389 protein-coding genes, 10 tRNA genes, 1 rRNA gene and 2 pseudogenes (1 of these 402 cut by a window edge) are annotated in these 425,741 nt (G+C 69.5%); 241 read left to right on the forward strand and 161 right to left on the reverse strand.

Annotation, left to right across the window (positions count from 1 at the left end; all coding sequences use genetic code 11):
* Positions 1-1,431 carry the final stretch of a DUF4132 domain-containing protein gene (locus ACZ3II_RS04615; protein ID WP_465516212.1) on the forward strand. 2,175 nt of this gene lie to the left of the window's left edge, so 1,431 of the gene's 3,606 nt are visible here — the last part of the coding sequence; its start codon lies off the left edge, out of view; the stop codon is at positions 1,429-1,431.
* 685 nt (positions 1,432-2,116) lie between these two features.
* Here the strand turns inward: ACZ3II_RS04615 and ACZ3II_RS04620 are convergent.
* From ACZ3II_RS04620 to ACZ3II_RS04640, 5 genes are all read right to left on the reverse strand, one after another.
* Positions 2,117-2,875, reverse strand: coding sequence for a biliverdin-producing heme oxygenase (locus tag ACZ3II_RS04620; protein ID WP_465516213.1), 759 nt, complete (start codon positions 2,873-2,875; stop codon positions 2,117-2,119).
* A gap of 451 nt (positions 2,876-3,326) precedes the next feature.
* Positions 3,327-5,567, reverse strand: coding sequence for a DEAD/DEAH box helicase family protein (locus ACZ3II_RS04625; protein WP_465516214.1), 2,241 nt, complete (start codon positions 5,565-5,567; stop codon positions 3,327-3,329).
* Positions 5,568-5,570: 3 nt separating this feature from the next.
* Entirely contained in the window at positions 5,571-7,400 is a 1,830-nt protein-coding gene (locus tag ACZ3II_RS04630; RefSeq protein WP_465516215.1) for a site-specific DNA-methyltransferase, read from the reverse strand.
* A gap of 372 nt (positions 7,401-7,772) precedes the next feature.
* Entirely contained in the window at positions 7,773-8,324 is a 552-nt protein-coding gene (locus tag ACZ3II_RS04635; RefSeq protein WP_465516216.1) for a hypothetical protein, read from the reverse strand.
* Between the two features lie 319 nt (positions 8,325-8,643).
* A complete protein-coding gene (locus tag ACZ3II_RS04640; RefSeq protein ID WP_465516217.1) occupies positions 8,644-10,638 on the reverse strand; it encodes a hypothetical protein in 1,995 nt (664 codons plus the stop codon).
* A 125-nt stretch (positions 10,639-10,763) separates the two neighbouring features.
* On the opposite strand from ACZ3II_RS04640, the gene ACZ3II_RS04645 reads away from it, so the two are divergent.
* The 3 genes from ACZ3II_RS04645 (at position 10,764) to ACZ3II_RS04655 (ending at position 13,155) form a co-directional block, all read left to right on the forward strand.
* On the forward strand, positions 10,764-11,252 hold the full coding sequence (locus ACZ3II_RS04645; RefSeq protein WP_465516218.1) for a hypothetical protein: 489 nt from the start codon (positions 10,764-10,766) through the stop codon (positions 11,250-11,252).
* A gap of 120 nt (positions 11,253-11,372) precedes the next feature.
* Positions 11,373-11,864 (forward strand): flavin reductase family protein, encoded by a 492-nt coding sequence (locus ACZ3II_RS04650; protein WP_465516219.1) that lies wholly within the window; start codon positions 11,373-11,375, stop codon positions 11,862-11,864.
* A gap of 127 nt (positions 11,865-11,991) precedes the next feature.
* A complete protein-coding gene (locus ACZ3II_RS04655) occupies positions 11,992-13,155 on the forward strand; it encodes an LCP family protein (protein WP_465516220.1) in 1,164 nt (387 codons plus the stop codon).
* Between the two features lie 53 nt (positions 13,156-13,208).
* Here the strand turns inward: ACZ3II_RS04655 and ACZ3II_RS04660 are convergent, their stop codons facing one another.
* Positions 13,209-14,099 carry a LysR substrate-binding domain-containing protein gene (locus ACZ3II_RS04660; protein WP_465516221.1) on the reverse strand — a complete coding sequence of 297 codons (891 nt, stop codon included), beginning with the start codon at positions 14,097-14,099 and terminating at the stop codon, positions 13,209-13,211.
* 80 nt (positions 14,100-14,179) lie between these two features.
* Here ACZ3II_RS04660 and ACZ3II_RS04665 point away from each other — a divergent pair, with 80 nt between their 5' ends.
* Positions 14,180-15,352 carry a thiolase family protein gene (locus ACZ3II_RS04665; RefSeq protein ID WP_465516222.1) on the forward strand — a complete coding sequence of 391 codons (1,173 nt, stop codon included), beginning with the start codon at positions 14,180-14,182 and terminating at the stop codon, positions 15,350-15,352.
* A gap of 93 nt (positions 15,353-15,445) precedes the next feature.
* Positions 15,446-17,932 carry a hypothetical protein gene (locus ACZ3II_RS04670; protein WP_465516223.1) on the forward strand — a complete coding sequence of 829 codons (2,487 nt, stop codon included), beginning with the start codon at positions 15,446-15,448 and terminating at the stop codon, positions 17,930-17,932.
* Between the two features lie 439 nt (positions 17,933-18,371).
* On the opposite strand, the gene ACZ3II_RS04675 is transcribed toward ACZ3II_RS04670, so the two are convergent.
* Complete coding sequence (locus tag ACZ3II_RS04675; RefSeq protein ID WP_465516224.1) at positions 18,372-19,976, reverse strand: chitinase; 1,605 nt, start codon at positions 19,974-19,976, stop codon at positions 18,372-18,374.
* Between the two features lie 347 nt (positions 19,977-20,323).
* Here ACZ3II_RS04675 and ACZ3II_RS04680 point away from each other — a divergent pair, with 347 nt between their 5' ends.
* From ACZ3II_RS04680 to ACZ3II_RS04690, 3 genes are all read left to right on the forward strand, one after another.
* On the forward strand, positions 20,324-23,206 hold the full coding sequence (locus ACZ3II_RS04680) for a glycosyltransferase family 2 protein (protein ID WP_465516225.1): 2,883 nt from the start codon (positions 20,324-20,326) through the stop codon (positions 23,204-23,206).
* A gap of 163 nt (positions 23,207-23,369) precedes the next feature.
* Positions 23,370-24,950 carry a pectate lyase family protein gene (locus ACZ3II_RS04685; protein ID WP_465516226.1) on the forward strand — a complete coding sequence of 527 codons (1,581 nt, stop codon included), beginning with the start codon at positions 23,370-23,372 and terminating at the stop codon, positions 24,948-24,950.
* A gap of 130 nt (positions 24,951-25,080) precedes the next feature.
* Entirely contained in the window at positions 25,081-27,588 is a 2,508-nt protein-coding gene (locus ACZ3II_RS04690; protein WP_465516227.1) for a hypothetical protein, read from the forward strand.
* 30 nt (positions 27,589-27,618) lie between these two features.
* On the opposite strand, the gene ACZ3II_RS04695 is transcribed toward ACZ3II_RS04690, so the two are convergent.
* Complete coding sequence (locus ACZ3II_RS04695) at positions 27,619-27,984, reverse strand: hypothetical protein (RefSeq protein WP_465516228.1); 366 nt, start codon at positions 27,982-27,984, stop codon at positions 27,619-27,621.
* Positions 27,985-28,286: 302 nt separating this feature from the next.
* Between ACZ3II_RS04695 and ACZ3II_RS04700 the strand changes: the two genes are divergently transcribed.
* Positions 28,287-30,056 (forward strand): carboxypeptidase-like regulatory domain-containing protein, encoded by a 1,770-nt coding sequence (locus ACZ3II_RS04700; RefSeq protein WP_465516229.1) that lies wholly within the window; start codon positions 28,287-28,289, stop codon positions 30,054-30,056.
* A gap of 55 nt (positions 30,057-30,111) precedes the next feature.
* On the opposite strand, the gene ACZ3II_RS04705 is transcribed toward ACZ3II_RS04700, so the two are convergent.
* Entirely contained in the window at positions 30,112-31,305 is a 1,194-nt protein-coding gene (locus tag ACZ3II_RS04705; protein WP_465516230.1) for a carbohydrate-binding protein, read from the reverse strand.
* A gap of 11 nt (positions 31,306-31,316) precedes the next feature.
* Positions 31,317-32,582 (reverse strand): chitinase, encoded by a 1,266-nt coding sequence (locus ACZ3II_RS04710; RefSeq protein WP_465516231.1) that lies wholly within the window; start codon positions 32,580-32,582, stop codon positions 31,317-31,319.
* Between the two features lie 203 nt (positions 32,583-32,785).
* On the opposite strand from ACZ3II_RS04710, the gene ACZ3II_RS04715 reads away from it, so the two are divergent.
* Positions 32,786-34,033 (forward strand): family 16 glycosylhydrolase, encoded by a 1,248-nt coding sequence (locus ACZ3II_RS04715; protein ID WP_465516232.1) that lies wholly within the window; start codon positions 32,786-32,788, stop codon positions 34,031-34,033.
* Between the two features lie 4 nt (positions 34,034-34,037).
* Here the strand turns inward: ACZ3II_RS04715 and ACZ3II_RS04720 are convergent, their stop codons facing one another.
* A complete protein-coding gene (locus ACZ3II_RS04720; protein WP_465516233.1) occupies positions 34,038-35,225 on the reverse strand; it encodes a WD40 repeat domain-containing protein in 1,188 nt (395 codons plus the stop codon).
* Between the two features lie 125 nt (positions 35,226-35,350).
* Between ACZ3II_RS04720 and ACZ3II_RS04725 the strand changes: the two genes are divergently transcribed.
* Entirely contained in the window at positions 35,351-35,785 is a 435-nt protein-coding gene (locus ACZ3II_RS04725) for a DUF742 domain-containing protein (RefSeq protein WP_465516234.1), read from the forward strand.
* A pseudogene (locus ACZ3II_RS04730) lies at positions 35,769-36,105 on the forward strand (hypothetical protein). Before ACZ3II_RS04725 ends, ACZ3II_RS04730 begins: the two are co-directional and overlap by 17 nt.
* Here the strand turns inward: ACZ3II_RS04730 and ACZ3II_RS04735 are convergent.
* Positions 36,106-36,465, reverse strand: a complete 360-nt coding sequence (locus ACZ3II_RS04735; RefSeq protein WP_465516235.1) for a hypothetical protein — start codon at positions 36,463-36,465, stop codon at positions 36,106-36,108.
* Between the two features lie 347 nt (positions 36,466-36,812).
* On the opposite strand from ACZ3II_RS04735, the gene ACZ3II_RS04740 reads away from it, so the two are divergent.
* From ACZ3II_RS04740 to ACZ3II_RS04750, 3 genes are all read left to right on the forward strand, one after another.
* Positions 36,813-37,016 (forward strand): cold-shock protein, encoded by a 204-nt coding sequence (locus ACZ3II_RS04740; RefSeq protein ID WP_465516236.1) that lies wholly within the window; start codon positions 36,813-36,815, stop codon positions 37,014-37,016.
* 89 nt (positions 37,017-37,105) lie between these two features.
* Positions 37,106-37,738, forward strand: a complete 633-nt coding sequence (locus ACZ3II_RS04745) for a lysophospholipid acyltransferase family protein (RefSeq protein WP_465516237.1) — start codon at positions 37,106-37,108, stop codon at positions 37,736-37,738.
* A 21-nt stretch (positions 37,739-37,759) separates the two neighbouring features.
* Positions 37,760-38,158, forward strand: coding sequence for a hypothetical protein (locus ACZ3II_RS04750; RefSeq protein WP_465516238.1), 399 nt, complete (start codon positions 37,760-37,762; stop codon positions 38,156-38,158).
* A 65-nt stretch (positions 38,159-38,223) separates the two neighbouring features.
* Here ACZ3II_RS04750 and ACZ3II_RS04755 read toward each other — a convergent pair whose 3' ends face one another.
* From ACZ3II_RS04755 to ACZ3II_RS04765, 3 genes are all read right to left on the reverse strand, one after another.
* On the reverse strand, positions 38,224-39,204 hold the full coding sequence (locus ACZ3II_RS04755; protein ID WP_465516239.1) for a hypothetical protein: 981 nt from the start codon (positions 39,202-39,204) through the stop codon (positions 38,224-38,226).
* A gap of 1 nt (position 39,205) precedes the next feature.
* Positions 39,206-39,724, reverse strand: a complete 519-nt coding sequence (locus ACZ3II_RS04760) for a SigE family RNA polymerase sigma factor (protein WP_465516611.1) — start codon at positions 39,722-39,724, stop codon at positions 39,206-39,208.
* A 65-nt stretch (positions 39,725-39,789) separates the two neighbouring features.
* The gene (locus ACZ3II_RS04765; protein ID WP_465516240.1) at positions 39,790-40,428 is read right to left on the reverse strand and encodes a DUF4360 domain-containing protein; all 639 of its coding nucleotides are present in this window, start codon (positions 40,426-40,428) and stop codon (positions 39,790-39,792) included.
* A gap of 285 nt (positions 40,429-40,713) precedes the next feature.
* On the opposite strand from ACZ3II_RS04765, the gene ACZ3II_RS04770 reads away from it, so the two are divergent.
* Together ACZ3II_RS04770 and ACZ3II_RS04775 are read left to right on the forward strand one after the other, a co-directional pair.
* Positions 40,714-41,340, forward strand: coding sequence for a ClpP family protease (locus ACZ3II_RS04770; RefSeq protein WP_465516241.1), 627 nt, complete (start codon positions 40,714-40,716; stop codon positions 41,338-41,340).
* Positions 41,337-41,951 (forward strand): ATP-dependent Clp protease proteolytic subunit, encoded by a 615-nt coding sequence (locus tag ACZ3II_RS04775; protein ID WP_465516242.1) that lies wholly within the window; start codon positions 41,337-41,339, stop codon positions 41,949-41,951. The genes ACZ3II_RS04770 and ACZ3II_RS04775 overlap by 4 nt, the downstream gene beginning before the upstream one ends.
* On the opposite strand, the gene ACZ3II_RS04780 is transcribed toward ACZ3II_RS04775, so the two are convergent.
* Entirely contained in the window at positions 41,952-42,305 is a 354-nt protein-coding gene (locus tag ACZ3II_RS04780; protein ID WP_465516243.1) for a helix-turn-helix domain-containing protein, read from the reverse strand.
* 182 nt (positions 42,306-42,487) lie between these two features.
* Between ACZ3II_RS04780 and ACZ3II_RS04785 the strand changes: the two genes are divergently transcribed.
* On the forward strand, positions 42,488-43,141 hold the full coding sequence (locus ACZ3II_RS04785; protein ID WP_465516244.1) for a fasciclin domain-containing protein: 654 nt from the start codon (positions 42,488-42,490) through the stop codon (positions 43,139-43,141).
* A gap of 139 nt (positions 43,142-43,280) precedes the next feature.
* Here ACZ3II_RS04785 and ACZ3II_RS04790 read toward each other — a convergent pair whose 3' ends face one another.
* Together ACZ3II_RS04790 and ACZ3II_RS04795 are read right to left on the reverse strand one after the other, a co-directional pair.
* A complete protein-coding gene (locus ACZ3II_RS04790; protein WP_465516245.1) occupies positions 43,281-44,030 on the reverse strand; it encodes an alpha/beta fold hydrolase in 750 nt (249 codons plus the stop codon).
* A gap of 8 nt (positions 44,031-44,038) precedes the next feature.
* Positions 44,039-44,335, reverse strand: coding sequence for an epoxide hydrolase N-terminal domain-containing protein (locus ACZ3II_RS04795; RefSeq protein WP_465516246.1), 297 nt, complete (start codon positions 44,333-44,335; stop codon positions 44,039-44,041).
* A 105-nt stretch (positions 44,336-44,440) separates the two neighbouring features.
* Between ACZ3II_RS04795 and ACZ3II_RS04800 the strand changes: the two genes are divergently transcribed.
* Both ACZ3II_RS04800 and ACZ3II_RS04805 read left to right on the forward strand, forming a co-directional pair.
* A complete protein-coding gene (locus ACZ3II_RS04800; RefSeq protein ID WP_465516247.1) occupies positions 44,441-45,073 on the forward strand; it encodes a TetR/AcrR family transcriptional regulator in 633 nt (210 codons plus the stop codon).
* Entirely contained in the window at positions 45,070-45,474 is a 405-nt protein-coding gene (locus ACZ3II_RS04805) for a TIGR03618 family F420-dependent PPOX class oxidoreductase (protein WP_465516248.1), read from the forward strand. Before ACZ3II_RS04800 ends, ACZ3II_RS04805 begins: the two co-directional genes overlap by 4 nt.
* 29 nt (positions 45,475-45,503) lie before the next feature.
* On the opposite strand, the gene ACZ3II_RS04810 is transcribed toward ACZ3II_RS04805, so the two are convergent.
* The 3 genes from ACZ3II_RS04810 to ACZ3II_RS04820 are packed head-to-tail and all read right to left on the reverse strand — an operon-like array spanning position 45,504 to position 48,096.
* Entirely contained in the window at positions 45,504-46,163 is a 660-nt protein-coding gene (locus tag ACZ3II_RS04810) for a response regulator (RefSeq protein WP_465516249.1), read from the reverse strand.
* A complete protein-coding gene (locus tag ACZ3II_RS04815; protein ID WP_465516250.1) occupies positions 46,160-47,284 on the reverse strand; it encodes a sensor histidine kinase in 1,125 nt (374 codons plus the stop codon). The genes ACZ3II_RS04810 and ACZ3II_RS04815 overlap by 4 nt, the downstream gene beginning before the upstream one ends.
* Entirely contained in the window at positions 47,281-48,096 is an 816-nt protein-coding gene (locus ACZ3II_RS04820) for a lysostaphin resistance A-like protein (RefSeq protein WP_465516251.1), read from the reverse strand. Before ACZ3II_RS04820 ends, ACZ3II_RS04815 begins: the two co-directional genes overlap by 4 nt.
* A 125-nt stretch (positions 48,097-48,221) precedes the next feature.
* On the opposite strand from ACZ3II_RS04820, the gene ACZ3II_RS04825 reads away from it, so the two are divergent.
* On the forward strand, positions 48,222-48,827 hold the full coding sequence (locus ACZ3II_RS04825; RefSeq protein ID WP_465516252.1) for a hypothetical protein: 606 nt from the start codon (positions 48,222-48,224) through the stop codon (positions 48,825-48,827).
* A gap of 10 nt (positions 48,828-48,837) precedes the next feature.
* On the opposite strand, the gene ACZ3II_RS04830 is transcribed toward ACZ3II_RS04825, so the two are convergent.
* Positions 48,838-49,299: a VOC family protein gene (locus tag ACZ3II_RS04830; protein ID WP_465516253.1), complete on the reverse strand. Its 462-nt coding sequence runs from the start codon at positions 49,297-49,299 to the stop codon at positions 48,838-48,840.
* A gap of 86 nt (positions 49,300-49,385) precedes the next feature.
* Here ACZ3II_RS04830 and ACZ3II_RS04835 point away from each other — a divergent pair, with 86 nt between their 5' ends.
* Positions 49,386-50,354, forward strand: a complete 969-nt coding sequence (locus tag ACZ3II_RS04835; protein ID WP_465516254.1) for a helix-turn-helix transcriptional regulator — start codon at positions 49,386-49,388, stop codon at positions 50,352-50,354.
* Between the two features lie 904 nt (positions 50,355-51,258).
* On the opposite strand, the gene ACZ3II_RS04840 is transcribed toward ACZ3II_RS04835, so the two are convergent.
* The gene (locus ACZ3II_RS04840; RefSeq protein WP_465516255.1) at positions 51,259-51,939 is read right to left on the reverse strand and encodes a helix-turn-helix domain-containing protein; all 681 of its coding nucleotides are present in this window, start codon (positions 51,937-51,939) and stop codon (positions 51,259-51,261) included.
* A 62-nt stretch (positions 51,940-52,001) separates the two neighbouring features.
* Here ACZ3II_RS04840 and ACZ3II_RS04845 point away from each other — a divergent pair, with 62 nt between their 5' ends.
* Both ACZ3II_RS04845 and ACZ3II_RS04850 read left to right on the forward strand, forming a co-directional pair.
* A complete protein-coding gene (locus tag ACZ3II_RS04845; RefSeq protein ID WP_465516256.1) occupies positions 52,002-52,187 on the forward strand; it encodes a hypothetical protein in 186 nt (61 codons plus the stop codon).
* A gap of 391 nt (positions 52,188-52,578) precedes the next feature.
* Complete coding sequence (locus ACZ3II_RS04850; RefSeq protein ID WP_465516257.1) at positions 52,579-53,700, forward strand: three-Cys-motif partner protein TcmP; 1,122 nt, start codon at positions 52,579-52,581, stop codon at positions 53,698-53,700.
* Here the strand turns inward: ACZ3II_RS04850 and ACZ3II_RS04855 are convergent.
* Positions 53,684-54,436, reverse strand: a complete 753-nt coding sequence (locus tag ACZ3II_RS04855) for a DUF5131 family protein (protein ID WP_465516258.1) — start codon at positions 54,434-54,436, stop codon at positions 53,684-53,686. The two genes, ACZ3II_RS04850 and ACZ3II_RS04855, sit on opposite strands and share 17 nt — an antisense overlap.
* A gap of 136 nt (positions 54,437-54,572) precedes the next feature.
* Here ACZ3II_RS04855 and tcmP point away from each other — a divergent pair, with 136 nt between their 5' ends.
* Positions 54,573-55,796, forward strand: a complete 1,224-nt coding sequence (tcmP, locus tag ACZ3II_RS04860) for a three-Cys-motif partner protein TcmP (RefSeq protein WP_465516259.1) — start codon at positions 54,573-54,575, stop codon at positions 55,794-55,796.
* Here tcmP and ACZ3II_RS04865 read toward each other — a convergent pair.
* A complete protein-coding gene (locus tag ACZ3II_RS04865; protein WP_465516260.1) occupies positions 55,774-56,529 on the reverse strand; it encodes a DUF5131 family protein in 756 nt (251 codons plus the stop codon). The genes tcmP and ACZ3II_RS04865 overlap by 23 nt on opposite strands.
* 25 nt (positions 56,530-56,554) lie before the next feature.
* On the opposite strand from ACZ3II_RS04865, the gene ACZ3II_RS04870 reads away from it, so the two are divergent.
* From ACZ3II_RS04870 to ACZ3II_RS04885, 4 genes and pseudogenes are all read left to right on the forward strand, one after another.
* On the forward strand, positions 56,555-56,863 hold the full coding sequence (locus ACZ3II_RS04870; RefSeq protein WP_465516261.1) for a helix-turn-helix domain-containing protein: 309 nt from the start codon (positions 56,555-56,557) through the stop codon (positions 56,861-56,863).
* Between the two features lie 321 nt (positions 56,864-57,184).
* Positions 57,185-57,619, forward strand: coding sequence for a transposase (locus ACZ3II_RS04875; RefSeq protein ID WP_465516262.1), 435 nt, complete (start codon positions 57,185-57,187; stop codon positions 57,617-57,619).
* A 118-nt stretch (positions 57,620-57,737) separates the two neighbouring features.
* Positions 57,738-58,515 (forward strand): annotated as a pseudogene (locus ACZ3II_RS04880) (transposase family protein).
* Positions 58,516-59,647: 1,132 nt separating this feature from the next.
* A complete protein-coding gene (locus ACZ3II_RS04885; protein ID WP_465516263.1) occupies positions 59,648-61,396 on the forward strand; it encodes a DNA methyltransferase in 1,749 nt (582 codons plus the stop codon).
* Positions 61,397-61,462: 66 nt separating this feature from the next.
* Here the strand turns inward: ACZ3II_RS04885 and ACZ3II_RS04890 are convergent, their stop codons facing one another.
* Positions 61,463-62,101: a PDDEXK family nuclease gene (locus ACZ3II_RS04890; protein WP_465516264.1), complete on the reverse strand. Its 639-nt coding sequence runs from the start codon at positions 62,099-62,101 to the stop codon at positions 61,463-61,465.
* Between the two features lie 493 nt (positions 62,102-62,594).
* Between ACZ3II_RS04890 and ACZ3II_RS04895 the strand changes: the two genes are divergently transcribed.
* Together ACZ3II_RS04895 and ACZ3II_RS04900 are read left to right on the forward strand one after the other, a co-directional pair.
* A complete protein-coding gene (locus tag ACZ3II_RS04895; RefSeq protein ID WP_465516265.1) occupies positions 62,595-63,449 on the forward strand; it encodes an IS701 family transposase in 855 nt (284 codons plus the stop codon).
* Positions 63,343-64,608: an IS256 family transposase gene (locus tag ACZ3II_RS04900; RefSeq protein WP_465516612.1), complete on the forward strand. Its 1,266-nt coding sequence runs from the start codon at positions 63,343-63,345 to the stop codon at positions 64,606-64,608. The genes ACZ3II_RS04895 and ACZ3II_RS04900 overlap by 107 nt, the downstream gene beginning before the upstream one ends.
* 310 nt (positions 64,609-64,918) lie before the next feature.
* On the opposite strand, the gene ACZ3II_RS04905 is transcribed toward ACZ3II_RS04900, so the two are convergent.
* The 3 genes from ACZ3II_RS04905 to ACZ3II_RS04915 all read right to left on the reverse strand — a co-directional run bounded on the left by ACZ3II_RS04905 (position 64,919) and on the right by ACZ3II_RS04915 (position 70,002).
* On the reverse strand, positions 64,919-66,421 hold the full coding sequence (locus ACZ3II_RS04905; protein WP_465516266.1) for a hypothetical protein: 1,503 nt from the start codon (positions 66,419-66,421) through the stop codon (positions 64,919-64,921).
* Between the two features lie 6 nt (positions 66,422-66,427).
* Complete coding sequence (locus ACZ3II_RS04910) at positions 66,428-69,097, reverse strand: hypothetical protein (protein ID WP_465516267.1); 2,670 nt, start codon at positions 69,095-69,097, stop codon at positions 66,428-66,430.
* A 275-nt stretch (positions 69,098-69,372) separates the two neighbouring features.
* On the reverse strand, positions 69,373-70,002 hold the full coding sequence (locus ACZ3II_RS04915) for a hypothetical protein (protein WP_465516268.1): 630 nt from the start codon (positions 70,000-70,002) through the stop codon (positions 69,373-69,375).
* Positions 70,003-70,386: 384 nt separating this feature from the next.
* Here ACZ3II_RS04915 and ACZ3II_RS04920 point away from each other — a divergent pair, with 384 nt between their 5' ends.
* Positions 70,387-71,295, forward strand: a complete 909-nt coding sequence (locus ACZ3II_RS04920; protein ID WP_465516269.1) for a restriction endonuclease — start codon at positions 70,387-70,389, stop codon at positions 71,293-71,295.
* A 241-nt stretch (positions 71,296-71,536) separates the two neighbouring features.
* Here ACZ3II_RS04920 and ACZ3II_RS04925 read toward each other — a convergent pair whose 3' ends face one another.
* The gene (locus ACZ3II_RS04925; protein ID WP_465516270.1) at positions 71,537-72,478 is read right to left on the reverse strand and encodes a protein NO VEIN domain-containing protein; all 942 of its coding nucleotides are present in this window, start codon (positions 72,476-72,478) and stop codon (positions 71,537-71,539) included.
* Positions 72,479-72,953: 475 nt separating this feature from the next.
* Between ACZ3II_RS04925 and ACZ3II_RS04930 the strand changes: the two genes are divergently transcribed.
* Genes ACZ3II_RS04930 through ACZ3II_RS04940 form a run of 3 tightly spaced genes read left to right on the forward strand, consistent with a single transcriptional unit; the run spans position 72,954 to position 75,182 of the window.
* Positions 72,954-73,241 carry a hypothetical protein gene (locus ACZ3II_RS04930; RefSeq protein ID WP_465516271.1) on the forward strand — a complete coding sequence of 96 codons (288 nt, stop codon included), beginning with the start codon at positions 72,954-72,956 and terminating at the stop codon, positions 73,239-73,241.
* Complete coding sequence (locus ACZ3II_RS04935) at positions 73,238-74,641, forward strand: hypothetical protein (RefSeq protein ID WP_465516272.1); 1,404 nt, start codon at positions 73,238-73,240, stop codon at positions 74,639-74,641. Before ACZ3II_RS04930 ends, ACZ3II_RS04935 begins: the two co-directional genes overlap by 4 nt.
* The gene (locus tag ACZ3II_RS04940) at positions 74,625-75,182 is read left to right on the forward strand and encodes a hypothetical protein (RefSeq protein WP_465516273.1); all 558 of its coding nucleotides are present in this window, start codon (positions 74,625-74,627) and stop codon (positions 75,180-75,182) included. Before ACZ3II_RS04935 ends, ACZ3II_RS04940 begins: the two co-directional genes overlap by 17 nt.
* A 112-nt stretch (positions 75,183-75,294) precedes the next feature.
* Here ACZ3II_RS04940 and ACZ3II_RS04945 read toward each other — a convergent pair whose 3' ends face one another.
* Entirely contained in the window at positions 75,295-76,275 is a 981-nt protein-coding gene (locus ACZ3II_RS04945; RefSeq protein ID WP_465516274.1) for a hypothetical protein, read from the reverse strand.
* 397 nt (positions 76,276-76,672) lie between these two features.
* Positions 76,673-77,527 carry a replication-relaxation family protein gene (locus ACZ3II_RS04950; RefSeq protein ID WP_465516275.1) on the reverse strand — a complete coding sequence of 285 codons (855 nt, stop codon included), beginning with the start codon at positions 77,525-77,527 and terminating at the stop codon, positions 76,673-76,675.
* A gap of 960 nt (positions 77,528-78,487) precedes the next feature.
* Here ACZ3II_RS04950 and ACZ3II_RS04955 point away from each other — a divergent pair.
* The 4 genes from ACZ3II_RS04955 to ACZ3II_RS04970 all read left to right on the forward strand — a co-directional run bounded on the left by ACZ3II_RS04955 (position 78,488) and on the right by ACZ3II_RS04970 (position 82,936).
* On the forward strand, positions 78,488-78,781 hold the full coding sequence (locus ACZ3II_RS04955) for a DNA-binding protein (protein ID WP_465516276.1): 294 nt from the start codon (positions 78,488-78,490) through the stop codon (positions 78,779-78,781).
* On the forward strand, positions 78,778-80,235 hold the full coding sequence (locus ACZ3II_RS04960; protein ID WP_465516277.1) for a tyrosine-type recombinase/integrase: 1,458 nt from the start codon (positions 78,778-78,780) through the stop codon (positions 80,233-80,235). The genes ACZ3II_RS04955 and ACZ3II_RS04960 overlap by 4 nt, the downstream gene beginning before the upstream one ends.
* Before the next feature lie 434 nt (positions 80,236-80,669).
* On the forward strand, positions 80,670-82,049 hold the full coding sequence (locus tag ACZ3II_RS04965; protein ID WP_465516278.1) for a helix-turn-helix domain-containing protein: 1,380 nt from the start codon (positions 80,670-80,672) through the stop codon (positions 82,047-82,049).
* A gap of 8 nt (positions 82,050-82,057) precedes the next feature.
* Positions 82,058-82,936 carry a phosphotransferase enzyme family protein gene (locus ACZ3II_RS04970; protein ID WP_465516279.1) on the forward strand — a complete coding sequence of 293 codons (879 nt, stop codon included), beginning with the start codon at positions 82,058-82,060 and terminating at the stop codon, positions 82,934-82,936.
* A 49-nt stretch (positions 82,937-82,985) separates the two neighbouring features.
* Here ACZ3II_RS04970 and ACZ3II_RS04975 read toward each other — a convergent pair whose 3' ends face one another.
* Positions 82,986-83,549: an NUDIX hydrolase gene (locus tag ACZ3II_RS04975; protein ID WP_465516280.1), complete on the reverse strand. Its 564-nt coding sequence runs from the start codon at positions 83,547-83,549 to the stop codon at positions 82,986-82,988.
* Between the two features lie 229 nt (positions 83,550-83,778).
* Between ACZ3II_RS04975 and fxlM the strand changes: the two genes are divergently transcribed.
* The 9 genes from fxlM (at position 83,779) to ACZ3II_RS05020 (ending at position 96,611) form a co-directional block, all read left to right on the forward strand.
* Positions 83,779-85,029: a methyltransferase, FxLD system gene (gene fxlM / locus ACZ3II_RS04980; RefSeq protein WP_465516281.1), complete on the forward strand. Its 1,251-nt coding sequence runs from the start codon at positions 83,779-83,781 to the stop codon at positions 85,027-85,029.
* Positions 85,030-85,058: 29 nt separating this feature from the next.
* Positions 85,059-85,259 (forward strand): FxLD family lanthipeptide, encoded by a 201-nt coding sequence (fxlA, locus tag ACZ3II_RS04985; protein ID WP_465516282.1) that lies wholly within the window; start codon positions 85,059-85,061, stop codon positions 85,257-85,259.
* A 99-nt stretch (positions 85,260-85,358) separates the two neighbouring features.
* Complete coding sequence (locus ACZ3II_RS04990; RefSeq protein WP_465516283.1) at positions 85,359-88,376, forward strand: lantibiotic dehydratase; 3,018 nt, start codon at positions 85,359-85,361, stop codon at positions 88,374-88,376.
* Positions 88,373-89,527, forward strand: a complete 1,155-nt coding sequence (locus ACZ3II_RS04995; protein ID WP_465516284.1) for a lanthionine synthetase C family protein — start codon at positions 88,373-88,375, stop codon at positions 89,525-89,527. The genes ACZ3II_RS04990 and ACZ3II_RS04995 overlap by 4 nt, the downstream gene beginning before the upstream one ends.
* Entirely contained in the window at positions 89,509-90,435 is a 927-nt protein-coding gene (locus tag ACZ3II_RS05000; RefSeq protein ID WP_465516285.1) for a thiopeptide-type bacteriocin biosynthesis protein, read from the forward strand. Before ACZ3II_RS04995 ends, ACZ3II_RS05000 begins: the two co-directional genes overlap by 19 nt.
* A gap of 2 nt (positions 90,436-90,437) precedes the next feature.
* Positions 90,438-91,568 carry a hypothetical protein gene (locus tag ACZ3II_RS05005; RefSeq protein WP_465516286.1) on the forward strand — a complete coding sequence of 377 codons (1,131 nt, stop codon included), beginning with the start codon at positions 90,438-90,440 and terminating at the stop codon, positions 91,566-91,568.
* A gap of 163 nt (positions 91,569-91,731) precedes the next feature.
* On the forward strand, positions 91,732-94,368 hold the full coding sequence (locus ACZ3II_RS05010) for a DEAD/DEAH box helicase (protein ID WP_465516287.1): 2,637 nt from the start codon (positions 91,732-91,734) through the stop codon (positions 94,366-94,368).
* A gap of 119 nt (positions 94,369-94,487) precedes the next feature.
* Complete coding sequence (locus ACZ3II_RS05015) at positions 94,488-95,624, forward strand: 3'-5' exonuclease (RefSeq protein WP_465516288.1); 1,137 nt, start codon at positions 94,488-94,490, stop codon at positions 95,622-95,624.
* Positions 95,625-96,380: 756 nt separating this feature from the next.
* Entirely contained in the window at positions 96,381-96,611 is a 231-nt protein-coding gene (locus ACZ3II_RS05020) for a hypothetical protein (RefSeq protein ID WP_465516289.1), read from the forward strand.
* Positions 96,612-97,047: 436 nt separating this feature from the next.
* On the opposite strand, the gene ACZ3II_RS05025 is transcribed toward ACZ3II_RS05020, so the two are convergent.
* The 3 genes from ACZ3II_RS05025 to ACZ3II_RS05035 all read right to left on the reverse strand — a co-directional run bounded on the left by ACZ3II_RS05025 (position 97,048) and on the right by ACZ3II_RS05035 (position 100,150).
* Positions 97,048-97,653, reverse strand: a complete 606-nt coding sequence (locus ACZ3II_RS05025) for a hypothetical protein (protein ID WP_465516290.1) — start codon at positions 97,651-97,653, stop codon at positions 97,048-97,050.
* 582 nt (positions 97,654-98,235) lie between these two features.
* Complete coding sequence (locus ACZ3II_RS05030) at positions 98,236-98,541, reverse strand: hypothetical protein (protein WP_465516291.1); 306 nt, start codon at positions 98,539-98,541, stop codon at positions 98,236-98,238.
* Between the two features lie 10 nt (positions 98,542-98,551).
* A complete protein-coding gene (locus tag ACZ3II_RS05035; RefSeq protein ID WP_465516292.1) occupies positions 98,552-100,150 on the reverse strand; it encodes a hypothetical protein in 1,599 nt (532 codons plus the stop codon).
* A gap of 503 nt (positions 100,151-100,653) precedes the next feature.
* Between ACZ3II_RS05035 and ACZ3II_RS05040 the strand changes: the two genes are divergently transcribed.
* The 8 genes from ACZ3II_RS05040 (at position 100,654) to ACZ3II_RS05075 (ending at position 110,336) form a co-directional block, all read left to right on the forward strand.
* On the forward strand, positions 100,654-102,357 hold the full coding sequence (locus tag ACZ3II_RS05040) for a glycosyltransferase 87 family protein (protein ID WP_465516293.1): 1,704 nt from the start codon (positions 100,654-100,656) through the stop codon (positions 102,355-102,357).
* Between the two features lie 79 nt (positions 102,358-102,436).
* Positions 102,437-103,381 (forward strand): hypothetical protein, encoded by a 945-nt coding sequence (locus ACZ3II_RS05045; protein ID WP_465516294.1) that lies wholly within the window; start codon positions 102,437-102,439, stop codon positions 103,379-103,381.
* A 595-nt stretch (positions 103,382-103,976) separates the two neighbouring features.
* The gene (locus ACZ3II_RS05050; RefSeq protein WP_465516295.1) at positions 103,977-104,366 is read left to right on the forward strand and encodes a hypothetical protein; all 390 of its coding nucleotides are present in this window, start codon (positions 103,977-103,979) and stop codon (positions 104,364-104,366) included.
* A complete protein-coding gene (locus ACZ3II_RS05055; RefSeq protein WP_465516296.1) occupies positions 104,363-104,866 on the forward strand; it encodes a hypothetical protein in 504 nt (167 codons plus the stop codon). Before ACZ3II_RS05050 ends, ACZ3II_RS05055 begins: the two co-directional genes overlap by 4 nt.
* 306 nt (positions 104,867-105,172) lie before the next feature.
* Positions 105,173-106,135, forward strand: a complete 963-nt coding sequence (locus tag ACZ3II_RS05060) for a HEAT repeat domain-containing protein (protein WP_465516297.1) — start codon at positions 105,173-105,175, stop codon at positions 106,133-106,135.
* Between the two features lie 1,437 nt (positions 106,136-107,572).
* Positions 107,573-108,454 (forward strand): hypothetical protein, encoded by an 882-nt coding sequence (locus ACZ3II_RS05065; protein ID WP_465516298.1) that lies wholly within the window; start codon positions 107,573-107,575, stop codon positions 108,452-108,454.
* A gap of 248 nt (positions 108,455-108,702) precedes the next feature.
* The gene (locus ACZ3II_RS05070) at positions 108,703-109,353 is read left to right on the forward strand and encodes a PH domain-containing protein (RefSeq protein WP_465516299.1); all 651 of its coding nucleotides are present in this window, start codon (positions 108,703-108,705) and stop codon (positions 109,351-109,353) included.
* Positions 109,354-109,709: 356 nt separating this feature from the next.
* A complete protein-coding gene (locus ACZ3II_RS05075) occupies positions 109,710-110,336 on the forward strand; it encodes an SMI1/KNR4 family protein (protein ID WP_465516300.1) in 627 nt (208 codons plus the stop codon).
* Positions 110,337-110,522: 186 nt separating this feature from the next.
* On the opposite strand, the gene ACZ3II_RS05080 is transcribed toward ACZ3II_RS05075, so the two are convergent.
* Entirely contained in the window at positions 110,523-110,837 is a 315-nt protein-coding gene (locus ACZ3II_RS05080) for a hypothetical protein (protein WP_465516301.1), read from the reverse strand.
* Between the two features lie 205 nt (positions 110,838-111,042).
* Here ACZ3II_RS05080 and ACZ3II_RS05085 point away from each other — a divergent pair, with 205 nt between their 5' ends.
* Positions 111,043-111,483: a hypothetical protein gene (locus tag ACZ3II_RS05085; RefSeq protein WP_465516302.1), complete on the forward strand. Its 441-nt coding sequence runs from the start codon at positions 111,043-111,045 to the stop codon at positions 111,481-111,483.
* Between the two features lie 154 nt (positions 111,484-111,637).
* Here the strand turns inward: ACZ3II_RS05085 and ACZ3II_RS05090 are convergent, their stop codons facing one another.
* The 4 genes from ACZ3II_RS05090 to ACZ3II_RS05105 all read right to left on the reverse strand — a co-directional run bounded on the left by ACZ3II_RS05090 (position 111,638) and on the right by ACZ3II_RS05105 (position 114,772).
* Positions 111,638-112,627, reverse strand: a complete 990-nt coding sequence (locus ACZ3II_RS05090) for a DUF6602 domain-containing protein (RefSeq protein WP_465516303.1) — start codon at positions 112,625-112,627, stop codon at positions 111,638-111,640.
* A gap of 188 nt (positions 112,628-112,815) precedes the next feature.
* On the reverse strand, positions 112,816-113,541 hold the full coding sequence (locus ACZ3II_RS05095; protein WP_465516304.1) for a creatininase family protein: 726 nt from the start codon (positions 113,539-113,541) through the stop codon (positions 112,816-112,818).
* Positions 113,532-114,248, reverse strand: coding sequence for a hypothetical protein (locus ACZ3II_RS05100; RefSeq protein WP_465516305.1), 717 nt, complete (start codon positions 114,246-114,248; stop codon positions 113,532-113,534). Before ACZ3II_RS05100 ends, ACZ3II_RS05095 begins: the two co-directional genes overlap by 10 nt.
* Positions 114,245-114,772: a hypothetical protein gene (locus tag ACZ3II_RS05105; RefSeq protein WP_465516306.1), complete on the reverse strand. Its 528-nt coding sequence runs from the start codon at positions 114,770-114,772 to the stop codon at positions 114,245-114,247. The genes ACZ3II_RS05100 and ACZ3II_RS05105 overlap by 4 nt, the downstream gene beginning before the upstream one ends.
* A 1,107-nt stretch (positions 114,773-115,879) precedes the next feature.
* On the opposite strand from ACZ3II_RS05105, the gene ACZ3II_RS05110 reads away from it, so the two are divergent.
* The 3 genes from ACZ3II_RS05110 (at position 115,880) to ACZ3II_RS05120 (ending at position 117,153) form a co-directional block, all read left to right on the forward strand.
* Positions 115,880-116,017: a hypothetical protein gene (locus tag ACZ3II_RS05110; protein WP_465516307.1), complete on the forward strand. Its 138-nt coding sequence runs from the start codon at positions 115,880-115,882 to the stop codon at positions 116,015-116,017.
* Positions 116,014-116,295 carry a hypothetical protein gene (locus ACZ3II_RS05115; protein ID WP_465516308.1) on the forward strand — a complete coding sequence of 94 codons (282 nt, stop codon included), beginning with the start codon at positions 116,014-116,016 and terminating at the stop codon, positions 116,293-116,295. Before ACZ3II_RS05110 ends, ACZ3II_RS05115 begins: the two co-directional genes overlap by 4 nt.
* A gap of 141 nt (positions 116,296-116,436) precedes the next feature.
* A complete protein-coding gene (locus ACZ3II_RS05120) occupies positions 116,437-117,153 on the forward strand; it encodes a hypothetical protein (RefSeq protein ID WP_465516309.1) in 717 nt (238 codons plus the stop codon).
* A gap of 238 nt (positions 117,154-117,391) precedes the next feature.
* Here the strand turns inward: ACZ3II_RS05120 and ACZ3II_RS05125 are convergent.
* A tRNA-Arg gene (locus tag ACZ3II_RS05125) sits at positions 117,392-117,464 on the reverse strand.
* A 41-nt stretch (positions 117,465-117,505) separates the two neighbouring features.
* A tRNA-Ser gene (locus tag ACZ3II_RS05130) sits at positions 117,506-117,596 on the reverse strand.
* 844 nt (positions 117,597-118,440) lie between these two features.
* Between ACZ3II_RS05130 and ACZ3II_RS05135 the strand changes: the two genes are divergently transcribed.
* Positions 118,441-119,157: a hypothetical protein gene (locus ACZ3II_RS05135; RefSeq protein WP_465516310.1), complete on the forward strand. Its 717-nt coding sequence runs from the start codon at positions 118,441-118,443 to the stop codon at positions 119,155-119,157.
* On the opposite strand, the gene ACZ3II_RS05140 is transcribed toward ACZ3II_RS05135, so the two are convergent.
* Positions 119,115-119,885, reverse strand: coding sequence for a CPBP family intramembrane glutamic endopeptidase (locus ACZ3II_RS05140; RefSeq protein WP_465516311.1), 771 nt, complete (start codon positions 119,883-119,885; stop codon positions 119,115-119,117). The genes ACZ3II_RS05135 and ACZ3II_RS05140 overlap by 43 nt on opposite strands.
* Before the next feature lie 118 nt (positions 119,886-120,003).
* On the opposite strand from ACZ3II_RS05140, the gene ACZ3II_RS05145 reads away from it, so the two are divergent.
* Positions 120,004-121,113, forward strand: a complete 1,110-nt coding sequence (locus ACZ3II_RS05145) for a globin domain-containing protein (protein ID WP_465516312.1) — start codon at positions 120,004-120,006, stop codon at positions 121,111-121,113.
* Here the strand turns inward: ACZ3II_RS05145 and ACZ3II_RS05150 are convergent.
* On the reverse strand, positions 121,110-122,639 hold the full coding sequence (locus ACZ3II_RS05150; RefSeq protein ID WP_465516613.1) for a peptide deformylase: 1,530 nt from the start codon (positions 122,637-122,639) through the stop codon (positions 121,110-121,112). The two genes, ACZ3II_RS05145 and ACZ3II_RS05150, sit on opposite strands and share 4 nt — an antisense overlap.
* Before the next feature lie 335 nt (positions 122,640-122,974).
* Between ACZ3II_RS05150 and ACZ3II_RS05155 the strand changes: the two genes are divergently transcribed.
* Entirely contained in the window at positions 122,975-123,757 is a 783-nt protein-coding gene (locus ACZ3II_RS05155; RefSeq protein ID WP_465516614.1) for a hypothetical protein, read from the forward strand.
* Positions 123,758-123,820: 63 nt separating this feature from the next.
* On the opposite strand, the gene ACZ3II_RS05160 is transcribed toward ACZ3II_RS05155, so the two are convergent.
* Positions 123,821-125,662: a DUF6311 domain-containing protein gene (locus ACZ3II_RS05160; RefSeq protein WP_465516615.1), complete on the reverse strand. Its 1,842-nt coding sequence runs from the start codon at positions 125,660-125,662 to the stop codon at positions 123,821-123,823.
* Between the two features lie 400 nt (positions 125,663-126,062).
* Here ACZ3II_RS05160 and ACZ3II_RS05165 point away from each other — a divergent pair, with 400 nt between their 5' ends.
* A complete protein-coding gene (locus ACZ3II_RS05165; protein ID WP_465516313.1) occupies positions 126,063-126,779 on the forward strand; it encodes a class I SAM-dependent methyltransferase in 717 nt (238 codons plus the stop codon).
* Between the two features lie 105 nt (positions 126,780-126,884).
* Here ACZ3II_RS05165 and ACZ3II_RS05170 read toward each other — a convergent pair whose 3' ends face one another.
* The 4 genes from ACZ3II_RS05170 to ACZ3II_RS05185 all read right to left on the reverse strand — a co-directional run bounded on the left by ACZ3II_RS05170 (position 126,885) and on the right by ACZ3II_RS05185 (position 130,641).
* Complete coding sequence (locus tag ACZ3II_RS05170; protein ID WP_465516314.1) at positions 126,885-127,415, reverse strand: YbhB/YbcL family Raf kinase inhibitor-like protein; 531 nt, start codon at positions 127,413-127,415, stop codon at positions 126,885-126,887.
* 314 nt (positions 127,416-127,729) lie between these two features.
* Entirely contained in the window at positions 127,730-128,704 is a 975-nt protein-coding gene (locus ACZ3II_RS05175; protein ID WP_465516315.1) for a C40 family peptidase, read from the reverse strand.
* A 233-nt stretch (positions 128,705-128,937) separates the two neighbouring features.
* Positions 128,938-129,531: a DUF4352 domain-containing protein gene (locus tag ACZ3II_RS05180; RefSeq protein WP_465516316.1), complete on the reverse strand. Its 594-nt coding sequence runs from the start codon at positions 129,529-129,531 to the stop codon at positions 128,938-128,940.
* Positions 129,532-129,678: 147 nt separating this feature from the next.
* The gene (locus ACZ3II_RS05185; RefSeq protein ID WP_465516317.1) at positions 129,679-130,641 is read right to left on the reverse strand and encodes an NAD(P)H-quinone oxidoreductase; all 963 of its coding nucleotides are present in this window, start codon (positions 130,639-130,641) and stop codon (positions 129,679-129,681) included.
* Between the two features lie 68 nt (positions 130,642-130,709).
* Between ACZ3II_RS05185 and ACZ3II_RS05190 the strand changes: the two genes are divergently transcribed.
* Positions 130,710-130,794, forward strand: a tRNA-Ser gene (locus tag ACZ3II_RS05190).
* 23 nt (positions 130,795-130,817) lie between these two features.
* Here the strand turns inward: ACZ3II_RS05190 and soxR are convergent.
* A complete protein-coding gene (gene soxR, locus ACZ3II_RS05195) occupies positions 130,818-131,297 on the reverse strand; it encodes a redox-sensitive transcriptional activator SoxR (RefSeq protein WP_465516318.1) in 480 nt (159 codons plus the stop codon).
* A 45-nt stretch (positions 131,298-131,342) separates the two neighbouring features.
* Between soxR and ACZ3II_RS05200 the strand changes: the two genes are divergently transcribed.
* Complete coding sequence (locus tag ACZ3II_RS05200) at positions 131,343-132,008, forward strand: transketolase (protein WP_465516319.1); 666 nt, start codon at positions 131,343-131,345, stop codon at positions 132,006-132,008.
* Entirely contained in the window at positions 132,005-132,877 is an 873-nt protein-coding gene (locus ACZ3II_RS05205; RefSeq protein ID WP_465516320.1) for a transketolase family protein, read from the forward strand. The genes ACZ3II_RS05200 and ACZ3II_RS05205 overlap by 4 nt, the downstream gene beginning before the upstream one ends.
* Before the next feature lie 53 nt (positions 132,878-132,930).
* Here ACZ3II_RS05205 and ACZ3II_RS05210 read toward each other — a convergent pair whose 3' ends face one another.
* A complete protein-coding gene (locus ACZ3II_RS05210; protein WP_465516321.1) occupies positions 132,931-133,362 on the reverse strand; it encodes a hypothetical protein in 432 nt (143 codons plus the stop codon).
* Positions 133,363-133,473: 111 nt separating this feature from the next.
* Between ACZ3II_RS05210 and ACZ3II_RS05215 the strand changes: the two genes are divergently transcribed.
* A complete protein-coding gene (locus tag ACZ3II_RS05215; RefSeq protein ID WP_465516616.1) occupies positions 133,474-133,881 on the forward strand; it encodes a PH domain-containing protein in 408 nt (135 codons plus the stop codon).
* A gap of 51 nt (positions 133,882-133,932) precedes the next feature.
* Here the strand turns inward: ACZ3II_RS05215 and ACZ3II_RS05220 are convergent, their stop codons facing one another.
* Both ACZ3II_RS05220 and ACZ3II_RS05225 read right to left on the reverse strand, forming a co-directional pair.
* Positions 133,933-134,835 carry a rhomboid family intramembrane serine protease gene (locus ACZ3II_RS05220; protein ID WP_465516322.1) on the reverse strand — a complete coding sequence of 301 codons (903 nt, stop codon included), beginning with the start codon at positions 134,833-134,835 and terminating at the stop codon, positions 133,933-133,935.
* A 23-nt stretch (positions 134,836-134,858) separates the two neighbouring features.
* Entirely contained in the window at positions 134,859-135,383 is a 525-nt protein-coding gene (locus ACZ3II_RS05225) for a peptidylprolyl isomerase (protein WP_465516323.1), read from the reverse strand.
* 169 nt (positions 135,384-135,552) lie between these two features.
* On the opposite strand from ACZ3II_RS05225, the gene ACZ3II_RS05230 reads away from it, so the two are divergent.
* Positions 135,553-136,083 carry a hypothetical protein gene (locus ACZ3II_RS05230; RefSeq protein WP_465516324.1) on the forward strand — a complete coding sequence of 177 codons (531 nt, stop codon included), beginning with the start codon at positions 135,553-135,555 and terminating at the stop codon, positions 136,081-136,083.
* A gap of 1 nt (position 136,084) precedes the next feature.
* On the opposite strand, the gene eccB is transcribed toward ACZ3II_RS05230, so the two are convergent.
* From eccB to ACZ3II_RS05245, 3 genes are all read right to left on the reverse strand, one after another.
* The gene (gene eccB / locus ACZ3II_RS05235) at positions 136,085-137,446 is read right to left on the reverse strand and encodes a type VII secretion protein EccB (protein WP_465516325.1); all 1,362 of its coding nucleotides are present in this window, start codon (positions 137,444-137,446) and stop codon (positions 136,085-136,087) included.
* A 37-nt stretch (positions 137,447-137,483) separates the two neighbouring features.
* Positions 137,484-138,602 carry a magnesium and cobalt transport protein CorA gene (locus tag ACZ3II_RS05240; RefSeq protein WP_465516326.1) on the reverse strand — a complete coding sequence of 373 codons (1,119 nt, stop codon included), beginning with the start codon at positions 138,600-138,602 and terminating at the stop codon, positions 137,484-137,486.
* Positions 138,603-138,687: 85 nt separating this feature from the next.
* A complete protein-coding gene (locus tag ACZ3II_RS05245) occupies positions 138,688-139,782 on the reverse strand; it encodes an aminotransferase-like domain-containing protein (RefSeq protein WP_465516327.1) in 1,095 nt (364 codons plus the stop codon).
* Positions 139,783-139,906: 124 nt separating this feature from the next.
* On the opposite strand from ACZ3II_RS05245, the gene ACZ3II_RS05250 reads away from it, so the two are divergent.
* The 3 genes from ACZ3II_RS05250 to ACZ3II_RS05260 are packed head-to-tail and all read left to right on the forward strand — an operon-like array spanning position 139,907 to position 142,507.
* Positions 139,907-140,638 (forward strand): phosphocholine cytidylyltransferase family protein, encoded by a 732-nt coding sequence (locus tag ACZ3II_RS05250; protein WP_465516328.1) that lies wholly within the window; start codon positions 139,907-139,909, stop codon positions 140,636-140,638.
* Positions 140,626-141,687, forward strand: a complete 1,062-nt coding sequence (locus ACZ3II_RS05255) for an iron-containing alcohol dehydrogenase family protein (protein ID WP_465516329.1) — start codon at positions 140,626-140,628, stop codon at positions 141,685-141,687. Before ACZ3II_RS05250 ends, ACZ3II_RS05255 begins: the two co-directional genes overlap by 13 nt.
* Positions 141,668-142,507, forward strand: coding sequence for a CDP-alcohol phosphatidyltransferase family protein (locus tag ACZ3II_RS05260; protein ID WP_465516330.1), 840 nt, complete (start codon positions 141,668-141,670; stop codon positions 142,505-142,507). Before ACZ3II_RS05255 ends, ACZ3II_RS05260 begins: the two co-directional genes overlap by 20 nt.
* A 424-nt stretch (positions 142,508-142,931) precedes the next feature.
* Here ACZ3II_RS05260 and ACZ3II_RS05265 read toward each other — a convergent pair whose 3' ends face one another.
* Entirely contained in the window at positions 142,932-144,107 is a 1,176-nt protein-coding gene (locus tag ACZ3II_RS05265) for a glycosyltransferase family 4 protein (RefSeq protein WP_465516331.1), read from the reverse strand.
* 24 nt (positions 144,108-144,131) lie between these two features.
* Here ACZ3II_RS05265 and ACZ3II_RS05270 point away from each other — a divergent pair, with 24 nt between their 5' ends.
* From ACZ3II_RS05270 to ACZ3II_RS05320, 11 genes are all read left to right on the forward strand, one after another.
* The gene (locus ACZ3II_RS05270; RefSeq protein ID WP_465516332.1) at positions 144,132-144,995 is read left to right on the forward strand and encodes an Fpg/Nei family DNA glycosylase; all 864 of its coding nucleotides are present in this window, start codon (positions 144,132-144,134) and stop codon (positions 144,993-144,995) included.
* A gap of 177 nt (positions 144,996-145,172) precedes the next feature.
* Positions 145,173-146,756: a sugar transferase gene (locus tag ACZ3II_RS05275; RefSeq protein ID WP_465516333.1), complete on the forward strand. Its 1,584-nt coding sequence runs from the start codon at positions 145,173-145,175 to the stop codon at positions 146,754-146,756.
* A gap of 4 nt (positions 146,757-146,760) precedes the next feature.
* The gene (locus tag ACZ3II_RS05280) at positions 146,761-147,951 is read left to right on the forward strand and encodes a sensor histidine kinase (RefSeq protein ID WP_465516334.1); all 1,191 of its coding nucleotides are present in this window, start codon (positions 146,761-146,763) and stop codon (positions 147,949-147,951) included.
* Positions 147,948-148,682, forward strand: a complete 735-nt coding sequence (locus tag ACZ3II_RS05285; protein WP_465516335.1) for a LytR/AlgR family response regulator transcription factor — start codon at positions 147,948-147,950, stop codon at positions 148,680-148,682. The genes ACZ3II_RS05280 and ACZ3II_RS05285 overlap by 4 nt, the downstream gene beginning before the upstream one ends.
* 418 nt (positions 148,683-149,100) lie before the next feature.
* Entirely contained in the window at positions 149,101-149,802 is a 702-nt protein-coding gene (locus tag ACZ3II_RS05290) for a response regulator transcription factor (RefSeq protein ID WP_465516336.1), read from the forward strand.
* Between the two features lie 11 nt (positions 149,803-149,813).
* Positions 149,814-150,860: a HAMP domain-containing sensor histidine kinase gene (locus ACZ3II_RS05295; protein WP_465516617.1), complete on the forward strand. Its 1,047-nt coding sequence runs from the start codon at positions 149,814-149,816 to the stop codon at positions 150,858-150,860.
* 41 nt (positions 150,861-150,901) lie between these two features.
* Positions 150,902-151,288, forward strand: coding sequence for a DUF485 domain-containing protein (locus ACZ3II_RS05300; RefSeq protein WP_465516337.1), 387 nt, complete (start codon positions 150,902-150,904; stop codon positions 151,286-151,288).
* The gene (locus tag ACZ3II_RS05305) at positions 151,285-152,904 is read left to right on the forward strand and encodes a sodium/solute symporter (RefSeq protein ID WP_465516338.1); all 1,620 of its coding nucleotides are present in this window, start codon (positions 151,285-151,287) and stop codon (positions 152,902-152,904) included. The genes ACZ3II_RS05300 and ACZ3II_RS05305 overlap by 4 nt, the downstream gene beginning before the upstream one ends.
* Before the next feature lie 105 nt (positions 152,905-153,009).
* Positions 153,010-153,669 (forward strand): hypothetical protein, encoded by a 660-nt coding sequence (locus tag ACZ3II_RS05310; RefSeq protein ID WP_465516339.1) that lies wholly within the window; start codon positions 153,010-153,012, stop codon positions 153,667-153,669.
* A 58-nt stretch (positions 153,670-153,727) separates the two neighbouring features.
* Entirely contained in the window at positions 153,728-154,510 is a 783-nt protein-coding gene (locus ACZ3II_RS05315; RefSeq protein ID WP_465516340.1) for an ABC transporter ATP-binding protein, read from the forward strand.
* Positions 154,507-156,102 (forward strand): ABC transporter permease, encoded by a 1,596-nt coding sequence (locus tag ACZ3II_RS05320; protein WP_465516618.1) that lies wholly within the window; start codon positions 154,507-154,509, stop codon positions 156,100-156,102. The genes ACZ3II_RS05315 and ACZ3II_RS05320 overlap by 4 nt, the downstream gene beginning before the upstream one ends.
* Position 156,103: 1 nt before the next feature.
* Here the strand turns inward: ACZ3II_RS05320 and ACZ3II_RS05325 are convergent, their stop codons facing one another.
* Both ACZ3II_RS05325 and ACZ3II_RS05330 read right to left on the reverse strand, forming a co-directional pair.
* A complete protein-coding gene (locus ACZ3II_RS05325) occupies positions 156,104-156,292 on the reverse strand; it encodes a hypothetical protein (protein ID WP_465516341.1) in 189 nt (62 codons plus the stop codon).
* Between the two features lie 632 nt (positions 156,293-156,924).
* The gene (locus tag ACZ3II_RS05330) at positions 156,925-157,158 is read right to left on the reverse strand and encodes a hypothetical protein (RefSeq protein ID WP_465516342.1); all 234 of its coding nucleotides are present in this window, start codon (positions 157,156-157,158) and stop codon (positions 156,925-156,927) included.
* A 73-nt stretch (positions 157,159-157,231) separates the two neighbouring features.
* On the opposite strand from ACZ3II_RS05330, the gene ACZ3II_RS05335 reads away from it, so the two are divergent.
* The 8 genes from ACZ3II_RS05335 to ACZ3II_RS05370 all read left to right on the forward strand — a co-directional run bounded on the left by ACZ3II_RS05335 (position 157,232) and on the right by ACZ3II_RS05370 (position 164,606).
* Entirely contained in the window at positions 157,232-157,756 is a 525-nt protein-coding gene (locus tag ACZ3II_RS05335) for a flavin reductase family protein (protein WP_465516343.1), read from the forward strand.
* 109 nt (positions 157,757-157,865) lie between these two features.
* Positions 157,866-158,231 carry a DUF485 domain-containing protein gene (locus ACZ3II_RS05340; RefSeq protein WP_465516619.1) on the forward strand — a complete coding sequence of 122 codons (366 nt, stop codon included), beginning with the start codon at positions 157,866-157,868 and terminating at the stop codon, positions 158,229-158,231.
* Positions 158,231-159,907 carry a solute symporter family protein gene (locus tag ACZ3II_RS05345; protein WP_465516344.1) on the forward strand — a complete coding sequence of 559 codons (1,677 nt, stop codon included), beginning with the start codon at positions 158,231-158,233 and terminating at the stop codon, positions 159,905-159,907. Before ACZ3II_RS05340 ends, ACZ3II_RS05345 begins: the two co-directional genes overlap by 1 nt.
* Before the next feature lie 133 nt (positions 159,908-160,040).
* Positions 160,041-161,198 carry an LCP family protein gene (locus tag ACZ3II_RS05350; protein WP_465516345.1) on the forward strand — a complete coding sequence of 386 codons (1,158 nt, stop codon included), beginning with the start codon at positions 160,041-160,043 and terminating at the stop codon, positions 161,196-161,198.
* 51 nt (positions 161,199-161,249) lie between these two features.
* Positions 161,250-161,585, forward strand: coding sequence for a rhodanese-like domain-containing protein (locus ACZ3II_RS05355; protein WP_465516346.1), 336 nt, complete (start codon positions 161,250-161,252; stop codon positions 161,583-161,585).
* Positions 161,582-162,367: a glycerophosphodiester phosphodiesterase gene (locus ACZ3II_RS05360; RefSeq protein WP_465516347.1), complete on the forward strand. Its 786-nt coding sequence runs from the start codon at positions 161,582-161,584 to the stop codon at positions 162,365-162,367. The genes ACZ3II_RS05355 and ACZ3II_RS05360 overlap by 4 nt, the downstream gene beginning before the upstream one ends.
* An 85-nt stretch (positions 162,368-162,452) precedes the next feature.
* A complete protein-coding gene (locus ACZ3II_RS05365; protein WP_465516348.1) occupies positions 162,453-163,556 on the forward strand; it encodes a sensor histidine kinase in 1,104 nt (367 codons plus the stop codon).
* Between the two features lie 174 nt (positions 163,557-163,730).
* Entirely contained in the window at positions 163,731-164,606 is an 876-nt protein-coding gene (locus ACZ3II_RS05370) for a DUF5926 family protein (RefSeq protein WP_465516349.1), read from the forward strand.
* Between the two features lie 212 nt (positions 164,607-164,818).
* Here the strand turns inward: ACZ3II_RS05370 and ACZ3II_RS05375 are convergent, their stop codons facing one another.
* The gene (locus ACZ3II_RS05375) at positions 164,819-166,009 is read right to left on the reverse strand and encodes an arginine deiminase (RefSeq protein WP_465516350.1); all 1,191 of its coding nucleotides are present in this window, start codon (positions 166,007-166,009) and stop codon (positions 164,819-164,821) included.
* A 249-nt stretch (positions 166,010-166,258) separates the two neighbouring features.
* Here ACZ3II_RS05375 and ACZ3II_RS05380 point away from each other — a divergent pair, with 249 nt between their 5' ends.
* The 5 genes from ACZ3II_RS05380 (at position 166,259) to pheA (ending at position 169,548) form a co-directional block, all read left to right on the forward strand.
* The gene (locus ACZ3II_RS05380; protein ID WP_465516351.1) at positions 166,259-166,999 is read left to right on the forward strand and encodes a hypothetical protein; all 741 of its coding nucleotides are present in this window, start codon (positions 166,259-166,261) and stop codon (positions 166,997-166,999) included.
* A 73-nt stretch (positions 167,000-167,072) separates the two neighbouring features.
* On the forward strand, positions 167,073-167,534 hold the full coding sequence (locus ACZ3II_RS05385; RefSeq protein ID WP_465516352.1) for a PAS domain-containing protein: 462 nt from the start codon (positions 167,073-167,075) through the stop codon (positions 167,532-167,534).
* 83 nt (positions 167,535-167,617) lie between these two features.
* Positions 167,618-168,004 (forward strand): ACT domain-containing protein, encoded by a 387-nt coding sequence (locus tag ACZ3II_RS05390; RefSeq protein ID WP_465516353.1) that lies wholly within the window; start codon positions 167,618-167,620, stop codon positions 168,002-168,004.
* A 24-nt stretch (positions 168,005-168,028) separates the two neighbouring features.
* Positions 168,029-168,583, forward strand: coding sequence for a hypothetical protein (locus ACZ3II_RS05395; protein WP_465516354.1), 555 nt, complete (start codon positions 168,029-168,031; stop codon positions 168,581-168,583).
* A 20-nt stretch (positions 168,584-168,603) separates the two neighbouring features.
* A complete protein-coding gene (pheA, locus tag ACZ3II_RS05400) occupies positions 168,604-169,548 on the forward strand; it encodes a prephenate dehydratase (protein WP_465516355.1) in 945 nt (314 codons plus the stop codon).
* A 4-nt stretch (positions 169,549-169,552) separates the two neighbouring features.
* Here pheA and ACZ3II_RS05405 read toward each other — a convergent pair whose 3' ends face one another.
* Together ACZ3II_RS05405 and ACZ3II_RS05410 are read right to left on the reverse strand one after the other, a co-directional pair.
* Positions 169,553-169,894 carry a metallopeptidase family protein gene (locus ACZ3II_RS05405; RefSeq protein WP_465516356.1) on the reverse strand — a complete coding sequence of 114 codons (342 nt, stop codon included), beginning with the start codon at positions 169,892-169,894 and terminating at the stop codon, positions 169,553-169,555.
* 75 nt (positions 169,895-169,969) lie between these two features.
* Complete coding sequence (locus ACZ3II_RS05410) at positions 169,970-170,398, reverse strand: OsmC family protein (RefSeq protein ID WP_465516357.1); 429 nt, start codon at positions 170,396-170,398, stop codon at positions 169,970-169,972.
* A gap of 66 nt (positions 170,399-170,464) precedes the next feature.
* On the opposite strand from ACZ3II_RS05410, the gene ACZ3II_RS05415 reads away from it, so the two are divergent.
* The 4 genes from ACZ3II_RS05415 to ACZ3II_RS05430 all read left to right on the forward strand — a co-directional run bounded on the left by ACZ3II_RS05415 (position 170,465) and on the right by ACZ3II_RS05430 (position 174,163).
* Positions 170,465-171,136, forward strand: coding sequence for a hypothetical protein (locus ACZ3II_RS05415; protein WP_465516358.1), 672 nt, complete (start codon positions 170,465-170,467; stop codon positions 171,134-171,136).
* Between the two features lie 55 nt (positions 171,137-171,191).
* Positions 171,192-172,451 carry a serine--tRNA ligase gene (gene serS / locus ACZ3II_RS05420; protein ID WP_465516359.1) on the forward strand — a complete coding sequence of 420 codons (1,260 nt, stop codon included), beginning with the start codon at positions 171,192-171,194 and terminating at the stop codon, positions 172,449-172,451.
* Between the two features lie 108 nt (positions 172,452-172,559).
* Complete coding sequence (locus ACZ3II_RS05425) at positions 172,560-173,369, forward strand: HAD family hydrolase (protein WP_465516360.1); 810 nt, start codon at positions 172,560-172,562, stop codon at positions 173,367-173,369.
* Entirely contained in the window at positions 173,369-174,163 is a 795-nt protein-coding gene (locus ACZ3II_RS05430; RefSeq protein WP_465516361.1) for an HAD family hydrolase, read from the forward strand. The genes ACZ3II_RS05425 and ACZ3II_RS05430 overlap by 1 nt, the downstream gene beginning before the upstream one ends.
* Positions 174,164-174,497: 334 nt before the next feature.
* Here the strand turns inward: ACZ3II_RS05430 and ACZ3II_RS05435 are convergent, their stop codons facing one another.
* Positions 174,498-175,067 carry a bacterial proteasome activator family protein gene (locus tag ACZ3II_RS05435; protein WP_465516362.1) on the reverse strand — a complete coding sequence of 190 codons (570 nt, stop codon included), beginning with the start codon at positions 175,065-175,067 and terminating at the stop codon, positions 174,498-174,500.
* 39 nt (positions 175,068-175,106) lie between these two features.
* Entirely contained in the window at positions 175,107-175,934 is an 828-nt protein-coding gene (gene ddaH, locus ACZ3II_RS05440) for a dimethylargininase (RefSeq protein WP_465516363.1), read from the reverse strand.
* Between the two features lie 68 nt (positions 175,935-176,002).
* Here ddaH and ACZ3II_RS05445 point away from each other — a divergent pair, with 68 nt between their 5' ends.
* A complete protein-coding gene (locus ACZ3II_RS05445) occupies positions 176,003-176,461 on the forward strand; it encodes an Lrp/AsnC family transcriptional regulator (RefSeq protein ID WP_465516364.1) in 459 nt (152 codons plus the stop codon).
* Here the strand turns inward: ACZ3II_RS05445 and ACZ3II_RS05450 are convergent.
* The 3 genes from ACZ3II_RS05450 to ACZ3II_RS05460 all read right to left on the reverse strand — a co-directional run bounded on the left by ACZ3II_RS05450 (position 176,458) and on the right by ACZ3II_RS05460 (position 178,438).
* Entirely contained in the window at positions 176,458-177,540 is a 1,083-nt protein-coding gene (locus ACZ3II_RS05450; RefSeq protein ID WP_465516365.1) for a T3SS (YopN, CesT) and YbjN peptide-binding chaperone 1, read from the reverse strand. The two genes, ACZ3II_RS05445 and ACZ3II_RS05450, sit on opposite strands and share 4 nt — an antisense overlap.
* A 62-nt stretch (positions 177,541-177,602) precedes the next feature.
* Positions 177,603-177,842 (reverse strand): DUF6457 domain-containing protein, encoded by a 240-nt coding sequence (locus ACZ3II_RS05455; RefSeq protein WP_465516366.1) that lies wholly within the window; start codon positions 177,840-177,842, stop codon positions 177,603-177,605.
* Complete coding sequence (locus ACZ3II_RS05460; RefSeq protein WP_465516367.1) at positions 177,839-178,438, reverse strand: NTP transferase domain-containing protein; 600 nt, start codon at positions 178,436-178,438, stop codon at positions 177,839-177,841. The genes ACZ3II_RS05455 and ACZ3II_RS05460 overlap by 4 nt, the downstream gene beginning before the upstream one ends.
* A 70-nt stretch (positions 178,439-178,508) precedes the next feature.
* Here ACZ3II_RS05460 and fdhD point away from each other — a divergent pair, with 70 nt between their 5' ends.
* A complete protein-coding gene (fdhD, locus tag ACZ3II_RS05465; protein WP_465516368.1) occupies positions 178,509-179,351 on the forward strand; it encodes a formate dehydrogenase accessory sulfurtransferase FdhD in 843 nt (280 codons plus the stop codon).
* Here the strand turns inward: fdhD and ACZ3II_RS05470 are convergent.
* Complete coding sequence (locus ACZ3II_RS05470) at positions 179,306-180,289, reverse strand: DUF4192 domain-containing protein (RefSeq protein ID WP_465516369.1); 984 nt, start codon at positions 180,287-180,289, stop codon at positions 179,306-179,308. The two genes, fdhD and ACZ3II_RS05470, sit on opposite strands and share 46 nt — an antisense overlap.
* Before the next feature lie 90 nt (positions 180,290-180,379).
* Entirely contained in the window at positions 180,380-180,883 is a 504-nt protein-coding gene (locus tag ACZ3II_RS05475) for a GNAT family N-acetyltransferase (protein ID WP_465516370.1), read from the reverse strand.
* A 56-nt stretch (positions 180,884-180,939) separates the two neighbouring features.
* Between ACZ3II_RS05475 and ACZ3II_RS05480 the strand changes: the two genes are divergently transcribed.
* Genes ACZ3II_RS05480 through ACZ3II_RS05495 form a run of 4 tightly spaced genes read left to right on the forward strand, consistent with a single transcriptional unit; the run spans position 180,940 to position 183,676 of the window.
* Complete coding sequence (locus ACZ3II_RS05480) at positions 180,940-181,815, forward strand: fructosamine kinase family protein (protein ID WP_465516371.1); 876 nt, start codon at positions 180,940-180,942, stop codon at positions 181,813-181,815.
* A gap of 14 nt (positions 181,816-181,829) precedes the next feature.
* Positions 181,830-182,849, forward strand: coding sequence for a GTP 3',8-cyclase MoaA (moaA, locus tag ACZ3II_RS05485; protein ID WP_465516620.1), 1,020 nt, complete (start codon positions 181,830-181,832; stop codon positions 182,847-182,849).
* 5 nt (positions 182,850-182,854) lie between these two features.
* The gene (locus ACZ3II_RS05490; RefSeq protein ID WP_465516372.1) at positions 182,855-183,094 is read left to right on the forward strand and encodes a MoaD/ThiS family protein; all 240 of its coding nucleotides are present in this window, start codon (positions 182,855-182,857) and stop codon (positions 183,092-183,094) included.
* Positions 183,095-183,151: 57 nt separating this feature from the next.
* Entirely contained in the window at positions 183,152-183,676 is a 525-nt protein-coding gene (locus tag ACZ3II_RS05495) for a DUF6939 family protein (protein ID WP_465516373.1), read from the forward strand.
* A gap of 110 nt (positions 183,677-183,786) precedes the next feature.
* Here the strand turns inward: ACZ3II_RS05495 and ACZ3II_RS05500 are convergent, their stop codons facing one another.
* Complete coding sequence (locus ACZ3II_RS05500; protein WP_465516374.1) at positions 183,787-184,476, reverse strand: VOC family protein; 690 nt, start codon at positions 184,474-184,476, stop codon at positions 183,787-183,789.
* Positions 184,477-184,797: 321 nt separating this feature from the next.
* Here ACZ3II_RS05500 and ACZ3II_RS05505 point away from each other — a divergent pair, with 321 nt between their 5' ends.
* Both ACZ3II_RS05505 and ACZ3II_RS05510 read left to right on the forward strand, forming a co-directional pair.
* Positions 184,798-186,138 (forward strand): metallophosphoesterase, encoded by a 1,341-nt coding sequence (locus ACZ3II_RS05505; RefSeq protein ID WP_465516621.1) that lies wholly within the window; start codon positions 184,798-184,800, stop codon positions 186,136-186,138.
* 65 nt (positions 186,139-186,203) lie between these two features.
* Entirely contained in the window at positions 186,204-189,329 is a 3,126-nt protein-coding gene (locus ACZ3II_RS05510) for a UvrD-helicase domain-containing protein (protein ID WP_465516375.1), read from the forward strand.
* Here ACZ3II_RS05510 and ACZ3II_RS05515 read toward each other — a convergent pair.
* The gene (locus ACZ3II_RS05515; protein WP_465516376.1) at positions 189,316-190,026 is read right to left on the reverse strand and encodes a prepilin peptidase; all 711 of its coding nucleotides are present in this window, start codon (positions 190,024-190,026) and stop codon (positions 189,316-189,318) included. The genes ACZ3II_RS05510 and ACZ3II_RS05515 overlap by 14 nt on opposite strands.
* A gap of 76 nt (positions 190,027-190,102) precedes the next feature.
* Between ACZ3II_RS05515 and ACZ3II_RS05520 the strand changes: the two genes are divergently transcribed.
* The 4 genes from ACZ3II_RS05520 to ACZ3II_RS05535 all read left to right on the forward strand — a co-directional run bounded on the left by ACZ3II_RS05520 (position 190,103) and on the right by ACZ3II_RS05535 (position 194,030).
* Positions 190,103-190,690, forward strand: coding sequence for an LppU/SCO3897 family protein (locus ACZ3II_RS05520; protein WP_465516377.1), 588 nt, complete (start codon positions 190,103-190,105; stop codon positions 190,688-190,690).
* Positions 190,691-190,780: 90 nt separating this feature from the next.
* Positions 190,781-191,986: an AAA family ATPase gene (locus ACZ3II_RS05525; RefSeq protein ID WP_465516378.1), complete on the forward strand. Its 1,206-nt coding sequence runs from the start codon at positions 190,781-190,783 to the stop codon at positions 191,984-191,986.
* A 28-nt stretch (positions 191,987-192,014) separates the two neighbouring features.
* Positions 192,015-192,524, forward strand: coding sequence for a DoxX family membrane protein (locus ACZ3II_RS05530; RefSeq protein WP_465516379.1), 510 nt, complete (start codon positions 192,015-192,017; stop codon positions 192,522-192,524).
* A gap of 180 nt (positions 192,525-192,704) precedes the next feature.
* Positions 192,705-194,030 (forward strand): glycosyltransferase family 87 protein, encoded by a 1,326-nt coding sequence (locus tag ACZ3II_RS05535; RefSeq protein WP_465516380.1) that lies wholly within the window; start codon positions 192,705-192,707, stop codon positions 194,028-194,030.
* 636 nt (positions 194,031-194,666) lie between these two features.
* Here ACZ3II_RS05535 and ACZ3II_RS05540 read toward each other — a convergent pair.
* From ACZ3II_RS05540 to moaC, 4 genes are all read right to left on the reverse strand, one after another.
* Positions 194,667-195,080 (reverse strand): molybdenum cofactor biosynthesis protein MoaE, encoded by a 414-nt coding sequence (locus ACZ3II_RS05540; RefSeq protein WP_465516381.1) that lies wholly within the window; start codon positions 195,078-195,080, stop codon positions 194,667-194,669.
* Between the two features lie 134 nt (positions 195,081-195,214).
* Entirely contained in the window at positions 195,215-196,432 is a 1,218-nt protein-coding gene (locus tag ACZ3II_RS05545) for a molybdopterin molybdotransferase MoeA (protein ID WP_465516382.1), read from the reverse strand.
* A gap of 16 nt (positions 196,433-196,448) precedes the next feature.
* Positions 196,449-196,949, reverse strand: coding sequence for a MogA/MoaB family molybdenum cofactor biosynthesis protein (locus ACZ3II_RS05550; protein ID WP_465516383.1), 501 nt, complete (start codon positions 196,947-196,949; stop codon positions 196,449-196,451).
* Entirely contained in the window at positions 196,922-197,413 is a 492-nt protein-coding gene (moaC, locus tag ACZ3II_RS05555; protein WP_465516384.1) for a cyclic pyranopterin monophosphate synthase MoaC, read from the reverse strand. Before moaC ends, ACZ3II_RS05550 begins: the two co-directional genes overlap by 28 nt.
* A gap of 374 nt (positions 197,414-197,787) precedes the next feature.
* Here moaC and ACZ3II_RS05560 point away from each other — a divergent pair, with 374 nt between their 5' ends.
* From ACZ3II_RS05560 to ACZ3II_RS05580, 5 genes are all read left to right on the forward strand, one after another.
* Positions 197,788-200,268 carry a putative bifunctional diguanylate cyclase/phosphodiesterase gene (locus tag ACZ3II_RS05560; protein WP_465516622.1) on the forward strand — a complete coding sequence of 827 codons (2,481 nt, stop codon included), beginning with the start codon at positions 197,788-197,790 and terminating at the stop codon, positions 200,266-200,268.
* Positions 200,265-201,464 carry a glycosyltransferase 87 family protein gene (locus tag ACZ3II_RS05565; protein WP_465516385.1) on the forward strand — a complete coding sequence of 400 codons (1,200 nt, stop codon included), beginning with the start codon at positions 200,265-200,267 and terminating at the stop codon, positions 201,462-201,464. The genes ACZ3II_RS05560 and ACZ3II_RS05565 overlap by 4 nt, the downstream gene beginning before the upstream one ends.
* Position 201,465: 1 nt before the next feature.
* A complete protein-coding gene (locus tag ACZ3II_RS05570) occupies positions 201,466-201,849 on the forward strand; it encodes a TFIIB-type zinc ribbon-containing protein (protein ID WP_465516386.1) in 384 nt (127 codons plus the stop codon).
* 182 nt (positions 201,850-202,031) lie between these two features.
* The gene (locus tag ACZ3II_RS05575) at positions 202,032-202,631 is read left to right on the forward strand and encodes a hypothetical protein (protein WP_465516387.1); all 600 of its coding nucleotides are present in this window, start codon (positions 202,032-202,034) and stop codon (positions 202,629-202,631) included.
* A 301-nt stretch (positions 202,632-202,932) separates the two neighbouring features.
* On the forward strand, positions 202,933-203,271 hold the full coding sequence (locus ACZ3II_RS05580; RefSeq protein WP_465516388.1) for a YbaB/EbfC family nucleoid-associated protein: 339 nt from the start codon (positions 202,933-202,935) through the stop codon (positions 203,269-203,271).
* 233 nt (positions 203,272-203,504) lie between these two features.
* Here the strand turns inward: ACZ3II_RS05580 and dnaB are convergent, their stop codons facing one another.
* Entirely contained in the window at positions 203,505-204,959 is a 1,455-nt protein-coding gene (dnaB, locus tag ACZ3II_RS05585; protein WP_465516389.1) for a replicative DNA helicase, read from the reverse strand.
* Between the two features lie 391 nt (positions 204,960-205,350).
* Between dnaB and ACZ3II_RS05590 the strand changes: the two genes are divergently transcribed.
* Positions 205,351-209,730: a hypothetical protein gene (locus ACZ3II_RS05590; RefSeq protein WP_465516390.1), complete on the forward strand. Its 4,380-nt coding sequence runs from the start codon at positions 205,351-205,353 to the stop codon at positions 209,728-209,730.
* 99 nt (positions 209,731-209,829) lie between these two features.
* Here ACZ3II_RS05590 and rplI read toward each other — a convergent pair whose 3' ends face one another.
* The 5 genes from rplI to ACZ3II_RS05615 all read right to left on the reverse strand — a co-directional run bounded on the left by rplI (position 209,830) and on the right by ACZ3II_RS05615 (position 212,850).
* Positions 209,830-210,279 (reverse strand): 50S ribosomal protein L9, encoded by a 450-nt coding sequence (gene rplI, locus ACZ3II_RS05595; protein WP_430784795.1) that lies wholly within the window; start codon positions 210,277-210,279, stop codon positions 209,830-209,832.
* A 14-nt stretch (positions 210,280-210,293) separates the two neighbouring features.
* Positions 210,294-210,533: a 30S ribosomal protein S18 gene (rpsR, locus tag ACZ3II_RS05600; RefSeq protein ID WP_007073789.1), complete on the reverse strand. Its 240-nt coding sequence runs from the start codon at positions 210,531-210,533 to the stop codon at positions 210,294-210,296.
* Between the two features lie 40 nt (positions 210,534-210,573).
* Positions 210,574-211,149 (reverse strand): single-stranded DNA-binding protein, encoded by a 576-nt coding sequence (locus tag ACZ3II_RS05605; protein WP_465516391.1) that lies wholly within the window; start codon positions 211,147-211,149, stop codon positions 210,574-210,576.
* 68 nt (positions 211,150-211,217) lie between these two features.
* On the reverse strand, positions 211,218-211,508 hold the full coding sequence (gene rpsF, locus ACZ3II_RS05610; RefSeq protein WP_014448192.1) for a 30S ribosomal protein S6: 291 nt from the start codon (positions 211,506-211,508) through the stop codon (positions 211,218-211,220).
* A 295-nt stretch (positions 211,509-211,803) separates the two neighbouring features.
* A complete protein-coding gene (locus tag ACZ3II_RS05615; RefSeq protein WP_465516392.1) occupies positions 211,804-212,850 on the reverse strand; it encodes a hypothetical protein in 1,047 nt (348 codons plus the stop codon).
* A 176-nt stretch (positions 212,851-213,026) separates the two neighbouring features.
* Here ACZ3II_RS05615 and ACZ3II_RS05620 point away from each other — a divergent pair, with 176 nt between their 5' ends.
* The gene (locus tag ACZ3II_RS05620) at positions 213,027-213,803 is read left to right on the forward strand and encodes a deoxyribonuclease IV (RefSeq protein WP_465516393.1); all 777 of its coding nucleotides are present in this window, start codon (positions 213,027-213,029) and stop codon (positions 213,801-213,803) included.
* Between the two features lie 22 nt (positions 213,804-213,825).
* Positions 213,826-216,402, forward strand: coding sequence for a hypothetical protein (locus ACZ3II_RS05625; protein WP_465516394.1), 2,577 nt, complete (start codon positions 213,826-213,828; stop codon positions 216,400-216,402).
* A gap of 41 nt (positions 216,403-216,443) precedes the next feature.
* On the opposite strand, the gene ACZ3II_RS05630 is transcribed toward ACZ3II_RS05625, so the two are convergent.
* The 3 genes from ACZ3II_RS05630 to ACZ3II_RS05640 all read right to left on the reverse strand — a co-directional run bounded on the left by ACZ3II_RS05630 (position 216,444) and on the right by ACZ3II_RS05640 (position 221,478).
* The gene (locus tag ACZ3II_RS05630) at positions 216,444-217,964 is read right to left on the reverse strand and encodes a glycosyltransferase family 87 protein (protein WP_465516395.1); all 1,521 of its coding nucleotides are present in this window, start codon (positions 217,962-217,964) and stop codon (positions 216,444-216,446) included.
* Between the two features lie 138 nt (positions 217,965-218,102).
* Positions 218,103-220,547 carry a transglycosylase domain-containing protein gene (locus tag ACZ3II_RS05635; protein WP_465516396.1) on the reverse strand — a complete coding sequence of 815 codons (2,445 nt, stop codon included), beginning with the start codon at positions 220,545-220,547 and terminating at the stop codon, positions 218,103-218,105.
* A 463-nt stretch (positions 220,548-221,010) separates the two neighbouring features.
* A complete protein-coding gene (locus ACZ3II_RS05640) occupies positions 221,011-221,478 on the reverse strand; it encodes a DUF5318 domain-containing protein (protein WP_465516397.1) in 468 nt (155 codons plus the stop codon).
* A 176-nt stretch (positions 221,479-221,654) separates the two neighbouring features.
* Between ACZ3II_RS05640 and ACZ3II_RS05645 the strand changes: the two genes are divergently transcribed.
* Together ACZ3II_RS05645 and ACZ3II_RS05650 are read left to right on the forward strand one after the other, a co-directional pair.
* A complete protein-coding gene (locus ACZ3II_RS05645) occupies positions 221,655-222,314 on the forward strand; it encodes a PadR family transcriptional regulator (protein ID WP_465516398.1) in 660 nt (219 codons plus the stop codon).
* Positions 222,315-222,334: 20 nt separating this feature from the next.
* Positions 222,335-223,414: an inositol-3-phosphate synthase gene (locus ACZ3II_RS05650; RefSeq protein WP_465516623.1), complete on the forward strand. Its 1,080-nt coding sequence runs from the start codon at positions 222,335-222,337 to the stop codon at positions 223,412-223,414.
* A gap of 63 nt (positions 223,415-223,477) precedes the next feature.
* Here ACZ3II_RS05650 and ACZ3II_RS05655 read toward each other — a convergent pair whose 3' ends face one another.
* Positions 223,478-223,933 (reverse strand): methylated-DNA--[protein]-cysteine S-methyltransferase, encoded by a 456-nt coding sequence (locus ACZ3II_RS05655; RefSeq protein ID WP_465516399.1) that lies wholly within the window; start codon positions 223,931-223,933, stop codon positions 223,478-223,480.
* A gap of 63 nt (positions 223,934-223,996) precedes the next feature.
* Here ACZ3II_RS05655 and ACZ3II_RS05660 point away from each other — a divergent pair, with 63 nt between their 5' ends.
* Both ACZ3II_RS05660 and ACZ3II_RS05665 read left to right on the forward strand, forming a co-directional pair.
* Complete coding sequence (locus tag ACZ3II_RS05660; RefSeq protein ID WP_465516400.1) at positions 223,997-224,509, forward strand: SigE family RNA polymerase sigma factor; 513 nt, start codon at positions 223,997-223,999, stop codon at positions 224,507-224,509.
* On the forward strand, positions 224,506-225,672 hold the full coding sequence (locus ACZ3II_RS05665) for a TolB family protein (protein ID WP_465516401.1): 1,167 nt from the start codon (positions 224,506-224,508) through the stop codon (positions 225,670-225,672). The genes ACZ3II_RS05660 and ACZ3II_RS05665 overlap by 4 nt, the downstream gene beginning before the upstream one ends.
* A 50-nt stretch (positions 225,673-225,722) precedes the next feature.
* Here ACZ3II_RS05665 and ACZ3II_RS05670 read toward each other — a convergent pair whose 3' ends face one another.
* Both ACZ3II_RS05670 and ACZ3II_RS05675 read right to left on the reverse strand, forming a co-directional pair.
* On the reverse strand, positions 225,723-226,970 hold the full coding sequence (locus tag ACZ3II_RS05670; RefSeq protein ID WP_465516402.1) for a calcium-binding protein: 1,248 nt from the start codon (positions 226,968-226,970) through the stop codon (positions 225,723-225,725).
* A gap of 124 nt (positions 226,971-227,094) precedes the next feature.
* Positions 227,095-228,528: a CCA tRNA nucleotidyltransferase gene (locus ACZ3II_RS05675; RefSeq protein WP_465516403.1), complete on the reverse strand. Its 1,434-nt coding sequence runs from the start codon at positions 228,526-228,528 to the stop codon at positions 227,095-227,097.
* Between the two features lie 57 nt (positions 228,529-228,585).
* Here ACZ3II_RS05675 and ACZ3II_RS05680 point away from each other — a divergent pair, with 57 nt between their 5' ends.
* The 8 genes from ACZ3II_RS05680 (at position 228,586) to ACZ3II_RS05715 (ending at position 237,227) form a co-directional block, all read left to right on the forward strand.
* Positions 228,586-229,464, forward strand: coding sequence for a hypothetical protein (locus tag ACZ3II_RS05680; protein ID WP_465516404.1), 879 nt, complete (start codon positions 228,586-228,588; stop codon positions 229,462-229,464).
* 49 nt (positions 229,465-229,513) lie between these two features.
* Positions 229,514-231,241, forward strand: coding sequence for a murein biosynthesis integral membrane protein MurJ (gene murJ / locus ACZ3II_RS05685; RefSeq protein ID WP_465516405.1), 1,728 nt, complete (start codon positions 229,514-229,516; stop codon positions 231,239-231,241).
* Positions 231,242-231,467: 226 nt separating this feature from the next.
* On the forward strand, positions 231,468-233,033 hold the full coding sequence (locus tag ACZ3II_RS05690) for a protein kinase family protein (protein WP_465516406.1): 1,566 nt from the start codon (positions 231,468-231,470) through the stop codon (positions 233,031-233,033).
* Positions 233,034-233,070: 37 nt separating this feature from the next.
* Complete coding sequence (gene sigM, locus ACZ3II_RS05695; protein ID WP_465516407.1) at positions 233,071-233,733, forward strand: RNA polymerase sigma factor SigM; 663 nt, start codon at positions 233,071-233,073, stop codon at positions 233,731-233,733.
* Complete coding sequence (locus ACZ3II_RS05700; protein WP_465516408.1) at positions 233,730-234,563, forward strand: hypothetical protein; 834 nt, start codon at positions 233,730-233,732, stop codon at positions 234,561-234,563. The genes sigM and ACZ3II_RS05700 overlap by 4 nt, the downstream gene beginning before the upstream one ends.
* A gap of 122 nt (positions 234,564-234,685) precedes the next feature.
* A complete protein-coding gene (gene trxB / locus ACZ3II_RS05705; protein WP_465516409.1) occupies positions 234,686-235,645 on the forward strand; it encodes a thioredoxin-disulfide reductase in 960 nt (319 codons plus the stop codon).
* 15 nt (positions 235,646-235,660) lie between these two features.
* Complete coding sequence (gene trxA / locus ACZ3II_RS05710; RefSeq protein WP_465516410.1) at positions 235,661-235,987, forward strand: thioredoxin; 327 nt, start codon at positions 235,661-235,663, stop codon at positions 235,985-235,987.
* A gap of 88 nt (positions 235,988-236,075) precedes the next feature.
* Positions 236,076-237,227: an N-acetylmuramoyl-L-alanine amidase gene (locus ACZ3II_RS05715; RefSeq protein WP_465516411.1), complete on the forward strand. Its 1,152-nt coding sequence runs from the start codon at positions 236,076-236,078 to the stop codon at positions 237,225-237,227.
* A gap of 50 nt (positions 237,228-237,277) precedes the next feature.
* On the opposite strand, the gene ACZ3II_RS05720 is transcribed toward ACZ3II_RS05715, so the two are convergent.
* Positions 237,278-237,940, reverse strand: coding sequence for a GNAT family N-acetyltransferase (locus ACZ3II_RS05720; protein ID WP_465516412.1), 663 nt, complete (start codon positions 237,938-237,940; stop codon positions 237,278-237,280).
* A gap of 141 nt (positions 237,941-238,081) precedes the next feature.
* Here ACZ3II_RS05720 and ACZ3II_RS05725 point away from each other — a divergent pair, with 141 nt between their 5' ends.
* Positions 238,082-239,395, forward strand: coding sequence for an aminotransferase-like domain-containing protein (locus tag ACZ3II_RS05725; RefSeq protein ID WP_465516413.1), 1,314 nt, complete (start codon positions 238,082-238,084; stop codon positions 239,393-239,395).
* A gap of 8 nt (positions 239,396-239,403) precedes the next feature.
* Positions 239,404-240,366 (forward strand): D-alanine--D-alanine ligase family protein, encoded by a 963-nt coding sequence (locus ACZ3II_RS05730; RefSeq protein ID WP_465516414.1) that lies wholly within the window; start codon positions 239,404-239,406, stop codon positions 240,364-240,366.
* A 53-nt stretch (positions 240,367-240,419) separates the two neighbouring features.
* On the opposite strand, the gene ACZ3II_RS05735 is transcribed toward ACZ3II_RS05730, so the two are convergent.
* Positions 240,420-241,124 carry a hypothetical protein gene (locus ACZ3II_RS05735; protein ID WP_465516415.1) on the reverse strand — a complete coding sequence of 235 codons (705 nt, stop codon included), beginning with the start codon at positions 241,122-241,124 and terminating at the stop codon, positions 240,420-240,422.
* Between the two features lie 2,675 nt (positions 241,125-243,799).
* On the opposite strand from ACZ3II_RS05735, the gene ACZ3II_RS05740 reads away from it, so the two are divergent.
* Positions 243,800-246,109 carry an SDR family NAD(P)-dependent oxidoreductase gene (locus ACZ3II_RS05740; RefSeq protein WP_465516416.1) on the forward strand — a complete coding sequence of 770 codons (2,310 nt, stop codon included), beginning with the start codon at positions 243,800-243,802 and terminating at the stop codon, positions 246,107-246,109.
* 135 nt (positions 246,110-246,244) lie between these two features.
* Here ACZ3II_RS05740 and ACZ3II_RS05745 read toward each other — a convergent pair whose 3' ends face one another.
* The 8 genes from ACZ3II_RS05745 to rpmH form a co-directional block, all read right to left on the reverse strand.
* Positions 246,245-247,300 carry a ParB/RepB/Spo0J family partition protein gene (locus ACZ3II_RS05745; protein WP_465516417.1) on the reverse strand — a complete coding sequence of 352 codons (1,056 nt, stop codon included), beginning with the start codon at positions 247,298-247,300 and terminating at the stop codon, positions 246,245-246,247.
* On the reverse strand, positions 247,297-248,631 hold the full coding sequence (locus ACZ3II_RS05750) for a ParA family protein (RefSeq protein WP_465516418.1): 1,335 nt from the start codon (positions 248,629-248,631) through the stop codon (positions 247,297-247,299). Before ACZ3II_RS05750 ends, ACZ3II_RS05745 begins: the two co-directional genes overlap by 4 nt.
* 182 nt (positions 248,632-248,813) lie before the next feature.
* Positions 248,814-249,590, reverse strand: a complete 777-nt coding sequence (gene rsmG, locus ACZ3II_RS05755) for a 16S rRNA (guanine(527)-N(7))-methyltransferase RsmG (protein ID WP_465516419.1) — start codon at positions 249,588-249,590, stop codon at positions 248,814-248,816.
* Between the two features lie 2 nt (positions 249,591-249,592).
* A complete protein-coding gene (locus tag ACZ3II_RS05760) occupies positions 249,593-250,204 on the reverse strand; it encodes a Jag family protein (protein ID WP_465516420.1) in 612 nt (203 codons plus the stop codon).
* A gap of 135 nt (positions 250,205-250,339) precedes the next feature.
* A complete protein-coding gene (gene yidC / locus ACZ3II_RS05765) occupies positions 250,340-251,362 on the reverse strand; it encodes a membrane protein insertase YidC (protein ID WP_465516421.1) in 1,023 nt (340 codons plus the stop codon).
* A 1-nt stretch (position 251,363) separates the two neighbouring features.
* Positions 251,364-251,621 carry a membrane protein insertion efficiency factor YidD gene (gene yidD / locus ACZ3II_RS05770; protein WP_465516422.1) on the reverse strand — a complete coding sequence of 86 codons (258 nt, stop codon included), beginning with the start codon at positions 251,619-251,621 and terminating at the stop codon, positions 251,364-251,366.
* Positions 251,618-251,974, reverse strand: coding sequence for a ribonuclease P protein component (rnpA, locus tag ACZ3II_RS05775; RefSeq protein WP_465516423.1), 357 nt, complete (start codon positions 251,972-251,974; stop codon positions 251,618-251,620). Before rnpA ends, yidD begins: the two co-directional genes overlap by 4 nt.
* Before the next feature lie 36 nt (positions 251,975-252,010).
* Positions 252,011-252,148, reverse strand: a complete 138-nt coding sequence (rpmH, locus tag ACZ3II_RS05780; protein ID WP_183225835.1) for a 50S ribosomal protein L34 — start codon at positions 252,146-252,148, stop codon at positions 252,011-252,013.
* 588 nt (positions 252,149-252,736) lie between these two features.
* Here rpmH and dnaA point away from each other — a divergent pair.
* The 6 genes from dnaA (at position 252,737) to ACZ3II_RS05810 (ending at position 259,986) form a co-directional block, all read left to right on the forward strand.
* Positions 252,737-254,581, forward strand: coding sequence for a chromosomal replication initiator protein DnaA (gene dnaA, locus ACZ3II_RS05785; protein WP_465516424.1), 1,845 nt, complete (start codon positions 252,737-252,739; stop codon positions 254,579-254,581).
* 1,252 nt (positions 254,582-255,833) lie between these two features.
* A complete protein-coding gene (gene dnaN / locus ACZ3II_RS05790; RefSeq protein WP_465516425.1) occupies positions 255,834-256,967 on the forward strand; it encodes a DNA polymerase III subunit beta in 1,134 nt (377 codons plus the stop codon).
* Positions 256,968-257,006: 39 nt separating this feature from the next.
* Positions 257,007-257,879, forward strand: a complete 873-nt coding sequence (gene gnd, locus ACZ3II_RS05795; protein WP_465516426.1) for a phosphogluconate dehydrogenase (NAD(+)-dependent, decarboxylating) — start codon at positions 257,007-257,009, stop codon at positions 257,877-257,879.
* A gap of 3 nt (positions 257,880-257,882) precedes the next feature.
* Positions 257,883-259,013, forward strand: a complete 1,131-nt coding sequence (recF, locus tag ACZ3II_RS05800; protein ID WP_465516427.1) for a DNA replication/repair protein RecF — start codon at positions 257,883-257,885, stop codon at positions 259,011-259,013.
* Between the two features lie 175 nt (positions 259,014-259,188).
* Complete coding sequence (locus tag ACZ3II_RS05805; RefSeq protein ID WP_465516428.1) at positions 259,189-259,698, forward strand: DciA family protein; 510 nt, start codon at positions 259,189-259,191, stop codon at positions 259,696-259,698.
* A 39-nt stretch (positions 259,699-259,737) separates the two neighbouring features.
* Positions 259,738-259,986 (forward strand): hypothetical protein, encoded by a 249-nt coding sequence (locus ACZ3II_RS05810; protein ID WP_465516429.1) that lies wholly within the window; start codon positions 259,738-259,740, stop codon positions 259,984-259,986.
* Positions 259,987-259,992: 6 nt separating this feature from the next.
* Here ACZ3II_RS05810 and ACZ3II_RS05815 read toward each other — a convergent pair whose 3' ends face one another.
* Positions 259,993-260,559, reverse strand: a complete 567-nt coding sequence (locus tag ACZ3II_RS05815) for a hypothetical protein (protein ID WP_465516430.1) — start codon at positions 260,557-260,559, stop codon at positions 259,993-259,995.
* Between the two features lie 542 nt (positions 260,560-261,101).
* Between ACZ3II_RS05815 and gyrB the strand changes: the two genes are divergently transcribed.
* The 9 genes from gyrB (at position 261,102) to ACZ3II_RS05860 (ending at position 269,767) form a co-directional block, all read left to right on the forward strand.
* Positions 261,102-263,054 (forward strand): DNA topoisomerase (ATP-hydrolyzing) subunit B, encoded by a 1,953-nt coding sequence (gyrB, locus tag ACZ3II_RS05820; protein ID WP_465516431.1) that lies wholly within the window; start codon positions 261,102-261,104, stop codon positions 263,052-263,054.
* A gap of 97 nt (positions 263,055-263,151) precedes the next feature.
* Positions 263,152-265,665: a DNA gyrase subunit A gene (gene gyrA, locus ACZ3II_RS05825; RefSeq protein WP_465516432.1), complete on the forward strand. Its 2,514-nt coding sequence runs from the start codon at positions 263,152-263,154 to the stop codon at positions 265,663-265,665.
* A gap of 3 nt (positions 265,666-265,668) precedes the next feature.
* The gene (locus ACZ3II_RS05830; RefSeq protein WP_465516433.1) at positions 265,669-266,565 is read left to right on the forward strand and encodes a DUF3566 domain-containing protein; all 897 of its coding nucleotides are present in this window, start codon (positions 265,669-265,671) and stop codon (positions 266,563-266,565) included.
* 75 nt (positions 266,566-266,640) lie between these two features.
* Positions 266,641-266,714: transfer RNA gene (locus tag ACZ3II_RS05835), tRNA-Ile, on the forward strand.
* A gap of 115 nt (positions 266,715-266,829) precedes the next feature.
* Entirely contained in the window at positions 266,830-266,958 is a 129-nt protein-coding gene (locus tag ACZ3II_RS05840) for a DLW-39 family protein (protein ID WP_211304171.1), read from the forward strand.
* A gap of 10 nt (positions 266,959-266,968) precedes the next feature.
* Positions 266,969-267,041, forward strand: a tRNA-Ala gene (locus ACZ3II_RS05845).
* A gap of 518 nt (positions 267,042-267,559) precedes the next feature.
* Complete coding sequence (locus tag ACZ3II_RS05850; protein ID WP_465516434.1) at positions 267,560-268,033, forward strand: zinc ribbon domain-containing protein; 474 nt, start codon at positions 267,560-267,562, stop codon at positions 268,031-268,033.
* 32 nt (positions 268,034-268,065) lie between these two features.
* Entirely contained in the window at positions 268,066-268,704 is a 639-nt protein-coding gene (locus ACZ3II_RS05855) for an NUDIX domain-containing protein (protein ID WP_465516435.1), read from the forward strand.
* Between the two features lie 508 nt (positions 268,705-269,212).
* On the forward strand, positions 269,213-269,767 hold the full coding sequence (locus ACZ3II_RS05860) for a YbaK/EbsC family protein (protein WP_465516624.1): 555 nt from the start codon (positions 269,213-269,215) through the stop codon (positions 269,765-269,767).
* 29 nt (positions 269,768-269,796) lie between these two features.
* Here ACZ3II_RS05860 and ACZ3II_RS05865 read toward each other — a convergent pair whose 3' ends face one another.
* Genes ACZ3II_RS05865 through ACZ3II_RS05880 form a run of 4 tightly spaced genes read right to left on the reverse strand, consistent with a single transcriptional unit; the run spans position 269,797 to position 273,089 of the window.
* On the reverse strand, positions 269,797-270,438 hold the full coding sequence (locus ACZ3II_RS05865; protein ID WP_465516436.1) for a DsbA family oxidoreductase: 642 nt from the start codon (positions 270,436-270,438) through the stop codon (positions 269,797-269,799).
* 1 nt (position 270,439) lies between these two features.
* Complete coding sequence (locus tag ACZ3II_RS05870; RefSeq protein WP_465516437.1) at positions 270,440-270,883, reverse strand: SufE family protein; 444 nt, start codon at positions 270,881-270,883, stop codon at positions 270,440-270,442.
* 47 nt (positions 270,884-270,930) lie between these two features.
* Positions 270,931-271,323, reverse strand: a complete 393-nt coding sequence (locus ACZ3II_RS05875) for a CBS domain-containing protein (protein WP_465516438.1) — start codon at positions 271,321-271,323, stop codon at positions 270,931-270,933.
* 32 nt (positions 271,324-271,355) lie between these two features.
* Positions 271,356-273,089 (reverse strand): proline--tRNA ligase, encoded by a 1,734-nt coding sequence (locus ACZ3II_RS05880; RefSeq protein ID WP_465516439.1) that lies wholly within the window; start codon positions 273,087-273,089, stop codon positions 271,356-271,358.
* 79 nt (positions 273,090-273,168) lie between these two features.
* On the opposite strand from ACZ3II_RS05880, the gene ACZ3II_RS05885 reads away from it, so the two are divergent.
* From ACZ3II_RS05885 to ACZ3II_RS05955, 15 genes are all read left to right on the forward strand, one after another.
* Positions 273,169-274,068: a sulfurtransferase gene (locus ACZ3II_RS05885; RefSeq protein ID WP_465516440.1), complete on the forward strand. Its 900-nt coding sequence runs from the start codon at positions 273,169-273,171 to the stop codon at positions 274,066-274,068.
* 87 nt (positions 274,069-274,155) lie between these two features.
* Positions 274,156-274,734, forward strand: a complete 579-nt coding sequence (locus ACZ3II_RS05890) for an RNA polymerase sigma factor (RefSeq protein ID WP_465516441.1) — start codon at positions 274,156-274,158, stop codon at positions 274,732-274,734.
* A gap of 31 nt (positions 274,735-274,765) precedes the next feature.
* Positions 274,766-275,605, forward strand: coding sequence for a zf-HC2 domain-containing protein (locus ACZ3II_RS05895; protein ID WP_465516442.1), 840 nt, complete (start codon positions 274,766-274,768; stop codon positions 275,603-275,605).
* On the forward strand, positions 275,602-276,465 hold the full coding sequence (locus ACZ3II_RS05900; protein WP_465516443.1) for an ABC transporter ATP-binding protein: 864 nt from the start codon (positions 275,602-275,604) through the stop codon (positions 276,463-276,465). Before ACZ3II_RS05895 ends, ACZ3II_RS05900 begins: the two co-directional genes overlap by 4 nt.
* Positions 276,462-277,940, forward strand: coding sequence for a hypothetical protein (locus ACZ3II_RS05905; RefSeq protein WP_465516444.1), 1,479 nt, complete (start codon positions 276,462-276,464; stop codon positions 277,938-277,940). The genes ACZ3II_RS05900 and ACZ3II_RS05905 overlap by 4 nt, the downstream gene beginning before the upstream one ends.
* Positions 277,937-278,557 carry a hypothetical protein gene (locus ACZ3II_RS05910; protein WP_465516445.1) on the forward strand — a complete coding sequence of 207 codons (621 nt, stop codon included), beginning with the start codon at positions 277,937-277,939 and terminating at the stop codon, positions 278,555-278,557. Before ACZ3II_RS05905 ends, ACZ3II_RS05910 begins: the two co-directional genes overlap by 4 nt.
* Before the next feature lie 176 nt (positions 278,558-278,733).
* Positions 278,734-280,485 carry an HSP90 family protein gene (locus ACZ3II_RS05915; RefSeq protein WP_465516446.1) on the forward strand — a complete coding sequence of 584 codons (1,752 nt, stop codon included), beginning with the start codon at positions 278,734-278,736 and terminating at the stop codon, positions 280,483-280,485.
* Entirely contained in the window at positions 280,485-283,289 is a 2,805-nt protein-coding gene (locus tag ACZ3II_RS05920) for a tetratricopeptide repeat protein (RefSeq protein ID WP_465516447.1), read from the forward strand. The genes ACZ3II_RS05915 and ACZ3II_RS05920 overlap by 1 nt, the downstream gene beginning before the upstream one ends.
* 32 nt (positions 283,290-283,321) lie before the next feature.
* Entirely contained in the window at positions 283,322-283,927 is a 606-nt protein-coding gene (locus ACZ3II_RS05925; protein WP_465516448.1) for a TetR/AcrR family transcriptional regulator, read from the forward strand.
* A 94-nt stretch (positions 283,928-284,021) separates the two neighbouring features.
* Entirely contained in the window at positions 284,022-285,353 is a 1,332-nt protein-coding gene (locus tag ACZ3II_RS05930) for an acetyl-CoA carboxylase biotin carboxylase subunit (protein ID WP_465516449.1), read from the forward strand.
* Positions 285,353-286,222: a hydroxymethylglutaryl-CoA lyase gene (locus tag ACZ3II_RS05935; protein ID WP_465516625.1), complete on the forward strand. Its 870-nt coding sequence runs from the start codon at positions 285,353-285,355 to the stop codon at positions 286,220-286,222. Before ACZ3II_RS05930 ends, ACZ3II_RS05935 begins: the two co-directional genes overlap by 1 nt.
* A gap of 151 nt (positions 286,223-286,373) precedes the next feature.
* The gene (locus tag ACZ3II_RS05940) at positions 286,374-286,958 is read left to right on the forward strand and encodes a hypothetical protein (RefSeq protein ID WP_465516450.1); all 585 of its coding nucleotides are present in this window, start codon (positions 286,374-286,376) and stop codon (positions 286,956-286,958) included.
* Between the two features lie 216 nt (positions 286,959-287,174).
* Positions 287,175-288,530, forward strand: a complete 1,356-nt coding sequence (locus ACZ3II_RS05945; protein ID WP_465516451.1) for a chaplin family protein — start codon at positions 287,175-287,177, stop codon at positions 288,528-288,530.
* 223 nt (positions 288,531-288,753) lie between these two features.
* Entirely contained in the window at positions 288,754-290,277 is a 1,524-nt protein-coding gene (locus ACZ3II_RS05950) for an acyl-CoA carboxylase subunit beta (RefSeq protein WP_465516452.1), read from the forward strand.
* Positions 290,278-290,289: 12 nt separating this feature from the next.
* Positions 290,290-291,447: an acyl-CoA dehydrogenase family protein gene (locus ACZ3II_RS05955; RefSeq protein WP_465516453.1), complete on the forward strand. Its 1,158-nt coding sequence runs from the start codon at positions 290,290-290,292 to the stop codon at positions 291,445-291,447.
* 55 nt (positions 291,448-291,502) lie between these two features.
* On the opposite strand, the gene ACZ3II_RS05960 is transcribed toward ACZ3II_RS05955, so the two are convergent.
* Positions 291,503-291,988, reverse strand: coding sequence for a MarR family winged helix-turn-helix transcriptional regulator (locus ACZ3II_RS05960; RefSeq protein ID WP_465516454.1), 486 nt, complete (start codon positions 291,986-291,988; stop codon positions 291,503-291,505).
* 101 nt (positions 291,989-292,089) lie between these two features.
* On the opposite strand from ACZ3II_RS05960, the gene ACZ3II_RS05965 reads away from it, so the two are divergent.
* Together ACZ3II_RS05965 and ACZ3II_RS05970 are read left to right on the forward strand one after the other, a co-directional pair.
* The gene (locus ACZ3II_RS05965) at positions 292,090-292,662 is read left to right on the forward strand and encodes a YceI family protein (RefSeq protein ID WP_465516455.1); all 573 of its coding nucleotides are present in this window, start codon (positions 292,090-292,092) and stop codon (positions 292,660-292,662) included.
* Positions 292,663-292,828: 166 nt separating this feature from the next.
* Entirely contained in the window at positions 292,829-294,301 is a 1,473-nt protein-coding gene (locus ACZ3II_RS05970; RefSeq protein WP_465516456.1) for a glutamate-cysteine ligase family protein, read from the forward strand.
* A 1-nt stretch (position 294,302) separates the two neighbouring features.
* On the opposite strand, the gene ACZ3II_RS05975 is transcribed toward ACZ3II_RS05970, so the two are convergent.
* Positions 294,303-295,544 carry a Hansenula MRAKII killer toxin-resistant protein 1 gene (locus ACZ3II_RS05975; RefSeq protein WP_465516457.1) on the reverse strand — a complete coding sequence of 414 codons (1,242 nt, stop codon included), beginning with the start codon at positions 295,542-295,544 and terminating at the stop codon, positions 294,303-294,305.
* A gap of 145 nt (positions 295,545-295,689) precedes the next feature.
* Between ACZ3II_RS05975 and ACZ3II_RS05980 the strand changes: the two genes are divergently transcribed.
* A complete protein-coding gene (locus ACZ3II_RS05980) occupies positions 295,690-296,433 on the forward strand; it encodes a PASTA domain-containing protein (protein WP_465516458.1) in 744 nt (247 codons plus the stop codon).
* A gap of 51 nt (positions 296,434-296,484) precedes the next feature.
* On the opposite strand, the gene ACZ3II_RS05985 is transcribed toward ACZ3II_RS05980, so the two are convergent.
* Entirely contained in the window at positions 296,485-296,814 is a 330-nt protein-coding gene (locus ACZ3II_RS05985) for a hypothetical protein (RefSeq protein ID WP_465516626.1), read from the reverse strand.
* 1,129 nt (positions 296,815-297,943) lie between these two features.
* On the opposite strand from ACZ3II_RS05985, the gene ACZ3II_RS05990 reads away from it, so the two are divergent.
* Positions 297,944-298,387 (forward strand): hypothetical protein, encoded by a 444-nt coding sequence (locus ACZ3II_RS05990; RefSeq protein ID WP_465516459.1) that lies wholly within the window; start codon positions 297,944-297,946, stop codon positions 298,385-298,387.
* A 3-nt stretch (positions 298,388-298,390) separates the two neighbouring features.
* Here the strand turns inward: ACZ3II_RS05990 and ACZ3II_RS05995 are convergent, their stop codons facing one another.
* The 3 genes from ACZ3II_RS05995 to ACZ3II_RS06005 all read right to left on the reverse strand — a co-directional run bounded on the left by ACZ3II_RS05995 (position 298,391) and on the right by ACZ3II_RS06005 (position 300,448).
* On the reverse strand, positions 298,391-298,999 hold the full coding sequence (locus tag ACZ3II_RS05995; RefSeq protein WP_465516460.1) for a hypothetical protein: 609 nt from the start codon (positions 298,997-298,999) through the stop codon (positions 298,391-298,393).
* A gap of 185 nt (positions 299,000-299,184) precedes the next feature.
* Positions 299,185-300,009: a WecB/TagA/CpsF family glycosyltransferase gene (locus ACZ3II_RS06000; protein WP_465516461.1), complete on the reverse strand. Its 825-nt coding sequence runs from the start codon at positions 300,007-300,009 to the stop codon at positions 299,185-299,187.
* Positions 300,010-300,365: 356 nt separating this feature from the next.
* A tRNA-Leu gene (locus ACZ3II_RS06005) sits at positions 300,366-300,448 on the reverse strand.
* Positions 300,449-300,677: 229 nt separating this feature from the next.
* On the opposite strand from ACZ3II_RS06005, the gene ACZ3II_RS06010 reads away from it, so the two are divergent.
* From ACZ3II_RS06010 to pknB, 7 genes are all read left to right on the forward strand, one after another.
* Positions 300,678-301,463 (forward strand): FhaA domain-containing protein, encoded by a 786-nt coding sequence (locus ACZ3II_RS06010; protein ID WP_465516627.1) that lies wholly within the window; start codon positions 300,678-300,680, stop codon positions 301,461-301,463.
* Positions 301,464-301,468: 5 nt separating this feature from the next.
* Positions 301,469-301,951 (forward strand): FHA domain-containing protein FhaB/FipA, encoded by a 483-nt coding sequence (locus ACZ3II_RS06015; RefSeq protein WP_465516462.1) that lies wholly within the window; start codon positions 301,469-301,471, stop codon positions 301,949-301,951.
* Positions 301,948-303,327 (forward strand): PP2C family protein-serine/threonine phosphatase, encoded by a 1,380-nt coding sequence (locus ACZ3II_RS06020; protein ID WP_465516463.1) that lies wholly within the window; start codon positions 301,948-301,950, stop codon positions 303,325-303,327. Before ACZ3II_RS06015 ends, ACZ3II_RS06020 begins: the two co-directional genes overlap by 4 nt.
* A 76-nt stretch (positions 303,328-303,403) precedes the next feature.
* Positions 303,404-304,858, forward strand: a complete 1,455-nt coding sequence (locus ACZ3II_RS06025; RefSeq protein ID WP_465516464.1) for an FtsW/RodA/SpoVE family cell cycle protein — start codon at positions 303,404-303,406, stop codon at positions 304,856-304,858.
* On the forward strand, positions 304,855-306,360 hold the full coding sequence (locus tag ACZ3II_RS06030) for a peptidoglycan D,D-transpeptidase FtsI family protein (protein ID WP_465516465.1): 1,506 nt from the start codon (positions 304,855-304,857) through the stop codon (positions 306,358-306,360). Before ACZ3II_RS06025 ends, ACZ3II_RS06030 begins: the two co-directional genes overlap by 4 nt.
* A 1-nt stretch (position 306,361) precedes the next feature.
* Positions 306,362-307,720, forward strand: a complete 1,359-nt coding sequence (locus ACZ3II_RS06035; RefSeq protein ID WP_465516466.1) for a serine/threonine-protein kinase — start codon at positions 306,362-306,364, stop codon at positions 307,718-307,720.
* Positions 307,717-309,519 (forward strand): Stk1 family PASTA domain-containing Ser/Thr kinase, encoded by a 1,803-nt coding sequence (gene pknB / locus ACZ3II_RS06040; RefSeq protein ID WP_465516467.1) that lies wholly within the window; start codon positions 307,717-307,719, stop codon positions 309,517-309,519. The genes ACZ3II_RS06035 and pknB overlap by 4 nt, the downstream gene beginning before the upstream one ends.
* Positions 309,520-309,571: 52 nt before the next feature.
* On the opposite strand, the gene ACZ3II_RS06045 is transcribed toward pknB, so the two are convergent.
* The 4 genes from ACZ3II_RS06045 to ACZ3II_RS06060 are packed head-to-tail and all read right to left on the reverse strand — an operon-like array spanning position 309,572 to position 312,856.
* Complete coding sequence (locus tag ACZ3II_RS06045) at positions 309,572-310,222, reverse strand: aminodeoxychorismate/anthranilate synthase component II (protein ID WP_465516468.1); 651 nt, start codon at positions 310,220-310,222, stop codon at positions 309,572-309,574.
* Between the two features lie 4 nt (positions 310,223-310,226).
* Positions 310,227-310,487: a hypothetical protein gene (locus ACZ3II_RS06050; protein ID WP_465516469.1), complete on the reverse strand. Its 261-nt coding sequence runs from the start codon at positions 310,485-310,487 to the stop codon at positions 310,227-310,229.
* Between the two features lie 3 nt (positions 310,488-310,490).
* Positions 310,491-312,059 (reverse strand): class E sortase, encoded by a 1,569-nt coding sequence (locus ACZ3II_RS06055; RefSeq protein WP_465516470.1) that lies wholly within the window; start codon positions 312,057-312,059, stop codon positions 310,491-310,493.
* Positions 312,059-312,856, reverse strand: coding sequence for a DUF881 domain-containing protein (locus ACZ3II_RS06060; protein WP_465516471.1), 798 nt, complete (start codon positions 312,854-312,856; stop codon positions 312,059-312,061). The genes ACZ3II_RS06055 and ACZ3II_RS06060 overlap by 1 nt, the downstream gene beginning before the upstream one ends.
* 175 nt (positions 312,857-313,031) lie before the next feature.
* Here ACZ3II_RS06060 and ACZ3II_RS06065 point away from each other — a divergent pair, with 175 nt between their 5' ends.
* Together ACZ3II_RS06065 and ACZ3II_RS06070 are read left to right on the forward strand one after the other, a co-directional pair.
* Positions 313,032-313,295, forward strand: coding sequence for a cell division protein CrgA (locus tag ACZ3II_RS06065; RefSeq protein ID WP_043525760.1), 264 nt, complete (start codon positions 313,032-313,034; stop codon positions 313,293-313,295).
* 176 nt (positions 313,296-313,471) lie between these two features.
* The gene (locus ACZ3II_RS06070; protein ID WP_465516472.1) at positions 313,472-315,607 is read left to right on the forward strand and encodes a (Fe-S)-binding protein; all 2,136 of its coding nucleotides are present in this window, start codon (positions 313,472-313,474) and stop codon (positions 315,605-315,607) included.
* Positions 315,608-315,659: 52 nt separating this feature from the next.
* Here ACZ3II_RS06070 and ACZ3II_RS06075 read toward each other — a convergent pair whose 3' ends face one another.
* The gene (locus ACZ3II_RS06075) at positions 315,660-316,295 is read right to left on the reverse strand and encodes a GOLPH3/VPS74 family protein (protein ID WP_465516473.1); all 636 of its coding nucleotides are present in this window, start codon (positions 316,293-316,295) and stop codon (positions 315,660-315,662) included.
* 90 nt (positions 316,296-316,385) lie between these two features.
* Here ACZ3II_RS06075 and ACZ3II_RS06080 point away from each other — a divergent pair, with 90 nt between their 5' ends.
* The 5 genes from ACZ3II_RS06080 to ACZ3II_RS06100 all read left to right on the forward strand — a co-directional run bounded on the left by ACZ3II_RS06080 (position 316,386) and on the right by ACZ3II_RS06100 (position 321,628).
* Complete coding sequence (locus tag ACZ3II_RS06080; protein WP_465516474.1) at positions 316,386-317,720, forward strand: hemolysin family protein; 1,335 nt, start codon at positions 316,386-316,388, stop codon at positions 317,718-317,720.
* A gap of 69 nt (positions 317,721-317,789) precedes the next feature.
* Complete coding sequence (locus ACZ3II_RS06085; RefSeq protein ID WP_465516475.1) at positions 317,790-318,830, forward strand: hemolysin family protein; 1,041 nt, start codon at positions 317,790-317,792, stop codon at positions 318,828-318,830.
* Positions 318,831-318,942: 112 nt separating this feature from the next.
* The gene (locus tag ACZ3II_RS06090) at positions 318,943-319,848 is read left to right on the forward strand and encodes a LamG-like jellyroll fold domain-containing protein (RefSeq protein WP_465516476.1); all 906 of its coding nucleotides are present in this window, start codon (positions 318,943-318,945) and stop codon (positions 319,846-319,848) included.
* A gap of 90 nt (positions 319,849-319,938) precedes the next feature.
* The gene (locus ACZ3II_RS06095; RefSeq protein ID WP_465516477.1) at positions 319,939-321,186 is read left to right on the forward strand and encodes a phospholipase D-like domain-containing protein; all 1,248 of its coding nucleotides are present in this window, start codon (positions 319,939-319,941) and stop codon (positions 321,184-321,186) included.
* Positions 321,187-321,322: 136 nt separating this feature from the next.
* Positions 321,323-321,628 (forward strand): hypothetical protein, encoded by a 306-nt coding sequence (locus ACZ3II_RS06100; RefSeq protein WP_465516478.1) that lies wholly within the window; start codon positions 321,323-321,325, stop codon positions 321,626-321,628.
* 170 nt (positions 321,629-321,798) lie between these two features.
* Here ACZ3II_RS06100 and ACZ3II_RS06105 read toward each other — a convergent pair.
* Positions 321,799-321,869 (reverse strand) — tRNA-Gly (locus tag ACZ3II_RS06105).
* A gap of 150 nt (positions 321,870-322,019) precedes the next feature.
* Positions 322,020-322,529 carry a pyridoxamine 5'-phosphate oxidase family protein gene (locus ACZ3II_RS06110; RefSeq protein WP_465516479.1) on the reverse strand — a complete coding sequence of 170 codons (510 nt, stop codon included), beginning with the start codon at positions 322,527-322,529 and terminating at the stop codon, positions 322,020-322,022.
* 75 nt (positions 322,530-322,604) lie between these two features.
* On the opposite strand from ACZ3II_RS06110, the gene dcd reads away from it, so the two are divergent.
* The gene (dcd, locus tag ACZ3II_RS06115; RefSeq protein WP_465516480.1) at positions 322,605-323,183 is read left to right on the forward strand and encodes a dCTP deaminase; all 579 of its coding nucleotides are present in this window, start codon (positions 322,605-322,607) and stop codon (positions 323,181-323,183) included.
* A gap of 52 nt (positions 323,184-323,235) precedes the next feature.
* Here the strand turns inward: dcd and ACZ3II_RS06120 are convergent, their stop codons facing one another.
* Positions 323,236-323,718, reverse strand: coding sequence for a YcxB family protein (locus ACZ3II_RS06120; protein ID WP_465516481.1), 483 nt, complete (start codon positions 323,716-323,718; stop codon positions 323,236-323,238).
* A 110-nt stretch (positions 323,719-323,828) separates the two neighbouring features.
* Here ACZ3II_RS06120 and ACZ3II_RS06125 point away from each other — a divergent pair, with 110 nt between their 5' ends.
* Positions 323,829-324,119 (forward strand): YciI family protein, encoded by a 291-nt coding sequence (locus ACZ3II_RS06125; RefSeq protein ID WP_465516628.1) that lies wholly within the window; start codon positions 323,829-323,831, stop codon positions 324,117-324,119.
* On the opposite strand, the gene ACZ3II_RS06130 is transcribed toward ACZ3II_RS06125, so the two are convergent.
* Positions 324,116-324,652, reverse strand: coding sequence for a phosphoribosyltransferase (locus ACZ3II_RS06130; RefSeq protein ID WP_465516482.1), 537 nt, complete (start codon positions 324,650-324,652; stop codon positions 324,116-324,118). The two genes, ACZ3II_RS06125 and ACZ3II_RS06130, sit on opposite strands and share 4 nt — an antisense overlap.
* Before the next feature lie 106 nt (positions 324,653-324,758).
* On the opposite strand from ACZ3II_RS06130, the gene ACZ3II_RS06135 reads away from it, so the two are divergent.
* The 3 genes from ACZ3II_RS06135 to ACZ3II_RS06145 all read left to right on the forward strand — a co-directional run bounded on the left by ACZ3II_RS06135 (position 324,759) and on the right by ACZ3II_RS06145 (position 330,540).
* Positions 324,759-325,898: a PP2C family protein-serine/threonine phosphatase gene (locus ACZ3II_RS06135; RefSeq protein WP_465516483.1), complete on the forward strand. Its 1,140-nt coding sequence runs from the start codon at positions 324,759-324,761 to the stop codon at positions 325,896-325,898.
* A gap of 434 nt (positions 325,899-326,332) precedes the next feature.
* Positions 326,333-328,189: an acyl-CoA dehydrogenase gene (locus tag ACZ3II_RS06140; RefSeq protein ID WP_465516484.1), complete on the forward strand. Its 1,857-nt coding sequence runs from the start codon at positions 326,333-326,335 to the stop codon at positions 328,187-328,189.
* A 146-nt stretch (positions 328,190-328,335) separates the two neighbouring features.
* Positions 328,336-330,540 (forward strand): S8 family serine peptidase, encoded by a 2,205-nt coding sequence (locus ACZ3II_RS06145; RefSeq protein WP_465516485.1) that lies wholly within the window; start codon positions 328,336-328,338, stop codon positions 330,538-330,540.
* Between the two features lie 10 nt (positions 330,541-330,550).
* Here ACZ3II_RS06145 and ACZ3II_RS06150 read toward each other — a convergent pair whose 3' ends face one another.
* Positions 330,551-331,069, reverse strand: a complete 519-nt coding sequence (locus tag ACZ3II_RS06150) for a SixA phosphatase family protein (protein ID WP_465516486.1) — start codon at positions 331,067-331,069, stop codon at positions 330,551-330,553.
* A 113-nt stretch (positions 331,070-331,182) separates the two neighbouring features.
* Here ACZ3II_RS06150 and ACZ3II_RS06155 point away from each other — a divergent pair, with 113 nt between their 5' ends.
* Positions 331,183-331,467 (forward strand): DUF6458 family protein, encoded by a 285-nt coding sequence (locus ACZ3II_RS06155; RefSeq protein ID WP_465516487.1) that lies wholly within the window; start codon positions 331,183-331,185, stop codon positions 331,465-331,467.
* Between the two features lie 36 nt (positions 331,468-331,503).
* Here the strand turns inward: ACZ3II_RS06155 and trhA are convergent, their stop codons facing one another.
* Positions 331,504-332,181 carry a PAQR family membrane homeostasis protein TrhA gene (gene trhA / locus ACZ3II_RS06160; protein ID WP_465516488.1) on the reverse strand — a complete coding sequence of 226 codons (678 nt, stop codon included), beginning with the start codon at positions 332,179-332,181 and terminating at the stop codon, positions 331,504-331,506.
* A gap of 78 nt (positions 332,182-332,259) precedes the next feature.
* On the opposite strand from trhA, the gene ACZ3II_RS06165 reads away from it, so the two are divergent.
* From ACZ3II_RS06165 to ACZ3II_RS06175, 3 genes are read left to right on the forward strand one after another with little or no spacing between them, the layout of a single operon-like run.
* Positions 332,260-332,865, forward strand: coding sequence for a 5-oxoprolinase subunit B family protein (locus ACZ3II_RS06165; RefSeq protein ID WP_465516489.1), 606 nt, complete (start codon positions 332,260-332,262; stop codon positions 332,863-332,865).
* Positions 332,862-333,701 carry a 5-oxoprolinase subunit C family protein gene (locus ACZ3II_RS06170; protein ID WP_465516490.1) on the forward strand — a complete coding sequence of 280 codons (840 nt, stop codon included), beginning with the start codon at positions 332,862-332,864 and terminating at the stop codon, positions 333,699-333,701. The genes ACZ3II_RS06165 and ACZ3II_RS06170 overlap by 4 nt, the downstream gene beginning before the upstream one ends.
* Complete coding sequence (locus tag ACZ3II_RS06175) at positions 333,697-334,440, forward strand: LamB/YcsF family protein (RefSeq protein ID WP_465516629.1); 744 nt, start codon at positions 333,697-333,699, stop codon at positions 334,438-334,440. Before ACZ3II_RS06170 ends, ACZ3II_RS06175 begins: the two co-directional genes overlap by 5 nt.
* On the opposite strand, the gene ACZ3II_RS06180 is transcribed toward ACZ3II_RS06175, so the two are convergent.
* The 8 genes from ACZ3II_RS06180 to pdhA form a co-directional block, all read right to left on the reverse strand.
* Positions 334,428-335,285: a CU044_5270 family protein gene (locus ACZ3II_RS06180; RefSeq protein WP_465516491.1), complete on the reverse strand. Its 858-nt coding sequence runs from the start codon at positions 335,283-335,285 to the stop codon at positions 334,428-334,430. The genes ACZ3II_RS06175 and ACZ3II_RS06180 overlap by 13 nt on opposite strands.
* The gene (locus ACZ3II_RS06185) at positions 335,278-335,853 is read right to left on the reverse strand and encodes an RNA polymerase sigma factor (protein WP_465516492.1); all 576 of its coding nucleotides are present in this window, start codon (positions 335,851-335,853) and stop codon (positions 335,278-335,280) included. The genes ACZ3II_RS06180 and ACZ3II_RS06185 overlap by 8 nt, the downstream gene beginning before the upstream one ends.
* Before the next feature lie 32 nt (positions 335,854-335,885).
* Positions 335,886-337,673 (reverse strand): NHL domain-containing thioredoxin family protein, encoded by a 1,788-nt coding sequence (locus ACZ3II_RS06190; RefSeq protein ID WP_465516493.1) that lies wholly within the window; start codon positions 337,671-337,673, stop codon positions 335,886-335,888.
* Between the two features lie 77 nt (positions 337,674-337,750).
* A complete protein-coding gene (locus ACZ3II_RS06195) occupies positions 337,751-341,833 on the reverse strand; it encodes an LppU/SCO3897 family protein (RefSeq protein WP_465516494.1) in 4,083 nt (1,360 codons plus the stop codon).
* 321 nt (positions 341,834-342,154) lie between these two features.
* Positions 342,155-342,304, reverse strand: a complete 150-nt coding sequence (locus tag ACZ3II_RS06200) for a hypothetical protein (protein WP_173476684.1) — start codon at positions 342,302-342,304, stop codon at positions 342,155-342,157.
* Positions 342,305-342,495: 191 nt separating this feature from the next.
* The gene (locus tag ACZ3II_RS06205; RefSeq protein ID WP_465516495.1) at positions 342,496-343,929 is read right to left on the reverse strand and encodes a dihydrolipoamide acetyltransferase family protein; all 1,434 of its coding nucleotides are present in this window, start codon (positions 343,927-343,929) and stop codon (positions 342,496-342,498) included.
* A 5-nt stretch (positions 343,930-343,934) separates the two neighbouring features.
* The gene (locus tag ACZ3II_RS06210; protein ID WP_465516496.1) at positions 343,935-344,912 is read right to left on the reverse strand and encodes an alpha-ketoacid dehydrogenase subunit beta; all 978 of its coding nucleotides are present in this window, start codon (positions 344,910-344,912) and stop codon (positions 343,935-343,937) included.
* The gene (pdhA, locus tag ACZ3II_RS06215; protein ID WP_465516497.1) at positions 344,912-346,051 is read right to left on the reverse strand and encodes a pyruvate dehydrogenase (acetyl-transferring) E1 component subunit alpha; all 1,140 of its coding nucleotides are present in this window, start codon (positions 346,049-346,051) and stop codon (positions 344,912-344,914) included. The genes ACZ3II_RS06210 and pdhA overlap by 1 nt, the downstream gene beginning before the upstream one ends.
* Positions 346,052-347,532: 1,481 nt before the next feature.
* On the opposite strand from pdhA, the gene ACZ3II_RS06220 reads away from it, so the two are divergent.
* Entirely contained in the window at positions 347,533-347,781 is a 249-nt protein-coding gene (locus tag ACZ3II_RS06220; protein WP_465516498.1) for a hypothetical protein, read from the forward strand.
* A gap of 25 nt (positions 347,782-347,806) precedes the next feature.
* On the opposite strand, the gene ACZ3II_RS06225 is transcribed toward ACZ3II_RS06220, so the two are convergent.
* From ACZ3II_RS06225 to ACZ3II_RS06235, 3 genes are read right to left on the reverse strand one after another with little or no spacing between them, the layout of a single operon-like run.
* Positions 347,807-349,009, reverse strand: a complete 1,203-nt coding sequence (locus tag ACZ3II_RS06225) for a hypothetical protein (RefSeq protein WP_465516499.1) — start codon at positions 349,007-349,009, stop codon at positions 347,807-347,809.
* Positions 349,010-349,042: 33 nt separating this feature from the next.
* Positions 349,043-350,704, reverse strand: coding sequence for a GTPase family protein (locus tag ACZ3II_RS06230; RefSeq protein WP_465516500.1), 1,662 nt, complete (start codon positions 350,702-350,704; stop codon positions 349,043-349,045).
* Entirely contained in the window at positions 350,701-352,563 is a 1,863-nt protein-coding gene (locus tag ACZ3II_RS06235; protein WP_465516501.1) for an ABC transporter, read from the reverse strand. Before ACZ3II_RS06235 ends, ACZ3II_RS06230 begins: the two co-directional genes overlap by 4 nt.
* A gap of 220 nt (positions 352,564-352,783) precedes the next feature.
* On the opposite strand from ACZ3II_RS06235, the gene dnaK reads away from it, so the two are divergent.
* The 4 genes from dnaK (at position 352,784) to ACZ3II_RS06255 (ending at position 356,990) form a co-directional block, all read left to right on the forward strand.
* The gene (dnaK, locus tag ACZ3II_RS06240) at positions 352,784-354,649 is read left to right on the forward strand and encodes a molecular chaperone DnaK (RefSeq protein ID WP_465516502.1); all 1,866 of its coding nucleotides are present in this window, start codon (positions 352,784-352,786) and stop codon (positions 354,647-354,649) included.
* Entirely contained in the window at positions 354,646-355,263 is a 618-nt protein-coding gene (gene grpE, locus ACZ3II_RS06245) for a nucleotide exchange factor GrpE (protein WP_465516503.1), read from the forward strand. The genes dnaK and grpE overlap by 4 nt, the downstream gene beginning before the upstream one ends.
* A gap of 72 nt (positions 355,264-355,335) precedes the next feature.
* Positions 355,336-356,526 carry a molecular chaperone DnaJ gene (dnaJ, locus tag ACZ3II_RS06250; protein WP_465516504.1) on the forward strand — a complete coding sequence of 397 codons (1,191 nt, stop codon included), beginning with the start codon at positions 355,336-355,338 and terminating at the stop codon, positions 356,524-356,526.
* Positions 356,527-356,546: 20 nt separating this feature from the next.
* The gene (locus ACZ3II_RS06255) at positions 356,547-356,990 is read left to right on the forward strand and encodes a heat shock protein transcriptional repressor HspR (protein ID WP_465516505.1); all 444 of its coding nucleotides are present in this window, start codon (positions 356,547-356,549) and stop codon (positions 356,988-356,990) included.
* 70 nt (positions 356,991-357,060) lie between these two features.
* Here ACZ3II_RS06255 and ACZ3II_RS06260 read toward each other — a convergent pair whose 3' ends face one another.
* The 4 genes from ACZ3II_RS06260 to ACZ3II_RS06275 all read right to left on the reverse strand — a co-directional run bounded on the left by ACZ3II_RS06260 (position 357,061) and on the right by ACZ3II_RS06275 (position 360,641).
* Positions 357,061-357,507, reverse strand: a complete 447-nt coding sequence (locus ACZ3II_RS06260) for a hypothetical protein (RefSeq protein WP_465516506.1) — start codon at positions 357,505-357,507, stop codon at positions 357,061-357,063.
* A 185-nt stretch (positions 357,508-357,692) separates the two neighbouring features.
* Positions 357,693-358,844 carry a cation:proton antiporter gene (locus tag ACZ3II_RS06265; RefSeq protein ID WP_465516630.1) on the reverse strand — a complete coding sequence of 384 codons (1,152 nt, stop codon included), beginning with the start codon at positions 358,842-358,844 and terminating at the stop codon, positions 357,693-357,695.
* 65 nt (positions 358,845-358,909) lie between these two features.
* A complete protein-coding gene (locus ACZ3II_RS06270; protein ID WP_465516507.1) occupies positions 358,910-359,407 on the reverse strand; it encodes a cation:proton antiporter regulatory subunit in 498 nt (165 codons plus the stop codon).
* A 10-nt stretch (positions 359,408-359,417) separates the two neighbouring features.
* Entirely contained in the window at positions 359,418-360,641 is a 1,224-nt protein-coding gene (locus ACZ3II_RS06275; RefSeq protein WP_465516508.1) for a sugar efflux transporter, read from the reverse strand.
* Positions 360,642-360,726: 85 nt separating this feature from the next.
* On the opposite strand from ACZ3II_RS06275, the gene clpB reads away from it, so the two are divergent.
* Positions 360,727-363,312, forward strand: a complete 2,586-nt coding sequence (gene clpB / locus ACZ3II_RS06280; RefSeq protein WP_465516509.1) for an ATP-dependent chaperone ClpB — start codon at positions 360,727-360,729, stop codon at positions 363,310-363,312.
* A 40-nt stretch (positions 363,313-363,352) separates the two neighbouring features.
* Here the strand turns inward: clpB and ACZ3II_RS06285 are convergent, their stop codons facing one another.
* On the reverse strand, positions 363,353-363,532 hold the full coding sequence (locus ACZ3II_RS06285; protein WP_465516631.1) for a hypothetical protein: 180 nt from the start codon (positions 363,530-363,532) through the stop codon (positions 363,353-363,355).
* A 348-nt stretch (positions 363,533-363,880) separates the two neighbouring features.
* Here ACZ3II_RS06285 and ACZ3II_RS06290 point away from each other — a divergent pair, with 348 nt between their 5' ends.
* The 5 genes from ACZ3II_RS06290 to ACZ3II_RS06310 all read left to right on the forward strand — a co-directional run bounded on the left by ACZ3II_RS06290 (position 363,881) and on the right by ACZ3II_RS06310 (position 367,665).
* Positions 363,881-364,894 (forward strand): hypothetical protein, encoded by a 1,014-nt coding sequence (locus ACZ3II_RS06290; protein WP_465516510.1) that lies wholly within the window; start codon positions 363,881-363,883, stop codon positions 364,892-364,894.
* A gap of 106 nt (positions 364,895-365,000) precedes the next feature.
* Complete coding sequence (locus tag ACZ3II_RS06295; protein ID WP_465516511.1) at positions 365,001-365,720, forward strand: hypothetical protein; 720 nt, start codon at positions 365,001-365,003, stop codon at positions 365,718-365,720.
* A gap of 371 nt (positions 365,721-366,091) precedes the next feature.
* A complete protein-coding gene (locus tag ACZ3II_RS06300) occupies positions 366,092-366,277 on the forward strand; it encodes a hypothetical protein (protein WP_465516512.1) in 186 nt (61 codons plus the stop codon).
* A gap of 238 nt (positions 366,278-366,515) precedes the next feature.
* The gene (locus tag ACZ3II_RS06305; RefSeq protein WP_014440216.1) at positions 366,516-366,893 is read left to right on the forward strand and encodes an ArsR/SmtB family transcription factor; all 378 of its coding nucleotides are present in this window, start codon (positions 366,516-366,518) and stop codon (positions 366,891-366,893) included.
* 97 nt (positions 366,894-366,990) lie between these two features.
* Positions 366,991-367,665 carry a class II aldolase/adducin family protein gene (locus ACZ3II_RS06310; RefSeq protein ID WP_465516513.1) on the forward strand — a complete coding sequence of 225 codons (675 nt, stop codon included), beginning with the start codon at positions 366,991-366,993 and terminating at the stop codon, positions 367,663-367,665.
* Positions 367,666-367,713: 48 nt separating this feature from the next.
* Here the strand turns inward: ACZ3II_RS06310 and ACZ3II_RS06315 are convergent, their stop codons facing one another.
* The 3 genes from ACZ3II_RS06315 to ACZ3II_RS06325 form a co-directional block, all read right to left on the reverse strand.
* Positions 367,714-368,694, reverse strand: a complete 981-nt coding sequence (locus ACZ3II_RS06315; RefSeq protein ID WP_465516514.1) for a DedA family protein — start codon at positions 368,692-368,694, stop codon at positions 367,714-367,716.
* Between the two features lie 75 nt (positions 368,695-368,769).
* Entirely contained in the window at positions 368,770-371,262 is a 2,493-nt protein-coding gene (locus ACZ3II_RS06320) for a polynucleotide kinase-phosphatase (protein WP_465516515.1), read from the reverse strand.
* The gene (locus ACZ3II_RS06325; protein ID WP_465516516.1) at positions 371,259-372,626 is read right to left on the reverse strand and encodes a 3' terminal RNA ribose 2'-O-methyltransferase Hen1; all 1,368 of its coding nucleotides are present in this window, start codon (positions 372,624-372,626) and stop codon (positions 371,259-371,261) included. Before ACZ3II_RS06325 ends, ACZ3II_RS06320 begins: the two co-directional genes overlap by 4 nt.
* Between ACZ3II_RS06325 and ACZ3II_RS06330 the strand changes: the two genes are divergently transcribed.
* Positions 372,600-372,944 carry a sigma-70 family RNA polymerase sigma factor gene (locus ACZ3II_RS06330; RefSeq protein ID WP_465516517.1) on the forward strand — a complete coding sequence of 115 codons (345 nt, stop codon included), beginning with the start codon at positions 372,600-372,602 and terminating at the stop codon, positions 372,942-372,944. The two genes, ACZ3II_RS06325 and ACZ3II_RS06330, sit on opposite strands and share 27 nt — an antisense overlap.
* A complete protein-coding gene (locus ACZ3II_RS06335) occupies positions 372,941-373,918 on the forward strand; it encodes an LCP family protein (protein ID WP_465516518.1) in 978 nt (325 codons plus the stop codon). Before ACZ3II_RS06330 ends, ACZ3II_RS06335 begins: the two co-directional genes overlap by 4 nt.
* A gap of 6 nt (positions 373,919-373,924) precedes the next feature.
* Here ACZ3II_RS06335 and ACZ3II_RS06340 read toward each other — a convergent pair whose 3' ends face one another.
* Positions 373,925-374,107 carry a hypothetical protein gene (locus tag ACZ3II_RS06340; RefSeq protein ID WP_465516519.1) on the reverse strand — a complete coding sequence of 61 codons (183 nt, stop codon included), beginning with the start codon at positions 374,105-374,107 and terminating at the stop codon, positions 373,925-373,927.
* A gap of 219 nt (positions 374,108-374,326) precedes the next feature.
* Here ACZ3II_RS06340 and fbaA point away from each other — a divergent pair, with 219 nt between their 5' ends.
* Together fbaA and ACZ3II_RS06350 are read left to right on the forward strand one after the other, a co-directional pair.
* Positions 374,327-375,352, forward strand: coding sequence for a class II fructose-bisphosphate aldolase (fbaA, locus tag ACZ3II_RS06345; RefSeq protein WP_043525720.1), 1,026 nt, complete (start codon positions 374,327-374,329; stop codon positions 375,350-375,352).
* A gap of 111 nt (positions 375,353-375,463) precedes the next feature.
* On the forward strand, positions 375,464-375,985 hold the full coding sequence (locus ACZ3II_RS06350; RefSeq protein ID WP_465516520.1) for a hypothetical protein: 522 nt from the start codon (positions 375,464-375,466) through the stop codon (positions 375,983-375,985).
* A gap of 3 nt (positions 375,986-375,988) precedes the next feature.
* Here ACZ3II_RS06350 and ACZ3II_RS06355 read toward each other — a convergent pair whose 3' ends face one another.
* Both ACZ3II_RS06355 and ACZ3II_RS06360 read right to left on the reverse strand, forming a co-directional pair.
* Complete coding sequence (locus tag ACZ3II_RS06355) at positions 375,989-376,300, reverse strand: hypothetical protein (RefSeq protein WP_465516521.1); 312 nt, start codon at positions 376,298-376,300, stop codon at positions 375,989-375,991.
* A 26-nt stretch (positions 376,301-376,326) separates the two neighbouring features.
* Positions 376,327-377,514: an LOG family protein gene (locus ACZ3II_RS06360; protein WP_465516522.1), complete on the reverse strand. Its 1,188-nt coding sequence runs from the start codon at positions 377,512-377,514 to the stop codon at positions 376,327-376,329.
* 56 nt (positions 377,515-377,570) lie between these two features.
* On the opposite strand from ACZ3II_RS06360, the gene ACZ3II_RS06365 reads away from it, so the two are divergent.
* The 3 genes from ACZ3II_RS06365 to ACZ3II_RS06375 all read left to right on the forward strand — a co-directional run bounded on the left by ACZ3II_RS06365 (position 377,571) and on the right by ACZ3II_RS06375 (position 380,005).
* A complete protein-coding gene (locus ACZ3II_RS06365; RefSeq protein ID WP_465516523.1) occupies positions 377,571-378,563 on the forward strand; it encodes an ADP-ribosylglycohydrolase family protein in 993 nt (330 codons plus the stop codon).
* 122 nt (positions 378,564-378,685) lie between these two features.
* Positions 378,686-378,823, forward strand: a complete 138-nt coding sequence (locus tag ACZ3II_RS06370) for a hypothetical protein (protein ID WP_465516524.1) — start codon at positions 378,686-378,688, stop codon at positions 378,821-378,823.
* A 759-nt stretch (positions 378,824-379,582) separates the two neighbouring features.
* On the forward strand, positions 379,583-380,005 hold the full coding sequence (locus ACZ3II_RS06375; protein WP_465516525.1) for a DUF3151 domain-containing protein: 423 nt from the start codon (positions 379,583-379,585) through the stop codon (positions 380,003-380,005).
* An 85-nt stretch (positions 380,006-380,090) separates the two neighbouring features.
* Here ACZ3II_RS06375 and ACZ3II_RS06380 read toward each other — a convergent pair whose 3' ends face one another.
* The 3 genes from ACZ3II_RS06380 to ACZ3II_RS06390 all read right to left on the reverse strand — a co-directional run bounded on the left by ACZ3II_RS06380 (position 380,091) and on the right by ACZ3II_RS06390 (position 384,309).
* Positions 380,091-381,986 carry a MinD/ParA family ATP-binding protein gene (locus ACZ3II_RS06380; RefSeq protein WP_465516526.1) on the reverse strand — a complete coding sequence of 632 codons (1,896 nt, stop codon included), beginning with the start codon at positions 381,984-381,986 and terminating at the stop codon, positions 380,091-380,093.
* Positions 381,987-382,069: 83 nt separating this feature from the next.
* On the reverse strand, positions 382,070-383,017 hold the full coding sequence (locus ACZ3II_RS06385; RefSeq protein WP_465516527.1) for a diacylglycerol kinase family protein: 948 nt from the start codon (positions 383,015-383,017) through the stop codon (positions 382,070-382,072).
* The gene (locus ACZ3II_RS06390) at positions 383,017-384,309 is read right to left on the reverse strand and encodes an adenylosuccinate synthase (RefSeq protein WP_465516528.1); all 1,293 of its coding nucleotides are present in this window, start codon (positions 384,307-384,309) and stop codon (positions 383,017-383,019) included. The genes ACZ3II_RS06385 and ACZ3II_RS06390 overlap by 1 nt, the downstream gene beginning before the upstream one ends.
* A 90-nt stretch (positions 384,310-384,399) precedes the next feature.
* On the opposite strand from ACZ3II_RS06390, the gene purD reads away from it, so the two are divergent.
* The gene (purD, locus tag ACZ3II_RS06395) at positions 384,400-385,641 is read left to right on the forward strand and encodes a phosphoribosylamine--glycine ligase (protein WP_465516529.1); all 1,242 of its coding nucleotides are present in this window, start codon (positions 384,400-384,402) and stop codon (positions 385,639-385,641) included.
* Positions 385,642-385,708: 67 nt separating this feature from the next.
* Here the strand turns inward: purD and ACZ3II_RS06400 are convergent, their stop codons facing one another.
* Positions 385,709-386,161, reverse strand: coding sequence for an SCP2 sterol-binding domain-containing protein (locus ACZ3II_RS06400; RefSeq protein ID WP_465516530.1), 453 nt, complete (start codon positions 386,159-386,161; stop codon positions 385,709-385,711).
* 129 nt (positions 386,162-386,290) lie between these two features.
* On the opposite strand from ACZ3II_RS06400, the gene ACZ3II_RS06405 reads away from it, so the two are divergent.
* The 3 genes from ACZ3II_RS06405 to purB are packed head-to-tail and all read left to right on the forward strand — an operon-like array spanning position 386,291 to position 389,477.
* A complete protein-coding gene (locus ACZ3II_RS06405; protein ID WP_465516531.1) occupies positions 386,291-386,815 on the forward strand; it encodes an ArsR/SmtB family transcription factor in 525 nt (174 codons plus the stop codon).
* The gene (locus ACZ3II_RS06410) at positions 386,812-388,059 is read left to right on the forward strand and encodes an MFS transporter (protein ID WP_465516532.1); all 1,248 of its coding nucleotides are present in this window, start codon (positions 386,812-386,814) and stop codon (positions 388,057-388,059) included. The genes ACZ3II_RS06405 and ACZ3II_RS06410 overlap by 4 nt, the downstream gene beginning before the upstream one ends.
* The gene (gene purB, locus ACZ3II_RS06415; RefSeq protein WP_465516533.1) at positions 388,056-389,477 is read left to right on the forward strand and encodes an adenylosuccinate lyase; all 1,422 of its coding nucleotides are present in this window, start codon (positions 388,056-388,058) and stop codon (positions 389,475-389,477) included. Before ACZ3II_RS06410 ends, purB begins: the two co-directional genes overlap by 4 nt.
* Positions 389,478-389,534: 57 nt before the next feature.
* On the opposite strand, the gene ACZ3II_RS06420 is transcribed toward purB, so the two are convergent.
* Positions 389,535-390,215 carry a S1 family peptidase gene (locus tag ACZ3II_RS06420; RefSeq protein WP_465516534.1) on the reverse strand — a complete coding sequence of 227 codons (681 nt, stop codon included), beginning with the start codon at positions 390,213-390,215 and terminating at the stop codon, positions 389,535-389,537.
* 221 nt (positions 390,216-390,436) lie between these two features.
* Between ACZ3II_RS06420 and purS the strand changes: the two genes are divergently transcribed.
* Genes purS through purL form a run of 3 tightly spaced genes read left to right on the forward strand, consistent with a single transcriptional unit; the run spans position 390,437 to position 393,860 of the window.
* The gene (purS, locus tag ACZ3II_RS06425) at positions 390,437-390,691 is read left to right on the forward strand and encodes a phosphoribosylformylglycinamidine synthase subunit PurS (protein WP_465516535.1); all 255 of its coding nucleotides are present in this window, start codon (positions 390,437-390,439) and stop codon (positions 390,689-390,691) included.
* Positions 390,688-391,398 carry a phosphoribosylformylglycinamidine synthase subunit PurQ gene (gene purQ, locus ACZ3II_RS06430; protein ID WP_465516632.1) on the forward strand — a complete coding sequence of 237 codons (711 nt, stop codon included), beginning with the start codon at positions 390,688-390,690 and terminating at the stop codon, positions 391,396-391,398. Before purS ends, purQ begins: the two co-directional genes overlap by 4 nt.
* Positions 391,395-393,860: a phosphoribosylformylglycinamidine synthase subunit PurL gene (gene purL, locus ACZ3II_RS06435; protein ID WP_465516536.1), complete on the forward strand. Its 2,466-nt coding sequence runs from the start codon at positions 391,395-391,397 to the stop codon at positions 393,858-393,860. The genes purQ and purL overlap by 4 nt, the downstream gene beginning before the upstream one ends.
* A 66-nt stretch (positions 393,861-393,926) precedes the next feature.
* On the opposite strand, the gene ACZ3II_RS06440 is transcribed toward purL, so the two are convergent.
* Positions 393,927-395,663 (reverse strand): carboxypeptidase regulatory-like domain-containing protein, encoded by a 1,737-nt coding sequence (locus tag ACZ3II_RS06440; protein ID WP_465516537.1) that lies wholly within the window; start codon positions 395,661-395,663, stop codon positions 393,927-393,929.
* 154 nt (positions 395,664-395,817) lie between these two features.
* Here ACZ3II_RS06440 and ACZ3II_RS06445 point away from each other — a divergent pair, with 154 nt between their 5' ends.
* From ACZ3II_RS06445 to amcA, 5 genes are all read left to right on the forward strand, one after another.
* Positions 395,818-396,180, forward strand: coding sequence for a sterol carrier family protein (locus ACZ3II_RS06445; protein ID WP_465516538.1), 363 nt, complete (start codon positions 395,818-395,820; stop codon positions 396,178-396,180).
* Positions 396,181-396,275: 95 nt separating this feature from the next.
* Positions 396,276-397,886 (forward strand): amidophosphoribosyltransferase, encoded by a 1,611-nt coding sequence (gene purF / locus ACZ3II_RS06450; protein ID WP_465516539.1) that lies wholly within the window; start codon positions 396,276-396,278, stop codon positions 397,884-397,886.
* Positions 397,887-397,920: 34 nt separating this feature from the next.
* Positions 397,921-399,072, forward strand: coding sequence for a phosphoribosylformylglycinamidine cyclo-ligase (gene purM, locus ACZ3II_RS06455; RefSeq protein ID WP_465516540.1), 1,152 nt, complete (start codon positions 397,921-397,923; stop codon positions 399,070-399,072).
* A 179-nt stretch (positions 399,073-399,251) separates the two neighbouring features.
* Positions 399,252-400,355, forward strand: a complete 1,104-nt coding sequence (amcB, locus tag ACZ3II_RS06460) for a cyclophane-forming radical SAM peptide maturase AmcB (protein ID WP_465516633.1) — start codon at positions 399,252-399,254, stop codon at positions 400,353-400,355.
* Positions 400,324-400,551 carry a multiple cyclophane-containing RiPP AmcA gene (gene amcA, locus ACZ3II_RS06465; protein WP_465516541.1) on the forward strand — a complete coding sequence of 76 codons (228 nt, stop codon included), beginning with the start codon at positions 400,324-400,326 and terminating at the stop codon, positions 400,549-400,551. The genes amcB and amcA overlap by 32 nt, the downstream gene beginning before the upstream one ends.
* Positions 400,552-400,675: 124 nt before the next feature.
* Here amcA and ACZ3II_RS06470 read toward each other — a convergent pair whose 3' ends face one another.
* Together ACZ3II_RS06470 and ACZ3II_RS06475 are read right to left on the reverse strand one after the other, a co-directional pair.
* On the reverse strand, positions 400,676-400,906 hold the full coding sequence (locus tag ACZ3II_RS06470; RefSeq protein ID WP_465516542.1) for a DUF3073 domain-containing protein: 231 nt from the start codon (positions 400,904-400,906) through the stop codon (positions 400,676-400,678).
* A gap of 181 nt (positions 400,907-401,087) precedes the next feature.
* Entirely contained in the window at positions 401,088-402,149 is a 1,062-nt protein-coding gene (locus ACZ3II_RS06475) for a Glu/Leu/Phe/Val family dehydrogenase (RefSeq protein WP_465516543.1), read from the reverse strand.
* A 151-nt stretch (positions 402,150-402,300) separates the two neighbouring features.
* On the opposite strand from ACZ3II_RS06475, the gene ACZ3II_RS06480 reads away from it, so the two are divergent.
* Together ACZ3II_RS06480 and ACZ3II_RS06485 are read left to right on the forward strand one after the other, a co-directional pair.
* Positions 402,301-403,140 carry a DUF8083 family protein gene (locus ACZ3II_RS06480; RefSeq protein WP_465516544.1) on the forward strand — a complete coding sequence of 280 codons (840 nt, stop codon included), beginning with the start codon at positions 402,301-402,303 and terminating at the stop codon, positions 403,138-403,140.
* Between the two features lie 281 nt (positions 403,141-403,421).
* The gene (locus tag ACZ3II_RS06485; RefSeq protein ID WP_014687221.1) at positions 403,422-403,631 is read left to right on the forward strand and encodes a BldC family transcriptional regulator; all 210 of its coding nucleotides are present in this window, start codon (positions 403,422-403,424) and stop codon (positions 403,629-403,631) included.
* Positions 403,632-403,726: 95 nt separating this feature from the next.
* Here the strand turns inward: ACZ3II_RS06485 and ACZ3II_RS06490 are convergent, their stop codons facing one another.
* Positions 403,727-404,098: a PPOX class F420-dependent oxidoreductase gene (locus ACZ3II_RS06490; RefSeq protein WP_465516545.1), complete on the reverse strand. Its 372-nt coding sequence runs from the start codon at positions 404,096-404,098 to the stop codon at positions 403,727-403,729.
* Positions 404,099-404,116: 18 nt separating this feature from the next.
* On the opposite strand from ACZ3II_RS06490, the gene ACZ3II_RS06495 reads away from it, so the two are divergent.
* The 4 genes from ACZ3II_RS06495 to ACZ3II_RS06510 all read left to right on the forward strand — a co-directional run bounded on the left by ACZ3II_RS06495 (position 404,117) and on the right by ACZ3II_RS06510 (position 407,394).
* On the forward strand, positions 404,117-404,893 hold the full coding sequence (locus ACZ3II_RS06495) for a class I SAM-dependent methyltransferase (protein WP_465516546.1): 777 nt from the start codon (positions 404,117-404,119) through the stop codon (positions 404,891-404,893).
* Positions 404,890-405,456, forward strand: coding sequence for an RNA 2'-phosphotransferase (locus ACZ3II_RS06500; protein ID WP_465516547.1), 567 nt, complete (start codon positions 404,890-404,892; stop codon positions 405,454-405,456). The genes ACZ3II_RS06495 and ACZ3II_RS06500 overlap by 4 nt, the downstream gene beginning before the upstream one ends.
* Positions 405,457-405,538: 82 nt before the next feature.
* Positions 405,539-406,120: a hypothetical protein gene (locus ACZ3II_RS06505; protein WP_465516548.1), complete on the forward strand. Its 582-nt coding sequence runs from the start codon at positions 405,539-405,541 to the stop codon at positions 406,118-406,120.
* Positions 406,117-407,394 (forward strand): PrsW family intramembrane metalloprotease, encoded by a 1,278-nt coding sequence (locus ACZ3II_RS06510; protein ID WP_465516549.1) that lies wholly within the window; start codon positions 406,117-406,119, stop codon positions 407,392-407,394. Before ACZ3II_RS06505 ends, ACZ3II_RS06510 begins: the two co-directional genes overlap by 4 nt.
* A gap of 1 nt (position 407,395) precedes the next feature.
* On the opposite strand, the gene ACZ3II_RS06515 is transcribed toward ACZ3II_RS06510, so the two are convergent.
* Positions 407,396-407,656: a hypothetical protein gene (locus ACZ3II_RS06515; protein WP_465516550.1), complete on the reverse strand. Its 261-nt coding sequence runs from the start codon at positions 407,654-407,656 to the stop codon at positions 407,396-407,398.
* 201 nt (positions 407,657-407,857) lie between these two features.
* Here ACZ3II_RS06515 and ACZ3II_RS06520 point away from each other — a divergent pair, with 201 nt between their 5' ends.
* From ACZ3II_RS06520 to ACZ3II_RS06530, 3 genes are all read left to right on the forward strand, one after another.
* Complete coding sequence (locus tag ACZ3II_RS06520) at positions 407,858-408,208, forward strand: hotdog fold thioesterase (protein ID WP_465516634.1); 351 nt, start codon at positions 407,858-407,860, stop codon at positions 408,206-408,208.
* 50 nt (positions 408,209-408,258) lie between these two features.
* Positions 408,259-408,648: a hypothetical protein gene (locus tag ACZ3II_RS06525; protein WP_465516551.1), complete on the forward strand. Its 390-nt coding sequence runs from the start codon at positions 408,259-408,261 to the stop codon at positions 408,646-408,648.
* A 72-nt stretch (positions 408,649-408,720) separates the two neighbouring features.
* Entirely contained in the window at positions 408,721-409,395 is a 675-nt protein-coding gene (locus ACZ3II_RS06530; RefSeq protein ID WP_465516552.1) for a DUF2786 domain-containing protein, read from the forward strand.
* 4 nt (positions 409,396-409,399) lie between these two features.
* Here ACZ3II_RS06530 and ACZ3II_RS06535 read toward each other — a convergent pair whose 3' ends face one another.
* Positions 409,400-409,708 (reverse strand): hypothetical protein, encoded by a 309-nt coding sequence (locus ACZ3II_RS06535; RefSeq protein WP_465516553.1) that lies wholly within the window; start codon positions 409,706-409,708, stop codon positions 409,400-409,402.
* Between the two features lie 184 nt (positions 409,709-409,892).
* Here ACZ3II_RS06535 and ACZ3II_RS06540 point away from each other — a divergent pair, with 184 nt between their 5' ends.
* The 4 genes from ACZ3II_RS06540 to ACZ3II_RS06555 all read left to right on the forward strand — a co-directional run bounded on the left by ACZ3II_RS06540 (position 409,893) and on the right by ACZ3II_RS06555 (position 413,980).
* On the forward strand, positions 409,893-410,342 hold the full coding sequence (locus ACZ3II_RS06540; protein WP_465516554.1) for a permease-like cell division protein FtsX: 450 nt from the start codon (positions 409,893-409,895) through the stop codon (positions 410,340-410,342).
* 90 nt (positions 410,343-410,432) lie between these two features.
* Complete coding sequence (locus ACZ3II_RS06545; protein ID WP_465516555.1) at positions 410,433-411,326, forward strand: calcium-binding protein; 894 nt, start codon at positions 410,433-410,435, stop codon at positions 411,324-411,326.
* A 145-nt stretch (positions 411,327-411,471) separates the two neighbouring features.
* Positions 411,472-412,737 (forward strand): calcium-binding protein, encoded by a 1,266-nt coding sequence (locus tag ACZ3II_RS06550; protein ID WP_465516556.1) that lies wholly within the window; start codon positions 411,472-411,474, stop codon positions 412,735-412,737.
* A 61-nt stretch (positions 412,738-412,798) separates the two neighbouring features.
* A complete protein-coding gene (locus ACZ3II_RS06555; RefSeq protein ID WP_465516557.1) occupies positions 412,799-413,980 on the forward strand; it encodes a calcium-binding protein in 1,182 nt (393 codons plus the stop codon).
* A gap of 318 nt (positions 413,981-414,298) precedes the next feature.
* Here ACZ3II_RS06555 and ACZ3II_RS06560 read toward each other — a convergent pair whose 3' ends face one another.
* The 8 genes from ACZ3II_RS06560 to ACZ3II_RS06595 form a co-directional block, all read right to left on the reverse strand.
* Positions 414,299-414,865, reverse strand: coding sequence for an RICIN domain-containing protein (locus ACZ3II_RS06560; RefSeq protein WP_465516558.1), 567 nt, complete (start codon positions 414,863-414,865; stop codon positions 414,299-414,301).
* Positions 414,866-415,639: 774 nt separating this feature from the next.
* Positions 415,640-415,716: transfer RNA gene (locus ACZ3II_RS06565), tRNA-Phe, on the reverse strand.
* Positions 415,717-415,730: 14 nt separating this feature from the next.
* A tRNA-Asp gene (locus tag ACZ3II_RS06570) sits at positions 415,731-415,804 on the reverse strand.
* 56 nt (positions 415,805-415,860) lie between these two features.
* A tRNA-Glu gene (locus ACZ3II_RS06575) sits at positions 415,861-415,933 on the reverse strand.
* Between the two features lie 159 nt (positions 415,934-416,092).
* The gene (locus tag ACZ3II_RS06580; protein WP_465516559.1) at positions 416,093-417,070 is read right to left on the reverse strand and encodes a MerR family transcriptional regulator; all 978 of its coding nucleotides are present in this window, start codon (positions 417,068-417,070) and stop codon (positions 416,093-416,095) included.
* Positions 417,060-417,656 carry an isopentenyl-diphosphate Delta-isomerase gene (idi, locus tag ACZ3II_RS06585; RefSeq protein WP_465516560.1) on the reverse strand — a complete coding sequence of 199 codons (597 nt, stop codon included), beginning with the start codon at positions 417,654-417,656 and terminating at the stop codon, positions 417,060-417,062. The genes ACZ3II_RS06580 and idi overlap by 11 nt, the downstream gene beginning before the upstream one ends.
* A complete protein-coding gene (gene crtI / locus ACZ3II_RS06590) occupies positions 417,653-419,137 on the reverse strand; it encodes a phytoene desaturase family protein (RefSeq protein ID WP_465516561.1) in 1,485 nt (494 codons plus the stop codon). The genes idi and crtI overlap by 4 nt, the downstream gene beginning before the upstream one ends.
* Before the next feature lie 25 nt (positions 419,138-419,162).
* The gene (locus ACZ3II_RS06595) at positions 419,163-420,194 is read right to left on the reverse strand and encodes a polyprenyl synthetase family protein (RefSeq protein ID WP_465516635.1); all 1,032 of its coding nucleotides are present in this window, start codon (positions 420,192-420,194) and stop codon (positions 419,163-419,165) included.
* A gap of 109 nt (positions 420,195-420,303) precedes the next feature.
* Between ACZ3II_RS06595 and ACZ3II_RS06600 the strand changes: the two genes are divergently transcribed.
* The 5 genes from ACZ3II_RS06600 to ACZ3II_RS06620 all read left to right on the forward strand — a co-directional run.
* A complete protein-coding gene (locus ACZ3II_RS06600; protein ID WP_465516562.1) occupies positions 420,304-421,191 on the forward strand; it encodes a phytoene/squalene synthase family protein in 888 nt (295 codons plus the stop codon).
* The gene (locus tag ACZ3II_RS06605; RefSeq protein ID WP_465516563.1) at positions 421,191-422,513 is read left to right on the forward strand and encodes a cryptochrome/photolyase family protein; all 1,323 of its coding nucleotides are present in this window, start codon (positions 421,191-421,193) and stop codon (positions 422,511-422,513) included. Before ACZ3II_RS06600 ends, ACZ3II_RS06605 begins: the two co-directional genes overlap by 1 nt.
* A 219-nt stretch (positions 422,514-422,732) precedes the next feature.
* Complete coding sequence (locus ACZ3II_RS06610; protein ID WP_465516564.1) at positions 422,733-424,085, forward strand: dihydrolipoyl dehydrogenase family protein; 1,353 nt, start codon at positions 422,733-422,735, stop codon at positions 424,083-424,085.
* Between the two features lie 36 nt (positions 424,086-424,121).
* Positions 424,122-424,970, forward strand: a complete 849-nt coding sequence (locus ACZ3II_RS06615) for a Rieske (2Fe-2S) protein (protein WP_465516565.1) — start codon at positions 424,122-424,124, stop codon at positions 424,968-424,970.
* Between the two features lie 598 nt (positions 424,971-425,568).
* Positions 425,569-425,741, forward strand: a 16S ribosomal RNA gene (locus ACZ3II_RS06620); the annotation flags it as partial.

A 425,741-nucleotide genomic window follows, 5' to 3' on the forward strand; every position in this document is an offset into this window, starting at 1 on the left:
GTGATGCTGCGCGACGGTTCCGGGCGGCTTCCCGACGAGGCGGTCACCAACCTGGTCGTGGCTCTGGCGATGTCCCGGCTGGGGGCGCCCTGCCCCGGTCTCGATCAGGTCCGTGACGCCTGCGAGCCGTCGGGTCTCGCCGCGTTCGCCTGGGGGCTGTTCACGCAGTGGCAGTCGGCAGGCGCGCCCGCCAAGGAGAACTGGGCGCTCGACGCGCTCGGGCTGCTCGGCGACGACGAGACGGTGCGGCGGCTCTTCCCGCTGATCCTGGCGTGGCCCGGCGAGAGCGGCCACAACAAGGCCGTCACCGGGCTGCAGGTCCTCACCACGATCGGCAGTGACGTCGCCCTCATGCACCTGCACGGCATCGCCCAGCGGTCGAAGTTCACCGGGTTGAAGAACGCCGCACGGGAGAAGATGGCGAAGGTCGCGGACAGTCTCGGGCTCACCGCCGAACAGCTGGCCGACCGGCTCGTCCCGGACTTCGGGCTGGACGCCGACGGCAGTCTGCGCCTCGACTACGGTCCCCGGCAGTTCGTCGTCGGGTTCGACGAGCAGCTGAAGCCGTACGTGACGGACGCAGCCGGCAAACGCCTCAAAGCCCTGCCCAAGCCCGGCGTCAAAGACGATCCGGAGCTGGCGCCGGCCGCCTACCAGCGGTTCGCCGCCCTGAAGAAGGACGTTCGCACGGTCGCCGCCGACCAGGTCCGCCGCCTGGAACACGCCATGGTCAGCGGCCGCCGCTGGACCGGCGCGGAGTTCCGCCGTCTCTTCATCGACCATCCCCTGCTGTGGCACATCGTCCGCCGCCTGGTCTGGATCCGCTTCGACCCGGCCCCCGACGGGCAGGGCCGGCCGCTGTCGGGGGCGGCGTTCCGGATCGCGGAGGATCGGTCGCTCTCCACCGTGGACGACGAGGTGACCACGCTGGATGACGACGCCGTGGTGGGGGTGGCGCATCCACTGAACCTGGGTGACGCCGCCGCGGCGGCGTGGGCCGAGGTGTTCGCCGACTACGAGATCCTGCAGCCGTTCGCGCAGCTGGGGCGGCCGACGTTCGCACTCACCGAGCAGGAGCGGGCGGCCGGCCGGCTCGCCCGGTTCCAGGGGGTCAGGGTGCCGTCCACCAGGCTGCTCAGCATGGAACGCCGCGGCTGGCGGCGCGAAGCCCCACAGGACAACGGAAACCAGCGCCGTCTCGAACTCGCCATCGAGCCGGGCCGAGAGATCGTCGTCGAGTTCGAGCCCGGAATCACGATCGGTTACCCGGACATGTCCGAGGAGCAGGAGCTGACCGACGTCTTCCTGCACGACGGCACCGGTTCCCGCTGGTGGCGGAACGACGACCTCGGCCTCATCTCACTCAGCACCCTCGACCCGGTCATCGCCTCCGAAATCCTCCGCGACCTCACCGAGCTGACCACCCCCTGACCTTCCTCCTCGAACTCCCCTTCACCCACCACTCCACCGACGAGTTCAACCGACGTGCGCTCACTCTCGTCGAAGTTCTCGCTGATTTGTCCTCTTATACGAGCTTCGGCGCGGTTACCGAGGGACGCCCGCAGGCCTTCGTCCAGCGATGAGGCGGGACGCTTGGGCCGCCTGGGCCTGGAATGGCGCTCGCGCCCCGATCTTGTGGGTGTGGCACCGGATCGAGGTGCACAAGATCGACATCGCGCCCGAACTTGTGCGTCTCGCTTCGGGAATCCGGTGCCTCGAGTCCAAGATCGCGGGCCTTACCGATTTTGAGCTGGGGAGACCGGTGCGCACCGCCCAAGATTCCGGGCGGAGGTTGCTCGCCGCCCAAGATCCCGGGAGAGGATTGCCTGCGGCTCAAGATTGCGGGCGATGGTGGGCCGCGGCTCAAGATCGATATTCCTGCACCTGCTTCAGGGGAGCCTGCGGGTGCCCCTGCCGAGGCATTGCGGGTGCGGCAAACCAGAAGACCCACTTGAGGTCATCGGCCGAGATCAGGGCTGGAGGCGCGACGGGTCAGCCGTCGGACCCATCCGGTTGGCGCTGGTGCTTGTGCGGCTGGTTGTCATGGCTGTCTCGGCGCAGCGGAGACAGCCATGACAACCAGCCGGAGACACAGAACGAGGACGAGTGGGGGTGGTCAGGCGGCCGGGGCCATGTTCTCGGGGCTCTCGGGGTAGAGGGTGCCGAGTTCGACGAAGACGGCGGCGTTGAAGCGGAACGCCAGCTGCGCCTCGTCGATCAGGGTGGTGGCCTGGTCGTCGGAAAGGTTCAGGGCGTCGAGGCGTTCGCGGTAGGCGATCTTGTACGTACGGGCGTCGGGGATCTGCTCGAAACGGTAGAAGCTCGTGCCGGCGTCGCCGAGGCCGTAGAGCTTGGCGAGGGTACGCCCGATCATCTGGCCGCCGCTGAGGTCGCCCAGGTAGCGGACGTAGTGGTGGGCGATGAAGTGAGCCGGTGAGGTGGCGGCGAGATCGCGGAGACGGTCGGCGTAAGCACGGGTGGAGTCCAGGACGGTGACGGTCGACTCCCACTCCGGGCCGTAGAGGTGAGCCAGGTCGGCTTCCAAGGACGGGACGCGGGCCAGAGCCGGATCCGCGAACGCGGCGACAAGCGTGGGAGTGAAACCGGAGGCCGGACCGACGGCAGGCACGGAACCGGCAGCCGAATCCGCGGCAGGCACGAGACCGACGGCAGGACCAGCGACAGATGCCGAAACGGAGTGAGCGGCGGTGGCGGCTTCGAGTTCGCGGTAGATGGTCAGGTACTGGGCGGTGAGGGCGGCGAAACCGGCCATCGGCACGTCGCCGGCCATCAGGCGGGAGATGAAGCTGCGGGTTTCGGCCTCGCGGTGCTCGACCATGGTGGCCCGGCGAAGGCGGGTGGAGAAGTCGGTCATGTCGGCTCGTCCTTCCTGAGCATCGAGGCTGGGGGGGTCAGCCGGGGCGGTCCCGGTTCCGGCCGGTTCGAGAACGGGCCGGTGCGGTGGGACGTCACCGGATGGCGACACGACGTCGATGTCGGTCTGATCATGCTCATCGGGGAGGGGTCCGGTCCAGAGCTGGCGAGCTGGATTTCCGCGCCCGACAAGCGATCTTGCGGCGGCGAGACGAGCGGACGAGACAAGCGGACGAAACGAGCGGACGACGCGAACAGACAAGACGGACGAACAAGACGAGCGGAAGGCGAACAAACGCGACGAGCGGATGCGACGGACGGGCAAGACGAACGGGATACGACGAAGGGATGTGACGGACTGCTGAGTACAACACTGCCACGGCTAGTACTGCATTCGTCACCGTGAGCTGCATCGATCTTGGAAGGTAGGACCGTGGCTGGATTGACGCTCCCTACGATGGGACGGAGCCGGCCGGGGATCGTTGCGGAATTCCCGGCCGGTCCCCTGAAGCCCGCGCCGGCTCGATGAGGTGCACGCCGAGGGCCTCGCAGCAGCGGCGGGCGCAGGCGATCCGGGCCGGGTCGTCGCGGCCGGCGGTCACCACGACCCGGTCCGGGTGGACGATCAGCCAGCCGGGATGGTGGCCGCCGAGCGGGGTGGGGATGGCGAAGTCGGCGGGCAGTTTCGCGTAGGCCAGGACGTCGTCACGACAATCCAGTTCCCGGGCGAACGTGTCGTCGCCGGTCACGCGGTCGTAGATGTGTTTGACCAGCGGCGGCCCGTCCTGACATCGCGGGCCCTCCACGGGGAAGATCTCCCGACAACCCGGAATGACACGATAAACAACGCCTGCAGCGATAAGTCGGGACTTCTCGTGGTTCACCGTTTTCGCCACCTCACCGATGAACCGATCCGGGTCGTTGGGATAGAGAGCGAACGTCGCCGGGTCAAGTCCCACCAGGATGGCATTGGCGGTCCGACGGGTGAGTCCGGTCCGCACGGCGATCTCCCGTACCAAATCAAGGGAAATATCGGATTTTAGGTGGTAGAGCTGTCGACGCTCGCCGGCCTGCACAACGACCTGGAGCGGCGCCACCACCAACCGGCCATCAAGCGCCGCCACACACCTCCGGATCAACCTCGACGAGTCGAAGCCGACCTGAAAGACCGCCGAGCGCCCCACCAACGCCAGCGCGTCCTGAAAAGCCGGAAGCCGGAAGTTCCCGTTCAGGGTCACCCGCCGCAGCCGTCGGCCGTCAGCGACGGAACCGATCGGTCCTTCCTTCTGCAACCCGGTGACGAACGACGTGTACGACTCATCGGTCACCACCGTCAGCTCGTTCCCCCGGGTGATCCGTTCCCCTCGCTGGTCCACCGCGAGCCGCAGGCCCCGCCCCACCTCCTGCCGCCGGGACACGACGTTGTCGCTGCTCTTGAGCATGCCGATGACGAAGACGTTCGGGTTGTCCCAGCCTTCCCGCAGTGCCGAGTGGGAGAAGACGAACCGGACCGGCTCGTCGAGCGAGAGCAGCCGTTCCCGATCGCGCAGGATCAGGTCGTACGCGTCCACGTCGGAGGCGTTGCCGTCGACCATGCGGCCGGTACGCCTGTCGATCGCGAAGTACCCCTGGTGGGTCCGCTCGACGGGGATGCCGTCCAGGTACCGCCGGTACGGGCCGTCGGGTTCGGCAGCGGTCAGCGCGCGGTACTCCTCGGTGAAGATCCGGGCGTACTCCCCGAGCAGATCGGGCCGGGCATAGTCCCGGTACCGGACCACCTGGTCGATGAAGAGCAGCGACAGCACCTTGACGCCACGTCCGGCGAGTTCGCGCTCCTTGTCCAGGTGGGCGCGGATCACCTCGCGGATCTGGATGCGCCGTTTCGCCGGCCCGGCCACGCCCTCGACGCCGACGACGAAGATCCTTTTGACGAGCTTTCCCTGGTACGCCGCCCGCCCGTCCAGCCGGTGCACCAGATCGTGGCGTACCCGGTGGGTCGCCGAGTACCGCAGCACCATCAGCGGATCGAACCGGCTCAGCGATTCGAGGGCCCGGGCCGCGCCGATCCGCTGCGGCTCGTCGACGACGACGATCGGGCGGGCGGCCCGGATCACGTCGATCGGGCGGCGTGACTGGAAGCCGTCCAGTTCCTCGTAGATGCGGCGGTTCTCCCGGGTGGCGGAGTTGAACGCCTGCAGGTTGATCACCATGACCTGGATGCCGGCGCCGGAGCGGAACCGTTCCAGTTCGTGCAGGGCGGTGGAGTCGTAGGTGAAGTGGCGCGCGCGGGTCCCGTACGTCTGCCGGAAGTGCTCGGCAGTTATCTCGAAAGCCGTCCGCACCCCTTCCCGGACCGCCACCCCCGGAACCACGACGATGAACCGTGACCAGCCGTAACGCCGGTTCAACTCCATGATCGTCTTGATGTAGACGTACGTCTTCCCGGTGCCCGTCTCCATCTCGACGTCCAGGTTCGGGGCGTTCGGGGCGGCGACGCTGCCGGCCGGGGCGGCGGACCGCGGCAGCCCGGCCCGGTCCTGCACGGCCTGTACGTTGGCCAGCAGGTGTGCCCGGCTCAGCCGGATCGGGGCGTTGCGGGTGCCGGGATCACAGCGGGGCTGGCCGGCGAAGCAGTCCACCACCGCGGCGACCGCTTCGGTCTGGAACTCCTGCACCGTGAACTGGAGCCGCACCGCTCACACGACTCTCACGTCGGTGCCCGGGGACAGCTCGGCGAAGATCTGGTCGGCGTTGATCCGGTCGGCGTCGGTGGCGAAGCCCGCGTCCCGGAAGACCGCGTACCGTGGCCGGCGGCCGGCGACGGCCCGGATCACGGCGGGGTCGATCGGCTCGTCGAAGCAGGCGATCAGGTCGCCGGCGCCGACGGTGACGATCCCGCCGGCTGCGGTGAGCGGCGAACCGGGGTCGAGGCCGCAGGTCAGCAGCACCTCGAACAGCAGGTCCGCACCGCTCCGGCCGGGTTTGACGGGATCCGCCACGAGCCCGGCCTGGGCCTGGTCGCTCGCCCGGACCCGGGTCTCCACCACATTGGACGAGTCCCACGTCAAGACCCGGAATCCGTCGGAGGCGCCGCTCTCGGCGATCACGTTCCGGATCCGGGTCAGCCCGATCTCGAAGATCGAGGCGAGCCCCCTCTCGGCGACCGGCAGCGGGGCGGGGATCTGCACGCTGATGAACCGCCGGTTGCCGCCGTCCGCCAGGTTCTGCGCGATGACGGCGTGCGCGGTGGTCGCGCTGCCGCCGAAGAAGTCCAGCACGATGTCGCCGTCGCCGGGACGGCCGGCCAGCTGCAGGATGCGCTGGACCAGTTCGACCGGTTTGACGGAGTTGAGGACGTTGGCGGTGTGCTCGAACGGCACGTACCGCAGCAGGGTCCGCTTCGCGTCCTGGGTGTGGCCGACCTCCGCGTACGGCCACAGCGTCTGCGGGGTCCGCCCGGCCGCCACCTCGGAGAGGAACCGTTTCACCGCCGGCGCGTTGTCGCCGTCGGCGCCCCACCAGATCCGGGCGTCCGCGTCCAGCTCGTCGAACCGCTGCCGGGAGATCCGCCAGTAGCTGCCACGCGGCGGCCCGTCGATGACCCGCCCGGACGGTGTGGTGATCGGGTAGACGCCGGCGTCGTACCGGTTGCGGGCCGACATGTTCTCGGCCTTCCACGGGCCGCGCGGGTCGTTGTCGGGGTTGCGGTACCGCGCTTCCATCGCCGCGGTCCGGGCCAGCGGGAGCGGCCGCCAGCGGTCCCGGTTCCGGGCGAAGACGACGATGTAGTCGTGGTCCTCGGAGAACCACCGGGCGGAGTTCTTCGGCGCGTACACCTTCTGCCAGATGATCTGGGCGACGAAGTTCTGTTCGCCGAAGATCTCCGCGCCGATCTTCCGCAGGTTGTCGACCTCGTGATCGTCGATCGAGACGAAGATGACCCCGTCCTCGGTGAGCAGGTCACGGGCCAGGGCCAGCCGCGGGTACATCATGCTCAGCCAGTTGGAGTGGAACCGCCCGCCGGACTCCGGATTGGCGACCAGCGGCACCCGGTTCGCGGTCACCTGACCGGATTCGGTCAGATAGTCGGCCCGCGTCTGCGAGAAGTCGTCGTCGTAGAGGAAGTCGTTGCCGGTGTTGTACGGCGGGTCGATGTAGATCACTTTGATCCGCCCGAGGAACGGCTCCCGCAGCAGCCGCAGCACGTCGAGGTTGTCCCCCTCGATGAACAGGTGCCGCGCGCCGTCGAAGTCCAGCGACCGCTCCGGCTGCGGCCGCAACGTCCCGGCCGCCGGCTCCCGCGCCGCCCGCTGCGCACGGCGCTTGCCCGGCCAGTCCAGCTGGTAACGCTCCGGCGCGCCGGTCACGGCGGATTCACCGAGGCGCTGTCTGAGCAGGTCGAAGTCGATCGCGCGGGTCAGATTGCCGGCCGCGTCGGTCACCTCGGTGACCACCATGGGGAACAGGTCGGCGATCCGGTCGACGTCGCTCATCGCCGGGTCCGGGTAGCGCGTCAGCTTCTCCACGGCCGTCACATCCTCCTGCGAAACAGCACCCTACCTGACAAAACCCCCTTTCCTAACCACGAAAGACCTTAAAAACCATTTTCTGTACGGGCCACGAAGACGAACCGTGACAGTCCGGGGCACGGCGGGTCCCGGCGCGAGACCGCAGCGCGGGCTGCGGGTCATGCGACGGCATCGGCGACAGCCAGGTTCTGCCGCCGCGTCCGCTTGCGGGTCGCACCGCCGCACCACTAGGGCCGGCACGTCCCGACTGTGCTGCCGGGCGTTCAGGTAGGCGGAGATGCGGCCGCCCGCAACAGCCCGTCGAGACGGGTGTCGCCGTCACCCATGACGTCTTCCCAGGCCGGCGCCCGTCCGCGGAGACGCCGGGGGTTACGGGTGGGAGCTACGCAGCGCCGTACCGGCCCGGATCAGCGCGCCGATCGCGTAGCCGAGCAGCAGCACCGCGATGCCCGCCCCGGTCACCGTGGCCGGGCGCACCGACGAGGAGACCAGGCCGGCGATCAGGCCGGCCAGCGCGGCCAGGCAGACCAGAACCGCCAGCACCCGCAGCGCCGGGTCCCGCAGCACCGGCGCCAGCGGCCAGAAGTGCGCCCCGACGACCGCGCCGACGAACACCGGAATGTACTTGGAGTGACCACTCACCGCCAGCAGCACCGCACCGAACCCGGCCGCAGCCAGCTCACCCGCGAAGATCACCAGGTATTTCCGGTCGGCCTGCAGGTCCCGCTTCAACGGCCCGTCCACCCGCGACCGGAACACCAGGGCGCCACCGGCGCCCGCCGTGAGAAGGGCTGCCACACTCCCGGCCACCAGCACTGTTCCGAGCGGCGGCTCACTCGGCGGCACACTGAACCAGATCGTCGCGAAGATCCCGAGGTAGAGAGCAGTCAACCCCGCCCGCCGCAGCGCATCCACTGTCACCGATCGTTCCTCTCCCGCGCCCCCGTAGCGACCGTCGAGCGACAGCCCAGCGAATACTACGAATCGTGACGGCGCCCGGATGCCCCACGGCGGCATCGCGTCTCCTACCCGACAGTTCACGGCTTTGTCCGGCTGGTTCTCCTGGCTGTCTCCGGGCGCTCGAGACAGCCATGAGAACCAGCCGGACAGGGACGCTGACCTCGTCGAAGCCGGACCGCAGGTACTCGGGGACGCACGTCCAGCACCGCCTGACAGCCCGGGCGGATCGCGGCCGGGACAGCGGCCGGGTAGTCCTTGCCGAGCGGGTAGTCGGGATTGTTCACTCGCGGGGCTGTGGGGTGAGACGGCGCCACAACCAGGACGGGAACACGCTCAGGCCGGAGCCGAAGGCGCTCTGCAGGAACAGGTCGGTGCCGATGCCGACGCTCGCCGGGGCATGCCGGAGAACGTGCAGCATGTGTTTCGCGGCGCCGCGGCCGCCGGTCAGCTTGAGTGCGACGCCGAGGGCGAGTTCGGCGCGCAGCGTGTTCGGGTGGGTGTCGCCGAGGACGGTGCGGAACCCGTACAGGGCGTCGGCGAAGTGGTCCCGGGCCTCCTCGTTGCGGCGGTGGCGGGCGGCGGCGAACCCGAGCAGCAGCTCGGTGCGGAAACGGGTGGGATGTTCCCGGGGGAACCGGTCGAGCACGTCGTCGCGTACCGCGAGAAGGGTTTTCTCCTGGCGCTCCGCCTCGGCGTGGACCACCGCGAGGGTGAGGGTCAGACGGTGCCGCCTGCCGTGCGCCGCGGCGTACCGGTCGCGCAATCGCAGCAGGTCACCGGCCAGGTCGTCCGGTTCGGCGGGGGCCGCGGTGAACCGGGCGTCGGCGAGCAGGCCGATCGCCGCGACGGCGGTGGCATGGTCGGTGCGGTGCCGGGCGATGTACTCGGCGACCACCCGGGCGGCCCGGCGCCGCGCCTCCGGCTGCGCGTCCAGGTCGAGTTCGGTGCGGGCCAGCTCCAGCTGCGCCTCCTGCGCCTGGTCGAACACCGCCGAGCCGGTGCCGAGCCGGTCGATCAGCCCGATCAGCCCGGCGCGGGCCTCGTCGAGGCGGCCCCGCAACCGCCGCGCCCGGAAGAAGGCGACGTCGGCCGCGCCGAGCAGCGTCCACAGTGCGTCGGCGCGGGTGGTGTCGCCGACCTCCTCCAGGCACTCGACCAGCAACTGCCGGGCCTCGTGCCGGGTGTCCGGGTCGGTGGCCAGCGGCACCGCACGGTCGGCGTGGTCCCGGGCCTCCTCCGGTTCGCCGCAGGCGCGCATCACCCGGGCGGCGGCGATCAGCACGCCCGGGTCGTCGAAGTGGTGTTCGGCCAGCTCCCGGTGGTGCGGCAGGACCAGCACCGCCTCGCCGGCCGGCCGGTGATGGGCGATGACCCGCCGGTGCAGCCGCTCGACGACGGCGCCCGGCAGGTCGGGCCGCCCGGCGAGCCGGGTCGCGTGCCGGGCCACCAGGAACGACTCGACCGGCACCGACCACGGGTGGTCGAGCACCGCGTCGGCGAACTGCCGGGCCAGCGCGGTCCAGTCCACCGGCGGCAGGTGCTGCCGGGCGATGTCGCGGACCAGCGGGTGCACCTGGCAGGCGCCGCCGGACGAGGTGGCGAGCCGTTCCCGGGTGAGCTCGGCGACCGCCTGCTCGGCGGCGGGACCGCCGAGGAACAGGCGGATCAGTCCGGCCGGCAGCGCCGCGGGCGAGCTGAGCGCCGACACCCGCAGCAGGCGGCGGGCCGCGTCGCCGAGCCGGTCGAGACGGTCGGTCAGGCCGGTGAGGTCGCCGCCCGTCGGCCGGGAGGCCCGGGACGGTCCCACCTCCACCGTGGGCACCGGCAGGCCGGGGGTGCTCCGCCCGCTGATCAGCACGGTGCGCAGGCGTTTCCCGGCCTCGGGCACCGAGATCCGGTCGATCACCTCCGGGGTCAGCTCGCCCGGGACGTCGTCGACGACGAGCAGCGCCGGCTCCGCTCCGGCGGCGACCCGCTCGGCGAACACGGCGACGGCGTCGGCGTCCGGTGGGCTGCCGGTGCCGGCCCGCAGCGCGGCGGCGAAGGTGGCGGCCATCTCGTCCGGGTCGGCGCTGCTGCCGGCCAGGCTCACCCCGAGGGCTTCGCCCGGGAAGCTTGCGGCGTACGCGGCCGCCAGCGCCGTCCTGCCACTCCCCGGCGGGCCGGCCAGCACACACGTGCCGGGTTCCCCGGTGAGCGCGGCGTGCAGTGCCTCCAGCTCCCGGCGGCGCGACCGGTCAATCGTCTCGTCCAGCCCGCGCGTCTCGTTCAGCACGCGCAGGAAGATACCGGGCGTTCCGGATCGGTTCCGATGACGCGCCAAGGTTCGGCCGAACTGCCGCCGGACGGTTACCTGAACGGCGTATGACCAGGTGGCGACGGTGATCTAGCGTGCACGCCATGACTGCCCGACGGATCAGTTCCCGCCGCGTCGCATTGACGGCCTCGTTCCTGGCCCTGGCGGCGGGCGGCGCGGCGGCCTGCGACAGCCCGGCGCAGGACGAGTCGACGTGGACCGGCCCGACCGTCGTCGCCGAGGAACCGGCTCCCGTCGTGACGGAGGAGATCACCGAGGAACCGGTCGTGGAGGAGACCACGCCCGACCCGGACGAGCTGTTCTACTGCGCGGATGCCGACGGTCTCGTCGTCGACGAGGAACTCTGCGACGACGACGAGATCGGCGGCTACTACATCTGGCACTCGTCGACCTATCCGCGCAACGCCCCGGTCGGCACGCGGTTGAAGGGCGGCGGTTTCTTCCCGGCGGGCGACGCGGCGAGTCGTTCGGCGTTCGCACTGCCGGAGACCGGCCGGGTGGGCAACGGCAGCACCATCAAGACGAATGTGGTGGGACGCGGCACCAGCGGCACCACCTCGTCCGGCGGCTAAGCGACCGCCGGATTCCTTCCGGGGCAACGCGGGATCGTCACCGCCGTACGATTTGACCTCAATTCGGGTTGAGGTTCTACGGTCTCCTCCGACGGCCCGGCGAAGGACGAGGAAGAACCAGTGTTCAGCGAGATCGACATGGCGGTCGCGGCGCGGTTCAAAGCCGCCTTCCGGCGTTACCCGACCGGCGTCGCCGTGATCGCCGCCGCCGGGCCGGACGGGCCGGTCGGCCTGACCGCGTCCAGTGTCGCGTCGGTGTCGGCGGATCCGCCGGCCCTGTCCTTCTCGGTGATCGGCTCCCGCTCGGCGCGTGCGGTGCTCGCCGCGCCCGGCCTCACCGTCAACATGCTCGGCCCGGCGCACATGTCCCTGGCCGGCGACTTCGCCCGCTCGGACGGCCCGCGGTTCACCCCCGAGCAGGGCTGGGCGACGCTCCCGACCGGCGAGCCGGTCCTGCCCGGGGCGGTGGCGAGCCTGCGGTGCGCGCCGCTGCACCAGGTCCCGGTCGGCGAGTCGACGGTGGTCGTCGCGGCGGTCCTGGAGGTGTTCCTCGGCCCGGCCGCCGGCCGCCTGGTCCACCACGATCGGCGGTTTCACGCGCACGAGGATTGAACCGGTCCGTCCCGGCCCACGTGAAGGGGTATATGGGCCGGAAAGATGACCATCACCCGGTCCATCGAGACATTTGCCGGACTGTGCAATCATGCGGGGTCGTTGTTTCGACGGTTGGGGAGATGGGTTGGCCAGATCCGCGAAGCGCCGCGCACCGCTCTGGGCGCGGCTGTGTGCCGTTTTCGGTGTCGTCATCGTCTTCGTCAGCGGCGGCACACTGGTCGCCGGTCAGACTCTGATCGCGAAATACACCGGTGGGCTGACCAGCACCAGCCTGCTCGACTCCGGTGACGGGTCCGCCAACGCGGCGCCCAAGGACATCAAGGGCCCCTTGACGATCCTGCTGGCCGGCATCGACCCGCGGGACACCACGACCCCGCCGCTCTCCGACTCGATCGTGATCGCGCACATTCCGGCCGACATGAGCACCGCCTACCTGTTCTCCATGCCCCGCGACCTGTACGTGGAGATTCCCGCGGACAAGGTCTCGGGCTACGGCGGCGGCCGCACGAAGATCAACGCCGCGATGGCGTTCGGTAGCCAGGTCAACGGCAAGATCGACGTGGAGAACGGGTTCAAGCTGCTCTCCAAGACGGTACGCAACTACACCGGGATCGAGAAGTTCGACGCCGCCGCGATCATCAACTTCGGCGGCTTCAAGAAGATCGTCGAGGCTCTCGGCGGCGTCTCCATGGTCATCGACATGGACGTCAAGTCGGAGCACCTGACCCCGGAGGGCAAGCAGCGCCCGCGCAGCGCGGAGTGCCCGGTCACCAACAAGTCCAGCCGGTGCGAACACCCGTACACCGGGCCGCAGGCGTACTACAAGAAGAGCACCAAGCCGGTGCGGCTGAAGCCGTGGCAGGCGCTCGACTATGTCCGGCAGCGCTACAGCTTCAAGGGCGGGCCGACCATGACCGACTACGACCGCCAGCGCCACCAGCAGCAGTTCATCAAGGCCATGGCCAAGGAGGCGATGAGCAAGAACGTCGTCACCGACCTGAACAAGATGACGAAGATCCTGGACGCGGCCGGTGAGTCACTGACCTTCGACGGCGCCGGCCACGACCCGTTCGAGTGGGCGGTGGCGCTCAAGAACCTGAACGTCGACGACATGACGACGATCAAGCTCAAGGGCGGCGGCAAGTACGTCAACGGTCCCGGCTCGAAGTACCTGGGCGAGGAGTTCACCGAGCCCGAGGTCGCCGAGGCGTTCTTCAAGGCCGTCAAGGAGGACCGGATCACCTCGTTCCTCATCGACCACCCGACCCTGGTCAACAAGGACAGCTAACCCATCGTGTGTGTATTTCGGGCGCGCATGGCGGCCGAAATACACACGCGGGTTCAGCGGGCGCCGGCCAGGCCGCGGATCAGGTCGACCGTCCGGGTCAGATGCGGCTCGGACCGGTCGGCCCGGTGTGCCAGCGCCAGGTCGACGGTCACGGCCGGGCGGATCAGGGGCCGGTAGACGACGCCGTCGAGGGCGAGCGCCGTCACCGGCTCCGGGACCACTGCCACTCCGAGTCCCCCGGCGACCAGCGTGATCAGTGTGGACGTCTCGCCGACCTGGTGCCGGATCCGCGGGTCCAGGCCGGCGTCCCGGAACAGGCCGAGGACCACGTCGTGCATCACCGAGCGGCGGTCGGCGGAGTGCACGATCAGCGGGGTCTGCCGCAGGTCGGCGACGCGCACCTGCCGGCGCCGCGCGAGCGGGTGCCCGGCGGGCAGCGCCACCACGAGCCGGTCCCGGCGCAGCGGGGTGACGGTCAGCGCCGGGTCGGCGACCGGCGGGCGCAGCAGCGCCAGGTCGATCTCGCCGGAGCGCAGCGCCTCGACCTGGTCGGGCACGAGCATCTCGCCGCGGAACGAGAAGTCGACGCCGGGCAGCTCGACGGCCAGGTGCCGGGAGAGTGACGGGAGCAGGCTGTACGTCACCGAGCCGACGCAGCCGACGGCCAGGTGCCCGACCGCCCCGGCGGCGACCCGGCGGACCTCGTGCCCGGCGCTCTCGACGTCGGCCAGGATGGTCCGGGCCCGTTGCACGAGGTGACAGCCGGCGGCGGTGAGCTCGACCCGGCGGGTGGTGCGGTGCAGCAGCGCGACGCCGAGGTCGGTCTCCAGCCGGCGGATCGCCTGGGACAGCGGCGGCTGGGCCATGTGCAGGCGCGCCGCCGCCCGCCCGAAGTGCAGCTCCTCAGCGACGACGAGGAAGTACCTCAGCTGGCGCAGCTCCACAGGATTAAGACCTCGTAGCTCTCGATCACGCCGGACATTGATACTTAAGCGTATCAACTCGACCACCTAGCGTTACCGGCATGAGAGCCTTCGTCTACGCCGCGACCCGCACTCCCTTCGGCCGGTTCAACGGCGCCCTCGCCGGGGTGCGGCCGGACGATCTGGCCGCCCACGTGATCCGGTCGGTGCTCGCGGGCACCGACCCCGCGGTCGTCGACGAGGTGGTCTGGGGCAACGCGAACGGCGCCGGCGAGGACAACCGCAACGTCGGCCGGATGGCGGCGCTGCTGGCCGGTCTGCCCACGTCGGTGCCGGCCACCACGGTGAACCGGCTGTGCGGATCCGGTCTGGACGCCGCGATGATCGGCTCGCGCACGATCGAGACCGGCGACGCCGACGTGGTGCTGGCCGGCGGGGTCGAGTCGATGACCCGGGCGCCCTGGGTGCTGCCGAAACCGGCGAAGGGCTTCCCCGCCGGCGACCTGACGGCGGTGTCGACGACGCTGGGCTGGCGGCTGGTCAACCCGCTGATGCCGGCGGAGTGGACAGTCTCGCTCGGCGACTGCAACGAGCAATTGCGGGAGCGGTACGGCGTGACCCGCGCCCGCCAGGACGCGTTCGCGGCCCGCTCGCACCGGCTCGCCGCCCAGGCCTGGAACGACGGCTTCTACGCCGACCTGGTCACCCCGGTCGAGGACCTGAGCACCGACGAGGGCGTCCGCCCCGACTCCACCCCGGAGAAACTGGCCGCCCTCAAGCCGAGTTTCCGCCCGGACGGCACGATCACCGCCGGCAACGCCTCCCCGTTGAGCGACGGCGCCTCCGCGGTACTGCTGGGCTCGTCCGCCGCGGCGTCGGCCCTGAAGACCGAGCCGCTCGCCGCGATCGTCGGCCGGGGCGCGTTCGCGCTGGATCCGCAGCACTTCGGCATCGCACCGGTGGAGGCCGCGAACCGGGCCCTGAAGCGGGCCGGAATCGGCTGGGACCAGGTCGGCGCGGTGGAACTCAACGAGGCCTTCGCGGTCCAGTCGCTGGTCTGCGTGGACGCGTGGGGCATCGACCCGGAGATCGTGAACACCCGGGGCGGCGCCATCGCCCTCGGTCACCCGCTCGGCGCGAGCGGCGGCCGCATCCTCGGCACCCTGGCCAAGGTGCTGCGGGAACGCAACGAGCGGTTCGGTGTGGCGGCGATCTGCATCGGTGTGGGCCAGGGTCTCGCCGTGGTCCTGGAGAACCTGCGGACCGGCCGGTAAAGAACCCTTGCCGGTCAAGGCATAGAACGCTACCGTTACGACGCGTTGGGCCCCTCACTCTCCCAGCGCGTCGTCGCGGGAGGATTCACAGACATGGCCCGGTGGTCTCGGTCGAGGCTGCGCGCTCTGAGCATCGGCATATCCACAGTGGTCGGCGGCTCGCTGATCGCTCTTCCGGCCGCTGCGCAAGCGGTCACCCCACCGCTGACCGGCGCTGTCACCCCGCCGGCCGCCACGGATGAACTCACCGTGACCACCGAGGGCGACAAGAAGTCGGCGTTCCAGTTCACCAGCGCCGCAGGCGACCGGAAGGCGGCGATCGGCTTCGTCTCCACCGGCGGCGCGGTCCAGGCGCGTGAGCTGGGCGCGACCAGAGGGGCGGCCACCACGGCGAAGACCGGCGTGCCCTCGGCCACGAAGGCCGCGGCCCCGGCTGCCGCCGCGACGTACCCGACCACGATCCGGCTCGCCTCGGAGAACTGGACGGCCTGGAACAGCCTGATCAACGTGTGGAACCGGGACACCTGGACGTACGTTCCGGTCACGAACCCGGGCAACACGCTGAGCGTGACGGCGAACCTGCCGCCCGGCAACTACTTCGTCACCTCGATCTACGGCATCTACAACGTCAACAGCTACCTGCTGACCGCTTCGTTCACGGTGACGAACAAGGCGCAGACCGTCGTGCTGGCCGAGTCGTCGGCCAAGGAGGTGGCGCTCAAGGTCGACGACGCCACCGCGGCGCAGGACGCCAGCGCGGTCTGGGTGTCGCTGCCGAACGGCGACTTCGTCGGTTTCGCCGGCGGTTACAAGGTCCGGTCGTACGTGACGACGGCCTCCCTGGCCGGCACGACGCTGCGCACCCACGAGATCCTGACGAAGCGGGGTTCGACAGCGCTCAACCCCACCCCGTACCGGTACGACCTGACGCAGAGCTGGGCGCACCCGTTCCCGGCATCCCCGATCACCACGGTGAAGACCGCGTCGCTGGCGAAGACCACGACCACGGTCCGGGCGCAGGGCGTCAACACTTCCGGCATGTACCAGTCGGTGCCGATGCTCGGCGACTCGAGCGGCGCCTACCTGGCGACCACGATGCGTTTCCCGGCCACCTTCACCGAGTACGTGACGCCCGGCGCGACCGTCGCACGGATCGCCGACACCGGCACACACCAGCTCGACCTCGGCAGCCGCGAACTGCCGGCCGGCACCTCTCCGGCGACCACGGCGGGTCTCGCCCCGTTCGCGCCCACCCCGTCGTACAACTCGGCCTCCCGGCAGGGCAACCGGGTGCAGTTCGCGGAGAACACCCCCTACGGCGACGCCAACGGCAGCAAGGGCTACGACCGCGGCGCTGCGGTGTCGATGAAGCTCAGCTCGGGCAACACGGTGATCAAGGAGTCGGCCACCGGCGTTCTGGTGGCGGACCTTCCGGCGTCCGCCCAGACGTACCGCCTGGAGCAGACCGTCACCCGCAAGGTGGCCTCGTCCCAGCTCTCGACGAAGATCCACAGCGACTGGACCGTCGCCACCGGCACCGTCCCCGTGCGCAGCACGATCCCGCTGATGGACCTCGGTCTCGCGGTGTCCGGACTCGACGCGCGCAACCGTGCCGGATCGGCCCCGGTGGACCTGACGGTGATCCCGTCGACCCGGGCGACCGGCGCGACGAGCACGGTGCGAAGCGTCGAGTGGTCTGCCGACGACGGCGCCACCTGGACCGATCTGCCGTTCACCGCGTCCGGGGCGGGCGTCACGGCGCCCCTGTCGGTGCCGGCAGGCGCGGCGTTCGTGTCGCTGCGGCTGTCCGCCACCAACGACGAGGGCGGCAAGCTGACCCGCACGGTGCTGCGCGCCATCGCCGGCCCGGCGACCGCCGGTGACCAGACCGTCGGCGACGTGAAGATCTCCAACGTAAAGATCAACAATGGTCAGGGCCTGAATCTGAGCGTGTCCGGCACGACCACGTTCAACGCCTCGTTCACCGCCACCGCGCCCTCCGGCATCCAGAGCGGCGGCCTGTACCTCTACCACGGCGCCTACAACACGCCGGACGGTGTGCTGATCCCCAGCACCACCTGCACGCCGGTGAACGCGACCACCGCGAACTGCCTGGCCGAGTGGTACGTCTACGACATCCGGCACGAGATCTCCAGCAACGCCCTGGCCGGCAACTGGCAGGCCGCGGTGTGGGCGACCGCCAAGGACGGCAGCTTCACGGACCGGCACAACGCGGCCACCGTGCCGTTCCGGCGCCTGACCTGGCTCACCGCCACCGACGCCCTCCCGGAGCCGGTGAAGAAGGGCCAGAACGTGTGGGTCGGCGGCGCCTCGCTGATCCGGGCCGACTGGAGCACCGGCACCTGGCAGCCGTACGCGAGCCGCCCGACGGTGCTGCAGTTCTGGCCGAGCGGTCCCGGCGGCAAGTGGACCAACGTGAAGACGGTCTGGACGAACGCCCAGGGCCGCCCGTCGACCACCGTGAAGGCGACGGTGAGCGGCTCGTACCGCTACATCTTCTACACCGACCCGACCTCCAACTGGGCGGTGAGCGCGCAGGACTACGTCATCGTGCGCTGACGTAACACCGCGAGGGCGGGGTCCGGCATTGCCGGGCCCCGCCCTTCTTCATGATCACGTTCTGTGCACAGGGCAGGGGACAGACGGTGGATAAGTTGTGGACAGGCTGGGGACGGAGGGGGTTCGGGTCGGGGCTGTGGAAAAGGGCCCTGGTTATCCCCTGGGTCATCCACATGCCGGCCACAGGGTGAAATCGCTTTGACCAGCGGATACGCGGGTTTTCCACAGTTTGCACAGGGCCTACTATTACGACGTTTATCTCTCTTCCAGAGAAAAAAGAAGTTATAGCTCTGTGGACCCTAACCAACAGGGTCACCGATCGCTCCGAAAAAGCAACCGGCCCGATCGTCAATCACGGAACGTGTTCACCGAAGCGAGAAACGGGAACGCCCGCCTCCCACGGAAAGTGCGGGCGACGGGCGTACCGTAAAGGGGGTTGTCAGTTGATCGTGGGCTCACCGGGGATGTTGAAGAGCGGCTTCCACGGGTCGTCCGCGTCGATCGGGAACTGCGTCGACGGGGCCTCGCCCTTCGTCGTCCACTTGGCCTCGTAGGGCAGGCCCCAGAACAGGATCCGCTGACCCCGCACATAGACCGTGTCCGCCCGCCACACCTTGGTGACGTTGGTGACCACCGGAACCGGCCGGGGCGCCTTCTCCACCGGGCTGACCGGGCCGATCACCGACCATGCGCTCTGTGTGCCGGCCGCCGGCGCCGCCGACGGGTCCAGTCCCGAGTTCGCCCACTTGGCCTCGTAGACGACACCGCGCCAGACCACCTTGTAACCGGTGACGTACATCGCGGTGAGACGCCAGATCGGGTACGGGCTGGTCTTCGGGTCGTCGACGACCGCCGCCTGGTCCGGGATCTCCACCGCGTCGTGGCTGTCGCCGGCCACGTCCTGACCGGGCAGCCCGGCGAAGACCTTGGAGAAGGCGAGGGGCTCCTGGTCGACGCCGCTGCACGTGTTGGAGTGCACGACGACGTTCTCGAAGGTGCCGCGGCAGGGCGCGTCCCGGTTGATGGACCACATGGAGACCCGGCCCAGGCCGTTGCCGATCGCGAAGTCGGCGAGGCCCTTGGCGTCGTCGACGGTGAAGCGTTCCGCGTCGATGTCGTTCTGGCCGATCATCGGGGTGGCCCCGATCAGTGACCACACCTGCGGCGACGTGAGCTTGCGGCCGAGCTGCAGGTACAGGTCGGTCATCTGCTTGTGGGTGCCGTTGAGCGCGCTGGTGGCCAGCGCCAGCATGTCCGGGTTCCGGTCGCCGTTGTTGTAGTCCATCGTCATCACGTTGACGCCGCGCAGGTCGACGCCGCCGTCGAGCATGCCGCGGACGACAGCGACGCCGTCGGTGGTGAGGCCGTTCGGCGTCACCGGCAGGGTCAGCCACACGGCGAGGGCCTTGCCGGCCGCCTTGCGCTCCTTCTGGACCGTGGCGACCGCCGCGACGCGGCGCTGCAGCGACGCCTGGTCGGCGACGGCGGTGCCTTCGATGTCCAGGTCGAGGGTCTTCACGTCGTAGCGTTCGATCAGCTGCCGGTACGCGGCGGTCAGCCGGGCGGGGTCGGTGCAGGCGACGGCGAGTTCGGAGTTGCTGAGCCCGCCGAGGCTGAGCGTGATGTCGCCACCGGCCTGCCGCAGCTGCTCGATGCGCCGGTCCAGCTCGAGGGCGGAGGCCGCCTCGTCGAGCGTGTACGCGGCCCCCCAGCTCGGGGTGCACGGGCTCTTGGGGTGGGCGACGACGAAGCCGAGGGCGACGTCGTTGGCCGGGTTCGCGGTGGGGTCCTGGAACTGGAACGTCGGCGTCAGCGTGACATCGACGTACGGCACCGCCCACGACTTCGCGGTCGGGCCGGACGTGTTCTGCAGGTGCCGTACCCCGAAGGTGCCGCCGGCCCCGGCCAGGCCCAGCACGAGCATCAGAACGCCGAGCCGTGTCCAGGACAGGCGGCTGCGGGGCTGCTCCGGTTCCTGCCAGTTCGGGTCGGCGAGCGGGTCGTACTCCGGCCGCACGGCTACGGGTGTGGCGCGGTCCGTCATGAAAGCCCTTTCGCATATTCGCAAGTCGCCACACGCTGGCGTATCCCGGCGACTTTCGCGATCGGGCGAATGGGGGACGCCCACCAGGACGTGGGCACCATTTCTCCAATCTGGAATCCGGAGCGCCAGATCGGGATCTTGCAAAGACAATTCCGCCGGGCACCGCCATTCGGTGTCACCGTAATTCGCACCGAAGGGCCCGAAAACGCATGCCACGCAACTCGGCGGACCAGCGCAAGCGGGACGCTCAGCGCCAATGGGGCGCCGACCGGAGGACGCAACCTCATCCGATCGTGCCGCCCCCGGTCTCCGAAGGCAGGATCACCCGCGGACGCCTCGCGATCGTGGTGACGATCACGGTTTGGGCCTGTTACATCACATACACGATCATTCAGCAGTTCATCGCGGGTGAGGCGTACACCGTCCGGCTCGCGATCGAGGCGATCGTGTACATGCTCGTCGTCACCGGACTGGCCGCGTCCGCGGTCGCCTACCTGATCACGCGCATCGGTTACTTCTACCGCGCGCGCGGCCACCAGCGGGCCCCGCGGATCATGCTCGACGAGTTCATCGGCGGGAAGACGCCGTCCCTTACGGTTCTGGTCCCGTCATATCAGGAAGACGAGCGGACCAACCGCACCACGCTGCTGTCGGCGGCCCTCCAGGAGTACCCCGGCCTGCGGGTGACCCTGCTGCTCGACGACCCGCGGACGCCGAAGACCCGAGCCGCGCGCGACATGCTGCTGGCCGCCCGCGCGCTGCCCGGCAAGATCGACGCTGAGCTGAAGGTCCCGTTCAACCGGGTCACCGGCGCGTACGCGGAGTTCGACGAGCAGGTCCGGCGCCGCGGCGGTCACCTGGTCGTGCTGGAGGACATGCGCCGGCTCGCCGCCGAGTACCGATACGCCTCGGACTGGCTGTACGACCTCGGCGCCCGCCAGGAGATGGTCGACCACACCGACACGTTCTTCGTCGAGCACCTGCTGCAGCCGCTCGCCGTGGACCTCGGCCAGATCGCCGGCGCGCTCAACTCCGGCGCCGACGAGCAGGTCACCCTGCCGATCGCGCGGATGAACCAGCTCTACCGGCGGCTGCTGGCGATCTTCGACGTGACGATCACCAGCTTCGAGCGCAAGAAGTACGTGTCGCTGTCGCACGAGCCGAACAAGGCGATGAACCTCAACAGCTACATCGGGCTGATGGGCGGGGCGTACCAGGAGGTCAGCACGCCGCTGGGCACCGCGCTGGTGACGGCCGGCCCGAACCGCGCGGACCTGGTCATCCCGAACCCGGATTACGTGCTCACCCTGGACGCGGACAGCGTGCTGCTGCCCGAGTACGCGCTGCGCCTGGTGCACCTGCTGGAACAGGGCGCGTACGCCCAGCACGCGGTGGTGCAGACGCCGTACAGCGCGTACCCCGGCTCGGCGACCCGGATCGAGCGCATCTCCGGCGCCACCACCGACATCCAGTACATCGTCCACCAGGGCATGACCCATTACGGGGCGACGTTCTGGGTGGGCGCGAACGCGGTGCTGCGCAAGAAGGCCCTGGACGAGATCGTCGAGGTCTCGTACGAGGGCGACTGGGAGATCAAACGGTACATTCAGGACCGTACGGTCATCGAGGACACCGAGTCGACGATCGACCTCGGCGTCCGCGGCTGGCTCTTGCACAACTACCCGGAGCGGCTCGCGTACAGCGCGACCCCGCCGGACTTCGGCTCGCTCTGCATCCAGCGTCAGCGCTGGGCCAACGGCGGCCTGCTGATCCTGTCCCGGCTCAAGGACCAGTTCCGCGCGAAGTCGAAACGCGAGGACAAGAACCGCTTCGGTGAGTACTTCCTGCGGGTCAACTACATGGCGTCCATCTTCTGGAGCTCCGTGTGCCTGGTCGTCATGCTGGCGTACCCGTTCAACAACAAGCTGCTCAACCCGATCCTGCTGCTGATCTCGGTGCCGTACTTCTTCATGATGGCGGCCGACCTGAAGCACCTCGGGTACAAGCGGTCGGACATGCTGCGCATCTACGGCTTCAACCTGATCCTGTTGCCGGTCAACCTCTCCGGCAGCATCGCCTCACTGCTGCAGTTGCTGACGGGCGAGAAGAGCGCGTTCAAACGTACGCCCAAGGTCAGTGACCGCACGACCGCAGCCACCAGCTACCTCCTGCTGCCGCTCGCCCTGATCGTGCTCTGCGTCTACACGGTGTGGGTCGACATCCAGCACCAGCTGTGGAACAACATGGTCTTCGCCGTGCTGAACCTGACCCTCTCGCTGTACGCGATGATCGCGTTCGTCGGACCGGTCAACACCGTCGTCGACCTGTTCACCCACCTGCGCGGCTGGCTGATCCGCCCGGTCACGCCGAAGAAGCCGCGCCGGAAGACCAAGAAGGCAGCCGCCGCCGAGCCCGCCACCAAGGCGGTCGGCGACTGGGCGCAGGTGCTGCACTACCGGCACGAGCACGGCGCGACCGCCGGGCAGGTCACCGTGCGGCTGCAGCGCACCGACTCCGGCGACTGGAAGTCCGACAGGTCCACGTCGTCGTCCAGCCGGGCGCACCTGTTCGAGGAGTTCAGCTTCTTCACGGTGTTCCAGCCGATCTACAACATGGTCAAGGGCCACGTCGTCGGGTACGAGGCGCTGACCCGCTTCGCCGACGGCAGCAACCCGCGGGAGGCCCTGGAGGCGGCCGCCCAGCGGGGCGTGCACGTCGCCCTGGACGCGGCGCTGGTCCAGGCCGCCATCGCGTCGTCGGCGTCCCTGCCGAACGGCACCTGGCTGTCGCTGAACGTCTCGGCCGACCTGCTCAGCCGCACCCACGAGCTGACCCCGCTGCTGGCCGGCTCGCGGCGGCCGCTGGTGCTGGAGATCGGCAGCGCGGCGCCGGCCGGGCTGGGCCAGATCGGCAGCGAGGTCCGGATCGCGGTGAGCGACCTGGGCGCCGGGTACGAGACGCTCGCGCGGATCGAGTCGGTGCGCCCGTCGTTCCTCAAGCTGGGCCGGGACACCCTGCAGGGCCTGGAGAACGAGACGGCCCGGCAGGCGGCGATCCGGGCGCTGGTCGAGTTCGCCGAGCAGCACGGGTGCACGGTGATCGCCGAAGGCATCGAGACGGCGGCGCAACGCGACGCGCTGGTGGCCTGCGGCGTCCCCTTCGGACAGGGCTTCTACCTGGGCAAACCTGTTCCGGTGGAACGCGTCCTGGCCGGTGTCGGCGGCTGGTGACCGCTCTCTGACCACAGTGGCCGCCCCGGACCCCCGGGGCGGTCACTGTGATGACGGTCACATTCGATCTTGGGCAACCGATCCGGCATCCCGGAACACAACCTGTCGTCCCCAAACCGCAGCGCCTGTCCCCCGGCGCGCGAGACGAAACAGGTTGAGCCTGATGAAACGATCTACCGTGCTGAGCTTCTCCGCGATCGCCGGTGTCGCGGTCGTCGGCGGAGCCCTCGCGATCGGCCTCCCCCAGGAGAACGCCAGCGCCGCCACCAACATCGCCACCGGCTTCGCCGGTCAGAACGGCGGCACCAGCGGCGGGACGGGCGGCGCGGTCGTCAAGGCCAGCACCGGCACCCAGATCCACGCGGCGCTGTGCGGGCGCGCGGCCGTCGACACCCCGATCACCATCCAGGTCGAGGGCACGATCAACCACGGCAACACCACCAAGGTCTCCGGCGACAGCTGCAACACCGCCGCCGACCGGATCGAGCTCAAGGGCATCAAGAACGTCACGATCGTCGGAGTCGGCGCCGGCGCGACCTTCGACCAGCTGGGCATCCACATCCGGGACTCCAGCAACATCGTGATCCGGAACGTGACGGTCAAGAACGTCAAGAAGTCCGGCTCGCCGCTGTCCAACGGCGGTGACGCGATCAGCATGGAGAGCACGGTCCGCAACGTCTGGGTCGACCACTCGACGCTCGTCGCCTCCGGTGGCGAGGCCGAGGGCTTCGACGGGCTGTTCGACATGAAGGACGACACCCAGTACGTGACGCTGTCCTACAGCATCCTGCGCAACTCCGGCCGCGGCGGGCTGATCGGCTCCAGCGAGACTGACACCGGGAACAGCTTCATCACCTTCCACAACAACAAGTACGAGAACCTCGACTCGCGTACGCCGTTGCTGCGTGGCGGCATCGCCCACATGTACAACAACCACTACTTCAGCCTCAACGAGTCCGGCATCAACGCGCGGGCCGGCGCCAAGGCGAAGGTGGAGAACAACTACTTCGAGGACTCCAAGGACGTGCTGGGCACGTTCTACACCAGCGCAGCGGGCACCTGGCAGACCGCCGGGAACGTGCTCGACAACGTGACCTGGTCGGCGAAGGGCAGCGAGTACAACCCGGCCGGGCCGAGCATGGCGTCGACCACCACGGTCTCCGTCCCGTACACCGCCGTCATGGACAGCGCGTCCTGCGTGCCCTCGATCGTCGCGGCGACCGCCGGCGCCGGCACCGGCCTGAAGGTGTCGGACGGCAAGTGCTCGGTGACCGCCACCCCGACGACCGCTCCCACCACCGCGGCGCCCACCACCGCCCCCACCACCGCGGCTCCCACCACCGCGCCGACCACCAGCCCGTCGGCGTCGGCTTCCCAGCCCAGCGGGACCAACCTGAGCCTCACCGGCAGCGCCGACGGCTCCAGCAAGGCGAGCGGCACCAGCTTCGGCTACGTCAAGGACGGCAAGACCACGACCTTCTGGTCGCCGAACGGCGCCACCGGTGACGTGTCGATCAAGTGGAGCACGGCCACCAAGGTCGCCCGGATCAACATCGTCCAGGCGTCCGGCTCCTCGATCGGCGCCTACCAGGTCATCAACGGCTCCACCGGCGCGGTCCTGAAGTCCGGCACGGGCGCGGGCGTCATCACCATCCCGGCGACGTCGCTGACCAAGCTCACCTTCAAGATCACCAGCTCGGCCGGCACCCCCAAGATCGCGGAGTTCCAGACCTTCGCCTCCTGATCCCGAGGGGCCTGGCTCGTCGCAACTAAACCGTTGCGACGAGTCGGGCCCGACTCGTCCTTTCGCCCGATGTCCTATTCGTGATCATCGAGATAGCCTCGCGTCGAACTCGACGACCCACGGGGGCAGCATGGGCACCAAGAGGATCGGCGCGGCGGCACTCGCCGCGCTGACCGGCACCACCGTTCTGACCGTCGGCACGGCCGCGCCGTCATCGGCCGACTCGACTCTGACCTACCTGAACGTCACCACCGTCGGCGACATGGTCGTCGACGGCGAGCACCAGCGGATCTTCGTCAGCGACCCGGGCGAGGGCAAGGTCGTCGCGATCGACTACTCCGGCAACGAGCTCGGCAGCGCGCCCGTGACGAACGCACACGACCTGGCACTCTCCACCGACTCGTCCCAGCTCTACGTGACGTCGTCGGCAGAGAAGGCCATCGTCGCGCTGAACACCACGAACCTGGCCAAGTCCGGGGAGTTTTCCAGTGGATCCGTCACGCCGACGGACGTGGCCTTCGTCGACGGCCGGATCTGGTTCTCCTACCTCGACAACGGGCTCAACAGCAACCTCGGGGTGATCAACCCCTCTGCCGAGCCTCCAACGGCCCTGCTGAATCGTTCTGAGAAGAACTGGTATGGCGTCGTCGAGATCGTCGCCGCCAGCGCCACCAACAGGCTGGCTACGGTCTCCTCCGACCAGACCCGGATCCTCGACGTGTCCGGTGACGATGTCACCACGGTGGCAACCGGATCCGGCGAGAGTAGTTACCTGAAGGACGTGGCGATCTCCCCGAAGGGAGACCGGCTCGCCACGGCCTCCGGCTCTTACGGAACGTACCTCCGCGATGCCGACGACATGGCGACCCGCCGCCAGCTGGCGGCCGTGACATCCGCGGCATCCGTGGACATCGCCCACGACGGCACCATCGCCAGCGGCGGCCGGTGGTCGGACCACGGGTTGGGGTTCGGGACGTTCAACAGCTCCGGCGACGTGATTCAGAAGCTCGTCCTCGAGCCCAGCGGCGTCCTACAGGATCGCGGCCTGGCGTGGGAGCCCAACGGCGACCGCCTGTTCGCCATCGCGACGTATGCCAACAAGCGCCGGCTCGTGCTGCACAGCTGGACCGATGTCCGGCGCGCACCGGCGGAGCTGACCTTCAGCGGCCCGTCGACGACCGTCCCGGGCGCGGCGGTCACCCTCAACGGCAAGCTGACCTCCACGGTTCCGCTGCCCGCCGGCGTCAATGTCACGATCTCCCGCGGCGAGACCTCCCTGGGCACCGCCACGATCGCGGCGGACGGCTCGTTCACCGTCACCGACACGCCGCAGGGCGCCGGCACGGTCACCTACCAGGTCGCGTATGCCGGCGACGCCACCCACCTCCCGGCGACCAAGACGCTGGCGGTGGAGATCGCCCGGGCCGCGACGGCACTGACCGCCGCCGGACCGTCCAGCGTGGTCCCGGGCGCGGCGATCAGCATCACCGGCACGCTGACGTCGGCGGCGGCCCTGCCCACCGGCACCTCCATCGCCGTCTCCCGCGGAGAGACCGCCCTGAACGCGGCCACGATCGCGGCGGACGGCTCGTTCACCGTCACGGACACCGCGCCGGCGGCTGAAAGCACGCTGTCCTACCGTCTGGCCTATGCCGGTGATGGCACCCACCTGCCGTCCACTGCGACGGTCTCGGTCACCGTGTCCCGGTCCGCGCCCACCTTGACGGTGTCCGGGCCGGCCTCGGCGACCCGGGCCAAGGCCCTCACCATCACCGGCAACCTGACCGCCGCGGTGGCGCTGCCGGCCGGGGCGAAGCTGTCGGTCACCCGGACCGACCTCGACTCGCCGGCCGGTGTCCCGCTGGGCCTCAAGCCGGTCTGGAGCAACGGCGGGTTCTCCTTCACCGACACGCCGCAGGCCGGTGGGACGGTCACCTACCGGGTCTCCTACGCCGGTGACGCCACGCACACCCCGGCGTCGGCGGCCAAGGCGATCGCGGTCTCCCGGACCACTCCCGCCATGTCGCTGAACAACCACGGCAAGGTGTTCGCGTACGGCCAGACGGTGCCCTTCACCGCGTACCTCGGCCCCACCTACAAGAACCGGGCCGTGGAGATCTGGGCCGACCCGGCCGGCACCGACCAGGGCTGGCGTCTGATCAAGCGCGCCACCGTGAACAGCTCCGGCTACCTCTCCGCCAATATCAACCTGACCCGTAACACCACGGTCAGCGCGGCCTTCACCGGAGACGCCCGGTACGCCCCGCGAACCCTGACCGCGACCGTCGGCACGCGGGCCGACCTCGGGATCCAGATGTCGAACGCCTACGGTTCGATCAAGGTCGGCGGCGTCAACTACCTCAAGTACCGCGACACCGTGAACGTGGGCATGAAGCTGCGCTCGAACCCCACCCCCAACTTCCGGGGGGTCCAGTTCGTGATGCAGCGCTACGTCAACGGCAAGTGGCAGACCCAGCAGTCGCAGTACTTCCTGGCCGACGACCGGCTCACCCTGAGCGGCGCCGGTAAGGCGGGAGTCAAGTTGCGGGTCACCATCGGCTACGTCATGGGCACCTCAGGTGACAGCCTGAACGTCACCACGTGGGCGCCGCACAAGTACTTCACCTTCACCAAGTAACAACCGGAAGCGGCCTGACCGAGCCCTCGGTCAGGCCGCTTCTTTCTGCCGGCGCACCAGCATCACGCACTCTACGATCAGGGTCAGCACGGTGAGGCACCCGGCGACCAGGAACGCCATCACCGCGTTCGCGGTGAGCCACGGGCCCAGCCCGCCGGCGTTGTCCAGACTCGCGGTGAACCCGGCGACGTCGTGGCATTCGCTGCCTGTGCACGACTGCGCGGCGTCGCGACCGGCCGAGAAGGTCAGGACCAGGCCGAGAATGCCGCCGCCGATCGCCGCCGCCGGGGCGAGCAGGGCGAACCACAACCGGTAGGCGCGGTCCCGCCACCAGCCACGCACCCACATCACCACGACGAGCGCGGCCAGGATCCAGACCGTCCACGGATACGACATCCCCGGCACGATGCCATACCGACCGGCCTCCAGCGCGACGCCTCCATGCAGACGGCGATGCCCGCTCCTATGACGGTCGCCACAGGAGCCGCCACGATTGCGACCGTACGTAGCGGGCCGTGCGGGCTTCCCGAGGTCATCGGTTCCGCTTGGTCACAGTCGGTGTCTCGCGTGCCAGGGACCCTCATGATCAAGAAGGTTGTGCGGCACAGAGGTCCCCAACGATCGTCCACTTTGCATACGATCAACCGGCCGCAGTGATCACCATCTGTGCCTGTGGCGTAACTTAACGGGGAGATTCGTTGCGCAGATCGCTCTGGGCCCGCCTCGGGTTCGCCATCCTGTCCGGAGTTCTGACCACCACCGCACTGACCGCGCCCGCCGCCGCCGCGGAAACCGGCGTCATCACCGGCACCCTCACCGACCGGTCCGGCCAGCCGGTGTTCATCGCTCGCGTCGACATCGTGAGCGTCGACGGGAGCGTGAAGTACAGCAACCACACCAGCCAAGACGGGAGCTACTTCAATACGGTGGCACCCGGCACCTACCGTGTGTCGTTCCAGTGGAAGTCGGTGACCCAGTGGGCGCACGAGCAGGTGGACGAGAGTCAGGCGGCCACCTTCACGGTCACCGAGGGTGAGACTGTTCGTGTCGATGACCAGCTGGTGCCTACCGGCACCCTGAGCGGCCACCTCACCAACGAGGACGGCACCCCACTGGCATCCGCATGGGTGGTCCTTTTCCGGGGCGACAGTGTGCTCGACTACACCGAGGCCGACGCGAACGGTTTCTACTCGTTCCACACGGTGATGCCGGGCGATTATCGGGTGAGATTCAACTCGAATGCCATCCCAGGCCCGATCACCGTCGTGGCGGGCCAGACCACCACGGCGGACGGGCGAGTGTTGCCGCCGCCACCGCCGACCCTGCTGGTAGTGAAGGCGGTGGACTCGGTCACCGGTTCACCGGTGAACGGATTCTGCGTGGTGGCGGGCTGGGACGTCATCCCCACGGGCCAGGTGTGCAGTGACACCGACAGTGTCACGGTCACCGGGCTGTCGGCCCGCTCGGTCGGCTTCTCCGTGGAGCCGGAGCCGGTCAGCTATTACCTCGCCAAGCGGGGTCTGAGCGCCACCGTCATCGCCAACGAGACGACCGTGGTCACCGTTCCGCTGGTCCTCGGCGGCCAGGTCGCATTCAGCGCCACCGACCGTCAGAGTGGTGAGGCGGTCACCAACGTCTGCTACGGGCTTGACATCATCGGCCAGCCCCCTGCCGGCGGCAGAGGTGGTTGCACCGGCCCGGGTAGCACAGGGACGCTCTGGGCGCCCGTCGCGGCAGGCACGTACACGATGTTCGTCGTAGCGCCGGGCGACTACGGCCACCAGTGGCTCGGTAAGTCCGGCGGCACCGGCAACCAGCGGGATGCCGCCCGGATCGTCGTCAAGCCGGGTGAGACCAGCACCGCGCCCACCGCACGCCTCGACCCGGCCGGATCCATCACCGGTGTGGTGACCGGATCCGATGGCGCCCCGCTGAGCAAGGTCGGCGTCGACTTCCAGGCAAAAGGGGATTTCTCGGACAAACCGGTTACGACCCGCACCGACGCCTCCGGGCGCTACGTGATCGGCAAGCTCGGCCCCTACTCCTGGCCGCTGCACTTCTCCTCCGCCTCCGGCTACCCCGACCAGTGGTCGGGCAACAGCGGTGACCGCTTCAAAGCCAGCCGGATTCCGGTCACCGCCGGTGGCACGAGCACCCACGACATCACACTGGCGAAGGGAGCGGCTCTGGCCGGGACCATTCCGCCGGGTTCTGCGCATGTGCGCCTGGTGGCACACAACGCGATCACCGGTGACCGGACTGGCGTCTTCAACCTTTACGACCCGGAGAACGGCGTGGCGTCGTACCAGATCCCACTGATCGGCGGTCAGCAGGTCAAGCTCTATTGGGAGGTGTACAGCGGGCCGGCCCGGGAGACCTGGTACTCGGGCGCGGCCAGCTTCAGCACCGCTCGGAAGATCGACATCCCGCGCAGCGGCGTGAAAACGCTCGACCTGACGGCTCCCTGACCGAACGTGGACGCGCGGCCGCCCTGCTGGGCGGCCGCGCATTCGGGAAGCCGGGTCAGAAGCCGGCGCTCACCCGGGTGAACTCCCAGTCGGACTGGGCGATGCCGGAGCAGTTGCTGACCACGCCGCCGCCGGCGCAGCCGCGGTCGCGGTTGACCGCCCAGAAGGTGAAGCGGGCCAGGCCCTTGCTCTTGGCGTAGTCACGGATCCTGGTCCAGGTCTCGACCGTGGTGACCTCCTGCTGGTCGGAGAGACCGTTCATGCCGGAGATGCCCATGTGGGCGTACGCCTGGGCGTCGGTCCAGCCGAATGTCGACTTCAGGACGTTCTTCAGGCCCTCGGAGGCGCCGACGGTGGAGCCGTACATGTCGGCGTGGCCGCTGAAGTCGAACGGCATCTGGGTGAAGATGTCGATGTTCGCGCCCTGGGCCTTGGCCTGCTGGATCAGCCGGACGCCGTGCGTGTTCGGGCCGGTCGGCGTGGTGCCGAAGGTGAGGATGGTCTTCACGCCGGGGTTGCGCTGCTTGACGATCTTCAGCGCGCCGACGATCCGGTCGGCGACGACGTAGTTCTCGAACTCGTCGGTGTTCTCGATGTCGATGTCGATCGCCTTGAGCTGGAAGGTGTCGATCACCTTCTGGTACGCGCCGGCGAGCGCCTCCGGGGTCGAGCAGTTCGGGCCGAGCTTGTTGCCGCTCCAGCCGCCGATCGACGGGACCACGTCGGCGCCGGCCGCGCGGATCGCCGCGATGGTGCTGGCGTGCGCCCCGCCGGTGAGGCCGGTGGAGCCGTCCCACGCCGGGTTGCAGCCGTTGCTGGCCAGCACGAACGCGATCGTGAAGGCCTTGATCCCGGTCGCGTTGACGATCGTGGCCGGGGCGGGCGGATTGCCCCAGCCCGGGTACAGGTACGGCGCGGACGCCATCTTCGTACCGGTCGCCGGCGGCGGGGTGGTCGGGTTGGTGGGCGGCGGGGTGGTCGGGTTCGTGGCGCCGCCGCAGACGCCGTTGTCGGCCCAGACCGCCCACTGGCTGCTGTTGGTGGCCGGCGACTCGTTCTGGGTCCACCACTTGGCGGTGTAGTTGCGGCCGTTCTGCGAGGCCACGTTGTCCTTGACGTAGACCGCTGACGCGCTCCACGCCGGGGCGCAGGCAACAGCCGCGCTGGAGACGGTCATCGGGAGGACGGCGGCGGCGGTGCCGAGCGCGCCGACCGACGCCACGAGGGCGATCTTCCGGGTCAGCTTCATGAGGGGGCCCTTCAGGGGAGAGTGGCGAGGTGCGGGTCGACGGTGTTGGCCCAGGCGTTGCCGTTGGTCACGTCCCAGTTGATCGACCAGGTCATCGCGCCGCGGATGCCCGGGTACGTGGCCGGCGGCTTGAACGTGCCGCAGTTGGTGCCCTTGGCCAGGCAGTCGAGGGCGTTGTTGACGACCGACGGGGCGACGTAACCGCCACCGGCGGCCCGGGTGCTGGACGGCAGGCCGAGGGCGACCTGGTCGGGGCGCAGCCCGTTCTGCAGCGGGATGCAGGCGAGGGCGGTCAGGAAGTTCACCGAGCCCTGGCCGTACGCGGCGTTGTTGTCGCAGCCGAGCATCGCGCCGGAGTTGTAGTACTGGGTGAAGACGACGGTGAGGATGTCCTTGATGTCGAGCGCGAGCTTGAAGTACGAGGACTGCGGGTTCTGCATGTCGATGGTCTGCGGCGCCATCGTGATGATCAGGCCGCTGCCCACCTTCGCCCGCAGGCTGCGCAGGGCCTGCGCCATGTAGGTCGGGTTGAGCCCGTTCTCGAGGTCGATGTCGACGCCGTCGAACCCGTACGTCTGGATCAGCCGGTGGACCGAGTCGGCGAAGGCGGTGGCCGCGGCGGCGCTGTTGACGGCGACCGAGCCCTTCTCCCCGCCGACCGAGATGATCACCTTCTTGCCGCGGGCGTGCAGGGTGGCGATGTCCGCCTTGAACTGGGCGTCGGTGTAGCCGCCGACTGCCGTGGCCAGGCCCGGGTCGAGGGTGAAGGTGACCGCGCCGGGGGTGGTGGTGGCGTCGGCGAAGGCGACCGCGATCAGGTCGTACGTGGCCGGGACGGCGGCGAGCTTGAGCGCGGCGGCGCCGTTGTCGAAGTTCTGCCAGTACCCGGTGAGGAAGTGCTTCGGCAGCGTGCCGTCACCGGGAGGCTGCGTCGTGGGCGGGGTGGTCGGCGGAGTGGTAGGCGGTGTCGTCGTAGGAGGCGTGGTCGTCGGCGGGGTGGTCGTCGGCGGGGTGGTGCCGCCGCCACAGACACCGCTGTCGGCCCAGACCGCCCACTGGCTGCTGCTGGTCGCCGGCGACTCGTTCTGGGTCCACCACTTGGCGGTGTAGTTGTGCCCGTTCTGCGAGGCCACGTTGCCTTTCACGTACACGGCGGAGGCGCTCCAGGCGGGCGCGCACGCCGTCGCCGCCGAGGCGCTGCCCGCGAAGTAGGTCGCCGTTCCGCCGGCGCCCAGCGCCATGACGGTGGCGAGGATGATCGATCTGGAGCGCTTCATCGGCGTCCTTCCCTGTACGTCCGTGGGGATGTCTAAATCTTTAGGACTGTTAACAGAGGAAGTAAAGAGGCCGACCCTTAAACATCCTTAAATCGAGAGAAGTTGTTATCCGCGGTTCCGGAACCCGTCCCCATTGACCTGCGGAGGTCCATCTCTAAAGACTGTTTGGAGAACCGCTCCCTCTCCCCCAGGAGGACTCCCCCATGCGGAAGTTACGTGCACTCCTCGGCGCGGCCACGGTCGCGCTCACCCTGGCCGGCGCCCTGACGGCGGCCTCCACCGGCGACACCGCGGAGGCCGCGGTCGGCCCGGTCACCTGGTCGGACGAGTTCAACGGCGCGGCCGGCGCCCCGGTCGACGGCTCCAAGTGGAACTTCGACATCGGCGGTGGCGGGTTCGGCAACAGCGAGCTGCAGTACTACACCAACTCCACGAACAACGTCCGCCAGGACGGCCAGGGCCGCCTCGCGATCACCGCACGCAAGGAGAACCCGGCCGGCTACCAGTGCTGGTACGGCTCCTGCCAGTACACCTCCGGCCGGATCCTGACGTCCGGCAAGTTCACCCAGAAGTACGGCCGGTTCGAGGCCAGCATCAAGGTGCCGAAGGGCCAGGGCATCTGGCCGGCGTTCTGGATGCTCGGCGACAACCTGGGCAGCGTCGGATGGCCGCAGTCCGGCGAGATCGACATCATGGAGAACGTCGGCAAGGAGCCGAACAAGCTCTACGGCACGATCCACGGCCCGGGCTACTCCGGCGGCAGCGCGATCGGCGGCAACCGGACGCTGTCCGCGCCTCTCGGGGACGCTTTCCACTCGTACGCCGTCGAATGGTCCCCGAATCTGATCGTCTGGTACCTCGACGGCAGTGAGTACTTCCGGGTCACCCCGGCCTCGCTCGGCGGCCGGCAGTGGGTCTTCGACCACCCGTTCTACCTGATCCTGAACGTCGCCGTGGGCGGCAACTGGCCGGGCAGCCCGGACGCCTCCACCACGTTCCCGCAGACCATGCTGGTCGACTGGGTCCGCGTCTCGGCCTGGAACGACTCGACCACCCCGCCGCCGGCCACCGGCAACGCCCTGAAGAGCAACCTCAACGGCAAATGCATCGACATTCCCGGGGGTACGGCCAACGACGGCGCCCGCCTGCAGATGTACGACTGCAACGGCACCGCCGCCCAGAAGTGGACCTTCAACGGTGACGGAACGCTGCGCGCCATGGGCAAGTGCATGGACCCGGCCGGCGGGGCGCTGACCAACGGCACCCCGATCCAGCTGGTCACCTGCAACGGCAACCCGGTGCAGCGGTTCACCCTGTCGGCCGCCGGCGACCTGGTGAACATCTCCGCCAACCGCTGCGTCGACATCCGCGAGGTGAACCCCGCCAACGGCGCCCAGCTCCACCTCTGGGACTGCGTCGGCGCCGCCAACCAGAAGTGGACCCGCGCCTGACGGATTACGTCATGCGCACCAGGTGATGCCCGGTGCCGGCGCCGCTGTCAGCAGCGGCGCCGGCACGCGTCACCCGCCACAGCCGGGCCTTGTCGTCGTCACCGAGGGTGATGACGCGTTTGGCGTTCGGGCTGAACCGCAGCGCCCACACGGGACCGTCGTGCCGGCCGAGCGGAGTGCCCTTGGGGCTACCGGTCACGGCGTCCCACAACCGGACGGTCCCGTCGTCGCTGCCGGTGGCCAGCAGGTCGCCGTCCAGGCTGAACCGCATGGCGCGCACCGGGCCGGTGTGCCCGGCCAGCGGCAGGGCGGCCGGGGCACGGGTCGCGGTGTTCCACAGCCGGACGGTGTTGTCGCCGCCGGAGGACGTGGCCAGAAGGTTCTTGCGGCCCAGGTTGAAGGTGAGGGCGTACACCGGCCCGGCGCCGGTGACGATCGGCTCGCCCGCGGGCTCGCCGGTGGCGGTGTTCCACAGACGTACGAGATCGTTGCCGCCGGAGGCCGCCAGGAGCTTTCCGTCCGGGCTGAAGCTCATCGCGTACACCGGGCCGGGGCTGACGGTCAGCGCCGCTCCGATGGGCCGGCCGGCCGCCGTCCACATCCGCACGGTGTCGTCGGCGCCGGTCGCCGCGAGACGTTCGCCGTCCCGGCTGAACACGACCGAACCCACCGGCCCGGAGTGACCGGTCAGGGTGCGTACCGGAGTGCCGGTCACCGCGTCCCAGACCCGTACCGTGCCGTCGTCGCCCGAGGTGGCCAGCAGATCGCCGGTGGAGCTGAACGCCACCGAGCGCACCGGCCCGGTGTGGCCGGCCAGCGGCAGCCCGTGCCGCTGTCCGGTGGCGGGATCCCACAGCGAGACCCCGCCGTCACCGGCCACCGCCAGCAGTTCGCCGTCCGAGCTGAACGCGATGGCGTGGATCGCGCCGGCGCCGGCGGTGATCGCCGGTCCGCCCCGGCGGCCGGTCGCCGTGTTCCACTGCTTCACCGTCGTGCCGCTCACGGTGGCGAAGATCTTCCCGTCCGGGCGCACGGTGATGAGCCCGTCCACGCCCGGCAGGACCCGCCGGCCAGGGGCGGCCTCGGCCGGCAGCGCGGCGGTGACGGCGGTGAGCACGAGGAGACCGATCAGGGCCGCCAGCGCGATCGTCCGGCCACTACGAGTGTCTACATGATTCCGTTTGGTAGTCACAGCCGGACCGTAACGGCCCTGGTCAGCGAATTTCCGGCGCTTTGTGAGCGTTCATCCGGCCGGGTCGGGTCCACAAACGAGCCGCCACACTGCCGCCTTCTCGCAGCGCCGGCAGATATCTGCGCATGACCTATTGGCCATGGCCGCTGGAGCAAAGAGATCTCCCTGCTGGCCGACCGGTTCGGCGCCCTGCTCACGCCGGCGCTGATCGCCGAGTCCCGGCAGCACCGGCCACGATCAGCCACGGCTACGACCCGGCGGTACGCCCGTTCCTGCTCACCGGCGGGCGTACCCGGCCGGTGCACGACGGCCTGCGCCTGGAGACCCCGTTGCGGGCCACTCCCGCGGCGCTGTCGGCGCCGCTGCGTTTCGAGTCCCGCCGGGTCGTCGCGTTGTGCCAGCGCCCGCAGTCCCTGGCCGACCTCGCCGTACCCCTCGGCGTGGTCCGGGTGATCGTCGGCGACCTGCTCGCCGACGGCTACCTGCGGGTCGAGGAACAGCCCGGCGTGCTCTCCGTCGACCTGATCGAAAGGATCCGGGATCGTGTCCGTGCGCTCTGACACGGCGGCGCCGCCGATCGCCGTGAAAATCGTGATCAGCGGTGGTTTCGGGGTGGGCAAGACGACGTTCGTCGGGGCCATCTCCGAGATCGAGCCCCTGATCACCGAGGCCGAACGAGGAGAACCGAATCCCGTTCATCGTCGGCGTCAACCGTTTCGACGACGGCCGCCGCTTCGACCTCGCCGAGGTCCGCGACGCCCTCGGCATCGACGACGCCGTGCCGATCGTGGAGTGCGACGCCCGGGACCGCGAGTCGGTGAAAGCGGTCCTGGTCGCCCTGACCGAGGAGATCCTCACCCGGCGCGCCCGGCGACTCTGATCAGCGGGGCGCCTCGGCGAGGGGCGCCAGCTGCACCGTCCAGGTCCGGGCCGTCCCCACGCTCGCCATGGCCCGGCAGAGCAGGTCGCAGCCCAGCTGCGGGCTGCCCTCCGCGAAACCCCGGTTGACCAGGGTGACCGCTCGCGCGTGGTCGCCCGCTTCCAGGGCGCTCTCCAGCGCGGCCGTCAGGACCGCGGCGAGGGCGGCGCGGAAGCTGTCCGCCCCCTTCTCCCGGAAGGTCTTGGCGGGCAGCGGCGGCGTGGACATCAGGGTCACGTAACTCTCCGGGATCTCGGTGTCGCTCGGGCCGGGCGGGTGGATCGGCTGCGCTTCCCGCCACGACCGCGACTCGGCGATCACCTGTGGACGGCGGGGATCCGGGAACCACCCCGGTGAGGGCATCGACCTGCCGATGACTCGACCTGCCGAATGATTGGTGCACGGCAGCTCCGCTGCCGGCTCAGCGAATTCTACTCGCGCCGGAGAGAAAACCCACGCCGCTCGACGGGCGGTGGCGAGCGTCCGAGTCCGTGCTACGGTTGCCCGAGTTGCAGTTTTGATTTCCGTAGACGTTTTGGGCGCCTGCAGGGTTTCAGATGACCCGGCCAGGCGCTTTTCGTTTTTCGTGTCGTTCCGGCGCGGGTGATCAACGCGGCGGCGTGTGAGACCGCACACTGCGGTCTCCGACAGCCTGCGAGGGAGCAGACATGGTTACTGGCATCGTGAAGTGGTTCAACAGCGACAAGGGCTTCGGCTTCATCGCCCAGGACGGCGGCGGCCCCGACGTCTTCGCCCACTTCTCCGCGATCGCGACGAGCGGTTTCCGCAGCCTGGAAGAGAACCAGCGGGTGGAGTTCGACATCACCCAGGGCCAGAAGGGCCCGCAGGCGGAGAACATCCGTCCGCTCTGATCGAGCATTCTTGAACGGCGGTCCGACTGGTTCAGCGGGCCGCCGTTCGGCATTTCCGCATCCGGCATCTCCGGCGGTTAGAGTGAGCCATGGAGCGCAACAGTTCGGCCACGACCGGCCGCGCCGAACGGATCTCGCCGATGTATCGAGCGGTCATGGCGGCGGCGGGGCCGATCGTCCGCTGGTGGGGCCGCCTCGAGGTGACCGGCCTGGACCTTGTCCCCACCGACGGCGCGACGATCGTCGCGGCCAATCACGACAGTGCGTGGGACCCCGTGGTGATCGCGGTCGCGGCCCGGCGGCGCCGGCAGATCCGGGCCCTCGCCAAGGCGTCCCTCTGGAAAAATCCGCTGCTCCGGCGGGTCCTCGACGGGATGGGACAGATTCCGGTGCGCCGCGGTCAGGCCGACACGGACGCCCTCGACGCCGCGGTGCAGTGCCTGTCCACCGGCGGCTGCCTCGGCATCTTCCCCGAAGGCACCCGATCCCAAGGTAAGCAGTTGCGCGCCCGCAGCGGTGTCGGCCGTCTCGCGCACGCCGTGCCGGAGGCCCAGGTCATCTGCGCGGCGGTCTCCGGAGCCGTGGACATCGCCCGTTTCCCGCGCCGCCCCCGGCTGAAGGTGACGTTCTTCGTGCCCACCCCGCCGCCGCCCGCGGAGACCGCGATCGACCTGTCCCGGCGGCTGACCGCCGAGCTGCGGGCCGTCGCCCCGGTGGCCTAGCTGGCGCCGTACGCCTGGCCGTTGCAGTTCGAGAGGCGCCCGGACGATCCCCTTCAGTGGTCCGGGAACGTCAGCAACCGCTTCCAAGCCGTCCAGGTCCCGGTCACCGCTGGTGGCACCAGCGCCTACGACATCAGGCTGACCGAGGGAGCGACGCTCCGGGGCACCCTCACCTCGGGCGGCTCCGGATCGGAGGTGCCGGCCCACAACGCGGACACCGGCGCCCTGGTCGGCGCCGTCACCGGCGAGACCTCCTACCGGCTCCCGCTGATCGGCGGTCAGCGGGTGAAGCTGGGATTCGACACGCGGGCGACGCAGCGCGCCGAGACCTGGTACCGGGGCACGACCGACCTCAGCAGCGCCACGACGATCGGCATCCCCCGATCCGGCACCGAGACAGTGAACGTGACCGTCAACTGATCAGGCATGAAACACGAGACGCCGGGGCCGGCGGGCGGGCCGGCCCCGGCGTGGTCCCCGTACCGTCAGAATTTGCCCTGACCGACGTCGGCGATGCTCACCCGGGAAACCGTGTAGTTGGTGGTCCCGCCCGAGGCGAACGAGACCGGCAGACCGGTCTCGGCGCTGATGGTCAGCGTCTCCGGGGCGCCGGTGATCATCTTGTTGGCGGTCAGCGTGAACACCGCCCGCCCCTGGACCGTGCCCTCCTTGATCGCGACATCCGGCATCTGCCCGAGCAGCCGCAGCACCCCGGCCCGGACGGCAGGGTCGCCCGCGCCGGCGATCAGCGCGTCCATCGCGTTGTTCCACACCCAGTTGTCGGTGGTGTTGCCGACGACACCGCCGGGGACGCCCTTGATCCGGGCCGCCTCGGCCGGAAGCGTGTGCCGTACGCCGGGCGCTTCGATGGTCGGCTCGACCTTGGGGTTCGCCGGCATGTAGGCGAGAGCCATCGCGGCGCGGGCAACGTTCAGATCGCCCTCGGCCGCCGCCTTGGCCGCCGCCACCACCTTGCGCCTGCCGTCCTTCTCGCCCTGCAGCTTCTTCCCGGCCACCTGTGCGGGCAGCGCATCCCGGGTCCTGGCGAAGTAGTAGTCGCCGTTGTCGGCGTGCAGGTCCCACACGTCGATCTTGCTGCCGTCGGCCTGCACCTGGCTGCGGAGCAGCAGCGTCGCGTCGCCGGCCGGTTTCGGGGCGGCCGCCAGATAGGACACCAGCTGGACCATCGGCGCCTCCTTCGGCGCGGTGGCGGACGCGCCGCTCGTTGCCGAGGGCTTGGCCAGAACCGGAGCGGGCGCCTGGGCCCCACCGCCGGTGACCGTCACCGCGATGGCCGCGACCGCCGCGACCGCGAAGGCGCCGCCGCCCGCCGCGCCCCACACCTGGCGCCGGCGCCGGATCTGGCGGCCACGGCCCTCGATCCGGTCGACGTCCGGAGCGTACGGCCGCTCACCCACGGCGTTCCGCATGGCCTCGCTCAGGCGCTGTTCGGTGTCGTACGACATGTCAGTTCTCTCCCCTGTTCAGGACGGACTTGAGCTTCACCAACGCGCGGCTCGTCTGGCTCTTGACGGTGCCCAGGCTGCATCTGAGGGTGGCGGCGGTCTCCCGCTCGCTCAGGCCCTCGAGAAACCGCAGCACGACGGTCGCCCGTTGCCGGGCGGTCAGCGACTGCAGCGCCTCGATGAGCTCGGCGCGGTTCACCACGTCGTCGGACATGTCGGCCTGGGCGAAATCCGCCGGGTAGGCGCCGGAGTGGCCGGCACTGTGCCGGTTCCGGCGCCACGTACGCCGCGACTCGTTGATCAGGATGCGCCGCACGTACGCCGACGGGTTGTCGGCCCGCTGGACCTTGCGCCAGTTGCTGTACGCCTTCGCCAGAGCTTCCTGCACGAGGTCGTCGGCCTGGTGCCAGTCCCCGCACAGCAGATACGCCGTACGGTGCAGCGATTCGGCGAACTCCTGGACGAAAACCCGGAAATCCTGCTCCATGCCGCTCGCCGCCCCGGCCGGTCGGTGCTTCATCACGGTCGTCACACGAGGGAAGACACACGTACTCGCAAAGAGGTTGTCAGCTGATCCGGATTGTTTCAGCACTTCTTCCAGGCGACGTGGTAGACGGTGTCGAGGTTGCCGTCGGTGGAGTCCATGGTGAGGAAGCTGGTGGTCTTCTTCCGGTCGGACCAGCCGGCGTTGACCCGCAGTTCGGTGTTGACGTTGAGGAACCGCTGCTCGCCGCAGGGCAGGAACGACAGCGAGCTGACGCCGATGGTGTCGGTGCGCTGCCAGTCGCCGTCGACCGGGCTGGCGAACTGGTGCCGGATCCGGTGGGTCTGCGCTTCGCCCTGGAAGTAGTAGAACGAGGACTGGGTCGCCGACGCGCCCTTCTCCAGGTGCGCGAATCCCCGGTAGTCGGTGCGGGCGATCGCGTAGGTGTAGCCCTGCGGGACGTCGACGTTCAGGGCCAGCTGGCAGTTCTTGCGGAAGTCCAGCGGCTTCGCGCCCGCGCCGACCTGGGCGGTGAACTCGCTGTAGGTGACGGTGAACGCCTTGTTGTCCGGCGACACGACCACGTCCGCGGTGCCCAGCGGGCAGCCGGATCCGTTGGCGGCGACCACATCGATGACCATCTTGTCGGTCGGCAGGGGCGCGGGCGCCGCCGCCGCGGGCAGGACGGTCGCCGCGAGAGACGCGAGCAGGGTGGATGCGGTGACGAGAGTTTTCAGCATGACGGCCCCCATTGACGAAGTCGGTGGATACGGATGATCGCGACAAGAACGTACGATTTGCCGCTTAAGTCCGCAATAGAGAAAGACACCTTGATGATCACGTATAGGTGACTTCGTGCGGATTTCCGGCTGTCCGGTTGATCACCGGATGATCCGTCCGGCCGGACGAGGGAGCCGGAAAGCTGATCGCTCGGCTCATCTGCTCACCGCAGATCCGCTTGGCCGGCGGGCGCCGCCGCATCAAAGGTGGAGACGGCACCCAGGGCCGAGCCGGAGGAGAGAACCATGCATCCATTCACCGCAGCGACACCGGGCGGCACCGGATCCGTCGACGACCAGCTGTCCGTCCAGCTGCTGCACCAGCGCATCATCGTGCTCGGGTCCGAGGTCGACGACCCGATCGCCAACCGCATCTGCGGGCAGTTGCTGCTGTTGTCCGCGGAGAACCCGCTGAGCACCATCCACCTGTACATCAACTCGCCGGGCGGCTCGGTCACCGCCGGGCTGGCGATCTACGACACGATGCGGCTGATCCCCAACGACGTCAGCACGCTGGCCCTCGGGCTCGCCGGGAGCATGGGCCAGTTCCTGCTCACCGCCGGCACCCCCGGCAAGCGGTACGCGCTGCCGCACGCCCAGATCCTGATGCACCAGGGCTCGGCCGGGTTCGGCGGCACCGCGGCGGACGTGGAGATCTACGCCAACCAGCTGGAACGGCTCGGCCAGACGCTGTTGCGCCTGACCGCCGAGCACACCGGTCAGCCGATCGACACCGTCGAACGCGACAGCCGGCGGGACCGCTGGTTCACCGCCGAAGAGGCCCTGCAGTACGGCCTCATCGACCGGGTCCTCGACAGCGTCGACGACGTACGCCCCGAGACCACCCGCCAGCCGATGGGACTGAACGCATGAGCCACTACAGCATCCCGACCGTCGTGGAGAAGACGCCGAGCGGGGAACGCGCCTTCGACATCTACTCCCGGCTGCTGTCGGACCGGATCATCTTCCTCGGCACCGAGATCGACGACGGGGTCGCCAACGTGGTGATCGCCCAGCTGATCCACCTCGAGTCGACCGGGGAACAGGAGATCGGGCTGTACATCAACTCGCCCGGCGGCTCCTTCAGCGCGCTGACGGCGATCTACGACACCATGCACTTCATCCGGTGCGACATCGCCACCATCTGCGTCGGGCAGGCCGCATCGGCGTCCGCGGCGCTGCTCGCGGCCGGCACCCCCGGCAAGCGGTCGGTGCTGCGGCACGCGAAGGTCACCCTGCACCAGCCGTCCGGCCAGGCCCGCGGCACGCTGCCGGACCTGGCCGTGGAGGCCAAGGAGGTGGCCAAGGTCCGGGCCGAGATGGACCAGATCCTCGCCGAGCACACCGGCCACTCGGTCACCAGAATCCGGGAGGACACCGACCGCCGGATGACCCTGACGGCGTCCGAGGCGGTCGCCTACGGCCTCGCCGACCGGGTCATCACCCGGCGGGAATCGGCCGGTTACCGCCTCACCGCGGCCTGATCAGGCAGCCAGCAGGACGACATCGCCGGACCGTGTGCCGCGCGGGGCGTGTGCCGCGCGGCGCAACCGGGCCGTCTCCAGCCGGAGGACCGGGGCGCGATGCGCCGTGAGGTCGCGCCCCACCTCGGCCAGCAGGTCCGCCAGCCCGATGCCGAGCGAGTCGCAGACGGCGGCCACGATCTCCGAGCTCGCCTCCTTGCGGCCACGCTCCACCTCGGACAGATATTGCACCGAGACGCACGCGTCCCGGGCGACCTCGGCGAGGGTCCGCTCCTGCTCCAGCCGGCGGCGCCGCAGCACCTCGCCGAGCAGGGTGCGCAACAGAGGCCGCGGGCGGTACGTCACGTCTGCCATGCGCCGACGGTAGTGACCCGCCGCCGCCCCCGACACCCGATCGGCCCCGGTTCTGCCAGCAGCGTAGGAACGGGATTCGAAGAAATGTCACCGAAGTGCATCCACCGTCCCGGGCCCGAGCGAAGTACGAGTCGGTGGCTGTCGGAGCCACCGACCCGTACCGATCGGAAAGAGGCTCGAAGATGAGGTTCACCCGTCGCGGCGCCCAGGCTGCCGCTGTCGCCACCGCCGCGATCGTCGCCTCCGCCCTGAGCGCCGCTCCCGCCCAGGCCGCCGGCACGAAGCCGCTCAAGACGAAGTCCCTGGCCGCGGTCCTCACCGCCGACAAGAAGGGGTTCGACCACAACGGCCACGACTACGACGTCCTCACCGCCGCCGTACAGGCCGTGCTGAAGGCCAAGCCGGGCAGCAAGGTCGCCGTGCTCGCCGACGGCAAGACCGCGCTGACCGCGTTCCTGCCCAACGACCGGGCCTTCCAGCTGCTCGTCAAGGACATCACCAAGTCCAAGAAGCTGCCGGGTGAGAAGGCGGCGTTCACCGCGGTCGCCGGCCTCGGCATCAACACCGTCGAGTCGGTGCTGCTCTACCACGTCGTCCCCGGTGCCACGATCACCAAGAACGCCGCGCTGAAGTCCGACAACGCCCAGCTCGGCACCGCCACCGGCGCGAAGATCAAAGTTGACGTGTACGGCCCGCGCTGGCACAAGCGCATTGCGCTGATCGACGCCGACCGTTCCGACCGCAACCCCCGCGTCAACCGGTTCGACATCAACAAGGGCAACCGCCAGATCGCCCACGGCATCGACCGGGTCCTGCGCCCGATCGACCTCCCCTGACCTTCCTCCCTCAGTAGTGCCCGGGCGTGAGGCGCAGCTCACGCCCGGGCACGCAGGTCACCAGGTGGCTACTGGCTCATGGACGCCTCGGCGAACGCGCCCAGATGCAACATCCACCGGGCGGCCAGGCCCCCGTCGGTCAGGATGCGCGCAGTGAGCGGAACGTCGTCCGGATCTGGTCGGTGAGGATGCCGGGTTGTTCGAGCGCGGCGAAATGCCCGCCGCGGTCCAGCGGGGCATAGTGCAGGACGGTGTCGTAGCGGCGTTCGACCCAGCGCCGTGATGCCTGGACGGCCTCACCGGGGAAGATGCTGAACCCGGCGGGTACGGGGTTGGGCTCACCCGATCCAGCCGGCATGGGGTCGCTCCGCCTTTCCTCCCAGTACAACCGTGCGGCGGATGCGGCGGCATTGGGCAGCCAGTAGAGCATGATGTCGTCGAGGATCTCGTCCCGGTCTATGACCTTCTCCGGGTCGCCGTCGTTGTCGGTGACGTCCTGGAAGAGGGTGTAAATCCAGGCAGCGAGTCCGGCGGGTGAGTCCGCGAGGGAGTAGCCGATCGTCTGGGGCCGGGTGGCCTGCTCCCGGGCGTACCCGTCCAGTTCGCTCTGGTATCGCTGGGCGCGCGCGATCATTTGCTGCTCCTCCGGCGTTGCTTCGCTCATCTCCTTCGGGGTGGGGAACACCAGGGGGAAGTTGAAATGCGCGCCCCGGCATCTCTCCGGCGCGGTGCGGGTGATCCGCTCGACGACGGCTGCTCCCCAGTCACCGCCTTGGGCGAACCAGCCGTCGTAGCCCAGTCGCTGCATGAGGGTGCTCCAGGCGTCGGCGATCCGGGAGATGTTCCAGCCCGTCGTGGTGGGCTTGCCGGAGAACCCGAATCCCGGCATGGAGGGGATCACCAGGTGGAAGGCGTCCTCGGCGTTGCCACCGTGAGCGACCGGATCCCGTGGATCTCGGTGCGGAACGATCCGAAGCCGTTGATCTCCCGCTCGGTGCGCCGCCAGTCGTAGCCGGCGGCCCAGTGCTCGCAGAGGGCGCGGATGCGGTTGAGCTGCGGGCCTTGGCCGGCGTCCGGGACGGTTTCGCGGTCGGGCCAGCGGGTGGCGGCGAGGCGGCTTCGCAGATCACGTAGTTCGGTCTCCGGAACCGCGATCGGGTATGGCTCCACCAGGCCGGTCGGGGCGGTTCTCATCACGGGCACTCCCTGGCGTCGAGCAGTCGGGCCGTCATTGTAAGCAGGAAGCGGAAGAATAATTCAACTTGAAAGGCGTCCTTCCGTTTCGCTAGGATCATGGGCATGGCCGAGCCGAACCCGCCGCTGCGCCGAGACGCCGAACGCAACCGTCAGCTCCTGCTGCGCACGGCATACGACCTCATGGCCTCCGCCGGTCTGAACGTGTCCTACGAGGACATCGCCCGCGCCGCAGGCACCGGCATGGGCACCGTTTACCGGCGTTTCCCGCAAAAGCAGGATCTGCTGGACGCGCTGTTCAGCGAGCACCTGGACACCGTGGTCACCCTCGCCGAGCAGGCCGCCCGGCACGACGACGCCTGGGCCGGGCTCACCGGCTTCCTCGAGCAGCAACTCGAGATCGAGGCGCGCAGCCGAGGGCTCGGGGAACTGCTGCGCGGCCGCAACCAGGCGACGGCCCTGGTCCGACGCGCACGGGAGCGCATGACCCCGCTCGTGGCCGGCCTCATCACCCGTGCGGTGCGAGCCGGTCAGCTTTCCCCCGGTGTGACCCCTGCCGACTTCGTCGCCGTGCACGTGATGGTCGGCAGCGTCATGGACGCCTCCCGCGAATTCGCCCCGCACATGTGGCGCCGGGCTCTCGCGGTCGCGCTGGCCGGCCTGCGCCACGCCGACCTTCCCGGCGACCCGCCGGACGAGACGGTCATCGAACACTTCTACAACGACGACAAGAAATGAAGGCCCCCACCGTGCCCCTGCCCGACGACCTGATCGAGATCCTGCACGGCAGAGCCATCTGCTTCGTGACCACCCTCATGCCCGACGGATCGCCGCAGATCTCCCAGACCTGGGTCTCCACCGACGGTGAACACGTGCTCATCAACACGGTCGACACCCATCAGAAGTCCCGCAACATCGAACGTGACCCGCGCCTCGCCATCGGCATCGCCGACCCGGCCGCACCGTCACGGTCCTGGGCCCTCCGCGGCAGCGTCGTCGCCACCACGACCGACGGCGCCCGGCAGAACATCGACGAGCTGTCCCAGAAATACCTCGGCCGTCCCTACCCCGGCTTCGGCGGCGGATCGCAGCAGCGCGTCATCCTCACCGTCAGGATCGACAAGGTCCACCGGCCCTGACCGCCGCGTGGCGAAGGGCAGCGGCCCGCTCAGGTGACCAGGCCGCGGCGGTAGGCGTACACCACGGCCTGCACCCGGTCTCGCAGGTTGAGCTTGGTGAGGATGCGGGAGACGTACGTCTTGACCGTCTCCTGGCTGATCACCAGCGCCACGGCGATCTCACTGTTCGACAGGCCCTCCGCGATGAGCCGGAGCACCTCCCTCTCCCGTGGGGTCAGCGTGCCGCCGTCCGGGTCACCCTCGGCCGGGCGGATACGGGCCGCGTACCTGCCCACCAGCTGCCGGGTCACCTCCGGAGCCAGGAGCGCGGCGCCCGTCGCGACCGTGCGGATGCCGCCCAGCAGCTGCGCCGGTGGGGCGTCCTTGAGCAGGAAACCGCTGGCTCCCGCGCGCAGCGCCTCGTAGACGTACTCGTCGAGGTTGAACGTCGTCACCACGAGGACCTTCACCGGCTCGGGGACCCCGGCGCCGGCCAGCAGACGGGTCGCCTCGATGCCGTCCAGCACCGGCATCCGGACGTCCATCACCACCACGTCCGGCCGGGTCCGGGCCGCCAGCTCGACCGCCGCCCGCCCGTCGCCGCACGCGCCGACGATCTCCATGTCGGGCTGGGCCCCGATGATCGTCGTGAACCCGGCACGGATCAGCTCCTGGTCGTCGCAGACCAGCACCCGGATCGGCGCGGTCACGACGGGATCCGGGCCCGGACCAGGAAACCGCCGCCGGCCCGCGCTCCCGCGCTGAAGTCGCCGCCGAGAACGGTGACCCGCTCGCGGAGCCCGGCGAGGCCGCGCCCGCTGCCACCCGGGGACGCGCTGCCGGATCCGGGGCCGTCGGTGCTGATCTCCACTGTGGTCTGCCCTTCCCCGTGATGAACGTCGACTGTGGTCCGGCTGCCGTGCGCGTACTTCAGCGCGTTCGTCAGCGCCTCCTGCACCACCCGATACGCCGCCGCCTCGGCGCTGCCGGTCGCCGCCGGCGGCGTACCCCGCCGCACGAACTCGACAGGTTGCCCGGCCTGCCGGGTCTGATCGACGAGGGCGTCCAGGTCACCGGCGGAGGGCGTACGCGGACCGCCCGTGCCGTGGTCCGGGTTGAGCAGGTCGAGCAGCTGCCGCAGGTCGCCGACGGCCCGCCGCCCGGTGTCGGTGATCGCGGTCAGGGTCTGATCCAGCCGGTCCGGGGCGCCCGTCAGGTAGCGCGCCGCCTCGGCCTGCACCACCATCGCCGTCACGTGGTGGGTGACGACGTCGTGCAGCTCCCGGGCGATGCGGGCGCGCTCCGCCGTACGGGTGGCCTCCTCGACCCGGCGGCGGCGTTCCGCCTCGGCGGCCCGGTTCCGGCGCAGCCACGCCCCGGCGCCCCACGCGAGCGCCAGCAGCAGGTAGAACGTGGTGAAACCGGTGACGCCCTCACCCGAACCGAGCCGGTCGAGGGATATCGCCAGGGCCACGTACGCCGCCGAGGCGACGCCCACGATCACCGGGCGACGGCGTTCCAGGTGGACGCCGGCGCTGACGAGCGCGAAGGCCAGCCCGGTACCGGCGACGGTGTGGTAGCCGCGGATCTGATCGATCGCGAAGCCGAGCGACACCAGGGCGAGGCAGGCGGCCGGCCACCTGCGGCGGACGGCCAGCGGCAGAGATTCCAGAAGCACGACACCGACGGTCAGCGCATCGTACGGGCGGTTCGGCAGATCGCCGAGCTGCGTGCCGTGCCGCTCCAGCGCCGGGACCGTCGCCGCGACGGCGAGGGTCAGAGCGAGCGGGAGATCCCGGACCGTGCTCGGGAGCGTCCGGAGCTTGATCACTGGGCGACTGTAACGTCCGCCGTGCGGCGGCGGCGCGGGACGATGTGCCCGCGACGCTTGGCCAGCCACAGGAACACCACGGTCAGCACCACGCCGGCCAGCACCGCGTACAGGCTGCCCTCCGGGCCGAAGGCGCCACCGGTCAGCGCGACCGGCCCCGACGTCGCGGCCTCCAGCAGCCCCTTCGACTCTCCGTTACCGGAGACCACGACGCTGAAGATGCCACCGGCGGCGAAGTTCCAGCCGAAGTGCAGACCGATCGGGACCCACAGGTTCCGGGTGGCGGCGTAGCAGGCGGCCAGCATGAACCCGGCCTCGATCGCGATGGCGGTCGCACCCCACACCGTGGCGTCCGGGTTCGCCAGGTGCATCGCGCCGAACACCACGCCGGTCAGCGCGAGAGCGATCCAGGTGCCGGTGCGCTCCTCGATGATCCGGAACAGCACGCCCCGGAACAGCAGTTCCTCGGTCACGGCCGCGGCCGCCATGAACCCGAGCAGACCCAGCGCTCCGGTCGGCGAACCCCAGCCCTCGACGTGATAACCGCCGAGGAAGGCGATGTTGCCGATGACGGCTGCGAACATGGCGAAACCCATGAGCGTCCCGCGACCCACCTTCCCGGCCCAGCCGTCCCGGCCCAGCTCGACCGGCTCCCGGTGCTCGGTGCGCCGCACGACCCACCGGTAGACGACCACGCTCAGCACCGCCGTCAGCGCGCCGATCACCAGAGCGAGGCCCTCGGCGGCAGCGAGGATCTGCCCACCGACGACAGCGACGGCGGCGACAGCGAGAAGCTGTTTGACGAATCGCATGATGACTCCTCCGCAGACCGCAGCCGGAGCGCCGCGGACACGAAGAAACCTATGGATCTGCACCGCCACGGTCGTCACCTTGCGGTAGACACTTGCGGGTAGCTCGGACGGGGGACAGGAGTCCGATGGCACCGGAAGGCACACGCGCGGCGGCGCTGATCCTCGCCATTGCGGTGGCGGTCGTCATCGTGGTGTGGAGCCGCCAGAAGCCTCAGCCCGCCTCACCCGGCGACGAACTGGACACGGCGGAGATGTTGCCGTACGGCTGGGCGGGATCGAAATCGGTGGGCACCCGATTCACCGACGGCCTCAACTACCTGCAGATCTCGCCGGACATCGCGGGGCCTGTCGAGATCGTCTCGGTGACGCCGCTCCTGGACAACGACACCACCCTGCGTGTCGTCGGAGTGCTGGCCCGGGTCGTGCCGGACATGCTCCCCGCAGGCCATCAGTCGGGGTGGTTCCAGCAGGACGACGGGTTCCCACCCGCGAGCCGCGACAATTCCGGTGGTCGCGACCCGCGAGGTCTGGTGGTCGAGAACCTCGAACACAGCGGCGATCTGGCCATCGAATTCCAGATCGGCTTCGACGTCGTCGGCAATGGCAAGTCGAGTAAGACCGGCGTCGAAGTCGTCTACCGATACGACGGAATGACGAAGCGCTTTGTCATTCCGAGCCACTTGTCCATCTGCGCACCCGCATCGGTGAAGTGCTCACCGGAGGACGAGTAAGCCGGCAGGATCAGCCGGCGTAGGCCACGGCGACGTCGAGGATCCAGGTGACGCCGAAGCGGTCGGTCAACATCCCGAAGCCCGGGGCCCACGGGGAGGGGCCGAACTTCTCGATGATCTCGGCGCCGTCGGCGAGCCCGTCCCACAACGCGCCGACCTCTTCGACGGTTTCGCCACGGACGGAGACGAAGAACCGCGCGCTGGTCAGCGTCATGCCGTACTCACGGGTGGTGGCTCCGGCCGGCGCGGCGGCGGGCGCCTGGCTGGGTACGTCGTACGCCATGATCGTGAAGCCGTTGTCGGCCGTGACCTGGCCGAAGACCACCTTGTCGGCGTCGGGCAGTTCCTTGGGCATGCCGAAGTCGCCGTAGGCGACGACGGTGAGGTGGCCGCCGAAGACGGACTGGTAGAACTCCAGCGCCGCGCGGGCGTCGCCGCGGAAGTTCAGGTGCGTGGTGGTGGTGATGGCCATGAAAACTCCTTGGTGGTCGTCTCGGTATGAAGACTCGCAGCGGTAGGTGCCAGGAAGTGGCACCTATTCCGGGCAGGATCAGGGCCATGCCGAAAACGTCCGCCCGCCTGCTGGCCCTGCTGTCGTTACTGCAGACCCGTCGCGACTGGTCCGGCACCGTGCTCGCCGACCGCCTGGACATCAGCCTGCGCACGGTGCGCCGCGACGTCGACCGGCTGCGCGAACTCGGCTATCCCATCGCCGCGGTCAAAGGCCCGGACGGCGGCTACCGGCTCGCCGCGGGCACCGAACTGCCCCCGTTGCTGTTCGACGACGACCAGGCCGTCGCTCTCACGATCGCCCTGCAGACCGCCGCGACCACCCCGGGCAGCGGCCTCGCCGAAGCCGCCGAACGGGCGCTGAACACCATCCGCCAGGTGCTGCCCTCCCGGCTACGGCACCGCATCGCCGCACTCGACGTCACCGCCGTGCAGCAGCCCACCACACGGCCGGCCGAACCGGTCGACGCCGGCGTGCTCCTGACCCTCAGCAACGCCGTACGCGCCCACGAGACCCTGCGCTTCGATTACGGCTCCGACCTCACGAGCCCGCCGCGCCGCACGGAACCGCACCACGTGATCACCTGGGGCGGGCGGTGGTACCTCGTCGCATGGGACCTCGACCGCGACGGCTGGCGTACCTTCCGCGTCGACCGGATCAGCCCGCGCACCCCCAACGGTCCACACTTCACACCCCGCGCACTGCCCGGCGCCGACGTCACCGCGTACGTCACCAGCGTCTTCCGTGGCTCCGGCGACGCTTCGGGAGATTGGCCGTGCCGGGGCACGGTGCTCCTCGACCTGCCGGCCGCCACCGTGGCCCTGTACAGCCGCGACGGCGTCGTCGAGCAGATCACCCCCGACCGCTGCCGGCTCACCCTCGGCTCCTGGTCCTGGACCAGCCTGGCCGCGGCCATCGCCCGCTACGACGCCGACATCGAAGTCGTCGGTCCCGACGAGCTGACCGAGGCTTTCACCCACCTGGCCCACCGATTCACCCGAACCGCTCAGCGGTGACATCCCCGGAGATGTTCCGGGTCGAACGCGGGTCGTCCGGCACACAGCGGCGACCACCCCGACGAGCGGCCGCCTCTCGATTTCGGCGGACGGAACGATCTGTTCCCCGTGGCCGGTCGGCTGGGTGCTCGCCGCGTCGCTGCCGTATTCGGCCGTAAGGCCCGTCAGCGCGGTTGGACCATCGCGGTCAGCGCCGAGGAACCAGTGAATCGACGGCCACGAAAAAGGCCATGACCGCGTTTCCGCAGGTCACAGCCATTTCCTGAAGTGCGCCCGAAGGGACTCGAACCCCTAACCTTCTGATCCGTAGCCATGAGATTTGCACTTATTCGTCCACTCTAGGGCCACTCTCATGGGAAGTGGCTTTCCTAGAGTTTCCGCTGGTCACGGGCGCTCCGCATAGTGGCTGGTCACGGAAGAGTTAGCCAACCGACCTTGGACCAGGATGCTCACCGTCGGCGCACCGTGCTGATGTAAAAGGGTTGGTGCTAAAACGGTGCTCGACATCCGATCACCACCGGATCACCACGCAACACCATCACACAGCGTAAAATACGCTCTAATCAGTGCCGCCCAGGGCGAAGTACCAGCGCCCTGCCACCGAGGCTAATGCGTCGTGATACCCGCCGTAGCAACATGCGATCACCCACGGATAACCATCCTCGACACGGTCGCGGCCATCAGCCCGAGCCGCCGCCGAAGACCGTTACTGACAGCGACCGCGAAAGGAAAGCTTCTGATCCATAGGGCCCGAATGAGCTTTCCTTTCCGCAACTGCTGGCCTCACCTCACCCTGACAGACAGGGCTGGACCGCCAGCGCAGCCGGCGAGGGCGGCGGTTGCGCGGCGCCTCAGAGCCCACCGCGAGTGTGCCGTTAGCGCTCGGTAAGAGGCAATCTGTCGCCTACGAATCGCCGAGCTGCTCGATGAGCAACTTTTCCACTCTAGCCAGCAAGTCGTCATCAGCCGCGGCGAGCAAGACCGTCACCCGACGCCATCTATCGGCGTCGGCAGGGGCGGACTGTTCTGATACGCCGTCGCCTGATTCGGTTGTCGAGGAGGTTTCCGATTCGGCAGACCCGAATGCCGGCCAGGTGGTCCCCGACCTCACGGCGTCCATTCCGATCGATGTCAGGGCACCACCAAGGGACGGTTTTCCTGCTAGCACCGCAGCCACCGCGCCAGCGAGAGCCAGGAGGCCCGGACTTCGCGCGACGGTCGAGGCGGTGACAGCCATAATATCCATGGCTCTTCGATTCTGGCCCTTCACCTTCGCCTGAAAGGTGAAGGCGATGTCCCTCTCGGTCTCGGGATCGCGGATCAATAGGTCGCAAGGATCACCGTCTAGCCAGCGGATCCGGTCCTGCTCTCGCAGATGCGCGAGCAGTGGCCGCGCAGTTGTGACCGAAGGGGCTTGGACGCCACGCTCGATCCCCCGAACGAACGACACATGCACGCTGGCTTCGCCTGCCAGTTGCTGCGGGCTAAGACCACTGCGCTGACGCAGGCTCCTGAGCACCACGCCGAATCGTTGGTTGCCCGGAGTCCCCGCCGCGACCTGCAACGGCCCCTCGTAGTCGCCCATGGGATAGAAGGCTACAGGGCTCCTCTTGCGTAGCTCAAAACCAATGTGCCAAGCTGCGAGACATGACGATCTCTTCCTCTAGCGACCGCAGCGACAGCCGCCCGTCGAACGCCATCTTCCGCGACATCACCCGACGCATCGTGCCCGGCATCCTGCACGCAGTCGGCTCTGCATGCGTGGCCGCTGCGGATCGCCAGTACGAGCGAATCCGCCAGGAAGAAGAGAACGACGGAACCGCCCGGGTGTAGGCCGCGGCCATTCGACTTGGGCTTCACCGCGTCCAAAAGCCGCGCCATGACACCGAGTCGGCCGATAGCTCCGTCGATCCGGCCAATACAGGGAGAGACGAGGCTGACCGGATCACGCCCTACACGATCCGCCCTGTCGTCGACCGTCCACTGCATTCGTCCGAGATCCCCGTACGCGAGGTCCGGGTTTACCGACACCGACACTGGGGATAGGCGACCGCCACAGCCGCAGATCAACCCGCCGGCTTGAGCCTCCTGCGTTGGCGATCCGTCAACTCGCCGGCATAGAGGCGGTGAACGGGCTTGCTTCTCACGCTATCCCGATGACTCCTTTCAGTGGCATCATCACTGCGGAGCGTTAGCACGTTGGCCGTGGTGGATGGAGGCGGGTATGGGCAAGAGCGACGCAGATCCTTCGAAGTGGGACTGCCCGCCTCATACCAAGGCCAAGCACGACATGCTTGCTTCGTACCTCGACGGCTGGTTTCCGATCCTGTCGAGCTGGAACGGTCGTGTGTTGTTCTTCGACGGCTTCGCCGGCCGTGGCCGATACAACGACGACGCCGAGGGTTCACCGTTGGTCGCGCTACGACGCCTGGTCGAGCATCGCTTCTTCCCCAGGATGCACGGCAAAGAGTTCGTCTTCTACCTGGTCGAAGCGAACAAGGACAATGCTGAGTCGCTGGAGCGGGAGATCGCCGCCTTCAAAGCCGCGAGGACGCCGTGGCCCAAGAACGTCAAGACCGTGGTGGTCAACGAGGTCTTTGATGTGCAGGCCACAGCCATGATCGGTCACCTGCGCGAGCAGAAACGGAAGATGGCGCCGTCTTTCGTCTTCGTCGACCCGTTCGGCTACAGCGGGTTGCCCATGGATCTGCTGGCCGAGTTGCTGAACTATGGGCGCAGCGAGGTGTTCATCAACTTCATGGTCGGTCACGTGCAACGGTTCATCGAACGCGAAGGCCAGGAGAAGGCGATCAGTGGACTCTTCGGGCTGGATGTCGACGAGGTGATGCGCGACTTCGACGGCACGGTCTCCCGGGTCGAACACCTCAAGAATGTCTACGAAAGGCAGCTGCAGAGGAAAGCGGGCTTCCCGTACGTTCAGTCCTTCGCGATGGTCAACAAAACGGGCAATATCGGCTACTACCTGATCCACGGAACCCGCCACCTCAAGGGCGTCGAGTTGATGAAAGACGCCATGTGGAAGATCGACCCCGGCGGGGGAAACCTGTTCTCCGACCGTCTTGCCGGCGAGCAGGTCCTGTTCCAGCTCGAGCCGGATCTCGCCCCGCTGGAAGATGAACTGCTGCGGAACTTCGCGGGTCACCGCCATCTCGTGGTCGAGTCGATCATCGAACACACACTGGTCCACACGCCGTATAGGCGCCCACATGTACGACCGGTGTTGGCCCGGCTCGAAAGAGACGACGCGATCGAGGTGCACCGGCCGCCCGGCAAACGCCAGTTCGCCGAGGGAGTGACGGTGTCTTTCCCTAGGCTGCAGCGGTAGAGACGGCCGGCATCTGGTCCCAGGTACGTCCGTCGAGTTCTCGCCCACCGGACTTCGGCGTGCGTCCACCCCACTGCTTGAAGAAAAAGGCCACACCCGCCTCGACGCACTGATCCCTCAGGTCCTCGGCCCAGGCCAGTTCCATCGGCCGCGCATTCGGGCCGCTTTCACCGCCGGCGATAACCCAGCCGATGCCTTCAAGGTCCAACGCCGGCAACGGTCCGAGCAGCGGCTCGCACGAAAGGAACCGCACTGCGGCTGGCACCTCTCGCAGGTCGCTGATGCGATCCACGACCTGCCGACCCTCCACCGACACGCCCATCCACACGTTAGATGGCCACTGCAGGGTGCCGGCCAGTCGCCGAAGGCGGCGGGCCCGTTTGGTCAACACCTGATAGCTGTGTTGCGGGGTCGCTGCCATGACCTCGAAGACCTGGCGGATGAACGACACCGGCACGCGGGCGTGGAACAAGTCGCTCATCGAGTTCACGAAGACCCGTCGTGGTCGCCGCCAGGTCAACGGCAAAGTCAACGAATCGGGGTGCAGCGTCAGGCCGAACCCGGGACCACTGGTGCGCGGGTCACCATCGCGCTGGTACCGCGGCTGCCCCATCATCTGTAGACGCTTCGACAGGGCCATGGCGTAGCAGTTGTCGCAGCCCGCAGAGACCTGATCACATCCGGTTGTCGGATTCCATGTCGCTTCGGTCCACTCGATGGCAGTACGGTCACCCATCGTCATCCCTCCTTTGCCGAGCGTACCGGCCTTGGAACAAATGTTCTAGGCTGGCCACCCGCTCGATACACACCCTTGGCGCGGAGTCGAGCAGGCAGAGGTAAGCAACAGCTTTACGCGCAGCGACAGTGACTCCATGGATATACTTAGATACACTCAGCTACGGGAGGGTGCCGTGGCTAAGGGGACTTCGTCAGGACTACTGGATCAGCAACGCACTCAGTCCGTCTTCAAGCACAAGCTCCTCGAAGACTATGTATTGCCCTTCGCGGAGATGACCGGATCCAAGGCGGAGGGGCGACGTGTAGTCGTCGTCGACGGATTCGCCGGCCGTGGCCGCTATCCGGATGGCCAGCCCGGCTCAGCCGAGCTAATGTTGCGAACGGCGGAGCGTGCCACCAGGGCCGTTATCGAGCCGATCCTGGTGGAGAAGAAGCCGGCAGACTTCAAGCAGCTTGCCGCAGTGGCGATGGAATACCGCGCTAGAGGTGTGCGGGCCGAGACGCTGCCCGACGACGTACTACAGCATCTGTCGTTGATCATTGAACGGGCGTCGGGCGTACCGCTGTTTCTCTTCCTCGATCCATGCGGTGCGAATCTTCCCTACGACGCTCTGGCAGCAGCAGTGAGCGGCCCCCGCAGATCCCTCTGGCCGGCAACGGAGGTGCTGCTCAACTTCAGCGCGGACCTGACGAGGCGAGCAGCGGGAGCGCTCAAGGCAGGACTGCTGGATCATGACGTTCTTGCCGTGATGGACCGCACGTGTGGTGGGCCATGGTGGCGAGAGGTTGCCTTGGCTGCGCAGGCGTCGTCCCCCGCCGGCGACTTCGAGCGGGCTGCCTTCGCTGTCGTAGAGGAGTACGCGCGACGGCTGGGCGTGGCGGGCGGCATGTACCCCATGACGATTCCGGTCCGGCGGCGTGTCCACCATCAGCCGGTCTACCACCTGGTGTTCTTGACCCGGCGCAGCCACGGCGTATGGGTCTTCGCTACTGCGCTGGCACAGGCACGGCAGGAGTGGATGCGTGCGTTAGGGCCAGTGGAAGACGATGTCAGCAACACGCTATTCAGCTTCGGCGATGCTGTCGAGGGTCAGATCGATTCCGAGCAGCGACAAGCCCGAGGCGCCGTCGCCGCCAATATGCGTGGTCTCCTCGCTAGGAGGCCCGCATTCCGGCTGGTCGATCAGCCCTGGGAGATCTTCGGAGATGCCTACGGCGTTGCCACCGAACCTACGGTCCGGCAGGCGATCGACGACCTCGAGCGGTCGCGTCAGATCCACGTCGTCGAACGCAGAAGACAGGTCCGTGATTGGCGGGTAGCGCGTCTAGAGAAGCTCATCGCACGTGCACGGCCGTAGCGGTCGGCATCTGATCCCAGCGCTGCCCATCGAGCAGGCGCCCACCCTGCTTCGGAGTCCTACCGCCCCACTGTTTGAAGAAGAACGGCACCTGCGCCTCGACGCAGCGGTCCCGTAGCCCCGTCACCCATGCCGGATCGACAGGACGATGCCGGGGCCCGGACTCGCCGCCGGCGATGACCCAGTGCAGGCCGGTGAGGTCGATTTTCTCCAACGGGCCGAGCAACGGCTCGCAGGAGGCGAAGCGTACTGCGGCGGGTACCTCGCGGAGGTCGTCGATGCGCGTGAGAACCGAGTCATCCTCGACCGAGACTCCCATCCAGAGGTTCGCCGGCCAGTCGAGTTGATCGGCGGTCTTTCGCAGCCGGGCCGACCGCTTGGTGAGGACCTGATAGGTGTGCTGTGGGGTGTCGGCGATGACTGCGAAGACTTCCCGCACGAAGTCCAGCGGAATGCGGGCATGGAAGAGGTCACTCATCGAGTTCACGAACACCACGCTGGGACTGCGCCACTTGTAGGGCTGCTGCAGAGCTTCGTGATGAACCGCGAGCCCGAAGCCGGGACCTGAGGTACGTGGGTCACCGTCCTGCTGATACTTCGCGGCACCCATTGCCTTGAGCCGTTTGGCCAGGGTGAGGGCGTAGCAGTTGTCACAGCCGTCGGATATGCGATCGCAGCCGGTCGTGGGATTCCAGGTCACCTCGGTCCACTCGATCGCGGTTCGCGTTGCCACCAAACAACCTCCACTGCCTCGACACATGGAATACAAGATCACTTTTGTGATAAATTTTGACCGGGCAAAATTTATCACTACCCTTGCAAGCGTGCCAGCGGGACGCACACGACGTGAAGAAAGCCGGTTTCGCGAGCAGGCTCAGCAGCTCGCCGCCCGGCTCCGCGAGCTGCGTACCGACCGCGGAATGACTCAGGAGCAGCTCGCCGCACAGGCCCAGGTCGCGGTGTCAACGCTTCGCAAGATTGAATGCGGCCGCGTAGTAGAACCAGGCTTCTTCACCATGCTGTCGCTGGCGTCTGCGCTCGGCATCGAGCTTCAAGAACTCAGTTGATCATCTCGCCGATGCGACGTTGAGGCTTGACTCCCGAGGTGCAGTCAGGATCGCCATAAGGCCGTGTTAAACGGCGTCAGTGACCCGTCTAATACTCCAACAGGAGATCCGTTCTGACCTGCTGTGACGGTGCGGTCCTGTCCGTGGACAGCAAACAGCCACCGTCGAGTCTCAGCGGTTGTGTAAACCTCAGAAGACGCGGCGATGGCTGCCGCCTACAGAGTAGATGCCTGACGATGGCCTGAGCTGTTCGGCGGGTTGATGGACACGATCGGGGCACACTTCAGTCGGCCTGAGCCCCGCCGCCGGGTCCGTGACTTCGTGGCCGGCCTCCTGGCACCGCTGCCGGTGAAGAACTGCTGGACCTCGGCTGAGCATGCCGGCGATAACGGTTCGGGCGGCACGCAAGACCTGATCAGCCGAGCCATCTGGGACGATGCCCTGGTCCGCGCCGATGTTCGGGACTTCGTCGCGGCACGTCTCGGTCACCAGGACGCGATCCTGGTCGTCGATGAGACCGGTGATCTGAAGAAGGGCACCCAGACCGTCGGCGTGCAACGCCAGTACTTCGGGACCGCCGGGCGGATTGAGAACTGCCGGCTGCCGTCCACCTGCCCTATGCCTCGTCGCTCGGTCACACCCTGCTCGACGTCGCCCTGTAACTGCCGAAGTTACGGACCGCCGATCCCGGCAGGCTCGCTGCGGCCGGCGTGCCCGGACCGGCGGTCTGCCCTGCCGGTGGGCCACCGGCGATGAGGCCTACGACAGCGATCCAGCCCCTGGCGACCGCGTTGCGTGAGCACCGGCCCCGTTACGTCTTGGCCGTCGCCTGCTCCCGCCGCGCCCCGACCGGTCTCGGCGTCTTCCGCGCCGACTGTCTTACCCGTCCACGATCTCGTTGTCCAGCCGAACCCTGAACCACCTCGCCGACCGCATCCGCGGCCACCGCCAACAGCGCAAATCCCGGTGGAGGCGACTGACCCCAGGCCACCAGGCCCTGCTCGCTCTGGCTCACCTGCGCAACGGCGACACCTACACCCGCCTCGCCGCAGGCTTCGAGAAAGGCATCGCGACCGCCTGGCGCTACGTGCATGAAGCGTTAGCCCTGCTCAGCGCCGTGGCCAAGGACCTGGACATCGCCATGCGGCGCATTCGCACCTTGGCGTACGCAATCTTGGATGGCGCACTGATCCCGATCGACCGGGTCGCCGACCAGAAGCCGTACTACTCCGGCAAACCCAAACGCCACGCCGTGAACCTGCAGTTCATCGCGGTTGCGGCCGGGCGTCTGGTCTGGGCCTCGGCCGCGCTGCCCGGATCGACGCACGACCTGACCGCCGCCCGCACACACGGCATCATCGATGCCTTGACCAGCGCCGACGTGATGACTCTCGCGGACAAGGGCTACCTAGACGCCCGCGGTAGCGTGTGCACTCCGTTCAAGCGGCGCCCCTTCCGGCCGAAGCTGTCATGCCGGCAGAAGGCGGTCAACCGGGCGCACGCGAAGATCCGCGCCCACGGCTAGCGCGCGATCGCCACCCTCGAGACTTGGAAGACCTGACTAAGCTGCGCTGCTGCCCGCGCCGGCCACCGCGATCGTGCAGGCCATCCTCATTCTGCACCACGTCGAAACCACCCGCTACGCAGGATGAAAGAGCTTCAATTAATGAGATCGATCCATCGCCTGCAGCAAGAGCTAGGTTCGGGTTCCGCTTCGAAGGGTCGATTTCGGAGCGCAGGCCGATGGGGCTTTAGACTAGCTTTGGGTGATAGTTTCCGCTAGGCACCGCGCAGGCCGAGCGCTTACCGCCTCCGTTAGACTACAATAAATAGTTTATTGAGCGAGTCTCAAGCCGCGACACTTGCAAAAGGAATGGTGGAAACTGTTGGATAAGCCGGCACGTGCGACTTGCCAGCCAACAAGTGCGGAGAGCAACAAGACGATGCTTGCTGTTCTATGCAACCCTCCCATTGGTCAGTCAATAGCTACTGTTACGTACCGGAATCTGGAGGTCTTGTCTCGCATCCTCGGGAGCACCTCTATAAACTTACTCAACGTCATCGCACAACCAACTCGCTCCGTCAGTGACATCCCTTCCGATGCGGACGTCGACACGGCCGCCCTAACAGTTCAGGTAGCCGCAGAAAGCAGTAAGGCCGACGTCATAGTCGCGGCCTGGGGAAGTCGTTCCCCAGGCGCCCTTCCATCTAGAAGATGGACAGAGATAGTCACGGCAGCCGTGACGGGGATAACTAACAGCGGCCACGTTCGGGTCTGTCACATAAGTAACATCCCTCGGCATCCGTCACGCTGGCATCAGCACGCAGGGCCCACCCGTGGCCGTTATCCCGGGAGCTCCTTCTCGGAACGGCTGATGAACGCCATCCATTGGAGTCATCCGAAGCATCTGATTCCATAATCATGCTCCGTCGCAGCGCGCAAGTCGTACTGCATCACCGCATCACATGAAGAATATCCGCAAAGTCAAGCCGCGGGATTTAACCTAACCACTCGGATTCGAGCGTTGGAGTTTCCCGAAATTACGGGTAAACTCCTACTCGTTCTAACCATGCCAGACAGGATTCCAAAAAACTATGCCTCTACGCATTCGTACCGCTACAGGGCCATAAAACTTGGCGCATCGGTCATACCACTCGCTTCTCGAGCAGATGCTCTCGCACAAGAAGAAATCTGTCGCCACAGCTTGAAGGCGACGAAACTTCGCCAACCATCGCCGGCCCCATCCTTAGTGGCCCCCCTATTCCGAACCCGAGGAGAGACTCATGAAAGAGCTGCCGGAAGTCATTGCCGTCGGTCGCGGAGACCCCATCTATATGGCACACGGATACTTGACTAAAGTTCCGATCACGGCGATTAGGCCGTTCATTGAGGCTTTTACAGAGCCGGGCGATACGGTTCTCGACGTTTTCGCCGGATCCGGGATGACGGGTGTCGCTGCCGCCTCACTGGGGCGTAAAGCAGAGCTAAACGACATCAGCCGGCTCGGTCAGCATATCGGGACCAATTATGTCAATCTGGTTGATCCTTCTACGGTAGATGAAGCGACCGAGCGCGTAGTCAAACAAGCTCGCGATCGAGTGGGCGATGCATACGGTGTTACGTGCAGTAGGTGTGAGCAGGTTGCCCAATTAGCTAAAGCCGTACACAGCATTACGGTTCCCTGCGGTGAATGCAACACGAATGTTGTTTTTTACGAATCTCTAAAAGACGCCGGTTGGACGAAGTCAAAAATGCTCTGCCCCTGCGGCGCGGCACTGAATCTCCGTAGCCAGCGACGCAACGGCGAGGTTCCAGTGGTGGATTACATAGACTGCCCCTGCAGCGGTAAGCAGATCGAACAAGTATCGTCGCCGCCGCTTGCAATGGCTAACTTGACGGACCTCTCATGGCCGGACGTCGAAATTTCTTCTGACCGACAAATGTTTGCGGCTTCCGCGCTTGGCCTTAATGGCCTCACCTCGACGGCGAAATTTTTCTCCTCACGGAACCTGACCGTTCTCGCCGCGCTAAAGGAAGCTATAGATGCTGAACCAGAGAAAGCAGTTCGCAGTAAGTTAACGTTTGCTTTCACTGCTATCCTTGCTCGAGCTTCCAAGCGCTATCAATGGTCTCCACAAAGGCCCTTAAACGCCGCTAACCAGAACTACTACATTGCACCGGTATTCTATGAATGGAACGTCTACGACCTATTCCAAAGGAAGGTTCGAGCGGTCCTAAAAAGCGACAATTACTTGCGTCAGCTTCGCAGAGAGTCTGAAGTCTACGGATCTCCTGCAGTTCGCTATATCTTGGGCTCTGCGCATAAGCTAAATCTTGCCGATAAAAGCATTGATTACGTCTTCACCGATCCTCCATTCGGGTCAAATATTTTTTACTCGGACATGAACCTTTTCCATGAGGCATGGCTGGGTGAGTTTACTGACCACGAAAGCGAAGCAGTTGTTGACAGGTCCGGCAAACGAGACGCTAAGCGATACGAAAGCCTACTAACGGGTGCTCTGAGTGAGTGTCGACGAGTTCTGAAGGATGAAGGTCGACTGAGCCTTGTTTTCAGCAATTCATCCGGAAAGCTATGGGCACTCCTCCAGCGATGCATTCGGAACGCTGGCTTCCGCATCGAAGACGACGGCATGCACTTGCTTGATAAAGGTCAGCGATCCGTTAAGGGCCTGGCCTCAGGCTTCGAAAACGTGGTCACCATGGACCTCATCCTAACAATGCGAAAGGCTTCTTCACCAGAACTCCCGGATTTACACGATCCATCCGTATCCGAGATCGAGGAAGCAGTCGAAACCGCTTTAGACGGGAGGTCTCACCAGTCGCCCACACACGTCTACCTCGAGCTTCTCAGGAACGGCTTAAAGATGGGATGGAGCCTCGGACGTCTTGACTATTCATTGGTTGCCGAAGCGTTAAAAGCTAAAGGATTTGCTGTCGACGTCGGGAGTGGGAAGTTCGTGCAGCAACTCAGCAACTCAGCGACCGATCCGGAAACAATTCCCGGAATTTGACGTGCTGGTCGCGGGTCGGGTGACGTCAGTAAAATTTCAGCCTGACCCGCGACCTCCAGCGTGGCTTTACTCTTCGCCAAGTCGTTCAGCCTGGCGGAGCCCTCGTTCGACGCTAGGGGCAAGGCGGACGTGGCCGTCAGGCCACACGCGAGTTCCGTTATTTCTGATAAACCCGAGTGGAATTTTCGGATTATTCAGATGCACCGGGGCACCGCCATCCACGCGCAACCCCTCCTGCGCAATCAACTTTTCTTCCCATTTCGCAAAATACGGCTCGAGAGCACGAGGAGTAATCTCGTAGATTTCCTCCGGCTGAGCCTGATCGAAAACCGCAACAATCCAGAGATGTACTGCCCTATAACGCGCAAGGTTAACGACAGTCAGAGTATGCTCGGTCGTTACTGACAGGCTCGTCTTTCGCTGTCCCGCCGCGCTGACTCGCGCCACAGTCTTGATCTCGTATTGCCGCCCGTCCGAATCAACAGCATCGTCGCCCGTTCGTCCCAACTTTTTTAGGTTGAAGAGCGTCAATAGGAGTAGCTCTTTGTAGCCTCCGTCATCGAAAACGTTGTGAATGTTGTGCTTCGATGCCTCTGCCTGAAGCTGGCCGCCGAGAGCCACCAGTGGCTGGATGTCGCCGCTAGGCACCAGCAAAGGATCTTGGCCAGCTCGTGAAAATTTTCCGATGGGTAGCTGAGATGTCACGCCTTACAAAGTTACAGCAGCGCTGCTCGCACGGGCACCCGAACAAGAGCTGCTCACGGGCTTCACGAATTCCTGGCCGGATCTCCATCTAGTACTCCAGCCGCACTTTCAGGTCTGGAGTCTGCGCAGGTAGTGGCTGGTTCGTGCCTGATATTGATGAGGGCAACGCCGCGAAGCTGATCGCACTATGTAGACTCCGGCGACCTGTGTGAGTGGATCTTGTGTCTGGCTGGTTAGCAGGCCTAGACGATGTGATGGCCCGCATTGCAAGGCAGTTCGGACGTGTCGAGCCACGCCGCCGGGCACGAAGCTACCGGATCAGCCTGCCGTCGCCGCTGGCCTGGCAAGAACGGCTGGACGATCGCCGAAGCCGCTGGTGACAGCACTCCCGACGGCATGCAACGCTTACTGAACCGCGTCGACTGGGACGCCGACGCCGTCCGCGATGACCTGCGCGACTACGTCACCAAACACCTCGGCACCCCCCGACGGCGTGCTGATCGTCGACGAGACCGGTCTCCTGAAGAAGGGCGTTAAGTCCGTCGGGGTCCAGCGCCAGTACTCCGGACCGACCTGGCGAATCGAGGACTGCCAGCTCGGCGTGTTCCTTGCTTACCCCAGCAGCGAAGCACGAGCGCTGATCGACCGTGGGCTCTACCTGCCCCAGCGCTGGAAGGACGACCCGATCCGCCGTGCTGAGGCCGGCTTCGACGAGAAGGTGAAGTTCCTGACCAAGTCCGCCCAGGGCCTGGAAATGCTCACCCGAGCCCTGGACGCCGGCATTCCAGCGCACTGGGCCACCGCGGACGAGGCGTACGGCAAGGACAGCAAGTTTTCGCGCCGCCCTCCAGCGCCACCACCTCAACCAGGTCCTCGCCGTCGCCTGCAACGGAAGATCCCTACCTCCACCGGAAGCTCCCGCGCGGACCTCCTTGCCGCCCAGGCACCGGAATCGGCATGGAAACGCCGCAGCTGCGGCGGCGGCGGCAAAGGTCCCCAGCCTTACGACTGGGCCATCGCCACCCTGCCCGACACCGGCACCGGCAAACACGGCTTCACCCGGTGGCTGCTGATCCGCCGCATCGTCACCGACCCCACCGAACTGGCCTATTACAGTCCCGGCGGCTGCGGGTACCCGCACGGCGACCGTCGCGCCGGGGACTGTACGAATAACGGTGTAACTCCTGATCAAGGAGACACTGATGACCGTGACGATAGAGCCCGCCGTGGATACTTCGGCGGTGGCCAAGAAGAAGGTTCCGGCGGCGACGCCGGAAGGCGTGGATGCCGAGTTGGTCGGCCGGCTGGTGGAACAGGCCCGGGCTGCAGGCCTGCAGTTGACCGGTGAAGGTGGCTTGCTGCAGCAGCTGACCAAGCGGGTGATCGAGGCCGCGCTGGACGGTGAGATCACCGACCACCTCGGCTATGAGAAGCACGATCCCGCCGGCAAGGACGGCGGTAACTCCCGCAACGGGTCGAGGGCCAAGACCGTGCTCACCGACGTCGGCCCGGTCGAGATCACCGTGCCACGGGATCGGGACGGCTCGTTCGAGCCGCAGATCGTCAAGAAGCGGCAGCGGCGGCTGACCGGTGTCGAGGACATGGTCCTGTCGCTGTCGGCGAAAGGCCTGACCACTGGGGAGATCAGCGCTCATCTGGCCGAGGTCTATGGCGCCGACGTCTCTCGTCAGACGATCTCCACGATCACCGACAAGGTCATCGACGGCATGGCCGAGTGGCAGAACCGGCCTCTCGACCGGGTCTACCCGGTGGTGTTCATGGACGCGATCAACGTCAAGATCCGTGATGGGAAGGTCGCCAACCGGCCGATCTATGTCGCTCTGGCGGTCACCGTCGAGGGCACCCGTGACATTCTCGGGCTATGGGCAGGCGACGGCGGCGAGGGCGCCAAGTTCTGGTTCCAGGTGTGCACCGAGCTCAAGAATCGCGGTGTCGAGGACGTGCTGATGGCCGTCTGCGACGGCCTCACCGGCCTGCCTGATGCGATCAACACCGTCTGGCCCAAGACCGTGGTCCAGACCTGCGTGGTGCACCTGTTGCGCAACTCGTTCAAGTACGCCGGCCGCCAGCACTGGGACGCCATCGCCAAAGCACTGAAGCCGGTCTATACCGCACCGACCGAGCAGGCTGCTGAGCAGCGATTTCTGGAGTTCGCCGAAGCCTGGGGCGAGAAATACCCGGCGATCGTCCGGCTCTGGGAGAACGCCTGGGCCGAGTTCGTGCCGTTCCTCGCGTTCGACGCCGAGATCCGCAAGGTCGTCTGCTCCACCAACGCCATCGAGAGCGTGAACGCCCGCATCCGCCGGGCCGTTCGGGCCCGCGGGCACTTCCCCAACGAGCAGGCCGCCCTGAAGTGCGTCTACCTCGCTGTGATGGCCCTGGACCCGACCGGTGCTGGACGCCGCCGCTGGACCATGCGCTGGAAACCCGCCCTCAACGCCTTCGACCTCGCCTTCGAAGGCCGCCTCACCGCAGCCCGCAACTGACCTTCAACAACATCGAGTTACACCGTTTTCTTGACACTCCCTCGCGCGTCGGCTACAGCTACAGCTACCCGTTGCACGTCGGTCTGTGGCCAGAGGCCCGTGAGGAAACTGACATGATTCCGCGGCGATGCTTCGACTGACATGGCTACCTCGTCGGCTATCTGCACCGCAGGTGAGGACTGTGGCCGGGATGATGACGTTCGGTCGGTCGAACGCAGGCTGAGTCGCCTCCCGTGATCAGCGGCTCGCTCCCGCCGAAGAGTCGTTTTCTGGAGTCTGGGCGTCGCGGTGACTCGGGACGTTCGGGAAGCTACACCGACGGGGGGATGGTGAGTTGGCCCCTGGCGAAAGCGGACAGGATGCGCTGGTGGGTCTGCCGCGGTAGCGACCGTGGTCCGGGTTCGCCGAGGGGCGTGCCTGGGCGTGCCGGTGTCGTGTCGAGCAGGTCATCCAGTCCGCGGCGGGCGATCATGAGCAGGCCGTGGGTGGCTCGGGTGCAGGTGACGGCGAGGCGGCCGAAGGCGGAGTTGAATTCGTCGAGCTGTTCGGCTCCGGACAGCGGGTGGATGGCTACGGTGATCGCGTTGGTTTGGCCCTGCCAGGAGTCGACGGTGGAGGCGATCAGGACACCGTCGGGCAGGTCGTAGCGTTCGGTCAATCGTTCGACCAGGTCGGTTGCGTCGTCTACGGCCTGGTTGCGGGTGGCGAGGATGACGATGAGGGGGTCGCCGTGCGGGTCCGCCGAGTCCACGACGGTCTCGCCGTCCGGCACGCCCTGGCTGTTGTAGCGGCGTGCGACGGTACGGAAGCCGCCCTCGAGCAGCGGGTCCAGGAGCTGCTCAAGGACGCCGAGCAGGGGCAGGTCGATGTCGGGTGCCTCGGGGTCGGGCAGGCCGTCGACTTCCAGCAAGGTGGGGTTGCCGTCGGCGACGGCGTCCCAGACAGAGGCGGCCACGCCGGTTAGAGGCGGCAGTTGCAGGGCGCGGTCTCCGGGCCCGGCGACGCAGTGCAGGTGTTCCCAGTCGGTGTAGAAGGCGCGCCAGAGCGGCAGTTGGGCGGCGGTAGGCCGCCAGACGGTGGGGAGATCGACGATGCGGGTTGTGGGGCCGGCCGGGTATGCGGTGGGCCAGGCCCGGTAGGGGTTGTAGCCGGGATCTCCTCGCCATGGGTTCTGTTGACCGGGTTCCAGGGGTGGGAGTTGGCCGACGTCGCCCACACCGACGGAGATGGTTGCCAGGCCGGCCACGGTGGCGTAGCGGTGCGCGGGTAGCTGCCAGGCTTCGTCGACGAATAGCACGTCGAAGGGCAGGGTGCCGTTGTCGGCTGCGCCGAGGTTGTCGATCAGGCGTTTCATCTCGCCGAAGGCGCCGAGCTTGTGGGAGGTGCCGACGACGATGTCGCAGGAGGCGGGAATGTCGGCGGTGCTGGAGGCGATCGATACGCTGTCGCGTACTGCTGGCGGAACGTCCGGCAGTCGGTCGCGGGCGATGAAGAGGCAGACCCGGCCGGCGCCCAGCTCACGCCCGAGCGTGCCGGCGAGGGGAATGATCTGTTTGTTCGCGAAGGCGGTGACCGCCACCCGAGAGCAGTACGGGTGGTCCAGCGCCTGCCGGACCATGTGCCGGAGCGCATGCGTCTTCCCGGCCCCGGCTGCGGCGCGCAGCAGGATCTTGTCGTACGCCGCGGTGGCGCTCAGCGCGTCGGTGAGTGCCTTGCTGGCCTCCGCGGCGGCCAGGTTGTTGCCGTGCGCGGCCCGGTGATGATGCAGGCTTTCGGCGACTGCGGCGCTGGGTGCGGTGAAGGTGATGGTCATCGCGATTCAGTCCAGATCGTCGAGGGTGAGGTCCGCCGGAGCCGCTGCCGTTTCCGGTTCGGGTATGGCGGGGCCGGGGGCGACGTCGAAGTTCTCGTCATCGACCAGAGGTGGCCACACGGCCGGGTTCAGCTCGCCACGTTCGCGGCGGGCGGCGAGTTCGTCGGACCACTCGGCCTCGGCGACGGCGTGCGGCTTGCAGCACCACCGGTGAGCCTCCGGGGCGGCCGAATAGCTCGCGGGCGTGCAGTCGATCGTCGGGGCGGACTGCTTGTCCAGCGCCGCCCGGGCGACCGCGATCTCGTGACCCGACTTGAACAGCTTGCCGAACCATCCGGCGTCGGCCAGGACCAGTTCGTCACCGACAGTCACTTCCGGGGCGATCGCCGGCGTCCAGACCAGGCCGTCGGTGTCTGGGATTCGGGTCAGCGGGCCCAGCGGGAGCCGGCCGAGCTTGAAGGACCCCTTCTGCACGGTAACGGTGGTCTGGGGGTCCTCGACGAGACTGCGGTCGTTGATGTGCAGCGCTACGACGTTCACGCCCTGACCCAGACGTCGTGACCGCACCTCCAGGCGGATCGGGTTCAGTCCGACGACCGTCGCGAGGGTGAGCTGGCGTACGCCCGCGTCGCGGGCCTTGTCCCGGGCGAGGGACAGGTCCGTGAGGCAGGTGAGCTGGTCGCCGCAGTTACGGTCGGCGTCGAGCAGGTCGACCTGGGCGTTACGCCAGTGCGGGTACATGCGCGAGAACCGGACCAGGTCGGAGGCCTGGAGCATCTGTCGGCGGCGCCAAACCTGCTGGGCGTCGCTCTCCAGCGCCTGATGGACTTGCCGCAGCCGGGAGACGGCCAGACCGTCGAGGACCTTCAAGGCTCGTTCCAGGACGCTGATGCGGTAGTCCAGCGCGGCGGTCACGAGCCGCTGGTATTCCGGCTCGTGACCGCGACGCAGAGCGTGGAAGAGGCCGTCGGAGGAACGGTTGGACAGCCGCGCGCCTGGTGTCTCGGACTGCTCCGCGATGGTGTCGGATACTTTGCGGTGGTCAAGCGGGGCGATGGCCTCGGCCCACGTGATCAGGTAGTCGAGGCGACCGGCGTCCACCGCGGGGCCGCCGGGTACGACGTGTGTGAACAGCACGCCGTGCAGGTCGACGATCGGGGTGCGCAGCCGCATGGTGCGGGCGCGGTCCTCCTCGAGCAGGAAGCTGACGGCCAGCCGCTCGTCCGCGGTCAGCGGTACGGGCAGGGTCGCTTCCTCGTCGTCGAACGTGCGCAGCGGCCGGCCGCAGTCCTGATCGCGCTGCCACCGCAGTCGGCTCAGTTCGACGCCGGCCAGTGAGTCCGCGGCGCTCGCCAGCAGGTCTGCCGTCGCCCGGTCCGAGACGACCAGGTGAACCGGCTCGACACCGTTCTCGTGCTGTTGCCTGATGGCGCTGCCGAGCAGGCCCATCACCGCCCGGCGGGCGTCGGCGGCCTGTGGGTCGGCGAAGCTGAGCCGGATCCACTCTCCCGGCCCGGCCTGGCCGACCGTCTGGACCGCGATGCCGTGCACGCCCAGCGCCGAGCCGTCGGACTTGGCCAGCACCAGGTTGACGGTGCCGGGCAGGCCGCACGGGTCGATACGTGGGCGGTGATTCCATTGCGGCAGACCGGTAACGGTGGCGGTGACCTGCGCGACGGTGGTGTGCGGCGCCCGGCCGGGTTCGCCGGTGCCGGTGACCAGCGGCTGGACAGCGGTGCGCTGCGCGGGAGCCACCCCGATCTCGATGAGCAGCGACTTCGGGTCGTCGGAGGACCGCAGTTCGGTGCGGCAGTAGGAGAACAGGCTGCAGGTCGTACAGCTGCGGGGATCGAAGGTCGCTTCGAGGTGCGCGACATAGGCCGCCAGATCCTCCTGCTCAGCAGCGTCGGCGCCGAGTGCGGCACGGGCCGCGAGCCGTTCCTGAGCGCGGGCGCGGACCTCGGTACGGTGATCGTTCAGCCGCTCGACGACCGCCTGCGGACGCAGGAACGCGTTTCGGGGAACGGCGAGGGCGCCGTGGTCGTGAACGTGCATGCCGTCGGGCAGCCGGGTCCACGCTGCGGCGGACTCCGCACCGAGCGCGACCTGCAGGAAGCCTTTGAGCATCCGGCCGTCATCGATGCGGGAACGGACCCGCTCGTAGTCCTTCGCGTCCCCCATGATCAGCCAGGAGCCCTCCACCCGATCGCTGGCGCGGCGCGGACAGACGACCGCGAAATCGGGCAGGATGCTGCTGGCGTCGGAGACGTGCTCGAGTTCCAGGTACGGCACGGCGAGCCCGACCAGCATGGTGGCCTCTCCGGCGACGGTCGCCTGCCGGTGGGCGGCGGCCAGTTCGGCGGCGGTGGTGCTCACGTCGGCGCGACACGCCCGGCGCCGCACCGCCGCCGGGCGCGACAATCCGAGCTGCCCTACCGTCGTGGTGACCAGCTCAGCGGCGAAACGGTCGTCGCGGACGAGTTTCTCGAACGTCATCGCGCGTATCCAGCGGGCCTGCGGGATACCGACGCCGACGTCGGGTTCACCGAGCCGTGCGGCCAGGGTCCGGCGGTTCTCCCGGGTGATGAACGGATCGGTCAGCCGGAACCGCTCACAACCGGCATGCGCCGAGGCCGCCACCGCGCTGGTGCCACCGCCGGTCAGTAGTCCACCCATTCGAACCTCGTATCCCTGGCTTCGTCGTCGGCCTCGCAGGTCGATCGGACGCTGCGGGCGCGACGTGAACGTTTCGGTTTGCTGGAAACCCGGAGGCCTGGGGGGCCACCTTCGAGGCACCTGGCCGCGGTGAGGCTCCGGGAAAGTCGATACGGGCCATTGATCATTCTGCTGATCGCTGCGGCCCTGCCGCGCGGGCGGCGATCTCACGCACGAGAAGGTGATAGCAGGCCGCCTCCGCACCCAAAAGGTGCGAAGACGGTTTCGGTTCCTGCTCAGGCGGACGGGTCAGCGTCCGCAGTCACCGCACGAGCGGCAGTCGCCTCAACTCCGTCCCGGATGTATCTGGCGGCCAGGGCCCACGGCTTCAGCATCTCGGCGTCCGCCTGCATGGTGAGGCTCCTGTGCACTGCCGGCGCGATGGGAATCGCCTCCAGGTGGGCGCCGCCACGCTGCCCGTCACGGATCGCTTCCTGCCGAGCCTTTTCGACGATCGCCCGTGACACCCATTCGGTGACGGTGAGCCCGTCCGCACCGGCTGCGGTTCGGGCCTTCTCGTACTCGAGCTTCGGAAGAATCGTCTTCCACCGGCGCAGTTTCTCGAGCGTCTGCTCGATCCGGTCCATCTGCTGGGCCACCGTCGCCGACCGTGCCTCAGCCGTTGTCCTATCCGTGTCGGCGCCGACCAGTTCGGCTATGAGGGCTTCGAGGTCTCGAAGGCGGCAGTTGGTCCGGAACGCGTGTGCTTCCAGAGCGGTCACCCGGACCTCAAGGTTCTGTTCGCTGATGTCGTCCTCCTCATGACGAGCGCCGCGTGACCGCGACACAAGATGTTGAATGCGGCCATCAGCCAGGGTTGTCGACCGTCCTGCTTGAGTCCGATACGTCTTGACCTGCGATGACACGGGCCAGACCGTAGAAGCGGGGTCCGACAAAACCTGTCCGCGATCCGGACAATCGGCTATGAAGATCTCGTGTGGCGCGGGGATTTCATCACTGCAGCCAGTGCCCCCTCAGCCGTTCAGGCAGCTTGGATGTAGTCCACCGACCCGATGGGATCGCCGCCGTCAGCTGGGTGAATTCGGCGACGCCATGCGCCGGGGCCACTGCCGATCGGCATCCGGCCGGCTCGGCTCTGCCTGCGCCCACAGCCGGCCGACTCGGCTCAAGGGCTACGAGCCGGGCAGTGCTTACCCCAGCGGACCCGATTTCCGCCGGTCGGGCAGGTGGTACAGGGACTGTTCCGGTTTCGGCGGTGACGGGCCCGGCCGGAGCGGCATGATGGCGACATGGCTGTCATTGATTTGCCGCGGCCCCGTGAGCTCCTGGTGCCTACGTTGCGCGCCGTGCGTGAACGGGGCGGATCCGCGTCGATCAACGAGATCGTCGAGACGGTGGTCCAGCGTGAGGGCTTCAGCGACCAGCAACAGGCGCAGCTGCATAACCAGGGCCCGCAAACCGAGGTCGGCTACCGGCTGGCCTGGACGCGTACTCAGCTGAAGCTGATGGGCCTGCTCACCAACAGTTCCCGTGGAGTGTGGGCGCTGACTGACGAAGGCGCCGCCCTCGTCAACGATTCCGAACTTCCTGATGAGCTGCAGCGTGAGCGGATCCACGAACGGTGGACCGCTTCTGTCGGGCAACTGCGGGCGGGTCCCAGCCAACGGAGGACGCTCGGGGAGGATGACGCAGAATCGATCACGCTTGAGGAGTCAGACGAGGCCAGCGAGGTACGCGGCTGGAAGGAACATCTGCTCCACGAGCTGATGACCATGACACTGGACGGATTCGAACGGTTGGCTCAGCGGCTTCTGCGGGAGGCAAACTTCGACAGCGTCGAGGTCACCGGCAAGAGCGGTGACGGCGGGATCGACGGCCTTGGCGTGTACCGGCTCGGCCTGGTCAGCTTTCCGATCTTCTTCCAGTGCAAACGCTACCGAGGCACCGTCGGCTCGGGCGCGGTCCGCGATTTCCGTGGCGCGATGGCCGGTCGCGGCGACAAAGGGCTGTTGATCACCACTGGGTCCTTCAGCGCGGAGGCCAAGAGGGAAGCGAACCGGGCCGGCGCTCAACCCATCGACCTCATCGACGGCGACCATCTCTGTGATCTGCTCAAGACCTACGAACTGGGCATCCGCGTCGAGGTCCGTACCGTCGAAGACATCACCGTCCAACCGGGCTTCTTCGCCGACATGTAGGCGCCGCGAACTACCGTCCCGCGTCTTGACCATGACCCCGTCACACAAGGATCGAGATCCCCGCCCACCGCCTGGCCAAAAATCAGAGATGCGGCTGGCGATGTCCTATCCGTAACCACGACGGAACGCCGGCGACTCGGCCGATTGGGGTCGTTGAGGTCTGCCATCGTGGCTGCCCATCCGACCGAATCTATCGAGGGGTAGAGGGCGCTGACCGGCAGCCGGGAGAGGCACGCGGTTCTCAGCCCTGCCCGGTGCACGCCATCCCGGGGTCGGCGTCGGCGGCTGGCCGGTAGCGGTACTGGATGCCCTGTAACTGCTCCGGGGTCGGCCTCCAGTCATCGTCGTGCCACAGTTCGCCGCCGGTGACGTGCCAGGCGCCATCGCTGTCGAGAACGGCCTGCTGGCTGTGGACGATCGCGAGCATCGTCTGCACTCCCCCGGTCAGGGCGGACTCGACCTCGCCGCGCGTCACGATGACGTCGCCCAGGTCGTTGATCGTGCCCTTGACCTCAACCCGTAACTGCGGATTCCGGGCCGGTCCGATCTCGAAGTCGTACGGCTTGGTCGCGGAGGTGTCCCGGATGTCCGTAGGGTCCCAGCCCTCGCTCAGCAGGTGAGCGTAGACCCGCTCCATGGCCGCGAGCTCGATCTTCTTTCGCAGCACCGGGTCCTGGATTCTCCCTTGGCCGCGGCGCCCGCCCGGCTTCGGCTTCGCGCCGCCCAGGCGGAGCTTCGGGATCGTGGCCCAGCCGTGCCGCGGCAGGTCATGTTCGCCCCGAACACGGGGCTGATCGATACGGGACCGCGGCCTGTACGTCCATGCGATCACCCATCGGCCGTTGCCGGTGAGCCGTTGCGTGAACGGATCGGCGCGGAACTCGTTCTTCGTGAGACCGGCCGTCGCTGCGAGTGGCTGTACGAGCTGCCAGGCTTCCTCGACGTCGTCACACCAGGCACGGACAACCCGGCTCACCTCAACTGTCCAGGTGAGTGAACCGGTGTCGCGGTCACCGTCGACCATGACGACCCGGTCACCGGGCGACAGGTCGTGATACGGCTGCAGACGTGACGGCCAGACGTGCCACTCGATGCAGACGCGCTTGGCCAGCAGAACTTGGTCGGGCATCACCTGCTTCTTCAGGTAGACGACCGTGGCATCGTCAGAAGACACGTCGGGCATGGCGATGGCACCTCCAGTGGCGGCGGACCGGCGCAACACGCCAGCGTGAACCGCAACATATCGAGGCCCCGGGCAGGATCAGCTGCTCCGGCTCCTGCAGGAAGCCGCCGCCATCCCGGCCGTCCCGAGGTGAGCGCTGGCCAGGGTTGCCTCAGTGCTGCATCGGCACCCGTGACTGGCACTATGCGCGCGCCCGCCAGCAGCACCTCTGGAGACCGGCCGGACGTCGACCGTGCCGGTCCTGTTGCCCGTGCCGACGAAGCGCCGCGCGATGTCCGGGGCGGGTGTCTCACAGCGGCACCATGTTCGCCGCCCAGCAGACCAAGGCGCTTTTCGACGCAGCGCCTACCGCAGCGGCACATACGCCGCCGGTACAGCGACGCCGGAGACCCGGCCAGGAGGTACGGATGGGCATCGGTTGCGATCCTTCTGTAGCGTCCAGGGTGACCGATGTAGAGGGCGGCGGTGACGGGCTGTGGGCGGATTCGAGGTGCAGCTCGGTCAGCTGCGCGCTGCGGCCACGGCGGCGGAATCTGCTGCGGATCAGGCTCGGACGGTGAACCCGGGCGCCGGCGTGGAAGTGATCGCGACAGCTGTGTCCGGTGGGGCCGCAGCCGGGAGCGCGGCGGCCCTGGCGGCGACGTTCAACGAGCGTTCCGCGGGCTGGGCGGACGAGATCGACCGATGGTCCGGCAAGGTCCCGGCGGCGGCGAATGCTTACGCCGAGAGTGACGATGTGGCCAGGGAAGCGTTCGGCGGATGACGGTCGGCTACGAGGACATCCGCAAATGGGATGCCGGCCCGCTCGACACGTTGGCCACCGACCTGCGGGGCCGGCAGACCAGACTTCTCGGGCTGCAGGACGAGCTCGACGACGCCCGGAGCCTGCCCGACTGGCGTGGCAGCACCGGCGAGAGCGCCCGCACATCGCTGGGCGACACCCGCAACAAGGCTGAAATCTTGGTCGCGGAGCTGGCTGCCGTCGAGAAGGCCCTCCACAATGCGGCGGACGACGTGCTGGCCCTGAAGCGCCGGGTCGCCGACAACGACGGCTTGGCCGACACGTACCAGTTCCGCATCGCCGCCGACGGCACGATCGTGGACAACAAACCCCCCGACCCGCCGCCGACATCGCGGTTCGAGGCGGAGGACCGCGCCGAGACCGCACGACACCGCGCGACCGTCAGAAAGCAGCTCGAGGACGAGATCACGGCGATCCTCACCACGGCGGCCAGCATCGACGCCGGCCTCGCCCGGGTGATGCAGGCCGTGCAGGACCGCACGATCAGCGACCACGACGCGACCACCCTGGCCGGCGCCAGAAAGGGCGGCGAGCTCGACGCCCAGGTGATCGACATGGAGCAAGGGCTACGCGACGCCGGGCTGCTGACCGGACCACCCACGTCCGGCTTCTACCGGCGATGGCTGGAGAACGCCGTGCGCCGGGGCGTGCCGATCGACACGATGAAGCAGATCGCCGCCGACCACCACATCACCCCGGACGACTTCACCGTCCTCAACGGCATGAAGGAGTTCCGCGAGGACGCGGACCGCGACAGAAGCCACAAGTCGTTCTTCCTGCTGCCGCGCGGCATCAGCGGCGACGACGCCGCCAAGGCGGTACGGATGACTTACATCCTGAACGCGGGCACCGACTACGGCGCCGGCGGCCAGCAGACCGACTTCGCGCCGACGCCGTACGGCTCCGGCGAGCTGACCTACATCACCCGCCGGCAGGAACACAACGCCTGGAGCTACGACCAGGATGTCGGGTTCGTGCAGAACAACGGCGGCTGGCTGGTGACCACCCCGAACGGCATGATGATGGGTTTGGGCGGGAACGCCCTGCAGGACCAGTTCAGCGCCAACGGCGGAACGGCGTGGGGCGACACGTTCATGCTGAACATCGACGACTCGAAGAATCCGGTCGAGCAGCTCGGCACGGTGATCAGGTCGGGCGTTGCGTGGTATGAACTCGACAACGGTGTCGCGCAGCCCGGGAAACTCGATCTGGATCGGCTGTTGCATCACGAGGAGCGCCACTCTGAGCAATGGGCGCGGGAGGGCTACACGAAGTTCCTCGCCTCGTATGGGTGGGAGCAGATGACGGGCGGCAACGAGACCGAGGAAGGCGCGGGGCTCTCCGATGGCGGCTATCACTAGACGACTACGCGCCGCCGGTGCCGCGCTGCTCATGGCGGCGATGATCGCGGGGTGCGACACCGAGGCGCAGTTCGCGCCGTCGCTGCCGCCGGCGGCGGGGTTCCGCGTCGACCAGGGCGTCCTGAAATTCTGGACGGGCACCCCGTGTTCCGGCGTCATCAGCCTGACGCTGGTCTTCGACGTCGGCACCTCGCAGACCCAGGAGCAGGTCTGGGCCGCGCCGAAACCCGGCGTGCCACTGGAACGCATGGATCTGCTGAGCACCACCGGGAAGCCCATCCCCGGCGCCGAGGGACACCTCCAGATTCAGCAGCCGCTACCGGCAGGCTACGACTGGACCAAAGCCGACTCGATCACCTTCTACATCCACGGCCCGGAGGCGTTCGGCTCCAGCGTCGACGTCCCACGGGTGCTGCGCGAGTCGGCCGGCCACCCGGCCGGCAGCTACCTGTTCGGCGACCGCGGCTGGATGGACGCGACGGACGTGCAACGCGAGAACCAGAAATCGTTCCTCACCATCTGCACCCCCGACCCGGACTGACTGCGCGGCCTGCTGATGCAGTGGGTCATCGAAGTCCGGCCTGCCCGGCAACGGATGACGAGGGCGGCTCGCAATCCAAGTGCTGACCAGGTTGGATAGCTAGCCGGCGCGGTCAGGTGGCTGGCCGCCATTCGCCGCAGCCCTTGACGATGAACGCGTAGTCGCTGCTGCGGATGGTGACGGTGAGGCGGGGCGCTGAGACGACGAGTCCGTTGTCGATGGTCCGGCCCGAGCTGTCCTGGCGTTCCCAGTAGCAGCCGTCCACGTCACGGGCGAGGTAGGTGCCGGGCTTGACGTCGGTGCCGACGCGGTAGGTGCCGTCGTAGAACAGGCGTCCTTGGGCCTGCAGTTTCGCGTCACTGTCGCCTCTGGCGATGCTGCTCCTCCATCGCGACGCGTACGGATGCTGTGGGCATAGCACCAGCAGGCCACGCAGTTCCTTGATCTGGTCCGGGCTGGCGGACAGGGTGGCGGTGTTGTAGTACTCGTCAGGGTCGGTGGTGCCGCAGATCTCGTAGAACGTGCTGACATCCGGGGTGATGGTGGCACCGTTGAGCAGGATGTCCTCCTCCGAGGGCGGATCGGCATTGCCCGAGACGGTGAGGGCGCTCTGTTCGATGGCGGTGGCGGGGAAGACGTCGGTGCCGGACCGGGTTGCCTCGCATCCGTTCGTGGGTTTTCCCGCCTTCCAGAACGCAGTGAAATCCGGTCGGCCGTCGGCGCCGGTGGCGATCGTGCCGGTGACGGGACCTCCAGCGGAGGCGCATGTCATCTCTACGGCAACGGCTGATGCTGCGCTCGCCGTCACCACGGTCGACGGGCCGGTCACGGTAGGAGCGTTCGTCTGCTGCGCGGGGGAAGTATTGCCCTTCTTAGCTGCGGCGAGCAGGGTCAGGCCGGCGCCGGTGAGAACGATGACGACGGCCAAGACGGCCAGGAGGACGATCAGGATGGCGCGCTGAGGGTCAGCGGGAGGCGCGGCCGCAGCCGAAGGCGCCGGAACGGCCGGCCACGGCGTGTACGTCATGGGTGCCGACGGGGGAGGGGAATTGAGATGTTGATCGTCGTTTGGCACCCGGAACGCTCCTTGCACAGCCCTGCGGTGGATCCGATGAAATGATCTTGATGCAGGGAGGGCTGTAGAACCAGTGGGAGGCACGGACACCCGCTGTACGGCGGATTCCGGAAGAGCCGAACAGCGGATTAGATCGCTCCAGGGACAGCTATTCGCGGCTCCTTCCGCTGCCGGGCCTGCCACTGCCACGCTCGGTGGGGAACGGCCCCAGCCACCGGCCGAGTCCAGGCGATGCCCGAGCTGGCGCTGCTGGCCCTACATCTCTGGTGCCGGACGCGGCGCAGCTGGAGCTAACGCACGCGGCCGCGATGGTGCGCGGTGGTAAAGCTGGTTGGGGCGGCGATCTGTTCCAGCGTGTGCCGGGTTCCGCGCCGGGCGACTGGCTTACCCCTCGAATCCTGGTAGGCACATGCGTCTAGCCAGAGTCCACCGAAAGATCGACCAAGCTGCGGGGCCGACTCCCTCCGACACTGGTCCAGACCGGCTCCGCTGGGCACACCGAGGTATCTGTGGCGTTCCCCCGTACTCCGGTGGCGACCGGGTAGAGAGGGGGCACCTCAGCCAGGCGTTGACGCAAATTGCGTTCCCGGGCCGCCGAGTGCAGCCAGAACAGCACCGGCCAGGACCGGTTGATGGTCGTGAAGAACCGGCCATAGCCGATGAGCTTGGCGGTCAGGACACTGAGTTGTTCGGTACCAGTGTCGTACTCGAGGAAGAAGGGCGTCTGCAGGCCGCCTTCGATCCAGATCCCGTACCCGTCGGGGCGTACTGAGGGCTCGTAGGCGCGTACCAGCGCCGGGTCGTCGTCGGTGGTGAAGGTGCCTGCTCGCTGGCAGGCGGCTTCGGGAATCCACTGCTGGAGTTCGGCGCCGGGATGGGTGCGGGCGTGGCCGGCGAGGTCGGTGAAGAACTGGTTGACGCCGAGCCGGTGGGTGAGGGTGCGGGTGGAGGTCCAGCGGCGGCGTTCGAGCCGGGCGTGGTCGCGGCGGGGTGGCCGTTCGTCGCGGGCGGCGGCGACGACTTCGGCGCCGAGCTGGTCGATGAGCCAGTGGTACGGGTAGGAGCCGCCGTCGGCGCGTTGGGGCCGGAACCTGGCTATCAGCCGTAGCTGGTGCAGGGTGCGCAACCGTCGCTGGCAGAAGTCCAGCGACGGGAACAGGGCCCTGGCCACCTGAGGTGTGGTGAGGACGCCGTGGTCGTAGAGCCAGCTCAGCAGGACACGGTCGCGGGAGGTGAGCTGGGACTGCACCCGCAAGACAGGATCATCCATGCTGTACCCCCGGGGAGGCCCGAACGATTGCAGGGTCTGTCGGAGCACACGCCCCTGGCGGTGACAGCCACCTTGACCTGCACGGTGGGGACGGCGTGGGGGTCGGTTCGGGGGTCCGGTTGAAGACTGACGTCAACCCTGACGGCAAGTCTGACGTCCGAACTGACATCCGAACCGTCGCCCCAGGCGAGTACGTGGACAGCAACGATCTTCTCCTCGATCTCCGGGAAGTGGCCCGGGATAGTGCGGTGCCCGGCGCGGGGCCTGCCGCTAGCGGGCGGAGCCGTGCCACCGGGTCCTGGTCTGTTTGACGCACGGCGGCTTCAGGCTCAACAGCGGCACGCACGCCGCAGCGGCTACCGCCCAGCGCCGCTTTGGCCGGCTGGAGGCCTCCGAGCGGGGCCGGCGGGAACCGCGGCGGCGTCCGCGCTCTCCCGGCTGGTCACCGGTCTCTCGGGTGCTCGGGACGGAGCTGCCGAATGGCTCCACGTTCAAAACGGGCGGTGTCAGCTGTGGCGAACACTTGCCGGTCTAACGGAGTTCTGACAGGCGGCGAGGACGTCTGACAGTGCAGGCCAGCGCTACGCCGTAAGGAAACGGGATCGATTGAAGCGTTGATCGCTCGATCTGGCAACGGCTTCCCCGTGCCTGTCTGACAACGCTGCCGCAACGCCCTGTAGCGGCGGCGGTGACCGCCCCTAGAAGGCGCCGACACCGTTGTGATCAAGGTTTTGGCCTGCGCTGTCAGGGTTCTGTCCGCTGCTGTCAGAAAGCTGTTAGACCGGCGGGTGTTCGCCAGGACTGACAGCGGCCGGTTTGAGGGTGTCCGCGCCTCTTCGTGCCCCGGCGACTGTCTTCCGGGGAGGCGTTCGTCGGCCGTCTTCTACGACAGGAGCACCCTTCACCGTGAACACCACCCCCAGCCCCGACCCCGCGACCCGCGACCGTGGTGCCGGCGAGGTGTGGACCGCGGAACGGATCCGTGGTCTCGGCGCCGTCACCGACTTGCCGACCGCTGGCCGGATCTTCGGGCTCGGCCGGTCCCTGGCCTACGACCTCGCCCGTATCGGGGAGTTTCCGGCGCCGGTGATCCGCGCCGGCACCCGCTACCGCGTCCCCGTCGCGGGCATCCTCACCGCCCTCGGCATCACTGCGGCATCCGACTTGACCTCATCGGCGCCGTCGAGCGTGGATCACCACGGCGCAATCAGAACGACCGCCGTCGACGACCACACGAACTTAGGAGAACCATGACCAGCGCGGGTTCCATCACCAAACGATGCGGCTGCAAAGACCCGGCCACCGGGAAACGACTCAACAGCGGCTGCCCGAAACTCCGCCGTACCGGCGGGTCCTGGAGCACCACCCACGGCACGTGGGGCTACCAACTCGAACTACCCGTCCTCCCCGGACGCAGCCGGCGAGTCCTGCGCCGCAGCGGCTTCGACGACCGAGACGCCACCCTCACCGAACTCGACCACGCCCGCTCACTGCTCGCCCTCGCAGCAGGCGACAGCGGCCTCGCCATACAGATCGGCGACCTGCTCCAGGCCTGCAAGAACGGCACCCCCCTGCCCGACCGCGACACCGTCGCCGCCCGCGTCCGCGCCGGAGTACCCGCCAACGTACCGACCACCACCGGCCAGTACCTCACCGACTGGCTCGCCGGACGGCGCGGCCTGTCACCCAACACCCTCCTCTCCTACGGCGACCACATCCGCTCCCACCTGATCCCGCACCTCGGCGACATCCCGCTCCAGAACTTGCGGACCAGCCACATCCAGGCCATGTTCACCGCCATCGACCAACGCAACGCCCAGATCCGCACCGCGCGCGCCAGCGACGACCCTGTCGTCCGCGCGAAGGTCCGCGGCGTCCGGCCGATGGGCCCCACAAGCATGGTCCGGCTGTACGCCACCCTGCGGGCTGCCCTCAACGACGCCGTCCGCCGCTCCCGGCTCATCCCCCACAACCCCGCCCTCGGCATCGAACTCGAACCCGGCGCCCGCCCGAAAGCCCGCGTCTGGACACCCAAAGCCGTCGAGCAGTGGAAGACCACCGGACAACGGCCCAGCCCGGTGATGGTGTGGCGACCCGAACAAGCCGGCCAATTCCTCGACTACGCCCAGAAACACGACGCCGTGCTCTACCCGCTCTTCGAACTGATCCTGCACCGAGGCCTACGCCGCGGCGAAGCCATCGGCCTCCGCGACTTCGACGTCGACCTGGACGAGGCCTACCTCAACGTCGTCCAACAGATCACCTCCGTCGGCTACACCCCCGTCACCCGCGAAGTCAAAAGCAAAGCCGGGGACCGGATCATCCCCCTCGGCCCCACCACCGTCGCCGGACTCACCGCCTACCTCGACATGCGCAACCGCTGGCAACAGGTCAGCGGCGACACCTGGCCCAACACCGGCCTCTTCTTCGTCCGCCCCAACGGCCAACCCTGGCACCCCCAAGCCATCAGCGGCCGCTTCGACTACCTCGTCAAAGCCAGCGGACTACCCCCGGTACGCCTGCACGACCTACGCCACTGCGCCGCCACCTACCTCCGCCACGGCGGCGCCGACATGAAAGAGATCCAAGAGGTCCTCGGCCACTCCACCATCGGCCTCACCTCCGACACCTACACCTCCGTCATCCTCGAACTCCGGCGCCCGAACGCAGACGCCGCCGCCAACCTCATCCCGCGCGAGGCGGCGTAGCGGCTTACCGGGTTGGTCCGTGGCGTCGACGTTCCTCGCCTGGTGTGGAAACAGCCAGCCTCAGCTGCACTGCGGGGTCGGGATCGCTGGCATCGACGGACAGCTACTGATCCGAAGCGGCCGGCACTTCGAGAATAGTCACTCATTCGGGGTGCCGGAATGCCGGATACGGCGAGTGCTATTGCCGTTGATCAATTAACGGTGCGGTACTATCCGCCCACTCTGTGGACATCGGGGTCGCCGAACGGAGGAGTCGTATGACCACCGCCAGCCGTCGATGCGCCCGGTGCAGAAGGCCGCTCGCCGCTGACAACTCGAGTGGACATTGTGCGGCGTGCCGGCCGGCGGCGGTACTGCGCCTGCAGGGGCCGATCCCGACGACCGCCGCCTTCTGGCGGCATCGCGATATTCGAGCTGCGGCGGCTGAACGGCACATGGGCAAGATTCTCGCCGCGTACCGCCGTCATCCCGATCACGGTGCACCGATCTCCCAAGAAACGATCGGACATTGGGCCAGCATGAGCCAAGCACAGATCAGCCGGTATGAGACAGGAGTCTCTGATAAGCAGCTGGACAGGCTCCAATTCTGGGCTCGGCTCCTGGGCATCCCGGAGGAACTGTTGTGGTTCTCGATGCCGGACGCAGACAAGGCACCGGTGAGCGAGGCGGCCGCCACAGCGACATCAACGGTGACTGGGGTCGGGGTGGCGCGGGACGTGGATGCCGAGCTTTCGGCCACTCCAGATGGCCGGTCGCTCATGTGCCGCATCAGCGCGAATACGCGAGAGGTGCGCCCGCCCGAGGCTGGCAGTGGTGTGTTGTTCGGCGGGCTGGCTTCGCTGCGTATGCAGCTTGACGAGGCGCTGGCCGCTTCCAGCGTCTCACCGCGTCAGATGGAGTTGATCGAGGCATCGACTCGTGGCCATGTTCGGGACTATCCGGCCACGCCGCCGTCGCTCATGATCGAGCGGATCGCCGCAGAGTGCACCGAGGTCACCGCTCTGTCCAGACGGCGTCAGCCGGCCTCAGTCCAAGCACGTTTGTCCAGTTGCGCGGCCCTTCTAGCAACGCTGTGCGCAGACGCATTGATGCGAATGGGAGAAACGACGGATGCCCGGCTGTGGTATCGCACCGCGATGCTCGCGGCAGACGACAGCGAACGGCCTTCTCTCGGCGTACTCGTCCGCGCTCAGGCAGCGATGCTGCCGTACTACTTCGGCGATCCGCGAGAGACGGTAGAACTCACTGACGAGGCATTGGCGATGTCGTCTAAGCCCTGCCGGTCCAGTGCTTTAGCGGCAGCCAGTCGGGCCCGTGCGTTGGCCCGGATCGGTGACGCTGACGCCGCTCGAGATGCGGTGAAGGTGGCACGCGCTCTGTTCGACGAGGTCGGCGGCGATGACAGCGATGCCGCGTTCTGCTTCACCGTTAAGCGGTTCCTCTTCTATCTCGGGGGTGCCGCCACCGGGATGGCGGATACACGGACCGGGTATCGCCTTCAAGACGAAGCGCTCGCCCTCTACAGGACGAGCAGCACCTGGTCCATCGATCCCTCCCTGATCCTGCTGGACCGGGCACGGTGCCTGGTGCAGGACGAACGAGTCGATGAGGCGGCGACCGTGGCGCTGGAAGCGGTCGCAGGCCTTCCAGCGCCACAGCGTACGGAGATTATTCTGGCGCGAGCTCAGGAGATCGTGACCGCGGTTCCAGTCGTCGAGCGGCGCGGGCCGCTGGGTGACCTCGACGGCTATCTTCGTGAGTGCCGCCGGCATACCCGATCGTTGGCGGGAGGGCAGAGCGCCATCAACGGGTAGGAGCGTTCATGTTCGTTGAGCAGCGGACTCGGCCTGTACTCCGTGAGGTATGCCGTCTCCTCGACCGTTCCGCCGAGGAAGCGATCTTGCTGCGGCATCACACCAATGCGGTGTATGCCGTTGACGACGTCGTCGTGAAGATCGCCAGGCCGGACCAAGACGTCGACTCGCTGCGCACCGTTGTCGGTCTCGTGCAGTGGCTCAGCAATGCCGGATTCCCGACCGTTCGACTGGCACCCGGTGTCGAGCAGCCATTCATCGTCGACGGCTTCGGTGTCACCGTGTGGGAAAGGCTCGACGGCGCGATCGCCCGGCCGGTCTCCACCGGTGAGCTGGGCGGTCTGCTTCATCGGCTTCACCAGTTCGACGTCCCGCCGGTGCCGTTACCCCAGCTCGACCCCATCGCGGGGATCCGGCGCTCCATCGGCACGTCAGCCATCCTCACCGACGGCGAACGCCATCTCCTGACCGAACGCCTCGACGGCTTCGCCACCGAGTTTCAGAGGTTGAGTTCCCCCGTGGGCTGGGGCCTGATCCAGTCCGACCCCCAGGTCCGGAACGCCCTGCGCCGCGAGGACGGCATCGCCGTCCTCGCCGACTGGGACGGCGCACGGATCGGTGACCGCGTCTGGGATGTCGCCACCGTCGCCGTCCACTGCCGCCGGTTCGGCAATGACGCGGGCTTCACGGCGTTCGTCGCCGCCTATGGTTGGGACCCGGGGACCTGGGACGAGTTCGAGGACCTGTGCCGGCTCAGAGAACTACAGATGATCGCCACCAACGCCCGAAAATCGCTGCCGGGCACGCCTGCGGCGGATGAGGTGCACCGTCGCATCGCGGGTCTACATGAGGGACGGTATGAACTGACCGGCTGGCGCATCCTCTGATCGCGCAGACCACCTTCGGCCGGCCCCTCGATCGCAGCACGACATGTTTTTAAAGCTTGCCGGTCGCCTTCAGTAAGAGAACCGCCAGTAGGCCGGATACTGATCCGGCGCCAACGATCACGCCGTCGGCGATGTACTGCTGGGCCTCTTCGAGGTGGATCCAACCGATGCTCTCGGCCTCGTTGATGTCAGGGGTTGCGCCGGTGAAGTCGGCTCCTCGGGACAGATAGATGGCGTTCTCCTGGTCGATGGTGCCGACCATGGGTTGGAAGCTGAGCAGCCTTTCCATGCTGCGGGGACGCCAGCCGGTCTCCTCTTCCACCTCCCGGGCAGCGCAGTCCATGGGCTCCTCGGCCGGGTCGAGGTAGCCTCCGGGCAGCTCCCAGACCCAGCGGTTCAGGATGAATCGATGGCGCCACAGCATCAGAACACGCTGCTCATCGTCGATGACGATGACCATGGCGGCGCTCGGAACGCGGAGAACGTACTGCTCGAACCGCATGCCGTCGGGTAGCTCCACGTCAGCGATGCTCAGCACCGCGCGACGAGTGTCATCGATGATGCGCTCTCCGTGGATCGTCCACTCACTCGCCCGCATCGGCTTCGCCGTCATGTCCGCACAGTAGCCATCGCCTTCCGTGCGCCGCTCTCACGCGGATCGCGCATGACGGCTATTCACAGGTCGGCATAGCGCGCTCCGGTGTCGTCCGGCGAAGCTGCAGAGAGCTTCTGGCTCGCGACACGACGTGGTGATGCTGGCTGCGTTAGTTACGCCGGGCGAGCGCCCGCAGAGCCGTAGTCGGATCACCTGAGCGGCACCAATTCTGTGAAAGAGAGCAGCCTTGACCACGACAGACTCCCCGGAGACATCCGAGGCGCGCCGGGTGGCGCTCGTCGCCGAACTGCGCGAGAACGGCTGGGTACGTACCGACGCGGTCGCCGGGGCCGTTTTGGCCGTACCTCGCGAGGTGTTCCTGCCCGACGAGGTATCCCTCGACGACGCCTACGCCGTCGACCGTTCCGTGGTGACCCGGCGTGACGAGCACGGTGTGGCCCTGTCGTCGGTGTCGGCGGCCTACATCCAAGCCGCGATGCTGGACCAGGCGTGTTTGAAACTCGGTGATCGGGTCCTGGAGATCGGGTCGGGTGGCCTCAACGCCGCATACATCGCCGAGGTCGTCGGTTCCGGCGGCACGGTGGTGAGCGTTGACATCGACGCGGAGGTTACCGGCCGGGCGCGTCGGCTGCTCGACAAGGCCGGCTACGCCGACCGGGTGCGAGTTCTCACCGCCGACGCGGGGCAGGGCCTCCCCGGCGAGGATCCGTTCGACGCGGTCATCGTGACCGTCGGCATGTGGGACCTGGCTCCGGGGCTGCTGGGCATGCTGGCCCCGGACGCCACCATCGTCGTCCCGCTGATCATGAACGGTGTCACCCGCACCATCGCGTTCCAGCGCTCCAGTGGGCGCCTGATGAGCACGTCGGTCGAATTGGCTGGCTTCGTCGGGCTGCAGGGCGCCGAAGCACACGCCGACCAAGTCTTCACCCTGCCGTCCCCGGCTGGGCACACGATGCGACTCCGGTTCGACTCGAACGTTCCGGTCGACATGAGCATGCTGGACGGCGCCCTCGCCGGCGAGCCGGTGACCGCCAGCTCGGGAGTGACCGTGGCCGGCGGTGAGTCGTTCGAGAGTCTGAGCCTGTGGCTAGCCTGGTTTATGCCCGGCTTCTGCCGGGTCGAGGGAGACAAGCAGGTCATGGCCGGGCCGGGCGGTCACTGGTTCCCGTTCGGGGTGGTCCGCAACGCCGGCATCGCCTACCTGACGCTGGAACCGGCCGACGGCCGCCACGAATTCGTCGCCCGCGCCTACGGCCGAGACGCCACCACCGCTGCGGCCACCCTCGCCGCACAGGCCCGCGCCTGGGACCGCGACGGCCGCACCAGCAGCGCGGACGTCACGTTCGGCTACTGGCCCCAGGACACCGACCGGGCCGCTATTCCCTCCGACGCCGCGATTCTCCACAAGTCCCACGGCATCGTCACGATCTCCTGGCCGGGCCGGCGCGCCGCGCCGGCCCTCCAGGTGGCCTAACCACACCCCTTCACGATGGGAGACCCACCATGGCTCCGACCGCTCTGCTCAAGTCGGCCTCCACGGCGGCACAGGACGACCCCGGCCTGGACGATCTGTTCGACCTGGACCTGAAAGTGGTCCAGGAGACGGTTCCCGTCGCGCAGCAGCGCTGCAACACCAACGACGGGTGCGGCTCGACCTGTTCAGGAAGCGCTTGCACCACCTCCGCCTACGACCCCCGCGACTGACACCCGCCCAGCGTGTAGGCGGGCCCGCCCGGTTACAAGGTTGCCGATTCGCCCCAGGGCGGGCCCGCCATCCCCTCACCGAGCCCGCGGAGGAACCCCATGCCCCGACTGCGACTGCGGTATATGCAGGAAGGTCCCGTCCTGATCCGGGTGACCACCTGCCCGCCGGACCTTCCCGGACCGGCCCCCGACGATCCGGACGGCACCCGCACGTGGCTGGCGAACACGTGGGCGCACCCGGCCGTTGCGGAGGCGGTCGGCCTGGCCAGCCCTGACCTGGCCACCCGGATCAATCAAGTCCTCGACGGCACCGGTTCCGCGGACACGGTCAGGCGCTGTGCCCGGGCGCTGTCGGGCTATCTGACGCGGTGGCGGCACCGGACGACACCGTTCGGGCTGTTCGCCGCGGTAGGGGTCGCCGCCGCCGGCCCGGCCCGTCTGCCGTGCGAGCAACCGCAGGCGATCGCCCGGGTCGACGCGGATTGGCTGGCCGCCATCATCGAGCCGCTGGCCAGCGACCGGCGGCTGCGGGAACGGCTCACGCTGACCGCGGACAGCAGGGCGACGGTCCGCGACGGAAGGCTGTACCTGCGGGCCAGGCCCGGCAGCGCCGCCGAGCGCGGGAAGGAACGGTCCGTGCGGTACACCCCGGCGGTTCAGGCGGCCGTCGAGGCCGCGGTCATGCCCATCGCCTTCTCATCGCTGGCCGACGAGGTCGGCGGACGGCTCGGGGCAACATCCACGCAGGTCACGGACCTGCTGCACGCGCTCACCGACGGCGGATTCCTGATCAGCTCCCTGCACGCGCCCACGACCAGCACCGACCCTCTCGACCGGCTACACCGTCTACTGACCGAGGCCGGGCAGGACCACCTCGATGCCGTGATCGGCCGTCTCGCCGCAGTTCAAGACCTCCTGGACCGGCACAACCGGTGCACCGACCCCGACAAGGCACACGACCTCCGCAGGGACCTGGACACCCTGATGAGGTCCCTCGCTCCCACGCCCAGCGTGCTGGCCGTCGACCTGCGACTGACCGGCCCGGCACAGATCCCGGAACGGGTCCTCGCCGAGGCACGCCGGGCCGCGAACCTTCTCCTGCAGGTGTGCACCGAGCCGTTCGGGTCACCGGCATGGGTCGACTACCACGCACGGTTCCGGATGCGGTACGGCGTCGGCGCCGCCGTACCGGTCAGAGAACTGCTGGCCGACTCCGGGCTCGGCTATCCCGCCGGGTACCCCGACGGTCCCCCGGCCCGCAAATCCTGGCGGGACGTCACCGACCGTGACACGTATCTGCTCTCACGGGTCCAGCAGGCACTGCTCGACAGCCGCGAGGAGATCCGGCTGACCGACGACGACATCCGCGCATTGACCGTCGGTGACCACGGCACCGCGACGTTCCCCGACCGGATCGAACTCGGGTTCTCCGTACACGCCGACAGCGCGGACGCGGTGTCAGCCGGGCGGTTCGACCTGCACATCACCGGAGCGCCACGATCGTGCACGAGCATGGCGGGCCGGTTCGCGTACCTGCTGCCGGGCCCGGACCGGGACGCACTCACCCGCACCTACCGCACCGACAGCCGTTCGACCGCGGCGCTGGTGTCCTTCCCGCCCCGGCAGGACCACGACTACAACATCACCCGCACCGGCCGGCTCCTGCCGGACACGATCACTGTCGGTGAGAGCGGTGACCACACCACCATCAGCGTCGACGACCTCGCCGTCACCGCCGATCAGGAACGGTTCCACCTGGTACGCCGCTCGACCGGGCGACGGGTCGTCGCCCGCATCACCCACGCTCTCGAGCTGACCACCCAGACGCCGGTCCTAGCCCGATTCCTCGCCGAGATCACCGAGGCCCGCAGTGTCCAGTTCGGGCCCCTGAGCCTGGGCGCCGCCGGCCGGGTCCTTACGTACACGCCCCGCATCAGATCCGGCGCGGTGGTGTTGTCCCCCCGCCGGTGGCGGCTGACAGCCGCCGACCTGCCCAACCCGTCCCCGCCGGAGCCGTGGGAGAAGGCATTCGCCCAGTGGCGGACCCGATGGAAGGTTCCAGCCCGCGTCGTGCTCGCCCACGCGAACCTGCATCAGAACGCCGACCTGGACCGGGCCGCCGACCGGGCCGCAGTCCGCAGCTGCCTACGCAGATCGGATCTTCTGGAACTGCGCGAGGACCCCGCCGCCGGACACGACTGGCCACCCCGGCCCGCCGAGTACCTCACCATCCTGCGGCCGACCCTGCCGCAGCGCAGAACTCCGCCCGTTTCGGCCGCACCGGGCGAGCCGATACCTGCCGGCGACGGCACGGTGATCCACGCCTACCTGCCCGGGAACCCCGCCCGATTCGACGAGCTGCTCTCCACCCACCTGCCCGGCCTGCTCGGCGACCTGACCGGACGGGGTGTGCTGCGCTGGTGGGCGAGCCGGTTCCGGGACCTGATCACCCCACACAACGAGCAGCACCTGACGGTGACGTTACGACTGGCCGGCCCGGACGACCACGCCTTGGTGACCGCGGAGCTCGCCAGGTTCTGCGCGGCGCTCAGGGCACGAGGTCTCCCTTGGCGGATGGCGTTGTACCCGTACCAGCCACACGCCGCCCGGTACGGCACCGGGCCGGCCGAGGAGGCGGCCGAAGCCGTGTTCGCCGCCGACACCCTCGCGGCGGCGGCGCAGATCCGCGCCGGTACCGCAGCCGGTGTGCCCGCCCCCGTGCTGTGCGCCTTATCCATGATCCGGATCGCCACCGCGTTCGACGGCACCCACACCGACGACGGGCTCCGGGCACTGCTCGCCGTGCTGAGCACCCGGACCCGGGCCGTGGAACGCGAACTGACCCACCAGGTCCGCAGGCTCGCGGCAGGTCCGCGCCTGCTGGGTGACCTGCCGCAAGAAGCAGGGCTCGTCGCTGCCTGGCAGGCCCGCGAGACGGCGCTGCGCCGCTACCGGGAACTACTTCCTGTCGGGCAGACCCCGGACCGGATGCTGGCGACTCTGCTGCACGACCATCACGTCCGCGCCATCGGTGTCGGCCCGGAGACCGAGCAGGCGACCAACCACCTCGCCCGGGCTGCCGCACTTCGCCTCCTCGCCGGAGCTGGCCGAGAATGACGGCCTCACCGTTGACTCTCGCCCAGGCCGGGGTCCAGTCGCTGGCCGCCGGACCCGCCGGGACGGCGCTGCTGGCTGTCGAGCGGGCCCGCAGCGGCACCGGCGATCCCCGGACGGCGGCGCGGCTGATCAGGCAGGTGATAGCGGCACCGGTCGACGGCGGGAACCACGCCAGCCTCTACTACGGTGCCCCCGCCGTCGGAGTCCTGCTGCACGCCGCGGCCCCGCTGCACCCCGCCTTCCGGGAGTGGACCGCAACGCTCGACGAGCACGTGCTGACCGTCGTCCGGGCCCGCCTGGCCGCCGCCGCGAGGAACCCCGCTCCGGGCTCGTTCACCGACTTCGACCTGCTCTACGGCATGACCGGTCTCGGCTCGTATCTGCTGCACCACCTGCCCGGCAGCGACGAGCTGACGGGGGTGCTCAAGCATGTCGTCGCGCTCACCCACGACCGGCGGCACACATCCACCATCGTCCCCGGCTGGTGGGTCGGCACCGACCCGGACACGAGCGTGCCGGCGCCGGGCGGTCACGGGAACAACGGTATGGCACACGGGGCCGCCGGCATGCTCGCCATGCTCGCGCGGGCGATCCTGCGCGGGCACCGGGTCGCCGGTGACCTCGACGCGATCCACCGGCTGCTCGCCTGGTTCGACCGGTGGCAGTACGACACACCGATCGGCCCGGCCTGGCCGCCGTGGATCACCCTGCCGGAACTTCAGACCGGCGCCACCGATTGGCATCCTCATCCGCCACGGCCGTCCTGGTGTTACGGGGCTGCCGGTATCAGCCGGGCGCAGCAGCTGGCGGCCCTGGCGATCGGCGACAGCCGTCGGCGGTTGTTCGCCGAGAATGCTTTGAACTCGTGCATTCTGCCAGCCAATGCCGGACTGGTCACCGACGACGGTCTCTGTCACGGCACCGCCGGACTGGATCAAACCCTGTTCCGGGCCGCCGCCGACATGACCGACCCGAAGGCCCGGTCGCTGCTGACCGGATACCTGACCCGCCGAGCCGCAGCCGGACGCCCCGGTAACTCCGGGGACCCGAGCTTCCTTACCGGGGACGCCGGCGCCGGACTCGTCCACGACACCCTCGCCGCCGCAGCGGCCCCTTCCACCGGATGGGACACATGTCTGTTGCTGATCTGAGCGTCCCCGCACCGCTCAGCACCGCGGTCGAAGAGGTCCTCGCTGGCCGTGACGCGCGCACCGTCGCTGTTGCGGCTGGCATCAGTCCCGAGGAACTGGCCGAGGCGGTCACCGTGTACAGGGCCGCGGGCAGCAGCGCATTACAGGGTCACCATGATCAGAGCTGGGTGCAGGTGTACGTGACCCCCATCGACTTCCATGCCGCGGAGCAGGCGTTCACCGACCGGGCCGGGACGATGCTCGACCGTACCGGTGCCGGTTGGTGGTTCCTGCGTAAACACCCCGAGTGGAGGATCCGGGCCCGGGGTGCGACGGCGGAGATCACTCCGATCCTTGATCAGCTCACCGCTACCGGGATCCTCACCGGCTGGCGGCGATCGGTGTACGAGGCGGAGACAGCGGCGTTCGGCGGCCCGGCCGCGATGGACGTCGTCCACGATCTGTTCTGCGCCGACACCGCCGGGCTGCTCGGTCACCTACGGCAGTCACCTGGTGGAAGGCTGCGGCGTGAGGTATCCCTGATCCTGCTGCGGACACTGCACCACGCGGCCGGCCTCGACCCGTTCGAATCAGGGACGGTCTACGACACCGTCGCCCGGATGCGCCCCGAACCCCAGGACGGGAACCGCGTCGCCGTGCTCGCCGCGAAGCTGGAACCGATGCTCCACGCCCCCGCCGGCACGTTCCCCGCCAGCCACCAGCTCGAGCACACCCTGCCGTGGCTGACCGCGTTCGCCGACGCGGGCCGGGCGCTACGGGAGCTCAACACTGCCGGGCGGCTCGACCGCGGTCTGCGCAGAGTCATCGCCCACATCGTCATCTTCCACTGGAACCGGATCGGGCTGCCCGCCGACGTTCAAGGCGTCCTCGCGCACGCGGCCCGAGCCGCGACTCTCCCGAAGGACTGACCATGCACCCACGCTGGCTGGAAGTGATCCGTAGATTCCCGCTCATCGGCCGGCCCCGCCCGGACTGCCCGCCGGTCCACGAACGGATCACCGGCGTGGCCGACCGGCTCCGGGCCTGCGCCGCAGGTGCCGGGCCTGGCCCGGTACGAGGCGCGTCAAACGCGCTCAACGAGCTCGCCCTATTCGCCAGCGACTGGCGTCTGCGGTCGCTGGCGGCCGCGTTGTGCTGGCAACAGATCGACGTGTACCGCAAGGCGCCCCGGCCGCTCACCTACCTGGAGATCCGATGGATGCTCGAACCGGTCGTAAACCTGGCACGCCTGGCCATCCGCGATCACGACGGAGACCATGCCGTTGAGATGCTCGAGCAGGTGTACAGCGCCGTCGCTAGGCGCACCGACCTGACCGTCGACGGCCGGGTGCCCCCCGTAGCGGCTGCCGAGGGCACCGCCGAAGACCACGCAAGCCTCGTCGCCTTCGTACGGATGCTGCTACTCACCGAAGGGGTACGGGCCCTAGCCCTCGCCGGACGATGGGACGACGCGCACCGGTTCGCGGTCCGTCACAACGGCATCGAAAGCCGTCTGACCGAGGGAAGACAGGCCGCGATCATCGCCACCGCCTTCACCGCGAAACAGGGCGAGGCAGAGGCGATCCTGCAGGCCAGTGAGCCCGCCGACGACTGGGAACGCGACATCGCCGCCTGCCTGCACTTGATCTGCACCGGCCCGGACGGAACCGGCTCCGCCGACCTGCTGACCGAGGTCGCCGCACGGTACCTGCAGCGGCGCGGCGAACGCGGCTTCGCCTCCTATCAAGCCAAGCTGGGCATCAGCGTCGCGCTGCTCGCCGACCCGGTCGATCCTGCACTGGCGGCACACGTGTTGCGTCACGCTGCCGATTCGGTGATCGCTACCGGCGATGGCTACGGTGCCCGGGACCTGTCAGGGGCGAGAGGTCTGCCCGACGGGATCACCACGCGCCAGCAGAAGGAACTGCTCTCGTTGGTGGCAGCAACGGGGTTCAACGGCATCGTCGCGGACGGCGAGGCTGCGGCACGCCTGTCCGGCACGGCCGCTGAAGCAGTGCGCGTTCTCGGCCAAGCATTGCATCGGACCACGTCGAAGGCTTGAGCGCGGATGCTTCTCACCTGGCGCATCCACAGCAATCGTCCCCACCGGCCATTCAACACTTGGAGCGCACGGCCGTCGGGGCGCTAAGAACACTTCGATGGCAAAGAACGGCGGGCTTAAATCTGGCAGGTCCCGGAGCCTCGCGGCGGGGCAGAATGTTCGGATGGCTTTCAAGAGCAAGGCCCCTCGTGCGGCGGCTCCCGATGATCCGGTCGACCTGTACCGCATCCTCGCTGAAGGCAATGACGGGCCAGCAGCGCTCTGGTTCCACCAGGGCGAGGTGCTCCTGTCCTGGTTTAGTCGGCACCGCAACGATCCCGACGTTGCCATCGAACTCCCGACCGGCGCGGGCAAAACGCTGGTCGGCAGCCTCATCGGCGAGTTCCAGCGGCGCATTGCCGGCGAGCGTGTCGCGTACCTGTGCCCGACCCGGCAACTCGCTCGGCAGACCAAGGCGGCCTTGGACCTGTATGGGATTCCCGCCGTCCTGCTGATCAACAAGGTTGCCGACTGGAACCCGGCCGATCGTCACCGGTATGCCTCGGCGGACGCTATCGCGGTCAGTACGTACTCGCATGTCTTTAACAGCAACCCGGCACTCAACGACGCCGAGCTGCTCCTGCTCGACGACGCGCACGGTGCGGAGGGCTACGTCGCCAGCCCGTGGAGTCTGGAAATCACGCGTGCCGAGAGCGCCTACCAGCTCCTGCTGGAACAGCTCGCCGACTCCTTGGATCCCCTCGTGGCCGCGCGCCTGCGCAGCGAGAGCCCGGACGGCAAGTATTCGAGCCAGGTGTACCTCGCGTCTCCCGTCGGAGTCGCTATGCATGCCGAGGCCGTCGAGGAGATCCTGCTCGCAGCGTCCGCAGCCAAGTCCATCAGCGACTCCGCCAGATACGCCTACCGCATGATCGCCGGGAAGGCCGATCGCTGTCTGGTCTACCTCACCTATCGCAGCATCCTGTTACGGCCGTTCATCGCGCCGACGGCCGTGCACGAGGCCTTCAGCAGCGCGGCACGCCGCGTCTACATGAGTGCCACTCTCGGCGCTGGCGGTGAACTCGAACGCAGCTTCGGCCGCCGGAAGATCACCCGCATCCCCATCCCCCGAGGCTGGGAGAAGCAGGGCACCGGCCGGCGGCTGTTCTGCGCCCCAGAACTCACCACGAACCTGTCGGTACTGCGTTCGGACGTCGATCCCTGGGTGAAACAGACCATTGTCGATCATGGGCGTGCGTTGGTGCTGACCCCGGACGGCCGGACCGCCGACAGGTTCCGCGACCGTCGGACACCCAGTGACTTCACCATCCTGTCTGCGAAGGATGTGGAAGACGATCTGAGCGCGTTCACGAGCCTCGACCGGGCCGCTTTGGTTCTCAACAACCGTTACGACGGCATCGACTTGCCCGACGATGACTGCAGGCTGGTGATCATCGACGGACTTCCGGCTAATGGCGACCTGCAGGAGCGCTTCCTGTTCAGCTCGCTTGGCGCCTCCGAGGTGCTTAATGAGCGCATCCGTGCACGCATCGTCCAAGGCGCGGGCCGCGCAACCCGCAACGCGCGTGACTTCGCAACCGTCGTGCTGCTCGGCGACGACCTGCGCAAATATGTAGCGCGGTCCGACGTGCAAGCGGCGTTGCGTCCCGAGGTACACGCCGAAATCGATTTCGGCCTCGACAACAGCATCGGGCTGCTGTCGGAAGAGATGACCGAGAACATCGAAATCTTCGGCAGGCAGGACGCCGACTGGCGCTCCTTGAACTTGGAGATCACCGCTCTGCGGGACTCCCTCGACCAGCGCGTGCCAGCCGGGACGGCTGAGCTGCAGGCGACCGCCCGCTTGGAAGTCGCAGCGTGGGAGGCCCTGTGGCAGGGCGAATGGCGGCTGGCCTTGGAATTCATCGCTCAAGTGCTCGACGGCCTCAGCGGCGGCAAGGCGCCGCAGCGGTACGCCGCCTTCTGGTCCTACCTAGCATCCTGCGTAGCCCTGCGCGTCGCGTCGGTCAGCGGCGACGCCAGCTACGCCCAAGCCAGCACCTCGTACTTCACCAAGGCGCGAGCGGCGGCTCGGGGCACCCAGTGGCTGTCGTACCTGTCGGCGCCAGTCGAAGCGGCACACCAGGGCGCCACGGCCGAGGCCGATCCGCTTGATGAGGACGCCGCCGCAGCGATCCTTGACCGGCTCTCCACTCTCGGTAAGCCGACCACCTTCGAGCCAACCGCGGAACGCATCAGTATTTCGCTCGGCAGCGCCCCGGCCAAAGCGTACGAAGCCGCTTTGGTGGAACTCGGCCTACTGGCCGGCGCCTCCGAAAGCACAGGAAACGGCAACGCCTCGGCTGCTCCCGACGCCGCCTGGGTATTCGGGTCCCGGATGTGGGTCATGTGGGAGGCGAAGAGCGAGGCGAAACCGGCCGGAGAAGTCGGCGCCGACGCCGTCCGGCAAGCCGGCGGACATATCCGCTACCACGTGGACGCCTGCGGCCAGGCCGCCCCCGGCGACTCCATATCTCTGCTGGTCACACCCCAGGCCGACGTCCACGCCGCCGCGACTGCCGTCGCCGAAGATCATGTCTTCCTCGTCAGGCCGACAGAGGTCCTAGATTTGTTTGAACGCCTCCAGCGCGCCTGGAGAACGCTGCGAACGATCCAACACACCAACCTGACAACACATGACGCCATCAAGATTCTCCGCGCCGAGGGTGCCCTTCCCACGCAATGGCTTCCCCGATTCCGCTCAGTGTCGCTCGCCCCCCCAGCAGCCCGACGAATGACCATCCCGGTTAGACCACGGTAAGACACTTTGACCGGCCACGACCTCGAGCGCGGCCAGGCCGCCGCCCTCGAGCGGGTGAGGCACGCCTTCGCGCTCGCCGCTCGCACCGAGGACGACTGACCGCCGGTACGGTGAACGCGGTGACCACCGAACCCCAGCCCTGGCACACCGCCACCCTGGTCGCCCTCGACCTGGAAGGCACCGGCACCCAAGACCGCAACCAGGAGCAGATCCTCGAGATTGCCGCAGTCCGGATCCTCAACGGGCACCCGGACATGGCCACCGCCTACACCACCGGCATCGACCCCAAACGGCCGATCCCCGCCCGGCCGTGGATCTCACCCGGGCTGGCCGGCACCGCCCTGCACGGCCAGCCCACCCTCGACGACATCCGCCCCGCCCTCCGGGCTCGGTTGAACGGCGCCTGGCTCGTCGGCCACAACATCGCCGTCGACTGGCGCCTGCTGCACCGCCACCTGCCCGACATGACCATCGCCGGCCTCATCGACACGCTGCGCCTCGCGAAGGCCGCCACCATCACGGGCAAACTCGGCCTCACCGATCTCCTCGCTCGGTTGAATCTGACCGCCGCCGTCACCGCCGCCGCACCCCACAGCCGGCCCCACCGAGCGCTGTGGGACACCACCGGCGCCGCCGTGTTGCTCCCCGCCCTGATCCGCCGGCACTTCACCACCGACCCCACGCTGCCGCAGCTGACCGCCGTCGCCGGGATCCCCACGACACCGGCTGCCTCGACGGCTGAAGACCCGCTGCCTTCGCTGTTCGACGAAAGGCCCACATGCCGCGCGGCGAACGCCCAGCTCACAGCGCAACCGGGTGCCGTTACGCAACCGGATGATGGCTATGCGGTCAACGGGTGGTCTACCCTTGCGCTGAAAGATGCTGTCCGGACGTACCGGACAGAGTCTTGCGCTCTGGTCCGGAACTGCTTGAGGCCGTGCGCCAACACGGCCTCAAGCCGAGGGCTATGCCCTCGCGACCAGGCAGAGCAAGTTAGATGCGCCTGCGAAGCTGCATCATCAAGACGAGGGCCTCGGCAACTTGCTGGGCGCCCTCGTTTTGCTTGTAAGCAAAGTACAAGGCGGCCAGTTGCAACCCGATCTCCGCGTTCCTCCAGGGGTCGTCCTTCGGATCCCGCGGTGGGTCAGCTGCGTCGTGCTCCTCATGCTCCTCGTTCCGGTCGTGTCCCGCAGTACCGCCCATGCGCCCTCCCGGGCCGCCGGCTGTCGGGCCGGAACCGGGTACGTCGACGGTGACGTCCATGGTTCGTCACCGGGTAACGCTGGGACACATCACGGCGGTACAGCAGCAGACGGTACAGCCCTACTGTCGGCGGATCAGTTCCGTCGACTATCGGTTCAGCGAGTCGCCTGCCTGTGGAGATAGTCGCACCCCGCCGCGCTCGGCTCCAACCACGACGGTGGATTAGCCTGGGGACACTCTGTGGACAAGCCAGGTGAAGCCTGTGGGCAGCGCTGTGCACAGCCTGTGGACCGAGAAGATGCGCACCCTAGCTGAGCAGCGGATTTATTGCTCGTACCTGGGGAGAAGAGAAAAGATTCCCGGTCAGCAGAAATACCGGCCTGGGTGAGCGACCTGATGTTCCCCGGTGTTCCGCTTTTACCCGGATACACGCGCTCGGGTATCCACAGGTGCAGCAGTATCGACAGAGGCTGGCATCACTGACACTGCCTTCGACGGGAATAGTCACCTACTATGCCGACTATCCGGGGCGGCACCGACATGGATGCCAGAGAGAAGGTTCCCGGCTCCAGCCGTGATGGCGACAACCAGTCAGGTGCGGACAGGGACAGTTGAGGACGTTACGCTCGTCGCCGATCTACACGAGGGCGCGAGGCGGTCCAGGGTCAGCCGCCCTCGTGCTCGGCTGCCGACGTGATGACGCCGAGGCTCAGCGCCGCTTCTTGCGCTTCGGCTTCGGCGGCGGGGTGCCGTGATTGGGCCCGGATGTGGCCCGGCTGGCGTACATCCCGGTGCAAGGAGCCAAGCCGGTGGATGTGCCGTTGTGGCCGGAACTGCCGGCGCCGCAGACGGCGCCGGACATGTCAGCGCCGAAGAAGATGTTGCCGGTCGTGGACCAGCGCAGCATGACCACGCACCGCTTCGCGGTGAGCACGAACAATGCCACCGACGCGGTCTTGCTGGCCTACGACCGCAATGGTCAGATCATCGGCGTGAGCGGGGTGGCTTTGGTCGCCATCAGCGACACCACTTGGTCGTGATCTTGGAACGCACCTCGGCCCGCCCTGGTGTTCGTGGTCGTCAGAACCGACACCACCTCTGAGCAGAACGCTGACCTGCACGGCGAGGATGGATCGGGCCCGGTGTGGTGCTGGTTCTCGCGACCGTCGGCCGGCTCGACGTGACGATCATGGTGTTCAAACCCGCGACCAAATGGTGTCGCTGCCCGCGACCGTAGCCAGCGGGGACAAGCTGCAGGACGGGTGAAGGGTGACGGTGACAACCTGTTCCGCCTCTGGTGGCACAGCCCGCTTCCCGACGACGATGACGACGAACCCGCTGCGACCTGATCAAGGAAGTCGCAGTCCCTCGCTGATCGCGCGAGCAGGGATCGATGCCGGCAGCTGACGTCCGCTATCCCGCGCCGGTGTCGGATCCATACCGGCCCAGGTGGCCGGGGCGACCTGGCCAGCGGTGTCAGCTGGCCGGCACCAGCGAGTCCAGAAACTCCTGAACGTAGATCGGGATGGCAGCCTTCACCTTCGAGAAGCTGTCCTGGGTGCTGCGGGAGAACGCCAGGTGGAGGACGGCGTTCCCCGAGCGCACGACCAGCACGGCCAAGCCCGGTTCCATGGAGAAAGCTTCGAACGCATGCTCGCCCAGTCCTTCCCACACAGGCCCGGCTTCCGAGGCCATGTCCTGCCAGATCGCGTCGGCCACGGATTGCTCGGGCGGGACCATCAGTGTCAGGTAGACCTTTCGCAGCGGATAGTCGCCCGGCACGCCAGCCCCATAGGTGCACCTGACCGTGTAGGCGCTGTGGTCGGCATAACGGGGCCCGGCGCGTTCAGGGTCGGGTGAGCCGTACGAGCCGTACTTGCCGAACTCGGCGTAGGACAAGGTCGGGCAGGGAAGAAGGCCACCCTTCCAGCGGTGGAATACCGGCGGCACCGAGACCGCTGTCAGCGGAGCAGGCTTTCCGCCTGGGGTGGCCCCTGGCTCAGCGTCGGTCTCAGCCTCCCGGCCGGCACAGGCCGTCACGGCGAGCACGATGCCGGTAGCGGCCAGAAGTAGCTTTCTCACCACCTTATTGTCATCGACAGATCCCCCTATCGCTGTCCGTCACACTCCCCGTAATGGCGTTGCGGCAGGCCGGACGATCGGTTGCGGGGCCAGGGCGCGTGATGCACCAGTTGGCCGAGGCGGCCGCACCGGTCGAAGGCCTGGGTTCTAACGCCTACCGTCCGGCTCTCGTGCGGCAGGCAAACGAGAGCTCAAGACTGGCGAGAAACACCCGCTGCCGACGACAATCCCGCATCGGAAAGCGTCGAAGTGCTGTTCGAGCTGCCCGCTCCCGCCCAAGCGACCACCTTCAAGGGAATCACCGTCAGATACCACATCGGCTCCCAGCCGTACCGGCGAACCTACGACATCACTCTGACAGCCTGCCCTCCCACCGATGTGACCCCCTGCCGATAAGCGGGCAAGAAGCGCCATTTCCGGCCGCGGACGGCAACGCCGCCATGACCTCGGGGTGACCTCCACGGCGTCGTACCTGGTTCCGGCTCTCAAGCAGGCTGTGTCGGAGCCGATCTACACGAGGGCGCGGGGCAGTCCAGGGTCAGCCGCCCTCGTGCGCGACTGCCGACGCGATGACGCCGGGGCTCAGCGCAGCTTCTTGCGCTTCGGCTGCGGCGGCGGTGTGCCCTGATTGAACGTGACGTCGTTGGACGTGTTGTCGCCTTGGATAACCACGCCGCTGTGCAAAGCAATTCGGCTGCCCGGGGAGCCGCTCTCGTCCCTGCCCTTCAGCCACATCACGACAGTGACGCCCGCGACGGTTAGCGCCAGCAGGAAGCTACCGACGCTGGCGTAACTGTCGGCCCTGCCCAAATTGTCGACGGCGGCGAAGAACACTCCCGCGCCGAGTAGCAGGATCACCAGTCCGATCGAGGCGAGCCAAACCTTCATCGCTACCTCCCTAGAGACCGATCGACGGAGCAGAAGGCGGTTCCTGGTGGCGATCATCGAGTCCGTAGGGCTCCGAGAAGCGGGGCGAGCTGACATACCGCCAAGGGGCCTGCTCTTCCGCGGGCTCCTCCGCAGGCTCCGCCGTCGACAATCGCAGGCGTCGCCTCGGCCGCTTGGTTCGCGAAGGGTCAACGGCCGACTCTTCGACAGAGGCTCGGGGCGCCGGGGCGGGTTCTGGTGTTGCGGGAGAGACCAAAGGATCAGGCGCCGGCGTGATGGGTGGCAACGGGTTCGGTCTCGGCGGAAGAGAATCCTGCCGGACGGGTCTGTGCAGTTGAGATGTCGGCGGGGCGGGGTCTGGCTGCAGGGCGGTGGCCGCAGCGAGCGCGGCGGTCAGCTTGTTGAGGTCGCCGCCAGCCCGCCGGGTGTGGTGGATCTGCGTGTCACGAATGAACGTGTTGCCGTAACCGACCAGGACCGCCGCGGCGAGGTCCACGCGAATGCCCCAAAACGATCCTGATACGGACGCCTGCCCGCTGTCGATCCCCTTCGCGGCGCGCAGGAGGTCGCACGCATCGAGCGCCCCGACGGCACGGAGCACCACGTCGAGCGGGCCGGGGCCGGCGAAGATCCGATCACCAGGCTGGAACGCGCTCGCCAGGGAGCGGATCAGCTCCGGCTGATCGTTGAGCAATTCGGCCAGCGAGATGACGGTGTCCCGGACGTGGTAGCGGGTCGTGGTCCGCGTGGTCGAATGGTCGCCCTGAACCACGACACGGTTCTTGATCGCCAGCGTGGGCACCTGCTTGGTCAGCTCACGCCGGTAGGTCTGGTCACCGGCCGGGGCGGGAGGGCCGACGAGTCCGCGCAACAAGGCGGAGAAGGCGGCGACGTTGCGGTCCGATGGGTCCAGCATGACCGCGACGAAGGCTTCGACGACTGCGGGGTCCTGGTACAACGTCTTGCAGTCGAGCGACACGCGGCGCAGGTGGTAGTGCTCGACCATGTCGAGCTGACAGTCGTCCGCCTGCACCACGACGTCGGAGTTCGTCGCCGTCACGTGGTGGGGACGAAACAGCGTTCGCGCTCCCATGACGGACACCTGACCGTGCGCCGGGGACACCACATCGAGCCACCGCGTTCCCGGCCAGAGCCCGGCGACGTCGAGATCGGCGTCCAGCTCCGTGGAGAGGGTGTCGACGAGCGGTTCCACCTGCGCGAGCCGGTCAGCAGGCGTGAGGCCGGTCTCCCCCGCTCGGACGAACTCGATGGCGACGTGGCAGGCGGCCAGCAGGACCGCATCAGTCCGGCCCGGGTCGCCAGCGCGCCGCACCTCCCGCTCAAGTCGGACGGCCGCCGCGTGGACCCGCGCCAGCCCCGGCTCCGCTCGAGTCTCGCCGACCAGCATCGAAGTCGTCTCGAAGATGGCCTCACCGTCGTCAGCGTCGTCATCACATGACTCCGCGTCCCGAATTTCTTCCATAGGCAGGAGGAAGTCAGAGTCGGTCACCGGGTTATAGGGACCCCAGTTCTCGCCCACGCCGCGTTTGATCGGCATGACGGAGACCTGGCGCGGATTCTCCTTGGACCGGCTGCCCTCCAAACCCATGACCTCATGGTGTCATCGCCTGACAACTTTGAGTAGTCGGCGTGTACAGGATTCTCCGACGGTCGCCCGATGGTTCCGGCGGGTCGACGCGCTGGTGTCGGATGATGGCTCCTGCAGCGCGAAGTGGAGCCCTTGCGCGTAGCGGTAATCGAGTCGAACAGCCGTTGGGCCTGATCGCGTGATGCTTGATCGGGGCCTTCAAGGCGTTGACGACATTGACCTTGTCACCGTCGACCGAGAAGAGGCTTGCGGCTTCATTGTGGAGTGAGGGACGCCCGGTCACTGATCGTTCGAGCAGCGGGACTGGCCCGAAGCGGCTGCGCTCAGGCATCGGTGGGTCTTGATACCGTCCTCGACGGTTATTTCGGTCGGTTTCGGGGAGCGTCGGTGTCGGTTGTCCATGGGTCCTGGCTGGCAGCACGATGACAGGCGTGAGGGAGCGGTCTGGCATGGCCGCGCCAGCGTCTGCCTGGGCTCGGTTTTGGTCAGGGATGTCGCCCCGCATGCGGGTTGTCGCCCTGTCCGGGTCGGTGGCGGTGTTCGTGGTGCTGGCCGTGTGGTCGGTTGCTGCGGCGTTGACTCGGCCGGCCTATGACCGGCTGGCTGACCTGCATGTCTATATGGGCGCGGTGCGGGCGATGCGTGACGGGATGCCGCTGTATTCGTATGCGGCGGAGAACGGTGATCCGTTCACGTATCCGCCGTTCGCGGCGCTGGTGTTCTGGCCACTGGGCGGCTTGCCGGAGCCAGCGGTGCAGGTCGGGTGGACGTTGGTCACCGTGGTCGGGGTGATGGCGCTGGCCGCGGCCCTCACGGTTCGCAACGGCATCATCGGTCGGCAGCGGTTCCTGGTGGTGATGCTCGCGGCCGCCAGCGTGCTGCTGGCGTCGGCGCCGGTGCAGAGCAACCTGCGGTTCGGACAGGTGAGCGTTTTCGTCGTGCTGCTGGCGCTGGTGGATGCGCTGGGATTGCTGCCGCGCCGGGCGGGCGGGGTGCTGATCGGGGTGGCCGCGGCGATCAAGCTGACCCCGTTGCTGTTCGTGCCGTACCTGTGGGTGGTGGGCCGACGCCGCGACGCGGTGCGGGCCGGGGCCGCCTTCGTGGCGTGTGCGGTGGTGGCCTTGGTGGTGTGGCCGTCGGCGTCGGTGACGTTCTGGACCCGGGCGGTGTTCACCACCTCGCGTATCGGGGATCTGTCGTCGACCGGCAATCAGTCGCTGAACGGCACGTTGTTGCGGTACGCGATTCCCACGGGCGAACGCATGGCGGCCTGGGCGGTGCTGGCCGGGCTGGTGTGCCTGGTGGCGTTCCTCTGCGCGCGGGAGTACCACCGGCGCGGGCAGGTAGCGCTGGCGGCGGTGGTGATCGGGTGTGCGACGGTCGCGGTGTCGCCGGTGTCGTGGACCCATCACCAGATCTGGACGGTGCTGGCCGGGATCCTGCTGGTCGCCGGGCCGCGGCGGGGCCGGATTGTCGCCGGGGTGATCGTGCTGGTCACCATGTGTGTGCAGGTCGGTGCGGTCCTGCCGGCCGGCGGGTTCCTGCGCGACAACGCGCGGGCGCTGTGTGCGGTGGCGGTGTGCTGCGGCGGGGCGGTCAGTCTCTGGTCGGCCGCGGCCGGACGGGTGCGGTTGCTGCCGGGTCTCGCCATGGTGGGACGGCCGCGGACGGCGTTGCTGTACTGCACGACCGCTGCCGCGGGCATCGCCGGAATGCTGGCGCTGACGCATGACCGGGCGGTCATGGCGCAGGTATATGCGGCACAGAACGCCCACGATCCGCTCTGGTCGAGGATGATCAGCAGTGATCCGTGTGGTGGCATGGGTCTCCACGACGGCCAGTGGATCTGCACGGACATCACGGGGCCGGCGATGGACGGCCTGCAGCTGAACTTCTCCGTCGGCGACAACGGTGCCGGCGACATCGGGATCGAGGGCCAGGTCGGCCAGGAGGTGGCCCGGCTGGCGTACGTCCCGGTGCAAGGCGCCAAGCCGGTGAACGTGCCGTTGTGGCCGGAACTGCCGGCTCCGCAGACAGCACCAGACATGTCTGAGCCGGAGAAGATGTTGCCGGTCGTGGACCAGCGCAGCATGACCACACATCGCTTCGCGGTGAGCACGAACAATGCCACCGACGCGGTGTTGCTGGCCTACGACCGCAACGGTCAGATCATCGGCGTGAGCGGTGACAAGCTGCAGGACGGGTGAACGTTGACGGCGGCAGCTTCTTCGAGGAACGCCTACGTAGGCTCACATGATGGCTGCACTTACACGCCACGGGGAGCCGGTGTCCTCGGTGTTCGATCTTCTCGGTGTTGACGAGAACGACGTGACGTCGGCATTCGGCTTCACGCTGGCACGGACACCGACGCTGCTTGAGGCAGTGGTACGCCGGGTGTGGCCGGCCGCTACGGACGCCGACCTTGACGCGGCGGCCCTCGCGTTGGAGGTGCGTGGCGAGGTGGGGCGTACCGACTTGGAAATCGCCCTGCCTCAAGCACTGTTGATCATTGAGGCGAAGCGAGACTGGCTTCTGCCGACCGAAACGCAGCTGCGCGCCTACGCGCCGCGTGTACTCGCGCAAGGCGCCGGCGTACTCGTCACACTGTCGCAAGCAAGTACCACGCTTGCGCAGGCGATGGCCCCCTCGGAGGTCGACGGGGTGTCAGTTGTCCATCTGAGCTGGCGCGATGTGCTGGCCGACCTACGCCGTATCCACCCTGCTAGCCGTGGACAGGAGCGGATATGGCTCGACGAACTGAACACCTATCTGCAGAAGGTGACGCGGTTGAGATCTATCGCAGACAGCTGGACATACTGCGTGGTGCTCAGCGACGAACGCCCCGGGGACGGCGGCGGACGTACTTTCCGTGAATTCGTCACCGAGGATCGCGTCTACTTCCATCCCTACGGATCGGGCGGCTGGCCAACAGAACCGCCGAACTTCATGGCGTTCCGGTGGCAAGGAGCAGTACGGCGAGTCCATCGCGTCATCAAGGCTGAGGTCCTGCCGAGCCTGCTCGACCGCTGGCCAGACATACCCGGCACCGAAGAAACCCTGCGGCCGCACGCGGCCTACGACCTCGGCCCACAACTACCACCCACCGACCCCCTTCCCAGCGGAGCGCCCTACCGCGCCTCACGCCTCTGGGTTCTACTCGATCAACTGCAGACCGAACCCACCCTGGCCGCCGCGCTCGCCAGCAGCAAGCGCCTCGCCAGCACCAACTAGGACGGCCAATACGAACACCCGCACGATCCGCATGCCTGGTCCACCTTCCAGAGGGCGGCGCAGACGCCAGCATCAAGCCCGCCTCAGTCACTACAAACGCCGAGGCTACCCACTCTGCTGAGTGCCGTTGCAGTACTAGCCGCTCATATGGTCGAGTGGGCAGCGCCAGTGCCCTGCCGGTGGCCAGACACATACGGCCGTCCGGCAGCAACGCGATGCCCCGTACCACGCCGACCACGTCGATCGACTCCGTCAACCGGTCGTCGGCGACCTGGACGCGCGGCGTCTCGTCATCGCCGGCCACAGCGGTTACCTACTCGTCGCCGAAGCGGCCCGCCACCACTGCGGTGGGCCGATCGATCCCGCTCTCCACCCGCCCCGCCGGGCGTCCCGCCTCGTCGAACAGCAGCAGCAGCCCGCCCGGCACTCCGACAGTTCGTAAGCCGAGCGCTCAAGACGCCCGATCGGCGGCATGTGAGTGCGGTTTTGCGTCAGCCTGGATACGACAGTTTTAGTACGGATGGCCCGCGCTGAGCGCTAGAGTTGGTGCACAGGTGCAGCAGCTACTTGCCCGTTCAAGGAACGGAGTGACCTAGTGACGTTCCCGGTTGCTGATCCGGCGGGCGAGCCGCGCGAATCGACGTTGGTGCGTGCGGTCAAGGCACTCGACCAACTAGGCGAGGGTTGGGGCGCAGAGCAGGATGGTGAAGCTATCCCAGCCCACGTGATTGAAAATGCTCTCGCATTTATTGAAGTGTTCTCAACCACGCTGTCTGAACCTGCATCTCCGGTCCGCGCATGCCCTCTTCCGGAGGGTGGTATATCGCTAATGTGGGAGCTTCGAACCCATTCCCGTTGCGTCGAGTTCGATCAGGACGGGCAGGCTTGGTATCTCTCGTTCAACAAGCGAACCGGGAAGGCGGAAGAAGCCCGATCAATCAATCCGCACACCCCAATGTTGGACGGAAGTATCTTCGAAAAATGAACACCGCGACTGAATATCCGCCTCCGGGCGAGGGTGAAGAGGTGCTGTCAGACGGCAAGTTTCCGGAGGGCGAAAGATTGTTCCGGCAGCTTGTGTCGCTAGAGCATTATGGCGAAGATCAGCTGTACTATAACTTTCGCCCTACTAAGAAAGACGACGGATGCCTGTCAGTTTCGAGGTCCTCCAGGCTCACCGCGCGCGGCGCATTCCTTCAGCGAAAGTATGAGATCGGTGGCAACACCCGCGGCAGTCAAGGTGTAAGCATGGGCGTACTTAACCGCCTTGAGTTGCGCGTCGTTGATAACTTCTTGACGGTTGATGAGGGCGGCAAGAGGCCACCACTTGGTCACGCGTATATCGACTTTAGAAGAATGAACTTAGATCTTATTGCTGAGCCGGGTTCGACGCTCGATTCAAGCGTTCTTCCAGAGAAAAAGCAGCAGACTCTTTTCGCAATGGCAATCTACGCCGACTCGACCCTGGATTACGAACCGAAGTAATCAACACGCAGAAACCGACACCGGTGTACGGTTGCTTTGCGGCTCCGAACGAGTGCGATGATGTGCACTCACATCGGCACGACAAGACGCCGGCCAGTCACCGCCGCCTGCCAGCCGTGACGGCACCGGCTGGCCACCGCGCGGATCGCGGCATGTGAGTGAACACCCCGCGCCTACGAGTTCCTGGAGTCGGCGTGGTCGGGCGCGGACTGTGGCGCGACCGGAACGGGCATCGAGGCGCGGCTGGGGCATACGTACCATTTACACCTTTCTTGCGATCGTCTGGGCTACGGCAGAATCGGCGGCATGTCCGACACTTTCTTCGGCGAAGACTTCGACGACCTTCCGGACGTCCGCAAATACGTGGTTGACCTCTTAGCCATCCCGGACCCGGAGCCGGAGGACGTGCCGTGGCACCTCTTCCGCGCCTCCCCCGAAAAGATGATCGACCAGTTACGGTCGCTATACACCGAGAGTGCCGAGCAGGCCAAGGCCAACCTGAGTGGCCTGTCGAGCTCATTGACGCACAACGACACGATCGTGGTAGCGGCCCTCGCGGTTCCCTTTCTAGTGCGGGCCGCTGTTTCTCCGACTGTGCACCACCGGGTTACCGTTCTGCGCCTGGCCGCGTTCGCCGGCCGCCGGCTTCGTGAGCGGTTCGAGAGTCGCGACACCTTCCTACAAGTGGTGGATCCACCGGATTTCATGTATGTCGATGTTTGCGGCTTCCCAGTGCCTCGGACGCTGGAGGCCTCCCGCTACGCGCTCAGCGTCAGCGCACCGGTCCTGAACCCGCTTCTGCACGACGATGACCCTGACATCCGCATCCACGCAGCGTATGTGTTGGCTAGCGCCTCGGCACCGCCATCGGAGGTGCTGGCCGCACTTCGGGAGCGTCTAGCAGTCGAGACGGCACCCGCGGTACGGATCAGCCTGGTCTTGGCGATAGCCCAACTGACCGCCAGCGAGGCAGAAGCCAAGGACTGGGCCCGACAGTTGTGGACCGATCCGTCCAACCCGACCGACATGCGATTCGCCGGCGCGCTTGCCTGGCTGTGCCTGACTCCGTCCCCACCGCCGCCAGCCCTACTCGATCTTCTGGTCACAACCGCCGACATGACTACTGAGCAGTGGCTACGGGACGTGCCGTGGTGCATGACCTTCTACGGCTACAACGAGAGCGGTATGTCAATGTGGCTGTCGAGACTCTTCGACGGTGAACCGCAGACCCAAGCGCTACTAACGACGCGCCTGGCCTCGGCCGCTTGAGAGCGGCTTACGGCGCGAATCGCGGCAAGAGAGTACGTCAGGACGACACACACGTTGAGGGATCGGAAGCCAGAGTTGAGCGGTTTCTGCTGGCTGGTCTCCGAGTATGCAGGTCCATGACTCACGGGGGTAACGACTAATAAGGGAATATTGCTGTGCCATCCAAAAATGCGTCTAGATGGCTTTTCCCGAATGCGTTCAAGGATGGATCGTAAAACGTTACCGTGGCGGCCGGACTAATCGGCGGTCCAAAGTTTGATGCCGCGCTGTAACCGCTCGATGATTGGACATCTATCGTGTAGCGGGTAAGGGTGGCACCCGAATTATTGACAAGAATTCTGAATGCCATGAGGGCAGGTATTACGTGGTTGAACCAGTCCTCGGGCTGGTGGTCATCCTCGGCACTTAGTCGTGGATAGCGGTACGCACTTCCGCCAAGACTTTCCCATCCGAGCCTTTGGAACAGGGAGCTTATTCGATTATAGGTTTGATTGGGTGAGTTGCTAATATCAAAGGTTATGACTATAGGCATCGAATCGCTCTTCCAGTTGAGATCACTCGCCTAAGCGGGTCAACTCTGCGCCCGGCTCCACTGCCATGAGTGGAAATCCGCCATACGCGTAATCTGAAAATAGCAATGCATTGCCAAGATAGTGGTGCTAAAGAGCCGCTTCTGGGCGGGGAATTCTCATCGATGCGATGCCAACCCGCCACGCCCTTGTCGCAATCTCATCGGCAGATCCGGATGTTGGGCGCCGGTGACAACGCGTCACAGCGGTCGAGTGATCGCTGGCTCACGTACGTACGGGTAGAGCAACACCGGCCGCAGCGCCGGCTCCCCGGGTCCGGGCCAGCCGCCCGTGCCCTGCTGTCGGCCTCGGCCGGCGCCCACCGGGCCGTTCCACAGTCATAGAAGTGGAACGGTGTGGTCCTGGCACGCAAGGCGACGGCCAGCAGGTCGGCTTTCTGCAACCCTCCCTGCGCCCTGCTGCAGTCCAGCTTCGCAACCACTGACGCTGAGGATGAGGTTCATGTTCTCCGCTGACTCGCCCCCTGCTTCACCACGCCGCCAGCTCGCCGGGGTGGTGATTGCCGTGTTGGCACTGTTTTGCGTGGGGGTGCTCGCGTGGGCCCAAGATGACACCGGGACGGACCAGCGCAACCTCATTCAGGTCCCATGTCCCATCGATCCCACGCCTAAGGCTGGAGAGGTAGTTGATGAAGTTTGCTACGAACGGCCGGGTTAGCCTCCGTTCCGCTTCTTGGGAGTGGGATGAAGGTACGAGGGTGGGCGCAGGTTTGGGATGTCACACAATGAGCCCCGTTCGTGCGACGACCGCGCCGCGCCGCGCCTCGGCGGGCCGCGCCGCGCCGCGCCTCGGCGGGCCGCGCCGCGCCGCGCCTCGGCGGGCCGCGCGCGCCGCTACCGTCACGGCCATGCCCGCTGGACATAGCGCCCTACACTGTCTCGCCGTTGTCGCTACCGCAGTGCTGGCCGCCTGCAGCGGCACCGCACCGCCGTCGGTGCGGCCGGCGGCCGACTACGACGGGATCATCACCCAGGTATACGGCACCCCGGCCCAGCGCCGGGCCGCCGACCTCCGCGCCTCGTGGACTGCCCGGCTCGCCGCGGACAAATGCATGCGCCGGGCCGGCCACACATACGGGATCGTCGGGTACAACCCGACCAGTGACCATGAGCACGTCGCCCCGGGAAACCTTCTGGCGTTCTCCCCGGTGCGCCAGCATCTCGGCGTCGCCGACTATCTAGCCCGGGCCAGCAGGGCCCGCTGGGTGCTCAACTTTCACGCCACCGAAGTCACCGTCGACCACGGTTCTACCCGCCTTGAGCGCATCGCGGACGCCCACCGATGCGAGACCGAGGCGGCCGCGGCCGCCGACCCGTCGATTCCCGACGGCCAGCAGGCCCTGGCCGCCCAACTGGTCGACCGGCTGCGTCAGGTGCAGAACACGACCGCTCCGACCCTGGTCTCCGACTACCGCAGCTGCATGGCCGCAGCAGGCATCCCCGCCACCGACCTGACCGACCTGCAGACCCGGGTGGAACGTGCCTACCCGGTGACGTCGGACACCGCCGAGACCGACCCGACGAGCCTGCCTCGATGGGCCGAGGCCGTAGCCTTCGAGCGCCGTGCGGCCGCCGCTGACGGGCGCTGCCGAGAGGCTGCCGTCAAGACCGTCCACGCAGCCGCAGCGCCGCACCTCGCCGAGTTCAGCCGGCAGCACGCCGCAGAAATCGTTCAGGTGGCCGCTGGTTGGGCGCAAATTGAGGTCGACGCCCGCCGCATCGCAGATTGAGATCAACGCCCGCCGCGCCGAAAGTGCAGCGACGCAGGACTGGGCGAGGCCACGGGGGAGGGTGGGCTAAAGCCTGCACTGCTCACCCCTCTCACCCTCCCTCCGCCTGGAATGTTCCACTTCCTGCCAGTGGAACATTCCACTTCTAAGGAAGTGGAACGGCCCTACCGCCAGCGTCGCCTTAAGTGTCTCCGGACCATGCCGATGTGACCCGCGACCCGAGCCGGCGGCAAGAAGCGAGGTATGCGATGGCGAAGAAGTTCAATCCTCCCCCCGGATGGCCCGCGGCGCCCGAGGGCTGGCTGCCCCCCGAGGGTTGGCAGCCAGACCCTTCCTGGCCACCCGCCCCGCCTGGCTGGCACCTCGTTGTGGAGTTGGGTGACCCAGACACGCTGTGGTCCGCCCAGGGTTTGCCGCTGACCGGCTTCGGTGGCGGGAAGTACCGGCTGACGTCGACGCTGCTCTACTTCGAGAAGGGCATCGTATCGACGAACGCCCAGCAGGTGCCGGTTGCACAAATCCTCGACGTCGACATGCGTCAGGCGATGGTGCAGAAGGCGCGCGGAGTCGGCAACGTCCTGGTACACGTGCAGCGCGCCAACTCAGTCGAGATCGTTGTCCTCGAGGATGTACCTGAACCGCGCACCGCGGTTGCCGTCATCAACGAGACTGCCCGGCTCGCACGGCTCCACGAACAGGCCCTGCACAACACTCACCGCTACGCCGGCATGATGCCGCAACAACCGGTTGCGCTGGTGGCGCCCGCCGCCTCGGTACCCGCTTCGGCCCCGGTGGACCCGATGGAGCAGCTGAGGCGGCTCGGCGAGCTGCGCGAGGCCGGTGTGGTGACCGACAACGAGTTCGTCGCTAAGAAGTCCGAGATTCTGGCCCGACTCTGAACGGTGGAAAGGCGGAGCCGGTCGTTCCGCTTCCATAGAAGTGGAACGGTGCCATCCGACTACGCATCGTGACAGTTACTGGGAAGTCACACATGAGTCGCTTGGAAAGAGGACGCTGCTCGGGACCCCACGTTGCGGGTCATGGGCGCCCGCCAGTGACGCCTACCCTGGCAAGGTGCCGGGCGGCGGTACAACTTCGTGAGGTTCTCCCCGAGCGATGACGGCCGCCCGGCGCCTCGACCCGACCGCATGGCACTCAGCGCGCTATATCAGCGGCAATTTGGTGCAAACGGTTCCCGATCGCTGGCGGAGATCGGTACTTGCCGGAGTTCGTACGTCGGCGGCACTATGAAACCGTGGATGATCTTGCTCGGCTGGCCGGCCTGTTGCAGTTGCCGCCGGTAGATGAGGTTCATTGGCGATCGTCGGACTGGGCGGCCGTCGAAACGGCACTCGGTGCTGACTTGCCAGCCGACTACAAGGCTTTCGTCGACGCGTACGGACCCGGTGCCGTCAACGATCATCTGCTCATCTGTGCACCCGATGCCTCTGCCAGCTGGACTGACCTTGTCGACAACAACGAGATGGCGCAGGAGTCCTGCCGAATCTGGTTCGGCAGCGTTGACGACGACGCCTCCGGTCGTCTCGAACGGGCTTGGCCGCTGGGCGACTCCTCCCATTGGGACGGTGACGACGTTCGCGACTGGTTCCAGCCCGGCGATGACCTCGTTTCTTGGGGCGGGACACCCAACGGCGACTTTCTCTTCTGGCACGTGAGGCCCGGCGTCGCTACAGCCGACCACCCAGTGGTGCTTCGCGAGCGTGGGCCGTACTTCGAGCGATTCAACGGCGGGTTCGCTGCGACCCTCGAGGGTTTGCTCACCGGTGCCGTCCGTTCCCGGTATCTGAGCAGATGGCTGCAAGCGCCGCATTCCTACTGCGTGGCTGGCCGACGAGACCACAACGGCGGATATTTAGAGTAGTTTGGCGAATTTCGAGCCGCAGCAGATGGCGCACTCTCATCGGCACGACAGAGTGCTGACCTGCCGCAGTCGGCTACTGCACGTGACGGCGGTTGGCCCGAGCGCGGACAGCGGCAGATGAGTTGAATGATCTTGATCCTGGCGATTCGATTTCGAAGCACGCAGCGATCAACCCGGCAACGCCTGTCACGAATCATGACGACCTGGTTCCGGCCCGCTGGGACTCTCCCGGATCTGCTCAAGAGCGTCGAGCAGTTCGCCCCATAAGTTCTCCGCGGCCCTGCGGGTCTCAGGCGCCAGGTTGCGGTGCACTACCCACTTGGCATCGGCCAAACCCAGGCCGGTGCTGTCGACAATGGCCTTGATCGCCAAGATCGGCGAATCAGTGCGCCGGAGCAGTTCCCTGGCTATGTCGTCAGCGTCAGCGCCGGCGGCGAGCATCGTACGCGCCGCCTCCGTCAAGAACCGGCTCCGCGCGGCTCGCTCTACAGCGTCGTTCACCCCAGGAGGGTAGCGAGGTCGTCGAGTGTCGCAACCAGAAGCAGATCGATCGTCCTGCACGCGGCGTGCCCATCCGTAGCTCGACGAACGCGCATGCTCAGCGGCACAAGAGTGCACGCTGGCCAGCGAGCGGCCGGTGCTTCAATGGCAACGTGCGAAATTGCGAAGGCGCCGGTATCGGCTGATGACTGAGGCAAGGTGGCAAGTGGTCGGCACACCGGCACCGACGACACCATCCGATCCTCATCCCAGCACCCAGATTTGGTTCACCCTGAACGGCATCGACTTCCCCGGAGTCGGGTGGTACGACTTGCCGCTCTCCGTGCTCGGCTCCGCAGTCGCCGCGTACATAGAGCTTCGCAACGGCGAACCCGAGGCGTGGTCGTACTTCTTCGAAGGGCCGTACTACCTCGGGTATCGCCGGGCCGCCGACGCTGAGCCCGCCGTATACATCGAAGCCAATTGCGATCGCGACCCTGATGCCGTTGTCTCCATCGCAACAGGAACTGTTCCTTTAGCCGAGCTTCATATCGCGCTACTCCATGCCGTCCAGGCCTTACACGCGGAAATATCAGAAAAGAATTATCATCCCAAATCGGTGCAGACAGCAGCAGATCTTCTGACCAAACTTGATGACTGCCGCTGAGTAGTTCCTCGTCAGTCCCCGTACCGGGGCCTGACTCGCATCAGCATGACGAACCGTCGGCCTGTGTCACCAGCGACTGCCGGTCGTGCCGGTGGCGGCCGGCCCGAGCGCGGAACGCGGCAGGAGAATGCGGTCAGGCCTCTGTTGCAGTTTTTCAAAAGTGGCTACCCCATTGCCCGCCAGGTTCACCGGTTCCATGCTCTTTGAGTCGTGCAAGAGTATCCGGCTCGAAGAGCTTGTCGAGTTCCCATCGACGCTGCGTGCCATGCCCTCTTCCGACGCTTCCCATAGCCCGCAACGAATCAGCAAGAGGGACAACGGTGGGGTCATCGTGAGATAGGCGTACCAGTAAATTAACCAGCAGCGCGGCAACTGGAGATGGCGTACCTGTCGGGTCCGTGCCAGCGATCGCAGTGATCGCACAACCCTCACGCTGCTCCTTCTCGTTGAGGTTGCTGAAATTCTTCACCGTGTCGGGTGGCAGGTAAGGCATCCGCATTGTAGTCCAAGTGGCAAGATCGGCAACGCATACCCAATCCGGCGTCTCGCGAGGATGCCCGCATAGCTCTCTGTCTCGCGAGTTGCAGTTTTCGGCCACGTTTGATCGCGGATATGAGCCTGGCCTCTTCCATTCATGTGAATGCGCGAGAATGCCGAACGGAAACGCTCCCAAAAGCTCATCGCGCGGTGTCCCACAGCGCAGCACTAGAGCACGGCGCAGATCTCTTGCCTGGGTGAAACCTTCTCTAATCTCGGCAGCTCCCAGTGTCAATTTGACGGAGAAGGCGGCGGCGACGCCGCCGCAAAGCACCTCCTCTCGCTTCCTGAGGGGTGTTGGATATGAGGGCCTGAACACCACGATATCCGTCTCGAATACCTGATCTCCCACCTCGGGAAGGATATACTTGCGTAAGCCAAGTTCGTAGCCTGGCGGGAGCCAGTTCTCGAACAGTCGGACCCAAGTGCTCTCGCCGCCGTGACCCGACTGCTGTATACCGGTTTTCGTTGCCGCCAAGGCATGCAGCCGGTCGTAGTCAGCCTGAATATCTCGCTCGACACCCTCAATCCATGAAAGAAGTCTCGGCTGCATTGCCAAAGGCTCTGCCGGATTTCCAAAAAATACTTGATCACGCAGTTCTGTCATCTCCACAGATTAAGACAGATTCGTATCGCGTGGAGCAAGACTTGAGAATTGGCATGTACGGATTAAGTGCATCGAAGTGTCGCCGGGGACAGAATCGTACGCACTCTCATCGGCAGATGATTGAGTTTGGCGTCCGTTACAGGCGTTGCAGGCTCCGAGGGTGCTGCTGGCCTTGAGTGCTTCGGTGTCTAGCGGCGTGCTGCTGGTTCGTGCAGTGCTTGGAGGTGTGCCGCGAAGGAGTTGACAAGGCTGTCGAGGACGGCCTCGCCCTTGTTTGCGGTGCCGGCGGACGGGCGGCCGATGACGCCGTGCTTGGTGTAGGCGGCCATGCCTTCGACGAGGAGGAAGGGTCGTTCATCGGCGGTGTGGTCGAGGGATCCGGCGCCGTCTCGTACGGATTCGGGTAGGACGGCGGACAGTATCGAGACTTCGAGTTCGCCGGCGTGCATGTCTTCGTGGTCGTCGGTGGCGAGGTCGGCGGCTTGGCGTGCTCGCTTCCAGTCTTCGCGGGTGGGGAACAGCGTCATGGAGCGTGGTGTCGTCGTGTTGGCGGTCTGCACCACGTTGCTGAGGAAGTAGTTGCCGCCGTGGCCGTTGATGATGGCGAGTTTGTTGATCCCTTGGGCGCGTAGCGAGCTGGCTATGTCGCTGATGATCGCTGTCAGCGTGGTGTGGCTGAGGCTGACTGTTCCTGGCCAGGCTGCGTGCTCGTGGGAGCACGACATCGTGACGGCCGGCAGGAGTAGGACGTTGTAAGTAGCCGCCACCCGGTCGGCGATGGCGACCGGCACGATCGTGTCGGTGGCGAGTGGTAGGTAGGGGCCGTGCTGTTCGAAGCTGCCGATGGGTAGGACGGCGACCGTGGGTTGCCGTTCGTGGACGTCCGCCGTCGTGGTGAGGGGAATCAGGTCCATGGCGTCGATATTGGCACTTCGGTCGTGACGCTGGCGCGGTACCTGGTCAGGAAGTCGTCGACGGCGGGGCTGCCGCGATGCGTTCGCAGGGTGACCGCGACCGGGGACAGCGCCTTCACGATCCGGGCGGAGTGAGTGCTATCGGCGATGTCCAAGGCTTGCTGTCCGGTGAGGGCGCCGTCGTCGGGTTGATCGTCGGCTTGGCTTTCGGCGAGGTAGGCGGTCCACATGCCGACGTCGATGGCACCGGCGGGCTGGTCCTGGGCGAGGACTTCCTCGAGTTGCGTACGCGCTTCGTGGCGTTCGCCGAGCAGATAGAGACATCGTGCTCGGGCCGCGTTGATGTAGCGGGAGTCGCAGTGGCGGGCCATCTCGTCGGCAGGTTCGTCGGAGCTCTCGTTCGCCAGCGTGCGGGCTGTGGTGAGGATGTCCAGGCTTTCGCCGCTGCCTGCCAGGGCCAGTCCTTCCGAGAGGCGGGTCAGGCACAGCGCCTTGATCTTCGGTGGGATGTCCGCGTTGGCGCCGAGTGCTTGGCGGGAGAGGGATACCGCTGCGGAGGCGTCATTGCCGTCGACGGCGTGCTGGCTCCTGCGCATGAAGACGTAGGCTTCCACGACCGGATCGCGGGCCTCTGTGGCGCGGCGGTGAGCACGTTCCAGCCAGGCTTCCGCACCGGGGAAGCCTCCGTTGGTGCAGATCCAGCTCATGAACTCCGACCAGCGGGCGTGTCCGCAAGCGCCAGGTCGATCTCGGGTTTGCGCTGAGCGAGCGTTTCGAGGCTTCGCATCTGCTGAGCGACCAGCGGATGAAGGGCTGTCCATCCGATGGCGCCGGTCGACCCGACGAGGTTGTTCAAGTGTGTCAACCAGGTCTCGGTGACAACGCCCGCTCCGCCTGGTCGGATGAAGTTGATGGACGACTCGCTGGGAAGGGCGGCGTCCTGGGCTACGGCGTTCCCGATGCCGGACTTGCGGTCGTCGCTGGCGCCAGTCGAGGTCCGCGCGTCGGCTGGCGATAGAGGGCCTTCAGGGGAGGTGTCAGGTCGCTGACCGTGAGTCGGGCGATCGTTGTCCGAGGCCAGGAACCACAGCAGGTGCTGCGGGATGTCGAGCAGCAGGGCCCAGAACCGCAGCTGGCCGAGGTGTTGCTCCGGGCGACCGGTCTCGATCCTGCAGATCTGGCTCTGGGACTTGAATGCCCACCGCCCGACCGTCTCCTGCGAGATCGGCATCCCGTGCGCTGGATGCGAACGGTATGCGGCGATAAGGCGTCCCATGTGCCGGTCGGCGGCGGCTTCTCGGAGGGGCGGGTGGTTCCAGAAGTCGGGTGGCAGTACGGGCGGATGGGTTCGCAGCGTAAGCAGGTCACTCGTACAGCGCTGGCAATGCACCCCATGGTGGGAGCCGGCGAGCGGCGTACGGCATCGTCGGCACCGCCGAGTACCTCCATGCATGGGCTGCCCCCTCGTCGGTTACCCGACCGTTTGGTTCCCGCTCTCCCACGGCTGCCATCGATGACGGCTTGCTGGATCCACGGAGAGATTCCGTGGCCGGTGACCCGGTCAGCGGAATCCACGCCGCGTACTTGCCTCTGCCGGTTGGCGGCGTTGGGCTTGGCCTGCAGATTGTCCGTCCCGGGCGAGGGCTGATACAAGTCCTCGGACGACCGGGGGCGAATGTCATCACTCCGGGCCCGACGATCCGACGTCCGCCCAGAATCCCCGAATCGCTCCGACCACCTTGGATTGTCCTAAGTGGCGGGTCACGGCGCCGTGCGCCGCCCGATCCGCCTCTCATAACGGATATGCAGCGCTTGGCATAGCGCGTGTCGACGCAGCTCAGCAAGCTCTGATCAGCGCCCGCACCTGTGAGCGGGCGGGGCGCAGCCGGCTGATGCCAGCTACGAACGGCGGATACCCGAGACGAGTGCCGGCGGCGGCACCTGCTGATGGATCGGGAGGTCAGATGCACACGAGACGAGCACGTCGGTGGTGGCGCGTTTTCGGCCGGTTGCGATGCACGTGTGGATTGCCCTGGCCGTGCATCGAGGCATGGATGGAGAAGGGCCGACGACGTGAGGAGCACCGCGCCCGGACCGCTGTCAGCGATCCGGCGCCTCGGGTGCCGGTATGGGCTGCTCCGACGATGCCGCTACGGCAGATCGGCCGCGCCGGTGCCATCACACCGGCGCAGGAGCAGCGAGCCCGGGGCAATCGGCCGTGTTAGTTCCCCGGACAGGGCATCAGGCTGTGCGGCCGGGCTGGGACTGCACGGTGTGCGGCCGGCGGTGGCCATGCGCCGTTGCCAAGGTTGAGCTCGCTGAGCAGTACCGGGACTTCATGCGCGGCCTGACGGTGCTGCTCAGCTCCTACTTGATCGAGGCGATCGACGACTGGGCGGTCGGGGTGGGTGGGCCGCCACCGGATCTGTACGAGCGGTTCCTCGGCTGGGCCGACACCTCGAGAGGCGTGGCATGACGGGGCAGGCGCCGGTGGGGAACCGCAACGGGCTGCTGACCCTGTTGCTGGACGTCTTCTACGTGCCGGTGGTGGTCCGGGTCGGCACCACGTTGGTCAACATCGCCGGTGTCGGCAGGAGCGAGGGCCGTTACGTCCTGGAACTGGACGAGGGCGAGATGCAGGTGGCTGTCGAACACCTCATGCTCGACAGCCTCACGGCAGCGAAGGCTCGAGCCGCTGGCAGCGCCGGCGAGGTGGCAGAGGGTTCGGACGCTCAGAGAAAGCTCGACCGGTAAGAGGGCAGGCTCGCTGTCGGCCTCACCCTCTCGCGATACAACCATGCCGGTCTTTCGGCGTAGTTACCCGGAGACAACCACAACGGAAAGGCCCCGGCCATGCCATTCGCACCGAGTGCAGCCGGGCTATAGGTTCGGCTGGTGAGCACGCCTGTCTTCTACGCGCGCCCGGGGACCGTGGGCAACACCCTCGGCGTTCAGCCAGCGGTCGGCAGTAGGGACAAGGCCGGCTCGCCCGGTCAGGTGCGTTCCGCCGCGTTCATCGCTGAGGTGCATGCTGTCATCGCCGAGCAGGTGAGCGCCACCGCTGGTCCTCTCGCGCTGCGACTCGACATCGGCCTACCGGACGACGTGCCGCTGCTCACCCACCACGACCTAGACAATTACCTGTTCCCACTGGTCCCGCGGCTCACTGCCAACACCGGGCGCCAGTTCGTATCCGTGTGGGCGTCGAAGCGGCACGCGCCCGCCTCGACGGTCGCCGTATGCCAGGCCCAGGTGACTTCCGACCCGGGCGGGACATACTCGTTCTCGGTCAACACGACAGCCTCGGTCGAGAGCACCGCCTTCAAGGAACAGATCCGCGACCAGGTCACTGCCGCCCGACCACTGCCGGACGGTGGTGTCGCCCTCCAGCTCGCCTTCGTCGGCGGGCTGAACCGGGCGTGGCCGAACCTCTGGAAGGCCACGATCGACTCCCTCGGCTCCCTCCTCGGCCGCGACGCCGGAGCCGGGCAGTGGAACCCCCGCGACGGTCGCATCACCGACCTCGGACTGCACTGCCTAATCGACCCGAACGCCGGCAACGACGTCATCATCGCCATCCGAGCCGACACGGCCACCCAGGCACCGGAGTAGACGAATTCGGCGTCGGCATACGCGGGCGAATGGGCCGCCGATCGAGGCCGAGCTTCCCGCGATCACCACATCGCGGACGGAAAAGCACTGGTCAACACGGGTCGAGACAGACCATTCCGAAACAACCGATCACCACCGGATCACCACGTCCCACATCGCGGGAAAATCCGGGCTCAAAACTGGGAAACAAAAATGGCCGTGAACCGCGTTTCCGCAGGTCACAGCCATTTTTAGGAAGTGCGCCCGAAGGGACTCGAACCCCTAACCTTCTGATCCGTAGTCAGATGCTCTATCCATTGAGCTACGGGCGCTTACCTTGTTGCTCAGTCAGCCTACAACACCGACTTTCGCGCGGAGACTCCGGGATTCGAACCCGGGAGGGGCGGTAAAACCCCAACCGCATTAGCAGTGCGGCGCCATAGACCGGACTAGGCGAAGTCTCCCCGGCAGCCCGAGGACTACCGGGGACTGACAATACCGGACTCTGTGACGGGCGCACAAAGAGGGCGGCATCCGGCACACCGGAGATCTTCGCGAGGGGTCACGAACAGGCGAAACGTCGCGGATGAGGCTAGGCTCGCAGCGATGGAGGAGAACACGCGCCGGGAGGCTCCGCGGGCTCGCGATCCGCGAAGCCCGTTCAGTGCGCCCGAGCAGAAGCCCTCCGCCGAGCAGCCGGCCGCGAGTCCTGCGCGCCGTGCCGCGCCGCCGGCGGTCACCTTCCAGCCACCGAAGCCGGATTCGGGTGCCGAAAGTCACTCTGAAAACCCTTCTTCGGGTACGGGTGGAGCACCCCCACGCCGCATCCCGCGCAAAGCCGCGGCCCGCCCGGCAGCGCCGACCGACGCCACCGTGCCACCCCAGCCGTCCCGCCGCCCCAGCGACTCCCCCGCCGCCGAACCGCCGGCCCCCGCTGGGGAGCAGCCCGCCGGAAGCCGGCCCGACCGAGCGACCGTCGAAAACCAGGCCGATCAGACGCCTCCGGAGACCGGGGCGAGGCAGCGGCCCGCAAGGAAGGCAACCGCGCCGGCCAAGCGCACGCCGGCGAAGAAGGCGGTCACGCCCGCCAAAGCCGCAGAGGCCCCCGTCAAGAAGGCAGCCGGGCCCGCCAAAGCCGCGGAAACTCCGGTTAAGACGGCGCCCGCGCCAGCCGAAGCCGCAGAGGCGCCGGCCAAGAAGGCGGCTCCGGTGAAGAAGGGCGCCCCGCCCCGGAAGGCTGCTCCGCGGAAGCCGAAGGAAACGCCGCACCCCGTCACTGCGGCGGAGGGGGCAGTGCCGGATCCGGGCGTGCCCACAACACCGACCGGCTCACGGCCCGACACGCCTACGGCCCCCGAAGGGCACCGGGCGGAACCGGCCGACAACGCGGACCCGACAGCCGCGCCGAAGGTGGAGGCGATCGCTGCGGTGGGGACGTCGTCTGCGGTCGTTGTGCGGCTGCCGTCGCTGGGTTCCCGGGAGCGGGCGGGCAAGCGCTTCGAATCCCTCGCCGAGGAGCTGCTGGCGGAGCCCTCCCGTACCCCCGAGATCCTTGCCCTTGCCGCCGTCGAGGCGATCGGGCCGCGGGCGAGAGCCTGGGCCGCCCGGACCCGCGACACCTATCCCACGGCGTCGCCGCAGGCGCTGGCCCGGCTGGCGACCCGCCGGTTCACCCGGACCGCCGGGTTGCGGGGTGCGCTCGGTGCGGTCGCCGGCCCGTACGCACCGGTTGCCCTGACCACGGCGATCGTGGTGACGCACGCGGAGCTGGTGTTGCATCTGGCGGCGGCGTTCGGGGTGGATCCGGAGGACCCGCGGCGGGCCGAGGATCTGCTGAAGCTGGCGAGTCCGGGCAGTGGGCCGTTCGTCGCGTGGGCGGCGCTGCGGCTGGCGAACCGGGCACTGCCGGGCGTGAGTCTGGTCACCGCGGTGCTGGGGGCGCGGGCGACGGCCGGGATGGTGGCGGCGCGGGCGCAGCGTTTCTATGAGAGCCAGTCGAGCCAGGATTCCGGCAGCGTCTCGTAACCGACGAAGGCGACGATGTCGAGGAGGCTGTGCGCGACGATCAGGGGCATGACGCGTTTCGTGCGAAGGTAGAACAGCGCGAAGACCACGCCCATGATCGCGTTGCCGATGAAGGCGCCGAAGCCCTGGTAGAGGTGGTAGGAGCCGCGCAGCACGGCGGACGCGGCGATGATCCACACCGGGGACAGCTCGAGGGAGCGGAGCCGGGTGAGCAGGTACCCGACGACGATCACCTCTTCGAGCACCGCGTTCTGCACGGCGGCGAGGATCAGCACGGGCAGGGTCCACCAGTAGGCGTCGAGGCCGGATGGGCGGATCTGGGCGTTGATGCCGAGCTGAAGGGCCGCGTACACCAGCAAGAGGCCCGGAAGCCCGATCGCGGCCGCGAGGCCGGCGCCCCACCCGATGTCGAAGCCCGGCTTGCGGAAGTCGATGCCGAGGTCGCGGGGACGGATGCGGTCGCGCCACAGCAGGAACAGCGCCAGCATCACCGGGATCAGGGCGAAGAAGATGTTCAGGAGCTGGTAGGTGAGGTCCAGGTAGGGGCGTGGCGAGACGGTCGGGTTGAGGGTGGCGGTCTGCTGGGCGAGCGGCGCCGCGGCGGTGAGTTTCGCGGTCAGCGACACGATGGAGTAGATCGCGGACTGCCCGAGCGACAGCAGCAGGACGATGGTGATCTCGATCCCGTATCGCGGGCGAGTGGACTGCTGCTGTTCCTCGACGCTCACCCGACAACTGTAGGCGAGGCACGAACTCCCCCAATTCGGGAAACGACGCGCCGGAGAGGGTGGCGAATCGCACCTCCGGTGCGTCGTGTTCCCGACTGCGCTGACCACCCTGAATGGCATGGGAGACCTCGCACGCTTGCTCAAGGAGAGCTGGAGCCTGGTCGAGGAGCATCAGGACAAGGTCGCGGGCTATTTCTACGCGCGGATGTTCCTGTCGCACCCCGACCTGCGTGATCTGTTCCCGGTGCAGATGGATGTGCAGAGGGCCCGCCTGCTGGGCGCGATCGTGACCGCGGTGCAGACGCTGGAGGACCCGGAGCGGTTCGACGACTATCTGCGGGCGCTCGGCCGGGACCACCGCAAGTTCCACGTGGAACCAGAGCACTACGAGGTGGTCGGCGGGGCGCTGATCGAGGCGATGCGGGCGTTCGCGGGCGAGGAGTGGGGCGTCGAGTACGACCAGGCCTGGGCCGACGCGTACGCCGTGATCGCCTCGAAGATGCTGGCCGGCGCGGACGCTGATCAGAATCCGCCCTACTGGTACGGCGAGGTGGTCGCGCACGAGCGCCGCTCCCAGGACATCGCGGTGTTCACCGTGCTGCCGCTGCAGCCGCTGGAGTTCCGGGCCGGGCAGTACCTCAGCCTGGAGGCCCCGCGCTATCAGCCCCGGTTGTGGCGCACCTACTCCCCGGCGAACGCGCCGCGCCGCGACAACACCTTGGAGTTCCATGTCCGGGCGGTCGGTGCGGGCTGGGTGTCGAGCGCCCTGGTCCGCCGACTGCAGGTCGGGGACATGGTGAAGCTGGCGGCGCCGATGGGTTCGATGACGCTGGACCGCCGGTCGACCCGGGACGCCGTGTTCGTGGCCGGCGGCACCGGCCTGGCCCCGATCAAGTCGTTGCTGGAGGAGCTGACCCGGTACAACCGGACCCGGTGGGTGCACGTCTTCTTCGGCGCGCGGACCCGGGAGGATCTCTACGATCTGGCCGACCTGAACCGGCTGGCGGCCCGTTATCCGTGGCTGTCGGTGGTGACCGCGTGCAGTGACGATCCGACGTTCCCCGGCGAGCAGGGGGACATCTCGGACGTGGTGGCGAAGTACGGCCCGTGGAAGGAGCACGACTTCTTCGTCTCGGGGTCGGGCCGGATGGTGAAGGCCACCTTGAAGACCCTCGCCGAGCTGCAGGTGCCATCGATCCGGATAAAGTACGACAGTTTTAGCGACTAGTAGTCCCAAGGGCGGCCGGTCTGCTGGTACTCGGCGACCGGCACCAGCTTCGCGTCGGCCTGCATCCGGTCCACGTACAGCCGGCCCTCCAGATGGTCGATCTCGTGACTGATCAACCGGGCCAGCCCACGCTCGAACGAGGTCACCACCCGGGTCCCGTCGAACCGGGCGTGCTCCACGTCGATCCGCAGCGGCCGCGGCACCAGGCCCCGGTAGTCGAAGAACGACAGGCAGCCCTCGTACTGCTCGTCACACTCGCTCGACTCGCCGACGATCCGCGGGTTGAGCAGGACGACCGGGTCGATGTCCCGCTCGGGCGGCCGGACCACGGCGGCCGCGACCGGCACACCGACCTGCGGCGCCGCCAGCCCGACCCCCTTGCTGAACTCGTGCAGGTCGTCCAGCCGACCCAGAGAGGTGAGCAGCTGGGTGACCGCGTTACGGGCGGCGGCCTGCTCGCGGGGCAGCTGGAAGTGGCGGGCCCGCTGCCGGAGCAGGTCGGACCCGCGCTGGATGATGCCGATGCCGCGCATCCGGTGCGAGGCCCGCGGCAGGGCCGGCTCCGGAGGCCCGGTTTCCTCGTAGACCGGGGCGCCGGCGCCGCGGTACCGCCATTCGAGGCGGTACCGGGCGTTGAGCAGGGGCGCGTCGGTGGACCACTCGAAAATGGCGCGACCTCCCTCGGTGCGGCGTTCCAACGGGGACCGGACGGGCACCTCGGCGTTGAGCGATGCCTCCACTCCCCAGACCTGGGGCTCGAAGTTCTCCGGAAAATCCAGCCGGACGGTGAGCGAGCGGGTCGGCAGCCGGACGGCACGCTGGAACCACTGGCCCCATTTCCTCTCGTCGACCGTGTACGCGTACTCGATGATCGTCCGCTCGCCGGGGTAGAGCGGGAACTGACCGCGCTCGTTGGCGAACATCAGCCAGATCTCCTTGGACGCGTCCCGGTCGAGCTTGACCCGCCACTGCATCGGCTCGGCGGCGTCGCCCTCGCCGGCGAACGCGCGCACGTCCATCTCACCGAAGTCGAGTGGGTTCTCCCGGTGGTGCCGGTTGGAGCCGGCGGGGTCGTGCGGGTACCGGTCGACGGCGACCTTCGCGAGGTACCGGGTGACGGGTTCGACGCCGGCGTTGTAGAGCCAGCGCGACACCCGGCAGCGGTAGGCCCCGCCGGTGTAGGCCAGTTCGGCCACCTCACGCTCGACGATCAGGCCGGTGCCGGGCGGCAGCCACTGGACCGGGACGGGCGGATCCCGGTGCGGGCCGGTGTTGCGGGCGTGCCGGAGTTCGTCGTACTCCTGGAATCTCTGCCAGATGGCGCCGCCGGCGCCGAGGACGGCCTCGGCTCTGCGGGCGAAGTCCTCGGTGGGTTTGTGGCGCCGTCCCTCGACGTGGCTGACGTACGAGGGATCGAAGCCCATGCGCGCGGCAAGCTGCTTCTTCGTCATCCCGCGGTCGGCCCGCCACTGCGCGAGCACCGTAACGAACTGGTCTGCTGCCCGTTCAATGGGCGAGGTGGTCATCACGGATGTCCCCTTCGCGACGGCATGTTCAGTGTCGCCGGGAGTCCCTGTCGCGAAGGAGTTAGTAGCGATTTGCCGACAGATACCTTGACGAATCCGGCAGCACCGCCACGCTACGTAAAGTAATCATTACCTAGGGCATTCGCCCGAAAGATCCCCTTGCCCACTGTGGTTAGGCTACCCTTAACCGGGTACCGTGGGTCGTCGCGAGCCCCAGCCGCTCCACAAGAGCGCGGCTCGCCCCCACCTACTTCAAGCAAGTCCATCCGCAAGGAGAATGCGGTGACTCAGCGACGAGTGCCGCGGGCAGGCGGACGCCCGTGACCAGCCCCACCATGGAGCTGACGCAGATCCGCCCCCGGCCGTTGGCGCCGGTCACCGCGACTCTGCGTGCCATGTTCGGCACCAGCACCGAGATCCCCGGCCTGGCACCCGGTCTGCTGGTGCCCGACATGGCCGGCTGGACACCCACGGCCCGCCTGGCCGACGTCCACCTGGACACGATCCTCGACGCCGCCCGCCGCCGGTGGAACGCTCAGCCGCACGCCGCCGCCGCGCTCGCCTGGAAGGCGTACACCTACTGGCTCACCCTCCCGGCCGTCCTCGGCTGGGCCTCCGCGCGCCGGGTCCCGCTGCTCACCGCCACCGACGCGGTCATGCACTTCGACGACCCGCGCCCGCTGATCACCCTCGGTATCCGCCGGGGTACCACTATCGCGGTCCTCCCCAACGATCCCCTCGCGCTCTCCGGCCGCCCCGAGGTCCGGGTGGTCGCCGACGAGGACGCGCTGCTGGCCGAGTTCCGCCGCAGCATCCTCGACGAGCACCTCACGCCCCTGCTCGACGCCGTCCACAGCCGGGTCCGACTGGGCAAACGCACCCTGCTCGGGTCCCTCGCCTCCGGTATCGCGTACGGCGTCCTGCGATCCGCCGACGCGGTGCCCGGCTCCTCCGCCGAGACCATCGACCGGCTGCTCACCGCCCTCGGGGTGCGCGACCTGATCGAGCTTCACCCCAACGACCAGGGCCGCCTCGACGTGCGCCGCAAGACGTGCTGCCTGGCCTTCACCCTGCCGCGGCCCAAGGTCTGCCCGGGCTGCTGCATCAAGACCCCTTAGTCGTACGGGCCACCCCCGACAGCGTGTGGATTTCGGCCGTCCTACGCGCCGCAAATCCACACGCTAGAAGGGGTCGCCTCCGGTGAGGACCGCGTCGGGGTCGTCGACCAGGGCGCGCACGTCCCAGATCCAGGCGCCGCCGGTCCAGGTGGGCCGGAAGCCCAGCAGGTCGGACATGGTACGCAGCATCTCGATGTCCCGGTTCTGCGGGGTCAGCACGACCACGCCGGCCTTCCAGAACCGCAGGTCGGCGAGCGCCATCTCGCGCCGCTCGTCGGTGATCTCCGGAACCGGGTTGCCCTGGCGGATCGAGGAGATCAGGCCGCTGGTCGGGCGCCACGGCGGGGAGAACATCGCGGTCCGGTCGGAGGGGTTCCACGGGTTCTGGTTGGGCAGCAGCGCGTACGCCCCGGCGATCCGCATGTCGTGACCGGTGTAGGCGGTCCAGCGCAGCGGGTCGGGGTAGCTGCTGTCCGGCAGCGGCAGAGCCACCATGGTGTGCTGCTCGTCCACGTACGCCCGCCAGGCCCCGGAGGTCACGAACTCCGGCACCGGCTCCATCGGGACCGTCGCCAGCGGCCGCGGGATCAGCGGCACCAGCGCCATCGCCACCGCGGTGATCATCGCGACCCGGACCGGGCCCCGGGCGGTGGGCTGGGTGCGCATGGTGTCGGCCGCGCGCTGGCAGCCCAGGGCCAGCACGATGCCGACGATCGGGGCGATCGCCATCGCCCACCGGGTCGGCACCGCCGAGTTCAGCACCGGCAGGTGGTGCAGGAACGCCCAGATGCCCGGCACCTCGGTGTCGACCCCGTTCAGCACGACGGTCGGCCCCAGTGACATGGCCGCGAAGAGGATCGCGATCGCGCCCAGCACCAGCACCGCGGCCGAGCGCCGCAGCCAGAGCAGCAGCCCGAAGAAGAGGACGATCAGGCCCCAGCCGAAGAAGGCGTTCTCCTCCGCGGGGTTCTGGGTGAGCAGGGCGGCGGTGGCGGAGTCGCCGGCCACCGAGTGCCGGGAGTAAGCGGTGAACGAGGCCAGGTCGGCACCGAAGTTCCGGACGAACTCGGCGAGGCCGTGGTAGGCCTGCGGGCCGAAGAACTGGACACTCAGCGGGTAGGCCAGGACGGCCAGGGTGGTGATCGCGGTGACCCCGAGCGCCCGCAGGAAGGGCAGGACCTCGCCCGGGTGGCTCTTGCGGCGGACCACGGCCATGACCACGCAGAAGACGCCGAGGCCCACCGCGGTCATGAAGAGTACCTCGAGGTTGATGAACGCCTGCCAGACCAGGAGGCCGGCCAGGATCAGGCCGTTGCGGATCGAGCGGCCGCGGACCCGGAGTTCCAGGGTGCGCCAGATGATCAGCGGGACGAGGAACTGGGAGACGATGTTCGGGTGGCCGCCGGCGTGCGAGACCATGCTCGGGGCGTACGTGCAGACGAGCGCGCCGACCCAGGCCGCCGCGCGGGAAGCGACGAAGCGGCGCGAGAGCACCAGATACCACGAAGCACCGGTTAATGCCAATGCGCCGGTGAGAAATACGTTGAAGGCCACATGCGGACCGAACAGAAGAGTGATCGGCGTCAGTGGCAACGAAACGGCCAACACCGAGGTGTTGGCCATCATGTTCACCCCGTCGGGGTAATTCAAGCGGTCCGAGAAGAACGGATACGCGCCATCGGTGAGCACCCGCGCACCGTGCGCCAGCATCCACTCGAAGAAAGCCTGATCCTGCGGATCATCACGCAGTTCATGATCAAGATTGAGCCACAACGGAGCGGTCAGCATGAACGCCGCGATCATGAAAGTCGCGAGCGCGACGACGTCCTGCCACGTCAGCAGACGCCGTCTCACCTGGGGTTTGACGGTCTCCGCAGGCGGGGCGGAAACCGCGGGAGCGGTCATCGCGACATCCGCCTCGAGGGCTATCAGCTCCGCATCCAGGTCGTCTTCGGCGGTCACCCGGCCGCGCGACAGAACGTTCTCGTCGGTCGGCTGGCCTGTCGAGTCAAAACCCGTAATCGTCATAGCATCGGCGAGCCTAACCGAGGTTTCGCAGATGCCAGCGGTGTGCGCCCCAGGCGTGATAGAGCCGATATGTACGCGTGTTTTCCGCGTGTCCGGCGAACCGCCACCCTGTGGACTTCCGGTGAGGTAACCCATCCGAGTACCCGGCCCACCTATGTCTCAATCAGGCCAAAAAATCAGTGGTGACCAGTGCTCAACTTTCGGATAGGCGCGTCAGATGGTTAACTTCAGCGGTCCCGCTGTCAGCTCAGATCGGCAAGATGAGGGAACCTCACCTATGGCAGACATCACTGGAGACCAGCGGATCCAGTCCGAAGTGCTCGAAGGCCTTGCCATGGCCGTGAACCACCGCCGGTGGTTCGTCGAGCTCGCTCTCCCCTACCTCGGAGACAACCCCATCGAGATCGGCAGCGGTCTCGGGGACTACGCGATCGAGTGGGCGGAGCACCTGCCGAAGTTCACCGCGACCGAGGCCGACCCCGACCGGCTCGTCCTGCTCAAGGAGCGGATGGCCGAGCACGCGAACATCGACGTGAAGCAGATGCTGCTGCCCGCCCAGGACCCGAGCGGGGAATACAGCGCCGCCGTCTCCTACAACGTGCTCGAGCACATCGAGGACCACGTGGGCGCGCTGCGCAGCATGAAGGAGCTGGTCCGCCCGGGCGGCCGGGTGATCATCATCGTGCCGGCGTTCATGTTCGCGATGAGCCAGGTCGACATCGCCACCGGGCACATCCGCCGCTACACCAAGAAGACGCTGGGCGCCGCCTTCACCGAGGCCGGGCTGGAGATCGAGAAGCTGCACTACGCGAACGCGCTGGGCCTGATCGGTTACTACACCGCCACGAGCATCTTCAAGCTCGCCCCGAAAGAGGGGCCGATGGTCAAGATCTACGACACCTTCGTGCTGCCGGTCACCAAGGCCGCCGAGCGCGTCGTGCGGCCGCCGTTCGGCCAGTCGGTCTTCTGCGTGGCCCGCGTCCCGGGCGCCTGACCGCTCAGCACATCACAAGGCCGTCGGCTGGTGAGCCGACGGCCTTTGCCGGTGTGTGCATTTCGGGCGCGCATGGCGGCCGAAACACACACACCGTCGGTTGTCTCAGCCGCGCACCTGGAAGGTCGGGCGGATCGTGGCCCGGGCCAGCGTGTGGAACGCCAGGTTGAACCCGACGTAGGCCGGCGACGCGTCCGGGGTCACCTCCAGCCGGTCGACGTCGATCGCGTGCACGGCGAACACGTACCGGTGGGCGCGGTCGCCGGGCGGCGGGGCGGAGCCGCCGTAGTTGCGCTCGCCGTAGTCGTTGCGCACGCAGAACGCCCCGTCCGGCAGCGGGTCCACTCCGCGCTCCAGCGAGGTGACCGCCACCGGCAGGTTCACCAGGACCCAGTGCCAGAAGCCGCTGCCGGTCGGCGCGTCCGGGTCGAAGCAGGTGACCACGAAGCCACGCGTCTCCGCCGGGAAACCGGACCAGGCGAGCTGCGGCGACAGGTTTTTCCCGCCCACACTGGTGTGCGCGTACAGCTCGTCGAGTGGCTGCCCGTCCGTGACGTCCGTGCTGGTCACGGTGAAGGCCGGGACCGGCGGGAGGACATCGTACGGATCGGGCGCCAGAGCGCGGTCAAGACTCATGAGGTGGCCTCCGGCGACGTGGTGAGTAACTGATCAGGTCTTCCCACGATGGGCCGAGACTAACCGTTCGGTGTGACCAGCGTCTTTCGTCCGCATTGCGGCCCGCCGTCACTCGAAGGGGTAAACGCACAGGTGGTGCGCATGCCCGAGCCCGTCATCGGTCATAGTTCTGTCAGACATCCGACCGGGTGCGTGCGGCCGAGATCCCCGCGCCTGGTTGCGATCGGCTGCCGTGAAGGACCACGGCGGTCAGCGAGTCGGCACCCGTCGAACCGGCGGGTGCTGACTGCTGTCCGGGCCCCTCACCGCGGCTCTCATCCCAGGCGGGACACCGACAGACCGCGGTAGAGCTTGCGGTAGACGACGCCGGTGCGGTGGTTCCCCGCGTCGATCATCATCCCGTTGCCCATGTAGATGCCCACGTGACCGGAGCCCACCACCAGGTCGCCGGGCCGCGCCTTGGACCGCGAGACCGTCCTGGCCCGCCGGGCCTGCGCGCCGGACGAGTGCGGCAGCCGCAGACCGGCCCGGGCGTAGGCACGCTTGGTGAGCCCGGAACAGTCGAAGCCGTGCGGTCCCTCCCCGCCGCGCACGTAACGCTTGCCGACCTGCGACCGGGCGAACGCGATCACCGCCCGCATGTCCCGCGCTCCCGCGGCGGTCCGCATCGGCCGCACACCGGTGCTGCGCGCCGTCCGCCGGATCGTGCCGGGTGACAGGGTCACCTGCCGGCGCTGCACCACGACGGTCTTCCGGGCGATCCGCGCGGTCCGGGCCCGGGCCGTCGGGACGGTGCGCATCTCCCGCGTCACCGGCCGGACGGCGGGCCTGGTCACCTGCCGTACCTCGACGGCCGGCCGGGCGACCCGGGCGGAACGGCGCAGGACCGGCGCCGGGCGCACCCGGGTGGCCGGGCGCAGCGCGGCGGGCCGGCGTGGGATCGCGCGGGAGACGCGCTGATCGGCCGCCTGGCGGCTCAGCAGGCCGGGCGGCGCCGCCCGGACGAGGCCGGCCGGTGCTGCCGCCCTGGTGAGGCCGGCCGGTGCTGCCGCCCTGGTGAGGCCGGCGTCGAACCGGATCTCCCGGAGCCGATCCGGTCGCAGTTCCGTCGTGGTGGACGCTGCCGGCTCGTCGAGCTGTCGCTTCTGAATCTCCACATCGATCGGGTGATCCGTGAGGTCCGGTGTGGCCGGCAGGGACTGGGGCGTCGTGAGCGCCTCAGCACCGTGCTCGACCTGGTCTAGGGCCGGCGTGATGACGGCCAGCGCGAGCGCGCCGGCGGTCAGCACCCGGCGGGTGGACGAACCGTGCAGTGTTGCCTCCGAAATAGGCCCGGGGCACTCACGCGAATCCCATCCGAACGCGGCCGATGCTGCCTGCCGCGCTTATGCCGCCGTCGAAGGTGGGCAATGGGAACCCGGACAACCGTGCGTATTCCGTGGACCATGCCAACACAACATCGAATCCGCCGGGGCATGATTCACATAATTGATCCCCGATCACGAACCGATAAACGCTGTGTTCAGCGCGGATCCGGGAGATCGAGACGTACGCCCGGAGTGGACAGCGTGCCGCGCACTGTCACCTGGTTGAGTTCGGCGTCCGACGGCACGTCGAAGGGGAGCACAGCGGCCACCGTGTCCCCCGGCTCGATCTCGTTGAGCAGGCTCGGGCTTCGATCGTTGAGAAAGACCGCGGCCTGCTCGGCGACGGCGTAGGCTTCGCCGTTGGCATCGTGGATGCGCAGCACCTCGCTGTCGAAAAGCTCCGGTTCCGAGCCCCGGTTCGTCACATTCACGTCCAGCAGACAGAATTGCCCGCCAGGCCGCTGCTCCAGGCCTTCCGGGCCGATCGACGACACGCCGCAGCGCAGCGCGGTCACGTCGAACCGGAATCCGCCGGCGGGGGACACCCCGAAGACCGGGCCCTCGGGGACCGCGGCCGGGGGTGGTGGGGACGTCACCACCGCCCACACGCCGAAGACGACGAGCGCGACGGAGACGACGAGCCCACCGGTGATCCACAGGCGCGCACGCCACCGCAGCGCCGGGTCCGCGGCGTCCTCGTGCGGCGGGACGTTCCGGACGGGGGCGGAGCGGTGCGGTGCGTACGTCACGGTGGTCCCCAGCGGTCGGTACACGCCCGCCTGCCGGACGCGTTGTCCGTCCATGCTGGGTGGGACACGGCCGGAGACCGCCACGACTCGCCGCATATTGGACCTTATCGGGCATATACCTCCGAGGCCGTTCACCCGAACGTGTGATCAGCGCTGCAGAACGATCTTCCCGAAGTGGTCGCTGGACTCCATCAACTCGTGCGCGGCGGCAGCCTCGGACAGCGGGAAGGTCCGGTGGATGACCGTCTTGACGAGTCCGGCGGCCACCAGCGGCCACACCTGATCCCGCACGCCGGCCACGATCCGCGCCTTGTCGGCCGCCGGACGGGCCCGCAGCGAGGTCGACGACACCCGGCCGCGCTTCGCCATCAGGGCACCCAGATCCAGCTCGGCGGAGCGGCCACCCTGCATGCCGATCACCGTGATCCGGCCCTCCGGCGCGAGCACCTCGACGTTGCGGGCCAGGTACTTCGCGCCGATGATGTCGAGCACGACGTCGACGCCTCTTCCGCCGGTGTGGTCGCGCGAGACCCGTACGAAATCCTGGGTTTGATAGTCGATCGTCAGCTCGGCGCCGAGCGCGCGCAGCCGCTCGTGTTTCTCCTGCCGCGCGGTGACCAGGACTTTCGCTCCCAGCGCAACCCCGAGCTGGACCGCGAACGTGCCGATCCCGCCGCCGCCGCCGTGCACCAGCAGCGTCTCACCGGGACGCAGCCGGTCCCGGTCCACCACGTTGGACCAGACCGTGCAGGCGACCTCGGGCAGGGTCGCGGCCTCGACCAGCGACAACCCCGCCGGCACCGGCAGCAGCTGGCCGGCCGGCACCGCCACGCGCTCGGCGTAGCCACCGCCGGCCAGCAGCGCGCTGACCCGCTCACCCACGTGATGCCCGGTGACACCCGGCCCGACCGCGCTGATCACGCCGGAGCACTCCAGGCCCGGATAGGCCGGCGCGCCCGGTGGCGGCGGATAGAAGCCCTGCCGCTGGAGAACGTCCGCCCGGTTCACCGCCGACGCCGTGACGTCGACGATCACCTCGCCCTCGCCCGCCTCCGGCTCCGGCACCTCGGCCCAGACGAGCCGCTTGTCCTCGATCACGATCGCGTGCATGAGCCCGACTCTGCCCCACCGGTACGACAAGAACCAATCGCGAATGGCAGACTGGACCCCGCACCGCTGGAGGATTCGCCTAGTGGCCGATGGCGCCGGTCTTGAAAACCGGTATGGGGAAACTCATCGTGGGTTCGAATCCCACATCCTCCGCTTCGCCTCCCCGGCCCCGCTGCTCAGTCCAGGGCCGGGTCGAGGGCGAGCACCGGGTTGAGGTCGGGGGCCGGGTTGAGGATGCGCTGGGGGCCGGTGCCGCCGGCGGCCAGGCGGTCGCCCGGGTTGGCGAGTTTGCACCGTTGCAGGGACAGGCAGCCGCAGCCGATGCAGCCGCTGAGCTCGTCGCGCAGGCGCTCCAGCACGGTGATCCGCTCCTGCAGCCGGTAACGCCAGCGCGCGGACAGCCGGGACCAGTCGGCCTTGGTGGGGGTGCGGTTCTCCGGCAGGGAGGCGAGCGCCTCGCGGATCTCGTCGAGCGAGACCCCGACCTGCTGCGCGATCTTGATGAAGGACACCCGGCGCAGCTCCGCCCGGTCGTACCGCCGCTGGTTGCCGCTGGTCCGGGAGGCGTGGATCAGCCCCTCCCGCTCGTAGAAGCGCAACGCCGACGGCGCGACGCCGCTGCGCGCCGAGAGTTCCCCGATGGTGAGCGTCTCCATGTAGCTCCTTGAGTTGAAGTGAACTTCAAGTTGCAGCCTAAGCACATGACCGTGATGACGACACCCGGACACCCCGTACACGCGCTGCTCAGCCGGATCACCGGCGACGTCAAACACGCCCCGAGCGCGCATTCCACACTGGACGTTCTCTGGATTCTCTACGACCGGGTGTTACGAGTCACACCCGGGACCGTCGACGATCCGGCGCGGGACCGGTTCCTGCTCTCCAAGGGGCACGGTCCGGCCGCGTACTACGCCGTGCTCGCCGCCAAGGGGTTCATCCCGGCGGACTGGCTCGACGACATGGGCGGCTGGGACAGCCCGCTCGGCCACCACCCGGACCGGCTGCTGATCCCCGGCGTCGAGGTCGGCACCGGCTCGCTCGGGCACGGCCTGGGTCTCGCCGTCGGCACCGCCCTCGGCCTACGCGCCCAGGGTCACCTCGGCACCCGCACGTTCGTGCTGCTCGGCGACGCGGAACTGGACGAGGGATCGAATCACGAGGCGATCGCGTACGCGGCCGCAATCCGGCTGCCGATCACCGCCATCGTGATCGACAACCGGTCCGCCACACACGGCTGGCCCGGCGGGATCCCCGCGCGCTTCCCGAACTGGGGCGTCTCGGTGGTGAACGGGCGCGACCACGACGAGATCGAACGGGCCCTGCGGGTCGTCGCCGACCGGCCGCACCTGGTGGTGGCGGGGCTATGAGGCAGACGTTCATCGACACCACGACAGAACTGCTCGCCGAGGACCCGCGGACCGCGCTGGTGGTCGCCGACATCTCGGCCGCCTCGTTCCGCGACGCCCAGCGCCGGCACCCGGACCGGGTGTTCAACGTCGGCATCCGGGAGCAGCTGATGGCCGGGGTGGGCGGCGGGCTCGCGCTCACCGGGATGCGGCCCTACCTGCACTCGTACGCGCCGTTCCTGATCGACCGGGCCTACGAGCAGATCAAGCTGGACCTCGGGCACCAGGACGCGGGGGCGGTGCTGGTGAGCATCGGCGGGTCGTACGACGCGGCGGCCGAGGGCTATACCCACCAGTCCCCGGGCGACGTGGCCCTGCTGGACACCCTCGACGGCTGGACCGTGCACGTGCCCGGCCACCGCGACGAGGTCCCGGGACTGCTGCGGGACGCGGCCCGCCACGACGACCGGGTCTACGTGCGGCTCTCCGAGCAGGAGAACGGCCGGGCGCATCCGGACGGCGGGAGCCTGCGGGCGCTGCGGCACGGCGGGGCCCTGGTGGTGGCGGTGGGCCCGATGCTGGACCCGGTCCTGGAGGCCGCCCGGGACCTGGACGTGACGGTGGCCTACACCAACACGCCACGGCCGCTGGACACCGGCGGACTGCGGTCGCTGATGCGTACCGGTGAGGTCGTCGTCGTGGAGCCCTATCTGAAGGGCACCTCGGCCGGGCTGGTCAGCGAGACGCTGAGCGGGCTGCCGCACCGGGCGCTGCACCTGGGCGTCGGTCGTGCCGAGGTGCGCGGGTACGGCAGCCGGCACGATCACGCCCGCGTCCACGGCCTGGATCCGGCCGGGTTGCGCCGCTCGATCAGCGACTTCCTGGGCTAACGAGAGTGTGTGTATTTCGGGCGCGCATGACGGCCGAAATACACACGCGGGAACTAGACCGTGACCGATCTGGGGAGGAAACCCTCGCGCAACAATTCCTCGACCCGCCACGCCGCCGCGGAGTCGGCCAGGCGCATCCGGAACCGCTCGCGCACCCCGTCCATCGCGGTGACGGCCAGCTCGATGCCCGGCTTGGACAGATCGAGGCGCCAGGTCACGTTGCTGAGCATCCGCAGGTTCGCGTTGAGGTGCAGGCGCAGCCGGCGCAGCGGCCGGGTCTCCTGGGTGACCACCAGGCGGCGCTCGGTGAGCAGCAGGAACCAGTCTCCGGAGAGCGGCGATCCGGGGCGCACGCAGCGGGCCACGAGGACGGCCGGATCGTCCGGGTCCACGCAGTTACGGAAGATCGGAAGGTGCCGGGCGGCCCCCGGCAGGGCCGCGGCGGCCTCGGCCGCGGGGTGGAACGTACTGGCGAACACGTCCATGCAGTGTTAACGGAAGATGAATGCCGGAAGAGGCGGCCGACCTCACTGAATATCGAATTACAGCGGCTCGCCGAAGGTGGTGCGAATCATTCTGGAATAGTGATGGGGATGATGCAGTGGCGAGTCAGACCCGTCCTCCCGGCCGCCAAGCTGGTCGCCGCCCTCGCGGTGCCCGCCCTCGCCGCGCTGTTCGCCGAGGGTGACGTGGTGCGCTGGGGGCTCGCCGTGATCGCCGCGGCCGCGCTCACCACCTGGGCGGCGCGCGACCTGGTCGTCCCGGTCCGCCTGGCGGCGGATCCGTCGGGCGTCACGGTGGTCACCGGGTTCGCCGGCCGGCGGCACCTGACCTGGGACCGGATCGAGCGGGTACGGGTGGAGACCACCGCCCGCCGCGGCCTGCGCAGCGAGCTCCTGGAGATCGACGCGGGCGATGCCATCTACCTGTTCGGCACCAACGAGCTCAGCGCCAGCCCGGAGGACGTGGCGGCGTCGCTCGCCGACCTGCGCACCGTCGGCTAGCGGCCGCGTGTGGATTTCGGGCGCGCATAGCGGCCGAAATCAACACGCTCGCTAGAGGATGGTGCCGGTCCGGACGATCGCGGCGACCACGACCACCGCGAGCAGCACCGCCAGGCCGATCGCCTGCTTGACACCCCGGTGCGGCCGCGTGGCATAAGCCAGCACGGCAGCCGCGGCGCCACCCGCCACCAGGCCGCCGAGGTGACCGGCGATCGAGATGTACGGGATGGTGAACGTGAAGATCAGGTTGGCGATCAGCGTGGACGTCATCGCGCTGGAGTCCCGCATCAACCGGCGGTTGATCACGATGACCGCCAGGATCAGGCCGAACGTGGCAGTGGACGCGCCCGCGGAGGGCTGGTTCGGCGCCTGGAAGACGTACGCCGCGACGTTGCCGCCGATGCCGGCCAGCAGGTAGAGCGCGGCGAACCGCAGCGGGCCGAGCTGAACCTCCAGATAGCGGCCGACCTGCGCCACCAGCATCATGTTGAGCAGCAGGTGCACCGCGCCGTAGTGCAGCCACATGGCGGTGAAGAGCCGGTACCACTCGCCCTGGGCGACGCCGTGGATCTCACCGTCGGGGTAGAGGGCCAGACCGAGCACCTCGCCCCACTCGGTAACCGGGGTGCCGCTGCCCATCAGGCCGAACCAGCCACCGCCGGCGATGGCGCTCGGGCCGCCGACGATCGCCGACACGACCATGACCACCGCGTTGATCGCGATGATCCCGGTCGTGACGAAGCCGAGCTGGCCGGCGCGGCTCCCGCCGAAGGCGGTGCGCGCCGGCCGCTGGCTGCGGCGTCCCTCTTTGACACACTCGGGGCACTGGTGGCCGACCACCGCGTCGTTCATGCAACTGGTGCAGATCGGACGCTCGCACCGGCTGCAGCTGAGCAGGGTCTCTCGTGACGGATGGCGATAGCACACCGGTGCCGTCGAGGGGGCCTCACTCATGGCACCAAAGGTACCGTGAGAGGTCAGGAACGCTCGATCGAGACCTTCTCGATCACGACGTCCTCACGCGGGCGGTCGCCCGGGCCGGTCGGCGTGTTCGCGATCGCGTCGACGACCTTCGCCGACTGCTCGTCCGCCACCTGGCCGAAGATCGTGTGCCGGCGGTTCAGGTGCGGGGTCGGGCCGACCGTGATGAAGAACTGCGAGCCGTTGGTGCCCGGGCCGGCGTTCGCCATGGCGAGCAGGTACGGCCGGTCGAAGAACAGCTCCGGGTGGAACTCGTCGGCGAACTGGTAACCCGGGCCACCGCGACCGGTGCCGGTCGGGTCACCCATCTGAACCATGAAGCCGGCGATGACCCGGTGCGAGATGGTGCCGTCGTAGTACGGCCCGCTGCCCTTCTGGCCGGTCCGCGGGTCGGTGTACTCCTTGGTGCCCTCGGCGAGCTCGACGAAGTTGCGGACCGTCGCGGGGGCGTGATCCGGGAAGAGCTGCACCCGGATGGCGCCGTGATTGGTGTGCAGGGTGGCGTAAATGTTCTCGGCCACGGGTACTCCCGTCGTGGTGATGGGCTGTTCTCGTGCAATTCGGATCCTCCCCCATGTCGGGGATCGGGTCGCGCGGGGGTACCTGAGAAGGCAACATGACGTGGGAGAAGACCACAGGAGGTGGGCACTGGTGTTCGCAACGATTCGTCGTCGGAGCCGGAAGGCGCGCATGCGCAACGAGCTCGGGCAGAGCGTGGACCACTTCAAGCGCGCGGCTTCGATCGCAGCACAGGAGACCAGCGCGACAGTCACGCCCAAGTTCACCGCGGCCAAGGACCGGGTTCAGCCGGCCGCGACCGCGGCTCGTGACGCGGCCTCGCAGAGCTGGGACAGCGCGCTCGCCGCGCTGACCACGGCGTCGGAGACCGTCCGGCAGGCCGGCAAGACCACCAAGAAGGCCAGCAAGAAGGAGTTGAAGGCCCAGCAGAAGCAGGCCCTCAAACTCCAGAAGAAGGCCGCCAAGGCGACCACCCGGAAGAAGAACCGGGGCAGCCGGCTCTTCGGGTACGCGCTGCTCGGCACCGCTGTCGGCGTGGGCGCCGCGTACGTCGCCCGCCGTCGCCGCGAGGCCCAGTGGGAGGAGTACGAGCCCGTGACACGCGCCGGCGGGGCCGACGACTCCGCCTTCGAGCCGATGGAGCCGACCGTCTACACCACGGCGACCAACACGACCGATCAGACCAAGCAGGACCCCCGGTAGATCATCTCGCCTTCGGGCCGGCCTGGACGGGGTCCAGCGCCGGCCCGACGGGCAGATAATCGACCAGCTGGGACGGGACCCGGGTGGGCGTGACATTGCCGTACCCGAACTTGCCCAGCAGTTCCCGGCTCGCCAGCGGGAACTGGACGCCGTCGTCGGTGATCAGGCTGACCGTGCCGCTGCCCGCCGGGGCGTCCGGCGACGAGACCGACTCCACCACCGCGCCCTTGCCGCGCGGCATGGTCACCAGGTCGACGCTCGCCATACCGACGGGGGTACGCCCGGCCGGGATCTCCAGGCCGGTCCGCATCTCCAGGCTCATCTGCTCGTCCTTCAGCGTCGCCGTCATGCAGGCCGTCGTGGGGGCCGCCGCCAGTTTCGGCGCGACCAGCGGCAGATCGGCCACGGTGGACGGCATCCCGGTCTTCGACGTCGTCAGGTTGTTGCCCCACTCCTGCGCGCCGACGGTGACCGGCCGGCCGGCGCCCGGGACCATGGTCAGCAGCTTGAGCTGGAGCTCGCTGAGCGGGGCGACGCCGTCCGCGAGGACCATGGCGTACGAGCTGCCGTCCAGGGTCAGCACCTGACCGACCTTGCGGCCGCTGACCACCGAGGCGCCGCGATAGCCGGGGATCACCGGCGCGGCCAGGTCGGAGCCGGACGGGATGGCGTCGACCCAGGCGGACGAGACGATCCACGGGCGGCTGCCGTACCAGCCGAGGACACGCATGGTGGCGTCGGCGCGGGCGGTGGGCAGCAGGTGCCGCTTGCCCTCGTACACCAGGAACGTACGTCCCTTGTTGTCCTTGACCAGCAGACCGCCCGACGGGGCGCCCTTGCCCTGCGGAACCCCGGTGCCGATCACCAGCGTGCTCTTCGGCTTGCCGGCGACCGTGCTGGTGCAGATCGACCAGGTGTCCTTGAGCAGGTTCTTGTCGGTCGGCAGCGAGTCCGGCGCGCCGAGGATGCCGAGCGGCTCACCCAGTGCGATCTTGGCCAGTTTCTCGGACGCGACCGTCTTCAACGCCGGCGGGTGCCCGGTGGCCAGCAGCATGCCGGACGTGTAGTTCAACACCGGGTGCAGCTTCTTGTCCGACTCCAGGTACACGTACCGCGCGCCGGTCTTCTTCTCCACCAGCACGGCGCTCGGGTCGTTCGCGGCGGCCATGGTGTTGCCGGTGAACAGGCCGTAGACGGCGAAACCGCCGACCACCAGAGCGGCGATCAGCAGGCTGATCAGGGCCGTGACACCGGCTCTGCGCAGCGGCGATCGTTGCGGGTCCGGGTCGTGTGACACCAGCGCCGCCACCACACGCTGCACCGAATATTGATACGAATGCAGCTCATCCTGACGCGACGGCACCCGGACACTCTAGAGGCATGGGCCGATGTCGTGGGGGTCAGAGCCAGCCGTTGCGGCGGAAGGCACGGTAGAGCAGCACTGTCACCAGTGACAGGAAGGCGATCAGCACGGGATAGCCGTACCGCCAGCCGAGTTCGGGCATGTAGTCGAAGTTCATGCCGTAGATGCCGGCGAACGCGGTCCAGACCGTGGCGATGGCCGCCCAGGACGCGATCTTGCGCATGTCGTTGTTCTGGTCGACGGTCACCTGCGCGAGGCGGGCCTGCAGGATCGAGTTGAGGAGGTCGTCGAAGGACGAGACCTGCTCGACCGTACGCGTCAAATGGTCTTGAACGTCGCGGAAATACCGCCGGATCTCCTTCGGCACGACGCCCTGGCTCGACGTGATCGCCGCGAGTGGGCGCTGCAGCGGGACGACCGCCCGGCGGAACTCCACCAGCTCTCGTTTGAGCTGGTAGACCTGCTGGATCGGGGCGATCCGGTCACGCGAGAAGACGCCCTCCTCGATCAGGTCCAGATCGGCCTCGAAGTCGTCGGCGACCTCCAGGTAGTGGTCGACGACCCGGTCGGTGACCGCGTAGGCGACCGCCCACGGGCCCTGCTGCAGCAAGGCCGCCCGCTGGTTCTCCAGGTCGGCCCGCACCGGCGACATCTCGGAGGCGTCGCCGTGCCGGACGGTGATCACGAACTGCTCACCGATGAAGATCATCATCTGGCCGGTCTCGACCACCTGCGAGCTCTCGGTCAGCTCCTGGTGCGGCACGTACCGGGCGGTCCGCAGCACCAGGAAGTGCACCGCGCCGAACTGCTCCAGCTTCGGCCGCTGCTCGGCCTTGACCGCGTCCTCCACCGCCAGTTCGTGCAGGCCGTAGGTCCGCGCGATCGAGGCCATCTCCGCCTCGGACGGCTCGTGCAGCCCGAGCCACACGAAGGCGCCCTCCTGTTTGCACGCCTCCTCCAGCGCCTTGTCGGGACTGAACTCGCCGGGAGTGCGCTTGCCGTCCACGTAGACACCGCAGTCGACCACCGAGGTGGGACTCTGATCCGGGTCGCCCGGCTCGAAATGGTCGCCGTTGTTCAGCAGGCCGCGCATCCGCGCCGCCCACGCCTTGCCCAGGGGCCCGCCACGGGCCGCCCACGAGCGTTCTTCCGTCATGTCAGCCTCCCCCGGGACGACAAACCACTGGAGGCTACCCCGGCGCGGGGAAGCATCCCCGCGCCGGACGGGAACGAAACCCGCGTCAGCCCCGTACCTCGGCGATGGCCTCGGCGATCCGCCGCACGCCCTCGTCGATCTGGTCGACCGTGACCGCGGAGTACGCCAGGCGCAGCGAGTTGCGGCCGCCGTCGAGCAGGAAGTCGCTGCCCTTCACGACCGCCACACCCTTCTTCATCGCCGCCGGGAACAGCTTGTCGACGTCCACGTCCGCGGGCAGGTCCACCCACAGGAAGTAGCCGCCGTCCGGCTCGGTGAAGGTGGCGCCGGGGATGTGCTTGCGGATCGACTCGGCCAGCACCTTCGCCCGCTCGCCCAGCGCCGCGCTGACCGTCCGGACCGACTTCTCGATGTCACCGGAGACGCAGAACTGGTGCACGATCGCCTCGGACACCATGCCGGGGGAGATGTAGAGGTTGGTGGCCTTCTTCGCGATCGCGTCGATCAGCGCGGCCGGGCCGACCAGGTAACCGACCCGGACACCCGGGCAGACCGTCTTGGTGAAGCTGGAGGCGTGCACGACCAGGTTGTTGGTGTCCAGCGACAGCATCGAGGGCAGCGGCTCGCCACGGAACCGGATGTCCACGTACGGGTCGTCCTCGAAGATGATGAACTCGTACTGCTCGGCCAGGGCCAGCAGCGCCCGCCGCTTCTCCTCGGACAGGGTCAGGCCGGCCGGGTTCTGGTAGTTCGGGATGATGTGCGCCAGCTTCGGCCGCACCCCGGACTCGAGGAGCGTCCGCAGCTCCTCGATGTCGATCCCGTCCTCCTGCAGCGTCACCTGGTGCACCTTGGCGCCCAGGTTCTGCAGGTTGAGCAGCGTCCGGTCGTAGGTCGGCTTCTCCACCACCACGTCGTCACCCGGCTGCACCAGGTGGCCGAAGAGGAACGCGTCCGCCTGCAGCGAGCCGTTCGTCACGATGACCTGGTCGGGGGAGACGTTGTGCTTGTCGGCGATCCACTTCCGCAGCGGGAGGTAGCCGACAGAGGTGCCGTAGGCGGTCACACCGGCCGGGTCGGCGTCGAAAGCGCGGGCGGCGGCGGCCTTGAGACCCTCCACGTCGACGATGTCCAGCGACGGGGCGCCACGGGCGAAGGAGATCAGCTGCTCAGCGGTCATGGACATCAGCTTAGAAGCCGGGTCTATACCATTTTCCGTGTGCCCCTCGCGAGTCCTACGGATGGGACACCGGCGGCTATCCTCGCTGGGCACACCTGACGTACCTCGGGAAGGAACCGCCCCCATGATCGGATTGGTACTCGCCGCAGGGGCTGGGCGCCGGCTACGGCCGTACACGGACACGCTGCCGAAGGCGCTGGTCCCCGTGGACGGGGAGACCACGATCATGGACATCTCGCTCCGCAACCTCGCGGCCGCGGGCCTGTCCGAGGTGACCATCGTCGTCGGCTATCAGGCCGGCGCCGTGGAGGAGCGCGTCGAGGGTTTCCAGCAGAAGTACGGCGTGAAGATCTCCCTGGTGCACAACGACAAGGCCGAGGAGTGGAACAACGCCTACTCCCTCTGGCTGGCCCGGGACCACTTCGCGCGGGGCGCGCTGATGGTCAACGGCGACACCGTCCACCCGGTCAGCGTCGAGGAGACGCTGCTGGCCCGGCGGGGCCCGAGCATCCTGCTCGCTGTGGACACCATCAAGAAGCTGGCCGACGAGGAGATGAAGACCGTCTTCAATGCGGATGGCCAGCTGACCAAGATAACGAAACTGATGGATCCCGCCGAGGCGTACGGGGAGTACATCGGCGCCAACATCATCGAGGCGTCCGCGGCCGGCCGGCTGGCCGACGCCCTGAAGACCACGTTCGAACGCGATCCGAACCTCTACTACGAGGACGGCTTCCAGGAGTACGCGAACCGGGGCGGCGAGGTCCGCGCGGCCGAGATCGGCGACCTGCCCTGGGTCGAGGTCGACAACCACGAGGACCTGGCGAAAGCCCGGGACATCGCATGCCGCTACTAGCCCGGAGCGTCCAGACCCCGCTGCACGTTCAGGTGCGGCGGGGCGCGGTCGCCGACCTCGGGCGGATCCTCGCCGACGGCCGGATCTCCTCCGGCGGCGAGGTCGCCGTGGTGGTCGGCCCCGGGCTCGGCGAGCGGATCGTCGACCTGCTCCGGCCGTCCCTGCAGTCGGCGACCGTGCACGTCACCACCGGCGGCACCCTGGACGCCGCGCTCGAACTGGCCGCCAAGCTGCGGTCCGGCCACTACGACGCGGTCGTCGGCATCGGCGGCGGCAAGACCGTCGACACCGCGAAGTACGCGGCCAGCCGCTGGGGTCTGCCGATGATCTCGGTGGCCACCAGCCTGGCCAACGACGGGATCGCCTCACCCGTCGCCAGCCTGGACAACGACGGCGTCAAAGGCTCCTACGGGGTGCACATCCCGTTCGGCGTGATCGTCGACCTGGACTTCGTGGAGAACGGGCCGGACCGGGTCAACCGGGCCGGCATCGGCGATGTGATCAGCAACATCAGCGCGCTCGCCGACTGGGAACTGGCCCGCCAGGTCCGCGGGGAACCCGTCGACGGCATCGCCGCCTCCCTGGCACGGATGGGCGCCGAGGCGGTCCTGTCGATGCCCGGCGACCTCAGCGACGACACGTTCGTCACCACCCTCGCCGAGGCGCTGATCTCCAGCGGCCTCGCGATGGCCGTCAGCGGCAGCAGCCGGCCGTGCAGCGGCGGCTGCCACGAGATCATCCACGCCACCGACGCACTCTTCCCGGACACCGCCTCACACGGCGAACTGGCCGGGCTCGGCGCGCTGTTCTGCACCTTCCTGCGCGGCGACGAGCCCCGGTTCCGCCAGATGGCCGACTGCCTGGCCCGCCACCAGCTCCCCCGCACATCGTCCGACGTCGGCCTCGACGCGGAACAGTTCGCCCGGGTCGTCCAGTTCGCCCCTCGAACCCGCCCGGACCGCTACACCATCCTGGAACACCTCGCGATGACGCCGGAACAGATCCGGCAGAAGCTGGCCGAATACGACGATGCCCTCACAGCCCTCTGACCTCGGCAACGGCGCGGGCCACCAGGCCGCCCGTCCCGAAACGGTCCCCTCCCAGCCCGGCGTCACCCGCATCGACAACGCCGCCACACCGGGTTCGCCCCCGGCTTCCGGCACGACCTTCAGCGGTACGCCCACCGCAGCCGACTACTACGCCGCCAACCGTGGCGGCGGCCTGTTCAGCGAGGCCGTCAGCCAGCGGATCGGCGCCCGGATCTCGGTGTGGGCGCACAAGCACCGCCTCGCCCCGACCGTGCTCACCATCTTCAACCTGGGCATCGGCTGCCTGGCCTCGTTCATCGTGATCGCCGCGTCCGGCCCGGTCGCCGACGGTGACATCTGGGCCTGGCCGATCGGCCTGATCGCGCTGATCGGCTGGCAGCTCGCCTACGCGTTCGACTGCGCCGACGGCCAGCTCGCCCGCGTCACCAAACAGACCAGCGCCGCCGGCGGCCGCCTCGACGTCCTCTGCGACGTGGCGGTGCAGACGTCACTGGTCGCCGCGTTCGCCGCCACCGCCGCCGCCCAGGAACCGGCCACCCCCGCCTGGCTGCTCGCCGCCTTCGCCGCCACCTGGATGGTCAACCTGGTCACCTCGGTGATGCAGTCCGGCGCCCAGGCCGCCAGCATGGTCACCAGCACGTCCCTGCCGGTCCGCCTGGCCAAGCTGATCCGTGACTACGGTGCGGTGATCGCCCTCGCGGGCGTGCTGCTCACCGTGGCCCCCCAGTTCGCGGTCTGGTTCGTCGGCCTGTTCACCCTGGTCAACGCGGGCTTCCTCGCGGCGAGCATCGCCTTCTCCGGCCGCGCCGCCCTCCGCTGACCCCATCCCCACCCCGCGCCCGCTCCCATCCCGCGCCGGTAGTTGACCGCTTGGCGTGCGCCGCTCGGCGTGCGCCGGCATCGCGCCCTGATCGCCAGCCGTCGCTCAGACAGGTATCCGCTCCCGGTAAACCCGCCTGAGGTACGGCTGGCGATCCCCACGCGGCAACCCACGCCCACCCAACGCACCGCCGCCAGCGCCAGCCGTCGCCCACGCCGGCTAACCGCACTCCGAAACCCGCCTGGCGTACGGCCGGCCACCCCAGCCGACGTCCGCGACGACCGGCTGGCGATCTGGTGTAGGCGGGACCACCGCCTCAGCCCGTGAGCCGCGCTTCGCGCCGCAACCCCGCAGCCACCTCGCCCGGACTCTCGGGAACGGGCAGGCTCGGCCGGGGCGGGCAACGGCGTACCGGCAAAAGGTGTTAAGCGGCGGCGTGCCGTGCCATTTCCGCATAGATGGAGATCAGGCGGGGTGTCAGGACGTCGGGGTGGAAGTGCTGCTGGTAGCGGGCACGGGCGGCCCCCGCCGCCGCAGCAGCGCCGGCCCGGGCCAGCGGGAGCGCGGCGGCCAGGGCCTCGGGGTTCGGGTCAGCGAGCCAGCCGGCAGCGGACGGGCCGGTGCCGACCATGTAGGGGATGCCTCCGACGGCGGTGCCCAGGACGGCGCGGCCACTCGACATCGCTTCCAGGATCACCGTGGGGAGGACGTCTTCCCAGGTGGGTACGGCGATGACCACGGCCGAGGCGGCGCGGGCGGCCGTCATCCCGGCACGGTCGAGCGGGCCCAGGTAGCGGACGTCGGAACGGTTGGCGGCGGCCTGCTCGGCCAGCGGCCGCAGCTCACCGTCACCGGCGATGCGCAGTGTGCCGAGACTTCCGTCGGGGTGACGGTTCCAGGCGTCGAGGAGCAGCCCGAGGCCCTTCTCCGGGGAGAGGCGTGCGCCGTAGAGGAACCCGTCCCCGAGCGGCGCGGGCTCACCCGGATCCGGCAGCCCGTTCGGCTTGATCACGATGCGGTCGGACGGGATGCCGTAGTCGGTCAGGTGCGCGGCGATCTTGTCGGTGAGAGCGATGTACCGGTCCACCGAACGCCATGTCGGCCGGTGCACCGCCAGCGTCGTCGCCATGATCGCGCTCTGTGCGGCGGAGCCCCGGTAGCAGCGGTTCTTGATCGCCGGCCAGCCCAGCGCCTTGCCCCGGCAGTCGTGGCAGTTGTGCCCATCGCGGAAGTACAGCCCGGACGAGCAGACCTGCCGGTAGTTGTGCACGGTCTGCACCACCGGCACCCCGTGCGCGTGGGCGGTGCGGATGACCCAGGGCGAGAGCAGGGGGTACGGGTTGTGCAGGTGCAACGCGTCCGGTTTCTCCGCCGTCAGCAGCTGGGCCAGGTCCCGTTGCGCGTCGACGCCGTACACCGGTGAGATCGGCAGCAGCGCCTTCCGGGCGGCCGGGAGCGAACCGATCGAGTCCGAGCTGCGCTGAAACGGCACGACCTCGACCCCGGCCTCGCGGAGCTGGCCGATCTCGGTGTCCACGATGACGTTCTCCCCGGACGGGATCGCCTCGCGGTACCGGTTGTGCGCTACCACCACCTTCATGGGGGGAGACGCTACCGTGGGGATGTGCCCGAACTCCCCGAGGTCGAGGCGCTCGCGGCTTACCTGCGTGAGCGTGCGGTCGGCCACACCGTGGACCGTTTCGAAGTCTCCTCCTTCAGCGCGTTGAAGACGTACGATCCAGCGCCCTCCGCGGTCGCCGGCCTGCCGGTCACCGGCGCCGGCCGGCACGGCAAGTTCCTCGACGTCGGCCTCGGCGACGACCTGCACCTCGTGGTCCACCTGGCCCGGGCCGGCTGGCTGCACTACCGGGACTCGTTCAAGTCGCCAGCGCCGCTCAAGCCGGGCAGCGGGCCGATCGCGGCCCGGGTGCGGCTGGACGACGGCTCCGGGTTCGACCTGACCGAGGCCGGCACGCAGAAGTCTCTCGCCGCCTACCTGGTGCGGGATCCCGCGACCGAGGTTCCCGGGGTGGCCCGGCTGGGCCCGGACGCGCTGGCGGTGTCGCTCGCGGAGTTCACCGAGCGGATCCGCGGCCGCAAGGGCCAGATCAAGGGTGTGCTGACCGACCAGGAGGTGCTGGCCGGGATCGGCAACGCCTATTCCGACGAGATCCTGCACGCCGCGAGGCTGTCCCCGTTCGCGCTCACCAACAAGATCACCGATGAACAGATCGTGACGCTGTACGAGGCGATGCGTGCCATCGAGACCGATGCGGTGGAACGTTCGGTGGGTCAGAAGGCGGCCGAGCTCAAGGGCGAGAAGCGCGCCGGGATGCGGGTGCACGCCCGGACCGGCCTGCCGTGCCCGGTCTGCGGCGACACGGTGCGTGAGGTCTCGTTCGCTGACAAGAGCCTGCAGTACTGCCCGACCTGTCAAACCGGCGGGAAACCGCTGGCTGACCGCCGGTTGTCCAAGCTGGTCCGGTGAAGCTGCATCCGACTGATCACGCTGCGTATACATCAGGTTTGTGGCCGTCACGTCACCTTCTCTCCGGCCGATCCATCGGTATAGTGGCCCGGTCCATGGCAACCGTTATGACGCGTACGGGTACCGGCGGACCCGCCGACGACCGAACAGTCGTGGCGGTGCGTAATCTTTTTCCGGATGCGGGAGGACGTAGGCGCAGTGACCACTAGCCTGCATCGCCCACCAACCGACAGCAGCCGGAGTGGACCCGTGCGGTACGACAGCTTCGAGTGGCAGCAGGAGCAGCCACCGAGCAACGGCGTGCCCCGTAACGCGTGGGGGCGGCAGAGCCGCAGGCGGTCCCGCTGGCACCGGCCGTACACGTTCTTCCTGGTCCTTCTGGATCTGCTCTCCGCCATCGGCGCGAGCTACATCGCCAGCTCCCTGGAGAAGTCCCGGGCCGGTCTGAACCAGTCCTGGTGGTTCCTCGAGGGCCCCGAGCTGTTCAACTTCTTCGCCTACCTGGTGCTGCCACTCGGCTGGCTGCTTCTGCTCTGGACCAACGGCACGTACGACCGCCGTTATCTCGGTCTGGGCAGTGAGGAGTTCAAGCGGGTCGTCCGCACCTCGGTGACCGTCGTCGCGGCGGTGTCCCTGCTCGCGTTCGCCACCAAGGCCGACCTGTCCCGTGGGACGGTCGCCACGGTGTCGCTGAGCGCGCTGGTCCTGATCCTGATCTGCCGGGCCTGCGCCCGTCAGGTGCTGCACCTGGCCCGCCGGCACACCGGTCACGGCGCGCACCGGATGGTGCTGGTCGGCACGCTGCCGGAGGCCCTGGAGGTCTACACGGCGGTGACCCGCAGCCCGGCCGCCGGACTGATCCCGGTCGCCATCCATCTCACCGACGGTTTCGCCGCCGCTCGCGGCATCGAGACGCCGGTCCCGGTCTACGCCGGACGCGACGTGCTGTCGCTGGTCCGGGAGGTCGGCGCGGACACCATCGCGGTCTGCGGTTCGGCGAGCGCCGAGCCGGGTGAGCTGCGCCGCCTGGCCTGGCAGCTGGAGGGCACCGGCGTGGACCTGGTGGTCGCGCCGCAGCTCACCGACATCGCCGGCCCGCGGGTGCACATCCGCCCGATCGAGGGCCTGCCGCTGCTGCACGTCGAGGAGCCGACCCTGTCCGGCCCCGGCTGGCTGGTCAAGAACCTGATGGACCGGGCGGCGGCCGGCTTCGGCCTGCTGATGATCAGCCCGATCCTGCTTTTCATCGCGATCGGCATCCGGATGTCCGACCCGGGGCCGGTGTTCTTCCGGCAGACCCGGGTCGGCCACGACGGCCGCACCTTCCGGGTGTGGAAGTTCCGGACGATGTACGTGGACGCCGAAGAACGCAAGGCCACGCTGGCGGAGCTCAACGAGACCGACGGCATGCTGTTCAAGATGAAGCACGACCCGCGGATCTTCGCGTTCGGACAGAAGCTGCGGGCCACCTCGATGGACGAACTGCCCCAGCTGATCAACGTGCTGAAGGGCGAGATGTCGCTGGTCGGCCCGCGCCCGCTGCCGGCCGACGACGGCGACTACCTCGGCGACGTCCGGCGGCGTCTGCTGGTGCGGCCCGGCATGACCGGTCTGTGGCAGGTCAGCGGCCGTTCCGAGCTGTCCTGGGACGAGGCGGTCCGGCTCGACCTGTACTACGTCGACAACTGGTCGCTCACCTACGACCTGAGCATCCTCTGGCGCACCATCTGGGTCGTCCTGAAGCGCAAGGGCGCCTACTAGAGGGGTGGGCCAGGTGGGGAGTGCGGTGGCCGTCGTCGCCGTGCTCGCTGCCCTGGCGGCCGCGGTCGTCGCGGTGCTGCGGCTGCGGGCGCGGCGGGGGATCGCGACGGCGATGCAGCGGGCCACCTACGACGTGCTGCACACGGCGTCGCTGGCAGCCGAGCCGCTGCGGGCCGGGCTGACGGCGGCGACAGCGGGAAAGGCGGCGCGGCATCTGCGGGTGCTGGTCGGTGCGGTCGGGCTTGCGGTCGTCGACGAGGAGACCCTGCTGGCGTACGACGGACGCGGCGCCCACCACGAGTCGGAGCTGATCGCCGCGGCCCGCAGGGCGACGAGAACGCGACGATCGGTCGTGCTCAACGCCTCCGATCTCGCCTGTGACCGGGTCGACTGTGTGGTCCGCGGCGCGGTGGTGGCCCCGTTGACCGGCCCGTCCGGCTCCGCCGAGGCCGCGCTGGTGGCGGTCGCCGACGACCAGCCGGCGCCCGGCCTGGTGCAGGCGACCCTGGAGACGGCACGCTGGGCCGGTTCGCAGGTGGCGCTGGCCGAGCTGGACTCGTCCCGGGAACGGCTGGCCAGGGCCGAGGTGCGGGCGCTGCGGGCGCAGATCAGCCCGCACTTCATCTACAACGCGCTGACCGCGATCGCCTCGTTCGTCCGCACCGACCCGGAGCGGGCCCGGGAGCTGATCCTGGAGTTCGCCGAGTTCACCCGCTACTCGTTCCGGGCGCACGGCGAGTTCACCACGCTCGCCGAGGAGCTGCGCTCGATCGACCGTTACCTGACCATCGAACGCGCCCGCTTCGGCGACCGTCTCCAGGTACGCCTGCAGATCGCCCCCGAGGTGCTGCCGGTGGGCCTGCCGTTCCTGTGCCTGCAACCGCTGGTGGAGAACGCGGTCCGGCACGGACTGTCCCGCAAGCCCGGCGTCGGTATGGTGAGCATCGAGGCACGCGACGCGGGCGCCGAGTGCCACATCACGGTCGAGGACGACGGGGTCGGCATGGATCCCGCGGTGTTCCAGCGGGATGGGTCGGATTCCGAGGACGGGCAGCACGTCGGTCTGGTGAATGTGGACGAGCGGCTGCGGTCGGTCTTCGGCGACCATCACGGCCTGGTGGTGGAGACCGCGCCCGGCTCGGGTACGAAAGTGAGCATGCGGGTGCCGAAATTCCATCCTCAGGTGCGGGCATGAGCTTGATCGTGCTGGCCGTCGACGACGAGCCGCCGGCGCTGGACGAGCTGGCCTACCTGCTGAACGCGGACGGCAGGGTCGCGCACGTGCACCGGGCCGGCGACGCCACCGAGGCGCTGCGGGTGCTGCGGGACACCGAGGTGGACGCGGTGTTCCTGGACATCCGGATGCCCGGCCTGGACGGCATGGAGCTGGCCCGGATCCTGCGACGGTTCGCGCAGCCGCCGGCGATCGTGTTCGTGACGGCGTACGACGACGGCGCGGTGGACGCCTTCGACCTGGGCGTCACCGACTATGTGCGCAAACCGGTGCGGGCCGAACGGCTGGGTGAGTCGCTGCGCCGGGTGGCGGGCCTGCGGGCGGCGTCCCCGGCCCTGCCGCAGGACGAACCGGCCATCCCGGTGGAGCTGGCCGGTACCACCCGGATGCTGCCGCGGTCGTCGGTGCGCTGGGTGGAGGCGCAGGGCGACTACGCCCGGCTGCACACCGGAGAAGCCTCCCACCTGGTCCGGGTGTCCCTCGCCACCCTGGCCGAGAGCTGGGCCAACGCCGGTTTCGTCCGGATCCACCGCTCCTACCTGGTGCAGTTGCGCCTGGTCACCGAGCTGCGGCTGACCGGTTCCGGTTACGTGGTCGCGGTCGACGGCGTGGAGCTGCCGGTGAGCCGCCGCCACACCCGGGAGCTGAAGGACCGCCTGATCCGCGCTGCCAAGCACGACTGGTCCCGCTGACCCCTCGGCTGGCGCTCATGGCTGTCTCAGCGCAGCCGAGACAGCCATGAGCGCCAGCCGGAAATCCACACCGTTATCCACAGCCCCACCGGGTTCTCCACAGAGTTATCCACAGGCAGTCCGACGGTGTGTGGATTTCGGGCGTCATGGACGGCCGAAATCCACACGCACTCGCGGTCCGAGGGCGTGTGGATTTGGGGCGTCATGGACGGCCGAAACCCACACGCTGTCGGGGGTGGTCCCCTGTTGGTGCCAAATGGGCGGGTGGATCGTGCGCCGGGTGGGGTGGGGCCCGGAGGATGCCTCCACAAGTTGTTCACAACTCCCCCGCCAGGTCCGCCCAGGAGGTCAATAAGCTGCAGCGCACGGTCGGTGAGTCACGGGGGCGCACCGGCCGGATCAGGCGCGACGCGATGGGATGGCAACGGTGGAGACGGTGGAACGACGGGTGCTCGTCGTCGAGGACGAACGGGCGATCGCCGACGCCGTGGCGGCCCGCCTGCGCGCCGAGGGCTTCCGGGTGGAGGTCGTCGGTGACGGGCCGGGCGCCGTCGCCGCGGCCCGGCGCAACCCGCCGGACGTGATCGTCCTCGACGTGATGCTGCCCGGGTTCGACGGGCTCGAGGTGTGCCGCCGGATCCAGGCGGAACGGCCGGTGCCGGTGCTCATGCTGACCGCCCGGGGCGAGGAGACGGACCTGCTGGTCGGGCTGGCGGTCGGTGCCGACGACTACATGGCGAAGCCGTTCTCGATGCGGGAGCTGGCCGCCCGGGTGCACGCCCTGCTGCGGCGGGCCTCGAAGGTCGCCGCCGCCGCGAAACCGGAGCCGCCGGCCCTGCGGCTCGGCGACCTGGAGATCAACCAGGCGGAACGGCGGGTGCTCCGGGCCGGCGTCGAGGTGCACCTGACCCCGACCGAGTTCGACCTGCTGGTGCACCTGGCCGGGCGGCCGCGCACGGTGCTGCCCCGGGAGCGGCTGCTGGCCGACGTGTGGGGCTGGGCGGATGCCTCCGGGACCCGGACCGTGGACAGCCACATCAAAGGGCTGCGCCGCAAGCTGGGCGCCGACCTGATCCGTACGGTCCACGGCGTCGGTTACGCCCTCGAGGTGGACCGGTGATAGCCCGGCTCATGCTGTTCGTCCACAACCTGGTGGCGCCGATCTCGGCGTACCTGCCGAGGCCCCTGGACCCGGTCCGCTCGATCAAGGCGAAACTGTCCCTGGCGCTCGGTTTCGCCGGCGGGGTCGGTCTGCTGGTGTTCCTGTGGGCCATCGACTTCTACCGGGTCGACGTGCTGTGGATCGCCGTCGCCGCGGCGCTCGGCCTGGTCACGCTGCAGGTGATGGCGCACGGCGCGACGGTGCCGCTACGGGAGATGACGGTCGCGGCCCGGGAGATGGCCCGCGGTGACTACACCCGGCGCATCGAGACCCGGTCACAGGACGAGGTGGGCGAGCTGGCCACCGCGTTCAACCAGATGGCGGCGGATCTGGCAGCCGCCGACCGGCAGCGGCGTGAGCTGATCGCGAACGTGTCGCACGAGCTGCGGACACCCATCACCGCCCTGCGCGGCCTGCTGGAGAACATCGTCGATGGCGTCGCCGCGGCCGAACCGGACACCATGAAGACCGCCCTGGCCCAGACCGAACGGCTCAGCCGCCTGGTCACCGACCTGCTGGACCTGTCCCGGCTGGATGCCGGGGTGGTGCCGATGCACCGCGAGCAGATCGACGTGCCGGCGTTCCTCGGCGAGGTGGCCCGGGAGGCGACGGTGAACGCCGGCGGCAGCGGGTTCGACGTGCGGTTCGAGGTGTCCGCGCCGCGGCTGGTGCTGTCCGGTGACCGGGAACGGCTGCACCAGGTGTTCGCGAACCTGCTGGACAACGCGGCCCGGCACAGTCCGCGCGGCGGTCTGGTGACGGTTCGCGCCGAACGCCGCGACGATCACGTGGTGCTGGCCGTGGTGGACCAGGGCGACGGCATCCCGGCCGCCGAACGGGAACGGGTCTTCGAGCGCTTCACCCGTGGCGAACGCGCCACCGGCGGCGGGACCGGGCTGGGCCTGGCGATCGCGCGCTGGGTGGTCCATCTGCACCGGGGCACCATCGCGGTGGTCGAACCGGACGGCCGGCGCGGATGCCACATCCAGGTACGACTCCCGCTGCAACCGGCCTGATCCGTATTGACATTCGGGCGGGAGCGGACAGACTGCCTCGCATGGCCGTCGATCCGCCGTCTCGTCCGCGCGTCCGGGTGGTGCTGGGTGACGCCGCGAGCCGGCGCGGCGCCCCCGACCGTGCCCGGGCCGACCTCGACGAGCAGACACCGGTCGGGGAAGCCCTGGTCAAAGGCTTGGTACGCGCCCAACTGGCGCTGGCGCTGCGGCTCGCCCTGGTGGTCGCCGCCGGGCTCGGGACGCTGCCGCTGCTGTTCGCCGCGGCGCCGGCGGTCGGCGAGGTCAAGGTCTTCGGGGTCCACCTTCCGTGGCTGCTGCTCGGGGTGCTGTCGTTCCCGTTCCTGGTGCTGGTCGGCGCGGCCTACGTGCGCTGGGCGGAACGCAACGAGCAGGACTTCGCCGCGCTGATCCGCAGGCCGGAGCGGTGAACCCGTACCTCGCACCGGGTTTGATCCTGGTGCTGTTGCTGACCGTGGCGATCGGCGCGTACGGCCTGCGCTTCGCCCGCACCACCTCGGACTTCCTGGTCGCCTCCCGCTCGGTGAGCCCGTCCTGGAACGCGGCGGCGATCAGCGGCGAGTACCTGTCCGCCGCGTCGTTCCTCGGCGTCGCCGGGCTGGTGCTGCGCTACGGCGTGGACGTCCTCTGGTATCCCGTCGGGTTCGCCGCCGGCTACCTCGCGCTGCTGCTGTTCGTGGCCGCGCCGCTGCGCCGGTCCGGGGCGTTCACCCTGCCGGACTTCTGCCAGGTACGCCTCAAATCGGCCGCCCTGCGCCGGCTGGCGACCGCGTTCGTGCTGTTCATCGGTTGCCTCTACCTGCTGCCGCAGTTGCAGGGGGCCGGCCTGACGTTCGCCACGCTGACCGGCGGGTCGTACGCCTGGGGCGCCCTCGTCGTCGGCGTGGTGGTGACCGCGAACGTGGCGTTCGGCGGGATGCGGGCGATCACCTTCGTGCAGGCGTTCCAGTACTGGCTGAAGCTGACCGCCCTGGCCGTACCGATGATCTTCCTGATCCTGCAGTGGCAGTCCGACGGCCGCCCGGAGGTGACCCCGCCCGGGCCGGTCTTCCACGCCGCGACCACTGTCACGATCGAGCAGGACGCGGTGCTGGACGGTGCGACGAAGGTCACCGCGGGGGAGACGCTCCGGTTCGCGGCGGGCGACCGGGTGCCCGAGGTGAGCACAGTGGACACCCAGTCCGGCGACGACTGGCTCCTCCCCAACCAAGGCGGCCTTTTCGCGACCTATTCGCTCATCTTGGCGACGTTCCTCGGGACCATGGGGCTTCCGCACGTCCTCGTCCGGTTCTACACCAACCCGGATGGGGCCTCGGCCCGCCGCACCACCCTCGTCGTGCTCGCCATGGTCGGCATGTTCTACCTGCTCCCGACCCTCTACGGGGTGCTCGGCCGGATCTACACACCGCAACTGCTGATGACCGGCAACACCGACGCCGTGGTCCTGCTGCTGCCCGAGGCCGCGCTGGGCGACGGTCACCTGGGCCGGCTGCTCGGCGCCCTGGTCACCGCGGGCGCGCTGGCCGCCTTCCTGTCCACCTCGTCCGGTCTGTTGACCAGCGTCGCCGGGGTGATCTTCACGGATGTGCTGCGGCCCGGCCGTAACGGCTCGGTCCGGGACTTCCGGGTGGCCACCGTGCTGGCCGCGCTGGTGCCGACCACCCTCGCCCTCTACGTGTCCGACATGGACGTGTCGCGGGTCGTCGGGCTGGCGTTCGCGGTGGCCGCGTCGAGTTTCTGCCCGCTGCTGGTCCTCGGCATCTGGTGGCGGCGGCTGACCGACGCCGGAGCGATCGCCGGGCTGATCGCCGGTGGGGGCGCGGCGATGGCGTCGGTGCTGCTGACCGTTCTCGGCCCGCCGCTCAACGCCGGTATCGCCGAGTTCGTGGGCCAGCCCGCCGCCTGGACCGTGCCGCTCGCCTTCCTGGTCATGGTCGGCGTCTCCCTGCTGACCGGGAAACGGGTGCCGCCGGACGTGGGCGCGACGATGCTGCGCCTGCACGCCCCGGAGTCCCTGCGCAGTTGATCCGGCTGGTTCTCGGGGGCTGACTCGAGCCGGCCCGACGTGAATTTAAGGATCTTTAAGGTACGGGTCCCGGCCGGCACCGAACCGTCACCCGTAGAACCGGGCATGAGACGCACCTACAGGCGGCCGGGCAGCGGTTTCACCGGACGCAATCGGAAGATCGTGATCGGGCTGGTGGCGGCCGCGGTGCTCGGCGGCGGCCTGGCGGTGGGCACCGGGATGAGCAGCGCCTCCACCTTCTGCGACGGCCTGGACCAGCAGTTCCGGGAGACGCAGGCGTTCATGGCGGAACAGCGGGCCAAGCCCAACGCGCAGACCGAGGCGGTGCTCGCCAACCGGCAGGCCGTACTCGACCTGATCAACGTGCAGCGGGCCCAGGGCGGCTGCGGCGGCGCGGTGGCACAACCCCCGGCCCCGCCGGCCGCGACCTCGCCCGCCGCGAAACCGCCGGCCGCAACGCCGCCTGCCGCCAAACCGCCGGCCGCGACGCCGCCCGCCCAGCAGCAGGGCGGAAACGGCGACGTGGTCTGCCCGGGCTCGACGGTCACCCTGTCCGGTGAGGGCGGCGCGCCCGCCGCGTCCAGCGGCACCTTCCCGCTCGGCACCCGCCTGCGGGTCACGAACCTGGACAACCGCAAGAGCATCACGGTCACCGTGGCCAGCACCTCGGGAAGCTGCATCCTGCTCAACAACGCGGCCTTCGAGGAGGTCCGCGAACCCGGGAAGTTCCTGATCAGGCGCGCCGTGATCGAGCGGGTCGGCTGAAACCATCAGGCGGTCCGGGTGTTCCCGGACCGCCCGCCGGGGCGATACGTTCGCTTTCATGAGCGTTCCGGCACAGCGTTCGCCGCAGGACGGCACGGCGGCGATGTCGCTGCGCGGGCTCGTCAAACACTTCGACACCCGCCTGGCGGTGTCCGGGGTCAGCCTGGACGTCCCAGCCGGGTCCTTCTTCGGCCTGCTCGGCCCCAACGGGGCCGGCAAGACCACCACGCTCTCCATGGCGGTGGGCCTGTTGCGGCCCGACGCGGGTCAGGCAGAGCTTCTGGGGTACGACGTCTGGCGCGCCCCCGCCGAAGCCAAAGCCCTGGTCGGCGTCCTGCCCGACGGGGTGCGGATGTTCGACCGGCTGAGCGGCCCGGAACTGCTCGCCTACCACGGCCTGCTGCGCGGCATGCCCGCCGAGACGGTCGACCAGCGGGCGGCCGAACTGCTCGACGTGCTGGAGATCGGCAGCGGCAACCGGACCCTGGTCGTCGACTACTCGGCCGGCATGAAGAAGAAGATCGGCCTTGCCTGCGCGCTGCTGCACGCGCCGCGACTGCTGGTGCTGGACGAGCCGTTCGAGGCGGTCGATCCGGTGTCCGGCGCGCTGATCCGCGACATCCTCCAGCGGTACGTGTCCGGCGGTGGCACCGTCGTCTTCTCCAGTCACGTGCTGGAGGTGGTGGAACGGCTCTGCACCCACGTGGCGATCATGTCGGACGGGGTGCTGCGGATGCACGGGCCACTCGCCGAGATCCGCGGCGACCGGACCCTGTCGGAAGTGTTCGTCCAGGTCGTCGGCGGCCGCGTGGCCACCGGTTCGGAGCTCGCGTGGCTGTGACCGGCACGCCCGGCACGGTGTCGATCCGGACGTTCGTCCGGCTCAAACTGCGGATCACCGGGAACACCCTGCGCGACCGGCCGGCCCGGATCGTGATGTTCGTGCTCGGCCTGGTCGCGGCGTTCGGCTTCGCCGTCCTGGGCTACGCGATGCTGGCGGTACCCGGCCTGCTCGGGCGGCCGGACATGGCGGAGATCCTGTTCCCGTTCGGCGGCGCGCTCCTCACCCTCGGCTGGGTGTTCCTGCCACTGCTGTTCTTCGGGGTCGACAGCACCCTCGATCCGGCCCAGTTCGCGCTGCTCCCACTGCGCCGCCGCACCCTGATCGCCGGGATGGGCGCGGCCGCCCTGGCCGGGCTGCCGGCGCTGGCCACCCTGTCGGCGACGCTCGGGACGGTGCACTCGGCGGCGCTGCTGGGCGGCGCCGGGGCGGCACTGGCCGGATTCGCCGGCATCGTCTGCGGGCTGGTCCTGTGCGTGGTGCTGAGCCGTGCGGTGATCAGCGCGTTCGCGACGTCACTGCGGTCCCGGCGAGCCCGGGACCTGGCGACCATCCTGCTGGCGGTGGTGGCGGCGTCGATCGGGCCACTGGAACTCACCCTGCTCGGGGTGCTGAACCGGGCCGACTGGGACCTCGTCGAGACCATCGCGGCGGTGACCGGGTGGACGCCGCTCGGCGCGCCGTGGACCCTCGGGCTGGACGTGGCGCAGGGGCGGCTGTGGGCCGTACCCCTCAAGCTCTTGATCGTGGCCGTGACCGTGACCGGACTGCTCGCCTGGTGGGGCCGCACGCTGGAACAGGCGATGGTCGGCGCGGCAGGCGCCGGTCCGGGCCGGGCCGTCGCGCCGGATCACCGCAGCCCGGTGACCAAACTGCTGTTCCGCTGGCTCCCGCGAAGCCGGTTCGGCGCGCTGACCGCCCGCGAGATCCGCTACTGGTGGCGGGAGACGCGACGGCGGGCCGCGCTGGTCACGCTGACGATGGCCGGCGTCTTCCTGCCGCTCTCCACCGCTTTCGCGGGCGACGGCACGGGCGCGATCGGGCTGGCCTTCGTGGTCGGGGCGATCGCGCCGATCGGCCTGGCGAACCAGTTCGGGTACGAGGGCAGCGCCTACGCCACCAACCTGGCCACCGGCGTCCCGGGCCGACTGGAGATCCACTCGCGGGCCACCGCACACGCCGTCTTCACGGTGCCGGTGCTGATGCTCGTGGCGATCGTGACCGGCCTGGTGTCGAACCATCCGGAAGTGATCGCCACACAGTTCGGGACGCTGCTGGCCACCTACGGCGCCGGGCTGGCGCTGGTACTGCCGATCTCGGTACGCGCCGCCTACGCCCTGCCGGACGCCACCGGCCCGTTCGCGCTCTCCGCCGGCGGCGGGCTCAGCAAATCCCTGCCAGGAATCGCCGCCCTGTTCGGCGCGATGCTCGGCTCACTGCCGGTAGTGGTGCTGGCCGCACTGTGGCCCTGGCTCGCCCTGCCGGTCGGCCTGCTCTACGGCACCGGCGCCTACCTGCTCGGCGCGCACCTGGCCGGCCGCATGCTCGACCGCCGCATGCCGGAACTGCTGGCCGCCGTCACCCCCCGCTGAACTAACGCCGCCGGCGCAACCCGTCCCGTTTGACGAAAATGACCCGCCGCTCGATCGCCTCACCGGTAGCCCCGAGCACATAGCCGTCGATCCACAGCCAGCCGTCGTAGGTGACCCGCGGATCGACCCGGATCACCCGGAACGTCAGCGCCCGGCTCCCCGCGAACTGGACGCTCGCCGCCGCACCCACGAGGATCACCTCGCCGGCGCGCGGTAATGCGTCACTGATGGTCCGCCTCCCATCGTCACCTGCCGACATTACACAGGCTGGATGATCGGGTGACACCCTGTAGTTCGTCCACTTTCGAGCGACTCCCCACGGCAGAACGTTCCGTCCACCAAGCGGCATCCCCGCGGCAGAACGTTCCATTCACCAACGGGCATCGCGGCAGAACGTTCCATCCACCAACGGGCATCGCGGCAGAACGTTCGATCCACCGAACGGCATCCCGGCGGCAGCAGAACGTTCCGTCCATCAAACGACATCCCGGCATGCGGCAGGCGCGGCGGGCGGGCGGCGGGCGGGCGGCGGTGGGCGGGGCGGCGGTGGGCGGGGCGGCGGTGGGCGGGGCGGCGGTGGGCGGCGCCAGCCGGGCACGCGAGGCAGGCACGGCCGAGGCGCGGCAAGCGCGGCAAGCGCGGCGGACCCCCGGCTGGCTCTGGTGGCTGTCTCAGCAGCGCTGAGACAGCCGTGAGAACCAGCCGGGAGGGGTGACCGCGACGGGCGTGCATGAGCCGCACCCGCGGGATGCCGTGAGGGAACGCCTGCCTGGGCCGCCGCGAGGCACGGGACGCTGCGTGGCCCGTACAAGAAGCGTGGTTTTATATCGACGCGGTGGGGCGCAGGCCGTCCTGGCGGACGAAGATTCGGCGGCGTTGCTCGGCGCTGCCGTCGGCGCCGAGGACGTAACCGTCGAGCCATATCCAGCCGTCGTAGGTGGCTCGCGGGTCGACCCGGATGACCCGGAAGGTCAATGTCCGCTCACCGGAGAACTGGACGCTCGCCTCGGGACCGACATGAACGACGTCACCCGGCCGGAGAACCACCTGAGTCATGCATAGAAAATAGTTGTTGATCAATTAATTGGCATAGACGCGTGCGCAATCTGTAAAACGGCAGAATGATCGGATGCACTCCGACGAACCGGGTGGCCGCATCCACTCCACCGATCCTTTCGCCGTCCCCGAGACGGAGAAATCGCAGTTCCGACGGCTGCGAGGCCGGTTCGCCGCACCGGTTGCCCTGTGGACCGCGCCGGGCCCGGCCGGCCTGACCGTCTCCTCCACGGTGATCGCGGACGGGGATCCCGGACGGGTGATCGGCCTGATCGACGACGAGAGCGACTTCTTCGACGCGGTCACGCTCGCCGGCCGGTTCACGGTCTCCCCGCTGAGTCCCGCCGACCGGCAGCTCGCCGACCGGTTCGCCGGTCTCTTCCCGTCGCCGGGCGGCCCGTTCGCGTCGGGCGCGTGGGAGCAGACGGAGTACGGGCCGGTTCCGGCCCACGCCGGCGCCTGGGCCGGCTGCCGGCTGGACGACACCCGGCCGTGCGGCTGGGCCACCCTGATCGAGGCGGTGATCGAGGTCGTTCACTTCCCGGGCGCCGGGGAGCCGCTGATCCACTACCGGGGGAGGTACACCGAGCTGGCGTGATGCCGCTCAGCGCAGTCAGACCACCACTCAGCGCACGCCACGACCATCGGCCGGTGACACGGCTCACTCCTTCGTACGGTGCCGGAAAGTCCGCCAACACACAAAGGTGGTGAATTCCGTGCCGGCATCCGCCGATAGATACCTCGAAGTGCAGCGCTCCGAGGAGTTCGCTCTCCTGCGCCACAGGCTGCGCCGCTTCATCTTCCCCACGACTGTCGCGTTCATCCTCTGGTACGCGCTCTACGTGCTGCTCTCCGCGTACGCGCGGGACTTCATGGCCATCAAGGTGATCGGCAACATCAACGTCGCGCTGATCTTCGGTGTCCTCCAGTTCGTCTCCACGTTCCTGATCGCCTGGTACTACGCGCGGTACGCGGCCAAGGAACTCGACCCGCTGGCCGACGACATCTACCGCAAGGTCGACGAGGCGCCGGCCGCCAGCACGACGACCACCACCGACGGGAGCGCCGACTGATGGCCCCATTGGTTCTCGCCGCCGAGGCGTCCAGCAGCACCTCCCGTACCCTCACCACCACGCTCTTCCTGGTCTTCGTGGCGATCACCCTGGGCATCACCGTCTGGGCGAGCCGGCAGACCAAGACGGCCACCGACTTCTACGCCGGCGGCCGGCAGTTCTCCGGTTTCCAGAACGGCATGGCGATCGGCGGCGACTACATGTCGGCGGCCTCGTTCCTGGGCATCGCCGGCATCATCGCGCTGTTCGGCTACGACGGCTTCCTCTACTCGATCGGCTTCCTGGTCGCGTGGCTGGTCGCGCTGCTGCTGGTCGCCGAGTTCCTGCGCAACTCCGGCCGCTACACGATGGCCGACGTGCTGGCGTTCCGGATGCGGCAGCGCCCGGTCCGGACCGCGGCCAGCGTCTCCACCATCGTGGTGTCGGTCTTCTACCTGATCGCCCAGATGGTCGGCGCCGGCGCGCTGGTCTCGCTGCTGCTCGGCATCAAGCCGGGCACCGAGGTCTTCGGCATGGACGCCGGCACCGCCAAGGTCGCCACGATCATCCTGGTCGGCGCCCTGATGATCATTTATGTGACGGTCGGTGGCATGAAGGGCACCACCTACGTGCAGATCGTCAAGGCGTTCATGCTGATGGGCGGCGCCCTGATCATGACGCTGCTGGTGCTGGCGCACTACAAGTTCAACCTGTCGGCGCTGCTCGGTGACGCCGCTCAGCAGTCCGGCAAGGGCGCCGCGTTCCTGGAGCCCGGCCTGCGGTACGGCGTCGAGACGGCAGGCGATGCCGCGAAGACGTTCTACAGCAAGATGGACCTGCTCTCGCTGGGTCTGGCGCTGGTCCTCGGCACGGCCGGCCTGCCGCACATCCTGACCCGCTTCTACACCGTCCCGACCAGCCGGATCGCGCGCAAGAGCGTGCTCTGGGCGATCGGCATCATCGGCACCTTCTACCTGTTCACCCTGGCTCTGGGCTTCGGCGCGGCGGCCCTGGTGGGCGGCGCGAACATCACCGCGCAGGACAAGGCCGGCAACACCGCTGCGCCGCAGCTCGCCCAGGAGCTGGGCGTCGAGTACCTCGGTGGCGAGACCGGCGGCGCGATCATGCTGGCCGTGATCGCCGCGGTCGCCTTCGCCACCATCCTGGCCGTGGTCGCCGGTCTCACCCTGGCCTCGTCGTCGAGCCTCGCGCACGACTTCTACGCCAGCGTGATCAAGCGGGGCAACGCGTCCGAGCGTGAGGAGGTCGGCGTCGCCCGGATCGCCGCTCTGGTCATCGGCGCGATCGCGATCGCCCTGTCGATCTTCGCGCAGAACCTGAACGTCGCCTTCCTGGTGGCGCTCGCGTTCGCGGTGGCGGCGTCGGCGAACCTGCCGGCCATCCTGTACAGCCTGTTCTGGAAGCGGTTCAACACCGCGGGCGCGCTCTGGTCCATCTACGGTGGCCTGATCAGCGCGGTCGTCCTGGTGTTCTTCTCGCCGGTGGTGTCCGGCTCGGCCACCGCGATGTTCCCGGACCAGGACTGGCAGTTCTTCCCGCTGTCCAACCCGGGCATCATCTCGATCCCGCTCGGCTTCTTCTTCGGCTGGCTCGGCACGGTCATCTCGAAGGAGACCGACGAGCTGAAGTACGCCGAGCTCGAGGTCCGCTCCCTGACCGGTCACGGGGCCCACTGAACCTTGCTCAGTACACGGGCCGGCGTAGTCGCCGACGCCGGCCCGTGTCCGCCCGATCACTCTCCTCCCACCTTCGTGCCGAAGCACCGGTGAGACCACGGATCACCGGCATGCGCTACGTAACCTGGAACGCATGTCATCCACCACCTCCCCCAGCGGCAACTCCTCCGGACGAGCGTCCGTGCCCGGGCCCGGGCGTCCCGATCGGGACCGGCCCTTGCGCGGTGGTGACGGCATCGGCCCCGGTGGCCGGCCGCCCGGCAGCACCGGTCGCTCCTACGGCGGTGGCAACCGCCGCCCCCGGCCCCGATGGGGTCGCATCGCTCTCGTGGCGGGTGTGCTGATCACGGTCATCGCGCTGATCGCCGGCATCTCGGCGTGGGGATACGTCTCCGGCCTCGACGACGATCTCAAGCGGACGAACGCCTTCACCGAGCTCAAGGAGCGGCCCGCCGCGACCGTCGAGGGCGCCTTCAACATCCTGCTGATCGGCACCGACTCGCGTGACCCCGACGCCAAGCAGGATGCGGCCAACAAGTGGCGCGCCGACACGCTGATCCTCATGCACGTGCCGGCCGACCACAAGTCCGCTCAGCTCATCTCGATCCCGCGCGACCTGTGGGTGAACATCCCGGACGGCAACAGCGCGCCGTGCAGCTCCGGCAGCCGATCCAAGATCAATGCGGCGTTCGCCTTCGGCGGCATCCCGCGCGCGGTCCGCACCGTCGAGTGCATGACCGACGTGCGCATCGACCACGTCATGGCGATCGACTTCGGCGGCTTCAAGGAGGTCACCGACGCGCTGGGCGGTGTCGACCTCTACGTCGAGCAGGACGCCAAGTCGATCCACAAGCCCTTCCGCCAGTTCAAGAAGGGCACCATGCACATGAACGGCGAGGAGGCGCTGGACTGGATCCGGCAGCGCTACCAGTTCCCCCGTGGCGACTTCGCCCGGATGCAGCACCAGCAGGACTTCCTCAAGGCGCTGATGGACAAGGCGGCGAGCGGCGGCACCCTCGGCAACCCGGCGAAGCTGACCTCCTTCCTCAGCTCGGTGACCGATGCCCTCACCGTCGACGAGAACTTCTCTCTCAAGGACATGGCGGTCGAGCTGAGCAGCCTGCGCAGCGAGAACCTGACGTTCCTCACCAGCCCCAACAAGGGCAGCGAGACGATCGGCGGGCAGTCCGTGGTGGTCTCCGACCGGGAGAAGGCGCTGGCGCTGTACAAGGCCGTGGCCGCCGACAAGATGAGCGACTGGCTCAAGGCGAACCCGCAGAAGAAGAAGTGACCGGCGAGGTCATCGCCGACGAGAGGTGGCGCGGGCCTTAGTCTGTTCTCCGTGTTCGGACCCCAGGTTCCCAGCGTCACCGCTGATCAAGTTGCTGCCGGCTCCTACCTGCTCGACGTGCGCGAGCCCGACGAGTGGGAGGCCGGCCACGCGCCCGGCGCGCACCACCTGCCGATGATGGAGGTGCCGGCCCGGATGGCCGAGGTTCCCACCGACGGCGAGGTGGTCGTGGTGTGCCGGGCCGGTGGCCGGTCCGGCCAGGTCGTCGCCTATCTGATGAACAACGGGTGGGACAACGTGCGCAACCTCGACGGCGGCATGCAGTCCTGGGCCGCGCTCGGCAAGGACGTCGTCACCGACAACGGGCAGCCTGCCCGCGTGCTGTGAGCGACGGGTACCGCCCGCTGGTCATCGCGCACCGCGGAGGCGCTGACGCGCTGCCCGAGCACACTCTCGGGGCCTACCTGCGCGCGCTCGACGAGGGCGCGGACGGGCTGGAGTGCGATGTCCGGCTGACCCGGGACGGTCATCTGGTCTGCGTGCACGACAGCAAGCTGGAACGCACCAGCAACGGCCGGGGCCGGGTCAGCGCGAAGACCCTGGCCGAGCTGGACGCGCTGGACTTCGGGTCCTGGCATCCCGGCTTCGACAAGGATCTGCCCGATCTGTCCCGGCTGCTCACCCTGGAACGGCTGCTGGGCGCGGTGCGCGACAGCGGCCGGCGGGTCCGGCTGCTGATCGAGACCAAACACCCGTCCCGGTACGGGGCCGAGGTGGAACGCCGGCTCGTCCGGATGCTGCGGCATCACGGCCTGGCCGACCCGAAGCCGGACGACGACGTACAGGTCACCGTGATGTCCTTCGCGGCGCTCGCGCTGCGCCGGATCCGGGCCCAGGCGCCCGGCCTGCCCACGGTGTACCTGATGGAGATGGTGGCGCCCGGTGTCGGCCGGGGCCACCTGCCGTTCGGCGCACGGACCGCGGGTCCCGGCGTCGAGCTGATCCGGGCCAGGCCCGGGCTGCTGCCGGCGCTGAAGGCGGCGGGTCATCGGACGTACGTCTGGACGGTGAACCGGCCGGAGGACCTGGAACTCGTTCTGGAACACCGGGTGGATGCGGTGATCACGGATCGTCCGCGGTTCGTGCTCGACCATCTCGAACAAATGTGACCTGCACCACTAGGCCCAGGTCCGGCATAAGGAAGCGCTTAGGTTCATCTGCCGAAAACCCGGCGGGCGAGGCAGACTCGCAGGCATGGCGGACCGTCCCGACTACGCGGCCCTGACCCGGGGTCAGGTCGCGGTCCTCGACCGCCTCGACTCCGGTGACGCGGGCCTCGACACGTTGCAGGAGCTGGTCCGGCTCGCCACCGAGACGCTCGGGGCGTCCGGCGCGGTCTTCGCCGAGTTCGCGGGCGGCCACGGCCGGATCATCGCCGCCACCGGCGTCTGCGAGCCGCTCCTCGGCCGCCCGGCCTCGCACGTCGACGACGATCCGGCCGCGCTGACCGCCCGCTGCGACAGCGCCGGCTTCCTGCACGTCTATTTCGCCGACCCCGGCACGCCCGGCCCCGAGCACCGGGCGGTGGTGGAGTTGCTGGCCGCTCTCGTCAGCCGGCTCTACCACCTCAAGGCGGGCCTTCCCATGCACGGCGAGCCCGCCCCGGAGGAGGTGCGCCGTGACGCGGACCGCGATCTGTGGGTCGCGGTGACCAGCCACGAGCTGCGCACCCCGGTCACCGTGATCAAGGGGTACGCGGACACTCTCACCAACCACTGGGACACCCTCGGCGAGGACGGCAGACGCGAGGCGGTCCGGGTGATCGGCACCCGGGCCGGTGAGCTGGCCCGGCTGGTGGACCGGCTGCTCTCCGCCGCGAGCGAGGAGGACGGCTCGGTCGGTGGTTCCCCGGCCGGCCCGTTCGACCTGGTGGAGGCGTTGCGGGCGGCCGCCGCCGAGCTGCCCGGCGATCTGCGGGAGCGGTTGCTGCTGGCGCACATGCCGGAAGATCTGCCCAAGGCGTACGGGCACCGCGACTCGATCGCCACCGTCCTGACCGAGCTGGTCACCAACGCCGAGAAGTACTCGGACCCGGACACCACCGTCGAGCTCTGCGCCGGCGCCGACGACGACACGCTGCGCTTCCGGGTCTCCGACCGTGGCGCCGGAATCGCGCCGGAGAACGTCGAGCACGCCTTCGACCGGTACTGGCAAGCCGACTCCGGGCACCATCGGGCCGGCGCCGGCCTGGGCCTCTACCTGGTCCGGCGGCTGGTCGAACGGCAGAACGGCTGGGTCTCGCTGCGCCCGCGGGAGGACGGCGGCACGGTCGCCGAGGTCCGCCTCCCCCGCGCCTGACTCCAGCGTGTGTAGTTCGGGCGCGCATAGCGGCCGAACTCCACACACGGGCTTGCCGGGCTTTTCGGTGTGTGGAGTTGCGGCGGATATAGCGGCCGAAATCCACACGCCGGGTGAGACACGGGGTGGGGCACGTCACCGGAACGCGGGACGGACCGCTTACGCTGGTTCCCCGTGAGCAAGCGTCGCAAGTCCCGCGAAACCGCACCGAAGACGAAGGTGCGCGACATCTTCGTCGCCCGCCCGTTCGAGGGCCTGGCCGACGAACCGGAATGGGTCGCCCTGCGCGAGCTGGTCCCGGCCGCGTCCGCGCCGCTGACCCTCAAGCCGGAGATCGTCCAGGAGTACGGCGACCGCTCGGTCACCCTCTCCACGGTGCTGCCGATGGCCTGGCCGGCGATGTCCCGCCGGGACGGGCAGGTCCTCATCGGCCTGCAGCGGCACGTCCAGTCCGGTGACGTCTCCCGTGACCTGGCCGTGGCGATCCTGAACGCGCTGGCCACCGAGCCCGGCGACACCGTCCCGGTGCCGGCCCTGCCCGGTGAGGGCCTGCGCCTGCAGGACATCCTGGTCGACAACCCGCTCGAGATCACCATGCACGACGGGTTCGAGTACTGGCTGGACGCCGACCAGATGCAGGACGCCACCGTGAAGGCGTCACTGGAGCGGGCCAACGCCTCGATCTACCCGACGGTGCGGCTGGCCGCGGCCAAGGCGGCGTACTGGTGCCGGGTCGCGCCGGACAAGAGCCACGTGCGCTGGGTGCTGTCCGAGCCGGAGGACAGGGCGCTGGACGCGCTGTCCCGGCTGTCCGCATCGGGTGACCTGCTGCTGGGTGCGGACACCAAGTTCGCCGGCATGTTCCGGGCGCACGGGCTGCTGGTGCCGGTCTGGGACGTGCCGGGTGAGCCGGAGGGCGCGGACTTCGAGGCGCCGCTCGCCGACTTCGCCAAGCGGTACGCGGACATCCTGGCCGTGGACGAGCCGCTGGACGCGGCGGCCCGGCGCGCCAAGCAGGGCCTGATCGGCCGTCAGCTGACGCTCCGTTAGTTCCGGAGCGTGTTGAGTTCGGGCGGGTAGGACGGCCGAACTCAACACGCTGGGCGGGCGGCTTTTCGGTGTGTTGAATGGGGGCGCGTGGGGCGGCCGAACTCAACACGCTGGGTGGGGCTGGTCATGTTCGGCGCGAGCCGGGGGCGGGGGACTGCCTTTTCGTGGGATGAGAGCGCGGGGACCGTACCGCCGCAGGGGTTTGATCTTGGTTAGTTGAGTGGATCGCGCTGGATGGGGCAGCTCATGCAGCGCGGCCCGCCGCGGCCGGAACCCAGCTCGGAGCCGCTGATCCGGACCACCTCGATGCCGGCGCGCTCGAGCTGGGCGTTGGTCTCGACGTTGCGTTCGTAGGCGACGCACAGCCGCGGCGCGATGGCCAGGGTGTTGTTGCCGTCGTCCCACTGCTCGCGCTCGGCGGTGACCGGGTCGAGGCCGGTGTCGATGACCCGCAGCCGGTCGATGCGCATCGCCTCCGCCGCCGCCTCCAGGAACGGGCGCGGCGGCTGGACCCGCAGCTCGTCCTCGACGCCCGCGGTGATCGTCCAGGCTTGCAGGCTGTGGGCGAGGTTCGGGTACATCACCACGGCGTCGGCGTCCACCATCGTGCAGACGGTGTCCAAATGCATCGTGGCGCGTTCCTGGGCGATCGGGACGGCCAGCACGGTGTGCGCCAGCCCGGCCGCGATCACCCGCTGGGCCAGACGCTCGGCACCGGCCGGGGTGGTCCGCTCGCCGACGCCGATCGCCAGCACGTCCGGCGCCATCACCAGCACGTCACCGCCCTCGACGTGCTCCAGCGACGGGTCGAAGAGCAGCTCAGCGCCGGCGAAGCGCGGATGGTGCCGGTAGATCGCGTGGGTGAGCGTGGTCTCCCGGCGGCGGGCCCGCATCGCGAGGCTGGTGACCGCCACCCGGTCCCGCACCCAGACCGACGAGTCGCGGGTGAACAGCAGGTTCGGCAGCGGGTCGATGACGAAGTCGTGCCGGTCCATCATCTCGTAGACCAGGCCGCCGCCACCCGGCTTGATCTCCTCGTGGGCGAGGCCGGCGACCAGCAGCTCGGCGAGCCGGGCGGGCTCCTGGTCGGCCAGATAGTCGGCGACGCTCGCGCGCAGGGCGTCGCCGAGCCGGCGGTCGGAGAGGACGCTCGCGGTCAGCTCGGTCCGCGCCTCCGGCAGGGTCAGCGTCTCGGCGAGCAGGTCACCGAGGTAGAGCACCTCGACGCCACGGCTGCGCAGCGCCTCGGCGAAGGCGTCGTGCTCCTCCTGTGCCCGGCTCACCCAGGGGATGCCGTCGAAGAGGAGGGTGTCGTTGTTGCGCGGGGTCAGTCGCGCTAGTTCCGCTGCCGGACGGTGCAGCAGTACGGTACGGAGGTGGGCGACTTCACTGTCGACGTACACCCCGACGAGATTAGCCGGTACCGAGCGCTACCGTGTCGTGACGTTGTGCCTAGATCCTGGGACAGTCATGCACCGGTTGGGGCTGGGAGCTAGCTTGGGAAGGCAAGTTGCATCATCCGAAAGAAAAATTTGCCGTGAATGCGGCATTCATCCCGTCTCATTCCTACTCACCGGTCTGTTCCGTAGGGATACGATCACGTACGGTAGTTGGATAGAGAGAGCCCGATTGACCTTTTGCCGGAGGTCGCAGTGACTGTCTTCCCCACCCGTTCCGCGCTGCCCATGACGTCACAAGCGCTGACGCCCATCGACCGCAAGCATCCCGGGTCCGTCCTCGAGGACACCCAGCGGATGCCGAGCCCCACCGAATGGGCACGTCGCCGCCGCGCCGAACGTGGCGCCCGCCGTATCGAAGCCGCCGGAGCACGAGCCCTGACCCGCCTCGACCGCCTCGGGCCGAACTGGCACATCGTGGACTGGCCGCGGACGGATCTCTCCCAGGCCTATTACGAGCCCGACCCCGCCGACGAGCGCGCCGGCTTCCTGGCGATCGGCCCCGGCGGCATCTACGCCGTCACGGTGACCGACCAGGGTCGCAACCGCGTGCTGATCGCCGGCGACGTGGTACAGATCAACGGCAAGCGCCCGGCGTACATCGCCGAGGCCCGCCGGGACGCCCGCCGCGCCGCCAAGGCCCTCACCGCCGTCGTCGGGCTCAACGTCCCGGTGACCGCCGTGCTGACCTTCGTGGGCACCGGTGTGATCAGCGTCCACGGCCTGCCGAAGGACTGTCTGGTCTCCACCGACAAGGAGCTCGACCGCCTGCTCATCGCCGGTGGGTCGAAGATCTCCCCGGCCACCGCCTCCAAGCTGACCGCCGTCGCCGAGCACCCGGGCACCTGGTCGAACGCACCCTATCGGCCGGGTCTTGACTACTCTTCGTACGGCAACGGACAGACTGCCGCTGACAAGCGGCTGACCCGCCGGTAACGTTCCTTGCGAAGCCGTCGACGGCCGGCGCGAGACGTCGGCCGTCGGTGTGAGGCAGAGCGAGGAGGAGCCGGTGGCGCATGTTGAGCTCTCCCTCTCGGGAGCGTTCGTTCCGCAGGCCCGGACACCGTCGGAGGCCGAGTTCGTCACCAGCGTCGAGCGCTGGACGATGACCGTCGCGGCCGCCGATGAACCGTGCCTGATCCTCGACATCGACGGCGCGATACTCGCCGTGTCGCCGTCCGCCAGCGAGCTGCTCGGGCTGGGCAAGCCCGCCGAGGCGCTCGGCCGGCGGCTCAACACCGCGCTGCACCTGATCGACTTCACCGCGGGCGGTGGCCGGCTCGAGGAGCCCGAGGCCGAGAACATCCCGCCCCTGCTGGCGCTGCGCAGTGAGCGGCTGGCCCGCGGCCTGATGCGGGTCGTGCCCGGCGCGGGCGAGCCGCCGCTGACCGTCGATGCGGTCTCCACGCCGCTGATGGCGGGCGACCGGGTGGGCGGCACGCTGACCTTCCTGTCCCCGGTGCGGTATTAGCGTCCTTTTTGTCCGCCGCGGTGTGGTGTTCAACGCAGGTGGCAACCATTGGTTGTTACACAGCCGCAACGTAGTCTGCGAGCATGCTGGATCTAGACCTGTTACCGGGTGAATACGCGGTGTGTCGGCTTCCGGCCGGATCATCCCTGCCCGCCTCCCTCACCGCAGGTCCGGACGACAAGAGCGTCATCTCGGTGACCTGGGGCGTCGACGAGATCTCGGTGATCTGCCCGAACGACCGGGTGCCCACCGGCGCGGAGGCAGACACCGCCTGGCGATGTCTGCGCGTGTCCGACCTCAACCTGGCCATGCACGGGGTGCTCGCCTCGCTGGTCGGCCCGCTCGCCGAGGCCCGGGTCAACATCGTGACCTTCTCGACGTACGACACGGATTACCTCCTCGTGCCCGCTGTGCGGCTCACCGAGGCGGTCAACACCCTCACCGCGGCCGGGCACCGCATCGCCAGCTGACCTTTCGGCTCCTACCATGTCAACGTGTTCCCCCGCACACGTTGCCTCGTCCCGGCGCTGGGCCTGCTGATGCTGGCCGGCGCCTGCGGCGCGCCACCCGAACCGCTGCCGACCGGGCCGCCCCGCCCCCGCGCCAGCATCAGCCTGCCGACCGCGATCGCGGTGCCGTCGGCCCTCCCCACGACGGCGACCTACACCCTGCCGCCGCCGACCCTGATCACCACCCTGCCGACGGTTCGCACCACCACCCCGGCGACGACCTCACCGACGCCGTCGCCCAGCCCGACTCCGTCGCACGCGGCCCGCTGCACCGGCGAGCCGACCGGTGCGCAGATCATCGAGCTGGCCACGAAGGAGTCCGGTGTGCCCGATCAGAACCTGACGGTCACCGACGGGCCGTACTGCTCGGGGACGTGGAGCTTCACCACCCTCGGGATGACCGGGGCCGAGCCGCTGTCGGTGGTCGCCATCGGATCGGGGGCCACCCTCGAGTTCGTCACCGCCGGCACCGACGTGTGCAACCCGCGGGTCAAGGCACAGGCCCCGGCCGGGATCAGAGTCCTCGCCTGCGCCTATTGAGGAGGGCCTAGACTCCGGGCATGCCCGGAACGCCGCCTGCCCGCTTCGCGTACCTCGGCCCCGAGGGCACCTTCACCGAAGCCGCTCTGCGCACCATTCCCGCCGCTGAGCACGGGGTGCGTACGCCCGCGCGCAGCGTTCCCGAGGCGATCGAGGCGGTGCGCGCCGGCGAGGCCGACGCCGCGCTGGTGCCCCTGGAGAACTCGGTGGGCGGCGCCGTCCCGGTCACCCTCGACGAGCTGATCATCGGCAGCCCGGTGATGATCACCCGAGAGGTGCTGCTGCCGGTCGAGTTCCTGCTGGCCGCCCGGGCCGCGACCCCGCTGGACGAGATCCGCTCGGTCGCCGCGCACCCGCAGGCCTCCGCCCAGTGCCGGCACTGGCTGCGGGCCAACCTGCCGGACGCGGTCGTCGTCGACATGCTCTCCAACGCGGCGGCGGCGATCAGCGCGGCCTCCGGCGAGCACGACGCCGCGCTCTGCGCCCCGATCGGCGTGGACCGCAACAACCTCACCGTGCTGGCCGAGAAGGTCGCCGACCGGGCCGACGCGGTCACCCGGTTCGCGCTGCTCACCCGGCCCGGCGCACCGGCCGCGCCGACCGGCGACGACGTCACCTCGCTGGCCCTGTGGATCCGCCACGACCAGGTCGGCGCGCTGCTGGCCGTGCTGACCGAGCTGGCGGTGCGCGGCATCAACCTGTCCCGGATCGAGTCCCGGCCGACCGGGGAGCAGCTCGGGACGTACGTGTTCTTCCTGGACTGCACCGGCCACGTCGCCGAGCCCCGCCTCGGCGAGGCGCTCCAGGGCCTCCGCCGGATCTGCGCCGAGGTCCGGTTCCTCGGGAGTTACCCCAAGCACCGCCTGCAGCCGGAACCGCCGGTCGCCGCGCCGCCGAACCTCTCCGACGGCGACTTCGCGAACTCGGCGGCCTGGCTCGACCGCCTGCGCTCCAACGGGGCCTAGCGGGTCATCCCCAGCCCAGGTCGTGCAGGCGCTGGTCGTCGATGCCGAAGTGGTGGGCGATCTCGTGCACCACGGTGATCGCGACCTCCTCCACCACGTCGTCCTCGGAGTCGCAGACCTTCAGCGTGGGGAGGCGGTAGATGGTGATCCGGTCGGGAAGCGTGCCGGCGTAATCCCAGCCGCGGTCGGTCAGCGCCGTGCCCTCATAGAGGCCGAGCAGGTCGTCGCTGCCGTCCTCGGGGCGGTCCTCGACGAGGAAGACGACGTTGTTCATCAGGGAGAGAAGCGCGACGGGAACCCCGTCGAGGGCCTCGCCCACCAGCTCCTCGAAACGCTCTGGACTCATGTCGACGGGCACCCGCCCATTGTGCCCGTGTCACCGGCGCGGCCAGAAGGGCCGCGCCGGGACATCGATCACACGTCAGGCGAGCTTCGCGACCAGGCTGATCTCGGCACCCGGGCTGAGCAGGCGGGAGATCGGGCAGTTCTCCTTGGCTCCGGTGGCGAGCTCCTGGAACGTGGCGTCGTCGATGCCGGGGACATCGCCGACGGTCTCCAGGTCGATGCGGGAGACGCCGAAACCGGCGTCGGTCTTGTCCAGGTGGACCTTGGCGACGGTCTCCACCGAGGTGGGCGTGAAACCCGCGTCAGCGAGACCCTTCGAGAAGGCCATCGAGAAGCAGCCGGCGTGCGCGGCCGCGATCAGCTCCTCGGGGTTGGTCCCCTCGCCCTCCTCGAAGCGCGACTTGAACGAGTAGGCGCCCTGGAGGCCACCCTTGCCGGTCTTGACGGTGCCGGAACCCTCGGTGAGGTTTCCTTCCCAGCGGGCAGAAGAAGAACGAATAGGCATGCCCAGCACGCTAGCCGATATCTCGCCCGTTGGTTCGCGGACCGGGCGGGGGCCATGATGGAACCCATGGTCCCGGAACCCCAGAGCGACAACGCGGTGATCAGCTTCGGCGAGCCCGCCCGGCGCGGCGTCCTGCGGGACCTGACCACCGACCGGCGGGTCCCGGCACTCACCGCGGCGCTGGCCGCCGTCGCCGCGTTCGGGTCGCTGGTCTCCGAGTGGCAGACGACCACGGTGAGCGAGACGGTGATCGACAGCGAAGGGACGCGGGCCGGCCGGATGCTGTCCGCCGGGCTGTTCGACCTCGGTGCGCCCGGCGCCGGATATCTGGGCGGGCTGCTGCTCCTGACGACCGCCGTCGTGCTGGCCGTCTTCGGTCCCACCACCGGCCGGGCGTACGCACGGCTCGCCGGATTCGCCACCGGCGGGGTGCTGCTGGCCCTGCTGGCGGCGCTGGTCGGCCCGCTGGGCGAGACCAGCCTGCTGATCCCGCGGTACTTCGCCCTGGAAGTGGGCAACGACGAGATCACGATGGCGCCCGGCCGTGGGTTGTGGTGCGCGCTGGCCGCGGCCGGCATCGCCTTGATCGCACTCCGGTTGTCCACTGTCGCGCGGGCCGCGCCGCCCACCCCACCTCGGCAGGCGGAGGCCGCCGACGAGCCGCTCGACCTCACCATCTCGCCGGCCACACCGTTCGCGTCGTTCCCGGGTGACCTGGATCAGCCGCACCGATCGTGACACCGGGGGATATCCGGGTGATGAACGGACCGGCGCGCCGGTAGGCTCGACAACCGTGATTGACCTGCGTCTGCTTCGCGAAGACCCCGAACTGATCCGCGCCAGCCAGCGGTTGCGCGGTGAGTCCACCGAGCTCGTGGACGGCCTGCTGAGTGCCGACGAGGAGCGCCGGGCCGCCACCCAGCGGTTCGAGACGGTCCGGGCGGAGCAGAAGTCCATCGGCAAGGAGGTCGCCAAGGCTTCCGGGGACGAGCGGGCGGCGCTGCTGGCCCGTACCAAAGAGCTCGCCGTTGAAGTGAAAGCGGCCGAGGCCGCGGCGAGCGAGGCCGAGCAGGCGCTGCGCAAGGCCCACCTGGCCGTGTCGAACGTGGTCGAGGGCGCCCCGCCCGGCGGTGAGGACGACTTCGTCGTGCTGCGCGAGGTCGGCGACATCCCGCAGATCGCGGCGCCGAAGGACCACCTGGAGATCGGCGAGGCGCTGCGGGCGATCGACACCGAGCGCGGCGCGAAGGTGTCCGGATCGCGGTTCTACTTCCTCACCGGCGTCGGTGCGCTGCTGCAGCTCGGCATGCTCCAGTTGGCCATCCAGCAGGCGGTCGAGCACGGGTTCACGCCGTCGATCACGCCGACCCTGGTGCGGCCGGAGTCGATGGAGGGCACCGGCTTCCTCGGGGCGCACGCCAGCGAGATCTACCGGCTCGAGGCCGACGACCTCTACCTGGTCGGCACCTCGGAGGTGGCGCTCGCGGCGTACCACTCGAACGAGATCATCGACCTGAGCAGCGGGCCGTCGCGGTTCGCCGGCTGGTCGACGTGTTACCGGCGGGAGGCCGGGTCGCACGGCAAGGACGTGCGCGGCATCCTGCGGGTCCACCAGTTCGACAAGGTGGAGATGTTCTCGTTCTGCCGGCCCGAGGACGCGGCCGAGGAGCACCAGCGCCTGCTCGCCATGGAGGAGGAGATGCTGGCCAAGGTCGAGATCCCGTACCGGGTGATCGACGTGGCCGCCGGTGACCTCGGCTCGAGCGCGGTCCGCAAGTTCGACTGCGAGGCGTGGGTGCCGTCGCAGCAGCGGTACCGCGAGGTCACCTCGACCTCGAACTGCACCACGTTCCAGGCCCGCCGGCTCAACATCCGGTACCGGGACGAGAACGGCAAGCCGCAGACCGCCGCGACCCTGAACGGGACCCTCGCGACCACCCGGTGGCTGATCCCGATCCTGGAGAACCACCAGCAGCCGGACGGTTCGGTGCGGGTGCCCAAGGCGCTGCAGCCGTTCCTCGGCGGCCGGGAGATCCTGGAACCCGCCAAGTAACGATCTCGTCATCGAGCGGCTACCGGTTGTCATGGCAGCTGGTGGCCGCTCGGGTGTACCGTTCTCCTTCCGCCCTCCGCGGGGGTTTGCCGACCCTCGGAGGTTTCCATGAAACCTGGGCTCCCCAAGCTGATCGCGACGGATCTGGACGGCACGCTCGTTCGCAGCGACGACACCGTCTCGGCGTACACCCATGAGGTTCTCGACCGGGTTCGCGCCGCCGGCATCCGGATCGTCGCCGCCACCGGCCGCGGCCCGCGTCTCACCTCGCTCACCCGCAACGACATCCGGGTCGCCGACTTCCTGGTGCTGGCCCAGGGCGGCTGGGTCCTGGACCTGGCCGACTCCCGCTACCTGCGCCAGGCCCGGCTGCCCGGCGCGGCGCTCGGGGAGGCGCTCGGCGCGCTGGAGTCCGCTGCCGGCCCGCTGTCGGTGATGTTCGAGGCGCTCGAGCACGACGACTCCCCGCTCTGGGGCGACTACGACCCCACCTGGCGTTACCCGGTGACCGTCGAGTCCCGTACCCGCGCCGAGTGCCTGACCGGTGAGGTGATCAAGGCGTTCGCCCGGTCCTTCGAGCTGGGCGTCGACGAGCTGCTGGACGCGGCCCGCCGGGTCGTCCCACCGGACCTGGCGACGGTCACCCAGGCCGGCCTCGACTACGTGGAGATCTGCCCGGCCGGCGTCGACAAGGGCACCGGCCTGTCGGTGGTCGCCGAGGCCGTCGGCGTCGACCCGGCCGACGTGCTGGTCTTCGGCGACATGCCCAACGACCTGCCGATGTTCGCGTGGGCCGGCTGGGGGCGGGTCGCGGTCGCCAACGCGCACCCGGCACTGCTGGCGGTCGCCGACGATGTGACCCTCACCAATGACGAGGACGGCGTGGCCGACTACCTGGACCGGCTATTGTCGCGGTGATGGGACCCTTCCGCCTCGTCGCCTCCGACATCGACGGCACCCTGATCACCGGCGACCGCACGCTCAGCCCTCGCACCCTCGACGTGCTGAGCCGTGTCCCGGTCCCGGTGGTCGTGGTCACCGGCCGGCCGCTCCGCTGGCTCGACCAGCTCTTCGACCAGCTGCCGGCCCCGTTGCCGGCGATCTGCGCCAACGGGGCGGTCATCTACGACCCGGACACCGACACCGTGCTGCGCGCCGACACGCTGCCCGTCGACCTGCTCCTCGACGTCACCAAGCAGCTCCGCGACGCGGTCCCGGACATCTCGCTGGCCGTCGAGGTCGAGGACGGGCGCGCCTTCCTGCACGAGGACACCTGGACGATCCGGTGGGAGCACGACCATCGGGTGCGGGTGATCGCCTCCCCGGAGGAGCTGACCTCGGTGCCTGCCGTCAAACTGCTGGCCCGCTCGTCGACCGCCGACCCGGACGAGTTCCTCGAGCTGATCAGCAGCACGCTGGGTGACCGGGTCGAGGCCACCCGGTCGTCGTCCTCGGCCCTGGTGGAGATCTCCGCGGCGGGCGTGACCAAGGCAGCCGGCCTCGCCTGGTACTGCGAGCGGCACGGGATCACCGCCGACCAGGTCGTCGCCTTCGGCGACATGCCCAACGACATTCCGCTGCTGAGCTGGGCGGGCCGGGGTGTGGCGGTCGGGAACGCCCATCCGGCGCTGCGCGCGGTCGCCGACGAGGTCACCGGCACCAACGATGAGGATGGGGTCGCGGTTTACCTGTCGTCCCTGTTCAACCTCTGATTTCGGTACGCCCGGGGCAGTCCTTCGCCGGATCCCGCCGTCCCGTGGCCCCCCCGGGCGAGGCAGGCCGGACACCGGACCGAAGCGCCCCTCACGGGCGTAGCGGTGGTCCCGGTCAACCCCGGGCTGGTTCTCAGGGCTGTCTCGAGCGCCCTGAGACAGCCCTGAGAACCAGCCCGGGTGGGCCACCGCCGACCGTTGAGCTGACACTCAGCCGGGGCCACCGCTACGCCCGTGCGGGGCGTTTCGGTCGTGAGCCGGGACTACGTCGCCTGGAGTGGGCGGGACGGGTCACGTTGGGCGGAGCGGCCCGGAGCGTACGAAATAAGTGGTCTCAGAGGTATTGACCGGTGCGGCCGGCGATGTCGGGACCACCGGTGGGCTGCTTGCCGGGGATGACGCTGCCCATCGGCAGGGCGGGCCGGCCCGGGACGCCGCCGCGCATCTGCTCGAGCTGGAGGCGGGCGGCCATCTGCTGAGCCACGAGCGCGGCCTGGATGCCGTGGAAGAGGCCCTCCAGCCAGCCGACCAGCTGAGCCTGAGCGATCCGCAGCTCCGAGTCGCTGGGCGGCGTCTCGCCCTCGAACGGCAGGGACAACCGCTCCAGCTCCTCGCGCAGCTCAGGGGCCAGACCGTCCTCCAGCTCGGCGATCGAGCGCTGGTGGATCTCCCGCAGGCGACCGCGGCTGGCCTCGTCGAGCGGAGCGGCCCGCACCTCCTCGAGCAGCTGCTTGATCATGCTGCCGATGCGCATGACCTTCGCCGGCTGCTCGATGAGGTTGCCCGGCTCCTCGGGGGTGAGCGAGCCGTCCGGCTCGAATGTGCCCATCGGACGGCCGTCGGGGCCCACGACGATGACGGAGCCGTCGTCCGTGTGCTCAGTGGTGCGGGTGTCGTCGGTCATGCGATCCATCTTTGCGCACGGGTTCGAGCGATGCTCGTTTCAGGGCCGGAGTTCAGCCACCGCGCATTTGACGCTGCCGCCGCCGCGCTTGAGCTCGGAGAGGTCCACGTGAACCGGGACGTATCCCGCGTCCTGCACCTTGCGTCCCATGGCGGTCGCGTCGGTGTTGAGGATCACATGGCGGCCGTCGCTGACCAGGTTCAGACCGAAGGCCTCGGCGTCGTCCCGGTCGGCGATCACCGCGTGCGGGAAGAGGCGCTCCAGCACCCGCTGCGAGCCCTCGGAGAAGGCGCCGGGGTAGTAGGTGACGTTCTCGTCGTCCAGGGCGGCCAGCGCGGTGTCCAGGTGGTAGTACGCCGGGTCGATCAGCTTGAGCGAGATCACCGGGCGGCCCAGCACCTCCTGCGCCTCGGCGTGCGCGGACGGGTCGGTGCGGTAGCCATGGCCGGCCAGCACCAGGCCGCCGTGGGCGCCGGGGAGGTAGGCGAAATCGCCCTCACCCTCGTTGACCTGCGCGGGAGCCACGAACTTCCAGCCCTCGGCAAGGTAGAACGCCTGGTGGGCGACGGCCTCGGCGGCCCGCTGCGGGTGCAGGAACCGGGCGCCGTAGACGGTGCCGTCGACGGAGAAGGCGCCGTTGGCCGCGTAGACCATGTCGGGCAGGCCGGGCTCCGGGTCGAGCACGTGCACGACGTGCCCGAGGCCGGTGAGTGTGGTCCGAAGCTCTTCCCACTGCTTGAGGGCGAGGGCGGTGTCGACCGCCACCGTGGTGTCCATCCAGGGGTTGATGGCGTACTCGACCGTGAAATGCTCAGGGGGACACATCAGATATGTCCTGTTTCGCGGCAAGCGCTCCGTGTAGCTCATGAGGTTAAAGAGTAAGTAGGCTAGGTTGCAGCAAACAGCTCGAAATCTTGCTCTCTGGAGGCGGATCGTTGCAGATGGACGCCGTCGACCAGCGAATTATTGCGTTGCTCGTCGCTGATGCCCGCGCTTCGTACGCAGACATCGGCACCAAGGTCTCGCTGTCGGCTCCCGCGGTGAAGCGTCGCGTCGATCGCCTGCGCTCCACCGGCGTGATCAAAGGATTCACCGCCGTCATCGAGCCGTCCGCGGTGGGCTGGACGACCGAGGCGTTCGTCGAGCTGTTCTGCACCGGGCGGACCACACCGGCACAGATCACCGTGGCGACCCGGCGGCACCCCGAGGTGGTCGGGGCCTACACCGTCTCCGGGCAGGCGGACGCGCTCGTCCACCTGCGGGCCGCCGACATCGGTCACCTGGAGCAGGCGCTGGAGAGGCTGCGGGCAGAGCCGTTCGTGACCTCCACCCGCAGCATGGTGGTGCTGTCGCGGCTGGTGGAGACACCGACCGCGATTCCTCTGAACTCCTAGAGGTACATCCCGGGGCGGTGCCCCTCCTCGTCGGGCTTCGGGGCCGTCGGCTTGTCGCCCTCACCGAAGAACCGCTTGCCACCGAACTCGCCGTGCAGCCGGTCGTCCAGCTCGTCGGCCAGCCCGGTCATCACCTGCACCGCCAGCATCAGGTGGATCGCCTGGAAGTTGCGGCCGAACACCGGGATCGACGCCCAGACCGTGTCCTGCGCGCAGTACAGCCGGCCGATCGGCATCCGGTTGGTCAGCTCGGACAGCTTCACGTAGAGCTGCTCGCTCGGCTCGACCTCGGTCAGGATCGGGGAGAAGACGTCGACCAGCGGCGGGTTGTCCCGGACCCGGACGAACACCATCGCCGAGCCGGCCCGGATGCCGATGTCACCGTCGGCGTCGACCTGAAGCTGGTCGACGGTGGTCTTGGACATGGTGGCGACGACCGTACGGACCCGCTCGTCCAGCGGCACCACGTCGTCGGCGACCCCGGCGAGCGCCGCGTGCAGGGCGTCGTCGTCGTCCAGGTCGTCCAGGCTCAGGCCGTCCTCGATGCTCGGCTCGTGCCGGGCGGTGCCGAGCGGACTGGCCTCGATCGGCTCGTCCTCCTCGTCGTGCACCAGGTAGACCAGGAAGGCGGGGTGCGGAGCGCCGTACACATCGCGCAGCGTCCGGGTGATGATCGTGGCGAGCTGGGTGCCCTTGTCCTGCGCGGACCGCAGGCCGAACGAGTCTCCCGAGCCGGCCAGCACGCCCGGCGGCGACCAGCCGAGAGCGACCAGGTCGGCGACCGCCGCCCGGTCCATCCGGAACTCCTGCGGCAGGGCCGCGTTACCGACCGCGAGCGCCTCGACGACGCCGTCGGGCAGCACCCGGATGCTCACCGAGTAGACCGCGGTGCCGGTGCCCGAAGCCGTCGGGTCCAGCGTGAGGTCGATGTGGGAGCCCGGCTGCAGGGTCGGCAGCAGACCGGCCAGTGCCCCGGCGAACTCACGCCACGCCTCGGTCACCTTCGCCCGTAGGTCGGCCGTGGTCGGCTCGTCGAGGAGCCCGCCTTCGTACGCCTCGCCAGCGGCTTCTGCCGTCATGATCGCACCTCCGTCCCCGTCACCCTATCGAGCGAGCCGGGTCCAGCGTGGACCGGTGGGTTTCATTCGGCGGGCTTCGCCCGGGCGACCGCCAGCGCGCTGATCCGGGCCGCTGCCTCGGCCGGATCGGCGCCCCCGGCGACGGCGAGGCCGAGCAGGTACGCCGAGACGGGCGCCCCGGGCCGGAGCACGTTGTGGGCCACATCCCGGGCCACGTCGAGCACCTCCTTGGCCGGCACCCGGACCTCGCCGAGCCCCAGCTCAGCCGTGACTTCCGCCACCCAGTCGTCAAGCTCGCTCATTGGGCCCACTCCTCCGCCGTGCGCAGATCGTCGTCGGTGTCGCAGTCGAACCACGGCGGCGGTCCCGGCCGCCGCCACGACACCTCCGCCACCCGGGAGTGCTGCAGCAGCTCCCGCACCGGCGCGCCGTGCAGCCCGCCCCGCGCCTCGGCGAGCCGGGCCAGCGCGGCCCGCAGCCCCGCCGTCCGCCACACGCCGCAGAGCAACTGGAGATGGCCGTCGGTGTCCCGGTAGAGCGCCCCGTCCATCGGCGCCGACTCCAGGGTGAGCCGCAGCACATCGATCGCCTCGCCGGTCAGCAACGGCAGGTCGGCCGCGAGCAGGGCCGTGTAGGTCACCTTCTCCGGGACCAGGGCGAGCCCCGCCGCGGCGGCCGCGACCGGGCCACCGCCGGCCGGCTCCTCCCGGGTGACGTGCACCGGAACCGGGAAGTCGGCCGGTATCCGCCCGACGACGACGCGCGGGTCGGCGTCGTGCACCGCTGCCAGCACCCTGGTCAGCATCGACTGACCGGCCACCGTCAGGGTCGGCTTGTCGGCGCCGCCCATCCGCCGTGCCGCACCACCGGCCAAGACCACTGCCGCGAATCCCCCCACGTGAGTACCGTATCCCGAGCGCGTGCCGGACGTGACCACGCGCTCGGTTCGACGCCATAAGGGGACGGCCATGGGCAGGAGCACGAGCCGCCGTTCGGTCGTCACGATCGATGTCAGCGCGCCACCGCGGAGCCGCCGTCGCCAGGACCATCTCGCGGCCGAGGAGCCGCTGGAGATCCGGGTGCGCAAGGCACCGCTGGCGGTCACCATGCGGACCCCCGGCCACGACATCGATCTCGCGATGGGCTTCCTGCTCAGCGAAGGGGTGATCAGCCGGGCCGAGGACGTGACGACGGCACAGCTGTGCGCGGGGACGGACACGCCGAACACGTACAACGTGGTGGATGTGGTGCTCGGCCCGGATGTGCCACCGCCGGTCACCGACCCGAGCCGGAACTTCTACACCACCAGCTCGTGCGGGGTCTGCGGCAAGGCGAGCATCGACGCGGTACGCACCCGGTCGCCCCACGACGTCGCCGCCGACCCGCTGGAGATCCCGGCCCGTACTCTCGCCGGGTTGCCGGAGAAGCTGCGGGCCGCCCAGCGGACGTTCGACCGGACCGGCGGTCTGCACGCCGCCGGGCTCTTCACCGCCGCCGGTGAGCTGCTCGTGCTGCGCGAGGACGTGGGCCGGCACAACGCCGTCGACAAGGTGCTCGGGTGGGCGCTGCGGGAGGGCCGCCTGCCGCTGGCCGGGCACGTGCTGATGGTGTCCGGCCGGGCCAGTTTCGAGCTGACGCAGAAGGCCTGGATGGCCGGCCTGCCGCTGCTGGCGGCCGTCTCCGCGCCCAGCACCCTGGCCGTGGAGCTGGCCGAGGAGGCCGGGATGACCCTGGTCGGCTTCCTGCGGGAGCCCACCATGAACGTCTACTCCGGGGCCCACCGCGTCACCCTGCCCGGCGAGATGCCGTGATCGAGCAGTTCGTCCAGCATGCGGGCGAGCTGGTGGCCGGGTTCGGCGAGGAGCGCCCGGTTCACCGCGACCCGGGCCAGCGCGCCCAGGCCGGCCCGCCACGCGGTGAACCCGAGCAGGCAGGCGGGCGCCGGCACGTGGACCGGCTCGGCCCGGCGTAGCACGTCGGTCCAGAGCGCGACCCGCCAGTCGTCCGGGGCGCACCGGTCGAGCGCGAAGTCCTCGATGGCCCGGTCCGCCAGCAGCACACCGAGCCAGGCGACGTCGTCGTCGGTGAGCGCGGCGCCGGACCGGTACCGCTTCTCCGCCTCGCGGACGGCGAGACGACCGGCCTGCCTGATCCGCCGGCCGGGCCGCTCGCCGGTCAGCAGGCCGGCGAACCGGCTGCGGGCCCGCTCGGTGGCCGCCACCATCGCCTCCCGGGCCGGCCCCTGCACCGCCGCGACCTGGGCGACCAGGTGCGCGCGGCTGGGCAGCGCCACCTGCCCCAGGTAGGTCGCCCGGGCCGCGACCACGCTGTCCGGCGGCAGGCAGAGCCCGCCCTCGGGCGGGCAGCAGCGCGGCTCACTGCACAGGTACGACCACCAGCGCCCGCCTGACACCCGGATCGCGTCGTCGATGCGCACCTCGACGATCCGCAGCGCCTCAGCGAGATGCAGGGTCATCGGGGTGACCCGCTGCGGTGGCCCGTACCCCACGATCACCACCGACTGCGGCTCCTGACGAGCGATCGTCACGGCGATCTCCCAGGCCCCGGCCCGGAGCGCCACGTCGCCCTGATCCGGCGGCGGCAGGTCGAAACAGGCGCTGAACTCCAGGTCGTGACCGCGCAGGCCGACCAGCGCGACGGCGTCGTGCGGGTGATAGCCCAGCAGGTACGGCAGGGCGGCGAGGAGATCGGCAGGCGTACGGAGCGGAAGCGAGCAGTCGGATCTCATGCCGGGCAGCGTGGCCGAGTCCGGAGATCCGTTGGTGGGCCTGTGGACGACACGCCATGCCGTCCACAGTGCGACGGCGGGAAACCGCTGCTAGGAGCGGAACGGCAACTCGTGCAACTGCAGGCCCTCACGGTGCCGGGCATGGGTGTGCCGGTCCAGATCCATGGTCAGTTCGATCGACGAGACCACGTCGTACCCGGCGGCGTGCAGACTGCGGATCGCCTCGACGTTGCGGGACTCCGGCGAGATCGTCAGCGAGGTCATGCTGCGGCGTTTCGCCTCGTCGGCGACGTGTTGCAGCAGCTGGCGGCCGACCCCTTTGTGCCGGTGCGTGATGGTCACGACGACCGGGTCCACCTCGCCGGCCCGGCCCCGCATGATCAGCCCGACCATCCCGATCACACCGTCGTCGGCGTGGTCGGCGACCCAGAGGCCACTGAGGTCGAGGCGGGTCAGGTACTCCTCGAAACCGGCGCCGCCGTCGTCCCTGTGCTCGCCGTACATCTCGTTGTGCTGCCGGGTGAGCTCGGTCCACAGCCGGCGGCCCGCGGAGTGGTCACTCGGGCGGTACGAGCGCACGATGACAGGGGTCATGTCGCCATCTTGCCTCCAAATGGAGACGTACGTCACCGGAAGCGGAAGATAACCGGGTGGACCTTGCGTATCTGCGCGCGCACCCGCAGCACCTACCGACATTTCTCACCCATCAACGGATCCGCGAGACGCCGGTGAGCAGCGGCGTCTGCTCGGCCAGCCGGCTGACGCTGGACGACGGCACGTCACTGTTCGCCAAGACCTGGCCGTCCGGGCCGGCGCCGGCGGGCCTGTTCGAGGTGGAGGCGGCGGGGCTGGCCTGGCTTCGGGAGGCGGGGAGCGTACCCGTGCCGGAAGTTCTCGTCGCTCTTCCCGACCTGCTCGCGATGGAGTGGATCGAGCCTGGTCCACCCTCCCCGGCGGCTGCCGAACGGTTCGGGCGGGAGCTGGCCGAGCTGCACCGATGCGGGGCTGCCAGCTTCGGGGCCGGACGATCCGGTTATATCGGGCCGTTGTCGCTGGACAACACGCCGGGTGACGACTGGGCGCCCTGGTTCGCGGAGCGACGGCTGGCGCCGTACCTCAAGATCTCCGCCGATCGCGGTGCGCTGACCGCCTCCGACATCGCGGTGGTCGAGGAGATCCTCAACACCCTTGCGGCGTACGGGGGAAGCGAACCGCCCGCCCGCATCCACGGCGACCTGTGGCCCGGGAATCTCCTGTGGGCGGCGGACGGCCGTGCCTGGCTCGTCGACCCGGCGGCACATGGCGGCCATCGGGAGACCGATCTGGCCACGCTCGCCCTGTTCGGCGGCGTTCCGCACCTGGACCGGATCCTCGGCGCCTATCGGGAGACCTGGCCCCTGGCCGATGGCTGGCGCGACCGGATCCCGCTGCATCAGTTGCATCTGCTGCTGGTGCACACCGCCGCCTTCGGCAGCGGATACCGGGGCGCGGTACGGAACGCCGCCGACTCGTTGCGGCAGTTGTAACGGGAAACGGCTAGATTCGATCCGTGCACAACGTGCTGGTCGACCGTTTCGGTCGCGTCGCCACCGATCTCCGTGTCTCGCTCACGGACCGGTGCAATCTGCGCTGCACCTACTGCATGCCCGCCGAGGGACTGGCGTGGATGCCGCAGCCGCAGCAGCTCACCGACGACGAGGTGAAACGGCTGGTCCGGATCGCGGTGGAGCAGCTCGGCGTGACCGAGGTGCGGTTCACCGGCGGCGAGCCGCTGATCCGGCGCGGCCTGGTCGGCATCGTCGCGGACGCGGCCGGGCTCGACCCGCGGCCCAAGCTGTCGGTGACGACCAACGGCATCGGCCTGGACCGGACCGCCGTGGCCCTGCGCGACGCCGGCCTCGACCGGGTGAACGTCTCGCTCGACACCCTCGACCCGGCTCGGTTCCACGAACTCACGCTGCGCGACCGGCACGCCGACGTGCTGGCCGGCCTGCGCGCCGCAGCCGACGCGGGCCTCACCCCCGTGAAGATCAATACCGTGCTGATGCGCGGTGTCAACGACGACGAGGCGCCGGCCCTGCTGCGGTTCGCTCTGGAGCACGGCTACCAGCTGCGGTTCATCGAGCAGATGCCGCTGGACGCCCAGCACCAGTGGGACCGGCACGAGATGGTCACCGCCGAGGAGATTCTGGCCGCCCTCGCCCCGTTCGGTCTCCAGCCCGACGATGTTTCACGTGGAACAGCGCCGGCCGAGACCTGGCTCGTGCCGGGTCACGTCGACGCGGCGGGCGAGCCGGCCCGGGTCGGCGTCATCGCCAGCGTGACCAGGCCGTTCTGCGGCGACTGCGACCGGACCAGACTGACCGCCGACGGCCAGGTCCGCAACTGCCTCTTCGCCACCGAGGAGAGCGACCTGCGTGGGCTGCTGCGTCAGGGTGCGACCGACGCCGAGATCGCTGCGGCGTGGCAGGTCGCCATGCGGGGCAAGCGGGCCGGGCACGGCATCGACGACCCGACCTTCCTGCAGCCGGTCCGACCCATGTCCGCCATCGGAGGCTGAGCCTGATGCTCACAGTGCGCTACTTCGCGGGGGCCCGGGCCGCTGCCGGCACCTCCAGCGAGACGGTGGACGCGGCCACCCTCGACGAGCTGATCCAGGTGGTGGCCGACCGGCACGGGGAGCGGCTCGCGCTGGTCCTGAAATCGGCCAGCTTCCTGGTCGACAGCCTGGCCTGCCACGATCGGCGCGCGGCCCTGCCGGCGGGAGCGACGATCGACGTGCTGCCGCCGTTCGCCGGAGGCTGACCTTTTTTGTCGTACCCCTCGGGCAGGATCTGCCGCGAAGCTCGAGGGGAGGTGGGCATGCCCGTGCATGTCGTCAGCCGTCGCCGGCGGCCGGATCCGGGCGCCATCGACGTGACTTCGCGGGGGCCGGAGCCGTGGGTGCGGCTGAGCCCCTTCTATCCCCATGGCGGCATTCCGGTGCCGTTCACGCCCGGTGTCACCGCAGCGTCGGTGGAAGGCGTCTGGCAGGCGCTGAAGGTCTTCGAGAGCGCGGACGTGGACCCGTCGAAGCTGACGGTGACCAGGATGACGGGGCTCAAACGGACGGTTCGCCGCTTCGGGCCGGTCCGCGGCCACCGGGCGGGGCTGCACGGGACCGAGCTGCTGGACTATCCGACCGCGCGGCGGGAGATCTATCTGCCGGTTTACCGCTGGGTCCTCGAGCATCGTGTTCCCGACCTTGTCGAGCGTCTGCGCGGGATGACCGGTGACGGGCTCGTCCTCCTCGATTACACGACCAATGGTGATCCGGCGGATACGTCGAGTCCGCTGTCTCATGCTGCCCTGTTGGCTCGCTATCTGACCGGCACGTGGCCGTCATGACTACGTCAGGGATGGCGGCTCGGCCCAGTGGCCTCGCGGCCGTCATACCCGCCTGGGAGGCCACGGGCCTCCGACGTGGCCGCGTAGGCCTTGTGACGGTCATGGCCTCCTCAGAGGCCGCGGCCCTGCCAAGTGGTCACGCAGGCCTCGTTGCCCTCGTGGTCGGCGAGGACCCAGAAGGCGGGGGCTCTGTCGTCCGAGACCAGGCGGCCGCCGGCGGCGAGCGCGGCCGCGACCCGGGCGGCAGCCTCGTCGTGCGGGACGCAGATGTCGACGTGGATCCGGTTGCGCTGCGGGCGCGGTTCGCTCATCTGCTGGAACCAGAGTCGCGGCCCCTGGCCCCAGTGGTCGACGAGCGCATCCTCGGGGCCGGCGGTGGCGCGTTCGTCGACATAACCCAGCACCGCCTTCCAGAACGGGCGGACCGCGGCGATGTCCAGGGCGTCGATCGCGATCTCCAGCTCCTGCGGCGACCGTGCTCCCGCTCCGATGGCCGGCGTCGTCGCCAGACCGAGGCTGCCGACCGCGGCCGAAATCGATCCGGCCAGGGCGGTGTCCCGCGCGGTCACCGCCACCGCGGTTCGGCTCTGCAGGGTGAGCAGCACGCGATCGGGGCGCAGGTCCAGTCGCAGGTGGCCGTCCGCGTGTTCGCCGCAGGCCTCGACCGCCCGGGCGCCGACCGTGGCTGCGGCCTCGAGCGAGCCGACCGGCACCGTCGTGCACAGCGCGCCCAGCAGAAAGCGCCAGCCCAGGTGCCCTACCGCTGCGGAGGCTTCCGTGCGGCTCAGCAATCGATCCATCCCGGCAGCCTGCCAGATTCGGTGGTTGGTGGGCCGCTGCCCGGCGGAGCCCGCCGGTTGCAGGCAGGTGGACCCCGCCAGTTACAGGCAGGTGGACCCTGCCGGTTGCGGGCAGGCGGCCCTCGGTGGCCACCGGCACCCCCGCTAGCAGGCGGTGACCGGCCGCCAGCGGCCGGACCCGGCCGGTTGCGGATGGCCAGAACGGTGGCTCGCGGGCCCGGGGGCTCCCAGAAGTCGGGGACACTGGGTCGGGCAAGCTGGAAGCGGGGACGGCCACGGGCCGGCCGGCTGGGGAGGGTTGGGTTGTTCGCATTCTTCGCGATGGTCCTGGTGACCATCGGCCTGATCCACTTCTATCTGTGGAAACGGCTCGTTCGTGATCCGCTGCGGCCGGGGGTCGGGCGCCGAGCCGGGACGGCTCTGGCGGTGCTGCTCTGCGTGCTGGCACCGGCAACCCTGATCGGGGTGCGGGCCGGATATCTTCCGTGGCTGGCGTGGCCGGGCTATCTCTGGATCGCCGTGATGTTCTACCTGCTGGTGACGCTGCTCGTGCTGGAGATTCCACGGCTGCTCGCGGTCCGGTTGTGGGCGCGCGGCGGGCGGGGGAGTCGGGCCACGGTGACCACCGCGGCCGGGACGGCTTCCGCGACCGAAACGGTTCCCGCAGCCGGGACGGTTCCCGCGACCGAAGCGGTCGCTGCGGGCGGGACGGCCCCTGCGGCCGGGAGTGCTGACGGCACCGCACAGGCCGTCGCTGAGGGTGCCGCCGAGCGGCCCTCCGTCACGGGCGGGGAGCAGAAGGCCGCCGACTCCGCGGTGGGGGAGACGCCGGACAAGCAGGGGATCGAGCGGCGGCTCCTGCTGGCCCGGGGTACGGCGATCTTCGCGGGGCTGACGGCGGCGGGTATCACGGGCTATGGCGTGAAGACCGCGACCGGCGCGCCGCGGATCGACCGGTTCCAGATGCCGATGGCCAAGTTGCCGCGTGCGATGGACGGGACCCGGATCGCTGTGGTCTCGGACATTCACATCGGGCCGCTGACCGGGGTGAATCACGCGCAGCGGATCGTCCAGGTGATCAACTCGGTGAACGCGGATCTGGTCTGTGTCGTCGGCGACCTGGTGGACGGCAGTGTCGCCGAGCTGGGCCGGTTCGCCGCGCCGCTGGGCGGTATCCAATCGCGGCATGGCGCGTTCTTCGTGACCGGTAACCACGAGTACTACTCCGGGGCCGAGGAGTGGATCCAGGAGGTGGACCGGCTGGGGCTGCGGCCGCTGCGCAACGAGCGTGTCGCGATCAATGGGCTGGACCTGGCGGGGGTGAACGACCTGTCCGGCGCGGAGCAGGGTGACGCCCCCGATTTCGCCCGCGCGCTGGGCGATCGGGATACCGCCCGCCCGGTGGTGCTGATGGCCCATCAGCCGGTGGCGGCGAAGGAGGCCGCGCCCTACGGTGTCGACCTGCAGGTGTCCGGTCACACGCACGGTGGTCAGATGGCCCCGTTCAACATGCTCGTGAAGTTGCAGCAGCCGGTAGTCTCCGGCTTCGGAGAGGTGGACGGCGTGCCGGTGTATGTGACCAACGGCGCGGGATATTGGGGTCCACCGGTGCGGGTGGGCGCGCCCCCGCAGGTCACGGTCATCGAATTGCGTGTGGCGTAACCCATCAAGATCGGTAAGTGTGTTTGAGCGTGGCGATGCTTGGCGAGACCGACGGCCGTGACAGGATGCCTCAGGTGAAGGTCAGCACGGATACATATGTCGCGGACCTGCACATTCACTCCCGCTACTCGCGGGCTTGCAGCCGTGATCTGACTCTGCCCAACCTGGCCTGGTGGGCCCGGCGTAAGGGCATCGCCCTGCTCGGCACCGGTGACTTCACTCATCCGGCGTGGTTCGAGCACCTCAAGGAGAGCCTGGAGCCGGCCGAGCCCGGCCTGTTCCGGCTCATCGACGAGAAGCCGGTGGCGAGGCGGCTGCCGGGCTCGCTGCGTGGTTCCACGCCGGCCCGGTTCATGCTGAGCGTGGAGATCTCCACGATCTACAAGCGGGACGACAAGACCCGCAAGGTCCACCATTTGCTGTACGCGCCCGACTTCGCGTCGGTGGAGAGGATCAACACCGCGCTGGGGAGGATCGGCAACCTCACCGCGGACGGCCGCCCGATCCTCGGCCTGGACTCACGGGACCTCCTGGAGATCACCCTGGAGGCCGGCGGCTATCTGGTGCCGGCGCACATCTGGACGCCGTGGTTCTCCGCCCTGGGTTCCAAGTCGGGTTTCGACGCCATCGCCGACTGCTATGCCGACCTGGCCGACCACATCACCGCGGTGGAGACCGGTCTCTCCTCCGACCCGGAGATGAACTGGCGGGTCTCCAGCCTCGACCGGTACCGCCTGGTCTCGAACTCGGACGCGCATTCCCCGGCCGCTCTGGCCCGGGAGGCGACCCTGTTCACCGGCACCCCGGACTACTTCGCGGTGAAGGACGGTGTCGGCCTGGCCGGGACGCTCGAGTTCTTCCCGGAGGAGGGCAAGTACCACGCCGACGGCCACCGCGCCTGCGGCGTCAACTGGGAGCCGGCACGGACCCGCGAAGCCGCCGGCCGGTGCCCGGAGTGCGGGCGGCCGCTGACCGTCGGCGTGCTGAGCCGGGTCGAGGACCTGGCCGACCGTCCGCTCGGCTTCCACCGGGACGACCACGTCGAGCACCTGATCCAGCTGCACGAGATCGTCGGCGAGATCCACGGTGTCGGGCCGAAGTCGAAGACTGTCGAGTCCCAGCTCAACCATCTGGTCGCCACGCTCGGTCCGGAGCTGGACATCCTGCGCAAGGTCCCGGTCGACGAGATCGGCAAGGCGGGTGGCGACGAACTGCGCGAGGCGATCACCCGGTTGCGGCGCGGTGACGTCCGGCGGGTGCCCGGCTACGACGGGGAGTACGGCGTGATCACCCTGTTCGAGCCGGGTGAACTGCGCAACCGCAACAGCGCTCCGCAGATGGAGACGCTTTTCGACTTCCCGGCCCCGGAGAAGCCGAAGGCCAAGGCCGAACCGGCCGCCGCGAAGCCCCGGGCGAAGGCCGTCAAGGAGAAGCCGGCCCCGCCGCCGCTGGCCCCGCCGCCGAGCCCGCACGAGCCGTTCGAGCCGATGCTGGCCGGGATGGAGGAGGTCGGCACCGGGCTGCTGGACCGCCTGGACGCGATGCAGCGGGTGGCCGCGTCGGCGCCGGGCGGGCCGTTGCTGATCGTCGCCGGCCCCGGAACCGGCAAGACCCGGACGCTGACCCACCGGATCGCGTACCTCTGCGCCGAACTGGGTGTGTTCCCGGAGCGCTGCCTGGCGATCACGTTCACCCGGCGGGCCGCCGCCGAGCTCAAGGAGCGCCTCGAAGCGCTGCTCGGGGACGTGGCCGAGGACATCACGGTGGGCACGTTCCACTCCTTGGGCCTGACCGTGCTGAAGGAGAACGCGAAGGCGGCCGGGCTCGGCTCGGGCTGGCGGATCGCCGACGAGCACGAGCAGGCGCAGGCGCGCGAGCAGGCCGGGGACGACGACACGGCGTACCGGAAACTGCTCCGTCAGCAGGACCTCGTCGACCTGGACGATCTGATCAGCGTGCCGGTGGCGCTGCTGCGCGAGGATCAGGCGCTGGTCGAGAAGTACCGCCGGCGCTGGCAGTGGATCTTCGTGGACGAGTACCAGGACGTCGACGACCTGCAGTACGAGCTGCTTCGGCTGCTCAGCCCGCCGGACGGCAACCTGTGCGCGATCGGCGACCCGGACCAGGCGATCTACTCGTTCCGTGGCGCCGACGTGCAGTACTTCCTGCGCTTCAACGCCGACTTCGTGGACGCCCGGCTGGTCCGGCTGACCCGCAACTACCGGTCGTCGGCACCGATCCTGGCCGCCGCGGTCCAGGCGATCGCCCCGTCGACGCTGGTCAGCGGGCGCCGGCTGGATCCGGCCCGGCTCGACCCGGAAGCCCCGCTGGTCGGCCGGTACCCGGCACGCAGCGTCTCCGACGAGGCGGACTTCGTGGTCCGTACCATCGACGAGCTCGTCGGCGGTCTCTCGCACCGCTCGCTCGACTCGGGCCGGGTAGATTCCCGTACCGCCGCCGTCGGGAACCTCTCGTTCTCCGACATCGCCGTGCTGTACCGCACCGACACGCAGTCCGGGCCGATCGCCGAAGCGCTGTCCCGGGCCGGCGTGCCGGTGCAGAAGCGCTCGCACAACCGGCTGCGGGACCGGCCCGGCGTTCAGGAGATCGCCCGGGAGCTGCGGCACGCGGGCGGTTCGGGCGGCACGCTCGCGGTCCGGGTCAAGGCGGCCGGTCAGGTTCTGGCACAGCGGTTCGCCGCGCCCACCCTGGACGGCGGCCAGCCCGCCCCCGAGGACATCTGGACCGCCGCCGACCTGCTGCTGCCGCTGGCCAACCGGGTCGGTGACGACCTGTCGCTGTTCCTGCAGCAGCTGGCGACCGGCGCCGAGGTGGACGCGCTGGACCCGCGGGCCGAGGCGGTCAATCTGCTCACCCTGCACGCCGCGAAAGGCCTGGAGTTCCCGGTGGTCTTCCTGGTCGGCTGTGAGGACGGGCTGCTGCCGTTGCGCTGGCCGGGTTCGACGCCGTCGGAGGAGGAGATCGCCGAGGAGCGGCGGCTGTTCTTCGTCGGTCTGACGCGCGCCCAGGACCGGCTCTACGTCAGCCACTCGGCGAAGCGGACCCGGCACGGCAGCGAACGGGAGCAGAACCCCACGCCGTTCCTCGACGTGATCGATTCCGGACTTTTCGAGAAGCTGGGCGAGGCTGCCCCGGCCCGGCCGAAGGACCGCCAGCTCAGACTGCTGTGACGCCTGGCGGAAACCCTGTCAGGACGCCGGCGAGGAACCCGGCGAGCAGGGCCGGCCCGAACGGGATCGGCCGCGCTCGCCGGGTCACCAGCAACCAGGTGGCGATCGCGCCGTTGAGCAGGTGGGCGGTGCCGAAACCGACGGCCACCGCCGGCCAGCCCGCGAACCCGAGCAGGAACGCCAGTGCCGCGCCCAGTTTCACGTCGCCGAGGCCGAGTCCTCGCCCGGGCAGCATCGCGATCAGCAGATAGATGCCGCCGACCACCGCGGCCGCGGCCAGCGCCGGGAGGATCCGGTCCGGCGCGAGCAGCGCGAGCGGCACACCGCCGGTCAGGGTCAGCGCGCCGACCAGCCGGTCCGGCAGGCGGAGGCAGCCCAGGTCGATCATCGCGAGCAGAACGCCGGGCAGGGCCGCGACCAGGTGGACGGGCAGTTGCGGCACCGGGCCGAGGAGGGCCGCCAGCGTGCCGGCGATCAGCGCCAGCACGGCGGCCGGCCGGTATCCGCCGCGACGGCAGCAGGACGATCCGATGTGGATCCAGCCGGCCGCTCCGGGTGGGAAGATCCGGTCGCAGTCGGCGCACGACGGTCGGGCCGGAGTTCCGAAGGGGACGGTCAGGCGGTACGCGATCCGCGGCAGGAACATGCCGGCCGCGCCCCCGAAGAGCATGGCCAAGATCACCAACTGTGACGACACGAACGTGAAAGGTATCCGATTGACCGCCGCACGCTACGGTGGCAGGCAGCGCAGACCGCTCCCGGAGGGACCCCCGATGTCGCAGAACGGGCCGTACCCTGCTCAGCCATGGCAGGACGGGAAGCCCGACGAGCCGTATTCGGAGGCTGCCGACCCCTGGCACGGGCAGGATCCGTCCTGGATCCCGCAGCAACCGCAGTACTCACCGGCCCCGCCGCCCCCGGACGCCCCGCCGCGCCGCCGGACCGGCCTGCCGATGGGTGCGCTGATGGTCGTGCTCAGTGTGCTGATCGGCGGGGGCGTCGCGACCGCCGCGTGGTTCGCGTTCGCCGGCGACGACGCGCCGGCGCCGGCCACCCCGATCGCCGCCACCACTCCGGCCGGGCACGCGCCGCGGCCGCAGACCAGTGCGGACGCCCGGTTCGCGGCGTCCGGGCAGTGCGTGCGCAACGAGGGCACGAACATCGAGCCGGAGCTGCGGATCGTGGCGTGCACGGCGCACACGTACCAGATCTTGAAGCGGATCGACGGGCGCACGACAGGGGAGAAAGACGCTGTCAGCAAGTGCGCGAAAGTACCTAACTACACCAAGTGGTACTACTACGACACTGAGTACGACGACGTCGATTTCGTCCTGTGCCTGCGCGAGTATGAGCCCGTCTAGCGGTTTCTAGCCGCTGGCCTAGACCAGCCTAGAGGGTGATATCGAGCGGACTCTAGCGTTGACGCTAGACGGCCCGATACGGTGCTACGCGTGGATCCGGTGCGCAATCCCTACGCTCCCGGCGCCGGTCAGCGCCCGCCCGAGCTGGCCGGGCGCGGCCGCGAGCTGGACGTCTTCGACGTGGTCCTGGAGCGGGTCGCCCGGGGCCGCCCGGAGCGCAGCCTGGTCCTCACCGGCCTGCGCGGCGTCGGCAAGACGGTCCTGCTGAACACGCTGCGCTCGGCGGCGATCGGCCGGCTCTGGGGCACCGGCAAGATCGAGGCCCGGCCGGACCAGTCACTGCGCCGCCCGGTCTCCGGCGCCCTGCACATGGCGATCCGCGAACTCGCCCCGCACCACCGCGATCCGGACCGGGTCGACGAGGTGCTCGGCGTGCTGAAGGCGTTCGCCCTGCGGGCCAACGACGAGAACGCGAAACTGCGGGACCGATGGGCGCCCGGCATCGACGTGCCGCCCGCCCGGGGTCGCGCCGACTCCGGGGACATCGAGATCGACCTGGTGGAGCTCTTCACCGACGCCGCGTCGCTGGCCACCGACGTGGGCACCGGGATCGCCCTGTTCATCGACGAGATGCAGGACCTCAGCGCGACCGACGTGTCGGCGCTCTGCGCGGCCTGTCACGAGCTGTCCCAGCTGGGCGCCCCGCTGATCGTCGTCGGTGCGGGCCTGCCGCACCTGCCGGCCGTGCTGTCGGCCGCCAAGTCGTACTCGGAACGGCTCTTCCGCTACGCGCGAATCGACCGGCTCGACCGGGACGCCGCCGACCTGGCGCTGGGCGTGCCCGCCGAGCGGGAGGGCGTGGAGTACGACCAGGAGGCCCTGGACCTGCTCTACGAGAAGTCCGGCGGGTATCCGTACTTCGTCCAGGCGTACGGCAAGGCCACCTGGGACCACGCGCCGCAGTCGCCGATCACCGCCGACGACGTCCGGGTGGCCGCCCCGGAGGCCGAGGGTGAGCTGGCGGTCGGCTTCTTCGGCTCCCGGTTCGAGCGGGCCACCCCGGCCGAGCGGGAGTACATGCGGGCCATGGCCGCGCTCTCCGACGACCCCGGCAACGACATGGACGCCGCGGTGCCGACGTCGGAGATCGCCATCTCCCTCGGGCGCAAGCCGGCCAGCCTCTCCCCGGCCCGCGATGCGCTGATCAAAAAAGGACTCATCTACTCGGGTGAGCGCGGCACGGTGGCGTTCACCGTCCCGCATTTCGGCCGATACCTCCGCACGCAGCCGGTGTGATCGGCCGGATCCGGGTATAACGAGGGGCATGAGGCCCGTACGCACCGCAGCCCGAGCCATGCTGGCATCGTTCTTCGTGCTCGACGGAGTCCGCACCCTGACCCGGCCGGAGGCCCGGGTCGAGGCGGCCCGCCCGCTCACCGACCGGGTGACACCGCTGCTGGAGCGGACCGACCCGCGACTGCCCACCGACCCGCTGACCCTGGTCCGAATCAAGGCGGTCACCGACGTGCTGGCCGGTCTCGCGCTCGCGACCGGCCGTTTCACCCGTCCGGCCGCCGCGGTGCTGGCCGCCGGCCTGGTGCCGCACTCGCTTGCCGACAAGGGCAACCGCGAGCACCAGTTGCGCAACCTCGGCCTGCTCGGCGGGCTGCTGCTGGCCGCTGCCGACACCGAGGGCCGGCCCGGTCTGCGCTACCGGACGTCGCACGCGGTCGATCGGAGCCAGCGGTCGGTGCGACGCGCGGTGCGTACCGCCAAGCGCGAAGCCAAGATCGCCGCAGCCTCGGCCGCCGCAGCGCGCAGATTGCCCGGATAACAACCTTCTCGCGGCCTTTGCGTTAAAGCGGTCGAGGAACCGCGCGGGTCGCTCGACGCAGCCCGAACTCGCTTCCGCCGGTCACGACCTGCCGCCGTTCCGACCGCTTCGCCGTGTCAAGCAAGCGGGCGGTTCCACCGGCAGGCCACGCCGTGCCCGGTAACGAGACGGGGGGCGCGCATGCGGTCAGCGGCGGTTGCGCTGGGCGTGCTGGTCACGCTTGCGATCATCACGGTCTCTTTTCAGCGGTACGGGCTGAGCACCCTCGCCGTCGAACACGAAGCCATCCGAGGCTGGATGGGCGGGGACGGGCTCTACGCGTACCGCGCTCCCGGCTCGCAAGCCGGTGCCGCCCTGCCACCCGCGATGGCCGTCCTCCTGGCGCCCCTCGTCCTGCTCCCGCTCCACCTCGCCGGCTGGCTGCTGGCCGTCGCCGGAATCGCCGCCCTCCTGCTCACCGCGCTGGTCGTGGCCGGCCCGATCGCCCGCCGCCACGGCCTCCGCCGCGTCCCGTTCGTGCTGGCCGTGTCCGCCCTGGCGCTACTCGCCGAACCGGTCCGCGCCGCCCTCGGCCAGGGCCGCCCCGAACTGCTGATCCTCGGCCTGCTCGCCGTCGACCTGATCGCCCTGCGCCGACGGGACGCTCGCCAGATCGAAGCCACCTGGCCTGGCCCGTTGCGCCGCGGGTGGGCGTCCGGTGCCTGGGCGGGCGCCGGGATCGGCGTCGCCACCGCCGTCAGCGTCGCCCCGGTGCTCTGCATCGTCTACCTGCTGATCACCAGACAGCGCCGGGCCGCCATCACCGCCCTGGGAACCGCAGCAGCGGTCACCGTCCTCACCCTGGCCGTGGCGCCGGCCGAGACTCTCGCCTGGTTCGGAACGACCATGTGGGAACTCGACCGTCCCGCCCCGATCAGCGACCCCGCCAACCAGTCCCTGGCCGGGATGATGGCCCGGCTCTACGACTTCCCCGCCCCGCCGGTCCTGGTGTGGCTCTCGTTCAGCATCCTGCTGGTGGCGGTGGGCCTGATCCGAGCCAGGTCGGCACACACCGCCGGCGACGAGGTCGCCGCGTTCACCCTGATCGGGTTGACCACAGCCGTGGCCGGCCCGGTGACCACGGCCCCGGAGAGCCTGTGGGCAATCCCGGCCATCCTGATCCTGGCCGACACCGGCCTGCGACGACGCCTCCGCCTCCAGCCGTCCCGGCCGCCACACCGCCCTCCCTGGCCCTTGCTGTCGCCGCGCCGCCCTCCCTGGCCCGCCCTCTCGGCGCGCCGCACTCCCTGGGCCGCGCGTCTCGCCGGAACGGGCCACCTGGCAGCTGCCGCCCTCGGATACCTGGCGCTGGTCTGCACACCCGCCTGGTCGCTCCGTTGCAACCTGCCTGCCGTCGCCCTGATCGTGCTGGTCAACACCCTCCCCTGGCGACACGGCACGCCAAGCCTGCCCGCGCCGCTGACCCGCATGAAGCGGGCCGCCATCCCCCTACCCCGAGGCGGCTGACCCCCAGCGCGAGCCGTCGCCCACACCGCTTACGCCGTGCCCATAACCGGCCTAACCGACGGCCGACGCCCTCACCGGCCCATTGGGAGCCGTCGCCCTCACCGCTTACGTCGCGCCGGTGACCGTCCTGGCCGACGGCTGACGCTCGCACCGGCCCATCGCAAGCCGTCGCCCACACCGCTCACGCCATGCCCATGACCGCCCTGACCGACGGCCGACGCCCTCACCGGCGCAGTCCCTTGTCGGTCACACCACCCGCGCTGACCAGCATCCTTCGCCGTGAACACCGCCTGCCCTTGGAGCGTGCCCTCCTTGATCGCGACGTCCGGCCCGGAGCCGCTCATCAGCCTCGGTACCGCGCCGGTCACGGCGCGGCACTGTCAGCCGTCGCGCAGGCCTGGTATCGGAGGTGTGTAAGCGGTCTGAACGACGGCTCGCGTACTGATCTTGTGCAGGTGCCGTCGGTTCGACCGCGGGCTCGCCAGGCCCCGGCGCGGTCTGCCGGCGATCTTGTTTGGCTGGTTCTCAGGGCTGTCTCAGGCCGGTTGAGACAGCCCTGAGAACCAGCCGGGGTTTACGGCCGGTGACGTGGTTGTTTCCGGGTGGACCGCTCTCGGCCGGGTCGGGACTGAGAGGTCAGGGGCAGTTGACCCATTCGTCGGTGCCGTCGAGGAAGACCTGACGCTTCCAAATCGGCAGGCGGGCCTTGGCCTCGTCGACCAGGCGGGCGCACGCGGCGAAGGCGGCGGCCCGGTGGGCGGTGCTCACCGAGGCGACCAGGGCGACGTCGCCGATCTGGAGGGTTCCGATGCGGTGGGAGACGGCTACCGCGTAGACGTCCGGGTCGGCGGCGATCTCCTCGGCCACCTCGCGCAGGATCGCGGCGGCGGTGGGGTGGCCCTCGTACTCGAGGAGGGTCACACCCCGGCCATGGTCGTGATCACGGACGACGCCCTGGAAGGAGACGACGGCACCGGCTCGCGCGTCGGCGACGGCGGCCTCGTGAGCGGCCAGGTCCAGCGGCTCGTCCAGCACCTCAGCCCTGATCACCCCGGCGGCGGGAGACAGCGCACCGTCTCCGGCACCGACAGACCCCGAAGGTACGGGAGCGGAGGATGCGGAGGCGGAGGACGCCGAAACGGCAGGCGCGGAGCCGGAGGGTGGGGTGGGAGAGGCGGGGGTGGTCACGGGCGCTCCCCGGGAGTCAGTGGAAGGGGCAGGAACGGCACCAGGTCGCCGGCGGTGGCGTGGGTGCCCGGGCGGACGACCACGAAACCGTGGGAGTTGGCCAGGCCGCGCAGCATGGCGGAGCCGACGTGGCCGGCCGGGGTCGCGGTACGGCCGGACGGGTCGAGAGCCGCGAGCGCCAGGTGTGTGAAGTCGCCGCGGCCGGGCACGTCGGTGCCGGCGACGACCGACGGCAGCGGGGGCAGGCTACGGCCGCGTAGTCCGGCGAGCAGGGGCGCCACCAGGGTGACCAGGGCGATCACCGCGGACTGCGGGTTGCCGGGCAGGCCGGCGAGGAAGCGGGGCCGGCCGTCGGGACCGGGCACCCGGGCGAGCAGCATCGGGAAGCCGGGGCGGACGGCGACGGTGTTGACGATGTACGACGCACCGAGCTCGGCCAGCGCCGGATGCAGATGGTCGACGGGCCCGTTCATCGTCCCGCCGGTGGTGCAGATCAGGTCGGCGGTGTCGAGCGCGGAGCGGATCGCGTCGAGGTGGGCGTCGAGGGTGTCCTTGACCGGGCCGGTCACGGTGCCGACGGTCGCGCCGTAACGGCGCAGCCAGCCGGGCACCTGCGGCCCGAGGGAGTCGCGCACCCGGCCGTCACCGGGCGGCCCGGAGGTGAGGAGTTCGTCGCCGAAGACCAGGAGTGCGGCGCGGGGCTCCGACCGTACGCCCAAGGTCTCGTAACCACAGGTGGCCGCCACCCCGACGACCGCCGGATCCACCGGCGTGCCGGCCGGGAAGAGCTCCTCGCCGAGGCGCGCCTCCTCGCCGGGCAGACGCCAGTCGGGGATGCTGCGGGGCTCGCCGGAGACCCGCCCGTCGGCGCCGGTGACCGAGTCCTCGATCCGGATCAGGGCGGTGGCGTGCTCCGGGACCATGGCGCCGGTGGCGATCTCGACGCAGGCGCCGTCCTCGGTGAGCGGCGGTGGGGTGCCGCCGGCCAGCACCCGGCCGACCGGACGCCACGGCGCACTGCCGCGCACCGCCCAGCCGTCGATGCTCGAGGTGGGGAAGGCGGGCAGGTCGGTGAGGGTGCGCAACGGCTCCGCGAGGGTCCGGCCGTCGGCTTCGGCCAGCGGAATCGTCTCCACACCGCCCACCGCAGCACGGCCCGCCTCATAGGCGAGGGTGCGCGCCAGTTCCCAGTCCACAGGGGTCGACTCGGTCACTGAAAAAGCCTACAGCTCAATGGTCGCCGCCCCGGATCTGGTCCACCGTGTGGGCCAGCAGGGGCCCGAGCACCGCCAGGCCGTCCTTGGCGCCGCCGGTCGAGCCGGGCAGGTTGACGATCAGGGTCTGCCCGGCGACCCCGGCCAGGCCGCGGGAGAGGGCGGCGGCCGGCACCCGGTCGCGGCTGTGGGCGCGGATCGCCTCGGCGATGCCGGGGATCTCGAAATCGAGCAGCCCACGAGTGGCCTCGGGGGTGCGGTCGGTCGGGGTGACGCCGGTGCCGCCGCTGGTCAGCACGACGTCGACACGGTCGGCGACGGCGGCGCGCAGGGCTTCGGCCACCGGGTCGCCGTCGGGGACGACGACGACCGGTTCGTCGACCTGGCAGCCGAGTTCGCGGAGCCCGGCGACGAGGCGGGGGCCGCTGGTGTCGGCGTAGACCCCGGCGGCGGCCCGGTTGGAGGCGACGATCACGCGGGCCCGGATGGTCACGGCCGGTCCTCCGGGCGTACCCAATCTCCGGTCTTGCCGCCTTCCTTGCGCAGCACCCGGATGGCTTCCAGGCTGGCCGCGGGGTCAACTGCCTTGATCATGTCGATCATCGCGAGGCCGGCCGTGGCGACGGCGGTGAGAGCCTCCATCTCGACGCCGGTGCGGTCGGCGGTCTTCGTGGTCGCGACGATCTCCACCGTGCTGCCGGTGGTCTCCAGTTCGACCGTGACCCCGTGCAGCCCGATCGGGTGACAGAGGGGGATCAGATCGGGTGTCTTCTTCGCGCCCATGATGCCGGCGAGCCGGGCGACCGCCAGGGCGTCGCCTTTCGGCAGGCCGTCGCGGCGCAGCAGGTCGATGACCTCTTCCGTGGTCTGGACGCGGCCGGCGGCGATCGCGCGGCGGTCGCTCACCGCCTTCGCCGAAACGTCGACCATGCGCGCGGCGCCGCTCTCGTCGACGTGAGTGAGCTGGGTTCCCTGGGACATACCGGGGAGCTTAGTTTGCCTCGTCGTCACAGTTCGTCCACACAGCTCAGACATGCTTCCGGAGGATCGGGAAATAGAATTCCACGAGTCGGTTCAGCGCGATTCTCATCGCATTGAGTCCCCATTCCGGAACTGTCAGTGATGAAGCGTCACGCTATTGTCGCATTCTGCGCATAGCGACAGGATCCACTGGAATCCGACACCCCACGGAACCTACCTTTGTCTCGTCAGGACGACTAGGACAAAAGGGAGGGAATGTCATGCGCCGCAACCAGGAGTGGGGCTGAAAAACTTCGGATGCGCGGACAGACGTGCATCAATTACCTTGAGCCTTGAGCGACGAGACCGTCGCGCTCGGCAACGACAAGGACCGCATGACCCGGAGTCCCGGCGACGAAAACGTGACCGATCAGCAGCTGCGGCTGCTCGTCGGTCTCGTCGTCGTTCTCGCGTCCTGTGTCACGGCCGGTTTCGCGGCGTACGCGCTGAGCCTCCCCGGTCCCCCGCCGCACCCGCTCGTCCTCGTCGGCCTGTGCGGCGCCCTGATCGTCGCCAATCGGGTGAAAGTGCTGGTCCGAGTCAAGGCCAACACTGACAGCACGACCTGGGGCGAGATCCCGGTCCTGATCGGGTTGACCCTGGTCCCGGCGCCCTGGGTGGTCTTCTGCGCCATCGTCGCGATGGCCCTGCTGCGCTGCATGAAGCCGCTCGGCCTGCAGAAATCGGTCTTCGGCGTGGCCAAGGAGGCGCTGTCGGCAGGCGCGGCGGCCGCCGTCTTCCTCGCCGTGGGCGAACCCGGATCACCCGTGACGATCATCGTCGCGCTGATCACCTTCGTGGTCGTCGACCACATCGTCTTCGCGCCGGTGCTGTCGGTCGCCACCGGCGCCGGTGTGTGGCAGGTGGCGCTGCGCAACTGGCCCAGCAAGGTCATCTGCTACCTGGGTGAGCTGGCCGCCGTGCTGCTGGTGGTCGCGGTGGTGGCAGCCGGCGCGGAACCCCTGCTCCTGCTCATCGTCCCGCTCGTTGTGCTGTGTATGCACCTGTGGCAATCCCGCAGCGTCCGGACCCGCGAGGAGCGTGAGTCCTGGCAGCGCCTGGCCAAGGCGACCGACGAGCTCAACGCCGTCGACCTGACCCGGGTCCTGCACTCGGCGGCCACCCGGGCCGCGCAGATCTTCTCCGCGGCCGAGGCCGAGATCGACCTGGCCGCCCGCACGGTTCGCGCCACCGAGTCGCAGGTCCTCGCGGACGGCCCGATCCGGCCCGCGGTCGCCGGTGCACGGCCCGCCGACGAGACCACCGTCGACCTGGTGGCGCAGGACGGCAGCGTCCGGGTCGGGGTGCTGCGCCTGCGGTTCGGCGGGACGGTCCGGCTCACCGAGGTCGAGCAGTACAAACTGCGGACCTTCGCGTCCGCGCTCTGTACGGCGATCCGGAACGCCCAGGCGTACGCCGAACTCGCCCGCATCGCCGCCGAGAACGCCCACGCCGCCGCGCACGACCCGCTGACCGGCCTGGCCAACCGGCGCCGCCTGTACGAGCAGGCCGACCAGCTGTTCCGCGCCACCACCCACGCCGGGCTGTTCGCGCTGCTGCTGATCGACCTGAACCACTTCAAGGAGGTCAACGACACGCTCGGGCACGCCGCCGGTGACGAGGTGCTGCGCCAGGTGGCGAACCGGCTGCGGGACGCCGCCGCCCCCGGTGACCTGGTCGCCCGGCTCGGTGGTGACGAGTTCGCGGTGCTGCTCACCGGCCTGCCCACCCCCGCGCTCGCCGGGCACCGGGCCACCGGCATGCTCGCCGCCCTGGACGCCGGGATCGACGTCGAAGGCATGCAACTCACCGTGGAAGCGGCCGGCGGTATCGCCCTGGCCGCCGGCACGGGCAGCGTCGAGGAGCTGATGCGCCGCGCCGACATCGCCATGTACCAGGCGAAACGCGCCGGTGAACCGACCGTCGTCTACGCGCACGCCCGGGACACCGCCGACCTGGAGCGGCTGATGCTGACCGGTGAGCTGCGCCGGGCGGTCGCCGAGCACGAGTTCACCGTCGACTTCCAGCCGATCGTCGATCTCGGCACCGGCGAGGTGGTCGCGGCCGAGGCGCTGGCCCGCTGGCACCACCCGGAGCAGGGCAATCTCAACCCGGTGCAGTTCCTCGAGACGGTGGAGCGGTCCGGTCAGCTGCCGGCGTTCGCCGACGCCGTGCTGGAGCAGTCGCTGATCGCCCGGCAGACGTGGCGGGAGGCCGGGTTCGATCTGCCGGTCGCGGTCAACGTGTCGCCGCGCAGCCTGCTCGACCCGAAGTTTCCCGGCGCGGTGCTGTCCCGCCTGGCCCGGCACGAGGTGCCTCCCGACCGGCTGGTCCTCGAACTCACCGAGACCCTCACCGTCAGTCAGCTCGACGTGGTCGAACGCACCCTCGCTGACCTTCGCGACGCCGGGGTGCGGCTGGCGATCGACGACTTCGGCACCGGTGTGTCGTCGCTGTCAGTGCTGTCCCGGATCCCCGTACACCAACTCAAGATCGCTTCCGAGTTCGTGGCCGGGGTGGAGACGTCCGCCGAGGCCGCCGCGGTCGTCCGGACAACCGTCGACCTGGCCCGCAACCTGCACCTCACGGTGGTGGCCGAGGGGGTGGAGAGCGAGCCGCAGCGGCGTGCGCTGTGGGCGCTGGGCTGCCTGGCCGGGCAGGGTCACCTGTTCGCCCGGCCGTACTCGGCCGCCCGCTTCCTCGGCGTCCTGCAACGCGGCTCCGGCGGGCGCCCGGGGATGCTCGCCGCGACCCTGCACGAGCAGGGTTCGGTGGTCCGCCTGCCGAGCCGCCGTCTGCCAGACTTGCCTGCGTGATCAAGCTGCCGGACCGCGCGGTCGACCTGCTGCTCTACTCGCTGTCCGCTGTCTTCGCCCTGGTCACCGCCCTCACCTCGACGCTGCTGCCGCACCGGGCCTGGGGTGCGATCGCCGCCGCCGGCTACCTCGCCGCCGCCCTGCTGGTCTATCTGGTCCGCCGCCGCGACGTGCTGGCCTGGGCGGCGTGGGGCGCGGTGGCCCTGCTGCCGCTGGTCGTCCAGGCGGTGCAGCGGGCCGCCGGACGGACCGACCGGGCCCAGGAGGAGGTGCTGGTCGTCGAGCACATGGGCGAGTCGCTGCTGCACACCGGCACGCCCTACCTGAGCCGTGCGGAGATCGCGGCGATCCCGCTGGACGAGCGGCTGCTCGGCTATCGGCCGTACCAGCCGGGAATGTCCCTCTTCGGCCTGCCCCGCGCCCTTGCGGGCGATCACTGGTGGACCGATGCGAGGGTCTGGTTCGCGGTGGTCACGGTGGCTGCCATCGGTGCGGCGATTTTTCTGGTACGGGATTCGCCCACCCCTGCTGTGGTACGGGCCATCCAAGCCGCCACCGTCCTCCCGGTGACCGCGCTGACCCTGGCCACCGGCGGTGACGACATCCCCGTCCTGGCCCTGTGCCTGCTCGCGCTGGCCCTGGTCGCGACCGGCCGTCCCGGCTGGGCCGGAGTCGCCGTCGGCGCGGCCGCCGCCTGCAAGCTCTTCGCCCTTCCAGTGGTCGCCGTGCTCATCGTCCACTCGATCGTGTCCGGCACGTGGCGGCGGTTGATCCCCGGCGCGCTCGGCCTGCCGCTGGTGGCCCTGCTGCCGCCGCTGCTGGTGAACGCCGACGCCCTGATCGAGAACGTGTTCCGCTTCACTCTCGGGCACGGCCTGGTGACCAGCCCGGCCCAGTCGCCCTTCCCCGGATACCTGATCTCGCAACTCGGGCCGGGCGGCCGTTATCTCGCATCCGGCCTGCTCGTGGCGGCGGCCGCGGTGATCGGGGTGCTGCTCCTGCGGCGGCCGCCGCGGACCGCCCGGTCGGTCGCCCTGTTCTGCGGATACGGGCTCCTCACGGCGATCCTGTTGATGCCGACGACACGATTCGGGTACCTGCTCTACCCGGCGGCGCTGCTGCTCTGGGCCCCCGCACTCAGCAAGGACACAGGTTCTTCCGCCCCACGGCGAGACACAGCCTTGTACCGTCATTGAAATGCATATGACCTGTCCCAAGTGCCACGGCGAGATGCGGGTCTACGAGCGCAGTGGCGTCACGATCGACCAGTGCACCGAATGCCGCGGAATCTTCCTGGACCGTGGCGAACTGGAGAAGCTATTCGCTGCCGAGGCCAACTTCAACCGGCCCCCGGCCGGCGGTCAGGTGCCGCCGCCCGTCCACGCCCCGCACCAGCAGCACCCGCAGCCGGGCTACGCCCCGCCGCCGCCCCCGCCGCCGCCGTACGGCGCTCCGGCCCCGCACGCCTACCCGCCGGCTCCCGCTCCCGCTTACGGGCACCACGGCCACTACCGGCGCCCGGCCTACGGGCACCACGGCCACTACCGGCGTAAGAGCTTCCTGCACGACCTGTTCGACTGAGTCGACGGGTTCCCCCACGCGTCGAGCCGCGCGGCCGTCCGGCCGCGTGGCCCGCTCCCACGCCCGGCAGCCCTGTCGAGGTCGCCGCACGTCTCGCCGGTGAACGCTTCCCGGCCGCCCACGCCGCCTTCCTCGGCGGTAGCTCCATCACCCCGCGGCGGACACCATGGTCCGATCTGGACGTGGTCGTCGTCCTGGACGGGCCGCCTGCTCCGTTCCGGGAGACCTCCCGTCATTCCGGCTGGCTCGTCGAGTGGTTCGTCCAGACGCCGGCCTCGCTGCGGCACTTCTGGCGGCAGGACACTGCCCGGCGGCGTACCCCGCTGCTTCGCATGGTCGCCGAAGGTGTTCCGCTGATCGACGTCGGCGGAGCCGCCGGGACCTATCAGTCCGAGGCCGCCGCCCTGCTCGCCGCCGGGCCGCCCGCGCCGTCCACCGCCGACATCGACCACCAGCGCTATCTCGTCACCGACCTGCTCGACGATCTGCGTGGATGCTCGGATCCGGTGGAACTCGCCTACCTGGCCGCCACCCTGATCCTCGCCGCGTCGGACCTGCTGCTGCTGGCCGGCAACCGATGGTCGGCGCGCGGGAAGTGGCTGCCGCGCCGGCTGGCGGAAGTGTGGCCGGAACTGCCCGCTCAACTCGCTGCGGGGCAGTGCGCGGCGGTGATCGACGGGGACCGGGAGCTGCTCGTCGCGACGGTGCTGGCCGTTCTGGACCGGACCGGGGGCCCGCTCCAGGAAGGTTTTCGGATGACGGCTGAGATTCCCACCGACTAATTCGGCCGGCAACCACGACGGCTGTCCCGTACTCAGCGTATTGCTTGCGCTTTTGTCGACGATCCACAGTGGCTGTTTCCACCTGTGCGAACACGTCGATTTTTGAATGATCGATCAGTTTTGCGACGTGGCGTCGATCACTCTCGGTAATCACAAACCGGAGTCATATCGTCACTAAAGAGCGAACTATTTCGATAAGCCTCTCTTTTCGTGTGCGTTACGAAGTTGCCGGAATACGCAACGTCGCTGATCTTGGGTATTGTCACGTCACCCCCCTGTCGCGGCGAACGGAGGAAGAACCGTGACTGAAACTGCCGATCGTGCGGCCGAACAATCTCTGCGTACCGACCTGCAAGACGTTTACGGGCGATACGAGGAGCTTCGTTCCGGTGTGGACGAACTTCAGCGGAGCATCGCAACCATGCAGGTCAGTGCCGAGTCCGAGGACGGCGCTGTCGAAGCCACTGTGGACGCGGACGGCCGCCTCGTCGACCTCCGGCTGGACCAGCAGGCCTGCCGGGAATGGAACACCGAAACCCTGGCCCGGGTGATCGTGGAAACCGTCCAGAACGCCTCAGCCGGCAAATCCCGACAGATCGAGCACCTGGTGTCGAACCACCGGCCCGACGAAGACGCCTGACACCTCCCGGCGTTCTTCCCCTGTCGTCCCCCACCATCGAACCACGCACGTGCCGGGCCGCGGCCGCTCGAAGACCCCGCGACCCGGCGCCGCTTCCCAGCCCGCGGCACCGGCCCTATGCCCTGACAGCGTCTCCCCGGCAGCTCGCGGCACCACTCTTGCCCGCCGCGCCTCCCCGGCAGCTCGCGGCGCCGCCCTTGTGTCCGCCGCGCCTCCCCGGCAGCTCGCGGAACTCAGATCGCCATGTCGACGAAGCGCGACAGGTGCAACTGCGCCGCGACCGTGATGGTGTCCGTCGGACCGTTACGGTGCTTCGCCACGATGAAGTCGGCCTCGCCCGCGCGTGGCGACTCCTTGTCGTAGTAGTCGTCGCGGTGCAGCAGGATCACCACGTCGGCGTCCTGCTCGATCGAGCCGGACTCACGCAGGTCGGACAGCTGGGGCCGCTTGTCGGTGCGCTGCTCGGGACCACGGTTCAGCTGGCTGACGCCGATCACCGGGCACTCGATCTCCTTGGCCAGCAGCTTGAGGCCACGGGACAGCTCGGAGACCTCCTGCTGACGGCTCTCCGTCTTCTTCGGCGAAGACATCAGCTGGAGATAGTCGATGACGAGCAGGCGGAGATTGTGCCGCTGCTTGAGGCGGCGCGCCTTGGCCCGGATCTCCATCAGGTTCATGTTGGGGGTGTCGTCGACGAAGATCGGCGCCTGACTGATCTCGCCCATCCGCCGCGCCAGTTTGGTCCAGTCGTCGTCGGACAGCTGGCCGGAGCGCAACGTGTGCAGCGGGACCCGGGCCTCGGCGGAGAGCAGCCGCATCACCATTTCGATCTTGCTCATTTCGAGCGAGAAGATGGCACTGGCGTGACCGTACTGAATGGCGGCATTACGGGCGAAGTCCATGCTCGCTGTCGACTTACCGAGACCGGGACGGCCGGCCACGATGATCAACTGGCCGGCGTGCAGACCGTTGAGCAGCCGGTCCAGGTCCTGGAAGCCGGTCGGAATACCGGTCATCACGCCGCCGGACGCGCCGACCGCCTCGATCTCGTCGAGGGTGGGCTGCAGCATGTCGCCCAGGGCCGCGAAATCCTCGCTGACCCGTTTCTCGGTGACGTCGTAGATGGCCTGTTGCGCCAGGTCGACGATGTCGTCGACGTCCCGGCCGCCGTTGCCGCCGGTGCCGTAGCCCAGCTGCACGATCTTGGTGCCGGCCTCGACCAGGCGGCGCAGAATGGCTCGTTCGGAGACGATCCGGGCGTAATAGGCGGCATTCGCCGCGGTGGGGACGCTTTCGATCAGCGTGTGCAGGTACGGCACACCGCCGACGCGCTGCAGGTCACCGGAATCGGCGAGCGCTGCGGCCACGGTCAGGGCATCGGCGGGCTCCCCGCGACCGTACAGCTCGAGGATGACGTCGTAGACCGTCGCGTGGATCGGCCGATAGAAGTCGTGGACCTTGAGAATCTCCACGACGTCGGCGATCGCGTCCTTGGAGAGCAGCATGCCGCCGAGGACACCCTGCTCGGCTGCCACGTCCTGCGGTGGGGCCTTGTCGAACCCGCCGCCGCCACCACCGCCGTCCTGTGGGCCCTTGCCCTTGCCGCCGCCCCCGTTGAAGGAGCCACCGCCGCCACCGGATGGGGACGGTGGCCGCGACTCGGGCCTCGCGTCGTCGGTGATCGACACCTGGACTCCCCTCCACTCGGCCATGGCCGCTCTCACGATCGAACCGCCCCGGTACAACTCCTTCGACTGATCCCGGCAGGGATTCAGTGGTTCCTTCCGATCAAAGTCCGCACGTGAGGCTGGACCACTGTACGAATCCCGCAGCCAGCAGCCCAACTGCCTCGGTGGACGAGTCTCTGGACAACCTGTGGACATCCCGGCCCGTTCCTGTGGGTAGCCCTGTGCACACCCTGTGGAAAACTTCTGGGGACAACTAACCCGAGCAGGGGTTTTGTGGTTCTGACCTGTGGAGAGCAGAAAGGTTCGCCGATCTGCGGAAATACCGTCTCGGGTGAGCAAGCCGTCGCACTGAGGCGTTGCGGTTCTGTCTCGGGCACGTCACCCTTTCCAGGTGGACCAACGGGAGTGGGACTACGGCACCCGCATGTCGCGCAGTAGGCGCGCTGCGGGGTCTTGGCCCACCCGCGAACCGGAGGTCGAGGATCCGGAACCGCGCTGGTCCGCCCTGACCGACACCGGCAGCATGGCCCCGAGCGACGAGGCACTCGCCTGGCAGCGCCGGGCCGACGACTGGGCCCAGCAGTCCGAGGTCGAGCCGTACTCCGGCGGTGGCCAGGCCATCGAGCCCGCCAACCGCTGGTCCACCGAGGTCACCTCCACCGGCCGCCCCACCTTCCCCGCCGACGGCGTCGGCTGGCGCACCGAGACCGCCGAGTGGCGGGCCACCGGGGCACGCTGGCGGCAGACCACCGAGTGGCGCTCGGCGACCGGCTCGCACGTGTGGCGTTCCACCACCGAGGCCTGGCAGGGCGACGAGGACAACCCGGCGAAGGGCGACAGGCCCGCGATCAGCGGTACGGCGTGGCCGACTCCCGAATCCGGCGACGAGTCGTCCACACCCTCGTGGCGGCAGTCCGCTGCGACGTCGCAGCCGGCGGCCTCGTGGGAGCGGTCCGAGCCCTCCTGGCAGCAGTCGGAGCCCTCGCGGCAACAGCCGGATCCCTCGCGGCAGGAGCCGGATCCCTCGCGGCAGCAGCCGGAGCCCTCGTGGCGGCAGCCGGAGCCTTCGTGGCGGCAGCCCGGGGCGGAGACGCCGTCCTGGCGCCGGGACGATCCGGACACCTCCTCGTCGTGGCGGCTGCGCACCGACGGCCCGTCCGCGACCACGCCGGTCGAGCAGACCCGATCGGGTGGCGCGTCATGGCAGCAGCCATCCCCCTCCCGTACCCCCTCTTGGCAGGAACCGCCCGCTTCGTCCGCCCTTGCCCGCCCGGAGCCGTCCACGCCTTCCTGGCAGCAGCCGTCGGCGCAGACCCCGTCCTGGCAGCAGTCCGCCGCCGGGCAGACGCCCTCGTGGCAGCAGCCGTCCGCCGCGACGCCGTCCTGGCAGCAACCGCAGCAGACCCCGGCCTGGCAGCAGTCCCCGGCACAGCCGCCGGAGCTACCGTCCCGGTCGCGTCGCCGCGCGGAGGACGCCGGGTCGTGGTCGTCCGCGGCCGGTTCGACATGGTCCGACAAAGCCACCGGCTCGACGTGGTCGGACAAAACCACCGACCCGGCGCGGTCCGACAAGCCCGCCGGATCGACATGGTCGGAGAAACCCGCCGGCAATGACACCTGGTCGGACAAATCGACCGGCTCGACGTGGTCCGAGAAACCTGCCGGCTCGACGTGGTCCGAAAAGCCCGCTGGCTCGACACGGCCGGACAAAGCCGTCGGAAACGACACCTGGTCGGACAGGTCCGCGGCCGGTGGGAACTGGTCCGGCAAGTCCGCCGGTGGCGGCGGGACGTGGACCGACCGGGCGGCGTCATCCGACCCGGGCTGGTCCGATCGGCCCACGCCCGGGGAGAACACCGGCGGACTGACCCGCTGGGAGCGCACCGACGCCCCAGGCTGGCAGCGGTCACCCGCCGAGGACGCCCGCCACCTGGTCCGGGAGGATGACCGCGCGGCCTGGCGTCGCGACGCGGGCTACACCGAACGCCCCACCCGGGCCGGTCGGCGGCGTGCGGCGGAGAGCGGCTCCGCCCCGTCGGGTGGCAGCGGCTGGTCCAGCGGCTCGGATTCCGACGACTGGGCCGGGCACACCGACACGGGCAGCATCCCCGCTTTCGGCGAACCGGATCCCCGGCCGGAAACGCCCACCTGGGCGGCCCGTTCTGAGGCCCCGTCACGCCGTGACCGACGACGGTACGCCGAGGAGACCGGCCCCGGACCTCGAGCGGACCTTTCCCGCCCGGAGCAGGCCCGCCCGGATCTCTCCCGTCCCGAGCAGGCCCGTCCGGCGGCCGGACGCCCGGATGCGGCGCGCCCGGACCAGTCCGGTCCCTTCCCCGCCCGGCAGGCTCCCGACCAGGGCAGCGGCCGCCGTCCTCGCTACAACGCCAATCCCACCAACTGGCGTGAGGACACCGCCTCGTGGGACGCGGAGCAGGACACCAGCAACTGGACCCGGGACCCGGACACCGGCCAGTGGAGCCGCGCGGAGGACGATCCCCGCGTGCTGGCCTGGCGCGCGGAAGCAGCTCGCCGTGAAGCCGGCAAGGCGCCCACGAGCGGTTCCGAGGAGAACACCGGCTGGCGCCTACGGCCGGACGACCCGATCGGCGGCGTGCCCGGTGGGCCGCTGCCGAGCAGCTCTGTCCCGGCTGGCGACGGCGGCTCCGGCTGGCCCGCGAGCGGCATGCCGTCCCCGAGCGTCCAGCCTCGCAGCGCCCCGGCCGGCGGAATGCCTCCCGGCGTCCAGCCTCGCAGTGCCCCAGCCGGCGCGATGCCTCCAGGCATCCAGCCCCGCAGCGCCCCGGCCGGAGGGATACCACCAGGCGTTCAACCCGGCAGTGCTTCTTCCGGGGGCATGTCATCGGGCATTCAGCCCCGCAGCGCGCTGCCCGGTTCGGCTGACGAGCGACAGGGCCGGCGGCGGCGAGCCGACGAGGACCCGTACGCGGCCGGTGGCCGCCGTCGGCGATCCGCCGACCCCACGCCGGGCGCCGAAAGCCCGGATGGCCTGTCGAACACGCAGAGCTGGCAGCTCCCTCCGGAGTCCCGACCCGGTCGGCAGTACCGCCGCCTCGAGATCGAGCCCGAGGAGTACCCGGCCGGCACCGACCGTCCCGGCCCGCGTCCCCCGCAGTGGCAGGACCCGTCGTCCCAGCAGCCGGTCCGTCCGCGTCCGCCGCAATGGCAGGATCCGGACGCTCCGGACATGCGCCGGCCCGGTTACCGCGACGACATGCCCGGCGACGGACCGACCTGGCAGGATCCGGCAGGTTATGGGCAGCAGCGGCCGCCTCAGCAGCCGCGCAGCGGTTTCGGCAGCGCCGCACGGGAGCTTCCGGCCGGTCCGTCGGCGCAGCAGCAGCGCCCGCCGTACGGTGGCCCGGCGCGGGAACTTCCGGCCGGTCCGTCGGCGCAGCAGCGGCCCGCCTACGGTGGCTCGGCGCGAGCCTTGCCGGCGGGTCCTTCGGCGTACGACAACGGCGTCGCCCCCACCAGCGGGCCGACATGGCAGGAGCAACAGCGCCCCGCGTACGGCGCGCCCTCCGCGGAGCCGTCCTGGCGTGGGCAGCAGCAGCGCCCCGGCGGCAGCGAGCCGTCGTGGGCGCAAGGCTCACCGCGGCCCGGCAGCGAGCCGTCCTGGATCGATCAGGAACGCCAACAGGGCTCGCAACGCCCCGGCACCGAACCGTCCTGGCTTGATCAGGAACGCCGTCAGCAGGGCTCTCAGCGGCCGGTCAGCGGCCCCGGATGGCTGGAGCAGGAACGCCAGCAGCAGGGCCCGCAGCGGCCCGCTTACGGCGGCCGGATCCCTCCGCAGCCGGCCCCCGGCGGATCACGCGGGCCGGACCTGTCCGCCCGCGCGTTGCCGGCCGGTGGTTCCGCGCCGACGTCCGGGCCGGTCTGGTCCGGCCAGCAGAAACCCGCTTACGGCGGATCCGATGACCTGTCCGCGCGCTGGCCCGACCCGCTCGGTGACCAGTCCGGCCGCCGTGGCTACGGTGACCAGGACGACCCGCCGCCGCCCGCCGGCGGTGGATTCGGCGACCGGCCGCCCCTGGCGGACTGGCTCGCTGCCGAACGCGCCGGCCGGCGCGGGGCCGACTATCGAGGTGGTGCCGGGCAGGACGGTGAGACCGACTGGCGCCGTGAGCTGTCCCGCCAGAGTGATCTCGCCGAGGGTGAGTCCCGCCGTTACGACACGTCGGACTTTCCTCCCTTTCGGCCAAGCGGATCAGCAGCGGTCGACGGGTCGTCGAATCTGGCCCTGAGCGCCACCTCGGTCATCTCCACGAAGACGGCCGCCCCGGCATCCGACGCGGCAGAGGACACCTCGTGGCCGCCGCGCCGGTCCACGGGCGCTTTCCAGGGCACCGGCTCCTACGAGCGGCGGCCGGTGTCCAATGACCTTTTCGCCGCCGCCGGACCCAGTGATCTGCTCGATCCGGGTGACGACGAGGAGGAGGAGCAGACCAGCAGCCCGCTGGCGGCGGTCGGTTACACCGTCGTCTGGTACGGCGTACCGGTCGTCCTCTTCGTCGCCGGCATGTTCGTGCTCAACAGCGGCCAGCGCACGCACGCCCTGGACACGCTGGCCGACGCGGCGCCCGAGTTCGCGATCTCGCTCGCGCTGAGCATGCTGGTCGCGTTCGTGTTGCGCTCCGCGACGACGGCATGGAAGTCGGCGAGCGTGGGTCTGGCCGCGGCGGTGGTCGGCGGCGGCCTGGCCACGGTCCTCAGCTCAGCCATCACCGGCAACAGCCTGAGCTGAGCCGGTAAACCACCGGCCAGCCGGCAGCCGCCGGCCGGCGGGCAACGAAACGGCGCGCCGGGCCGAAGCCCGACGCGCCGTCGTCGTTCAGTGCTGGTGTTACTTGGCGGCGACCACGTTCACCGGGAACGTGGCGGTCACCTCGGGGTGCAGCTTGACCTGGACGTTGTACGAGCCCGTGGTCTTGATGTGACCGGGGAGCTCGAGACGACGACGGTCGAGAGCCGGACCACCGGCGGCCTTGACCGCGTCGACGATCTCAGCCGGGGTGATCGAGCCGAACAGGCGGCCACCGTTGCCGGAGCGCGCCTTCAGCGTGACCTTGAGGCCGGACAGCTGGCCCTTGACCTCGTTGGCCTGGCCCAGGTCACGGATCTCACGAGCCTCGCGGGCCCGCTTGATGACCACGACCTGCTTCTCCGCACCCTTGGTCCACTGGATCGCGAACCCCTGCGGGAGCAGGTAGTTACGGCCGTAACCGTTCTTCACCTCGACGATGTCGCCGGGGGTGCCGAGGCCGGAAACCTCCTGCGTAAGGATGATCTTCATCTCGGGTCCCCCTCTCAGCGAGCCGTGGCCGTGTACGGCAGGAGCGCCATCTCACGGGCGTTCTTGACCGCGCGGGCGATCTGCCGCTGCTGCTGGGAGGTCACACCGGTGACGCGGCGGGCACGGATCTTGCCGCGGTCGGAGATGAACTTCCGCAGGAGAGCGGTGTCCTTGTAGTCGATGTAGGTGATCCCGTCCTTGTCGAGCGGGTTCACCTTCTTCTTCGGCTTGCGAAGCGCAGCAGCCTTAGCCATTGCTCAAACTCCTGTTAGTGATCACTGCGAGCCCGGAGGCTCAGAAGGGAGGCTCGTCATCGGAGAAGTTCCGGTTGCTGGAGGCCGGAGCAGCGCTGGACCAGGGGTCGTCGAAGTCGTTGTTGCTCCGACCACCGCCACCGCCGCTGTTGTTGCTGTTGCCGCCGCCCCCGAACTGCTGCCGGTTGCCGCCGCCACCGGAGCCGAAGCCGCCCCCGGAATTGCCGAAGCCGCCACCACCACCGCCAGAACGGGTCGCCCGCTGCACCTTCGCCGTGGCGTAGCGCAGCGACGGGCCGATCTCGTCGACCTCGAGCTCGTAGACGGTGCGCTTCTCTCCCTCTTTGGTCTCGTAAGACCTCTGCCGAAGCCGGCCCTGCACGATCACCCGAGCGCCACGCTGCAGCGACTCGTTGACGTTCTCGGCGGCCTCACGCCAGATGTTGCAGGTGAGGAAGAGTGGCTCGCCGTCCTTCCACTCGTTCGTCTGCCGGTCGAAGCTCCGCGGCGTCGAAGCGACGCGGAACGTGGCGACAGCGGCACCCGATTGGGTGAACCTGATCTCAGGATCGTTGACGAGGTTGCCAACGATCGTGATTACGGTTTCTCCAGCCATGAAACTTCTCCTCGCCGCTCAAGCTCGTTTGACGCAAAGGGTCTCAGGACCCTCTGACAAAAAACGGCTCAGCGGGTCTCGGGACGGATGACCTTGGTGCGGAGGATGGACTCGTTGAGCCGGAGCTGACGGTCCAGCTCGGCCACGGCCTCGGGCGTCGCCTGCAGGTCAACGACCGCGTAGATGCCTTCAGCCTTCTTGTTGATCTCGAACGAGAGCCGGCGACGGCCCCAGACGTCGAGCTTCTCCACCGAGCCACCCGCGGTCCTGATCACATTCAGGTACTGGTCGAGCGACGGAGCAACGGTGCGCTCCTCGAGCGAAGGGTCGAGGATCACCATGAGTTCGTAATGACGCAAGACGTTCTCACCTCCTGTGGGCTATGCGGCCACGGTCTCTCCGTGGCAGGAGGTCTTGTGTCGAACGCAGAAGAAAAACCGCGGGCGGGTAGCCCACGGCGAACACACTGCGAACCGAGCCAGCATACCCAGGTCGGGCGCTGGGCCCAAAAACGACGACCCCGTCCGTGGACGGGGTCGTCGTTTCCTTGAAGCCGCGGGGCGTCCGGCCCGATTCGTTGGGTGGGACCTGGGGAGGAACGACCACACCGATGAGGTTGGACGCGTCCGCCCCGCGGAGCTTTCAGGAGCTACCTTACGTCATATTTGCGCGAGATGCACGTTGTGACACGATTGCCCGAATCGCGGCGGTCGCCACGCCCAGCACGCAGACCACCGCGGTGAGCCCGAGCAGCCCCAGCGGGTGCCCCTCCTCGATCCGCCCGACCGCGGCGACCGGCTCCGCGGCCCCCAGCGCGGTCGGCCCGGAATCGACCGTGTCCGACACCGGGACGTCCACCATCGGGAGATCCGGCGCCGAGGAGGCGGGCAGGTCGGCGGCCGGGGTCGTGGCGCGGGTCCGGGGCGGGACGGCCGACCCGGCCGGCGAGCCGGGCAGAATCGTCTTCCGGTCGCCCGGAGGCATGCCGGCGAACGCGGGTGCGCCGATTCCCGCCGTACCCCGCAAGCTCTTGCTCTTGAGACGGATGCCGTGCGGCAACGCCTGCGCCGCGGTGGTCGCGGTCCGCGCGGCGGTGGCCGGCCGCGACTCGGCCGGGCGGCGCGCTCCGCGCCGGGAATCCTTCGATGAGGTACGGGCGGGGCGCTCCGCCGGCGCGATCGAGTCCGGCAGGGCCGAACCGGCGGAGACACGCGCCGGCGCACCCTGGCCCGCGGGTTTCGACATCAGAGCGGAAGCCCCATTCCCCAGCGGGACGGGTGTCGAGTCCGGCTGCCCGGAAGAGGCCGACGGCTCTGCCGTGACCAGCACCGGAAGGGCGCCCTCAGCACCGTGGGCACAGTCCGGCGCCAGCATCACCGCCGTGGTCCCGCGCCGGAACACCACCTCGGCCGCGCCGTCCGCCGGAATCGTCCCCCGCGGCGCGCCGGCGAGCCGCAGTTGCGCGTCGTGCCCGGTCTGGTTGACCACCCGGACGACACTGCTGGCCGGCACCGTCATCGACTCGATGCTCGGCTTGGAGCCGCAGGACAGGCCGAGCACGCCCGACCCGCCGAAACTCACCTGCCGGTCGTTCGCCTCGACCTGTTCGGCGCTCGCCGTCCCGTTCGTGAGCAGCGGAAGGCCGAAGATCAAACCGCTCAGACCCAGCGCCGCCATCCGGTATCGGAACTGCCGCGACATGCACCATCCCCCAAGTCACCGCCGGTTCCCGGACCGGCGCCCGTCAAGCCCTCGTCCGCCCACTGTCGACGTGGACGGGTCCACCGTCGTGAATGAGCCTCGCCGGGGGTAACGACGAGCGGCGGAGGCCGGTGACGCGGGGGAAATAGTCATACCGGCGTCGTAGGCTCGTCCCCATGCGCATCGGAGCCCACGTCGATCCTGCCGACCCGCTGGCCGAGGCCGCCGCCCGCGGCGCCGAGGCGGTGCAGTTCTTCCTGACCGACCCACAGAAATACAATTCGCCCAAACCGCGCGAGGACGCCGAGCGGATCCGCGCCTCCGGGCTGGATATCTACGTGCACGCGCCCTACATCGTGAACGTGGCGTCCCCCAACAACCGCATCCGCATCCCCAGCCGCAAGCTGCTGATGGCGCACGCCCGCGCCGCCGCCGAGCTGGGCGCCAAGGGCCTGATCGTGCACGGCGGCCACGTCGGCAAGGGCGCCGATCTCGCCGATGGTTTCGCCAACTGGAAAAAGGCCTTCGAGTACGCGGAGAACGACGGCGGCCTGCCCCTTCCGGTGCTGATCGAGAACACGGCCGGCGGCGACAACGCCTGCGCCCGCCGGTTCGACGACCTGGCCCGCCTGTGGGAGGCGGTCGGTGAGTTCGGGGCCGGGTTCTGCCTGGACACCTGCCATGCGTTCGCGGGCGGCGAGGATCTGGTCGGCATCGTCGACCGGGTCAAGGCGATCACCGGGCGGATCGACCTGATCCACGCCAACGATTCGAAGGGTGGATTCGACTCGGGCCAGGACCGGCACGACAACCTGGGGAATGGGAAGATCGACCCCGAGTTGGTGGTCGCCGCGATCCGGGCCTCCGGTGCTCCGGCCATTGTGGAGACCCCCGGTGGGGTTGAAGGGCAGACCGCCGACATCGCCCTACTGCGGGAGCGGGCGGGCAACTGACGCACCGCCTCCGGGGAGGGTCATGACCGAGCAGCCGCAACCGACCGCGCCTGCGGCTTCGGCGCGAGCCGGAGCGACATCCGGCGGCCCCGCACCAGCGCCGAAACCGGGCGAAACGGCCTTATCGGCGACGGCCGAGGCTGAACCTGTCGCGAGCGGGTCGAAGCCCGAGGCGGCCCGTGTGGGAACTGCCGAGAAGACGCCGGACAAGGACGAGCCGGCCGGCACGGCGGATGCGGCGAAGTCCGATGTGGCGCCCCGGCCGCGGAAGGCGCTGCCCACCGAGCGTCCGCCCGGTGCTCCGCCGGACCCGTGGACCGCCTTCGCCGCGATACCGGAGCAGCGTCCCGGACTCCTCCGGCGCGCAGTGCGGGCGGTGGGCTGGTCGCTCATCCATGAGTACGCGCTGGCGATCTATGCCGCCTGCCTGCTCACCGTCGTGATGACCTGGCCGACTCTGCGTTACCCGATGCACAGCCTGCCGCAGGACCTCGGCGATCCGGCCCGGCAGGCGTGGCAGGTCGCCTGGTCCGGCCACATCCTGATCAGCGATCCGGCCCGGCTGTGGCAGTCGAACGCGTACTTCCCGGAGAAGTTCACCTTCGCGTTCGGCGACAACCTGCTCGGTTACGCCGTCGCCGGGATGATCGGCAACGGTCCCACCGCCGCGATCCTGCGGTACAACATCCTGTTCGTCCTGGCCCACGTCCTGCTGGTGCTCGGTGCGTACGCGCTGGTCCGCCAGCTCGGCGCTCGCCGCACCGGAGCGGCGGTGGCGGCCGTCGCCTTCGCCTACGCGCCGTGGCGGCTCGCCCAGGAGGGGCATCTCGACATCATCTCGGCGGGCGGCATCCCGCTGGCGCTGGCGATGCTCGCACGCGGGCACGGCTACTCGCTCCGCTACGGCTACCGCCCCGACCGGCGCAACACCGGCTGGGTCGCGGCAGGCTGGCTGGTCGCGGTCTGGCAGCTTTCGCTGGGCTACTCCCTGGGGATCCCTTTCGCGTACGTGCTCGGCCTGCTCCTGATCTTCCTCCTCGTCACCGCGCTGTACCGGGTCGTGCGTCACGGCCTGAAGTCCCGGAAGAAGCCCGCGCTCAAGCCGGCCGCCGGAAAACCCGGCGAACCAGGAGCCGGGTCCGCTTCGAAACCAGCCGTCGATGCGCCAGCCGGACCGGCCGTCGAGCCACCCGACAAATCGGCCATCGACCTGTCCATGTACCAACGCCCCAAACCCGGCCGGCCGAGCAGGCCGGACGAGGCGGCCAAGCTGGGACAGGCAACCGGACCGGCCGAAGTAGGCAGTCCCGCCGAGGCCGCCAAGGCGAAGGAAGCGGGCACACCGGGACCGGTCGCCAAGCCGGCTGAGGCAAGCGTTCGGGGCGGGGTTCCGCGGCTTTCCGAGGTGGAACGGTCGGCCAAGGCTGAGCAAGCGGGCAAGGTCGATAAGGGCAAGGTCGGCCCGGTGGACAAGAACGACGCGGCGGGGAAGGCGCTGGCGGACACCAAGGTGGGCCCGGCGATCGATGTGCTGGAGAGCCGCAAGCCGCCCGTCCGGCGCCGGTGGACGCTGCCGACCCGGCCGGCCAAGCCGATTCCGAAGAAGAAGCCCGGTATCGCCTGGTGGGTGACCGTCACCAACATCATCGGCGCGCAGATCTTCGCGGCGGTCGGGCTGTTGATCGCGGTTCCCTACATTCGGGCCGGGGGCCCCGGATCCCGTACCGAAGAGATCCGTTTCTTCTCCCCGCCGCTGCGCAGCCTGTTGATCGGACCGGCCGAGTCCCGCATCTGGGGCGTTCCGCACGCCACCCCCCGCGCCTCCCTGGGCTGGGCCGCCGAGATGTCGCTGCTCCCCGGTTTCGTCCTGTACGCGCTGGCCCTGGCCGGCCTGTTCCTGTCGATCTGGAGGCTCCGGCACCGCCTGCTCCTGCTGGCCGGCCTGGCCGCCGCGGTGATCCTCACGCTCGGGACGAACTTCTTCGGCGGCCGCTGGACGTACCTGCCGCTCTTCGGGCATTTCCCGGCCTCGTTCGACCAGCGCATCCCCGGCCGTCTGATGCTGTGGGTGACGTTGTTCCTGGTGATCCTGGCCGCGGGTGCGGTCGACGACTTCGTCCGCCGCGCCGAGCATCTCGCGGCCCAGCGGATCCCGCCGTGGCCCGGCCCCTGGCTGCGCCTGGCCACCCTGACACCGCTGATCCTGGTCACCCTGGAGGGCTGGAACTCCACCGCGCACCCGATCGTCACCACCCAGCCGGCGGCGCTGCGTACCGTGCCGGGCCCGATGCTCGTCCTGCCGACCGCCGAGTTCACCGACCAGACCGTGCAACTGTGGTCCACGTCGAGGTTCCAGTACATCGCGAACGGCGGTGGCAACGTCGCCGCCCAGCGGCAGGCGGATCTTCGCGCCCGGGTGGCGAACTTCCCGGACGCGGCGAGCGCCGACTACCTCATCTCGATCGGTGTCACCAAGGTGCTGCTGCTGCGCGACCATGTGGCAGGCACGCCCTGGGAGACGTCGGGCGACCTGCCGGTGGACAGCATCAACATCCGGCGTGAGGACCTTCCCGACGCCGTCGTGTTCTACCTGAACTGAAAGATCCGGGTGGCCGTGGTGGCCACCCGGATCGGGAGAGATCAGCTCGGGACGGGGCTGGGTTCGTCCTTGGGGATCACCGGCGGTGGCGGCGCCTCCTGGGACGGCCCCATGCCGAAGAACCGGCGAAGCCCGGTGATCCACGGATGCTCCGGCCCGTCGAGCGGCCCGGCATCCGGGTCGAGCCCGCCGTAGGTCACGCGGACGTCGTCGAGTTCCGGCCGCCAGATCTCCCGCACCACCAGTCCGCAGAGCACGGCCACGGTGATCAGGCGCAGGCTGGAGGCGAGCACGAAGGTGCCCTCGGGAATGACCGACTTGCCGCCCGCGCCCATCAGCTCGGCGTAGAAGGCCGCGAGGTACCCGATCTCCGCGACGGTCCACGCCAGGACCGCGCCCCACTTCGGCCGGGCCAGCGCGATCAGGGGGAGCAGCCAGAGCACGTACTGCTGGGACCAGACCTTGCTGAAGATCAGGAAGGCGGCGACGACCAGGAAGGCGAGCTGGCTGAGCCGGGGCCGGCGCGGCGCCAGCAGGCCGAGCAGCATGATCGCCAGGCAGGAGAGGCCGAAGAGCGCGTACGACAGGTAGTTGAGCGTGGGCACGTTGTCGCTGAGCCACTGGAACGGCCCCTGATCGCCCGCCGCGCCGGTGTTCCACTTGCCGTCGAGGTAACGCCCGATGTACCAGAACGTGCCCCAGTCGACCGGGCGCTCCGAGTTGAGCCGGAAGAACCGCAGCCAGCTCTCGTGCCACAGGATCATGACGGGCAGGTTGGCCAGGAGCCAGGTGATCCCGGTGGCCAGGAACGCGCTGAAGAAGTGCCGGAGCCGGCCGGTACGCAGGGCGAGGATCAGGATCGGCCCGAGGATGAACAGCGGCCACAGTTTGGCCGCCGCCCCCAGGCCGAAGAACACTCCCGCCACCACGGGATGCCGGCGCGCCCAGAGCAGCAGTCCGATGGCGAACAGCCCGATCGCCAGGAAGTCCCAGTTGATCGTGGCGGTGACCAGCACGATCGGGGAGAGCGCGAGGATTGCCGCGTCCCAGGGCCGCCGGCGTCGCAGGGCGAGCACGATCGCGACGGTGAGGACGGCGAAGAGCGAGAGCACCAGGGCGTTCGCGTTGTAGAACCAGCTGCCCTGGTTGATGTCCGGGTTGTTCTCCCCGTACGCGTGCACCGGCAGCCCCAGGGCGCCCATGAAGTATCCGGTCACCACCGGGTACTCGACGGGGTGGTCCTTGTAGGGCACCTTGCCCTCATTGATGCCTTCGGCGTAGTAGAGCGCCAGCACGTCGGTGTAGCAGTACCGGGTGTACTGGACGTTGTTCTGCCAGTTGCCGTCCATGCAGGGTGACTTCTGCACCCAGGAGAGGGCGAGGACCAGGCAGGCGAGGGCCATCACGATCCGCGGCGCGGTCCAGAACCGGCCGGGCCGCGAGTCCGGCGGGACAGCGTGTGCCCCGAGCGGTCCGCCGATGGCTTCCGAGAGTCCTCGCACGAAACCGTCCGAGGTGGCTCTCGAGACGTCGGGCCGGTCGGCGGGCGGTTGGGCGCTCATGTCTTGGCATCATGCCGCATCGGTGACCGCCCGAGGTGCCGGGCCACGTCCGGCACACCGATCTTCATCGGAACCACAGGCCCCGATACGAAACGGCGCCCACCTCGTCGAGGTGGGCGCCGTCATCGAACCGGGTCGCTAACGGCCGCCGTTGTTGTTGCCGCCGCCGTTGTTGTTGTTGCCGGTGTTCTGGTTACCGGGGTTCTGGTTGCCCGGGCCTTGGTTGTTCTCGTTGTTCTGGCCGGTGCACTGCGGAAGGTCCGGGAAGGTCGCGCACAGCGCGGCGTTCGGATCGGTCGTCGGAGGCTGCGGCTGCTCGACCGGCTTCACACCGTTGCCCTTGTCGTCCTGGCCCGTCTTGACGCCCTCCGGGAACTCTTCCGCTTCCCAATTCATCGCCTCGGAAGCGGTCTCGATGAATTTTTCCCAGATCGCCGCCGGAGTGCCGGACCCGTACATGTCCTTGGTGTTCTTCTCCTTCAGCGGCACCCGGTTGCTGGCGCCGCCGACCCAGACGGTCGCGGCGAGTTGCCGGATACCGCCGACGAACCAGGTGTCACCGTTGTCGTCGCCGTTCGGCATCTCCCAGGTGCCACTCTTGCCGACCGCCTGGCGACCCTCGATCCGGTTGTCGACAGTCTTCGGGATCTCCTGGAGCACGTCGGAGAGGTAGGCCATCTGCTGTTCGTCGAAGACGCGCTTGCCGACCTTCTTCTCCGACCAGATCACCTTGTTCTCGCCGGTCTTGGGGTCGCGCTGCTCGACCTGCTTGACGAAGTGCGCGTCATTGCGAACGCCCTGGTTGACGATGGTTGCCACGCCCTGCGCGTGCTCCAGGGGCAGCACCCGGTACTGACCGAAGGCGACCTCGTTGGCGAAGTTCCTCTTCCACTCGGCGGGCTTGGTGTTGTTCAGGTCGAACTTCTTGCCGTCGTCGTTCCACATGGTCTCGACGCCCGCGGCGCGCGCGGCCTCGATGACCTTGTCCTGACCGAGCTGCTCGGCGATCCAGTAGAACGGGAAGTTGTACGACTTGATCGTCGCGAACCGCAGGTCACAGTGGGTGACCTTGCCCTCACAAAGCTTGCTGGTCTCCGCGCCGGCGTTGTTGATCTTTCCGCCGCCGTTCGGCTTCTCCAGCGTGCCGTCCCAGATGGTGTCGAAGGAGTAGTCCGCCTTCAGCGCCGCCGCCAGAGTGTAGATCTTGAAGGTCGAACCCGGCGACTGACCACCGTCCTTCACACCGCTGCCGTCACCGGCCATATAGCCGCCGTAGTCGGTGCCGGTCGGATCGTCACCACCGTAGTATCCGAGAACCCCACCGGTCTTGGGATCGATACCGATCACCGCAGCCTGATAGGTGGCCGGCCGCCCGTTCATCGGCGACGTCTTGCTCAACCGCGAGCCGGCCTTCTGCGCGGCCTCCTGCACCTTCGGGTTGATCGTGGTGGTGATCGTGAACCCGCCCTTGGCGAGCTTCTCCTCGGTGATGCCGAGCTGGTTGAGCTCGTACGTGACGTGCCGCATGATCATGCCGACCGGCTTGCCGTCGGTGCTGACGGTCTTGCTCTTCTTGGGGTCGAGCGTCGCCGGGTACTTGCGGTTGTTCCACTGCTCCTGGGTGATGGCACCCATGTCGAGCATGTTCTTGAGCGTGTACTCCCAGCGCTCCTTGGCCCCGGGCAAGGCCTCTTTGTTGGCCGGGTCGTAGCCCGGGTGGGTCTTCGTCTTGTACGGCTGCTTGATGATCGAGGCGAGCACCGCGGCCTGGTAGGCGTCAATCTGCTTCTTGCCTTTGACGGTCTTGTCGACCGTGTAGTTCGCACCGAAGTAGCCCTGCGCCGCCGACTCGACGCCGTACCGCCCGCGGCCGAGGTCGATGAAGTTCAGGTACATGCCGAGGATCTGGTCCTTGCTGTACTCCGACTCCAGCTTGCGGGCGATCACCGCCTCGCGGAGCTTACGGCTGTAGCTGATGTCCTTCTCCTCAGCCACGTGCCGGGCGTACTGCTGGGTGATCGTCGACGCGCCCTGCAGCTCCCCACCGGTGAAGTTGTTCCACGCGGCGCGGGCGATGCCCTTCATGTCGATGCCGTTGTGCTTGCGGAAGTTCATGTCCTCCGCGGCGATGACGGCATCCTGCATCGCCTTGTTGATCTGGTCGTACGGGACGCTGATCCGCGCCGAACCGGTCTTCTCCAGTTCCTGGCGGTCCGACGCCAGGATCACGTTGACCTGGTTCTCCAGCTTCGGCGGCGGCAGCTTCACGTCGTCGAAGAAGTAGGTGCCGCCGACGATCCCGACACCGAGCATGATGACCAGCACGGCAGCGGCCGCGGTCAGGATGTTCGCGCGCCGGTGCTTCTTGTCCGCCTTGCTGCGGCCCTTCTTCTTGCCACCGCCGCCGCCGGACCCACCGGATCCGCCCGAGCCGCCACCGGGACCACCCGGTCCACCGGGGCCACCGGGACCGCCCGGGGACACCGACGCCCGCCCGCCGACCGAGGCCGCTCCGACCGAGGCACGGCCGCCGACCGCCGCGGAACCCACCGAAGCGCGGCCGCCGACGGGAGCGGAACCCACCGACGCACGGCCTGGCGCTGCCGAGCCCACGGATGCGGAGCCGACCGAAGCCGAGCCCACGGACGCGGAACCGACCGAAGCCGAGCCCACGGACGCGGAACCGACCGAGGCACGGGCGGCAGCGCCGCCCACCGAGGCCCGGCCCGGCGTGCCTGGAACCGAGGCGGCACCGGATGGACGCCGGTATGCGTCCGGCCCGGGCTTGGCCCCGACATCGGGGGTGGAAGCAGCGGAAGGCCCGGGTACCTGTACCCGGGCTCTTGCGGACTGCGGATCGCCGTTCGCGTTCATTCCCTCACACCTACCGTCGCAGGGGCGCGGCCCGGCGGCCCGGAAAAGGCCACCCTGACGTCGCGCCTCGATCGGGCGTTGCGGGCTGCGGTCCCGGCAGCCCTGTCAAGTTGTGTCTGTGATGACCGGATTCCGGCCACAAACTCGTACACGTTAGCGAGATCGGTCCGGTTCATCGCCGGGCCTCCCCATTGTGTGACGCCTTACCTGTCCGGTGGGAGATCGCGCCACCGGACGAGACCATAACGTCGGTGTGCAACATCTCCTCGGCGGCGAGGCCGTCCCGGCCGAGAACGAACCTCTCCACCAGGTGGTTCCAGGCGCAGGAGCGGCACACCTCGACGACGAAGACCTGGAACTCACGCAGCGTCATCGCGAGCGCGGGCAGTTCAGCCAGTTTCCGGGCCTGGCCGGCGGACTGCTTCAGCTCGTCTCCATAGATGAAGTGCACCAGCGTCAGATTGTCGCGCCGGCACACCGGGCATCGTTCGTCGGTGGGCTCGCCGTGGTACGTCGCCGCGTTCTTCAAGTAAGGAGACGCGTCGCAGACTTCGAGCGTGCCGATCCGGCCGTTCCTGACGTCACGCAGCACCGCTCGCCTCTGTAGCGAGTAGTCGACGATCTGCCGCTGCGTACGCATGGCGAAGAGAGTACGCGGTCGCCGCGTCCCCGGCGACAGCCATCACGCAGCGTGGCGCACCGATCGCACAAGGACCCCGGAGTTGCACGGCACAAGGTCCCGATCTACGGTTGCGATGTATCGAGCCGATACATCGGGACACTGCTTCGCCGTGGAGCACCGTTCGAGGGAGGGCCATGCTGGAGTTGGCGATCCTCGGCCTCCTGCAGGAGGCCCCGATGCACGGGTACGAGCTCCGCAAGGAACTCGCGACCAAGCTCGGCACGCTCCGTGCCGCGATCAGTTACGGCACCCTTTACCCCACGTTGAAGCGGCTGAAGCTCGCCGGCTGGATCAGTGAGGCCGAGACCAACAACGACATCATTCCCCCGATGACCAGCAAGCGGGGACGAGTTGTCTACAAGATCACGGCCGAGGGCAAGGAGCACTTCGCCGACCTCCTGACCCAGGCCGGCCCGGAGACGTACGACGACGCCGGCTTCGGGGTCCACTTCACCTTCTTCTCGCGCACCGATCGCGCCACCCGCCTGCGCATCCTGGAGGGCCGCCGACGCCGCATCGAGGAGCGCCGCGAGGGCCTGCGCGAGATCCTGTCCCGCGCCGCCGACCGCTTGGACGCTTACACCCTGGAGCTGCAGCGACACGGACTGGACGCGTGCGAGCGCGAGGTCCGCTGGCTGGAGGAGCTGATCACCAACGAGCGCTCCGGCCGTACGCCCGCTTTCCGAAATCGCGCCGGTCTCACCGGCGCACCGAACCCCGCACCCGCCGGTGGACCGCCGGCGGCGGGAGCGGATCCCTTAGAAACACCGCGTCCACACCAGGACCGGCCGTGATGAACAAGGAGGCAAACGCGATGGGCTCCGTCCGCGTCGCCATCGTCGGTGTGGGTAACTGCGCCTCGTCCCTCGTGCAGGGCGTGGAGTACTACAAGAACGCCGACCCCAACGACCGCGTCCCGGGTCTCATGCACGTGACCTTCGGCGACTACCACGTATCCGACGTGAAGTTCGTCGCGGCGTTCGATGTGGACGCCAAGAAGGTCGGCATGGACCTCAGTGAGGCGATCGTCGCCAGCGAGAACAACACCATCAAGCTGACCGACGTGCCGCCCACCGGCGTCACCGTGCAGCGCGGCCCGACCTTCGACGGTCTGGGCACGTACTACCGCGAGATCATCGAGGAGTCGACGGCCGAGCCGGTCGACGTCGTGCAGGCCCTGAAGGACGCCGAGGTCGACGTCCTGGTGTCGTACCTGCCGGTGGGCTCCGAGGAGGCCGACAAGTTCTACGCGCAGGCCGCCATCGACGCCGGTGTCGCGTTCGTGAACGCGCTGCCGGTCTTCATCGCCTCCGACCCGGAGTGGGCGCAGAAGTTCACCGACGCGGGCGTGCCGATCGTCGGCGACGACATCAAGAGCCAGGTCGGCGCCACCATCGTGCACCGCGCGCTGGCGAAGCTGTTCGAGGACCGCGGTGTCGAGCTGCTCCGCACGTACCAGCTCAACTTCGGCGGCAACATGGACTTCATGAACATGCTGGAGCGCAACCGCCTGGTCTCGAAGAAGATCTCGAAGACGCAGTCGGTCACGTCCCAGATCCCGCACGAGATGATCAAGAGCGACGTGCACATCGGCCCGTCGGACCACGTGCCGTGGCTCGACGACCGCAAGTGGGCGTACATCCGTCTCGAGGGCCGTTCCTTCGGTGACACCCCGCTGAACGCCGAGCTCAAGCTCGAGGTGTGGGACTCGCCGAACTCGGCCGGCGTGATCATCGACGCGGTCCGCGCGGCGAAGATCGCCAAGGACCGTGGCGTCGGCGGCCCGATCCTGTCCGCCTCGTCGTACTTCATGAAGTCCCCGCCGGTGCAGTACAGCGACCACGACGCCCACGAGGCCGTCGAGGCGTTCATCCGCGGCGACGTCGAGCGCTGACCCCGCTGACAACACCCGCATCAGGCCGGACCGCACCCGCGGTCCGGCCTGATCCGTGTCCGGTCAGCCCCAGGCCCGCTGCAACGCGACCCGGGCCTCCAGCTCCAGCAGGATGCGCTTGCGGTCCAGGCCGCCGCCGAAGCCGACCATCTTGCCCCCCGCCCCGACGACCCGATGACACGGCACGATGACCGGGATCGGGTTGCGGTGGCATGCCGTCCCCACGGCACGGGCCGCCCCGGGATCGCCGAGCGCGGTCGCGATCGCTCCGTAGGTGACCATCTCCCCGTACGGAATCTTGGCGATCTCGGCCCAGACCGCCCGCTCGAACGCGGACCCGCCGCGCAGCTCGAACGGCACGGCGAAGCCGGTGAGCTCACCGGCGAAGTAGGCGGCCAGCGCGGCAGCCGCCGGATGGTCCGCGGACGGCCCGGCCGGCACACCGAACCGCACCCCCACCACGACGTCGTCCTCGGCGTGCACGCCCAGCGGGCCGATCGGTGTCTGCACCACGAACATGTCGTCCATCCTCCCGTGCAAGCTTCTTCATCGACAGGGCGTCTGGCCCTGTGGAGGTGACCGGTGAAGCAGTCACTCGAAGACGAGTTCACCGCGTTCGTCGCGGAGCGGGGGCAGGCGCTGCTCCGGATCGCGCACGCTTTGACGCAGAACAGGGAGGCCGCGCAGGACCTGGTACAGGGCGCGCTGGCCAAGGCGTACGCGCGATGGCCGCGGATCCACGGGGACGCCGAGGCGTACGTCCGAAAGATCATCTACAACGACCGCGCGTCGTTCTGGCGCCGCGCCGGGACGCGCAACGAGGTGTTCGTCGCCGAGGTGCCGGACCGGGCCGCGGAACGCCACCACGATCAGGACGTCGCCGACCGGATCACGGTCCGGGAGGCGCTGCTGACCCTGCCGGCCCGGCAGCGGGCCGTGCTGGTGATGCGTTACCTGGAGGACCGGTCGGTGGAGGAGACCGCCGAGGTCCTCGGCTGCCGGCCCGGAACGGTGGCCAGTCAGGCCTCCCGGGCGCTCAGCAAGCTGCGGCGGCTGGTCGGCGACCGGACCGTGTCGATGGGAGGGACCCGATGAGGAACCTGGAGGACATCGTGGGAAAGGCCGTCCGGGACCTCGCCGACGACGCGCCCCCCGCGATCGACCTGGCCTCGGTGGCCCGGGTACGGGGCCGGCGGATCCGGCGGCGGCGGCACGCGCTGTCCGGTCTGGCGGCGGTGGCGCTGGTGGGGGCGGTGGCCGTGCCGTACACCGTGCTGAACGACAGGCGCGCGGCCCCGCCCCCGCCCGCCGCTTCCGTGCCGCCCAGCATCGCGCCCGCTCCGGTCACGCCGGTCACCCCGACGACCCGGGTGGGCCTGTCGACGCCGGCGAACGCCCCGCAGTGGACCCGATCGCCGTACGCGCTCCCGGGCGGCCTGGTCGTGACCGCTGTCGGCCAGAACCCGTACCTCGGGCTGGAGAAGCCCGCCGGAACCACCTGGCAGACCGGGAACGTGGTCCTGAACCGCGGCACCGGCCGCTACTCCGTGGTCGGCGGCAAGTATTACCAGGTGATGGGCGCCCCCAAGGGTCGGCATGCGGCCCTGATATCGAGGCGAACGTTCCATGTCGTCGACCTCGGCACCGGTGACGTCCGCCCGCTGCAGAACCGCACGATGTTGCGCCCGCAGTCGATGTGGTCGCCGGACGGCACGACACTGCTGACGACCATTTCCGAGGGATTCGTGCTGTTCAACGCGGTGACCGGCGAGGAGAAGCTGATTACCACCGTGGACGGGACGAACCAGTGCGCTGCGGTCTGCTACTACACCTGGCTGCCCGGGGGCCGCGAGGTGGCGCTGGCCCGCCGTGTGCCCGGACCGCCGCCGGAGAACGGGCTGGAACCGACCGAGAGCATCGACGTCTACGCCGTGGATACCGGGGCGATGACCCGTACCGTCCCGGTACAGGGGTCGCCGCTCGGCCAGGACTCGTGGTCACCGGACGGCCGATACGTGCTCCTCGCCGTCGAGTCGATGAACGCGGCCGACCGGGACATCCGGATCGCCGACACCATCACCGGGCAGATCGTCGGCACGGTTCGTGGTGATCAGGCCCAGTACACGCCGAATGGCGAGATCCTCGCGATCGGCGACGGCGTGGCCGGCCTGTACACCGCCACCGGCGGGGTCATCGAGTCGATGACCCTGCCGAAGGAGCTGGGCGGTCGGCGGCAGCTGAGCCTGGGACCGGCCTGATCCCACGAGAAAGGCCCGGCCATCCGGCCGGGCCTTTTTCATTCAGGTGCTCAGAGGCTGGTGATCAGTTCCTTGGCGGCGGCGACGCGGGCGTCCACGTCAGCCGGGGCCACAGCCTTGCCCTTGCCCGGCGCGACCGAGAGGGCGCCGGTCTGCGGGGTGACGACCGCCTCGCAGTTGGTGGCGCTCTCCGCGGTGATCACTGCGCAGTAGTCACCGTAGATGGTGGCGTCCGCGCCGCCGTCCACCGTGTCCAGGGCGGCCGGGTTGCCGACCGGGTAGCCGTCGGTGTCGGTGTCCTCACCGGCCAGGTAGTCGTCGCCCTCGGCGCCCCAGATCTTGTCGTTGCCGCCGTCGCCCCAGATGTAGTCGTCGCCGGCGTGACCCCACAGCGAGTCGCTGCCGTCGCCACCCTGCAGCTCGTCGATGCCGGTCTGGCCCGCGAGAGCGTCGTCGCCGGCGCCGCCCAGGACGAAGTCGTTGCCGTCCTCGCCGTTCACGACGTCGTTGCCGCCGTTGCCGTAGATGATGTCGCCGATGTACCCGAGGTCGGCGTCGTAGACCGAGCCGGTGCCGCCCCAGATCTTGTCGTTGCCGTTGCCGCCCTCGACGATGTCGACCTCGCTGCCGGCGGACACCTGGTCGTTGCCGTCGCCGCCGTAGAGCTCGTCGTAGCCGGCCTCGCCCCAGATGAAGTCGTCGCCGGCTTCCGCCTGGACCGTGTCGCCGCCGGCGCCGCCGTAGATCTTGTCGGATCCGAGGCCGCCGTAGATGAGGTCGTCGCCGGCGCCGCCGTAGAGCAGGTCGTTGGCGCCGCCGCCGGACAGCGCGTCGTTGCCGTTGCCGGTGCTCAGCACGTCGATGCCGTTGCCGCCGTAGACCACGTCGCGGCCATTGCCGCCGTAGAGCTTGTCGTCACCGTCGGCGCCGTTCGCCATCAGGTACGCCGAGGTGCGGTTGTAGAGGTTGTCGTTCTTGTCGCCGAGCTGCACGTTGTAGCCCGCCGTCGCGGCCGACGTCGTGCACGTGACCTTGGTCCGGTCGCCGGAGACGGCCTTGCAGCCCGCGCCCGCCTGGATCGCGACCACGTCGTCCAGGGTGGTGGTGCGGCCCGAGACGGTGATGGTCAGGGTGTTGGCCTGACCGGCGGCCGCCTGGAAGTAGACGGCGTTGGTTCCGACGACCCGCGCCACGCCGACGCTGGCCGCCTGGGCCGGGGTCGCGAGGAAGCCGGTGGTGCCGATGGCCGCGGCTGCGGCGCCGATGACAGCAAGAGCCCGACGGTTGATCAAGAACATGAGGAGTCCCCGTAGATTCAGACCGGTTCGATGCCGACCGGTGAGTCGTGGGCCAGCATAGAACGCTACCGTTTCGACGCGCGTCCCTGTTATGAGTGACCTACGTCACTTTTATGTATTCGAATTAAGAGATGTGCCCCTGCTCGCGGGCCCACTTGAGCAGCTCCGCCTCGGCCTCGTCCCGATCGAGCGGTCCCCGGTCGAGCCGCAGCTCCTTGAGGTGACGCCAGGCCTGGCCGACGATCGGGCCCGGCGGCACACCGAGCAGCTCCATGATCGCGTTGCCGTCCAGGTCGGGCCGCACCTTGGCCAGGTCCTCCTCGGCCGCGATCCGGGCGATCCGCTCCTCGAGGGCGTCGTAGTCGGCGGCCAGCTGCGAGGCCTTGCGCCGGTTGCGCGTCGTGACGTCGGAACGGGTCAGCTTGTGCAGCCGGGACAGCAGCGGGCCGGCGTCGGTGACGTAGCGCCGGACCGCGGAATCGGTCCACTCGCCCCGGCCGTACCCATAGAAGCGCAGGTGGAGGGCGACCAGACCGACCACCTCGGAGGTCACGTCCTTGGGGTATTTCATGGCCTTCATGCGCTGCTTGGTGAGCCGGGCGCCGACCACCTCGTGGTGGTGGAAGCTGACCCGGCCGTCCCGGCCGACCGCCTTGGTGGCGGGCTTGCCGATGTCGTGCATCAGCGCGGCCATCCGCAGCACGAAGTCCGGTCCCTCGGCACCCTCGAGGCGCATCGCGTTGCTGACCACGATCAGCGTGTGCTCGTAGACGTCCTTGTGCTGGGCGTGCTCGTCGATCTCCAGCTTGAGCCCGGAGATCTCCGGCAGGAACCGGTCGGCCAGACCGGTGTCGACCAGCAGGCGCAGGCCGGTCAGCGGATCGGCGGCGCTCATCAGTTTGGTGAACTCGTCGCGCACCCGCTCCGCGGTGATCCGGTCGAGGTCCGGCGCCATGTCCCGCATCGCCGCGACGACCGGCTCGTCCACGGTGAAACGCAGCTTCGCCGCGAAACGGGCGGCCCGCAACATCCGAAGTGGATCGTCACCGAACGAGATCGACGGCGCGGACGGTGTCCGGATCACCCGGGCGGCCAGGTCGGTGAGGCCGCCGAACGGGTCGGTGAACTCGTGCCCGGGCACCGACACCGCCATCGCGTTGATGGTGAAGTCACGCCGGGACAGGTCGTCGATCAGCGATGTGCCGTAGGAGACCACCGGATTGCGGGTCACCCCGTCGTAGGACTCCGCCCGGTACGTGGTGATCTCGATCCGCAGCCCGTTCTTCTGGATGCCGATCGTGCCGAACTCGCGGCCGGTCTCCCAGATCGCGTCCGCCCAGCCGTTGACCACCGCGAGGGTCTGCTCGGGGTGGGCGTCGGTGCAGAAGTCGAGGTCGTCACCGAGGCTGCCGAGCAGCGCGTCACGGACCGATCCACCGACCAGGTGCAGCTCGTGACCGGCGGTGGCGAACCGGCGGCCGAGCTCATCGGCGACGGGGGACACGCGGAGCAACTCGGCTACCGCTCTCTGCTGGGCGTCGTTCAACACAGAAGACATGGGATGACCAGGGTATCGGGAGTGACACTCGCAGCTACCGCCGGGCAGGATTGCGGGATGCCCGTTTCCGAGGCGCTGCGCCGCCTGACCGAGGACCCCGATTTCTGGACGGGCGACCTGACCGACACCGGCGACCTCCCGGCCCAGGTGCAGGTCTCGTTTCCGGTGGTCGGCGGCTACTCCCTGGTGCTGCGGATCGATCTGCCCTCCGGCGACCGGACGCTCGGGTTGCGGCGGCCCGCCTCCAGCGAGCCGGTGCTGCTGGGCTGGGCGCAGGCCGGCGGTCCCTGCCCGGCCGCGCTGCACTGGCCGGAGCTGGAATCCTTCGCCCGGGTGATCGCCCTCGCCGACCCGCTGCTGCCGCACCCCGGCCTGGTGGTGGCGCTGCTGGCGCCGTTCGCCCCGGCCGGTGACGCGGACGACCCGACCGCGGTCGCGGCGGTGCGCGAGGCGGCGTACCGGTCGCTGCGCCGCGATGTGCCGGCCGCCGTTCCGGCCGGGCCGGAGCAGACCCCGCTGCCGCTCTTCGCGGACGAGCGCTGGTGGCCGGCGTTTCCGGCGCTCTCCCCGCAGGTGCTGGACGAGGGCGCGATCGCGGCGTTGAGCGATCCGGAGGTCACGCGGCTTCAGGTCCGCTTCGGCGAGCGGTTCCCCCACGAGGACCTTTCCGATCTGGTACGCCGTACGACCACCGCCCTCGCCCTTCTTCCCCAGCAGGAGTGGTACGCCGAGACGCGCCCCCTGGCCCGCCGGATCGCCGACTCCGGTGACCTGACGGCGGTGCCGGCTCTGCTCGGCGCGCTGACCGAGGCCGGCTGCGATCACCCGACGGTGCTGGATGCGCTGAGTGAGCCCCTGGTCCCGCTGGAGGCATGCTGGATGGTGGAGACGCTGGCCGGGGCCGAGCCCGGCACCCTCCTACGTCACCACGTGTGAGTTTTGCCTTTATGGTGGCTCCAACATCGGCAGGGCTCTGGAGGCTTTGGTGAACGGCGGCCTGTACCGCAGCACGCACGCGGCACCCGACGGTCAGCCGCCGCAGCAGGACGGTGTGACGGTCGTCTCGGTCGACGGCCCGCCCGCGGAGCCCCCGGCCGAGCAGGGTGGCGGCAGCACCGCCGGGCAGAGCGCGATCATGGCGGTCGGCAGCCTGGTCAGCCGGGTGATCGGATTCGTCCGCAACGCGCTGATCGGCATGGTTCTCGGCGAGGCGGTCGGTGACGCGTACACCGGCGCCCAGTTCCTGCCCGGCCAGATCTACGAACTGCTGCTCGGCGGCATCCTCTCCAGCGTGCTGATCCCGCTGCTGGTCCGGCGGCGCAAGACCGACCATGACGGCGGCCAGGAGTTCACCCAGCGGCTGCTGTCCTTCGCGGTCGTCATGCTCGGCCTGGCCACCGCGCTGGTGGTGCTGGCCGCGCCGCTGATCACCGCGTTCCAGACGAGCGACACGACCGGCCAGGACTTCCGTGACCTGGTCACCGCTTTCGCGTACCTGATCCTCCCGATCATCTTCTTCACCGGCCTGTCCGCGCTGATCGCCGCGGTGCTCAACGTCCGCGGCCACTTCGCCGCGCCGATGTGGGCGCCGATCCTCAACAACATCGTCGTGATCGCGGTGTGCGGGGTGTTCCTGCTGGTCTTCGGCACCGACAAGGACCTGACGCCGGAGAACATCACGGCAGGCGAGATCGCGCTGATCGGCCTGGGCACCCTGCTCGGCATGGTGGTCCAGGCGATCGGCCTGCTGCCGGCCCTGCGCAAGGTCGGTTTCCGCTGGGCGTGGCGGTGGAACCCGCGGGCGCTCGGGCTGCGCGAGATCGGCAGCCTGGCCGGCTGGATGCTCTGCTACGTGGGCGCCAACCAGATCGCCGTGTTCGCGCTGGTCCGGGCTCTGAACGGATCCGAGGGCGAGGACAACCCGGGCGCGCTGGCGTTCAACAACGTCTTCCTGCTGATGATGATGGCGCACGGCATCATCGGCGTCTCGGTGATCACCGCGCTGCTGCCGAAGATGAGCGCGGCCGCCGCCGAGGGCCGGCTCCACGAGATCAGCGAGGACCTGACCCGCGGCATCAAGCTGGTCTCGGCGGCGCTCGCCCCGATCGTGGTGATCTACGCCGTGCTGAGCGGGCCGATCGCGGTCTTCCTCTTCCAGGGCGGCCGGATCACCAACTCCGACGCCCTGGCCATGGGTACGGTCCTCACCGTGGCCGCCTTCGCGGTGCTGCCACTGTCGATCAGCTTCCTCTGCACCAACGCCTTCTACGCGCTCCAGGGCAACCGGACCGCCGCCCTGATCAACCTGCCGGTGGTGGCGATCCGGATCACCGGCTACTTCGTGCTCGCCGCGATCCTGAACGAGTCGCTGATCGCGGCCGGCATGACCGCCGCCAACGGCCTCTCCTACCTGCTGTCGGCGCTGATCTCGCTGACGGTGCTGCGCCGCCGGATCGGCCGGCTCAACCTCGGCTCGGTGGCCGGCTCGCTGATCAAGGTGGCGGTCGCCGCGGGTGTCGCCGCCGGCCTCGCGTACCTGGTGGTCCGCCTGCTGCCCGGCTCCGGCGAACCGGACGGCCGGGTCGAGGCGATCCTGCAGCTGGCGGTCGGTGGCGCGGTGGTCCTGATCGCCTACCTGGGCACCGCCCTGCTGCTGCGCGTCCAGGAGGTCAGCCAGGTGGTCGGGATGGTCCGCCGGAAGATCGGCCGCTGATCCCGGAGAATTCGCCCGGAACAGGTGAGCCCCGAACCATCCGGCGGTGAATCGTCCGTTTCGCGTAGTCCGGGCACGTTGCCGCGCCGGGGGGACGACCTGCCGGTCAGGTGCCCGGTGCGGGTATGGTCGGTGTCGGCATGTGCACGGGAGGCTTCTCCCCTGCGCCGAGAGGGGCCGGCATCCCGCGATGCGGCACCAGCTATGCACCACCGAGGGAGGACTGGTGACCCAGGTCGGCGAAGGCCACGAGACCGCGGCCGACGAGGCCGGACCGGTCATGACCTTCGGTGCCCCCACCGCCGGTGAGGTCCTGGCCGAGCGCTACCAGCTGGAAGAGCACGTCAACAATGACAGTGCCGGCCGGCAGGTGTGGCGCGGCATCGACGTGATCCTGCGGCGCGCGGTCGCCGTCGTGCTCCGGCACCCCGGCGGTGACTCGGCCACCGAGATGCTCCAGGCCGCGGTCGCTGCGAGCCGGGTGATCCACCCCAACCTGGCCGGCGTCTACGACGCGATCGACGAGCAGCAGCGGGCCTACGTGGTTCGCGAGTGGGTCGACGGCGAGTCCCTGCGGGAGCTGCTCGGGGCCGAGGGCCCGCTCGACCCGGCCCGGGCGATCGCCATCGCGCACTCGGTCGCCGACGCGCTGACCGCCGTGCACGCCACCGGCATGATCCACGGCAACGTGCACCCCGGCAGCGTCCTGATCGCCGACGACGGCCGGGTGGTCCTGGCCGACGCGCGCGCCGACGCGGCCGACAGCGTCGAGTCCGACGTGCGTTCGGTCGGCGGCATCCTCTACTTCGCGCTCACCGGTCACTGGCCGCACAGCGAGGTCGGCGGCCACACCCTGCCCGACGCCAACCGGGACAGCACCGGCAACGTGACCGCCCCGCGGCAGGTCCGGGCCGGCGTCCCGGCGTACCTCGACGACCTGACCATGGACCTGCTCGACCTGCGGGTCGCCGCGCCCGCGTCGGACGCGCTCACCGCCGAACTCGGCCGGCTCGACGCCGCCGCCGAGGACGACGAGTTCGAGGACGTCGGCCCGCTGCGCTTCGTGCAGGGCGGCGCCGCCCAGTCCGGGGAGCAGACCAAGAGCGCTCCGAAGATCCTGCTCGGTGTCGGCGCGCTGATCGTCATCGCGATCGTCGGCCTGATCTTCGGCATCCGCGCGATCAACAACACCGGCAACTCCGACGACCCGGGTTCCCAGGCCGGCAACACCGCCGCCGGCGACACCGGCCAGGACGGTTCGGCGGACACTCCGGCCACTCCGGCCGCCGAGCCGAAGAAAATCAAGCTCACCGCCGACATGGTCCGCATCGTCGACGCACCGGGTGGCACCCGTGACTTCGACAAGGACGACGCCGCGCTCACCGTCGACGGCAAGATGGATACCGCCTGGGAGCTGTCGTACTACAAGGGCTCGCCGAAATTCGGGAAGCTCAAGGACGGCATGGGCATCCTGATCAACCTGGGCCAGGCCCGTGCCCTCTCCGATGTGCGGGTCACGACGTCCCTGGGTGGCGTGGGGATGGAGCTGCGCACCGGCGCCAGCGACCCGGGTGACAGCGCCGAGGGTGACAAGAAGCTGCTCCAGCAGTTCCAGAAGGTCGGCGACCAGGACTCCGCCCCGAACAAGAGCGCCGGGTCGACTCAGCTCCTGTCCTTCGTCCCGGACCAGAAGTACCAGTACGTTCTCGTCTTCATCACCGAGCTGCCGCGCAACACGGACACCCCCGGCTACCAGGCCGACGTGAACGAGATCGAGCTGTACGGATACTGAGCCGCCCCGGCCGGTCCCGGTGCACTAGATTGCTGACGTGACTTTCCGGGACGGGCCACCCGGCGCTGCGCCGAGCGACGCCGAGTTGATCCGTGCCCATGTCGAGGGCGACACCGACGCGTTCGCCGAGCTGGTCCGCCGGCACCGGGACCGGCTGTGGGCGGTCGCCCTGCGGACCGTCGGTGACCGCGAGGAGGCCGCCGACGCCGTCCAGGACGCGCTGCTCAACGCGCACCGTAACGCGGCCCGGTTCCGCGGCGACGCGGCCGTCACGACCTGGCTGCACCGGATCGTGGTGAACGCCTGCCTGGACCGTCTCCGGCGCCGTCAGGCCCATCCCACGGTGCCGCTGCCGGACAGCAACCGCGACGACGACCGCCCCACCGGCCCGGAGCCGGCCGCCCCGGCCGTCGACCAGGACACGGTGCTGGTCGTGCGGGACGCGCTGGCCGCCCTGCCGGTCGATCAGCGGGCCGCGATCGTGCTGGTGGACGTGCAGGGTTACGGGGTCGCCGAGGCCGCCATGATGCTCGGTGTGGCGGAGGGCACGGTGAAGAGCCGGTGCGCCCGGGGCCGGGCGAAGATGGCGACGACCCTGGGATACCTGCGGGGGAACCGGGGCGCCGGCGGGACCGTCCCATCCAGGTCGGAGGCGGCAGGACCACTGCCGACCGGGTCTGAGCGGAGGGAGCCGCGGTGACGGGCGCCGAGTTCGAGGGGGTCGACATCGACCTGCTCGCCGACTTCGTCGGAGGCGCTCTGGACGGCACCCCCGACGAGGAGCGGGTGGCCACCCTGGTGGCTGAGGATCCGGCGTGGCAGGCCGCGTTCGAGGCGTTCGCGCCGGCCATGGCGGCGGCCGCCGGGGCCCTGCGGGAGCTGGAGCCCGAGCCGATGCCGGCGGACCTGGCGGCCCGGCTGGACGGGTTGTTCCGCGGCTCCGACGGGAGCACCGGGGACGGGTCGAGCACTTCACCCGTACCCGCGAAGGTCGTTGATCTGGGAAAGGCCCGGCGGGCACGACGGTGGGCCGCGCCGCTCACCGTGGCCGCCGCCCTGCTCGCGTTCGCCGGTTTCGGGCTGAGCGGGCTGCTGGCCGAGTCGTCGGAGAACGCCGAGTCGGCCGCCGGGCAGGCGGACACCGCCGCCGCGCCACTGGCCGCCGCGCCGCCGATCGGCGAGATCCTGCACAGCGGCACGGATTACACCGACACGACGCTGGCCGAGCAGCGTGCCGCCACGTTCGGCGACGGCGCCACGGAGTCGAACGCGAGCACGGCTTCCAAGGCCGACCTGCTGGGCCGGCTGGCCGACCCGACCGCGCTGGCCGTCTGCCTGGAGGCGATCGCCCAGGAGAACGCCGGCGGCCCGATCACGGTGGAGTCGGTGGACTACGCCCGGTTCGAGGGGCACCCGGCGCTGGTCGTGCGGTTCAGCGCCACCAACGGCACCTGGGTGTGGGCGGCCGGACCGGAGTGCGGCACGCCCGCGTCGGACCCGGACACCGTCCGGAAACTCCCGGTACGCTGACCGCACCGCCGCGTGAGGTCCAACACCAGCGCGTGCGTGGGAATGGCGCATGCCTAGCATGACGTTCTAGCGTGCAGTGTCGCCGACCTATTCGAGCGACGAAACAGACTGAGGAGTCGGCAGTGGACGAGGTCCGCAATCTGATCATCATCGGTTCCGGACCGTCGGGCTACACCGCGGCGTTGTACGCGGCCCGCGCCAACCTGAAACCACTGGTGATCGAGGGTGTGCAGTCCGGCGGCGCCCTGATGACCACCACCGAGGTGGAGAACTTCCCGGGCCACCGGGACGGGATCATGGGCCCCGAGCTGATGGACAACATGCGGGCCCAGGCGGAGAAGTTCGGCGCCGAGTTCCTGACCGACGACGTGACCCGGGTCGAGCTGACCGACAAGCCGACCGAGGCCGGCACCGAGGGCCTCAAGACCGTCTGGGTCGGTGAGCAGCAGTTCTTCGCCCGGGCCGTGATCCTGGCGACCGGTTCGGCGTGGCGCCCGATCGGCGTTCCCGGTGAGCAGGAGCTGCTCGGCCACGGCGTCTCGTCGTGTGCCACCTGTGACGGGTTCTTCTTCCGCGGCCAGCACATCGTCGTGGTCGGCGGCGGCGACTCGGCGATGGAGGAGGCGACCTTCCTCACCCGGTTCGCCGAGACCGTGACGATCGTGCACCGCCGGGACAGCTTCCGGGCCAGCAAGGTCATGCAGAAGCGGGCCCTCGACAACGAGAAGATCAAGGTCGAGTGGAACACCGTGGTCGAGGAGATCCTCGGCCAGGACGGCAAGGTCGTCGGCGCCCGTCTGAAGAACGTGCAGACCGGCGAGTCCAAGGTCCTCGACGTGACCGGCGTGTTCGTGGCGATCGGCCACGACCCGCGCAGCGAGCTGTTCAAGGGCCAGGTCGAGCTGGACGACGAGGGCTATGTGAAGGTGCAGTCGCCCAGCACCCGGACCAACGTCCCCGGCGTGTTCGCCGCCGGTGACCTGGTCGACCACACGTACCGGCAGGCCATCACCGCCTCCGGCACCGGTTGTGCCGCGGCGCTGGACGCCGAGCGCTTCATCGCTTCATTCGTAGAGCTGTAAGACCGGGAGGTCCTCGTGGGAGCAACCAAGGTGGTCACCGACGCCACCTTCGCCAGTGACGTGCTGCAGTCCGACAAGCCGGTGCTGGTGGATTTCTGGGCCGAGTGGTGCGTGCCCTGCAAGAAGGTCGACCCGCTGCTGGCCGAGATCGCCAGTTCCGAGCTGGGCGAGCAGGTGCAGATCGTCAAGGTCAACATCGACGAGAACCCGCAGACGGTTCTCAACTACCAGGTGATGTCGGCCCCCACCTTGACGCTCTTCAAGAACGGTGAGCCCTTCAACTCGGTGGTCGGCGCCAAGCCGAAGAGTTTCCTGGTCAACTTCATCGAGTCAGCTCTCTGACCGACGCTGGTGAACGCCCCGCGCCCGTTCTGGGCCGCGGGGCGTACTCTCCTGAAGGTCGTCCTTTCTCGCCCCTAGGGAGTCGTGAGTGCGGTCCATCCGACGCGGAGACACCGGCGTGGCCGTTTCCGAGATCAGGTCGATCCTGGTCGGCCTGGAGCTGCTCGCCGAGACCGATCCCGACGTCTTCGACGATGCCCTGGAGACCGCGGTCCGCGCTTTCCAGCAGAGCCGCGGGCTCGGCATCGACGGGATGGTCGGTGACGAGACGTGGAGCGCGCTGGACGCGGCCCGCTGGCGGCTGGGTTCCCGGACGCTGTTCCACTCGGTGCCCGACGCCCTGGTCGGTGAGGATGTCCGGGCGCTGCAGGAGCGGCTCCTCGAGATGGGGTTCGACACCGGCCGCCCCGACAACGTCTACGGCGCCCGCACCGCCCGCGCCGTCGCCCAGTTCCAGCGCGAGGTCGGTCTCGTCCCGGACGGTTCCTGCGGCCCGCAGACCATGAAAGCGCTGCGCCGCCTGGGCCGGAAGGTCGTCGGTGGCCGCCCGCAGTGGCTGCGCGAGGCCGAGGCGTTCCGCCAGTCCGGCCCCAACCTGGTCGGCAAGACCATCGTCATCGACCCGGGCCACGGCGGCGGTGACGACACCGGCGTGCTGGTGCCCGACGGGCCGCTGCGGTGGAACGAGGCGGATCTCGTCTTCGACCTGGCGTCCCGCCTGGAGGGCCGGCTGTCCGCCGCCGGGATGCGGGTGCACCTCACCCGGGGCCCGTCGCCGGCCGCGCCGATGAGCGGGGCCGAGCGGGCCGCCCTGGCCAACAGTCTCGGCGCCGACCTGCTGATCTCACTGCACCTGGACGGGCACTCCTCCGGCGCCGCCGAGGGGGTCGCGACCTACCACTACGGCACCGGCAACGGGTTGAGCTCCACCGTCGGCGAGCGGCTGGCCAACCTGGTGCAGCGGGAGATCGTGGTGCGCACCGGCATGCACGACTGCCGGACCCACGCGAAGACCTGGGATCTGCTGCGCCTCACCCGGATGCCGACGGTTCGCGTCGACCTGGGTTACCTGACCTCGCCGGTGGACCGGGAGCGGCTGATCGACCCGCTGTTCCGGGAGCAGATCGTCGAGGCGATCCTGGCTGCGGTCCAACGGATGTACTTCCCGGTGGAGCGGGACGTCCCCACCGGCTCGATCGACGTCCGGCAGTTGCGGATGGCGCTGGCCGACAAGGGTTAGCGCTTTCAGCGTGTGGAGTTCGGCCGCTATTTCAGCCCGAACTCCACACGCTAGTTGTCGGCTGATCTGGTGGCGGTGACCGGGCGGACCGGGCGCAGCAGGGTCTCCGGGCTCATCGAGCCGAGCAGTTTCTCCAGCGCGTACTCGACGTCGGACTTCCAGGACAGGGCCGTCCGCAACTCCAGCCGCAGCCGCGGATAACGGGGGTGCGGGCGGACCGTCTTGAAGCCCACCGACAGGAAGAAGTCGACCGGCGCGACACAGGCCGCGTTCTCGTCGGTCTCGTCGGGTTTGGCGTCGCCGAAGGCCTCCACCGCCTTCACACCGCGCTTGGTGAGGTCGCGGGCCACGCCCTGCACCAGCATCCGGCCCAGGCCGCCACCGGCGAAGGCAGGCACCACCTTGGCCGTGGTCAGCAGCGCGGCGTCAGCGCTCACCGGCGACGTCGGGAAGGCCATCGACCGCGGCACGTAGGCGGGTGGCGCGTACATCACGAAACCGGCCGGCATCCCGTCGACGTAGGCGAGCTTGCCGCACGAGCCCCACTCCAGCAGCGTCTGCGACACCCAGGCCTCTTTTTCGAGACCAGGATCACCGGTGGCGCAGGCCCGCTCGGCGGAGACCGGATCAAGCTCCCAGTACACGCACTGCCGGCAGGGCCGGGGAAGGTCCTCGAGAGTGTCGAGGGTCAGGTTGACCAGGCGTCGCGACATGGCGGACCCCTTGCAGCTCGCTCACGGGACAGGACCGGACGCCGCCGCGCCCCCGCCGAATCCTACGTCCCAATCACCATGAACGGGAGCAGGTCGGGCGGGACTACCATCGTGGCAGCCGTTATGAGGAAGGTGATCCGGATGACCGGGACGACACAGGACGACTACACCGATCGGTACGCGCGAAGGGTGCGCGGGATGACCACATCGGAGATCCGTGCTCTCTTCGCCGTCGCCAGCCGCCCCGAGGTCGTCTCGCTCGCCGGCGGCTCACCCTACATCGCCGCCCTCCCGCTCGACGCCGTCGGGGAGATGCTCGGCGACCTCGCCGCTCACCAGGGCGCCACCAGCCTGCAGTACGGCATCGGTCAGGGCACCATCGATCTGCGCGAACGCATCTGTGAGGTGATGACCCTCTCCGGCATCACCAACGCCTCCCCCGACGACGTGGTGGTCACCGTCGGCGGCCAGCAGGCGCTCGACCTGCTCGCCAGGCTGTTCCTGGACCCGGGCGACGTGGTGCTCGCCGAGGGGCCGACCTACGTCGGCGCACTCGGCGTCTTCCAGGCCGCCCAGGCACAGGTCCGGCACGTGGCGATGGACGACGACGGGCTGATCCCGGCAGCACTCGAGGAGGCCATCGCCGCCACCGCCCGGGAGGGCCGGCAGGCGAAGTTCCTCTACACCATCCCCACCTTCCAGAACCCTGCCGGCGTCACACTGTCGGAGGAGCGACGCGAGCAGATCCTCGACATCTGCGAGCGGGCCGGGCTGCTGGTCGTCGAGGACGACCCGTACGGCATGTTGTCCTTCGAAGGCGAGGCCCCACTGCCGTTGCGGGCCCGCCGCAAGGAAGGCGTCTTCTACTGCTCGACGTTCTCCAAGACGTTCGCACCCGGGCTGCGCGTCGGCTGGATCCTCGCCCCGCACGCCGTACGCGAAAAGTTGGTCATGATGAGCGAAGCGAATGTGCTCTGTCCGAGCGCGTTCGCCCAGGGCGCCGTCACGCAGTACCTGACGACCATGCCCTGGCAGGAGCAGATCAAGGTCTACCGGGAGATCTACCGGGAGCGCCGGGACGCCCTGCTCAACGCGTTGCACGATCTGATGCCGGCCGGCACCACGTGGACCCACCCGTCCGGGGGCCTGTTCGTGTGGGCGACCCTGCCGGCCGGCCTCGACTCCAAGGCGATGATGCCGCGTGCCATCGCCGCCCGCGTCGCCTACGTGCCCGGCACCGGCTTCTACGCCGACGGCACCGGGCGCGGCAACATGCGGCTGAACTTCAGCTTCTCCGCCCCCGACCGGCTGCGTGAAGGCGTACGCCGGCTCTCCGGGGTGATGGAACAAGAACTCGCGATGCGTGCCGTCTTCGGCGGCGCCGGCCTGCAGCCCGGGCATCAGCGCCGTCGTGGCCCGGCCGCCGCGGACGCTCCCGGTCCCGACTTGGCATGATCACAGCCATGGGTACGCGAGACGAAGTGCGAGTTCTGGTGCTGGCCGGCGGGCTGTCCTACGAGCGGGACGTGTCCCTGCGGTCCGGCCGCCGGGTGCTGGACGCGCTCCGGTCCACCGGCCTGACCGCCGAACTGCACGACGCCGACGTGTCCCTGCTGCCCGCCCTGCAGGCCGACCCGCCGGACGCGGTGGTGATCGCCCTGCACGGGGCCACCGGTGAGGACGGGTCGCTGCGCGGCGTCCTCGACCTGTGCGGCGTGCCCTACGTCGGCGCCGACGCGCGGACCGCCCGGCTCGCCTGGGACAAACCGTCGGCCAAATCGATGCTGCACGAGGCCGGGATCCCGACGCCGGACTGGGTGGCGCTGCCGCACGACCGGTTCTCCGAGCTGGGGGCGGTCGCGGTGCTCGACCGGATCGTCTCCCGGCTCGGGCTGCCGCTCATGGTGAAACCCGCACAGGGCGGATCCGGGCTGGGGGCCGCGGTGGTGCGGGACGTCGCGGATCTGCCGGCGGCCATGGTGGGTTGCTTCGCGTACGACTCCACGGCGCTCGTCGAGCAGTACGTGACCGGGACCAACGTGGCGGTGTCCATCATCGACCTGGGTACCGGCCCTTCGGCGCTCCCGATCGTCGAGATCGTCCCGCGGGACGGGGTGTACGACTACGCGGCCCGCTACACCGCCGGCCTGACGACATGGCACGTGCCGGCCCGGCTCTCCCCGGACGTGGCAGCCAGGGTGTCGGAGATGGCGCTGGCGGCGTACAAGGCCCTCGGTCTGCGCGACCTGTCCCGGATCGACGTGATCGTGTCCGAGGACGGGGAGCCGCAGGTGCTGGGCTGCAACGTGGCACCGGGAATGACCGAGACGTCGCTGCTGCCTCTCGCGGTGCAGGCGGCCGGGGTCGATCTGGGAACGGTGATGAGCGCCCTGGTCGAACGAGCCGTGGCCCGCAAGTCCCACTGACCCGCCGTGACGTGCCTCGTGCGCCACTCGTTGGGCTAGCCCTTCCCGCGCGCTCAGAACGCCGCTGGTCCGGACGGTGTCTCGGCCGCCTCGACATCACCGAGGGTGGCCGGGCGCTGGCCGCTCTCCTCGTCGGAATCGGTGGTCGACGGAACCGGCACGTTCAGCGTCGCCGGGGACTCCCACTCGATGTGGGCCGGTTCGGCATTGGCCTTGCCACCGAAGTCACCGAGCCAGGCCGCGACGAGAGCCAGATTCTCGCGCCATTTCGCCTCCGGAACGACCGGGAGGATGTCGTCCCAGAGCGACAGGAACGTCCCCCGCAACTGCAGGCGGCCGTACGGTCGGGCCAGGAACCACATGTGCAGGTGCGCGGAGCCGTCACCCCAGCGATTCACGTGAACCCGCGCCACCCCGTCCAGCGACCGGATCGCCCGCTCCAGCCGGACGGTCATCACGCCGAGTTCCGCTGCCAGCAGGTTCGGAAGGTCGCCGAGATCCAGGTGTGAACGGCACTCCAGGATGAGAACCATGGGCAGGCCGGTCGGCCGATCCATCGCCCGGACCCGCCACCGCTCGCTCACCCAGATGTAGGCGTCGTCGGGGGTGCCACACGCCACACAGTCCGACCCGTCCTCACCACTCCGGGGCGGCTCGACATCCACGGGCGGCGCTAGTTTCTTGACCCGCATGTCGCCTTCGAACGGGAACGAAGGCCAACGAGTGAAGTCGGGCAGGGGGGTGGTGTTCTCCGACACGACGTGACCTTAGCCCAGCCCACAACACCCTGTCCCGGGTCAATTTCGCACGACGGAGGGACTTGCCTCCGACTCGCCACCACGCGCCGTCATGTCGATGATCGTCAAGATCCGGGCTTCCACACAGCTGTCCCCAAGTTATCCACAGAAGTTATCCACAGGCTCACTGGTTTCACGTGAAACGCGACGTAGAACGCTTGCGCACCCTGTGGATAGAGCGGTGGACGGTGCCCACGACATCGGCGTCGTTTCACGTGAAACGGGCCACGTCCCATCGTCAACAGGCGTCACACACAGGTTGTGGATAGTGGAGTCCGCGCATGTCTTCCCATCACGCGAACGCCGGTTGCTGGCGTAGATCTACCGCGTAGATCTTCGCCCTCGAGTGCCGGCGTCCTCGCTTGCCCAGGCCGCGCCCGGCTCGTGGTTCGTGTCGGCTTCGCCGGACATCTCTTGAGTCCGGGGCACCACTGGGTCAGGCGAGGAGAAGCCAGTTCCTTCACCGGCGCTTCGGGAACCTGCTGGTTCTGCATCCGAGTTACCGGGAGGCATTTCATCCCTCGCGTCACACCGCAGGCCCTCAGCCGAGGGTGTCAGCGTCTTCCCTTATTCGTGTTGTTCCCCGGCATCGGAAGGCCGGCCGTGGCGCCATGTCGTCGGGTACTCGGAAGCGATAGCCGCAACAAGCGTCGGCAAAAGTCGTGAAGGAAGCAGCCCGGTCCTGATCCACAGGCGGACCCGGAGGGTCTGGACCTCAGCCAGCACGGCCCTCGCCCTTGATCGTGCACGGCTCCTCGATGCCATCTCCTTCGACGGGGCCAAGCACTCTGCGACTGTCGTGGGCTAGCGGCGGAAGGCGGCCATCCCGTGGTGAACGACTGAGTTGACCGGCGCGCACCGCCGGCCCCGGTGTTCGTCGACAAAGGCATGCCGTTCAGAACGGCCACGGAGACAAGCCGCTGCCGGGCAGCGTCTCAGCCTGCTCAGCCAAGACCCGTCCTGCCAGCGTCCAGACCCTCCCTCGTGCACACCGGGATTAGCGCGAACGGTGTCAGCAGCGAGGTCGGCACCGATGGGCCTGGAGGGCACGGACGGAACGGATCGCTGCGGGCAGCGCACACGGCAGCAGTCGGCGGGGACAGCACGGGTGACGCAGGAAGTGCGGACGGCGCGCACAGCGCGGGCAACGCGGACGGCGGGTCGGCACGAGCGGTACCACTAGCGGGCAGTGTCGGTAGTGCGCGGGTACCACCTGACCGGGCGTCAAGGTCGATTCGCGCGGTCGGCAAGGGCGGGCACCGAGTCGGCCGGGGTCTCTTGGTTCCCGACGCGAGCCGGCATCTACACGGAGCACGACCGGCGTCGTATCCAACCAGCGGCGCTTCGGTGCGGACCGCTGCCGAACTTCCGAGAGAAGAGGCGCGATTCGGCAGGCACCGTCACTACTGGATGGCCGCTTGCGGCTCCTCGTTATGAACGAGCGCGTCACCAGCACTGCCGGATGGAGGAGATCTCACGAGGGAACTGGACCATCGCTCTCGGCGGGCTACTACCCATCCGTCTAGCAGTGGCTCAAGCCCGCTTCGGCATCGGCTGCCGACAGCCTTTCGAGTCAGTTATCAGCGGAGGCACGCGGAGCGGCTATGCGGACTTCTTGGTGCCTGGAGGTCATCAGCTTGGGCCGGCTTCAGCCGATGTCTCCCATCACCTTCTCCTCATGACCGCGAACGAACTGAGCCTGATTCTTCCTACTGCGCCAGGGTGCCTGCTGTGGACGAACCGGTGCCGCACCCGACCCATGTTTCACGTGGAACCGGTCAGCGCTTCACTCCGACCTGGGCCGCGGGTCAGCACCAATACCCTCTCTCCCGTCTCCTCATGGCACAGCCAGTGAAACCGGATCGGGTGCGCATAGTTGCCAGCTGCTCATCGCTCGGATACCGATGGCTCTGAACAACGATGGCAAGGCCAGCAACCTCGCTCAGCGCGTCACCAGCAATCCCCGATGCCGAGAGGGATCAAGCCCGCTGCGGCTCTCCGGCCGGGCGTCGACACAAGGCAGTCAACAGCGCTGTTCATAACACGGACCGTGGTGCACGAGATGTCATCACTGGACGACGGGACTTACAAGATCAATTGGGGTGCCAACCACTTACCGAATTGGCCAGCCACGCTCGACGACTCGATCTCTGAGGCGGCCATCGGCTCTCCTGGAGCGATGACCGCCTCCAGAATCGGGCTCGCCCTCGACTCCTGGTGAGCATTCCATCGGTCAGGGAGTCAGCGCTCCCTCAGGTCTGCGACTCGGCAAGGGTCAGCGACGCAACGCCTGGCGACGATCGGTAGATCGCCGTGCGCGTCCCGCTCGAGCGACTCGGAGTACAACCGGCGACAAACCCATCCTCACATGCCGGCCCCGCGATCGCTGCTGATCCGATCCCAGCAAACTGGGCACCGTCCTCTTCGCCCGACGCGGCCCCTTGTTTCACGTGAAACCACCGATCGTCCGTTTCACGTGAAACCGCCGACGCCTTGATAGCGGCTTCCAGTTCATCGGCATCTCCGTGGTGCCCGCTGCGGCGTCGTTGTCCCACCAAGCCCGTCACCACCCCCGCTCGACGTCCGGGACCGGCACCCGCCCGATCTCGACATCCGCTCTGCCACACAATGGCGCGATGGGTTGGATCACGCGCAGCCTGCGACTCGTCGCGGGAATCACCGGCCGACGGCCCCGTGAAAGCCGGCTCCGCGCGGCCGTGAACGGCAGGACCGTTCTCGTCACCGGCGCCTCGGAAGGGATCGGCGCCGCCACTGCCCGCCGCCTCGCCGGTGCCGGAGCGACCGTATTGCTGGTCGCCCGAACCGTCCACCGCCTCGAACAGGTGCGGGCGGAGATCACCGCAGCCGGCGGGCGAGCCTTCGTATACCCGGCAGATCTCTCCTCACCCCAGACGGCTGCAACGTTGGCCGCAGATCTGATCGCCCACCATCGCCGCATCGACGTCGTGGTCTGCAACGCCGGCCGTTCGCTGAGGCGCTCCGTTGCCGATACCGCGGACCGCTTCCATGACATCGAGCGCACCCTGAGCGTGAATCACCTCGGTCCGGTGCAGTTGCTGCTGGCGCTCCTTCCGGCCATGCGAACGGCAGGCGGCGGCCAGATCGTCAACGTCTCGACCGCCGGTCTGGCCCTGCACACGCCGAACTGGTCGGCCTATCACTCCTCCAAGGCAGCGTTCGACTCATGGCTGCGCAGCGCGGCCGTGGAGTTGCGGCGGGATCGCGTGACGGTCAGTACGGCGTACCTCAATCTGGTCCGCACCCGCATGAGCGCACCCACCGCCCACTATCAGCGTGTCCCGATGATGTCCGCGTCCGAGGCCGCCGAGGTCGTCTGCCGGGTCCTGGCGCACCGCCGCTCGTGGTGGCCGTGGTGGGCCCGTGTCGGTGTCGTCGTCTCCGCGGCGATGCCTCGCACTGTCGAACGGTCGCTGGCCATGGGGGCGCGGGTCATCGAGGCGTGGGAGCCACTGCGGGTTCTGGAGCCGACCGGCCTGCTGACACCGTCCCGGCTGATGCGGTTGTCTCGCGCCGGCCGCCGGCACGGCCGTAGTCTCGCGACCGCTCTGGCCGGCGGTCCGCCCACCGGCGTAGCTCTGGTCGACGGCGACGGACCGGTGACCTACCCCGAGTTGGACGCCATGGCAGCGAAGGCGTCCGCCGCTCTGCGGGTGCTTCCGGGCGACCGTGTCGGCCTGGCGTGCGGTGGGCACCGCGGTTTGGTCGCGGCGGCGATCGGTCTGGCGCGCCGGGGCGTCGACGTGGTCCTCCTGCCGCCAGATCTACCGGACGATCGCCTCGTCGCGTTGCTGCGTCAGGAGCGGATCACCGGCCTCGTGCACGAGCCGGGCGCCTCCACCGCCGACGTGCCCGCGATCGCCTGGCCGCGTCTGATCACTCGCGAGGCCGGGGCAGAGGTGCGTGGCGGTAGGAGACCGAAGCCGGGTCGCATGTTCGTGCTGACCTCCGGCACCACCGGCATTCCGAAGAGTGTGTCCCGGCCGCTGTCGGTACGGATGCTCCTCGGCCCGGTGACCACTCACCTACGGCTCACACCGGTACGCCGCGGCGAGCCGATCGTGGTGGCTACCCCACCCCATCACGGGTACGGGCTGACCTACCTCTCCGCCGGTCTCCTCCTGGGCGCCCCCGTGGTGCTGGTTCCCGGCGGCGACCCCGAACGCATCCTGCAGGCGGTCGCCGACAACCGGGCCGGCCTGTTGTTCGCCCTGCCGATTCAACTGCGCCGGATCTGCGAGTTGCCGCCCGACCGATGGCCGGCTGTCGACTCGCTGCGCGGCATCGTCAGCGGTGCCGCCCCACTGACCGCCGATCTCTGCGAACGGCTGCGGGAGCGGTTCGGGGATCTGACGTTCAACATGTACGCCACCACGGAGGCCGGCTGGGCCGCGATGGCCACGCCGGCCGATCTGAAGGCTGCCCCCGGCACGGTTGGCCGTGCCCCGCGCGGGGTAGAGATCAGAACCGTCGACCGCAACGGCGCGGTGTTGCCACCGGGGGAGATCGGCGAGATCCAGGTGCGGGGCTGGCACCCGGACGGCCGCTGGCTCTCGACCGGCGACCTCGGCCATCTCGATCCGGCCGGTCGGCTGTTCGTCGACGGGCGCCTCGACGACATGATCGTCTCGGGCGGCGAGAACGTCTACCCCGGCCCGGTCGCCGCCGTCATCACCGCGCACCCTGACGTCTCCGATGTCCTTCTGGAGTCGGTGGCCGACGAGGAGTTCGGTCAGCGGCTGCGGGCCACCGTGGAGGTTCGCGACGGGAGGCGCCTCAGCGCCGACCAGTTGCGGGAGTGGTTGCGCCCGCGCCTCTCACCGGCGGAACGGCCCCGCGACATCACCGTCGTCACGGAGTTGCCCCGCAACGCCATCGGCAAGCCAGTTCGCCGCCGTTTCACGTGAAACACGGCCGGAAGAAGCCGGATTTCCCGGAATCACGCGGGCTCGAAATCCCAGGAGAATCGTTCTGGGAGAACCGCTCTCGGTGCCGAAACGAAGAAGGCGCGTGAGATTCACGCGCCTTCGACAGAGCCGGGATCACTCCTCGGGCTCGTCGCCGTTCCGAGCCGCGCCCTCTTCCTCGACGCCGATCATGCTCACTATCCGCTCGAGGTCATCCACCGTCGCGAACTCAATCGTGATCTTGCCTTTGTTCCGGCCGATGTCCACCTTCACCCGGGTGTCGAACCGATCCGACAGCCGCTCCGCCAGATCGTTCAGCGCCGGCGCATGCACCTTCGCCCGACGGGCCGGTGCCGGCTTCTTCGTGGTGTCGTCGGAGGCCGACAGGTGCACGATCTCCTCGGTGGCCCGGACAGAGAGCCCTTCCCGCACGATCTTCTCGGCGAGCGCTTCCTGGGCCGCGCTGTTGTCGAGTCCGAGCAGCGCCCGAGCGTGCCCCGCCGACAGGATCCCGGCCGCCACCCGGCGCTGGACCGCGGCGGGCAGGTTCATCAGCCGGATCGTGTTCGAGATCTGCGGCCGGCTGCGGCCGATCCGCCGAGCCAGCTCCTCGTGCGTGGCCCCGAACTCTTCCAGCAGCTGCTGATAGGCCGCCGCCTCTTCGAGGGGGTTGAGGTTGGCCCGGTGGATGTTCTCGAGCAGCGCGTCCCGCAGCATCGCGTCGTCCGGAGTGTCCCGGACGATCGCCGGAATGCTCTCCCTGCCGACGGCCTGCGCGGCCCGCCAGCGTCGTTCACCCATGACCAGCTCGTACCGGCCGTCGCCCAGGTCACGGACCACGATCGGCTGAAGGAAGCCGACTTCCTGGATGGAGGTTTTGAGTTCTTCGAGCGCTTCTTCATCGAAGACGTGCCGGGGCTGTTTGGCGTTCGGCTCGATGGCCGACACCGGCAGCTCGGCGAACCGCGCCCCGGGCACCGGAGCGAGATCGAGCTCCGGGGTGGAAGGAGCCGAAGGGGCCGCCGGCGGGGAAGGCGCGGGGGACTCGGGCTCCGCAGGGGAGGCCGAGGAGACCGGCGACGAGGGCGCCGGCTCCGGAATCACGTCGACGGAGGTGGCGGTATCCCCGGCAGGCGCCGTGGGGATCAGCGCGCCCAGGCCTCGCCCCAGGCCACCCCGCCGGTTCTTCATACCGTGCCTCCCGTGTTGACGCCACGCATCGCAAGCTCCAGGGCCGCCTCGAAATAGCTCGTGGCACCCCGTGAACCCGGATCGTAGGTCATCACCGACTGGCCGTAACTCGGTGCCTCGGAAACCCGTACGTTCCGGGGAATGACCGCGTTCAGCACCTTCGCACCGAAGTGATTCCGCACATCCTGCTCCACCGCATCCGCCAGACGCGTACGCCGGTCGTACATCGTCAACAAGATCGTAGAGACATCAAGGGTCGGATTCAGGTGCTGACGCACCAGGTTGATGTTGTTGATCAGCTGATTGAGACCTTCCAGCGCGTAGTACTCGCACTGGATGGGGATCAGGACCTCCTGCGCCGCGCAGAGCGCGTTGACCGTCAGCAGGCCCAGTGACGGCGGGCAGTCGATGAAGACGTAGTCGAACTTCTCCGGGTGACCGGCGATGGCCCGCGCGAGGCGCGACTCACGGGCGACCACGGAGACCAGCTCGATCTCGGCACCCGCCAGGTCGATGGTGGCCGGCACGCAGTACAGGTTGGGAATGCCCTCGACCTGCTGGGCGACCTCGGCCAGGGGCACGTTGTCGATCAGGCAGTCGTAGACGTCGGGCACGCCCGCGTGGTGCGGGACGTTCAGGCCGGTAGACGCGTTGCCCTGCGGGTCCAGGTCAACCACCAGCACACGGTTGCCGTGAAGCGCGAGCGCCACGGCCAGGTTGACCGTCGTGGTCGTCTTCCCGACGCCGCCCTTCTGGTTGGCGACGCAAATCACCCGCGGGTGGTCTGGGCGCGGCATGATGATCTCGCCGCTCGGGTTGAGGATCTGCACAGCTCGCAACGCTTCCATGGCAAGGGGCGGATCGTCCTCATCCGCGACCGGCGTTTCACGTGAAACATGCTCGGCGGGCTGAACCGGCACCCCTGAAGGAGGAGCCGGAGCAGGCGCCTGTGTACCCACTGGTGGCAGTGGAGTGCCATACCCGTACGTCGGCGGGAGTTCATAACGACCCGCACGGGGCTGCGGAACATTCTGTTCGCCAGCGTGCAGCCCGCCCACGCTCACTCCCGACGGCCCGTCGAGAGGCGACTCGGTTTCACGTGAAACACCGTACTCATGCACCGCTTCATCCCTGATGGCTAGGAAGGGGTTGGCCGGCAGAACGTGCGCCCCGGCGAGGGAGATCCGGTCCACACTATCGACATCCGGCCAGCCTACGGGTGTCGGGCATGTGTCGCCATGGTCGTATGTCCGATCCGGGCGAGCACAACGTCGCTCCCATCGTCTTCCAACCACACGGCAATCACCATGACGCCGGGCACAGACGGCCACGTTCCCCTCGTCCGTGCACGTCAAAATCGCGATCAAACCCTTGCGGGGTACGACCGGAGCACCGCCCCGGGACGACCCGAACCGCTGAGCAGTTCCCCACGCCGCTACCCGGCTCGACCCCGACCGCACCCCGGCAAAGATCCGAAAACGGCCTGACGTCCCCGCCAGGCCGTCCAAATGGCCTAACGGCGACGTGCCCGCTTCTTCCGGTCGTCACCACGGGCGGCGGCCCGCTGTCGGCCCGGCACGACATGCCGCTCCTTGACGATCTCCACCACCGTGGTGGGCGGATCGATCAGCCCTGTGCCACACAGCCGGATCACCGCCTCGCCGCCACCGAGAGCGCCGACCGCCGCGGCATGCTCGGCGATCTCCTCAGCCGCCGACGAGCCCTTCATCGCCAGCAGCCGGCCGCCGACAGCGGCCAGTGGCAGGCACCAACCGGCCAGCTTGTCCAGCGCCGCCACCGCACGGGCGGTCACCACGTCGGCGCCGGGCAGGTCGACCTCCTCGGCACGCCCGCGCAGCACTGTCACATTGTCCAAGCCGAGGTCGTCGACGGCCTCCTCGAGGAAGGCGGTCCGGCGGGCCAGCGGCTCGACCAGCGTGATGACGAGATCGGGCCGGGCCACCGCCAGCACGAGACCGGGCAGGCCGGCGCCGGAGCCGACGTCGACGACCGAGGCCCCGGGCTGGATCAGCGGCGCCATGACGCCGCAGTTGACCAGATGGCGTTCCCATAGCCGGGGCGTCTCCCGCGGCCCGATCAGCCCACGGATCACGCCTTCGGTGGCGAGCAGTTCTGCGTACCGGCCGGCCAGCCCGAGGCGCTCACCGAACACCTGGGCGGCCGAATCCGGAGGGGAGGAGGGAAGGGAGGACGGCTCGGGGAAAGACGACGGCCCGGGCGAGAGAAAGCCCGGGCCGGTGTCACCCGCGCCGTGGCGGGAAGTACCCACGGTCAGTCCGCCACCTGCACCACGATGCGCCGGTTCGGCTCGACGCCCTCGGACTCGCTCTGCACGCCGGGGATCGCGTTGACCACGTCGTGCACGCACTTGCGCTCGAAGGCCGACATCGGCTCCAGGCGGACCGGGTCGCCGTGCTCCTTGACCTTCTCGACGGCGTTACGGGCCACCGCGGCGAGCTCCTTGCGGCGAGCGGCCCGGTAACCGCCGATGTCGAGCAGCAGCCGGCTCGGCGAACCGGTGGCCCGGAAGATCGCCAGGCGGGTCAGCTCCTGCAGCGCCTCCAGGGTGGCGCCACGCTGGCCCACGAGCGGCTGGAGACGGCCGCCGACGACCTCGACCATCGGCCGGCCCGCGGAGACCAGCTCGTCGATGTCACCGTCGTAGTCGAGGATGTCCAGCAGGCCCTCGACGTAGTCCGCGGCGATCTCGCTCTGCCGGAACAGGTCGCCGTCCGAGGCGACGCTCTCCGACTTCTTGCCCTCCTCAGCGCCGGCCGACGCGGCGGGAGCCGATACGTCAGCGGAAGCCGTGGCATCAGCGGAAGCCGCCGAGTCAGCGGGAGCCGATGAGTCGGCGGAAGGGGGAGTGCTGGTGTCGGTCACGGTCTCATCTCCGTTGTCACTCGGGCCGGACCGAAGTCGGTCCGATGTTTCCCGTACCGGATGCGTACTCGTCGGCACGGGGAGGTCTGTGAAGTCAAGGGGAGCGCCCGGACCCGGAAAGGGCCCGGGCAGCGATCATCCCTTGGGTTTGTTCGCCGGTCTGGCGCCCTTCTTCGGATTCACCGGTTTGGCACCGGGCTTGGGGGCGAGAGCCTTGGTGTCGACGACCGGGGTGACCGGCTCCTCGGCGGTCTTACGGCCGAACAGGCCACTGGTGCGGGCCGGCTGAACCGGGCTCTTCGTGCCGGTGGTCTTGGTGCCGGCGGCCGGGCGGGCCGCGGCGCCACCCTTGTTGGCCATCTGCGGCGGCGGGAACTTGCGCAGCACCCACTGCTGCTGAGCCAGGGTGAACAGGTTGTTCGTGACCCAGTAGATGACGACACCGATGGGGAAGAGGGCGCCGGAGAACAGCAGGGTGAACGGGATGCCGTAGAGCATCAGCCGCTGGATCATGAGCTGCTGCGGGTCCTCGGCCCAGCCGGTCTTGAGGATCATCTGGCGCTGGGTGAGGAACGTCGTGGCCATCATGATCAGGACCAGGACGGCGGCCAGGACCTTGACCGTGGTGCCGTTGGCGCCGAGGGCCGACAGCTCAGCGGCGGACGAGCCGAACTTCGCGCTGATCGGCACGTTGAACAGGTGCGCCTGGGCGGCACTGTTGAACTGGTCGAGCGGCCAGCCGTACAGCTGCTTCATCTCGTCGGACAGGCCCGGCTTGAGGTGCTGGAGCACGTGGAAGAGGCCGAAGAAGACCGGGATCTGCAGGAACATCGGAAGGCAGCCCATCAGCGGGTTCGCCTTCTCCGTCCGGTACAGCTCCATCATTTCTTTCTGGAGCGTCTCCCGGTCACCCTTGTGCTTTTCCTGCAGTGCCTTCACCTTGGGCTGCAGCGCCTGCATCGCCCGCTGGCTCTTGATCTGCTTGACGAAGACCGGGAAGAGGATGACCCGCAGCGTCACGACCAGGAAGAAGATCGAGAGGATCCAGGCCCAGTTGGTACCGAGGACACGGTCGTCGGGTATGCCGATCGCGTCCCACAGTGAATGCCAGCGCAGAAGAATCCACGAGATGGCGTAGTAGATCGGGTCGAGACTCAATCTAAGCTCCAGTCACATCGGCAGGACGGTGACGGATCGGCTCAGGCACCGGGTCATACCCGCCAGGGTGGAAGGGATGGCATTTGAGGAGCCGCCAGATCGCCAGGCCCGTACCCCGGATGGCACCGTGGCGCGCCAGGGCCTCCTGGGCGTACGCGCTGCACGAGGGATAGAACCGACAACGGGCCGGCAGCACCGGACTCAAGTATCGACGGTACGCGACGACGGCAGCCGTCAGGAGCCGGGCAGCCGGGCTCATCGTGGCCGCCGGGGTCTGCGCGCCGCTGCGAGCGCGCCTTCCAGATCGGTGGCGAGAGTGGTGTACGCGGCGTCGGCCGCCGCCGGCAGCGCCCGGATCACCAGCGAGGTCCCCGGGGGAAGCTCGTTGAGCAGGGGCCGGACCAGATGCCGCAGACGACGGCGAACCTTGTTCCGGACCACTGCGTTGCCCACCGCTTTGGATACGACGAAGCCGGCGCGCGCCGTGGAGGCGAACGCCGGCTCGTCGATAAGCAGGTGAACGACCAGGGTCCCGCGGCCGGCTCGACGGCCACCGCGAATCGCTGCGGCGAAGTCCGCGCTACGCCGCAGTCGTTGCACCGCGGCCAGCACGACTACCTGGGCATTCCGACCCGACTAGCAGTCGGCTCAGGCCGACAGCTGGCCGCGGCCCTTGGAACGGCGGGCAGACAGGATGGCACGGCCGGCACGGGTGCGCATGCGCAGCCGGAAGCCGTGGGTCTTGGCACGCCGGCGGTTGTTCGGCTGGTAGGTGCGCTTGCTCACGTGAGAACTCCGTCTTCGTACTACGTCATATGGGCATCCGCTGCAAGACGCCACTTTAGCAGAGCGCGGCGGAGCAACCGCCCAACCCTACGCAGGCCCACAGGGACGGTCAACCATATCCTGGGTCGGCACGCCGACATGGGCGGGCGGCAAGCCCCTACCAGGTCTTTCCGTGCACAAAGTGAATCTTTTCTTACCTGCGGGTAGGGGATGGATCGGACAGCGGTTGTAGTCCACGTGCCGCCGCTGTTAGCGTGCGCGGTTGCTGGTCTCACTGGCCGTTCGCGCACCGCGGAGCGGCGGCCAAAACCGGACAAGCAGGTGGATCGTTCGCCACGGTGAGCCTGTTTGCCCGCCCGCGCCATCACAGGCTCCGGTAAACCTGCCGACCATCCGGCCGGGAGCGGCCACCGGCACTGCCTGAGGTTGTGGATAACCTGTGGATAGCCGGTGGACGCCGTGCGTGCTCAGCACGTTAACTGTGCTGGGCCGGGGAGCCGGTCGGTTGCCCGCACGGGCGCCGAAAGGCACAGGTGGAAGGCCGGACAATGCCCACCGGGGGTCGGTGGCGATGGGGGTGGCGCGGCGGTGGCCGATCAGGTCGACCTGGGCACGTTGTGGCGTGAGACGTTGGACGAGCTGTCCGACGAGATCGCGTCACGGCAGCAGCGCGCCTATCTCCAGTTCACCCGGTTGCGGGCGATAGTCGAGGACACTGCTCTCCTATCGGTTCCGGACACCTACACCCGGGACATCATCGAGTCCCGGCTGCGCCCGGCGATCACCGAGGCACTGACCAAGCGGCTGAACCGCCCCATTCAGGTGGCGGTCACGGTCCGTCCCCCGGAGGACGGAACCGGGATGCCGGGCACGGTCTACGGCACACCGGCCGAGCAGCCGGCGCCGATGGCCGAACCGCAGCCGCGGCACTACGCCGACCCCGCGCCCTATCAGCCGGAACTGCCGGGGTACCCGGGCCAGCAACGGATGCCCGAACCCCCGTACCAGCAACCGGGTTTCGGTCCTTCCGAACACACGCCGGAGCCCTATCCGACCGGGTCCGCCCAGCACTCGGCGCCCCAGACGCCGTTCTCGCGTGGCGTGCCGACCTCGCGCGACGGTCAGGAGGCGCTCTTCGCCGACCCGATGCCGCAGGCGCCGCCGGTGAACCGGTCGCCTGCCGTCCGCCCGGTCGAGAACGAGCAGGCCAACGACGCGGTCGCACACCGGATGGCCGCGGACGCCGCCCAACTCCGGGACAATCAGCGGCATCCGGACACCGCCCCGGTGCCGGGCCCCGACCGCCGCGACGACATGCCGCAGCGGGCCGGTGACAACGGTCCCGGCCGGCCGCCGGTCGACCTGCGCGGTCCCGGCACGTCCCCGCGCCCCGGCGGCAACGACGGCAACCGGCTCAACCCGAAGTACATGTTCGAGACGTTCGTCATCGGCTCGTCCAACCGCTTCGCGCACGCGGCGGCCGTGGCGGTCGCGGAGTCCCCGGCCAAGGCGTACAACCCACTGTTCATCTACGGCAGCTCCGGGCTGGGCAAGACCCACCTCCTGCACGCCATCGGGCACTACGCCACCACCCTGGGGCACGCGCGGTCGGTGCGCTACGTGTCGACCGAGGAGTTCACCAACGATTTCATCAACAGCCTGCGAGACGACAAGACGCAGGCGTTCCAGCGCCGCTACCGCGACGTCGACATCCTGCTGATCGACGACATCCAGTTCCTGGAGAACCGCGAGCGGACGCAGGAGGAGTTCTTCCACACCTTCAACACGCTCCACAACGCGAACAAGCAGATCGTGATCAGCTCGGACCGCTCGCCGCGCCAGCTGGCCACCCTGGAAGACCGGATGCGCACCCGGTTCGAGTGGGGCCTGCTCGCCGACATCCAGCCGCCGGACCTGGAGACGCGTATCGCGATCCTCCAGAAGAAGGCCGCCCAGGAGCGGATGTACGCGCCCGACGACGTCCTGGAGTTCATCGCCTCCCGGGTCTCCAACTCGATCCGCGAACTCGAGGGCGCCCTCATCCGGGTGACCGCGTTCGCCAGCCTCACCCGCTCCCCGGTGCAGCTCTCGCTGGCCGAGGAGGTGCTGCGCGACTTCATGCCGGACGGCGCCGGCCCGGAGATCACCGCCGACCAGATCATGGTCTCGACAGCCGACTACTTCGGCGTCTCCCTGGAGGATCTGCGCGGCCACTCCCGCAGCCGGGTACTGGTCAACGCCCGTCAGGTCGCCATGTACCTCTGCCGGGAACTCACCGACCTCTCCCTGCCGCGCATCGGCCAGGCGTTCGGCGGCCGCGACCACACCACCGTCATGCACGCCGATCGCAAGATCCGGCAGCACATGGCGGAGCGGCGGTCCCTCTACAACCAGATCGCCGAGCTCACCAACAGGATCAAACAGAACACCTGAGGGGTACGGGCCACCGCGCCCGGTACCACCCACCCGGCACCACGTCGCCCGGGCCCGTCGCTCGCCGGGCCCGGTTCGTCTTTCCTGATCCGGGCCGCCAGGCGCTCACCGGGCATCTCCGCCCGGGCCGCCATGACGCATCCGAGTCCTGTCGCGCCACGGCGGGTCCCTCTGAACCCACCGCCGCCCTGCTCCGAATCCCAGCCGCTTTTCCCCTGACCAGCGGTGAAGCGGAACAAGAGGACACCGCGGAACGGCTCAGCGCTCGGTGCCCGTACCCGATGGGGTCGGTAATCCACAGCAAGCCGATCGCCTGCCTCGCGCCCACGGATTTCGGCGATCCACAGGGGTGGGCACGCAGGGACGCCCGTCAACGCCCTCAGGCCGTCCACAGCGGTTATTCACAGGCCGTCCACGATCGGGTGACCCGCCTTTGAGCTGCGGTTTTCTGGTTTTTTCTTGGTTGTCCACCGGTTACACACGGGGTTTTCCACAAGTTATACCCAGATCATCTTCACGGGGCCCATTAATCGACACACATCTACCCCTATTTTCGAGGGCCTAAGTGCGCAAGTTGTCAACGCCGGAACGGGTACGTTTCGTGCCAACGTTGTCCACACTAATCCACAGGCATCCACAGGCAGTTTCCCCAGACGGTGGATAACAGCTGACACCACAACCCACAGATGTGGACCAACCCTGTGGACATCGATGTGGACAGACACGCAGAGTCACAAAAGATCTCACAGCCTGTGGACGCCTGTGGATTACCTGTTGAAGGTTCTGTGGACGACGAGGCGGTAGCGTTCCTGCGTAATCCACAGCTCGGGGGATAAAACCGGTGGACAACCGGTGGATAGCCTGTGGGCAACGGTGGATAACCCGCGCCGAGCCGGGCAGCTGTGGACACAGACCCGGGTTTATACCCCGGTTACCCACATGTGAACCACCGGTGGATAACTCGCTGACCAGCGGAAACGGCAGTTCTCCACAGTATGCACAGGCCCTACTAAGACGACTAGTTATCTCTTCTAAGAGAACAAAAAGCAATCATCAGCGTTGTGGAAGGTGTGGATGCTCGCTTCCGGCTCGCCTCGGTCGAGGTTGATCAGCACCGGGAAGCAAGGGTTGGAGTCCCTCGCCTTCCCGGTGTAAGAAGCCGGAACGGGGTCGGGCACGCACCAACACCGCCGGAGCCATAGAGTTCAGTGGGGTCCATGCCCCTGTATGAGGACGCATCGCGGAGGACAGCATGAAGTTCCGGGTGGAGCGAGACGCGCTCGCCGACGCCGTGGCGTGGACAGCCAAGAGCCTGCCCAGCCGGCCCTCGGTGCCGGTGCTCGCCGGTGTCCTGCTCCGGGTCGAGGGCGGTCGCCTGCGGGTGTCCGGCTTCGATTACGAGGTCTCCAGCCAGGTGACCGTGGATGTGCAGGCCGACGCGGACGGGTCGGCTCTCGTCTCCGGCCGCCTGCTCGCCGAGATCACCAAGGCGCTGCCGGGCAAGCCGGTGGACATCGCCGCCGTCGGCGCGCACCTCGAGCTGGTCTGCGGCAGTGCCCGTTTCACCCTCCCCACGATGCCGGTGGAGGACTATCCGACCCTGCCGGACATGCCGTCCAGCGCGGGCACCGTCGACGCCGCTACGTTCGCCTCAGCGGTTTCGCAGGTCGCGATCGCCGCCGGCCGGGACGAGACGCTGCCGATGATGACCGGTGTGCGGCTGGAGCTGAACGGGTCGACCATGGCGCTGCTGGCGACCGACCGCTACCGGCTCGCCATGCGTGAGATCGAGTGGACCCCGGACGACCCGGAGATCAGCCTGAACGCGCTGGTCCCGGCGAAGACGCTGAACGACACCGCCAAGGCGCTCGGCCCGGTCGGTGGCGCGGTCACCCTGGCACTGGCCCAGGGGAGCGCCGGCGAGGGCATGATCGGTTTTGCCGGTGGCGCCCGCCGCACCACCAGCCGTCTGCTCGACGGGGCCAACTACCCGCCGGTGCGTTCGCTGTTCCCGGCCGCTCACAACGCCGAGGCGCGGGTGGGAGTGGCTGCCCTGGTGGAGGTGGTGCGTCGTGTCGCGCTGGTCGCCGAGCGGCAGACTCCGGTGCTGCTGAGCTTCAGCGAGGACGGTCTCGTGGTCGAGGCCGGCGGCACCGAGGAGGCGCGGGCGAGCGAGGCCATGGAGGCCGAGTTCACCGGTGAGGCGCTGACGATCGGCTTCAACCCGCAGTACCTGATCGACGGTCTGCAGAACCTGGGCGCCCCCACGGCGGTCTTCGCGTTCGTCGACGCGTTCAAACCCGCTGTGATCTCCCCCGCTGGCGAAAGTGGCGAAATCATCCCGGGTTACCGCTATCTGATCATGCCGATCCGGGTGACTCGCTGATACTGAGCTTGAAGCAATCGCTCATCTAGGGAGATCACCATGCAACTCGGCCTGATCGGTCTCGGCCGAATGGGTGGCAACATGCGGGACCGCATTCGTGCCGCGGGGCACGAAGTCGTCGGTTTCGACCACAACCCGGACATCAGCGACGCTGCCAGCCTGGCCGAACTGGTCGACAAGCTCGCCGCGCCGCGGGTCATCTGGACCATGGTGCCCGCCGGCAAGATCACCGAAGACACCATCGACCAACTCGGCGAGCTGCTCTCACCCGGTGACATCGTCATCGACGGCGGGAACTCGAAGTTCACCGACGACGCCCCGCGCGCCGCTCGGCTGGGCGCCAAGGGCATCCACTACCTGGACGTCGGTGTCTCCGGCGGCGTGTGGGGCAAGACCAACGGCTACGCGCTGATGGTCGGTGGCGACGCCGCTCAGGTGGAGCACTGCAAGCCGATCTTCGAGGCGCTCAAGCCGGCCGGTGAGTTCGGGTTCGCGCACGCCGGCACGCACGGCGCCGGCCACTACGCCAAGATGATCCACAACGGCATCGAGTACGGGATGATGCAGGCGTACGGCGAGGGTTACGAGATCCTCCTGGCGTCCGAGCTGGTCGACGACGTGCCGGCGGTCATCAAGAGCTGGCGTGAGGGCAGCGTCGTCAAGTCGTGGCTGCTCGACCTGCTCGACCGCGCGCTCGACGAGGACCCGACGCTGGCCAACCTCAAGGGCTACGTCGAGGACACCGGCGAGGGCCGCTGGACCGTCGACGAGGCCGTCCGCCTCGCCGTCCCGGCACATGTCCTGGCCGCCTCGATCTTCACGCGGTTCGAGTCCCGGCAGGACGACTCGCCCGCGATGAAGGCCGTCGCCGCGCTGCGCCAGCAGTTCGGCGGCCACGCCGTCAAGCGCTGATCCATGCACGTACGCCGGGTCGAGCTCACCGATTTCCGTTCCTACGAGCGGGTGGCGGTCGATCTCGAGCCCGGCGTGTCCGTGCTGGTCGGCCAGAACGGCATGGGCAAGACCAACCTGATCGAGGCGCTCGGTTACGTGGCCACTCTGGACAGTCACCGGGTGGCCACCGACGCGCCGCTGGTGCGGTCCGGGGCGACCTCGGCGGTGATCCGGTGCGCCCTCGTCCACGATGGACGCGAGCTGCTGGTCGAGCTGGAGATCGTGCCGGGCCGGGCGAACCGGGCCCGCCTCAACCGCTCACCGGTCCGCCGTCCCCGTGAGGTGCTCGGCGCGCTGCGGATGGTGCTGTTCGCCCCGGAGGACCTGGAGCTGGTCCGCGGCGATCCGTCCGAGCGCCGGCGGTACCTCGACGATCTCCTGGTCGCCCGGCAGCCGCGTTATTCCGGCGTGCGTGCCGACTACGACCGTGTGGTGAAGCAGCGCAACGCCCTGCTGCGCTCCGCCTATCTGAACCGCAAGGTGGGCGGCAACCGCGGGCAGGACCTGTCCACCCTCGCGGTCTGGGACCAGCATCTGGCCCATCACGGCGCGGAGCTGCTGGCCGGCCGCCTGGAGCTGACCGCCGCGCTGGCGCCGCACCTGACCAAGGCCTACGACGCGGTCGCCGCCGGGCGTGGGGCGGCCGCCATCTCGTACGCGTCCCGTCTCGGCGACGGCCTCCAGGTGGACCGGCCCGCGCTGGAGGCGGCGATCCTGGACCGGCTGGCCGAGCGGCGGCCGGTGGAGATCGAACGCGGCACGACCCTGGTCGGCCCGCACCGCGACGACCTGGCGCTGGTTCTCGGCGACCTGCCGGTCAAGGGGTACGCCAGCCAGGGCGAGACCTGGTCGTTCTCGGTCGCGCTGCGGCTGGCCGCCTACGACCTCCTGCGCTCCGACGGCATCGAGCCGATCCTGGTCCTCGACGACGTCTTCGCCTCGCTCGACGCCGATCGGCGTGACCGGCTGGCCGCGCTGGTCTCCGACGCGGGACAGTTGCTCGTGACATGTGCGGTTCCGGAGGACGTGCCGGCGAGTCTGCGTGGCGCGCGCTATGACGTGGTGACGGGATCGGTGAGCCGTGTTTCCTGACTCTGATCGCGATCGGCCGGGTGGCGACCGGCCCCGAGGGGCGGAGAACCCCCCTGAGCGGTTCACGGAGGCCCGTGGGGATCTCTGGGCGGGGGTGGATGAGGCCCGGGAGCTTCGCGGCTCCTCAGGCGGTGCTGAGCGCCCCGGCCGTACCCCCGACGAGAAACCACAGCCTGTGGACAACGACCTGGCGGGGCCGGAACTCGCCCGCGCGGTGCTGGACGCGGCCCTGGCGCGGCGCCGGGAGGCCGCTCGCCAGCCGCGCCGTACCGGAACCGGGCAGGGCCGCGGCAAACGGCTGCGGGGCTACTCCGGGCCGGGACCGGACCCGCGGGATCCGCAGTTGTTCGGGGCGATGCTCGAGCGCCTGGTGAAAACGCGCGGCTGGGAGAAACCGAAGGCCGAGGCGACCGTTTTCGGCACCTGGGAGAAGGTCGTCGGGCCGGACATCGCCGCACACAGCCGGCCGGTGCGGCTGGAGGGCGGGGTGCTCACCGTCGAGGCCGAGTCGACCGCCTGGGCGACCCAGTTGCGGCTGCTCGCGGCAACCCTGCTGCGCAAGATCGCCGGTGAGGTCGGCAACAACGTGGTGACCCGGCTGAACATCCACGGGCCGGCCGCGCCGTCCTGGAGCCGCGGGCCGCGCCGGGTCGAGGGCCGGGGACCCCGGGACACGTACGGCTGAAACCGATCTGTGGGGTCGTGCGTCTGAACCATCATGATCGTGTTCTTCCGCAGCGCCCTCGTCCTGCTGGTGCTCGCCCTGGCGCCGCTGGCCCCGGCCGTGACACCGGACACGTCCTGTGGATATCCGGTGGACGACGGGGCGAAGGCCTGTGCTCCGAGCGAGCTGCCGGCGGCGATGCGGCGCGAGGTCGAGGACCGTACCCGAATCTTCTGGGGTCTCTCCGGTCTCGTCGTGCTCGCCGCGACCGGCGGGCTGACCCGGCTGGTCCGCCACCCCGCCCGGTGATCCGGCTCAGTAATCGGCGAAGATCGCGAAGCCGCGTTCGGCGCAGCGGCGGTAGAAACCCGCCAGGACGGCCAGCTCGGTCCGCGCGAAGCTCCAGTGCGGCGAGTTCCCGGCGTCGTCGCGCAGAGCCGCGAGCCGCTGGTCCAGCCAGCGCAGCTGCTGGTCGGCGAGCCGGCCGGCCGAGATCGCGGTCCGCAGCACCTCGGTGACGGTGTCGAAGGTGACCAGGTCACCGAACTTGTCGTGACCCTCGACGAAGCGCTCCAGCCCGCCGGCGATCCACGCACAGCCGTCCGGGTCGATCACCGGGTCCTCGTCCTCGGCCGCGGCATCGGTGGCGTAGAGCACACCCTCCAGACCCAGGAGGAGATCCACGAGCTCGGTGTACGCGGTCGCGCGCACCGTCCCGGTCTTGGCTATGTGCAACGCCAGCGCTCCGGTGGGCGCGGCGATCTCGGGCCGGTCCGCGATCGCTCCGAAGTCGACGAACTCGGCGGGAGCCACCGGGTCGTAGTACTGGTTCGTCCGCGGCCAGTGCACCGCGACGTTGTCCAGGCCCTTGTCGTGCGCCATCCGGGGCCACCCCTCCTCGACCTGCCCTGCGACCGTCCGGCCATCCGCGGCCCGCGCGGGCGAGGTTACGACACAGGCCCGGGACGCTGTCGAGCAGTGTCGCAGTGAGTGTGGACAGCGCGATGCAGGCGCGCCCGAGGGCGGAAACTGCCGCAGCGTTTGCCATTGCGGACCCTGGCGGTGCCGTGTAGGGGATTACGTGGGTAGCGCCCCAAACCGCGCTACGGCACTCTCAGGCACCCTGAAGGGGTGCCGGACCCTCGCCGATTCGCTCCGGCGGAGTAGAATCGACAGCGACCGGGAAAACTGTGGTTGCCGGTGCGTCCTGGACAGCTGACCAGTGCCGCCGTCACGCTATGCGGTTTTCTCAGCCGATCACGATCCGCGGGCCGTCCGCGGCGACCGGCGTGCACGGTTCCACCGGTGGTCCGCTTGTTTTCCCGCGGCGTCATCTCTGGCCCCCCGTGTGCTCCTGGCCGCTGCCGAGGGTCCGCCAACCCCGTTGCGGGGCCTCACGGTCCGGCGCGAGAAAGTGGCCGAGGGTGTCAGAGAATCAGCAGGAGTACGGTGCCGGCTCCATCACCGTGCTCGAAGGCCTTGAAGCGGTCCGCAAGCGTCCCGGTATGTACATCGGCTCCACCGGTGAGCGCGGTCTGCACCACCTGGTCTGGGAGGTCGTGGACAACGCCGTCGACGAGGCGCTGGCCGGCTACTGCGACACCATCGACGTCGTGTTGCTGCCCGACGGCGGTGTCTCGGTCACCGACAACGGCCGTGGTTTCCCGGTCGACCTGCACCCCACGCTGAAGAAGCCGGGCGTCGAGGTGGCGCTGACCGTGCTGCACGCCGGCGGCAAGTTCGACGGCCAGGCCTACAAGGTCTCCGGTGGGCTGCACGGCGTCGGCGTCTCCGTGGTGAACGCGCTCTCGACGAAGATGGCCGTCGAGATCCAGAAGGACGGCTTCTGGTGGCGCCAGAAGTACGACTACTCCGTTCCCGGCGAGCTGGTGAAGGGTGAGCCCACCGACAAGCTGGGCTCGACCGTGCAGTTCTGGCCGGACCCGGAGATCTTCGAGACGGTCGAGTTCGACTACCAGACGATCTACCGCCGCCTTCAGGAGATGGCCTTCCTGAACCGCGCTCTGACCATCAACTACACCGACCAGCGGCCCGAGTCGGTCAACGAGGACGGTGAGCCGCGTCACGTCACCTTCATGTACGAGGACGGCATCGCCGACTTCGTCCGGCACCTCAACGCCACCAAGAGCGCCATCCACAAGACGGTGATCCAGTTCGACGCCGACGCCCCCGAGGAGGGGATGGCCGTCGAGATCGCCATGCAGTGGAACGAGTCGTACGGCGAGTCGGTCTACACCTTCGCCAACCGGATCAACACCCACGAGGGCGGCACCCACGAGGAGGGCTTCCGTTCCGCGCTGACGACCATCGTCAACAAGTACGGCGTCGAGAAGAAGTTCCTCAAGGCCGACCAGAAGCTCTCCGGCGAGGACATCCGCGAGGGTCTCGCCGCGATCATCTCGGTGACCCTGGCCAACCCGCAGTTCGAGGGCCAGACGAAGACCAAGCTCGGCAACACCGACATGAAGAGCTTCGTGCAGAAGGTCTGCAACGAGCAGCTCGCCGACTGGTTCGACCGGAACCCGGCGGACGCGAAGCTGATCATCACGAAGGCCGACCAGGCGGCCCGCGCCCGGATCGCCGCCCAGCAGGCCCGCAAGCTGGCCCGCCGCAAGTCGCTGCTGGAGTCCGGCTCGATGCCCGGCAAGCTGGCCGACTGCCAGTCCACCGACCCGCGCGAGACCGAGCTGTTCATCGTCGAGGGTGACTCGGCCGGCGGTTCGGCCAAGTCCGGCCGGGAGAGCCGCATCCAGGCGATCCTCCCGATCCGCGGCAAGATCCTCAACGTGGAGAAGGCCCGGATCGACCGGGTGCTGAAGAACAACGAGGTCCAGGCGCTGATCACCGCCATGGGCACGGGTATCCACGACGAGTTCGACATCTCGAAGCTGCGGTACCACAAGATCATCCTGATGGCCGACGCCGACGTCGACGGCCAGCACATCCAGACGCTGCTGCTCACGCTGCTGTTCCGCTTCATGCGCCCGCTCGTCGAGCAGGGCCACGTCTACCTGGCGTCCCCGCCGCTCTACAAGCTCAAGTGGAACAAGCGGGGCGACGACGCGCAGTACGCGTACTCCGACCGGGAGCGCGACGGCCTGATCGCGCTGCGTCAGCAGAAGAAGCCGAACGCGAAGCCGGACGACATCCAGCGGTTCAAGGGCCTCGGCGAGATGAACTTCCACGAGCTGTGGGACACCACGATGAACCCGGACACCCGCACCCTGCGTCAGGTGACGCTCGACGACGCCGCCGTCGCCGACGAGCTGTTCAGCGTGCTGATGGGTGAGGACGTGGAGGCGCGGCGGTCGTTCATCCAGCGCAACGCCAAGGACGTGCGCTTCCTGGATATCTGAGTATCCACAGCGTGCATCCACTTTCCACAACGTTATCCACAGCGTTATGCCCGTTCTGGCCGCATATGCCTGGCATCACCTTGAGTAAGGGTTAAAAGTGACTGACACTCCCGAACCCCCGGACGGCGACGAGACCACCGAGGACGCCGGTGGCGGTGTGACCCAACGCGTCGAGCCGGTCGGCCTCGAGGTCGAGATGCAGCGCTCGTACCTCGACTACGCGATGAGCGTCATCGTCGGCCGGGCGCTGCCCGACGTCCGCGACGGCCTCAAGCCGGTGCACCGCAAGATCCTCTACGCGATGTACGACGCCGGCTTCCGCCCGGACCGCGGTTACGTCAAGTGCGCCCGTGTCGTCGGCGACGTGATGGGCAACTACCACCCGCACGGCGACTCGTCGATCTACGACGCCCTCGTCCGGATGGGCCAGATCTGGTCCCTGCGGTACCCGCTGATCGACGGCAACGGCAACTTCGGCTCGCCGGGCAACGACCCGCCGGCGGCCATGCGGTACACCGAGTCGAAGCTGTCCCCGCTGGCCATGGAGATGCTGCGGGACATCGACGAGGACACCGTCGACATGCAGGACAACTACGACGGGCGGACCAAAGAGCCGACGATCCTGCCGGCCCGCTTCCCGAACCTGCTGGTCAACGGCTCCGAGGGCATCGCGGTCGGGATGGCGACCAAGATCCCGCCGCACAACCTGCGCGAGATCGCCGCCGCTGTCCAGTGGCAGCTCGACAACCCCGAGTCGGACGAGGCGACCGCGCTCGAAGCGATGCTCGAGCTGGTGAAGGGCCCGGACTTCCCGACCAAGGGCCTGATCGTCGGGCAGTCGGCGATCAACGACGCGTACCGGACCGGCCGCGGCTCGATCCGGATGCGTGCCGTGGTCGAGGTGGAGGAGGACACCCGCGGCCGGCCGTGCCTCGTGGTGACCGAGCTGCCGTACCAGGTGAACCCGGACAACCTCGCCGAGCGGATCGCCGAGCTGGTGAAGGAGGGCAAGCTCACCGGGATCGCGGACATCCGGGACGAGTCCTCCGGGCGTACCGGTATGCGCCTGATCCTGGTCCTCAAGCGCGACGCGGTCGCCAAGGTCGTGCTGAACAACCTCTACAAGCACACCCAGCTGCAGGAGACGTTCGGCGCCAACATGCTGGCGCTGGTCGACGGCGTGCCGCGCACGCTGAACCTGGCGCAGTTCATCCGCTACTACGTCGAGCACCAGATCGAGGTCATCCAGCGGCGGACGGCGTACCGGCTGCGCAAGGCCGAGGAGCGGGCGCACATCCTGCGCGGTCTGGCCAAGGCGCTGGACATGCTCGACGAGGTCATCGCGCTGATCCGGCGGTCGCCCACGGTGGAGGACTCGCGCCAGGGCCTGATGACGCTGCTCGACGTCGACGAGATCCAGGCCACCGCGATCCTCGACATGCAGCTGCGCCGGCTGGCCGCCCTGGAGCGGCAGCGGATCGTCGACGAGCTGGCGAAGATCGAGATCGAGATCGCCGACTTCAAGGACATCCTCGCGAAGCCGGAGCGGCAGCGGGCGATCATCTCCGAGGAGCTGGCCGAGATCGTCGCGAAGTTCGGTGACGACCGGCGCACCCAGATCATCCCGTTCGACGGTGAGGTCTCCATGGAGGATCTCATCGCCCGCGAGGACGTTGTGGTGACAATCACACGTACCGGATATGCCAAGCGCACCAAGACCGATCTGTACCGGTCCCAGAAGCGCGGCGGCAAGGGCGTGAGCGGCGCTACGCTGCGGCAGGACGACATCGTTTCGCACTTCTTCGTCATCTCGACCCACGACTGGATGCTGTTCTTCACCAACAAGGGGCGGGTTTACCGGGCGAAGGCGTACGAACTGCCCGAAGCGAGCCGAGTGGCCAAGGGTCAGCACGTCGCGAACCTGCTGGCCTTCCTGCCGGACGAGCACATCGCCCAGGTCATCCAGATCCCGAACTACCAGGTCGCGCCGCACCTTGTGCTCGCCACTAAGAATGGCCTCGTGAAGAAGACGCGCCTGGAGGAATTTGACTCCAACCGCAGCGGTGGCATCATCGCCATCAACCTGCGGGAGGATGACGAATTGGTGGGCGCGGCCCTGGTGGCTCCGGAGGACGACCTGCTTCTGGTGTCCAAGAAGGCCCAGGCGATTCGCTTCAACGCCACCGACGACGCGCTGCGCCCGATGGGCCGCGCCACGTCCGGTGTGATCGGCATGCGGTTCGGTGACAACGACGAGCTGCTCGCCATGGAAGTGGTCCGGCCGGACATGGATGTGTTGGTCGCCACCGACGGTGGGTATGCGAAGCGCACCCCCATCGAGGAGTATCCGGTACAGGGTCGTGGCGGTAAGGGGGTGCTGACCGCCAAGATCACTGAGCGTCGTGGTGGACTTGTCGGCGCTCTGGTGATCAGCCCGGAGGATGAACTGTTTGCCATCACCAGCAATGGTGGTGTCATCCGGACTCCCGTGAAGCCTGTACGGCGCACGAGGGATCGGAACACAATGGGGGTCAAGCTGATGGACCTCCCAGAAGGTGTAACCATCGTGGCGCTTGCTCGCAATGCCGACGAGCCTGACGAACAGGACTAGTTGATGCCGGAGACACAGGCGAAGTCGGGGGGCCCGGGGACCTCAGCGACTCCGGACGATGTGGCGAAGAAGGACACCGCCGCATCGAACGGCCGCGAGACCGCAGGGCGTGCCGCTGTCCCCGCCGATGCCGCGTCCCCGCCGAAGTTCACCCGGGCGCCGGGCATGGCCCCGCCCCCGGGTGAGCCGGCGGTCGGCAGCACCGACGGCGCTGACGCGAAGCGGCCAGGAACGCAGCCACCGGTCAAGGGATCGGCCTCCGTGCCGGTCGTCACCAAGGGCAAGGGCGCCGCGCCGGGGACCACCTCCGGCCGGATCCCGGGCGGCGCGACCAGTGGCAGCGCTCCGGTGACCGGGCAGGCCGGCGCTCCGGCGTCCGCGCCGCAGGCCACCCCCGCCGCGAAGCAGCGGACCGGGTCGTCCTCGACGGGCGCCCAGTCCGGCGGTGCCGCGGCGGTCGGGGCGGCCCGTGTCTCCGAGGCGGTGCGTTCGGCCCGTTCCACGGTGTCGTCGGCGGCCGCGCGCGGCCCTCGTCGCGCCCGGCTGAACCTGAAGCGGATCGACCCCTGGTCGGTGATGAAGTTCGCGTTCGCGGTGTCGATCGTGCTCTTCATCGTCGTGGTCGTCGCGACCTCGGTGCTCTACCTCGCCCTGGACACGATGGGCGTGTGGAGCTCGATCAACGGCAACCTCAAGGAGCTCGTCACCGCGAGCGGGGCCGAGGGCACCGGCGACAGCACGTTCACGATCACTGCCTGGGGTGTCATCGGCACCTCGATGCTGATCGGTGCGGTCAATGTCGTCCTCTTCACCGCGCTGGCCACGCTGAGCGCCTTCATCTACAACGTCTGCGCCGACCTGGTCGGCGGGATCGAGCTCACGCTCGCTGAGCGGGACTGACGTTTCCGGTCGGGTTGCGGGGACCCCGCTTTGGAGACCCGCAACCCGATGCGGTAACGTTCTGTTCGCAGGTGAGGGGCTATAGCTCAGTCGGTTAGAGCGCAGAGCTGATAACTCTGAGGTCGCTGGTTCGATTCCAGCTAGCCCCACGAGTGACTGAGGGCCCCGCTCGCGAATACGCGAGTCGGGGTCACTCGTCATTTCCCCCGAAACTCCTCCGTTTCGGGGTGACTTCATCCGGCAGGCTCTGGGGGTAGCAGTTCAGTGTTGAAGAAGCTCCTCATCATCGCTGGTGTTGTCGGGGTTGCTGCCCTGGTGGTCAAGAAGGTGAAGGCCTCCAGCGACGAGCGCGCCCTCTGGCACGAGGCGACCACCGCTCCTGATCTGCGATAAAGCGGATCACGGGGCCCTAGCTCAACTGGCAGAGCACCGCCTTTGCAAGGCGGGGGTTAGGGGTTCAAGTCCCCTGGGCTCCACGATCACGACAGGCGATCCGCGTTGACGCGGGTCGCCTTTTTCGTGCGCTCCCCATGGAGATCCCCGGTGCTGCTCACCGTTCCGCAGGCGTAGATCCGCATTTGCCCGTGCCTCGACGGTGTCGGACATCCACAGAGGAATGACGGCCCGCTGCGGCCGGTGGACCCTGCCGCTAGTGCGGTGTCCACGAATGTTCACCGGCTCCCAGCGTTGCCTCGCGCCTAGGGCCTTGCGTGAAGTGGTCGTGTGCCTAGGAAGCGGGTGGAGGGTGCCGGTCCGGTGGTGCATCGCACCGCCCGGATCAGCCTGCGCCTGACCCGGGGCCAGCGGCAGCGGTGCTTCGGCCTGCTGCCCTCCGCCGGTGACCTGTGGGCCTGCGTGCTGGAGATCAAGACCCGCCACCGCGCCCGAACCGTGGAGGGCCGGCATCGGCGGCGGGTCCGTCAAGCCCTGCACGAAGCCACCACGACCATCATCGGCTGGGCGGTCGACCAACAGGTCGGGACGTTGACGGTCGGTGACCCGCGGGGTCCTGGACCTGCCGGCCGGGCGGCGGCACAACCTGCGGTTACGGCAGTGGCAGATCGGCCGGATCCTGCAGGACAAAACCGCCCTCGCCGGGATCCGGGTCCACCCGGTCGACGAACGCGGCAGCTCCTCCACCTGCCCCGCCTGCCACCGGCGCATCCCCGAACCCCGCGGCAGGACCATGACCTGCCGGCATTGCACATTCTCCGGACACCGTGATCTCACCGCGGCGTTCACCATCGCCGCCACCACCATCCCACCACCAGAGTCAGGTGGGGTGGTCACGCACGTCGAGCCGGACGGCACCTGCCCGGTGTCCGAAACGCACGGCGTGACCCCGCCGCCACCACACGGCGGCGGGGTCGGTTGGCCTGCGGAGGCCCGCCCCGCCACCGACGGTGGGGAGTCGCTCGCGCACGCTCGTGCGCGAGGATCCACAACGTCACCGGACCCCATCCGGTGAATGTTCGTGGACACCGCACTAGCCTGCATGACGTGAGCGAACGAAGACGGGCCGCCGCCGTGATCGTGCGGGACGGCCGTGTGCTGATGGTGCACGAGCGCAGCCGGCGGTCCGGTGGCGGCGAGTGGTGGACGCTTCCGGGCGGGGGCCTGCGCCCCGGTGAGACGGCCGAGGAGGCGTTGCGGCGCGAGGTGTTCGAGGAGACCGGCCTGATCGTCTCCGACGCCCGCTACGTGCTCGAGATGCCTTACCCGTCAGGCATGACGTCGGTCTTCGCGGTGACCGTCGCGGACGGGGAGCCACGGGTCGGGCGTGACGACGGCTCCGGTCCGGAGCAACTCGGCGTCGACTGGTTGCCGCTCCCCGAGCTGCCGATCGAGACCAGTGGCGTGCCGGTGCCGCCGCTGATGGTGGTGCTGCCGACCCTGGCCGGTCAGAGCGACGGCGCGGAGTCCGCGACCGGGTCCCTCAGCGGCTCGTCCAGCGCTTCGGCGGCGGGTCCGGGCACCCGGGCCGGGGCGGGCCGCCGGGGCGGCTCCACGGCGAGCTCAGGCCCGGCTTCCGCGTCTGCGGCGAGAGCGGTCGGCCCGAAAGCCGTCGGCGGGGTGACCGAGGGCGCTGCGGGCCGGGGCGGGGCCGTGACGGCCCGGCGCCGCTCGACGACGAAGTAGACGCAGGCCGCGGCATAACCGGCGGTCAGCACACCGGTCAGCGACCGGATCGGCAGTGAGGCGAACGGCGTCGTGCTGACCGCCCCCGCGATCAGGGTCCAGCAGGCCAGCAGCACGGTGTTCACCGTGTCGGTGCGGTACCAGGTGACCTGGGACCGGCGGCGGGCCTGACGCTGGATCTCGACGACCAGGGCATGCGACATCACCACGGCGAGCAGGCCGAGAAGGAGTACCGCGAAGAACGAGTGATGACCGCCGGACACTGCGATCAGCGCTGTGGAGCCGGCCAGTAGGGCAAGCCCACTGACGGTTCCGATGCGTGCTTTTCTGCGGTCCTCCACAACCTCTGACGGTCGGCATGATCCGTCCGGAACTGAGGACTCCGCCGCCGGGATCACGTTCACACCCGACGATTTGGCTGCGTCTCGGGTTTTTCGGGGCTATTGTCCTCCCCCATTGCCGGTGCCGGGGTGGCTTGCTCGCCGGGCTGGGTAAGGATGACGGCATGTTGGGAAGCCTGCAGACCGAATCCGCCCAGTCCCGCCCGGACCTGCTCGCCCCGCCGGTGGCCAAGGCGCTGGCGGTCTGGCCCACCGAAGCGCTGATCGACGTCGATCAGGTGCTGGTGGCTCCGATCGACGCCACGCTCGCGGACACCGCCGCCTTCTGCGATGCGTACGGGGTGGCCCTCGCCGAGTCCGCCAACTGCGTGATCGTGTCCGGCCGCCGGGGCGATGAGACTCGTTATGCCGCCTGTATCGTCCTCGCCACCACCCGGGCCGACGTGAACGGCGTGGTCCGCCGCCGGCTCGATGTTCGCAAGGCGAGCTTCGCGCCGATGGCGGACGCGGTCGAGCTGACCGGGATGGAATACGGCGGCATCACCCCGATCGGGCTGCCCGCCTCTTGGCCGATCCTGGTCGACGCGCGGGTCGTCGCCGTGCCGCACGTGATCATCGGATCCGGCGTCCGGCACAGCAAGATCGCCATTGCCGGGCCGGCGCTGGGTGCACTGCCGGGCGCCGAGGTCATCGACGGCTTGGCGCGTACCGCAACGCAGTGATCAAGCTTGATGATGTTTCACGTGAAACATCATCGCCCGGCGTTCGCGTCCTCGCGGCGGGTGATCTCCTCGAAGGCGGCCAGCAGGGTGGCCGGCTCCTGAGCCCCGGACAGCGCGTACTTCGCGTCGATCACGAAGGTCGGGACGCTGGTGATGCCGAGCGCGCGGGCTTCCGCGATGTCGGCGTGAACCGCTACGGTGCCCGCCTCCGACTCCAGATGCGTGAGTGCCTCGGCCGGATCCAAGCCGATCGTGCCGGCCACCGTGGCCAGCTGAGCCGGCGAGCCGATGTCGATGCCCGCGGTGAAGTGCGCCCGCTGGAGCGCGTCCAGCATGACCGCCTGCCGTCCCCGGATCGCGGCCCAGGAGATCAGCCGGTGCGCAGCGAACGTGTTGGCAGCGAGGGCCCGGTCGAAGTCGAGATCCAGACCCTCGCTCGCACCGATCGCGGCCACCTGCGCGAACATCTGCTCCGCACGCTCCGGCCCGCCGAACTTCGCGGCCATCACCCGCTTGATCGGCAGTGGCTCCGGCACGGGCGACGGGTCCAGCTGGTACGCCCGGTAGGTGACGGTCACCTCGCCGCCGAAGGACTCCACCGCCTTCTCCAGTCGGCGCTTGCCGATGTAGCACCAGGGGCAGACGACATCGGACCAGACCTGAATGTCCACGTCACTCCGCCCGGGCGGCGGCCGCCTGCTCGGCGACCTGACGCTTGAGCCGCGCCAGGATCGCGGTCCCGCCGCGCACCCGCAGCGGGCTGATCGTCTGTGCCAGCCCCATCCGGGCATAGAGATCATCCGGCACGGCCAGGACCTCCGCTGCCGTCGCCCCCGCCAGGCCCTCCGCCAGGATGCCGGCGAAGGCGCGCGTGGTCGGCGCCTCGGGTGGGCAGTCGAAGTGGGTCACCACACTCTCGTCCGGCTGCACGATCGCCCGCAGGAAGAACGCGGTCTGGCACTCCGGCACCTGCTCCATGCCCTCATGCCCGGCCAGGCCGGCGGGCAGCGGCGGAACAGCGTCGGCGAACTCGAGCAGCATCTCCAGCACGACCTCGCGGGGCGCCCCGGCGAACTCCTCGACGATCTCGGCCAGCTTCGGCGGCATGTCAGTCACGAGACCGACCCTAACGCGCTGATCTCCGAGGCGGTCGCTCCCGTGGCTCAGGTAGCCGCCGACGGTGTCGGCAGCAGGGCGATGTCGCTGAGGCTGAGGATGCCGACCAGGTTGCGGTCCGCGTCGCAGACCAACAGGCGGCGTACGCCACGATCACGCATCGCCTGGACGGCCTCCTCCACGGTGGCGCTCTGCTCGATCATCAGAAGCTCACGGGTGGCCACCGCGGCGAGGGTCGTGACGGCCGGGGCGAGTTTCTCCGCGATGGCGCGGATCACGATGTCCCGGTCGGTCACGATGCCGGCCAGGGTCGCGCCGCGGGTGACGACGACATCGCCGATCCCCTGATCGCGCATCGCCTGGGCCGCCTCGTCCAGCGGGGTGTCCTCCGGCAGGTAGACGACCTTCCGGGTCATCGCCTCCGCGACCACTCTCACCATGCTCCCGTCCCTCCACCGCCGTCGTCTCACGGTTACCCGAGCTCCGTCGCGATTACACCCACGACGTCCGCAAGGGGCACCTCTGTCCGTTCCAGCGTGCTCCTGTTACGCACCTCCGCATACCCCTCATCGAGGCGGCGGCCGATCACGACGCAGCGGGGGATGCCGAGAAGCTCGGCATCGGTGAACTTGACACCCGCCGAGACCTGGGGACGGTCGTCGACGAGAACCCGCATCCCCGCCCGGGACAGCGCGGCGCCCAGCGTGAGGGCGGCCTCGACCTGACCGCCCTTCCCCGCGGCGACGATGTGCACGTCGGCGGGCGCAACGGCGGCCGGCCAGACCAGGCCCCGCTCGTCGTGGTGCTGCTCGGCGATGACCGCGACCGCCCGGGACAGGCCGATGCCATAGCACCCCATGGTGGGCCGCACCGGCTTGCCGTCAGCGCCGAGGACGTCCACCCGGAACGCGTCCGTGTATCGCCGGCCGAGCTGGAAGATGTGCCCGATCTCGATGCCCCGGCGCATCGTCAGCGCCCCGGCGCCGCAGGCGGGGCACGGGTCACCGGGACGCACCTCGGCCGCCTCGATCGTGCCGTCCGGGACGAAGTCGCGGCCGGCCACCACGTCGGTGGCGTGCCGGCCGGGCTGGTTGGCGCCGGTCAGCCACGCGGTGCCGGGAGAGACACGCGGATCGGCCAGATAGCGGATCTTCAGGCCGTGCGGGCCGATGTAGCCCTTGACCAGGTCGGGGCGGGAGTCGAAGTCGTCGAACAGCGTGACGGCAGCCGGCGACAGCGCCGCCTCCACCCGTTTGAGATCGACCTCGCGGTCACCGGGCAGGCCGATCGCCAGCACCTCCGGCTCGCGGCCGGGATATTGCGCGGTGACCACCACGTTCTTCAGGGTGTCCGATGCGGCCCAGTCGGTGCGGCCGGCCAAGGCACGCTCGTTGGCCAGCGCGACGAGCGACGCGATGGTCGGCGTGCCGGGAGTGTCGTGGACGGCCAGGGGCGGCGCGGTCACCGGCCGTGCGGGCGGGGCGGGCGTGGCCACGGCCTCGGTGTTCGCCGCGTAGTCACAGGCGGTGCAGCCGACGAACGTGTCCTCACCGGCCTCGGCGGTGGCCAGGAACTCCTCGGAGGCCGAACCGCCCATCGCGCCGGACACGGCCGAGACGACGGTGTGCTCCAGGCCGAGCCGCGTGAAGATCCGCTGATAGGTGGCGCGCATCCGAGCGTACGTCTCGATCAGCCCGTCCTCGGAGAGGTCGTAGGAGTAGGCGTCCTTCATCAGGAACTCGCGGCCGCGGAGCAGGCCGCCCCGGGCCCGCGCCTCGTCGCGGAACTTCGTCTGGATCTGGAAGAGCAGCAGTGGGAAGTCCCGATAGGACCCGGTCATGTCCTGCACCAGCAGGGTGAACATCTCCTCGTGCGTCGGCGCGAGCAGATGGTCGGCGCCGCGCCGGTCCTTCACCGTGAAGAGGAGATCGCCGTACTCCGTCCAGCGGTTGCTGACCTCGTAGGGCTCGCGGGGCAACAGGGCCGGGAACGAGACCTCCTGGCCGCCGGCCGCGGCCATCTCCTCCTGGACGATCGCGGTGACCCGGTCCAGGACCAGCTTGCCGAGAGGAAGCAGGGTGTAGCCGCCCGGGGCGGCGCGGCGGATGAACCCGGCGCGCACGAGGAGGCGGTGACTCGGCACCTCCGCGTCCGCCGGCTCCTCACGCAGGGTCTTGAGCAGCAAGGTGGACATCCGAAGCAGCATGGGCACGAGCCTAGGGACCGGGTACGACGATTTCATCCGGTTAACCGGCGCGGCGGTTCGGCGCGCTAGCGTGACAGGCATGTCCGTTCCGAACGATCCGGCGCCGGCGCTGCAGGCGTACGCACACCCCGAAAAACTGGTAACCACCGAATGGCTCGCCGCGAACCTGGACACGCCCGGTCTGGTCGTCGTCGAGTCGGATGAGGACGTGCTGCTCTACGACACCGGGCACATCCCGGGCGCGGTCAAGGTCGACTGGCACCTCGAGCTCAACGATCAGATCAGCCGCGACTACCTCGATCCGGCGGCGTTCGCCGAGCTCTGCGCGGCCAAGGGCATCGGCCGCGACGACACGATCGTGTTCTACGGCGACAACTTCAACTGGTGGGCGGCGTACGCGCTCTGGGTCTTCAGCCTCTTCGGGCACCGCGACGTGCGGCTGCTCGACGGTGGCCGGCAGAAGTGGGCGGCCGAGGGCCGGACCCTGACCAGGGAGAAGACCACCCGGCCCGCCGCCGACTACCCTGTCCCGGTCCGCAACGACGCCGAGATCCGGGCCTTCCGTGACCAGGTGATGGGCCACATCTCCAGCGGCCGCCCGCTGGTGGACGTGCGGTCGCCACAGGAGTACACCGGCGAGCTGACCCACATGGCGGCCTACCCACAGGAGGGCGCGCTGCGCGGCGGGCACATCCCGGGCGCGGTGAGCAAGCCGTGGAAGTCGGCAGCCGAGGACGACGGGTCGTTCAAGCCGCACGACGAGCTGCTCAAGATCTACCGGGACGAGCTCGGGCTGGAGTCGGCGGACGACGTCATCGCCTACTGCCGGATCGGCGAGCGGTCCAGCCACACCTGGTTCGTCCTGCGGTACCTGCTCGGTTATCCACAGGTCCGCAACTACGACGGATCGTGGACGGAATGGGGCAACCTGGTCCGGGCGCCGATCGCCAGAGGCCCGGAACCGGGCGGTCTGCACTGATCTGATCCACCACGACGGCGCCGCCTTCTCAGGCGGCGCCGTCTTTTCGGGTGAACCGAAATCGATGCGGTCGGCGATAGTCCAGATGTGCGACGGAGAAGACCGCAACCGGTGCCCCCGGTCAGCGAGCAGAGCAGCGACGCTGACCTGCTGCGCGCCATCGCCGCCGGGCAGACCGCGGCGTTGCGCCTGCTGCACCACCGCCATGCCGGCTGGCTCCTGGCCCGGCTCCGCCGCCGCTGCGCCGACCCCGACGTGGTCGACGCCGCGATCCAGGACACCTTCGTCGCCGTCTGGAAAGACGCCCACCGGTTCACCGAGACGGCCGCCGACCCTGCCGCCTGGCTCTGGACCATCGCCGTGCGCCGCCTCGTGTCGGCCCTCCGCGGCCCGGCCCACCGCTGGCTGAGCGGTTCGGCCACCGAGGTCCCCGACGACGCCCGCACCGAGCCGTCCGCCGAGGAGCTGGTGCTGCTCGGCGTGGAGCACGGCGCCCTCGGCCCGGCCCTGGACCGGCTCGCGCCCGAGCTGCGCCGCCTGATCGAGGCGACGGCGCTCGACGGCTTGACCGTTCGCGAGGCCGCCCAGCTGCTCGGCATCCCCGAGGGCACCGCGAAGACCCGGTTGATGCGTGCACGACTCCGGCTCCGGCAGCTGCTGGCATGAGCGGGGACGAGGGGATCGGAGGAGGCCCGAGATGAGTGATTGGCACATCGACGCCGGACTGCTCGGGGAATATCAGCGCGGCGAGCTCGACCCCGGCCGGACGATGGCGGTCGAGGCCCACATGCAGGCCTGCCCGGCCTGCCGGACCTCGGTGCGGGTCGACTTCACCTGGCTGACCGGCAACTGGTCGGTCGTCTACGACAACATCCACGCCCCGAAAGCGGGCCCGGCCCACCGCCTGCTGACCCGCCTCGGCCTGCCCGGGCACCGGATCCGGCTGCTCACCGCCACTCCCGCCCTGCGCTGGTCGTGGCTGGCCGCCACGGTCACGGTCCTGGGGCTGGCCGTGGCCGCGGCCTGGCTGTTGCGGACCGGGGCGGGCGGCGCCGTGATGACGACGAGCTTCCTGATCCTCGCCCCCGTTCTGCCGGTGGTGGCCGTCTCCGGGGCCTATGGTCCACCGGCCGATCCCATGCACGAGATCACCGGCACCACGCCGGCCGCCGGACCCACGTTGGTGCTGTGGCGGGCCGTCTCGGTGATCGGGGTCGCCATGACGACGGCTGCGACGGCAGGTGCCCTGCTGCCCGGGCCGGGGTGGCTGGCGGTCGCCTGGCTGCTGCCCGCGCTGCTGCTCTGCACCGGCACGCTGGCGCTGGCGACCGCGCTGGCCCTGCCTGTCGCGGCGGCGACGCTCGGTGGCCTCTGGCTCGCCGGGGTGCTGACGGCCTCCCGGCTGCTCCACGGCGAGCCGTTCGTGTCGGTGGTCTTCGGCCCGGCCGCCCAGCTGAGCTATCTCGCCGCGGCTCTGGCCGCCGCGGCCGTTCTGATCCTGCGGCGGGGCCGCTTCGACCTGGGAGAGAGCCGATGACCACGGTGACCGTCAGCGGTCTGGCCAAACGCTATGGCGCGAGGGTCGCGCTCGACACCGTCGACCTGGAGATCGGCGTCGGCGTGACCGGCCTGCTGGGGCCGAACGGGGCGGGCAAGAGCACCCTGCTGCGCTGTCTGGCCACCGCTCTCGCCGCGGACCGCGGCTCGGTGCGGATGTTCGGGCTGGACCCGTCGGCGCCCGCCGGGCGGACCGAGATCCGGCGCCGGATCGGCTACCTCCCGCAGAACCCCGGCCTCTACCCCAACTTCACCGCCTACGACCTGCTCGACTACGTCGCCGTGCTGAAGGAGATCACCGACACCCGGCAGCGGCGGGCCGAGGTCCGGCGGGTGCTCGACGAGGTCGAGCTGACCGACCGGGCCAAGACCAAGGTGCGCCGCCTCTCCGGTGGCATGCGCCAGCGGCTCGGGCTCGCCCAGGCACTGCTCGGCGACCCCGACCTGGTGATCCTGGACGAGCCGACGGTCGGTCTCGATCCGGAGCAGCGGATGCTGTTCCGCGCCCTGATCTCGCGACTGGGCGAGGAGCGGACCGTGCTGCTCTCCACCCACCAGACCGAGGACGTCGGCGCCCTGTGCGAGCGGGTCGTGGTGCTGACCGGCGGCCGGGTGATCTTCGAGGGCACGCCACGGGAGCTGGCCGGCGCCGCTGACGGGCAGGTGTGGCTCTCCGCGTCACCACCCGAGGGCAATGCGGCGTATTGGCGGAATGCGGACGGCCTCTACCGCACGATCGGGAGCCGGCCGGACGGTGCCGAGCCCACCCGCCCCTCCATCGAGGACGGCTATCTGATGCTGCGCGGCGCGACTGCCGCGGCCACCGAGGTGACCCGATGACGATCACCGTGGAACGCCCCGGGCGACCGGCGGCGGCGCCCCGGACCGCGACGATCATGCTGGCCCGTGCCGAGGCCCGGCGGATGTGGCGCAGCCCGTTCCTGTGGATCGGTGTGCTGCTGTCCATCGCCCTGGGCGCCGTCTGGACGTGGACCCGGATGCCGAGCTGGGAGACCTTCCACGAGAACGTCGGCATGGCGTCCCTCGTGCTGGCGGCCTTCCTGCTGATCGCCACGCATCTGGCGGCGAGCCGGGACCAGCGGACCGGCGCCGAGGAGAGCACCCGCACCATGCCGGCCGGGCCCGGCCGGCGGAGCGCCGCGCTGCTCGGGACGGTGCTGATCGCGGCAGCCGCCGGCGTCGTCGTGTACGTCGCGGTGCTGCTCCTGCTGCTGCCGGCCTGGCCGGTCGGCCGGTTCGAGCCGTGGGTCGCGTTGATCCCCGCCGTCGTCCCGGCGACCGGGGCCGCCGTCGGTGTGGCCGTGGGCCGGTTACTGCCCCGAGCCGTCGCCGGCCCGCTCACCCTGGCCGCGTTCAGCGTGGCGCTCTTCCTCCTGCTGTTCGCGTCGTCGGATCCGACCGCCACGGCCAACCATCTCCGGCCGGTCATCTTCGTCACCTGGGACTTCGGTGTCCCGCAGCCGTTCGGATGGCACCTGCTCTACCTGCTCGGCCTGCTGGTGGCGGCCGTCGCCGCGGCATGCCGGCAGGCCGCGCCGAAAGTGACGGCGATCGTCGCGGTGGGGGCGCTGGTGTTCGCCGGTTTCGCGGTTCGGCGCGAGGCTGCCGAGACCCCGGACACCATCAACGTCGAGAGCGCCCGGAAGCACATCGCTCCGGAGACCCTGGACTGTCAGACCCATGAGGGCGCGCGGTATTGCGCTCTTCCCGGCTACGGGCCGTGGATCGAGTACTGGCGGGAGGCCGTCGAGCCGATGGCGAAACTGCTGCCGGCGACCGCGCTGAAACCGTCGGTCCGGCAGATCTCGACCATCGACGACGCGGTGCCGATGACACCGGGCCATCCCGAGGTCGCCACGGAGGCCCACTGGGGCCGGCTCGGCTCCTGGGCGGAGCACTCCCGCAAGACACTCGCCGGCCACTACGCGGCAACGGCGGTCGGCATCCTCCGGCGGGACGACCCGGACAATTGGCGGAAGTGTGACGGGCGCGGCCAGCACCGGACGGTGGTCGCCCTCTGGCTGCTCGGCAGTGCGGCGCCGGGCCGGGGGTGGACCCTGTCCCGCACGGCGTACGGGGCGGCCGAGACCCAGGCCGCCGAGAGCCTGCTGGCCCGGCCGCCTGCCGAGGTGCGGGCCTACCTGGCCGATCACTGGGCCGAGGTGCTCGACCCGCGGTCGACCGCGCTGGCCGGCCTCGGCGTGACGATCAAGCCACCCGTAATCCCCACCGAGGAGCCGCTTCCGGTGCCGGACGGCGAGATCGTGCCCGTCGACCGTGGCGTGTGCCGGTGACCGGGCCGCTGGTCCGGCACCTGATCCGATCGGTGCCGTGGTGGCCGTTCGCGGCCGCGGTGGCGCTGGCCCTCCTGGTGCAATACCCGGTGTGGTCCGCTGCCGAGCCGCAGTCCACCCCCGCCCTGGTGGGGTTGCGGCTGGCGGCGGCGGTCCTGGGCACCGCCGCCGGGTTCGCCTTGCCCGACCTGATGGCCTCCACGGTGATCACCCCGGTCGCGCGGTGGCGGGTGCAGTGGCTGCGGCTGGCGACGGTGCTCGTGCCGTCCACGCTGGTCTGGGCGTTGCTCTATGCCGCTGCCCGGGCCGCGGCCGGCACGGCGTTCACCTGGCCGGCCGGTTTCGTGATCCTGCAGGCCGCGGTGTGCGGCCTGCTGCCGGTGGCGGCCGCTGCGCTCGGTGCGCGGTATCGGGACGATTCGTCCGGGGCGCTGCTTGGTCCCGTTGCTCAGGGGGCCGCCGTGGTGGTGACCCTGTTCTTCAGCGGCAGCGACTCGCCGTGGCCGATTCCGGTGTCCAGTGGCTGGACCACCGCCCAGCAGTGCTGGCCGGTCGTTCTCGCACTGTTGCTGGCCGTCCTGGTGGTCGCCAACCGGGAGCGCTCCGCACCGGCCTGATAGCGGTTGACCCGGACGCGAACCGGAGAGGGGGCCGGGCGTGGACCGGAAGACGGTCCGGTCGCGGGCCCGAGGTGGCTCAGCGCGGCCCGGGGTGGGCCGTGAGCGGAGCGGAGGTGGCCGCGCTGGGCGATATGGATCTGATTTTGTCGGGGGTAAGCGGTACCGTGCCGCCCGTGAGCAACACGTTCCAGGTCGACCTGCGGGGCATCGTCGACCTGCTCAGCCACCACCTCTACGCGAGCCCCCGCGTCTACGTCCGCGAGCTGCTGCAGAACGCTGTCGATGCGATCACGGCGCTCGGCCCCGGCCACGACGGCGTGGTGACGATCGTGTCGTCCGGCGCCACCGGTGACGGCTCGCTGCGCATCGACGACAACGGCATCGGTCTCACCGAGGCGCAGGTGCACGAGCTGCTGGCCACCATCGGCCGCAGTTCGAAACGGGACGAGCTGGGGTTCGCCCGGCACGAGTTCCTCGGGCAGTTCGGCATCGGCCTGCTCTCCTGCTTCCTGGTCGCCGACGAGATCCGGGTGCACACCCGCCGGGGCGAGGCCGCCCCGGTGCTCTGGACCGGTTATTCCGACGGTCGTTACGACGTACGTCCCGGCGCCGACCGCGAGCCGGGGACCACGGTGACCCTGCTGCCGCGCCGGGGCGCCGAGCAGTTCCTGACCGCCGAGACGGTGACCGACCTCGCCACCACCTACGGCTCACTGCTGCCGGTCCGGGTCGAGGTCGACGGGCGCAAGGTCACCGCCGGCACGCTGCCGTGGGAGCTGCCGCACGAGTCCCGCCTGGCCTATGCCGAGCGCACTCTCGGGTTCCGCCCGTTCGACGTGATCGAGCTGGACGTGCCGGGCGCCGGGCTCTCCGGCGCCGCGTTCGTGCTGCCCACCCCGGTCAACCCGGCGACCCGTGGCGGCCACCGGGTCTACCTGAAGCGGATGCTGCTCTCCGAGAGCATCGAGGGCCTGCTGCCGGAGTGGGCCTTCTTCGCCCGCTGCGTGGTCGACAGCACCGAGCTGCGGCCCACCGCGAGCCGGGAGGCGCTCTACGACGACGGCATGCTCGCCGAGACCCGGGAGGCGATCGCCGATCAGCTCCGTGGCTGGCTGGTGCGGTTGTCGGCGACCGACCCGCGCCGTCTCGCCGCCTTCCTGCGCATCCACCACCTCGGGGTGAAGGCGCTGGCTCTGCACGACGACGAGATGCTGCGCCTGGTCGAGCAGTGGTACCCGATGCAGACCAACATGGGCGAGGTCACGCTCGCCGAGTTCCGGTCCCGGCACGGCGTCCTGCGGTACGCCGCGACCGACGACGAGTTCCGCCAGCTCGCCGCCGTCGCCGCGGCGCAGGATGTGGGCCTGATCAACGGCGGTTACGTCTACGACGCCGATCTGATCCAGCGCCTGGCCGCCCTGGATTCGGAGGTGCGGGCGGAGAAGCTCGATCCCACCGATCTGACCACCCGGTTCACCGCGCTGGACACCGAGGCGGAGCTGCTGCTGCGCCCGTTCCTGGCGGCCGCCCAGCGCCGGCTGGACAAGCTCGGCTGCGAGGTGGTGGTGCGCGCCTTCGACCCGGTCACGCTGCCCGCTCTCTACCTGGTCAGCCGGGAGGCGGCGTTCCACGACGAGTTCACCGCGAGCCGGGATCAGGCTGATGACCTGTGGGGCGGGGTGCTCGACGCGCTGGCCCGGACGGTGCCCGCCGACCGCCCGCAACTGGTGCTGAACCATCGCAATCCGTTGATCCGCCGGGTCGCCGCTCTCGGTGACGCCGAGTTGGCGGGCCTGGCCGTCGAGTCGTTGTACGGGCAGGCGCTGCTGCTCGGCCACCACCCGATCCGCCCGGCCGACGCGGCTCTGCTGACCACGTCGTTCCTGGGCCTGCTGGATCGTGCCGTCCCCGGTGAGGAGTCCTGATGAAGACCGCGCAGGAGTTGTGGGGGCTGCTCGGCGAGGCCGAGCACCTGCCGTACGGCGCCGCCCAGATCGCCCTGGTCGAGCAGGTGCTGCGGCACGTCGACACCACCGACGACGCCGAGTTGAAGTTCTACGCCCGGCTGTTCGCGACCACGGCGTACATCTACGGTGGCGAGCCGGTGAAGGCGTTCCCGACCTTCTCCTGGTGTGTCGCCGACTTCGACCGTAATCCCGCGCCGTACCACGGCCGGTTCACGCACAACCTGTTGTGGCTGTTCAAGAGCATGGTCAACTCGCTGACCTCGTTCCCTGAGGTGCCGTTGGCCCGCACTTACGCGGTGCTCGACGACATGGAGCGCCGCTATCGGGAGTCCGGCCACGGGCTGCAGCCCGTCTACAAGCACCGTTACCTGGTCGCCAAGCATGTCGGCAACCAGGAGGAGGCCGAGGACTGGTTCAAGAAGTGGCAGGCCGCGCCGCGGAACGCGCTGTCCGACTGTGCGGGCTGCGACCCGACCAGCCTGGTCCGGCACCTGTCCGCCGCCGAGCGGTTCGACGAGGCCGCCGAGGTGGCGGCCCCGGTCCTGGCCGGTGACCTGTCCTGTTCCGAGCAGCCGCAGAACATCCTCAGCGAGCTGATGGTGATCTACCTGAAAACCGGCCGCCCGGCCGAGGCGGCGGACGCGCACCGACGTTCCTACCTGCTGGAGCGCAACAATCTCGCGGACCTGTGGGAGATCGGCGGGCACATCCGGTTCTGCGCGCGGACCGGCAACGAGCACCGCGGCCTGGAGATCCTGCAGCGGCACATCGACTGGCTGGACCGGGCGCCGTCGCCCGGGGCCGCGATGAATTTCGCCGCCAACGCTGTCGTGCTGCTGCGCCGGCTCACCACTCTGGGCCACGGCGACACGGTGATCCGCCGGGCCGAGCACCCGGACCGCACCGCTGCCGCGCTCGCCACCGAGTTGGAGACGTTCGCGTCCGGCCTGGCGGCCCGGTTCGACGCCCGTAACGGCACGGCGCATCAGAGCACCACGGTCGCCGAGATGATGAGCGCCGAGCCGTACGGGATCGACGTCCCGCTCTCCGCGACGGCCCGCCGGGTGACCTCCCCGGCCTCGGTTCCGGTCCCGGCGCCGCCGGTGGAGCCGGTCGCTCCGGTCGACGACGACGCCACCCCGGCCGCGTTGATCGAGCTGGCCGAGCGTTATCAGCGCGAGGACCGCGAGGACGCGGCCCGGACGGTGCTGGAGACCTTCGACGAGCGGTTCCCGGTGCCCGCGGAGCCGGCGCAGGCCGCCCGGCTGTGGGCACTGCGCGGTTTCCTGCTGCCCGATGTGGCCGGCGGGGAGACGCGGGCCGCCTGGGAGCGGGCCGCCGAGCTGTTCGAGCAGGCGGGGAACGCGGGCGAGGCGAGCATGATGCGGGCCCGGATCGCGGTGCTGCGGGCGCGGGACGAGGAGCCGACCGTCGAGCTGCTGGCTGTCGTCGAGGCGAACGCGGCACACCACGATGCCCACGGCGATTCGGAGAGCCGGGCGAGCGCGTGGATCCGTCTCGCCCAGATGTACCGGCTGCTCGGCCGTCTGGACGAGGCGAACGAGGCCGGTGACCGGGCGGACCGGTTCGCCGAGGAGACCGGCGACGAGCGCCGGCAGGCCTATCACGCGATGGTGCGCGCCCAGAACCGGGCGATGGATCACCGGCACGAGGAGGCGTACGAGGCAGCTTCCGCGGCCTGGGCCTTCTACCGCGAGCACGGCCCGGCCATGGCCCGTGCCGAGGCGGCGGTGGTCGTCGGCCAGCTCACCGGCGATCCGGTCGAGGCCGTGACCGCGCTCAGCGAGACCTTGGCCGCGGGCCTGCCGGGTGCGGCGCTGGCGGCCCGGGCCAACCGGGGTCGCGCGTTGCTGCGCCTGGAGCGGCCGGAGGAGGCGATCGACGACTTCGTCGAGGCGATCGCGCTGCTGGCCGACGAGGAGGCCGCGCACGAGGAGGGCGCCGCTCAGGCCGGTGTCTTCGCCCGCCGGGACCTGGCCCAGGCGTACCACGCGGCCGATCGTCCGGCGGAGGCGGCCGAGGTCGGTGAGGAGGCGCTGCTCGGGTTCGAGCGGCTCGGTCTCGAGGAGCCGGCGGTCGACACCCGGTTCCTGCTCGCCGCCATCTACCGGGAGCTGGGTGACACCGCCCGGGCCCTGGCGATCTACCGGGAGCTGATCGAGCAGCTGGCGGACAACCCGGCCGGTCGCGGGCAGGTCGGCGAGCAGGCCGGTCAGCTTCTCTACGACCTGGATCGCGACGGCGAGGCGGCACTGACCTTCCGGGCCGCCGCGGAGGCGCTGCGCCAGGCCGGTGACCTGGCCGGTGAGTTGCGGTTGCTGCGCCGGCGGCTGATGGCGCTGAACTACGCCGACGAGGTGGCCGAGGCCGAGGAGGTCATCCGGCTGGTCGACCAGCGTTACCGGGAGCTGCCGGACGAGGTGGCCACCGTGCCGGGGGTGCGCTGGGGCCGGTCGATCTTCGCCTTCGAGGTGGGGAACCTGCTGATGCGCCGTGGCCGCTATGCGGATGCCCTTCCCCACCTGTACGGTGCGCCGGAACGTCTCCGTGAGATCGGCGCTGACGACGACGCCGACATGGTCGAGGGGATGCTCGCCGAGGCGCTGCTGCGTTCCGGGTCGCCGGCCGAGGCCGAGCGGCTCCTGAGTGGGCTTCTCCAGCGGATGCGGCCGGACGCGCCGACCCGTGAGATGGCCGAGCAACTGCACTCCGAGGCGGTAAATGGGCTGAACGACCGTTAAGCCAGGGGCCGGCGCCGGGTTACAGTGACGGGGTGACGACGGTAGATCAGCGGAACCGGACCACCCCTCCGGCGCCGAGGCGGCGGTCACGCCGCGACGAGATTCTGGAAATCGCCGTGGGACTGTTCGCCTCCCGCGGCTATCACGGCGTGTCGATGGACGACATCGGTTCGGCTGCCGGCGTCACCGGCCCAGCGCTCTACCACCACTTCGCCGGCAAGGAGGCGATGCTGGTCGCGGCGTTGATCCCGGTCAGTGAGAGCCTGCTCGAAGGCGGTAAGGAACGCGTTGCCCGGCATCCGGGCGACGCGGAGGCCGCGCTCGCCGACCTGATCGACTTCCACGTGGATTTCGCGCTCGCCAATCCCGCGGTGATCGCCCTGCACCTGCACGAGCTGGACCGGCTGCCGGAGGATCCGCGCCGGCAGATCCGCAAGCTCCAGCGGCTCTATGTCGAGGAGTGGGTGGGCGTGCTGTCCCGGATCCGGCCCGCGATGCCCGCCCCGGAGGCGCGGGTGCTCGCGCACGCCGCGTTCGGCCTGATGAACTCGACGCCGTTCCTGGGCGGCGAGGTGGACCGGGTGCGGCGTGCGGCCCTGCTGCGCGACGCCACGATCCACGCCCTGACCGGGCACTGAAAAGAAGGCTCCGGGCGATCCCCGGAGCTGACCGCGTATCTCGGAACCACGGACAGATCGCCCACAAGGCGACGTACCCGACGGAAAGAGGGCCATGATCGAGTCACTTCTCATCGCCAATCGTGGGGAGATCGCCCGCCGGATCATCCGGACCGCCCAGCGGCTCGGCATCCGGACGATCGCGGTCCACTCCGATGTGGACGCCGACATGCCGTTCGTGGTGGAGGCGGACGAGGCGGTGTGTGTCGGGCCGGCCAATCCGGCGGAGAGCTATCGCAACGCCGAGGCGATTCTGGCCGCCGCCAAGTCGACCGGCGCACAGGCCGTCCACCCCGGCTATGGCTTCTTGAGCGAGAACGCGCATTTCGCCCGTACCGTCGAAGCCAATGGCCTGGTGTGGGTCGGACCCGGCGCCGAGGCGATCACCGCGATGGGCGACAAGATCAATGCCCGCAATCTGATGGCCGCCGCCGGCGTGCCGGTGGCGCCCGGATCGCAGGACCCGGCGGACAGCGCCGAGGCCGCGCTGGCAGCGGCCGAGGCGATCGGCTACCCCGTGATGGTCAAGGCCGCCGCCGGCGGCGGCGGGATGGGCATGGCCGTCGCCGCCGATGCCGCCCAGCTCGCGACGGAGTTCACGAAGGTCCGCGGGTTCGCCGAGCGGATGTTCGGCGACGGCGCCGTGCTGATCGAGCGCTACTTCCCCCGGGTACGCCATGTCGAGGTGCAGATCCTCGGGCTGGCCGACGGCCGGGTGATCGCCCTCTCCGAGCGTGAGTGCTCGGTGCAGCGCCGCAACCAGAAGCTGGTCGAGGAGGCGCCCTCCCCGGCGGTGAGCCCGGAGCTGCGCGAACGCCTCCTGGCCGCCGCGGTCAAAGCGGGCGAGGCCGTCAACTACCGCAATGCGGGCACAGTGGAGTGTCTGCTCGACCCGGCCACCGGCGAGTTCTTCTTCCTGGAGATGAACACGCGCCTGCAGGTCGAGCACCCGATCACCGAGCTCATCCACGGCATCGACCTGGTCGAGGCGCAGCTCCGGATCGCGTCCGGGCTTCCCCTGGAGAACGAACGACCGGGACGGAGCGGTCACGCCATCGAGCTGCGGATCAACGCCGAGGACCCGAAGCGTTTCTTCCCCGGCCCCGGCCGGATCAGCACCTGGGCCGAACCGGACGGCGACGGCGTGCGGGTCGACTCCGGTTACGTCGCCGGCAACACGGTCAGCCAGAACTACGACTCCCTGATGGCGAAGCTGATCGTCTTCGGCGCGGACCGGGACGACGCGGTCGCCAAGGCACGTGCCGCCGTGGCGGACTTCCAGATCGCCGGCCCGAAGAACAATCTGCCCTTCTTCGCCGAGCTGCTGGAGAATCCGGAGTTCCTCTCCGGCGACTACGACACCGGCATCGTCGGGAGGATGCGGTGATCTCCATCCGTGAGGTCGCGCCCCGCGACGGCCTGCAGAACGAGGAGCCGATCCCGGCCGAGGCCAAGGTCCAGCTGCTCGACGCGCTGAGCCGGACCGGGGTGCGCCGGATCGAGGCGGTCTCCTTCGTGCACCCGAAGGCGATCCCGCAGATGGCCGACGCCGACGAGGTGTGGGCCGCGGCCTGGCACAACCCCGAGGTGCGCTATTCCGCCCTGATCCCGAACACCCGCGGCGCCCAGCGTGCGCTCGCCGCCGGTTTCCGGGAGATAGAGGTGGTGGTGTCGGCGAGCGACACCCACAACCGGCGCAATCTCAACCGGTCCACCGACGAGTCGCTGGACGACATCGGGCAGCTCATCCCGCTGGTGCACGAGGCCGGCGCGACACTCGAGGTGATCGTCGCGACCAGTTTCGGGTGCCCGTTCGAGGGCGACATCGACCCGGACCGGGTGGCGGGCATCGTGGCACGGGTGCGCGCCGACGGCGCGGACCGCATCGCTTTCGGCGACACGACGGGCATGGCGACACCGCGGCGGGTCCGCGATCTTCTTTCGGCGGTACGCCCGGACCTGCTCCACTTCCACAACACCAGGGGTACGGGCCTCGCCAACATCCTGACCGCCCTGGACCTCGGGGTCACCGAGTTCGACGCGAGCGCAGGCGGCCTGGGTGGCTGCCCGTACGCGCCGGGCGCCTCCGGGAACGTGGCCACCGAGGAGGTGGTCCACATGCTGCACGACATGGGCATCGACACGGGAATCGACCTTGATCGCCTGATTTCCGCTGCTGAACTGGCCGAGCGCCTGGTGGGCCGGCAACTGCCGTCCGGCGTACTCCGAGCAGGGCCACGCACGCGCTTGGTGTGACTTTCACTGCTCTTTCCTGCAGCCGATTTTCCGATTTGTCCGCGTGACTTTCCGCTCGCTCGCGTCGTTACCAATACCGAGCGGCCAATAGCGCCTGTTGATTACCGGCAGGAACCAATCGGCCGCCCGACCGACGACGAAAGGGTGGATCATGACGGGCTGGGGGGTCGAGCGCGACGAGCGCACGGCGAGCCGCTCCGTGACCACCCACGGCGGCTCCCCGCTCATGCCGTCCCACAGCCAGGGGGCGGAGCGGCGGACGGAGCGCCGCGCGCGGCGTACCGGATCCCGGTGGGCCCTGCGTGCGTTCGTCATCGGCGGGCTGGCCGGGGTGGCCTGGCTGCTCACCGGCTCCGCCGCGCAGGCCGCCGGCCCCGACGATCTGGTCGGGGCCGTGCAGGACGACGTCACGGCGGTGACCGGGTACGAACCCGCGGTCGACGAGCTCCTGGAAGCGGCTGCCCAGCCGCCGGAGCCGTCCGTACCGGAGAACCACCGGCCCGACGTGCCGGTGGAGACGCTTGAGCAGGACGTTCACGACGACGCCGCGGGGCACGCGGCGCCCGGTTCCCCGCGCGCCGGCGGTGGAACGACGGACGACCCGGCGCTGCCTGTGACGGCGGAGCCCGTGAACGGACTGCCGAAGGCGTACGACGAACCCCGAACCCGTGTCCACCGGCACATCCCGGCCGCCCGGCCGGCGCCGGAGACGCCCCGTACCGTCTCGCCCGGCTAGTAACGGCGCGCAACCGCATTCCACCGGCGCATTCCTCAACCGTTTGCGTACGAACGGCGAATCCGCATCCCGAAGCAGATGCGCGCTGACCTGCTGAGTCGGCAATCCGGAGAAATCACATCAGGGCTCCGCTGTGCCCGGAATCGCTCCGGAAAAGCACCTCAATTGAATACACGTTTCATTGCTGATCTTTTTTCGAAAGGCATCCCTTTTCTGATGAAGAAGACGTGGGTTCGTAAGACTCTGAGTGCCGGTGTCCTCGCCGCCGGTGCGCTGCTCCTCGCCCCGGCCGCCATGGCGCAGGCCGACACCGGCCAGGCCAGCGTCGGCAACGTCGGTTTCCTGAACGGCACGCAGGTCGCGATTCCGGTCACCGTGCCGGTGAACGTGGTCGGCAACTCGGCCGCCGTCGCCGGTGTGTCGAAGAGCTTCGGCGCCGCCGCCAACCAGGTCGAGAGCGGCCGCAAGGGTGGCATCGGCCAGGTCAGCGCCGGTAACCGCGGCTTCGCGAACGGCACCCAGGTCGCCGTGCCGGTGACCGTTCCGGTCAACGTGTCCGGCAACGCGGCGGCGGTGGCCGGCGCGGCGAACGCGACCGGCGTCTCGGCGAACCGGGTGGAGAGCGCCAAGACCCCCGAGCACGGCTGGTACACCGTCGGTGGCGGCAGCGACATCGGCCAGGCCAGCGTCGGCAACGTCGGCTGGTTCAACGGCACCCAGGTGGCCATGCCGGTCACCATCCCGGTCAACGCCTGTGGCAACTCGCTCGGCCTGATCGGCGGCTCCAGCGCGTTCGGCGCCTGCGCCAACCAGGTCGGTGGCGGGTTCGGCGGGCAGATCGCCCAGCCGTACGAGAGCACCGTCGCGAAGAAGGCCAAGCGCACCGAGAACGGCGGCGGGCTGTTCCCGGGCACCGGTTCCAGCGGCATCGGGATCGGGCAGGGCAGCTTCAGCAACCGTGGCTTCGCGAACGGCACCCAGGTCGCGGCGCCGATCACCGTGCCGATCAACGCCTGCGGCAACTCGCTCGGCGTCCTCGGCTACGCCAGCGCGTTCGGCACCTGCGCGAACGCCGTCGGCGGCGGTGTCGCGTACCGCAAGCCGGTCCAGTTCGTGAAGCCGGTCGTCCCGGTCTACCCGGTTCCGGGCTACCCGGTTCCCGGTTACTCGATGGGTGACGACGACTGTGGCGACTGGGGCAACGACGTCCAGGACTACAGCGACGACGACGACTGCAAGGGCGACGACGACGACGTCCGCGGCGACCACGGTGGCTACGGCGACCAGGACGACCAGGACGTCAAGGGCGACGCCGGGTACGACAAGGGCGGCCGTCCCGCCGCGAACGAGCTCCCCGCCGACGACCAGGACGTCAAGGACGACGGCTACGGCGCCGCGCCGGCCGCGGTGGACACCCCCAAGACCCCGGGCCACGTCAAGGGCGACAAGTACGGCAACAAGGCCGGTGGCCGCAGCGCCGAGAAGTCCGCGGTGTCGGGCCTGACCGAGCAGCTGGGTGGCGCCGGGACCGCCGGTCTCGGTGGTTTCGACCTGCTGAGCACCCTGCGCTGATCTGCGCGGTAACAAGACCGGGTTGCGCCGGTCCCGGGCGTGACCCGCATCGGCGCTCTCCGGCGCCGATGATCACCGGTGCTCCTCCACAGCTCCGGTAGCAGTGAAAGACGAACGGGAGTCCCCGCCGCCAGCGGGGGCTCCCGTTCGCCGTTGCCGCCGTGCCCCCGCCTGAGCTAGCCTAACGAGCGTTAAGTCTAACGACCGTTAAGGATGGGGAGCCATGGACGGCGAAGCGCTGGCCGGGGTCCGCAAGCGTGTGCTGGCCGGCGGGGCGGAGCGTTATCACGCCGCCAACGCGGCCAAGGGCAAGCTCTTCGCCCGCGAGCGGATCACGCTGCTGGTGGACGAGGACTCGTTCGTCGAGGACGGCCTCTACGCCAACAGTCTCGCTGACGGCCTGCCCGCCGACGGCGTGATCACCGGAGTGGCCCGGATCGGCGGCCGGGACGTCTGCGTGATGGCCAACGACTCGACGGTGAAGGCGGGCTCGTGGGGCGCCCGGACCGTCGAGAAGATCATCCGCATCATCGAGCGCGCCTACCAGCAGGGCGTTCCGATGGTCTACCTGGTCGACTCGGCAGGCGCCCGGATCACCGACCAGGTCGACCTCTTCCCCGGTCGCCGCGGCGCCGGGAAGATCTTCCACACCCAGGTCAAGGCGTCCGGATCGATCCCGCAGGTCTGTGCGCTGTTCGGCCCGTCCGCGGCCGGTGGGGCGTACATCCCGGCCTTCTGCGACGTGGTCGCCATGGTCGAGGGCAACGCCAGCATGTACCTGGGCTCCGACCGGATGGTCGAGATGGTCACCGGGGAGAAGACCACCCTCGAGGCGATGGGCGGCGCCCGGGTGCACTGCACCGAGTCCGGCGTCGGTCACTTCCTCTGCAAGACCGAGCAGGAGGCGCTCGAGGCGGTCCGGAACTACCTGTCCTACCTGCCGTCGAACTGGACCGGCCGGCCGCCGGCGGCTGCCGCCACCGATCCGGCGAACATCGATCTCGCCGCCCTGGTTCCGGTCAGCGAGCGTCAGGCCTTCGACATGCGGCGGTACGTCAAGGGCCTGGTCGACAAGGACTCGTACTTCGAGATCTGGGCGCTGTGGGCCCGCGAGCTGACCGTCGGGTTCGCCCGGCTGAACGGCGAGGTCGTCGGCATCGTCGGCAACAACTCGATGTTCAAGGGCGGCGTGCTCTTCGTCGACTCGGCCGACAAGGCGAGCCGGTTCGTGCAGCTCTGTGACGCGTTCAACGTACCGCTGCTGTTCCTCACCGATGTGCCCGGTTTCATGGTCGGGACCGCGGTGGAGAAGCAGGGCATCATCCGGCACGGCGCCAAGATGATCACCGCGATCTCCGAGGCCACGGTGCCGAAGATCTGTGTGGTGGTGCGCAAGGCGTACGGCGCCGGTCTCTACGCGATGGCCGGCCCCGGCTTCGAGCCGGACGCGACGATCGCCCTGCCCACCGCCAAGATCGCGGTGATGGGCGCCGAAGCCGCGGTGAACGCCGTGTACGCCAACAAGATCGCGGCGATCGAGGACCCGGAGGAACGGGCCGCCTTCGTCACCGAACGTCGCGCCGAGTACGAGCGTGACATCGATATCATGCGCCTCGCTAGCGAGCTCGTGGTGGACACGGTGGTCGAACCGGGCGATCTGCGGGCCGAGCTGGTGCGGCGCTTCGCCGTCGCTCAGGGCAAGGACCGTTCCTTCTCACGGCGCCGGCACGGCGTCACTCCGGTTTAGGGAGAGTTAGTCATGGTCGACTTCCGACTCGGCGACGAGTACGCGGAGTTGCGCGCCAGTGTCCGGCAGTTCGCGCGGGAGCAGGTCGCGCCGGTCATCGCCGAGCACTACGAGAGCAAGACGTTCCCGTACGAGATCGTCCGTCAAATGGGCAAGATGGGTCTTTTCGGCCTGCCGTTCCCGGAGGAGTTCGGCGGGATGGGCGGCGACTACTTCGCGCTCTGTCTCGCCCTCGAGGAACTGGCCAGAGTGGACAGCTCGGTCGCCATCACCCTGGAGGCGGCGGTCTCCCTCGGCGCCATGCCGATCTTCCGGTACGGCACCGCCGAGCAGAAGGAACGCTGGTTGCCCCGGCTGACCAGTGGCGAGGAGCTGGCCGCCTTCGGGTTGACCGAGCCCGGCACCGGTTCGGACGCGTCCGGCACCACCACCCGTGCCGTGCTCGACGAGAGCACCGGCGAATGGGTGATCAACGGGACCAAGGCCTTCATCACCAACTCCGGCACCGACATCACCTGCCTGGTCACCGTGATGGCGGTGACCGGCACGAACCCGGACGGCTCCAAGGAGCTGTCGACGATCATCGTGCCGTCCGGCACCCCCGGGTTCACCGTGGCGCCTGGGTACTCCAAGGTCGGCTGGTGCGCGTCGGACACCCACGAGCTGTCCTTCGACGACGTCCGGGTGCCGGCGGCGAACCTGCTCGGCGAGCGCGGCCGCGGTCTCGCCCAGTTCCTGCGGATCCTGGACGAGGGGCGGATCGCCATCGCCGCGCTGTCGGTGGGGCTGGCCCAGGGCTGCGTGGACGAGTCGGTGACGTACGCCATGAACCGCACCGCCTTCGGCAAGCCGATCGGTGGTCACCAGGCCGTGCAGTTCCTGATCGCCGACATGGACATGCGCGCCCATGTGGCCCGGCTCGGCTACTACGACGCCGCGGCCCGGATGCTGGCCGGCGAGGACTTCAAGCGGTACGCCGCGATCGCCAAGCTGAACGCCAGTAACGCCGCGATGGAGAACAGCCGGTACGCCACCCAGGTGCACGGCGGGTACGGCTTCATGAACGAGTCCGCGGTGGGCCGTTTCTACCGCGACGCGAAGATCCTCGAGATCGGTGAGGGCACCTCCGAGGTTCAGCGCATGCTGATCGCTCGCGGACTCGGCCTCTGATCAGCGTGTGTATTTCGGGCGCGTATGACGGCCGAAATACACACAGTCCAGGAAGTCAGGCGGGCAGCGCGGTCTCCGTGCTGCCCGCCGTCGCGTTCGGGTTGACCGCGTCGCGGATCGCCCGCAGCGAGTCGAGCAGGTCGGTGAACCGGGCCTCCGGGAGCACGTCGACATACCACCGCTGGAGCAGCTCGAGATGCCCCGGCAGCACCTCGGCGAGCCGCTGCATGCCGTCGTCGGTGATCACCGCGTAGGAGCTGCGCCGGTCGCTGGGACACGCCTCCCGGCGGACCAGGCCGGTGCGCTCCATCCGGTCGACGACCCGGGTGACCCCGCTGGTGGAGAGAGTGGTCTGTCCGGCGAGATCGGTCATCCGCAGCTGGTTGCCGGGAGAACGGGCCAGGCGCATCAGCACCTCGAACTCCACCTGGGAGAGACGGTGCTCCTCGTACTGCGCGGCGAGCCGGCTCATCAAGCCGGTGTAGGCCTCGGCCAGCAGGCCGACGGCGGTGAGGCGGGGGTCGTCCAGGTCCTTGTTCACGAGGTCAACATTAGCAGGCGCTTGACAGGAGGAATATTGCTGCGCATATAGTTGCTGTGTCAGACAAGCATCCCCGCAGGCTTCTGAAAGAAGGCAGTGTCATGACCGTCAGCACCCGTGAGTTCGAAGGCCTCCAGATCCCCGCCGCCGGCACCTACGAGCTGGACGCGGCGCACAAGCGGGTCGGCTTCGTCGTCAAACACCTCATGGTCAGCAAGGTCCGCGGTCAGTTCGCCGAGGCGAGCGCCACGATCGTCGTCGGGGAGAACCCGCTCGACTCCTCGGTGACCGCGTCGATCAAGACCGCCAGCGTCGAGACCGGCCAGGTCGACCGGGACAACCACCTGCGCACCGGCGACTTCTTCGAGGCCGAGAAGTACCCGACGATGGAGTACCGCAGCACCGGTGTGAAGTCGCATGCCGGCGCCGAGTTCGTGCTGAACGGCGAGCTCACCATCAAGGGCGTCACCCGCCCGGTCGAGCTGGTCGTCGAGTTCGAGGGCGCCACCACCAGCCCGTACGGGCAGCACCTCTTCGGTTTCAGCGCGCACACCGAGATCGACCGGGAGGACTGGGGCCTGACCTACAACATGGCCCTGGAGGCCGGCGGCGTCATGATCGGCAAGAAGGTGAAGATCGAGATCGAGGGCGAGGCCATCCTGCAGCAGGGCTGACCGTCCACTCTCGCATCACAGGCGCCGTCCGCAAGCCGGGCGGCGCCTTTTTCGGATCTCTGGCGGTCCATCGCCGGGAATGGCAGGGTTGACCGAGCGCAAGCGTTCGTTCACAGAGCGGTGATCGGACCGTCCGTTTCGTCCTCACTCATCCCCGGGAGGGCACATGGGCAAAGATCTGATGACCGCGGCGTTCTCACCGCAGGATCGCGTCCGGTTCCGGCGGAAGGTGCGTTGCTGCCTGGACGTGCTGGCCGGAATGCTGCGGGACGAGCGGTTCGAGGACGGCGGACCGAGCGCGGGCCTGGAGATCGAGATCAACCTGGTCGACCCGGAAGCCGGCCCGGCCATGCGCAACACCGAGATCCTCGCCGACCTGGACGACCCCCGGTTCCAGCCCGAGCTGGGCCGGTTCAACCTCGAACTCAACGTGCCACCCCGGCGGCTCCTCGGAAACGGGCTGGGCGCCTTCGAACAGGACATCCTGGACGCTCTGCGAACCGCCTCCGACTGTGCCCGCAAAGGTGAGAGCCGGCTGCTGCTGATCGGCATCCTGCCTACCCTCACCCCCGACCATCTGGTGCTGGCCAACCTCACCGACAACGAACGGTTCCGTGCGCTGGACGCCGAGATCGCCGGCGCCCGCGGTGACGACTTCCGGATCGACATCCGCGGCGCCGAACGGCTCACCACCACCAGCGACACGATCGCGCCGGAAGGCGCCTGCACCAGCGCGCAACTGCACCTCCAGGTCGCCCCGGACGACTTCGGCCGCTACTGGAACGCGTCCCAGGCCGTCGCCGGCGTGCAGCTCGCCCTCGGCGCCAACGCGCCCTTCCTCTACGGCCGGAAGCTCTGGGCGGAGACCCGGATCCCGTTCTTCGAGCAGGCCACCGACGCCCGGCCGGACGAGTTCAGCGCCCAGGGCGTACGGCCGCGGGTCTGGTTCGGCGATCGCTGGATCTCCTCGGTCCTCGACCTCTACGAGGAGAATCTCCGATACTTCCCCCCGCTGTTGCCCGAGGTCAGCGACGAGGATCCGGTTGCGGTGCGCACTGCGGGTGACATTCCCCATCTGTACGAGCTACGCCTGCACAACGGCACCGTCTACCGCTGGAACCGGCCGGTGTACGACGTCGCCGCCGGACGCCCGCATCTACGGGTGGAGAACCGGGTCCTGCCGTCCGGCCCGACCGTGAGCGACCTGCTCGCCAACGCCGCCCTCTACTTCGGACTCGTCCGCGCGCTGGCCGAACAGGACCCGCCGATCTGGTGCCGGCTGACGTTCGCCGAGGCGGAGGCGAACTTCCGGGCCGGCGCGCGGGACGGCATCGAAGCCGTGCTGACCTGGCCCGGGGCCGGTGAGGTACGGGTGACCGACCTGGTGCTCGACGTACTCCTGCCGTGGGCACACGCCGGCCTGGACCGGCTCGGCGTGCACCCGGCCCAGCGGGACCGCCTGCTCGGCATCGTCGAGGACCGCTGCCGGGCCCGCCGCAACGGGGCGACCTGGCAGGCGGCGACGGTCCGCGCGGCCGAGGAACGCGGGCACGCCCGGCCGGTGGCGCTGCGCGAGATGACCCAGCGCTACCTGGAGTTCCAGCGATCCAACGAGCCGGTGCACACCTGGCCGATGTGAGTCACCTCGCCGGTTCGTCCGGCGGGTTGATCCGGGCGATCGTCGGCTTCTCCGGCGGCGGCGTGATCGTCGAGCGGGGTGGGATGGTGTCGCCGTTCCCGTTGCCGTTCTTCCGTTTCGCCGGGGCGCGGCCGGGCGTGGGCCGGCTCGCCGCGGCGATCTCCGGGTCACCGGCCGATGGGTTCGCCGGCGGTTTCTCTTCAGGTGGCGGCTGCGGGACGGTGGCCCGCTGGGTCGGGGCGGTGGCACGCCCGGTTGCCTTTGCCGGCTCTGCCTTTGCCGGCTCTGCCTTTGCCGGCTCTGCCTTCGCCGGCTCCGCCGTCGTCTCCGTGGGTGCGCCGGGCAGTGCGGCCGGCGCCGCCGCCTGCCGGTCGAGCCGGTGCTGCCGGCCCTTCGCCAGGCCCACGGTCAGCGCGGAACCGCCGATACCGGCGAGCACCGCGTACGGCGCGATCAGGTACGCCGACTGCAGGGGACCCATCGCCGCGGTGAGCTGCGGCGCCAGGGTGAGGAACGAGAACGCGACAAGTAGCGGGCCGACCGCGCCGGAGATCGCCGTACCCAATCCGAGCTCGCCCCGCAGGGCCGCCGGACCGGCTGCGACCAGCCCGATCAGGAACGCCGCGAACAGGGTGAGCAGGGCGCTCGGCCAATGGATCCCGCCATATTGCACGGGGGAGACCGACTCGGCGAACTGCCAGCTGGTCAGATAGGTGGCGAAGTCGCGCCCGCTGAGCAGCTCGGCCACCACGCCGGCGAGGGCGAGCGCCCACAACCAGACAGCGGTGCCGATCAGGTTGGCGGCCACCGGCCCGGAGGAGACCGCCCAGAAGGCGACCACCAGACCCGCGAACAGGCCGGCCAGGGCGTAGGAGGCGGCGACGAGCTGCGGGGAGAGCGTGTCGGTGCGCACCGCCGAACGGGCCGGCAGCGCGACCAGGACGACCGACACCAGGCCGCCCAACGCCGAGGCCAGCGACAGCGCGAACCGCCAGGGCGCGCGCCAGCGACCGGACCGCTCCGGGCGCAGCCGTCCGGCGATGACCGCGCCGAGCACCGTCGCGCTCGCCGTGATCCACGTGGCCCAGCCGAGACTGCCCAGCCAGGCGCTGTCCGCCTCGGTGGCGGTCATCGGCCAGGCGATCACACCCAGCCCGTAGCCCAGGCCCAGTTGTGCGGCCCCGGCGCCGGCGGCGATCCCGGCGGCCGTGGCGGCCTGTGTTGTCCAGCCCTTGTCGGCCATGCCGCGCACTGTACTGCTCGCCGCCGATGTCTGGGAAATGCTCACGCGGGCCGCTTTCCGCTGGTGAAAACCCCACTCCGCCTGCAAGATTCGGTACTTTGACGCTACGACGAGCGCGGATGTGCGCCAGTGGAGGGAACCGGTGATGCCCGAGGAGCGCGATCCGCAGCAGCCGGAGCCTGTGGACGGTTCCACCCGGCCGGGCGACCAGGCCGCCCTTCAGCCGGACCCCTCACGGGCGGCTTCCTCCCCACCGGATGACGGCCTGCCGGACGATCCGGACTTTTCACGGCCGGCCTCCTCCCCACCGGACGGCGGCCTGCCGGACGAAGTCTGGACGGGGCGGGCCGGGGTGCGGCCGTACGGCGCCGTGCCCCGCGACCCCTATGAGGCCGAGAGCGACTGGGCCGATCCGGACGCGGTCGAGCCGTCCGGCCGGTGGTGGGCGCCGATCGTCGTCGGAACCGTGGCGGTGGCGCTTGTCGGTCTGCTCGTCTTCGGGGTCACCGTGATCCTGCAGAACACCGGCGATGACGCCGACTCGCCGACGGCCACGCCGACCGCTGTCCGGATCACGACCAGCGCGCCCACCACCAGCCCGCCCGCTGCCGTCGAGACGGTCACCGTGGCGCCGACGACCGATCCGGTGGACTCCGAGATCACCGTGCCGGCACTGCGTGGGATGCCGGTGGCGGATGCGCAGGCGGCGCTCACCCGTACCGGCCTCGGCTGGCGGGTGATCCGCCGGGAGAGCGACGCCGAACCCGGCACCGTGATCGACTGCGATCCGGCAGAGGGCCAGCAGGTGCCGTCCGACACGCTGGTGACCCTCATCGTGGCGGCCGCGCGGCCCGGTGCGCCGTCCCCGTCGATCAGCGCCTCGAGCTGATCACGTGTGTGTAGTTCGGCCGTCCATGACGCCGCAACTACACACGCGGGATCAGCGGTTGGTGGCGCGGACCGTCCGGGTGGGGAGACCACCGGGACGGGTCGCGGGCTGGCGCGCGTTCCGCGTACGGGGATCGGGCGCTTTGCCGACTGAGCGCAGGCCGTTGACCTGCACGAAAATGGAGCGGCGCTCGACGGCGTCACCGGCGGCGTTCAGTTCGTAGCCGTCCAGCCAGACCCAGCCCTCGTAGGTCGGCCAATCGTGTACCCGGATGACCCGGAACAGCATCGGTGATGCGAATTGGACGCTCGCCGCTCTCGTCACGTGGATGACATCACCGGACCGAGGTAGAACCACGTCATCTCCTGCCCTGAGACTCATGTGGGATGTGGACTTTGGTGACCGAGTGCCCCAGTTTGCCGCCTGGATGCACTCTTGCAAGCCTTCGGTGGGTTTGGCCATCGAAGGAGGTTGCTTAACGTCACTGCCGCCGAACAGCCCCACCCGTGTCGGGGCGGTAGTCCAGAAAGGACCGCCAGGGCTCGGCGCCCCGTGATGGACGTCGTTTTTGGTGCGGTTTCATCGACTCTGACCGTGTCGCTCAAGAACATTAAGTGACGGTGGCCATACGGAAAGATTGCACCACCAGTCTCGTCGATGCAAGTTGCATGTCACGCTTCCGTGATTCTCCGTGATCATCCACTGTGTTCGGACGATCTTGGGAGCGTCGGGAGGCCAGGCGGCTCCATCGACGTGGTGACAGTGCGGTTCGGTTGTTCGCCGTCGAAGATATCCGCCGCGAAACCGGGCAAACCAGAGCTCGATCCGCTGATATAAGCCGCAAGTATGCCTTCTATCGTGCAAATGCGGACGTAGCGGTATGGGTGGTTGGAATTGCGCTCGCGAGGAGCGCCGGTATCCCCGCTCACCGGCTCTGAGCAGCACTGATGCTGCCTTTGCTTGCGGTTCTAGATCAATTCTGGGGTACGGGACACCGGTCATTTCGGACTTCCCACGGATCGGGGCGTACGCGTATTCACTCATTCGATCCGCCCGATGGGATGACACCGGCCCAGGAATCGAGCATCGGTTCGAGTCCGCGGGCGACGCCGGTCGTTGTTGATTCAGGACGATCCAATCGATGAGAGTGCCGTCCCGCAGAGGAGCCGTTGTGAGAATCGAGGCGAACGGCCTCCGCGTCGATCCGACCGGAGCCGATGGATCACGAGCAGCCGGAGCGGTTCCGGCGGCGACAACCGTGTCGAGGTGGCGTTCGCCGGCGACGCATTGATCTTCACAACGGGCCGGGTGGCACGCGTTCATGGGTGGGGAGTCCGACCGCTGAGAACGTCGCGCACGGTCGGCCCGGTGACCGGATCGCACAGGCCGGCCGTTGCTATTTGCCCGATTTTGCCGTCGCTGTGTGCGGCGAGCCTCGTTGAAGAGTCCAAGCGCGGACCGGACCGCGCTGTGGGCCGGGACACATCACCGAACGAGGCAAGGCAGACAGATGACGATTGGTTCCGAGAACCTCAGCAACGGCGCGTCGACAGCGCAGGACCGGTTCAGCGGGGGCGTGAGCGCATACCGGCAGGGGCGGCGTGAGGCGCTGGCGGCCGACAGCAGTGACGGCGAACTGGTGTCGCGCAGCTCGTCCGGCCTGCCGACCCGATCGCCCGGCCGATCGCACAGCAGCATCGAGCCGACCAGTCCGCTGGACCGGGCCGCGAAGCTGCCCTCCCTGGACCTCACCGATCCCGTCTTCGGCACGGCCGCCTGGTCGGACACCGGATCGGCGAGCGCGTCGATGGCGGATCACCCGCTGCTGCGCGGCCTGCTCCTGGAACTGCCGGCGCGGGGCACCCTGCCGCCGTCGGAGTGGCTGGACCGCTGGTTCGAGGCGGCACGCTCCATCTTGGAGCTGCTCTACGTGCAGGAAGCCAAGAAGCAGTAGGGCTCAGCGGGCGCCGGCCGGAAGCTTCTCCGAGTCACGGCGGCCGAGCGGCGTCGTCACCAGCGGAGCCAGGCGGCTGTGCCGCAGCCCGGCCCGGAGCGCGATCCCGGCGATGGCCAGCGCGATCCCGATGACGGCGAAACCGGCCACCCCGGTGGCCTCTCCGCCCGGCAGGGCCACCAGGCGGCCCGCGATCGGCAGCGCGACGAGCGCGGCCAGGCCGGTCACCTGCAGCGGCGCGGCCAGCAGCGGGTGCGCGGCGGCGGCCCGCAGGCCCGGCGGGATCGGGGTGCGCGGTGCGGTGGCGAACGCCCCCGTGCCGCGCCGGACCCAGCCGAGACGGCGCACGGTCACGGTCACCACGATCAGCGCGGGCACGGCCGGCAGCAGAGCGGCAGTCGGCGCCGCCGAGACGCCCGGCTGCAAGGCGGCCACCAGGGGCACCGCGATGAACACCGCGAGGCCCGTGCCGAGCAGCGCGGAGACGAGGAGCGCCCGGCGCCGGAGCTGACGCGCGGTGCCGGCGCTGTGCATCCGGTCCGCCAGAAGCCCGGCGGCGAGCCAGACGGCGGCGAGAGTGCCGATCATGATGACGTCCATCGTGGTGTCCACATCGACAGCGTTCACCGTTCGCGCAACCAGCGAAACCGGGTTATGCCCGGACGCCCTCCCCGTAAGGGTCGAACGTCACGCAGGGTGTGTGACAGATCGCTCACTGAGCGGGACGGGTTGGACTATGTGGACAAAAAGATGCGACGCGGATGTGATCCGCGTCGCATTGTCGTAAAAACGATCTTTCAGACTGCGAACTCCCGCACCGGCTCGGTGGCCGGCGCCGGCGGGTTCGCCTTCCACAGTCCCGCCTTCTGCGCGAAGAGCCGGCTCAGATACGCCGGGTTCAGCAGGATGTACCGCTTCCACAGCCGCTTGGGCTCGAGCCCGAGACGCCACAGCCACTCGAGGGCGTACTTCTGCATCCACGCCGGCGGGTTCTTCAACAGCCCCGCGTGATAGTCGAACGCCGCGCCGACGGCCAGCAGCGGCATGTCCAGCAGCGGCCGCATCGCGTAGGTGAACACCTCCTGCCGCGGGCATCCCAGCCCCACCAGCACGATCCGCGCCCCCGACGCCTTGATCCGCTCCGCGATCGCCTCGGGCTCCCCCGGCTGCGACTTCCGGAACTTCGACGCCTCCACCCCGGCGATCTTCAGCGCCGGGAACATCCCCAGCAGCGCCGGCACCAGCCGCTCCAGAGTCGGCTCCGTCGACCCGTACAGGTAGATCGGAAGACCCTCCGCAGCCGCCTGCTCGACCACCTTCAGGGTGAGCGTGGGCCCATACACCCGATCGGTGAGCCCCGCCGAGTGCAACAGGTTCAACGCCCACCGAACCGGCTGCCCGTCCGGCGTCACCAGATCAAAGGAGTTGAGCCGCGCATTGTGCGCCGCATCCTCGACCCCGGTCATCACCCCGTGGACCGCAAGCGCCGTCACCGCGAACCCACGGTGCTCCTTGGCCGCCTCGATGATCCGCGCAGTCGCCGTCGCATAGTCCGTCGCATCCACAAGCACCCCGAGAACGTTGCGCTTGCCCTGCTGAACACCAGCCCCAGTCGCCGTCACGACCGCACCCCACCCTGAGAACCGAATAAGGCGGCGAGCATAACGCCCCTCACACCTTCACCTGAAAGAAAACACCCCAAGCCCCGTCGAAGTCCCCGCACAACCACTCGCGCGCGCACCGCGTACCACTCGATGGGTTGATCTTGACCGCGCCCAGAAACCTTCCAGCGCAACCACCGCTGCACCGCAACCACCGCTGCACCGCAACCACCGCTGCACCGCAACCACCGCTGCACCGCAACCACCGCTGAACCGCAACCACCGTAACGCGGGGTCTGGGGGTCGGCCCCCAGGCTAGAAAAGACGAGAGGCCTCATGTCCGCGCACTTTGCGGACAGAGGCCTCTCAGCATCGAGTGGGGATGGGGGGAGTTGAACCCCCACGTCCTTTCGGACACACGGACCTGAACCGTGCGCGTCTGCCATTCCGCCACATCCCCATGTGACTTCCGGGAAGATCATACATCTGGTCTTTCCGGCTGAAGCAGCGGGTCGAGCCTGCTTCTTGTTACTGGCTGCGACAGACTACGCTGTCGCACGTCACTAAGCGAGTTTGTATCGCCCCGCGACGGAGGAAACACTAGCACGGCGTCGAGGGGCGCCATACGAGGGTCAGAAGTGCCGGCTGCTCTTGGGCTACGGATGCGCAAGCGGCGGCCGGATACCATCATGTCCTCGGAACCCGAGGAGGAGCCGGTGAGCGTGCTGCAGCGCTTTGAGAAGCGATTGGAAGGCCTGGTCGAGGGGGCCTTCGCGAAGGTCTTCAAGGGTGTCGTGCACCCTGTGGAGATCCTGAATGCCATGCAGCGGGAGGCCGAGGCACACAAGGCCATCCTCGCCGGTGGCCGCACCCTTGTGCCCAACCGCTATGTGATCGACCTGTCGCCCTACGACCACAGCCGGCTGGCGCCGTATGCCGCCGCGCTGGCGCAGGAGCTGGCGCAGTCCCAGGCCGAGTTCATCGGTGAGCAGGCCTGGACGGTCTACGGCGACGTGATCGTCGAGATCGAGCGTGGCGACGGCCTGGACACCGGTATGTTCCGGGTGACGGCCGAGGTCTACACCGGTGGCGAGGTCGCCCCGGTGCAGCAGCCGGCCTACGACGCCGGCCCGCAGTATTCGCCCTACGACCAGCAGGGTGGTTACGGTCAGCCGCAGCATCACGGCGGGCCGCGCAGTGTGGGCCTGGTCTCCGGTGACGGCCGGACCTACCCGCTGCAGATGGGCTCGACCGTGATCGGCCGTGGCGACCAGGCGAACCTGCGCCTGCCCGACGTCGGCATCTCGCGGCGTCACGCCCGGCTGGACTACGACGGCAATCAGGTCGTGCTGACCGACCTGGGCTCGACGAACGGGACGATGGTCAACGGCCAGCGGGTGTCCGCCGTCGCGCTCAACCCGGGCGACATGATCCAGCTCGGCACCACCACGCTCACCTTCCGAGTGGACGGCTAGCGGCCTTGCCCGAATTCGTCCTCACCGTCGCCCGGTTCGGATTCCTGATCCTTCTGTGGATCTTCGTGTTCACGGTGGTCGGGGTGATCCGGCGGGATCTCTTCGCCGGTGGCCGGTCCAAGAGCATCGTCGCCAGCCCTCGGGGGGTGGGTGGCGCGGTGCTGCAGGGCCGGCCGGCGAAGGCGAAACGCGGTAAGGCGGCGCGGCAGATGGTCGTGACTGCCGGTCAACTGGCCGGCACGCGAATCACGCTCGGTGAGATTCCGATCACGATCGGCCGGGCCGAGGATTCGACGCTCGTCATCACCGACGACTTCGCGTCCGCCCGGCATGCCCGGCTGGTTCCGCGGGACGGGCAGTGGTTCGTGGAGGACCTCGGCTCGACCAACGGCACCTACCTTGATCGCGGTAAGGTCTCCGGACCCACTCCAGTCCCCCTTGGCGTTCCGATCCGGATCGGGCGCACTTCTCTCGAGTTACGGCCATGACCCTGACCCTGCGCTATGCCGCCCAGAGCGACCGCGGTCTGATCCGAGACCTCAACCAGGACTCCGTCTACGCCGGGCCGCGACTCCTCGCAGTCGCGGACGGCATGGGCGGCATGGCCGCCGGTGACGTCGCGTCCAACATCGTTATCGCCGCCATGGCGCCGCTCGACGACGACGTCCCCGGGGACGCCATGGTCGACGCGCTGCGCCACGCCGTCGGGACCGCCAACCAGCAGCTCCGGGACACCGTCGACGCCAACCCACAGCTCGAGGGCATGGGCACCACGCTGACCGCGGTGCTGTTCTCCGGCAGCAAGTTCGGCATGGTGCACATCGGTGACTCCCGCGCCTACCTGCTCCGCAAGGGTGAGTTCGCGCAGATCACCAAGGACGACACGTACGTCCAGATGCTGGTGGACGAGGGCCGGGTCAGTCCCGAGGAGGCGAGCAGCCACCCGCAGCGGTCGCTGCTCACCCGGGCGCTCGACGGCCGCGACATCGACCCGGAGTACTCGGTCCGGCAGGTGCTCACCGGCGACCGTTACCTGATCTGCAGCGACGGTCTCTCCGGCGTGGTCAGCGCCGAGACGATCGGGCAGACCATGCGGGAGATCACCGACCCGAAGGCGTGCGTCGAGCGGCTGGTGCAGCTCGCTCTGCGCGGCGGCGGGCCGGACAACATCACCGTGATCATCGCGGACGCCGTCGACGGCATCGTCGAGCAGGCGCCGATCGTGGGTGGCGCCGCGTCGCTGGACCGGGGCAACACCACTGTCGCCGACAGCTCCACCTCGGCCGCCCGGGCCGCGGCGCTCAAGCCGCCCCGCCCGGCCGCCCAGCCGGAGCCGGCCGCCGGTTACGCCGGTGAGCCGGAGCCGGCCGGTCATCCGGTGCGGACCGCCCTGATGGTCCTGGTCCTGCTCGGTCTGCTCGGTGGCGGCCTGTGGGCCGGCTGGAAATACACCCAGGGCCGGTACTACGTCGGCGCGACCGAGGCCGGGCAGCTCGCCATCTTCCAGGGCGTGCCCGGGGAGGTCGCCGGCCTGGAGCTGTCGACCGTCAGCGAGACCAGCACGGTCCGGCTGGAAGACCTCACCACCGGCGCTCAGGAACGGGTCAAGCAGGGCATCCTGGCCGACGACCAGGCCGCTGCCCGGGCCACGCTGGCTGACCTGACCAGCGACAACCCGCTGAACGCGAATCTCAAGCCGCTCTGCGCCGCAGACGGCACGCCGCCGTCGGCCTCCGCGTCGGCACGTCCGACGTCCACGCCGACGCTGAGCGGCTCCGTTCCGCCTTCGGCGCCCGCTGCTGTGGATACCGCCGAAAGTGCCCCGTCGAGCGTCGACCCGGTCGGGTGCCGGACCGCCGACTGAGCACGGCCTACAACGTCTGGGGAATTTCTTGACCGCGTCCGCCGTACCGGCTCCCACGCCCGCAGCCACGGGCGAGATGTCGCGTATCCGGCAATGGAAGACGCGCCGTAACGCCGAACTCGGCCTGCTGGTGTTCGCCATGCTTCTCGTCGCCGCGTTCGGCGCGACGGTGGAGGCGAACCAGTTCGACGAGATCCGGCCGAACTTCTGGGTGCCGGCCGCGCTGATCGGTGCCCTGTTCGCCGGTCTGCATGTCGTCGTCCGGTTCACCGCGCCGTTCGCCGACCCGGTGCTGCTGCCGTCGGTCGCGCTGATCAACGGCATCGGGGTGGCCTTCCTGCGCCGTCTGGACATCGCCCGGGCGATCGCCCGGGAGGAGCCGATCCCGACGTTCTTCGCCGACACCAGCGGCCGCCAGCTCGCCTGGACGCTGCTGTCGCTGATCCTGGCGGCGGTGCTGTTGCTCCTCCTCCGGGATCACCGGATCATTTCGCGATACGCGTACACCCTCGGTCTGGTCGGCATCGTGCTGATGATGATCCCCGCGGTGCTGCCCGCGAGCATCTCCGAGGTCAACGGCGCGAAGCTGTGGATCCGGCTGGGTTCGGTCTCGATCCAGCCCGGTGAGTTCGCCAAGATCGCCCTGGTGTCGTTCTTCGCGTACTACCTGGTGCGTAAACGCGAAGTGCTGTCGCTGGCCAGTCACCGCTTTCTCGGCCTGGACTTCCCGCGCGGCCGGGACCTCGGGCCGGTCGTGACGGTGTGGCTGTTCAGCCTCCTGGTCCTGGTCTTCGAGAAGGACCTCGGCACCGCCCTGCTGTACTTCGGCCTCTTCGTCGTCACCCTGTACGTCGCCACCGAGCGGTCCAGCTGGCTGATCATCGGTCTGCTGCTGTTCTTCGGCGGCGTCTACCTGGCGTACCTGCTGGGCGCCTCGATCGGCGGCCCGTTCGCGAACTTCTACGACCGGGCCGAGCTCTGGCTCGACCCGTTCTCGGACGCGAACTACAACCGGGAGAGCGGCAACAGTTACCAGCTCGTGCAGGGTCTGCTCGGCCTGGGCACCGGCGGCCTGTTCGGCACCGGGCCGGGCGCCGGCTCCCCGGGCACCGTGCCCGAGGTCCGGACCGACTTCATCTTCGCCGGCCTGGGCGAGGAGGTCGGCCTGTTCGGGCTCTCCGCGATCCTGGTGCTCTACCTGCTCATCGTGGAGCGCGGCCTGCACGCGGCGCTGGCGGTCCGGGACTCGTTCGGCAAGCTGGTCGCCGGCGGTCTGGCCTTCACCCTGGGCCTGCAGGTCTTCGTCATCCTCGGCGGCATCACCGGCCTGATCCCGCTGACCGGTCAGACCACCCCGTTCCTCTCCGCGGGCGGTTCGTCGCTGATGGCGAACTGGTTGCTCATCGCGATGCTGCTGCGGATCTCCGACGCGGCCCGGCGACCCGCGAACGGCACACCCGACCGGCCCGCCGGGCCGAAGAAGGCTCCCACCCAGTTGCACGGCGCCATGACGGAGGTGATCAAGCCGTGAACGCCCCTCTCCGACGCTCCGGCGTCGTCATCCTCGTCCTGTTCGGTCTCATCTTCGCCAACCTGAACTGGATTCAGGGCTACAAGGCCGACGCGTACCGGACCCACGAGCACAACAACCGGGTCGTCATCGCCGAGTACGACCGCCCGCGCGGAGCGATCGAAGCCGCCGGCGGTGTGGCCCTGACCCAGAACAAAGAGACCAACGGGGAGCTGAAGTACCAGCGGGTCTACCCGAAGAAGGAGATCTACGCCCCGATCCTCGGCTACAAGATGGTCAGCGGCTCGTCCGTCGGCATCGAGTCCGCCGAGAACGACATCCTCTCCGGGGCCAGCGACAAACTCTTCGCGGACCGGCTCAGCGACATGTTCACCGGGGAGAGCAAGGGCGGCGGCAACATCGTCCTCTCGCTGAACCCGCGTGCGCAGGAGGTCGCCTGGAAGGAGATGGTCAACAACGAGCGGGACGTGACCAAGGGCGCGGCGGTCGCGATCGACCCGACCACCGGGGCGATCCAGGCGATGGTCTCGATGCCGAGTTACAACCCCAACCCGCTGGCCGACCATGACACCGACGTGGCCGCGGCGGCGTACAAGAAGCTCAACGCCGACAAGAACCAGCCGCTGCTGAACCGGGCCACCGCGAACACCCTGCCGCCCGGCTCGGTCTTCAAGGTGATCGTCTCGGCGGCCGCGCTGAAGACCGGCCAGTACAACCTGGACACCGAGATCCCGGCGGGCAGCGTCTACCGCGAGGGCGGCGCGACGATCCGCAACTCCGAGGACGAGGTCTGCCCCGGCGACCAGATCAGCCTCAAGGACGCGCTGACCACCAGCTGCAACACCGGCTACTCCAAGCTCGGCGTGAAACTGGGCCGGGACGCGGTGGTCGGCATGGCGAAGGACTTCGGGTTCGAGGACGAGTCGATCAAGGTCGGTGACCTGGAGAGCGACAAGGGCCTGTCGGTGGCCGCCAGCCGGACCGGCCCGATCGCCAACGCGGACGGCAGCGTCGACAAGTCCGCGCTTGCCCAGTCCTCGCTCGGCCAGCGTGACGTCCGGATGACGCCGCTGCAGGGCGCGCTGATCGCCGCCACGGTCGCCAACAACGGCAAGCAGATGAAGCCGTACCTGGTGCAGCAGCAGCTCAGCTCGGACCGCGCGACCCTCTACACGGCCAAGCCCAAGACGCTGCGCGAGCCGATCGACGCCCAGGTGGCCGAGAGCCTCCGGGAGATGATGGTCAGCGTCGTCGAGAAGGGCACCGGCAAGAAGGCCCGGATCGACGGGTTCACCGTCGGCGGCAAGACCGGTACCGCGCAGAACGCCGAGAACGCCGACCCGCACGGGTGGTTCATCGGCTTCGCGTACGACCAGGACGGCAAAGCGGTCTCCGCGGTGTGCGTCATGCTGGAGAACGTGCCCGGCGGTCACGCCAGCGCGGAGGCGGCCCGCATCGCCGGCCTCATCATGAAGGCCGCTGCCGGTCAGGGAGGGAAGTGACATGATCCGCCCGGGGGTCACACTCGGGGGGCGATACCGCTTGGAAGAGCGGATCGCCGGCGGCGGCATGGGCGATGTCTGGCGTGGCACCGACGACGTGCTCGGCCGGACCGTCGCGGTCAAGATCCTGCTGCCCGCCCTCCTCGACGAGCCCGGCTTCGCCGAGCGTTTCCGTGGCGAGGCGCGGACCATGGCCACCATCAACCACCCGGGTGTCGTGGACGTCTACGACTACGGCAGCGATCAGCAGATCGCGTTCCTGGTGATGGAGTACGTCGAGGGTGACGCCCTGTCCCGGACGCTGAGCCGGGTCGGCCGGCTGACTCCGGCGCGGACCATGGCGCTCGTCGCGCAGGCCGCCGACGCGTTGCACGCGGCGCACCTCAACGGCATCGTCCACCGCGACGTCAAACCCGGCAACCTGCTGGTCCGCCCCAACGGCACCCTGGTCCTCACCGACTTCGGCATCGCCCGTTCGGCGCTGGTCGGCCAGCTCACCGTGGCCGGCGCGGTGCTCGGCACGGCGTCGTACATCTCGCCGGAGCAGGCCGCCGGCGACGTCGCCACCGCCGCCTCCGATGTGTACGCGCTGGGCGTCGTCGCCTACCAGTGCCTCTCCGGCCACCGGCCGTTCGACGGGGCGACCCCGATCGAGATCGCGATGAAGCACGTGCGAGAGACCCCGCGCCCGCTGCCCGCCGACATCCCGCCCTCGGTCCGTGCCATCGTGGACCGGGCCATGGCCAAGGACCCGTCGGCCCGCTGGCCCAGCGCCTCGGCGATGGCCTCGGTGGCCCGCCAGGCGGCGTCCTCGCTGACCACCGCGCAGCAGCAGGTCGCCGCGCCGGTGCAGAATGCGCATCCGATCAGCGCCCCGCCGAACCGTCCGCAGTCCGGGGCGCCGTCCTCGGGCGCGGCCCGGGCCGCCGTGCCGCGGCCGGTCTCCGGAGCCCGCGGGGCCGCGTCCGTGCCGACCCCCGCGCCGCCCGCGCCGCCGATGTCACCGGCGCCCCCGCCGTACCGGCCGCAGGCCGTGCCGCCGGCCAACGCCTACCACCCGCCGGTCGCGCATCCCGCGGCCGCCAAGCCGGAGAGCTCCTTCGGCCGTCAGGTTCTGCTCGTCCTCGCTGTGGTGCTGGCACTGCTCGTCCTGCTGTGCGCCGGGGTGATCTCCTTCCTGTTACGAGACCGCAACAGCACCGCCGCCGGGAGTCCGACGCTGGGCTATCACAGCAGCTCCCCGGCTATCCTCCGCTCGGGCGTGGTCGCTGACCCTGTGTCGGTGACGTCGTACCGTCTAAAGAAGGCCGATGCCCAGCTCGGCCGGCTCCGACCGAACGAAGGACGACAGACGTTATGACGGCGCAGGCCCGCCTGCTCGGTGGCAGGTATCAGGTCGGCGAGCTGCTCGGCTACGGCGGCATGGCCGAGGTGCACCGTGGACGCGACCTGCGCCTCGGGCGCGACGTCGCGATCAAGATGCTCCGGACCGATCTGGCTCGTGACGCCACCTTCCAGGAGCGGTTCCGCCGTGAGGCACAGAACTCGGCAGCCCTGAACCACCCGGCCATCGTCGCCGTCTACGACACCGGCGAGGAGATCTCGGACGCCGGCGAGAAGCAGCCGTTCATCGTGATGGAGTTCGTCAACGGACAGACTCTCAAGGAAGTCCTCGCCCAGGAGCAGCGGCTGCAGCCACGCCGGGCCTTGGAGATCATCGCCGACATCTGCGCCGCGCTGGAGTTCAGCCACCGGCACGGGATCATCCACCGGGACATCAAGCCGGGCAACGTGATGATCACGCAGAACGGCCAGGTCAAGGTGATGGACTTCGGCATCGCCCGGGCCCTGGCCAGCGGCGCCACCACGATGACGCAGACCAGCGCGGTCATCGGCACCGCGCAGTACCTCTCCCCCGAGCAGGCGCGCGGCGAGTCCGTCGACGCCCGCTCCGATGTGTACGCCGCCGGCTGTGTCCTCTTCGAGCTGGTCATCGGCCAGCCCCCGTTCGTCGGCGACAGCCCGGTCAGCGTCGCCTACCAGCACGTCCGGGAAGAGCCCCGGGTGCCCAGCTCGATCGTCCGCGACGTCCCGCCGGAGATCGACGCGATCGTGTTGAAGGCGCTCTCCAAGAACCCGCTCAACCGTTACCAGAGCTCCCAGGAGATGCGGGCCGACGCGCTGCGTGCCGTCTCCGGCCGCCCGGTGATGGCGACGCCGGTGATGAGCCAGGCCGAGACGGTCGCGATGACCGGCGGCGCCCAGCAGTGGCCGCCGGCCGGCGCCACCACCGTGCATCACCCGGTCGGCGCCACGATGGCGCCCCCGCAGCAGAAACCGGAGAGCCGGTCGTCCTGGGTGATGGCCGTGGTCGCCGGTCTCGCCGTGCTCGTGGTGGTCGTCCTGGGTGTGGCCCTGGCGACCAGCAAGAGCAACGACAAGGACAAGAACACGGACCCGGTCGCCCAGGTGGAGAAGTCGACCGTCCCCAACCTGGACGGATTGACCGCCGCGGAGGCCAAGGCCAAGCTGACCGAGGCGAAGTTCACCACCATCGTCGCGTTGCCGGCGACCACAGGGCAGGACTGCAAGGGCACGGTGGTCAACCAGGACCCGAAGGCGGGCCTGGCGGTGGAGATCACCACCAAGGTCGGCTACCAGCTCTGCAACGCGCCCGACAAGGTTTCCGTTCCGACCGGCCTCGTCGGTGAGAACATCGACGACGTCCGGGCGGCGCTCGAGAAGCTCAAGCTCGACGTCAAGGTCCAGAACATCAACGGGACGGCCGAGAAGGGCACCGTGCTCGCGGTGGAGAGCGAAGGCGAATCGGTCGACCCGGGCGAGACGATCACCGTGAAGGTCTCCAAGGGCAACATGGTCAAGGTGCCCGACTGTGTGACCGAGAAGCGCGGGCTGGAGGCCTGCCAGCTGCTGCTCGAGCAGAACGGTCTGAAGGGCGCCGTCATCAAGGTGCTGGCCGACGGCACCCCCGGCACGGTCGTGGGCCAGGACATCGCGCCCGGCAAGGAAGTCCCCAAGAACAGCACGATCGAGCTGCAGGTGATCGACGAGGTGCAGAACCCGGATCCGAGCACCCCGGCCTCGGAGGGCCCCGGCACCGGCACCGGCACCGGTGCGGGCGGCGAGGAAGAGAACTGATCCGACGCGAAAAGGCCGGTGACCCCCGAGCGGGGGTCACCGGCCTTTTACGTCAAGCGGTTGCGAAGGCCGAGCGGCGGCGGGTCTCCACCTCGGCGGCCAGGGGTGGGGCCTTCTCCAGGGCCGACGGCAGCCCGCACGAGGCCAGCCAGTTCGCCAGCATGGTGTGGCCGCCCTCGGTCAGTACCGATTCGGGGTGGAACTGGACGCCCTCGATCGGCAGGTCCCGGTGCCGCATCGCCATCACCACGCCGGAGCAGGTCGTGCCGGTCACCTCGATCTCGGCGGGTAGCGTCTCCGGCAGGACCGCGAGCGAGTGGTACCGGGTGGCGGTGAACGGATCGGGCAGCCCGGCGAGCACACCGGTGCCCTTGTGGTGGACCTCGGAGGTCTTGCCGTGCAGCAGCTCGGGCGCGCGGGTGACGGTCGCGCCGAACGCCGCCCCGATCGCCTGATGGCCCAGGCAGACGCCGAACATCGGAATCTTCCCGGCGTACTCCTGGATCACGTCCATCATGATCCCGGCGCGGGTCGGCTCGCCGGGGCCGGGGGAGAGCAGGATGCCCGCCGCGCCGAACCCGCCAGCCTCGGCCACCGTGATCTCGTCGTTGCGCCGGACCTCGCACTCCGCGCCGAGCTGTTCCAGGTATTGGACCAGGTTGAAGACGAACGAGTCGTAGTTGTCGATCACCAGAATGCGCACGTCATCACCTGCTGGAGCTCGGATGGGGCTGATTGGAGGTGGTGCTGTAGGGCAGCTCGTCGGAACCTTCGTCGCCGGGAACGGTGGAGCCGGCGTCCTCACCGGTGCCGGCCTCGACCTGCACGTCGTCGAACGGCAGCAGCGGGGTGGCCCAGGGGAACACCACGTACCACAGCAGGGCGCCGACGGCCGTGACCAGCACCAGTGAGCAGGTCACCTTGGCCCAGAGGCCGCCCGGGAGCTTCCGCCAGATCCACGCGTACATGCCTCAGGCCTTCATCTCGGCCGGCATGCCCGCGTCCGGCAGGGCCTGGTTCCGCGGAACCGTCTTGACCAGCTCGGCATGGATGATCAGGCGCTCGTAGTTGTTGAACTTCGGGTTGCAGGTGGTGAGGGTGAGCAGCGCCTTGGTCGGTTTGGCCTTCGGCTTGCCGGGGACCGCGGCGACCACCTCGACCTGGTGCGGCTTGACGACCTCCTGCTGGTAGACGTGATAGACGTACCAGCTGTCCCGGGTCTCGACGCCGATGACGTCGCCGTCCTGCATCTCGTCGAGCCGCCAGAAGATCTTCCGCACCCGGTGGCCGGCGACCGAGAAGTTGCCGACCTGGCCGGGCTTCGCGGTCTCCGGGTAGTGGCCCGGCGCGTAGCGGATGTCGTCGGGCTGCACGCCGTCGACGACCACCCACTTCTTGTCGAGTTTCGGGATGTAGAGGCGGCCGACCAGGTTCGCGCCGGGCGCGGCCGGGCCCTGCTTGGTGGGGGTGCTCGCGGTCGGCGCCACGGTCGGGTCGGCCCAGGCCTGGTCCAGCTCCTGGGTGAGGCTGTCCTGCTCGGAGTCGACCGCTGCCGAGTTGCCGAAGACCTGGTAACCGGCGAAGAGCAGGACGACCAGCCCGAAGGTGATCATCAGCTCGCCGGAGGTGCGGATGCCGGCGCGGATCCGCGAGCCGACACTCGGCCGGGTCAGCTCGGAATAGACGCTCTTGTAGCCCTCTTCGGTCTGCTCCGGCCGGAGCTTGACCACCCGCTCGCCGCGTTTCACCGGCTCGGGCTCGGTCAGGTCGGGCAGGCCGTCCCCGGGGTCGGCGACGGGCTTCGGCGGCACCGGGACCGCGGTCACCGATGCCGCGCCGACCACGGCGTCCGGGCCGGCCGCCTCGCGGGCGGCCTGGGCCGCGCTCCCCGGCGGCGGGGTGGCGGGCTTGGCCGGGGTGACGGTGGGCAGGATGCCGGTCGGGGCGTCGATGGTGCGGATGACCGTGGTGACGCTCGGATCCTTCGTCGGTCCGGCCGCCCAGGCCGGAGCCGGGGCGGGAGCCGGGGTCTCCGGCGGCGGCCAGGCCGAGCCGGCCCGGGACCAGCCCTGGAGCGCCTGGTCGGTCCGCGCGTCGAGAGGCGCCCACGCCGTCGTCTCACCGCCGTGGGTCTCCGGGCCGGTCGACGGGGTGGCCGCCCGTGGGGCCCTGAGCGGCTCGCTGGGCGGCGAGACCGGCCGGGTGGGGGTCTCGGTGGGCCCGGGGGTGGCCGAGGCGCCCAGATCGGCTGCGGGGGCCGTCGGCGGCAGGACGGAAGGCGGCTGCGGGGCGGCTGCCGGCGCCGGATCGAAGGCGGCGCGCCGCCGGGCGGCCGCGGCCGCGGTGCTGATGTCGTCCAGCGCGGGCCGGGCCGGGCGGGGGTCGACGTTGCCGCCGAGGCCGATCGGCGGCGCGAGCGGGCCGCCGGGCACGCCGTCCGGCGAGGCGTCGGTGATCCGGGGGATGTACGCGGTCTGCCCGTCGGAGTCCGGGGCGCGGTGCCGGCCGGACCGGCCGGTGGGCTGCTCGGGGGGAACCATCACTGGGCGGCCTGCGCCGATCGGAGGTCGGTCGATCCGTCGTACGCCTGCACTGTCACGTTCTTCTCCACATTTTCCGTGTAACCGAGCCCGAAGTCGGCGGCGGCCTGCCGGAACTCCCTGACACCCTCCGCGGAATCCAACGCACGACTCATCGCTGTGGGTTCGCCGATCGCGGTGATCTTGAAAGGCGGTGAGAAGACCTGGCCGTGAAGGAGCAGCGTGTTGCCGACACAGCGTACCGCGCTCGTGGAGATCACCCGGACATCCATGATCGTCATAGCCTCCGCCCCGCCGGCCCACAACGCGTTGACGACGGCCTGGACATCGCCCTGGTGCACGACCAGGTCGTCATTGTCCGGGGCGTTGTCGCCGAAGTCGGAACCCCGGCGCGGCGAGTCGTTGAGCGTGACCGTCATGCCCGGCCCGGTCAGCTGCGAGAAGCCGGCCGTCTGGCGCAGCGCGACGGCGTGGTTCTGGGCGGGCGCGTCCAGCGCGGTCAGGCGGGCGGTCTCCCGGTCGACCTGGGCGAGCAGGTCGGCGGCCTTCTTCTCGCCGGCCTCCAGGCGCTTGCGCTTCTCCGCGATCAATTGCGTCAGTTGCAGCCGGCGGTCGTCGCGTAGTGCCGTACCGTCGGCGGTGGTCGCGGACGTCGTGAACAGCAGGCCGGCCGCCAGCGCGATCAGCGGGACACCGACCGACCAGACGGATCTGCGGCGGCCGCGCCGGGGCCGCAGCCCGCGTGCGAGCCGCCGGAAAACGAGCTGCCAGGAGGCTCCACCTCCTTGAACGACCACCCAGTCCCCCTCAGAAACAGACGCGCGGGGTATTTTCTCGCCCCGGCGGGTGCCTGTCCGCGCACTGCCTTGACTACGCTAGCTGGCGAACAGTATTCGCCACGGGCAGCATTCGGGACTTCCGAAGCCGCTCAGCGGTGGGTTGTTCACCACTTGTTGCCCTCAGGAGAGCACCGTGCCGAAGTCACAGGTTCGCAAGAAGAAGGTCTACACCCCGCCGACGGACATCGCTCCAGCGGTCAAGGGTGCGTCCAACAAGCCGAGTCCGGTCTGGCTGCCGGTCACCGCGGTGACCCTGATCGTCGTCGGCATCGCCTGGCTGGTCGTCTATTACCTGTCCTCGCAGCAATGGCCGGTGGCCAGCTGGGAGTACTGGAACCTTGCCGTCGGCTTCGGCTGCATGGTGGCCTCCCTGGGTCTGCTCTCCCGCTGGCGGTAAATGTCACAGTCCGCGGTCACGCGGTCGGTGAAAAACTGCAGAAGCGAGCGCACCCCCGCCTTGCGTGGGGTGCGCTTTCGGCGTGGGGGCGCACTCCCTTGACCATCGGCGCGCGCCCGTCTATTACTCGTGAGTAACATGGGCTGGCGCACCGCCGACCGAGGAGGCACAACCAGATGGGCTACGCGCAGATAATCGCCACCGTCTTAGCGGCGGCAATCACGGTGGTAGCCGTCTACCTGGCGGTCAAGGCCGTCATGACGATCACCGCCGTGATCCGGCAGGGCCAGCCCGACCCCGCCCGCTTCCAGGATCCGAAGACCCGGACCAAGACCATGCTGGTGGAGACCGTCGGTCACACCAGGATGCTGAAGTGGAGCGCGATCGGCGCGGCCCACTGGTTCGTGATGGTCTCGTTCGTCATCCTGTCGTCGCTGGTGCTCGAGGCGTACTTCGAGGTGGTGGACCCGGACCTGGGCCTGCCGATCATCGGTCACTGGGTGGTGTTCGGCCTGGTCACCGAGTGGATCGGGATCCTCGGCACGATCGGCATCCTCTACCTGGTGTTCGTCCGCCAGCGGCAGAAGCCGGGCGCGGTCAAGCGGAGCCGGTTCCTCGGCTCGACCATGTGGCAGGCGTACTTCGTCGAGGCGATCATCGTCGGCGTCCTGATCTTCGGGTTCCTGATCCGGGGCTTCAAGGTCGCCACCGACCACTTCGAGTACCCGGTGTGGGCCACCCCGCTCAGCCACGCCATCGGCTCGGTGCTCCCGGCCTGGTCCGACGGCGCCACCTGGATGGCGCTCATCAAGATCCTGATCTCGATGAGCTGGCTGATCACCATCTCGCTGAACCCGACGATGGGTGTCGCCTGGCACCGGTTCCTGGCGTTCTTCAACATCTACTTCAAGCGCAGCCCGGAGAAGCCGGCCGGTTCCGGTCTCGGCGCGCTGAAGCCGATGATGAGCGACGGCAAGCCCCTGGACTTCGAGGAGGCCGACCCGGAGAAGGACCTCTTCGGCGTCAACCAGGTCGAGCAGTTCACCTGGAAGGGTCTGCTCGACTTCTCCACCTGCACCGAGTGCGGCCGCTGCCAGTCGCAGTGCCCCGCGTGGAACACCGCCAAGCCGCTGTCACCGAAACTGCTGGTGCTCAGCCTGCGCGATCACGCGTACGCCAAAGCTCCTTATCTCCTCGCCGGCGGCGGCAAGGACCTGATGGGTGAGGAGAAGGCGACCGAGGCGCAGCTCGCGCACATGGACGTCCTCGCTCTCGCCGAGGGCAACCGGCCGCTGATCGGCACCGCCGAGGACCAGGGCGTCATCGACCCGGACGTGCTGTGGTCCTGCACCACCTGCGGTGCCTGCGTCGAGCAGTGCCCGGTCGACATCGAGCACATCGACCACATCGTCGACATGCGGCGTTACCAGGTGCTCATCGAGTCGAGCTTCCCGTCCGAGGCCGGCGTCATGCTCCGCAACCTGGAGAACAAGGGCAACCCGTGGGGCGCCCCGCAGAACACCCGCGAGGACTGGACCAAGGGCCTGGACTTCGAGGTGCCGCGGGTCGGCGAGGTCGAGGAGTTCGAGTACCTGTTCTGGGTCGGCTGCGCCGGCGCGTTCGAGGACCGGGCCAAGAAGACCACCCGCGCGGTCGCGACGCTGCTCAACGAGGCCGGCGTCTCCTACGCGATCCTCGGCGAGGGGGAGACCTGCACCGGTGACCCGGCCCGCCGGATCGGTAACGAGTTCATCTTCCAGATGCTGGCCCAGCAGAACGTCGAGACGCTTCAGGAAGCGGAGGTCAAGAAGATCGTCGCGACCTGTCCGCACTGCTTCAACACCCTCGGCAACGAGTACGAGCAGCTGGGTCTCAAGGTCGAAGTGGTCCACCACACCCAGCTGCTGGCTCACCTGGTCAAGGAAGGCAAGCTCACCCCGGTTCAGCCGATCGAGGGCGACGTGACCTACCACGACCCCTGCTACCTGGGCCGGCACAACCGGGTGTTCGACGCGCCGCGTGAGGTCCTCGGGGAAGCCGCGAACGTGGTCGAGATGCCGCGCAACCAGGAACGTTCCTTCTGCTGCGGCGCCGGCGGCGCCCGGATGTGGATGGAGGAGCGGATCGGCAAGCGGATCAACGTCGAGCGCACCGAGGAGGCCCTGGCCACCGGCGCGAAGACGATCGCCGTGGGCTGCCCGTTCTGCTACACGATGATCGGCGACGGCGTCACCGGCAAGGGCAAGCAGGAGGAGGTCGAGGTGGTCGACGTGGCCACCGTCCTGCTCCGCTCGCTCAAGCAGGACGTCTGAGCCCTCCCGTCGAGAGGCCGCCGGTCAGCATGACCGGCGGCCTTCGCACGTTTCAGGCGGCGGCGGCAGCGCTCGCCGCGGCATAGACCTCGTCGATCGCCTTCTTCACCGCGGCGGCAGCCCACATGCCCTCGCCGAGGTCCTTCAACCGCTTCTTGACCAGCTTCCGGTCCAGGTCGGCGAAGACCTTGCGGCTGGTGCCGCTTGCGGCGACCAGAGCACAGAGCGCGGCGGTACGGGCGTCAGCCGCGCCCGTTCCCTCGATGGCCGCCCGCATGCGCTGCCGGGCCTCCGTCTCCACCACCGGCTCGCCACCGGCGGCCGACGGGTACCGGGTCCGCGGAAAGATGATCATGACCTTGCCCTGTTCGACCCGCAGCACGCCGGAGGTGACGAGACGGTCGAGCACCCGCTGCCGCGTTCCCTTGGCGAGTTTCGGAACCCAGTAGCCGGGTTTACGGCTCTTGGGGTCGGTGGCGATCCGTGCCAGGCCCTCGTCGAGCAGCGCGTCGCCCGTCGTCGCGGCGTCCTGGACCACCACCTTCCTGTCCATCACCGTGATACGTCCGGCCAGCGCCAATTCGAGCAGGACCGCCCCACCGAGGGTGTAATCGAGCCGGGTGCCGTCGAAGATCTTGCGACCGTCGTCGTCGAACGCGAGGAGCGTGAACTCTTCCATGAGGTTCATGAACCGAAGATTAGGACGGGATGTCACACCCGGCACGGTTAGTGGTGGGTGGTCCCGGTCCGGCACAATGAGGGCCGAGGTGAAGCGATCATGGACGGGCTGTTCCTGACCGCGGTGCTCCCGTTGGTGGCGTTCGCGCTGCTCACGATGGGCAACGCGTTCTTCGTGGCGGCCGAGTTCGGGTTGGTCACCGTGGACCGGGTGGAGATCGACGTCCGGGCCACCGCCGGCGACCGGCAGGCCGGCAAGGTCCGCACCGCCCTGCACGAGCTGTCCTTCCAGCTCTCCGGCGCCCAGCTCGGCATCACGCTCACCGCGCTGCTCACCGGCTACCTGGCCCAGCCGGCCCTCTCGACGATCTTCAACCCGGTGGTGGAGCCGATCGCCGGCGACGCGACCGACACCATCACGCACATTCTCGCCCTGGTCGTGGCGACGCTGCTGTCGATGCTCTTCGGCGAGCTGGTCCCGAAGAACGCGGCGCTGGCCCGCCCGATGGGCATCGCGCTGCGCACCGCCGGGCCGCTGCGGGCCTTCTCGACCCTGCTGAAATGGCTGATCGCGGCGCTCAACGGCACCGCGAACTGGCTGGTCCGCCGGCTCGGCATCGAGCCGCAGGAGGAACTCGCCAGCGCCCGTTCACCGGAGGAGCTGGGCCTGCTCGCCGCGATCAGCGCCTCGGCCGGGGCGCTTCCCACCGAGACGGCCACTCTGCTGCGCCGCACCATCCGGTTCGGCGAGAAACGCGCCGCCAAGGCGATGACCCCGCGGGTCGACGTGGTCGGCCTGAAGACCACGGCCAGCGTCGCCGACCTGATCACGGTGGCCCGGGAGACGGGCCACACCCGCTTCCCGGTGTACGAGAACACCCTCGACGCCGTCACCGGTGTGGTCGGTGTGAACGACGCGCTGGGTGTCCCGCCCGAGCGCCGGGCCGCCACCCGGGTCTCCGCCCTGGCCCGCGAGCCGGTCTACGTGCCGGAGAGCCTCGGGCTGGACAAGGTGCTGGAGGCGCTTCGGGCGGCCGGCGCCGACCTGGCCATCGTCGTCGACGAGTACGGCGGCACCGACGGCGTCGTCAGCACCGAGGACCTGATCGAGGAACTGGTCGGGGAGATCGCCGACGAGTACGACACCGACCTCGACGAGACCGGGACCAGCGAGCTGACCGCCCCCGGCGGGGAGAAGACGTTCCTGGTCGACGGTCTCCTGCGGGAGGACGAGGTGCACGAGCAGACCGGGTTCCGGCTGCCCGAGGGGCCGTACGAGACGCTGGCCGGTTTCCTGCTCGCCCGCCTGGGCCACATCCCGGTCGCCGGTGAGTCGCTGGAGGAGCACGGGTGGGAGTTCACCGTGATGGAGGTCGACCGGCACCGGATCGAGCAGGTGCGCGTGGTCGCGCCGGTGGAGTCTTCCCATGAGTGAGCTTGCGAACGAATCAGCCGGCTCGGTTCCCAAGGCATGGCGACGGCGGAGCGCAGCGGAGGCGGCGCCATGACAGAGCTGTTGTTCGTCGCGGTGCTGCTGGTGGGGAACGGGTTGTTCGTCGGCGGCGAGTTCGCGCTGATCGCGTCCCGGCGGACCGCTCTGGAACCACTCGCCGAGACGTCGAAGGCGGCCCGCTGGGCGCTGTCCGCGATGAGCCAGATCCCGCTGATGATCGCCGGGGCGCAGCTCGGCATCACCATCTGCACCCTGGTGCTGGGCGCGATCGCCGAGCCGACCGTGGCGCACCTGATGGAAGGGCCGTTCCATGCGATCGGCCTGCCGGAGAACGCGGTGCACCCGATCGCGTTCGTGCTCGCCCTGATCATCGTGACGTTCCTGCACACCGTGGTCGGCGAGATGGTCCCGAAGAACATCACGCTGGCCGGCCCGGAACGCTCCGCGCTCATCCTGGGCCCGTTCATGCTGGCGTTCTGCACCGCCACCAAGCCGCTGCTCAACGCGATGCGCTGGGCCTCCACGATGATCCTCAAGCTGTGGAAGATCGAGACGACCGACGCGGTCAAGACCGTCTTCACCGCCGAGGAGCTGGCCGGCATGGTCACCCAGGCGCGCAGCGAGGGTCTGCTCGGCTCCGAGCAGTACGCCCGCATCCACGCCGCTCTCGGCCTCAGCGACCGCACCGCCGCCGACACGCTGCTGCCCTGGTCCCGGGTGACGACGGTGGCCGCCGACGTGTCACCGGCGACCCTGGAGGCGGTGGCGACCCGCAGCGGGCGGTCCCGGTTCCCGGTGGTGCAGCGCGACACCCGGCGGGTGCTGGGCTTCGTGCACGTCAAAGACATCTTGGGGTACGCCGGAGCACAGCGCCGCCTGCCCATCCCGCCGGAGGTGATCCGGCCGCTCGGTGTGGTGCCGCCGGATCGGAGCCTGGCCGACCTGCTGCTCACCATGCGCCGGGACCGCCTGCACATCGTGCTGGTCAGCGACGGGCAGCGGCCGCTCGGAGTGATCACTTTGGACGACGTGCTGCACGCGGTGATCGGCGAGCCGGCCGGCGCGGCGCATGCGGCGGCACGGATGCGGTGATTTCCGTTACCCCGCAACGGATTCGGTGGATCGGGCGAACGCGTACGGGTGTATTTGCCGGTTCCCGGTGTTGCGGTTCGGTCCTCAGGAGACAATCCGGACAATAGCCTTCATGCTTCACTTACGGCGGCACACTGTATCGACAGGCGTCCTGTCCGCGTCGCTGGCCCTGGGCGCGATCACGCTTCTCCTGCAGCGCACCCCATCGGTCGCCGGGCCACCGCCGGCCGCCGGGTTCAGCCAGCCGGCGGCCAGTGCCACGGCGCCCGCCCCCAGCCGGGCCCGGCCGGGTTTCCTGAGCAACGCCGGCGCCTTCTCCGCACCCGTTCCGCCCGGCCGGATCCGGATCGCCGGCGGGCCGTTCGAGGTGCACTACGACTTCGACGACGGGGTCGGCCGCCCGATCGCCGATACCGGCGGTGGGCACGAGCTGCGCCCGCTCGGGCAGAACGGGGGCGCGCTGAGACTCGTACCCCAAGGGTCTGGTCTTGCCGTCGCCTATCCGGACCGATGCAGCCTCCCCCGGGAACGGGACTGCCCCCGGGCGATCCTCGAAGGCCTGCGCGACGACAGCCTCAACCCGGGCACCCGGTCGTTGCGCTACGGCGCGTCGATCCTGATGACTCATGCCGACCTCGCCGACGGGGCGAACGTCCTGCAGAAGGGGTACTCGGTCGGCGGCGTCAGCCAGTACAAGCTCCAGGTCGACCACCGGCAGGGGCACCCGAGCTGTGTGATCGCCGGCCCGCGGGCCCGGATCTACCGGGCCGAACCGTGGATCAACGTCGCCGACGGTGTCTGGCACGACCTGGAGTGCCGCCGTACCGCCACCCGCTTGATCATGTTCGTCGACGGCGCGCCCCGGGCCTGGGTGCCGGTGCCGTCCCAGCTGGCCATCGCCAACGCCGAGCCGCTGCGGGTCGGCGGCAAGGGGCCGGCGCCCGGAAACGATCAGTTCGCCGGCGCGATCGACGACGTCTTCATCGCCATCGGTGACACACCGTCATTCGCCGGCTGAACAGGCTCTGAACAGGAGATTGACGCTCGTCGAAGATCCCGCCATACTCCCACTCTCGTAATGCTTGTGAACGACGGGGAGGCAATTCTCTTGCGGCGACACCTGTTCCTGCGGGCCGGCATGGCCCTGGCTCTGACCACCGCGACCCTCGGCCTGCCGTCCGCGGCGACGGCCGCCGAGGACCCGATCGCCGGAGCCGCGGCCGTCTCCTCGGCCGGGGTGACGATCGGCGGATATCCGGTCTGGGCGCATTTCAACAACCCGCCCGCGTTCAGCAACCGTGACCACACCATCACCAACGAGCTGATCCGGCTGATCAACGCCGCGCCCGCGACGTCGACGATCCGTGGCACGATCCACTCGCTGAGCATTCCGGCGGTGGCGAACGCGCTGGTGAACGCGCAGAACCGCAACGTCAACGTGTCCGTCGTCATCGACGGGAAGAACAAGGACCTGGACGCCGACGGCAACACCGCTGTCGCGGCGATCAAGACCCTGACCAATCACAAGTTCTGCACGTACGGCGACGGGCGCGCCTGCATCAGCACCAGCGCCGACGGTGACATGCACACGAAGATGTTCACCTTCAGCTCCACGACCGACCCGAACGGCGTCGCGCGCACCAACGTCTCGTGGTTTGGTTCGGCGAACCTGACCTACGCGACCGGTCCCGACTCGTTCAACAACACCATCACGGTGTACGGCGACACCGCGCTCTACAACGGTTTCAACGCCAACTTCACCGACATGTGGAACCGCAAGCACTACGCGAGCAACGACTACTACGACTCCGCGTCGGGCCGTGGCTACTACCAGGCCGCCGCCGCGGACGCGTACGCCTCACCCGAGCAGGCCGGCGAGACCGACACCATCGTCACCCGCCTCAACGACGCCACCCCCGACGCGGACTGCCGTCTGCGCATCGGCATGTCGTTCGTCACCTCGGGCCGTCCCGGCCTGGTCAGCCTGGTGAAGAAGTTCAAGTCGTCCGGCTGCCAGATCTGGATGGTCGTCGGCACCAAGGACGACGGCTCCATCAACATGACCGAAAGCGTCTACCAGGACCTGCTGGGCGCCGGCATCAAGATCCGCAAGAAGGCGAAGGTGCACGACAAGTTCTTCGCCCTCTACGCCAAGTTCGGCAGCACCTACCAGTACCGCGTCTACACCGGTTCGCAGAACTGGAGCGCCGACGCCCTCACCGACAACGAAGAGATCTTCGTGAAGATGGCCCCGGAGCCGGCGACGTCGCACCCGCTCTACAACGCCTACTACACCCACTTCAACGACGCCTACAACAACGGCACCGCTTGCGCCGCCTCCAACCCCGGCTGCTGACGAACCAGTACGAAGCCGGTCTCCAACGTGTGTGGTTCGGGCGCACCGCACGCCCGAACCACACACGCGGGGACCGCGGAGATGGTCAAGGGTTCGTATGCTCGCGACCTCTGTCGGTTACGAGAGGAAGCGGTCGATGGGAGCGAACCACGCGGCCTACCGGTTCAGCGCAACCGTCAGCACGGCGGACATCGCCGTGCTGCATCTGCTCAGAGCCCTCTGCCAACATTGCGAGACGGCCAATTTCAAGCAGATCGGCTGGGGCGGCACCGGGGAGGGTGACTGGCGGCGCAACGGGAACCAGGTGACGCTTCGCTTCACCAGCGCCGCCAACCGGACCTCGTTCATCGCCGAGGCCAACCGCCTGCTGTCCGGCCACTGGCACCTGGTCACGACGAACGACAAGGACCCGGCAACCCCTCGCCGAAACCATTCCGCATAGCTCCGCTGCAGCGCAGCCCCAGCGCGGGAAGGTTGCGGAGCCCACGCATTTCCAGGGTGACCACCGCCGATCGGCCGCACCGTAACGCGGGGTCTGAGGGCTCGGCCCCAGGCTGAAAGGCGAGGAGGCCCCCGTCCACGCACTCCGTGGACAGGGGCCTCTCGACTCCGAGCGGGTGACGGGAATCGAACCCGCACTGTCAGCTTGGGAAGCTGATGTTCTGCCATTGAACTACACCCGCAAGCTGCCTCACTGTACCTGATTATCCGACTCGGTGGCGGCGCGCCCCTCGGAATCCGGGCGGGGGCGCGCCATGCGGAAACGGTCAACCCCTGTCGCGGCGAAGCGGGAGCGGGTGGCCGATCGGAGGGGGCGGGGAACGAGAAGGCGGTCAGCCGGCGATGGCGAGGGTCGGGCGTAACTGCTGTCGGGGGGCCTTCCATGTGCGGGCATAGGCCGGGAGGAACGGGGTGGCGGCCAGCGGCAGCGCGCCCGCCGGGCCGTGGCGGCGCAGCATCGCGGTGTCGATGGTCAGCTCGAACAGGCGCCAGTCGACGTCGGGTGAGGCGTGCAGGGCGCCGGCCAACTGGGTGACGGTGAGCGGATCGCGGACCGGGATCGCCCGGCCGGTCAGGCACGCCTCGTCGTCGTTGTCCTCGGGTGGGTAGGCGTGGAGGGCGTAGCGCCCGTCGCGTTCCAGGTCGCGGCGTTTCGGGGAGTCGACGATGAAGCAGTAGAGCCCGTCGTCGGTGAAGACCGGCGAGATCGGGTGGACCCGGGGGCCACCGTCGGGGCGGATCGTCGCCAGGTAGCCCATGCCGGGGCCGTACTGCTGCAGGAGCGCACGGATGCCGTCGGCGAGCGTGGGCTCGGCGACCGCGAAATCGGACCAGGAAGCCATACCCGCATTCTATCGAACACATGTTCGACGCGGCCAGCGAACACGCCGATTCGGGCAGGTCGGTATGGTGTTGCGATGCTGCTCTCCGACCGTGACCTGGCCGCTGAGATCAAATCAGGGGGCCTCGCACTCGAGCCGTTCGAGCCGGCGCTCATGCAGCCGTCCAGCATCGACGTTCGGCTGGACCGCTTCTTCCGGGTGTTCAACAACCACCTCTACACGCACATCGACCCGGCGGAGCAGCAGGACGAGCTGACCGCGCCGGTGGAGGTGGTGGACGGTCAGCCGTTCGTGCTGCACCCGGGCGAGTTCGTGCTGGCGTCGACGCTGGAAGTGGTCACTCTCGGACACGACCTGGCGGCGCGGCTGGAGGGCAAGAGCAGTCTGGGACGGCTCGGCCTGCTGACCCATTCGACCGCGGGCTTCATCGACCCGGGGTTCTCCGGGCACGTCACGCTGGAGCTCTCCAACGTGGCCAATCTGCCGATCAAGCTGTGGCCGGGGATGAAGATCGGCCAGCTGTGCATCTTCCGGCTGTCCAGCCCGGCCGAGCATCCGTACGGTTCGGCCCTGTACGGCTCGCGCTATCAGGGTCAGCGCGGCCCGACGGCGAGCCGCTCGGCGCTGAACTTCCGTACCTGGCCGACCAGCTGACCCCGAGCGTGTGTATTTCGGACGCTATGCGCGCCCGAAATACACACGCTGGTCAGGTCGCGGGGCGGCGGTGCACCCGGAGCCCACGGGCCGAGGCGGCGCCGAGAACCTGTTCGATCTGCGCGGGGCTGAGCCCGGCGGTCGGGACCGGCAGGAGCCGGGCCCCGCGCAGGCGGAACAGCAACTGCCCGGAGAGTTCCTCGACGGAGCGGAAGGCACGCCAGGCGTACGCATGCCGGCTCTCGGCGTCCGAACTGGCGATGCCGCCGTCGCTGATCTCGTAGGTGGTGAGCGGCCCGGACCGCAGGTTCCGGGCGGTGAGGTTGAGCAGGGCCAGCGGGACCGCGACGGCGAGGGCCGCGCCACCGGTCAGCAGCACCGGGTCGAGGTCGCCGGTGACGGCCAGCAGCAGCACGGTGAACAGCAGGATCGCCCACCCGAGCAGTCGGGCGAACAGCACCGGACGGCGCAGGCCGTGCCGGGCGGCGGCCTCGGTCAGCGACGCGTCGGAAACCGCGGTGATCTGGATCTGCACCTCTGAAAGGTAGCCATCCTGATCGGTAAAACGTCACTACCCGGACGGTCGGTAAATATCGGGCGGTCCGATCCTCCGGGCGCTGGATCTACGATGGCGGCGTGTATCTGATGATCTCGACCTACCAGAAGCCGCTCGCCGAGGTGGACGCGGCGCGTGCGGACCACCTCACCTACGTCGCCGAGCTGGAGGCCGGTGGCTACTCCGTCACGGCGGGCCGGCTCGACCCGCCGACCGGCGGCATCATTCTGCTGGACGTGGACACCGAGGCGGAGGCGCAGGAGCTGATCGCCAAGGACCCGTACGTCCAGCGTGGTCTGGCCACGTACACCGCGACCGGCTGGCACCCGTCCCGCGGCGCCCTGGCCGGTTACCAGCGCGTGCGCCCCGCCGAAGGCTAGAGGGAGTCGCCGCGCAGGAGGCCTCTGATCGACAGCTCGGCGGAGACCTCCGGCGGGCACTCGTCGACGATCACGGCCGCGCCGGCGTACCGGGAGCCGAGCAGATCGCGCAGGCCACGGGCCTGGGCGCCGGTGGCGGCCCAGTCGTCGACGACGAGGACCCGGTCGTCCGGGCCGACCAGTTTCTCCCGGATGCCGAGGCGTTGCACGTCGCCGCGGTGATCGGTGGGGACGTCGGCCCAGATCATCGGCTCGGCGATGGCACGGCGGGCGCCGGCCCGGTACGCCTCCACGAACCCCACCCCGAGCGCCCGCGCCACCAGCGGCCCCACCATGAATCCGGTGACCTCGGGCGACACCACGACGGTCGGCCGTTCGGCCCGGAACAGCCCGGCCAGCGCGGGACCGAGCCCGTCCAGGATCCGGGGGTCACGCCACCAGCCGGAGCGGTCGCTGACCATGTAGTCGTGGCCGGGGCCGAGTTCGGTCCAGCGGAACGCGCTGCGGAGCAGATCGCGGAGATCGTCGGTCACGAGATAAAACCTAGTCGGACCGTCCGAACGACCCGAAAACCACCGGTGGGTCAGAACCACCTCAGCCTACGGGTCAAGTTGATACCCGACGCGAGGCCGATCGGGCATGCTAATCCGCGGAACCATGCCGACTTTCATGGCGGGGCGACGCCCGCTGAGCCCAGGGAACCGCGCCGGACTCGGCGCGGCCCTTCTGCTGCTCGCCGTCGTGTCCGCCGTGGAGCTCGCGGAGGGCCCGCGGGCCAACTTCGTCGGGCTCCTGGCGGCGGTCCCGTTCCTGGCCGCGGTCTTCGCCGGCTGGCAGATGGTGCTCGGCGCGGGGGCGGTCGCGACCCTGGTCGGCGGGGTCTTCGTCGGCATGAGTGACGGGGCGACCGGTCAGCCGGGACTGGCCGGACTGGTCAACCTGGTCGGGATCATCCTGGCCACCGGGGTGGCGGCGGCCGGCGCCACGATCCGGGAGCGGCAGGACGAGAGGATCGCCGGGCTGTTGCGGCTGGCGGCGGTGGCCCAGCAGGCGGTGCTGCGGCCGGTCGGGCCGCAGGTGGGCGCGCTGGCGGTGGCCGGGCGGTACATCTCGGCGACCGCGGCGGCGGACATCGGCGGCGACCTGTACGAGGCGCTGAACACGCCGTACGGGGTGCGGATCATCATCGGCGACGTCCGTGGGAAGGGCCTGGACGCGGTCCGGCTGGCGAGCATCGTGCTGGGGTCGTACCGGCACGTCGCGTACGAGAAACCTGATCTTCGATCGATCGTGCAGGACCTGGACAAGGCCGTGGCCCGCAGCGTCGGCGACGAGGACTTCGTGACCGCCGCCCTGGTCGAGGAGCGCGGCGGCACGCTGACCATCGTCAACTGTGGACACCCCGCCCCGCTGCTGCTGCGCCGGGGCCGGGTCATCCCGCTGGAGCCGCCCGCGCCGGCCCCGCCGCTCGGGTTCATGCCCGAGGTGAAGGCCCGGGTGGAGCGGCTGGAGCCGGGTGACCGGCTGCTGCTGTTCACCGACGGCCTCGGCGAGGCGCGCCGGGACGGTGAGTTCTTCCCGACCGCCGACCGCGCGTGGCGCCTGCTGGGTCACGGCACGGTCGGCGACGGCCTGGTGTCGCTGGAGACGGCGCTGGTGGACTGGGTCCACGGCCGTCTCGAGGATGACATCGCGCTGGTCCTGCTGGAGTACGCCGGCCCGGACGGCAACGCTGCCGTGTCGGTGCCGAGCTGGGAAGTCGGAGCGGCGGGAAGCTAGGCCGCCGCTGTCTCCTCGGGCTCGCTCGGCGCGGCCGGAGAGGTCGGAGCCGGCGCCGATGGCACGGGCTCGGGCTGGCGATGCCGGCCGACGTAGTGCCGCGGCTGGTTCGCCTGGCGGGGCTCCGGGATAAGGCTCTTGATCGTGGCGAACATGGCATCCCCCTGTTCGTTGAGCGTCTATCCGGAGAAACGAACAGTCGGACGCGGCGATACGTGGCCTGAGCGTCGAAGTCCGCAAATGGCCGAACGGCTGTACCGGATGCCACCTGATCGGAGGCGTTTGGGCCTCGAACCGACGGACAGGCCCCCTCTAACCGGTGGGCCCGAGAGAAATATCCGGGAAACCCTGCCCGGGTTGTCGGTACCTACCGATCAGTAATACAGTGGGGTTACTGACGGGTAACTCGCGTCCGGAGAGCGGGGCCAAGCACCATGACGCACTACAAGAGCAACCTTCGTGACCTCCAGTTCAACCTGTTCGAGGTCTTCGGAGCGGAGAAGTCGCTCGGCCAGGCGCCGTTCGACGAGTTCGACCTGGAGAGCGCCCGCGATGTGCTCAACGAGGTCGACCGGCTGGCCCGGGAGGACCTGGCCGCGAGCTACACCGACGCGGACCGCAACCCGCCGGTCTTCGACCCGGCGACCAACACCGCGCCGCTGCCGGAGTCGTTCAAGAAGTCCTTCGAGACCTTCATGGCCTCCGAGTTCTGGCGGCTCGACCTGCCGGTCGGCCTCGGCGGCACCCCGGCGCCGCGCAGCCTCGTCTGGGCCGTCGCCGAGCAGATCCTGGGCGCCAACGCCCCCATCTGGATGTACTCGTCCGGCCCGTCGTTCGCCAACGTCATCTGGCACGAGGGCACCGAGGAGCAGAAGGAGTGGGCCAAGCTCTTCGTCGAGAAGCAGTGGGGCTCGACCATGGTCCTCACCGAGCCGGACGCCGGCTCGGACGTCGGCGCCGGCCGCGCCCGCGCCATCCCGCAGGCGGACGGCTCGTGGCACATCGAGGGCGTGAAGCGCTTCATCACCTCGGGTGAGCACGACCTGAGCGACAACATTATCCACTACGTCCTGGCCCGCCCGGTGGGCGTCGAGGGCGTCGGCGGGCCCGGCACCAAGGGTCTCTCGCTCTTCATCGTGCCGAAGTACCACTTCGACCCGGCGACCGGCGAGCTCGGTGAGCGCAACGGCGTCTACGCCACCAACGTCGAGCACAAGATGGGCCTCAAGGTCTCCAACACGTGCGAGATGACCTTCGGTGAGCACGGCACCCCGGCCAAGGGCTGGCTGCTGGGCGAGGTGCACCAGGGCATCCGGCAGATGTTCCTGATCATCGAGAACGCCCGGATGATGGTCGGCACCAAGGCGATCGCCACCCTGTCGACCGGTTACCTCAACGCCCTGGAGTACGCGAAGAACCGCGTGCAGGGCGCCGACCTGGTGCAGAACGGTGACAAGGCCGCGCCGCGCGTGACCATCACCCACCACCCGGACGTACGCCGTTCGCTGATGACCCAGAAGGCGTACGCCGAGGCCCTGCGTGCCCTGGTCATCTACACCGCGACCTGGCAGGACAAGGTCGCGATCGCGGAGGCCGCCGGCGACGAGAAGGCCGCGAAGCTCGCCAGCCAGATCAACGACTTCCTGCTGCCGCTGGTCAAGGGCGTCGGTTCCGAGCGGGCATACGAGCTGCTCGGCGCCGAGTCGCTGCAGACCTTCGGCGGTTCCGGCTTCCTCCAGGACTACCCGCTGGAGCAGTACGTCCGGGACGCGAAGATCGACACCCTGTACGAGGGCACGACCGCGATCCAGAGCCTCGACCTGATCTTCCGCAAGATCGTCAAGGACGGCGGCCGGACGCTCGGCACCCTCGCCGCCGAGATCCAGGGCTTCATCGAGAGCGAGGCCGGCAACGGTCAGCTCAAGGACGAGCGGCTCGCCCTCGGCAAGGCGCTCGGCGAGATGCAGCAGATCCTCACGGTCACGCTGGGCTGGCTGGGCGCCGTGCAGAACGGTGAGGCCCGCGAGCTGTACAAGGTCGGCCTGAGCTCCCGCCGGATCCTGCTCGCCCTCGGCGACGTGATCCTCGCGTGGCTGCTGCTGCGCCAGGCCGAGGTGGCGCTGAACGCGCTGAACACCGAGGTCTCCGACGCGGACAAGAAGTTCTACACCGGCAAGGTGGCGGCGGCCCGCTTCTTCGCCCGCGAGATCCTGCCGCGGATCGGCGCCGACCGCCGCGTCATCGAGAACACCACCCTCGACCTGATGGACCTGGACGAGGACGCGTTCTGACCCGAAAGCTTTTCCCACTCTCCTGAAAAAGACCGGAGCCCGGCGGACAACGACGTCCGCCGGGCTCCGGTCTATTCGGACGACGGGTCGGGGCCGTATCATCCATGCCAATACTTTGATCTTGTCTCGGGGGAACCGTGCGCGTTGTGTCCACCGGTCTACTCGCGGTCCTCTTGGCCGCCGGTGCGGCTGTTCCCGCGTCAGCGGCTGAAGAGGGACCGGTTCGTCTGGATGTGGGTCTGGCCGTCGGCGCCGATCCGGCCGAGGTGGTGGCCACTCTCGGCGACGATGTGACGTTCCAGCCGGTAGTGGGCCTGAACGCGATCGCCCTCGACGTGCCCGCCTCTCGAAGCGCCGCCCTGTTGGCGCAGCTGTCGGCACGTCCGGATATTCGCTATGCGCAGGACGGTGGGGTGACCGTCGCCGCAGGCGACCCTTACGACCCCGACAACAAGATGCGACTGGATCAGGCCACGGTGCCCGCCGCGTGGAAGGTGACCACCGGCAGCGAGCGGGTGACCGTCGCGGTTGTCGACAGTGGTGTCAGTGCCAACGCGGACCTGGGAGCGGACCGGCTCGTGCCTGGACGCGACGTCGTCGACGATGACGATGACGTCACCGAGTCCATCGGCCACCACGGCACGATGGTGGCGAACCTGATCGGGGCCGCGGAGAACGGCGTGGGATCCACCGGGGTGTGCCAGCGGTGCCGGATCATGCCGGTCCGCGTGCTCGAAGCCCGTAGCGGCGTGGGCGCGCTGGGCACTACCGCTGACGCCGCGGCCGGGATCGTCTGGGCGGCAGATCATGGCGCCGACATCATCAACATGTCGTTCACGACCACCGTGGAGAGCGGTGTGCTCCGGGATGCGGTTCGGTACGCGGCAGCGAAAGGCGCGGTCCTCATCGCCGGGGCCGGTAGAACCAACGACACCCAGCGCCGCTATCCGGCCGCGTTCGATGAGGTGATAGCGGTCGCGGCCAGCGGCGACCCGACACGTAACACCCTCAGCGACCGCTGGACCGACCTCCAAGCGGAGGCCGGGTACATGGTGATGAACTCCTGGGGCAACATGGCCGGCCTCGGGGGCACGTCGTCTTCGGCGGCCGTCACCTCCGGAGTGGCCGGCCTGGTGCTGTCGATCAAACCGGAGGCATCGGCGCAGGAGGTGCGCGACGCGATCACCAATGCCGCGCGCCCGCCTCTCGGCCAGTTCTCCTACGCCCCACCGCTGCTGGATGCTTTGGGGGCGGTGACGGGGACGGACCGGACCGACCGGATCGCTCCGGTGGTGGAACCGCCCTACAAGGCCGGTCAGCTCTTCGGCAAGGGCTCGCGTGGCCTGTATCCCTCGGCGACCGACAACATCGCAGTGGCGCGCTACGAGCTTCTGGTCGACGGGGTGCCGACCGGCTCCCTGGAGTTGAAGGGCGCGCCGTGGCGTTGGCTGCTATGGAACAAACCCGACGGCTTCGTCGGGGAGGTCACACTGACGGTCCGTGCCTACGATCACGCCGGCAATCGAGGCGAATCGTCCTCCACGGTGCGGGTGGACGCCGTCAGCCCGACAGCGACGATCGTCTCTCCCACGGCAGGCGCGCATCTGCGCGGCGCGATCCCCGTGATCATCTCCTCGGCGGATGAGGACCTGGAATCGGTGAACGTCGGCGATGTCCCGATGGTTCGTCAGCCGGGCACCAACCTATGGAAGGCCTCGGTGCAGCCGTCGGCCTCCGGCTTCCTATACGTTTCGCTTCTCGACAACGCAGGAAACCGTACATATCTCGAAATATATTTCGTACCGGACAACGCTGGGCCGACGGCCACCTCGATGTCGCCCGCGCCGAATGCCAGGATCCGGGGAAACTTCACCCCCACGATCACTGGTGTGGCCGACCCCAGCGGAGTGGCCAAGGCCGAGCTCTACATGAACGGCAAGTACGTGGGAGCGGACACCGCGGCGCCGTACGCGCTGGCTGTTCGGCCCGGGGCCTACAACGGCACGGTGACGCTGTACTGGCGGCTGACCGACCGCCTCGGCAACCAGCGCGGCTACATCCGCCAGGTGATCGCGGACAACGCCGGGCCGGCCGTCGCGATCACCAGTGCGCCGGGGAACAAGGCGAAGGTCAAGGGCACCGTGAAGGTCGCCGTGAAGGCGTCGGACCCGAGCGGTGTCTCCCGGGTCGAGCTGATCGTGAACGGGACGGTGGTGGCGCGGGACGCCACCGCCGGTTACCTGCTCAGCGTGAACACGGCCAAGCAGGCCAAGACGATGCAGGTGCTGGTCCGGGCGTACGACCGGTTGGGCAACGTGCGGTACACGACGGCCCGGACCTGGTACCGGTAGTCGGGCGGGCTCAGCTGCGGGCGGTGTGGGAGCGGGTCAGCCGCATCGCCCCCGGTTCCGCCTCGGACCAGGGCTTCTCGCCGGTGTGTACGGCGATACCGGAGGTCTTCATCTCCACGACCGTGCCGGTGTATTGATCGTCCGGCAGCAGCAGAGCGGACACTTCGGACATGGTCGGGTTGTGACCGACGACCAGGACCGTACGCACGGTGTCCGGGACCGCCCGCAGCAGATCGAAGACCTCGCCCCCGCGTCCCAGATAGAGCGAATCGGGGTAGAGCACCTCGGGCGACGGCTGGCCGGCCAGCCCCTGGGCCAGCGCGATCGCCGCGTTCTGCCAGGTCTGCCGGGTGCGTTTGGCCGGGGAGCAGAGCACCAGGTCGGGATGCAGCCGCGCGTCCGCCAGCCACGAGCCGGCCGCGTCGGCATCGGAGCGTCCGCGGTCGGTGAGGGCGCGGTCGTAATCGTCGAAGTCACCGGGTGTCTCCGCCTTGGCATGGCGCAGCAGGATGAGCGTCCGCGTGGTCATCGCAACAGCTTGCCTGATTGGAACTTGACGCGTACGGGTATCTGCTCGATCGACGCATTCATCACGGTCGAGCGGCGCGCCCGGCCGAGCGGACACCACCCGAGGAGGGTCCGATGGGCATCGGTGCAAGCATTTTCCTGATCGCTTTGGGGGCGATCCTGGCGTTCGCCGTGGAGGCGGACATCAGTGGGCTCGACATCAGCGTGATCGGCTGGATCCTGATGCTCGCCGGGCTGGCCGGCCTGGTGATCACGCTGGCGTTCTGGAGCCGTAGCCGCCGTACCGTGGTGACCCGGACGCAGGCGCAGCCGCCGGTCGCCGGGGCGACGTACGCCACCGAGTACCGCGAGGTCCGCCGCGACGACGTCCCGCCGCCGCCTCCCCCGGCCTACCAGTAGCGGAATGGGCCCGGGGCACACGCCCCGGGCCCTTTTTCACGCGTACAGAGCGAAGTAGACGGCGATGTGGTGGCAGATCGCCGCGACCAGCGTGCAGGCGTGGAAGAACTCGTGGTGACCGAAAACGGTCGGCCACGGGTTGGGCTTGCGCAGGGCGTAGAAGACCGCCCCGATCGTGTATATCGCGCCACCCACGATCAGCAGGACCAGGCAGGTCACGCCGCCGACGTGCAGCACCTCGGGAATGATCGCGACGGCCACCCAGCCGAGCGCGACGTAGAGCGGCGCGCCCGCCCAGCGTGGCAGGTGCGGCCAGATCATCTTCAGGGCCACGCCACCGATCGCGCCGCCCCAGACCAGGCTGAGCAGGACGACCTGCTGGGTGCCCTCGAGCAGGAGCACGCAGAACGGTGTGTAGCTGCCGGCGATGAAAATGAAGATCATCGAATGGTCGGCGCGGCGCATGATCTGGTAGCCGCGTTCGCTCCACACCCGCCGGTGGTAGAGGGCACTCGTGCCGAAGAGGCCGCACACCGTGATGCTGTAGATCAGGCAGCTGACGAACGGCGAGATGCCGGGGCGGCTCAGCGCGATCGAGCTGAGCACGACGCCGCAGACGAGGGCGACGAAGAACGCGTACTGATGCAACCGGCCGCGGAGTCGCGGCTTGCCGAGGTCGGTCGGCTTCATCCGGAACGGGGCTGAGGTCGTCACGCCCTCAAGGTTACGGCACCGTAGGTTACCGGAGGGTAGTGACGCCGGATACGGTTGACGTCCCGGGATGATTTCCCCATGAAGATACGACGGGTGGGCGCCTCCGCACTACTGATCGAGTGCCCCGATCCGGACCGGGTCGAGGACTGGCGCGCTGAGCTGTGGCGACGCCGCGAGTCCGGCGAGCTGCAGGCCGTCGAGATCGTTCCCGGCGCGCTGACCGTCCTGCTCGACGGCGTGGAGCCGGGCACCGCGGAGCTGCTGGCATCCTGGGATCCGGCGCCGGGCGAGCGCCGCCCCGACGGGCCGGACGTGGCGATCGCCACCGTCTTCGACGGCGAGGACCTGGAGTCGGTCGCCGATCTCTGGGCGGTCACCCCGGACGAGGTGGTGCGCCGGCTGACCGGGACGCCGCTCACCGTCGCGTTCTCCGGCTTCGCGCCCGGTTTCGCTTACCTGCGCGGCTTTCCGGACGATTGGGCGGTTCCCCGGCTCGCCGCTCCGCGGCCTCGCGTGCCGGCCGGATCGGTGGCGCTCGCCGGTGGCTACGCGGGCATCTACCCCACGGCGTCGCCGGGCGGGTGGCGGCTGGTCGGGCGGACCGATCAAAAGCTTTTCGACGTACGCCGTGAGCACCCGGCCCTGCTCACCCCCGGCACCCGTGTCCGGCTGGTGGCGGCATGATCACCGTGCTGCGGGCCGGGCCGCTGACCACCGTCCAGGACCTCGGACGCCCGGGATACGCGCACCTCGGCGTGCCCCGCTCCGGCGCCCTCGACGTGCCCGCGCTGCGCCTGGCCAACCGGTTCGCCGGCAACCCCGACGACGCGGCCGGCCTGGAGACCACAGTGCTCGGTTGCGCCCTGCGGTTCGCCGAACGCACCCTCGTCGCGGTGACCGGGGCCGTCGCGGACGTGGACGTCGACCGCCGCCCGGTCGAACGGCTCCGCGGATGTCAGCTGTTCGAGGTACCCGCCGGTGGGATCCTCGACGTCAAACGGGCGACCCGCGGGGTGCGGTCCTACATCGCGGTGGCCGGTGGGATCGCGGTCGAGCCGGTGCTCGGCAGCCGCTCGACGGACACGCTCTCCGGGCTCGGGCCGGCCCGCCTCGCCGACGGCGACACGCTGCCGGTCGGGATCCCGTCGGGGGCGCCGTCGCTGGTCGGGGAACCGGCGCGGATCGGCGGCGAACTGGTGCTCGGGGTGCGGTTGGGGCCGCGCGACGACTGGTATGTGACGAAAGGGCTGTTCGGTTCCCCGTACCAGATCAGCCCGTTGAGCAACCGGGTCGGAACCCGTCTGGCCGGCAACCCCCTGACCCGCGCGAACGCCGGCGAACTGCCCTCCGAAGGAGTGGTTCTCGGGGCCGTTCAGGTCCCGGCGGACGGCAGGCCGATCATCTTCCTCGCCGACCACCCGACCACCGGCGGATATCCGGTCGTCGGGGTGGTCGACGACGTCACACCGCTCGCGCAGGCGCGGCCGGGGACTACCGTGAGGTTCCGTGAGCTCGATTGATCTGAACGCCGACCTGGGCGAGGGCTTCGGCGCCTGGCGGCTCGGCGACGACGACGCCCTCCTCGACGTGGTGACCTCGGCGAACGTGGCCTGCGGCTTCCACGCCGGCGATCCGTCCACGATGTACCGGGTGTGCCGGCGCGCCGTCGCGAAAGGCGTCGCGATCGGCGCGCAGGTCGGGTACCGGGATCTCGCCGGGTTCGGGCGGCGGCGCATCGACTACGACCACGACGAACTCCGCGACGACATCCTCTACCAGATCGGGGCGCTCGAGGCGTTCTGCCGGGTCGCCGGCGACCGGGTGCGGTACGTGAAACCGCACGGCGCCCTCTACAACACCGCCGCCGTCGACGTGGTCCAGTCGTCCGCCGTGGTGCACGCCGTGCTCGCCTACGATCCGGCGCTCCCGGTGCTCTGCCAGCCCGGATCGGTGCTCGCCACCCGCGCGGCCGACGCCGGCCTGACCGTGATCGCGGAGGGCTTCGCCGACCGGGGTTACCTCCCGGACGGCCGGCTCGTGCCGCGGTCCCGGCCGGACGCGCTGGTGCACGACCCGGACGAGGTGGTCGCCCGGGCCGTACGGATGGCCGTCGACGGCCTCATCACCGCCGTCGACGGCACCGACGTGCCCAGTCCGGTCCGTTCCATCTGCCTGCACGGGGACACCCCCGGCGCGGTACGGCTGGCGGCCGCGGTGCGGGCCGGGCTCACCGAACGGATCCCGGTTCAGCCCTTCTGACCGATCCGGTCCACCAGAGCGACCTCGTCGAGGCTCGACTCCTTGGTGCCGATCAGACGGTGACTCTTCGGATCGAAGATCCAGAGGACCCGTTCCTCGGTGCTGCCCGGACTGGCCCAGGCCACTCCGATCCCCTCCCGGCCGCGCGAGTCCTTCGCGCCCTCGACCAGCCGCATCCCGTCGATCAGGCCGATCCCCCGGTAGAACGCCGACCGCTGCGCCGGCCGCATCCAGAGTTGCGTGGGCAGGACGCCGATGAACTTGCCGACGGCGTCCACGTGGTCGGCGCCGGCCCTCTCCCGGGTGTAGTCCCTGATCCACACGGCCATCGCCGCCGGGTCGGTGGGCATGTCCGCCCGATAGTGCACGGTCGGCTCACAGCCGGCGACCTTGCAGCCGGGGATGACACCGAGCTTCCCGTCCTGATCCCGGCCCTTGCCGTCATGCCTGCCGTCGATCGACAGCCAGGTCTCGTTGAGAGAACCGCCCCACTCCACGAATCGAACATAGAGGTATTGGTCGCCCCGCGGGATCACGTCGGGCTCCTGCTCCGCGGCGACGGCGGCCTCGTTGAGGAAGGCGGCCACCGGCGTCATGCGCGGTCGCTGCTGCGGCTGCTCGACGGCCGAGGACGGGGCCGGCGTGGGTGTCGGCGACAACGCCGCGGGAACCGTCACCACGGCGACGGCGACAGCGCCGGCGGCAGCGACCAGAGCGGCCCAGCGCCGTCTCGGCCGCGGCGGCGCGATCTCCGACAGCAGGTGCTTCCGGGCGGCCCCGAGACGGTCGTACGACGGCAGCGGGGTCTCCTCACCCAGTTCCCGTACCAGCGTGATCTCATCCATGACGAACCTCCTCCTCGGCGCCGTGCAACGGGTTGCTGCCGCCCAGCGCGGCACGCAGGTTGGTCCGGGCCCGGTGCAGCCGCGACCGCACCGTCCCCACCGGGATGTCCAGGGCGGCCGCGACCTGCTCGTACGTCAGCTCCTCCTGCACCACGAGCAGCAGCACGTCCCGGTCGCCGTCGGCCAGATCGGCCAGCGCCGAGGTGAGCACGCCGCGCAGCGCGGCCGCGGTGACATCCGCCGCCACCCGGTCGGCATGACACGACGTGTCCCGCTCGGGTGGGACGGCCCGGTGCAGACGCAACCGCCGGACCTCGTCACGGCGGTGCTGGGCGACCAGATGGGTCGCGATCCCGTAGAGCCACGGGCGGGCATCCCGATGATCCGGCCGGAACGTGCCCCGGCGGCGGAAAGCGGTCAGGAACGTCTCGGCGACCAGGTCGTCAGCCTGCTGGTCGCCGAGACGTCGCGCCAGATAGCGGTGGATGTGTGGTGCATGCCGGTCGAACAGTGCCGCGAAGTCCGTACGGATCAACGCGGCGTCGTCCGGTTGTCTGCTGTCCTCCATGCACCGTTATCCGTCATCCGGTGCGGGAGAGTTCACGCGTCCATGCCGCGCAGGATCAACGGCAGCCGGTTCGGGGCGGCCGGGTCGATCACGATCGGCACCCCCCAGTCCTGCCGGGTCAGGTGGCAGGCGCCGAACTCGGCGTCCACATCGCACGTCGCCGCCTGCGCGACCACCTGCAGAACGCCCTTCGGCACCGCCGGGTTGAGCACGATCCGCCGGGACAGCTCGGTGGTCGTCCCCTCACCCTCCAGCAGCAGCTCGGCGGGCGACGCCGACACCACCAGGCGCACCGGCGAGCCGAACTGGCCGTCCAGCTTCTGCCCCGGCGCCGGCGTGAAGATCACATCCAGGGTGACCTCGCCCGGCGCCAGGTGCGACGGCGGCCGCTCGGTCTTGTGCCGCTCCCCGGTGACCGTCTTGACCACCCCGGGAGCGAGCCGGGTCAGCCGGTGCGCCGCCGACTCCACCACGATGACCGTGCCGTCCGCGGTGACCAGGATGTCACTAGGCTCACCGAGCCCGGAATCGACAGTGGACACCTCGCCGGACGCCGGGTCGAACCGCCGAACCGCGCCGTTGTACGTGTCCGCCACCAGAACCGAGCCGTCCGCCGTCGCGGCCACCCCGAGCGGGTGCTGGAACAGCGCCTCGGCCGCCGGGCCATCCACGTGACCGAAATCGAACAGTCCCTGGCCGACCGCGGTGTGCATCACGCCGTCCTCGACGTACCGCAGCGCCGACGTCTCGCTGTCCGCGATCCACAGCCGGTTCCCGCCGACCGACAGACCGGACGGCTGAGCCATCCACACGTCCGGGACCGGGCCGTCCCGCAGCGCCTCCACCGTCGTGCCCGCGTAGACCCCGACCGTCCGCTTGATCGGATCGAACCACCACAACTGGTGGATACCGGCCATCGCGATGATGACCTTGTCGTCGAACCAGGCCACATCCCACGGCGACGACAGATCGGCCGCGAGCGCGTCGTGGGCGTGGTCGTCGACCGTCGAACGCCACGGCTTCCCCGAACCGGCGACCAGGGTGATCTCACCGGTCGTCAGATTCAGCCCGCGGAGCTGGTGGTTCACGGTGTCGGCGACGACCACGTGATAACCCGCCGTCTCCGCGACCCCGGCCGGCAGCAGAACCAGGCCCTGCGGCTCGCTGAACGGCTCGCCCCGGACACCGCTGCCGAACTCGCGGACCAGGGTCTCGCCGTCCGCGGACAGCTCCACGATCCGGTGCCGGGCCGAATCCGAGACCAGCAGATTCCCGCCGGGCAGCTCGATCGCCTTGCCCGGGAAGTGCAGCAGACCCTCCGGGGCGGGCGGCGGAACGTACGGCCCGTCGCCGCGGTGCAGGGTCCCGTTCGCCTCGTGCTTGGCGACCAACTCGTCGATCAGCCGGGACAGGCCCTCGGCGTGCCCCTCGCCGGCCATCGAAGCGACCAGGTAGCCCTCCGGGTCCACCACGGCCAGGGTCGGCCAGGCCTTCGCGGCGTACTGCTGCCAGATGTGCATGTCGCCGTCATCGACGACCGGGTGGTGGACGCCGTACCGCTCCACGGCCGCGGCCAGCGCCTTCGGGTCACGCTCGTGCTCGAACTTCGGCGAGTGGACGCCGATCACGACGAGGGCGTCACCGTACTTCTCCTCCAGCGGACGAAGCTCGTCCAGGACGTGGAGGCAATTAATGCAGCAGAAGGTCCAGAAATCCAATAAAAGGATTTTTCCGCGCAGATCGGCCAGGGTGAGAGCCTTACCGCCGGTGTTCAGCCAACCGCGACCCTTGAGTTCGGGCGCACGCACGCGAAATTCCATCCGCCAATCCTGCCTCCCGGCCCCGGCGGATGCGAAACGGCCCCCGCTCAGAGAGCGAGGGCCGTCCAGGCTTGCGGTCAGCCGTTCTTCTTCAGACAGAGCACCTCGTCACCCTTGTCCTTCGGGACGACGATGTACGGCTGGGTCGCGTCACCGCACTTGGTCTTCTCCGTCTGGATCGAGACGACAGTGAACGTGTCCGGCTCCGAGCACTCCGCGACCACCGGGGTCGACCCGTTCCGCTTCACACACTGACCCTGCGACACCTTGAACTCGTCGTCCCCGGCAATCAGCCAGACCAGACCGAAGATCAGGCCCAGGAAGATCGACGCGCCCAGGACGACGGCCAGGGCCACCGGCACCGTCTTGACGTTCGACTTCGCCGGAGCCGGTGTCGCCGTCGGCTCCGGGGCCTTGAACTGGTCGAACTTGCCCTGCTCGTCCGCCGGGCCGGGCCAGCTCGTGGTGTCCTCCGGGCCGGGCGGCGTCACCGTGGCACGCGCCGCCGGGCTGTTCGGGTACAGACCGCCGCCCGGCTGCTCACCCGGAAGCGGGGTCAGCGCGGGCGCCGGCACGTACGGCGAGTTGCCGCGACCGGACACGTCGGTGGTGTGCTCGTTGAACTGGTCGTTGAACGGCGGGCGGCCACCCTGCTCGGGCGGGGCGCCGAACGGCGGTCCGGAGAACTGGCCCCCCGGTCGCCCGAACTGGTCACCCGGCTGGTTTCCGGCAAGCCCGTGATCACCGAACTGGTCACCGGAACCCCCGAACGGCGGCTGCGCCGAACCGGGGAACTGCGGCGAACCCGGCACGGCCGGCGAACCGGGGCCACCGAACGGCGCACCGGAACCCGGCGCCTGCGGCGAACCCGGCATCGCGAACGGCGAACCGCCAGGAGCATCCGGCGGAGAGACCCGCGCGCTCGCCGTCGCACGGGCGGTCGCCGTCGCCGGCGGCGTGCTGTCACCGGGCGGCGGGAACGAGCCGAACCCGTTCCGGTCGTCGTCCTGCTGCCCGCCCGGGAAACCACCGGACTGCGGCTCGTTGTCCGCCTGCGACGAACCACGCTGCGGCAGCCCGAACCCGCCCGACGGGATCTCACCCTGCGGGCCGAACCCGTTCGACGGGCTGCTTCCACCCTGCGGGCCGAACCCGCCGTCACCGCGCTGCGGCAGCCCCTGCGGGGCGCCGAAGCCGCCGGACGGGCTCTCGCCCTGCGGGGCGCCGAAGTCGTTCCGGGGCTGGCCGAACGCACCGGACGGACTCTCGCCCTGCGCGGAGCCGAAGTCGTTCCGCGGCATGCCGAAGCCGCCGGACGGGCTCTCCCCTTGCGGGGCGCCGAAGTCGTTGGGCCGCCGGAAGCCACCGGACGGGCTCTCGCTCTGCGGCGCGCCGAAATCGTTCCGCGGCATGCCGAAGCCATCGGACGGGCTCTCCCCCTGCGGCGCGCCGAAGCCCCCGGACGGACTCTCGCCCTGCGGGGCGCCGAAGTCGTTCCGCGGCATGCTCTCGTCCGGGCCCGGACCGGCAGCGAAACCGTTCGGGCCGTCCACGGCCGAGGCCGCCTGGTAACCGCCGGACGGACCACCGAACAGGGAGTCGGAAGCCGGCGGGAACGAGGGAGCGGCGTGCGCACCGGACGGGGCCTCGTCCAAGCTCTCCGGCTCCTCCGGCGTCGCCGGCGCCGGCCTGCCGTAGACCCGGGCCTGCGGCGCGGACGACGACGGCGGCGGCAGTTCGGCGGCCTCGGCCGGGGAGACCCGGCCCGGCACCGAAGCGCTGGCCGTCACCGGACGGGCCGAACCGACCGCGGGCTTCCCCGCCGGATCACGCGGCTGCGGAACCGCGGACGCCCCCTGCTGATCGGCAGCGGCCTGCCCGTCGGCGCCGGACAGCGCGCCGTGCGGACCGGATCCGGCCTCACCCAGAGCCGACCCGCCACGCGTGTCGAAGCCGCCCTGCGGGTCGGATCCCGCCGGGCCGCGCTGGTCGAAGCCACCGAGCGGGTTCTGTGGGTCGGACCCTGCCGGGCCGCGCTGCTCGAAACCGCCCAGCGGGTTCTGTGAGTCGGATCCTGCCGATCCCCGCTGGTCGAAGCCACCGAGCGGGTTCTGGGAGTCGGATCCTCCCGGGCCGCGCTGGTCGAAACCACCGAGCGAACCGGGTGCGTCCGAGCCACCCGCCGGGTTGCGCTGGTCGAAGCCGCCACCTGCGGGATTGCGCTGGTCGAAGCCACCACCCGACGGGCTGTGCTGGTCACCGGAGTAGGCGCCGCCCGGGAACGAACCGGGCTGCGATTCAGCGCCGGGGAACGAACCCTGCGGGTCCGCCGAGGTCGGGGCGGACGCCGGAACCGTGCCACCCGAAGCGAGCGACGCGCCCGGAACCCGCTGCGGGTAGCCGGCAGGGCTGGTCGACGGCGCGTCGGTGTCGCGTCCGGCCGGAGCGTCCGACGACGAGAAGGGCGCCGAACCGAACGCCTGCTGGCTGCGGATCGGCAGATCCAGGCTGGGCTGGGCACCGGAGCCGGCCGTGGACGGGTCGGCAGCCGGACCGGCCGGGGCACGCAGCGGGAAGCCGCCGCCGTCGCCACGCCGGGACGGGAACGTGTCGGCTGCCGGGCGCGGGGCGCTCGGCGCGGCCGGGGCCTCGGCGGGCCGGGCGTTCTCCCGCATCCAGCTGTTCTGCGCCGGGCCGGCGGTGAAACCGGCCGGACCGGCGGCGGAATCACCCTGGCCGGAGCCGTCCGGAAGGTCGGACAGGCTGGCGCCGGGAACGCGGACCGGCTGGTCACCGAATGCGGAGAACGGGGTACGGCCGAGGCCGCCGTCCTCCGGAGCGGTCGCGCCGGGAGTGCGGGTGGGCAGGCCGCTCGAGCTGAGCTTCGGCGGCGGGAACCCAGCCGGGCTCGCGGGCGCGGGCGACGACTCCTGGCGTCCACCAGGGGGGAACCCACCGGACTCGGCCGGCGGGAAGCCGCCGGAGTTGGCACCCGGGAAACCGCCCGAGGAAGACGGCGGGAAGCCACCGGACTCCGGCCCACCCGTCGAAGCGGGCGGCGGGAACCCGGCCGAATCCGCTGCGGACGCCGAGCCGAAAGACGCGGGACCACCGGAAGCGCCGGCCGCCGGGCCGAAGGACGCGGGTCCACCGGAAGCGCCGGCTGCCGGGCCGAAGGACGCAGGGCCACCGGAGGTGCCGGCTGCCGGGCCGAAGGTGGCGGGACCGGAATTCGCCGCCGGGCCGAAGGAAGCGGGTCCACCGGAGGAACTCGCCGACGGTCCGAAGGAGGCCGGGTCACCGGAGGAACCGGCTGCCGGGCCGAAGGGTGCGGGCCCACCGGAGGTCGCCGCCGGGCCGAAGGAAGCGGGGCCGTCGGAGGAGTTCGCCGAAGGGCCGAAGGACCCCGGCACACCCGCCGAGCCGAAGGAAGCGGGCCCATCCGAAGAAGAACCGGCGGGCGGGAAGCCCGGGGCTCCCGGCGACGTGCCGTTCCCCACGGGAGGGCCGTAAGTAGAGGTGGGCGGCGGGAACTCCGACGACCCGAACGACCCGGAGCCGCTCGGAGCCGAGAACCCCGCAGGCCCGGAGGTGGCCGCGCCACCCGGAGTCCCGTAGGTGGCGCTGGGCGGCGGGAACTCCGACCCGGCGGAGGCCGGGGACGCGGGCGCGGTGCCCGGCGGAGCCCACGGCGGCGGGCCGGCGTCGAACGGCGCGGGCGCGTTGCCGGAAGCCGGAACGGCCGCGGCGCCGGAGGCCGGGGCGGAACCGAACGGCTGCCCGAACTGCGCGGGCGCCCCGTAGGACGACGCGGCCTCGGGGGAGACGGACCCATATGGCGAGGCGCCGCCCCGCTGCGGGAGATCACCCTCGGGCTCGGGGACGCGGGCCGAACCATACGACGTCCCGGCAGGGGTGGGGCCCTGGCCGAAGGTGGAGACGGCGGGCACGACGAACGGCGAGCCCCCACCGGGGGCGCTGGCCGGAGGTGGCCCATACGAGTTGGGGAAGCCCTCAGCGGGCGGCTGGGCCGATGCCCGGCCGGCCGATCGCTGCAGGTCGGGCCGCTGACCATCAGGGTCGTGCGGGAACCCGCCCGACGTGGGTCCGCCCGACGTGGCCTCGGCCGGCTGACCGGCGTGCTGCCCCTCGGACGTCATACGCGCCTCCTCATCGATGCGGCCGTGCCAGCTTTGCACGGACGCGACCCCAGGATGGGGCCGTGCCAGCTTTCCGGCTTGGCCGTGCTGGGGCCGTGACGTTGTCGCTGCCGGAGGCCCCGGTCACCCGCACCGACCGGCCGTGCCGATTTGGGGACCGTGCCCACGGTACCGGGCGGGCGCGGCGGGAGGAATCCCGGTCTACGCCCCGGGGGGACGGTAACCGGATCTTCGAGGGTGTGATCGGACACGAAACGGCCCGCCCGGGTCACCCGGACGGGCCGTTCGTCGTGGTGGCGGCCCCGGACAGGGCCGGGGGTCTCAGAAGACCCGGTGCTGCGCGAAGATCGCGATCTCGTCGCGCATGGCCTGCGTGGGCGCCACCTGAAGAGCGCGGTCGATCGCGCGGTTCTGGCGGCTGATCATCCGGCGCTGGCGGTAGCGGTCGATCATGGTGCGGGCGGTGCTCATGACTCTGCTCTCTCCCCCGGTGGTGACCGGTGTCGTTCCCTACGGTGTCGCCTGCCGCTCGTGACGGAGGCGCGCGTCCCGTTGTCTACTCCATTATCGACGGAACAACGGGACGCGGCCAGCGATTTCGGGGGTGAGCTGGGTCATGAACCTAAGGATCGAAGGTCAGTCGCCGATCAGGCCGAAAGACCCTAGGTCCAGCTGAGCATCGCCGCCTCCGGGTCCTCGAGGAAGGCGCCCACGTCACGCAGGAAGCGGGAGCCCAGCTCGCCATCGATGATCCGGTGGTCGAAGGAGAGTCCCAGGGTGGTGACCTGGCGGATCTTGATCTTCCCCTTGTGCACCCACGGCGTCGGCCGGATCGCGCCGAACGCCAGGATCGCCGATTCACCCGGTGGCAGGATCGGCGTGCCGGTGTCGATCCCGAACACGCCGACGTTGGTGATCGACAGCGTGCCGCCGGTCATGTCCGACGGTGGCGTCTTCCCCGACTTGGCCGTCCGGACCAGCGCGTTCAGCGCGTCGGCCAGTTCCCGCAGAGTGAGCCGGCCGGCGTCCTTGATGTTCGGGACGATCAGCCCGCGCTCGGTCGCGGCGGCGATGCCGAGGTTCACGTAGTCCTTGACCACGATCTCGCCGGTCCCGCCCGACCAGGTCGAGTTGACCATCGGGTGCCGCCGGGCCGCGACCAGCACCGCTTTCGCCACCAGCAGCAGCGGCGAGATCCGGCTCTCGGCGAACTCGGGCCGCGTCTTCAGCTTGTCCAGCGCCTTCATCGACCGGGTCACGTCCACGGTGAGGAACTCGGTCACATGCGGCGCGGTGAACGCCGACGCGACCATGTTCTCCGCGGTCAGCTTCCGCACACCCTTGATCGGGATGCGCTGCTCACGGGACCCGTCGAGGACCGGTGCGGTGGTTTGGGCCGGCGCCTCGGTCACGGTCTGCCTCGCGCCTTCGGCGATGCGGTGTACGTCCTCCCGCGTCACCGACCCCATGGGCCCGGTCCCCTCGATCGTGGCCAGGTCCACTCCGAGGTCACGGGCGAGTTTCCGGACCGGCGGCTTGGCGAGCACCGGCCCGGTGACGGTCCGGGTGACAGCCGCCGGCGGAGCAGCCACGGGCACCGGCACGACCGCCACGGGCGCCGGGACGACTGCCACGGGCGCGGCCGGGGAACCTCCGGTAGCCGCCGGAGGCGGGGTGGGTGTGGTCGCGTCTGTGGACTGAGCGCCCGTACCACCGCGGGGTCGTCTCTTGGCAGTTGTGGTCTTCGGGCCGTAACCGACGAGCACCGCGGTGCGCCCGCCGGGCGCCGGACCTCCGATGAGGCCCGCCTCGACCTCTCCCTCGGGAGCCGCCGCCTCGGGAGCCGCCGTGGGATCGGTGTCGATGGCGATGATCGGTTTGCCGACCTCCACGACCGTCCCGGCCTCGTGGAAGATCCGGGTGACCACGCCGCCCCACTTCGCCGGGATCTCGACCGCCGCCTTCGCGGTCTCCACCTCGACGATCGGCTGGTTGAGGTCGATGGTGTCACCGACCTTGACCAGCCAGGTCAGGATCTCGCCCTCGGTCAGCCCTTCGCCGAGGTCGGGCAGGTTGAACTCCTTGATCCGTGACATCGGGCTCACCAGCCGAACGAACGGTCGACGGCGTCCAGGACCCGGTCGAGATCGGGAAGGTATTCCTCCTCCACCCGGGACGCCGGATAGGGCGTGTCGTAGCCGGTGACCCGCAGCACCGGCGCCTCCAGGGAGTAGAAGCACTCCTCGGTGACCCGGGCGGCGATCTCCGCGCCGAGGCCGGCGTTGCCGGGCGCCTCGTGCACGACGACGGCGCGGCCGGTCCGCCGGACCGACTCGAAGATCACCGGGTAGTCGATCGGGGACAGCGAGCGCACGTCGATGACCTCGAGTTCGCGCCCGTCCTCGGCGGCGGCGGAGGCGGCGTCCAGCGCCACCTTGACCATCGGCCCGTACGCGAGCAGCGTCGCGTCCGTCCCGGGCCGGACCACCTGTGCCGAGTGCAGCGGGAACGCCCCGGCGAGCGGCGCGTCGAGATCGACCGCACCCTTCTCCCAGTACCGCCGCTTCGGCTCGAAGAAGATCACCGGGTCGTCGGAGGCGACGGCCTGCTGAATCATCGTGTACGCGTCGGCGGGGTTGGAGCAGGTCACCACCTTGAGACCGGGGGTGTGCGCGAAGTACGCCTCGGGCGACTCGGAGTGGTGCTCGACCGCGCCGATGCCGCCGCCGTACGGGATGCGGATGGTGATCGGCAGCCGCACCGCGCCGCCGGAACGGAAGTGCATCTTCGCGACCTGGGCGACGATCTGGTTGTACGCCGGGAACACGAACCCGTCGAACTGGATCTCACAGACCGGCCGGTATCCCCGGATGGCGAGGCCGACAGCGGTCCCGACGATGCCGGCCTCGGCCAGCGGCGTGTCGATGACCCGGTCCTCGCCGAAGTCCTTCTGCAGGCCGTCGGTGATCCGGAAGACGCCGCCGAGCTTCCCGACGTCCTCTCCCATGATCACGACCTTGGGGTCGTTCTCCAGAGCTCGGCGCAACCCGTGGTTGAGTGCCTTTCCCAGGGTGATCATCAGTGCGCGCTCCCGTCGAACGAAGCCTGGTACTCCACGAACGCCTTACGCTGCGCGTCGACCTCCGGCGAGCCGTTGGGGTACACGTTGTCGAAGATCGTCACGGGTTGTGGATCAGGCATCGCCAGCACCCGCTCCCGCAGGTCGAGCGCCTTCTTGTCGGCGTCCGCGTCGACCTCGGCGAAGAAGTCGTTCTTACCGATCTTCTGCTTGGTGAGGAACGCCTTGAGCCGGCTGATCGGGTCCTTCGCCTTCCAGGCCTCGACCTCGCCGGCCATCCGGTAACGGGTGGGGTCGTCGGAGCTGGTGTGGGCGCCCATCCGGTACGTGTACGCCTCGATCAGCGTCGGGCCCTGGCCGTTGCGCGCGTTGTCCAGCGCGTGCCGGGTGACCGCGAAGCTGGCCAGCACGTCGTTGCCGTCCACCCGGATGCCGGGGAAGCCGTACCCGCCGGCCCGCATGTAGAGCGGGACGCGGGTCTGCCGCTCCAAGGGCTCGGAGATCGCGTACTGGTTGTTCTGGCAGAAGAAGACGAGCGGGGCGTTGAACACCCCGGACCACACGAACGCCTCGTTGACCTCGCCCTGGCTGGTGGCGCCGTCGCCGAAGTAGGCGATCACGGCCTCGCCGTCGCTCGAGCCGATCTTGCCGTCCATGGTGATGCCCATGGCGTAACCGGTCGCGTGCAGCGTCTGTGAGCCGATCACGATCGTGTACGGGTTGAACTTGAACTCGTTCGGATCCCAGCCGCCCTGGTCGACGCCGCGGAACAGGCCGAACGGCATGATCGGGTCGATCCCGCGGGTGTAGAGGACGCCGTGCTCCCGGTACGTCGGGAAGGCCATGTCCTGCGCGCGCAGCGCCCGCCCGGATCCGACCTGTGCCGCCTCCTGCCCGAGCAGGCTGGCCCAGATGCCCAGCTCACCCTGCCGTTGCAGGGCGACCGCCTCGGTGTCGAGCCGCCGGACCGTGACCAGGTCCCGGTAGAGACCGCGGTATTCCTCGTCGGTGAAGTCGACGGAGTACGTCGTCCCGTCAGCGGTGGTGACGCTGTCGATGCGTTCCCCGTCGGGGGTCAGCAGTTGGACGAAGCCGCCGGCCGGGATGTCCGTGCCGGCACCGCTCTCGCCTTTCGCCATCCGTGTCTCCTGTTTCGTCTCAGCGCCCGCGGCGGGTGTCTCCCGGCCACGCGGCGGCTCTCGGTGTGCCGCGCCTGGCCCGGGTGGGGGTTGCCGCGCGACATGACGGCCCGCCGTGCCCCGCTGGTTGGCGAAGATCACAGTTGCGATGCCGTCGCTCCCATCCTGACAGAATCAGTGACCTTCCTTACAGGCCGCATGGATCACGAATGAAGATTTTCTGCTGACAAATCGTTAAGGGTATTTGTCCGATTTAAGGAACTTTGTACTCTCACTCTTGCACGAATGGCCCTTGTGCACCGCTGCCGAATGAGGCCCGTGTCGTTCATCCCCAATGACCGCGACTGATCCAAGTTGATCTTTCTCGTGAGGGGGTTTCTCGCGTGCCGCACCTGCCCGACGACGACTTCGCGCCACCGCCCAAGGTGCTGCGCAAGCGCCTCAACGGGGTGTACCGCGAGGACCTCGGCTTCTCCGGTCCCACCCGGCGTTACGTGCTGATGGTCGCGATCCTCGTCGGGCTCGCCTCGGTGCCGACCCTCGCCGTGCTCACCACGGGAACCAGCGAGATCACCGGCCAGGACCGTCCACGGCCGATGGAGATCCCGTTCCTGCCCCCGACCGCGACCGGGCCGGTGCTGCCGACACCGACCCGGGCCGCGCCTTTCCCCCCGTCGTCGGCTTCGCCTCCGCCTCCGGTCCGCCCGTCGGCCTCCGGTCGGCCTGCTTCACCTGCTTCACCCCCGGGGTACGACCGGGGCACGCCGAATCCGGCCGGAACAGCGCCGCGCCGGTCGGCTTCGGTCTCCCGCGCGCCCGTCTCCTCGCCGCGCGGGCCCGGTTCCCCGCCTGTTTCCTCGCCGCGCCAGCCCGCGTCTCCGCCTGTTTCTTCACCGCGCGGGCCTGCGCCTCCGCCTGTTTCTTCACCGCGCGGGCCCGCGTCTCCGCCTGTTTCCGAGCCGCGTCGGCCGGCTGCTGCGCCGCGTTCCTCCGTGCCGCGCCGGCCCGCTCCGAAACCGGTCCGGCCGAGGCCCGGTCGCATTCCCGTCATTCCGGATCTGCCGGCCGTTCCGGAAGAGGACCGCATCCCGGCGCCGATCATTCCGGACGACCTCCCGTCCATTCCTGACCTGCCGGAAGTGCCGGACGAGCCGGGCCGTCCCGGCCGGGCCGACACCGATCAGCCCGACCCGGAACCGACTGATCGCGATAAATACGACAAACCCGACGGTGTCAAACCGCATCATCGGGGCACTCCCCGACCGGACGACAGACACCGATCGCCGGGCCGCCCGCGGAAACCGGCCTGCGAGAACTCCGCCGCTCCACCCGAGCGGGCCACCCGCCGGCACGCCGGACGTGCCGCCCCGAACACCGCCCCGGCCGGCGATCCGCCCCGGCGCCGGGCCCGCTCCACCGACGCATCGCACGCCCACGACCGCCGGTCACCGGACCGGCCCCGACACAGCCGGAGGTCAGCCGTGGCCGAACGCCCGTACAACATTCGCCCGTCCCGGGTCCTCGAGCAGAGCTACCACGACAACAGCAACGTCGTGCGCCGCGTGCTCACCGACGTGAACAGCGAGGAGAACCGGATCGCCAACCGCCCGTACCGGGGCATGCACCGGGCCGAGCACACCAACCATCCGGACCCGGGTTACGACCGCAGCTCCCGGATGGGCCGGCACCACGCCGAGTACAGCGACGACCCGTACATCAACCGCCGTTGACAGAGAACCAGCCGGGGTTTTCGGCTCACTCGTCGCGGTTGGCTTCGATCCAGGCCTCGATGGCGGCGTTGTCGTTCGGGTCGACGCCCTCCGCGATGAGCTGGGCCACCGCCGCCGTCGCCGGGCTGCGCCGCTCGCCGGTCGTGTAGAGCCGGGCGAACTCGGGGATCAGCTCCTCCATCGCGTTCTCGGTCTCCTGGACCGCGGCCGGCGGCAACCCGCGCCGCCGGGTCGAGAACGCCGACCAGGCCCGGACCACCCGCGGCATCATCGCCGCGTCGTCCAGGTCCAGCACCGCCCGCCGGTGCACCCAGTCGAGCAGGAACAGGCCGCCCACCGCAGGACTCCAGCGCAGCGGATCCTCGCCGGGCAGGGTCGACGCGTGATCCAGCACCAGGCTCAGGCAGAACTCCAGCGACGCCGTCTCCGCCGTGCCGGCCGTGCCGGTCGGCAGGTCGAACCGGGCCGCCTCCGGTGAGGTCAGGAACTCCCGGACCAGATCCGCCCCGGTCGGCCCGGCGGGCTCGTCCAGCGGCGGCGTGGTGACCGACGGCAGCAGGGCGATCCGGGCGCCGGCGAGCGCCCGGTCGGTGGCCAGCGAACCGTCCTCCGGCAGGTCGCCCAGCTCGTCGGTGACCAGCAGATGCCGGCCCACCTCGTCACGCAGGCGGCCCGGGTCCTCGGTGCGGAACCAGGTCAGCTCGTCGGCCGCACAGATCTCCCGCACCTGGGCGAGCAGGGTGCCGGCCGAGGTGGCGACGAAGACGTCCTTGGTGATGCCGATGTTGTGGTCGACCAGCGCCACCACGGCATGCTCGGGGCCGCCGTCGGAGTCGTCCTCGTACGCGAAGGTGACCAGGTAGGAGGTCTGGTCGCCGTAGACGTCCCCATAGGCCCAGCAGCCGGTCGGGCGCACCCGGCCGAGGTGGGCGGCCCAGGCGGGGGTGTGCGCGCCGTGACCCACCCGGGCGGCGCCCTCGGCGTCCGGGACGAGCGCGGCGAAGACCTCGCGGATGGTAGCGGCGGCCGGGCTGGCCGGGCGGGTCGTCGCGGTCAGGAAACGGCCGACGAAGTCACGGACGGCCTCGGCCCGGTCCTCGGCGGCAACCGCGTACACACTGCCGAGCAGGGCGGTGCCGAGCATCTCGGCGTCCAGCGCACAGCCCAGTTTCGTGACGTCGCGGGCCGCATGGATCACGGCGTCGTACGCGGTCCGGGGTGCGGGCATGCCGCGAGCCTACGCCCGCGGCCGCCCGCTGACCTACTCCGAACGTACGACGCCGAGCGCTTCTCTCGCCTGGGCGTACGCGTTCAGGACCTCGCGCACCGGCGCGACCACGTGCCCGCGCCCGACCTCGGTGACCGCCGCCCGCAACCGCGTCTCGGCCCGCCGCCGCGCCCGGCGTGCCCCGGCCCCGATGACCGGCTGCAGGAGCAGCCACAGCAGGAATCCGCCGAGCAGGCCGGCGAGCAGCAGCAGGGTGGCCAGCGGGACGGCGCCCACCTCGACGTCGATGTCCGGCAGCCCGAGCGCGGTCAGGGCGTACCCGGCGATCAGCCAGCCCAGTCCCGCCGCCGCGACCGCGAGCAGCACCCACTGCACGATCCCGACCGCCCGCCACCAGCGCGGCCGGCGTTCCATGCCCAGGTCGGTCTGCGCGACGGCCCGGTCCAGCGCGTCCGGCAGGTCGGCCGCCCGGGAACGCGCGGCGGTGGCCAGCGCGGGCGCCCAGACCTCCGGCAACGGCGCCGCGGCGCGTTCGGCGACCGCGCGGACGGTGAGGCCAACCGCCGACTTCTGCGCGGCGTCCGCCTCCGGCACGGAGGTCCGCGGCACCACATCGGTCGACACCGAGTCGGTCTTGACCGGCTCGGCCAGATGCAGCCGGCGCAGCGGGTCCGGCCGCAGCCGCCGCAACCCGCGGACCAGCGGCCAGCCGGTCGCCGCCGCGGCCCGGTGCCGGTAGGCGCCCGCCGTCGCGTCCGCCACGCCCGGCACCCCCGCCGACGCGGCCAGCGAGTCGCACAGCTGCTTGACGGTCGCCCGGTCCACCTCGTCCTCGGCGGCCGGCGGGCCGATCACGGCGCCCAGCTCCTCGCCGACGGCGTCCAGGTCGGCGGCGAGCCGGCGCAGCGCGGCCTGCCGGTTCGCCACCGTGCCCTCCAGCGCGGTCCGCAGCTCGGCGAGCATGCCGGGCTGTTTCGCCGAGGTGGCGATCACCGGGGCGCCGGTGAGCCCGTCCTCCTCCAGCAACCGGGTCAGGTCGCCGAGCACCAGCTCGGTGTCGCCGGGGCTGAGCCGGTCGGCCTGGTTGAGCACCACGATGGTGACGCCGGCGTGGGTGCTGAACTGCGAGAGGTACGCCCGGTGCAGCACCCGGTCGCCGTACTTCTGCGGGTCGACCACCCAGACGATCTGGTCGACCAGGCCGAGCAGCCGGTCCACCTCGAGCTGGTGGGCGTGCTCGATCGAGTCGAAGTCGGGCAGGTCGAGCAGGACCAGCCCGCGCAGCGACGCCTCGTCGTCGCCGTCCAGCGCGCTCTCCCGGACGAACCGCTGCCGGGGCAGCACGCCGACCCAGTCGAGCAGCCGGCTGGCCGGTTCGAGCGGGCCCCACACCACGGCGTGCGCGGTGCCGGTGGTGGGCCGGCGCACCCCGACCTGCGAGAGCTTGAACCGGGCGAGCGCGTTGAACAGGCTCGACTTGCCGCTGCCGGTGCTGCCGGCGAGCGCCACCACGGTGTGGTCGAGGGAGAGCGAGAGCCGGTTGCCGGCCCGCTCCACCAGCGTGTGCGCGGTCACCAGCTTGCTGTCCGGAAGGTACGGGTCGACGACCCGCAGGAACCGGGACAGCGCCTCGAGCCGGCGTGCCAGATCGCCGGCGTCGAGGTGCTCGTCACGCGTCTTCTGTACCAAATTCATGACCCTGACCCGGTCAACGCGAGTTCCTCCCTGGCGGTCTCCACCTCGGTGGCGGTCTGGCGCAGGAGCGTCCCATGAGCCGTCGTGAGGCGCACCGCCGAGGTCCGGTTCGTGTACCGGGCGGCCTCGGTGGCGAACAGATCCTCCACCCGGGCCAGCAGATCGGTCCGGGCCCGGGTGGCAAGCGTACGGATGGCCTGGTCCCCGAAGATCGCTTCGAGCACCTTCTGGGCGGCGACCGCGCTGCCCGCGCCGGCTGCCACCTCCAGGCCGGTCGGGATGAAGGCGGTCGAGGTGAACACCGCGATCATCACGGCGAGGCCGGCCCCGTTCACCGCGTAGGCGGCGCCGCGCGCGACCGTCCGCTTCTCCGCGGCCTCCTTGCGGACCAGCTCGAGCACCCACTGCTGCCAATCGCGGACCAGCCGGTCGGCGCGCTGCGCCAGGTCGGCCGAGGCGTGCTGCAGCTCCGGCTCCAACAGGGCGTCCCCGGCCGGGTGCGCCTGCCACGCCGAGTACGCCTGCTCGGCCGCGTCCGCCGCGACCCCGCGCAGCAGGGTGACCAGCTGGGACTCCATGGCCGTCTGCAGGTTCCGTGCGGGCGTCGGACGGCCGATCAGGGCCGCGACCAGCCGGTCCCGCAGGTGCCCGACCCGTGACTCCAGGCCGCGGACCAGGTCGCCGGTGCCGACGAACTCCTGCCAGCGGGCCAGCACCTCGCCCCGCAGCAGCCGGCCGTCGCGCAGCCCGTCCTCGACGGTGCGGCGCGCGGTGCGATAGGCCGCCTCGACCCGCTCGTCCAGCGCGCGCGCCGTCCGGACCTGGTCGTCGACGGCCTCGGCCAGCCCGCCCAGCGCCGGGGCGAGCGCGGCCAGGGCGCCGTCCAGGGTCTGCCGGACCACCGTGCTGCGGGCCCCGGCATCCGCCGCGAGCTGGGCGAACCAGACCCGCATCGGGCCGATCGCCGCCTCCGGCAGCAGGCCGCGCTCGTCCAGCTCGGTCTCCGGCAGCACGAACAGCGGCGCGGAACCCAGGTCCTTGGCGGTCAGCATCTCGCCCAGGTGCGCGGCGATCTCGGCGGCGGCGTCGCCGGGCACCCGGTCCAGCACCAGGGCGATCACGGTGCCGCGGAGCCGGGCGGTGGTGAGCAGCTCCCAGGGGACGGCGTCGGCGTACCGCGCGGCGGTCGTGACGAACAGCCACAGGTCCGCCGCGGCCAGCAGCTGGGCGGCGAGCTTGCGGTTGTGGTCGACCACCGAGTCGATGTCCGGCGCGTCCAGCAGGGCCAGCCCGGGGCCGATCGCCGGGGTCGCCACCACCTGCAGCGCGTCCGGGGCGGTGCTCGCCTCGCCGGTCCGGGTGAGGCCGGGCAGGAGCTCGCCGCGGGTGTACCACGGCAGGTCGTCGGGGTGGGTCACCAGCACCGGCGACCGGGTGGTCGGGCGGAGCACGCCGGCCGAGCTGACCGGCGCCTGCACCAGGCTGTTGACCAGGGTCGACTTGCCCGCGCCGGTGGAGCCGCCGACCACCACCAGCAGCGGGGCGTCGGGCCGCGACAGGCGCGGCAGCAGATAGTCGTCCAATTGGGCGATCAGGGCCGAGCCGACCCGCTGCGCCTCGTCGGCTGAGGGCAGGACCAGGGGGTACGAGACAGCGCCGAGCGCCGTCCGCAACCGGCTGAGCGCGGTCGCGAGCCGTCTCAGAGCGGGCGGGACGTTTTCCAGGTTCACCGGACGAACCTGACCGCCACCCGTACGATCTGATGGGTCTATGGCCGCTTTCACCTGCAGTTTCTCATCCGTTACGGCGGGGACGGCGGAAAGGGCCGACGGACCGACCGCGTCTCCGTGCGTCGTCACGGGTAAAGCGTGCACGATCTATGCATCCAGGACAACGGGTCCTGGTATGCCGTGACCTGACAGGTATGTGCCGGTGCCCTTCCGGAGCGTCGACTTGCGCCTGCCGGACTCAACTTCGATTTGACGATGTGCGCGGCCGTGGCATCATTGAGTCGGTTCCACTCAACCTTGTACGTGAACCAGCTCCTAGTGAGCCCAGCTGTGAGAAGCGAGGAACACCATGGCACGTGCGGTAGGCATCGACCTCGGCACCACGAACTCCTGCGTAAGCGTTCTGGAAGGAGGCGAGCCCACCGTCATCGCCAACGCGGAGGGCTCCCGGACGACCCCGTCCATCGTCGCCTTCGCCCGCAACGGCGAGGTGCTGGTGGGTGAGGTCGCCAAGCGTCAGGCGGTGACGAACCCCGACCGGACCATCCGCTCGGTCAAGCGGGAGGTCGGCACCAACTGGTCGATCGACATCGACGGCAAGCAGTACACGCCCCAGGAGATCTCCGCGCGCGTGCTGATGAAGCTCAAGCGCGACGCCGAGGCCTACCTGGGCGAGCAGATCACGGACGCGGTCATCACCGTCCCGGCGTACTTCAACGACGCGCAGCGCACCGCGACCAAGGAGGCCGGCGAAATCGCGGGCCTGAACGTCCTGCGCATCGTCAACGAGCCCACCGCCGCCGCTCTGGCGTACGGCCTGGACAAGGGCTCCAAGGAGCAGACCGTCCTGGTCTTCGACCTCGGCGGCGGTACCTTCGACGTCTCGCTGCTCGAGCTCGGCGACGGCGTCATCGAGGTCAAGTCCACCTCCGGTGACAACCACCTGGGCGGTGACGACTGGGACCAGCGGATCATCGACCACCTGGTCAAGACCTTCCGCGGCGAGCACGGCATCGACCTCTCGCAGGACAAGATGGCCCTGCAGCGTCTGCGTGAGGCGGCCGAGAAGGCGAAGATCGAGCTCTCCGCCGCCACCACCACCAGCATCAACCTGCCCTACATCACCGCCGGGGCGAACGGCCCGCTGCACCTGGACACCTCGCTGTCCCGGGCCGAGTTCCAGCGGATGACGCAGGACCTGCTGGACCGCTGCAAGGGCCCGTTCGAGGCCGCGATCCGCGACGCCGACGTCAAGCTCGCCGACATCGACCACGTCATCCTGGTCGGCGGCTCGACGCGGATGCCCGCGGTCACCGAGCTGGTCAACAGCCTGATCGGCCGCGAGCCGAACAAGGGCGTCAACCCGGACGAGGTCGTCGCCGTCGGCGCCGCGCTGCAGGCCGGTGTGCTCAAGGGTGAGGTCAAGGACGTCCTGCTCCTCGACGTGACCCCGCTGTCCCTGGGCATCGAGACCAAGGGCGGCATCATGCACAAGCTGGTGGAGCGCAACACCACCATCCCGGCGCACCGCTCCGAGGTCTACACCACGGCCGACGACAACCAGCCGTCCGTGCTGATCCAGGTCTACCAGGGCGAGCGCGAGATGGCGGCGGGCAACAAGAAGCTCGGCACCTTCGAGCTCAGCGGCATCGCCCCGGCGCCCCGCGGCGTCCCGCAGATCGAGGTCTCCTTCGACATCGACGCGAACGGCATCGTGCACGTGTCCGCCAAGGACCTGGGCACGGGCAAGGAGCAGAAGATGACGATCACCGGCGGCTCCGCGCTGCCGAAGGACGACATCGAGCGCATGATGCGCGACGCCCAGGACCACGCGGACGACGACAAGAAGCGCCGCGAGGAGGCAGAGACCCGCAACCTGGCCGAGCAGCTGCAGTGGCAGACCGAGAAGTTCCTGGCGGAGAGCGGCGACAAGCTCCCCGAGGACAGCAAGAACAAGATCGGCGAGGCGCTCGGCGAGCTGCGCAGCGCCCTCGGCGGCACCGACATCGAGAAGATCAAGTCGGCGCACGAGCGGCTCTCGCAGGTCTCCCAGGAGGCCGGTTCGCTGCTCTACTCGCAGGGTGAGGCCCCGCAGGCCGCCGCGGGTGGCGCGCCGGGCGGTGCCCCGGGCGCCGCGCCGGGTGGCGCGACCGGCCCGGCCGCCGGTGGCGACGACGTGGTCGACGCCGAGATCGTGGAGGACGACAAGAAGTGAGTGCCAAGGACGACGAGAACGACGGTCCGGCGACCGAGCGGGAAGTCATCCAGGGCGAGATCGACGAGACGACCGAGGAGACTTCCGCCAAGGAGCCGGTGGAGAAGCCGGCCGGCGCGCACCGCGCCCCCGAGGAGGAGGACGAGACACCGGTGGCGGAGGAGGCCAAGCCCGGCCTCGGCGCTGAGCTGGAGGCAGTGCGGGGCGAGCTCGACGAGCGGACCCACGACCTCCAGCGGGTGACCGCGGAATATGCCAACTACCGCAAGCGGGTCGACCGCGACCGGGGTGCGGCAGCCGAGCAGACGACCGGCAAGGTCCTCACCGACCTGCTGCCGGTTCTGGACGACATCGATCGGGCCCGGGAGCACGGTGACCTGGTCGGCCCGTTCGCCTCGGTGGCGGAGCAGCTCACCGCGGTGACCGGCAAGCTGGGTCTGGTGCCGTTCGGCGAGAAGGGCGACCCCTTCGATCCGAACCGGCACGAGGCGGTCGCTCACCAGACGTCCGCGGATGTCACCGAGCCGACCTGTGTCGAGGTGATGCGCCGGGGATACACACTGGGCGAGCGGCTGCTGCGCCCGGCTCTGGTCGCGGTCGCCGATCCGGAGTGAAATCAGTGACTGTGTCCCGCTCGCCGGTTCGCCGGCGGGCGGGACGTCGCCGAGTCGAGGAGGTGGACTGACATGAGCTCGAAGGACTGGCTCGAGAAGGACTTCTACGCCGTTCTCGGCGTGAACAGGTCTGCCTCCCCCGACGAGATCAAGAAGGCGTACCGGAAGCTCGCCCGCGATCTCCATCCCGACCGCAACCCGGACAACAAGGAGGCGGAGGAGAAGTTCAAGGCCGCTTCCGAGGCGTACGACGTGCTCGCCGACGACAAGAAGCGCAAAGAGTACGACGAGATGCGCTCGCTGTTCGGCTCAGGCGCGTTCCGGCGCGGGGCCCGGGGCGGCGGTGGCGCCCAGTTCGACCCGTCGGACCTGTTCGGCGGTTTCTCCGGGGCGGCCGGCGGCGCCGGTGCGGACCGGCGGTTCGGCGGCACCGGTTTCTCCGACATCTTCAGCTCGATCTTCTCCGGCGGCCAGGGCGCGCCCGGCCCGGCCCGGCGCGGGCCGCAGCGTGGCCGCGACGTGGAGACCGAGGTCACCCTCGACTTCACCCAGGCGGTCCGGGGCACCACCCTGCCGCTGACGCTGCGCACACCGGGCGCCTGTGACAACTGCCGGGGCAGCGGGGCCAAGCCCGGCACCACCCCGCGCGCGTGCCCGAAATGCCACGGCAGCGGCCTGATCTCCAGCAACCAGGGTTCGTTCAGCTTCTCCGAGCCGTGCCGGGACTGTCAGGGCTCGGGCAGCATCGTCGACGAGAAGTGCGGCGAGTGCCGGGGCACCGGCGGGGTCACCAAGACCCGCACGATCAACGTCCGGTTCCCCGCGGGTGTCGCCGACGGGCAGCGGATCCGGCTCAGCGGCCGGGGCGAGCCCGGCGACCGCGGCGGTGTCGCCGGCGACCTGTACGTGCAGGTCAAGGTGCGGCCCGACGACCTCTTCGGCCGCAGCGGCGACGACCTGACCCTGGTCGTCCCGATCACCATCGTGGAGGCGGTGCTCGGCACCGACCTCAAGGTGCCGACCCTGGACGGCCCGGTCACGCTGCGGGTGCCGCCGGGTACCCCGAGCGGCCGGAAACTGCGGGCCCGGGGCAAGGGTGTGGTCCGCAAGGAGGGCCAGGCCGGCGACCTGATCGTCACGGTCGACGTGCAGATTCCGGCGGGCGTGTCCGGCGAGGCCCGGGACGCGCTGGAGAAGTTCGCGAAGCTCACCCCGCCGCCGGGGCGTGAGCGGCTCGAGGCCCGTCTGCGCCGGGCCGGTTGATCCCTCTCGGGAGGTGGCACATGTATGAAGAGATCAGCATCTCGATGGAACAGGCCTCCGACGCGAAGGTTTTGATCATCTCGGTGGCGGCCCGGCTGGCCGGGATGCACCCGCAGACCCTCCGGCAGTACGACAGGCTCGGCCTGGTGCAACCCGGCCGGGCCGGCGGTGGCGGCCGGCGGTACAGCGAACGGGACGTGGCGCTGCTGCGCGAGGTGCAGCGGCTCAGCCAGGAGGACGGTGTCAACCTGGCCGGGGTCAAGCGCATCATCGGCCTGGAGCAACTGGTCGGCGACCTGCAGGAACGGGTTGCCGAGCTGGAGCAGCAGCTGGATGCGGCGTACACGCGGATCGCCCAGATGGAGGCGATGAGCAACCCGTACTCGGGCCGCGATCTGGTTCGTCAGCAGACCCACTCGACGGCTCTGGTGGTGTGGCGCCCGCGCCGCTCCTCGGACAGATGACAGCGGCGGCCCCTCCCGGAGGAGAGGCCGCCGCTACAGCATGTAGTCACCGGCTGAACACGTTGCGTGTTCAGCGGCGGTTGAAAAGGCCCAGTCTGCGCGGGTAGCGCACCAGGCCGCCCTCCAGCCAGTCGTGGTGGTCGAAGAGCTCCGGCCGGGTCATCAGCACCCGGCAGTTGTGCGCCCAGATCTGCATCGGCTCGTCGCCGACCTCCTCCGCGCGCTCCACGAACTTCTTGAGCCGGCGCTTGCGCTGCCCGCTCGCGTTCTGCCGCACCCCGTCAGCGGCGTAGATGTACATGCAGTGCTGCGCGAACCGCCGGGCCGGGCACTGCCGGTCCATGGCGAGCTCGAACAGGGTCGGGCCGAGCACGTCGCCGGAGATCAGGAGATCCCAGTCCTTCGGCATGCTGCTCAGGGGAACGGACTCAGGGTTGTACGCCCAGGCCTGCAACTCGTCAGGCCGAGGATCGACCGGATTGCCGAAACCGAGGAATGTAGCTTCACGCACGCTCACGCCGCCGCCTCACTCAACCGTCAACATCAACGGTCGGCGTCACACGCTGACCATAGTGTCGAACGTCCCAATACTCAGAGTCGTCGCCGCGCAACGGTAGCGTGCGGAGTGTCGCTGCGGAAGTGTCAAGGCCTCACATTCAGATACTGGACAGTAACTTTAGGCGTTTTTAAAAGAGGCGCAGGTCACTCCGGGGATGGCAGCGGCTTTTGGGTGGCTCGTTGCGCCGCCATTCGCTTTCGGACGAGCTCCTTGAACCAGGCGTAGTCCGGCAGCCGGGCCAGCATCGGACCGGTCACCACGGTGATCAGCACGTAGGCGGTGGCCAGCGGCGCCAGCCGGGGGTCCACCCCGTAGACCACCGCGAGCCCGGCGATGACGATCGAGAACTCGCCGCGCGGCATCAGCGCGAGACCGGCCCGGATCCGGCCGGGTAGCGCGATCCCGGCCCGCCGTGCCGCCAGATAGCCGGTCAGCACCTTCGTCAGCATGGTCAGCACCGCCAGCCCGAACGCCGGCAGCAGCACCGGCGGCATGTCGGCCGGATTGGTGGAGAGTCCGAAGAAGACGAAGAACACCGCGGCGAACAGGTCACGCAGCGGCGACAGCATCTGGGTGGCGTGGTGCGCCACCGGGCCGGAGATGGCGATGCCGACCAGGAACGCCCCGACCGCCTCGGACACCTTCAGCTCACCGGCCACCCCGGCGATGAACAGCGTCAGGCCGAGCACGCTGAGCAGCAGGGCCTCGGGATCCTTCACGGACATGAAGCGGCTGATCTCACCGCCGTACCGGATCGCCACCACCAGGACCGCGATCACCGTGACCACCGCGACGCTCAGCGTGCTCAAACCGTTGGCCAGGCCGAGACCGGCCAGCACCGCGGTGACCACCGGCAGGTAGAAGGCCATCGCCAGGTCCTCGATGACCAGCACCGAGAGAATCACCGGGGTCTCCCGGTTACCGACCCGGCCCAGGTCGCCGAGCACCTTCGCGATCACCCCGGACGAGGAGACCCAGGTGATGCCGGCCAGCACCAGCGCGGCTTTCCAGTCCCAGCCGAGGATCAGCGCGAACGCGGCGCCGGGCAGGGCGTTGAGCACCATGTCGATCAGCCCGGCCGGGGCCGCCGAGCGCAGGTTGCCCACCAGCTCGTCGGCGGAGTACTCCAATCCCAGCATGACCAGCAGCAGGATGACGCCGATCTGGGCGCCGATCGCGATGAACTCCTCGCTGGCCGAGAGCGGGATCAGCCCGCCCTGGCCGAACGCGAGGCCGGCCAGTAGATAGAGAGGAATCGGGGACAGCCCGAAGCGGCGACCCAGCCGACCGAGCATCCCCAGGCCGAACAGGAGTGCGCCGATCTCGATGAGCAGGATCGTCGTGTGGTGTTCCACGGGGCTCAGCCGTCGTCGTCGCCGGCCAGGATGGCGGTGACGCCGTCCAGGCCGTTCCGGGTGCCGACGGCCACGACCACGTCGTTCGCCTCGAACCGGAACTCCGGGCCGGGTGAGGCGATCACCTCGCGGTCGCGGAGCACGGCCACGATGGAGGCGCTGGTCCGGCTGCGCGCGCGGGTGTCGCCCAGGAGCCGGCCCACGAACGGGGAGCCGGCGGGCAGCGCGACCTGCTCGGTCAGCAGTCCCGCGGCCTGCTGCCGCAGGCCCGCTAGCTGACCCAGCATCAGTGAGGCGCCGAGCACGTCGGCCAGGGCCTCGGCCTCGTCGTCGGTGAGCGGTATGGAGGCCAGGCTCGAGTCGGGATCGTCCACGTCGTAGAGCACCAGGTCGCGGCGGCCGTTGCGATGCGACACCACCCCGACCGTCCGGCCCGATGAGGTCACCAGGTCATGCCGGACGCCGATTCCCGGCAGCGGAGTCTGTTCCACCCGTACGCGCACGATCTCTACGTTAGCGCCCGGTCTGGTGATGCTGGTCACCAACGTGACGAACGGCCTCGTCCGGGGACGGCCGTCGGGGCCGGCCGGCCAGCAGGAGCAGCAGGCCGGCCACGCTGAGGCCCAGGTTGATGGTGAAGGCCGTCCGGAAGCCGAACTGCTGAGCCACCCCGAACAGCGGCGCGGCCAGCACGTTCCCGATCGGGAAGGTGTTGGTGAACAGGGTGGTGGCCCGGCCCGGCTGGGACGGCATCATGTCCTGCACGTAGGAGATGCCGAGCCCGGACGTGGCGGAGATGAAGAGGGCGTTCAGCAGCTGTGCCGCGGCCAGCATCCATACCGCCGAGGACAGCATGGCCGCGGCCTGGTAACCGACCGCGCAGACCGCGCCGATCAGGATGATCCGGCGCAGCGGCATCCGGGTGGAGAGCATCCCGAAGCCCAGCATCAACGGGATCTCGAGGGCGGCGCAGAGGCCGAGGATCAGGCCGGCGTCCCGGATCGACCCGTTCAGTTCCTCCGGTACGAACAGCGGCAGCACCTGCCCGCCCAGCACCATCGTGGTCTGCAGCAGGGTGAAACCGATCAGGATCGGGATGAGGATCCGGGGCGTCCGAGCCGGTGGTTCGTCGTCCGGGGCGGCCGCCGGCTCCGGTGCCCGTACCTCGGGGAGGAAGCGGAAGGCGGTCAGGGCGGTGATCGCGTAGAGGACGGCGGCCGGGCCGTAGACGTAGCGGAAGTCGCCGACGTCCAGCAGCAGCGCGGCCAGCGAGGGGCCGCCGACCCAGGCGGTGGAGAAGACGGTGCGCAGCGCGTTGATCCCGAGCGCGGACCGCTTCGGATCGTCGCGTTGCAGCACCTGCCGGGCGTACGCGAAGGATTGTGGATAGAGCGACCCGGCGACCGCCGTGAGCGTCGCGGTGATCGCGAGCAGCACCCAGTAGTCGCGGATCACCGAGGTGAGCCCGGTGGCGGCGAAACCGGCCAGGGCGGCGGTGATGAGCAGCGTGCGCCGGATCGGCCAGCGGTCCGAGATCCGCGCGATCACCGAGGACATCGCCACCCACGAGATTGCGTTGACCAGGAGGAATACGGTGACCTGAAGCGGGCTGGCGTGCACCGCGGTGGTGAGGAACAGGCCGAGGTACGGGCCGACCATCGCACTGGCGATGCCGGAGGTGAGGATGACCAGGCCGAGGGGCAGAAGGCGGCGGGACAGATCGCTCAGCACCGGCACGTCCGTACCCTACGGCCGCTCGACGACACGCGCTAAAGTTGAGCGCGCTACGCTCAAGTCTGTCGTGTTGGCTTCAGGGGAGTTCATGAACACCGAACGCTTGACCACGAAGAGCCGCGAAGTGATCACGTCCGCGGTCGCCGACGCAGGCCGCCGTGGGCACGCCACGGTCGAGCCGTGGCACATGTTGCAGGCACTGCTCGACACCGGTGGGTCCACCGCCACCGCGTTGCTGCGGGCCGTCGGCGCCAATCCGGTGGAGATCCGTCGCGCCGCCGTCCGTGCGATCGAGCAGCTGCCGTCCGCCCGCGGCGCCAGCACCGTCGAGCCCAGCCTGTCGCGCGAGTTCGTCAACGCGATCGGCTCCGCCGACCTGATCGCGAAACCGCTCGGCGACGAGTATGTGTCGACCGAGCACCTGCTGGCCGGCCTGGCCCGGGTGGGCGGCGCCGTCTCCGCGGCGCTGAAGGACGCCGGCGCCACCGAGGAGGCGCTGGTCGGCGCGTTCCCGCAGGTCCGCGGCGGGGAGCGGCGGGTCACCAACGCCGACCCCGAGCAGACCTACAAGGCTCTGGAGAAATACAGCGTCGACCTGACCGCGCTGGCCCGGGACGGCAAGATCGACCCGGTGATCGGCCGGGACGCCGAGATCCGCCGGGTGGTGCAGGTGCTGTCCCGCCGGACCAAGAACAACCCGGTCCTGATCGGCGAGCCGGGCGTCGGCAAGACCGCGATCGTGGAGGGTCTGGCCCAGCGGATCGTGGCCGGCGACGTGCCGGAGACGCTGCGCGACAAGAAACTGGTCTCCCTCGACCTCGGTGCGATGGTCGCCGGCGCGCAGTACCGGGGCCAGTTCGAGGAGCGGCTGAAGAGCGTCCTGGAGGAGATCCGCAGCTCCAACGGGCAGGTCGTCACGTTCCTCGACGAGCTGCACACGGTCGTCGGCGCCGGCAAGGGCGAGGGCTCGATGGACGCCGGCAACATGCTCAAGCCGATGCTGGCCCGCGGTGAGCTGCGCATGGTCGGCGCCACCACCCTCGACGAATACCGCGAGCACATCGAGAAGGACCCCGCCCTCGAGCGGCGCTTCCAGCCCGTGGTGGTCGGCGAGCCGACCGTCGAGGACACCATCGGCATCCTGCGCGGCCTCAAGGGGCGTTACGAGGCGCACCACCGGGTGCAGATCACCGACGCCGCCCTGGTCGCGGCCGCCAGCCTGTCCGACCGCTACATCAGCGACCGGTTCCTGCCGGACAAGGCGATCGACCTGATCGACGAGGCCGCCTCCCGGCTGCGCATGGAGATCGACTCCCGCCCGGTCGAGCTGGACCAGCTCCAGCGCCAGGTCGACCGGATGCGGGTGGAGCGTCTCGCCCTGGAGAAGGAGACCGACCCCGCCTCGGTGGCCCGGCTGGAGCGCCTGGTCGCCGACCTCGCCGACCGCGAGGAGGAGCTCACCGCCCTCACCGCCCGCTGGGAGCGCGAGCGCGGCGGGCTGAACCGGGTGGGTGAGCTGAAGAAGCAGCTCGACGAGGCGCGCGCGGCACAGGAGCGGGCCCAGCGCGACGGCGAGCTGCTCGAGGCCTCCCGCCTGCTGTACGAGGTGATTCCCACCCTGGAGAAGGAGATCCAGGCCGCCGTCGACTCGGAGGAGACCAGCGAGCCGCCGATGGTCAAGGAGGAGGTCGGCGCCGACGACATCGCCGAGGTCGTCTCCTCGTGGACCGGCATTCCGGCCGGCCGGATGATGGAGGGGGAGACCGCCAAGCTGCTGCGCATGGAGGAGTCCCTCGCGGCCAAGGTGATCGGCCAGCGGGAGGCGGTCGAGGCGGTGGCCGGCGCGGTCCGGCGGGCTCGGGCGGGCATCGCCGACCCGGATCGGCCGACCGGCAGCTTCCTCTTCCTCGGCCCCACCGGTGTCGGCAAGACCGAGCTGGTGAAGGCGCTGGCCGGGTTCCTCTTCGACGACGAGCGGGCGATGGTCCGCATCGACATGAGCGAGTACGGCGAGAAGCACTCGGTGGCCCGGCTGGTCGGCGCCCCGCCCGGCTATGTCGGCTATGAGGAGGGCGGCCAGCTCACCGAGGCGGTCCGCCGCCGGCCGTACAGCGTGGTGCTGCTCGACGAGGTGGAGAAGGCCCACCCCGACGTCTTCGACCTGCTGCTGCAGGTGCTCGACGACGGGCGGCTCACCGACGGCCAGGGCCGGACCGTCGACTTCCGCAACGCGATCCTGGTGCTCACGTCGAACCTGGGTTCGGCCACCTCGGATTTCACGATGAGCGACGAGGAACGCCACGACGAGGTGCTGGCCGCGGTCCGGGCGCACTTCAAGCCCGAGTTCCTGAACCGGCTCGACGACATCGTGGTCTTCCACGCCCTCACCAAGGAGGACCTGACCGCGATCGTCGACATCCAGCTCGACCGGCTCCGCAGCCGGCTCGCCGAGCGCCGTCTCGGTTTCGAGGTGCGGCCGGCCGCGGTGGCCTGGCTCGGCGAACACGGGTACGACCCGATCTACGGCGCCCGGCCGCTGCGCCGGCTGGTCCAGTCCTCGATCGGTGACCTGCTGGCCAAGGCGTTGCTGGCCGGGGACATCCGGGACGGCGACACCGTGGTGGTCGACCTGGGCGAGTCGAAGGACGGTCTCTCGGTCCGGCGCGGCTCCTGACGATGTGAAACGGCCCCGGGGTGATCCCCGGGGCCGTTCGTCAGTCGCTGCCCGCCTCCCGTTGCCGGTAGGCCTGCGTCATCAGTACGTCCGTGATGGCGTGCTCGCCCTCCGCGGACCAGATCCGTATCCCGTCGCGATGAAGCTGATACCGGACGTCCTTGAATCGCGTCCGGCTGTCGTCATGGTGCACGATGTCCAGGGTGTCGGCGTGGGGCATGGGACTCACCGGTCCTTGTCATGTCTGGGGCGGCCGCGGTGTGGTCACGCGGCCTGCGCAATCGGAATGGCGCCGTCAGCCGGTCTGCCTCGGCCCCGGGGGTGTGTGCGCGGGGCGGGCGACTCATGCGGGCACGGTGTGCCTCTGGAGCCTTGTGCTTCCAGGAGGACGCCACGGCATCGAAGTCTAGGGGGCGGTGTCGAGGCGTGTCGCCACCCGATGGAGGGACGGTTTGCGATCGTTTGGGGCCATCGTTGCCCGATGTTGCCACACGGTCGCGAAGGGTGAGGCTCGGTCGCGGGATATGGCGCTCGACGGATACCGTGAATTGATCTATAGGAGGCCCTTGTGACCGTACCGACATATCAGGTGCCCAGCCCGGCGCCTGGCCGCCCGGTGACCGTGACCATCTCGTCGCTGCTCCTCTATCTGGTCGCCGCCATGCAGCTGGGGGTCGCGGCCCTGTCCGTGTCGTTGATCGGTCCGATGACCGACGCCTACGAGGTGGCCTTCGACGACCTTCAGGGCGCCGGCGACGTGGCCTCCGTCTTCCGGTTCGTGCTGGTCGCCGCGGCGGTCGTCTATGCGCTGATCGCGATCGGGCTCGTCGTCCTGGCGATCTTCAACAACATGGGCCGGAACGGGTCGCGGATCACCACCTGGGTCTTCGCCGGTCTGGGGCTCTGCTGCAACGCCCTGTCGCTGGGCGGATCGGCGGCCGGCACGCTGGCCAGCGGCGCCGCCGACACCGGCTACCAGGAGGCCCAGATCGAGCGGCAGATGGAGGCCGCGCTCCCGGCGTGGTACGACGCGGTCGGCTACCTGACCACCGGCGTGACCGTCCTCGGGCTGCTCGGAGTGATCGTCCTGCTCGCCCTGCCGGCCTCGAACGCGTACTTCCGCAAGCCGGCGGGCTGGAACCCGGCGATGCCCTACCCGGCGTACCCGGGTTACCCGGCCCAACCCGGTTACCCCGCTCAGCCCGGTTACCCGGCGCAGCCCGCCTATGGTCAGCCGCAGCCCGGATACCCCCAGCCGCAGCAGCCCTCCTACCCGGCCGCCGCGTACCCGCCGCCGACGTCGGCGCCGCCCGCGCAGAACCCCTACAGCTCGCCCGAGCAGAGCCACTTCGGTTCGCCCGAGCAGTACGGCAGGCCGGGAGAGCCCGCGCCGGGACTGCCGCCGTACCCCGGCCAGGAACAGCCGACCCCGCAGCCCGGCTCCGACCCGTGGGCGGCGCCTCCGCAGATCTCGCCGCCCTCCTCGGCGCCACCGGCGGCGCCGGAGAGCCCGGCAGCGCCTCAGGACAGCCCGGCCCCGCCGTCGCCGACCGACAACCCGCCGCCGCCCAGCCAGCCCTGACTGATCTCTTTCGGACCGGTTCATCCCTCGCGGGTGGGCCGGTCCGGCCACTTCCGGCCCCCGTACGCGATAGGTTCTTGCCAGCCGAACCCGCGGGAGCCCATCGATGTCGTACGCCGCACCGCCGCCGCCTGCCGTCGAACCCCGGCCCGGCGGCCGTCCCACCGCTGTCACGATGGCTGCCGTGGTGCTCTGGACGATGGCGGTGGCCGGCCTGACCTACGCCGTCGGTGTGGTCGCGGTGACCCCCGGCGTGGTCGGCCGGTTCCGGGACGCCGCGCCCGGCTCCGCCGCCGCGGACAACTTCGTCACGGTGATCTGGCTGGTCGCCGCCCTGTCCCTGGCCCTCGGGCTGATCTTCCTGGCGCTCCTGGTGGTTCTCGGCATCGGGGTGCGCCGCGGCAGCCGGGTGGCTCGCGCGATCACTCTGGGCGTCTGTGGCCTGGGCCTGGTGGCCGGCGCCGCGACGTTGGTGGTCCTGGGGGTGCAGCGGGCCGGGGAGGCCGTGCCCGGCACCCTGAGCGAGGCGCTGAACGGCGCGTACCCGTCCGGCTGGATCACCCTGAACGTCTCGGTGGCCGGGGCCCAGGTGGTGGCGTACCTCTTGGTGGGCGCTCTGCTGCTGGCCGCCCCGCGGGAGTTCTTCGCCGGCAGAAAATCCGTGGACCAATTCGTGACGACGGCTACACCGTCCGAGTGGGCTGTCCCACAATCGAAGCCTTTTGTTACCGGCGGGTCCGAACCCGATCAGTTCTCGGATCTGCCCGTGCTGTCGAAGTCGGCGTCGAAGCCGGAAGACGAGTACTGGTCACGACCGGCGGAGTGAGCGGTTCCGTATCGACGACTGTGGGTCACTCGAACGGGTACCGTCCGTTTATGTCGTTGTCACTCGATCGGCTGTCCGGATAGATCCAGATGGGCCGTACGGTGGGTGTTCTCGCCCGTACGGGCAAACGTGATTTGGTGGGTTCACAGCCTCTTCACAGCGCAGCCACCAGGTGGCCCTGAGGTGCGCGGAGGTAGCCTTCCGTCGTTAGGTGCTTTGAGCAGCGTCTATGGTCAAGGGAAGGGCGGAGGTCGGCCGAAAAATCTGTAAACCTTCTTTACAGAGCAAGGCTAAGCTGCGCGTCAATAGTTCCGTTCGGGCCTGCCGGGGTGAAAGATTCCGGTTTTTGTACAGCCAGTACGCTCGATGTCATGAGTGCACGGCACGACCTGGGTAAATTCATCACTGAATTGTCCGTCGCGCAGCGTGGTGTCGTGCTTTCATCGGGTCGTGGGGTGTGCGGCGAACTGATGATCGCGCAGTGTGGCGTGATGGTCTCGACGCGTTCCGTGTCGAGTCGTCGTCGAAGATCGGTGGGGCGAGAATCGACGAATTGACAATGTGGCCGGCCTCACTCCCCGGTGCGGGGATCGAGACCTCGACACGGATGGGTAGCGACCAGATGGCGACTGAGGCGTTGCAGGAGGCAGAGACCGAAGTCGTCATCGCACGATCGGAGGACCGGGTGAGGGTGTCCGGTCGTCCGACCCGGCGATCGATGTCGGCCTTACGGCCTGAAAGTTAGCCGGTTCGTTCCTGCGGACATGCAGGAGAATCGATGCAGTTGGTGGAAGGATGGAGATCGTGGGAACTGCGTTGGCGGAAATGACGATGCCTCAGATCTCGCCGCTTGCCGGCGAGCCTATTGAACGCGCTGACGCTGAGCGCCTGGCGGGAGTGCTGAAGGCGCTCGCCGACCCGGCCCGGCTACGGCTGCTGAGCCTCATTCAGTCCGCGACTGATGGTGAGGCGTGTGTCTGCGACCTGACGGCCCCCCTGGGTCTGTCGCAGCCGACCGTGAGCCACCACCTGCGGATCCTGACCGAGGCGGGTCTGCTGGAGCGGGAGAAGCGGGGTGTGTGGGCGTACTACCGGCTGGTGCCGACCGCAATCGCCACCATCGCCGACCTGCTGACCCCGCCGCGGAAGCGGGCCACCAAGAAGGCCCGTTGAGTTTTCGGTGACGGAGCCTGGCGTCTCGACTATGGGGGCGTGACGCCAGGCCGAGGACCCCGGCCCCGCGACGGCCGGCGGACCTGAGGAGGAACGGGTGAACTACGTCCCCGGTGACCTGCGTGACCAGCTCGCGCACGTGGGTTACGACGTGGTGCAGGCGGGCCTCGTCTGTGGATCGGGCGGCAATCTGTCCGCTCGCATTCCCGGCGAGGACGCCATCTGGGTGACCGCGAGCGGATCATGGCTGGACCGGCTCAGCCGGAACGCCTTCGCCCCGGTGCGGATCTCCGACGGGGGCACCGCCTACGTCGGCGGCCTGCCGGCGCCGACCATCGAGCCGACCAGCGAGTTGGCATTGCATCTCGCCCTCTACCGGGCCCGGCCGGACGTCAACGCGGTGGTGCACCTCCACCCGCAGACGGCGCTCCTGCTGGACGCCCTGGGCGAGCACATCCGGATCGTGACCACCGACCACGCCTACTACCTACGGCGGGTGTCGACAGTGCCGTTCCGGCTGCCGGGCACCACCGAGCTGGCGGCGCTGACGGCCGCGATGGCCGCCGACGGCACCGACTGCCTGGTGCTCAGCCAGCACGGCTGTGTGGTGATGGGCGACTCCGTCGAGCTCGCGCACAAGCGGGCCCGCAATCTGGAGGAGGCCGCCTCGCTCACCTACCGGGCGCTGACGGCCGGCCGGCTGGAGAACCTGCGGGACTGCCCGGAGGAGTTCCTGGAGCGGCTGTCCGGCTCCGCGGCCGTCACGGTCTGAGGGAGACCACGAAAAGGCCGGCCCATCGGGCCGGCCTTTCGTGTGTGCCTAGCGGTTGTTGTCGTAACCCTGGGAGGGCCCGTACTGCTGCGGCGGGTACTGCTCCTGGGGCTGCGTCGGGTAGCTCTGCGGGGCCGGGTAGTACCCCTGCTGCGGGTAGGCCGGCTGCTGCGGATCCTGGTACTGCGGCTGCTGGTACTGGGGCTGCTGCCACTGGTCGTACTGCTGCGGCTGCTGCGGCTGCTCGAAGTGCTCCTGGTACTCCTCGCGGGCGGCGTCGGCCAGACCCGCCACGCTCGCCGCGGCGACCACACCGATGGCGGCGGCCGGCTCCACACCCTTGTGCAGGCCGTTCTTCTTGGCCTTGCGCTCGCGGAGGATCTCGATGCCGATCGGCAGCACCGAGATCAGCACGATCAGCACGACCACCGGCAGGATGTAGTGGTCGATCTTGTCGCCGATGGCGTCGTAGATCTGCTGGGCCAGCAGGTAGCCGATCAGGATGATGCCGTCGGTCCAGAGGATCGCGCCGACGACGTTCCAGAGGAAGAACTGCTTGGCGGGCATGCCCAGGGTGCCGGCCACCGGGTTCAGGAAGGTCCGGACGATCGGGATGAAGCGGGCCAGCACCACGGCCTTGGCCGGGCCGAACTTCTCGAAGTAGTACTCCGCCTTCTCGACGTACTCCTTCTTGAAGAGCTTCGACTCGGGCTTGTCGAACATCCGGCGCCCGTATCGGGCACCGAGCCAGTGGCCGAGCTGCGCGCCGACGATGGCGCAGATCGGCGCCCCGATCAGCAACGCCGTGATCGACAGCTTGCTCCCCGGCCCGAAGATCGAATCGGCCACGTTGGAGGCCGCGACACCCGCCAGGAACAGCAGGGAGTCGCCCGGGAAGAAGAAGCCGACCAGCAGGCCGGTCTCGGCGAACAGGATGGCCAGGACACCCGGCACCCCGAAGGCGTTGAGCAGGTCCTTCGGGTCCATCGGGTTCAGGGCTAGCTGCTCGGTGAGCGCTTGGATGTCCACGAGGAGCCAGGGTACCGGCCCGCGGGGGGCCGGTACCTGTATGAATGCTGTGCGATGCGAGACGTGACGCTCCGGTCACAGACGGGGGTCGACAGGCTCCGACTCGGCGGCCAGGATCGCGAACACCAGTTCGTGCACCCGCCACGGCGGCGCACCCTCGGCCAGCCGGTCCAGCGCCGCCAGGCCCAGCCCGTGCTCGCGCAGCGCCAGCGCCCGTTTCCGGCCCAGGTTGCGCTGCCGCAGACGCTCCAGCTGTTCCGGCCGGGTGTACTCGGGGCCGTAGATGATCCGCAGGTACTCCCGGCCGCGGCATTTCACGCCGGGCTGCACCAGGCGGCCCTTCTCACCGGTCACGGCCAGGCCGGCCCACGGCTTGACCACCATGCCCTCCCCGCCGGCGCCGGTCAGCGTCAGCCACCACTCGGTCGCGGCGGCCTCCGACGCCGGATCGGCCAGGTCCACGATCATCCGCCGGGTGGGCGTGAAGATCTCCGGGTCGGCGGCGACCAGCCGGTCGGCCAGGGCGAGGTGCCAGTCATGGTCCTTCTTCGCGTACGAGACGCCGGCCCCGGCCAGGAACGCGAACGGCGCCAGTGTCACCCCGGTCAGCCCGTCGGTCGGCTTCACGTACGCCCGGTACGCCGCCGAGTACCCGTCGATCTCCGCGGACCGCAGTTCGAGGCGGTCTCGCAGCCCGGCGACGTCCAACCCGCGCCCGGCCGCCTTCTCCAGCACCGACAGGGCGACCGGCAGCGCGGCCCGGCCGGCGGCGCCCACCCCGGCGTACTGGTGCCGGATCAGACTGCCCGCCTTGGCCGACCACGGCAGCAGCTCGGCGTCGATGAGCAGCCAGCCGGTCTCCAACTCGGCGAAGATCGGCGCGGCGGCGGCCCGGACCCGGGCGAGCAGCGGCTCGTCCAGCTCGGGGCCGAAGAACGGGCGGCCGGTCCGGGTCCAGATCGCGTCGCCCTCGCCGGACGCCGAGACGCGGACCACGGCGCGGGAGCCCATGTGCTTCTCCTCGCACACCACCCGGTCCACGCCGGCGGCCCGCAGGTCGGCGAAGGCGGACGACGGGTGCTCCAGGAAACCGTCGACGGTCGAGCTGGTGCACGGAGCCATCGTCGGGGGGAGCCAGACCAGGGTCTCCGGGTCGACGGCGAACCGGCCCATCACCTCCAGGGCGGCGGCGGCGTTCTCGGCGGGGACGGTCGTGGTCCCGTACCCGAAATCGATGTGACGCCGCCCGATGACATCCGCAAGGTCCAGGCCCTGCTCGGGTTTGGTCTCCGTGAAGATCGGGCGGACCGGGGCGTAGTGCTCCTTCTCCGCCGGGACCGCGACGATCTCGCGGGACGGCCAGCGCAGCGCGGTCAGCTTCCCGCCGAAGACGCAGCCGGTGTCCAGGCAGATGGTGTTGTTGATCCACTCCGGGGTGGGGGTGGGCACGTGGCCGTAGACGACGGCGGCGGAACCGCGGTACTCCCGGGCCCACGGGTAACGGACCGGCAGCCCGTACTCGTCGGTCTCGCCGGTGGTCTCGCCGTAGAGCGCGAAGCTGCGCACCCGGCCGGACGCCCGGCCGTGGTACGCCTCCTTGAGCCCGGCGTGCGCCACCACCAGCTTGCCGTCGTCGAGCACGTAGTGGCTGACCAGGCCTTCGATGAAGGTCCGCACCTCGGCGACGAACTCGTCCGGCTCGGCGGCGAGCTGTTCGAGGGTCTCCGGCAGGCCATGCGTGAGCTGTACGTTGCGCCCGTTCAGCTTGCGGGCCAGCTTCTGCTCGTGGTTGCCCGGCACACAGATCGCGTGGCCGGCCGCGACCATGCCCATCACCAGGCGCAGCACGCCCGGCGAGTCCGGCCCGCGGTCCACCAGGTCGCCGACGAAGACGGCCTTCCTGCCCTCGGAGTGGACGGCGTCCACCGGGCGGCCCTTCTCGTCGCGGGCCAACTCCCAGCCCAGCTCGGTCAGCAGCGTCTCCAGCTCGGCGCGGCAGCCGTGCACGTCGCCGATGATGTCGAACGGCCCGTGCTCGTCCTTGCGGTCGTTGAACAGCTTCTCGTAGCGGATCTCGGCCGCCGCGATCTCGTCCACCCCGCGCAGCACGTGGATCTTGCGGAAGCCCTCCTTGGCGAGCTGGTTCAGCGAACGCCGCAGGTCACGGTTCATCCGGGTGAGGACCCGGCGATCGAAGGTACGGTCCTCGCGCGCCTGCGTCCGCTCCCACGCCAGCGCCTCCGGCACGTCCAGCACGATCGCCACCGGCAGCACGTCGTGCTCACGGGCTACCTTGACCAGGCCGGCCCGGGCGTGTGCCTGGAGGTTCGTCGCGTCGACCACGGTCAGCCGGCCGCCCGCGAGCCGTTTGCCGGCCACGTAGTGCAGGGTCTCGAAGGCCTCCGCCGACACCGACTGGTCGTTCTCGTCGTCGGCGATCAGGCCGCGGAAGAAGTCCGAGGACAGCACCTGGGTCGGCGTGAAATGGGTGCGGGCGAACGTGGACTTGCCGGAACCGGAGATGCCGACCAGGGCCACGAGCGCGAGCTCGGGAACGTCGATGATCATGCGGTCACCTCCTTCGTTTCACGGGCGAACAGGGCGAGCTGGGTCGGGGCGCCGGTCGTCTCGTGGTCGTCACCGACACCACGGATCGTGACGGTGTAGCCGTAGGCGTCCGCGACCCGGCCGGCCCAGGCGGCGAACTCGGCACGGGTCCACTCGAAGCGATGATCCGAATGACGCATCCCGGTGAGACCCTCGTAGTGCACGTTGTACTCGACGTTCGGCGTGGTCACGACGACGGCGCCGGGCTGCGCGTGACCGAAGACGGCGGCCTCCAGCGCGGGCAGCCGGGGCAGGTCGACGTGCTCGATCACCTCCATCAGCACCGCCGCGTCGAACCCGCGCAGCCGGTCGTCACGGTAGGTGAGCGCGGTCTGGATCAGCTTGACCCGGTCCTTCTGCCGTTCGGGAAGCCGGTCCAGCCTCAGCTTGCGGGCCGCCATCTCCAGCGTGCGGGTGGCCACGTCGGCGCCGACGATCTCGGTGAAGCTCCGGTCCTTGAGCAGCGCGGCCAGCAGGGCGCCGCCACCGCAGCCCAGGTCCAGGACCCGGGACGCGTTCACCTCGGCCAGGGCGGCCAGGACGGCGTCGCGGCGCTGCTCGGCCAGCGGGGCGCGGCGGGCCACCGGCAGCTCCGCCTCCTCCTCGGTGACCGGCTGATCCGCTTCGAGCAACTGCAGCGCGGTGGTCGCCAGCGAGCGGCGATGGGCCAGGTAACGGCGGGCGATCAGCACCTTCTCCGGGTGGGCGGCGAGCCAGCCCTCACCGGAGCGCAGCAGCTTCTCGATCTCGTCCGGGGCGACCCAGTAGTGCTTGCCGTCGTCCAGCACCGGGAGCAGCACGTAGAGGTGGTTGAGCGCGTCGGCCAGCCGGATCTCGCCGGTCAGCAGCAGGTCGACGTACCGGCTGTCGCCGCCGATCTCCGGCTCGAACGGGATCGGGGTGGCCGTCACCGTCCAGCCGAGCGGCGCGAACAGGCGGGTCACCAGGTCCGGCGTGCCGCGCAGCACGGGCACCCGGATCTCCAGCGGGATCGCGGCGGCGGCCAGCTCGGGACGGTCCTTCGAGGCGCCGCGCAGGGCGGTCCGGAAGACCTTCGCCATCGCGCTGGCCAGCAGGCTGGACGCGGCGTAGGGGCGGTCGTTCACGTACTGGCTCAGCTCGAAGGCGTCCTTCTGCGCCCGGAGCATCTGCGGGTCCACGTCCAGCATCAGGGCGGCGGTGCAGCGGTCCTCGGTGTTCTCGGGGTAGAGGACGTACGCCGTACCGGTGGGCACGTCGAAGGAGTGCACCCGATCAGGGTGCTTGACCAGCAGATATCCCAGGTCCGTGGCGGGCCGGTGGGTGGTCGTCAGAGTGAGCAGCACACGCCGATCCTGTCAGCGCGGGGCGAATCCAGCGATCGATTTGCGTCGCGCCGCAATGATTCCGGGACCCGGTCCCGTCGTAGGAGCGGAGGTGACCGTGACCTACGAGGAATTCGCCGACAGCCGGCTCAGCGCCGGATCTGGGGCCTGCTCGCCCGGCTGCCACGCCGGCAGCGGGCCGCCCTCGTCCTGCGCTACTACGAGGACCTGCCCGACCAGGAGATCGCCGACATCCTCGGCTGCGCCGTCGGCACGGTCCGCTCGTCCATCTCGCGAGGGCTCGGCGCGCTCCGGGCGGAACTGGTGGAGACCCCATGAGCAAGATCGAGGAAGAGCTGCGGGCGGCGTTCGCCCGGCACGAGGCCGACACCCCGGCCTCCGATCCGGTCCGCGCCGGGATCGATGTCGCTTGGGTACGGGCGAAGCGCCGCCGTGCCTGGCAGCGTGTGGCCGGCGCGGCCGCCGCGGTGGTGCTGGCCGGCGTCGGCGTGCCGGTCATGGCGGGCCGGTTCGGGCACGGGCCGGTCCCGCCGGTGCTGCCCGCGGCGGGCCTCGACGGGCCGGTCGACGTGCTGCTGCTCGGCAGCGACCGCAGGCTGGCCGACACGGTCATGCTGCTGCACGTGACCGCCGACCGGAAGCGGGCCTACCTGGTCAGCCTGCCCCGCACCGGCGTGCTGCCGTCCGGGGAGCGCCTCAACGCGACCCTGTTGCGCGGTGCCGCCGCGACCCGGGACGCGGTGCGGTCGCTGACCGGGGTGGAGATCGACGCGACAGTGACGGTCGGCCTGCCGGCGCTCACCGCGGTCACGGGGGCCGTCGGTGGCGTCACCGTGTGCGTCGAGCAGGGCATCGTCGCGCACAGCAAGCGCAAGGCCATCCCGGAGGGCTGCCAGACGATCGGCCCTGAGGAGGTGGGACCGCTGTTGCGGGGCCGCTACCAGCTGCGTAACGGGTTATATGACCGGGATGCCCACAATCGGTCCTTCCTGCGCTCCCTGTCACAGAAGGTGACGGTCGGTGGGATCGACCTGGGCGAGCTGCAGGGCCTGCTGGCTGCGGCGACGGACGGGATCACCATCGACGGGGACAGGCTGGGGCTGCTGCGGCTGGCGGCCTCGCTGGACCGGCCGGAGCTGGTCGGCATCGGCGCGCGCTCGGCTGCCGGCGGGCCGGAGGGCAGCCCGGCCGAGGCGATCTATCCGCAGGTCGGGGCCGGGCTGTTCGCGGCGATCCGGGCGGACCGGGTGGGCGAGTGGGCCGCGGCCCACCCGGATTTCGTCGACGGCTGAGCGCCGTCAGCGGTAGTCGTCGTCGAAGTCGACGGTCCGGTTGTCCTCACGGCCGTCCCAGTCGCCGGCCTCGGTGGGCCGCCGCTCGTCACCGGCGTCGTCCGGCCAGCCGGGGACCGCGGCCATCGCCTGCTCGGCCGCGTCGACCTCGGGCGTCTCCAGGTCGAGCTCGGCCATCGGGTGCGTCATGCTTCGGCTCCCTTCCGTCTCTCGGCTGCTCCTCGTCCATGGTGCGGCTTCCCCCGTCCGGATGCCGCACAAACAGGCATCCGCCCGGTTTGTGGCAGCCGGGCGGTGTGAATTTCGGGGCAGTTTCCGTTACGCAACGCGACTGCGGAATACTGCCTGCTGGAGGACAGCGCGGTCCTGCCCTCTGCTGCCGTGAAAAAAGAGCAAGGAGCGCATCCGATGCCTATCGCTTCTCCCGAGGTCTACGCCGAGATGATCGATCGCGCCAAGGCCGGCGCGTTCGCCTACCCGGCGATCAACGTGACGTCCTCGCAGACCCTCAACGCGGCCCTCCAGGGCTTCGCCGAGGCCGGCAGCGACGGCATCATCCAGATCTCCACCGGTGGCGCCGAGTACGTGTCGGGCCCCACCATCAAGGACAAGGTCGTCGGCGCCGTGGCGCTGGCCGAGTTCGCGCACCACGTCGCCAAGAAGTACTCGATCAACGTGGCGCTGCACACCGACCACTGCCCGAAGAACCACCTCGACGGCTTCGTCCGCCCGCTGATCGACATCTCCGCGGAGCGGGTCGCCAAGGGTCAGGCGCCGCTGTTCCAGTCGCACATGTGGGACGGCTCGGCCGTGCCGCTGGAGGAGAACCTCCAGATCGCCGAGGAGCTGCTCGCCAAGACCGCCGCTGCCAAGATCATCCTGGAGATCGAGGTCGGCGTCGTCGGTGGCGAGGAGGACGGCGTCTCCGCCGCGATCGACGACAAGCTGTACTCGACCGTCGAGGACGGCCTGGCCACCGCCGCCGCCCTGGGCCTGGGTGAGAAGGGCCGCTACCTGACCGCCCTCACCTTCGGCAACGTGCACGGCGTCTACAAGCCGGGCAACGTCAAGCTGCGCCCGGAGATCCTCAAGGAGATCCAGGACGCGATCGGCGCCAAGTACGGCAAGGAGAAGCCGCTCGACCTGGTCTTCCACGGCGGCTCCGGCTCGCTGCTGTCGGAGATCCACGGCGCGCTGGACTACGGCGTGGTGAAGATGAACATCGACACCGACACGCAGTACGCGTTCTCCCGCCCGGTCGCCGACCACTTCTTCAAGAACTACGACGGCGTTCTGAAGATCGACGGCGAGGTCGGCAACAAGAAGGCGTACGACCCGCGCGCCTGGGGCAAGCTCGCCGAGAACGGCCTCGCCAAGCGGGTCGTCGAGGCCGCGCAGCACCTCCGCTCGGCCGGCACCTCGCTCGGCAAGTAATCACCCGATCCACCGGCGGCGGCCGGTCCCCTTCGTGGGGACCGGCCGTTGTTGTCTTGCAGGGTTACGCAGAGGCACGGGTAACATCGACCCGTCAAGATCGGCGGGACGGTGATCGTGCTCGGAATCGAGGGCTGGAAACCCGAGTGGCATCACGATGCCGAAGCCCTCGCCGCCACCCATCGACACTCGTTCGTGCGGCTCATCGGCCGCAGGCTGCGATCGAGCCACCTGATGTGGGACATCGCGCAGCGTGGCTGGTTCGCCGACGGCCCGGTGATCCTCGACTTCGGACTGAGTCGCGTCGAGATCACGCACCGTAAATTCGACGAGTGCGCGATCACCTTCGACCAGATCGACATGACGGTGCCCGTCGACTGGTACGAGCATTTCGACTGGCGATCCGACCCGCACGCCGCGCTGCGTAACGCCCGGGGCCGCCCGCTCCGCGCCGTCAACATCATCGAGCGGACCACGTCGGCCGACTGGCGGCCCCGGGTGCTGCACGCCGTGGAGTTCCTCTTCGACGGGGCACGGCTGGCCGTTTACAACGCGATGGACGAGAACGGCCTCACCGACGTCCCCGAGGCGGACCTGCCCGCGGTGCACTGGCGCCGCGTGCACGTCGCCTGACGGTCAGTCGCCCCCGCCGCCACCCCCGCCGCCGCTGTCGCCGCCACCCCCGCCGCCGCTGTCACCGCCGCCGCTCCACCAGCCGCCGCCGCTGTCGTTGCTGTCGCTCGACGGGGAATCGACATACGAGTTGTCACCACCGCTGCTGTGGTGATGGGTGTAGTGACGGCTGCGATGCGACGAGCCGCCATGGCCGGACCGGCCCTGCCGGTAGGCGGACCTGGTGTTGTGGCTGATCACCTTGACGACCAGCACCACGGCGAAGACCGCGATCAGCAGACCGAGGATCACCGGCACGAACAACAACGCTTCCATGGCAGCAGTGTGCGGTAGCCGCGCCACTACCGGGAGAGCGCTGCCACAGCCTCGTCCAGGGAGTCGGTCACCACGACCAGATGAGACTGGTCGCCATGGGGCGAACGGGCCAGCAGCGGCCCCAGCAGGTCCACCACCGGCAGTTTCGACCAGTGCTCGGTGCCGAGGAAGACGTAGGCCCCGGACGGGCCGTCGGTGGCGTAGAACGTCTTCGTCGCCGCCTGGAAGATCTCCTGAACCGTCCCGGCCCAGCCCGGCGCGAACACGATGCCACCCCGGGCCAGCCGCAGGATCGAATCCTCCCGGACGGCGTTGGAGAAGTACTTGCCGATCTGACCGGCGAACAGGTTGGCCGGCTCGTGCCCGTACAGCCAGGTGGGCAGTGCCAGACCGCCGTGCTGAAGCTGACCGGCGACGTCCAGATCCGGCAGCGGATAGATCTTGCGGACAGAGAGGGCCGCCGCCGTGTAGGGGTCGTGATCCATGAACTGCGGCGCCACCGACAGATGATCGACAGCGGTCGCCAGCTCCCGGTCGCTCCGCGAGGCGAAGTACGCCCCGAGGTTGGCCGCCTCCATCACCCCCGGACCGCCGCCGGTCACGATCAGGCGGCCCGCCCCGGCCAGCCGCTGCGCCAGCGAGGCCGCCATCCGGTACGCCGCGGAACCCCGGGGCGCCGCGTGGCCACCCATGATCCCGATCGCGCCGCCGGTCCCGTGCACATGCGCCCACTCGTTGAGCGCCTTGCCCAGCGCGTTGTCGATCCCGGCGTCGTGCAGCCGCTGGGACAGCGCCTCCCGGATGTCCGGCACTGCGCCGCCGTGCGCCACGAAATGCTCGTAGACCACGGTGTCGAACATGCCGGCGAAACCGTGCTCGGCGAACCCGGCCGCCAGATCGTCCGGCGTGTAGAGCAGCGCCGGATGGGTCGGGTAGGGCCGCTCGTCGAACGGCGGGATGATGTGCGCCCCGCGCCGGATCAGGTCGGCCTCCACCTCCGGCCCGGCCAGGTGACAGCCGACGAACAGGGTGTCCCGCACGTCCACTCCGGACAACTCGGGCGGATCCCGGTCCAGGCGCAGGCCCAGGACGCAGAGCCCGGCCAGGGTGTTCTTGGCCAGGTGCACGTCCAGTTCGGCTCGGGTCTCGATCTCTTCGGCGGTCGCGTCGAACGGCGCGTCCCCGCCCAGGACTGGTTGCAGCGGATCGGGCATGCCGTCCATCTTGCGCCCACCGCGCACCTCGTTGACGGACTACCTAAGGTTGTTCCATGCGTGCTGCGTCGGGTTCACTTTTCGGGCTGGCCTACGGGGACTCACTCGGCAAACCGACCGAGTTCCAGGACTATCCGGCGATCGTGGCGCGATACGGGCCAGGCGGCCCGCGGGTGCTGGTCGGCGAGCCGGCCCTGGTGACCGACGACACACAGATGGCCCTCGCGGTCGGTGAGGCCCTGCTCGAGGCCGGCCCGCACCTCACCCCGGACGCGTTCGAGCCCGTGCTGCGGCGGCGCTTCCTGGAGTGGGCGGCCAGCCCGGAGAACGACCGCGCCCCCGGCATGACCTGCCTGCGCGCCTGCGGCAACCTGGCCGACGGCCGGCCCTGGGTGCAGGCCACCCAGGCCGACTCGAAAGGCTGCGGCGCCAACATGCGGGTCACCCCGGTCGGCCTGGTGCCCGGCCTCACCGAGGACCAGCGGGCCGGCGCCGCGCAGCTGCAGGCCGCCCTCACCCACGGGCATCCGACCGGTCTCGCCGCCAGCGAACTCACCGCCTGGGCCGTGTTCTGGCTCCGCGACGGCCTCGCGCCGCGGGACCTGCTCGCGGCGCTCCGGGACCGCTGCGCCGAACAGCGCAAGATCTACCGCGGCGACTGGCTGGGCGAGCTGTGGCAGCGCCCGACGGTGTCCGGACCGGAAGACTTCATCGCGCGCGGCTGGGACGAGTGCGCCGCCGCCCTGGACCGGGTCGCGACAGCCCTGGCTGTCGGCCGATTCGACGGTGACCCCTGCCTCGCCACCGGCGCCGGCTGGATCGCCGAGGAGGCGCTGGCCACCGCCCTCTACGTCTATCTGATCTCCCCGGACGAGCCGGTCACGGTCGTCGCCCGCGGCGCCGCCTCCTCCGGCGACTCCGACTCCATCGCCTGCCTGGCGGGCGCGTTCGCGGGCGCGTCACTCGGCCTGGCGGCCTGGCCGGCCGACTGGCAGACCCAGATCGAATACGCGGACCGGCTCTTCCGCCTCGGCGCCGCTTGGGACTGATCCGGTACGGGCCACGCACGGTCCCGTGCCTTCCCTCCCGCCCGCCCTCGGCTTCCGGTCACCCCTCGGCTGGTTCGCGGGGCTGTCTCCGCCCGTCCGAGACAGCCCTCAGGACCAGCCGGATGAGCCGGTGGCGGCCCGTGGCCGTGTACCGGCGGCTGACCGTGTACTGGTGGGTGGCCGTGTACCGGCGGCTGGCCGTGTACTGGTGGGTGGCCGTGTACCGGCGGGTGGCCGTGCACCGGCGGCTGGCCGTGTGATGCCGGGTTGGCGTGGGCCGTCGAGGCATGTTTGCCGCGCTCGGCGAGCAGGGCAACACCGTCGCCGGAAAGAACGATCGGTCCTGCGTAATCAACCTCGACCGGGTCGGCTTCCTTGGGCCGGCGGCGATTCGGTGGCTTCACGGGAGGGCGGAGAGTCCTGTTCCCGTCTCCCTCCGTGAGTGCTTGTGCGTCCGCGAGGGTTCGTGTGACCGGGAGTGCTCGTGCGAGTGCTCGTGAGTCCGCAAGTTCCGACAGGATGTAAGCGCACCCCTGCCGATCTTGAGCTGACCACCGGGATCTTGTGTGATCCGCACCGATTGCTCCCGCTCAAGATCGGTAAGGCTGGCGATCTTGGTCGGGAGGCACCGGGATTCCGGAGTCGAACGCACACGGATGAGCCGATTCGCGACCTTGGGTGCTCGGCTCCGGTGCCAGGTTCACAAGATCCGGCGCAGATCCGCCGCCTCCGAAGCGTGGGGTCCTGCCGGGCGCCTGCCCAGAGGACTGACGGGGCTCAGGGCAGGGGCGGTCGCCGGGAGGCATTCCGAGTGCGTGCCGGGACGACCACCTCAGCGCGGGGGCCGGTCCGGGGGGATTGGCCAGAAGGCCGACGGGCTTCGTGACCGTGGCAGTCGGCGGGGAGTCATCCGGGTGCGCGCTGGGACGACTCCGTGGAACGGAGGGTTGAGGCGTTGTTCATGTGGCGAAACGCCGTCAAGGCGGAATGAACGACGGCGGGCCGGGTTGAATGAGGGCATGCAGAACCTCCTTCCCGAGCCGCCGGCCACCCGACTGCCCGCTGACGCCGAGGCCGACAAGGCTCTCGCCGAGGCCGCCGCTACGGGCACCGACCAGGCGTTCAAGGCGGTCGCCGCCCGGTACCCCGCCTACAGCGCCGCATGGGCGCCGCTGGCGGCCGCCGCCCTGGAGGCCGGTGAGCCGGTCACCGCTTACGCCTACGCCCGCACCGGATACCACCGTGGCCTGGACGCCCTTCGCCGCAACGGCTGGAAGGGCCACGGGCCGGTTCCCTGGGCGCACGAGGCCAACCAGGGCTTCCTGCGCTGCCTGCACGTGCTCTCGCAGGCCGCCGCGGCGATCGGCGAGGCCGACGAGGCGGCCCGCTGTGCCCAGTTCCTGCGGGACAGCGACCCGGCCGCCGCTGACGCCCTGACCTGACCTGCCGTCCGCGCGGCGTGGCCGATCCCGGCGGCGTCGCGCTGATGATTCCGGCAGGAGACCGCTGCGGCCTCCTGCCGGAACGCTACAGACCTTCGGCGACCGAGGCGGCGATCTTGAGCCAGGCCTCTTTCGTCTTGTTGGAGAGTTCGCCGTAACGGATCGGTTCGCCCGAGTCGAGCAGGCGCTCGTACGGGGCGACCAGCACCGCCCGGGTCCGGGCCCGGAAGTGCTGCTCGATCCACTGCAGGTCGATGTCCTTGCGGGTCGGTGGCATCGTGACGATCGTCACTGCCTGGCGTACCAGTCGCCGCCGGCCGCTCTGCTCCAGGTGGTCGAGAGCGCGGGCGGCGGGTTCGGCCGAGTCGTTTCGCGCCGACATGGTGATCACCAGCTGGTCGGTGGCGTCCATCGCGGCCTGCCAGTTCTCCGCGCGGACGTTGTTGCCGGTGTCCACGAAGATCAGCTTGTAGAACCGGCTCACCACGTCCCGGATCTCCGCGAACGCGTCCGAGGTCAGCATCTCGCCTGCCGTCGCCGACTCGTCCGAGGCGAGGACGTCGAACATGCCCTCGCCCTGGGAGCGGACGTACTGGGACAGGTCGCCGACACGACCCTGCGCACCCTGGAAGAGATGTAGGTCACGCATCATGTCGCGGACCGTCCGGGCGTGGAAGTCCTGCTGGGCACGCATGCCCAGGGTGCCCTGGGTCTCGTTGTTGTCCCAGGCCAGGACGTACCCCCCGCGCTTCTGCCCGAAGGTCATCGCGAGCAGCAGCACGGCGACCGTCTTGCCGGCGCCGCCCTTGGGGTTGACCACTGTCACCTGCCGCAGACCGCCGAAGTTCCGGCGGACCGTCTCGACGTCCTTCTTGTACTCCAGCTCGTCCTGCCCGGGAGCCAGGTTGAGCAGGCCGAACGTGGTCTTCCGGAGCATCGCCCGGGTGCCCATGGTGGCGCTCTGCTGGGACGGACGGGCCAGCCGGCGGCGGGCGAACTCCTCCGCCGTCGGGGTCGCGTCCGCGAGCATGTTCAGCTCCTGGAACGGGTCGACCTCCGCCTGAGGCGCCGGCGGGAACGGCTGCGGGCCGGGCTGGTTCGGTTGCGGGCCGGGCTGGTTCGGTGGCGCGGGGAAATCCCAGGGTGTCTGCTGCTGGAGGTCCGGCCCGTTCGGGTCGTCGTGCGCCGGCCGGGGCGGTGGGGTAGGCATCGGACCGGGCACCGGAATCGGCACGTTGTGCTGGGCGTGGGGCGGCCCGGGCGGGAACGGTGCCGGACCCGGCTGAGGCGCCGGGCCCGGGTGGAACGGCGGAGGCCCGGGCTGGGGCGCGGGTCCCGGCTGCGGCGGGCGGACCGCCATGCCCTCGTTCGGTCCCGGAGAGTAGAGGGGACCCGGCGCGGGCGACAGCGGCTGGACGATGCCGTGCCGGACGTCGGTCGGCGGCGGGCTTGGCGCGGGAGGAACCGGCAACGGACCGGGTACCGGAGGAACCAGCGACGGACCGGGCACGGGCGGAACCGGCGGCGGGCCCGGCACGGGAGAAACCAGCGACGGACCGGGCACGGGCGGAACCGGCGGCGGGCCCGGCACGGGGGTAACCAGCGACGGACCCGGCACGGCGGGAGCCGGCGGCTGGTTCGGCGCGGGTGGGGTGGAGTGCCGGCGCGGCTGCGGCGGCGGCACGAACGGCTGCGCCCATGGTGAACCCACCGGAAGGTCGGCCCGCGGCGACGGTGGAGGCGGTGAGATCGGATCGGCCGGCGGCCGCGGGGCGGGCACGTGCACGCCCGGTGGCAGGGACGGATCCACTGCCGGCCGGTACACCCCCGGCTCGACCTCGACCATCTGCGGCGACGGGCCCGGAGCGACCGGCGGCACAGGCCCCGGTGTCTCGGGCTCGTCCGCCCAGAACGGCTCCACTTCCCGGACCGAGGGTTCGGCCCCGGGAACGCGGCCGCGGTCGGCGTGCTCCTCCTCCACGGATGAACCTCCCCGTAACCAGGCAATCTTGGCGAGCCCGTCCAGGGTGACACAGGTTCCGCCCGGGCGGTAAACCTGTGACGTCAGCCCGCGTAGACCGCCCAGGCCCCCGCCTCGGTCCACCAGGACCGCTTCCGGCTCGTCGATCCTGCCACCCCGTCGTCGAGGAACTGCAGTTCCCCTTCGCGCGGCAGGACGGAGACGGCTCGTCCGCGGGCCCGGCGTACCTCCACCCGTACCCTCGGGCTCTTGAAACGCTGTTTGACGACGACCGGAACCGCGACGGAGACCTCGACCCGGCCGTCCGTGGGGTCGCCGTCGGCGAGCAGCCGCAGGCCGTCGAACTCGGCGTAGCCCCCGGCGTTGCCGATCGCGCAGGCCAGCACCGGCTCCTCGCCGTCGGTCAGGACGGTGTCGTCGACCTCGACCCGGCCGCGCCACGGAACCGCCCGGCCGTCGTCGTCGGCGCCACCGAGCAGCGCGCCGTCCAGCGTCACCGAGCCGCCGTCGTTGCGCAGCAGGTCGAGCCGGCGGACCGTGCCGGTCATGACCGCGGCGGCCACGTCGGCCGGGGTGCGCGGCAGGCCCAGCTGAGCGGCCAGGTCCTCGCGGTTCCCGGGGTCGAGCGGCAGGATCGCGAGGGGCGGAAGATCCGGGACGGTACGGCTGGGGGCGAGGTCGCCGGGCCGCTTGCTGGGCGGCGGGGCGTAGCGGCGGACCAGGCGGCGTACGACGGCACGCAGCTGGCCGTCGGTGGCGGTGGCCACCACCAGGCGCACCTTGCTGTCGAGGTCCGGCCAGGTCAGGCCGTCCGGCCGGGCCGGGCCGTCGAGGCGGGCCAGCGCCTCGTCGATCTCGGCGTCCGAGCCGGCCAGGACGGTCTCGACCAGGGCGCCGGCCTCGCGGAGCGCGTCCGCGCAGGCCAGCACCGGGGTCCGCGGGGTGGCGCAGGCGGACTGGCAGCCGCCGCACCCGGACCCGCAGCCGTCACCCGAGCCCTCGGCGAGGCTGAGGAGGATGACGTCGTACATCAGACGCCGCCGAGCACCGAGTGCCGCTCGATGACGGCCTCCCGGCCGGGGCCGACGCCGACGATGGAGATCCGGGCGCCGATCCGGGCCTCGACGAACTCGACGAAGTCCTGCGCCTGCTGGGGCAGCTCCTCGAACTTGCGGCAGCCGGAGATGTCCTGCTTCCAGCCGGGGAGGGTCTCGTAGACCGGGGTGGCGTGGTGGAAGTCGGTCTGGTTGACCGGCATCTCGTCGTAGCGGACGCCGTTCACCTCGTACGCCACACAGACGGGGATCTCGTCGAGGCCGTCGTAGTTGTCCAGCTTGGTCATCGCGAAGTCGGTGACGCCGTTGATGCGCTGCGCGTAGCGGCCGATCACCAGGTCGAGCCAGCCGATGCGGCGCGGGCGGCCGGTGGTCGTGCCGTACTCGTGGCCGACCTCACGCAGGTAGTCGCCGAACCTGTCGTGCAGCTCGGTCGGGAACGGGCCCTCGCCGACCCGGGTGGTGAACGCCTTCAGCACGGCGACGACGCGGTCGATCCGGGTCGGCGGGATGCCGGAGCCGGTGCAGGCGCCGCCGGACGTCGCGTTCGAGCTGGTCACGAACGGATAGGTGCCGTGGTCCACGTCGAGCAGGGTGGCCTGGCCGGCCTCGCACAGCACGACCTTGCCGGCGTCGATGGCCTGGGACAGCTCCAGGGCGGTGTCGGCCACGTACGGCCGGAGCCGGTCGACGTAGGACAGCAGCTCCTGCACGACCTCCTCGCCCTTGACCGCGCTGCGGTTGTAGATCTTCGACAGCACCTGGTTCTTCATGGCAAGGGCGGCGGTCACCTTCTGCCGCAGGATCGACTCGTCGAAGAGGTCCTGGACCCGGATGCCCATCCGGTTCATCTTGTCGGCGTAGGTCGGGCCGATGCCGCGGCCGGTGGTGCCGATCCGGCGGGCGCCGAGGAACCGCTCGCTGACCTTGTCGAGGGTGCGGTTGTACGAGGCGATGACATGCGCGTTGGCGCTGATCCGCAGGCGGGACGTGTCGATGCCGCGGGCCTCCAGGCCGTCGATCTCCTGGAACAGCACGTTCAGGTCGACGACGACGCCGTTGCCGATGACCGGCACGACACCCGGGGACAGGATCCCACTCGGGAGGAGGTGGAGCGCGTATTTCTCGCCGTCGATGACGACGGTGTGGCCCGCGTTGTTGCCACCGTTGAACTTGACCACGTAGTCCAGCCGGTCGCCCAGCAGGTCCGTCGCCTTACCCTTGCCCTCGTCGCCCCACTGGGCGCCGACCAACACGATCACCGGCACTTTTAGATATGCCTTTCCCCAAGGTGTACCTGGAGGAGCCCGGGTACTGCCGAAGTTTACGCGACGGCCACGCAGGTAGGATGGGCCGTCGTGCGCGTACTTCTGATCGGCTCCGGTGGGCGCGAGCACGCGCTTGCCGTCGGCCTCTCCGCCGACCCATCCGTCGACTTCCTGGCCTGCGCGCCGGGTAACCCGGGCATCGCCCAGCTCGCCGAGTTGCACGAAGTCAAAGCCACCGACCCGGCCGCGGTCGCCGCGCTCGCCGTCGAGTTGCGCGCCGACCTGGTCGTGATCGGCCCGGAGGCCCCGCTGGTCGCGGGCGTCGCCGACGCGGTGCGGGCCAAGGGCATCGCCTGCTTCGGCCCGTCCGCCGCGGCCGCGCGGCTGGAGGGCTCGAAGGCGTTCGCCAACGAGGTGATGGCCGCCGCCGGGGTGCCGACCGCCCGCTCCTTCGCCTGCTCCGACATGACCGCCGTCCGGGCCGCGCTCGACGAGCTGGGCACGCCGTACGTGGTGAAGAACGACGGCCTGGCCGCCGGCAAGGGCGTGGTCGTGACGAACGACCTCGAGGAGGCCCTGATCCACGCCGAGGCGTGCGGCCAGGTCGTCATCGAGGAGTTCCTGCCCGGCCCCGAGGTGTCGCTGTTCGTGGTCACCGACGGCACCGCGGTCGCCCCGCTGATGCCGGCGCAGGACTTCAAGCGGCTGCTCGACGGCGACGAGGGCCCGAACACCGGCGGCATGGGCGCGTACGCCCCGCTGGACTGGGCGCCGGCCGACCTGACCGAGCGGGTGCTGCGGGAGACCGTCGAGCCGACCCTTGCCGAGATGCGCAAGCGGGGTACGCCGTTCGCCGGCCTGCTCTACGTCGGCCTCGCCCTCACTCCCGGCGGGCCGAAGGTGATCGAGTTCAACGCCCGGTTCGGCGACCCGGAGACCCAGGTGGTGCTGGCCCTGCTGGAGTCGCCGCTGGCCGGGCTGCTCAACGCGGCCGCGACCGGCACGCTGGACCGGCACGAGCCGCTGCGGTGGAAGGACGGCGCGGCGATCACCGTCGTCGTGGCGAGCCACAACTACCCGGGGGTGCCGCGGACCGGTGACGTGATCGAGGGCGCCGAGGTGCCCGGGGTCATCCACGCCGGCACCGCGCGGAACGCGGACGGCGCGCTGGTCTCGGCCGGTGGCCGGGTGCTCAGTGTGACGGCCACGGGCGCGGATCTGGCGGCGGCCCGGGAGGCGGCGTACGCGCTGGTGTCGGGCGTGCGGCTGGAGGGCGCGCAGTACCGCACCGACATCGCGCTGAAGGCGCTCCGGGGCGAGATCACGGTCTGACGCCGAGGAGCTTGCCAGGTCCGGGCACTTCAGGTGCCCGGACCTTTTCGCATCACGCGGGCCGTGATCAGCCCTTGGGGATGTCGAACAGCTTGGGGATGCTGGTGGCGAGCGTGACGTCGCCCTTAGTCTTGATCTTGCCGGTCATGAAGAGCATCACCGGGTTGCCGGTGCCGCCGATGACCTTGAGGAAGGTGACCGCGTCCATGGTCATCGCCAGCTTCGGGTCGCGCTGCGGCGTGTTGGTGACGGTGCAGGTCTTGTTCTCGATGACCGTCTCGTAGGTGTCGGAGGAGCCCTCCGGGCCACCGGTGAGGATCCAGTGGATCACGGTCGCGGTGTCGCCGGCGCGGTCCGGGCGGAAGAGCGTGGGCATCCGGTTGAAGACCTCGTCGAGGATCTTCGAGCGCTTCTCCGAGGACATGATCTCGGCGATCTTCGCATCCGGCGTGGACTTGACGAGCTGAGTGAACTCCTTCGGGCCGATCGCCGAGAGCGACTCGGGGCTGAAATCAGTCATCAGTAGTCCTTTCGAAGTTCGCCGGTTTACTCGCCGGTAACTTTAGCGAGAATCCCGTTACTTCGTGCAGTCTCCCACCCCCAAATAAGTGTTGGACAGTCGACCCGGCCTGTTCATAGACTCCCCAGCATGTCTTTGGGAGATGACGCGCCGGGTGGGAGAGCCGCCTTGCGCGCGCTGGCGCATCCGGTCCGCCTGCGGATCATGGCCCTTCTCACCGGCGCGCCGCTGACCGCTGCGGAGATCGCCCGCGAGCTCGGCCTGACGCACGCCAACGCCAGCTATCACCTGCGCAATCTGCTGGCCGGCGGGCTGATCGTGGTGGCCGGGGAGGAGAAGATCCGCGGGGGCATGGCGAAGCGGTACCGCTACGACGCCCGATCCGACCCGGGCACGTTCACGCCCGATGAGAAACGCCTGCTCTATCCGGCCGCGGCCAACGAGCTGACCCGCCGGGCGGCCGAGGGCCACTGGGCGGGGACCGGCCTCCTGGGTGACGGCGAGTTCTGGGTCGACCCGGAGAGGTGGGAGGAGATCCGCGACCGGATCCGGGCCGCGCTGGGGGACCTGCACGAGGCGGCCCGGCCACCGCACACGCCGGGCACCACCCGTACCAGCACCACGATCGCGATGTTCGAGATGAGGACCCGGTGAGCAGCGGCGCCCTCGCCCCACTGCGGCACCGGAACTTCCGGCTGCTGCTGGCCGGTCGCACGGTCAACGCGCTGGGCAACGCCTTCGCGCCGATCGCGCTGTCGTTCGCGGTCCTGGACCTGACCGGGTCGGTGCGCGACCTCGGGCTGGTGGTCGGCGTGCGGACCCTCACCAACGTGCTGTTCCTGCTGTTCGGCGGGGTGCTGGCCGACCGGCTGCCGCGTTCCCTGGTGCTGGTCGGCGCGGGCCTCGCCGCAGCCGCGACCCAGGCCGCGGTGGCGGTGCTGGTGCTGACCGGGGCCGCGACCGTGCCGCTGCTGATCGCGGTCTCCGCGGTCAACGGGGTCGTCGCGGCGGTGGCGCTGCCGGCCACCGCCGCGATCGTGCCGCAGACGGTCCCCGAGGACATCCGCAAACAGGCGAACGGGCTCAACCGGATGTGCTCCAACGGCGCGATGATCGTCGGCGCGCCCCTCGGTGGAGTGGTGGTCGCGCTGGTCGGCCCCGGGTGGGGCATCGCCGCCGACGCCGCCTCGTTCGCGCTCTCGGCGTTCTTCTTCGCGTTCCTGCGGCTGCCGCCGGGCGAGGCGCGCCAGCGGTCCGGGGTGCTGGCGGAGCTGCGGGGCGGATGGGTCGAGTTCCGCTCCCGGACCTGGCTCTGGGTGGTGGTGGCCGGCGCCTGCGTCGGCAACGTCGCCTGGGCCGGGTCGGCCCACGTGCTCGGCCCGGTGGTCGCCGATCAGACGTTCGGCCGGCAGGCGTGGGGCCTGGTGCTGGCCGCCCAGACCGCCGGGATGCTGGTCGGCGCGGTGATCGCGATCCGGCTGCGGATCCGGCGCCTGCTGCTGTTCGGCTGTGTCTCGTGCAGCCTGGTCACGCTGCCGATGCTGGCCCTCGGGGTGTGGCCGAGCGTGCCGGTGCTGCTGGTCACCGGGTTCGTCGCGGGGATCGGGCTGGAGCAGTTCGGCATCGCCTGGGAGACGACGATGCAGGAGCACGTGCCGGCGGACAAGCTGGCGCGGGTCTACTCGTACGACATGCTCGGCTCGTTCCTGGCCATGCCGGTCGGCGAGGTGGCGGTCGGGCCGATCGCCGAGTCGGCGGGCCTGCGGCCGACCCTGATCGGGGCGGCCGTGCTGATGTTCCTGTCGGTGGCCGCCATGCTGATCAGCCGCGATGTCCGTACCCTGCGTCACCGGCTGCCGGAGGACGCCCCGGCGACCGTGAAAGAATCCTCGGCGTGACCATCCCGAACGTGCTCGCCGCCCGGTACGCCTCCGCCGATCTCGTCGCTCTCTGGTCCCCGGAGGAGAAGATCCGGATGGAGCGCCAGCTGTGGCTCGCGGTCCTGAAGGCTCAGCGTGATCTCGGCGTCGACGTGCCCGAGGGCGCCGTCGAGGCGTACGAGGCCGTCCTCGACCGGGTCGACCTGGCGTCCATCGCCGCCCGCGAGCGGATCACCCGGCACGACGTGAAGGCCCGCATCGAGGAGTTCAGCGAGCTGGCCGGCTTCGAGCAGATCCACAAGGGGATGACCTCCCGCGATCTCACCGAGAACGTCGAGCAGCTGCAGATCCGGGCCTCGCTCGAGCTGATCCGCGGCCGGGTGGTGGCCACCCTGGCCCGCCTCGCGGCGCTCGCCGTCGAGCACTCCGACCTGGTGATGACCGGCCGGTCGCACAACGTCGCGGCGCAGGCCACCACGCTGGGCAAGCGGTTCGCGTCGGCGGCCGAGGAGCTGCTGATCGCGTACGACCGCCTGGACGACCTGATCGGCCGGTACCCCCTGCGGGGCATCAAGGGCCCGGTCGGCACCGCAGCCGACCAGCTCGACCTCTTCGACGGCTCGTTCGAGAAGGCGGCGGACCTGGAGAAGAAGGTCGCCGAGCACCTCGGGTTCAAGCGGGTGCTGAACAGCGTCGGCCAGGTCTATCCCCGGTCGCTCGACTTCGACGTGGTCTCGGCGCTCGCCCAGATCGTCGCCGGGCCGTCGTCGCTGGCCACCACGATCCGCCTGATGGTCGGCCAGGAGCTGGTGACCGAGGGCTTCAAGGCGGGCCAGGTCGGCTCGTCGGCGATGCCGCACAAGATGAACACCCGGTCGTCGGAGCGGGTCAACGGTCTCGCGGTGATCGTCCGCGGCTACCTGTCGATGGTCGGCGAGCTGGCCGGCGACCAGTGGAACGAGGGTGACGTCTCCTGCTCGGTGGTGCGCCGGGTGGCCCTGCCGGACGCGTTCTTCGCCACCGACGGCCTGTTCCAGACGTTCCTGACGGTGCTGGACGAGTTCGGGGCGTACCCCGCGGTGATCGCCCGCGAGCTGGACCGCTTCCTGCCCTTCCTGACCACCACGAAGCTGCTGGTCGCGGCAGTGCGCAAGGGTGTCGGCCGGGAGGTCGCGCACGAGGTCATCAAGGAGCACGCGGTCGCCGTGGCGCTGGCCATGCGGGAGAAGGGCGCTGCGGTCAACGACCTCTTCGACCGCCTGGTGACGGACGGGCGGCTGCAGCTGTCCCGCGCCGAGATCGACGCGCTGGTCGCGGACCGGGCGGCTTTCGTGGGCGCGGCGCCGGCGCAGGTGCGTGCCGTGGCCGACCGGGTGGCCGAGATCGTCGCTCAGCACCCGTCGGCGGCGGCGTACGCACCCGCGCCGATCCTCTAGTTCTTTCCGCGTGTGGATTTCGGGCGCGCATAGCGCCCGAAATCCACACGCTGGTCCTCAGACGCCGGCGGTCGAGGTGATCCAGGCCCGGTTGTAGGCGACGCTGCCGTAGTACTGGTTGCTCCTGCCGTCCGCGGTCGACGCGACGCCCACCTGGGCGCCGTTGTAAACCTGCGGGCCGCCCGAGTCGCCGCGCCACGCGTTGCCGTTGATCCGGGTGCTCGCGATCGCCCGGCCGCCGTAGTAGTCGGTCGAGTTGGTCGAGGTGACCCGGACCGTGGCGGTCTTCAGCGTGGGCGACGCCCCGCAGCCGGAGTAGCAGGTCATGCCCCAGCCGTAGATGTTGTTGGTGGCCCCGACCGGCGGGTAGGCGCTGGACAGCGGCATGTACGTGGTGCTGACCGAGCTGCTGAGGCGCAGCAGCGCGAGGTCGTAGCGGGTGGCGGAGGAGGCGACGGTACGGGTGACCCCGCCCGAGGTGTGGTTGACGCTGCCGACCCGCACCGACATCGAGCTGCCCACGCAGTGCCGGGCGGTCAGCACGTAGTTCGCCGAGATGATCGTGCCGGAGCAGGTGAAGGCGCCGTTGGCGAAGATCGCGGCGGCCCACGGCGCGGAGGAGACGGTGCCACCCCCGATGATGTACGGGGTGACGTCGGGGTCCGCGGCCTGGGCGGTGGCGGGGGCGGCCAGGGCGGCGACCACGCCGGTGAGCGCGGCCAGGAGTCGTATGCGCACGTCGAGTTGTCCTTCCGGGGATGATCCATCGAGATCGACGAATGCAACCTAAATCGCCGTTCGGTCCCCGTCCAGAATCCAATCGATACATATCACTGTGTGATGTTCCCGCACGCCTGCTCAACGACCCTGCCGTCCGGCGGCGGAAACCGGCCCCCGGCTTCCCTGCGAGGTTCACCGGGTAGGCTTCGCCTGCTTACACCTATCAGTCAGGAGTGCCCGTGGCTCGCGTCGTGGTCGACGTCATGCTCAAGCCGGAGATCCTGGACCCGCAGGGTCAAGCGGTGGCGAATGCGCTGCCCCGGCTCGGCGTCACCGATGTCTCATCTGTTCGCATCGGCCGCCGGATCGAGATCGATTTCGCTGGAGAACCGGACCTGGACCGGGCTCGGGAGATCGCCGACAAGCTGCTCGCCAACCCGGTGATCGAGGACTTCGAGATCCGCGTCGAGGCCGCCTCGGCGGAGGTCGCCTGACCATGCGGATCGGTGTGGTCACCTTCCCGGGTTCGCTCGACGACGGGGACGCGGCCCGCGCCGCCCGTCTCGCCGGCGCCGAGGCCGTCCGCCTCTGGCACGGCGACCCCGACCTGCACGGAGTGGACGCCGTCGTCCTGCCCGGCGGGTTCTCCTACGGGGACTATCTGCGCTGCGGCGCCATCGCCCGGTTCGCGCCGGTGATGGAGTCCATCATCGATGCGGCACGCGGCGGCCTGCCCGTGCTCGGCATCTGCAACGGTTTCCAGGTCCTCTGCGAGGCGCACCTGCTGCCCGGCGCGCTGACCCGGAACCAGCACCTGCACTTCCGCAACCGGGACCAGTGGCTCAAGGTCGAGGCCACCAACACCGCCTGGACCAACGGCTTCACCGCCGGCCAGGAGATCCTGATCCCGGTGAAGAACGGTGAAGGCTGCTTCGTCGCCGACACCACGACGCTGGACGCGCTCGAGGCCGAGGGCCGGGTCATCGCCCGGTACATCAACGGCAACCCGAACGGCTCCCAGCGCGACATCGCCGGCATCACCAACGAGGCCGGCAACGTCGTCGGCATCATGCCGCACCCGGAACACGCCGTGGAGGCGCTGACCGGCCCGTCGCTGGACGGCCTCGGCTTCTTCACCTCCGTCCTGCGGGCCCTGGCCGGGTCCTCCGCGGGCGGTCAGCTCGCAGGGGGACAACAGTGACGACGCAGCAGAGCGGTTTCGCTGCGACCGACGTGCTCGTCAGCGGATCCGAAGGTCCCGACACCGTCGAGCAGGCCGAGAAGACGCCGGACGAGATCCAGCCCTACGGCGAGCTGGGTCTCAAGGACGACGAGTACGCCAAGATCCGCGAGATCCTCGGCCGGCGGCCCACCGCTTCCGAGCTCGCGATGTACTCGATCATGTGGAGTGAGCACTGCTCGTACAAGTCGAGCAAGGTGCACCTCAAGCAGTTCAGCGAGAAGGCGCCGCAGAACGTGCGGATGCTCGCCGGCATCGGTGAGAACGCCGGTGTGGTGCAGATCTCCGACACGATCGCGGTCACCTTCAAGGTCGAGTCGCACAACCACCCGAGCTACGTCGAGCCGTACCAGGGCGCGGCGACCGGCGTCGGCGGCATCGTCCGCGACATCCTGGCGATGGGCGCCCGGCCGATCGCGGTGATGGACCCGCTGCGGTTCGGCGCGGCCGACCACCCCGACACCGCCCGGGTGCTGCCCGGCGTCGTCGCGGGCATCGGCGGCTACGGCAACTGCCTGGGCCTGCCGAACATCGGCGGCGAGATCGTCTTCGACCCCTGCTACCAGGGCAACCCTCTGGTCAACGCGCTCAGCATCGGCGTCCTGCCGGTCGAGCGCCTGCAGAAGAAGGAAGCCACCGGCACCGGCAACATCGTGGTGCTGCTGGGCGCGCGGACCGGCCGGGACGGCATCGGCGGCGTCTCCGTGCTGGCGTCGGCCACCTTCGACGAGGAGGCCGAGCAGCGCCGCCCGTCGGTGCAGGTCGGCGACCCGTTCATGGAGAAGCTGCTGATCGAGAGCTGCCTCGAGCTGTACGACGCCGGCCTGGTCTCCGGCATCCAGGACCTCGGCGGCGCCGGCCTCACCTGCGCGCTCACCGAGACCGCTGCGGCGGCCGGCACCGGCATGCGGGTCTGGCTGGAGCGGGTCCCGCTGCGTGAGGCCTCGATGTCGCCCACCGAGATCCTGGCCAGCGAGTCCCAGGAGCGCATGCTCCTGATCGTCACCCCGGAGAACCTGGACGCGGTCCTCAAGGTCGCCGAGAAGTGGGGCGTCTGGGCCACCGCGATCGGCGAGGTCACCGCGGCCTCCGCCGACGGCACCCCGGGCCGCCTGCACATCACCTGGAACGACCACGTCGTCGTGGACGTGCCGCCGGGTTCGCTCGCCGACGACGGCCCGGTCTACAACCGGCCGTTCCGTGAGCCGAACGACGTGATGCTGCTGCAGGCCGACCGGGCCGAGACCCTGCCCCGGCCGAGCACCGGCGACGAGCTGCGGGCCACCCTGCTGCGGATGGCCGGCTCGCCGAACCTCTGCGACAAGACGTGGGTCACCGAGCAGTACGACCGGTACGTGCTCGGTAACACGGTCCTGGCCCAGCCGGAGGACTCCGGTGTGCTGCGCATCGACGAGGAGACCGGCCTCGGGGTGGCGCTGTCGGTGGACGGGAACGGGCGGTTCGCACGCCTCGACCCGTACGAGGGCGCCAAGCTCGCGCTTGCCGAGTCGTACCGGAACGTCGCCGTCACCGGCGCCGAGCCGATCGCGATCTCCGACTGCCTCAACTTCGGTTCCCCCGAGGACCCGACGGTGATGTGGCAGTTCTCCGAGGCCTGCCGTGGCCTCGCGGACGGCTGCCTGGAGCTCGGCACCCCGGTCACCGGCGGCAACGTCAGCTTCTACAACCAGACCGGCGCCGCCGCGATCCACCCGACCCCGGTGGTCGGCACGCTCGGCGTCTTCGACGATGTGGCCCGCCGCATCCCGATGGGCTTCCGCAAGCCCGGTGGCGACCTGCTGTTCCTGCTCGGCGAGACCCGCAACGAGCTGTCCGGCTCGGAGTGGGCCTGGGTGACGCACAACCACCTCGGTGGCCGCCCGCCCAAGGTCGACCTCGCCGCCGAGCGGGCGCTCGGCAAGGTGATGGCGCACGCCTCCAAGGCGGGTCTGGTCAGTGCCGCGCACGACCTGTCCGACGGTGGCCTGGCGCAGGTCCTGGTGGAGAGCACCCTGCGGTACGACGTCGGTGCCAAGGTGACCCTCCCGGCGGGTGGCGAGTCGGCGTTCGTCCAGCTGTTCAGCGAGTCGGCGGGCCGGGCCCTGGTCGCCGTGCCGCGTGGCCACGACAAGGCGTTCCTCGCCGTCGCGGCCGAGCACGGCGTGCCGGTCACCCCGCTCGGCGTCACGACCGAGGAGCAGGTGCTGGAGGTCGAGGGCCAGTTCTCGATCCCGCTGGGCGAGGTGCGCGAGGCGTGGTCGTCCACGCTGCCCCGTCTCTTCGGCAGCGCCGTCAGCCGCAACGCCGTCGTGGAAGAGGTCACCACGGCCGCGGCGCCGGCGACCGAGAAGGTCCGCTCGGTCACGCTGGAGCTGAGCCCGCAGGCGCCGGGCGGTCCGATCGACCCGCCCGCCAACGCCTGATCAACACCGCGAAACAGTTAAGGCCCCCGCATCAGCGGGGGCCTTAATCATGTGCGGGGTACGGCGTCAGTCGTTCCAGTCCCGGTTCTGCCGTCGCTGGTCGTACCCGCCGTGTTGTTGCTGCTGCTGGTCGTCCCAGCCGCCCTGCTGCGGGGGGTAGCCACCCTGCTGCTGCTGCGGGTAACCGCCCTGCTGGTCGTCCCAGCCACCCTGCTGCTGCTGGGGGTACCCGCCGCCGTGCTGGTCGTACCCGCCCTGCTGCTGGTAACCACCCTGGTCGTACCCGCCCTGGCCGCCGTAGCCGCCCTGCTGGTCGTACCCACCCTGGTCGTAACCGTTGCCGCCGTAGCCGGCGCCGTACCCGTTGTCCTGCTCGGGCTGGTACATGCCGGTGTGCTCGTCGTACCGCTGCTGCTGTTGCGGCTGCTCGGGCTGGTACATGTTGGTGTGCTCGTCGTAGCGCTGCTGGCCGCCGTCGCCGTAGCCACCCTGGGCCGCCCCGTAACCGCCGCCCTGCTGCCCGTACGGCTGCGTGGCGCCGCCGTAGTTGCCGCCGCCGGCCTCGTTGCCCCACTGGTTGGTCGCGCCACCGTAACCGCCGTTGGCGGGCAGTGGAGCGCCGTAGGGGTCCGGGAACTCGTCCTCGACCGGCACGGCCGGCCGGTGGATCATCGTGGGCGCGTCGGCGATGCTGCCACCGCCCATGCCGGCGGCCGGAGCGATCATGGTGGCGTCGTTGCCGCGGGGGCCGGCGCCGACCGGCGCGGCGACCCGGGTCGCGTCGAAGCCCGAGCCGGCCGGGGCGATCTTGCCGATGCCGGTGTCGCTGAGCTCCTCGGCCTTCTTGCGCCGCATCCAGACCAGCACCATCGCGCCGATGCCGGCCGCGACCAGCAGCGCGCCCATGATGATCAGCAGCCAGTTGGTGCCGTCGTCGTCGGCGGTGCTGGCGGTGTTGTTCGCGTCGATGGTGTCGGCCTTGTTGTCGCCTTCGTCACCGGCGGTCTCCTCGTCGATCGGCGCCGCGGATGTGGGCGCCGCGCTGGTCGTCGCGCTCGGGGAGGGCGTCGGCGAGGTGGTCTGCGCCACCACCTTCGCGATCGTGAGCGGGGCGTTCACGGAGTTGCCCGCGGTGCCCTGCACGGTTATCGAGGCGGCCTTGTAACCGTCCTTGGCGGCGGCGACCTTGATGCCGCCGGCCGCGATCGGCTGCGAGTCCGAGGAGGAGAACGAGAAGCTGCCGGAGCCGTTGGTGGTGGTGCTGTACCGGTGGCCCTGGCTGTCCTCCATGACGACCTGGACGTCGGAGACGCGGTCGCCGGAGTCGTCCTTGACCCGTCCGGACACCTGGCGCACGGTCTTCGGCGCCTCGGGGCCCTTGACGTTGATCGTCACGTTCTTCTCGTCGCGCTCGTTGCCCGCGGTCACCCGGACCGTGAACGTGACCTGCCGCTGCTGGCCGGCGTCGACGTTCGGCATCCGGAGCGTCGACTCGAACCCCTTGGTGTCGCCGTCGGCGACGTTGCCGCCACAGTCGCCCCGGCACGAGGCGCCGTTCACATCGACCTGGACGTTGGCGTCGGGGCCGGGCTGGCCTTCGTTCTCGTCACCATCCGAGCCTGCGGGGTTACTAACCGTGTACGAGACGGTTAGAGTGGACCCGGACTCGGCTTCGTTGGGCGCGTTGATCTGCACAGTTGGGGGGTCTGCCAGAGCAGCCGTCTGTGTACCGGCCACCACGCCGGCGACCAGCGCCAGGAACGCACCGGCCTGGGCCGTCCGGGCTCGTAGGTGCGTCGTCACGTCCACCGCCTTCCGGTCGCGCGGTCCCCGGATTCTTTGATGTCCGGCGGATCCCACGACGTGTACACCGTCGGCAACTATGCCTTGTCATACGTCACTTGCGCGACCCAGGGCGGGGTCCCGTTACCGGGGAGTCGGGTCGTATCGTCCCGACATGTCCTCTGCGCACAATAATTCCGAGTCGGTTCATGACGCGCTGGACGCGCTGGACCGGGGTGCCGAGCCGGACCGCCCGGTGCTCCGTGATGCCGTGCGAGCACTGCTGACCGAGTTGTCCCGCCGGGCGCCTGGCCGATCGGTGGAGGTGCGTATTCCACCTTTCGGTGCGATTCAGTGCGTCGCCGGTCCGCGGCACACCCGCGGCACACCGCCCAATGTGGTCGAAACGGATCCGATGACGTGGCTGCTCGTGGCCTCCGGCCGTCTGCCCTGGCACCAGGCGGTCCAGGACGGCCGGGTCCGGGCCAGCGGAATCCGTACCGACATCTCCGAGTACCTGCCGCTGATCGACTCCTGAGCCCGGGTGGGGTTCCCGCAGGCTCGCGTACACTGGTCGGTCGGACGGACCAGCGAGTTCAGGTTCGTGCAGACCCGACATGAGGGAGCGAGCAGGTGCCCCGAGGCGACGGCCGTTTGACCGACGATCTCGACCCCCAGGAACGCGGCCCCCAGGACGCCTGTGGCGTCTTCGGCGTCTGGGCCCCCGAGGAAGAGGTCGCCAAACTCACCTACTTCGGCCTCTACGCATTGCAGCACCGTGGCCAGGAGGCCGCCGGCATCGCTGTCAGTGACGGGTCCGGCGTGGTGGTCTACAAGGACATCGGCCTGGTCTCCCAGGTGTTCGACGAGCCGACGCTGGCCAGCCTGCGCGGCCACCTGGCGATCGGCCACGCGAGGTATTCCACGACCGGCGGCTCCAACTGGGAGAACGCCCAGCCCACGATCCGGGCCACCCCGGCCGGCACCACCATCGCCCTGGCCCACAACGGCAACCTGGTCAACACCGCCGAGCTGGCCAAGGAGGTCGCCGACCGCGGCCTCGAGGTGGGCGACTCCACCTCCGACACCGCCCTGGTCACCACGCTGCTGGCGGGCCGCCCCGACCTCTCGGTGGAGGCCGCCGCGCTCGAGCTGCTGCCGACCCTGCGCGGCGCCTTCAGCTTCGTCTTCATGGACGAGCACACCCTCTACGCCGCCCGTGACCCGCAGGGCGTGCGCCCGCTGGTGCTCGGCCGGATGGAGCGGGGCTGGGTGGTCGCCAGCGAGACCGCCGCCCTGGACATCACCGGCGCCAGCTTCGTGCGTGAGGTCGAGCCGGGCGAGATCATCGCGATCGACGAGCACGGCCTGCGGTCCAGCCGGTTCGCCGCGCCCGAGCCCAAGGGCTGCCTCTTCGAGTACGTGTACTTGGCCCGCCCGGACACCACGATCGCCGGCCGCAACATCTACTCGGCCCGCGTCGAGGTCGGCCGCAAGCTGGCCAAGGAGCACCCGGTCGAGGCGGACCTGGTGATCGGCGTGCCGGAGTCCGGCATCCCGGCCGCCATCGGTTACGCCGAGGCCTCCGGTATCCCGTACAGCGCCGGTTTCATGAAGAACGCCTACGTCGGCCGGACCTTCATCCAGCCGTCGCAGACGATCCGCCAGCTCGGCATCCGGCTCAAGCTGAACCCGCTGCGCGAGGTGGTCCGCGGCAAGCGGATCGTCGTGATCGACGACTCGATCGTGCGCGGCAACACCCAGCGGGCCCAGATCCGGATGCTGCGGGAGGCCGGCGCGCTGGAGATCCACGTCCGGATCTCGTCGCCGCCGGTGAAGTGGCCGTGCTTCTACGGCATCGACTTCGCGACCCGGGCCGAGCTGATCGCCAACGGCCTGGAGATCGACGGCATCCGCCGGTCGATCGGCGCCGACAGCCTGGGCTACGTCTCGCTGGACAACCTGGTCCAGGCGACCGAGCAACCGAAGTCCCGGCTCTGCATGGCCTGCTTCGACGGGGAGTACCCGATCGAGCTGCCCACCAGTGACCTGATCGGCAAGCACGTCCTGGAGGGTGTCGGCCGGCGCGCCTCGATGCCGGGCGCCTCCTCCGACACGGCCACGGCCGCCGTCGCCGATCTCGAGACCGACTACGAGGCCCGCGAGCACGCGGGCGACGACCGCCCGGCATCGGAGCCGCTGGTGGCCAGCCCCGGTGGCGCGAACGCGCTGCACCACCCGTGACCTTCAGTTACACAGAACCGCTAAGGGGAGAACCGTGACGCACGTGTCCGAGCGCAGCAGTGCCGGATCCAACGGCGCCGAAGGAGCCGACCGCCAGCTGTGGACGGCCGGCTCCGGCCGCGGGCCGCGTAAGCGCTCGGCCACGTACGCTGCCGCGGGTGTCTCCATCGAAGCCGGCGACCGTGCCGTCGAGCTGCTCAAGCAGAAGGTGAAGAAGACCTCCCGGCCCGAGGTGATCGGTGACCTGGGTGGCTTCTCCGGCCTGTTCCGGCTGAACGCCGCGAAGTACAAGAGCCCGATCCTGGCCTCGTCCACCGACGGTGTGGGCACCAAGCTGGTCATCGCGCAGCAGCTCGACATCCACGACACGATCGGCATCGACCTGGTCGCGATGGTCGTCGACGACCTGGTGGCCTGTGGCGCCGAGCCGCTGTTCCTGCTCGACTACATCGCCTGCGGCGAGGTCGTCCCGGACAAGGTCGCCGAGATCGGCGCCGGGATCGCCGACGGCTGCCGGTACGCCGGCTGCGCCCTGCTCGGTGGCGAGACCGCCGAGCACCCCGGCGTTCTGCGCCCGGACGAGTACGACGTCTCCGCCACCGGCGTGGGCGTGGTCGAGGAGAGCGAGATCCTCGGCAAGGAGCGGGTCGAACTCGGCGACGCGGTCATCGCGATGCGTTCGTCCGGCCTGCACTCCAACGGTTACTCGCTGGTCCGGCACGTGCTGCTCGGCGCCGGCCGGATGCGCCTGGACACCGTGGTCGACGACTTCGGCACCCAGCGCACCCTCGGCGAGGAGCTGCTCACCCCCACCAAGATCTACGCCAAGGACTGCCTGGGCCTGATCGAGGAAACCGAGGTGCGGGCGTTCTCGCACGTCACCGGCGGTGGCATCCCCGGCAACCTGAACCGGGTCCTCCCGGACACCATGGACGCCGTGGTGGACCGGTCCACCTGGCGCCCGCAGCCGATCTTCGACCTGATCCAGGCCAAGGGCCGGATCGAGGACTCGGAGATGGAGGCCACCTTCAACATGGGTGTCGGCATGTTCGCCGTCGTCTCCTCCGACGACGCGGACCGTGCCATGGCGTACCTGACCGGCCGTGGTGTCGAGGCCTGGCAGGTCGGCGAGGTCGTCGAGGGCAGCGGCGAGGTCCAGATGATGGGCTCCTACACCCGCGGCTGAGAGTGACGGCGTCGACCGGAAAGTGATTCTGGTTCGGAATAGTCCGACGTGAAATGATCCGTGTGTGCTGATGTCCGGCACATGCGGATCTTTCGCATGCTTATTGGACCGCGAGGCTTAGGGTTTGTCGCGAAAGCCGGACGGGAGTGTGCATGACCATGGCGGTCGCCTGGAGCGGGATGCGGGGCATCTCGGCAGAGCCCGGCTACGTCGTCATGCAACCCACTACGCTGTGCAATCTGGCGTGCGACTACTGCTATCTGCCGTTGCGCCGGGAGAACCTGCGGATGCCGGTCGCGGTGGCCGAGGCGGTGGCCGCCGGAGTCGCCGGCTACGCCCGGGCCGGCCGGTTCTCGGTGGTGTGGCACGGCGGTGAGCCGCTGGCCGCCGGCCGGGCGCATCTGGCCGCGCTGTTCGCGCCGTTCGGTGCGGGTGTCGAGCACCACGTGCAGACCAACGCGACGCTCATCGACGACGAGTGGTGCGCGTTCTTCACCGAGCACGACGTCCGGGTCAGCGTCAGCGTGGACGGGCCGCGCGCGCGTAACGGCGACCGGGTGGACCGGGCCGGGAAACCCGCCTACGACCTGATCATGCGGGGCATCGACCGGCTGCGGGCGCACGGCATCCCGTTCTCCGCGCTGTGCGTGGTCAGCGATCCGCGCCCCGGGGCCGCCACCGAGCTGTACGAGTACTTCCTCGGCCTCGGCTGCGAGGTGCTCGGCATCAACGTGGAGGAGACCGAGGGCGTCAACACCCGGCACAACAGCCACGACCCGGTGGCCGTGAGCGCCTTCTGGGCCGAGCTGGTGACCGCCTGGCGCCGCGACCCCCGGATCCATCTGCGCGAGGTGGAGTGGTCGCTGCGGTACGCCGCCGCCGTCCTGAACGGCAACGCCGACGACCTGCTGCCGCGACGGCTCGACCCGATCCCGACGATCGCCCACGACGGGTCGGTGGTCCTGCTCTCGCCCGAGCTGGCCGGCTTCCACGACCCGCGGTACGGCGATTTCACCAGCGGGAACGTGCTGACCACACCGCTGCCGGAGATTCTCGCCGGCGCGGCGGGCACACCCTGGATCGGCGAGTTCCTGCGCGGGATCGAGGCGTGCCGGGAAACCTGCCCGTACTTCGGCTTCTGCGGCGGCGCGCACGCCGCCAACCGGTACTTCGAGCACGGCAGGTTCGACGTCACCGAGACGGACCACTGCCGGAACAGCAAGATTCGCCTATTGGAGGGAGTGCTGGACCATGCCCGAGATCACGAAGCCACGGCTGTCTGACGGCGTGGAGACGGATCCGGTGACGGCACGGGTGCACGACACTCGGGCCGGCCTGGCCGCGCTCATCGCGGAGGCCGAGGTGGCCAGACAACAGCGCGCCGAGGAGACACCGCAGGACGGCGGCTCGGCGGTGTGCGCCTGGAACCACTTCGAGAACATTCCCACGTTCTACAACTGGAACAACCGGCCACGCTGAACCGTGACTGGTCCGAAGCCCACGCGGATGAGAGCCCGCGTGGGCTTCGCTGTCAACCGTAGGAATCGTGACCGCGTGACACACGCGAGCACGCGGTCACGCCGCGTGCTCTGTGCAGAACGGGTCAGTGCCGCCTTGTAGGCGACCAGGTGTCCGGGCTAGCCCAGGTGTCCTGGTCATCATCGCCGTCGTCCTCGTCATCGTCGACGATCTCAGCGTCGTCGTCGAAATGACGGTCAGACTTACCGGCACCCGCCAGTTCGCGCTGCAAGGCGGTGAGGTCGGTGTTCGGGGAGTGATACTTCAGCTCCCGGGCCACCTTCGTCTGCTTGGCCTTAGCACGGCCGCGCCCCATGGCTCGACCCCCTCGCACAGAATTCGGGGCAGCCCGAAGGCGGGCCCCGATGACGTCAGGCATCTCTCGTGGGTCTTACGGTACATGGACGACGGCGCGTTCGGCACCTCGGGTTGCGTGTGACACTGCCGCGCGTCGCGGTGGATGTTCTCCGGCGGCGCACGGCAGGCCCACGAAAGCCCTAAAGGTAGATGGAACGGAGACGGCCGACGTCGGCCATCCGCCGCTCGGCGAGCCGGTCCGCGGCGACCGCCGGGGGCACGCCCTCGTCGCCGGCGAGCTGGAGGATGCGCCGGGTGGTCTCGAAGATCCCGGTGGCGCGCAGCTTGGCCCGCTCGAAGTTGAAGCCCTGGATCTCGTCGGCCACCTGGATCACGCCGCCGGCGTTCACCACGTAGTCCGGGGCGTAGAGGATGCCGCGGTCCTCCAGGAGCTTGCCGATGCCGGAGTGGGCCAGCTGGTTGTTGGCGCCGCCGGTGACGACCTTGGCCCGCAGCACCGGCACCGTGTCGTCGTTCAGCGCGCCGCCGAGGGCGCACGGCGCGTAGACGTCGATGTCGGAGGTGATCAGCGTGTCGGTGTCGGGCACCAGGCTGATCTGCGGGTGGGTCTCCCGGGCCCAGGCGAGGGCGGCCTCGCTGACGTCGGTGGCGACCACCTCGGCGCCGTCCTCGAGCAGGTGACCGGCGAGGTACTTGCCGACCTTGCCGAGACCGGAGACGCCCACGGTCCGGCCGCGCAGCGACGGGGTGCCCCAGGTGTGCTCGGCGGTGGCCCGCATGCCCTGGAAGACGCCCCAGGCGGTGAGGACCGAGGAGTCGCCGGCGCCGCCGTGCTGCACGCTGCGGCCGGTCGCGTACCGGGTCTCGCGGGCGACCACGTCCATGTCCTGGACATAGGTGCCGACGTCGCAGGCGGTGTAGTAGCGGCCGTTCAGCGACTCGACGAACCGGCCGTACGCCCGCAGCAGCGCTTCGCTCTTGAGCTGGGCGGGGTCGCCCCAGATGACGGCCTTGCCGCCGCCGAGGTCCAGGCCGGCCATGGCGTTCTTGTACGCCATGCTGCGGGACAGCTTCAGCACGTCGGCGAGGGCGGCGGCCTCACTCTCGTACGGGTAGAAGCGTGTGCCGCCGAGCGCCGGGCCGAGCGCCGTGGAATAGATGCCGATGATCGCCTTCAGTCCGGTCGCCCGGTCCTGGCAGAAGACGACCTGTTCGTGCCCGTTGGCGTCGAACACGTCCATGTTCAATTCTCCTGATCTCATGCGTGGCCTTCGTGGGGCCATGATCCCGGCCGGGGTGAGCCGGTAGGCCTGAGCGTAGCCGTGCCGACAGTGCGGGGATTACGTCCGCGCGGGAAGTTCTCACCGGCCGGATTCGTGAAAGACTCGCGCCGTGCCGTCACTGTTCGCGTCGTACCTACGGGTTTACGAGCCCCTGACCGCCTTCGACCGGGAGCGGCAGGTCTACTGGCGTGACTACGCCCGCGAGGGCCGCGACCTGGGCCTGGTCGAGGGTCCCGCCCGGCAGCGCACCGCGGTGCTGGAGGCGCTCGGCGCCGGCTGGACCCGGCTGCCCGACCTGCCCGACGAGGCCTATGTGCTGGAGTGGGACGGCGCGGTGCTGGTCTGTCCCTGGAACCTGCGGTTGCGGGTGGCCGAGGCCGCCCTCACCGCGCGGGACGGGGTGCCCGCGGTGCTCGCCGACGCCTTCGTCCCGCCGGTGCTGGCCGGGCAGGCGAAAGCGGTCGTGGAGGACTGGCGCAGCGGCGCCAAGGTCCTCGAGCAGGGTGTGCCCCGGGTGCACGAGCAGATCGCCACGTGGGGTGTCCCGCTGCGCTGGTTCACCTTCGTCGACCTGGAGGAGCGGGAGATCGCGCTGACCGGCCGCCGCCGCGTCCTGCGGTACCGGACCGAGATCTCCAAGGCGCGGCGCCGGGCCCACCGGGCCGTCTCGGTGCTGCGCAAGTCGCTGGGCGACGCCCCCATCACCGAGGCCGTCGAGGAGGGCACCCGCTGGCTGGAGGAGTTCCATCCACGTTCGGTGGTGGAGCTCGACTACGGCGGCCTCGTCAACCTCCTCCCGGAGGACAACCTCGCGGAGGATGATTCCCCCGGACTGGTGTCAGCCGGACTTTCCGCACTTTCTCGCGGTGACGCTGAGTCAGCAAGTGAGGTGTACGAAAAGCTGGTCGCGCGCTGGCGCACCGTCCAGCTTCTCGAACGATGCAACTGACCTGCGAAAACAGGACAGACGGGCACGTTTCGCGGCGCGTGGAAGCGCTCCCGAAGCGAGCACTCTTCGTAATGGCTGGTCCCCGAAGCGTCATAATAGGACTAAACGAGGCACTATCTGGCGTATAAAACGCGCAAAAATCGGGCATGCTTCATCCGTCTATCTGGGGACGTTCGTCCGTTCGGCCCATGTCGGACATCGGGGACTAGCCGGACCATGAGAGACGCACCGGCCGGCGGGACCCCGGCCGATGTTTTTAGGCACCTGTGGAGGAGTGACCGATGGCATCGCGTACGCACGATCCTGAGCCGCTACTAACGCCGGCCGAGGTGGCGTCGATGTTCCGTGTCGACCCGAAGACCGTTACTCGGTGGGCGAAGGCGGGCAAGCTCAGCGCAATTCGCACGTTGGGTGGCCACCGTCGCTACCGTGAGTCGGAGGTCCGCGCCCTGCTGCAGGGGCAGATTCCCACGCAGCGTCAGGGCGACTGACCCAAGTCGACCGAAAAACGTAGCAAGGGGCGAGCGCTGGGGAAGGCGATCGCCCCTTCTTCGTTCCCGGACCCTTTCCGGGGTGCGGGGGAGAGTCAGCTGACGAGAACGGCCACCGTTCCGTCGACACCCCGGCGCAGGCGGCTGCCGAGCATGGTCAGCCGGCCGACCACGCCGTACTTCTTCTTGATGCCCTCGCCGACGCGCAGCCGGTCGGTGTGGTCGCCGATCCGCGCGGTCGCCTCGATCGCCTCGCCGGTCGGGTTGCCCCGCATGTCGCACGCGGCGACCGTGACCCGCCCGCTGTTGCGGATGCGCTTGAGCTTGCCGCTGCCCGCCACGGTCCAGAACCCGAGGCCGGCGCCGTCCGGAACGACCCAGAGCGGGGTCGGAACCGCCCGGCCGTCCTTGCGGAACGTGGTGAGAAGGACGTACTTCTGCGAGCCGAGTTGCTCCAGTGCGGTCATGGACCAAGAGTATTGACCATGACTCAGCCGGTGGTAGGGGATGCGTTCGGGGAGATGATCCGCGACGCGTACGCGGTGCACACGGGCTCCGGGCCGCGCCCGCTGGCCGGTGGGCGGTACCCGCGACCGGTGATCGAGGTGATCGAGCGGGACGACGGCCTGATCAACGGAGCCCTCGCCGGCCACTATCTCAGCGAGCCGGCCGACTGGCGCCCGTTCGACCATCGTGCGGCCGGGCTCTGCCGGGGCCGGGTGCTGGACATCGGGGTGGGCGCCGGCCGGATCGCCGTCGAACTGCAGAACCGGGGGTACGCGGTCACCGGGCTGGACACCTCGCAGGGCGCGATCGAGGTGTCCCGGCGGCGCGGGCTGCGCGACACCGTGCTGAACACCGTCGACGAGTTCGCCCGGGCCAGCGTCCGGTACGACACCTTCCTGCTGCTCGGCAACAACCTGGGCCTGATCGAGGGCCCGGAGCGGGCACCGGTCTTCCTGGCCGCGCTGGCCCGTCTCGCCGCCCCGGGCGCGCGGATCATCGCGCAGGGCACCGATCCGTACGGGACGACCGATCCGGTGCACGTGAGCTATCACGAGGCGAACCGGGCGCGCGGCCGGCTCGGCGGGCAGTTGCGACTGCGACTGCGGTACCGGGAACTGGCCAGCGACTGGTTCGACTACCTGAACTGCTCGGTGGAGGAGCTGTCGGCGCTGCTGGCGGGCACCTCGTGGCGGCTGAAATCGATCGACGACCGCGACCACCCGTACTACCTTGCGGTCATGGAGCACACCGGATGACCGAACTCACCCGGGACCAGGTCCGCCTCAGCCGGCGGATCTCCCTGGTCCTGCGGCATCGGCCCGAGACGGCCGGCCTGACCCTCGACGCGAACGGCTGGGTGCCGGTCGCCGACCTGATCGCGGCGCTCGGGATCACCCGCGCCGAACTCGACCACGTGGTCGCGTACAACGACAAGGCACGCTTCGCCGTGTCCACCGGCCCGGACGGCGCCGACCGGATCCGGGCCAGCCAGGGGCACTCCCGGCGGGTCGGGGTGGACCTCGCTCTCCCGCCCGCGACGCCGCCCGCCGAGCTGTTCCACGGCACGCCGCGGGCGAACCTGGAAGCGATCCTGCGGGAGGGCCTGCGCCCCCGGAGCCGGCACCATGTCCACCTCTCGGTGGACGTGCCGACAGCGCGCACCGTCGGCCGCCGGCGCTCGCCGGACGTGGTGGTCTTCAGCGTGGCGGCGGGGGTGATGGCCGAGGAGGGGCATGTCTTCCACCGCAGTGACAACGGGGTATGGCTCACCGCTGTCGTACCGTCACAGCACCTGTCGGTAAAACGGACAAACACGTAATCTGCCAGGTTGATCCCGCCTCCACTGTGGCCGGTCACCCGTTCGCCGGACAGCGAGCCGGAACCGCCGTTAACTTGGACGGATGGGGAGGGTCACTCGGCGTCATCTCACTGATCTTCCCGGCACCCTCAGCCTGCCCGCCGCCCTCGCGCTGGCATCGATTCTGGCCGGTCTCGCCTTCGGCCTGCCCGCGCTGGACCGCGCCGTGCCGGCCGGGCGGCCGGTCGATTCCGGTCAGCCCTACCCCGTGGCGGCCGGCGTCACGGTCGTGCCGCCGCACGGCGCCGACCTCGACGTGACCGGCACCCGTCCCGGCCACGACCGCGGGACGGTCCTCTTCCGGCTCGACCGGGTGCGGTACGCGATCGAGGTCGAGCCCTTCGCCGGCGACCTGACCGCGGCCGCCGTCCGGTTGCGGCAACGCCTCACCGGCATCGCCGGTCACCAGGTCAGCGGCACCCAGCTCGCCGTCTCCACAGCCGGTGGGCTGGCCGGGGTCCAGGGCGGATACACCGCCGGCGACCGGGACGGGCGGTACGCGGTCTTCGTCGCCCACGGGCTGATCATCGAGGTGACGGTCAGCGGCGACGACGCCGACCTGGAACAGGTCCTGCCCGCCATCGACGCCAGCACCCGCAGCCTGCGCTACGAGACGGGCGCATGAGCGAGGAGGTCCTGCCGGGGGTGACCCGGCCGGCCGCGTTCGTACGGCAGCCCGCGTTCTGGGTGGTGATCCTGCTGCTCGCGGCCGGGGCGGTGCGGATGTCGCAATTCGCGGCACTGTTCCTGACCAGCTACCCGGTCGCCACGGTCACCGCGATCGCGATGTTCGCGCTGCTGGCCGTACCCTTCTGGCTCTTCGTCTCGGAACTGGACTTCCTGGAACGGGAACCGGCCGGCCTGCGGGTGCTCGCCTTCGCCTGGGGCGGCCTGGTCGCCACCAGCGTCTCCATCCCCGGCAGCACCGCCCTGGACAATCTGATCGCCAAACTCGGCTCGCCCGCCCTGGCCGCCGAGTGGGGCGCCGCCCTGGCCGGGCCCACGGTCGAGGAGATCGCCAAGACCCTCGGTGTGGTGGCGGTCGTGCTGATCGCCCGGACCCAGGTGAACAGCGTGCTGGACGGCATCGTCTACGGCGCGCTGGTCGGGCTGGGTTTCCAGATCGTCGAGGACGTGGTCTTCGCGGTCGGAGCGGTGCAACTGGCCGGGGAGGGTGACCGGGTGCAACCGGTGATCACCACGTTCCTGGTGCGCGGGTTCCTCGCCGGGGTGTGGAGCCACACCCTGTTCGGCGCGCTGGCCGGGGCCGGCATCGGTTACCTGGTGGTCCGCCGCGACCGCAGCCGTGGGCGCCGGGTCACGGTCGCCGGGCTCGCTCTGCTGGCCGCCTGGGCCTCGCACTCGCTGTGGAACTCCCCGCTCCTGCGGGACGGGCTCGGTGACGGCGCGCCCGCACTGCTGGCGGTGCTGCTGTTCAAGGGGATGCCGCCGTTACTGCTGGTCCTCCACCTGGTGCGGCGGGCGCACGACAGGGAGGCGGCGTACTACGTGGCGATGCTGGCCACGGTCCGCGACCGGGAGCTGATCACCGAGAGCGAGCTGCGGGTGCTGGGTTCCGGTTCCCGCCGGGGTGCGGCCCGGCGGCACGCCGCGGCGAGCGCGGGGCGAGGAGCCCGGGCGGCGGTACGGCGACTGCAACGTGCCCAGGCCGCCCTCGCCGTCGAGCTGAGCCGGGCCACCGCCGACCCGGCCCTGGCCGCCCGGGTGGACGACCGGGCCGAAGAGGTGCGGACGCGTCGGGCCGCCCTCGCCGCCCTCGGCCACCCGGAGGCGGTCGAGGGGGCACGGTCCTGGCGGCACACCGCCTCCACCGCCGGCTCCGCGCTGCTGGCGATCGCGGTGCTCTGGGTGGTGCTGTCCGCCCTGGGCGGTGGGTGACTCAGGCGGGCGGCAGGCCGCCGTCGCCGTCGACGATGTGGTCGGGGGTGCCGTCCTCGTCCAGGTCGACCATGGTCACGTCGACCTTGCCGTCCCCGTCGGTGTCGAACTGGTAGAGGTCGGGCTTGCCGTCGCCGTCGGTGTCGGAGACCCAGACGTCGGTACGGCCGTCGCCGTTCGCGTCGCTGGTGAGCAGGTCGACACGGTCGTTGCCGCGGGTCTCCACGATCTGCGGGGTCTCGATGTCCTGCGGGTCGCTCATGGTGCTCCTCTCTTAGGCCACCGCCGGCGGCCGGTCGACCCGGCTCAGTACCCAGCGGTTCAATCGATCAGTCCCCGGTCCTGTGACGGTTGTCGCTGGTCGCCACCGGTGACGGGCGTAACGTACGCCGACGTGGATATCGCTGAGGACGGCAAGCAACACCTGTTCACCAGCGGCGGCGGCGGTGCTCTCGCGGAGCGGATGGGTATCGAGATCACCGAGGCCAGCGCGGAACGGGTCGTAGGCATCATGCCCGTCGAGGGCAACACCCAGCCGTACGGGCTGTTGCACGGGGGCGCCTCCTGTGTGCTCGCCGAGACGCTCGGGTCGGTCGGCGCGGTGCTGCACGGGCAGACCGTGGACCGGCCGTTCGCCGTCGGGGTGGACATCAACGCCACCCACCACAAGGCGGCCCGCTCCGGTCTGGTCACCGGCGTGGCCGTTCCGGTGCACCGGGGACGTGCCGTGGCGACGTACGAGGTGGTCCTCACCGACGAGTCCGGCGAGCGGGTCTGCACCGCTCGCATCACCTGTCTGCTGCGGGGCGCCTGAAATCCCACGTCGCCGTGCGATCCTTGCGCGGCCGACGTACCTTTTCCAACGTGACCGAAGTACCACAGACCGCATTCGACGACGCCGCGCAGGTTCTGCAGTGTGCGCTCAGCGGCGACAGCACGGCTGTGGCCGACACCTTCGACGCCGTCGTCGACCGGGAGGGCGTCGTCGGTGCCTGGGATGTCGCCTGGTGCCTCGCGGCCACCATGGTCGGGCAGTTCCCGGCGGGCGGCGCGTGGACGCTGGAGTTCCCCGGGATCGACGACGCACGGTATGACAAGCGCTGGGTCGCACGGTTCGTCAGCGCGTATGTGAACGGCGACTTCCCCACCGGCGAGGCGCTGTTCGGCGCGGCGATCGCGGACGGCACGCTGCCCGACTGCCTGCTCGCCCTGGCCGGTTCCACGGTCGCCACCCTGCGGCACCGGGCCGCCTGAGTCGGGCGTTCGGCCACTGCGGTTGTCCACAGGCCACCGGAGCAGGCGTACGCCGTACCGCAGAATGGTTTGATGTCCGAACCTCTGCTGGCCCGCGTCCGCAAGCTGCTCGCCATGGCCGAGGACCCGGCCTGCACGCCCGGCGAAGCCGAGGCGTTCACCGCGAAAGCCGCCGAGCTGATCGCGAAGTACGGCATCGACCAGGCCATGCTCGCCGTCACCGACCCGGCGGTGGACCCGGTCGGGGACCGGGTGATCACCCTCGACGCGCCCTACGCGCGGGAGAAGGCGGGGCTGCTCGCCGCCGTGGCCGCGCCGATGCGCTGCCGCGTCGTCCACCTGGAGCGCCGGAGCCTGGCACGCAGCCACCTCTTCGGGCACTCGGCCGATCTGGAGCGGGTCGAGCTGCTGTTCACCTCACTGCTGGTGCAGGCCGCGCACGGGCTGGTCGCGAGCCCGGTGCCGTGGGGCGAGCACGCGGCCGCCTACCGCCGGTCCTGGATGGTCGGGTACACCCAGGCGATCAGCATACGACTGTGGGACGCGGAGCGGTCCGCCGCGGCGGAGACACCCGGCGCCGAACTCGTGCTGGCCGACCGGACCGACCTGGTCGAGCGCCGACGTGACGAGATCTATCCCCAGCTGTCCCGGATGCGGCCGCGGCGCTTGCAGGGCACCGGGCTGTACCGCGGCTATCAGGCCGGGCAGAACGCCCATCTGGGCGGCGCCGAGGTCACCCGATCGTGACGGCTCACTTGTTTTTCAGATAAAGGGCTTTCGCGTACTGCGCGGCGGCCGCGTTGTTGTACATCGACGCCTGTGACATGAAGAAGTCGTTGTCGGCGATCGACCGGGCCGCCTGTGACGTGCCGGAATAGCGGATGTCCGCCTCGGCCTCGGACAGCCCGCGCGCCTTGAACTGCCGGCGCATCGCCATCTTCCCGGAACGGAACGCGTCCGCCGCCTCCTCCGCGTACTTCATGCAGGAGAGGGCCTTCTCGCTGAGCGCCTCGGCCAGGGCGTACGCAGCCTGTTCGGCATCATTGGTGAAGTCGTCCACGACGGCGCCTCCTCACGTGTCAATGTGACCGATCCCGACAACACTCTGATGTACCGGGCGAAGCCCATCAAGACCCTGCGTGACGGAGTGGGCACCGGGATGTCGATGCGCTGAGATAGCTTTGCGGATCATGACCGATCCACACCCGACCGACGACGGCCCATGGACGACCGAGGATCCCCCCGTGCGACGCCGGCCGATGATGCTTCTCGGGGTCACCGCGGGCGCACTCGTCCTCGGCTCGATCGCCTCCACCTCGGCGATGCTGCTGTCCGGCTGGCGATACGCGCCCGAGCGTGAGTTCGCCGTATCGGTGTTCCTGCATCCGGACGCGGACGAGCGGCAGCGCGGTGCGGTCCAGAACGCGCTCGGGGCGCTGCCGGCCCGCGACGGGGTGCGGCTCGAGACGCGGCAGGAGGCGTACGAGAAGCTGCGCAAGAAGCACACCCAGGACCCCGGACAGCTCGAGGGCATCGAACCGGAGACGATGCCGGAGTCGCTGCACCTGACAGCGGTCGGCCGCAACTTCGACTGCGGCCCGATACCCGGCATCCGCAAGCTGTCCGGCGTGGACCGGATTCGGGTGGTTCTTCGCCCCGCCGACGGGCGATGGGGCGCCGAAGTGGCTTGTTGAACCGCCGGGATCCATGTCAATGTCTTTGCGGTTGCGGCGGAACGGTATCGTCCTGTGCGCTTCCGAAGACTTCTAACGGGGGGGTTCTCCATGAACGTCATTTTCCGCAGGACTCTGGCCGCCCTCGGCGCCACGGCCGCCGTCGTCGCCTCCACCGCCGTGCTGGCGTCGCCCGCGCAGGCCGCCACCTCCGGCATCGTCAAGGTCATCGGCACCAACCGGGTCGAGTTCCGGGCGCTGATGGGTGTGTCCAACGCGGTCGTGCTCACCATCTCCGGCCGGACCGTCACGATCGACGACCAGGTCGCGCTCACGGCCGGCGCCGGCTGCAAGCGCGTCGACTCGACGAAGGTGCGCTGCACCACCTCGGCCGCCACGGCGCGCCTCGACGTCTGGGTCGGCGACCGTAACGACTACGTGCGCAACGACACCGGCGTGTTCATGCTCGCCGGCGGCGCCAACGGCGACGACACCCTGATCGGCGGCTGGGGCCGCGACCAGCTCCAGGGCGGCGCCGGCAACGACAAGCTGCTCGGCCGCAACGGCCAGGGCGAGCTGTGGGGCGACGTCGGCCACGACTACATCTACGGCGGCACCGGCTACGACTACGTGGTTGCGGGCCCCGGCAGCGACTACATCTCCACCGCGGGCGCCGACGACCTGATCCACGGTCAGGACGGCAACGACCGGATCTACGCGGGCGCCGGCAACGACACCGTGCTCGGTGACGCGGGCAACGACCTGGTCTACGGCGGCGCCGGCGACGACTACATCCTCGGTGGCACCGGCAACGACAGCATCGGCGGCGAGGCCGGCGACGACAAGCTGATCGCCGAGAACTACAAGAAGGTCGGCAACGCGGTCGTCTCCAGCCCGTCGGCCACCGCCCGGGACGGCCTCTACGCCGGCGCCGGCGCGGACATCTGCCTGCGGTCGGCCAAGACCGTCAACTCCGGCTGCGAGTACTACACCGCGGTGGCCTGATCCCCATCGCACTGCTTCCTGGAACGGCCCGGCGGAGTCGCCGGGCCGTTTCTTTTCAGCCGTACGGTCGAGGTGCGCCGAGACGGTACCGTTCTACGATCCCGGGACCTTCATGATCGTCATCCCGGAAACGAGCAACGCCCCGATGCCACTGATCACTCGCCGCGCCCTGTCCGCGATCGGTGCCTCCGCGCTCGCGGTCGCCACCGTCTCCCTGTTCACCGCCGCGCCGGCCCAGGCGGCCACCGCAGGCCTGGCGAAGGTCGTCGGGACCGGCACCGTGCAGTTCCAGGCCCTGCTCGGCAAGGCCAACGCGCTCACCATCACGATCTCCGGCCGGACCGTCACGCTCGACGACACGGTCCCGCTGCAGGCCGGCAGCGGCTGCAAGCGGGTCGACTCCACCAAGGTGCAGTGCACGACGTCGGCCAGGACCGCGAAGCTCAACGTCTCGCTGGGCGACATGAACGACCGGGTCGTCAACAAGACCGCGGTCTCCATGCTGGCTGCCGGCGGGGCCGGCAACGACACCCTCAGCGGTGGCACCGGCGCGGACGAGCTGCAGGGCGGCGCCGGCAACGACGCGATCTACGGTGGCGTCGGCAACGACCGGCTGTTCGGTGAGGGCGGCGACGACACGATCAGCGGCGGGGCGGGCAACGACGCGATCTCCGCGGGCACCGGCAACGACCGGGCCTACGGGTACGAGGGCAACGACACCGTCTGGGGCAGCACCGGCAACGACCTCCTCGCCGGTGGCCTCGGCAACGACCAGATCGAGGGCGAGTCCGGCAACGACGCGATCTACGGCGACGTGGGCGACGACGAGCTGTACGGCGGCGCCGGCGACGACACCATCTCCGGTGCGGCAGGCTCCGACTACATCGAGGGCGAGGACGGCAACGACCGCGTCTACGGCGGCGCGGGCCAGTACGTCGAGGAGGGTGAGGCGTACGGCGACAAGATCGACGGCGGCAACGGCAACGACACCCTGTACGGCGAGGACGGCGTCGACGACATCTGGGGCGGGACCGGTAACGACATCATCTCCGGCGGCAACGGAGAGGACTACCTCTACGGTGAGGGCGGCGCCGACTCCCTGTACGGGGGCGCCTCCGCCGACATCATCCTCGGCGAGGCCGGCAACGACCTCGTCTCCGGCGGTGATGCCGACGACGTGCTGGGCGGCGAGTCGATCTCCATCGTGGACGGTGTGCCGACGGCGGACGGCGACCCGGCCGCCCGTGACCGCGTCGACGGCGGCAACCACGTCACCGGCGACGCCTGCCTGGTGACCCCCCTTTCCACGGTGGTGAACTGCGAGTCGAACACGATCCCGCAGACCCTCTCGGCGGCCGCCCGCCACGACGCTGTGGAAGGCCTGCTCCGCCCGAAGTTCGCCAAGCGGTAGACACCGGCCCGCGCCGGATCGGGGCAGCGCGCCGTAACGGTAGCGTTCTATGATCACCGCTGTGAATCTGAAGAACCTCGCCCTCGGCGTCACCGCCGCGGCGATCGGATCGGCCACTCTCCTCGCCCCGCCCGCACAGGCGGCCGCCGCCGCCGGGGCCGCGAAGGTGACCGGCACCACGGTCTACTTCTACGGCGGCGCCGGCGCGGCCAACTGGATCACCGTGACCCGAGCCGGCCGCGTCGTCACCTTCGACGACGTGGTCGCGGTCACGCCGGGCGCCGGCTGCAAGCGGGTCGGCAGCGACGTCACCCGGGTGGCCTGCACCACCGCGGCAGCGCCCACCCTCGTCGTGGTCAGCTCCGGCGACCAGAACGACGGCATCTTCCACCGCACCGACCTGCCGATCCTGGCGTACGGCGGCGACGGCAACGACACCCTCGGCGGTGGCGGCGGCATCATGCACGAGAAGCTCCACGGTGGTGCCGGTAACGACAGGCTCTACGGTGGCGCCGGCAGCGAGTCGCTGTACGGCGGCCCCGGCAACGACGCCCTCTACGGCGGCGACGGTGCCGACCTGCTCGACGGCGAGGCCGGCGCCGACCTGCTCCAGGGCAACGCCGGCGACGACTCCGTCTCCTACTCCAGCCGCACCAGGGGCGTCACCATCAGCCTCGACGGCAAGGCCGGCGACGGCGAGAAGGGCGAGAACGACACCATCGCCGCCGACGTCGAGAACGTGTGGGGCGGCAACGGCGACGACATCATCCTCGGCAGCGCCGGCGACAACTCCATCGACGCCCGAGGCGGCAAGAACTTCATCCGCGGTGGCGCCGGGAAAGACCTCATCTCCGCGTCCAACTCGACCGGCAACACCATCTACGGCGACGCCGGCGACGACTTCATCAACGGCAGCATGGGCAACGACATCGTCTCCGGCGGCGACGGCAAGGACCATGTCTACGGCCTGTCCGGCGCCGACTCCGTCTACGGCGACGCCGGCGACGACTGGCTCGAAGGCGACGACGGCAACGACCTGCTGAACGGCGCGGCGGGCAACGACTGGCTGACCGGCGACGCGGGCGACGACCGGCTCCTCGGTGGCCTCGGCGACGACCACCTGGGCGGCACCGGCTACTTCGCCGACGACCAGTCCGACACCGAGAAGGACTGGGCCGACGGCGGCGCGGACACCGACACCTGCTACCTGGGCGCAGCCAGCACCCAGCTCGGCTGCGAGTGAGCCGCGGCGGCCCCGGCCATCGTCCGGGGCCGCCGCACCGGCCGGTGTTCGCGTAGCCATCGCTTTTCTGTCAGCGTCCGCAATGCCGTGTGCGACAGCCGCCCCGCTGAAGCTTCATGACTGCGGCCTCAAGAAGGCCAGTCGGCGCCCGTCACGTACTTCGGCTGTCGCGCCTGCTCAAGCAGATCGCGCGAATCACTGACTGCGCCTTCGGTCGACGACGCCAGTCCTCGTGACGTGCCTGCCCTACGAGAGAACGGGCCCGGCGGTCATCGGCCGCCGGGCCCGTCATGTGTTTCCCTGCATCAACAGTACGGTTCAGGAACGAACCGGCGTGAAGTTCTGGTTGGCGTTACCGCTGGCGCAGGTGACCAAGCTGGGGTGGTTAACGGCATCGGTCTTGATGCAGCGGTGAGTGCCGTGCTTCTTCCACCGGCCCCAGCTCTTGAAGACCCAGTAAGAGCCGTTCTTGTGAACCTCCCACAGCTGGTACTCCCCGCCGTTGCAGGAATTGGCGACGAGGTGACCGACGTCCACCGGGTTCTCGACACCGCTGTCCACGCAGAGGTTGAAACGGACGTTTCGCAGCTTGACGACCGGCTTGGTGGTACCGCTGACCGTGCGGTACTGGATTTCCCAGTCCTGCCCCGATCCGTTGTTGCAGCCGCGGTTGGACAGCGGGGCTCCCGCGCTGCTCTGCACAGCCTCCAGGCATTCGTTCGTGGATCGGTGCTTGAGGGTGTGATAGGTCGCGGCCTGTGCGGGAGACGCGACGAAGACAGCGGAACACACCACCGCAAGTGCGAGCAGGGCTCTCTGTACCAGAGAAATCAAAATGGTCCCCCGAATGATGGAGCGGGTGAAATACCCCGGCTTGATCGACAACCAGCATTCTTAGGAACGTCACAGGATTCGTCAAGAAAATTGTGGACGATTTGATGTTCGCCATGTTGCGCAGCTATCGCGGGGAGAGGTGTCGCGTTTGGCGTCAAGCCCGAATTGACATGATCAGTTTCACATCTAACGGCATAATCACGTGATTTGGCTTCTTCGAGATATGTGGTCGATCTCCTACCCGATGTAGGCAAATCCGGATCGCCGGGCATTGGATTTGCCTACATTTGAACAGGCATCGGGGAATCTCTGTCGAATCGGCTTTTTCGGGGTCAAGACCCTGCGGCCCGGTCTGTTGAGGGCTCCGCCCGGCATCGGCTGGCGTAACGGCTGATCTGTCTGTCGGGGTGTGCACCGTGGAAGCCGTACGTGAAGGCGTGCAGGTCCCGGCCCGGCACGGTATCTCAGATGGCCTCTCCGTCACCGGAGACGTGACGGGCTCATTCGGGTCAGCCGAGCCAGTGATCCGGGCGCCATTGTGGCTTCCGGCGGCCGGCTGCGGCAACGCCACGTGGCTTGCCGCAGCCGGAAGGTCAAGTAGCGTCGCCGCGCCCACCATCCTGTGCCGGCGGCCACGGATCGGGTGTCGTCGGCCCGTCGCGAGCTTTGGTCATCGGGCCGGATCGCCGTGCAGCGAAGGTGCGACTCGTGACAGCGATCATGGGACTCTGCGGTCATCTTCGGGGTGGCGGAACAGCCCCGGAAAGCAAGACGTCCACCGTGCGTTTCCGCAGGTGGACGATGCTCAGTGCCCGGCGAGGGGCCTGGTGGCCAGGGGCGGGGTCGAACCGCCGACCTTCCGATTTTCAGTCGGACGCTCGTACCAACTGAGCTACCTGGCCGTGATCTTTACTTGCGGTCCTGACGGGACTTGAACCCGCGACCTCCGCCTTGACAGGGCGGCGAGCACTCCAACTGCTCCACAGGACCTTGCTGGTCTAACTCTAACTTGGTTAGTCACCGGCTTGCGACCGATAACTTACCAGTACCCCCAACGGGATTCGAACCCGTGCTACCGCCTTGAAAGGGCGGCGTCCTAGGCCACTAGACGATGAGGGCAACTCCGCTATCATTGCACATCGCGCTGGCTGCGCGATCGGCAACGCTTGGTCGTTGTGGCCCCAACCGCGCCCCCCGCTTGAGGCATGTAAAACATATACGATGCCCCGGCTGATCTTCAAATCGGGGGGTCGAAACCGGTTCTGAGCTGGGCGGATGTCATTTGCAGGCGGAGGCCACGACCCGGACGGCGTCTGCCAGGTCGCTCAACACGGTCACTGTGGGGGGCATGCCGGCCATCGGCCAGCCGGGGCCGGCGGCGGCCACCACGAGCGGTGGGTGCGGCAGATCCAGCAGGCGTTCGAGCTGGGCCACGCCGCCGGTGGCGGGCAGTTGGGACCACAGGACCACCACTGCCGGGCCGGTACGCGCGATCGCGTCCAGCAACGCCCTCGGCGGCACCCGTGCGCCCAGCAGGCGGCTCGGCACCCCGTTCTCGGCCAGCGCGGCCGCCAGCGCCTCCAGCGGCAGCGTGTGCTGTTCCTCGTCGGCCGCGGCGAGCAGTGCCCGGACGACCAGTTCCCGGGCCGGCCGGGGCACCGCGGCGAGTGTCTCGGTGACCGAGCGGGAGAGCAGGTGCTCCACTTCGACGAAGCGGTCGGTCGCCTCGTACCGCTGGCCGATTCCGATCAGCACCGGCATCATCACGTGTTCCCAGGTGGAGATCACGCCACGGCCGATGATCGCCTGTTCGAGGATGTGGCGCATGGACGGCATGTCCAGGCGCATGGCGGCGCGGGCGAGGCCCCGGGCGGCGGGGTCTGCTCGTGGGCCGAGAGGGATCGCCTGACCACCGCCGGCCGGGCCACCGATCATCGGGTGCTCCCCGGCGATCACGGTGGCGGCGTCCCCCGCGAACAACGAAGCCGCGGGATCAGCGGCGGCGGGTGGGGAAGCGGCGTCCGCGGAAGGGGAACGGCGCGCCCAGGCGGCGGCTTCGGCGGGGGAGACGCCCTGCGCGGTGAGCCGCTGCATGACCTGGAGCCGGACCATGTCCTCGACGGTGTACCGCCGATGATGGCCCGGCTCGTGCCGGCTGGGACCCAGCCCGTACCTCTGATGCCACGTGCGCAACGTGGTCACCGCGACGCCGAGCCGGCGCGCGGCCGCGCCCGCGCTCAGCCCGTCAACGCTCACCTTGCCCCTCCGCTGACGAGGAGGAGGACGAAGAGGAGGAGGACAGGTGGGTGGCCAGGCGTGCGGTCACGCCGCTGAGCCAGGGGGCGTACGTCTCCGGCGTCGCCTCCAGTTCCCGCCGCAGGTCGTCGACGGAAACCCAGCGCAGCCGCGCCACCTCGCCCGGGTCGGGCCGGAACTCGGTGCCGCCCGGCACCTCGCCGAGGAGCACGTGGTCGTACTCCCGCTCGACCCGGCCGGTGACCGGGTCGGTGGCGAAGTACACGTAGACGCCGACCTCCCGCAGCGGCGTCACCGGGGTGACGCCGAGTTCCTCGGTGATGCGCCGGCCCGCGGAGACGGCGATGTCCTCACCGGGGACCGGATGCCCGCAACAGGTGTTGCCCCACCGCAGCGGGAACCGGGTCTTCACCGCGGCCCGCTGCTGCAGCAGCACCCGCCCGGACGGGTCGCGCAGGAACACCGAGAACGCCCGGTGCAGCATCCCGGGCGCCTCGTGCGCGTCCTGGACGGTGGCGGTGCCGGTGTACCCGCCCCGATCGTCGACGAGTTCCACCAGGTCGGCCTCGCGGGAGCGGGTGGTCACGCGCTGCCCCCGGTGATCCGGCCGGCCGCCAGCTTCCCGGAGATCAGCACCATCGGCACGCCCACGCCGGGCTGGGTGCCGGAGCCGGTGAAGACCACGTTCGGCAGGGTGGGGTGCATGTTGGACGGCCGGAACGGGCCGGTCTGGGTGAAGGTGTGCGAGGCCGCGAACGGTGTTCCGGCGGCCATCCCGTCGTCGGCCCAGTCGGCGGGCGTGATGATCCGCTGCACCTCGACGCCGTCCCGGAAGCCGACGTAGCCGCGCTGTTCCAGTACGCGCAGCAGCTCGTCGGCGTACCGCTTGTCCATCCCGCCCCGCCAGTCGATCGGCCCGTCGACCAGGTTCGGGGTGGGCGCGAGGACGTAGTAGGTCTGCCGTCCGTCGGGCGCGACCGTGGCGTCGGTGTGCGTCGGGTTCGTGACGAGCAGGGAGGGATCGCTCATCAGGAGACCTTTACGGATCACCTCGTCGAAGGTGCCCTTCCACGCCGACCCGAAGTGGATGTTGTGGTGGGCGATCTTGGAGTAGGACTGGTGGGAGCCGATGTGCAGCACCACGCACGACGGTGAGTACTTCAGGCGGCGGAGGCTGCGCCGGGGCGGCAGGAGGTCGCGGTAGGCGACCGGCAGGTCCGGGTTGAGCACCACCACGTCGGCCTGGATGTGTTCGCCGCCGGAGGTGAGCACGCCGGTGGCGCGGCCGTTGGCGGTGGTGACCTTCTCGACGGTGGTGTCGTAACGGAAGGTGACGCCGTGTTTCTCGGCGACGCTCGCCAGCGCTTTCGGGACGGCGTGCATGCCGCCCTTGGGGAAGAAGACGCCGGCGACCGAGTCGAGGTACGCGATGACGGCGTAGACGGCGAGCGCGTCGTGCGGGGCGAGCCCGGCGTACATCGCCTGGAAGGAGAAGATCCGCTGGGTACGGGGATCGCGGAAGTATTCGCCGATCTTCGGCTGCAGCCGCCGGAACGCGCCCATCCCGAGGAGCTTGAGCAGGTTCAGGTTGACCAGGTCGAACGGGGTGTCGAGGTTCTTGTCGATGAAGTGGTCGCGTTCCAGCTGCCAGAGCTGCCGGGAGAAGTCGACGAAGCGCAGGTACCCGTCGGCTTCGCGGGCGCCGCAGACGCGGGCGATCTCGGCGGCCATCCGGGTGGTGTCGGTCCGCACGTCGAGTGTGGAGCCGTCGGGGTAGTACGCCCGGTACGCCGGGTCGAGGGGGGTCAGTTCCAGCCAGTCGCTGAGGTTCTCGCCGACGGCCTCCATCGGCTCGGCGATCAGTTCGGGCATGGTCAGCACGGTGGGGCCGGTGTCGAACTCGTACCCCTCGGCGGACAGCCGCCCGGCCCGCCCGCCGGGCACCGTTTCCCGCTCGACCACGGTGACCTGCCGGCCGGCCGCGGCGAGGTGCAGCGCGCAGGCGAGACCGCCGAGGCCCGCGCCGACGATGACGACCCGGTCGGTGGGTCCGGTCACTGTTCGCACGTTACGACTCCAAAAATAAGGTTCATCATGCTGGGCGGTCGGTGACGGCGGTGGCCAGGTCGATCAGGGCGGTCTTCGCGTCGAGGCGGATCGGGGCGTCGGTGATCGCGGCGATGCCCTCCGCGACCCGGACCCGGATCATCTCCTCGAGCTCGGCGGGCGCCCCGGTGGCCGCGATGATCTCGGCCTGCCGGGCGATGCCGGCCACCGCCAGCTCGTCGAGCTGCCCGGAGGTGGCCAGTTGCCGGGCCAGCATGAGCAGAGTGGTGGGTTTGCCGGTGGACAGGTCGTCGCAGGCGGGCTTGCCGGTGACGGCCGGGTCGCCGTACACCCCGAGCAGGTCGTCGCGCAGCTGGAACGCCTCGCCGACCGCGATGCCGTACGTCTGGTAGGCCTCCTCGATCCGGTGGTCCATGCCGGCGGCCAGGGCCAGGCCGAACCCGAGCGGCCACTGCACCGTGTAGCTGGCGGTCTTGTGCCGGGCCACCACCAGGGCCCGTTCCACCGACCAGGACGCCGGGTCGGTCTCGCCGAGGACGTCCAGGTACTGCCCGGCGATGGCTTCGATGCGCATCCGGTCGTACCGGGCGCGCACCTCGAGCTGGACCGCCGCGGGCAGCGCGACCCGGGCCAGCAGCTGGTCGGCCCAGACCAGGCAGAGGTCGCCGATCAGGATGCCGGCGGAGTCGCCGAAGCGGTCGCCGTGCTGCGCCGCGAAGATCCGGTGCGCGGTGGGCCGGCCACGCCGGGTCTCCGAGCGGTCCATCAGGTCGTCGTGAACGAGCGCGAAGGTGTGCATGAGTTCGAGCGCACCGAGAGCGGGTAAGACCGCTTCGAGTGTCTCGCCGGTGCCGGCGACGCCGCGCCAGCCCCAGTACGCGAACGTCGGGCGGACCCGCTTGCCGCCGGCCATGACCAGGTCACGAGCGGTACGGGCGAATCCGCCGAGGGCGGGGTCGACGGTGTCGAGAGCCGGGATCTGGCAGGCGAGGAAGTCGGCCAGCGTCCCCTCGACGGCGCTGATCAACGCTCGGTGCGAAACCGGCTGGCGGGGGATCGCTTCAAGGCGATTTCCCTCGAGGGTGTGATTGGCCACGCTCAGTACCGTACCCTAACTTCTGGAAGTTGCGTCGATTCGTGCGTCGATTTTGACCGGAGGGCCCGGCATGGAGACCGATTTGGCAGCCGCCTATGAGCGCTGCCGTGAACTGCACCGAGAGCACGGACGGACGTACTACCTCGCGACCCGGTTGCTACCGGCGTGGAAGCGACGGCATGTGCACGCCCTCTATGGATTCACCCGATATGCGGACGAAATCGTGGACCGCACCGAGTCCCGGCCCTCGGCCGAACGCGCCGCGGTGCTCACCGAGTGGGCCGGCCACTTCATGGCCGGGCTCCGCGGCGAACCCGTCGACGACCCGCTGCTGCCCGCGGTGCTGCACACCATCGCGGTCTTCGACCTGGATCTGGTCGACTTCGAGAAGTTCCTGCACAGCATGGCGATGGATCTCACCGTCACCGCCTACCCCACATACGACGATCTACTCGAATACATGGAAGGCTCGGCAGCCGTGATCGGCACCATGATGCTGCCGATCCTCGGGTCCTCCGACCCGGTCGCCGCCCGCGAGCCGGCCCGCCAGCTCGGCTTCGCCTTCCAGCTCACCAACTTCATCCGGGACATCGCCGAGGACCTCGACCGTGGCCGGATCTACCTGCCCGAGGAACACCTCGCCGAGTTCGGGGTGACCCGCCGTACGCTGCGCGACCGCGTCGCCACCCCGGCGATCAAAGCGCTGATCAAGGCCGAGGTGACCCGGGCCCGGGAGCACTACGCGCTGGCCGCCCCCGGCATCCCGCTGCTCGAACCCGCCTCCCAGGCCTGCATGCGCACCGCCTTCCAGCTCTACGGCGGCATCCTCGACGAGATCGAGGCGATCGACTACGACGTCTTCGGCCGCCGCGCCACCGTCCCCAATCGCCGCCGGGCCGCCGTCGCCGTGCGCAGCCTGCTCACCCGGCCCGGCACCCCGGTCCATCTGGCGGCGTGATGCGGACCGCGGTCGTCCTGCTCACCCGGGACCTACGCGTCCACGACAACCCGGCGCTCACCGCGGCCTGCCGCGCCGACCGGGTCGTACCCCTCTATGTCCTCGACCCGAAACTGGCCGGCCTCTCGCCGAACCGGACCCGATTCCTCCACCAGAGCCTCGCCGACCTTCGGGAGAACCTGCGGAACATCGGCGGTGACCTGGTCGTGCGCCACGGCGACCCGGTCACCGAAGCCGTCCGGGCGGCCCGCGACACCGGCGCCGACACGATCCACGTGGCCGCCGACGTCAGCGGGCACGCCCGGCGCCGCGAAAGTCGCCTCCGGGACGAGACCGGCCACCACCGGATCGGCCTCCACCTGCACCCCGGGCTCACCGTCGTCGACCCGGGCGCGATCCGCCCGGGCGGTGGCGGCGAGTGCTACAAGGTCTTCACCCCCTACTTCCGGGTCTGGTCGGGGGTGCGGCGGCGGGCCGAGCTGCCGGCCCCGGAGCGCCTGACGCTGCCGGACGGCCTGGACCCCGGGCGGCTCCCGGACACCCCCGGCGGAGATTCACCGCATGCGGCGGAGGGTGGCGAGACAGCGGCGCGGCGGCGGCTCTCGCTGTGGTCGGGGCAAGAGCTTGCGGGGTACGGGGACGCGCACGACGACATGCCCGGGGATGCCACGAGCCGGCTCAGCCCGTACCTCCGCTGGGGTTGTGTCTCTCCGCTGACCGTCGCCGAGACGGCCCGCAAGCAGGACGCCGACGCCTTCGTCCGTCAGCTCTGCTGGCGCGACTTCTACTACCAGGTCGCCCGGGTGTACCCGAAGCTGTCGACCGAGGCCCTGCGCCCGGCAGGCGACCGGGACTGGCGCTACGACGACGACGCCCTCCAGCACTGGCAGGACGGGCTCACCGGGGTGCCGATCGTCGACGCCGGGATGCGCCAGCTGCGCGACGAGGGCTGGATGCACAACCGGGCCCGCCTGATCACCGCCGCGTTCCTCACCAAACACCTCGGCATCGACTGGCGGCTCGGGGTCCGGTGGTTCTTCCGCTGGCTGCTCGACGGCGACGTGCCGAACAACTCGGGGAACTGGCAGTGGACCGCCGGCGTCGGCAACGACACCCGGCCCTACCGGCGGTTCAATCCCATTCGGCAAGCGCTCCGGTTCGACCCCGACGGCGTGTACGTTCGTCGGTACGTACCCGAACTCAAGGGGATCGACGGTCCCGCGGTCCATCAGCCGTGGCGTCTTCCCGAAACAGAATTCCGCAGCCTCGGCTATCCCGGCCCACTGGAGTCACATCGGGACGAGGCGGTCTGGCTGCGGTAGCGGGACCCGTCGGCGGTTGCGTCCGTCAACGTCATCTTCCGGCGGGGCCCGTGGCTTTCCAGTAACGCCGATGGCGGCCATGAGGATGGTGAGCGCCAGCCAACGCTCGCCATCGCCCCCTCATGGCCGCCGTTCCTCGGTGTGACCCGCTTGCGTGGGTTCTGAATCGGACGTGCCTCGGCCCACTTGAGGAAACCTCGCGGTGGTTAGGTGAGGGGCATGGGCGAAGTACGGAACGTGGACGTGGTGGTCGTCGGACTCGGCGTGGGCGGTGAGGAGGCCGCCGGACGGCTGGCCTCCGCCGGGCTCGACGTGATCGGCGTGGAACACAACCTGGTCGGGGGCGAATGCCCGTACTGGGGATGCATCCCGACGAAGATGATGGTCCGGGCCGGCAGCGCCCTCGCCGAAGCGCGGCGCATCCCCGGACTGGCCGGCCGGTCCACCGTCGAACCCGACTGGGTGCCCGTCGCACGGCGGATCCGCGACGAGGCCACCGCCGACTGGAACGACAAGGTCGCCGTCGACCGGCTCACCGGCAAGGGCGCCACGTTCGTCCGCGGCCGGGCCGTCATCACCGGGCCCGGGCGGGTCCGGGTCGGTGAGCAGGAGTACGCCGCCGCGCGCGGGCTCGTCATCGCCACCGGGACCACGGCCGTCATCCCGCCGATCGACGGGCTGGCCGGTACGCCGTACTGGACCAACCGCGAAGCGGTCGAGACCCCCACCCTGCCCGCCTCCCTGATCATCCTCGGCGGCGGCGCGATCGGCTCCGAGTTCGCCCAGGTCTTCGCCCGGTTCGGGGTCCAGGTCACGATCATCGAGGGCTCGGACCGGATCCTCGCCATGGAGGAGCCGGAATCCTCCGAGGTGGCCGCCGCGGTGATCGGCGCCACTCTCCGCACCGGCGTCCGCGCCGCGAAGGTCTCCTACGACGACGGCTTCACCGTGGAACTCTCCGACGGCAGCACCGTCACCGGCGAGAAACTGCTGGTCGCCACCGGCCGGGCCGCTCGCCTCGGCGACCTCGGCCTGGACACCGTCGGCCTCGACCCGCAGGCCCGCTTCCTCACCACCGACGACCGGATGCGCGCCGCCGACGGGATCTGGGCGGTCGGCGACGTCACCGGAAACGGCAACTTCACCCACATGGCGATGTACGAGGCCGACATCGCCGTCCGTGACATCCTCGGCCAGGGCGGACCCGGCGCCGACTACCGCGCCCGGCCCCGCGTCACGTTCCTCGACCCGGAGATCGGCGCGGTCGGGCTCACCCTCGCTCAGGCCAAATCGTCGCTCGACGACGTTCGCGTGGGTCTCGTCCCCCTCGACCAGACCTCCCGCGGGTTCGTCCATGGGCCCGGCAACGAGGGCTTCATCAAGGTCATCGCAGACGGGAGCCGGGGCGTGCTGGTCGGTGCGACGACCGTGGGGCCGGCCGGCGGCGAGATGATCGGGGCGCTCGCCGTCGCCATCCACGCCGAGGTGCCGATCACCACCCTGCTCAGCCAGATCTGGGCGTACCCCACCTTCCACCGCGGCATCGGCGACGCCCTGAAAGCACTCGCCTGACGTTTCGACCCGATCCGGGTGGGCACCGCCATAGACATGTTGCGGCAGGCACTCACCCGGATCGAACAGGCCGACGCCCTCGACGGCGCCAGCGACAAAATCCAGTCGGCGGTCTCCTCGGCCGTCCGGCCGCGCACCCTGCGTGACCTCCTGCACGGGACGTGGATGGGACATCCCCTCCACCCGGTGCTGGTGCAGGTCCCGGTCGGCGCGTTCCTCTCCGCCGCGTTCCTCGACGCCCTCCCCTCCCGTACCGGGGATCGTGCCGCTACCGCGCTGATCGGCACCGGTCTCGCCGGAGTGCTGCCCGCCGCCGTCGCCGGCTGGGTCGACTGGTCGGAGCTGACCAAGGACCGGCGGCGGGTCGGTCTGGTCCACGCCGTCACCAACCTGGTGGCCACCGGTCTCTACGCGGGCTCGCTGGTGTCCCGGCTCACCGGGCACACGACCCGGGGGAAGGCGCTGGCCTACGCGGGCCTCTCGGTTGCGGGAGTCGGCGCCTTCCTGGGAGGACATCTCTCGTACGCCCAGGGCGCCGGGATCAGCCACGCGGCGCCCGAGGTCGCTCGCGTGCCGGAGGAGTGGACCGTCGCCGGATCGCTGTCGTCGCTGCCGGAGGGCAAGCCGGCCGCGCGACGGGTGGGGGACACCGCGGTGCTGCTGTTCCGCCAGGGCGATCAGGTGACGGCGATGATCGACAGGTGCTCGCACGAGGGTGGGCCGCTCAGCGAAGGGGAGGTCAGGGACGGGTGTGTGGTGTGCCCGTGGCACGGGAGCACGTTCCGTCTCGACGACGGGGCCGCGGTGCACGGGCCGGCAGCGAACGACCAGCCGATGCTGCCGGTGCGGGTCCGGGACGGTCTGGTGGAGGTACGCCGGCCGTAGTCCTTCGGCCGGCGTACTCACCTCGCCCTCGGTGTCTCCGCTCCGTTGCCAGCCGACGTCACCTCGCTCACCGCCTCGCCTTGGCCTGTTCACCGCCTTGCTTCACCCTCGCCTTACTCCTCCTCACCGCTGCATCGGCTTCCTGCGCTGCACGCGCTTTACCCGCTTCACCAGCGGAAACGTCGGAGGGTGACCCCCGATTTGGAGCGCAGGGAACCGGCGGGTAATGTTTTGCGAGCCGGCAGGGAAACGGGCGAGGCAAGCGGGTCACACCGCAGCGGCCGTCCTGCCAAATCCTCTGAACTCGAGACCGCAGCGCAGCTGTGTGCTTGACTCAGAGGACTTACTAGGGCAGATCGGAGTTAACCGGGATAAACCGGTTGACAACGCCGGGAAGGCCTAGTAAAGTAGAGCGAGTGCCCCGGGGGCGGGCCGCGAGAGCGGCGCGAACGAAGGTGTGCGGTTGTTCTTTGAGAACTCAACAGGGTGCTTGATAAGCCAGTGCCAATTATGGCAATACCCCGGCCTGTCCTTCGGGATGGGTTGAGGATTCCTTTGGCAACATTCAATTGTTGCCGGGACAGTTTTTCAACAGATTTTGTTGGAGAGTTTGATCCTGGCTCAGGACGAACGCTGGCGGCGTGCTTAACACATGCAAGTCGAGCGGAAAGGCCCTTCGGGGTACTCGAGCGGCGAACGGGTGAGTAACACGTGAGTAACCTGCCCCAGACTTTGGGATAACCCTCGGAAACGGGGGCTAATACCGAATAT

It is taken from the genome of Actinoplanes sp. NPDC019969 (assembly GCF_055562375.1).

Excerpts from the sequence above, each read along its gene's own strand:
- pheA (WP_465516355.1), top strand. The coding sequence starts at position 168,604 with ATGCCCGGAACGCCGCCTGCCCGCTTCGCGTACCTCGGCCCCGAGGGC.
- ACZ3II_RS05145 (WP_465516312.1), top strand. The coding sequence starts at position 120,004 with ATGGGAGACCTCGCACGCTTGCTCAAGGAGAGCTGGAGCCTGGTCGAG.
- ACZ3II_RS06035 (WP_465516466.1), top strand. The coding sequence starts at position 306,362 with ATGATCCGCCCGGGGGTCACACTCGGGGGGCGATACCGCTTGGAAGAG.
- ACZ3II_RS05155 (WP_465516614.1), top strand. The coding sequence starts at position 122,975 with ATGGAGCTGACGCAGATCCGCCCCCGGCCGTTGGCGCCGGTCACCGCG.
- ACZ3II_RS06155 (WP_465516487.1), top strand. The coding sequence starts at position 331,183 with ATGGGCATCGGTGCAAGCATTTTCCTGATCGCTTTGGGGGCGATCCTG.
- ACZ3II_RS05290 (WP_465516336.1), top strand. The coding sequence starts at position 149,101 with ATGGCAACGGTGGAGACGGTGGAACGACGGGTGCTCGTCGTCGAGGAC.
- ACZ3II_RS04855 (WP_465516258.1), bottom strand. The coding sequence starts at position 54,436 with ATGGGTGACCGTACTGCCATCGAGTGGACCGAAGCGACATGGAATCCG.
- ACZ3II_RS04690 (WP_465516227.1), top strand. The coding sequence starts at position 25,081 with ATGGGCACCAAGAGGATCGGCGCGGCGGCACTCGCCGCGCTGACCGGC.
- ACZ3II_RS06010 (WP_465516627.1), top strand. The coding sequence starts at position 300,678 with ATGTCCTCGGAACCCGAGGAGGAGCCGGTGAGCGTGCTGCAGCGCTTT.
- ACZ3II_RS05210 (WP_465516321.1), bottom strand. The coding sequence starts at position 133,362 with ATGGACGTGTTCGCCAGTACGTTCCACCCCGCGGCCGAGGCCGCCGCG.
- ACZ3II_RS04800 (WP_465516247.1), top strand. The coding sequence starts at position 44,441 with ATGGCCGAGCCGAACCCGCCGCTGCGCCGAGACGCCGAACGCAACCGT.
- ACZ3II_RS06370 (WP_465516524.1), top strand. The coding sequence starts at position 378,686 with ATGAGCCGGTGGCGGCCCGTGGCCGTGTACCGGCGGCTGACCGTGTAC.
- ACZ3II_RS05975 (WP_465516457.1), bottom strand. The coding sequence starts at position 295,544 with ATGGCCGACAAGGGCTGGACAACACAGGCCGCCACGGCCGCCGGGATC.
- dnaK (WP_465516502.1), top strand. The coding sequence starts at position 352,784 with ATGGCACGTGCGGTAGGCATCGACCTCGGCACCACGAACTCCTGCGTA.
- ACZ3II_RS05900 (WP_465516443.1), top strand. The coding sequence starts at position 275,602 with ATGACCACGGTGACCGTCAGCGGTCTGGCCAAACGCTATGGCGCGAGG.
- ACZ3II_RS04780 (WP_465516243.1), bottom strand. The coding sequence starts at position 42,305 with ATGGCAGACGTGACGTACCGCCCGCGGCCTCTGTTGCGCACCCTGCTC.
- ACZ3II_RS05165 (WP_465516313.1), top strand. The coding sequence starts at position 126,063 with ATGGCAGACATCACTGGAGACCAGCGGATCCAGTCCGAAGTGCTCGAA.
- ACZ3II_RS06485 (WP_014687221.1), top strand. The coding sequence starts at position 403,422 with ATGGCATCGCGTACGCACGATCCTGAGCCGCTACTAACGCCGGCCGAG.
- ACZ3II_RS05150 (WP_465516613.1), bottom strand. The coding sequence starts at position 122,639 with ATGACCACCTCGCCCATTGAACGGGCAGCAGACCAGTTCGTTACGGTG.
- ACZ3II_RS05645 (WP_465516398.1), top strand. The coding sequence starts at position 221,655 with ATGCTGGAGTTGGCGATCCTCGGCCTCCTGCAGGAGGCCCCGATGCAC.
- amcB (WP_465516633.1), top strand. The coding sequence starts at position 399,252 with ATGCGGGGCATCTCGGCAGAGCCCGGCTACGTCGTCATGCAACCCACT.
- rplI (WP_430784795.1), bottom strand. The coding sequence starts at position 210,279 with ATGAAGATCATCCTTACGCAGGAGGTTTCCGGCCTCGGCACCCCCGGC.
- ACZ3II_RS05245 (WP_465516327.1), bottom strand. The coding sequence starts at position 139,782 with ATGACCGCTGAGCAGCTGATCTCCTTCGCCCGTGGCGCCCCGTCGCTG.
- ACZ3II_RS05520 (WP_465516377.1), top strand. The coding sequence starts at position 190,103 with ATGTCGCAGAACGGGCCGTACCCTGCTCAGCCATGGCAGGACGGGAAG.
- ACZ3II_RS05295 (WP_465516617.1), top strand. The coding sequence starts at position 149,814 with ATGCTGTTCGTCCACAACCTGGTGGCGCCGATCTCGGCGTACCTGCCG.
- ACZ3II_RS06445 (WP_465516538.1), top strand. The coding sequence starts at position 395,818 with ATGTCCTCTGCGCACAATAATTCCGAGTCGGTTCATGACGCGCTGGAC.
- ACZ3II_RS06495 (WP_465516546.1), top strand. The coding sequence starts at position 404,117 with ATGACTCAGCCGGTGGTAGGGGATGCGTTCGGGGAGATGATCCGCGAC.
- ACZ3II_RS05410 (WP_465516357.1), bottom strand. The coding sequence starts at position 170,398 with ATGCCTATTCGTTCTTCTTCTGCCCGCTGGGAAGGAAACCTCACCGAG.
- ACZ3II_RS05390 (WP_465516353.1), top strand. The coding sequence starts at position 167,618 with ATGCTGGATCTAGACCTGTTACCGGGTGAATACGCGGTGTGTCGGCTT.
- ACZ3II_RS04760 (WP_465516611.1), bottom strand. The coding sequence starts at position 39,724 with ATGAAGCACCGACCGGCCGGGGCGGCGAGCGGCATGGAGCAGGATTTC.
- ACZ3II_RS05875 (WP_465516438.1), bottom strand. The coding sequence starts at position 271,323 with ATGGTGAGAGTGGTCGCGGAGGCGATGACCCGGAAGGTCGTCTACCTG.
- ACZ3II_RS05535 (WP_465516380.1), top strand. The coding sequence starts at position 192,705 with ATGCGGTCAGCGGCGGTTGCGCTGGGCGTGCTGGTCACGCTTGCGATC.
- ACZ3II_RS05830 (WP_465516433.1), top strand. The coding sequence starts at position 265,669 with ATGCCGGAGACACAGGCGAAGTCGGGGGGCCCGGGGACCTCAGCGACT.
- ACZ3II_RS06360 (WP_465516522.1), bottom strand. The coding sequence starts at position 377,514 with ATGCCCGATCCGCTGCAACCAGTCCTGGGCGGGGACGCGCCGTTCGAC.
- ACZ3II_RS04645 (WP_465516218.1), top strand. The coding sequence starts at position 10,764 with ATGACTGCCCGACGGATCAGTTCCCGCCGCGTCGCATTGACGGCCTCG.
- ACZ3II_RS06375 (WP_465516525.1), top strand. The coding sequence starts at position 379,583 with ATGCAGAACCTCCTTCCCGAGCCGCCGGCCACCCGACTGCCCGCTGAC.
- ACZ3II_RS04695 (WP_465516228.1), bottom strand. The coding sequence starts at position 27,984 with ATGTCGTATCCGTGGACGGTCTGGATCCTGGCCGCGCTCGTCGTGGTG.
- ACZ3II_RS06615 (WP_465516565.1), top strand. The coding sequence starts at position 424,122 with ATGTTGCGGCAGGCACTCACCCGGATCGAACAGGCCGACGCCCTCGAC.
- ACZ3II_RS05160 (WP_465516615.1), bottom strand. The coding sequence starts at position 125,662 with ATGACCGCTCCCGCGGTTTCCGCCCCGCCTGCGGAGACCGTCAAACCC.
- ACZ3II_RS05815 (WP_465516430.1), bottom strand. The coding sequence starts at position 260,559 with ATGGCGCACGACAAGGGCCTGGACAACGTCGCGGTGCACTGGCCGCGG.
- ACZ3II_RS04970 (WP_465516279.1), top strand. The coding sequence starts at position 82,058 with ATGTTCGTTGAGCAGCGGACTCGGCCTGTACTCCGTGAGGTATGCCGT.
- ACZ3II_RS05570 (WP_465516386.1), top strand. The coding sequence starts at position 201,466 with ATGCATATGACCTGTCCCAAGTGCCACGGCGAGATGCGGGTCTACGAG.
- ACZ3II_RS04740 (WP_465516236.1), top strand. The coding sequence starts at position 36,813 with ATGGTTACTGGCATCGTGAAGTGGTTCAACAGCGACAAGGGCTTCGGC.
- ACZ3II_RS05170 (WP_465516314.1), bottom strand. The coding sequence starts at position 127,415 with ATGAGTCTTGACCGCGCTCTGGCGCCCGATCCGTACGATGTCCTCCCG.
- ACZ3II_RS06200 (WP_173476684.1), bottom strand. The coding sequence starts at position 342,304 with ATGAGCACCGCCCGCACCATGATCGACCGCTACCGCCAGCGCCGGATG.
- ACZ3II_RS05105 (WP_465516306.1), bottom strand. The coding sequence starts at position 114,772 with ATGCCGATCTCGCAGGAGACGGTCGGGCGGTGGGCATTCAAGTCCCAG.
- ACZ3II_RS04795 (WP_465516246.1), bottom strand. The coding sequence starts at position 44,335 with ATGAGAACCGCCCCGACCGGCCTGGTGGAGCCATACCCGATCGCGGTT.
- ACZ3II_RS05220 (WP_465516322.1), bottom strand. The coding sequence starts at position 134,835 with ATGAGTGAGGCCCCCTCGACGGCACCGGTGTGCTATCGCCATCCGTCA.
- ACZ3II_RS06340 (WP_465516519.1), bottom strand. The coding sequence starts at position 374,107 with ATGACGCACCCGATGGCCGAGCTCGACCTGGAGACGCCCGAGGTCGAC.
- ACZ3II_RS05740 (WP_465516416.1), top strand. The coding sequence starts at position 243,800 with ATGGGTTGGATCACGCGCAGCCTGCGACTCGTCGCGGGAATCACCGGC.
- ACZ3II_RS06180 (WP_465516491.1), bottom strand. The coding sequence starts at position 335,285 with ATGGATGAGATCACGCTGGTACGGGAACTGGGTGAGGAGACCCCGCTG.
- ACZ3II_RS05315 (WP_465516340.1), top strand. The coding sequence starts at position 153,728 with ATGAGCGTTCCGGCACAGCGTTCGCCGCAGGACGGCACGGCGGCGATG.
- ACZ3II_RS05275 (WP_465516333.1), top strand. The coding sequence starts at position 145,173 with ATGCGGGAGGACGTAGGCGCAGTGACCACTAGCCTGCATCGCCCACCA.
- ACZ3II_RS05100 (WP_465516305.1), bottom strand. The coding sequence starts at position 114,248 with ATGAGCTGGATCTGCACCAACGGAGGCTTCCCCGGTGCGGAAGCCTGG.
- ACZ3II_RS05090 (WP_465516303.1), bottom strand. The coding sequence starts at position 112,627 with ATGACAGAACTGCGTGATCAAGTATTTTTTGGAAATCCGGCAGAGCCT.
- ACZ3II_RS05680 (WP_465516404.1), top strand. The coding sequence starts at position 228,586 with ATGCCCGTTTCCGAGGCGCTGCGCCGCCTGACCGAGGACCCCGATTTC.
- ACZ3II_RS05950 (WP_465516452.1), top strand. The coding sequence starts at position 288,754 with ATGGACGGCGAAGCGCTGGCCGGGGTCCGCAAGCGTGTGCTGGCCGGC.
- ACZ3II_RS06475 (WP_465516543.1), bottom strand. The coding sequence starts at position 402,149 with ATGGACGTGTTCGACGCCAACGGGCACGAACAGGTCGTCTTCTGCCAG.
- ACZ3II_RS04950 (WP_465516275.1), bottom strand. The coding sequence starts at position 77,527 with ATGGATGATCCTGTCTTGCGGGTGCAGTCCCAGCTCACCTCCCGCGAC.
- ACZ3II_RS06020 (WP_465516463.1), top strand. The coding sequence starts at position 301,948 with ATGACCCTGACCCTGCGCTATGCCGCCCAGAGCGACCGCGGTCTGATC.
- ACZ3II_RS06520 (WP_465516634.1), top strand. The coding sequence starts at position 407,858 with ATGGGTATCGAGATCACCGAGGCCAGCGCGGAACGGGTCGTAGGCATC.
- ACZ3II_RS05430 (WP_465516361.1), top strand. The coding sequence starts at position 173,369 with ATGGGACCCTTCCGCCTCGTCGCCTCCGACATCGACGGCACCCTGATC.
- ACZ3II_RS05490 (WP_465516372.1), top strand. The coding sequence starts at position 182,855 with ATGCTCACAGTGCGCTACTTCGCGGGGGCCCGGGCCGCTGCCGGCACC.
- ACZ3II_RS04960 (WP_465516277.1), top strand. The coding sequence starts at position 78,778 with ATGACCAGCGCGGGTTCCATCACCAAACGATGCGGCTGCAAAGACCCG.
- ACZ3II_RS04910 (WP_465516267.1), bottom strand. The coding sequence starts at position 69,097 with ATGGGTGGACTACTGACCGGCGGTGGCACCAGCGCGGTGGCGGCCTCG.
- ACZ3II_RS05205 (WP_465516320.1), top strand. The coding sequence starts at position 132,005 with ATGAGGCAGACGTTCATCGACACCACGACAGAACTGCTCGCCGAGGAC.
- ACZ3II_RS05095 (WP_465516304.1), bottom strand. The coding sequence starts at position 113,541 with ATGGACCTGATTCCCCTCACCACGACGGCGGACGTCCACGAACGGCAA.
- ACZ3II_RS06150 (WP_465516486.1), bottom strand. The coding sequence starts at position 331,069 with ATGACCACGCGGACGCTCATCCTGCTGCGCCATGCCAAGGCGGAGACA.
- ACZ3II_RS05670 (WP_465516402.1), bottom strand. The coding sequence starts at position 226,970 with ATGTTCTTGATCAACCGTCGGGCTCTTGCTGTCATCGGCGCCGCAGCC.
- ACZ3II_RS06530 (WP_465516552.1), top strand. The coding sequence starts at position 408,721 with ATGTCCGAACCTCTGCTGGCCCGCGTCCGCAAGCTGCTCGCCATGGCC.
- ACZ3II_RS04725 (WP_465516234.1), top strand. The coding sequence starts at position 35,351 with ATGACCTATTGGCCATGGCCGCTGGAGCAAAGAGATCTCCCTGCTGGC.
- ACZ3II_RS06500 (WP_465516547.1), top strand. The coding sequence starts at position 404,890 with ATGACCGAACTCACCCGGGACCAGGTCCGCCTCAGCCGGCGGATCTCC.
- ACZ3II_RS05040 (WP_465516293.1), top strand. The coding sequence starts at position 100,654 with ATGCGGGTTGTCGCCCTGTCCGGGTCGGTGGCGGTGTTCGTGGTGCTG.
- amcA (WP_465516541.1), top strand. The coding sequence starts at position 400,324 with ATGCCCGAGATCACGAAGCCACGGCTGTCTGACGGCGTGGAGACGGAT.
- ACZ3II_RS05620 (WP_465516393.1), top strand. The coding sequence starts at position 213,027 with ATGCGCATCGGAGCCCACGTCGATCCTGCCGACCCGCTGGCCGAGGCC.
- ACZ3II_RS05650 (WP_465516623.1), top strand. The coding sequence starts at position 222,335 with ATGGGCTCCGTCCGCGTCGCCATCGTCGGTGTGGGTAACTGCGCCTCG.
- ACZ3II_RS04885 (WP_465516263.1), top strand. The coding sequence starts at position 59,648 with ATGAAAGAGCTGCCGGAAGTCATTGCCGTCGGTCGCGGAGACCCCATC.
- ACZ3II_RS06050 (WP_465516469.1), bottom strand. The coding sequence starts at position 310,487 with ATGTACGCGTGGATCTGGCGGAAGCTCCCGGGCGGCCTCTGGGCCAAG.
- ACZ3II_RS05255 (WP_465516329.1), top strand. The coding sequence starts at position 140,626 with ATGCCGCTACTAGCCCGGAGCGTCCAGACCCCGCTGCACGTTCAGGTG.
- ACZ3II_RS06205 (WP_465516495.1), bottom strand. The coding sequence starts at position 343,929 with ATGTCACGGATCAAGGAGTTCAACCTGCCCGACCTCGGCGAAGGGCTG.
- ACZ3II_RS04705 (WP_465516230.1), bottom strand. The coding sequence starts at position 31,305 with ATGAAGCTGACCCGGAAGATCGCCCTCGTGGCGTCGGTCGGCGCGCTC.
- ACZ3II_RS06265 (WP_465516630.1), bottom strand. The coding sequence starts at position 358,844 with ATGCTCGGTCGGCTGGGTCGCCGCTTCGGGCTGTCCCCGATTCCTCTC.
- ACZ3II_RS05930 (WP_465516449.1), top strand. The coding sequence starts at position 284,022 with ATGATCGAGTCACTTCTCATCGCCAATCGTGGGGAGATCGCCCGCCGG.
- ACZ3II_RS05725 (WP_465516413.1), top strand. The coding sequence starts at position 238,082 with ATGACCGGGACGACACAGGACGACTACACCGATCGGTACGCGCGAAGG.
- ACZ3II_RS05110 (WP_465516307.1), top strand. The coding sequence starts at position 115,880 with ATGCGCGGCCTGACGGTGCTGCTCAGCTCCTACTTGATCGAGGCGATC.
- ACZ3II_RS04990 (WP_465516283.1), top strand. The coding sequence starts at position 85,359 with ATGCCCCGACTGCGACTGCGGTATATGCAGGAAGGTCCCGTCCTGATC.
- ACZ3II_RS06135 (WP_465516483.1), top strand. The coding sequence starts at position 324,759 with ATGCTAATCCGCGGAACCATGCCGACTTTCATGGCGGGGCGACGCCCG.
- ACZ3II_RS05560 (WP_465516622.1), top strand. The coding sequence starts at position 197,788 with ATGACCCGGAGTCCCGGCGACGAAAACGTGACCGATCAGCAGCTGCGG.
- ACZ3II_RS04840 (WP_465516255.1), bottom strand. The coding sequence starts at position 51,939 with ATGGGCGACTACGAGGGGCCGTTGCAGGTCGCGGCGGGGACTCCGGGC.
- ACZ3II_RS04965 (WP_465516278.1), top strand. The coding sequence starts at position 80,670 with ATGGGCAAGATTCTCGCCGCGTACCGCCGTCATCCCGATCACGGTGCA.
- ACZ3II_RS06195 (WP_465516494.1), bottom strand. The coding sequence starts at position 341,833 with ATGACGTCCGAGGGGCAGCACGCCGGTCAGCCGGCCGAGGCCACGTCG.
- ACZ3II_RS05895 (WP_465516442.1), top strand. The coding sequence starts at position 274,766 with ATGAGTGATTGGCACATCGACGCCGGACTGCTCGGGGAATATCAGCGC.
- ACZ3II_RS06550 (WP_465516556.1), top strand. The coding sequence starts at position 411,472 with ATGCCACTGATCACTCGCCGCGCCCTGTCCGCGATCGGTGCCTCCGCG.
- ACZ3II_RS06610 (WP_465516564.1), top strand. The coding sequence starts at position 422,733 with ATGGGCGAAGTACGGAACGTGGACGTGGTGGTCGTCGGACTCGGCGTG.
- fxlA (WP_465516282.1), top strand. The coding sequence starts at position 85,059 with ATGGCTCCGACCGCTCTGCTCAAGTCGGCCTCCACGGCGGCACAGGAC.
- ACZ3II_RS05000 (WP_465516285.1), top strand. The coding sequence starts at position 89,509 with ATGTCTGTTGCTGATCTGAGCGTCCCCGCACCGCTCAGCACCGCGGTC.
- pdhA (WP_465516497.1), bottom strand. The coding sequence starts at position 346,051 with ATGGCGAAAGGCGAGAGCGGTGCCGGCACGGACATCCCGGCCGGCGGC.
- pknB (WP_465516467.1), top strand. The coding sequence starts at position 307,717 with ATGACGGCGCAGGCCCGCCTGCTCGGTGGCAGGTATCAGGTCGGCGAG.
- ACZ3II_RS06210 (WP_465516496.1), bottom strand. The coding sequence starts at position 344,912 with ATGATCACCCTGGGAAAGGCACTCAACCACGGGTTGCGCCGAGCTCTG.
- ACZ3II_RS05945 (WP_465516451.1), top strand. The coding sequence starts at position 287,175 with ATGAAGAAGACGTGGGTTCGTAAGACTCTGAGTGCCGGTGTCCTCGCC.
- ACZ3II_RS05505 (WP_465516621.1), top strand. The coding sequence starts at position 184,798 with ATGGTCCTGGTGACCATCGGCCTGATCCACTTCTATCTGTGGAAACGG.
- ACZ3II_RS06285 (WP_465516631.1), bottom strand. The coding sequence starts at position 363,532 with ATGCCCCACGCCGACACCCTGGACATCGTGCACCATGACGACAGCCGG.
- ACZ3II_RS05310 (WP_465516339.1), top strand. The coding sequence starts at position 153,010 with ATGAGACGCACCTACAGGCGGCCGGGCAGCGGTTTCACCGGACGCAAT.
- soxR (WP_465516318.1), bottom strand. The coding sequence starts at position 131,297 with ATGGAGACGCTCACCATCGGGGAACTCTCGGCGCGCAGCGGCGTCGCG.
- ACZ3II_RS05940 (WP_465516450.1), top strand. The coding sequence starts at position 286,374 with ATGACGGGCTGGGGGGTCGAGCGCGACGAGCGCACGGCGAGCCGCTCC.
- ACZ3II_RS05720 (WP_465516412.1), bottom strand. The coding sequence starts at position 237,940 with ATGTCGCGACGCCTGGTCAACCTGACCCTCGACACTCTCGAGGACCTT.
- ACZ3II_RS06100 (WP_465516478.1), top strand. The coding sequence starts at position 321,323 with ATGGGAGCGAACCACGCGGCCTACCGGTTCAGCGCAACCGTCAGCACG.
- ACZ3II_RS06295 (WP_465516511.1), top strand. The coding sequence starts at position 365,001 with ATGTCGTACGCCGCACCGCCGCCGCCTGCCGTCGAACCCCGGCCCGGC.
- yidD (WP_465516422.1), bottom strand. The coding sequence starts at position 251,621 with ATGAGCCCGGCTGCCCGGCTCCTGACGGCTGCCGTCGTCGCGTACCGT.
- ACZ3II_RS04995 (WP_465516284.1), top strand. The coding sequence starts at position 88,373 with ATGACGGCCTCACCGTTGACTCTCGCCCAGGCCGGGGTCCAGTCGCTG.
- ACZ3II_RS05970 (WP_465516456.1), top strand. The coding sequence starts at position 292,829 with ATGGGCAAAGATCTGATGACCGCGGCGTTCTCACCGCAGGATCGCGTC.
- fdhD (WP_465516368.1), top strand. The coding sequence starts at position 178,509 with ATGGGCAGGAGCACGAGCCGCCGTTCGGTCGTCACGATCGATGTCAGC.
- ACZ3II_RS06300 (WP_465516512.1), top strand. The coding sequence starts at position 366,092 with ATGAGTGCACGGCACGACCTGGGTAAATTCATCACTGAATTGTCCGTC.
- ACZ3II_RS06075 (WP_465516473.1), bottom strand. The coding sequence starts at position 316,295 with ATGAACCTCATGGAAGAGTTCACGCTCCTCGCGTTCGACGACGACGGT.
- recF (WP_465516427.1), top strand. The coding sequence starts at position 257,883 with ATGCACGTACGCCGGGTCGAGCTCACCGATTTCCGTTCCTACGAGCGG.
- ACZ3II_RS06110 (WP_465516479.1), bottom strand. The coding sequence starts at position 322,529 with ATGGCTTCCTGGTCCGATTTCGCGGTCGCCGAGCCCACGCTCGCCGAC.
- ACZ3II_RS05920 (WP_465516447.1), top strand. The coding sequence starts at position 280,485 with ATGAAGACCGCGCAGGAGTTGTGGGGGCTGCTCGGCGAGGCCGAGCAC.
- ACZ3II_RS05365 (WP_465516348.1), top strand. The coding sequence starts at position 162,453 with ATGGCGGACCGTCCCGACTACGCGGCCCTGACCCGGGGTCAGGTCGCG.
- dcd (WP_465516480.1), top strand. The coding sequence starts at position 322,605 with ATGCTGCTCTCCGACCGTGACCTGGCCGCTGAGATCAAATCAGGGGGC.
- ACZ3II_RS05330 (WP_465516342.1), bottom strand. The coding sequence starts at position 157,158 with ATGACTCAGGTGGTTCTCCGGCCGGGTGACGTCGTTCATGTCGGTCCC.
- ddaH (WP_465516363.1), bottom strand. The coding sequence starts at position 175,934 with ATGAGCTACACGGAGCGCTTGCCGCGAAACAGGACATATCTGATGTGT.
- ACZ3II_RS06185 (WP_465516492.1), bottom strand. The coding sequence starts at position 335,853 with ATGGAGGACAGCAGACAACCGGACGACGCCGCGTTGATCCGTACGGAC.
- ACZ3II_RS06320 (WP_465516515.1), bottom strand. The coding sequence starts at position 371,262 with ATGATCATCGACGTTCCCGAGCTCGCGCTCGTGGCCCTGGTCGGCATC.
- ACZ3II_RS06510 (WP_465516549.1), top strand. The coding sequence starts at position 406,117 with ATGAGCGAGGAGGTCCTGCCGGGGGTGACCCGGCCGGCCGCGTTCGTA.
- ACZ3II_RS05905 (WP_465516444.1), top strand. The coding sequence starts at position 276,462 with ATGACGATCACCGTGGAACGCCCCGGGCGACCGGCGGCGGCGCCCCGG.
- ACZ3II_RS06085 (WP_465516475.1), top strand. The coding sequence starts at position 317,790 with ATGACAGAGCTGTTGTTCGTCGCGGTGCTGCTGGTGGGGAACGGGTTG.
- ACZ3II_RS05115 (WP_465516308.1), top strand. The coding sequence starts at position 116,014 with ATGACGGGGCAGGCGCCGGTGGGGAACCGCAACGGGCTGCTGACCCTG.
- ACZ3II_RS05065 (WP_465516298.1), top strand. The coding sequence starts at position 107,573 with ATGCCCGCTGGACATAGCGCCCTACACTGTCTCGCCGTTGTCGCTACC.
- moaC (WP_465516384.1), bottom strand. The coding sequence starts at position 197,413 with ATGTCCCAGGGAACCCAGCTCACTCACGTCGACGAGAGCGGCGCCGCG.
- tcmP (WP_465516259.1), top strand. The coding sequence starts at position 54,573 with ATGGATATACTTAGATACACTCAGCTACGGGAGGGTGCCGTGGCTAAG.
- ACZ3II_RS05350 (WP_465516345.1), top strand. The coding sequence starts at position 160,041 with ATGTCATCCACCACCTCCCCCAGCGGCAACTCCTCCGGACGAGCGTCC.
- ACZ3II_RS06470 (WP_465516542.1), bottom strand. The coding sequence starts at position 400,906 with ATGGGGCGCGGCCGTGCTAAGGCCAAGCAGACGAAGGTGGCCCGGGAG.
- ACZ3II_RS06255 (WP_465516505.1), top strand. The coding sequence starts at position 356,547 with ATGTATGAAGAGATCAGCATCTCGATGGAACAGGCCTCCGACGCGAAG.
- ACZ3II_RS05500 (WP_465516374.1), bottom strand. The coding sequence starts at position 184,476 with ATGGATCGATTGCTGAGCCGCACGGAAGCCTCCGCAGCGGTAGGGCAC.
- ACZ3II_RS04835 (WP_465516254.1), top strand. The coding sequence starts at position 49,386 with ATGCCGAAAACGTCCGCCCGCCTGCTGGCCCTGCTGTCGTTACTGCAG.
- ACZ3II_RS04745 (WP_465516237.1), top strand. The coding sequence starts at position 37,106 with ATGGAGCGCAACAGTTCGGCCACGACCGGCCGCGCCGAACGGATCTCG.
- ACZ3II_RS04805 (WP_465516248.1), top strand. The coding sequence starts at position 45,070 with ATGAAGGCCCCCACCGTGCCCCTGCCCGACGACCTGATCGAGATCCTG.
- ACZ3II_RS04785 (WP_465516244.1), top strand. The coding sequence starts at position 42,488 with ATGAGGTTCACCCGTCGCGGCGCCCAGGCTGCCGCTGTCGCCACCGCC.
- ACZ3II_RS05265 (WP_465516331.1), bottom strand. The coding sequence starts at position 144,107 with ATGAAGGTGGTGGTAGCGCACAACCGGTACCGCGAGGCGATCCCGTCC.
- ACZ3II_RS04825 (WP_465516252.1), top strand. The coding sequence starts at position 48,222 with ATGGCACCGGAAGGCACACGCGCGGCGGCGCTGATCCTCGCCATTGCG.
- ACZ3II_RS04870 (WP_465516261.1), top strand. The coding sequence starts at position 56,555 with ATGGAATACAAGATCACTTTTGTGATAAATTTTGACCGGGCAAAATTT.
- ACZ3II_RS05605 (WP_465516391.1), bottom strand. The coding sequence starts at position 211,149 with ATGGCTGGAGAAACCGTAATCACGATCGTTGGCAACCTCGTCAACGAT.
- ACZ3II_RS05070 (WP_465516299.1), top strand. The coding sequence starts at position 108,703 with ATGGCGAAGAAGTTCAATCCTCCCCCCGGATGGCCCGCGGCGCCCGAG.
- ACZ3II_RS06305 (WP_014440216.1), top strand. The coding sequence starts at position 366,516 with ATGGAGATCGTGGGAACTGCGTTGGCGGAAATGACGATGCCTCAGATC.
- ACZ3II_RS06125 (WP_465516628.1), top strand. The coding sequence starts at position 323,829 with ATGATCTCGACCTACCAGAAGCCGCTCGCCGAGGTGGACGCGGCGCGT.
- ACZ3II_RS05240 (WP_465516326.1), bottom strand. The coding sequence starts at position 138,602 with ATGACGGAAGAACGCTCGTGGGCGGCCCGTGGCGGGCCCCTGGGCAAG.
- ACZ3II_RS04685 (WP_465516226.1), top strand. The coding sequence starts at position 23,370 with ATGAAACGATCTACCGTGCTGAGCTTCTCCGCGATCGCCGGTGTCGCG.
- ACZ3II_RS06140 (WP_465516484.1), top strand. The coding sequence starts at position 326,333 with ATGACGCACTACAAGAGCAACCTTCGTGACCTCCAGTTCAACCTGTTC.
- fbaA (WP_043525720.1), top strand. The coding sequence starts at position 374,327 with ATGCCTATCGCTTCTCCCGAGGTCTACGCCGAGATGATCGATCGCGCC.
- ACZ3II_RS05010 (WP_465516287.1), top strand. The coding sequence starts at position 91,732 with ATGGCTTTCAAGAGCAAGGCCCCTCGTGCGGCGGCTCCCGATGATCCG.
- ACZ3II_RS06230 (WP_465516500.1), bottom strand. The coding sequence starts at position 350,704 with ATGAATTTGGTACAGAAGACGCGTGACGAGCACCTCGACGCCGGCGAT.
- ACZ3II_RS05450 (WP_465516365.1), bottom strand. The coding sequence starts at position 177,540 with ATGACGGCAGAAGCCGCTGGCGAGGCGTACGAAGGCGGGCTCCTCGAC.
- ACZ3II_RS05060 (WP_465516297.1), top strand. The coding sequence starts at position 105,173 with ATGTCCGACACTTTCTTCGGCGAAGACTTCGACGACCTTCCGGACGTC.
- ACZ3II_RS06165 (WP_465516489.1), top strand. The coding sequence starts at position 332,260 with ATGAAGATACGACGGGTGGGCGCCTCCGCACTACTGATCGAGTGCCCC.
- ACZ3II_RS05880 (WP_465516439.1), bottom strand. The coding sequence starts at position 273,089 with ATGCTGCTTCGGATGTCCACCTTGCTGCTCAAGACCCTGCGTGAGGAG.
- ACZ3II_RS05965 (WP_465516455.1), top strand. The coding sequence starts at position 292,090 with ATGACCGTCAGCACCCGTGAGTTCGAAGGCCTCCAGATCCCCGCCGCC.
- ACZ3II_RS05955 (WP_465516453.1), top strand. The coding sequence starts at position 290,290 with ATGGTCGACTTCCGACTCGGCGACGAGTACGCGGAGTTGCGCGCCAGT.
- ACZ3II_RS05300 (WP_465516337.1), top strand. The coding sequence starts at position 150,902 with ATGGCCGTCGATCCGCCGTCTCGTCCGCGCGTCCGGGTGGTGCTGGGT.
- ACZ3II_RS06365 (WP_465516523.1), top strand. The coding sequence starts at position 377,571 with ATGCGTGCTGCGTCGGGTTCACTTTTCGGGCTGGCCTACGGGGACTCA.
- ACZ3II_RS06025 (WP_465516464.1), top strand. The coding sequence starts at position 303,404 with ATGTCGCGTATCCGGCAATGGAAGACGCGCCGTAACGCCGAACTCGGC.
- ACZ3II_RS06080 (WP_465516474.1), top strand. The coding sequence starts at position 316,386 with ATGGACGGGCTGTTCCTGACCGCGGTGCTCCCGTTGGTGGCGTTCGCG.
- ACZ3II_RS05745 (WP_465516417.1), bottom strand. The coding sequence starts at position 247,300 with ATGAAGAACCGGCGGGGTGGCCTGGGGCGAGGCCTGGGCGCGCTGATC.
- ACZ3II_RS04675 (WP_465516224.1), bottom strand. The coding sequence starts at position 19,976 with ATGACGGACCGCGCCACACCCGTAGCCGTGCGGCCGGAGTACGACCCG.
- ACZ3II_RS05345 (WP_465516344.1), top strand. The coding sequence starts at position 158,231 with ATGGCCCCATTGGTTCTCGCCGCCGAGGCGTCCAGCAGCACCTCCCGT.
- ACZ3II_RS05990 (WP_465516459.1), top strand. The coding sequence starts at position 297,944 with ATGACGATTGGTTCCGAGAACCTCAGCAACGGCGCGTCGACAGCGCAG.
- ACZ3II_RS05615 (WP_465516392.1), bottom strand. The coding sequence starts at position 212,850 with ATGTCGCGGCAGTTCCGATACCGGATGGCGGCGCTGGGTCTGAGCGGT.
- ACZ3II_RS05435 (WP_465516362.1), bottom strand. The coding sequence starts at position 175,067 with ATGACCGACGACACCCGCACCACTGAGCACACGGACGACGGCTCCGTC.
- ACZ3II_RS04755 (WP_465516239.1), bottom strand. The coding sequence starts at position 39,204 with ATGTCGTACGACACCGAACAGCGCCTGAGCGAGGCCATGCGGAACGCC.
- ACZ3II_RS04925 (WP_465516270.1), bottom strand. The coding sequence starts at position 72,478 with ATGCCCGACGTGTCTTCTGACGATGCCACGGTCGTCTACCTGAAGAAG.
- ACZ3II_RS05455 (WP_465516366.1), bottom strand. The coding sequence starts at position 177,842 with ATGAGCGAGCTTGACGACTGGGTGGCGGAAGTCACGGCTGAGCTGGGG.
- ACZ3II_RS04935 (WP_465516272.1), top strand. The coding sequence starts at position 73,238 with ATGACGGTCGGCTACGAGGACATCCGCAAATGGGATGCCGGCCCGCTC.
- ACZ3II_RS05200 (WP_465516319.1), top strand. The coding sequence starts at position 131,343 with ATGACCGTGATGACGACACCCGGACACCCCGTACACGCGCTGCTCAGC.
- dnaJ (WP_465516504.1), top strand. The coding sequence starts at position 355,336 with ATGAGCTCGAAGGACTGGCTCGAGAAGGACTTCTACGCCGTTCTCGGC.
- ACZ3II_RS04845 (WP_465516256.1), top strand. The coding sequence starts at position 52,002 with ATGACGATCTCTTCCTCTAGCGACCGCAGCGACAGCCGCCCGTCGAAC.
- ACZ3II_RS04850 (WP_465516257.1), top strand. The coding sequence starts at position 52,579 with ATGGGCAAGAGCGACGCAGATCCTTCGAAGTGGGACTGCCCGCCTCAT.
- ACZ3II_RS06335 (WP_465516518.1), top strand. The coding sequence starts at position 372,941 with ATGAGCAAGATCGAGGAAGAGCTGCGGGCGGCGTTCGCCCGGCACGAG.
- ACZ3II_RS04975 (WP_465516280.1), bottom strand. The coding sequence starts at position 83,549 with ATGACGGCGAAGCCGATGCGGGCGAGTGAGTGGACGATCCACGGAGAG.
- ACZ3II_RS05475 (WP_465516370.1), bottom strand. The coding sequence starts at position 180,883 with ATGACCCCTGTCATCGTGCGCTCGTACCGCCCGAGTGACCACTCCGCG.
- ACZ3II_RS06545 (WP_465516555.1), top strand. The coding sequence starts at position 410,433 with ATGAACGTCATTTTCCGCAGGACTCTGGCCGCCCTCGGCGCCACGGCC.
- ACZ3II_RS05215 (WP_465516616.1), top strand. The coding sequence starts at position 133,474 with ATGCAGTGGCGAGTCAGACCCGTCCTCCCGGCCGCCAAGCTGGTCGCC.
- ACZ3II_RS05230 (WP_465516324.1), top strand. The coding sequence starts at position 135,553 with ATGCGCAACGAGCTCGGGCAGAGCGTGGACCACTTCAAGCGCGCGGCT.
- ACZ3II_RS04830 (WP_465516253.1), bottom strand. The coding sequence starts at position 49,299 with ATGGCCATCACCACCACCACGCACCTGAACTTCCGCGGCGACGCCCGC.
- ACZ3II_RS06190 (WP_465516493.1), bottom strand. The coding sequence starts at position 337,673 with ATGGAATTTCGCGTGCGTGCGCCCGAACTCAAGGGTCGCGGTTGGCTG.
- ACZ3II_RS05630 (WP_465516395.1), bottom strand. The coding sequence starts at position 217,964 with ATGAGCGCCCAACCGCCCGCCGACCGGCCCGACGTCTCGAGAGCCACC.
- ACZ3II_RS06170 (WP_465516490.1), top strand. The coding sequence starts at position 332,862 with ATGATCACCGTGCTGCGGGCCGGGCCGCTGACCACCGTCCAGGACCTC.
- ACZ3II_RS05510 (WP_465516375.1), top strand. The coding sequence starts at position 186,204 with ATGCCTCAGGTGAAGGTCAGCACGGATACATATGTCGCGGACCTGCAC.
- ACZ3II_RS04920 (WP_465516269.1), top strand. The coding sequence starts at position 70,387 with ATGGCTGTCATTGATTTGCCGCGGCCCCGTGAGCTCCTGGTGCCTACG.
- ACZ3II_RS05035 (WP_465516292.1), bottom strand. The coding sequence starts at position 100,150 with ATGGGTTTGGAGGGCAGCCGGTCCAAGGAGAATCCGCGCCAGGTCTCC.
- ACZ3II_RS04790 (WP_465516245.1), bottom strand. The coding sequence starts at position 44,030 with ATGCCGGGATTCGGGTTCTCCGGCAAGCCCACCACGACGGGCTGGAAC.
- ACZ3II_RS04820 (WP_465516251.1), bottom strand. The coding sequence starts at position 48,096 with ATGCGATTCGTCAAACAGCTTCTCGCTGTCGCCGCCGTCGCTGTCGTC.
- ACZ3II_RS05260 (WP_465516330.1), top strand. The coding sequence starts at position 141,668 with ATGCCCTCACAGCCCTCTGACCTCGGCAACGGCGCGGGCCACCAGGCC.
- ACZ3II_RS06490 (WP_465516545.1), bottom strand. The coding sequence starts at position 404,098 with ATGACCGCACTGGAGCAACTCGGCTCGCAGAAGTACGTCCTTCTCACC.
- ACZ3II_RS05495 (WP_465516373.1), top strand. The coding sequence starts at position 183,152 with ATGCCCGTGCATGTCGTCAGCCGTCGCCGGCGGCCGGATCCGGGCGCC.
- ACZ3II_RS06355 (WP_465516521.1), bottom strand. The coding sequence starts at position 376,300 with ATGGAAGCGTTGTTGTTCGTGCCGGTGATCCTCGGTCTGCTGATCGCG.
- ACZ3II_RS06070 (WP_465516472.1), top strand. The coding sequence starts at position 313,472 with ATGGGCTACGCGCAGATAATCGCCACCGTCTTAGCGGCGGCAATCACG.
- ACZ3II_RS05625 (WP_465516394.1), top strand. The coding sequence starts at position 213,826 with ATGACCGAGCAGCCGCAACCGACCGCGCCTGCGGCTTCGGCGCGAGCC.
- ACZ3II_RS05530 (WP_465516379.1), top strand. The coding sequence starts at position 192,015 with ATGAGGCCCGTACGCACCGCAGCCCGAGCCATGCTGGCATCGTTCTTC.
- ACZ3II_RS05675 (WP_465516403.1), bottom strand. The coding sequence starts at position 228,528 with ATGTCTTCTGTGTTGAACGACGCCCAGCAGAGAGCGGTAGCCGAGTTG.
- ACZ3II_RS06400 (WP_465516530.1), bottom strand. The coding sequence starts at position 386,161 with ATGACTGATTTCAGCCCCGAGTCGCTCTCGGCGATCGGCCCGAAGGAG.
- ACZ3II_RS06515 (WP_465516550.1), bottom strand. The coding sequence starts at position 407,656 with ATGAGCGACCCGCAGGACATCGAGACCCCGCAGATCGTGGAGACCCGC.
- ACZ3II_RS05405 (WP_465516356.1), bottom strand. The coding sequence starts at position 169,894 with ATGAGTCCAGAGCGTTTCGAGGAGCTGGTGGGCGAGGCCCTCGACGGG.
- ACZ3II_RS06225 (WP_465516499.1), bottom strand. The coding sequence starts at position 349,009 with ATGCCCGCACCCCGGACCGCGTACGACGCCGTGATCCATGCGGCCCGC.
- ACZ3II_RS05655 (WP_465516399.1), bottom strand. The coding sequence starts at position 223,933 with ATGTTCGTGGTGCAGACACCGATCGGCCCGCTGGGCGTGCACGCCGAG.
- dnaN (WP_465516425.1), top strand. The coding sequence starts at position 255,834 with ATGAAGTTCCGGGTGGAGCGAGACGCGCTCGCCGACGCCGTGGCGTGG.
- clpB (WP_465516509.1), top strand. The coding sequence starts at position 360,727 with ATGAACACCGAACGCTTGACCACGAAGAGCCGCGAAGTGATCACGTCC.
- ACZ3II_RS04940 (WP_465516273.1), top strand. The coding sequence starts at position 74,625 with ATGGCGGCTATCACTAGACGACTACGCGCCGCCGGTGCCGCGCTGCTC.
- ACZ3II_RS05030 (WP_465516291.1), bottom strand. The coding sequence starts at position 98,541 with ATGAAGGTTTGGCTCGCCTCGATCGGACTGGTGATCCTGCTACTCGGC.
- ACZ3II_RS04620 (WP_465516213.1), bottom strand. The coding sequence starts at position 2,875 with ATGACCGACTTCTCCACCCGCCTTCGCCGGGCCACCATGGTCGAGCAC.
- ACZ3II_RS05335 (WP_465516343.1), top strand. The coding sequence starts at position 157,232 with ATGCACTCCGACGAACCGGGTGGCCGCATCCACTCCACCGATCCTTTC.
- ACZ3II_RS06600 (WP_465516562.1), top strand. The coding sequence starts at position 420,304 with ATGGAGACCGATTTGGCAGCCGCCTATGAGCGCTGCCGTGAACTGCAC.
- ACZ3II_RS05055 (WP_465516296.1), top strand. The coding sequence starts at position 104,363 with ATGAACACCGCGACTGAATATCCGCCTCCGGGCGAGGGTGAAGAGGTG.
- ACZ3II_RS05470 (WP_465516369.1), bottom strand. The coding sequence starts at position 180,289 with ATGAGATCCGACTGCTCGCTTCCGCTCCGTACGCCTGCCGATCTCCTC.
- ACZ3II_RS05250 (WP_465516328.1), top strand. The coding sequence starts at position 139,907 with ATGATCGGATTGGTACTCGCCGCAGGGGCTGGGCGCCGGCTACGGCCG.
- ACZ3II_RS06505 (WP_465516548.1), top strand. The coding sequence starts at position 405,539 with ATGGGGAGGGTCACTCGGCGTCATCTCACTGATCTTCCCGGCACCCTC.
- rpsR (WP_007073789.1), bottom strand. The coding sequence starts at position 210,533 with ATGGCTAAGGCTGCTGCGCTTCGCAAGCCGAAGAAGAAGGTGAACCCG.
- ACZ3II_RS04710 (WP_465516231.1), bottom strand. The coding sequence starts at position 32,582 with ATGAAGCGCTCCAGATCGATCATCCTCGCCACCGTCATGGCGCTGGGC.
- ACZ3II_RS05665 (WP_465516401.1), top strand. The coding sequence starts at position 224,506 with ATGAGGAACCTGGAGGACATCGTGGGAAAGGCCGTCCGGGACCTCGCC.
- ACZ3II_RS05185 (WP_465516317.1), bottom strand. The coding sequence starts at position 130,641 with ATGCACGCGATCGTGATCGAGGACAAGCGGCTCGTCTGGGCCGAGGTG.
- ACZ3II_RS05980 (WP_465516458.1), top strand. The coding sequence starts at position 295,690 with ATGCCCGAGGAGCGCGATCCGCAGCAGCCGGAGCCTGTGGACGGTTCC.
- ACZ3II_RS06405 (WP_465516531.1), top strand. The coding sequence starts at position 386,291 with ATGTCTTTGGGAGATGACGCGCCGGGTGGGAGAGCCGCCTTGCGCGCG.
- ACZ3II_RS05005 (WP_465516286.1), top strand. The coding sequence starts at position 90,438 with ATGCACCCACGCTGGCTGGAAGTGATCCGTAGATTCCCGCTCATCGGC.
- ACZ3II_RS04765 (WP_465516240.1), bottom strand. The coding sequence starts at position 40,428 with ATGCTGAAAACTCTCGTCACCGCATCCACCCTGCTCGCGTCTCTCGCG.
- ACZ3II_RS04905 (WP_465516266.1), bottom strand. The coding sequence starts at position 66,421 with ATGACCATCACCTTCACCGCACCCAGCGCCGCAGTCGCCGAAAGCCTG.
- ACZ3II_RS06605 (WP_465516563.1), top strand. The coding sequence starts at position 421,191 with ATGCGGACCGCGGTCGTCCTGCTCACCCGGGACCTACGCGTCCACGAC.
- gnd (WP_465516426.1), top strand. The coding sequence starts at position 257,007 with ATGCAACTCGGCCTGATCGGTCTCGGCCGAATGGGTGGCAACATGCGG.
- ACZ3II_RS05885 (WP_465516440.1), top strand. The coding sequence starts at position 273,169 with ATGTCCGTTCCGAACGATCCGGCGCCGGCGCTGCAGGCGTACGCACAC.
- ACZ3II_RS05425 (WP_465516360.1), top strand. The coding sequence starts at position 172,560 with ATGAAACCTGGGCTCCCCAAGCTGATCGCGACGGATCTGGACGGCACG.
- ACZ3II_RS06055 (WP_465516470.1), bottom strand. The coding sequence starts at position 312,059 with ATGGTTCCCCCCGAGCAGCCCACCGGCCGGTCCGGCCGGCACCGCGCC.
- ACZ3II_RS06385 (WP_465516527.1), bottom strand. The coding sequence starts at position 383,017 with ATGTACGACGTCATCCTCCTCAGCCTCGCCGAGGGCTCGGGTGACGGC.
- ACZ3II_RS05285 (WP_465516335.1), top strand. The coding sequence starts at position 147,948 with ATGAGCTTGATCGTGCTGGCCGTCGACGACGAGCCGCCGGCGCTGGAC.
- ACZ3II_RS05730 (WP_465516414.1), top strand. The coding sequence starts at position 239,404 with ATGGGTACGCGAGACGAAGTGCGAGTTCTGGTGCTGGCCGGCGGGCTG.
- ACZ3II_RS04715 (WP_465516232.1), top strand. The coding sequence starts at position 32,786 with ATGCGGAAGTTACGTGCACTCCTCGGCGCGGCCACGGTCGCGCTCACC.
- ACZ3II_RS05415 (WP_465516358.1), top strand. The coding sequence starts at position 170,465 with ATGGTCCCGGAACCCCAGAGCGACAACGCGGTGATCAGCTTCGGCGAG.
- ACZ3II_RS05985 (WP_465516626.1), bottom strand. The coding sequence starts at position 296,814 with ATGAGTCTCAGGGCAGGAGATGACGTGGTTCTACCTCGGTCCGGTGAT.
- ACZ3II_RS04665 (WP_465516222.1), top strand. The coding sequence starts at position 14,180 with ATGAGAGCCTTCGTCTACGCCGCGACCCGCACTCCCTTCGGCCGGTTC.
- ACZ3II_RS04770 (WP_465516241.1), top strand. The coding sequence starts at position 40,714 with ATGCATCCATTCACCGCAGCGACACCGGGCGGCACCGGATCCGTCGAC.
- ACZ3II_RS04670 (WP_465516223.1), top strand. The coding sequence starts at position 15,446 with ATGGCCCGGTGGTCTCGGTCGAGGCTGCGCGCTCTGAGCATCGGCATA.
- ACZ3II_RS05640 (WP_465516397.1), bottom strand. The coding sequence starts at position 221,478 with ATGCGTACGCAGCGGCAGATCGTCGACTACTCGCTACAGAGGCGAGCG.
- ACZ3II_RS04775 (WP_465516242.1), top strand. The coding sequence starts at position 41,337 with ATGAGCCACTACAGCATCCCGACCGTCGTGGAGAAGACGCCGAGCGGG.
- ACZ3II_RS06090 (WP_465516476.1), top strand. The coding sequence starts at position 318,943 with ATGCTTCACTTACGGCGGCACACTGTATCGACAGGCGTCCTGTCCGCG.